396 protein-coding genes, 6 tRNA genes, 7 pseudogenes and 2 riboswitches (1 of these 411 running past the window's edge) are annotated in these 410,126 nt (G+C 41.4%); of the genes and pseudogenes, 75 read left to right on the forward strand and 334 right to left on the reverse strand.

The features are described 5' to 3' along the window. The 8 genes from gpmI to ABOA58_RS25720 all read right to left on the reverse strand — a co-directional run. Positions 1-392, reverse strand: partial view of a 2,3-bisphosphoglycerate-independent phosphoglycerate mutase gene (gpmI, locus tag ABOA58_RS25685; protein ID WP_350300530.1) — the beginning only. The gene continues 1,144 nt to the left of window position 1, outside the view; 392 of the gene's 1,536 nt are visible here — the first part of the coding sequence; the start codon lies at positions 390-392; the stop codon falls past the left edge of the window. Next, positions 385-1,146: a triose-phosphate isomerase gene (gene tpiA, locus ABOA58_RS25690; RefSeq protein WP_350300531.1), complete on the reverse strand. Its 762-nt coding sequence runs from the start codon at positions 1,144-1,146 to the stop codon at positions 385-387. Before tpiA ends, gpmI begins: the two co-directional genes overlap by 8 nt. Positions 1,147-1,193: 47 nt before the next feature. Beyond that, on the reverse strand, positions 1,194-2,378 hold the full coding sequence (locus ABOA58_RS25695) for a phosphoglycerate kinase (protein ID WP_350300532.1): 1,185 nt from the start codon (positions 2,376-2,378) through the stop codon (positions 1,194-1,196). 247 nt (positions 2,379-2,625) lie between these two features. Next, positions 2,626-3,633 carry a type I glyceraldehyde-3-phosphate dehydrogenase gene (gap, locus tag ABOA58_RS25700; protein WP_133351126.1) on the reverse strand — a complete coding sequence of 336 codons (1,008 nt, stop codon included), beginning with the start codon at positions 3,631-3,633 and terminating at the stop codon, positions 2,626-2,628. A 32-nt stretch (positions 3,634-3,665) separates the two neighbouring features. Further along, entirely contained in the window at positions 3,666-4,700 is a 1,035-nt protein-coding gene (locus ABOA58_RS25705; RefSeq protein WP_350300533.1) for a sugar-binding transcriptional regulator, read from the reverse strand. A gap of 139 nt (positions 4,701-4,839) precedes the next feature. Further along, a complete protein-coding gene (locus ABOA58_RS25710) occupies positions 4,840-5,091 on the reverse strand; it encodes a glutaredoxin family protein (protein WP_434547755.1) in 252 nt (83 codons plus the stop codon). Between the two features lie 5 nt (positions 5,092-5,096). Continuing rightward, a complete protein-coding gene (rpoN, locus tag ABOA58_RS25715; protein WP_350300535.1) occupies positions 5,097-6,434 on the reverse strand; it encodes an RNA polymerase factor sigma-54 in 1,338 nt (445 codons plus the stop codon). Between the two features lie 317 nt (positions 6,435-6,751). Further along, positions 6,752-6,823 (reverse strand) — tRNA-Arg (locus ABOA58_RS25720). A 289-nt stretch (positions 6,824-7,112) separates the two neighbouring features. Between ABOA58_RS25720 and clpP the strand changes: the two genes are divergently transcribed. After that, on the forward strand, positions 7,113-7,721 hold the full coding sequence (gene clpP, locus ABOA58_RS25725; RefSeq protein WP_063233960.1) for an ATP-dependent Clp endopeptidase proteolytic subunit ClpP: 609 nt from the start codon (positions 7,113-7,115) through the stop codon (positions 7,719-7,721). Between the two features lie 96 nt (positions 7,722-7,817). Here clpP and ABOA58_RS25730 read toward each other — a convergent pair whose 3' ends face one another. The 15 genes from ABOA58_RS25730 to ABOA58_RS25800 all read right to left on the reverse strand — a co-directional run bounded on the left by ABOA58_RS25730 (position 7,818) and on the right by ABOA58_RS25800 (position 21,666). Continuing rightward, the gene (locus ABOA58_RS25730) at positions 7,818-8,075 is read right to left on the reverse strand and encodes an HPr family phosphocarrier protein (RefSeq protein WP_101223717.1); all 258 of its coding nucleotides are present in this window, start codon (positions 8,073-8,075) and stop codon (positions 7,818-7,820) included. Positions 8,076-8,095: 20 nt separating this feature from the next. Continuing rightward, entirely contained in the window at positions 8,096-9,049 is a 954-nt protein-coding gene (gene whiA, locus ABOA58_RS25735; protein WP_101223718.1) for a DNA-binding protein WhiA, read from the reverse strand. 67 nt (positions 9,050-9,116) lie between these two features. Beyond that, positions 9,117-10,103, reverse strand: a complete 987-nt coding sequence (locus ABOA58_RS25740) for a gluconeogenesis factor YvcK family protein (RefSeq protein WP_101223719.1) — start codon at positions 10,101-10,103, stop codon at positions 9,117-9,119. Then, positions 10,093-10,992, reverse strand: a complete 900-nt coding sequence (rapZ, locus tag ABOA58_RS25745; RefSeq protein WP_350300536.1) for an RNase adapter RapZ — start codon at positions 10,990-10,992, stop codon at positions 10,093-10,095. Before rapZ ends, ABOA58_RS25740 begins: the two co-directional genes overlap by 11 nt. 45 nt (positions 10,993-11,037) lie before the next feature. Next, complete coding sequence (locus ABOA58_RS25750; RefSeq protein ID WP_034309963.1) at positions 11,038-11,496, reverse strand: NUDIX hydrolase; 459 nt, start codon at positions 11,494-11,496, stop codon at positions 11,038-11,040. A 559-nt stretch (positions 11,497-12,055) separates the two neighbouring features. Next, positions 12,056-13,003, reverse strand: a complete 948-nt coding sequence (gene trxB, locus ABOA58_RS25755; protein ID WP_350300537.1) for a thioredoxin-disulfide reductase — start codon at positions 13,001-13,003, stop codon at positions 12,056-12,058. A gap of 103 nt (positions 13,004-13,106) precedes the next feature. After that, entirely contained in the window at positions 13,107-14,609 is a 1,503-nt protein-coding gene (locus ABOA58_RS25760) for a tetratricopeptide repeat protein (protein ID WP_350300538.1), read from the reverse strand. Positions 14,610-15,088: 479 nt separating this feature from the next. Then, a complete protein-coding gene (gene hisIE, locus ABOA58_RS25765) occupies positions 15,089-15,745 on the reverse strand; it encodes a bifunctional phosphoribosyl-AMP cyclohydrolase/phosphoribosyl-ATP diphosphatase HisIE (protein ID WP_350300539.1) in 657 nt (218 codons plus the stop codon). Then, positions 15,742-16,500, reverse strand: a complete 759-nt coding sequence (gene hisF / locus ABOA58_RS25770; protein ID WP_350300540.1) for an imidazole glycerol phosphate synthase subunit HisF — start codon at positions 16,498-16,500, stop codon at positions 15,742-15,744. Before hisF ends, hisIE begins: the two co-directional genes overlap by 4 nt. Beyond that, positions 16,501-17,235, reverse strand: coding sequence for a 1-(5-phosphoribosyl)-5-[(5-phosphoribosylamino)methylideneamino]imidazole-4-carboxamide isomerase (hisA, locus tag ABOA58_RS25775; protein WP_137016664.1), 735 nt, complete (start codon positions 17,233-17,235; stop codon positions 16,501-16,503). Beyond that, a complete protein-coding gene (gene hisH / locus ABOA58_RS25780; protein WP_350300541.1) occupies positions 17,232-17,864 on the reverse strand; it encodes an imidazole glycerol phosphate synthase subunit HisH in 633 nt (210 codons plus the stop codon). The genes hisA and hisH overlap by 4 nt, the downstream gene beginning before the upstream one ends. Further along, positions 17,865-18,452 carry an imidazoleglycerol-phosphate dehydratase HisB gene (hisB, locus tag ABOA58_RS25785; RefSeq protein WP_063233950.1) on the reverse strand — a complete coding sequence of 196 codons (588 nt, stop codon included), beginning with the start codon at positions 18,450-18,452 and terminating at the stop codon, positions 17,865-17,867. A gap of 100 nt (positions 18,453-18,552) precedes the next feature. Next, positions 18,553-19,833 (reverse strand): histidinol dehydrogenase, encoded by a 1,281-nt coding sequence (gene hisD, locus ABOA58_RS25790; RefSeq protein ID WP_350300542.1) that lies wholly within the window; start codon positions 19,831-19,833, stop codon positions 18,553-18,555. A 26-nt stretch (positions 19,834-19,859) separates the two neighbouring features. Then, positions 19,860-20,489, reverse strand: coding sequence for an ATP phosphoribosyltransferase (gene hisG, locus ABOA58_RS25795; RefSeq protein ID WP_034311625.1), 630 nt, complete (start codon positions 20,487-20,489; stop codon positions 19,860-19,862). Beyond that, complete coding sequence (locus tag ABOA58_RS25800; RefSeq protein ID WP_350300543.1) at positions 20,482-21,666, reverse strand: ATP phosphoribosyltransferase regulatory subunit; 1,185 nt, start codon at positions 21,664-21,666, stop codon at positions 20,482-20,484. Before ABOA58_RS25800 ends, hisG begins: the two co-directional genes overlap by 8 nt. 490 nt (positions 21,667-22,156) lie before the next feature. Between ABOA58_RS25800 and ABOA58_RS25805 the strand changes: the two genes are divergently transcribed. The 3 genes from ABOA58_RS25805 to ABOA58_RS25815 all read left to right on the forward strand — a co-directional run bounded on the left by ABOA58_RS25805 (position 22,157) and on the right by ABOA58_RS25815 (position 24,069). Beyond that, positions 22,157-23,212: a processed acidic surface protein gene (locus ABOA58_RS25805; RefSeq protein WP_350300544.1), complete on the forward strand. Its 1,056-nt coding sequence runs from the start codon at positions 22,157-22,159 to the stop codon at positions 23,210-23,212. Position 23,213: 1 nt separating this feature from the next. Next, positions 23,214-23,855, forward strand: coding sequence for a class D sortase (locus tag ABOA58_RS25810; protein ID WP_350300545.1), 642 nt, complete (start codon positions 23,214-23,216; stop codon positions 23,853-23,855). A gap of 70 nt (positions 23,856-23,925) precedes the next feature. Further along, positions 23,926-24,069 (forward strand): hypothetical protein, encoded by a 144-nt coding sequence (locus tag ABOA58_RS25815; RefSeq protein ID WP_230176162.1) that lies wholly within the window; start codon positions 23,926-23,928, stop codon positions 24,067-24,069. A gap of 36 nt (positions 24,070-24,105) precedes the next feature. Here ABOA58_RS25815 and ABOA58_RS25820 read toward each other — a convergent pair whose 3' ends face one another. The 11 genes from ABOA58_RS25820 to ABOA58_RS25870 form a co-directional block, all read right to left on the reverse strand. Beyond that, complete coding sequence (locus ABOA58_RS25820) at positions 24,106-24,624, reverse strand: acyltransferase (RefSeq protein ID WP_101223732.1); 519 nt, start codon at positions 24,622-24,624, stop codon at positions 24,106-24,108. Further along, positions 24,621-25,289: a pyrophosphatase PpaX gene (gene ppaX / locus ABOA58_RS25825; RefSeq protein ID WP_350300546.1), complete on the reverse strand. Its 669-nt coding sequence runs from the start codon at positions 25,287-25,289 to the stop codon at positions 24,621-24,623. The genes ABOA58_RS25820 and ppaX overlap by 4 nt, the downstream gene beginning before the upstream one ends. Continuing rightward, positions 25,279-26,223 (reverse strand): nucleoside recognition domain-containing protein, encoded by a 945-nt coding sequence (locus ABOA58_RS25830; protein ID WP_350300547.1) that lies wholly within the window; start codon positions 26,221-26,223, stop codon positions 25,279-25,281. The genes ppaX and ABOA58_RS25830 overlap by 11 nt, the downstream gene beginning before the upstream one ends. A gap of 27 nt (positions 26,224-26,250) precedes the next feature. Continuing rightward, a complete protein-coding gene (gene lgt, locus ABOA58_RS25835) occupies positions 26,251-27,063 on the reverse strand; it encodes a prolipoprotein diacylglyceryl transferase (protein ID WP_241593123.1) in 813 nt (270 codons plus the stop codon). Between the two features lie 26 nt (positions 27,064-27,089). Then, the gene (hprK, locus tag ABOA58_RS25840) at positions 27,090-28,025 is read right to left on the reverse strand and encodes an HPr(Ser) kinase/phosphatase (RefSeq protein WP_137016681.1); all 936 of its coding nucleotides are present in this window, start codon (positions 28,023-28,025) and stop codon (positions 27,090-27,092) included. 540 nt (positions 28,026-28,565) lie between these two features. Continuing rightward, positions 28,566-29,666, reverse strand: coding sequence for a DUF4097 family beta strand repeat-containing protein (locus ABOA58_RS25845; RefSeq protein ID WP_350300548.1), 1,101 nt, complete (start codon positions 29,664-29,666; stop codon positions 28,566-28,568). A 198-nt stretch (positions 29,667-29,864) separates the two neighbouring features. After that, positions 29,865-30,074: a hypothetical protein gene (locus ABOA58_RS25850; RefSeq protein WP_350300549.1), complete on the reverse strand. Its 210-nt coding sequence runs from the start codon at positions 30,072-30,074 to the stop codon at positions 29,865-29,867. 122 nt (positions 30,075-30,196) lie between these two features. Then, positions 30,197-33,076, reverse strand: a complete 2,880-nt coding sequence (gene uvrA, locus ABOA58_RS25855) for an excinuclease ABC subunit UvrA (RefSeq protein ID WP_350300550.1) — start codon at positions 33,074-33,076, stop codon at positions 30,197-30,199. 6 nt (positions 33,077-33,082) lie between these two features. Then, positions 33,083-35,068 (reverse strand): excinuclease ABC subunit UvrB, encoded by a 1,986-nt coding sequence (gene uvrB / locus ABOA58_RS25860; protein ID WP_350300551.1) that lies wholly within the window; start codon positions 35,066-35,068, stop codon positions 33,083-33,085. Positions 35,069-35,285: 217 nt separating this feature from the next. Continuing rightward, positions 35,286-35,516, reverse strand: coding sequence for a CsbA family protein (locus tag ABOA58_RS25865; RefSeq protein WP_101223739.1), 231 nt, complete (start codon positions 35,514-35,516; stop codon positions 35,286-35,288). A 190-nt stretch (positions 35,517-35,706) separates the two neighbouring features. Next, positions 35,707-37,290 (reverse strand): catalase, encoded by a 1,584-nt coding sequence (locus ABOA58_RS25870; RefSeq protein WP_350302973.1) that lies wholly within the window; start codon positions 37,288-37,290, stop codon positions 35,707-35,709. 284 nt (positions 37,291-37,574) lie between these two features. Here ABOA58_RS25870 and ABOA58_RS25875 point away from each other — a divergent pair, with 284 nt between their 5' ends. Further along, complete coding sequence (locus ABOA58_RS25875; protein ID WP_434547756.1) at positions 37,575-39,797, forward strand: MMPL family transporter; 2,223 nt, start codon at positions 37,575-37,577, stop codon at positions 39,795-39,797. A 434-nt stretch (positions 39,798-40,231) separates the two neighbouring features. Beyond that, positions 40,232-40,765, forward strand: coding sequence for a YceI family protein (locus ABOA58_RS25880; protein ID WP_350300552.1), 534 nt, complete (start codon positions 40,232-40,234; stop codon positions 40,763-40,765). A gap of 55 nt (positions 40,766-40,820) precedes the next feature. On the opposite strand, the gene ABOA58_RS25885 is transcribed toward ABOA58_RS25880, so the two are convergent. Next, on the reverse strand, positions 40,821-41,876 hold the full coding sequence (locus ABOA58_RS25885) for a FecCD family ABC transporter permease (protein ID WP_350300553.1): 1,056 nt from the start codon (positions 41,874-41,876) through the stop codon (positions 40,821-40,823). After that, complete coding sequence (locus tag ABOA58_RS25890) at positions 41,873-42,877, reverse strand: FecCD family ABC transporter permease (RefSeq protein WP_350300554.1); 1,005 nt, start codon at positions 42,875-42,877, stop codon at positions 41,873-41,875. Before ABOA58_RS25890 ends, ABOA58_RS25885 begins: the two co-directional genes overlap by 4 nt. Before the next feature lie 180 nt (positions 42,878-43,057). Here ABOA58_RS25890 and ABOA58_RS25895 point away from each other — a divergent pair, with 180 nt between their 5' ends. Further along, positions 43,058-44,047 carry an ABC transporter substrate-binding protein gene (locus ABOA58_RS25895; RefSeq protein WP_350300555.1) on the forward strand — a complete coding sequence of 330 codons (990 nt, stop codon included), beginning with the start codon at positions 43,058-43,060 and terminating at the stop codon, positions 44,045-44,047. A gap of 73 nt (positions 44,048-44,120) precedes the next feature. Here ABOA58_RS25895 and ABOA58_RS25900 read toward each other — a convergent pair whose 3' ends face one another. From ABOA58_RS25900 to secA (ABOA58_RS25940), 9 genes are all read right to left on the reverse strand, one after another. After that, positions 44,121-45,314 carry a PDZ domain-containing protein gene (locus ABOA58_RS25900; RefSeq protein ID WP_350300556.1) on the reverse strand — a complete coding sequence of 398 codons (1,194 nt, stop codon included), beginning with the start codon at positions 45,312-45,314 and terminating at the stop codon, positions 44,121-44,123. 214 nt (positions 45,315-45,528) lie between these two features. Further along, positions 45,529-46,953: a S41 family peptidase gene (locus ABOA58_RS25905; RefSeq protein ID WP_350300557.1), complete on the reverse strand. Its 1,425-nt coding sequence runs from the start codon at positions 46,951-46,953 to the stop codon at positions 45,529-45,531. A 143-nt stretch (positions 46,954-47,096) separates the two neighbouring features. Continuing rightward, positions 47,097-48,491: a murein hydrolase activator EnvC family protein gene (locus ABOA58_RS25910; RefSeq protein ID WP_350300558.1), complete on the reverse strand. Its 1,395-nt coding sequence runs from the start codon at positions 48,489-48,491 to the stop codon at positions 47,097-47,099. Positions 48,492-48,585: 94 nt separating this feature from the next. Beyond that, positions 48,586-49,479 (reverse strand): permease-like cell division protein FtsX, encoded by an 894-nt coding sequence (ftsX, locus tag ABOA58_RS25915; protein ID WP_350300559.1) that lies wholly within the window; start codon positions 49,477-49,479, stop codon positions 48,586-48,588. Further along, a complete protein-coding gene (ftsE, locus tag ABOA58_RS25920) occupies positions 49,469-50,155 on the reverse strand; it encodes a cell division ATP-binding protein FtsE (protein ID WP_061141190.1) in 687 nt (228 codons plus the stop codon). Before ftsE ends, ftsX begins: the two co-directional genes overlap by 11 nt. Positions 50,156-50,448: 293 nt before the next feature. After that, a complete protein-coding gene (gene cccB / locus ABOA58_RS25925) occupies positions 50,449-50,790 on the reverse strand; it encodes a cytochrome c551 (protein ID WP_350300560.1) in 342 nt (113 codons plus the stop codon). A gap of 49 nt (positions 50,791-50,839) precedes the next feature. Then, a complete protein-coding gene (locus ABOA58_RS25930; protein WP_350300561.1) occupies positions 50,840-51,703 on the reverse strand; it encodes a YitT family protein in 864 nt (287 codons plus the stop codon). A 151-nt stretch (positions 51,704-51,854) separates the two neighbouring features. Beyond that, a protein-coding gene (gene prfB, locus ABOA58_RS25935) for a peptide chain release factor 2 (protein ID WP_241593077.1) occupies positions 51,855-52,953 on the reverse strand; the annotation gives its coding sequence in 2 pieces (ribosomal slippage) (positions 51,855-52,889 and positions 52,891-52,953; 1,098 coding nt in all). A 170-nt stretch (positions 52,954-53,123) separates the two neighbouring features. Next, complete coding sequence (secA, locus tag ABOA58_RS25940; RefSeq protein WP_241593075.1) at positions 53,124-55,637, reverse strand: preprotein translocase subunit SecA; 2,514 nt, start codon at positions 55,635-55,637, stop codon at positions 53,124-53,126. Between the two features lie 417 nt (positions 55,638-56,054). Between secA (ABOA58_RS25940) and ABOA58_RS25945 the strand changes: the two genes are divergently transcribed. Continuing rightward, positions 56,055-56,378, forward strand: a complete 324-nt coding sequence (locus tag ABOA58_RS25945; protein WP_063233922.1) for a helix-turn-helix domain-containing protein — start codon at positions 56,055-56,057, stop codon at positions 56,376-56,378. Positions 56,379-56,527: 149 nt separating this feature from the next. Here ABOA58_RS25945 and ABOA58_RS25950 read toward each other — a convergent pair whose 3' ends face one another. From ABOA58_RS25950 to flaG, 7 genes are all read right to left on the reverse strand, one after another. Beyond that, the gene (locus tag ABOA58_RS25950) at positions 56,528-56,668 is read right to left on the reverse strand and encodes an anti-repressor SinI family protein (protein WP_230176152.1); all 141 of its coding nucleotides are present in this window, start codon (positions 56,666-56,668) and stop codon (positions 56,528-56,530) included. 31 nt (positions 56,669-56,699) lie between these two features. Next, positions 56,700-56,785, reverse strand: a riboswitch (cyclic di-GMP riboswitch). Between the two features lie 159 nt (positions 56,786-56,944). Then, a complete protein-coding gene (locus ABOA58_RS25955) occupies positions 56,945-57,145 on the reverse strand; it encodes a hypothetical protein (protein WP_350300562.1) in 201 nt (66 codons plus the stop codon). A 297-nt stretch (positions 57,146-57,442) separates the two neighbouring features. Next, positions 57,443-58,000: a ribosome hibernation-promoting factor, HPF/YfiA family gene (gene hpf / locus ABOA58_RS25960; RefSeq protein WP_214750236.1), complete on the reverse strand. Its 558-nt coding sequence runs from the start codon at positions 57,998-58,000 to the stop codon at positions 57,443-57,445. A gap of 251 nt (positions 58,001-58,251) precedes the next feature. Then, a complete protein-coding gene (locus ABOA58_RS25965) occupies positions 58,252-58,596 on the reverse strand; it encodes a flagellar protein FliT (RefSeq protein WP_350300563.1) in 345 nt (114 codons plus the stop codon). Then, positions 58,596-58,997, reverse strand: coding sequence for a flagellar export chaperone FliS (fliS, locus tag ABOA58_RS25970; protein WP_350300564.1), 402 nt, complete (start codon positions 58,995-58,997; stop codon positions 58,596-58,598). Before fliS ends, ABOA58_RS25965 begins: the two co-directional genes overlap by 1 nt. A gap of 24 nt (positions 58,998-59,021) precedes the next feature. Further along, entirely contained in the window at positions 59,022-60,533 is a 1,512-nt protein-coding gene (locus ABOA58_RS25975; protein ID WP_350300565.1) for a flagellar hook-associated protein 2, read from the reverse strand. Between the two features lie 14 nt (positions 60,534-60,547). Then, positions 60,548-60,907, reverse strand: a complete 360-nt coding sequence (gene flaG, locus ABOA58_RS25980; protein ID WP_350300566.1) for a flagellar protein FlaG — start codon at positions 60,905-60,907, stop codon at positions 60,548-60,550. Between the two features lie 460 nt (positions 60,908-61,367). Here flaG and ABOA58_RS27790 point away from each other — a divergent pair. Beyond that, a pseudogene (locus tag ABOA58_RS27790) lies at positions 61,368-61,505 on the forward strand (IS5/IS1182 family transposase); the annotation flags it as partial. 487 nt (positions 61,506-61,992) lie between these two features. Here ABOA58_RS27790 and ABOA58_RS25985 read toward each other — a convergent pair. From ABOA58_RS25985 to ABOA58_RS26045, 13 genes and pseudogenes are all read right to left on the reverse strand, one after another. Beyond that, positions 61,993-62,106 (reverse strand): annotated as a pseudogene (locus ABOA58_RS25985) (flagellin); the annotation flags it as partial. 349 nt (positions 62,107-62,455) lie between these two features. Further along, positions 62,456-63,736: a flagellin gene (locus ABOA58_RS25990; RefSeq protein ID WP_350300567.1), complete on the reverse strand. Its 1,281-nt coding sequence runs from the start codon at positions 63,734-63,736 to the stop codon at positions 62,456-62,458. Between the two features lie 139 nt (positions 63,737-63,875). Then, positions 63,876-64,109, reverse strand: coding sequence for a carbon storage regulator CsrA (csrA, locus tag ABOA58_RS25995; protein ID WP_350302975.1), 234 nt, complete (start codon positions 64,107-64,109; stop codon positions 63,876-63,878). Next, positions 64,109-64,552, reverse strand: coding sequence for a flagellar assembly protein FliW (gene fliW / locus ABOA58_RS26000; RefSeq protein WP_350300568.1), 444 nt, complete (start codon positions 64,550-64,552; stop codon positions 64,109-64,111). The genes csrA and fliW overlap by 1 nt, the downstream gene beginning before the upstream one ends. An 8-nt stretch (positions 64,553-64,560) precedes the next feature. Further along, positions 64,561-65,142, reverse strand: coding sequence for a DUF6470 family protein (locus ABOA58_RS26005; RefSeq protein WP_350300569.1), 582 nt, complete (start codon positions 65,140-65,142; stop codon positions 64,561-64,563). Between the two features lie 41 nt (positions 65,143-65,183). Further along, complete coding sequence (gene flgL, locus ABOA58_RS26010) at positions 65,184-66,062, reverse strand: flagellar hook-associated protein FlgL (protein WP_350300570.1); 879 nt, start codon at positions 66,060-66,062, stop codon at positions 65,184-65,186. Positions 66,063-66,077: 15 nt separating this feature from the next. Further along, positions 66,078-67,637 carry a flagellar hook-associated protein FlgK gene (gene flgK / locus ABOA58_RS26015; RefSeq protein WP_350300571.1) on the reverse strand — a complete coding sequence of 520 codons (1,560 nt, stop codon included), beginning with the start codon at positions 67,635-67,637 and terminating at the stop codon, positions 66,078-66,080. Between the two features lie 30 nt (positions 67,638-67,667). After that, positions 67,668-68,156: a flagellar protein FlgN gene (locus ABOA58_RS26020; RefSeq protein ID WP_350300572.1), complete on the reverse strand. Its 489-nt coding sequence runs from the start codon at positions 68,154-68,156 to the stop codon at positions 67,668-67,670. A gap of 76 nt (positions 68,157-68,232) precedes the next feature. Continuing rightward, the gene (gene flgM, locus ABOA58_RS26025) at positions 68,233-68,496 is read right to left on the reverse strand and encodes a flagellar biosynthesis anti-sigma factor FlgM (protein WP_063595755.1); all 264 of its coding nucleotides are present in this window, start codon (positions 68,494-68,496) and stop codon (positions 68,233-68,235) included. 218 nt (positions 68,497-68,714) lie between these two features. After that, positions 68,715-69,134, reverse strand: coding sequence for a TIGR03826 family flagellar region protein (locus ABOA58_RS26030; protein ID WP_350300573.1), 420 nt, complete (start codon positions 69,132-69,134; stop codon positions 68,715-68,717). Positions 69,135-69,232: 98 nt separating this feature from the next. Then, positions 69,233-69,925: a ComF family protein gene (locus ABOA58_RS26035; RefSeq protein WP_350300574.1), complete on the reverse strand. Its 693-nt coding sequence runs from the start codon at positions 69,923-69,925 to the stop codon at positions 69,233-69,235. Further along, positions 69,918-70,502 (reverse strand): helicase-related protein, encoded by a 585-nt coding sequence (locus ABOA58_RS26040; protein ID WP_350302976.1) that lies wholly within the window; start codon positions 70,500-70,502, stop codon positions 69,918-69,920. Before ABOA58_RS26040 ends, ABOA58_RS26035 begins: the two co-directional genes overlap by 8 nt. Before the next feature lie 3 nt (positions 70,503-70,505). Beyond that, positions 70,506-70,865 (reverse strand): annotated as a pseudogene (locus tag ABOA58_RS26045) (DEAD/DEAH box helicase family protein); the annotation flags it as partial. Positions 70,866-71,094: 229 nt separating this feature from the next. On the opposite strand from ABOA58_RS26045, the gene ABOA58_RS26050 reads away from it, so the two are divergent. Next, on the forward strand, positions 71,095-71,940 hold the full coding sequence (locus ABOA58_RS26050) for a helix-turn-helix domain-containing protein (protein ID WP_350300575.1): 846 nt from the start codon (positions 71,095-71,097) through the stop codon (positions 71,938-71,940). A gap of 324 nt (positions 71,941-72,264) precedes the next feature. Here ABOA58_RS26050 and ABOA58_RS26055 read toward each other — a convergent pair whose 3' ends face one another. Beyond that, entirely contained in the window at positions 72,265-73,134 is an 870-nt protein-coding gene (locus ABOA58_RS26055; protein ID WP_350300576.1) for a LysR family transcriptional regulator, read from the reverse strand. A gap of 128 nt (positions 73,135-73,262) precedes the next feature. On the opposite strand from ABOA58_RS26055, the gene ABOA58_RS26060 reads away from it, so the two are divergent. From ABOA58_RS26060 to ABOA58_RS26075, 4 genes are all read left to right on the forward strand, one after another. Further along, a complete protein-coding gene (locus ABOA58_RS26060) occupies positions 73,263-73,802 on the forward strand; it encodes a prolyl-tRNA synthetase associated domain-containing protein (RefSeq protein WP_350300577.1) in 540 nt (179 codons plus the stop codon). 175 nt (positions 73,803-73,977) lie between these two features. Beyond that, a complete protein-coding gene (locus ABOA58_RS26065; RefSeq protein ID WP_350300578.1) occupies positions 73,978-74,871 on the forward strand; it encodes a DMT family transporter in 894 nt (297 codons plus the stop codon). A gap of 397 nt (positions 74,872-75,268) precedes the next feature. After that, positions 75,269-75,781: a hypothetical protein gene (locus ABOA58_RS26070; RefSeq protein WP_350300579.1), complete on the forward strand. Its 513-nt coding sequence runs from the start codon at positions 75,269-75,271 to the stop codon at positions 75,779-75,781. A gap of 193 nt (positions 75,782-75,974) precedes the next feature. After that, complete coding sequence (locus ABOA58_RS26075) at positions 75,975-76,433, forward strand: GNAT family N-acetyltransferase (protein ID WP_141993624.1); 459 nt, start codon at positions 75,975-75,977, stop codon at positions 76,431-76,433. Positions 76,434-76,673: 240 nt separating this feature from the next. Here ABOA58_RS26075 and ABOA58_RS26080 read toward each other — a convergent pair whose 3' ends face one another. From ABOA58_RS26080 to ABOA58_RS26225, 30 genes are all read right to left on the reverse strand, one after another. After that, positions 76,674-77,492, reverse strand: coding sequence for an STAS domain-containing protein (locus ABOA58_RS26080; RefSeq protein WP_350300580.1), 819 nt, complete (start codon positions 77,490-77,492; stop codon positions 76,674-76,676). 406 nt (positions 77,493-77,898) lie between these two features. Continuing rightward, positions 77,899-78,243 (reverse strand): YolD-like family protein, encoded by a 345-nt coding sequence (locus ABOA58_RS26085; RefSeq protein WP_350300581.1) that lies wholly within the window; start codon positions 78,241-78,243, stop codon positions 77,899-77,901. Between the two features lie 107 nt (positions 78,244-78,350). Further along, positions 78,351-78,932, reverse strand: a complete 582-nt coding sequence (locus tag ABOA58_RS26090; protein WP_350300582.1) for a cupin domain-containing protein — start codon at positions 78,930-78,932, stop codon at positions 78,351-78,353. A 389-nt stretch (positions 78,933-79,321) separates the two neighbouring features. After that, positions 79,322-79,492 (reverse strand): hypothetical protein, encoded by a 171-nt coding sequence (locus tag ABOA58_RS26095; RefSeq protein WP_350300583.1) that lies wholly within the window; start codon positions 79,490-79,492, stop codon positions 79,322-79,324. A 149-nt stretch (positions 79,493-79,641) separates the two neighbouring features. Next, complete coding sequence (locus ABOA58_RS26100) at positions 79,642-80,619, reverse strand: peptidoglycan-binding protein (protein ID WP_350300584.1); 978 nt, start codon at positions 80,617-80,619, stop codon at positions 79,642-79,644. A 56-nt stretch (positions 80,620-80,675) separates the two neighbouring features. Next, positions 80,676-80,933, reverse strand: coding sequence for a holin (locus tag ABOA58_RS26105; protein WP_350302977.1), 258 nt, complete (start codon positions 80,931-80,933; stop codon positions 80,676-80,678). 19 nt (positions 80,934-80,952) lie between these two features. Next, a complete protein-coding gene (locus ABOA58_RS26110) occupies positions 80,953-81,345 on the reverse strand; it encodes a hypothetical protein (RefSeq protein ID WP_350300585.1) in 393 nt (130 codons plus the stop codon). Positions 81,346-81,441: 96 nt separating this feature from the next. Further along, positions 81,442-81,567, reverse strand: coding sequence for a hypothetical protein (locus ABOA58_RS26115; RefSeq protein ID WP_350300586.1), 126 nt, complete (start codon positions 81,565-81,567; stop codon positions 81,442-81,444). Continuing rightward, positions 81,560-81,796 carry a hypothetical protein gene (locus ABOA58_RS26120; RefSeq protein WP_350300587.1) on the reverse strand — a complete coding sequence of 79 codons (237 nt, stop codon included), beginning with the start codon at positions 81,794-81,796 and terminating at the stop codon, positions 81,560-81,562. The genes ABOA58_RS26115 and ABOA58_RS26120 overlap by 8 nt, the downstream gene beginning before the upstream one ends. 4 nt (positions 81,797-81,800) lie before the next feature. After that, a complete protein-coding gene (locus ABOA58_RS26125) occupies positions 81,801-85,454 on the reverse strand; it encodes a BppU family phage baseplate upper protein (RefSeq protein ID WP_350300588.1) in 3,654 nt (1,217 codons plus the stop codon). A 50-nt stretch (positions 85,455-85,504) separates the two neighbouring features. Then, positions 85,505-88,144, reverse strand: a complete 2,640-nt coding sequence (locus ABOA58_RS26130; RefSeq protein WP_350300589.1) for a peptidase G2 autoproteolytic cleavage domain-containing protein — start codon at positions 88,142-88,144, stop codon at positions 85,505-85,507. A 12-nt stretch (positions 88,145-88,156) separates the two neighbouring features. Further along, positions 88,157-90,244: a phage tail spike protein gene (locus ABOA58_RS26135; RefSeq protein ID WP_350300590.1), complete on the reverse strand. Its 2,088-nt coding sequence runs from the start codon at positions 90,242-90,244 to the stop codon at positions 88,157-88,159. 8 nt (positions 90,245-90,252) lie between these two features. Then, entirely contained in the window at positions 90,253-91,098 is an 846-nt protein-coding gene (locus ABOA58_RS26140) for a phage tail domain-containing protein (protein WP_350300591.1), read from the reverse strand. Further along, positions 91,098-94,715, reverse strand: coding sequence for a phage tail tape measure protein (locus ABOA58_RS26145; protein ID WP_350300592.1), 3,618 nt, complete (start codon positions 94,713-94,715; stop codon positions 91,098-91,100). The genes ABOA58_RS26140 and ABOA58_RS26145 overlap by 1 nt, the downstream gene beginning before the upstream one ends. A gap of 34 nt (positions 94,716-94,749) precedes the next feature. Beyond that, positions 94,750-94,896, reverse strand: a complete 147-nt coding sequence (gpGT, locus tag ABOA58_RS26150) for a phage tail assembly chaperone GT (RefSeq protein ID WP_350300593.1) — start codon at positions 94,894-94,896, stop codon at positions 94,750-94,752. Positions 94,897-94,934: 38 nt separating this feature from the next. After that, complete coding sequence (gpG, locus tag ABOA58_RS26155) at positions 94,935-95,297, reverse strand: phage tail assembly chaperone G (protein WP_350300594.1); 363 nt, start codon at positions 95,295-95,297, stop codon at positions 94,935-94,937. 178 nt (positions 95,298-95,475) lie between these two features. Then, the gene (locus ABOA58_RS26160) at positions 95,476-95,613 is read right to left on the reverse strand and encodes an anti-repressor SinI family protein (RefSeq protein WP_350300595.1); all 138 of its coding nucleotides are present in this window, start codon (positions 95,611-95,613) and stop codon (positions 95,476-95,478) included. Between the two features lie 620 nt (positions 95,614-96,233). Then, entirely contained in the window at positions 96,234-96,416 is a 183-nt protein-coding gene (locus tag ABOA58_RS26165; protein ID WP_350300596.1) for a hypothetical protein, read from the reverse strand. A 3-nt stretch (positions 96,417-96,419) separates the two neighbouring features. Next, on the reverse strand, positions 96,420-97,034 hold the full coding sequence (locus tag ABOA58_RS26170) for a major tail protein (protein WP_350300597.1): 615 nt from the start codon (positions 97,032-97,034) through the stop codon (positions 96,420-96,422). Positions 97,035-97,071: 37 nt separating this feature from the next. Continuing rightward, the gene (locus ABOA58_RS26175; protein ID WP_350300598.1) at positions 97,072-97,461 is read right to left on the reverse strand and encodes a hypothetical protein; all 390 of its coding nucleotides are present in this window, start codon (positions 97,459-97,461) and stop codon (positions 97,072-97,074) included. Beyond that, on the reverse strand, positions 97,461-97,853 hold the full coding sequence (locus ABOA58_RS26180) for a hypothetical protein (RefSeq protein WP_350300599.1): 393 nt from the start codon (positions 97,851-97,853) through the stop codon (positions 97,461-97,463). Before ABOA58_RS26180 ends, ABOA58_RS26175 begins: the two co-directional genes overlap by 1 nt. Further along, positions 97,850-98,218, reverse strand: a complete 369-nt coding sequence (locus tag ABOA58_RS26185; RefSeq protein WP_350300600.1) for a phage head completion protein — start codon at positions 98,216-98,218, stop codon at positions 97,850-97,852. Before ABOA58_RS26185 ends, ABOA58_RS26180 begins: the two co-directional genes overlap by 4 nt. Continuing rightward, positions 98,205-98,510: a phage gp6-like head-tail connector protein gene (locus ABOA58_RS26190; protein WP_350300601.1), complete on the reverse strand. Its 306-nt coding sequence runs from the start codon at positions 98,508-98,510 to the stop codon at positions 98,205-98,207. The genes ABOA58_RS26185 and ABOA58_RS26190 overlap by 14 nt, the downstream gene beginning before the upstream one ends. A gap of 14 nt (positions 98,511-98,524) precedes the next feature. Then, the gene (locus tag ABOA58_RS26195; RefSeq protein WP_350300602.1) at positions 98,525-99,682 is read right to left on the reverse strand and encodes a phage major capsid protein; all 1,158 of its coding nucleotides are present in this window, start codon (positions 99,680-99,682) and stop codon (positions 98,525-98,527) included. 19 nt (positions 99,683-99,701) lie between these two features. Continuing rightward, entirely contained in the window at positions 99,702-100,427 is a 726-nt protein-coding gene (locus ABOA58_RS26200; protein ID WP_350300603.1) for a head maturation protease, ClpP-related, read from the reverse strand. Next, positions 100,424-101,563 (reverse strand): phage portal protein, encoded by a 1,140-nt coding sequence (locus tag ABOA58_RS26205; protein ID WP_350300604.1) that lies wholly within the window; start codon positions 101,561-101,563, stop codon positions 100,424-100,426. Before ABOA58_RS26205 ends, ABOA58_RS26200 begins: the two co-directional genes overlap by 4 nt. A 19-nt stretch (positions 101,564-101,582) precedes the next feature. Then, positions 101,583-103,298 (reverse strand): terminase large subunit domain-containing protein, encoded by a 1,716-nt coding sequence (locus ABOA58_RS26210; RefSeq protein WP_350300605.1) that lies wholly within the window; start codon positions 103,296-103,298, stop codon positions 101,583-101,585. Beyond that, positions 103,295-103,627: a hypothetical protein gene (locus tag ABOA58_RS26215; RefSeq protein WP_350300606.1), complete on the reverse strand. Its 333-nt coding sequence runs from the start codon at positions 103,625-103,627 to the stop codon at positions 103,295-103,297. Before ABOA58_RS26215 ends, ABOA58_RS26210 begins: the two co-directional genes overlap by 4 nt. A 123-nt stretch (positions 103,628-103,750) precedes the next feature. Then, positions 103,751-104,080, reverse strand: coding sequence for an HNH endonuclease (locus ABOA58_RS26220; RefSeq protein WP_350300607.1), 330 nt, complete (start codon positions 104,078-104,080; stop codon positions 103,751-103,753). Then, positions 104,067-104,264 (reverse strand): hypothetical protein, encoded by a 198-nt coding sequence (locus tag ABOA58_RS26225; RefSeq protein WP_350300608.1) that lies wholly within the window; start codon positions 104,262-104,264, stop codon positions 104,067-104,069. The genes ABOA58_RS26220 and ABOA58_RS26225 overlap by 14 nt, the downstream gene beginning before the upstream one ends. Before the next feature lie 190 nt (positions 104,265-104,454). Between ABOA58_RS26225 and ABOA58_RS26230 the strand changes: the two genes are divergently transcribed. Then, positions 104,455-104,889 (forward strand): hypothetical protein, encoded by a 435-nt coding sequence (locus ABOA58_RS26230; RefSeq protein WP_350300609.1) that lies wholly within the window; start codon positions 104,455-104,457, stop codon positions 104,887-104,889. Between the two features lie 136 nt (positions 104,890-105,025). Here the strand turns inward: ABOA58_RS26230 and ABOA58_RS26235 are convergent, their stop codons facing one another. The 5 genes from ABOA58_RS26235 to ABOA58_RS26255 all read right to left on the reverse strand — a co-directional run bounded on the left by ABOA58_RS26235 (position 105,026) and on the right by ABOA58_RS26255 (position 106,872). Beyond that, positions 105,026-105,280 carry a hypothetical protein gene (locus tag ABOA58_RS26235; RefSeq protein ID WP_350300610.1) on the reverse strand — a complete coding sequence of 85 codons (255 nt, stop codon included), beginning with the start codon at positions 105,278-105,280 and terminating at the stop codon, positions 105,026-105,028. Between the two features lie 33 nt (positions 105,281-105,313). Then, the gene (locus tag ABOA58_RS26240) at positions 105,314-105,547 is read right to left on the reverse strand and encodes a hypothetical protein (protein WP_350300611.1); all 234 of its coding nucleotides are present in this window, start codon (positions 105,545-105,547) and stop codon (positions 105,314-105,316) included. Between the two features lie 206 nt (positions 105,548-105,753). Further along, positions 105,754-106,200, reverse strand: coding sequence for an ArpU family phage packaging/lysis transcriptional regulator (locus tag ABOA58_RS26245; protein ID WP_350300612.1), 447 nt, complete (start codon positions 106,198-106,200; stop codon positions 105,754-105,756). 51 nt (positions 106,201-106,251) lie between these two features. Next, on the reverse strand, positions 106,252-106,488 hold the full coding sequence (locus ABOA58_RS26250) for a hypothetical protein (RefSeq protein ID WP_350300613.1): 237 nt from the start codon (positions 106,486-106,488) through the stop codon (positions 106,252-106,254). A gap of 147 nt (positions 106,489-106,635) precedes the next feature. Beyond that, on the reverse strand, positions 106,636-106,872 hold the full coding sequence (locus tag ABOA58_RS26255) for a hypothetical protein (protein WP_350300614.1): 237 nt from the start codon (positions 106,870-106,872) through the stop codon (positions 106,636-106,638). A 609-nt stretch (positions 106,873-107,481) separates the two neighbouring features. Between ABOA58_RS26255 and ABOA58_RS26260 the strand changes: the two genes are divergently transcribed. Then, positions 107,482-107,619, forward strand: a complete 138-nt coding sequence (locus ABOA58_RS26260; protein WP_350300615.1) for an anti-repressor SinI family protein — start codon at positions 107,482-107,484, stop codon at positions 107,617-107,619. A gap of 260 nt (positions 107,620-107,879) precedes the next feature. Here ABOA58_RS26260 and ABOA58_RS26265 read toward each other — a convergent pair whose 3' ends face one another. From ABOA58_RS26265 to ABOA58_RS26290, 6 genes are all read right to left on the reverse strand, one after another. After that, positions 107,880-108,044: a Fur-regulated basic protein FbpA gene (locus ABOA58_RS26265; protein WP_350300616.1), complete on the reverse strand. Its 165-nt coding sequence runs from the start codon at positions 108,042-108,044 to the stop codon at positions 107,880-107,882. A gap of 171 nt (positions 108,045-108,215) precedes the next feature. After that, positions 108,216-108,752, reverse strand: coding sequence for an ERCC4 domain-containing protein (locus ABOA58_RS26270; protein WP_350300617.1), 537 nt, complete (start codon positions 108,750-108,752; stop codon positions 108,216-108,218). A 2-nt stretch (positions 108,753-108,754) separates the two neighbouring features. Continuing rightward, positions 108,755-109,186: a hypothetical protein gene (locus ABOA58_RS26275; protein ID WP_350300618.1), complete on the reverse strand. Its 432-nt coding sequence runs from the start codon at positions 109,184-109,186 to the stop codon at positions 108,755-108,757. Positions 109,187-109,432: 246 nt separating this feature from the next. Further along, complete coding sequence (locus ABOA58_RS26280) at positions 109,433-111,862, reverse strand: phage/plasmid primase, P4 family (protein WP_350300619.1); 2,430 nt, start codon at positions 111,860-111,862, stop codon at positions 109,433-109,435. A 70-nt stretch (positions 111,863-111,932) separates the two neighbouring features. Then, entirely contained in the window at positions 111,933-112,370 is a 438-nt protein-coding gene (locus ABOA58_RS26285) for a DUF669 domain-containing protein (protein ID WP_350300620.1), read from the reverse strand. A 15-nt stretch (positions 112,371-112,385) separates the two neighbouring features. Continuing rightward, the gene (locus tag ABOA58_RS26290) at positions 112,386-113,303 is read right to left on the reverse strand and encodes an AAA family ATPase (RefSeq protein WP_350300621.1); all 918 of its coding nucleotides are present in this window, start codon (positions 113,301-113,303) and stop codon (positions 112,386-112,388) included. Positions 113,304-113,537: 234 nt separating this feature from the next. On the opposite strand from ABOA58_RS26290, the gene ABOA58_RS26295 reads away from it, so the two are divergent. Continuing rightward, on the forward strand, positions 113,538-113,663 hold the full coding sequence (locus tag ABOA58_RS26295) for an aspartyl-phosphate phosphatase Spo0E family protein (protein WP_350302978.1): 126 nt from the start codon (positions 113,538-113,540) through the stop codon (positions 113,661-113,663). A 51-nt stretch (positions 113,664-113,714) separates the two neighbouring features. Here ABOA58_RS26295 and ABOA58_RS26300 read toward each other — a convergent pair whose 3' ends face one another. The 5 genes from ABOA58_RS26300 to ABOA58_RS26320 all read right to left on the reverse strand — a co-directional run bounded on the left by ABOA58_RS26300 (position 113,715) and on the right by ABOA58_RS26320 (position 115,379). After that, the gene (locus ABOA58_RS26300) at positions 113,715-114,263 is read right to left on the reverse strand and encodes a host-nuclease inhibitor Gam family protein (protein WP_350300622.1); all 549 of its coding nucleotides are present in this window, start codon (positions 114,261-114,263) and stop codon (positions 113,715-113,717) included. Continuing rightward, complete coding sequence (locus tag ABOA58_RS26305) at positions 114,260-114,433, reverse strand: hypothetical protein (RefSeq protein ID WP_350300623.1); 174 nt, start codon at positions 114,431-114,433, stop codon at positions 114,260-114,262. The genes ABOA58_RS26300 and ABOA58_RS26305 overlap by 4 nt, the downstream gene beginning before the upstream one ends. Continuing rightward, positions 114,434-114,754, reverse strand: coding sequence for a hypothetical protein (locus ABOA58_RS26310; RefSeq protein WP_350300624.1), 321 nt, complete (start codon positions 114,752-114,754; stop codon positions 114,434-114,436). It lies immediately after the preceding gene. A gap of 120 nt (positions 114,755-114,874) precedes the next feature. Continuing rightward, on the reverse strand, positions 114,875-115,126 hold the full coding sequence (locus tag ABOA58_RS26315; protein WP_350300625.1) for a hypothetical protein: 252 nt from the start codon (positions 115,124-115,126) through the stop codon (positions 114,875-114,877). A 19-nt stretch (positions 115,127-115,145) separates the two neighbouring features. Further along, on the reverse strand, positions 115,146-115,379 hold the full coding sequence (locus ABOA58_RS26320) for a helix-turn-helix domain-containing protein (protein WP_350300626.1): 234 nt from the start codon (positions 115,377-115,379) through the stop codon (positions 115,146-115,148). A 208-nt stretch (positions 115,380-115,587) separates the two neighbouring features. On the opposite strand from ABOA58_RS26320, the gene ABOA58_RS26325 reads away from it, so the two are divergent. Further along, positions 115,588-116,247, forward strand: a complete 660-nt coding sequence (locus ABOA58_RS26325) for a LexA family protein (RefSeq protein ID WP_350300627.1) — start codon at positions 115,588-115,590, stop codon at positions 116,245-116,247. A 17-nt stretch (positions 116,248-116,264) separates the two neighbouring features. Continuing rightward, a complete protein-coding gene (locus ABOA58_RS26330) occupies positions 116,265-117,617 on the forward strand; it encodes a recombinase family protein (RefSeq protein WP_350300628.1) in 1,353 nt (450 codons plus the stop codon). Between the two features lie 34 nt (positions 117,618-117,651). Here the strand turns inward: ABOA58_RS26330 and ABOA58_RS26335 are convergent, their stop codons facing one another. The 4 genes from ABOA58_RS26335 to ABOA58_RS26350 form a co-directional block, all read right to left on the reverse strand. Further along, a complete protein-coding gene (locus ABOA58_RS26335; RefSeq protein WP_350300629.1) occupies positions 117,652-118,101 on the reverse strand; it encodes a hypothetical protein in 450 nt (149 codons plus the stop codon). A 113-nt stretch (positions 118,102-118,214) separates the two neighbouring features. Next, complete coding sequence (locus tag ABOA58_RS26340) at positions 118,215-119,057, reverse strand: DegV family protein (protein ID WP_350300630.1); 843 nt, start codon at positions 119,055-119,057, stop codon at positions 118,215-118,217. Positions 119,058-119,248: 191 nt separating this feature from the next. Then, a complete protein-coding gene (locus tag ABOA58_RS26345; RefSeq protein ID WP_350300631.1) occupies positions 119,249-119,932 on the reverse strand; it encodes a response regulator transcription factor in 684 nt (227 codons plus the stop codon). Between the two features lie 47 nt (positions 119,933-119,979). Continuing rightward, positions 119,980-121,122, reverse strand: coding sequence for a sensor histidine kinase (locus ABOA58_RS26350; protein WP_350300632.1), 1,143 nt, complete (start codon positions 121,120-121,122; stop codon positions 119,980-119,982). A gap of 613 nt (positions 121,123-121,735) precedes the next feature. Here ABOA58_RS26350 and ABOA58_RS26355 point away from each other — a divergent pair. Next, positions 121,736-122,371, forward strand: a complete 636-nt coding sequence (locus tag ABOA58_RS26355) for a YigZ family protein (RefSeq protein WP_350300633.1) — start codon at positions 121,736-121,738, stop codon at positions 122,369-122,371. 178 nt (positions 122,372-122,549) lie between these two features. Further along, entirely contained in the window at positions 122,550-123,572 is a 1,023-nt protein-coding gene (locus tag ABOA58_RS26360; protein ID WP_350300634.1) for an LCP family protein, read from the forward strand. A gap of 155 nt (positions 123,573-123,727) precedes the next feature. Here ABOA58_RS26360 and ABOA58_RS26365 read toward each other — a convergent pair whose 3' ends face one another. The 3 genes from ABOA58_RS26365 to ABOA58_RS26375 all read right to left on the reverse strand — a co-directional run bounded on the left by ABOA58_RS26365 (position 123,728) and on the right by ABOA58_RS26375 (position 126,729). Continuing rightward, positions 123,728-124,777, reverse strand: coding sequence for a glycosyltransferase family 4 protein (locus ABOA58_RS26365; protein WP_350302979.1), 1,050 nt, complete (start codon positions 124,775-124,777; stop codon positions 123,728-123,730). An 86-nt stretch (positions 124,778-124,863) separates the two neighbouring features. After that, entirely contained in the window at positions 124,864-125,967 is a 1,104-nt protein-coding gene (locus tag ABOA58_RS26370) for a glycosyltransferase family 4 protein (RefSeq protein ID WP_350300635.1), read from the reverse strand. An 18-nt stretch (positions 125,968-125,985) separates the two neighbouring features. Further along, a complete protein-coding gene (locus ABOA58_RS26375; protein WP_350300636.1) occupies positions 125,986-126,729 on the reverse strand; it encodes a WecB/TagA/CpsF family glycosyltransferase in 744 nt (247 codons plus the stop codon). A 111-nt stretch (positions 126,730-126,840) separates the two neighbouring features. Here ABOA58_RS26375 and ABOA58_RS26380 point away from each other — a divergent pair, with 111 nt between their 5' ends. The 3 genes from ABOA58_RS26380 to ABOA58_RS26390 are packed head-to-tail and all read left to right on the forward strand — an operon-like array spanning position 126,841 to position 130,993. Next, positions 126,841-128,271 carry an O-antigen ligase family protein gene (locus ABOA58_RS26380; protein WP_350300637.1) on the forward strand — a complete coding sequence of 477 codons (1,431 nt, stop codon included), beginning with the start codon at positions 126,841-126,843 and terminating at the stop codon, positions 128,269-128,271. Positions 128,272-128,275: 4 nt separating this feature from the next. After that, a complete protein-coding gene (murJ, locus tag ABOA58_RS26385; RefSeq protein ID WP_350300638.1) occupies positions 128,276-129,802 on the forward strand; it encodes a murein biosynthesis integral membrane protein MurJ in 1,527 nt (508 codons plus the stop codon). Between the two features lie 24 nt (positions 129,803-129,826). Beyond that, a complete protein-coding gene (locus ABOA58_RS26390; RefSeq protein WP_350300639.1) occupies positions 129,827-130,993 on the forward strand; it encodes a glycosyltransferase family 4 protein in 1,167 nt (388 codons plus the stop codon). Positions 130,994-131,030: 37 nt separating this feature from the next. On the opposite strand, the gene tagH is transcribed toward ABOA58_RS26390, so the two are convergent. The 4 genes and pseudogenes from tagH to ABOA58_RS26410 all read right to left on the reverse strand — a co-directional run bounded on the left by tagH (position 131,031) and on the right by ABOA58_RS26410 (position 136,049). Further along, on the reverse strand, positions 131,031-131,828 hold the full coding sequence (gene tagH, locus ABOA58_RS26395; protein WP_350300640.1) for a teichoic acids export ABC transporter ATP-binding subunit TagH: 798 nt from the start codon (positions 131,826-131,828) through the stop codon (positions 131,031-131,033). A 16-nt stretch (positions 131,829-131,844) separates the two neighbouring features. Continuing rightward, positions 131,845-132,642, reverse strand: coding sequence for an ABC transporter permease (locus ABOA58_RS26400; protein WP_350300641.1), 798 nt, complete (start codon positions 132,640-132,642; stop codon positions 131,845-131,847). Positions 132,643-132,645: 3 nt separating this feature from the next. Continuing rightward, positions 132,646-133,848: pseudogene (locus ABOA58_RS26405) on the reverse strand (CDP-glycerol glycerophosphotransferase family protein); the annotation flags it as partial. A 59-nt stretch (positions 133,849-133,907) separates the two neighbouring features. Continuing rightward, positions 133,908-136,049: a CDP-glycerol glycerophosphotransferase family protein gene (locus ABOA58_RS26410; RefSeq protein WP_350300642.1), complete on the reverse strand. Its 2,142-nt coding sequence runs from the start codon at positions 136,047-136,049 to the stop codon at positions 133,908-133,910. Positions 136,050-136,616: 567 nt separating this feature from the next. Between ABOA58_RS26410 and tagD the strand changes: the two genes are divergently transcribed. The 4 genes from tagD (at position 136,617) to ABOA58_RS26430 (ending at position 140,714) form a co-directional block, all read left to right on the forward strand. Next, positions 136,617-137,015 carry a glycerol-3-phosphate cytidylyltransferase gene (gene tagD, locus ABOA58_RS26415; protein WP_350300643.1) on the forward strand — a complete coding sequence of 133 codons (399 nt, stop codon included), beginning with the start codon at positions 136,617-136,619 and terminating at the stop codon, positions 137,013-137,015. Next, positions 137,008-138,171: a CDP-glycerol glycerophosphotransferase family protein gene (locus ABOA58_RS26420; RefSeq protein ID WP_350300644.1), complete on the forward strand. Its 1,164-nt coding sequence runs from the start codon at positions 137,008-137,010 to the stop codon at positions 138,169-138,171. Before tagD ends, ABOA58_RS26420 begins: the two co-directional genes overlap by 8 nt. Positions 138,172-138,452: 281 nt before the next feature. Next, positions 138,453-139,499, forward strand: a complete 1,047-nt coding sequence (locus ABOA58_RS26425; RefSeq protein WP_350300645.1) for a LysM peptidoglycan-binding domain-containing protein — start codon at positions 138,453-138,455, stop codon at positions 139,497-139,499. Between the two features lie 288 nt (positions 139,500-139,787). Beyond that, positions 139,788-140,714 (forward strand): LCP family glycopolymer transferase, encoded by a 927-nt coding sequence (locus ABOA58_RS26430; RefSeq protein WP_101223786.1) that lies wholly within the window; start codon positions 139,788-139,790, stop codon positions 140,712-140,714. Positions 140,715-140,735: 21 nt separating this feature from the next. Here ABOA58_RS26430 and ABOA58_RS26435 read toward each other — a convergent pair whose 3' ends face one another. The 3 genes from ABOA58_RS26435 to secA (ABOA58_RS26445) form a co-directional block, all read right to left on the reverse strand. Next, positions 140,736-142,520, reverse strand: coding sequence for an LTA synthase family protein (locus tag ABOA58_RS26435; protein ID WP_350300646.1), 1,785 nt, complete (start codon positions 142,518-142,520; stop codon positions 140,736-140,738). Positions 142,521-142,763: 243 nt separating this feature from the next. Continuing rightward, a complete protein-coding gene (locus ABOA58_RS26440; RefSeq protein WP_350300647.1) occupies positions 142,764-143,213 on the reverse strand; it encodes an SLAP domain-containing protein in 450 nt (149 codons plus the stop codon). After that, positions 143,210-145,588, reverse strand: coding sequence for a preprotein translocase subunit SecA (gene secA / locus ABOA58_RS26445; RefSeq protein ID WP_350300648.1), 2,379 nt, complete (start codon positions 145,586-145,588; stop codon positions 143,210-143,212). The genes ABOA58_RS26440 and secA (ABOA58_RS26445) overlap by 4 nt, the downstream gene beginning before the upstream one ends. 256 nt (positions 145,589-145,844) lie before the next feature. Here secA (ABOA58_RS26445) and ABOA58_RS26450 point away from each other — a divergent pair, with 256 nt between their 5' ends. Continuing rightward, positions 145,845-147,260, forward strand: coding sequence for an alkaline phosphatase (locus ABOA58_RS26450; RefSeq protein WP_350300649.1), 1,416 nt, complete (start codon positions 145,845-145,847; stop codon positions 147,258-147,260). 147 nt (positions 147,261-147,407) lie between these two features. Continuing rightward, on the forward strand, positions 147,408-147,776 hold the full coding sequence (locus ABOA58_RS26455) for a hypothetical protein (protein WP_350300650.1): 369 nt from the start codon (positions 147,408-147,410) through the stop codon (positions 147,774-147,776). 12 nt (positions 147,777-147,788) lie between these two features. Here ABOA58_RS26455 and ABOA58_RS26460 read toward each other — a convergent pair whose 3' ends face one another. From ABOA58_RS26460 to ABOA58_RS26470, 3 genes are all read right to left on the reverse strand, one after another. Further along, a complete protein-coding gene (locus ABOA58_RS26460) occupies positions 147,789-149,858 on the reverse strand; it encodes a SpoIID/LytB domain-containing protein (protein WP_350300651.1) in 2,070 nt (689 codons plus the stop codon). Positions 149,859-150,117: 259 nt separating this feature from the next. After that, positions 150,118-152,124 carry a penicillin-binding transpeptidase domain-containing protein gene (locus ABOA58_RS26465; protein ID WP_350300652.1) on the reverse strand — a complete coding sequence of 669 codons (2,007 nt, stop codon included), beginning with the start codon at positions 152,122-152,124 and terminating at the stop codon, positions 150,118-150,120. A 394-nt stretch (positions 152,125-152,518) separates the two neighbouring features. After that, positions 152,519-153,955: a hypothetical protein gene (locus ABOA58_RS26470; RefSeq protein ID WP_350300653.1), complete on the reverse strand. Its 1,437-nt coding sequence runs from the start codon at positions 153,953-153,955 to the stop codon at positions 152,519-152,521. Positions 153,956-154,412: 457 nt separating this feature from the next. On the opposite strand from ABOA58_RS26470, the gene ABOA58_RS26475 reads away from it, so the two are divergent. Next, positions 154,413-154,556: a hypothetical protein gene (locus ABOA58_RS26475; RefSeq protein ID WP_350300654.1), complete on the forward strand. Its 144-nt coding sequence runs from the start codon at positions 154,413-154,415 to the stop codon at positions 154,554-154,556. Positions 154,557-154,584: 28 nt separating this feature from the next. Here the strand turns inward: ABOA58_RS26475 and ABOA58_RS26480 are convergent, their stop codons facing one another. Beyond that, on the reverse strand, positions 154,585-154,902 hold the full coding sequence (locus ABOA58_RS26480; RefSeq protein ID WP_350300655.1) for a hypothetical protein: 318 nt from the start codon (positions 154,900-154,902) through the stop codon (positions 154,585-154,587). A gap of 547 nt (positions 154,903-155,449) precedes the next feature. Between ABOA58_RS26480 and ABOA58_RS26485 the strand changes: the two genes are divergently transcribed. The 3 genes from ABOA58_RS26485 to ABOA58_RS26495 all read left to right on the forward strand — a co-directional run bounded on the left by ABOA58_RS26485 (position 155,450) and on the right by ABOA58_RS26495 (position 161,633). Next, a complete protein-coding gene (locus ABOA58_RS26485; protein ID WP_137016494.1) occupies positions 155,450-156,343 on the forward strand; it encodes a helix-turn-helix domain-containing protein in 894 nt (297 codons plus the stop codon). Positions 156,344-157,042: 699 nt separating this feature from the next. Beyond that, positions 157,043-158,668, forward strand: a complete 1,626-nt coding sequence (locus ABOA58_RS26490; protein ID WP_350300656.1) for a hypothetical protein — start codon at positions 157,043-157,045, stop codon at positions 158,666-158,668. Further along, on the forward strand, positions 158,661-161,633 hold the full coding sequence (locus tag ABOA58_RS26495) for a DEAD/DEAH box helicase (RefSeq protein WP_350300657.1): 2,973 nt from the start codon (positions 158,661-158,663) through the stop codon (positions 161,631-161,633). The genes ABOA58_RS26490 and ABOA58_RS26495 overlap by 8 nt, the downstream gene beginning before the upstream one ends. 133 nt (positions 161,634-161,766) lie before the next feature. On the opposite strand, the gene ABOA58_RS26500 is transcribed toward ABOA58_RS26495, so the two are convergent. Beyond that, positions 161,767-162,375: a LysE/ArgO family amino acid transporter gene (locus ABOA58_RS26500; RefSeq protein ID WP_350300658.1), complete on the reverse strand. Its 609-nt coding sequence runs from the start codon at positions 162,373-162,375 to the stop codon at positions 161,767-161,769. A 124-nt stretch (positions 162,376-162,499) separates the two neighbouring features. On the opposite strand from ABOA58_RS26500, the gene ABOA58_RS26505 reads away from it, so the two are divergent. Next, positions 162,500-163,945: a PLP-dependent aminotransferase family protein gene (locus ABOA58_RS26505; RefSeq protein WP_350300659.1), complete on the forward strand. Its 1,446-nt coding sequence runs from the start codon at positions 162,500-162,502 to the stop codon at positions 163,943-163,945. Positions 163,946-164,078: 133 nt separating this feature from the next. On the opposite strand, the gene ABOA58_RS26510 is transcribed toward ABOA58_RS26505, so the two are convergent. The 8 genes from ABOA58_RS26510 to ssb (ABOA58_RS26545) form a co-directional block, all read right to left on the reverse strand. After that, positions 164,079-164,495, reverse strand: coding sequence for a hypothetical protein (locus tag ABOA58_RS26510; protein WP_350300660.1), 417 nt, complete (start codon positions 164,493-164,495; stop codon positions 164,079-164,081). Positions 164,496-164,705: 210 nt separating this feature from the next. Then, positions 164,706-168,443 (reverse strand): S8 family serine peptidase, encoded by a 3,738-nt coding sequence (locus ABOA58_RS26515; protein ID WP_350300661.1) that lies wholly within the window; start codon positions 168,441-168,443, stop codon positions 164,706-164,708. 207 nt (positions 168,444-168,650) lie between these two features. Beyond that, entirely contained in the window at positions 168,651-169,553 is a 903-nt protein-coding gene (locus tag ABOA58_RS26520; protein ID WP_350300662.1) for an ABC transporter permease, read from the reverse strand. 12 nt (positions 169,554-169,565) lie between these two features. Then, positions 169,566-170,570, reverse strand: a complete 1,005-nt coding sequence (locus tag ABOA58_RS26525; RefSeq protein ID WP_137016483.1) for an ABC transporter permease — start codon at positions 170,568-170,570, stop codon at positions 169,566-169,568. 115 nt (positions 170,571-170,685) lie between these two features. Beyond that, entirely contained in the window at positions 170,686-172,302 is a 1,617-nt protein-coding gene (locus ABOA58_RS26530; RefSeq protein ID WP_350300663.1) for an ABC transporter substrate-binding protein, read from the reverse strand. 42 nt (positions 172,303-172,344) lie between these two features. After that, a complete protein-coding gene (locus ABOA58_RS26535; protein WP_350300664.1) occupies positions 172,345-173,313 on the reverse strand; it encodes an ABC transporter ATP-binding protein in 969 nt (322 codons plus the stop codon). Then, positions 173,294-174,298 (reverse strand): ABC transporter ATP-binding protein, encoded by a 1,005-nt coding sequence (locus tag ABOA58_RS26540; protein ID WP_157831068.1) that lies wholly within the window; start codon positions 174,296-174,298, stop codon positions 173,294-173,296. Before ABOA58_RS26540 ends, ABOA58_RS26535 begins: the two co-directional genes overlap by 20 nt. A gap of 498 nt (positions 174,299-174,796) precedes the next feature. Beyond that, positions 174,797-175,159, reverse strand: a complete 363-nt coding sequence (ssb, locus tag ABOA58_RS26545) for a single-stranded DNA-binding protein (protein WP_350300665.1) — start codon at positions 175,157-175,159, stop codon at positions 174,797-174,799. 360 nt (positions 175,160-175,519) lie between these two features. On the opposite strand from ssb (ABOA58_RS26545), the gene ABOA58_RS26550 reads away from it, so the two are divergent. Beyond that, positions 175,520-175,954, forward strand: a complete 435-nt coding sequence (locus ABOA58_RS26550) for a YwpF family protein (RefSeq protein WP_350300666.1) — start codon at positions 175,520-175,522, stop codon at positions 175,952-175,954. A 116-nt stretch (positions 175,955-176,070) separates the two neighbouring features. Here ABOA58_RS26550 and ABOA58_RS26555 read toward each other — a convergent pair whose 3' ends face one another. The 8 genes from ABOA58_RS26555 to ABOA58_RS26590 form a co-directional block, all read right to left on the reverse strand. Further along, positions 176,071-176,352: a hypothetical protein gene (locus ABOA58_RS26555; RefSeq protein WP_350300667.1), complete on the reverse strand. Its 282-nt coding sequence runs from the start codon at positions 176,350-176,352 to the stop codon at positions 176,071-176,073. Positions 176,353-176,668: 316 nt separating this feature from the next. Beyond that, positions 176,669-177,097, reverse strand: a complete 429-nt coding sequence (gene fabZ, locus ABOA58_RS26560; protein WP_034315755.1) for a 3-hydroxyacyl-ACP dehydratase FabZ — start codon at positions 177,095-177,097, stop codon at positions 176,669-176,671. Between the two features lie 128 nt (positions 177,098-177,225). Further along, the gene (locus ABOA58_RS26565) at positions 177,226-177,480 is read right to left on the reverse strand and encodes a DNA-directed RNA polymerase subunit beta (protein WP_137016469.1); all 255 of its coding nucleotides are present in this window, start codon (positions 177,478-177,480) and stop codon (positions 177,226-177,228) included. A gap of 167 nt (positions 177,481-177,647) precedes the next feature. Continuing rightward, complete coding sequence (locus ABOA58_RS26570) at positions 177,648-178,490, reverse strand: flagellar hook-basal body protein (protein WP_350300668.1); 843 nt, start codon at positions 178,488-178,490, stop codon at positions 177,648-177,650. A gap of 53 nt (positions 178,491-178,543) precedes the next feature. Next, positions 178,544-179,383: a flagellar hook-basal body protein gene (locus ABOA58_RS26575; RefSeq protein WP_350300669.1), complete on the reverse strand. Its 840-nt coding sequence runs from the start codon at positions 179,381-179,383 to the stop codon at positions 178,544-178,546. A gap of 280 nt (positions 179,384-179,663) precedes the next feature. Beyond that, positions 179,664-180,665, reverse strand: coding sequence for a rod shape-determining protein (locus ABOA58_RS26580; protein ID WP_076368333.1), 1,002 nt, complete (start codon positions 180,663-180,665; stop codon positions 179,664-179,666). 309 nt (positions 180,666-180,974) lie between these two features. Further along, entirely contained in the window at positions 180,975-181,247 is a 273-nt protein-coding gene (gene spoIIID / locus ABOA58_RS26585; protein ID WP_034315767.1) for a sporulation transcriptional regulator SpoIIID, read from the reverse strand. Positions 181,248-181,682: 435 nt separating this feature from the next. Continuing rightward, positions 181,683-182,657, reverse strand: coding sequence for a peptidoglycan DD-metalloendopeptidase family protein (locus tag ABOA58_RS26590; RefSeq protein WP_350300670.1), 975 nt, complete (start codon positions 182,655-182,657; stop codon positions 181,683-181,685). A 152-nt stretch (positions 182,658-182,809) separates the two neighbouring features. On the opposite strand from ABOA58_RS26590, the gene ABOA58_RS26595 reads away from it, so the two are divergent. Further along, positions 182,810-183,235 carry a VanZ family protein gene (locus tag ABOA58_RS26595; RefSeq protein WP_350300671.1) on the forward strand — a complete coding sequence of 142 codons (426 nt, stop codon included), beginning with the start codon at positions 182,810-182,812 and terminating at the stop codon, positions 183,233-183,235. A gap of 18 nt (positions 183,236-183,253) precedes the next feature. Here the strand turns inward: ABOA58_RS26595 and spoIID are convergent, their stop codons facing one another. The 46 genes from spoIID to ABOA58_RS26825 all read right to left on the reverse strand — a co-directional run bounded on the left by spoIID (position 183,254) and on the right by ABOA58_RS26825 (position 226,740). Beyond that, positions 183,254-184,291: a stage II sporulation protein D gene (spoIID, locus tag ABOA58_RS26600; RefSeq protein WP_350300672.1), complete on the reverse strand. Its 1,038-nt coding sequence runs from the start codon at positions 184,289-184,291 to the stop codon at positions 183,254-183,256. Positions 184,292-184,492: 201 nt separating this feature from the next. Then, the gene (gene murA, locus ABOA58_RS26605; protein WP_350300673.1) at positions 184,493-185,794 is read right to left on the reverse strand and encodes a UDP-N-acetylglucosamine 1-carboxyvinyltransferase; all 1,302 of its coding nucleotides are present in this window, start codon (positions 185,792-185,794) and stop codon (positions 184,493-184,495) included. Between the two features lie 32 nt (positions 185,795-185,826). Continuing rightward, complete coding sequence (locus tag ABOA58_RS26610; protein ID WP_350300674.1) at positions 185,827-186,576, reverse strand: YwmB family TATA-box binding protein; 750 nt, start codon at positions 186,574-186,576, stop codon at positions 185,827-185,829. 158 nt (positions 186,577-186,734) lie between these two features. Beyond that, a complete protein-coding gene (locus ABOA58_RS26615) occupies positions 186,735-186,977 on the reverse strand; it encodes a DUF1146 family protein (RefSeq protein ID WP_101223821.1) in 243 nt (80 codons plus the stop codon). A 149-nt stretch (positions 186,978-187,126) separates the two neighbouring features. Beyond that, positions 187,127-188,653 (reverse strand): NADH-quinone oxidoreductase subunit NuoN, encoded by a 1,527-nt coding sequence (nuoN, locus tag ABOA58_RS26620; protein WP_350300675.1) that lies wholly within the window; start codon positions 188,651-188,653, stop codon positions 187,127-187,129. Positions 188,654-188,656: 3 nt separating this feature from the next. Further along, positions 188,657-190,180: a complex I subunit 4 family protein gene (locus ABOA58_RS26625; RefSeq protein WP_350300676.1), complete on the reverse strand. Its 1,524-nt coding sequence runs from the start codon at positions 190,178-190,180 to the stop codon at positions 188,657-188,659. Beyond that, positions 190,177-192,048, reverse strand: a complete 1,872-nt coding sequence (nuoL, locus tag ABOA58_RS26630) for an NADH-quinone oxidoreductase subunit L (RefSeq protein WP_350300677.1) — start codon at positions 192,046-192,048, stop codon at positions 190,177-190,179. The genes ABOA58_RS26625 and nuoL overlap by 4 nt, the downstream gene beginning before the upstream one ends. A 34-nt stretch (positions 192,049-192,082) precedes the next feature. After that, a complete protein-coding gene (gene nuoK, locus ABOA58_RS26635; RefSeq protein ID WP_098371643.1) occupies positions 192,083-192,397 on the reverse strand; it encodes an NADH-quinone oxidoreductase subunit NuoK in 315 nt (104 codons plus the stop codon). After that, positions 192,394-192,912 (reverse strand): NADH-quinone oxidoreductase subunit J, encoded by a 519-nt coding sequence (locus tag ABOA58_RS26640; RefSeq protein WP_350300678.1) that lies wholly within the window; start codon positions 192,910-192,912, stop codon positions 192,394-192,396. Before ABOA58_RS26640 ends, nuoK begins: the two co-directional genes overlap by 4 nt. Beyond that, on the reverse strand, positions 192,909-193,328 hold the full coding sequence (gene nuoI / locus ABOA58_RS26645) for an NADH-quinone oxidoreductase subunit NuoI (protein ID WP_048685828.1): 420 nt from the start codon (positions 193,326-193,328) through the stop codon (positions 192,909-192,911). The genes ABOA58_RS26640 and nuoI overlap by 4 nt, the downstream gene beginning before the upstream one ends. A gap of 33 nt (positions 193,329-193,361) precedes the next feature. Beyond that, entirely contained in the window at positions 193,362-194,369 is a 1,008-nt protein-coding gene (gene nuoH / locus ABOA58_RS26650) for an NADH-quinone oxidoreductase subunit NuoH (protein WP_350300679.1), read from the reverse strand. Then, complete coding sequence (locus tag ABOA58_RS26655; protein WP_350300680.1) at positions 194,370-195,467, reverse strand: NADH-quinone oxidoreductase subunit D; 1,098 nt, start codon at positions 195,465-195,467, stop codon at positions 194,370-194,372. Between the two features lie 5 nt (positions 195,468-195,472). Beyond that, complete coding sequence (locus ABOA58_RS26660; protein WP_350300681.1) at positions 195,473-196,723, reverse strand: NADH-quinone oxidoreductase subunit C; 1,251 nt, start codon at positions 196,721-196,723, stop codon at positions 195,473-195,475. Continuing rightward, on the reverse strand, positions 196,724-197,200 hold the full coding sequence (locus ABOA58_RS26665; RefSeq protein WP_170946902.1) for a NuoB/complex I 20 kDa subunit family protein: 477 nt from the start codon (positions 197,198-197,200) through the stop codon (positions 196,724-196,726). A 26-nt stretch (positions 197,201-197,226) separates the two neighbouring features. Then, positions 197,227-197,601, reverse strand: a complete 375-nt coding sequence (locus tag ABOA58_RS26670; protein ID WP_137017336.1) for an NADH-quinone oxidoreductase subunit A — start codon at positions 197,599-197,601, stop codon at positions 197,227-197,229. Between the two features lie 347 nt (positions 197,602-197,948). After that, positions 197,949-198,350, reverse strand: coding sequence for a F0F1 ATP synthase subunit epsilon (locus tag ABOA58_RS26675; protein WP_048685840.1), 402 nt, complete (start codon positions 198,348-198,350; stop codon positions 197,949-197,951). Positions 198,351-198,375: 25 nt separating this feature from the next. Next, entirely contained in the window at positions 198,376-199,773 is a 1,398-nt protein-coding gene (gene atpD, locus ABOA58_RS26680) for a F0F1 ATP synthase subunit beta (RefSeq protein WP_061465696.1), read from the reverse strand. 87 nt (positions 199,774-199,860) lie between these two features. After that, the gene (locus ABOA58_RS26685; RefSeq protein WP_101223833.1) at positions 199,861-200,721 is read right to left on the reverse strand and encodes a F0F1 ATP synthase subunit gamma; all 861 of its coding nucleotides are present in this window, start codon (positions 200,719-200,721) and stop codon (positions 199,861-199,863) included. Between the two features lie 39 nt (positions 200,722-200,760). After that, positions 200,761-202,269, reverse strand: coding sequence for a F0F1 ATP synthase subunit alpha (atpA, locus tag ABOA58_RS26690; RefSeq protein WP_048685849.1), 1,509 nt, complete (start codon positions 202,267-202,269; stop codon positions 200,761-200,763). Between the two features lie 24 nt (positions 202,270-202,293). Then, positions 202,294-202,830 (reverse strand): F0F1 ATP synthase subunit delta, encoded by a 537-nt coding sequence (locus ABOA58_RS26695; protein WP_101223834.1) that lies wholly within the window; start codon positions 202,828-202,830, stop codon positions 202,294-202,296. Further along, entirely contained in the window at positions 202,827-203,348 is a 522-nt protein-coding gene (gene atpF, locus ABOA58_RS26700) for a F0F1 ATP synthase subunit B (RefSeq protein WP_048685855.1), read from the reverse strand. The genes ABOA58_RS26695 and atpF overlap by 4 nt, the downstream gene beginning before the upstream one ends. 167 nt (positions 203,349-203,515) lie before the next feature. Beyond that, positions 203,516-203,740 carry a F0F1 ATP synthase subunit C gene (atpE, locus tag ABOA58_RS26705; protein WP_048685857.1) on the reverse strand — a complete coding sequence of 75 codons (225 nt, stop codon included), beginning with the start codon at positions 203,738-203,740 and terminating at the stop codon, positions 203,516-203,518. A gap of 64 nt (positions 203,741-203,804) precedes the next feature. After that, positions 203,805-204,500, reverse strand: a complete 696-nt coding sequence (gene atpB, locus ABOA58_RS26710) for a F0F1 ATP synthase subunit A (RefSeq protein WP_137017338.1) — start codon at positions 204,498-204,500, stop codon at positions 203,805-203,807. Between the two features lie 22 nt (positions 204,501-204,522). After that, a complete protein-coding gene (locus tag ABOA58_RS26715) occupies positions 204,523-204,891 on the reverse strand; it encodes an ATP synthase subunit I (protein WP_048685860.1) in 369 nt (122 codons plus the stop codon). A gap of 459 nt (positions 204,892-205,350) precedes the next feature. Then, on the reverse strand, positions 205,351-207,579 hold the full coding sequence (locus ABOA58_RS26720; protein WP_350300682.1) for a S8 family serine peptidase: 2,229 nt from the start codon (positions 207,577-207,579) through the stop codon (positions 205,351-205,353). Between the two features lie 83 nt (positions 207,580-207,662). Beyond that, positions 207,663-208,805 carry a non-hydrolyzing UDP-N-acetylglucosamine 2-epimerase gene (gene wecB, locus ABOA58_RS26725; RefSeq protein ID WP_350300683.1) on the reverse strand — a complete coding sequence of 381 codons (1,143 nt, stop codon included), beginning with the start codon at positions 208,803-208,805 and terminating at the stop codon, positions 207,663-207,665. Positions 208,806-208,828: 23 nt separating this feature from the next. Beyond that, a complete protein-coding gene (upp, locus tag ABOA58_RS26730) occupies positions 208,829-209,458 on the reverse strand; it encodes a uracil phosphoribosyltransferase (protein ID WP_101223839.1) in 630 nt (209 codons plus the stop codon). Positions 209,459-209,695: 237 nt separating this feature from the next. Beyond that, positions 209,696-210,937 (reverse strand): serine hydroxymethyltransferase, encoded by a 1,242-nt coding sequence (glyA, locus tag ABOA58_RS26735; RefSeq protein WP_098864408.1) that lies wholly within the window; start codon positions 210,935-210,937, stop codon positions 209,696-209,698. A 370-nt stretch (positions 210,938-211,307) separates the two neighbouring features. Next, positions 211,308-211,901, reverse strand: coding sequence for a TIGR01440 family protein (locus ABOA58_RS26740; RefSeq protein ID WP_350300684.1), 594 nt, complete (start codon positions 211,899-211,901; stop codon positions 211,308-211,310). Between the two features lie 59 nt (positions 211,902-211,960). Next, positions 211,961-212,407, reverse strand: coding sequence for a ribose 5-phosphate isomerase B (gene rpiB / locus ABOA58_RS26745; protein ID WP_034315832.1), 447 nt, complete (start codon positions 212,405-212,407; stop codon positions 211,961-211,963). A 47-nt stretch (positions 212,408-212,454) separates the two neighbouring features. Next, a complete protein-coding gene (locus ABOA58_RS26750; RefSeq protein WP_350300685.1) occupies positions 212,455-212,736 on the reverse strand; it encodes a hypothetical protein in 282 nt (93 codons plus the stop codon). 48 nt (positions 212,737-212,784) lie between these two features. Further along, positions 212,785-213,225 (reverse strand): low molecular weight protein arginine phosphatase, encoded by a 441-nt coding sequence (locus tag ABOA58_RS26755; protein ID WP_350300686.1) that lies wholly within the window; start codon positions 213,223-213,225, stop codon positions 212,785-212,787. A gap of 144 nt (positions 213,226-213,369) precedes the next feature. Beyond that, a complete protein-coding gene (locus tag ABOA58_RS26760; protein WP_350300687.1) occupies positions 213,370-213,936 on the reverse strand; it encodes a manganese efflux pump MntP in 567 nt (188 codons plus the stop codon). Positions 213,937-214,011: 75 nt separating this feature from the next. Beyond that, positions 214,012-215,061: an L-threonylcarbamoyladenylate synthase gene (locus tag ABOA58_RS26765; protein ID WP_350300688.1), complete on the reverse strand. Its 1,050-nt coding sequence runs from the start codon at positions 215,059-215,061 to the stop codon at positions 214,012-214,014. A gap of 289 nt (positions 215,062-215,350) precedes the next feature. Further along, on the reverse strand, positions 215,351-216,286 hold the full coding sequence (spoIIR, locus tag ABOA58_RS26770) for a stage II sporulation protein R (protein ID WP_350300689.1): 936 nt from the start codon (positions 216,284-216,286) through the stop codon (positions 215,351-215,353). 147 nt (positions 216,287-216,433) lie between these two features. Continuing rightward, positions 216,434-217,303, reverse strand: a complete 870-nt coding sequence (gene prmC / locus ABOA58_RS26775) for a peptide chain release factor N(5)-glutamine methyltransferase (protein WP_350300690.1) — start codon at positions 217,301-217,303, stop codon at positions 216,434-216,436. Next, a complete protein-coding gene (gene prfA / locus ABOA58_RS26780) occupies positions 217,296-218,366 on the reverse strand; it encodes a peptide chain release factor 1 (RefSeq protein ID WP_350300691.1) in 1,071 nt (356 codons plus the stop codon). Before prfA ends, prmC begins: the two co-directional genes overlap by 8 nt. A 159-nt stretch (positions 218,367-218,525) precedes the next feature. Continuing rightward, complete coding sequence (locus tag ABOA58_RS26785) at positions 218,526-218,981, reverse strand: hypothetical protein (protein WP_350300692.1); 456 nt, start codon at positions 218,979-218,981, stop codon at positions 218,526-218,528. Positions 218,982-219,170: 189 nt separating this feature from the next. Further along, positions 219,171-219,776, reverse strand: coding sequence for a thymidine kinase (locus tag ABOA58_RS26790; RefSeq protein ID WP_034315845.1), 606 nt, complete (start codon positions 219,774-219,776; stop codon positions 219,171-219,173). Positions 219,777-219,914: 138 nt separating this feature from the next. Further along, a complete protein-coding gene (gene rpmE / locus ABOA58_RS26795; protein ID WP_034315847.1) occupies positions 219,915-220,115 on the reverse strand; it encodes a 50S ribosomal protein L31 in 201 nt (66 codons plus the stop codon). A gap of 149 nt (positions 220,116-220,264) precedes the next feature. Beyond that, positions 220,265-221,554 (reverse strand): transcription termination factor Rho, encoded by a 1,290-nt coding sequence (gene rho / locus ABOA58_RS26800; protein WP_034315849.1) that lies wholly within the window; start codon positions 221,552-221,554, stop codon positions 220,265-220,267. A gap of 318 nt (positions 221,555-221,872) precedes the next feature. After that, the gene (gene glpX, locus ABOA58_RS26805; RefSeq protein WP_214744235.1) at positions 221,873-222,835 is read right to left on the reverse strand and encodes a class II fructose-bisphosphatase; all 963 of its coding nucleotides are present in this window, start codon (positions 222,833-222,835) and stop codon (positions 221,873-221,875) included. A gap of 99 nt (positions 222,836-222,934) precedes the next feature. Beyond that, on the reverse strand, positions 222,935-224,218 hold the full coding sequence (locus ABOA58_RS26810) for a UDP-N-acetylglucosamine 1-carboxyvinyltransferase (protein ID WP_101223850.1): 1,284 nt from the start codon (positions 224,216-224,218) through the stop codon (positions 222,935-222,937). 208 nt (positions 224,219-224,426) lie between these two features. After that, positions 224,427-225,077 (reverse strand): fructose-6-phosphate aldolase, encoded by a 651-nt coding sequence (gene fsa, locus ABOA58_RS26815; protein ID WP_034315855.1) that lies wholly within the window; start codon positions 225,075-225,077, stop codon positions 224,427-224,429. Positions 225,078-225,263: 186 nt separating this feature from the next. Next, positions 225,264-226,121 carry a class II fructose-bisphosphate aldolase gene (locus ABOA58_RS26820; protein ID WP_350300693.1) on the reverse strand — a complete coding sequence of 286 codons (858 nt, stop codon included), beginning with the start codon at positions 226,119-226,121 and terminating at the stop codon, positions 225,264-225,266. A gap of 247 nt (positions 226,122-226,368) precedes the next feature. After that, the gene (locus ABOA58_RS26825; protein ID WP_101223852.1) at positions 226,369-226,740 is read right to left on the reverse strand and encodes a response regulator; all 372 of its coding nucleotides are present in this window, start codon (positions 226,738-226,740) and stop codon (positions 226,369-226,371) included. 299 nt (positions 226,741-227,039) lie between these two features. On the opposite strand from ABOA58_RS26825, the gene ABOA58_RS26830 reads away from it, so the two are divergent. Then, positions 227,040-227,567: a DUF2529 domain-containing protein gene (locus tag ABOA58_RS26830; RefSeq protein ID WP_350300694.1), complete on the forward strand. Its 528-nt coding sequence runs from the start codon at positions 227,040-227,042 to the stop codon at positions 227,565-227,567. Between the two features lie 41 nt (positions 227,568-227,608). On the opposite strand, the gene ABOA58_RS26835 is transcribed toward ABOA58_RS26830, so the two are convergent. From ABOA58_RS26835 to ABOA58_RS26880, 10 genes are all read right to left on the reverse strand, one after another. Further along, complete coding sequence (locus ABOA58_RS26835) at positions 227,609-229,216, reverse strand: CTP synthase (protein WP_101223854.1); 1,608 nt, start codon at positions 229,214-229,216, stop codon at positions 227,609-227,611. Positions 229,217-229,626: 410 nt separating this feature from the next. Beyond that, positions 229,627-230,217: a DNA-directed RNA polymerase subunit delta gene (rpoE, locus tag ABOA58_RS26840; protein WP_350300695.1), complete on the reverse strand. Its 591-nt coding sequence runs from the start codon at positions 230,215-230,217 to the stop codon at positions 229,627-229,629. A 210-nt stretch (positions 230,218-230,427) separates the two neighbouring features. Next, complete coding sequence (locus ABOA58_RS26845) at positions 230,428-230,589, reverse strand: hypothetical protein (RefSeq protein ID WP_241589609.1); 162 nt, start codon at positions 230,587-230,589, stop codon at positions 230,428-230,430. 138 nt (positions 230,590-230,727) lie between these two features. Next, on the reverse strand, positions 230,728-233,994 hold the full coding sequence (gene icmF / locus ABOA58_RS26850; protein WP_350300696.1) for a fused isobutyryl-CoA mutase/GTPase IcmF: 3,267 nt from the start codon (positions 233,992-233,994) through the stop codon (positions 230,728-230,730). An 11-nt stretch (positions 233,995-234,005) separates the two neighbouring features. Next, the gene (locus ABOA58_RS26855) at positions 234,006-234,656 is read right to left on the reverse strand and encodes a TetR/AcrR family transcriptional regulator (RefSeq protein WP_241589607.1); all 651 of its coding nucleotides are present in this window, start codon (positions 234,654-234,656) and stop codon (positions 234,006-234,008) included. Between the two features lie 112 nt (positions 234,657-234,768). Next, the gene (locus tag ABOA58_RS26860) at positions 234,769-235,908 is read right to left on the reverse strand and encodes an acyl-CoA dehydrogenase (protein WP_350300697.1); all 1,140 of its coding nucleotides are present in this window, start codon (positions 235,906-235,908) and stop codon (positions 234,769-234,771) included. Between the two features lie 27 nt (positions 235,909-235,935). Beyond that, a complete protein-coding gene (locus tag ABOA58_RS26865) occupies positions 235,936-237,072 on the reverse strand; it encodes an acyl-CoA dehydrogenase (protein WP_350300698.1) in 1,137 nt (378 codons plus the stop codon). A gap of 35 nt (positions 237,073-237,107) precedes the next feature. Beyond that, complete coding sequence (locus ABOA58_RS26870) at positions 237,108-237,959, reverse strand: 3-hydroxybutyryl-CoA dehydrogenase (RefSeq protein WP_350300699.1); 852 nt, start codon at positions 237,957-237,959, stop codon at positions 237,108-237,110. 36 nt (positions 237,960-237,995) lie between these two features. After that, positions 237,996-239,186: an acetyl-CoA C-acetyltransferase gene (locus ABOA58_RS26875; RefSeq protein ID WP_350302980.1), complete on the reverse strand. Its 1,191-nt coding sequence runs from the start codon at positions 239,184-239,186 to the stop codon at positions 237,996-237,998. A 194-nt stretch (positions 239,187-239,380) separates the two neighbouring features. Further along, positions 239,381-241,510, reverse strand: coding sequence for a (Fe-S)-binding protein (locus tag ABOA58_RS26880; RefSeq protein ID WP_350302981.1), 2,130 nt, complete (start codon positions 241,508-241,510; stop codon positions 239,381-239,383). A gap of 292 nt (positions 241,511-241,802) precedes the next feature. Between ABOA58_RS26880 and cls the strand changes: the two genes are divergently transcribed. Both cls and uvsE read left to right on the forward strand, forming a co-directional pair. Further along, on the forward strand, positions 241,803-243,005 hold the full coding sequence (gene cls, locus ABOA58_RS26885; RefSeq protein WP_350300700.1) for a cardiolipin synthase: 1,203 nt from the start codon (positions 241,803-241,805) through the stop codon (positions 243,003-243,005). A 28-nt stretch (positions 243,006-243,033) separates the two neighbouring features. Then, positions 243,034-243,987: a UV DNA damage repair endonuclease UvsE gene (gene uvsE / locus ABOA58_RS26890; RefSeq protein WP_350300701.1), complete on the forward strand. Its 954-nt coding sequence runs from the start codon at positions 243,034-243,036 to the stop codon at positions 243,985-243,987. Between the two features lie 50 nt (positions 243,988-244,037). On the opposite strand, the gene argS is transcribed toward uvsE, so the two are convergent. The 4 genes from argS to speE all read right to left on the reverse strand — a co-directional run bounded on the left by argS (position 244,038) and on the right by speE (position 248,152). Further along, on the reverse strand, positions 244,038-245,708 hold the full coding sequence (argS, locus tag ABOA58_RS26895; RefSeq protein ID WP_350300702.1) for an arginine--tRNA ligase: 1,671 nt from the start codon (positions 245,706-245,708) through the stop codon (positions 244,038-244,040). 3 nt (positions 245,709-245,711) lie between these two features. Continuing rightward, a complete protein-coding gene (locus tag ABOA58_RS26900) occupies positions 245,712-246,152 on the reverse strand; it encodes a DUF1934 domain-containing protein (protein ID WP_350300703.1) in 441 nt (146 codons plus the stop codon). A gap of 279 nt (positions 246,153-246,431) precedes the next feature. Beyond that, the gene (gene speB, locus ABOA58_RS26905; RefSeq protein ID WP_350300704.1) at positions 246,432-247,310 is read right to left on the reverse strand and encodes an agmatinase; all 879 of its coding nucleotides are present in this window, start codon (positions 247,308-247,310) and stop codon (positions 246,432-246,434) included. 14 nt (positions 247,311-247,324) lie between these two features. Further along, positions 247,325-248,152 (reverse strand): spermidine synthase, encoded by an 828-nt coding sequence (speE, locus tag ABOA58_RS26910; protein ID WP_137017365.1) that lies wholly within the window; start codon positions 248,150-248,152, stop codon positions 247,325-247,327. A 207-nt stretch (positions 248,153-248,359) separates the two neighbouring features. Here speE and ABOA58_RS26915 point away from each other — a divergent pair, with 207 nt between their 5' ends. Further along, positions 248,360-250,429, forward strand: coding sequence for a transglycosylase domain-containing protein (locus ABOA58_RS26915; RefSeq protein ID WP_350300705.1), 2,070 nt, complete (start codon positions 248,360-248,362; stop codon positions 250,427-250,429). A 150-nt stretch (positions 250,430-250,579) separates the two neighbouring features. Here the strand turns inward: ABOA58_RS26915 and ABOA58_RS26920 are convergent, their stop codons facing one another. Further along, positions 250,580-251,089, reverse strand: a complete 510-nt coding sequence (locus ABOA58_RS26920) for a YwhD family protein (RefSeq protein WP_350300706.1) — start codon at positions 251,087-251,089, stop codon at positions 250,580-250,582. Positions 251,090-251,129: 40 nt separating this feature from the next. Further along, on the reverse strand, positions 251,130-251,804 hold the full coding sequence (locus tag ABOA58_RS26925) for a site-2 protease family protein (protein ID WP_350300707.1): 675 nt from the start codon (positions 251,802-251,804) through the stop codon (positions 251,130-251,132). A 140-nt stretch (positions 251,805-251,944) separates the two neighbouring features. Here ABOA58_RS26925 and ABOA58_RS26930 point away from each other — a divergent pair, with 140 nt between their 5' ends. Continuing rightward, the gene (locus tag ABOA58_RS26930; RefSeq protein ID WP_350300708.1) at positions 251,945-252,130 is read left to right on the forward strand and encodes a 2-hydroxymuconate tautomerase; all 186 of its coding nucleotides are present in this window, start codon (positions 251,945-251,947) and stop codon (positions 252,128-252,130) included. 29 nt (positions 252,131-252,159) lie between these two features. On the opposite strand, the gene ABOA58_RS26935 is transcribed toward ABOA58_RS26930, so the two are convergent. The 3 genes from ABOA58_RS26935 to ABOA58_RS26945 form a co-directional block, all read right to left on the reverse strand. Continuing rightward, positions 252,160-252,669 (reverse strand): YwgA family protein, encoded by a 510-nt coding sequence (locus ABOA58_RS26935; protein ID WP_098185024.1) that lies wholly within the window; start codon positions 252,667-252,669, stop codon positions 252,160-252,162. A gap of 32 nt (positions 252,670-252,701) precedes the next feature. Next, entirely contained in the window at positions 252,702-254,009 is a 1,308-nt protein-coding gene (locus ABOA58_RS26940; RefSeq protein WP_350300709.1) for an HD domain-containing protein, read from the reverse strand. Between the two features lie 236 nt (positions 254,010-254,245). Next, positions 254,246-254,467, reverse strand: a complete 222-nt coding sequence (locus tag ABOA58_RS26945) for a DUF1450 domain-containing protein (RefSeq protein WP_048683566.1) — start codon at positions 254,465-254,467, stop codon at positions 254,246-254,248. Between the two features lie 269 nt (positions 254,468-254,736). Between ABOA58_RS26945 and ABOA58_RS26950 the strand changes: the two genes are divergently transcribed. Continuing rightward, positions 254,737-255,483: an RsfA family transcriptional regulator gene (locus ABOA58_RS26950; protein ID WP_350300710.1), complete on the forward strand. Its 747-nt coding sequence runs from the start codon at positions 254,737-254,739 to the stop codon at positions 255,481-255,483. Between the two features lie 224 nt (positions 255,484-255,707). Here the strand turns inward: ABOA58_RS26950 and ABOA58_RS26955 are convergent, their stop codons facing one another. Both ABOA58_RS26955 and pta read right to left on the reverse strand, forming a co-directional pair. After that, complete coding sequence (locus tag ABOA58_RS26955) at positions 255,708-256,556, reverse strand: lipoate--protein ligase family protein (protein WP_350300711.1); 849 nt, start codon at positions 256,554-256,556, stop codon at positions 255,708-255,710. Between the two features lie 34 nt (positions 256,557-256,590). Continuing rightward, positions 256,591-257,577: a phosphate acetyltransferase gene (pta, locus tag ABOA58_RS26960; protein ID WP_350300712.1), complete on the reverse strand. Its 987-nt coding sequence runs from the start codon at positions 257,575-257,577 to the stop codon at positions 256,591-256,593. A 239-nt stretch (positions 257,578-257,816) separates the two neighbouring features. Between pta and hemQ the strand changes: the two genes are divergently transcribed. Next, positions 257,817-258,566 carry a hydrogen peroxide-dependent heme synthase gene (gene hemQ, locus ABOA58_RS26965; protein WP_350300713.1) on the forward strand — a complete coding sequence of 250 codons (750 nt, stop codon included), beginning with the start codon at positions 257,817-257,819 and terminating at the stop codon, positions 258,564-258,566. A gap of 411 nt (positions 258,567-258,977) precedes the next feature. Next, positions 258,978-259,493: a spore coat protein GerQ gene (gene gerQ, locus ABOA58_RS26970; protein ID WP_350300714.1), complete on the forward strand. Its 516-nt coding sequence runs from the start codon at positions 258,978-258,980 to the stop codon at positions 259,491-259,493. A 108-nt stretch (positions 259,494-259,601) separates the two neighbouring features. Here gerQ and ABOA58_RS26975 read toward each other — a convergent pair whose 3' ends face one another. From ABOA58_RS26975 to ABOA58_RS26985, 3 genes are all read right to left on the reverse strand, one after another. Then, positions 259,602-259,970 carry a DUF423 domain-containing protein gene (locus tag ABOA58_RS26975; protein ID WP_137017372.1) on the reverse strand — a complete coding sequence of 123 codons (369 nt, stop codon included), beginning with the start codon at positions 259,968-259,970 and terminating at the stop codon, positions 259,602-259,604. 23 nt (positions 259,971-259,993) lie between these two features. Next, positions 259,994-260,251 carry a YwdI family protein gene (locus ABOA58_RS26980; RefSeq protein WP_137023602.1) on the reverse strand — a complete coding sequence of 86 codons (258 nt, stop codon included), beginning with the start codon at positions 260,249-260,251 and terminating at the stop codon, positions 259,994-259,996. Positions 260,252-260,521: 270 nt separating this feature from the next. Continuing rightward, on the reverse strand, positions 260,522-261,202 hold the full coding sequence (locus tag ABOA58_RS26985; protein WP_350300715.1) for a uracil-DNA glycosylase: 681 nt from the start codon (positions 261,200-261,202) through the stop codon (positions 260,522-260,524). Between the two features lie 150 nt (positions 261,203-261,352). Here ABOA58_RS26985 and ABOA58_RS26990 point away from each other — a divergent pair, with 150 nt between their 5' ends. Then, positions 261,353-262,786, forward strand: coding sequence for a phospholipase D family protein (locus tag ABOA58_RS26990; protein WP_350300716.1), 1,434 nt, complete (start codon positions 261,353-261,355; stop codon positions 262,784-262,786). 135 nt (positions 262,787-262,921) lie between these two features. Continuing rightward, positions 262,922-263,269, forward strand: coding sequence for a general stress protein (locus ABOA58_RS26995; protein WP_350300717.1), 348 nt, complete (start codon positions 262,922-262,924; stop codon positions 263,267-263,269). A gap of 76 nt (positions 263,270-263,345) precedes the next feature. On the opposite strand, the gene ABOA58_RS27000 is transcribed toward ABOA58_RS26995, so the two are convergent. From ABOA58_RS27000 to mobA, 4 genes are read right to left on the reverse strand one after another with little or no spacing between them, the layout of a single operon-like run. Next, positions 263,346-264,365 carry a MoeB/ThiF family adenylyltransferase gene (locus ABOA58_RS27000; protein WP_350300718.1) on the reverse strand — a complete coding sequence of 340 codons (1,020 nt, stop codon included), beginning with the start codon at positions 264,363-264,365 and terminating at the stop codon, positions 263,346-263,348. 24 nt (positions 264,366-264,389) lie between these two features. Beyond that, positions 264,390-264,623, reverse strand: coding sequence for a molybdopterin converting factor subunit 1 (gene moaD / locus ABOA58_RS27005; RefSeq protein ID WP_350300719.1), 234 nt, complete (start codon positions 264,621-264,623; stop codon positions 264,390-264,392). Further along, positions 264,616-265,080: a molybdenum cofactor biosynthesis protein MoaE gene (locus ABOA58_RS27010; RefSeq protein WP_350300720.1), complete on the reverse strand. Its 465-nt coding sequence runs from the start codon at positions 265,078-265,080 to the stop codon at positions 264,616-264,618. The genes moaD and ABOA58_RS27010 overlap by 8 nt, the downstream gene beginning before the upstream one ends. After that, on the reverse strand, positions 265,070-265,705 hold the full coding sequence (gene mobA, locus ABOA58_RS27015) for a molybdenum cofactor guanylyltransferase (RefSeq protein WP_350300721.1): 636 nt from the start codon (positions 265,703-265,705) through the stop codon (positions 265,070-265,072). Before mobA ends, ABOA58_RS27010 begins: the two co-directional genes overlap by 11 nt. Positions 265,706-266,054: 349 nt before the next feature. Between mobA and pdxK the strand changes: the two genes are divergently transcribed. The 3 genes from pdxK to bshB2 all read left to right on the forward strand — a co-directional run bounded on the left by pdxK (position 266,055) and on the right by bshB2 (position 268,117). Further along, positions 266,055-266,882 (forward strand): pyridoxine/pyridoxal/pyridoxamine kinase, encoded by an 828-nt coding sequence (gene pdxK / locus ABOA58_RS27020; protein WP_350300722.1) that lies wholly within the window; start codon positions 266,055-266,057, stop codon positions 266,880-266,882. A 124-nt stretch (positions 266,883-267,006) separates the two neighbouring features. Further along, positions 267,007-267,354 (forward strand): YojF family protein, encoded by a 348-nt coding sequence (locus tag ABOA58_RS27025; RefSeq protein ID WP_096339115.1) that lies wholly within the window; start codon positions 267,007-267,009, stop codon positions 267,352-267,354. A 97-nt stretch (positions 267,355-267,451) separates the two neighbouring features. Beyond that, the gene (gene bshB2, locus ABOA58_RS27030; protein ID WP_350300723.1) at positions 267,452-268,117 is read left to right on the forward strand and encodes a bacillithiol biosynthesis deacetylase BshB2; all 666 of its coding nucleotides are present in this window, start codon (positions 267,452-267,454) and stop codon (positions 268,115-268,117) included. Positions 268,118-268,265: 148 nt separating this feature from the next. On the opposite strand, the gene ABOA58_RS27035 is transcribed toward bshB2, so the two are convergent. The 8 genes and pseudogenes from ABOA58_RS27035 to ABOA58_RS27795 form a co-directional block, all read right to left on the reverse strand. After that, entirely contained in the window at positions 268,266-269,471 is a 1,206-nt protein-coding gene (locus ABOA58_RS27035) for an MFS transporter (protein WP_350300724.1), read from the reverse strand. Positions 269,472-269,489: 18 nt separating this feature from the next. Further along, a complete protein-coding gene (locus tag ABOA58_RS27040; RefSeq protein WP_350300725.1) occupies positions 269,490-269,909 on the reverse strand; it encodes a MarR family winged helix-turn-helix transcriptional regulator in 420 nt (139 codons plus the stop codon). A gap of 333 nt (positions 269,910-270,242) precedes the next feature. Next, a complete protein-coding gene (locus ABOA58_RS27045) occupies positions 270,243-271,331 on the reverse strand; it encodes a PQQ-dependent sugar dehydrogenase (RefSeq protein WP_350300726.1) in 1,089 nt (362 codons plus the stop codon). 27 nt (positions 271,332-271,358) lie between these two features. Next, positions 271,359-272,225, reverse strand: coding sequence for a Cof-type HAD-IIB family hydrolase (locus ABOA58_RS27050; protein WP_350300727.1), 867 nt, complete (start codon positions 272,223-272,225; stop codon positions 271,359-271,361). Positions 272,226-272,391: 166 nt separating this feature from the next. Next, positions 272,392-273,510 carry a PRK06851 family protein gene (locus ABOA58_RS27055; RefSeq protein ID WP_350300728.1) on the reverse strand — a complete coding sequence of 373 codons (1,119 nt, stop codon included), beginning with the start codon at positions 273,508-273,510 and terminating at the stop codon, positions 272,392-272,394. A gap of 89 nt (positions 273,511-273,599) precedes the next feature. Then, positions 273,600-274,076, reverse strand: a complete 477-nt coding sequence (gene ybaK, locus ABOA58_RS27060; protein WP_350300729.1) for a Cys-tRNA(Pro) deacylase — start codon at positions 274,074-274,076, stop codon at positions 273,600-273,602. A 97-nt stretch (positions 274,077-274,173) separates the two neighbouring features. Continuing rightward, on the reverse strand, positions 274,174-275,718 hold the full coding sequence (gene gntK / locus ABOA58_RS27065) for a gluconokinase (RefSeq protein WP_350300730.1): 1,545 nt from the start codon (positions 275,716-275,718) through the stop codon (positions 274,174-274,176). A 22-nt stretch (positions 275,719-275,740) separates the two neighbouring features. Continuing rightward, a pseudogene (locus ABOA58_RS27795) lies at positions 275,741-276,056 on the reverse strand (hypothetical protein); the annotation flags it as partial. Between ABOA58_RS27795 and ABOA58_RS27080 the strand changes: the two are divergent. After that, a complete protein-coding gene (locus ABOA58_RS27080) occupies positions 275,953-276,489 on the forward strand; it encodes a hypothetical protein (RefSeq protein ID WP_350302986.1) in 537 nt (178 codons plus the stop codon). The pseudogene ABOA58_RS27795 and the gene ABOA58_RS27080 overlap by 104 nt on opposite strands. A gap of 16 nt (positions 276,490-276,505) precedes the next feature. Here the strand turns inward: ABOA58_RS27080 and ABOA58_RS27085 are convergent, their stop codons facing one another. The 13 genes from ABOA58_RS27085 to ABOA58_RS27145 all read right to left on the reverse strand — a co-directional run bounded on the left by ABOA58_RS27085 (position 276,506) and on the right by ABOA58_RS27145 (position 287,365). Continuing rightward, positions 276,506-277,204 carry an ATP-binding protein gene (locus tag ABOA58_RS27085; RefSeq protein WP_350300731.1) on the reverse strand — a complete coding sequence of 233 codons (699 nt, stop codon included), beginning with the start codon at positions 277,202-277,204 and terminating at the stop codon, positions 276,506-276,508. Then, positions 277,201-277,695, reverse strand: coding sequence for an ECF transporter S component (locus ABOA58_RS27090; RefSeq protein ID WP_350300732.1), 495 nt, complete (start codon positions 277,693-277,695; stop codon positions 277,201-277,203). Before ABOA58_RS27090 ends, ABOA58_RS27085 begins: the two co-directional genes overlap by 4 nt. 2 nt (positions 277,696-277,697) lie before the next feature. Next, positions 277,698-278,282, reverse strand: coding sequence for a cob(I)yrinic acid a,c-diamide adenosyltransferase (locus ABOA58_RS27095; RefSeq protein ID WP_241589569.1), 585 nt, complete (start codon positions 278,280-278,282; stop codon positions 277,698-277,700). A gap of 14 nt (positions 278,283-278,296) precedes the next feature. Continuing rightward, positions 278,297-278,761, reverse strand: a complete 465-nt coding sequence (locus ABOA58_RS27100; protein WP_350300733.1) for a bifunctional adenosylcobinamide kinase/adenosylcobinamide-phosphate guanylyltransferase — start codon at positions 278,759-278,761, stop codon at positions 278,297-278,299. Beyond that, on the reverse strand, positions 278,677-279,294 hold the full coding sequence (locus ABOA58_RS27105; protein ID WP_350300734.1) for a histidine phosphatase family protein: 618 nt from the start codon (positions 279,292-279,294) through the stop codon (positions 278,677-278,679). Before ABOA58_RS27105 ends, ABOA58_RS27100 begins: the two co-directional genes overlap by 85 nt. Beyond that, complete coding sequence (cobS, locus tag ABOA58_RS27110; protein WP_350300735.1) at positions 279,252-280,043, reverse strand: adenosylcobinamide-GDP ribazoletransferase; 792 nt, start codon at positions 280,041-280,043, stop codon at positions 279,252-279,254. The genes ABOA58_RS27105 and cobS overlap by 43 nt, the downstream gene beginning before the upstream one ends. Continuing rightward, positions 280,040-280,615 carry a bifunctional adenosylcobinamide kinase/adenosylcobinamide-phosphate guanylyltransferase gene (locus tag ABOA58_RS27115; protein ID WP_350300736.1) on the reverse strand — a complete coding sequence of 192 codons (576 nt, stop codon included), beginning with the start codon at positions 280,613-280,615 and terminating at the stop codon, positions 280,040-280,042. The genes cobS and ABOA58_RS27115 overlap by 4 nt, the downstream gene beginning before the upstream one ends. Further along, complete coding sequence (gene cobD, locus ABOA58_RS27120; protein WP_350300737.1) at positions 280,588-281,661, reverse strand: threonine-phosphate decarboxylase CobD; 1,074 nt, start codon at positions 281,659-281,661, stop codon at positions 280,588-280,590. Before cobD ends, ABOA58_RS27115 begins: the two co-directional genes overlap by 28 nt. Continuing rightward, entirely contained in the window at positions 281,636-282,601 is a 966-nt protein-coding gene (cbiB, locus tag ABOA58_RS27125; protein ID WP_350300738.1) for an adenosylcobinamide-phosphate synthase CbiB, read from the reverse strand. The genes cobD and cbiB overlap by 26 nt, the downstream gene beginning before the upstream one ends. Beyond that, entirely contained in the window at positions 282,598-284,070 is a 1,473-nt protein-coding gene (locus ABOA58_RS27130; protein WP_350300739.1) for a heme ABC transporter ATP-binding protein, read from the reverse strand. Before ABOA58_RS27130 ends, cbiB begins: the two co-directional genes overlap by 4 nt. 6 nt (positions 284,071-284,076) lie before the next feature. Next, entirely contained in the window at positions 284,077-285,132 is a 1,056-nt protein-coding gene (locus ABOA58_RS27135) for a FecCD family ABC transporter permease (RefSeq protein WP_350300740.1), read from the reverse strand. Beyond that, positions 285,095-286,066, reverse strand: coding sequence for an ABC transporter substrate-binding protein (locus ABOA58_RS27140; RefSeq protein ID WP_413020052.1), 972 nt, complete (start codon positions 286,064-286,066; stop codon positions 285,095-285,097). The genes ABOA58_RS27135 and ABOA58_RS27140 overlap by 38 nt, the downstream gene beginning before the upstream one ends. A 159-nt stretch (positions 286,067-286,225) precedes the next feature. After that, a riboswitch (cobalamin riboswitch) is annotated at positions 286,226-286,400 on the reverse strand. A gap of 86 nt (positions 286,401-286,486) precedes the next feature. After that, the gene (locus ABOA58_RS27145) at positions 286,487-287,365 is read right to left on the reverse strand and encodes a polysaccharide deacetylase family protein (protein ID WP_434547757.1); all 879 of its coding nucleotides are present in this window, start codon (positions 287,363-287,365) and stop codon (positions 286,487-286,489) included. Between the two features lie 175 nt (positions 287,366-287,540). Here ABOA58_RS27145 and ABOA58_RS27150 point away from each other — a divergent pair. Beyond that, positions 287,541-287,614, forward strand: a tRNA-Arg gene (locus ABOA58_RS27150). Positions 287,615-288,344: 730 nt separating this feature from the next. On the opposite strand, the pseudogene ABOA58_RS27155 reads toward ABOA58_RS27150, so the two are convergent. Beyond that, positions 288,345-288,623, reverse strand: a pseudogene (locus tag ABOA58_RS27155) (DNA topoisomerase III); the annotation flags it as partial. Between the two features lie 253 nt (positions 288,624-288,876). Between ABOA58_RS27155 and ABOA58_RS27160 the strand changes: the two are divergent. Continuing rightward, on the forward strand, positions 288,877-291,066 hold the full coding sequence (locus ABOA58_RS27160; protein WP_350300742.1) for a DNA topoisomerase III: 2,190 nt from the start codon (positions 288,877-288,879) through the stop codon (positions 291,064-291,066). 254 nt (positions 291,067-291,320) lie between these two features. On the opposite strand, the gene ABOA58_RS27165 is transcribed toward ABOA58_RS27160, so the two are convergent. The 6 genes from ABOA58_RS27165 to ABOA58_RS27190 all read right to left on the reverse strand — a co-directional run bounded on the left by ABOA58_RS27165 (position 291,321) and on the right by ABOA58_RS27190 (position 295,313). Next, positions 291,321-291,962 carry a hypothetical protein gene (locus ABOA58_RS27165; RefSeq protein ID WP_350300743.1) on the reverse strand — a complete coding sequence of 214 codons (642 nt, stop codon included), beginning with the start codon at positions 291,960-291,962 and terminating at the stop codon, positions 291,321-291,323. Then, positions 291,959-292,582, reverse strand: coding sequence for an ABC transporter ATP-binding protein (locus ABOA58_RS27170; protein WP_350300744.1), 624 nt, complete (start codon positions 292,580-292,582; stop codon positions 291,959-291,961). Before ABOA58_RS27170 ends, ABOA58_RS27165 begins: the two co-directional genes overlap by 4 nt. Before the next feature lie 9 nt (positions 292,583-292,591). Then, positions 292,592-293,320, reverse strand: a complete 729-nt coding sequence (locus ABOA58_RS27175) for a DUF2705 family protein (protein WP_350300745.1) — start codon at positions 293,318-293,320, stop codon at positions 292,592-292,594. Further along, positions 293,307-294,029, reverse strand: coding sequence for a WxPxxD family membrane protein (locus ABOA58_RS27180; RefSeq protein WP_350300746.1), 723 nt, complete (start codon positions 294,027-294,029; stop codon positions 293,307-293,309). Before ABOA58_RS27180 ends, ABOA58_RS27175 begins: the two co-directional genes overlap by 14 nt. Further along, the gene (locus ABOA58_RS27185) at positions 294,019-294,780 is read right to left on the reverse strand and encodes a hypothetical protein (RefSeq protein ID WP_350300747.1); all 762 of its coding nucleotides are present in this window, start codon (positions 294,778-294,780) and stop codon (positions 294,019-294,021) included. Before ABOA58_RS27185 ends, ABOA58_RS27180 begins: the two co-directional genes overlap by 11 nt. Before the next feature lie 116 nt (positions 294,781-294,896). Further along, positions 294,897-295,313 carry a DUF2712 domain-containing protein gene (locus ABOA58_RS27190; protein WP_350300748.1) on the reverse strand — a complete coding sequence of 139 codons (417 nt, stop codon included), beginning with the start codon at positions 295,311-295,313 and terminating at the stop codon, positions 294,897-294,899. A 595-nt stretch (positions 295,314-295,908) separates the two neighbouring features. On the opposite strand from ABOA58_RS27190, the gene ABOA58_RS27195 reads away from it, so the two are divergent. Continuing rightward, entirely contained in the window at positions 295,909-297,459 is a 1,551-nt protein-coding gene (locus tag ABOA58_RS27195; protein WP_034316019.1) for an ABC-F family ATP-binding cassette domain-containing protein, read from the forward strand. A gap of 106 nt (positions 297,460-297,565) precedes the next feature. Here ABOA58_RS27195 and ABOA58_RS27200 read toward each other — a convergent pair whose 3' ends face one another. Genes ABOA58_RS27200 through ABOA58_RS27210 form a run of 3 tightly spaced genes read right to left on the reverse strand, consistent with a single transcriptional unit; the run spans position 297,566 to position 301,312 of the window. Further along, positions 297,566-298,753, reverse strand: coding sequence for a class I SAM-dependent methyltransferase (locus ABOA58_RS27200; protein ID WP_350300749.1), 1,188 nt, complete (start codon positions 298,751-298,753; stop codon positions 297,566-297,568). A 33-nt stretch (positions 298,754-298,786) separates the two neighbouring features. Next, positions 298,787-299,695 (reverse strand): phosphotransferase, encoded by a 909-nt coding sequence (locus tag ABOA58_RS27205; protein ID WP_350300750.1) that lies wholly within the window; start codon positions 299,693-299,695, stop codon positions 298,787-298,789. Between the two features lie 15 nt (positions 299,696-299,710). Next, complete coding sequence (locus tag ABOA58_RS27210; protein WP_350300751.1) at positions 299,711-301,312, reverse strand: DEAD/DEAH box helicase; 1,602 nt, start codon at positions 301,310-301,312, stop codon at positions 299,711-299,713. Positions 301,313-301,607: 295 nt separating this feature from the next. On the opposite strand from ABOA58_RS27210, the gene ABOA58_RS27215 reads away from it, so the two are divergent. Beyond that, positions 301,608-302,900 (forward strand): NCS2 family permease, encoded by a 1,293-nt coding sequence (locus ABOA58_RS27215; protein WP_350300752.1) that lies wholly within the window; start codon positions 301,608-301,610, stop codon positions 302,898-302,900. Positions 302,901-302,984: 84 nt separating this feature from the next. On the opposite strand, the gene ABOA58_RS27220 is transcribed toward ABOA58_RS27215, so the two are convergent. The 12 genes from ABOA58_RS27220 to ABOA58_RS27275 all read right to left on the reverse strand — a co-directional run bounded on the left by ABOA58_RS27220 (position 302,985) and on the right by ABOA58_RS27275 (position 316,033). After that, the gene (locus ABOA58_RS27220) at positions 302,985-303,521 is read right to left on the reverse strand and encodes a serine O-acetyltransferase (protein ID WP_350300753.1); all 537 of its coding nucleotides are present in this window, start codon (positions 303,519-303,521) and stop codon (positions 302,985-302,987) included. Positions 303,522-303,531: 10 nt separating this feature from the next. Further along, positions 303,532-304,653, reverse strand: coding sequence for a glycosyltransferase family protein (locus ABOA58_RS27225; RefSeq protein ID WP_350300754.1), 1,122 nt, complete (start codon positions 304,651-304,653; stop codon positions 303,532-303,534). Further along, positions 304,650-305,933 (reverse strand): hypothetical protein, encoded by a 1,284-nt coding sequence (locus ABOA58_RS27230; protein ID WP_350300755.1) that lies wholly within the window; start codon positions 305,931-305,933, stop codon positions 304,650-304,652. The genes ABOA58_RS27225 and ABOA58_RS27230 overlap by 4 nt, the downstream gene beginning before the upstream one ends. Positions 305,934-305,949: 16 nt before the next feature. After that, positions 305,950-307,206 (reverse strand): oligosaccharide flippase family protein, encoded by a 1,257-nt coding sequence (locus tag ABOA58_RS27235; protein WP_350300756.1) that lies wholly within the window; start codon positions 307,204-307,206, stop codon positions 305,950-305,952. Between the two features lie 34 nt (positions 307,207-307,240). Further along, positions 307,241-307,972, reverse strand: coding sequence for a WbqC family protein (locus ABOA58_RS27240; RefSeq protein ID WP_350300757.1), 732 nt, complete (start codon positions 307,970-307,972; stop codon positions 307,241-307,243). Further along, positions 307,973-308,599, reverse strand: coding sequence for a PIG-L deacetylase family protein (locus ABOA58_RS27245; protein WP_350300758.1), 627 nt, complete (start codon positions 308,597-308,599; stop codon positions 307,973-307,975). After that, a complete protein-coding gene (locus ABOA58_RS27250) occupies positions 308,599-309,576 on the reverse strand; it encodes a Gfo/Idh/MocA family protein (protein ID WP_350300759.1) in 978 nt (325 codons plus the stop codon). The genes ABOA58_RS27245 and ABOA58_RS27250 overlap by 1 nt, the downstream gene beginning before the upstream one ends. Then, positions 309,566-310,690 carry a DegT/DnrJ/EryC1/StrS family aminotransferase gene (locus ABOA58_RS27255; RefSeq protein WP_350300760.1) on the reverse strand — a complete coding sequence of 375 codons (1,125 nt, stop codon included), beginning with the start codon at positions 310,688-310,690 and terminating at the stop codon, positions 309,566-309,568. Before ABOA58_RS27255 ends, ABOA58_RS27250 begins: the two co-directional genes overlap by 11 nt. 94 nt (positions 310,691-310,784) lie before the next feature. After that, complete coding sequence (locus tag ABOA58_RS27260) at positions 310,785-311,957, reverse strand: glycosyltransferase family 4 protein (RefSeq protein ID WP_350300761.1); 1,173 nt, start codon at positions 311,955-311,957, stop codon at positions 310,785-310,787. Positions 311,958-312,153: 196 nt separating this feature from the next. Next, on the reverse strand, positions 312,154-313,821 hold the full coding sequence (locus ABOA58_RS27265; RefSeq protein WP_350300762.1) for a right-handed parallel beta-helix repeat-containing protein: 1,668 nt from the start codon (positions 313,819-313,821) through the stop codon (positions 312,154-312,156). Positions 313,822-314,288: 467 nt separating this feature from the next. Beyond that, positions 314,289-314,831, reverse strand: a complete 543-nt coding sequence (locus ABOA58_RS27270) for a hypothetical protein (RefSeq protein WP_350300763.1) — start codon at positions 314,829-314,831, stop codon at positions 314,289-314,291. An 8-nt stretch (positions 314,832-314,839) separates the two neighbouring features. Then, complete coding sequence (locus ABOA58_RS27275) at positions 314,840-316,033, reverse strand: ParM/StbA family protein (RefSeq protein WP_048680510.1); 1,194 nt, start codon at positions 316,031-316,033, stop codon at positions 314,840-314,842. Positions 316,034-316,441: 408 nt separating this feature from the next. On the opposite strand from ABOA58_RS27275, the gene ABOA58_RS27280 reads away from it, so the two are divergent. After that, positions 316,442-316,690: an FAD-binding oxidoreductase gene (locus ABOA58_RS27280; RefSeq protein WP_350300764.1), complete on the forward strand. Its 249-nt coding sequence runs from the start codon at positions 316,442-316,444 to the stop codon at positions 316,688-316,690. Between the two features lie 91 nt (positions 316,691-316,781). On the opposite strand, the pseudogene ABOA58_RS27285 reads toward ABOA58_RS27280, so the two are convergent. Continuing rightward, positions 316,782-317,094, reverse strand: a pseudogene (locus ABOA58_RS27285) (ParM/StbA family protein); the annotation flags it as partial. A gap of 364 nt (positions 317,095-317,458) precedes the next feature. On the opposite strand from ABOA58_RS27285, the gene ABOA58_RS27290 reads away from it, so the two are divergent. The 3 genes from ABOA58_RS27290 to ABOA58_RS27300 all read left to right on the forward strand — a co-directional run bounded on the left by ABOA58_RS27290 (position 317,459) and on the right by ABOA58_RS27300 (position 320,083). Next, on the forward strand, positions 317,459-318,979 hold the full coding sequence (locus ABOA58_RS27290; protein WP_350300765.1) for an FAD-dependent oxidoreductase: 1,521 nt from the start codon (positions 317,459-317,461) through the stop codon (positions 318,977-318,979). 112 nt (positions 318,980-319,091) lie between these two features. Further along, entirely contained in the window at positions 319,092-319,286 is a 195-nt protein-coding gene (locus ABOA58_RS27295) for a YwbE family protein (protein WP_034316239.1), read from the forward strand. A gap of 137 nt (positions 319,287-319,423) precedes the next feature. After that, positions 319,424-320,083, forward strand: coding sequence for an SIMPL domain-containing protein (locus ABOA58_RS27300; RefSeq protein ID WP_350300766.1), 660 nt, complete (start codon positions 319,424-319,426; stop codon positions 320,081-320,083). Between the two features lie 382 nt (positions 320,084-320,465). Here the strand turns inward: ABOA58_RS27300 and purU are convergent, their stop codons facing one another. From purU to ABOA58_RS27315, 3 genes are all read right to left on the reverse strand, one after another. Then, a complete protein-coding gene (purU, locus tag ABOA58_RS27305) occupies positions 320,466-321,365 on the reverse strand; it encodes a formyltetrahydrofolate deformylase (protein WP_137017792.1) in 900 nt (299 codons plus the stop codon). A gap of 185 nt (positions 321,366-321,550) precedes the next feature. Then, complete coding sequence (locus ABOA58_RS27310; protein ID WP_350300767.1) at positions 321,551-321,880, reverse strand: hypothetical protein; 330 nt, start codon at positions 321,878-321,880, stop codon at positions 321,551-321,553. Positions 321,881-321,926: 46 nt separating this feature from the next. Further along, the gene (locus ABOA58_RS27315) at positions 321,927-322,118 is read right to left on the reverse strand and encodes a DUF2599 domain-containing protein (protein ID WP_350300768.1); all 192 of its coding nucleotides are present in this window, start codon (positions 322,116-322,118) and stop codon (positions 321,927-321,929) included. 573 nt (positions 322,119-322,691) lie between these two features. On the opposite strand from ABOA58_RS27315, the gene ABOA58_RS27320 reads away from it, so the two are divergent. From ABOA58_RS27320 to ABOA58_RS27335, 4 genes are all read left to right on the forward strand, one after another. Beyond that, positions 322,692-323,471: a transporter substrate-binding domain-containing protein gene (locus tag ABOA58_RS27320; protein WP_127777595.1), complete on the forward strand. Its 780-nt coding sequence runs from the start codon at positions 322,692-322,694 to the stop codon at positions 323,469-323,471. Positions 323,472-323,497: 26 nt separating this feature from the next. Continuing rightward, positions 323,498-324,163, forward strand: a complete 666-nt coding sequence (locus ABOA58_RS27325; RefSeq protein ID WP_048685680.1) for an amino acid ABC transporter permease — start codon at positions 323,498-323,500, stop codon at positions 324,161-324,163. An 11-nt stretch (positions 324,164-324,174) separates the two neighbouring features. Further along, positions 324,175-324,915: an amino acid ABC transporter ATP-binding protein gene (locus tag ABOA58_RS27330; RefSeq protein ID WP_054398510.1), complete on the forward strand. Its 741-nt coding sequence runs from the start codon at positions 324,175-324,177 to the stop codon at positions 324,913-324,915. 297 nt (positions 324,916-325,212) lie between these two features. Then, on the forward strand, positions 325,213-326,865 hold the full coding sequence (locus ABOA58_RS27335) for a glutamine--tRNA ligase/YqeY domain fusion protein (protein ID WP_350300769.1): 1,653 nt from the start codon (positions 325,213-325,215) through the stop codon (positions 326,863-326,865). Positions 326,866-326,929: 64 nt separating this feature from the next. Here the strand turns inward: ABOA58_RS27335 and ABOA58_RS27340 are convergent, their stop codons facing one another. The 10 genes from ABOA58_RS27340 to ABOA58_RS27385 all read right to left on the reverse strand — a co-directional run bounded on the left by ABOA58_RS27340 (position 326,930) and on the right by ABOA58_RS27385 (position 335,790). Next, positions 326,930-327,784 carry an STAS domain-containing protein gene (locus ABOA58_RS27340; RefSeq protein ID WP_350300770.1) on the reverse strand — a complete coding sequence of 285 codons (855 nt, stop codon included), beginning with the start codon at positions 327,782-327,784 and terminating at the stop codon, positions 326,930-326,932. A 22-nt stretch (positions 327,785-327,806) separates the two neighbouring features. Further along, the gene (msrB, locus tag ABOA58_RS27345) at positions 327,807-328,766 is read right to left on the reverse strand and encodes a peptide-methionine (R)-S-oxide reductase MsrB (protein ID WP_350300771.1); all 960 of its coding nucleotides are present in this window, start codon (positions 328,764-328,766) and stop codon (positions 327,807-327,809) included. Between the two features lie 150 nt (positions 328,767-328,916). Beyond that, on the reverse strand, positions 328,917-330,101 hold the full coding sequence (locus tag ABOA58_RS27350) for a NupC/NupG family nucleoside CNT transporter (protein WP_063595574.1): 1,185 nt from the start codon (positions 330,099-330,101) through the stop codon (positions 328,917-328,919). Between the two features lie 265 nt (positions 330,102-330,366). Beyond that, on the reverse strand, positions 330,367-330,525 hold the full coding sequence (locus tag ABOA58_RS27355; protein WP_350300772.1) for a hypothetical protein: 159 nt from the start codon (positions 330,523-330,525) through the stop codon (positions 330,367-330,369). Positions 330,526-330,570: 45 nt separating this feature from the next. Beyond that, on the reverse strand, positions 330,571-330,816 hold the full coding sequence (locus ABOA58_RS27360; RefSeq protein ID WP_350300773.1) for a hypothetical protein: 246 nt from the start codon (positions 330,814-330,816) through the stop codon (positions 330,571-330,573). A gap of 115 nt (positions 330,817-330,931) precedes the next feature. After that, the gene (locus ABOA58_RS27365; RefSeq protein ID WP_350300774.1) at positions 330,932-332,170 is read right to left on the reverse strand and encodes a sensor histidine kinase; all 1,239 of its coding nucleotides are present in this window, start codon (positions 332,168-332,170) and stop codon (positions 330,932-330,934) included. 10 nt (positions 332,171-332,180) lie between these two features. Beyond that, positions 332,181-332,852: a response regulator transcription factor gene (locus ABOA58_RS27370; RefSeq protein WP_034316054.1), complete on the reverse strand. Its 672-nt coding sequence runs from the start codon at positions 332,850-332,852 to the stop codon at positions 332,181-332,183. Between the two features lie 110 nt (positions 332,853-332,962). Beyond that, positions 332,963-334,153: an ABC transporter permease gene (locus ABOA58_RS27375; RefSeq protein WP_350300775.1), complete on the reverse strand. Its 1,191-nt coding sequence runs from the start codon at positions 334,151-334,153 to the stop codon at positions 332,963-332,965. Next, positions 334,080-334,820 carry an ABC transporter ATP-binding protein gene (locus ABOA58_RS27380; RefSeq protein ID WP_350300776.1) on the reverse strand — a complete coding sequence of 247 codons (741 nt, stop codon included), beginning with the start codon at positions 334,818-334,820 and terminating at the stop codon, positions 334,080-334,082. The genes ABOA58_RS27375 and ABOA58_RS27380 overlap by 74 nt, the downstream gene beginning before the upstream one ends. A gap of 1 nt (position 334,821) precedes the next feature. Beyond that, a complete protein-coding gene (locus ABOA58_RS27385) occupies positions 334,822-335,790 on the reverse strand; it encodes an efflux RND transporter periplasmic adaptor subunit (protein WP_350300777.1) in 969 nt (322 codons plus the stop codon). 370 nt (positions 335,791-336,160) lie between these two features. Here ABOA58_RS27385 and ABOA58_RS27390 point away from each other — a divergent pair, with 370 nt between their 5' ends. Next, positions 336,161-336,499: a DUF485 domain-containing protein gene (locus tag ABOA58_RS27390; RefSeq protein ID WP_350300778.1), complete on the forward strand. Its 339-nt coding sequence runs from the start codon at positions 336,161-336,163 to the stop codon at positions 336,497-336,499. Between the two features lie 14 nt (positions 336,500-336,513). Next, entirely contained in the window at positions 336,514-338,052 is a 1,539-nt protein-coding gene (locus tag ABOA58_RS27395; protein WP_350300779.1) for a solute symporter family protein, read from the forward strand. Positions 338,053-338,159: 107 nt separating this feature from the next. On the opposite strand, the gene ABOA58_RS27400 is transcribed toward ABOA58_RS27395, so the two are convergent. The 3 genes from ABOA58_RS27400 to ABOA58_RS27410 form a co-directional block, all read right to left on the reverse strand. After that, positions 338,160-338,609: a threonine/serine exporter family protein gene (locus tag ABOA58_RS27400; RefSeq protein ID WP_350300780.1), complete on the reverse strand. Its 450-nt coding sequence runs from the start codon at positions 338,607-338,609 to the stop codon at positions 338,160-338,162. Between the two features lie 16 nt (positions 338,610-338,625). After that, positions 338,626-339,381, reverse strand: coding sequence for a threonine/serine exporter family protein (locus ABOA58_RS27405; protein WP_350300781.1), 756 nt, complete (start codon positions 339,379-339,381; stop codon positions 338,626-338,628). Between the two features lie 282 nt (positions 339,382-339,663). Further along, complete coding sequence (locus ABOA58_RS27410) at positions 339,664-340,470, reverse strand: alpha/beta fold hydrolase (RefSeq protein ID WP_350300782.1); 807 nt, start codon at positions 340,468-340,470, stop codon at positions 339,664-339,666. Positions 340,471-340,636: 166 nt separating this feature from the next. On the opposite strand from ABOA58_RS27410, the gene ABOA58_RS27415 reads away from it, so the two are divergent. After that, entirely contained in the window at positions 340,637-341,905 is a 1,269-nt protein-coding gene (locus tag ABOA58_RS27415) for a dicarboxylate/amino acid:cation symporter (protein WP_350300783.1), read from the forward strand. 135 nt (positions 341,906-342,040) lie between these two features. Next, a complete protein-coding gene (locus ABOA58_RS27420) occupies positions 342,041-342,712 on the forward strand; it encodes a lysoplasmalogenase (protein WP_350300784.1) in 672 nt (223 codons plus the stop codon). A gap of 87 nt (positions 342,713-342,799) precedes the next feature. On the opposite strand, the gene ABOA58_RS27425 is transcribed toward ABOA58_RS27420, so the two are convergent. The 3 genes from ABOA58_RS27425 to ABOA58_RS27435 all read right to left on the reverse strand — a co-directional run bounded on the left by ABOA58_RS27425 (position 342,800) and on the right by ABOA58_RS27435 (position 346,417). After that, positions 342,800-343,999 carry a class I SAM-dependent rRNA methyltransferase gene (locus ABOA58_RS27425; RefSeq protein ID WP_350300785.1) on the reverse strand — a complete coding sequence of 400 codons (1,200 nt, stop codon included), beginning with the start codon at positions 343,997-343,999 and terminating at the stop codon, positions 342,800-342,802. 110 nt (positions 344,000-344,109) lie between these two features. Next, positions 344,110-345,102, reverse strand: coding sequence for a PTS transporter subunit IIC (locus ABOA58_RS27430; RefSeq protein ID WP_133351461.1), 993 nt, complete (start codon positions 345,100-345,102; stop codon positions 344,110-344,112). A gap of 409 nt (positions 345,103-345,511) precedes the next feature. Further along, positions 345,512-346,417, reverse strand: a complete 906-nt coding sequence (locus ABOA58_RS27435) for a LysR family transcriptional regulator (protein ID WP_350300786.1) — start codon at positions 346,415-346,417, stop codon at positions 345,512-345,514. Between the two features lie 157 nt (positions 346,418-346,574). Between ABOA58_RS27435 and gdhA the strand changes: the two genes are divergently transcribed. Continuing rightward, positions 346,575-347,957, forward strand: a complete 1,383-nt coding sequence (gdhA, locus tag ABOA58_RS27440; RefSeq protein ID WP_350300787.1) for an NADP-specific glutamate dehydrogenase — start codon at positions 346,575-346,577, stop codon at positions 347,955-347,957. A 182-nt stretch (positions 347,958-348,139) separates the two neighbouring features. Here gdhA and rbsB read toward each other — a convergent pair whose 3' ends face one another. The 12 genes from rbsB to ABOA58_RS27500 all read right to left on the reverse strand — a co-directional run bounded on the left by rbsB (position 348,140) and on the right by ABOA58_RS27500 (position 362,767). Beyond that, a complete protein-coding gene (rbsB, locus tag ABOA58_RS27445; RefSeq protein ID WP_350300788.1) occupies positions 348,140-349,060 on the reverse strand; it encodes a ribose ABC transporter substrate-binding protein RbsB in 921 nt (306 codons plus the stop codon). A 15-nt stretch (positions 349,061-349,075) separates the two neighbouring features. After that, positions 349,076-350,020: an ABC transporter permease gene (locus tag ABOA58_RS27450; protein WP_101223945.1), complete on the reverse strand. Its 945-nt coding sequence runs from the start codon at positions 350,018-350,020 to the stop codon at positions 349,076-349,078. A 1-nt stretch (position 350,021) separates the two neighbouring features. Continuing rightward, positions 350,022-351,503 carry a sugar ABC transporter ATP-binding protein gene (locus tag ABOA58_RS27455; protein ID WP_350300789.1) on the reverse strand — a complete coding sequence of 494 codons (1,482 nt, stop codon included), beginning with the start codon at positions 351,501-351,503 and terminating at the stop codon, positions 350,022-350,024. An 18-nt stretch (positions 351,504-351,521) separates the two neighbouring features. Then, complete coding sequence (gene rbsD, locus ABOA58_RS27460) at positions 351,522-351,914, reverse strand: D-ribose pyranase (RefSeq protein WP_034316088.1); 393 nt, start codon at positions 351,912-351,914, stop codon at positions 351,522-351,524. Next, the gene (gene rbsK, locus ABOA58_RS27465; protein WP_350300790.1) at positions 351,911-352,795 is read right to left on the reverse strand and encodes a ribokinase; all 885 of its coding nucleotides are present in this window, start codon (positions 352,793-352,795) and stop codon (positions 351,911-351,913) included. The genes rbsD and rbsK overlap by 4 nt, the downstream gene beginning before the upstream one ends. Next, positions 352,792-353,778 carry a LacI family DNA-binding transcriptional regulator gene (locus ABOA58_RS27470; protein WP_350300791.1) on the reverse strand — a complete coding sequence of 329 codons (987 nt, stop codon included), beginning with the start codon at positions 353,776-353,778 and terminating at the stop codon, positions 352,792-352,794. Before ABOA58_RS27470 ends, rbsK begins: the two co-directional genes overlap by 4 nt. A gap of 605 nt (positions 353,779-354,383) precedes the next feature. Next, positions 354,384-356,195 carry an IucA/IucC family protein gene (locus ABOA58_RS27475; RefSeq protein WP_350300792.1) on the reverse strand — a complete coding sequence of 604 codons (1,812 nt, stop codon included), beginning with the start codon at positions 356,193-356,195 and terminating at the stop codon, positions 354,384-354,386. 21 nt (positions 356,196-356,216) lie between these two features. Next, positions 356,217-357,545 (reverse strand): lysine N(6)-hydroxylase/L-ornithine N(5)-oxygenase family protein, encoded by a 1,329-nt coding sequence (locus tag ABOA58_RS27480; RefSeq protein ID WP_350300793.1) that lies wholly within the window; start codon positions 357,543-357,545, stop codon positions 356,217-356,219. Continuing rightward, entirely contained in the window at positions 357,520-358,104 is a 585-nt protein-coding gene (locus tag ABOA58_RS27485; RefSeq protein ID WP_350300794.1) for a GNAT family N-acetyltransferase, read from the reverse strand. Before ABOA58_RS27485 ends, ABOA58_RS27480 begins: the two co-directional genes overlap by 26 nt. Then, complete coding sequence (locus ABOA58_RS27490) at positions 358,094-359,896, reverse strand: IucA/IucC family protein (protein WP_350300795.1); 1,803 nt, start codon at positions 359,894-359,896, stop codon at positions 358,094-358,096. Before ABOA58_RS27490 ends, ABOA58_RS27485 begins: the two co-directional genes overlap by 11 nt. Positions 359,897-359,898: 2 nt before the next feature. Beyond that, entirely contained in the window at positions 359,899-361,407 is a 1,509-nt protein-coding gene (locus ABOA58_RS27495; protein WP_350300796.1) for a pyridoxal phosphate-dependent decarboxylase family protein, read from the reverse strand. A gap of 7 nt (positions 361,408-361,414) precedes the next feature. Continuing rightward, entirely contained in the window at positions 361,415-362,767 is a 1,353-nt protein-coding gene (locus tag ABOA58_RS27500; RefSeq protein ID WP_350300797.1) for an aspartate aminotransferase family protein, read from the reverse strand. Between the two features lie 257 nt (positions 362,768-363,024). On the opposite strand from ABOA58_RS27500, the gene ABOA58_RS27505 reads away from it, so the two are divergent. From ABOA58_RS27505 to pepT, 5 genes are all read left to right on the forward strand, one after another. Next, positions 363,025-363,708, forward strand: a complete 684-nt coding sequence (locus ABOA58_RS27505) for a polyphosphate polymerase domain-containing protein (protein WP_350300798.1) — start codon at positions 363,025-363,027, stop codon at positions 363,706-363,708. A gap of 35 nt (positions 363,709-363,743) precedes the next feature. After that, complete coding sequence (locus tag ABOA58_RS27510; RefSeq protein WP_350300799.1) at positions 363,744-364,439, forward strand: DUF4956 domain-containing protein; 696 nt, start codon at positions 363,744-363,746, stop codon at positions 364,437-364,439. A gap of 69 nt (positions 364,440-364,508) precedes the next feature. Continuing rightward, positions 364,509-366,230: a CotH kinase family protein gene (locus tag ABOA58_RS27515; protein WP_350300800.1), complete on the forward strand. Its 1,722-nt coding sequence runs from the start codon at positions 364,509-364,511 to the stop codon at positions 366,228-366,230. Between the two features lie 558 nt (positions 366,231-366,788). After that, the gene (locus tag ABOA58_RS27520; RefSeq protein ID WP_350300801.1) at positions 366,789-368,252 is read left to right on the forward strand and encodes an alpha-amylase; all 1,464 of its coding nucleotides are present in this window, start codon (positions 366,789-366,791) and stop codon (positions 368,250-368,252) included. Positions 368,253-368,393: 141 nt separating this feature from the next. After that, entirely contained in the window at positions 368,394-369,629 is a 1,236-nt protein-coding gene (gene pepT / locus ABOA58_RS27525) for a peptidase T (protein ID WP_350302983.1), read from the forward strand. A 56-nt stretch (positions 369,630-369,685) separates the two neighbouring features. On the opposite strand, the gene ABOA58_RS27530 is transcribed toward pepT, so the two are convergent. After that, positions 369,686-371,755, reverse strand: a complete 2,070-nt coding sequence (locus tag ABOA58_RS27530) for a catalase (protein WP_350300802.1) — start codon at positions 371,753-371,755, stop codon at positions 369,686-369,688. Between the two features lie 1,193 nt (positions 371,756-372,948). After that, positions 372,949-374,397 (reverse strand): DEAD/DEAH box helicase, encoded by a 1,449-nt coding sequence (locus tag ABOA58_RS27535; RefSeq protein ID WP_350300803.1) that lies wholly within the window; start codon positions 374,395-374,397, stop codon positions 372,949-372,951. 295 nt (positions 374,398-374,692) lie between these two features. Here ABOA58_RS27535 and ABOA58_RS27540 point away from each other — a divergent pair, with 295 nt between their 5' ends. After that, complete coding sequence (locus ABOA58_RS27540) at positions 374,693-375,025, forward strand: heme oxygenase (protein WP_350300804.1); 333 nt, start codon at positions 374,693-374,695, stop codon at positions 375,023-375,025. Between the two features lie 78 nt (positions 375,026-375,103). Here ABOA58_RS27540 and rlmN read toward each other — a convergent pair whose 3' ends face one another. The 25 genes from rlmN to ABOA58_RS27665 all read right to left on the reverse strand — a co-directional run bounded on the left by rlmN (position 375,104) and on the right by ABOA58_RS27665 (position 397,768). Continuing rightward, a complete protein-coding gene (gene rlmN, locus ABOA58_RS27545) occupies positions 375,104-376,171 on the reverse strand; it encodes a 23S rRNA (adenine(2503)-C(2))-methyltransferase RlmN (protein WP_350300805.1) in 1,068 nt (355 codons plus the stop codon). 58 nt (positions 376,172-376,229) lie between these two features. Next, positions 376,230-376,709 (reverse strand): 23S rRNA (pseudouridine(1915)-N(3))-methyltransferase RlmH, encoded by a 480-nt coding sequence (gene rlmH, locus ABOA58_RS27550; protein ID WP_350300806.1) that lies wholly within the window; start codon positions 376,707-376,709, stop codon positions 376,230-376,232. Between the two features lie 404 nt (positions 376,710-377,113). Beyond that, positions 377,114-377,275: a CxxH/CxxC protein gene (locus ABOA58_RS27555; protein WP_065310847.1), complete on the reverse strand. Its 162-nt coding sequence runs from the start codon at positions 377,273-377,275 to the stop codon at positions 377,114-377,116. Positions 377,276-377,456: 181 nt separating this feature from the next. Beyond that, positions 377,457-378,677 carry a S1C family serine protease gene (locus tag ABOA58_RS27560; protein ID WP_350300807.1) on the reverse strand — a complete coding sequence of 407 codons (1,221 nt, stop codon included), beginning with the start codon at positions 378,675-378,677 and terminating at the stop codon, positions 377,457-377,459. Positions 378,678-378,949: 272 nt separating this feature from the next. Further along, entirely contained in the window at positions 378,950-379,744 is a 795-nt protein-coding gene (locus ABOA58_RS27565) for an MBL fold metallo-hydrolase (RefSeq protein WP_350300808.1), read from the reverse strand. A 6-nt stretch (positions 379,745-379,750) separates the two neighbouring features. Continuing rightward, positions 379,751-380,548, reverse strand: coding sequence for a two-component system regulatory protein YycI (locus ABOA58_RS27570; RefSeq protein ID WP_350300809.1), 798 nt, complete (start codon positions 380,546-380,548; stop codon positions 379,751-379,753). After that, positions 380,535-381,860 (reverse strand): YycH family regulatory protein, encoded by a 1,326-nt coding sequence (locus tag ABOA58_RS27575; protein WP_350300810.1) that lies wholly within the window; start codon positions 381,858-381,860, stop codon positions 380,535-380,537. Before ABOA58_RS27575 ends, ABOA58_RS27570 begins: the two co-directional genes overlap by 14 nt. Then, positions 381,857-383,689, reverse strand: coding sequence for a cell wall metabolism sensor histidine kinase WalK (gene walK, locus ABOA58_RS27580; RefSeq protein ID WP_350300811.1), 1,833 nt, complete (start codon positions 383,687-383,689; stop codon positions 381,857-381,859). The genes ABOA58_RS27575 and walK overlap by 4 nt, the downstream gene beginning before the upstream one ends. 5 nt (positions 383,690-383,694) lie before the next feature. Beyond that, positions 383,695-384,402 (reverse strand): response regulator YycF, encoded by a 708-nt coding sequence (yycF, locus tag ABOA58_RS27585; protein ID WP_034316131.1) that lies wholly within the window; start codon positions 384,400-384,402, stop codon positions 383,695-383,697. A gap of 279 nt (positions 384,403-384,681) precedes the next feature. Continuing rightward, complete coding sequence (locus tag ABOA58_RS27590; RefSeq protein ID WP_350300812.1) at positions 384,682-386,100, reverse strand: M23 family metallopeptidase; 1,419 nt, start codon at positions 386,098-386,100, stop codon at positions 384,682-384,684. Between the two features lie 410 nt (positions 386,101-386,510). Then, positions 386,511-386,583: transfer RNA gene (locus tag ABOA58_RS27595), tRNA-Phe, on the reverse strand. 29 nt (positions 386,584-386,612) lie between these two features. After that, positions 386,613-386,688 (reverse strand) — tRNA-Asp (locus ABOA58_RS27600). 25 nt (positions 386,689-386,713) lie between these two features. Continuing rightward, a tRNA-Glu gene (locus ABOA58_RS27605) sits at positions 386,714-386,785 on the reverse strand. Positions 386,786-386,793: 8 nt separating this feature from the next. Next, positions 386,794-386,869 (reverse strand) — tRNA-Lys (locus tag ABOA58_RS27610). Between the two features lie 275 nt (positions 386,870-387,144). Further along, positions 387,145-388,437 (reverse strand): adenylosuccinate synthase, encoded by a 1,293-nt coding sequence (locus tag ABOA58_RS27615; protein WP_076368493.1) that lies wholly within the window; start codon positions 388,435-388,437, stop codon positions 387,145-387,147. Between the two features lie 280 nt (positions 388,438-388,717). Continuing rightward, on the reverse strand, positions 388,718-390,082 hold the full coding sequence (gene dnaB, locus ABOA58_RS27620) for a replicative DNA helicase (RefSeq protein ID WP_063234298.1): 1,365 nt from the start codon (positions 390,080-390,082) through the stop codon (positions 388,718-388,720). Positions 390,083-390,222: 140 nt separating this feature from the next. Then, positions 390,223-390,672: a 50S ribosomal protein L9 gene (rplI, locus tag ABOA58_RS27625; RefSeq protein WP_101223970.1), complete on the reverse strand. Its 450-nt coding sequence runs from the start codon at positions 390,670-390,672 to the stop codon at positions 390,223-390,225. Beyond that, positions 390,669-392,639: a DHH family phosphoesterase gene (locus tag ABOA58_RS27630; protein WP_350300813.1), complete on the reverse strand. Its 1,971-nt coding sequence runs from the start codon at positions 392,637-392,639 to the stop codon at positions 390,669-390,671. The genes rplI and ABOA58_RS27630 overlap by 4 nt, the downstream gene beginning before the upstream one ends. Before the next feature lie 41 nt (positions 392,640-392,680). Beyond that, entirely contained in the window at positions 392,681-393,628 is a 948-nt protein-coding gene (locus ABOA58_RS27635; protein WP_350300814.1) for a YybS family protein, read from the reverse strand. Between the two features lie 236 nt (positions 393,629-393,864). Then, positions 393,865-394,104, reverse strand: a complete 240-nt coding sequence (rpsR, locus tag ABOA58_RS27640) for a 30S ribosomal protein S18 (protein WP_053348323.1) — start codon at positions 394,102-394,104, stop codon at positions 393,865-393,867. A 48-nt stretch (positions 394,105-394,152) separates the two neighbouring features. Further along, positions 394,153-394,677, reverse strand: coding sequence for a single-stranded DNA-binding protein (gene ssb / locus ABOA58_RS27645; protein WP_057278276.1), 525 nt, complete (start codon positions 394,675-394,677; stop codon positions 394,153-394,155). A gap of 69 nt (positions 394,678-394,746) precedes the next feature. Then, on the reverse strand, positions 394,747-395,031 hold the full coding sequence (gene rpsF / locus ABOA58_RS27650; protein ID WP_034316153.1) for a 30S ribosomal protein S6: 285 nt from the start codon (positions 395,029-395,031) through the stop codon (positions 394,747-394,749). Positions 395,032-395,444: 413 nt separating this feature from the next. Beyond that, the gene (gene ychF, locus ABOA58_RS27655; protein ID WP_034316156.1) at positions 395,445-396,545 is read right to left on the reverse strand and encodes a redox-regulated ATPase YchF; all 1,101 of its coding nucleotides are present in this window, start codon (positions 396,543-396,545) and stop codon (positions 395,445-395,447) included. A 168-nt stretch (positions 396,546-396,713) separates the two neighbouring features. Continuing rightward, on the reverse strand, positions 396,714-396,911 hold the full coding sequence (locus tag ABOA58_RS27660; protein WP_034316158.1) for a DUF951 domain-containing protein: 198 nt from the start codon (positions 396,909-396,911) through the stop codon (positions 396,714-396,716). Between the two features lie 20 nt (positions 396,912-396,931). Beyond that, entirely contained in the window at positions 396,932-397,768 is an 837-nt protein-coding gene (locus tag ABOA58_RS27665; RefSeq protein ID WP_350300815.1) for a mechanosensitive ion channel family protein, read from the reverse strand. 392 nt (positions 397,769-398,160) lie between these two features. Between ABOA58_RS27665 and yyaC the strand changes: the two genes are divergently transcribed. Continuing rightward, a complete protein-coding gene (gene yyaC, locus ABOA58_RS27670) occupies positions 398,161-398,796 on the forward strand; it encodes a spore protease YyaC (RefSeq protein WP_350300816.1) in 636 nt (211 codons plus the stop codon). A gap of 54 nt (positions 398,797-398,850) precedes the next feature. Here yyaC and ABOA58_RS27675 read toward each other — a convergent pair whose 3' ends face one another. From ABOA58_RS27675 to rpmH, 11 genes are all read right to left on the reverse strand, one after another. Further along, positions 398,851-399,552: a DUF554 domain-containing protein gene (locus ABOA58_RS27675; RefSeq protein ID WP_350300817.1), complete on the reverse strand. Its 702-nt coding sequence runs from the start codon at positions 399,550-399,552 to the stop codon at positions 398,851-398,853. Positions 399,553-399,605: 53 nt separating this feature from the next. Continuing rightward, positions 399,606-400,466: a ParB/RepB/Spo0J family partition protein gene (locus tag ABOA58_RS27680; RefSeq protein ID WP_350300818.1), complete on the reverse strand. Its 861-nt coding sequence runs from the start codon at positions 400,464-400,466 to the stop codon at positions 399,606-399,608. Then, complete coding sequence (locus tag ABOA58_RS27685; RefSeq protein WP_034316249.1) at positions 400,459-401,220, reverse strand: ParA family protein; 762 nt, start codon at positions 401,218-401,220, stop codon at positions 400,459-400,461. Before ABOA58_RS27685 ends, ABOA58_RS27680 begins: the two co-directional genes overlap by 8 nt. A 259-nt stretch (positions 401,221-401,479) precedes the next feature. Then, the gene (gene noc / locus ABOA58_RS27690; protein ID WP_101223976.1) at positions 401,480-402,340 is read right to left on the reverse strand and encodes a nucleoid occlusion protein; all 861 of its coding nucleotides are present in this window, start codon (positions 402,338-402,340) and stop codon (positions 401,480-401,482) included. Positions 402,341-402,715: 375 nt separating this feature from the next. Then, entirely contained in the window at positions 402,716-403,432 is a 717-nt protein-coding gene (rsmG, locus tag ABOA58_RS27695; protein WP_101223977.1) for a 16S rRNA (guanine(527)-N(7))-methyltransferase RsmG, read from the reverse strand. A 30-nt stretch (positions 403,433-403,462) separates the two neighbouring features. Then, positions 403,463-405,349 (reverse strand): tRNA uridine-5-carboxymethylaminomethyl(34) synthesis enzyme MnmG, encoded by a 1,887-nt coding sequence (gene mnmG, locus ABOA58_RS27700; RefSeq protein WP_350300819.1) that lies wholly within the window; start codon positions 405,347-405,349, stop codon positions 403,463-403,465. A gap of 21 nt (positions 405,350-405,370) precedes the next feature. Next, positions 405,371-406,756 (reverse strand): tRNA uridine-5-carboxymethylaminomethyl(34) synthesis GTPase MnmE, encoded by a 1,386-nt coding sequence (gene mnmE / locus ABOA58_RS27705; protein ID WP_350300820.1) that lies wholly within the window; start codon positions 406,754-406,756, stop codon positions 405,371-405,373. A 286-nt stretch (positions 406,757-407,042) separates the two neighbouring features. Continuing rightward, positions 407,043-407,663, reverse strand: coding sequence for an RNA-binding cell elongation regulator Jag/EloR (jag, locus tag ABOA58_RS27710; protein WP_137020458.1), 621 nt, complete (start codon positions 407,661-407,663; stop codon positions 407,043-407,045). Next, positions 407,660-408,448, reverse strand: coding sequence for a YidC family membrane integrase SpoIIIJ (spoIIIJ, locus tag ABOA58_RS27715; RefSeq protein WP_063234312.1), 789 nt, complete (start codon positions 408,446-408,448; stop codon positions 407,660-407,662). Before spoIIIJ ends, jag begins: the two co-directional genes overlap by 4 nt. A 175-nt stretch (positions 408,449-408,623) precedes the next feature. Continuing rightward, positions 408,624-408,980 (reverse strand): ribonuclease P protein component, encoded by a 357-nt coding sequence (rnpA, locus tag ABOA58_RS27720; RefSeq protein WP_063234313.1) that lies wholly within the window; start codon positions 408,978-408,980, stop codon positions 408,624-408,626. A gap of 80 nt (positions 408,981-409,060) precedes the next feature. Next, complete coding sequence (rpmH, locus tag ABOA58_RS27725) at positions 409,061-409,195, reverse strand: 50S ribosomal protein L34 (RefSeq protein WP_034316183.1); 135 nt, start codon at positions 409,193-409,195, stop codon at positions 409,061-409,063. Positions 409,196-410,126: the final 931 nt, after the last annotated feature.

Here is a 410,126-nt window from a genome sequence, read left to right on the forward strand (position 1 = left end):
GCATACATATGATCAATATGACTGTGCACGCCGCCATCTGAAAGAAGACCGAAAAGATGAAGGTCCGTGCCTTTTTTCTTGGCATGACTCATGGCATCGACCAAAGTTGGGTTTTGGGCAAACTCACCTTCACGGATAGCAAGGTTCACACGGGTCAGACTTTGATAAACGATCCGTCCTGCCCCGATATTCAAATGACCCACTTCCGAGTTCCCCATTTGACCGGCAGGCAAGCCGACCGCTTCCCCGCTTGCAGTTAAATGGGAATGCGGATACTGTTCCCAAAAACGGTCAAAGTTCGGTTTTTTCGCATGAAAAACAGCATTTCCCTTTTCCTCGTTACGGCAGCCGAAACCGTCTAAGATGATAAGTGCCACAGGCGACTTACTCATAGTGACCAGCCTCCAGCAATTGTAAAAATGAATCGGATTTCAAGCTTGCACCGCCAACCAAGGCACCGTCTATATCAGGTTGTGCCATGTACTCTTTAATATTCTCAGGTTTTACACTGCCACCGTATTGAATGCGGATGGCTGCAGCTGCTTCATTTGAAAATTTGTCGGCAACAACCGAGCGGATATGCGCACAAACTTCATTAGCATCTTGAGCAGATGACGATTTTCCTGTTCCAATCGCCCAAATCGGCTCATAAGCAATAACGGCTTGTTTCAATTGATCGCCAGATAATCCTGCTAGGCCTTTTTCAATCTGGCTGCCTACGAAATCATTCGTTTCGCCAGCTTCCCTTTGTTCAAGTGTTTCACCGCAGCAAACGATCGGGGTCAACCCGTGGGCAAAAGCGGCATGAGCTTTTTTATTAACGGCTTCATCCGTTTCGTTGAACATTTCCCGGCGTTCAGAATGACCAAGTATGACGTAGGATACACCAAGATCAGCCAATGCGATTGGGCTGATTTCTCCTGTGAAAGCACCGCTTTCTTCAAAGTGCATGTTCTGCGCCCCGATCTTCACATCGGTTCCTTTTGCTGCTTGAACCAGCTGATCCAAAAATAAAGCTGGAGCACAAACAACCGTATCGATTACCTCTTGCTTCGGAATCAAATTGCTCACTTCTTCTAAAAAGGCAGTCGCTTCAGATAGTGTTTTATTCATTTTCCAGTTTCCTGCAATAATCGGTTTACGCATTTGGTTTCTCATCCCTTCTAATGTTGAAATATGTAACGGTTTAAATCTTATTTATCGTTCAAGGCCATAACGCCAGGCAACTCTTTGCCTTCCATGAACTCAAGAGATGCACCGCCGCCAGTTGAAATATGGGACATCTTTTCTGCCAAGCCAAACTTTTCTGCAGCTGCGGCTGAATCCCCTCCGCCTACAATGCTGTACGTATCGTTTGCTTCCGCCAAGGCTCTAGCAACGGTTTTCGTTCCATTCGCAAATTTATCGAACTCGAATACACCCATTGGTCCATTCCAAATGACAAGCTTGGAACTTTTGATTACATCCGCAAATAATTCACTTGTTTTTGGACCGATATCAAGAGCCATTTTATCATTTGGAATAGCATCGATATCGACATTCTCTGTTTCTGCATCAGGTGAAAATTCAGCAGTTACGACTGCATCGATAGGCAAATGAAGCTTTACGCCTTTTTCTTTTGCACTTTCGATGAACGATTTGGCCAATTCTATTTTGTCTTCTTCCAATAAAGAATTACCGATTTCATGACCTTGCGCTTTAATGAATGTATAACCCAGTCCGCCACCGATGATCAAGTGATCGACTTTTTCCAAAAGGTTTTCAATAACGCCTATCTTATCCTTTACTTTTGCTCCGCCAATTATAGCTGTAAAAGGACGTTCTGGGTTGGATAGGGCTTTTCCCAGTACAGAAAGCTCTTTTTCCATCAGCAATCCGGCAACGGCTGGGAGATGGTGCGCTATTCCTTCAGTTGAAGCATGTGCACGATGCGCAGCTCCGAATGCATCGTTAACATAAACATCAGCAAGTGCAGCAAATGACTTCGCCAATTCTTGATCGTTCTTCTCTTCTCCTGGATAGAAACGAACGTTTTCCAACAACAGGATCTCGCCATCTTGCATGTTATCAATGATTGATTGAACGGTCTCACCGTAAGCTTCTTCTGCCTTTTGCACATCCTTGCCACTAAGTTCGCTTAGTCTTTCCGCAACAGGTGCTAGACGCAATTCTTCTACGACTTGTCCTTTAGGACGACCAAGGTGGCTGGCTAAGATGACTTTAGCGCCTTGTTCTGTCAGATAGGAAATCGTCGGCAGTGCAGCTTTGATTCTCGTATCATCCGAAATCTTTCCGTCTTGCATCGGCACATTGAAATCGACACGGCAAAATACGCGTTTCCCCTTTAATTCAATATCTCTAATCGACTTTTTATTCATAATCCAAGAACCTCCTTAGATATCGTTATCATATTTTTGATTTCTTTAGTCAAAAAGGGAGAGGGTAAATTTCCCAACTCCCCTTTTCTCTTTTTCATTATAGTCGGTTTCCAGGAAATTATCCAAAAACAAGAAATGTAAACGCTTGACTGATTAATGACTTACTAATAATATCATCTTCTGCCAAGTTTTTTTAGAGGTGTGATAAAAAAAACCTCACCTTGGTGAGGTTTTTTTATTATTCTAATTACAATCCTTTTTTAGCCAAATAGTCGATTAAATCAACCACACGGCTAGAGTATCCTGTTTCATTATCATACCAAGATAATACTTTAACCATGTTTCCTTCCATTACCATTGTGGAAAGGGCATCAATTGTAGATGATGATGGGTTACCGTTATAGTCAGTTGATACTAGCGGAAGTTCGCTGTACTCAAGAATTCCTTTTAATTCGCCTTCAGAAGCCTTTTTGAATGCTGCATTTACTTCTTCAACTGTTGTGTCTTTTTCAAGTTCTGCAACAAGGTCGACAACAGATACGTTTGGAGTAGGTACACGCATTGCCATACCATTCAATTTCCCTTTAAGTTCAGGAAGAACAAGTGCTACAGCTTTAGCTGCCCCAGTTGTTGTAGGAATGATATTCTCGGCAGCTGCACGTGCACGGCGATAATCTTTGTGTGGCAAATCAAGGATTTGCTGATCATTTGTATAAGAGTGAACAGTAGTCATCATACCGCGTTTGATTCCGAATTGTTCATGAAGCACTTTAGCAAATGGAGCTAAGCAGTTCGTTGTACAAGAAGCATTGGAGATTACATGGTGGTTAGCTGCATCATATTTGTCTTCGTTTACACCCATGACGATTGTGATATCTTCATCAGATGCAGGAGCTGAGATGATTACTTTTTTCGCGCCAGCTTCTAAATGCTTAGCTGCATCTGCACGTTTCGTGAAACGTCCTGTAGATTCTACTACCACTTCTACTCCCAGTTCACCCCATGCTAATTGTGCAGGGTCACGTTCAGCCAATACTTTGACTTTATGACCATCAACAACAAGGTAATCCCCATCAACTGATACTTTTTCATTAAGAGATCCATGAATTGTATCGTATTGAAGAAGGTGCGCTAACATATTAGCATCCGTTAAGTCGTTAATAGCAACAATCTCTACCCCAGGATTACTCAATGCTGCACGAAATACATTACGTCCAATACGTCCAAAACCATTAATACCAACTTTTACTGCCATGAAAAATTCCTCCTTTTAAGTTCGCAAATATATTAAGGGGTGTAATTCCCCTGAATTAACTCTTGTGCCGCCGCTTCATCCGTGATTAAAACGGTTGATGAAGGTGCGCCTTTCATGTAGGAACGGATAGCCTTTGCTTTAGTTTTACCACCTGCCACAGTTATCACTCGCTTTTCAGGGCTAAGATCATCTAACTGGATGCCGACTGTTAAAACTTTATGAACAACTTTGCCGTTTTCATCGTAATAATAACCGAATGCCTCTCCTACAGCATTTCCATCTAACAGCTTCTTTAACATTTCTGGCGAAGAATTTCTTCTTTCTGCCATCGCCATGGCATCACCAATTCCATGAATGATCATATCGGCAGATTTGATTTGGGAAATCACTTCTTTAATTGCAGGTTCCTTCTGAAATGAAGCATAAACCTCACCGCTTAATTGATCGGGTACATATAACACTCTGTATGAGGCCTGTGCCTTCTGGGCCATTTTTTCGACAATCGTATTGGCCTGATTCTGCACTGCTTCACCAATTCCCCCGCGGGCCGGGACAAATGTCAATTTCTTCGACGCTTCATCAGGTGACAACGAATCAGCCACTTCGGCCATTGTCGATCCGCCAGTTACCGCAATGATATTCTTTGATTTCCATTCTCGTTTCATACGGATTGCACAAGCTTTACCCAATTCTTTTTTCACCCATGGGGTCTCATCACAATTTCCTGAGACGATAATGACCTCATCCACTTGCAATAAATCCTGCAATTGCCGTTCCATTATGTCTATACCCATTACTTCACGCATTATTCCTTCTAACTTATCCAGGATTTCAATCCCTTCATCAGTCAGCGTCATGCCAGAGCTGAATATGTTAACCAGGTTCTGACTTTTCAGAAAATCAACCTCGCCTCTAAGCGTCCGCTCTGTCAAATTAAGGCTCACGGACAGACTGCGCCTTCCAACCGGCTGCATCATTATGATATAACGCAGGATATCATATCTTTTTTGCATAACCATAAGGAAATCAGGTAATAATTTTCTTTGTACCTCGAGTAATGTACGCATATTTAAAACTCCTAAAAAGTTAAGTTGGACATTTAATGTCCCGCGTAGTCATTTTCTGTCCCACTTAAAACAAAAAAATATTCCTGCTACATATTTTATTCTAGCAGGAACGGAATGTTTCTTCAAATGATTTGAAAAATTATTTTTCCAAAAGGCGATTTAGAGCTGATTTATCAACGTTCCCGAATTGAACGATATCATCTTTCCATTCTACGACAGGAATCATCAGCCCGAATTTCTCAAGCAAATTATCATCGGTATGGATATCGATTTCTTTATAGCCTATGCCTGATTCCTCTTTCACTTCTTCAAGCACCTGCTTGGCTTTATCGCATAACGGGCATTTATCCCTACTATATAAAACAAACGCATTTGATTCCAAACCACTCATCCTTTTCAATCATATCTTTTTCGTTTAGATGAAGAAGGGATACCTAATTGTTCGCGGTATTTGGCAACGGTTCGGCGTGCCAGGATAATTCCATGCTCCTCTTTCAACCGTTCTGCCAGGTCTTGATCCGAAAGCGGCTTTTGTTTATTTTCCCCATTGATGGCTGCCTGCAGGCTCTTTTTTGCCTGCATGCCCGACATATCCTCATCAAGGCCGACCGACTGTAAAGAAGTAGTGAAAAATATCCGCATCTCTATCGTGCCAAATGGTGTCTGCACGTATTTCCCTTTGACCGCCCGGCTTACTGTGGACTCATGTATACCAAGTTCGTCGGCGATTTCCTTCATCGTCATCGGTTTCAAATAGTTCAGGCCATGATGAAAGCACGCCGGCTGTTTATCGACGATGCACTGAATGACCTTCAATATAGTTTCTTTCCTCTGTTGGATCCCTCTGGAAATCCATTGGTATTCCTGCCACTTATCCTGGATAAACCGTTGAACCCCCTGATCCTTATGGCTCTTCATACGGTTTAAATACCCTTTATCCACATTAAGATTAGGTGTGTTACCATCATAATTCCCGACAAGCAGCATGCCATCACGAACTTCCACGACCACATCCGGCACTATATAAGAAGGTTTCTCCTGAAAAAAGAGTGAAGCCGGTCGCGGGTTCAATGTCTGGACATAATCAAATACTTCTTGAATCTCCTTCATTGTAACACCGATTTTCTTACTTAGGTCTTTCCAGCGCTTTTCCGCAAAATCGAGGAAATGGTTTTCTATGATCGATTCTGCAAGCAGATTCATTCCTTCTGCTTGCACTTGAAGCAACAGGCACTCTTGAAGATTTCTAGCTCCAATTCCATGCGGCTCGAGTTCCTGTAAAATTGAGAGGCTTTCTTCCAAAACGATCGGAGATATACCTGGGATACATATATCATCCAGCTCAGTCCTCAAGTAACCGTTTTCATCAAGGTTATGAATTAATAGCAGCAATGCCTTCTGCTGCTCACCGGTAAGCTGCTGGTGATTCACCTGGGACATGATATGCTGTTCAAGCGATATAGTATCTTCACTTATCTGTTCAATCCAATAGTTGGCATCATACGTATTCTTAAGAGTCCGTTTCCCCTTTTTCCGGTCAAAAGTTGGCTGAAATAAAGCCGATGTTGGCTGATCTATGGACAGTAATGGATTCTCCACCATTTTATTTTCTAAAAAAGCCGATAGCTCCTGCGAGGAGTATTGCAGCAATGTAATAGCTTGCATAAGCTCCTGGGTCATTGCCATCTTTAATGTTTGCTGTTGAAAAAGTCCCGCTTTCATATTCATACTCATCGATTCACCCCTCCCCCACTCCATTTTACATTATCAGGAGAAAATTCTACACAAAAACCCATGAAAACGCTTACGTTTTTTTCTGAATAGTTTATTTGTTTTTAAATACTATATGTTAGAAATGCAAATTTAACAACTACTTTTATTGAAAAATCACCATTTTTTAATAGTGTGGGCGAATATTTTCAAGACAGGACTGACATTCCAGAATTCGATGAAATATTACAGAAAACGAGTAAATTCACCAAAAATCTTAGGAACACTCTTAAAATTGACCAATAAAAAATCCCCCGCTTTATTAAGCAGAAGATTGGTAATGCCCTCGGCAGGAATCGAACCTGCATTTCAAGCTTCGGAGGCTTGCGTTCTATCCGTTGCACTACGAGGGCGTATTAGAAAATATTTTTTCAACAGACTTCATTATATGATAGAATCCCCTCCTTTGCAAGGGTTATCAGGTTTAAAACTTCTTCTTTTGGGTATTATGGGTAATGTGGAAATTCATCCCTGTGCGGCATAATATATAAAGTAATCTATCAGGAAGGAGCCATAGCCAGAAAATTGTCGAACAAATTATCCATTATAGGGTTTGTTTTGTTTGACCTAAATTGACCAAAAAGTGTATCATACATACATAAAGAATTTAAATGATTCTCTTAATCGAAGGAGGAAATGAACATGAATTTAATTCCTACAGTTATCGAACAAACAAGTCGTGGGGAGCGTGCCTACGATATTTATTCCCGTTTATTAAAAGACCGGATCATTATGCTAGGAAGTGCAATTGACGATAATGTTTCCAACTCCATTGTTGCTCAATTACTATTTTTAGAAGCGGAAAATCCTGAAAAAGATATCACTCTATACATCAACAGCCCTGGTGGAAGCATCACTTCCGGTATGGCCATTTACGATACTATGCAATATATCAAACCTAATGTATCCACAGTATGCATCGGTATGGCCGCTTCCATGGGTGCTTTCCTATTGGCCGCAGGCGAAAAAGGCAAACGTTATGCGTTGCCAAACAGTGAAGTCATGATTCACCAACCACTTGGAGGAGCTCAAGGTCAAGCTACAGAAATTGAAATTGCTGCCCGCCGTATCCTTCACTTGAAAGATAAACTGAACCAAATCTTGGCAGAACGTACTGGTCAACCTATTGAAGTCCTTCAAAGAGATACGGAACGTGATAACTTCATGACTTCCGAAAGAGCCCTTGAATATGGCTTGATCGACAAAGTCATCACGCGCAGCATCCTTGATGATAAAAAAGACTCTAAATAATCATGCAACAACCGGCTCCGGAGAACGCCTTTAGCGACTTCCGGAGCTTTTTTACATAATACAAAAAAAGGATGCTCTTTTAAGCATCCTTTTCTTTTAACCCTCTTGCTGAACGAACTCTTCCAATGCCTCTAACGCTTCTTTTTCATCGCGTCCTTCGACGATTAACTTCACGGTCACGCCAGAACTGATGGCAAGGCTCATTAATCCCATTATACTTTTTGCGTTCACTTTCTTTCCTTCTTTTTCAAGAAAAACATCTGAATGAAAGCGGTTAGCTTCTTGTACAAAAAGAGCCGCCGGCCGCGCCTGCAAACCCGTTTTCAATTTTACCTCAACTTGCTTTTCCACCATCTTGATCTCCCCTGTTAGCTTTATTTTTTCGCAGCAATAGCCTCTCCCCCACGGAGCCTGTCAGCTATTTCATCAATCTTTCGCAATCGGTGATTAATCCCGGATTTACTGATGGTCCCCCCAGAAACCATTTCCCCTAGTTCCTTTAAGGTTATATCCTGAAACGCTATCCTAAGCTCCGCAATTTCCCGAAGCTTATCCGGTAAAATGCCTAATCCCACCGTATCCTCGATATAATGGATATTTTCAACCTGGCGTAATGAGGCCCCGATCGTTTTGTTCAAATTGGCTGTTTCACAATTCACAAGCCGATTCACTGAATTACGCATATCACGGACAATCCGTACATCTTCGAACCTTAATAAAGCTGAATGGGCGCCAACTATACTTAAAAACTCGGCAATCTTTTCGGCCTCTTTCAAATAAATGATGTACCCTTTCTTGCGTTCAAGCGTCTTGGCCTTCAAGCCAAACTTATTCATTAGCTCACAAAGGGCATCATTGTGCTCTTTATAAAGTGAGAAAATTTCAAGGTGATAGGAAGACGTTTCTGGATTATTCACCGAACCCCCCGCAAGAAATGCACCTCTTAGGTAAGAACGCTTACAGCATTTCTTCCCAACAATAGTATCGGATATAGCATGGAGAATTTCAAAGCCATCGCCTAAAATTTCCAAATCGGTTAAAACCCGCTGCCCTCCGGATGACATCCTGACAATATATACATTATTCTTTTTAAGCTTCATCTTTTTACGGACCAACAGCTCGACCTGGACCTCATAACTTTTTTTCAGCAGCGTATAGATCCTTCTGGCAATCGCAGCATTCTCAGTTTGAATATCCACAACAAGCTTCCGATTAGAAAATGAAAGGGATCCGTTCATCCGGATAAGCGCACACAATTCCGCTTTACCGCAGCAATCCTTTCCCTCTAATGTAGTAAGCTCTTTTTTCGTTTCTGAAGCAAAAGACATCCATTTCACCCCCAATCGAACGCAGGTAATCTATTTTTATCAATCAAAAAACCGTTCCCGCTTATATCTACGGTGCAATGTGGCTTTTTGTTTCATTTACAAGCATATTATAGAGCAAATCCGCCACTTTTTTCGTGTCATGGCGTATTACATTCCCTTCATAGCTAAAAATGCGTTCTTGTATGATTTCAAGCCCCATCATTTTTAAGCTTTCCACATCATACATGACCGGTTTAGCATATTCAGCTTGATAGCGTTGCTGAATTTCGGTTGGTATTTCCTCATTATTAACAAGTATCCTGTCAATATATGCATTTCCCATATGGTCATATATCGCTTTTATATGATCGCTCGCGCTATAATCCAGCGTCTCTCCGGCTTGTGTCATCAAATTGCAAATGTACACCTTCTTCGCCTTCGAACGGGCAACCTCTTCTCCTAAACCAGGAACAAGTAAGTTAGGCAGAATGCTAGTATACAGACTCCCTGGACCTATGACAATAAGATCTGCCTGCTTGATTTCCTGGAGAGTTTCACTGAGCGGCTTTATATGATGAGGAGACAGAAATACTTTTTTTATTTTCTTTCCTGAGAAGGGGATCTTGGATTCTCCTGTAACAATCGTTCCGTCCTCCATCTCTGCATGGAGAACCACACTTTGGTTGGCCGCCGGAAGCACTTTACCGCGGACATTAAGAAATTTACTCATTTCCTGGATCGCATGGACGAAATCCCCGGTCAGCGAGGTCATTGCCGCCAGTATCAAATTACCCAGCGAATGCCCGGACAACTCATTTTTACTTTGAAAGCGATGTTGAAACATTTGTTCAACAAGGGGCTCTACATCCGATAACGCAGCCAGCACGTTACGAATATCACCCGGAGCGGGAATATCCATATCCTCGCGAAGGCGGCCTGAACTTCCACCATCATCAGCTACCGTTACGATTGCCGTTATATCAACCGGATGTTTCTTTAACCCTCTCAATAAAACGGGAAGGCCGGTTCCCCCTCCAATGATCACAACCTTAGGTTGTTTCTTTTTATCTAACATCTGCTTTCCCCTTACTTTTTTCGATATCACGATGTGATACTTGAACCCTGTAATCCTTCTTGAAGTGGTTTGAAATATACTCCGTCAATGCTACAGAACGGTGCTGACCGCCTGTACACCCAATCGCAACAACAAGCTGTGCTTTTCCTTCACGTTTATAATATGGAAGCATGAACGCAAGCAAATCAGTCACTTTTTCCAAGAATTTTTGCGTCTCACTCCATTTTAAAACGTAACTCGACACTTCCTGTTCCAAGCCAGTCCTTGGCCTCATATGGTCAATATAATATGGATTTGGCAGGAAACGTACATCAAACACAAGGTCGGCATCTATGGGCAGACCATGCTTGAACCCGAACGACATGACATTGACTGTAAAACCGACACTTTTATCGGCAGAAAACTCCGAAGCGATTTTCTCCCTCAATTCGCGCGGTTTCAGTTGGGAAGTATTAAAGATCAGCTGAGCCCTTCCCTTCAATTCGTCCAATAGTTCCCGCTCCATTTTAATGCCTTCCAATGGCCGGCCTAATGGAGCAAGCGGATGGGTCCTTCTCGTTTCCTTATATCTGCGGACCAAGGAATCGTCATCAGCTTCAAGAAAAAGGATTCTTGGTGATACTGAAGCTGAATCCGTTAAATTATCCAGTGCAAGAAATAAGGAATCAAAAAATTCCCTCCCCCTCAAATCCATGACAAGAGCCACTTTATTCATCTTATTCCCTGAGTCCTTCATTAACTCCAAAAACTTTGGCAATAGCGTGGGCGGCAAATTATCGACGCAAAAAAAGCCGAGGTCTTCAAAACTTTGAACCGCCACTGTCTTACCCGCTCCGGACATTCCGGTAATGATGACCAATTGCGTTTCACTCATCTGCCCTGTACTCATAGTTTCTCCGCCCCCATGTATAGCAATCTTTTTTATATGTGAAAATTAACCTGGATCCAATCGGTAAGAAAGCAGCTTAAACTCAGGTGTATAGGTAAAGGTTCCATAAATGATCCCACTTCCATGAACCATATAGTCCAGGATGTGAAAATCACCTTCAGCCATCATCAGCTTTTTAACATCTTCGACTGGATGCCAGCTAAGTTCCCCTTCTTCACAAACATCCACATTTACACCATCGGAATCCGTTGCAAAGAAAGTGAACATCATCCATTCCGACAATACCTTATCTCCGTCCTTCATAATGAAGGTGAAAATACCTTTGATGGAAGGGTTTTTTAAATAAACGCCCGTTTCTTCACGATATTCCCTAATACAAGCATCGCGTACAGATTCCCCAGGCTCCATCTTTCCGCCTGGAGCTACCCACCATCCGCGTCTAGGCTTTTTCAATAAGAGGATTTGATTATCCCTGATCAATACACAGTTTGTGACACGTTGCACGTTCTTCACCTCAATTGGCTCTGCTCGACTATAGAAACCTTCCCCCCCCCCGTGTTGAAGAGATTCAGTTTATATCCTTAAACCGCCGCTAGATATCCATTTGGCGATTTACAAATGCTAATAGTTCAAACAAGTTGTATTTTTCATCTTCTTACCATTATGAAAGATATATATATGTTTAGTATATCTTATCATTATACTATTTTTGAAATGAGCTAACAATAAAGTAAACTTCCTGCATTGGGGGAATCTTCATTCGCAAGAAATCACGAAGATAAGCCTTTATCCTGCTTAACTCCTATTCTTCTCCACTTTCGCTGCCTGAATGCAAAGGGCGGGCTTACTTCACATTATAAATCATTTGGGCACACCCTAAAAATTGGAACTAAAGATATAGTCTTAAAGCAGGAAACAAAAAAAAGGACACAGAAACTTAATCTGTGTCCTTAAACGTTTATAATTAAAGGGGGTCAACTTCTATCCATACTATACCCAATCATTATTTCACGCGTGTTACAACATCGTTAAAACGGAATTACGATTGTATATTCTAGTGAAATCAAGCCTTAGGCTGTAATTTTTCTTGAAGTTCCTCAACAAAATGCTGAGCGGATTGAGCGGCAATGCTTCCATCGCCTGTAGCTGTAACGATTTGGCGCAATGTTTTTTCACGAACGTCACCAGCAGCAAAAATACCAGGGACGCGTGTTTCCATCCGATCATTCGTTTCAATATAGCCTGTAGAATTCAAGATGCCCAAGTTTTCAAATGGTTTAGTTAGCGGAAGCATTCCGATATAAATGAATACACCGTCCGCGTCCATCACTGTCTCTTCTCCATTTTCAGTGGAAACTAAAGTGACACCGCCGACTTTGCCGCCTTTTTCATTGATTTCCTTCAAAGTGTGATTCCAGATGAAGTCAATTTTCTCATTGGCAAATGCACGATCTTGAAGAATCTTTTGAGCACGAAGTTCGTCACGTCTGTGAACGATCGTCACTTTTGAAGCAAAGCGAGTTAAGTACACTCCCTCTTCAACAGCAGAGTCTCCGCCGCCGATAACGAATAGTTCTTTTTGCTTGAAGAATGCACCATCACAAACTGCACAATACGATACACCGCGGCCGCCCAATTCTTTTTCGCCGGGAACGCCGATTTTCTTGTATTCGGCACCAGATGAAATGATGATTGAACGTGCCTTGAATTCCTTGGAACCGGCTTTGATCGTTTTATACTCTTCACCGTCAATGATTTCCTTAACATCCCCATAAGCATACTCCGCACCGAATTTCTTTGCATGGTCAAACATTTTCGTTGAAAGTTCAGGTCCGAGTATAGTGTCGAATCCAGGATAATTCTCAACTTCCTCTGTATTGGCCATTTGCCCGCCAGGTACTCCGCGTTCTAACATCAATGTTGAAAGGTTCGCACGTGATGTATAGACAGCCGCCGTCATCCCTGCAGGACCAGCTCCAATAATAACAACGTCATAAATTTTTTCAGACATGTTTTCACTCCTCCATATTCCATTACAAATGGAACCTTCACTACGGTTAGTGTTCCCTACCTATTATCCTATATAACAAATAATTTTTCGTCCAAATATCTGCTCATCCAAGCAAGGTTTGAACCAACTTTACGTACTTTGATAAGGTGGACACCGATATGAAATGTTTGTCTGCGATTGCTTGTTTGCTCGCCTTCTCATTTTTAAGCTGATTCCACACGTACTCCACCGCTGATGCCCATCCTGCTGGATTATTTAGCTTCTGCTCGGATTTCACCGCTTCGATGAAGACGGAAAACCACATTAAATACAGCCCGGCTTCATTTAATTGTATCGGTTGGAAATGCTGATATAATAACTCAGCTGTGCGATCGGCAAAATCAATCGGTGTTAATTGACGATCTTTAGCAGGAGCTTGAACAAGTTCGGCATAATCACGTTCCAAATCTGTGAAATTCTGATTAAGGTTGAGGACCTGGTTTTTCAATAGCTTCTGTTTATGAACCGAATGTTTCAGAAGGAAAATGGCAAATAGCCTTTCTTCGATGAATTCACTTTCCAGCCTTTTTATAATAGAAGGAAAATGATGTTCAAAACCATCTGAAGTTGCATTCATATCTCCCCAAGGCTCCATGCCTTCCTTTTCTGGATTCATTTCCACGACCTTTTTCCATGCCTTTTTGGCAGCCTGTTCATGGCCTAGGTGGTAAGCGGAAATGGTTAACCAATAGTAGAAGGTCCCATCTCCCTCGAACCCTTGCCTTTGTAGTACTTTCAGCCATTTATATGCAGAAGCATAGTTTCCGATCAAAGCGAAGGTCGCTCCAAGTTTGAAACGCTGTTCGGATAGCATCGGCCTAATTTTCTCCAGCATGTGTATGAGCTCTTCAACCTTTGCTTCATCCTGTTGATAATGATGAAAAACAACAAGGTTACACAGCGCATGCAGGTTTCCTGGACTTTTTTCCAGTACCTCATCAAGTGTTGCAAAGGCTTCATTTACTTGACCAAGATAGAAATAGGCAAGTGCCAGGTTATTATAAGCGGACCAGTAATCCTCGTACTCGGCAATCGTTTCTTTCAGTACTTCGATTGCCTTCGGAAAATTGCCTGATTCAAGGTACTCACGGGCTTGTTCCTGTTTGGTAATGAGCCCATCATGCTTAAAGGGATTTTCTTCTGACTCATCCGACTCAAAAGTTATCAATTCAAGCAGGTCCTCTGCGTCATCGCTGAACTCCCCGTCTTCTTCTTTATCAAGATAAGCACTGGCGTGACGATAAGCCTCCTTGAACATGCCTAAGTGGGCATAATTATTCGCCAGGAAGTAATGACATTCCGACATATAGGGATCCATCACATCCAAGATGTTTTCCAAGAGGTTGTTTGAATAATTATATTCTCCGATTTCCGAGCAAGTGATTGCCAATTGACAGGCTATCATCGGTTCAGCGGGTTCAAGTTCCAGCGCACGTTCCAGGTATTTTTTTGATTTAGGTAGTTCTCGTCTATGATAAGCTTTTAAACCCTTGGTGAAATAATACTCACCTGTTGGGTGAAAAGTTAGAATTTTTGCCTGTTGGCCAAATTTAGAGTCTTTACTCATGTAATCCTCCATCTTCAAGTTGATTAACCATAGTATTATAACATATTGGAGTAAATTTGCCGAACAATTCAAGAAAATGGAAAATGGGAAATACCATGCTTTCTTCAAGAAAAAATTGAAGTATATTCATAGTCAAATGGGGAGCCATGATTGCTGCTCGTTGCCGTATATACACACAAAAGGGGTTGGAAAATATCTCTTTCATGTTCCCGAACCCTACAAATCTCAGGTATGGTTTCTACCAGAAGTTTGCAGCAAAAGTTGATTGGGGCGGGTGTGCGGGACTCCGGCTTAGAAAAGCGCGTCTAAGGAGACTCCCGCAGGCGCAAGCCGAGGGCGGACCGCCCGCGGAAAGCGGGTGCCTGGATCGGTAATCAACGTCCAAATTGTACAACCCATAAAAAAACTGAAGACAAACTTGATTTTCATCGAGTTTGTCTTCAGTCTGAGCCCTCCTATTTACGGAGGGCAATCACCATTCATTCGGTTTCTTTCGGTTCGTCCTTATCGGCATGTCTAGCCTTCAATACATCAAGCACTGCTTGGAAAGGCAACTCCTGCTCCTGAAGAAGAACGAATAAGTGATAGAGGAGATCGGCACTTTCCATCGAAAGTTCCTCTGCATCGCGGTTCTTAGCAGCAATGATCACTTCTGCCGCTTCTTCACCTACTTTTTTCAGGATCTTATCAACGCCCTTATCGAATAGGTAGGTAGTATATGAACCTTCAGGCATTTCCGATTTTCTTTTTTTAATCAATTTTTCCAATTCCGTCAAGAAAGTCACATTCGCCTTCACGTCTTGTCCGGCTTCACTGTTTTGGTAAATGGTTTCGCTGAAACAGCTTGTTGCCCCTGTATGGCACGCAGGACCTGCAGGATCGACCCGAACGACCAATGCATCTTGATCGCAGTCATACTTCATTTCGATGATTTTCTGGGTATTACCGCTGGTTGCTCCTTTATGCCATAATTCATTGCGCGAACGGCTGAAGAATACCGTTTCACCTTTTTCAATCGACAATTGCAGTGATTCTTGATTCATATAAGCAAGTGTCAGCACTTCGCCGGTTCCTGCATCTTGAATAATTGCCGGTATCAGGCCTTTTTCGTCGTATTTAATAGTTTCAAGATTCATCGTACAACCACTCCTTGTTGTTTGAGAAACGCTTTGACTTCTTTGACGGATGTTTCTTTATAATGAAAAATCGATGCGGCTAATGCTGCGTCGGCTTTACCTTTTTGGAAGGCTTCCTGGAAATGCTCAGCGTTGCCAGCCCCGCCTGAGGCGATGACCGGCACCGAAACGGCTTCAGATACCGCTTTTGTCAAAGCAATATTAAACCCTTGTTTCTCGCCGTCACAATCCATGCTTGTCAATAGTATTTCACCTGCACCGCGGATTACGGCTTCCTTCGCCCACTCGATCACTTCCCATTCAGTCGGTTTCCGGCCGCCGTGGGTATATACGCGCCATGACCCGAGCTCTTCTTCATATCGGGCGTCTATTGCGACCACGATACATTGGGAACCAAAATAATCAGCACCTTCATTAATTAAATCAGGGCGCAGAATGGCTGCTGTATTTAAGGAAACCTTATCGGCACCAGCTCGGAGGATCTTCTTCATATCCGCCAATGAATTAATGCCGCCGCCCACCGTGAACGGGATTGCCAAGCTGCCCGCTACCGCTTGAACGACGTCGACAATCGTTTCCCTGCCTTCATGTGATGCAGAAATATCCAGGAAGACAAGCTCATCGGCCCCTTCTTGGTCGTAAAAGGCTGCAAGTTCGACCGGGTCTCCTGCATCCCTAAGGGAAACAAATTGTATCCCTTTGACTACGCGCCCATCCTTTACATCTAGACATGGAATAATTCGTTTAGTGAGCATTTAACCACGCACCTTTTCTAGTGCTTCTTCTACAGTAAAGCGATTGGTATAAAGCGCCTTGCCAATGATTGCCCCTGCAATGCCTTGGGCTTCATACTCTTTGAGGGTGATAAGGTCTTCGAGTGAACTAATGCCGCCCGAAGCAATCACGTTTTTACCGGTTGCCTCCGCCATGGCCAATATACCTTTCACATTCGGACCTGAAAGCATCCCATCCGTCGCGATATCAGTCACGATAAATGTCTCTGCACCAGCATCGGCCAGTAATTTACCAAGATCTATCGCTAGGGTCCCAGACGTTTGAAGCCAACCATGAGTGGCAACCCTGCCATCCTTGGCATCGATCCCGATTGCGATATGGCTTCCATATTTCCTAATCATATCTTTAGTGAAATCAGGGTCTGAAACGGCCGTGCTGCCTAGAATGACACGTTCCACACCATGATCCAGATAATGGGCTATATCCTGTTCCGTACGGATGCCGCCGCCGATTTGAATGCGGGCCCCTAACTCACTTGCAGCTTTGATTACGTATGAATCATTGATGCGTACTCCCTCTTTAGCTCCGTCAAGGTCGACCATATGTATCCAATCGGCTCCTTGGTCCGCAAAGCTTTTCGCCATATCGAAGGGGGAATCGCCATAAACAGTTTCCTGATTGTAATCTCCCTGGATTAAGCGGACGCATTTGCCTCCGCGCATATCAATCGCCGGGTAAATAGTAAAGTTGCTCATGCTTCTTCCTTCCCTTCTACTAATGACAGATAATTTTTTAACAGTGACATGCCCATCTTCCCGCTTTTTTCCGGATGGAACTGCATGCCGAACACATTCCCTTTACCGACGATCGCAGGCACTTCCACATCATACCTTGCCGAAGCAGTGACGAATGATTCATCGGTATCGACGTAGTAGGAATGGACGAAATAAACATGCTCCTCTTCCAGTCCCTCATTCACTGGTGATGCTTGTTTGAATTCAAGACGATTCCAGCCCATGTGCGGGACTTTATAAATCTGGTCATTCGCATCCACTCCCTTAAAACGAACGACTTTCCCCGGGATGAGGGATAATCCTTTAGCCGGTCCATTTTCCTCACTTTCATTAAAGAGAAGCTGCATACCAAGGCAGATTCCTAATAGATAACCTCCATCGGCTACATATTCCCTCAGGAATTCATCCAGCTTTTGTTTTTCCAAGAGACTCATGGCATCCCTGAAAGAGCCAACGCCGGGAAGTATGATTCCTTTCGACTTTGAAAGTTCTTTTGGGTCATCGGAAATGAATGAATCGGCACCAAGGCGCTCAAGCCCTTTACTTACAGAAAATAAATTCCCCATGCCATAATCGACGATCCCGATCATTTACAACATTCCTTTCGTCGAAGGGATGCCTTTGACACGTGGATCGATGGTCGTAGCTTCATCCAATGCACGTCCCAGCGCTTTGAATATTGCTTCGATCATATGATGTGTGTTGTGACCGTAATGAACGACTACATGCAGGTTCATCCTGGCTTCAAGAGCGAATTTCCAAAGAAACTCGTGCACGAGTTCAGTATCGAAAGTACCCACCTTTTGCGAAGGAAACTCAGCCCGGAACTCTAGATGCGGACGATTGCTTAAATCGATGACAACCTGTGCGAGTGCTTCATCCATGGGTACGAAAGCATTTCCATAACGCTTTATCCCGCGCTTGTCTCCAAGGGCCTCCAATAACGTCTGACCTAAGCAAATGCCAATATCTTCAGTTGTATGGTGATCATCGACGTCTGTATCTCCGTTTGCATCTACGGTCAAATCAAACTTCCCATGTTTCGTGAACAAATCCAGCATATGCGTCATAAACGGAACGCCCGTCTTAATGGAGGAATTACCTTCCCCATCCACACCAAACTTCAAACTTATTTCCGTTTCATTCGTCTTTCGCTCCACACTAGCAAAACGTTCCATTACAACTCCTCCTCAACGGGGTAAGACCCCTTTTCCCAAGATGTAAAAGCATGTCAAAAGTCTTTATATCAATGATTTCGCGTATTTTAATATTTCAGGATTATTTCCCGGACTCATTCACACCACGTGATTCAATGGCACGGGCGTGAGCCTCAAGTCCTTCCATTCGGGCAAATGCTGCGATTTTTTCTGCATTTTTGCGGAAAGCCGTTTCACTATACATGATGATGCTTGATTTCTTTTGGAAATCATCCACATTCAGCGGGCTGGAAAAACGGGCGGTTCCATTGGTGGGCAGCACATGATTGGGGCCTGCAAAGTAATCCCCGACGGGCTCCGAACTAAAGCGGCCAATGAAGATTGCCCCGGCATGCCGGATTTTTGCCATGATTTCAAGTGCATCATTGGCCACAATTTCCAAATGTTCCGGTGCAAGTTCATTAATCGCTTCGACAGCCTCCGCAATATTCCCGCATACAACGATCCTTCCATAATCCCTTATGGATGCTGCAGCAATATCATGGCGTGGAAGTAACGCCACCTGCTTGGTCACTTCTGCGGCCACTTCTTCTGCAAGAGACGTTGACGTCGTGACCAAAACACTGCAAGCACGGGCATCATGCTCCGCCTGTGACAGCAAGTCTGCCGCAACTTCTGCCGCGATGGCGTTTTCGTCCGCCAATATCGCTATTTCACTTGGACCTGCTATCATATCAATGGCGACATCTCCGAATACTTCCCGCTTCGCTAACGCCACATATATATTTCCTGGACCCACTATTTTATCCACTTTCTTAATCGTTTCCGTCCCATAAGCTAGAGCAGCTATTGCCTGTGCCCCGCCAACTTTATAGATTTCCTTAACTCCGGCAATTTTGGCAGCTGCCAAAACCGCTGGCGATAATTTTCCATCCTTCCCTGGCGGAGACACCATAACGATCCGTTCCACCCCCGCGGCCTTCGCAGGCAACGTATTCATCAGTACTGAGGAAGGATAGGCCGCTGTGCCCCCAGGTACATAAACACCTACAGCATCAAGAGGTGTTAATTTTTGTCCTAGCATCGTTCCCGTATCATCAGTCGTAAACCATGAATTTCGAATTTGTTTCTCGTGAAACATTCGAATATTATTCGCGGCTTCTTGTATAATATCAAGCTGCTCAGCAGTTAAGGATGCTGTCGCTTCTTCCATTTCCTGTTCCGATACAAGTAATTCCCCTGCACTGACACCATCGAAACGTTCGGTATAGGTATGTAAAGCGGCGTTTCCGCTTTTCCTGACATCATAAATAATATCCTGAACCGCTTTTCTTTGATCGGCAGTACCTGCATCAACCGAGCGTTTCAGTGAAATCCCTTCAGCAAACCGTTCTATTTTCATACCTTCACCTCATTAGCGATTCTTAACTATTCAATAATTTCTGCTAGCCGTTCTACGATTTCGGTAATCCTTGCTTCTTTGATTCGATAGCTGACAGGGTTTGCCACCAGCCTCGAAGTCACATTGGCGATTTTTGCATATTCCACAAGACCGTTTTCCTTCAATGTCCGCCCCGTTGAAACGATATCGACGATTCGTTCAGCTAAACCAATTAACGGTGCTAACTCAATAGACCCATTCAACTTTATAATCTCGACTTGCTCCCCCTGCTCACGAAAATAACTGGAGGCAACATTCGGATATTTACTGGCTATTTTAGGGGCGATGTCACTTATTTTCGTACCAGGCAGTCCAGCTACAGCTAAATAGCAGGCACTGATTTTCAAATCAAGTAACTCATAGACATCACGTTCTTCCTCTAACATGACATCCTTTCCTGCAATTCCAATGTCAGCGACGCCGTGTTCCACATAGGTTACGACATCCATCGGTTTAGCTAAAATGAACCGCAGATTTTCCTCTTCCACTTCAAGGATCAATTTCCGGGAATCATCAAACTCGGGAGGGAGACGAAAACCGGCCCTTCTTAATAGCTCTGCCGCTTCTTCAAAGATTCTTCCTTTCGGCATGGCAATCGTTAAAAAGCTATTATTCATCTTTTCCATACCCCCCATTCCCTACGAATAAATGAACTTCAGAAAATGTCCGTGTAAAGGCATCGACATTTTGGACGACCGTAATATCTTGAATCGTTACCAATTTTCCTTCGGAGCGTTTAATTCTTGCAAATTCAATGGCTTCCAATCTTCGTTCGGGACTGTATAAAATACATTCTGGCGCGACAGGCTGGATTGGCTCCCCAAGAGCTTCTGCAAGACGATCCACCCGGATTGCAAAACCTGTGGCCGAAGCATTCCAACCGAACTTCTCGAGCAGATTATCATACCGGCCGCCATTGCCGATTGGCGAACCTACTTGTCCGGCATACACTTCAAATAAAGTTCCTGTGTAATAGCTCATATGACTGACCAATGTTAAATCAAAGCTCACATATTGTTCAACGCCAAATTCTTTCAGCTGCGCAGACAATTCCTTCAGTTCAGCCAAAGAATCCTGCCCTTTATTATTTTCAACCAACCCCAGCGCCTTTATCAGGGTCCCTTCACTGCCCCTTAATGAGGTAAATTCGATAAGCCGTTGTTTATCTATGGATGAAAGCGGCAGTGATTTAACATGCTCGCGATAACCAACATAATTCTTTTCATACAAAAACTTCCTTAATATAGAGGCTCTTTCCTCCGTACCTAGAATGCTCAAGAAAAATTCCTGCAGAAACCCAATATGCCCAATGGAAATTTTAAATTCCTGAAGCCCGGCAGCCTTTAGAGCATCCGCAAGCAGGGCAATCATTTCAGCATCGGCACTAATGGCCTTATTTCCGATGCACTCAATACCAATCTGTTCGAATTCTGCCGGCCTGCCTCCTTCACGCTGCTGTGCCCGGTATACATTCGCGGAATAGGCCAGGCGAAGCGGAATTTGCTCTTTTAACAATTTGGATGCTGCGACCCGTGCAATGGGGGCTGTCATCTCGGGACGGAGTACGAGCGTATGCCCCTGTGAATCAAGAAGTTTAAACAACTGTTGATCCAATATTGCCGAAGCCTCGCCAATTGTTTCATAATATTCCAAAGCAGGCGTTTCAATAAATTGATAGCCCCACTTCTTGATTTCATCACTCATTTTATTTCTGGCCGACACTTTCGTTTCATACAGCACCGGCAATGTATCTCTCATGCCTAACGGTTTTTCAAACATAAATGGCTTTGTCACGACTGCACATCCTTTTGAAATATTGATTACTATCTATATCCAATCGGTCCGCCTGTAGGCAAAAACCGATGCATCCATTCCTTATTTTGTTTATCCCTTTATCTTTCCAAGGTTTCACGCTTAAATCCAAATTTCGGATAACATATAAAAATAGTATCAAATAAAATGACATAATCATATAAATACTCACAATAATCTATTAAATTACTTTAGTTCGCTAATATGGTAGCAGGTTGAAGTTACTAATAGTTTACTCTCGCTCCCATCTTACGTCAAGGAAAATATGCCTAATTCCATTACTTCAAACCACAGCTATCTTTAATATTCTTCATGATCGATTTAAGTCCAAATGCAAGGAATTATACCTTTTTACCCAGATGATTCTTCCTATCTTTAGCCATTCATTGTTATTAATGTATACCTTTTGGTTTAGCTGTTTTATAATATTCAGGAGTTTGGTAATATTATAAAATTTTAGGGGGAAATGGGAATGAAGAAATATTTTTCATTTTTTGTGGCACTTATCGTTCTTTTTTCACTGGGTTCAAGCGGAACGATTGGTTTTGCCGCAACTAAGATCAATCAGGATGAGCTTAATGCATACCTTTCTGAAGTTAGAATGACACAAGATGAATTGGAAGAGTATTTATCCTATTACGACTTAACATTGAATGAACTGAAATCGGTAGAAGAGTTGCGTGATACATTAGGACCGGCCGTCACTCCTGAGACCTTACAGAATCTACTTAAACAATATGAAATGACAGAAGCTGAACTTAAGGAATTATTAATAGAATACGGCGAACTGGAAGAGGGAGATTCCATCATCGATACCTTCCATTTCATTTACGACATTGAGGATATCATCGATTTAGAAATGGATTATGATGAGGAAGAAATGAATTATGATGAAGAGATCATCGATTTAATGGATGGCCTCTTTACTGAGATCGGTCTAACAGACGAAGAGCTCGACAGATTCATGAACCATCTTTTGCCTATCATCGAAGACCCTTCTTTTGAAGCTCGTTTAATGACGATCTCCGATAGAATGAATCAACTTGAGTATTTTGAAACAATTGATGAATTGTCTGCAGAACAAGTGGCTGAATTGCTTTCTATTTATAATGATCTTCAAAGCTTGCTGCAAATTCAATTCAAGTTCGCCTTAATTCAGGATGGTGTCACGACAAACCTATCCCTTGAGGCTTTATTCCAGCTTAAGGAATTAACGAATGCTAGTTTACTAGTTTCCATTTATGATTTAAACGGCAATTTTTTGCTCGATTTTATATTGACAGGTAAAATGATCGGTTCCGATTTAGTGAAAGAAACCGGTAATGACATTAAACAGTCCACCAAGGTCATTTCTCAAGTGGTTGAGGTAAAAAAAGAAAAGAAGAAACCCGCAAAACCTGAACACAAAACGGAAAAAGGCGGAGTGCTTCCTAAAACGGCCGGTCATTACTTATTCGGTGCTTTAATCGGTTTAGTGTTGATGGGTATCGCTTTCGGATTGATCAGAAAAGCGAGACTCACTAATTAAGATGAGCAAAAATAGGCAATCCAGGCATAAGAAAAAATCGTTACTTGTCACTGCTGTTTGCTTTTTATCCTTAGGTTTTTATTTTACAACGACAAACGCCTATACACTGTTAAAAGGCTATGCCCTGTATAAATGGGATGAATCTGACACAACGGAAGCGACGGCTAAGCTCCCCGAACCGAAGGCGAAGGCAAATATTCCCGATGGGCTTGAACTATATGAAGAACGACCGGAGACAGGTGATTTGATGGGTAAGCTTTATATTCCAAAAATTGAAGCAACACTCCCAATTTATCACGGAACGGACGAAGATGAACTCGAAAAGGGCGTCGGTCATTATGCGGGCTCCGTCCTCCCAGGTGAAAAGGATAATTCCGTTTTATCCGGTCACCGAGATACAATTTTCAGAGATCTAGGCGAAGTTGGCGAAGGCGACTTGCTGATTGCGAAGACAGAAGCCGGTACGTTTACATATAAAGTGAGGAAGGTTCGTATCGTCGATGCAAATGACCGGACCGTGATCGTTCCCAAGCCTAAAGCCACACTTACAGTAACAACCTGCTATCCTTTTTCATATATTGGTAGTGCACCGGAACGGTACGTATTGGTTGCCGATTTATTGAAATCGGAATTAAATAAATGAGATATGGGGCTGAAGTTTTTCAGCCCCCTCTTCATAAATCTTTAATAGATGATAGGAGGACAAGCTCAATATGGATAAACAGGCACAGGAAAGGTTTTTTCGTGTTTTAAAAGAAACGTATGAGGCGACGGTGAACCAGGAATATATATCAATCAACGAAGTCATGGAGCATCTAAAGAATGAACTGACTCCGTTATACCCAAAATGCCATTAAAAAGGACCTGCCGCATATATGGGCAAGTCCTTTTTTTCACAAGGAAGTTTGCTGCTCCCTTTCAAGCATTTCTTCTTTGGTATATATGATTTTCATTGGATTTCCCCCGACGAAAGCTCCCTCTGGAACATCCTTATGGACAAGTGTACCTGCAGAGACAATCGCCCCATTTCCGATTGAAAGTCCTGGAAGAATGGTCGAATTGGCTCCAATCAATACTTCATCCCCAATGACTACATCTCCTAAACGATATTCCTGAATCAAATATTCATGAGCAAGAATCGTCGTATTATAGCCAATGACAGTATTTCTTCCAACTGATATTTTTTCCGGAAACATCACATCGGGCATGACCATCAAGGCAAACGAAGTATGCTTCCCGACTTTCATATGTAAAAAAGTCCTGTACAGCCAATTCTTCATGCCCAGAAAAGGCGTATAACGCGCTAGCTGTATCACCACAAAATTCTTGACGACTTTCCAGAATGGAACGGTCTTATATACATGCCATAGTGAATTAGCCCCTTCAACTGGATAGCGGGACGTGCGTCTCATTTTCTAGCCTCCGTGAGCTTTTCAACCTCAATGATATTCAATAAATCCGCCATCTGTTCAAGCATATAATCAGGGTGATAGCTTTCCAGGAATTCACGGCCTCTAATGGACCATGAGACGCCTGCCGTTTTTGTACCTGTGTTCTTCCCGCCCAGAATATCATGATAACTGTCGCCAATCATGATCGCTTCTTCAGGAACCGAACCGAGTTGATTTAAAGCTTTTACCAAAGGCTCTGGATCCGGCTTTGCTTTTTCCACCTCATCCAGTGTGACCACCACATCAAAGAATTGATCCAGTTTGCTTAAACAGAGGCCCTTTTCGACGACATCACGCTTCTTTGTCGTAACGACTGCCAATTTATAGCCGCTCTGCTTCAATGTTTGAACGGTTTCGAACACACCGTCAAATTGTGTGACAAGCAAATCATGGTTCCTCCAATTATGCTCCCGATAGTAAGCGATCATTTCATCCACTCGTTTTGGATCAATGGAAGAGAAAGTATCGAACAAAGTCGGTCCGATAAATGGAATGATATCTTCCCGATTGAACTTTCCAGGACAAAAGTGGTTTAACGTTTCTGTAAAAGAGGCGATGATCAATTCATTTGTATTGATTAACGTCCCATCAAGATCAAATAATAATGTAGTTATGTTACTGTTCATATACAGCTTCCTTTCTCTGTACCCTGTCAGCCCGATTCCATATATACGCAACGACCATCGTTAAAACAATGGCAGTGAGTATCCGAATAAGTAATAACGGCAAGACAGGAATCCCCAGCGGAATAAAAATCAGTGTATCTTCTACAACAGCATGGCAGGCAACTAAAAAGATGAATGCAATCGTCATATCCTTCTTCGAAACATTATCCTCTTTAGCCGCTTGAATCATCACCCCTGCCCCATATGCCAAACCGAGAGTCAGGCCTGTAACGAAAGGCATGGAAGCATTCGGCTTCATCCCCAGGACCTTCATGAAGGGTGCAAGGGCTTTCGAGAAGGCTTCCAGCCATTTTAGATCTTTCATGATTTGAACCGCCACCATGAGCGGAATAACGATAACTGCCAGCTGAGCAATTCCGGAAAGGGCCTGGATGATCCCATGTAATAGGATTGCACCCGCTCCGTTAATCTCTGCTGCCTCCCCGATAGCCACTCCTTGGGCCATTTCAGATCCGCCCTGCCAAACAAGATTGATGACGACCGCTGACAAAAGCGCAAGCCCGATCCGTACTGTCAGGATGATCCACAGCTTGACACCGGTTTTCATCGCCACACCTGACTCGATCAATAAATTATGTGAAAAAGATAGCATCATAGCGATAATGAAAACTTCTTTCACAGTCAAATCAAGCGTTAATATGCCAGCGATCGCTGCGTACAAATTCAGGAAATTACCTAACACGAGCGGAATTGCCGCATCTCCTGGAAGACCGATGAGATTCATCAAAGGCGCTATCAAGTTAATGATGAATGGCAAAACAGGTGTATATTGAAGCACAGTAACGATCAGAGTAACTGGAAATATCACTTTTCCCAAAGACCAGGTTGTATTCAAGCCTGAAAGAAGTCCCTTTTTAACCGAATCCACTATCACTATGCCCTCTCCCTTTACACATATTCCCTATGCATCTAAATACCTTTTGTCTGCATGCCCACGGACCCTTCTATAGACCACTAAAGCAATGGCTGCTGCTACCAACACAATCGAGATCACTTGTGCGATACGCAGTGATTCCGTCAGCATCAAACTATCCGTCCGCAAACCTTCAATGTAATAACGGCCGATGGAATACCATATTACATAGGTTAAAAATAGTTCCCCCCTGCGCAAGTTCACTTTCCGTAAACTTAAGAGAATAATGACACCGACGATATTCCAAATCGATTCATACAAAAAGGTCGGGTGATAATACGTACCGTTTATGTACATTTGATTAATGATGAATTCTGGCAAATGCATATTTTCCAGGAATGACCTTGTTATTTCTCCCCCATGCGCTTCCTGATTCATGAAATTACCCCAACGGCCAATCGCCTGCCCCAACAATAAGCTCGGTGCAGCAATATCCGCCAGCTTCCAAAATGAGACTTTCTTGACCTTGGCAAACACGATTGCAGTCAGTACCGACCCGATCAACGCACCATGTATGGCAATTCCGCCATTCCATATTTTTATGATATCTCCTGGGTTTTGTGAATAGTACTCCCATTGGAAAATCACATAATAAATACGTGCACTAATGATCGCGATTGGGACAGCAAACAAAATCATGTCAGTAAAAATTTCCTTATCAAGACCTCTTCGCTCAGATTCCCTTAAAGCGATAATAAGACCCAATAACACACCGAAACCGATGATTAGTCCATACCAATGTACCTGGATGGGACCTAGATCTATCGCAATTGGATTCAGCGGCTGTATTCCTTGTTCCATTTTGTCCCCTCTTTTCTTATAACCTTTTAAAATTCATCATGTTCCGGATCTGCAATTGCATGGTTCAAGCGATCAGAAAACTGTTCCGCTGCATTTACTCCCATACGCTTCAGGCGGTAATTCATGGCTGCCACTTCAATGATGACAGCTAAATTTCGCCCTGGACGGACAGGCACGGTAATTTTCGTCACTTCCGTATCGATGATTTTCATTTTTTCTTCATCAAGGCCAACCCGGTCATACTGCTTGTTTTTTTCCCATAGTTCCAGATTGATGACGATTGAGATCTTTTTATTGCTGCGGACTGCGCCAGCTCCAAAAAGTGTCATTACATTAATGATTCCCAATCCTCTTATTTCTAGAAGATGTTCGATTAAATCCGGGGCATTCCCGACCAGCGTATCTTGGTCTTCCTGCCTGATTTCGACGCAGTCATCTGCTACGAGACGATGACCCCGTTTCACTAATTCCAGGGCTGTCTCACTTTTACCGACGCCGCTTTTCCCGGTGATCAACACACCTAACCCATAGATATCCACCAATACACCATGAACGGCAGTGGTTGGTGCCAACCTGCTTTCCAGGAAATTGGTCAGACGGCTGTATAACCTTGTTGTCTTCATATTAGATCTCATCACAGGAACGGATTCCCGCTCAGAAGCTTCGATCAATTCTATCGGTACTTCCTGACCACGCGTAATGATGATGCCTGGAGTAAAGTCCCTGCATAACTCTTCCATCCTCTGTACTCGATCCGGTTCATTCAGCCGATTAAAAAAGGACATCTCCGTCATACCTAAAAGCTGTACTCGATCTGCGGGATAATAATCAAAAAAACCGGCTATTTCAAGTCCGGGACGAGATAAATCACTCGTGACGATCGGTCTGTTAATTCCTTCTTCCCCACTGATAAGTTCTAGACCGAACGCTTCTACTATATCCTTTGTACGGACTTTTGCCATATATCTTTCCTCCTTTAGGAGCGATGCTATTTTTTGAGATACTTTTTCTATTTTAGCATTTTTCTGTTAATAACCAAACAAAGCATTATCGATTTATTGTTTTTTTATTCACTTCACCCGGATTGGCCACGTGAACAAAAAAGGATGATAGGAACATTACATCAATAAAAGAAAGCCCCCCATTTATATTGGCAGGCTCACTTTGCAGACAAAAAGGATTGGAAACGTATCTTTCATCAAATGATGTTCCCGAACCAACTCCAAAGCAACTCCTGAGGTATGGTTTCGATACAAAAATTGGATGTTGATTTCCGCTCAAGAAACTCGCTTTCCGCGGGCGGTCGTGGAGCCTCCTCGGCTTGCGTCTGCGGGGTCTCCCCTAGACGCGCTTTTCTAAGCAGGAGTCTCGTACCTTCCTCTTCAATCAACCTTGTTATTAAATTTAGAGAACAAGCCATAAAAAAATGCAGGCAAACTCGTTTTCCATCGAGTTTGCCTACAGTTTGAGCCGCCAGTGGTATCAACGGGTTTTCCCTTTCTTCAGGAAACCGTTATCGCTGCAGTCTTGGTTTCTGCAAAAACATGAAGCACAGGAACCACTTCTTTAACCGTCTTAAACTTAAGGACCTTCTGAACCACATCACTTTTCTCTTCGATGATTGTCATCCCTTCCAAAGTTACATTAAAGCTTCCTAAATTTGATTTCAATTCTCCTTCGATCGCCTTACCTGGCGGCAGGGTCAGCTGGACTTTTCCTGTGACTGACTTAGCATGGATCGAATCGCAATCCATCCCTGAATTCGTACAGATGATTTCCCCATTGAACGTTTGGACATCCAATTTCTTGAAGTATCCATCGGCATTAATCGCTCCATTCAGGGTCTCGGCTTCCAAGTCATTAAAGTTGGTATCTGAAATGGTGATCATCCCATTACCTGTTTCAAGCTCACAGAAATCACCCGTACCCTGCATGATATGAATGGCACCATTCGCCGTTTTCGCTTTAAGCTTCTCTGATTTCAGTGATTCAGTCGTGATTGCGCCATTGAACATCCTTACATGAATGTCCTCATATTCCTTCCTTGGAATGTACATGATCGTATCAACCTTTATGGATTTTTCACGAACCTTGAACTTCAATTTTCCATTTTCAATCGTGAAATCGACTTCTTCCAAAAAGTTTTTCCTGGCTTCTTCTATTTCTTCCACACGGTATACCTTAGCTTGGCACTCAACCCGGACATCATTATGGTCCCATGCGGCGATTTTTATTTTCCCATTTGCTATATCTACATCAACCTCATCCAGGAAATCATGATCATGCTGGAAAATATGACTGACCTCCACAGATTTCCCGAAATTGAAATCAAGATCCGTTTCTTTGATTTTCTTAAAAGCACTTTCAACGAAATCAATAATCTTTTCTTTCGATGACTGGATATTCTTTTTAAACGTATCCTGAGTGCTTCCTTCGCTTTTCTTATCCACGACTACCGTCGATAATTCGTTTTGCAATTTCTGCTCCTTAGCTTCACTTTCCTGACTGGCTTTATCTAATTCTTCCAAAAGGCCCATGGCTTCTTCCGCTGATAATTTTCCATCCTGAATCATTTCTAAAATCTTCTTTCTTTCCTCCTGCATGAACATTCCTCGCTTTCTTCTATCATTTTATTCATACATACGCCTAGATATCTAAAAAGTTTCATAAATACCGTTTTTCCCATCATTCGACAAAGGAAAATGACAATTTCCGAAAAGGAAGATGTATGATTTCCCCGGAAATATCTCCTTTTCCTATTCTTTAATCAAATGATTGATTAAATGCACACCGTCATTTTTCTACAAAAAAACAAGCCAGATGGCTTGTTCCAGACTATAGACAAATTCAAAGAAAACGAGTTTGCCTGCAGTTTTTTTATAAAAACCCGTTCCATTGATTTCAGAAATCCGCTCCCTTTCCGCCGACTGTCTGCCAAGCCTCCTCACCGCAAGCGGCTGTGGGGTCTTGGCTAGCCAGCTATTCGGCAGGAGTGTCGCAAATTTCTTCAATCCATTAAGGATTACCGTAAAAAACCACTAAGGATAATCAAGTTTTGTTTTAAAATCATGGTTAGGATCAGACCATTCCGGATTTGGGTTCCAAACTGAAACAAGCCTGATGGCTTGTTCTTTTAAGCATGTTCATGCTCCGTTTCTTTTTCTTCAATCCAATTTTCCATGCGGATTTGATCACGGGTAAGTACAGGTTTTAAGTATTTTCCCGTGTACGATTCGGAAACTTCACATATTTTTTCAGGTGTTCCATAAGTGACGATCGTACCGCCCTTATCTCCGCCTTCCGGTCCCAGGTCAATAATATGGTCCGCCGTCTTGATGACATCCAGATTATGCTCGATCACCAAAACGGTATCCCCATTGTCAACCAGCCGCTGCAGAACCTGGAGCAGCCTTGCTATATCGTGGACATGTAGACCGGTAGTTGGTTCATCCAAGATATAGAAGGAGCGCCCAGTGGATCGGCGATGCAATTCAGAAGCAAGTTTCACCCTTTGCGCTTCACCGCCTGATAAAGTGGTGGCAGGCTGTCCGAGCTTGATATAACCCAAACCAACGTCATAAATCGTTTGTAGCTTCCGTTTGATTTTTGGGATATTTTCAAAGAAACTAACGCCTTCCTCGACTGTCATATCGAGAATGTCGGATATGTTTTTCCCTTTATATTTCACTTCTAGAGTTTCCCGGTTATAACGTTTACCATGACAGATTTCACATGGGACATAGACATCTGGGAGAAAATGCATTTCAATCTTGATAATGCCATCACCACGGCATGCCTCACAGCGTCCGCCCTTCACATTGAAACTGAACCTTCCTTTTTTATAACCGCGGATCTTAGCTTCATTAGTCGAGGCAAACACGTCACGAACATCATCGAATACACCCGTATAGGTAGCTGGATTGGATCGTGGGGTCCTGCCGATTGGTGATTGGTCAATATCAATGACTTTATCTAAATGCTCAATCCCCTTGATTTCACGGAAATCGCCTGGTCTGGCTTTTGCCCGGTTCAGCTTTTGAGCCAATGACTTATGGAGGATCTCATTCACCAATGTACTTTTCCCTGATCCCGAGACTCCCGTTACGGCTGTAAAGACCCCAAGCGGGAATTTCACATTAACGTTTTTTAAATTATTTTCCTTGGCACCTTTTATCTCAATGACACGGCCATCATTTTTCCGGCGTTCCAATGGCAATGGAATGAATTTCTTCCCTGCTAAATATTGCCCCGTTAAGGATTTAGGATTATTCATGACCTCTTCCGGAGTTCCAGCGGCCACTATTTCCCCTCCATGCGCTCCTGCTCCAGGACCAACATCGATCAAATAATCCGCAGCAATCATCGTATCTTCATCATGCTCGACAACAATGAGTGTGTTGCCGATTTCGCGCATATTCTTCAATGTTTCGATCAATCGATCGTTATCCCTCTGATGCAGCCCTATTGAAGGTTCATCCAAAATATATAGGACTCCCGTCAATCGGGAACCGATCTGTGTCGCCAATCTTATACGCTGCGCTTCACCGCCTGATAATGTTCCCGCTGCCCTGCTCAACGTCAAATATTCCAAACCTACATTAGCCAGGAAACCAAGCCGCTCACGAATTTCACGTAAAATCAATCTCGCAATTGCAGCTTCTTTTTCAGTCAAATCAAGCTTATCGAAAAATACTAACGCATCCTCCACTGATAAAGCTGTCGTTTCACTTATATGGACACCTTGAATGAGCACGGAAAGACTCTCTTTTTTCAATCGATGACCCTTACAGCTAGGACAGTGATGTTCTGACATGTATTTCTGCATTTGCTCACGAATAAAGTCAGAACTCGTCTCCTTGAAGCGCCTTTCGATGTTTCTTAAAACTCCTTCAAAAGGAATATATCCTTCTTGCACTCTTCCAAAATCATTTTTATACCGGAAATATATCTTATCTTTACCTGAACCAAGCAAGACCTTATCCATCTTCTCTTCCGGTAAATCTTTAACGGGCACATCCATATCTATCCCATAATGGTTTGCCACCGCTTCAAGGAGCTGAGGATAATATTGAGAACTCGTCGGCTCCCATGGCGCAATTGCATGTTGACGGAGGCTTAATTCGTTATTGGGGATGACCAGATCACGGTCCACCTCAAGCCTTGCCCCCAAGCCATCACAATCCGGGCAGGCCCCAAACGGACTATTGAAGGAAAACATTCTAGGCTCTAACTCTTCAATCGAAAATCCGCAGTATGGACAAGCATGATGTTCACTGAACAGCAGCTCTTCCTCACCCATGACGTCAATGATGACTTTGCCTTCGCCAAGCTGCAAAGCACTTTCCAATGAATCTGCAAGCCTGGCCATGATACCCTCTTTAATGACGATCCGGTCTATGATGACTTCAATCGAATGTTTTTTATTTTTTTCGAGAGTGATCTCATCGCTGAGATCATGCATTTCCCCGTTCACACGAATGCGGACATATCCTTGTTTCTTAACTTCCTCCAAAACCTTCGCATGTGTCCCTTTTCTGCCTGAGACTAGCGGTGCCAATACTTGAAGCTTGGTTCGCTCAGGGTAATCAAGAATGCGGTCCACCATTTGTTCGATCGTTTGTGAGGTGATTTCAATATTATGGATCGGACAGGTCGGCCTGCCGACCCGTGCAAATAACAGCCTTAAATAATCATAGATCTCCGTAACAGTCCCTACGGTTGAACGAGGATTCCGACTGGTCGTTTTCTGGTCTATGGAAATGGCTGGTGACAAACCTTCGATCGCATCGACATCCGGTTTATCCACTTGGCCTAAGAATTGACGAGCATAAGCGGACAGTGATTCTACATAACGTCTTTGCCCTTCTGCATAAATCGTATCAAAAGCCAAGGAAGACTTCCCAGATCCGGATAATCCGGTCAGCACAACAAGTTTGTCTCTCGGTATCGTGATATCAATATTCTTTAAATTGTTGGCCCTGGCGCCTTTTATCACAATTTTATCCATTGCCATGTTTCGTCACCCTTCCGCTTTTAACTCTAGTAATAAATCACGCAGCTCGGCAGCTCGCTCGAAGTCCAGTGCCTTTGCCGCTTCCTTCATTTCTTTTTCCATGCTTGCCATCACTTTTAAACGCTCTTTTTTAGGGAGCTTCGCAAGGCTTGGTGCAAGATCTTCCTTATACTCTTCGCCTTCTTCGGCTACATGAGTCGCCCTTATGGAGTCGCGGATATCCTTTTGAATGGTTTGAGGCATTATTCCATGCTCTTTATTATAATTTTCCTGAATTTCACGGCGCCGCCTCGTTTCATTGATGGCAAGTTCCATCGAATTCGTGATGCGGTCTGCATACATGATGACGTGGCCGTTGGCATTACGGGCTGCACGGCCCATCGTTTGAATAAGCGAACGTTCCGAGCGAAGGAAACCTTCTTTATCGGCATCCAGAATGGTCACTAACGACACTTCCGGAATATCGAGGCCTTCCCTTAAAAGATTTATCCCAACAAGAACATCATATTTGCCCATTCGAAGTTCCCGGATGATTTCTATCCTTTCCAAGGTCTTCACTTCCGAATGAAGATATTGGACCTTGATGCCGATTTCCTTTAAATAATCAGTTAAATCCTCAGACATCTTTTTCGTCAAGGTCGTTATGAGCACACGCTCGTTCTTTTTGACGCGCTCCTGTATTTCACCGATCAGGTCATCTATTTGCCCTTCAATCGGCCGCACTTCCACCGTCGGATCCAGCAATCCGGTAGGACGGATGATCTGCTGAACCATTTCTGGCGTATGTTCGAGTTCATATGGTCCCGGAGTTGCCGAAACGAATATGGATTGATGGACCTTTTTTTCAAATTCTTCAAACCTTAGCGGCCGGTTATCTTTCGCAGACGGCAGACGGAAGCCATGATCGACGAGCACTTGCTTACGCGCCTGATCTCCATTGAACATTCCGCGGATCTGCGAAAGGGTTACGTGTGATTCATCCACAACCAATAGGAAGTCCTCTGGAAAGTAATCTATTAAAGTGTATGGTGTTGCACCTGAGGGACGAAGGGTTAAATGGCGGGAATAGTTCTCGATCCCTGAACAAAAGCCCATTTCCCGCATCATTTCCAGATCATAACGGGTCCGCTGCTCCAAGCGCTGCGCTTCAAGGAGTTTTTCATCTTCCCTTAATTCCTTCAATCGCTCTTCCAGTTCCGTTTCGATATTTTGAATGGCTATCCGCATTTTCTCTTCGCGGGTTACGAAGTGGGAAGCCGGGAAAATGGCGATATGATCTCGTTCACCGGTAATTTCGCCAGTCAGGGCATCGACTTCACGAATACGGTCAATCTCATCCCCGAAAAACTCTACCCGTACGCAATGTTCATCACGTGAGGCCGGGAAAATTTCGACCACGTCGCCGCGAACGCGGAAGGTCCCCCGTTGGAAAGCAATATCATTACGTTCATATTGAATATCCACGAGTCTGTGCAGCAAGGCATTCCGGTCTATCTCCATTCCTGTTCGGAGGGAAACGACCATCTCCCGGTACTCTTCAGGAGAACCGAGTCCATATATGCACGAAACACTGGCAATGATGATGACATCTTTCCTTTCAAACAAGGACGAGGTTGCCGAGTGACGCAGTTTATCGATTTCATCATTGATGCTTGCATCTTTTTCGATGAATGTATCCGTGGATGGAACATAAGCCTCTGGCTGGTAGTAATCATAATAGCTAACGAAGTACTCAACGGCATTATTAGGGAAGAACTCTTTGAACTCACTATAAAGCTGCCCTGCCAACGTTTTATTGTGGGCAATGACAAGAGTCGGTTTATTGATTCTTTGAATCACATTGGAAACGGTGAACGTTTTCCCTGTCCCCGTTGCCCCCAATAACGTCTGCATTTCCTTGCCTTCCTTAATCCCTTCGACCAGCATTTCAATTGCTGCCGGCTGATCTCCTTGAGGAGAGTATTTTGAGACTAACTCAAACTTATCCTTCACCAAGCATAGCCTCCTATTGAAATATTTTTATATGAAAACGGGACATGCCTATATCCCTTCTATTTATTCCGGTTTGATAAAGCATATATACACATTCTACCACAATAGCCTTAAAACAAACCAGCAATAAGCGAACATCCATTCTATTTTTGTTTTATGGCTTCATGATGTGTTGAGGAGAATGACAAGTTTGGGTACAAAAAAAGCACCTTTTGTGTCAGGCGCTCTTGGATGTACGTTTCATCATTCTTTTTGATAACCAAAATCCCACTGTCAGGGATAAGGCATCGACGATGATCAATAAGTTTGTATGCGTATAACCTTTATATGCGGAAGCTGTAATCAAGGCAACAGTTAAAACAAGGCCCACGACATTGTTATAGGTGACTCTTGAAAATAGCATGACAAGTAGACAAGGAAGGAAAAGGGCAGAAAGAAATTTAATCATTTTTTCATCTCCTTTATAAGAGAAAAATAGAGTAGTTTCAGTTTAAATGATTATCAAGTTTTTTGCCAATCAATTTCCCACTTGATTTTCAAGGCATCATCAGAAGAACATTCCACACATCCATCAATTATGCCCATTAAAAAAAGAGGCAAACCCCTTTAAAGGAAAGTTTGCCTCTTTTTTAGTCCAATCAATATGGATCCGCTTCATGTCCTTTACTAACGGCGTCCTCAGGGTTATCCGTCCCACCAAGTGGTTTTGAAGATTCCGTATGTTCAGAAGCCGAGGCCAGTCCCTCTTTCAATCTGCGGCCATACTCTTCATCGGCCTCTTCGGCAAGTGCTATCATTTTTTCCTGAATCCGCTTGTCGGCAGGAGCCAATGCCGCCACTAAATTGGAAATTAAATCGTCCTTTTCCCAATCCTCGAATTCACGGAATGTTTCCCCGGCCTGTTTCGTATTGTTTTGGCGATCGATTGTCTCACGAACAAGTTTCCCTTCCACCATAGGTGTATACTCCTTGCCCGTCTGCTTAGCTTCTTTCAAGCCGCCGACAGTTGATGGTTCGTAGTTGATGTGGGGGCTTTGGCTGCCTCTGCCAACTTCATATTGCATCTGTCCGCCAGTCTGATTCGTGGCTGTTCGTTTCTTCGGAGCATTGATCGGCAATTGCAGATAATTCGCACCAACACGGTGACGTTGTGTATCGGAATAAGAGAATGTACGTCCCTGTAACATCTTGTCATCAGAAAAGTCCAGCCCATCCACTAGTACACCTGTGCCGAATGCAACCTGTTCGACTTCAGTGAAATAGTCTTCAGGGTTTTTATTCAATACCATCGTACCGACATGCAGCCAAGGGAACTCATCTTTCGGCCAGATCTTCGTATCATCCAGCGGATCAAAATCCAACTCAGGATGATCATCATCACTCATGATTTGTACGTTGAGATCCCATTCAGGATAGTCTCCGCGTTCGATCGCTTCATATAGATCCTGTGTGGCATGATTGAAATTCGTAGCTTGAATTTCATTGGCCTCTTGCTGTGTCAGGTTCTTGATCCCTTGTTTCGGTTCCCAATGATACTTGACAAGCACTGCTTTCCCTTCCTCATTCACCCATTTATAAGTATTGACCCCTGACCCCTGCATCATGCGGTAGTTAGCTGGTATGCCCCATGGGGAAAACACAAAGGTAACCATATGGAATGTTTCAGGCGAACTCGCACAAAAATCAAAAATCCTCCTGCCGTCCTGAATATTCGTGACCGGATCCGGTTTGAAGGCATGAATCAAATCCGGGAATTTCATGGCATCACGGATGAAGAAAATTTTCAAGTTATTGCCTACAAGATCCCAGTTGCCATCTTCCGTATAAAATTTAACGGCAAATCCCCTGGGATCACGTAACGTTTCCGGGGACGTCCCCCCATGAATAACAGATGAGAATCTCACGAATACCGGGGTTTTTTTACCTTCTTCCTGAAAAACCTTCGCTCTCGTATATTTTGAAATAGGCTCGTCCCCCGCTTTACCGGTCGGAACAAAATAACCATGTGCACCTGCACCACGGGCATGCACGACCCGTTCAGGAATGCGCTCCCTATCGAAGTGGCTGATTTTTTCCAGGAAATCATAGTTCTCAAGTGTACTAGGTCCTCTGTTCCCTACAGTTCTAATACTCTGGTTATTCGTTACCGGGTGCCCTTGCCTGTTCGTTAATGTTTCTTTCGATTCATCATTTGTTTTTTTAGATTTATCAGACAAAAAAATCCCTCCTCTGTTAATAAAATCCACAATACTACTATACTTTCCCCTATTCCCTATATTTCACTCCTCAATCTTCGAATTTAATTGTAATTAGTTAAAAAGTACTTTTCCCTATGTATCGATGAGCATATTTCTTGCCAATAACAACTGGTCTGAATCATATAATGATAAGAAAGCTTTGAAGCATTTAGTAGAAAAATGGAGTGAGCATACCCATTTTTGTATATGTAAACAGCACACCATTATAATGAACTAAGGATAAAAAATCAAAAAGCGGGGTGCCTTCATTGGACGAATCAATATTAGGAAGACTTGGCAGGATGATGACGGGAAAAATCAGTCGTTGGGTTGTCATTGCTGTATGGATAATTGCAGCAATCGGATTAACCATCACATTGCCTGCCGTTAATGATCGAACAGCAAATAATGCCGCTGACTTGCCTGAAGACTCACCTTCCGTCGTGGCTGATGAACTTATTAAAGAAGAGTTTCCAAATTCCTCTGGAATACCTGCCCTGCTTACATGGCATCGGGAGGGTGGACTGACAGAGGCCGACTTGGCCGAAATCCAGTACCTTTCCAAGGAACTGTCAGATAACCCATTGACGCAGCAATCTTTTTTACCGCCGCTTCATGAAATTCCGTTGCCTGCTCTTCAAGGATCGGTTTCTGAAGATGGAACGACTTTCGTACAGCCGCTTTTCTTTAAAGAAAAGACCGAGACTGAAATTCTTGAAAAAAATCTTGAAAGCATTAATGAAACAGTATCGGAACGCATTGGATCGGACCCATTCAAGGTCCCGACAGATTCAGATGAATTATCACTTCGAGTGACAGGCCCTGTAGGGATATCCGTCGATGCAACGGGATTATTTTCGGGTGCTGATTTTAAATTGCTATTAGCGACCGTAATACTTGTACTTGTCGTATTATTACTCATTTACCGTTCCCCGCTTTTAGCAATCATTCCTTTAATCGGAGTAGGCTTCGCCTATATTGTCACAAGCCCGATCCTTGGATTCATGGCAGATCATGGTTGGATCACAGTCGATTCACAGGCCATTTCGATCATGACCGTATTATTATTCGGTGCCGGAACGGATTATTGTCTATTTTTAATTTCTCACTACAGAAGTGAATTAAGAAATCATGAAAGCAAACGGAAAGCCATGATCTCTGCATTCAAAGATTCATCAGGCGCCATTGCGATGAGCGGCCTTACGATCGTCATCTCGCTGCTAACATTGCTTGTAGCGAAATACGGAGCCTACCACCGTTTCGCTGTACCATTCAGCTTGTCGATTTTAATCATGATGATGGCAGCTTTAACACTTGTACCGGCATTGCTTTCTGTATTCGGAAGGGCTTCCTTCTACCCAATCGTTCCGCGTACACCAGAAATGGAAGAAACACGGGCCAAGAAAAAGGGAAAAGCCGTCAAAAAGCATAAAGAAGGCCGCATCGGTAACTGGATTGGTCATATCGTCACAACCAAGCCATGGACCGTCATTCTTACATGCTTGATCATCTTCAGTGTATTAGCTGGATATTCTTCACAAATAAAATATTCATATGATATTCTCTCTTCCTTTCCTGAAGATATGAACTCCCGTGAAGGCTATTCTGTCATTTCCGACTCGTACTCACCGGGCGAACTGGCACCAGCCACAGTGGTTGTCGACACGGATGGTGAAGATATCGATTTAGCCCAGGCAATTGAAGGAATGAATATTGTTGAAAGTGTGGCCGATCCGGTCACAAGTAAATCCAATGAAGATCTGCAATCCTATGAGGTCAAATTCAACATCAACCCATATGATATCGAGGCAATTGATTCCATTCCGGAAATCCGCACAATTGCGGAGAAAGAATTGAAGGCCGCCAATATATCTTCCGTCGAAGATAAGGTTTGGATTGGCGGGCAAACTGCGACGCAATTCGATAAAAGGGATACCGTAAAAGCCGATGAATTCATGATCATCCCGATCATCATCGTCCTGATTTCCTTGCTTCTTTTAGCCTACTTGCGATCTGTGACAGCAATGGTGTATTTAATGGGGACAGTCATTCTCTCATTCTTTGCAGCTATGGGCTTAGGTTGGATAATCCTGCACTATTTCATGGGTGTCGATGCCATAGAGGGGACGATTCCACTTTATTCTTTCGTATTCCTTGTTGCACTTGGAGAAGACTATAACATTTTCATGGTTTCAAGTATTTGGCGTAAGAAAGAAACGATGCCAATCAAGCAGGCCATCAGAAAAGGCGTTGCCGAAACTAGCGGTGTCATCACTTCCGCCGGAATAATCCTGGCAGCCACTTTTTCCGTTCTAGCCACACTTCCGATTCAAGTATTGGTTCAATTCGGGCTCATTACTGCTCTTGGTGTGTTAATGGACACATTCATTGTGCGACCGTTCCTTGTTCCTGCGATCACCTCCCTGCTTGGCCGCCGTGCCTTTTGGCCAAGTAAAGTGACCGATCAAGAAGAGAAAGAACATGCCAATTAATAAAGGTAGTAAGCTTTACTTTTCTTCATAATTAAAAACCCTGTGCCCCATAAATGCACAGGGTTTGAGTTTGTAGACAAAATGGGTTTTACCTAAAATTTCAAAACAAATTGATTGGAACTGGAACGGAAGGTGCGAGACTCCTGCCGGAAAAGCGCGTCGAGGGGAGACCCCGCAGGCGCAAGGCGCCGAGGAGGCTCCCGGACCGCCCGCGGAAAGCGATGCCTGGAGTTGAAATCGACGTTCGAGGTTTAATAAACCTTCATAAAAACTGAGACCCTGCACCCCATAAATGCACAGGGTTTTTCATGTTTTCAAAATTAAGGAAAACTTTCAGTTGACACTATTGCTTCCACCTCTTATAATTACATTAAGTTAAGATATCTCAAATTAAAGATATATAAATTCAAGATTAATAATTAGGAGGAATAAGCATGACAAATACAAAATGGTCAGTCGACCCGACTCACAGTGCTATTGAATTTTCCGTAAAACATATGATGATCGCTAAAGTAAAAGGAAGTTTTAATAAGTTCGAAGCAAACATTCTAGCAAACCCATTGGATCTAACAACTGCAGAAATCGATTTTACCGTTGATGTGGCCAGTATTGACACACGCAATGCAGACCGGGATAATCACTTGCGTTCCGCTGACTTCTTTGATGTAGAAAAAAATCCTACATTAACATTCAAATCAACAAAAATTGTGAAAACGGATGAAGATGAATACGATGTAACTGGAAATGTGACTCTTAATGGAATCACACAAGAAGAAACTTTCAGCATCACCTTCGAAGGCCAAGGAAAAGATCCATGGGGAAATGAAAAAGCAGGCTTTAGCGGAAAAGGTAAAGTCAAACGCAGTGATTATGGTTTAACCTATAACGCGGCTTTAGAAACAGGCGGCGTACTGATCGGCGATCAAATCACGCTTACCATCGAAATCGAAGTTTCTAAAGAAGCTTAATTAATAAAGAAGCAGCCATCTTTAGGATGACTGCTTCTTTCTACATTTACCGGAGTTACGAATTCCTCGTTTTATAAAGTAAATAAATGAAGTATGGTGCCCCGATGCTCGCTGTGAAGACACCAGCCGGTATTTCCAAAGGTGAGAATAGGGTCCGTCCAATCAAATCCGCCACCATGACCAGGATGCCCCCAAGCAAAGCTGAAGTGGGCAGTAAAACTCCAAAACTAGAACCAACAAGCCTTCTGGCCATGTGGGGGGCCATTAATCCCACAAAACCTATTCCTCCAGCAAAAGCTGTGGAACCACCAATCAAGGCCGTACTGATCATCAATAATGTAAACCGTTGTTTTTGGATATGTCCCCCAAGACCCGTTGCAAGGTCATCGCCTAGCTCCTGTAAATTAATATTTCTGGCATACAGGAAGGCGATTAACAGGAATAGAATCGTCCATGGTGCCAGAACAGCGATATTATTCCAGGTGGAGTTAGACACTGACCCCGTGATCCAGAGGTTTGCCTGGCTCGCTTGATAGACTGGGCCAAGGATCATCATCATCGTAGTGAGTGCTTTCATTAAAGCCATTACCCCAATCCCGATCAATACAAGCCTTATCGGGGGGACTCCATTTTTCCAGGCTAAGGAATAAACAAGTAAGGCCACGACTGTCGCCCCAATGAACGCAGCTAACGGCAGCCAGTTGATGCTCACCGTCAATGAATGATTCTTATCGCTAAAAATGGCCAAGAATCCAACGACCGCCACTGTCGCTCCTCCCGTTATTCCCAAGATATCAGGCGAAGCAAGTGGATTCCGAATCATCCCTTGAAGGATTCCGCCAGCTACAGCAAGGCCCATCCCCACCAACAGGGCAACAATTATTCTAGGCAGGCGGAAAGATTGGATGATAAGCCGATCGCTCTCCGCTCCCCCTCCGAAAAGGACCTGGAGGACACTTAGCGGATTTATATTCATTTCACCCACTCCAGTACTGATCACAAACACTAGTGAAGTGACTACAAATAATAAGAAAATCACGATCATGGCTTTTTTATCCATCAAGAATGATATTTTTTCATTAAACAAACGAAAGCTCTTATATGACTTCATCGACCGCTGAACCCCTTTCTAGCTATATAAATAAAGAATGGGGTCCCTATTATGGCTGTCATGACTCCGACCGGAACTTCTCGAGGCATCAGGATATACCTCGATATGACATCGGCTGCAATCAAAAGCACCGCCCCGAAAAGTCCAGAGAAGGGAATCAGCCAGCGATGATCGATGCCTACTACGGAACGGGTAAGATGCGGAACGACGATTCCTATAAAGCCAATCGGACCCGCAACTGCCACTGATCCGCCAGCGAGCAGGATGATTGCCAGCCCCAGAACCAGCTTAAGAAAAACTATATTCAATCCAAGACCTTTTGCAACATCCTCACCCATGGACAACACATTCATTTTACCGGACATGATCAATGCAAGGCCCCAGCCTACGACAAGATAAGGCAGGACGGCAACTAAATTGTCCAGACTTCTACCGGAGACGGATCCGGCAAGCCAGAATAGGACTTGCTCTAAAAGAGCCTCATTGGAAACAAGAAGACCTTGTGTAAGTGAAGCTACCATGGCCGTCATGGCTGCACCAGCCAATGTCAGCTTCATAGGTGTCAAGCCGCCTCGTCCCATGCTTCCAATCATATATATGCTTATCGCGGCTATGGCCGCCCCTATGAATGACAGCCATGTGAATACTTGAAGATTGCTTATTCCAAAAACGGTGACCCCAGTGACAACCGCCAATCCCGCCCCGGCGTTGACCCCGAATATATCTGGAGATGCGAGGGGGTTTTTAGTTAGCGTTTGCATTAACACCCCCGAAATGGCCAAACTTGCACCGATTGCCGAAGCGATCAGGGCCCGCGGAAGTCTGACTGATTGAATGACAATGTGTTCATTCGTCCCATTGAAATCGGTAAAAGCATCGATGGCCATTTTCCATGTTGTATCTGTATAACCGTATACAATACTTGAGCACAGTAAAAACAGCAGCAAAAGAATGGTAATGAACAGCCCCATCCATTTCTGCCATGAATTTTTTAATAACATATCCAGTTACCTTTCCAATCACGTTTGTATAGTAATATTTTACTGGTCTAAACAGGATTATGTCAACGAATTTGAGAATCATTTTCAATTATATATTGACAGAAAAGTATATTCATTTTATGATGATGCTGTTAAGTGCGAATGATTATCATTTGCCGGAAAATTGGGAGGGATACATAGATGTTTAGATTTAAGTCATTATTAACGATTTTTACAATATTTGCAGTCTTTCTTCTAGCAGCTTGCGGGAATTCGGATGAGAAAGCCGATGGAAATAAAGCTGAAGACAAGAAAGAGGAAAAAAGCTACACAATTGAGCATGCCATGGGTACTGCCGAGTTGAAAGAAACACCTAAAAGAGTGGTCGTTCTAACAAATGAAGGCACTGAAGCATTGCTTGCTTTAGGAATTAAACCTGTTGGTGCCGTTCAATCATGGCTTGGCGACCCTTGGTACGACCATATTAAAGATGATATGGATGGGGTCGAAGTTGTTGGTGTTGAACATGAAGTTAATTTAGAGAAAATCGCATCACTGAAGCCTGACTTGATTATCGGAAGCAAGATACGCCAAGAAGCTGTTTATGATAAATTAAATGCAATCGCCCCTACCGTTTTTTCGGAAACGCTAAGAGGAGATTGGAAAGAAAACTTTAAACTATATGCAAAAGCCTTGAACCTTGAAGAAAAAGGGAACGAAGTAATTGCAGAATTCGATAAACAAACAGAAGATCTTAAAGCTAAATTGGGTGATAAAGTAAATCAAGAAGTTTCCATTGTTCGTTTCATGGCTGGAACTACTCGTATTTATTACACAGATTCATTCTCTGGAGTGATTTTCGATCAATTAGGATTTAAACGTGCAGAACAACAGAAGGAACTGTTCACGGCAGATAATAAATTAGGCAACCTTGCCATTGAAGTTGGGAAAGAAGTCATCCCTAAAATGGATGGAGATATTCTATTCTACTTCACTTACGCTCCTGAAGGGGACAAACAAGCCCTAAGCACAGCAAAAGAATGGACGAATGATCCACTTTGGAAAAACCTTGATGCAGTCAAAAACGGAAATGCCCATGAGGTTAGCGACGCCACATGGAATACATCTGGCGGAGTTATTGCAGCTAATAAAATGCTTGAAGATATAGAAAAGATCATGCTTGAAAAGTAATAACACGTTTCTATTGAAAACGGCCTTTCTCGATATAATTCGAGAAAGGCCGTTTTATTTTATATTCATGTCATTAACCCACTTGTCCGCTTTCCTTCAATTGATCGTCTACGAATAAGAGGCCCAATTCGTAATGCTCCCCGTCAAATAGAGCTCTTTGCACAAAACGAATCTGTTCATTATTATCAATGACCTCAAGTTTGCAATGTGCCCGGTTTATTTGGAGCGCCCTGTATAACTCTTCTTCTTCCCTGACGACGACACCATTTATTTTCGAAATGACCTCGCCTTTTTGCAACCCCATTTTATCTGCCGGAGATTGAGGGATAACGCCTAAGATCTGGACACCCAGCTTACTTTTCGAAAAATAAAAAGGAAGCTTTTGATCCATTGCCTTTTGGGAATAATGCAGAAATTCACGACCGAGGATTGCTAAAACAGCCGTCATGATTGCCAATGGAGGGTACCAGTAACCCACTGCCGCCAAAAGCGTAATCACAATTCCCAATGCCCCTACCTTTTTGCCTTGCGCCCTAATGGCCAGTTCAGGGAGCGTCCCATGCACTTTTTGCTTAAAGCCGATTAAAATGGGCAGTACGATCGGCGACAGGGACATGTCCCCGATTGAAAAAACCGGATACCATTCGAAAGGCACTGGAAGTTGTCCTCCAGGAACCATAACGAACATGGGAATTAGCCAAACTCGCTGTGAAACATACACACCTATCGGCTGTCCCCTCTTGGATACCTCCAACTGGGGAGAGACCTTTTTACTTCCGTTGCCGACAATCAAAAACCCTTCAGCAATCAGTAATAACCCTATTAAAATGACAAGTGTCGGATATACGGACCGATCCAGCTGATTAAGGGCATCCTGAAATAATGTAAGCTTGATATCTCTATCATATAAAAAGAAAAGGATAAAGAAGGTGAGTCCCACCGTATAAACGGGGGAAACAAACCTCCTTTTCATGGATAGCATGGACAAAACCGTTACCACTGCCATGATGAACAGCGCCGCCATAGGAATGGCGAGTCCAGTAGCCAGTGTAAGGAAGGAAAGGATCAATCCCCATATCAATCCTTGAGGTAACATGGAACGCAGCTCCATGGAAAAACTGTAGATCTTCGTATTAAAATCATGGCGTTCCCGTTTAACGCGAAGATAGCCGATGAATAAACAATAGGCAATCGAAACATAAAGCAAAGGATGAAGGAAGAGTTTTCCTAATCCCATTAAGCATGCTATCAGCCAATCCGTTGTCAATTTCTTTCCACCATCCTCAAAAGTAATCAAAATTTTGTCAAATTTCGTTCTGGTCAGTTACCTCCTATTCTATCAAAAATGTAGCCTCCATGCCTATTAAGATGCAGAAAAAGTAGCTTTATCTTAAGTTTCCCCTATACTGCCGTTCATGTTCGCAGGCGGGGCTCGAACAAATGCAAAAGAGGCACCGCTCCAAGGGAACGGTGCCATCAAGTTATTTAACTAAATAATTCAAAGCCGTGCGTAACTGAATATCATTATCTTCATCCTGGATCTTTTCCAGAATGGCGGATTCCAGATGTGCTGCGGTTTTAGCATCAAGCTTACCAGTCACTTCCAGGCCAAATTGTTTTTGGAATGCTTTTACTGCGATTTCTGTACTCCAATCATAATATCCATCCTCACGGCCCGGTTCAAATCCAAGTCCTTTCAGAATGCTTTGGGCATACTGGATTTGTTCATCATTCATATCCCTTTGCAACACCTTCTCAATAGCCAGCTGATGGGCATCAAAATACTCCGGTTGTTTCACTTTGATTGTTGGTTCGATCCCCTTTTTATGGATCCAGTTTCCTGAAGGCGTCAGCCACTTATATAACGTAAGTTTAATCTTGCTGCCATCACCCATTGGTACAGCTTGCTGTACTGTGCCTTTCCCGAAGGTCTTCTCGCCTACCAATGGATAGCCTCCCGCCTCTTGCATCGCTCCGGCCAGGATTTCCGAGGCTGAGGCGCTGCCTTTATCCGTCAAGACGGCAATGGGATAACTTTTCGCTTTCTTAAGGCTTGTAAAAAACGATTGTGTTTCACCCGTTCTTTCTGCAATTTGCAAATAAGGCTTGTCTTTTGTGATAAACTCGCCAAGAATCGTTTCCACACTAGAAAGAAGGCCACCTGGGTTGCCTCGTACATCTATGACCAAGCCCTTAATTCCCTTCTTTTCCAGTTCTTTCATCTGCTTTTTAAAATCAGACGCAGTCTTTTCCGAGAATGTGGTCAACTCGATATAACCGATTTGTTCTCCGGCAACTTCTTTAATTGATGAAAATACGGTATCCAATGGAATTTCGGCACGCACCATATTGAATTCAAGTGGATTGTCCACCCCTGCTCGCTTTATTTCCATTTTGACGGGAGATCCTTTTTTGCCGCGGATTTTCAGGCGTGTTTCATACAGATCCAAACCTTCTACACTTTCACCATTCACCTTAAGGATTTGATCTTTCGGCTTTAATCCAGCTTTTTCTGCAGGCGAGTCTTTGTAAGGAGAAACAATTATGACCTTACCATCTTCCATTCCGATTTCAGTCCCGATCCCTTCAAAAGAGGAGTCCAGGGTTTCATTGAATTGCTTGGCGGTCTCCTTGTCCATATATACGGAATAAGGATCTTTCAGCGCTGACAGCATGCCTTGGATGGCACCCTCCACCAGGTTGGAGCCGTCCACCTGTTCTACATACTGACTTACGATCAAACCGTAAGCTTGTTCCACTTTTGCCCATTCCTTATCCTTCGTTATTTCCTGACTTTCATCCTTTGCTTCATTCTTGGCCGGAAGGCTTGTCCAATATATGCCCCCCACTGCTCCAATGGCTAGTGACATGATGATTGCTAGAGGAAGTACCCATTTTTTGACCATATTTATCCCCATTTCTGACCTGATATGTATTTCACTATATGAGGCGATTGGAAGAAATATGCTTATAGAATATGGTGACACTACACAAAAAAAAACAGACCAGGAATTTATCCTGATCTGTTTTTCCGTTCATATATTGGGTATTAATTAGGTATATAGTTTAATGGATTAACAGCATTTGACTTGCTATAATTCCATGCCCCTTTATGTAGCTCAAAGTGTAAATGCTGACCGAATGAATGTCCTGTGTTACCCATGATGCCAATTTGTTGACCTTTGGCAACTACAGCACCTTCGCTTGCTTGTCTCGAACTTAAGTGTGCATACACAGTAGTCCATTGCTGACCGCCGATCGAATGGGTGACGAAGATGACGTTACCGTATGAACTTGAGAAGTAAGAACGGCTTACGACTCCGTCGGCTGCAGCTACAATTGGAACCGTTCCGCTAGCAGCGATGTCGATGCCGGCATGCTGTTTATTCCATCGTTCACCCATTGTTGAAGATACATATCCTGCACTTGGTCTAGTGAAAGTACCCGATGATACTGCAGGCGTAGGCGCTGGCGCTTGACTTACATTAGACGAAGATTGTGAAGATGATGATGAACTGTTGCTTTTTGCACTATATCCTGAAGAAGTGGATTGTTTTTTTGATTCGGATGCTTGTGATGCTGCTTGTGCAGCCGCTTGTGCAGCTTCTTGCTCTGCACGTTTTTTCGCTTCAGCTGCCGCTTTTTTACGCGCTGCTTCCAATTCGGCTTGACGTTGATGCTCTAAGCTGATGGCAGATTTGATGGCTTTTTCTTGAGCAGCAAGATTCGCTTTTTCTTCCTCTAGACCCATCTTCTCATGTTCATGCTTTTCAGTTTGTTGTTTTAATTTCTTAACTAAAGCATCCTTTTCTTGCTTCTGCTGTTTTTGTTGCTTTTGAATTTCCAATAGTTCAGCTTTTGCCACTTCTAAACTGGCAAGCTTCGTTTCAACGGCATTTTGCTTTTCTTCCAGATCCTTTTTATCCAGCTCATGCTGCTTTAAAATATCACGGTCCGCTTCAGCGATTGTCGCTACAGCTCCGACACGGTCAACTAAATCCCCAAAACTGGATGATCCAAATAATACTTCAAGGTAGTTCACGTCCCCGCCAGTCTCCTGGAAAGAAAGTGCCCTTTCCTTCAATATTTCATTACGTTTGGCGATCCGCTCTTTTAATACTTTAATCTCTTCTTTCAATGCCTCGATTTCTTTTTTCGTTTGTGTAATTTCAGCATTTTTAGCATCGATTTTTTTTGCGGACTCTTCAATTTTCGCTTCAATGGCAGCGATTTGGTCTTCTGCTGTCATTTGCTTATCCTGCAGGTTATCGATTTTCTTTTCCGTGTCAGAAATATTCGATTCAACACCCGAACGTTTTTCCTGGATAGATTCTTTCTGTTTTTCTAAGTCCGAAATCGACTCAGCATAAACCGAAGGTGCCGCTAGAATGCTTCCCAACCCGATCATGATGGAGGCATTCATGGCAATGATATTTTTTTTCACGTTTCATTTCCCCTTTCAACCCGTTACATCCGTGCCTTGTAACGTCTCTCTATTTATGTCTGGCTACTTTTGGCTTTCGAGCAAAGATACACTTTTATACTTTCAGGAACTTCCTGACGGACATCAAGCTGCCCCATATGCCGATAACGGCTCCAATTACGATGAGGATGGCCGAAACTTGATAAATAAACGGATTTGCAGGCAGGAAATCGATGAATTTGAACGTAATCTGCGGTGCTGCATATTTATAAAGATTGTAGTAGAGTACTGCAATCAGACCTATCGGAATGATGGAACCGAGGACTCCCAACCACAGTCCCTCCAAGAAGAATGGCCAACGGATGAATGTATTCGTTGCTCCTACCAATCTCATGATCTCAATTTCTTTTCTTCTGGCTACAATGGTAATTTTAATCGTATTCGAAATCAGGAACATTGCAGTAAATAGTAATCCTACAATAAGTACGATCCCTATGTTTCTAGCAATATTAACAAAGCTGAATAGTTTCTCGACGTAGCCTTGTCCATATTTAACACTTTGGATATACTCCATACCTTCGATTTTTTTTGCCACCTTGATGACATCTTGCGGAGATTTCGTTTTGATAACATAAACGTCCCTTAATGGGTTATCCTGTTCAAATGGTTTAAACGCCTCACCATTATCTCCTAAATCATCTATTAAATTAGTAAGTTCTTCGTCTTTTGGAGAGAAAATCACTGATTCAATGCCGTTTATCTCCATAATTTGCTTACCAATAGTTTTTATATCGTCATCATTCGCCGCATTATCAATATGTGCACGAACTTCGACATCTTTCTCCACATTTCCCGCGATATGATTTAAATTCATCATGAGCACTAAAAAGACGCCAACCAAAGTTAGAGTGACCGTTACTGCACTGACTGAAGCAAACGTCATCCAACCATTACGGCCAATATTTTTAAAACTTTCACGGAAGTGACGGAGCAATGTTCTAAATTTCATATCCGTAATCACCTCGATGTTCATCGCGAACTATTTTTCCACTTTCAATGGCAATGACACGTCGTTTAATATTGTTGACGATGTCCCTATTATGAGTTGCCATGACAAGTGTAGTTCCGCGTTTATTAATTTCTTCGAATATGTTCATGATTTCCCATGATGTTTCGGGATCAAGATTACCTGTAGGCTCGTCGGCTATGACTACCTTGGGGTCATTGACGATCGAACGGGCTATTGCAACCCTTTGCTGTTCCCCGCCAGATAACTCGGAAGGAAGCATTCTTGCTTTATGTTTAATGCCGACCAGATCAAGGACTTCCATGACTCTCTTTTTGATTTCTTCTGGTTCCTTTTCAATAACTTCCATGGCAAAAGCAACATTTTCATATGCAGTGAATGTTTGAAGGAGTTTAAAATCTTGGAATACCATACCGATATTACGGCGGAATAGAGGAACTTTCGAATTGCGGATACTTGGCAGGCTAAGGCCATTGACCAAAATATTACCGCTTGTAGGCTTTTCTTCCCTATACATCATTTTGATGAAGGTCGATTTTCCGGCACCGCTCGGACCCACTACATAAACGAACTCGCCTGGCTTTATTTTCACATTGATTCCATTAATGGCAATTACGCCATTTGGATATGTCTTTTTCACATCTATCATTTCTATCATTCTAAAACCACCTAATTTGCTTGGATTATCACTATGTATCAACAGCTTTTCGACAATTTTCACTGAAATCTGACAGGAATCTCTCTTACTTGAGCACAGAAACATTATAACATCATATTTTGTCAAATTAAGCATAAAAAATATTACAGTTTCATTTCAGTTAGACATATATCAACATCTATGTAATAATTCCAGGATTCGATTGCTTGAAAAGGGGGTTAAATGTGAGTTGTTTCGAGGTTTTAAAGGAGGCTAAATGAAACGTCCTGCTAAGCAGAACGTTTCGTCAATCATTACTTATGTCCAGCAAGCCATTCAGCGACCATGCTTGCTTCCTTGCCCTGGATTATACCTGGTGGCATTCCACCTTGGCCATTCGCTATGACTTTTTCAATATCTGCTTTTGATAGCTTGGAACCGACCTTCGTTAAATTCGGTCCTACGCCTCCTTCAAGATTCACTGCATGACAACTTGAACATTTGTTTTCATAAATTTTTGCGGCATCACCGGCACCTGCCGTAGTCGTTTCATTATTTTCACTTGCAGGCTCTTTATCTGCAGCATCATCGTTCCCACCGCATGCAGCCAAGGCCAAAGAAGTACCCAAAACTAAGGCGAACCACTTCATTTTCATTGAATTTACCCCCTCTGATTTATACCAGCACAAGAACATTATACCAATTTCAATCCAGTTTAAAACCCTCCCCAAGTACCTCCGATGCGTCCATTACAATTACAAACGCTTTAGGGTCAACGAGTTTCACCAATTGTTTCAATTTGGTGAATTCCGACTGGTCTATTACGCACATCAAAATTGGACGAGTATCATCCGTATAGCCGCCATACCCGGATATGCCTGTCACACCCCGGTCCAGCTCATGTATGATAGCATCCCTTACTTCCATTTCTTTATTCGTGATGATCAGTGACATCTTCGAACGGTTCAATCCAATCTGGACGAGGTCGATCGTCTTGCTTGTCACATACAATCCAATCAATGCATAAAGCCCTTTTTCAATATCGAAAACGATGGCAGCACTTAAAACGATGATTCCATCAATGACTGCCACACAGGTTCCCAATGACAGATGGGTATACTTATGGAAAATCTGTGCCGCCAAATCGGTCCCCCCTGTGGAACCCTTCCCGCGAAAGACGATCCCCAGCCCAAGTCCGACCATCATCCCCCCGCAAATCGAACCAAGCAATGCATCATTCGTCCAAGCATCCCAATCCTTTGTCAGAAATACCACTAATGGCAGAAACAGGGTTCCAATCAGGCTTTTGGCTCCGAAATGTCTTCCAAGGATAATGAGCCCCGCAATGAATAAAGGGATATTAAAACCCCAAAGAACGTAGGCTGGCTCCCAACCGAGAGTTGAATCGAGAATCGTGCTAATCCCGCTGACCCCGCCAGATGCGACCTGGTTAGGCAGTAAGAATACATTAAAACCAATGGCAATTATGGATGAACCGACAATCACCAATCCATACTCCGTTAACTTTTGAATTAAAGGGTGCCTCTGCTCCCGGTATCTTTTCTTCATTTTGCATAAGTCTCCTCGAACCATCATTATTATCTAGTATTGGCCGAACGAGGTAGAGCATCCCTTTTCAATCCTGTAAATGTCAGCCAGAAGATTCATTAAAAAGGGGAAAAAAAAGCCGGACCGGGGAAACCGGTCCGACTGGCTGATCTTATAGTTTTGAACGCAAGTACGCATCAATGAACATATCGATATCGCCATCCATGACAGCTCCCAGGTTTCCGGTCTCCGCACTTGTACGGTGATCTTTAACCATGGAATATGGGTGGAAAACATAAGAACGAATTTGGCTTCCCCAGCCAATTTCCTTTTGCTCACCACGGATTTCATCCAATTCCGCTTGTTGCTGCTCAATTTCACGTTGATACAATTTGGCTTTCAGCATATTCATGGCCTGGGCCTTGTTTTTGATTTGAGATCTCTCGTTTTGGCACGTTACCACGGTGTTCGTAGGTATATGGGTGATCCGGACTGCCGAGTCCGTTGTATTGATATGCTGACCACCTGCACCACTTGCCCGGTACGTATCTATTTTCAAATCTTCCGTGCGTACTTCAATGTTGATCGTCTCATCGAATTCCGGCATGACTTCACATGAAACGAATGAAGTATGGCGTCGTCCTGAGGAATCGAAAGGAGAAATACGGACAAGACGGTGTACCCCTTTTTCCGCTTTCAAATAACCATAGGCGTTATGGCCTTTGAAAATTAAAGTGACACTCTTGATCCCAGCTTCATCACCTGGAAGGTAATCAAGGGTTTCCACTTTAAAGCCTCTTTTTTCACCCCATCTTGTATACATGCGCAGCAGCATGGAACCCCAATCCTGGGACTCCGTTCCGCCAGCACCAGGATGCAGTTCAAGAATGGCATTTTTCGAGTCATATTCTTCACTTAGTAAAAGTTGAAGTTCAAAGTCATTCATCTTTTGTGCAAGAACCGTGATCTCTTCTTCCAGCTCCGCTAAAAGTTCTTGATCATTCTCCTCTTTCACTAATTCATATGTCAAATCCAGATTTTCATATGATTCATTCAGGTCGGACAATTGATTGACTTGTTCTTTTAAAGCATTCGTTTCATTGATGACAGTTTGTGCTTTTTGCTGATCATTCCAAAAATCGGGATGTGTCATCTCATTTTCTAGCTGTGCGATTCGTGCCTCTTTTTCATCTAAGTCAAAGAGACCCCCTAAAGTCCGTTAATCGTTGCGCTGTCCGTTCAAGTTCATTTCTAATTTCTGCTAATTCCATTTCTCTTCACCTCATTAAGTATGTTAAAAAAAATCCCTGAAGAGGGATTCCCTTCATTACAAATAAATCTCTCCAAACTATATGCAAATGTATTGCTTTATGCAAACAAAACATGAAAAGAGGCGGCAAGCCTTACACTTAACCGTCCCATAATCATTATACACCTAACTTTAGCCTAAATTGCCATGGCAATTCTTATATTTTTTACCGCTGCCGCATGGGCATAACGCGTTTCGGCCAACGTCTTCCTTTTTACGTGCAGGGGCTTTTTTCACTTTTCCCCCGTCTTCTTCCTTCGGATTGACCGCTTGTCCTTTTATGACTTCCTTGCGTTCCAAATTGTTGCGGATTTCGGCCTTCATGATGTATTTTGCGACTTCATCTTCCATTGAAGCAATCATCGCTTCAAACATTGCGAAACCTTCTGATTGATATTCACGAAGCGGATCGATCTGGCCATAAGCACGAAGGTGGATCCCTTGGCGCAATTGCTCCATCGCATCAATATGGTCCATCCACTTACTATCGACCGCACGAAGAACGATTACTTTTTCGAATTCACGCATTTGTTCTTCAGATAGCTCTTCTTCTTTTTGGTCATAGCTTTCTTTCACTTTTGCTAAAATGAACTCAACCAATTCCGATTCATTTTTCCCTTCCAAATCAGCTACAGTGATTGAACCTTCATTGAATAGGTTACCATTCAGGTAATCGACAAGGCCTTGTAAATTCCAGCCTTCCTCATCGCCCATTGGTGCAAACGCGACAACATTTCGCTGGATGGATGCCGTGATCATCGTTTCGACGATTTCACGTAAATTCTCACTTTCCATGACATCGAAACGCTGTTTATAAATAATTTCCCGTTGTTGACGGAGAACATCGTCATACTGCAGTAATTGCTTACGTGAATCGAAGTTATTGCCTTCGACCCGTTTCTGTGCGGATTCAACGGCCCTTGTCACCATTTTACTTTGAATTGGCTGGGAATCATCCATACCAAGGCGTGCCATCATGTTTTTCATGTTATCCGAACCAAAGCGGCGCATCAATTCATCTTCCATTGATAAATAGAATTGAGTGACCCCTGGATCTCCCTGACGGCCGGACCGACCACGCAGCTGGTTATCTATACGCCTGCTTTCATGACGTTCCGTACCGATGACAGCAAGGCCCCCAAGCTCCTTGACACCTTCACCAAGCTTGATATCCGTACCGCGCCCTGCCATGTTCGTAGCGATCGTAACTGATCCTTGATTACCTGCATTCGCAATGATTTCCGCTTCACGCTCATGGTTCTTGGCATTCAAAACATCGTGAGGGATTCCTTTTTTGGATAAATAGGCAGATATGACTTCAGATGTTTCGATGGCAACCGTACCGACAAGCACAGGCTGACCCTTTGTATAGCGTTCGGCGATGTCTTCCACAACAGCCTTGAATTTCCCATCGGTTGTAGCGTATATAAGATCTGCCCTGTCGTCCCTGATGATATTCCTGTTTGTCGGGATCGCAATGACATTCATATTATAAATATTGCGGAATTCCTCTTCTTCCGTTTTGGCTGTACCGGTCATACCTGAAAGCTTTTCATACATCCTGAAATAGTTCTGGAATGTAATCGTCGCAAGAGTCATGCTTTCATTTTGAATTTCAAGTCCTTCTTTCGCTTCGATCGCCTGGTGGAGACCTTCACTGTAACGGCGGCCTTTCATCAAACGGCCAGTGAATTGGTCAACGATGACTATCTCGCCTTCCTGGACAACATAATCCACATCCAAATGCATGGAAACATGCGCCTTTAACGCCTGATTGATATGATGATTCAAAGTAACGTGATTAATATCGAATAAATTATCGATATTAAACGCTTTTTCAGCTCGATTCATCCCATCTTCCGTCAGCTGAACACCTTTTGTCTTTTCATCATATGTGTAGTCGGTTTCTTTTTTTAAGGTTCTTACAAACGCATTGGCCTGGATATAAAGCTGAGCCGATTTTTGTGCCGAACCGGAAATGATCAATGGCGTTCTTGCCTCATCGATCAAAATCGAATCGACCTCATCAATGACGGCGAAGTGCAGCGGGCGCTGTACCATTTGTTCTTTATATAACACCATATTGTCACGAAGATAATCAAAACCTAACTCATTATTCGTACTGTACGTAATGTCAGCATTATACGCCGCCTGCTTTTCTTCTTTAGAATGACTGTTCAAATTCAATCCGACGGTCAAACCAAGGAAATCATACAATACGCCCATCTCGGTGGCATCACGGTGTGCCAAGTATTCATTGACAGTAACGACATGTACACCTTTACCGGTAAGCGCGTTTAAATAAACCGGCATCGTGGATGTTAAGGTTTTACCTTCCCCTGTTTTCATCTCGGAGATATTTCCATCATGAAGTGATGCCCCACCCATGATTTGAACACGGTAAGGATATAAGCCCAGAGCACGCTTTGCCCCTTCACGTGCTACCGCAAAAGCCTCAACAAGCAAATCATCAACGGTTTCCCCATTTTGATAACGCTCTTTAAACTCACCCGTTTTGGCACGCAACTGTTCATCCGATAACGCTGCCGTCTCATCAGCCAGCGCTTCGACCTGATCGGCGATTTTTTCTAAACGTTTGATTTCTCGCTTATTCGGATCAAAAACTTTATTTAATATATTAAGCATTCAATAACGCTCCTCTATTATGGTAATGATCGTTCAATGACAAAATTCATATAAGTAAGAAGAAACACACTTCTATTATTACTAATGCACGCTTAATTTTACCACTTCTATCATAGAGGTACAACTTCATGTCACTTCCCTGGTATAGACCTGAATTCAATTCTTGCGAAAAACAATGGATAAATGAGGAGTAAAACTGTTAAAATAGAAGGAAGTATAAAAAATATGTTGCAAATTCCCCACTATTCCATGTGCAAATGAGAATTATCCATAACCTTCCATCACTAGATGCTGTGTCCTCTCTAGCGATAGCATGTCAAGGTAATCCTACCTTACAGTCGTCTTGTTTGAATGATAAGATTGGCTACTGACACTTATTAGCGGAAGATAAATAGAACATGTTTCGAGGTGGTATTGATGATTGGTGAACGTGTAAAAAAACTGCGAGAAGAAAAGAAAATGTCGATGACTGAACTTGCCGATAAAGCCGGTGTGGCAAAGTCTTATTTAAGTTCGCTCGAGCGGAACTTACAAACGAATCCTTCTATTCAATTTCTTGAAAAAATCTCCGCCGTACTTAACATTCCTGTTGATGCCCTGCTTTATGATGCACCAAATAAGGAAACCTTGGACACTGACTGGATGAAAATCGTTGAGGAAGCCATGAATTCGGGTGTTTCAAAACAACAATTCAGGGAATTTATCGAGTTTAATAAATGGAGAAAAGATAAAGAAGAGTAGAGTGGTAATGCACTAGTTTACCTACATAATCCTGAAGAATACAGTTTGAATAAGCTAGACTTGTTAGAATCTCAAGGAAGAATAAACCCTATAAACAGCTAATGAATCGAATTACTGTTTATAGGGATGTTCTCGATCTTGTTCGGAAGCTATTTTCCATTGTTCTCCTCTAATGTTACCTCAAGGCTTTCCCGTTTCAAAAAAGCACTGATTTCCTCTTTTTTGAAACCCAAGCTCCTTGCTTCTGAAATCAATTTCACCCATTCTTGATCCATCTCCACATTAGCCACCTCTTCTACCTCCTAAAATACTCTTTGTATTTCAGGCAGACCAGCCATCATAGTCTCGAGGACCTTAGACCTGTGCCTTTGCGCCCTCATCTTTCAATAAGTTTGCCTTTGTCGTGGTATTTATTACCAAATACATTACTTATAATCATATTATAACGGATACCCACTCCATATATTGCTATTTTATGTCGGTAATCTACCTAAATGCAAAAACTTTTATCCGACAAAATATTACAATATTAAGAAAATTCAAATTCCAGGTGATTTTTCATAGAATTATTCAATTTCTTTTTTTATAAAATAGTAAATATTACTCTTCTTAATATTCCGTTTCTGCGCATTGATTCTCTCCATTGTAAGTGCATCCAAGGCTTTTTGCGCAGTTAAATCCTCACCGCAGGTCGGGCAAAGCCACTTTCCATATTCCGTACTGCTAAAAGAAGCCCTATGGCAAGTATGGCAATTCTTTCGATACAAGTAATCCAACCCCTCTGCACCTTAATCAAATTGTTTTTTATAAAAAACCAATCGTTCTTTTTAAAGAACTTACAATTTGAGTATAGTGCAAAAGAAAGGGGTTATTAAATAGGTAAAACTGACTATTTATCTTAATAAAGAACAAAAATTGTTCTTTATTAAGCGTCTTTCGTTAATTTGAATTCTTTAGAGAACAAAAGAAGCAATCATTTTTTCCTTTTCAAACAAATTCTATCAACAGGCATTAAAAAAGCACAACCCAAAGGCTGGGCTGTGCTTGTGATCTTAGAATAATAATTAACTAGGTTCAATCAATCCATAGCGTCCATCTTTTCGGCGGTACACTACGTTCGTTGTATTAGTATCCGCATTCGTGTAAACGAAGAAACTGTGACCAAGCATATTCATTTGTAAAATCGCTTCTTCACTGTCCATCGGCTTTAAATCAAAGCGCTTATTGCGGACCACTTCAATATCATTATCGTCTTCGAATTCATCCACCACTTCGTCAACTTCCGTATTGAAGGCGAATGCATCTGGTGCAGTCGATAGATTGTTTCGGAACTTGCGATTGACCTTCGTTTTATGTTTACGAATTTGGCGTTCAAGCTTATCATTGATCAAGTCAATGGCAGCATACATATCCGCATTTTCCTCTTCAGCACGAAGAACCAAATTCTGCATGGGAATCGTCACTTCGACCTTTGATGTATTATTGTTCACTTTTAAATTCACTAACACATTTGCATCTGGTGTATTGTTAAAATATCGTTCTAACTTGCCAATTTTCTTTTCGACGTATTCTCGAATTGCTGGAGTTACCTCAATGTTTTCACCGCGTACGTTGTAATTCATAAAGTGAGTCCTCCTTAAATTAAGACTATACAGTTAGATTCTACAATACCCCTCCGGTTCCTTTTAGAAACACATCATGAAATATGTCGAAATAATGAAACAATTGTCGGAAGGTTTGGAAGGGTTGATGTCTGCCCTAGCTTCATTATATCAAATGCTATGCTATAAAGAAAAAATTAAGCCTATTTTATTTACAGAAAATTTAAAAATAATTAACATAAAAACCGTTTGGAAACCAAACGGTTGCGTAATCAGTATCTTTTATCGTAGAACATACCATCAACTGATAGACTTTCATACGGATTCGTGTATTTATTGGATGATTTTTTCTTCTTATTTATTTCCTGGATATCCCGCTGTATCTCCTGCTTTTGGAGCTTCAGCAAGTGATCGACCTGTTGGTTGAGCAACAGTGCTGCACGTCCCAGCTGCTGCTCTTCACCAGTAAAAGGCGGTTTGATTTGAGAAAGAAGTCCATCTCGCTGATCAATCAGCTGTGTGACCCTTTCTATTTTTTCATCACGTTCTGTGATCGAGTGATCTTCCAGAACGGCAAGTAATTCAGCGGTTAAATCATGAAAGGTTCTAATCACCATTACACTTGACCGCTTTGGGTGAATTGTTTTTTCCGATTGATTTGAATTACTTCTTTCCAAGTATTCCGGAACTCAGTAACAAGTCCCTCCACTTCTTCCAAGGCAGCAACATCATTTTTCAGATTCGCTTCTATCAGACGCCGGTTCATGAAATCATACAGACTCATCATATCTTTGGATACATCCGCATCCATATTCAGCGTCACCATCAATTCATGGACAATGTTTTGCGCCTTAATGATGTTCGTATTCCTCGCTTCGATATTTCCTGCTTCAATGGCTTTCTTCCCAAGCATGATGAACTTCAAACAGCCATTATAAAGCATTAATGTAAGCTCACCCGGGGATGCTGTATTGACTGAATTTTGCTGATACGATTGATATGGATTATTTATTGCCATATTTAACTTCCTTTCTGACTTACCTTAACTAAAATAAGAAGCTAACGATGCACTTTGGCTGTTTGCCTTTTGAATCGCTTTTTCCATCGCTGTGAACTGGTTGTAATAGCGCGATTCCAATTTCGTTAGCTTTGCTTCAAATGTTGAGATCCGGGTATCCAATCCATTAACCAGCTTCCCGATGGTAAACGAGTTATTAACATATCCGGCTTTCCCGGCCTTTTCCGTTATCGTTTTCATTGAAGATTGTATATCATCCCGCAAACGGCGAGCGAGACCTTTTTCGCTCTTTTCCGTACCATCAGCCATGAACACATTATAAATCGCATTGGGATCCTCACTAATGGCTGCCCGGAGCTTGTCCTCATCAATCGTTAATTTACCGCCCTCCAAATAATTCTTGGTCGTGGTGATTCCCAAACTGCTGAGACTGTTTTTTCCTGTGATTCCATCCACCGAGGTGTATAGGGATGACCTCATTGTGGTCAGGAGGCTTTTTAATGTCGAATCGCTTTTTAACGTTCCGCTCTTTGCTTTTTCTTCCCACAGCTTCACTTCATCCTCTGTCATTGCCTTCTTTTGCTCCGAGGTAAGCGGGGTAAAGGAGCGATATTTCGCTTCACCCGTTTTATCTTGAACCTTTTTAATGATTTCATTGTATTTATTCACAAACTGTGTGATCGTGTCTAAGATGGCATCCACATCAGCTGTTGATGAGAATGTTACTGTATCCGTCGTTTTTTGCTTTATCGTTATTTCCGCTCCATTAATCTGAAACGTATTCGAGGGCCGGGAAATGTCCAGGCCATTATAAGTAATCGATGCATTTTCCCCTATTGTGCCGCCAGTCCCTTCATTGTTACTGCTCATTTTTAGCGTATTGAAGAAATCTCCGGTACCCCCTAATTCAATTTCAGGGCGATCTTTTACATCACCTGTGTTTTTAGCAGTGATGGAAAATTTCTGGGACGTTTCATCGAAAAATAGAGTCACTCCCGAGTTGGCATTAATTTTATTGATAACACTCTCTAACGTATCATCCGCATTAAGAGTAAGCGTATAAGGTTTTTCCACTGTTATCCCATCTTTTACTTCCGTATCAAAACCGCCATCTTTATTGATGGCCAGTATCGTAATATCTTGAGGTGTCGTAATACCCAATTCAGACAGTTTCTTTTTAGGGTCAGTAACAGCCGATTTTTCCGTACTGGTCATACTCGCTGCTTTGGCAAGTCCATTCACCTTGATATTTCCAGTAAAATCACTTGTCGAGCTTATATTTTTCACTGATACAGCATCTGGATTCGATACCGATACCTTTTTTTTAATGAAGGAAGACTGCTTCCCAATTCCATCACGAATGAGCGTATCCAATTCTGATAAAGCTGTATTTATCGAGCGGTAATCATCACGCTGCCACTCGGAATACTGCTTTTTCTGTGTTAATTTATCCAATGGCACCCGTTCTGCCTGCATCATGCTCTTAACTAATTCATCAATGTCCATTCCACTTGCTAAACCACTGATTCGTACCAAAATTGATCACCCGCTTATATTTTTTCATCCACCATTATGCCGACAAACTCCGTCATTGCCGCATAGAAATCCAATAACTTCTTCGGAGGAATTTCCCTGATCGTCTCATCCGTCACATCATCCACTACCTTGACATAGTACTCATTCAGCTTCTCGTGATATTCAAAACGAACGGCCGTATGTGTAGGATTCAGGAAGGTGTTCAAACTATCCACCGCTTCCTGCACCTTTTCTTTTGTAGGCTGATTGGATTCCACACTTTGTTCAGAATAGGCAACTGTATTGATTTCTCTTTGATAGTAAGAACTAATTCCCTCTGAGATGGCTGTTCTAAGTTGTGAGGAAAGAATATTCGTGGACAAACTCTCCAGCATTTAAAAAGCCCCCAATATGATCTCTTTACTTTTTATATCGGTAATTAAGATTTTATATTTAGTCACTCTTACATTTTGGTTGCACCTGCAGACATTCATTAATGATCCTTTGTTATAAAAGAGATTCTACTAAAAAAACTCTTGAAAAATATCTGGAGTTTTTTGGTTTTTTAAATTTTGACCGTTGATTTCCTCTCCAGGCACTCGCTTTCCGCGGGCGGTCCGGGAGCCTCCTCGGCGCTTTTGCGCCTGCGGGGTCTCCCTTGGACTCGCATTCCCGCAGGAGTCTCGCACCTTCCGTTCCAATCAACTTTGTTTTAACAGTTAGATAGTATTCCTTTTACTTACACTTTTTTGAACAGATTTTCTATCGAACCTTAATGAGAGCTTCAGAAAGAAAACGGATAAGTATAAGAATGTATTGCTAACTCCGTACATGAGAAAGCCAGTGGGGAATAAGCGGAATGTAGGAAAACCTCCAGGCGTTTTAGCAAATGCAGCTTACAAACACCAGCTTTACCTATACACGCGTCCTCGAACAAAAGAAGGATTCTTTCGGAAGTATGATTATATGTACGATGAACATTTCTATAAATGCACAAACCCAATGAAAAAATAAAAAGGTGTCGGAATGAAACCATTCCGACACCTTTTTATTTACAAACTTAAGACTCTATACAATATCTTAAGTCTTTGAATGAAAACCAGGTAAAGATTAACGTAATAATTGAAGAACGCCTTGTGGTTGTTGGTTCGCTTGCTTTGCGACTATGTCTTTCGATCATAGAATAGACTATATCTTCATCCATGTTTTTCATGGAGCTGGGCACTTCGATCAGCTTATGCTGCCCTACGAGATTCATAGTCATAGCTTTCGCCTTAGACCGTATTCCCTAGTCGTTGAACCTTCTCCAGAGTTTCCTCTCAGGAGCTTGGCTGCTGATTATCCATTGTTTCATCTCCATCATTTTCAGACCATCACGCTTACCGTTTCCAGTTACGTTGTGGTTGATAAGGCTTTAGGAAGTTCCAGCAATTCACCCAGTTATACTTTTATCCATTACTGGATAAAACGCCCTTCAAATTTACCTTAGAAGTTGTAAAACTCCTTGAGGTGCGGAATTTGCTTGAGCCAACATTGCTTGTGCTGCTTGACTAAGAATAGAATTCTTAGTTTGGTTCATCATTTCTTTCGCCATCGTGCGAACATTTACTTTCATAAATGACTAGACTATATCTTCACCCTCAACATGATTTGTTAGGGGTCGGGCACTTCGGATTCACAATGCTGATGTACATTGTTTCACCTATGGATTTCATCACCTTGAGCTTAGCTTTTAGATGGTCTATCCTAGTCGTTGAACCTTCTCCACTCTTTCGAGACAGGAGCTTGGCTGCTGATTGCCCAATCTTTTCTTTTTTCAAACCTTCACGCCTGTCGTTTCCAACTACGTTGTGGCAAGAAAAGCTCTAAGGGGTTTCCAGCAATTCACCCGATAATAATCGCTAGCCGTTACCAGCTAGGACGACTGTGCTTGTCACTGTTTTTTAAGCAGCTAAAGCATAATCTACGTCACGGATACGAGATTCCGCAGCAGTTAGGTTTTCAGATGAAGTTCCTAAGTTGTTGATTGTGTGCTCTAGACGGTTTTGGAAAGAACCAAGTTTTGATCGTTCAGCTGATACTTGTTTAATTGCTTCGTCTAACACTTTAACAGCGTCGTTAGCACCAGATTGTGTAGTTAAATTAATATCTTTAACCAAATCATTATTTGCTCTATCACCAAGAGTATTTGTACTGATTTCATTAATATCAACTGTCATATTTTGGTCTTTGTTAGCACCAATCTGTAAAGTAGCTCCACCACCAGCGATTGTGATTGTTGCTGTGCTAGTAGCTGTACCTTTTGCTACAAATTCTGCACCTTTAAAGCCAACTTCCTGGCCTAGACCTGTTACTTGTTGACTAGCGCTATTTGGTTCTACTATTGTAACAACTGCGTCAACACCTGCCGTTACAGCTCCACCAAATTCTGCAGCATCCGCTCCACCTAATGTCATTTTATTCGAAGAACCAAATTTTGTTTGGTCTAGTTTAATATTTGCTTCGCCAGTATTAGTTGTAGTATCAACTGCAGCTTCCACACCAGTTACGTCTTTATATTCATTAATTTTATTCATGATATCTGTAGCAGTTGCAGACGTCATTCCAGAAAAGTCAATCTTTGTCCCATTAATAACTAATTCTTTTGTACTAACATCGCCAGCTGCTATAAAGTCACCAGTTCCAAGAGCTGCGCTAGCTTTTGTTGCAGCTGTATCAACAGTAACCGTGTATGCCCCAGGTGCTAATCCAGTAGCTGATGTAATATCAACATTAGCTTTAGCAGAAGAAGTACCTGAAACACCTAAACTACCATTTAATAATTTTTGCGTGTTAAATTCAGTTGTTTCTGAAATACGATTAATTTCGGATTTTAACTGTTCAACTTCTTTTTGAATTTCTTTTCTATCATCTAAAGTATTTGTGTCGTTAGATGATTGAACAGATAATTCACGCATACGTTGAAGAATGTCATGAGTTTCGTTCAATGCACCTTCAGCAGTTTGGATCATCGAAATTCCATCTTGAGAGTTACGGGATGCTTGATCAAGACCCCGAATCTGTCCACGCATTTTTTCAGAGATTGCAAGACCTGCAGCATCGTCCCCAGCTTTGTTAATACGCATACCTGAAGACAATTTCTCCATTGATTTTGATTGGTTTGCAGAAGCACTTGATAACTGGCGATGAGTGTTTAACGCTGCGATATTGTGATTGATAATCATTTTTTGTTTCCTCCTTGAGTTTTAAGTTCCCACATCCATGTGGTTGTTTACGATGGGCAGTGAATAAGTCGGCCGCCTATTTCACTGCCCATCGTTGTATACTTAATATCGACCTTCTTGGAAACATATTTAGGGGATTTTACGATTTTTTCTTGAAATACTCATTTATGTTTTCCAGAAGGTTGGATTCCATTTTCATGGCTTCGCTATTTTCCTGCTGGATGGACAGGTAGATTTCCTTCCTATGGATTTCGACGTTTTTCGGGGCATTGATACCGAGTTTGATCTGTTCCCCCTCAACGGACAGGATCGTAATTTCGATATCATCGCCAATCATGATTGCTTCATTTGGTTTTCTGGTCAATACGAGCATCATTTTTCCCCCTGTTCTGCTGGAGGTTCAAACAGTCTGTGCTTTGTACGGTATTCACTAGCGGTCATGATAAATTGCTTTCCCGTTTTTTTTGAGCTATTTATGATGATGGGGGCCTGGAGATTCGCCGTCGTTTCATTGAAAGGGTCCTGGATCGTTAAGATGACGAAAGTAATGACTTCCAGTTCCGTTTCTATTTGTAAAGAAGATAATACCTCATCCGTAAGCTTCACTTCGTAATCATGAAACACTTCAAAAGGATTCGTCACAATGAAGGCCAGCTCTTTAGTTTCTGTCGATTGCAGGACGAAAAATGGCGTTTCTTCCAAAGCTAGCAAGCAAAACTGTTTTTCTTCTAAAAATCCCGGTATCCCGCTTTCAAATACATAAATCTCTTTCTCTGCCAATTCGATTTCGCCATGAAATTTTGTTTGTAGTATCATCTATGTTTTCACTTCCCTATCTCATCCGGAAATAAATTGATGAAATCTATATCCAGCGCATTTTTTTGTAAAATTTCCACTTCCACACTGCCTGGTGTGTATGTATGGTTCACCCTATTGATTTGAGCATCAATGATCGGTTTTTGAGCGGTTGCTTCAATCTTCACTTGGGCCGGCTGGTAGTCAAGCTTCACGCTAAATGGAGAGGGAATCCAGCCGAGATTGAATCGCTTCTCAGGTCCTTTGCTGTTTTGCCTGGCCTGTTCAGCGAGTGGATTACCGCCATTTTCAATATGCCTCAGCTCAGTTCCCTGCTGGGCACGTCTTGCCATACCCGCCAGCCAATCCTGATATCCCTGCTGCGCAAATTCATCGACTCTTACTGAGAGGCTTTTCAAATCCATGTCTTCCCTTGCTTGTGACTGATCGATCGTCAGCTTGCCTGGTGTCGTTTGAATCTCCAGGATCGCATGCGGCTGTTCGATTGATTGGACCGCTGCCTTCTGTTCGATTTGCTGTACAGGCTGCTCTATATTCAATCCAATCTTCATTGGGGTGGATTGCAATCTAATTTGTGGAATCTGCATCATCAACACTCCTTATAGAAAAAAGCTATCCATTTAAGAATAGCTTAACGAAGAAAATCCAATAAACTCGGCTGCATGATTTTTGCTCCGATACTTAATGCAGCACTATGGACACTTTCCTGGGTCGTCAAATCCATGATCGCTTTTTCGATATCGACATCCTCATTTTTCGAAAGGATTTCAGTGGCAAAAACCTCCTGCTGCTTGAGACGGTCCGTCATCAGCTCAATCCGATTCTGCCTTGCACCAACCTGGGCCTGCATGCCTAAGAAGGTATTTATCGTCGCGTCAAGTCCTTCCAGCGTGCCAGTCACGTCGCCGCCGTTTTCCAGTGCTTCGATTGTTTTGTCGATGCTTCCTCCAGCAGCAAGTGCATCTCCAAAAGTCTTGGAACCATTTGTATTGATTTTAAGGGAAATCCCCGAAAACACTTCAAGGTTTATGTCCCCTGTGCCATACACCGTATTCCCATTTCCGTCTTTAACGGACGATGGTCTCACATTCGTATCCTGACCGTTGAAAATATATTTCCCGCCTATTTGTGTGTCGCCAAGAGTTATGAGATGTTCTTTTAATTGCTTGATTTCTTCAGTAATTGTTTTAAGTTGTTCCCCTTCATACGTGCCATTACTGCCTTGAACGGTTAATTCACGAATCCGCTGCATGGCGGAAACACTTTCAGTAATGGCATCATCCGTGCTGTCGATCCAATTGGTCGCCTCGGCGATGTTACTTTGATACTGCCCTATTTGATTGAGGTTTGTCCTGTACCCCATTCCCATCATGGCCGCAACAGGGTTATCGGATGGTTTGGAGAACTTCTTTTGAGTAGATACCTGCTCTTGCAGCTTGGACATCTTTTCGTAACTGCTGCTTAAATTGCTCAGCATATTATTGGTTAGCATCGATTGCGTTACACGCATATTCGTCTCCTCCTATCATCGGCCTACTGTACCCATTCCGTTTATGATTTTATCGAGCATTTCATCCATCATCGTCATCATTCTTGCAGATGCGTTGTATGCCTGCTGGAATTTGATCATGTCGGTCATTTCTTCATCAAGGGATACGGAACTGACGGACTCCCTATTTTGGTTAACCGATGTAGCAAGCACGACAGAGTTGGAAAGGTTCTTTTGGGCGCTTTGGGAATCCACACCAAGCTTTCCGATGATACCGGAATAATAGGTATCAAAGCTTCCTGTCAATTCCTTTGAATTTTGGTCCTTAGTCGAGTACTCACTGAACGCCTTCTTCTTCAGGTCAGCCAGGAGTTTAGCATTTTCATTATCCCCGGATGCCCCTCCGCTTTTACCGCCTGCGGCAATTTTCGAAGAATCCTTAACGATCTCACTATTCACCCTGATGCTTTGGGCGGCACTCTTACCTGGTTCAAGTTCAAAGAAATTCAATGTTGAAGTGTTGCCATCACCTAAGGCATAACCTTGTTTATGGATCGCATTAAACTCATTCACAAAAGCCGTCGTCATATTATCGAGCTTTTTCAGCATATCAGGATAAGCGCCGCCGATCGTGCCATCAGCCTTCTTATAGCCGAAACTTTTGATCAAGCCGGATAGTTCTCCCGAGAAATTGTAATCCGTCAATGTTTTCGAACCGAACTTCAATCCATCCACCATACCTGTCGTTTTATCATGGCTAACTTCAACTTTTGAAGTTCCCACCATCCCGGTTTGGTTAACACTGACTAGATTGATTGGCGGCACAAAAGACGAACCGTCCTCTTGCATCAATTCGATATTGTATAGCCCTGTGGCCACATCGCTGGCTCTGCCGTAATCCGTCGGAATGACGTTATTCACTTTAATGCTGACAAGCTGTGAGAGATTGTCCAGGAGTACATCACGTTTATCATAAAGGTCATTGGGGATATAACCATGCGGCTCCACTTTGCTGATCTGTTGGTTAAGCTGATCAATACTGCTGATTAGCGTATTGATTTCGTTCGCTTTGACGTTTATCTGATTGCCGATATCCGTTTGAACGTTCGTTAACGAATTGTAGTAGTAGTTTAAAGTATCCGCGACCATGACGCCCGTCGAGGCAACGACTTCACGCGCCCCGGAGTTTTCCGTATTCGCCGTCAGCCCTTGAAGCGAATTCCAGAACTTCTCCATCGTGGCGGCTAATCCGCTGTCGGTCGGTTCATTCATGATCCCTTCCATTTTCGTCAGGGATTCGCTCATGGCCCCGTAATAACCGATTTTATTACTTTGTGTCCTGTATTGTGCATCCAGGAAACTGTCGCGGATCCGCTGAACCGTTTCAGCTGCCACCCCTGTCCCGATTTGGCCGGCAACGCGCGGGCTGTTCAAACCGACAGTAGGGAAGCCCGACGTCTGGACCAGGTTGACCCGCTGCCTTGAATATCCTAATGTATTGGCATTGGCCACGTTATTTCCTGTTGTATACAAGGCCCCTTGAGAGGTGGATAATCCGCGTTTAGCGGTCTCAAGACCCATAAAGGTTGAAATCATTTGCTCGAACCTCCATCTTTTTTCTGCTTCTTATGCTTTGGAATCAAACATCCCCATGCCGGTTTTTGCCGTTTTCCCGACCGAATCCCCGTAATTCAGGTTCTGGTTCTGCGGCCTCAGCATATCCAAAGAGACATTGATGAATTGAAGGGACTGATAGATCAATTGCTGATTTAAACCGTTCCGCTCCTTCAGCTTTGCCACCTCATCAATCAATTCCGCTTTTAGCATTTCCAGGATTTCCGTTTCTTCAGGTCCTGTCAGTTCCGTTACGGCATGGATGGAGGCAGGCTGTCCCGCCGTTCCGTTGGCTGCAAGAAATTCCTCGACTGCCCTTTCTCTTTCCTTATCCGTCTGACTGATCGCTTTAATATGCTTTTGTTCCGAAATCAGCAGGGCAGTGATCGCCTCGGTATCGTTCGCTTTCAAAATGGCCGTTTTTCTTATCGCCAATTGATTGAAGCTTTTATGAAGCTTGATCAATTTTTCAAGCGATCCGATGATGTTCCGTGCAGACATTTTGCTGCCTCCTCACTCATAAATGAAGGACGGAAAATGGCTCCGTCCACTTCATTCAAGCTTTTCCATTGAAAATTCATTTCCGGTAAAAATCGATGAGACCCTTAGCCGTTGCTTGTGCATTCAATTTATAATTTCCTTTTTCAACTTGGATTTTCAATTCGTCCACTTTTGCTTGTCTTGCAGCAAGAATCGGTGATGATTGCTGCATTTCTTTTGCCGCTGAAGAAATTTCAACTTTATCCGAGGATTTGACCTTGGATTCTTTGATATTCCCCGTTTTATTGGCTTGAAGATTATAAGGGTTAACACCTGTCATACCGACGTTATTGATTTTCATATTCCAGATCCTCTCCTTCGGTCGATTTTATAAATCCCATAATGTTTCGATTCCTTAACCATTAAAATAGCTCTGGACTGTGTTATTCTCCCTATCGTTATTATCGACAAGGAATGGATTTCTTTAATTGTTTCGTGCAATCTTCCTTCGACACCCATTGTCGAATATTGTTCTCAATATCGAATATCTTAACAAATGCCGCATCATGTTTCCATGATTTATCCTTTTTGATCATCCTTCATGTAGTACGTATTTTTTTTATCATTTCCTTGAATTTCAGTCAGGCGCTTTTCCTCATTTTCAAACGCCTGCAAATCCGTACGCAGTGAATCGCTGCATTTGACGCATAACCTTCCGCTCTTGATGGTAGTGCCACACTTTTCACATGGAATTCCTAGATTGGGAAACTGCGAAATTCTCAGCTTTCCTGTTCTCACAAATTTAATAATTAACGTTTCTTCAACGCCGGTGTCCTTAACCACCTGCATAATGGACGCCGTTCTATTTATTTTTTTGCGAATATATGCATACACTTTATCATATTTGACTTCTTCTTCTTTATAACAGGCATCGCATACATCACGGAATTTCGTCATGACGAATAACGAATTACAGCTTGGACAGTTGAATACTTCCATCGAGGCCCCTCCTTCACCATCACAGCGATTATTCTTCAGTACTGTATATATCGAATAATACCGGCGATACTTTAGGATGTTTAAAAAAATAAGCTTTTTCACCTAGCCAAGGTGATGGATGATACTTCTTTGGCCCCAGCCAGTATTAAGGCTTTGGCTGCATGCCTGAGAGTTGTGCCTGTCGTGTAAATGTCATCGATGATCAAAATTGATTTATGCTCCAGCAAATCTGATTGCATGACTTGAAAAACCTGCGGTAATGACATTCTCTCTTGACGTGATTTTTTTGATTGTTTTTCCGTATGGATTCTTGTCAAGATCTCAACCGTCTGAAGTCCAAGAAGGTCTGCCAAGGCCTGTCCCTGGTTGAATCCCCGTTCCGTAAGCCGTTCATGACTAAGCGGGATGACCGTTACGAGGTCAAACTCCATGTACTTTAACCTTTCTTTCAAAAAAGGGACGAAAACCTCAGCTAATGCATAATCCCCACGGTACTTATATTTAGCAATAATATCTTTTAAGTATTCATTATAATGAAATAGCGATATGTTCTTCGACAAATAGCCTCCCCATTCCCTATTCCTTTCCCATCTTGAACAATCGAGACAAAGGGCACCGGTCATATGATCCCCACCAAGCTCCCTTGAGCACATTGAACATGTTTCTCCGGTTATTCTATTAAGTTTCCCCTCACATCCTTCACAGATTGCCCTTGCCTCGGCCTGCTTAAGCAGGCTCCTCCATGTCAAAGCTTGCTCCATTCCTTCATCACAAACAAGACATCTATTCATCCAGCAGCCCCCTTTTCATGGCATCTTTATTCATCATTTGTATATGATGAACCGCCTCGGCCATCGCTTTACTTTTACCGTAATGAAAAAATGTGATCGTCCCGGCAGGGTTAGCAAAGCTTCTCCCTACCCTGCCGGCAATCTGAACGAGGGCACTATCAGAAAACACTTCATGTTCAGCACCGATCACGGCCACTTCCAACCGCTCAATTGTCACGCCGCGTTCGAGGATGGTCGTGGTCAGTAATCCTGGAACCAACCCATTCCTTAATGCCATTACTTTTTCTTTTCGATCAGGGTGCCGGGAATGGACAATCGATAATTTAGGGGACAGCCTTTGAAACAGTGGAATGACCTGCTCCATCACTTCAATGCTTGGAAAAAACAATAAGAAGGGGATATTCTGCTTAAGGCGTTCACTTACCCATGCGTTGATTTTGGAGGGAATCTTTTGTTGAAGAAATAGTTTTTGCCAGTTGCCGCTCCACTTCATTTCAGGGACAGGGATTGGCTGACGATGGTAACGTGCGGGGATTATGACGGCTTTCAATTTGCCGCTTCGATATAGCCGCTGCATCCGTTTCGAGGGTGTGGCGGTCAAGTAGATGGTTGCCGCAGAAACCTTTTTCGATTTATTAACCGCGTAATGCAGCGAATCATCAATTGAATAGGGAAACGCGTCGACTTCATCAACGATGATGACATCGAAAGCTTCAATAAAACGGAAAAGCTGATGGGTCGTGGAAACGGTCATTGGCGAAAAACCATGTCGATCTTCACTGCCGGCATGGAGGGTCGTGACTTCAATGGCCGGAAAGGCTTTTTTTAACCTTGGGGAGAGTTCGAGAACGACATCGGTCCGCGGTGTTGCCAAACAAATCCGTTTCCCGGCTTGCAAGGCTGCCTCAATCGCCGGAAATAGGACCTCCGTCTTCCCTGCCCCGCAGGTAGCCCGTTCTGACTACTAAAAAAATGCAAACAAAAAAAAGAAGAGCACAACGTGTTCAGAAAGTGCTGGTAACACTTTTTGAACCATTCGCCTAACTAGACTAGGCAAACTCCTGCTGTACCCTTCTCATGCATTTTATTACAGATGCGGAAGGTTAGCAATGTTTTGTCTTGATTCAAGCGAACCGTTGCTTTTCCTATTTAAAGGGAGCAGATTTAGTATGAAGAAACGTATTGATGTAATCGCAAGTGAAGAAGCATATAACAACCTATCATCTTTCATTGACGTAGAAGAATTAAATAAGAATGTACGAGTTTACCGAGACTTCATTAGAGTGTCTGTAAAACGTGTAGATGTACAAGCTAGATTAATTAAGTTGTTAGAGATTTTAAAGCGTCACAGTTGCAAACAAATAGGTGTGAGCTATATGTGTAAGAATACCATTGCAGCTAAGCTTGAAGTCTCTTATAAAACTGTTCAACGTTTAATGAAAAAACTTGAAGACCTCGGCATGATCCGCCAGGTACCCATGAAGAGAAAAAAGGATATGATGCAAACAGCCAATGCCATCATTATTCAGCCTGTGAAAGATGATATGACCGGCAAGACCCCTGCGAAAGAGGTCAAGAAGTGTCCGGCCATTAAAACAAATACTTCTTTCTTAAAACAAAATATTAAAAACAATAAACGTAAAGATGTTGCTCAATTCTCTCATGTGGATAATTCTCCAGAAAACTCTTTGAAACAAGCAAATTTCGTAGCCCATTGGGTTCCAGGTGTATTTAGTAACCTAGTTGGTTCATTCTACGAAAAAGCTGAAACTATACAGGAATTCTGGAAGGTAATTAAGCAATGTAATAGAGTGGTGGATTATTCGACTAACAAACGGGCATTTACAAGGAAACAGGAAATAGAAATCGGCACCAAAGCATTCAAGAAATTTGCTATGAAGATTAAGAGTGGAGTTAAGATGCATAAAGGGCAATTTGCTTACTTCAACGGCATTGTAAACAAACTTATGAATAATCTTTACTTTGATGCAGATTTTATGGACAACCATAATTAATCTCAGAAAAGGTGATTATTGATTTTCTTATAGAACTAAAGGGGCAGTTTAGTGCAAGAAGGATTACTGAAACAATTAGGATAGTTATTTATACTTTCGTTTGCTAAGGTTCTAGTGAGGTCTATTTTAAAAACACGCATTGTTGCCTGTCTGAACATTTTCTTCAGTATCATAAAAAGTTCGGACCAGATTATAGGCACGAACCACTGATTTGAGATTTCAAACAGACTGTCATGTGTGTTTAAGTAATTGGAAACAGAAATCAGGATTAAAATGATGTGGTGTTTTAACAATGTAATTAAATGATTTCTCCATCATACTTTTTCACTCACTGTTCCTATATGATAAATATTCTAAAAATCTCTTGGACGCAAGGGAAAGTGATTTTTGCTCTCTCGTTGCAATGCCAATATTTCTAAAAGCAGGAACTTCAAGCTCTTTCGCTATAATTTTGTGAGGAATACGCTGTAAAATCAATTCTGGTAATATACTGATTCCTAGTCCATTTTCCACCATAGACATAATTGCGTAGTCATCCCATGTTGTAAAATTAACTTGCGGTGAAATATGGTGCTTCTCAAAAATTTCAGAGATTTCTGCTTTTGCTCCCTTTTCTAATAGCATAAAAGGACTGTTTAGTAATTCGTTGATTGGAAACTTTTCGCAATTAGCAAGCGGATGTTTTTGTGGAATCACTACCAGCAAACGGTCTTGCTCCAAGAAGGTAGTTTCAAGTTCTGTTTTTGACGGTAGCCGCACAAACCCGAAGTCAACACGTCCATTTATAATCCAGCTTTCAATTTCTGTATAATCACCAAGCAGAAGTTCAAAATCAATCTTTGGGTAATCCTTCTTAAAAATTCTAATAATGTTAGGGAGCCAATGGGTTGCTACGCTGGAAAATGTCCCAATACGGATCATCCCAGAATGCATATCGTGTAAGTCTTCGATCTGCGTCATTAAGATTTCATGCTCATTACAGATTCGCTTTAATTGGGGCAGTAACTTTAAGCCATCCGAGGTTAAACTGATACCGGCACGTCCTCTTTCGAAAAGGAAAACCCCCCATTCCGTTTCTAAATCGTTAATCATACGGCTGATTCCAGACTGTGTATAGTCCAATGCTTCGGCAGCTTTGGTAAAGCTACCAAATTCTACTGCTTTGATAAATGCCATATATTTTTGGATATTCATGTCTCTTTCCTCCAATCATCTGGTTTAGTCATGGACATCATGAAAAACATTCGTTTTTGTAATACATGTGAATATGATAAGTTATTACTAATAAAAATTCAAATTGGGAAAGGAAAAGGTATTTAAGGATGTTTTTTGTGAGTGATATTATGGAAAAAGCACCAGACAGCTATAAGGCTCCACTACAAGAAATGGTCTACGAAGCATTGACAAAGTTACAGATTGCATTTGAACGAGTGAATACAGATGAAGCAATTTCAATGGAGGACTGTATCGAGATCAATCAAAAATTGAATGTGAAAATGGTAAAAACGCTGTTCCTCTGCAATAGTAAAAAGACAGAATTTTATTTATTTATCACTACCGCAGATAAGCTATTCAAATCAAAGGATTTCAGCAATGCACTCGGCATTTCACGCGTATCCTTTGCTCCTGCAGAGCTGATGGAAAATATTTTGGGCGTAAAAATCGGCGCTGCTACTGTATTTGGCGTTTTAATGGATAAGGGAAATCTTGTGCAGGTTGTCTTTGATAAGGATGTGCTTTTGGAAGAGTGGTATGGATGTAGCGATGGGACTACAACCGGATATATGAAAGTCAAAACAAAGCTGGTCGTCAATAACTTCCTAACCTATGCAAAGCACATTCCGACTGTGATTGAAATGTGAAATGCAGAAAAAGAATGTGATTAAAATGAAAAGTGCATATTTTATTTGAAACATGCGCACAAATCGGTGTAAGTATTGCCACCCTGCATATTATCGAGGTCTGTGATCGCTTATATTAAAAAAGGTTAAGAATCTACGAAATATAAGCTGTTTCGCAGATTCGTAGGAGAAGACGATGAAATCTAAAATTCAGTTTATATTATCAATGATTATTTTCGGTACAATTGGTTTAGTTGTTCGATACATTGATCTATCTTCGAGCGAAAGAGCTTTACTAAGCAGTTTCATAGGATGCTTATTCTTACTGTTAATATTCTTCATGAGTAAGAAGAAAATATCATGGAATTTAGTTAAATCTAATGCTTTATTTTTGATTCTCTCAGGTATTGCATTGGGAGGGAATTGGATCTTTCTTTATCAATCCTACGATCATACAACACTTGCCAATGCAACGCTAGGTTATTATTTTGCACCTGTGTTTGTGATGGTTCTTTCTCCCTTTGTACTTCGGGAACAATTATCCATTAAAAAAATTGTGTGTATTGGTGTAGCAATCATTGGTATGTTAATGATTGTAGGAGAAGGCGTGAGTGCATCCAAATCAGATGACATACTTGGACTTTCCTTTGGATTAATCGCAGCTGCATTTTATGCCGCATTATTGCTTTTAAATAAATTTATTGAAGATATTGGAAGGTTAGAGCTGACCATCATTCAGCTTGGAACAACCACTTTACTTCTAATGCCATATGTTTTCCTTACTGAAGGATTTGGTATCTTTGAAGTATCAAGTTCTTCCATTCCTTTTATTTTAATTTTAGGGATCATCAATACAGGAATTGGGTTTTGGTTATTTTTCTCTGGTATGGAAAAATTAAAAGGACAGAGTATAGCTATGCTAAGTTATGTAGATCCATTTGTAGCTATATTGATTTCTGCAATTATTCTGAAAGAACAAATGACAATTGTTCAAATGCTTGGTGGGGCATTGCTATTAGGCTCTACATTTGTTAGTGAAATTAAATCAGTCAACTTTTCAAAACAATTAATGAAAACACCAGCTGAATAACGTTAAGAAGTGGGAAGCATTCGTTTCCACTGTTTTATCTTAAGCATAGTATTACTCTAAGAAGAAGCATGATTAGTGTAGAAGAGTAGGATAAATTTATCTTACTTTTTTTGTTTTAGCAATTCTAAGTCTTAATAATAGCCCTTATGTAAATGCAGGTATAGAAGGTATATAATATGCTATGGATTAAAATTTAATATCCCACAATACAAGCTAATATTAGTCAGTCTTATTCCATTAAAGGGAGCGATTCTTTAATAAAGATCTCTTTTCTTAATGAACTAACGGGTGCGTTAGTTCTTTAACAGGGGGTGCTTCGGCAGCCTTTTGGGGGCAGGTTAGTGAAAGAGGGTTATGGTAAACTTAACTTATGGAAAATACAAAAAAGGTATTTTATATGAGACGAAATATTATTATTTTCATTACATTTGGAGTTGTTCTTCTATTATCGGTATTTTTATTTAATCATACTTTCTCTCGCTCTTATCATCATATATTTACGAAAACAACAGATTTAAGTAAAGAAAACATTGAAGGGTTATTTTTAAATGATGATTTTTATAGTGAAGCAATCACAAAAAGGTATGGGAAGAAAACAGAACAAAGTAGGAATGTAACAAATTATGATTATTTTGAGTTAAAGAAAGGAATTGAAATAGCAGTAAGTGAAACAGGAAACATTACGAGATTTATTATAACTAACAGTAGTTTAGAGACTATAAAAGGAATAAAAATTGGTGACAAAAAGGAAGATGTAATAAAAGTATATGGAAAGAATTATTATTTTCGCTCGGAACAAGGAGTAGATATTATCGGTTATGTAGATAAAAAAAGCGATACATCCATAGAATTCTGGTTATTTGATGGTAAAGTTGATATTTATAAACTTGATAATAAATCAATGAAGTGAAAGTAATTTATCGGATTGCTATTTATTTTCCACTTTCGGTTGTAATAAATGTGAATAATTGTACTTAAAGTAACGGTGCAGGTTAGTTGAAGAAGGATTTATATCCGAAGTTAAAGAATAACTAATGAATTACAATACTTATTTTGTTAATGGTGTCAGGTTCGTTTAAGAAAAAATTAAAAGGAGAACAACTTTGATAAAAAAAATCGATATAACTAATCCTAAATTAGCTGAGGAAGTATTAAACATTCAATTACCTTCTTATATGGTAGAGGCAGAGTTAATTCATTTTTATGAAATACCGCCATTAAAAGATACAGTTGACACGTTACAACAATCCGGTGAAACTTTCTATGGGTATTACTTACATGAAGAGTTAAGTGGAGTCATTTCTATAAAAGTTGAAAAAGGTGTAATCGATATACATCGTCTAATGGTTCATCCAACACATTTTAGAAAAGGAATTTCCAAAATGTTATTAGAATTCATTGAAAACAATGAGGAAGATATTGAAACAATAATAGTATCAACGGGTTCTAAAAATACACCAGCAATAAATTTCTATGAAAAAAATGGTTTCTCAATTACAGGAGAAACAAATGTGACAGAACGTCTATCTGTAACTTCTTTTAAAAAGAAAATTAAATATTAAATAAAGTCTTATTAAGCTATTAGGTGCGTTAGCTGAAAATCGGAGCTGTCTTTAAGGCAGCTTTTTCTTATTGAACAAACGGGGCAGATTTGTGAAAGAAGAAAACGAATTGATTGGTGTTGAATTAAATACCTAACTATATTTTTTTATCGCTGAGAAGGAAGAAATATTTAGACAGTTGGTCAGAATGAATAAGAAAAAAGAGTCGGCAAAGCGACCCTCCTCTAAAGTTCTACGTGTTTAACTTGTTAAATATTTATTCAACGCTTGTTGTAAAGTTCCTAATGTTTGTGCTTTATCATGTAGTCTAATTCCTAAGCGTACCATATTTCTAACCACTTCAGCTCTTAACCCGGTAATCACAGTGGTACACCCCATTAATGAAGTGCCGTCAATAATCTTCATTAAATGATCAATTACTTCAGGCTCCATTTCCATAATTCCAGATAAGTCAATTATCAATGTTTGAATACGTAATTTACCAATCTCCACTAAAACTTTTTCCTCGAGAATATTCGTTCGGTATATATCAACTGAACCAATTAAAGGTAAAATACATATAGTGGGTGTTATTGGTATTATAGGCACCGAAAGGTTTTCAACCAATTCTTTTTGAGCCATTATCAATTTATCTTTGTATTGAGAATATGTGATAAAAAAAGTATTTAAAAACTTGTCTACTTGATTATTAATTTGTTTTTCTACCGAAAAAAATTCTTCAGTTATATTATTCGTTACCATGTTAAATTCTTGTAGGTTCCTCCACAATGTTCTTCGAATGGCTTGTATCCACTCTAATTTGAAATATAAAGGTATTTCGTGTGTCGCCCAAGCTATACCTTCTTTTTTAGCAAATGATTGAAGTTCTTTTTCTTCACCCTTAATAATGTATTGAACCAGCTTGTGGGCATTATTTATCAGGTCAATATTACCAATCGTTAAAATTTCTTCAATTTTGTCTTTCACATTAAATGCTTCGTTTAATAATGAACCTTCAAAATCCTCTTTATTTTCTTGGATGAATTCCAATAATTTATATGTATCTAGTGACTCCTTCATAATTTAATCCCCCTTTTTATATATACCAAAAGCACAATTACCCATTTAATTTAATTTCTAAACCCGTTTACACTATAATCTTCTAATTTAAAGGGAAAATGATATTTATGTTAATTAATATATTAAGATTTCTACGTAAACTAACGGGTGTGAGTCCATAGGGCACGAAATGAGGCTATTATATGAGTGGTCTCTTTTTTTATTTGTTCAGCGAATCCTAAAGAAAAAGGGGAAAAAAATATTCGGAAATATAAGTGATCCACCACAAATCCCTTACTGGATAAACATGAGGTGATTTATAATGAGGATATTGATATTACGGAGTTAGTTAAGAAGGTTAGTCCAAAAATATGAGGCCGTTATAAAACAAAAATAAGCCCCTACTCAAAGCGAGTAAGGGCTTTTATTAATCCTTAACGATTACACTAACGATATCACTAAATTGAATGTACTTAAAGGAACTATCTTTCTTTTGAATGCGTAACTCTTTCGTGACAGGATGAATGTACCCACAATAACCATGCAATTCTTTTGGATTTCCCTTATTATGCAATCTGAAACTTATCGGTAAATGATATTCCATAGCATAATGAATGTTGTTTTCAAATTCTTCAACCTGGTATTCATCAAGGACTGGCTGTTTATTTAAGAAATAATCAACCTCACCTATTTTTTTATTTAAGGCTTTATGTTCTGGCATAATCAATGCTGCTTGCCATTTAACAAGCCCTCTATCACGAATTGTACTCATCAGAAAGTTTCCTCCTCTACATCCATTATACACGAACGAATGTTCTTGTTGGAGTCAAAAAAAAATTCCTTCCCCGATTATGGAGAAGAGTATTTTTTAGGGATGATCTATTGCCACAACCGCTGCCCTTCTTCCGCAGCCAATGCATCTGCCTTGGTAACATGAACAGTACCAAATGGATGGTGAGGAGGTGCATATATCGAGTAAAGTTTTAGCGGAACATTACCTGTATTGGTTAAATTATGCCATGTGCCAGCAGGTATCATTATTGCATAATCATCATAGACGTTTTTTACAAAGTTTAAATTATCCTGTCTATTACCCATTTGAACAACCCCTTGACCTTGTTCAACACGTAAAAATTGGTCAACGTTAGGGTGAATTTCTAAACCTATATCTTCACCAACTTTAAGACTCATCAATGTAACTTGCAAATGTTTCCCTGTCCATAAAGCGGTACGGTAGGTAGTGTTTTGTTTCGTAGCCTCATTGATATTCACTACAAATGGTTTTGGTCCATAATCTTTTACCTCAATATTATTTCTTCCGTTTGATGATTGTAAAAAACCCAATTGGTTAGCATTATTAACACACCAATAATCATGATTTCTTACATAGTTATACATTGGTACATTAACATAATAAGGATTTTGATATTGATAAGGATGGATATAAGGAATATAGTACATTTTTCTCAACCCTTCACAATTAATAAAATTATCATATGCACTAATTAAGTGAATGTACTTGAAACACAGCTATAAATAAAAAATGCCCCTACTCAAAGCGAGTAAGGGCTTTTCAATTTATCGCATTCAAAAACAAGGTGTAAACTTATGGTATACATATTATTCTTTTGTATTCATTCTACATAACAAAAAACCCTCTTAATTAAGAGAAAGGTTTTTTTGATGGTGTTTAAAAAGGATTATTTAAAGTGTATTCATTTAATTAACTTTTATTCATCCAACACACAAAAAAAGCCTACTCACTAAGAGGAGGGCTTTGAAAGATGGAGGTAGAGCGTGGGGATAGTACCGTAATTTTATTTTCTCCGTTCTTTTTCTTAATATTCATCCTACAGGAACCAAGACTGTTGAACTTGTTGAAGTTGCTGTTGAGCTTGTTCAAGCTGTTGCTGTGCCTGTTGGAATTGTTGTGGATCTGCATTACCTTGAGCTGATTGAACAGCCTGTCGTGCTTGTTGAGCCGCATTGATAGCTTGCTGATATTGTCGTTTCTGTGTCATTTTACATGTCTCCTACACCATTTTTGCTAAAGGCTAAACATCTAGTAATTATTGTGGACAAAAAATTTGAGATTATTCATTGGATTCCCCCTTGCACATAAACATTTAACAAAAAATAGCCCTTACTCAATACGAATAAGGGCTTATTGCTATTCAGCAAACAATTTAGTGAAAGTGGCTTTTCCAGCCTTCTTATCCGCAGTTATCCTTTTAGCTTTTTGGAATTTAGATATTGCTGATTCTGTCCCTTTTCCGAAGTTTGAATCAAGTGATCCAAGGTTAAATCCTTCCAAATAAAGTGCAGCCTGTAGGATCCAAGTAAGATTGCCTTTTGCACCCTTTTGGACAGTAACAACGGCAGCCTTAGTTTTAGCCCCCCATATCCCATCCACAACAAGCTTTTTGTTGAATTGTTTATTAAGTTCCATTTGTAACGCTTTGATAAGTGCAGTTTGGATTTCCGGACCATTAATTCCGTCCACAACTATCTCTGCATCATAACGGCTGTTTAACGTTTTTTGAATGGATCTGATTGTTTCGTCCCCTTTTTTCTTAGATGGTTCCTTAGTTATCTCTGAAGCAACCTCAGTCTTTGGAGGAACAGTAACAATGGTTTCAGTTTCTGTTTTAAATTTCAATGAAAGACTTGGCCTTTTACCTGATTGCATCTGTGAATAGGATAATCCCCCCGTCATTTCCAAGTGAGGATAATCTTTAAAGCCGGACCAATCTCCACCCCATGTAAAACCTAATTCTTTACCAATAGCTGCAACTCGTCTCCATTTTGTATTAATAGTCCACAATGCTGTTTTTCCGTCATTACTTACAAGGAAATAGTCAATTGCTACACCAAAGTTATGGAAAGACTGTCCTGGCTTTGCGTTGGTCACCTTTGGTTTGGCAAGATTGCTATAATTTTTACCACGGTAGCTATAATATAGTCGACCTTGACCATATAGTGCAGCTTGTTCTTCCATTGAGCGATGGCCAGCGCTGATTTGAGCGTAAATACCTTCTTTATAGGCACGTTTAATCATTTCTAATGCCGAGGCTTTCACAATTGAGTGAATACCAGAACCCATATTTTTAATTGACCGATCTAATAAAGTTTGCAATGATACTGTCATTTCTCATCGTCTCCTTTTAATTTAAATTCATAATAAAAAGCCACCTATTGGGCAGCTTATTTTGAAGTTCCTTCTCTTTTGGCAACTAACTCATAAAGTCCGGTTCCACCAAGACCAGCAAATGCCCCGGCCCATAACCTTAATACAATATCCATTTCTGTGAATGGAAAAGCAACTGAGCCTACTCCCAGCCCGATTACCAAGCTTAAGACTGGCAATACGTTGTTTGGTAAGGTAACCGTCTGTTTAACCACTTGAACCATTGCTGCTACGATTGGTGCCAATATAGTCGTAAAAATTAATACTTGTTGCATGACTTCGTTATCCATTATTTTATCCTCCAAACGAATTTAAGATTTTCGGTATATATTCAAATGCAGCTAACAATAGCCCTGGAGCAGAAAGTAAAGCTACGATAATCTTCTCTTGCTTTGATAACTTTGCTACTTTGACATCCTTTTCTGCTGCGATTTTGGTTAATTGAACCTGTCCTTTTACTTCTTCTTGCTTTTGATTAAGAGTAAGTAAATGCTGCAGCATAGTTTGATTTTGTGAAACCAAGATATCTTTTTGGGAACTTGACGCTTGCAATACTGTTTTTTCAATCTGATCCTGGCCCTGCTTGATGATTGTTATTTCCTTAATAACTTCGCCATAGTTCCTTTCTAATTTCGCTATACGCTGCTCATGATTCTCTAACCGTTGTGGCATGTCCATCTCCTCCAATGTCCACAACCCCCTTTAACATAAAATTCTCTCTATCTCTGTATGTCTAGGATGTTTTTGCATAATAAAAGCCGCCCACAGTTTGTGAACGGCTGGTTATACTTCTGATGTAGTTTCTTCTAATAGGTATCCTTCTTCAATCAGCATTCCTTGATAAGGTTTAGGGACATCTTTTAGTTTTTTCATATTGTTTTCAATCATATAACGGTATAAATTAAGCATTCTTCAACGCCTCCAATTCGATTTGTTGTTGCATAACCATCATCGCTAAATCGTTCATTTGCAAAAACAGAGACATAACCAGCACTCCCAGCTGATCAGTGCTTTGAAAAGTCGATACAAGCGAGTTACCCAAGTCTTTAATAACCTTTGGTTCCACAACCTTATCCAATTCCTCCGGGGAAACCCCTTTATTAATCAAGAATTCCCGCATTACATCCATTGGCTCCATTTAATCACCCCCCTAAGGCTTTCAAACGTTTATAGAACTCCGTCATAGATTGTATTAAACCACTAATATTTGTGGTATTGTCTTCAACTCTTTGTACGGTATCATCAAGAGCGTTCCGGATGTTCTTGGCAAAAGTTGCTTTCACGTTGTATGGCGTCACTGTGAACAGGTTTTTGTCTTGCACTTGATAGGTTACTGTATATTCGGCTGTAGCATCGAAATCTTTTTCGTCAATACGGGCATATCTCGAGCCTAACACAACCTCTTTATTAGGGTAAGATTGCAAAATATCCAAGAACCATTTATTATCCCTCACGCCATTTTTATAAATCGCCATAATTTTATTTGACCTATTATTTAATTTCCCTATAATTTCAGCGTTTATAAATTTGTTGGTTTGATAGGTTGTGATAATTGCCTTCTCCCTAACAATAACACCGGATCCAACTTCTATTTGTGTCAATCCACTTACTGTAATATCTCCCTCGACCTTATCTGATACGTCTTCAACCTTAGGAGTTACCAACAAATAAGATAATTTATAGGGCGTGAATCCTGGGGCCATATTCGCTGATACATAGGCCAATGTTTGTGTTGGCGCATCCGTTCCATTTCCGAGTGAACGCCATGCTGTAGGCTTCCCAGCTCCGTCGACGGTTTTTGCTTGCCATCCGTTAAAATAGGCTTTCCACTCATCACGCAAAGGCAAGTACGCTTGCCCGAAACCAGTCAAAACATTACTTGTTCGGATGTATAAAGAACCACCATTACCAGACCAAATATAATATGCGTTTTCAATCATAGTCCCACTTTGGGTCATTTTCTGACCTAAAAAATTATACATAATACTAGGGTTGTTATCTTTAACATTGGAATTTAGGAAGTAATTAACTCCAACTTCTTTGTAACCCGTTTGGTTTTGTGCGGACGTGGTGTTATTAAAGTTTAAAGAACCATCTATAAAAACGTCTTTTTCAACTAGTTTTTGGACTTTCCAAGCACCATCTTGTTTGAATAACCTATCCTTATTCGTTTCAATTTGTCCTAGCTTTGTTTGGGCGAATAAGTATGATGGGTTACGTGGGACAAACGGCCTTTCGACATTGCCAAGTGTTAACATCGGATTGGAAACGTTGTACGTTCCTAAAGTTGACCCAACATAGTTATCGTACCTAATCCAAATCTCTTTAACGTCTGAAGGAATAACAAACGATTTCGATTGCGGTTGTATAGTTTGGAAGTCAATAAACACTAATGTTGCCCCGTTGTCCATAGAGTCCCTGCGCACGGTCAACCTCCCACTGTTTGTTGCTGATAATGTATAGGTTTGGCCAGGTATAACATTCACTTTGACATAGCTATTATTATAGGGGCTTGTTGCCACCAACTCTAATGAATATGGGCTAATGATCCTCGCATTTGAATGTATCGTCCACTCATAGAATGGAGGGATAATATTGTCACCTTCTGCAATTACATAAGGATTTTGAATATGTTGGACGCCTTGTACTGCTGGGTAACGTTCTAATACCTTCGCCTCGTCCCATTCAACCAAGATTTTTTTATACTCGGAATCGTCAACTTCATATAACGGGATAATTGGGTCTTGGAAGTCTGCAGTTGGTTTCATTTCTAATTCAAGTTCGGCATAATCAGTCATTATTGCAGATGGAATCGCACCACTGGAAGGTTCAGCATGTACTGTAAAGTAAGCATATCCATCATCCGCAATCCCTATCGATAATTGAGTAGAGATAGAAAGTTTCTGCGGAGCTGCAGAAGTATGAGTCATACTTGTTACGAAATATGTCCCGTTGCCCCACATTCTTAATGTCGCCTTATTTCCCGTTGGGGAAGTACCAAAACCATACCAGGCAAAACGCAACTCTTTAAAGTTAGCTCGTAACCACGAAACCTTTAGCGCTGTGGTTGAAGCAGGAATTCTCCCTATTTTACGTTCAACTTCCGCAATAATATCAAATGCAAACAATTGTTGTGCCATATCTCCACTAGTACCACCGCCAATATTAACAGTAGGGGCATCGCCTAATAGTGTCATTCTTCCGTAATCAGTCGGACCCGATGCGTTTGTTAATTCAAGTACGAATTGTGTTGGAGTTTGTAAAGCACTATTGAAACGATATTTGGAGACATGGGGACTTTCCACCGTACTACCCGAAACTTTACCTTCAAAGTTTGCAACCTTTACAATTGCCGGCCTTGTATCTAGTTGTGCTGTTGGTTTAAGGTCTATTTGCAATTCGACAAAATCAGTGTTAACCACTGACGCAATCGTCCCGTTTGATGGTTCGGCATAGGCTAAGAAATGGACATAACCGTCAGCGTCAATTTCATTCCCGTTTGCCGAACCTGTTGACAATTTTGTAACTGACGCATTAGTTGAAGTTGCTGACGAAAAATAAGAACTCGTTTGCGCTGCCCAACGTGTCAACGTCACTTTGTTTCCGTTCGGGCCCGACCCAAACCCATGCCAATTAAGAGTATAAGAAGAAAGATTATCTTTTATCCATTGGGTTTTTGCTGCTCGTGTCGCCCCTGGGATAATACCCATGTTTCGTTCTATCTCTTCTATAAGGTCAAAGGAAAATACAGTTTGAGCAATACTTAAATTGGCCGTCGTGGTTATTGTAGCCACACCGTTTCCTAAAGTGCTAATATTTGAGTAACCGGCAACATATTCACCCAATGAACTAGAATTCGGGGTAACCAATACTGTATCTGTTTTAGTTGAATTACTCTTCGCAAAATGCGGGTTTCCTGTTGTGTTGTTGGTTGTTTTCCCTACAAAGTTCGCCTTTCGAGTAAATGTGTTATTCTTAGTAAATTTACCTACACCTGAAATCACATTATTATCAACGATTACTTTTGTTTTCTTGTCGGCCAATACATATTTTTTATCACCAGTCAGATTACTGTTGGACATGTTAACAAGCGTTCGGCCTTCGATTTCAATATCAACTGGAGCCTTATTATTTCCTTTTAGAACGGACAATCCATACTCAATAGTTTCTGTTTGTCTGGATGATTCCATTACTTGGGCTGAAATGCTCTCAGCTGTCTCAGCGTCCAAACGATTTCTTTGATCTCTTATTGCTGCTGCCATTGAATTAACTTCTGTTTGCTGCCCCTTTACTGCTTGAATAATAGTATCTACTTTAGCATTATATTCAACTGCAGATTCTTCCAAATTCCCTTCTAGTAATTGTCTTAGAGATTCAAAATCTTTCACATAATACTCAGCAAGGGGAACAATATTCTGGTCCTTCAATGTCTTTTCAATAAAGAAAGAAAATTTGCAGATTGTCATGGACTGACCATTAGAAAAATACACATTTAGGTTGCCTTCTACGTTGCCTGGATGATTGAGTTCTTCCTTCAAGATATGTTCAACTTGTCCATTAATCCGGTCCGTAATTGTCCCAACTTTTTCAAATACACTTCCATCGGCCATGCGAAGAAAGATCTTCGCTGTGGCTGCTGTACTTAAAGGCAAAGGGCCACCATCTTTAGTTATATTAAAAATAAGCTTTGCTGTACCATTGTCTTGTGTAGTGAATTTAATGGAGGTCTTATACATGCTGGATGTTGCAGCTACATTGGCATTAATGGAACCACTTTTAAAAATTTCATTTACCATAATACCCCTACCTTTCTAAAACAAAGTGAAAAGGACTGGAAAACCAGCCCTTAACGGATAAAACATAAAGCTATTCCATAACCCTTATCCGGGTCATATTTAGTCGTAATTTTCATGGCTCTCCAGCCTTGACCGAAATCTTCCGAACGTGTAGCAATCCCCTCATGTGGTTTTAGATAATCTCCTGCTTCCACAGTGTTATCTATTCGAACATAAACTTGTCCTAAAAGCCCAACGATATTCCACTCAGGGCGTTCTTCTCTTGATAAATAGTCCCCGTCTACCCATTCAGGATTTTCTTTAGGCATCATTCGGACTTCTTGGGTTACTTCTCCAGTATCATCATTGATAATATCGATAGTTCGTTCCTCATAAATTAATCCACCAAATTCATTAAGGATATATCGGTTTTTCCAATGGAAGGTCATTTCCCCAAGAACCACACCAGCCGTTTCGGAAATGACACCCAGCATATGATCTCCCTCAACAGCAGCTTTGATTTTTTCATTTTCCAACGTGACAATCGTTCCGGACTTGATTGCTTTTCCATCCACAGACTCGAAATACTCCGCATAATCGGAAAAAGAAGAGGATCCTGTAATACTGCCTGCCCCTTTAATATTCCCATTCATGGAGTCCAATTCCCATTTCGTATTAGCTGCAGTTGGACTCGCACTGTCCCCATAACCACCCCGAACACTGTAATTGTTATTATTTAAAACAGCATTACTTGCCATGATAATTTTACCGTTTTCATCCACTCCAGAAGTCTTGGAGTTATTGGAACCGATGATAGCATCCCGGCCACCTTCTGTTTTAGAACCGCCAGATGAAGCAATAATGGTACTTCCTTCCCCGGCAGCCTCAGAACTGGAAGAGGCAATGACGGCCGTTTTATTACCGGAAGCCTTGCAGTCTGATGTTGATGCTGCAATAAAAGAAGTTTCCGTTAAAACTTGACCACTAGAGGAAGCCACCCTTGTTCCTTTTGATATGTTGTTAGGGACAAACGTTTTGTAAGCAATCCCCGCAATTACGGCTGCATTCGCGTATCCCTCCGCATACACACCAATGATGCTGTTCTGTGAATTGACGGATCCAAGTCCATTTGTTCCGGACCCATCGTTGATCATGGAAATATTGGAGAGATTCACCGTGTAAATGGCACTACCAATACCCATGCCTTCTGGTGCTGAGTTGAATATTTGTACGTTACTGATATTGATATTGTCAGTTTTCTGATCTCCGCCAATAAGCGCTATATCGGTGCTTGCCTTTTTGAATCCACGAATATTAATACTATTTAGGCTAATGTTCCGAGTCTTATATTGAATGGCAATCACCGGGTTGTTCTTGTAGTCATAAGTAGGATCCCCGATTGCAGTAAAACCATTGATGGTAACATTTCGATAAGCAGACACTACCAGGGCTCTCGGTGACAGGTCTGCATATAGTCCATTGAAAACAGGTTCCAAAGCTGTGCAATCCGTGACTGTGACATCAAAGGCAGTTGTGGAAATCGGATCATTCGCTTCATGGTGCCCTATATGACGGAAATCATAAGAGCGACAATCTTTATAAGAAATATGCCCAATAATGTGGACGTCCTGGGATGCTGGCCAATCTGTATGAGCTTTGACTTCTACCCCTCGAATATTCTCGGAAGTAAAGTTATTTGTCACCCATACATGTTTAGAACCATCGTCAATTTCTATACCGTTCGAATTGGACACCCCATCCTCATGCGCTTTCCCTGATGGATTAAGACAGAAACTATTGCTGATAAAAACAAACTCGCTATAGTGGGTCGTTATGCCATCATCCCCATAGCCATAGCTCAAGCAATTATCAATCCAGATGTAACGGCAGCCGTCCTTTGTATAGGCAGTATCAGCAGCATGGTTGTATTGTGGAGCTGTGATATCAATTCCATGCAATCCGGCATTAATAGCCTCTACATCCTTAATCCATCCATAACTTACTTTGGCTAAGGTTAAGCAGCTGGACTTCTGTCCACCGACAGCTCCGACTCCACCTTGCCTGTCTGGATTCCAATCCAATGACAGGCCTTGGATGAATATATTTCTATTTCCGTTAAGGTAATCATTATTTGTGATGACCCATTCGCCGGCAGGTGTTTCTTCGTGTAATTTTAGAATTGTTAACCCTTTTCCGTCACCAATTAAATAGGTCCAGGAAGGCAGCTTTAACCCTCTGACAATATAGGTACCTGCCGGGACAAGCAGCCTTACCCGTCCATTTCCTAATGCCCTCTTAAAGGCTTCAGAATCATCCGTTACACCGTCACCGACAGCACCAAAGTCTTTAACATTTACTACTCGGTCAATCCGGTTCTTTAATTTATTGTATTCCTTATCTAAACGGTCTTTTAATAATGGATGAAGCTCTCCTTCCGTATCAAGACGGCCATCCACAACTTCTGCTAGTTCAGCCGTGTTCAAAATTAAATTATTGATACGTTTATTGGTGTTAACGATTCGGTTGTATACCGAGTCATCATCAAAGAAAATGTCTCGGGCATCATGCGCTTTTTTGGTTAGGACATGGGTTCTAATCTCCCCTAATAATTGATTTAGGGCACTTTCTGTATACCTAGCATTTTGATCCAATTCAGCAAGTAATTTTGCATTTTTAGTAGGATCATAATTTTTAATTAAATTAAAGGACATTTCTCACACTCCTTACTGTAGATAGGCGGAAACGGTAATTTGCGCGCCTGTTGGTATATTGGTTTCAGGAGTTACAATTACCCTATCTTTTAATAGGTTAATCTTTATAGCATTGTCCGCTGTCTCGTAATCGGTTCCCGTATCAAAACCATTTCCTTTAAGTAATATATCTTCGTTGATTACGATGGATATGGTGTTAACAGAAACTCCACCGGTCAATACAAAAAGAGCATCCCCTTGAACAGAGACACTCGCTGATGATAGATTGCTTGATTTAATGGTCCATTTCGTCCCATCAAATCGTAAGATCAACATGATTTGTTGGGGTAAGCTGTTTCTAATCCCACTCGATGTATTTCGGATGTATTTCGATTGCCTTTTGATTTGTATCTTGTCATCCACCTGCATATCATAGATATCTTTCCGAAAGTTAGAAAAGTTCAATTCTGGTTTGCTGTACTGATCAAGAGGATTGTACTTTATGTCAATGATACTAAGTTCATCCTGGTATGTCCCACCGCCACCAGTGTCAGCAATCATACTTATGGTATCTCCCTTAAAGAAAACCTCTTCAAACCCTTCAAGTCTCGGGTCATAAAAAATGGCCAAGTCTACATTTACTGTTACTTCAGGATAGGGATTGACCAAGTTTTCTAAAGCAGTTTTTATACTACTTTCTTTAGTGAACCTATCATCTCTAATATCATCAGCATACCGGGGAAATCCATCCAATAGATAATTCTTCTCTTCAGGGTGAACATATAAAACAGGATCAAATAGATACTTCCCTTTATCATCCTGCTTTCCATATCCCCATGCCCTTGTGGTGCTGTTTCGAGTGGATGAAGAAATTTGCAATCCAGCTACATTATACCGAGTGTCTAATAAATAATTCACTTTCTTACCCATTTGTTTATAGACATATATTTTGGTATTGTCTACATCCAATTCAATCTTATAATCTTCAACGATTTCGTCCATTAACGTTTGGGAATTTTGTTCCCCAAAATTCTCCTGTTCTACTGCTTCTATGGTTTTTGCAGAGGCATCCAATACATAACTAAACCCACTTCCTTTTAAAGCTATATCTAAAACCTCCGTAAGTTTCAATGTTCCCGTTTTGGATGTGTTCACCATATTGTTAACGAGCCTTGCCACATACGTATGTGAAGCAGTTATGGTTTTCGTAAAAGCTATATTATCTGAATCTATGTCTAAAATGAAATATCTCTGAGCCTTAAACCTCTTTTCATCAATAACGATGATGTTGTCATTGACCAACATGTCATATTCCACTTGGTTTTCCTCGGTTCGACTAATGGTAAAGGACAATTCCTTTTTTCCATTCAACCCATCACTTATGGTAGGGACTACGTCCACAATTTCAACACGTTCCCCTGTAGTTTTGTTTTCCACAAATATTTGATTCAAGAATACATCCTTTACCACTTCATATGTTGTATCGCCTGTGACTTCCAAATTAGGCGTATCCAATATTGGTGGTTCAGGTGTAGGGGTAGAAGTATCCAGATTATCAAAAAAAGAATCGATCGCTCGATTCACATCCACATTTCCTGTTATTCCATTAACTTTTCCTTCTTGTGTGTATTGCCAAACGGTCCAGCCAGTAATATCTGGGTCTGATGCTGTTGTGTATCTTGCAATCCATAGAGGGTAACCACTGGCATCGATACTATTTTTGTAGAAAGAAAGATAAGTGTATATCATCACTTTTCTTCCTTGAGATATTAGATATTCAAGAAAAGTTCTGGCAGCTGCTGTCAAAGCTGATTTTCCAATATTGCCTGAATCCGTTTCAATATCCAATACCAGGGGTAAATCCATTTCAAAATCTTTGACGGTATTTAAAAAGAATTTCGCTTCAGCTAATGCCTCAGAATTGGACTTGAAATTGGCGAAGTGATAGGCACCCACTTTTAAGCCGTTTTTCTTAGCATTAGAGATATTCGTTTTAAAAGTTGAATCAATATAAGTGGTACCCTGTGTTGCCTTAATAAAAGCAAACTTCACACCATCTGCCGCAACAAGTCCCCAATTAATTGAACCTTGCCAATGCGATACATCAATCCCTTTAATCATTCCATCACCTACTTATAATAAAACCTTGTGTTAAATTTGATGCTTTTCTGACTAGCTCCGGATACTTCCATGAGATTGTAGCCAGGGAGTAGTGAAGGAAAACGCCCTGTTGTCTTTGCGATTTTCCCATTCACAGTGATGTATTGGCGAAAAATAACGACCTGCGCATTTGTTAAAGTCTCATTGATGATTAAATACTCCCCAGTATTTCTGTTGCTGATCTTCACATCTTTTCCTGTAAGGGTCAATTCCACCTCAAAGTCATGTTCCGTGGTGTATAAACGAATATCTCCCCCGTTATAAACCCTGAATTGATAAGGGATTTGGGCATTACTATCCTCGAAAAGATAGACAAGATCTTCGTTAGGAATGTTCATTCCAATGCCAAATCGCTCCTTGCTTAAATTGTAAGCAGACTCAGTATTATATTTGGACTCCGCCACACCAGAAAGACATGTGAACTCAACTTGAAATTCCTTATGGTTGTATCGCTCTTCCTTTTCAATCGAAAAATTTCCATCACATGTGACTAACCATCTTTTATATGGCTCAAATGTATTGGAAATATAATAAGGTTCATCTCTTACCAATAATCTATAAACTTCACTTCTCCACAAATAAAATTGTTGAGGGATTACTGATTTTATAAGCAGTTTTACAGGTATTGCCCTTTCCTTGTAGACTACTTTTTTATGGTTTGTTTGGACTAATCCACTTTTGCCTGGTATGGACTGGACATCCCTTTCGACGATGGGTGCAGGTGGGCTAATTGATAGGAGATTTACTTTTGGTAATAACTCACTCAATTTCTGTTCACCGTTTCCATAATCGATTATCAAGTCATACTCTCCCATCACCTAACCCCCATGTTAAAAGATTTACTTTTTAATACATTCGTACTGCGATTATCAAGCACCCGTCCGACCTGGTCTTTGCCAAGATAAATGTCTCCTGTTTTTTCCGAAATAATCCTCAATAAATTAGCTATCTCTTTAGAAAGAATTTCATTTTGCCGTAATGTCGCATTTAATAATTGGCTCATGACTGAATCGTTGCTACTACCTCCACGTACATTCGGCAATTGATTAGGTCGCTTATTTCCACTGTCAATTTTCTTTCCTGCTAAAGCCAATAGCTTCATCGCGTCTGTTCGCTTACTCGGATCAGTAGGGATAACAAACTCTGGCCATCCACCCTCTGCTAATTCATACATGCCAGCATTATTAATCAACCCGCCTGTTTCATATCCATGGCCATGACCCACATATTTAAGCATGCTTGAGCCATAACGTGATTTAGCGTAGTTCATACCTGCAAGCAAGCTGTCTAAGCCGTTCATTTGGTTCTTGTGACCTGGGAATGCATAGGCCCTAAATGTTGGTGGGATTACCTGGACGAGTCCACGAGCCAAATTTCCAGAGTAATAATTGACATCTTTTACAGCTGTTGATTGGATAGCTTTTTCATTACCGCCCGATTCAGACTTGATTTGCCTTAACCATGCGTTAATATAAGCTTCAGTTACAGGAAGACCGTTCATTCCTAAAGCCTTCATGACAGTTCCACGCCATCTTTCAACTCCACTGCCAACAGGTGCCGCACTTCCACCTGAACCTATCAAATCCTCCATTTTATTCTTAACAATACCTGTGGATTTATCTTTGAGAAAATCCAATGTTCCACTTCCGAGTTTTCCTAACGCACCACTAAACCCAGAAAAGAAAACACCAAACTTTTCAAATACTTTTCCCATAAGCTTTTTAGGGTCAGATATATAACTCCATACATCAAGTCCTATATCTTTTACTTTGGAAACTGTTTGGCTTAGGATATTCCCTTTTGAGCCTTCCCCTTTCACACCTTTTTTATAGGCAGGCAATCCTGCTTTTAAAAGCTGTTTACTTTGCTGGTAAGGTAAAACCTCTGTCCCTCTAGGAATGTTCATTAATGTGGCTCTTCCTGGTGATAATCCCACAAAACCATCTGGTGTTCGGAAAAGTTCTGGACCTAAACCATCACCTAAAATGGCTGGACCTCCAGGATGGAACGGAGTCCCTTTTGCGTATTTTGCAGGGCCACCTCTTTTGTTTACACCGCTTGATGATCCACCACCAGTTGGGTTCCAATCGGGAATCTCAAAATCAATCCCTATTTTACCCATAACCCAGTTGATTCCGTCAGTTAAACTATTAACCTTTTTCGCCAAAGCTCCGGCCATACTACCTATACCATCTATTAATCCGTTGATAATAGCTTTTCCGGTACTTCTTAAATCAATATCTTTAAAGAAACCAATGATATTTTTCATGATTCCAAGGGCTGTTTTCTTAATGGCCTTCCAGGCTCCGTCCCAATCGCCACGAATTAAAGCTAGAATTGTACGGATTATTCCTAAAATTAAGGTAAGCCCATTATTGATCACTAACTTCAAGCTCGACCATGCAATTTTCACTATCCCAACTAAGATTGGCCAAAAAATTTGGAAAAGACCCTTAATTAAGCCAAAAACGACTTGTATATTGGTCCATATGAGAGAAAGATAATACTTTAATCCATCCACTATTTGTGCGCCATTTTCATCCCAAAACTTCTTGAATTCAGCTAGTTTTTGGCCTCCAAATGAAGTGATGGAAGATAGTGCTTCCATGATATACGGCTTTATAAAACCATAGACAGAAACTGCTGCTGACTTTATAGCATTCCATCCAGAAATTACTCCATTTCGAAAAGTTTCAGAACGAGTCCACAGAAGATAAAGTGATGTACCCAGCAAAGCTAAAACCCCAATGACTATTCCAACTGGCCCCGTCAATGCTACCAAACCTAACCTTAACCAGTTAAGCAATCCTCCTGCTTTTGCGATGGCCGGGAAAATTGTATTAAGTCCTGTTAGAAAACTTCCTAAGAAGCCAATGAATAACCCACCTATAAGAAGCAATGGTCCTAAACCGGCTAACAGTAAACCAAAAACAACGGTCATTTTTTGAGTAGCTGGTGTAAGATCTAGAAATTTTTGAACTAGTCCTTGTGTAAATTCTGATAGTTTTTTAATTGTAGGAGTAAGAATGGTCCCGATTTCTATGCCCGCGGATTCTAAAGATCCCTGGAGTTCGTCTAATGCCCCTTTTAAATTATCCCTCATTATAGCTGAGGCTTCTGCTGATGCTCCCCCACTGTTTTCAAGTGCTTTGGTCATCTTATCTATTTCATCCGGACCAGCTTTCATAAGAGAAAGCATTCCTGAAACTGCCTCTGTACCGACAAGGCTTGCAAGGGTTGCGGCCTTCTGTGTCTCTGTTTGACCTTCCATTGAACCGGAAAGATTCTCCACTAGTTGAGATAGTCCTACAAAATTACCCTCAGCATCCGTTATGGAGATTCCCATTGTTTCCATCATTTTGCTATTTGCTTCTGATGGATTTAAGAGTGCAAGTAAGGCACCTCGCAAAGTGGTTCCTGCCTGTTCGCCTTCCATACCAGCATTGGTAAGAATACCAATAGAACCAGATAACTCCTCCAAACTGATGCCCAGTGCTGCCGCGGGTGGACCGGCGTACTTCAGAGCATATTGCATATCTGTGAGATCAGCTGCAGATTGATTGGCGGTTTGTGCTAAAATATCCGCAACCTTACTTGCTTCTGAGGCTTCCAATCCGAATATATTTAATGAAGAAGCCATGACATCCGCAGTTTGAGCCATATCGGAACCCGATGCTTCGGCTGCACTAATTACACCAGGCATAGAACCTAATATTTCCTCCACAGTGAAACCCATTGCAGCCAAACTTTCTTGACCGGCCGCGACTTCACTTGCAGATTTACTTGTGGAGGCACCTAGTTCTAACGCAGCATCTTTAAGTTTTATTACTTCCTCTGCAGTTGCTCCTGAAATTGCAGCTACTTTGGACATTTGCGCTTCAAATTCTTTAGCTGTATTAAGGGCTGCTACTCCCAGACCAGCAATAGGTGCTGTAATATACAAAGACATAGATTTACCAAGGTCCTTCAATCCACTTCCAATACTAGTTAATTTTGATCCTGCTTTCTCTGCAGAATCACCAAACTTTGTCCATCCACTACTTGCGATACGTTGTTCTTCTTGTAAATCTTTTAGTTCGCCGGTTGTGCGTTCGATATTACGTTGCAAACTTTGTAACGCTGCTGATTGGTGATTATAAGATTTCGCTGCTTTATCTGCTTCCTTACTGCCTTCACCAAATTCCTCTACAGCTTTTCTATAAGCCACTTGTGCTTTTTCTGTTATTCTTCTTTGTAATTCAATTTTTTTATTTAAGCCATCGAGTGTTGTTTGGTACTTTACCACTGATTTGTCCGCACGATCGAACACTGAGAGATTGGCTTTCATCTCAGAAGAAACTAATTTCATTTTTGAACGTAAATCTGTAAGACCACTATTTAGATTAAGAGTGTCTAAATCTAGCCCTATTGACAATCCTTCAATTTTCTCCATTAATCACCCTCCCTTCACATGCCAAAAAAAAGCCCTATCCTCCGAATGCGGCAATTAGGGACTTTTCCTGTCTTGGCTTATTTTGTTCGCTGAGGATTTCAATTAGAAAGTGAAATGGCATGCTTAACACTTCATTGATGTCCTTCCCATTTTTCACATTTTCAAGGATGACCTTGTCCATATATTCCTTTTGTTTGGCTGGAGAAAAGTCCTCATCCTTTAACCTTTCTTCGCCAAAAACTTTTTTGTTTCATCGGTCTGACGTCCTTGAGCCACAAAGATAATTTGTTCTTGAAGTGTTTGAATAGCATCAGGTGCATGCAGACCATTAAATAGATCTTCTTTTGTAAATTGTTTGTTATAAATCTTGTTGGCTACAAATTCCAGTAGTTTATCGATCATTTCCTTTTCAGATGACGCATTTTTTTCTTTTTCACTCTTCTCCATTTCTTGTGTAAGATCCACAGCCTCATATACTACTGAAAAAGGGATAAATATTGGAGTTAGGTGTTTTTCTGTGACGATTTCCCCTTCTTTTACTTCTTTCACCAATTCGATCATGTTACGTTTTAAATTAGCCATTCTAAAACATCTCCTTTTCTTATAGGCTTTGTTAAAGATTATCGTTGATTTTTGAACAAATAAAAGAAGACCACCTACTATAAGTGGTTTTCTTAAGTGCACTTTTAATGAACTAACGATTTATTTAGAGTTGACACAAATTGTGCAATAAGTTAGAGGGATGGAATAAAAAAAGACCTTATTCAGGTCCCGCAGATTGCGAACGATTTAAGAATTCTCTAATTTCATCAATAGATATACCTAACTCTCGGGCATATAATATCAATTCTGCCCATTCCTTATCTAAGCCTTTTTCGATAAATAAAGAATTTGACATGTTCACTCTCCTGATTTTAGAAGTTCCCATCTCCCGATAGGATTTACCTGGAATTATTGTCTGATATTAAAATTACATATCCTCCCTCTTCTATTTCTTTAAAACCACGTTTAAACATACAATAAAAATATTAAGTGATAAATAATAATATAATAACTCAAGAAAAATAAGATAAATTATAGTAATTAATAATTAACGAAGGTAGTATCTAACTTAAAATATAGAGTGAACTTTTTTGCAACAAATAGGGTTCATATTTATTCTATATTTCAATCTACATTAAACAACATAAACTGACATCATTAAACACAATATATTTCGCTTTCCTATTTTACATAATACTGATTATTAACATAACAGTTAAAAATCACCGATTAAAATAATAATTTATTTTGATATGAATAGACGGTTCTGCAGATTTCAATCAAGTGGTTTATTTTTCCAGATCATAGCTTTCATTGTTGTAGCTTTTTCCTTTGCAACTAAAAGGGATTTACTTCAATAACAGGGTTCCTGCGGCATCATTTTTTTATGGAACTATTCTGCCCCGTTAGTTCATCAAGAAAATCAACAACTTAACAGAGCCTTCTACTAAAAAAGAGCAGGCATTTTTCCCACTCTTAGATTTCTTTGATGACTGGTTTTCCCATCTTATTATCAGAGGACAATAATTCCTCTAATCGCTCTTCCTCAACCTTTTTATTACCCGGTTTAGGAAATGAATCCCCTTTACGATATATCTTACCCTTGTCCTGAAGGTCTTTAAAATCAACTGTGGCTTGATATTTCTTTTTTTCACTCATTTATTACACCCCCGCCGGTGCGCCAGTACCAGGATAAGCTTTTCCAAAGATAGCTTGGAAGAGGGCATCACGGCTTGTAGTTTCGCCTTTTTTATCCATACCGAAAAGTACAGATTTAGGATCTTCAAACCCTTCCACATCCCTGTCCATGAATTCTGCAGTAACTTCTTCATTTTGAAACTCTACGCTATCTTCTTTCGTTTTACTAGAAATGTTAGGACGCATAAAAATCCCTTTCGGTAGGCCTACCCATTCCGTTGATCCATCTTGATATGTTTTGGCAAATACACAGGCTACATATGGAGGGAAATCGTTTGGACCGTATGAATATAGACCATCCACAGTTGATTCCAATCCAAACAATACTTTCTTATCCTCAACTGGCACTTTGTGAAAGGCTGATGTAACACTGATATTTCCGTTTGATACTGCAATTTCAGCTGTTGTATTATCACCGTAAGCCCTAACTGCTTCTTGTGGCATTTCAATCGTTATTTCTTGAAGGAACTTCACTCGCTCAGGTTCCATTGAAGTTATCTCAATGCCTGTTTCAGTCAATGTCGCATAATGAAATTCGTCAACCCCGGTTGTTGCTCTGTAATTTTTTTCTACTGCCATTCCTAATCACTCCTTTTATGATATAAAAAAAGACACATTATAAAGTGTCTAAGTCTTCTCTGTATAATTTTCCTCGGTACCTTCTGGCATCGCGGTAAATACCTGTATCTTCATCCCATTCATCCACACCTGGACGTTGATGAAAACCAAATTCCCACATGACTTTACTGATCTGTTCAGATAATTCTCTTGTCGCGGTTCTATTCTTTGACCACACTTCAATTTGATAAAGGCAGTCATATGTCAGCCAGGTATCATCTGCGAAGTCTTTAGGAAGAGGGACATCTAATGGATCTATGATGATATTTGGAGCCATTGTCACGCTGCTGGTTTCAGGAAAATCATAAAATTTAATCCTTCCTGCTGCCTTCTCCATAATAAATGGGTCAGCAATTAGTTGGTTATATACCATCCCTAATACATCCATTAAATCCCCTCCTTTATCACCCTTTTTATGGTGTCACGATATTCCTTCTCGGCATTTCTCATAGCCCTGGCTATTGCTCCCTTACCTTGTGGATTGGGATTCTTCACTGTGCCAAATTCATTCAAGTGGATAATCCTGTATCGATCTTTAGGGCCTTTCCAATGAATCTTTATAGTACGGGAACCATTCACCCACATTGGTTCGGAAATAGTCATTTCATCGATTGTCGCACCTGTATCCTTGAAGGATTCAAACTGACTCTTTAGTTCCCTGACAAAAACCTCGGCTCCTTTTTTTAGAGCCATATCGCTTAATTGCTGCACCTTCAATTGTCCGTAACGTTTTTCTATTTCAGCAATCAATTTCTTTTCTCCTGAAATTTTCACACTCATTCTTTTATCCCTGCCACAATCGTGATAAATCCTTTGTTCTGTAAGTCAGGTTGAACGTGTTTAACGTTATACCGCTTGTCGCGGTATTCAAGAGCATCGATAGAAAGATAATGCTTATTATTAGGGATATAATCTGCTTGCGGATCTCGTATCGTAATGGTGATATCAGATAGGGTTCCATTTGCTTTAGCAATCTCCAAATCTTTCATCCAAACATTATCAATCTTGGCCCATGCCTGATAGAGAATTTCTTTTTCAGACTCACCAGGTTCAGGTCCTTCATTTGCTACATACTTATAAAAATATATGGGTGTGCGTAAATCCCCTGTATTAACCCTTGGTGGTTTATATTTAAATGGTTGCATCTGTATCACTCTCCGGTATCAAAGAAATCCCTAAGCTTGTTATCTGACTTAAGAAATTGTCATCAAAATACTCAAGAGCATCATTGTAAGCATAACGGGTACGTTCAAATACAAGTTCCTTCGCTCTTTTATCAGTATCCTTTTCACCATTAATATCAAACTCTCCACAACTGCTTTTTATCGCAGAAATAGAAAAGGACAACAATCTTTTTAAATTGTCGTCCTCACTCGAATGGGAAATATGCATGCGCTCTTTAAACTCTTCCAATAGGTCAGATGTTACAACCTCCATTTACCTCACTCCAATCAAACGCCAGCTGGTGCAGGTGCAAACGAAATATCCAGATCATAGACCAATGCAGCTTTATTATCCTTTGGTTTACCATTCGCAAATTGCTTGATTGTGTAGAGCATAGCATCCTCGATTGCCAGTGTCTGATCAAATTTATTTGCTTTGTAACCCCCGGCAACAGCAGCTAGATATTGACCTTTCACAAAGAATAAAGTTTGGCCAACCGGAATTTCTTCTGACTCTACAACTTGAATGTTATAAGGTAAAGCTGTAACCCATTGACCATTTGCTGTCTGGATGGTGTTTCTAGCTTCAACACTAATTGCATCGATAGGATTTACTACCATTACAATCTTGTTGAGCACCTTACGCGCCTTGCCTTCCTCATTTGTTGATAATGCTTTAATGACATCATGCAATTCACCTGCAATGATCTCTCCATACTGAGAAGGAGCAAATGTCAAAGTGCCAGAAGTAGTTTTAGTTGTCACCGCCCCATTCTCAGCAACATCTTTCATTATGCCAACAGGTTCATTTTGAGAAGGTCCTCGGCCGTTTACTAAACCGTATTCAAGGCCAACAGAGTAAGATTCCACTAACAGGTTACGGACGTAACGCTCAACCCACTCTGGTCCAAGTTCAAGCATATCCTTTGGAATGACGGCAAAGGCAGTAAGTTTCAGTTGGCCGATTTGTTCTTCACTGAAGGCGGCACTGACTTGTCCTTTAATTTCTCCAAACAATTTACCCCACGCATAGGCTTTTGTTGGGTCAGACGTGATAAAGCGTGTGACAGCTCCTAAGTCCTGCAGGCCGATTGCATCCAATAAAGGATGTTCTTGCACCAAGTCTTCAAAAATTCTTTCTTGAGTCGTTACAGGAAGGATTGATTCCTCAGCAAAGCCTTCACTAGAAATAACCTCATTGAAGAATTTTCTTTCTTCTGATGTAAGGACGTTTTGGCCGCGGGCGGTAAGAATCTGAGCATCCATTTGTTGCGTGCGTACCTGAGTAGTGATTTTTTCGGTCAAGTCTTCAGCAAGCGCAGATTGCATTTCATCCCATGCCAAAGCAAGCTTTTCCGCATCTTGCTCTTCTGCTTTCACCAAGTTCATGTAAGCTGCTTTCTTTGCTTCAAAGTTCTCCATTTTACCTTTTAATTTCATAGTCATTCTGGTTTCCTCCCTTTAATTAAAAAATGAACCCTTTACGTTTTGTCTTAACTGGCTCGCGCTCAGATGGGACAGGGGGAAAAGGTTCATTGTTTTGGTTATTATTTTGTTTTAAATTGTTGGTAACTGCATTAATGATATCTTGTAATTGTTCGTCAGTAATGACTTCTTTTGAATCATCTTTAGGTTCATATTCCACTTTGTCAGCGAAACCATCCTTAACAGCTTGTTCAGCCGTCATCCAAGTTTCAGCCTCGATCAGCTTTGCAATTTCCTCACGACTCTTTTCCGTCTTCTGTTGATAGATGGATATGATTGATTCGTCGTAAGTCTCAAGAGCATTAAGAGTTTTCTTGATATCTTGTTTAGTTCCATATGCTAAGGTTGCCGCTTCATGAATCATCATTCTAGATCCTGTACGCATGATCACTTCATCCGCACCCATAGCGATAATTGATGCGGCAGATGCAGCCAACGATGTCACTTCCACAACGATATGTTTATCTAGGTCTTTTAAGTAATTGTAAATTTCAACCCCTTGATCAGCATCGCCGCCACCGCTATTTAATTTAATTCGCACAGTTGAGGCAGTAATTTCAGCTAAAGCATTTCGAACATCTTCTGCACTTGTGGCCGTATAAAACCATCCACTTTTACCAATCACACCTGAAATAATCATTTCATGCTCTTCTCCATTGGTTTGGTTCAAAAACTTATAAGGGATTGCTTGAATTTTTTTCGTCACTTAGTCTCACCTCCTTCAACAGGACCCGCAGCCTGGTAGTTTTTCGTAATAACAAATTCATCTAATTCTGGATTGTCTGATCGTTCCTTGCCAAACAACTCCCTCACCTCGTTTCTGGTAAACGCTCCAGAGGCCACTAATTTATCAACTGCCTCGGCATTTTCTATTAAATCCCTTTCTGTTAACCCAAACACATCTATCCGGGACCCTTTTAAAAAATCTTCTTTGGTAACTAATTTTGCATTTAATTCATCCTGTATTTTCTTGACGATTGGGTTATTACAGAACCTTACATAAGCCTTAATAGATGTTTCATAATCAGATAATTCACCATGAATTAAAGCATTGGGAATACCTAACACATTGGCTACATCATCAATAACAGACCGTTTTAACTTGGTTAATTCTTCAATGGATTGCACCTTCACATCGCCTTTTGATACTTCGTTGTATTCAAAACCTTTTAGCTTAGGGACTAGAGCAATGGAATTTACCTTAAACGATTTAAATAACTTATCAATGAAATTCTGCAGTTTATTTGTGTTCTTTTCATCCAGGGCTTGACTTGAATCAATTCCAACTGTTCCCCGAATTTGATTATTCCTCATGCTGATTTCAATCATCCGACTGAACAAATCAGCATAATCATCAAACATCCCTTCCATGAATTTTGAAAGTTTCTCATTGTTATAAGTTAGATAAATAACCTCGTCCATTTGGAATGATCGTTTGAGCGTATAATCCTTAACGGTTACGTCTTTAAATTTGTCTGGATACACAGCATATTCATCCCTGACAAAATAGTCAGCTATAAGCAAATTATTGTCATCCGTCAAAACAACTAGTACTTCATTTTCATCAATCAATTTGTAGATAAAGCTTTGCCAAAAGTCCGCAGCACTTTGATCTGTGTTCGGCCTTACATTTAAAAGATAATGCCAATCATTATGCTGGCGCTTGTCCCCCTCCATAACCCGGAAGTCAGATTGGCTTATGGTACGACCGATGAAGTTGACGCAAATCTCCAAAGCCATCTTTTTTAAATATGTTCGATGGCTGGTTTCATCCATTAAATCCAAATCAAATAATGATTCTAATTCGCTATTTCTTCTTAATACGTTTCCTAACCATCCCATTTACATTTTCACCCCCTCCCTAGAAATTGAGTGCATCTAAAGCATCTAAAGCATCTGTAAAATCGTAATCCTCTAAATCTCTAGATGCCCAAACTCCATATAAAAACATCATAAAACCATCCGTTTTACGTTTGACTGGCTCTTTTTTTCGATATAACTTATTGCCCTTGTTATCAATAACAACCAATACATTATTTGTATACCAACGCATAATAGGATTTTCACCAAAAATGACTCGCTCCTCATCAAACGCAAGGTCAATTTTTGGGGATAACAAAGCACTCGCCGCATCTGGATTTCGAATGGTTTCAACTTCGAATCCTTCTGCTTCAAAAAGAGGCCGTAAAATTTCCATACGGAAACTATCTCCTATGATTTTCTTTATATTCCAGCCTTCATTACGGCGGTTAACGAACCACCCAACAACGATGTATGGATCCATTGAATCTTTATCTAGCACTTTCAATAAACCATCTTCTTCCCATTCGCGAATAGGCGCAAATTTGCGATGGTCCTTTTTGTTATTACCTTCTGCTTTTGGCGTACTATAACCGTAATGTTTATCAGCAAAAGGTTTGCAAACGAACGAATACGATAGTTCTCTTGGTATGATGTAATTATCGTTTTTCAAGAAAAGCAACCCACATGCAACAAAGTCTCGAATAGCTGCATAGTCAACAGAACCTATACATTCGCGTTTTTTCAATTCCGATAAATCATATCCTTGATTGGTAGCTTTTATTTTCTCCCATGCTGCAACTGATTTTTCTAAATCAACTTTTGGTAGATTCATACGTTTGGTAATGAAATTTTCGTATCCTGATGAATCGTTTTCGAGCTTCTTGTATTGCTTCAACACTTTCTTGAATAATGTTTTTGCATAGTTACTTAATGGCGGATGAAACTGTGGATTCGCCTTTTGCCACATGTCTGGATTATGCATTTCTTCTTCATCATCAATACAACACATGAATGGAAATAATGAATCTTCTTTTACCGAAACTTCACGCTTCAAAATACTCATAGCACGTTCTTTTAAACGATCAATAAAACCATCTCGTACAAATCCATCTGTACCAATAAAAAATTCCCGACTGTCTCGCACTTTACCGAGACCACCCGAGAATACATCTACTACATCATTGTTTTCATATTCGTGTACTTCATCATAAATAACACAACCATCGCGCAAACCATCTTTCGTGCTTGCGTTTGACGTATGGAATTGGAAGATAGCCTTTGTATCTACCGATTCAATAACAGCTTTTTGATGCTTGAAATAAGACTTCAAATCATCATTCATATCAATTGCATTGTAGACTTCTGCAAATGAAGTTTTAGCTTGTTTTTCACTGTTGGCCACAATTGACACATTATAAAATTTGATTCCGTGAAGCTCGCTAATTAGATAATTTACAAGTGCTGAAATAAAACCGTTTTTACCGGCTCCGCGTGCCATGTAAATGAAAAATTCATCGAATACTAAATCATCAGTATCCTTATAACGCAAGAAAATAAAACAAGTGATAAATGTTTGAAATGGCTCTAAATCGAAATACCACTTTTCAGCAAATTGTATAAACTGTTCAATGTGCTTACTATCGAAGTAAACGTTATCCATAGTCAGAATGTCCGCTTCAAGCCACTCGATAAGCATGATTCGCTCTTTGTTTAAAATGATGTCGCCGTTACGCCACATCGAAATATATTCTTCTACGTAGTTATAAGTAATCAAATTAAACTACCACGCTTTGGTTTGCCTTCCACAGATGATGATGCAGGGGCAGGAGTTGCCTTTAATTTAAATTTAATTGATCTTTCCAACGCGATTTTTTGAGCGTTAATTTTCATTTTCTCATTCATACTAGGATGGCTCTTTATAAATTTTTGCGAACCATTTTCGATGGTGATACTTACTCCATCACGATCAATCACTGTATCGCACTCTGCATCTAATTCATGCAGTCGAATTAAATCATTTACTTTCTTTACTTCCAGCAAATCATCAGTATCAATACGTGATAATAATTGATTTTTTAATTTTTCAAAGTCTATTCTTTCCATACTACCCCCTCCCCCCATCACCCCTAATGTGAAGGACTTATTTTTCATATATTTTTAGACAGTTGGGCCCCCTCCCGGTCCCCGTGATGAAAAATATATGCCAAAGTTTTTGACCCAGGGGTGTTACCACCTTTCATCATCCCATTTTTTCTTTTTCTGTTCACCAAACACTCGATCATGCATTTTGTTATGACAGTTCAGGCATAAGGTTTCAAGGTTATCTAATACCAATGCCAATTGCGGATAGTCCTCAATCTCATACTTATGATGAACGTTGAGCTCTACTCTCTTACGTTCACCTTCCACCTTGATTGAATCGACATGCACCTTACCTTCTCGCTTACACTGTTGGCATTCATGGTTGTCTCTATCTAACGCCTGCTGCCTTAATGATTCCCAATCACCTGACCGATAAAACTTCTTCTTCTGTGCTTCTGTCTTATACTCGGCCATTAGTCTCTATCGTGGGATTAATCTTTGAGCATTGAATGGCCTCACTGTACTCTGGACACCTATCCTTATCAATCTCATCCAGTTCATTAACTAAGGCCTCAGTATGTTTGGTAATAGCTCTAGGCTTACTTTGCAAACGACCTGTATTTATATCAACATCAATACTTACTTTACCTTTCTCCACCCCTGCTCACTCCTTATCATTCACTTTTAACAACAAATATTTTACATGCTTCATCAAGACCTTCTTTAGTATATTCTAACCTCATAAAAATTAGGAATAAATACCTATTTTCATACAATTACATATAATATTTTCTAACTTATGATACTATGGTTCTGGTATTAGAAAATTATTCAAGGAGTGTTAAAAAATGAAAAAAGTCATCAAAAAAATGTATATTGTCATGTTGATCTCAGTAATAGGGATTACTGGGCTATTTACATTTACACCAAGTGCATCAGCAGCATCGGGTTGTAATGATACTTCTTCAGGTTCAGGGTATAATAAAACTTTTAAAGTATGTGGGACTGATTCCGGTGACAATGTAATTGGATCAATTAAAGGATCTGGAAATATGACTTATGGTAAGAATTATTGGAAAATGGATTTGCAAAGAAATGTAAATGGAAGCTATCAAACAATTGGAACTCGGACTGGTTACATAGATTGGTTTAGCCCTTCAAGTAGAACATTTACAAATGTATCGAAAAAAAATGCTAAAACTAGAATAAAGGTAACTTTTTATGATGATTCGTCTTATTCATATGCAAATGGTACTGTTTATTCAGGATACTGGTATAGATAACATTAACTGAATAGCCATCACAAACACAAAAAAGCACTGACTCAAAGGTTAGTGCTTTTTCTAAATTATAAAATTGATAGGAAACAGTTAGTTTTGTTCTATTATTTCATTCTTCCACTCCTTTTTGCTTATACGTTCAAAAAAAGTTAATTTCCCGCAAATAAAAAGCACCCAATGAATGAGTGCCCTTGATTTCATGACATTCCTTTAACTGATATATCCAAGACTTCTGACATTGGAAAAACACCCTATATACCTTACCGTTCATGCATTCTGTTCTAAATTCTCTATATAAATGGTCACATTTATTAATGGTTTCAAGCTGCTCGTTATTCTGACGAACCCTAGCTGTTGGTGTTCTATATACCATCAACTCACCTGCTTTCTCCAAAAAATAAAGAACTCCCAAAGAAATTCTCAGAATTTAATATGCCTTTTTCAAAATAGGTAAAAGCTCGTCTAATAGGTTCACATCTTTATTTTCTAACTGAAGCCATGGTATAAAATTCATTCCACCTTTGTCATTCACCATTTCAGCTTTCCCATAGTATTCTTCTCCATTTGAAGCGATATAAACATCCCATAACCTTGTAACATTACCTTCATACTCAATACTAACCAAATAATGTTCGACGTTAAATATTTTATGATTTGACAAAACAAGAACCTCCTTCCACCCTATTATTTGACAAAAGTCCTGTATTTCCTTCTTTTCCCACACAAAAAACGACACTCGTAATTTGAGTGCCGCCCCTTTTCTTTATTCCCGATGATATAAATTTACCATGTCTAAATCCAAATGAATGAAAGTTATATGAAAATATTTCTAAATAATCTTGAAAGTTTTTTGAAACATTTTTGAAACTAACTCCCTACGGTTACAGCAAGATTAAGCGTTAAAGCCAAGCGATAGAAGGCCTTCCATCTAATCTTTCCATAAGTGACATGGCTAATTGCAGGCTGGAATTTAAAACAGTACACCTGAAAATCATTTATATAATCGCTGTCCTGAGACATGTAACGTTCTTCAATTAAAAATCTCTCCATTTTAGGCAATCGTCTTACAGCCCATTCAGTACGTTCACAATAATCTTTTTGATATCTTTGTTGATCCGCATTATAGATGGCAATATCACCTGTCTGATCACTAGTCTGATTAGTTGGGCCATGATAACGTACTTCTGAGCTTGCTGTTACAGATGCTTCTCGCTCTTCAAAGATTAAGTATTTATATAGGCGATATATTTCCAAATGAGACTCCACAGCTGACTGCGTAGCATTCCGATCTAATTCAGGTAATTTAAAGCTCATTGTATCCCCCATTTCTTAAAAACACCCCAAGCCTAAGCTCAGGGCAGATAATTACTGATTGATTGCTTCATCTTCTGATTCAAGTTGATCATCTGGAACATTCACTGTCCCATTGCCGTCCACAGAATACTCAATGCCTTCATGATCATCAATACTCATTTGACCGTCTGGCGCATTATCTTTTTGTGGCCTGCTTTCCATTACTTCTTTAGGAGTTTGATAAGCGTATGTTAAATCGATTAAGAAATACTGACCGTACTTGTTATATTTCTCTGTGATTTTGTGCATTTGAAGGTTGTCATTTTCTTTAGCAGCTGAAACAATTTCCTCTGCTTGCTCCCGAGTATCTGCGTAATTAATAACCGTTATTTTTGATTGAATGTATAAGTGGACTAACTAGTCCTTTATAGAGAGTTAATAAAAGTTTTCCTTTGTTTATAGGGCGTTTCTAGCCTTAGAAAGTCTTTCGGCTGCTCTTTCCCTTTGTTCATCTGTATAGACCCGTTCTTTTTTCATACTGACCTGTTTTTCCGTTAAAGTTCCCTTAACGGCTATCGGTCCATCATCCTCGGATTCTATGACGAATAACTCTGTTAAATTAGAGAGTTTTCGAATGTGTTTTGGCACAGTAGAGTAAATGGTCCACTTGCCTGTACTGTTGTCAAAAACCAATGAAGTTTCTTGTTCTTCTCAGGAATAACCCATATATGCTTACCTCCCTGTTTAATCGAACTGTGTACTACTTCTCCAAAGATTCAAACAATGGATATATATTCCTGTTGTGGGTTAATCCGTTAAGATGATAAAATTATCCCTTATTCTTAACATTCAGAAGTGGGGTAATTATTTGTATTTTCCAACCATCCAATTTAATTCTAATGATATCCATATTGTGAAAAATAAAAGTCAATGTGAATGTAACATTGAATATTTTTCGTTTAATAATTTTTCAAGAAACACTTTAAGACAGATTAAATTCAGACCCCTGTCAAAAGTAACTTGTACTACTTGCAAATCCTTCCTACATTTTAAGGGCAATTTGTAAATAGACTCTTAGTTGATAGATTTGTGTAACTATTCTTGTTTCCAGGATAGTTACTTTTTTGTGTCGTGGTATCAAACAGTTTCTAACTAATTTCGACAATTAATGTCGAAGGGTAAAAAAAAGTGTCTAATAGATGTTGTTCAACGTCCTTTAAAATTATGGTATCGTAAATATAAGGTAATATAACCATATAAAGACTATAAAAAGATTAGGATACCTTATATATGGGAGGGAACATGTCAAATTCTTTATTTATCGAAAAAGACTTAGATAAGGATTGGGTAGAATTGATATTATATGCCCGAGAGTTAGGTATATCTATTGATGAAATTAGAGAATTCATAAATCGATCACAACCTTCGGAACCTGAGTAGGGTCTTTTTTATTTCAACTTTTTAACTTATTGCAAAGTTTGTGTCTACGGTACGATTCTCATCAACTTAGCAAACCGAGGAGAAGAGAAATCTTCTACCGGGAATCGCCTTTGCTCGAATGTGAGATTATGAAGCACTTCAGATTGTAGACTTTCTGTTTAAGAGGAGAGATAACCTCAAATCCCCTCACTAATAAATCCTTGATGGCTTGTTCAGCTTCATGCTTCCTTTGGCGTCTGATAATATCTGGTTGAATTTTATTAATCATGTCTTCCCCTAGCTTTTTCAGCTTTATAGATATCCTCCAATTCGCTCAAAGTTAACTCATATAGCTGCAATCCTTCCGGCGTTTTGAAATACCCCATTTTCAAAAGTTCATTTTTATAAAAATCTTTTTCAAGTTCTACTCTTTTAGGTAAGTACATAGTTCAATCCTTTCTAGCAAAATTAATATCTAGTACAAAATGACAGCCGCACGTACAAGAAAATTTATAATTATTTAGGCGTTGACGCTTCCCTGAATACACAACAAACTTACAAGCTGGACAGAAAGCTTTAAATATTTGTCCGTTCATAAGTCTTCATCCTTTCACAGTTTAGATAAATCCTTTTTTCAGTAATTCTCGAGTCATATAGTAAAAATGATGGAAAATATAGTTCCCTGTGGCACCAGGAGCTAAGAAAACAGTTGAGAAGTTATATCTAACCTCAAATGTCTTCAAGCTTCCCAGCAGCGCTTTAGGTTCGTATTTACTCCGGTACAATCCATTCAATATTTTTTGATAGCCTTCCAGGTCTTCTACAATCATGACGAATGGATTTTTGGAGGCCCTAATCAATTCATTTTCAAACCGGTTCCGGTCCTTAATGGATCCCACCAGCTCATCCACTCCATTTTTTCGTTCAATACCTGCGGCCAGGTATAAGTCCCTGGTGATTCCCATTTCAATATTTTTAGGAATCATTGCAGAGTAATCGGCTGTTTTCATTGTCCTTATTTTGAAAGGAACATTTTTCTTTCTAAAATAATCAAGTACATGTTGGTTTTTTTGCTCCCTGGTATCCACAATGATTTCAAGTGTTCCCAGGATCTGTTCTAATTCCTTGTCGGAATATCTATAATGTATGGCCACATTTACTGCCTCCTAAAGTACGACATTGCACGATTAAAAATTTCCTTGGATAGTTTATCCGTCACTTCATTTTCAAAATTACATATTGGCTCAGTGACCTTATCCCAGCCGTTATTATTCAAATCGATTAGCAATTGCATAACAGCTGCCGTGCCAGCAGCATCATAATTTAACCAATCATTTATTTTTCCGTTCATATCCTGGTCGATACCACAATAGAATTTAATAATCTTGTCCATCGTCTGCTTAACTGCATGATCCTGGTCAGAATAATTCCCTTGCAGGAAAGCAACGATTCTAGCTTTATATGATTTGGCTAAGTCTTCTAGTTCTGGATAGATATTTTCTGGGTTGTCTATGTACAATTCGTCATTTTCCAGAACAAAGGGAGATCCTAACGATTTGAAATCATCAATTATTTGTTTTGGATGCATAAAACACCTCTTTTTCATGGGTTACAAAAGGGTTACAAAGTTAAACACGCTTCAGCCTTAGAGCCACAAGGGATTAAGCCCTAGGGTTACTAAGTGTTACCCATTTTCGTAAAAGATCCCTATATATATATATTATTTTTTTATTTATTTTTTCATGGGAGTGAACAGGGAAAATAAGTAACACTAAGTAACCAAACAATAAAAACCAAAATCTAGTATTCTCTTAAACCCTTATACACCAAAAGTTTAAAGCTTCTTTCTAGTAATATGAGTGACCTTGTTTGGGTTACTTTTCTGTGTCTGTTTAGTAACCCCCTTAGTAACCCTTTCTTCATCATCTGGTAAAAATCCAGCACCTGCATATTGATTCAAGGTGATTCCATGAATGAAGTTTTTGTTCTTTGCACCTTTTTCCTTTTTAAATCCTCGAATTTCTAACTGCCTATAAAAAACACGATTTTTTAATTCCATTTCGTTATTCTGATAACACCACTTTGTGTAATTCTCATATAAGGTTTTAGCTTCAATTTTTGCATTTACTTTAATTGAACAATTTTCATCAATGAAGGGTCCTAAAATATCCATGTCTTGTCTGTATTCCTCTGTTGCATCTCTTACGGCATCAGGCTCACCCAATCCATCAGCCTGCCATTTTAAGCAGCCTTCCACAGCCCAACGAAGTATGCCGGGCATTTCCCTTGCTAATTTATCTGGAAGATCGTAGTCGATTTTGTCTTTAGGTATCGTTACAGTGAAAGGAATTAATTTAATCCTTCTCCATATACCTTCATCCGATCCTTTGATAATTGGCTTATGATTTGTCGTGAAGAAAACTTTAAACTCAGGTGTAAATTCAAAGTATTCTTGTCTAAGGAAACGGGCGGACATCTTCTCTCCACCGGTGATTTGCTTAACCAATGATTCAGACAGTTGCTGCCCTTCCTCACTCTCTACGGCTGATACAAACCGGGCACCGTCCAGCCTGGCCACATCATTATTGATTCCACTGTCATTTTTCTTTTTTAAAAAAGTGTCACTGTTTGTTTGCCGGCCGTAATCTCCAAGTAGATCCTGGATTGTATTTATGAAAGTTGATTTTCCATTTCGACCATTACCGAAAAGGAAAAACATGATTTGTTCCTTTGTTACACCCGTGAATGAATATCCAATGGCTTTCTGAAGAAATCCAATAAGCTCAAAATCCGGTTTCCCCTCTGGTGTTAGAAAAATGCTTTCTAAGAATCCAATCCAGTTCGGACATTTTGCATCCTTCTTATATTCGATTGGAGAAATCTTAGTAAAGAGCAAGTCTCTATCATGTGGGCTTAATTCTCCTGTTTTTAGGTCAATAACTCCGTTATCACAATTAAAAAGAAATTTATGAGCATCCAGGTCTTTCTTTTTGATTGAGACCATTGGCCTTACATCCAAAATGCTGTTTATTCGAATGGCTCGTTTTTCACACTTCTTTGCCCAATCGTTAAGCTGTTTTGCACGATATCGATCTTCTTCCGTTTTTGACTCCTGGTAGAGCCCTCTAAGCGTTTTAGCAGCAAGAGCTTCGATGTTCCTTTTGCTATCCTCCTGCCATTGCTTTCCGTTCCATATGAGCCATTCCAGTTCGTTACAGTACCGGATATTGTCGCCATGGTAATAAACGATTCGCTCTGCATTTCCCAGCTCTGTTAAATGAAAATTTGGGACCTTATCAATGATTTCCTCAGTATCTTCGATTTCATTTGGCTCATCCGAAATGTATATTTCATATTTCTTTTCCTCAGGCGGTTCAAAATCAGATATGGTTGAGGGAGTAGCAAGAATGGCCGTTTCAATTGTCATTTGACCATATGTCCGACCGTCCCCTGAATGCTGCTTATCCCACTTTTCACGAAGAAGACTTGATTCACGAAACATGGAATCCATTTTCGATGCGTCCTTACCAGTCCAGAAGGCCAAGTGATTGCACAAAGCCATATCTGTGGAAGAGTGGTCTCCATTGATCAGGAGGCCTTGAAACAAATCCTTAATGTTGCCGCCACTCTTACTGTTGAACATTCTTTCCCACAGATCGGCATTAGAAAGGCTACTGAAGTCTTCCCTTTCCCTTTGCTCTGTCCTCGCCTTTGGAGCCGGCATTTCTTTTCCCTTCAGGTACTTATCAAAGAGAACCTTTAATTCATCCGAACGATCCACAATTAGGACCTCTCCCAGGCTATTCCCTGTGAAGGTGAAGTAACGACCGTGACGATAAACCTCTAAGCCAATCCCTGAGTTTTTCCGGCCGGTACCAGGCCCCTTTAACGGAAGCTTACCTTTCGCGATAATATGAATGCCTTCTCCACTTGGGGAATATTCCGTATAGCTTTGGACCGTTTCAATAACATCTTCAGCAAGCTCAGTAAGGGCTCCTTCATTCACACAATGGTCGATATCAATTCCAATGAATGGATCATCTTTGGAAAACATAAACCCTATTCCGTCATATCCGCCCTTCTCAAAGAACTTAATAATTGTCGGAAAGGTAGACCAGCTGCGTTTATTATTGGATTGTGCCATCTCCCCGTTTATTTGATATGGAACCTTGGTGCTTTTTCCCCCACGTTCTTCTTTTCGCCATAGGATCCAATGAGGAGTGTTTTTAAGCTCTACAGGTATATTGTGAAATTGATGTGTCATTTGATTACTCCCTTTTGAAAAGGGAGCCTATCAAGCTCCCCTCTATTCATTGAATCTATTAATTTGTTGCTTAAAATGGAACATCATTGTCGGAAATCTTGATTTCATTGTCCGGCGCTGAAGCTTCAGAAACTTTAAACGCTTTAACCTCTGCGAATTTCTTGCCATTATACTCACGTTCACCCACTACTAAACGAACAGGCTTTTTCAAAAAGGTATCTGCCCATTCCTTATAAGAACCAAATTCCATTCCGTCCGGGAATTGTGCAGCTTTCGAAGCCTGTTGGAACCTCCACAGTGTGTTATCAGAAACGATGAAGTTATCAAAAAGGACCTTTTGTCCTTGGCATGGTTGATCTACATCTGAACGAATTTCATAATCAACAACAACCATGTTTTTTCCTGTTGAGGATACCTTTTGTTCATAATTCATCACGATTGCTTCATATTCACCTGGCTTGATTTGTTCGAAATTGGATTCACCTTTTGTATGGTCTACTTTAAACATTTAAAATTCCTCCTATTATATAAATTCTGCTAATCTTTCAAGCGCTGTACTTGCAAGTTTGATAGAGAAATCATCAAGCTTTGTATTTGCTTTAAATTCAAATTCTTCGACTTTCTTTTGAGCTTCAGCATTGCTGGATGCAATAGCCTTCACCTGTTCAATCAAGCTAACCCTTCGGTCTTCTTCCTCGGCTTTTACATCTATCCCGAGCTCGAGCCATCGAAAAAGCTTTCGACCAACATCAACAGTAATTTTCTGCGGCTTACCTTCAAACATCTGAGTATTATCCTTGGATACATCAGCAACATGATCAATATCAATTATAAAATTGAGCATGAACTCATATTCCATTTCTTCCTTTTGTACAGGCTTGGTACCAACTTTTCTTGGTGCCATCTTACCTTCACTGTTCGGCTCCACAACATACTCTGTTTTGGTCCTAAAGGTTGCCAAGATATGAACATTATTTTGAGTAAGTGTTTTGATTAACTTAGTTGTTTCCGGTGCAAGCTTGCCCCAGTTTTGAAATGAATTACCGGACATTTGCCCATGGGTTTCAACTATGCCGCCCTCACCCATCCAATTGTGAGAAATAGAGTCCACTATAACCACCTCAGCACCAGCTGCCTTTATTGTTTGAACGGCCATTTGATATCGGTCAGTTGTGAATGGCGGTGTAAAATCAATGTGTCTGAATTTACCGATACGAATATCACCGATTTGCAAGTTGGCATATAATTTTGATCTCCTGTGTTCGGTATCAACTACACCAATCTTCAGCCATAACTCAGACTCACTGGCATCTGGATATGCTTCTTTCATCATTCCGTAAGCAACGACCAGGGCACTTACTGTTTTGCCAGAGCCGCTGCAGCCAATGAAGCCTACGACTGCCTTTTCCTTTTCGCGTTCAGCTTCTGTGACTTGGAACACGTAATCACCTTCTTTACACTTATTTCTTATAGTTGCATCTAGTTGATTCAGATTAATTAATAGTGAATAAGGGCTAACAAAATACAATAATTGTCGATATATCACTTTTTTTGACAAAACTATTTAAAATATTCATATTTCGTAATACTATAGACTTAGTTATTCCATAAGAATTTAAAAGGAGCCACTACTATCTGTAATTTCAAATCCCAGACGGAATTATTAGATTTAAAAATAAAGTTTCTAAGAAAAAAACTTGTACATTGTGGTCTAAACAAAGGTCTTTCTCATTGGGAAACCATTCACTATAGCCAAAGGCTAGACAAGTTAATTTTTATGTCTTTATTACAATCTAAATAACCTTTAACTATTGACACTTTCCTCTAGCCCTTTGAAACTTTTAATTCTGAGTCATACTTCAACAAAATAAGAAGTTGACTCAGGTTTAACAATAACTCCAGGTACAATCTGGCCGTTCTCATCCACCACTACCTTTTCACCACTGATTTTTACGATTTTCAATGACTTTTTCAAGTCGGCCCATTTCACACTATTCTTGATGAATTCATCCATTTCGTTTTCAATAACGTATTGAAGGATAACTTCCTCATTTGCCTTATCAGGGGCCTCCTTAGATTTGCGGGTTTTCGATTTGCCATATGGTGTGCTGATGGTTTTAGCCTTTGGATCCTCAGCCAGCTGTTTAGCATGGTACAAGGTAACAAGTGATTCAAAAAAGCTCACGCTATTGGTAATAGATGAAAGTTCTACTTCCTCCCATTCAGCAATACGATCACGTTCCACGTTAGCCAGCTGCTTGATTTCCTTCTCCTTTGACTTAAGAGCAGTAAGTTTACGGAATGCCCAATTTAGGCTGTTGATGTCCGTAATTTCAAAGTTTGTTTCCTGCGATTGGATTTCTTCAACTTCCATAAGCTCAATTTGTTGTAATGAATTCATTTGTTTTCCTCCTTCAACTCGTTTTCAAGAGATTCATATATTTCAATTAGATCATCATAAAAGTGGCTTCCACCTAAAGCAGGTTCATGTTTCTCCAGGATTTTATAGAGACTTTCTAATTTAGGATTAGCAGGACTAAAAACAGTATTTTTCTTTGTTTCGAAATACATTTATTTGTCCTCCTGTTGCATATTTGGATTAAAAATGAATAGAATATCTATAAGCGTTGTAAAATTTTTAGGACTCCTGTCTGCAAACAGGGGTCTATTATAATTGATTGAGTATGAAGGATATACATACTTCACACCAACAACAGGTAAATTAATTTCTGTGATAAGCTCGTCCTTGCGATTAAACAATTTGAAAACCCCATCATGCTCGATAATGTCATCCACAGCTTGTCCACCGAATTCCTTACCAACCTCAATGGTATAAATAAAAGGATGGGTTGCTTCAGCAGTTACCTCAAAAGACTTAATCCTTCTTTCCAATTGCTCCACCTCCCTTCAAACGCCCTGCAGTCAAAGAGCTACCGCACATACATCCACCTAAAAACACCAGTAATACGAAGAATCCGGAAACCATGAATTCGCCCAATGAGTTATCCCCCCTTAAGAAACCTTCTTATCTTCTTCACTTTTTTCTAATGGCTTTTTATAGGTCAAATAAGTTCGGAAATGCCCGTTTTCCTTAACAACTGTTCGATCATAATTTTCTAATGGATTTTCCTTTTGGGTTGAGCCAGGTGCTGTATACTTCCAAGCACCGGCTCTATTAAGGAGTTCAGACAGCCCTTTAGGAACAGGTACTTCATATCCCCCTAGAGATATACTAGTTACAATTAAATCCTCCTTAATCCTCATATGACCACCTCCCTCTACTTTAGTGGGTAGAAATCCTCTCTATTTCTCTACTTAAAGTAGAGTCTGCATTAAAAAAAATAAAATCATAACTTAAATCTAAAATGTCACAAATCTTCTTAGCTTCCTTTATCGTTACGTCATCAGGTTGTTTCTCCATCTTGCTGTATGTTTGAACATGAACACCTAGCTTTGAAGCTATTTCGCGTTGTGTAAAACCTTTTAATAATCTGGCTTGTTTTAGTGTGAGAATCATGGTTATCACCTCGCTTTTTACCCTTCACAATCACATGTTATTCTACTTTTAGTAGAATGTCAACGATCTTCTAGTAATTTTTATCTACATAATCTACTTATTTTTCACCAAATATACTAAAAGTAGAATTTTTTCGTTATTATATTGAATTAATTCTACCTTTGGGGTAATATAAACTTTATAAAGAGACCGAACGGAGGGAAATAAATTGAGTATTGGTAAAAACATTAAAAAGCTGAGAGAAATACATAATCTTTCCCAAAAAGATCTAGCTGAAATTGCTGGAGTATCGGATAAAGCTGTATCAACTTGGGAGAATGGAATAAAAGACCCTCGAATGGGTGCAATTCAAAAAATAGCTGATCACTTTGGTATATTGAAAAGCGATATTATCGAAGACAAGGAAACAAAAGTTAATCCCATTAATCCTTTAAAACAGCCTAAAGTTGAAGGATTTTCAAAACCAATGCCATTACTAGGTTCCATTGCAGCAGGTCTCCCTCTTGAAATGATTCAAGTTCAAGAATGGATTAATGTTCCCTCAGAAATTGCTGATAAATATCCTCACGCTTTCTTAGTAAAAGTAAATGGAGATAGTATGAATAAAATTGTACCTTCAGATGCTTTAGCTTTGATTGACCCTACTTTAGAAGTAAATAACGGGGATGTTGCTGCCGTTGCAGTAAATGGTTATGATGCAACTTTAAAAAGGTTCTTTAAGTTCCAAAATGGAATCACGCTGGAACCAGAGAGCTTTAATGAAAAACACATAACACAATATTACGATCATAAGGAACAAGAATTTAATCCTATTCACATAAAAGGAAAGTTAGTTTGGTACATGGCTCCATTAGATATTAAATTCTAATTTGAAAGGTGATTATTATGACTAAGGCGGCCCTATATATTCGCGTTAGTACACGGGAGCAGGTCGAAAATTACAGTATTGAAGTACAAAAGGAACGTTTGGAAGCATTCTGTAAAGCTAAAGGCTGGGATATTTATAATATTTATGTTGATGGTGGATTCTCAGGTTCAACATTAAACCGACCAGACTTGCAAAGAATGATTAAGGATTTAAAAAATATTGATGTAGTCCTGGTTTATAAATTAGACAGATTATCTAGATCACAAAAAAACACACTAGAATTAATCGAAGAACATTTTTTAAAGAACAATGTGGATTTTGTTTCCATCACAGAAACTCTTGATACCTCTACTCCTTTTGGAAAAGCCATGATTGGAATACTATCTGTTTTTGCACAATTAGAACGTGAAACGATTGCTGAACGCATGAGGATGGGACACATTAAGCGCGCTGAAAATGGTTTAGGTTCAATGGGTGGAGATTATGACCCAGCAGGATATTTGAGAGAAGATGGGCTCCTAAAAATTAAGGATGCAGAGGCAAAACATATTCAAAGAGCGTTTGATCTCTATGAACAGTATCATTCAATCACAAAGATTCAACAAAGCCTGAAAGAAGAAGGACACCCCGTATGGAGATTCAGAAGATACAGAGACATCCTAGCTAATCCTTTATACATAGGCATGGTTAGCTTTGCTGGTAAGCTTTATAAAGGACATCACCAACCTATTATTACCTCTGAACAATTTGAACGCGTACAGGTACTATTACAACGCCATAAAGGGAACAACGCTCATAAGGCTAAAATGAGCCTATTATCGGGGCTATTACGTTGTCAATGTTGTAATGAACCTTTTGTATCGTATTCATCGAGCATATCTAAGAAAAATCCCAAAAGTTATTATTACTACATTTGCCGAGCAAGAAGATTTCCATCTGAGTACGATGAGAAATGTAACAACAAGATTTGGAATAGATCAAAATTAGAATCTATAGTGATTAGTGAATTAAAAAATATCTCAATTAAAAAGTCAAAGGCTCAAAAGAAAGAGCAAACGATCAACTACGAAAAACTAATTAAAGATACGGATAAAAAAATGGAAAGAGTCATCGAATTATACACAAATGAATTAATCAATAATGACTTACTGGAAAAACAAATGAGCAAGTTGAATGCTGAAAAAGAAAAATTAATAAAGAATCAAAGGTCTACTTTCGAGGATACACAAATAATCACTGATGAAATATTAGAGAATATCCAAAGTGACTTTAAGGATTTAGAGTTTAAAGATAAACAAGCAATTGTACAAACATATATAAAAGAAATTCACTTAGAGGGTGACAACGTCATAATTGATTGGCGTTTTTAATTAGTCATTTTTTTATGTATTCATTCCCGGCTATTCATACAGCCCATACCAGAAATTCACCTTTTCCTTTTACCGCTTCAACGACACAGTCGGAGGCATTTTGTTGACCTGCGGATAAAGTGCCTGTCCAACTCATCACATTGTCAGGAATCGTAAACTGAATGCCTGGACCTGTCCACCTATAAAGCTTTGCACATTCACTGACCCGTCCCATCATGATGCACGAGCGGCAGTAAGAGCAATCTTGATCGCAAATCTTGCAAGGGAAAGTATAAAACAGGGTTTGATCTTTGTTACCGCAGCGCATACAGTGATAACTGCCGTTCCCGGATTGCACGCCGCAAGTTCCCGAGACATACCCATTCTTGAGGTGCTCTGCGAGGAGTTCTTGGGAGAAGGGGATTTCGAAGGCCAAAAGATGTTTTCCAGTGAGATGGTTCTGAAGTTCCGGGGAATAAGGCGGGGAAATTCTCATTTTTTCCAAACTGCAACCTCCATTTCTTGATAAAATACACTCCCCCTTATCATTCGCTTTTAACTCCCGGATTCCTTTTTGTTCATAAAAAAACGCCTTTCACTTAGTAAAGGCGTCACAGCTTAAATTTTATACCAGCCCATCCCCATCGAGCCTTCGCCCAGATGCGTTCCGATTACTGGACCGAAGTAGCTGATGTCGAACTCGACATTCGGGAACCGGGCTTCAAGTTCTGCTTTCCAGTCTTTTGCTTCACTTTCCCGTTTTGCATGAATGATGACGGCTTTATATTTCTCGCCGCTCGCCGCGTCTTCTCCAAGCAAATCGGCAATCCGTTTCATCGCTTTTTTTCTTGTACGGATTTTTTCGAATGGGACGATGACCTTATCAACAAAATGGAGAACCGGCTTCACTTGAAGCAAACTGCCAATCAATGCTTGAGCACTGCTTAAGCGTCCCCCGCGCTGCAAATGGGAAAGGTCATCTGCCATGAAGTACGCCCTGACCGATGGCTTCATCTCTTCAAGCCTGGCCATGATTTCTTCTGCACTTTTATTATCGAGTGCCATCTTTGCCGCCTCGATCACATAAAACCCCTGTACCATGCAGCTGATTTCCGAATCAAAGGCATGAACCTTAATTCCCTCGACCATTTCACCCGCCGATACCGCTCCTTGAAACGTTCCGCTGATGCCGCTCGATAAATGTATGGAAATAACATCATCATATTCTTTTTGCAGTGCCTCGAACTTCTCGACAAATTTCCCGATTGGAGGCTGTGAAGTGGTCGGTAATTTCTCCTGCCTCTTTACTTCCTCATAAAACTCATCCGCAGTAATATCAACTTCCTCCCGGTAAGCTTCATTGGAAAAAATGACATTAAGCGGCATCATATGTATATGTAAACGTTCACGCAATTCCTCAGGTATATATGCAGTGCTATCAGTTACGACTGCGGTTTTCATAATAGTACCATCCTTATAAAAATTTACTTCATATCATACTCACCATTCTATCTGAAAATGCCTTTATTTGCATTAAATTACTTTCTGCATTACCAAAAATATGAATCCAGTTAATCATCCTTCCAACAAAAAAGTCCAGCCCTTCAGCACGCATTGCGGATTCTGAAGAGCCGGACTTATCGATCGTTTTATTACTTCACTTCTACCCAGCCGTTTTTAATAGCTAGGACAACCGCTTGTGTACGGTCATTCACATTCATCTTCTGAAGAATGTTACTCACATGGTTCTTGACTGTTTTTTCACTGATATATAGAGTTTCGCCGATGGCACGGTTGCTTTTCCCATCCGCTAAAAGTTGAAGCACTTCACATTCGCGTCGAGTCAATAGGTGAAGCGGCCTCCTGATTTCAATTGTATGTACGGATTCACGATCCGAACCCTCTTCAGCTGCCAAACGGCGATATTCTTTAACTAAATTATGGGTCACCTTCGGATGAAGGTATGAGCCGCCTTCAGCGACTACACGCACAGCATCAATCAACGCATCTGCGTCCATTTCTTTCAACAGATAGCCTTGTGCTCCTGTTTTCAATGCGTGCTGTACGTAGTTTTCATCATCATGAATGGAAAGGATGATGACTTTTGTTTCAGGGTAACGGTTCACGAGCATTTTTGTCGCTTCGACCCCATTCATGTTCGGCATGTTGATATCCATGATAACAACATCAGGTTTATGTGTTTCAACGAGATCCATAGCTTCACTTCCGTCATCACCCTCGGCAACAACATCAAAGGATGATTCAAAATCTAATATGCGCTTTACGCCTTCACGGAAAAGCTGATGGTCATCGATAATGATGATACTAGTCTTCAACGGCTTCTTCCTCCTAGTTTCTATTTAAAATGTCTATTCTCTATAGTTTATATATGGTAGGGAATTTGTATAAATACTAAAGTGCCTGCCCCTGGTTGTGAATCTATCGTCATTTCACCTTCCAGCAGCTCGACTCTTTCTCTCATTCCCACCAAGCCAAATGAACCTTCTTTTTGAATCGAAGCGTCAAACCCCTTTCCATCATCCTTGACGACGACGGTCACCATCTCCTTGGAAATGGACAGTTTAACTTGAATCTGTTTTGGGTCCGCATGCTTCAATGAATTTTGTACTGCCTCTTGAACCAGCCTGAATAAAGCGACCTCCATATCGGAAGGAAGCCTTTTGACCTGCCCAAGGTTGACGAAATTCAGATTCACGCCATTATTATAGTCTTCGGTCGTTTGCAGGTACTTTCTGAGGGTAGGAACTAGTCCTAAATCATCAAGCGCCATAGGACGAAGGTCATAGATGATTCTGCGCACCTCATATAAAGCATTCCTTACCATGACCTTTAAACTGCGGATTTCCACTAACGCTTCATCAGGACCTCTCTCCCGTTGCACTCGTTCTATCAGATCTGAGCGCATCATGACGTTTGCCAGCATTTGCGCCGGACCATCATGAATTTCACGTGAGAGCTTTTTACGTTCCTGCTCCTGGGCTTCGATTATTTTCAGGCCGAAGTCCTGTTTGCGTTTCGCTTCTTGAAGTGCTTCCCCGACAAATTTAAGATCCTGTGTCAAATAATTCTGTACTACCGATATTTGCGAGACGAGATGCACCGCTTTATCGATCGTCTGCTGTAAACCCCTTAACCTTAACTCTAGCTCATCCCGGCGATTACGGAGCTCTTTCTCCAATTGCCGGTTAATTTGTAAATCTACTTGCAGCTTATGTGCCCTTTCATAAGCATCGCGCACCTGTTCTTCAGAAAAATGGTTGAAGTGCATACTGACTTCTGAAAGCCTTTTTCGAGCAAACCTGGCTTTTGAATCCAGTGCATCGCTGTCGGTTATCACAATGGCAACCCTGATTTTCACATCATCAAGCTCTTTTGATAATGACTCGAAATCCTTTCGGCATTGTTCGCCGATATCAAAGACTTCATCTTTACTTTCACTAACAGTGCTCACCATTGTTTCTAAGATCTTGTCCAATGCTTTAGCATCAACCTTTTTTATGGACATTAAGATCCCTCCACTTACCAAAAGACTTAAACAATTTATTGTCTTAAAGACTATGTATATGGAAAAAAGTTCTTTTCCTTTTTCATGAATGGTTAAATTTCAGGAAACTTTTGTATGAAGTAACCTTCATGAACATATTGTACCAAAAAAAGATTAAAAATACGTTAATTTCCTTTTGTGATTTCCATAAAATGTACATATTTACTATACATCTCATATTCCGGCCATTAAGTCTGCCTTTTAAAGGCAGAAAGCCATTTCAATTATCCTAATACATATATCCTTTTCAAACAAATGGGACATTCCGCTCCATTGATTATCATATGAAACAGATGCATTTATTAAATGGCAAAATCCTTTAAAAGAGAGGACACGTTAAGGTAAAGCCAGGATAATGGCACAGAACTCATGTTTTTACTACAATGTTATTCTTTTAAGCATATATGACCAGCTAATAACAATAACAGGCAATGAAATTAATTATAACACGTACAGCTTTATCTTATATTAAAGTTTCTTTACACATGCGGCTTGTAAATGAATCGTCATTGCCACTTTTTCCGCAAAGCCTTATAATAAATCAACTAATAGGAAGTACGAAGGTGGAATAGCAATGCTCACTAAATATTTAACGGTGGCAGGTCGCGGCGAACACGAAATCGTCATTGAAAAATCCCGTTTTATTTCCCACATCGCGCGGGTCGAAACCGAGGATGCCGCACAGGCCTTTATCCAGGAAATCAAGAAAAAGCACAAAGATGCCACACATAATTGTTCAGCCTATATGATCGGGGAACAAAATCAAATCCAAAAAGCCCTCGACGATGGGGAACCGAGCGGAACGGCAGGCGTCCCTATCCTAGAAGTGCTTAAGAAAAAGGATCTGAAAGACACCGCTGTTGTGGTCACAAGGTATTTTGGCGGCATCAAACTTGGTGCTGGCGGTCTAATTCGCGCATACAGCAAAGCGACTTCAGAAGGTATAAATACCACGGGTGTGGTCATTAGAAAACTAATGCGGGTCATTTCGACAACCGTCGACTATACCTGGCTTGGAAAATTGGAAAACGAATTGCGATCTTCCATTTATCAAATAAAGGAAATACAGTACCTTGATCAGGTCAATATCCTTGTATATGTTGAGGAAACACAAAAAGAGACATATACTGCCTGGATTACAGAGCTGACAAATGGTCAAGGCCACATCACCGAGGAAGAAATGCTTTATTTGGAAGAGGAATTCGCCTGATATATTTCTGCATATTTTTCCTTTTTTATGCTGTAATATAATTGAAAAGAAATATTTATTTTACGAAATTATTAAATCATTGTAAAATTAGGTGTAATATATGACGAAATATAAACTGCAGGATTCGAAAAATAGCGATATATGTCTGATGTTCGTTATTTAAAAGGAGAAGAAAAAGATGTCTACTACTAGGCGTGTTTATAAAATTAAAAAAACAAAGAAGAAAAGGCGAAAGAGGCTTTGGTTATTGCTTGTTCCCCTGCTTGTACTCGGTCTGGGCGCTTCTACGTATGCTGCAACCCTGTATATGAAAGCCCAGAATGTATTCAATGGTTCGTATGACCCGGTTGAGGCTTCAGCCAAGCGGAGTGAAACGGTCGACCCGCTCGAAGATAATTTCTCGATCCTTTTCATAGGGATCGATGATAGTAAGGACCGTGACTTAAAAGGAAATTCCCGCTCGGATGCTTTAATTCTGGCCACATTCAATAAAGATCAGAAATCGATTAAACTTTTAAGCATTCCTCGTGATTCATATGTGTACGTTCCAGCTAAAGGAGTAACCACGAAAATCAACGCGGCCCATGCAGCCGGTGGACCGAAAGCGACGATGGACACCGTAGAGGAATTATTCGATGTCCCAGTCGATTATTATGTCCGCATGAACTTTAATGCTTTCATCGATGTCGTAGATTCATTGGATGGTATCGAAGTCGACGTCCCTTATGAAATGTATGAAATCGATTCACATGACAAAAAGAATGCCATCCATCTCGAAAAAGGATTACAGACTGTTAATGGTGAAGAAGCATTAGCGTTTGCACGGACACGTAAAAAGGACAGTGATATCCAACGTGGTGAGCGTCAGCAGGAAGTCCTAAAAGCCATCATTGCCAAAGCAACCTCTGCTGGATCACTAACGAAATATACAGACGTAATGGAAGCAGTCGGTGACAATATGACAACGAACCTTCAATTCTCACAAATGAGAGGTTTCATAAAATATGTAACTACCGATAAAGGCCTCAATCTTGAAACCATCAAACTTGAAGGTCAGGATTCTACCATTAGCGGAACCTATTATTATCAGCTGAACGAAACATCAGTAGCGAACACTAAGCTGTTGCTTCAATCCCACTTGAACCTGGGACCAGCTGAAGGCACTGAAACTGAAGCTGTTCAATCACAAATACAAGAATAAAGTTAAACCCCCACTCGTCATGAGTGGGGGTTTCCTTTTTTGTTATCTTTGCGCCCCCTCCAGTTAGGAGCAAAAAAGCCACCAGCCGTTACTTTACGGCTGATGGCTTTTCATATACCAAAATTGGCTAATCTAGCAATCTATCTCCAAAATGATCATGGCTTGTTTTTAAAGTTGAGCATCTTGAGCAACGGCTGGTAGTTTGAATTGACCAAACCAATTTTCTCCACAAAAATCTCTATGATCAGCAGAAGTCCCGTTACAAGGATCAATGCTCCCCACATCGTTGCAAATGAGAAGATTATGGCTGCTAAACCAAAGCAAGCAGCTAAAGCGTAAATGAGCAAGACAGTCTGTTTATGAGTGAATCCCAAATTTATCAAACAGTGATGTAAATGGGATTTATCAGCAGCCGAAATCGGCTGTTTATTGACGAGCCTGCGGATGATCGCGAAAAATGTATCCGAAATGGGAACACCCAAAATGATGATCGGTACAATCAATGAAATCATGGTAACGTTTTTAAACCCTAGCAGGGACAGGACGGCAATGATGTAACCTAAGAATAATGCGCCTGTATCTCCCATGAAAATCTTTGCCGGATGGAAGTTATATTTCAAAAAGCCAAGAGTGCTTCCAATCACGATCAATGCGACCATGGCAACAAATAGGTCCCCTTTAATGAGGGCCATAGTTGCAATTGTCACTAATGCGATCGTTGAGACACCGCCTGCAAGACCATCCAGTCCATCTATCAGGTTAATTGCATTAATGATGCTGACTATCCACAAAATGGTGATCGGTATACTTAAAACACCAAATTCAAGTGTATCGGTAAAGAACGGTAAATTGATGAATTCCACTTCAAGACCGCCCCATAATACGATGATGAGGGCAGCCAAAACCTGGCCCAGGAATTTGGGTGCAGCTCTTAATTCAAAAATATCATCAGCCATCCCGATCAAAATGATGACAAGGGCTCCTACCAGAAGGGGCAGCTGCTCCCCAAAATCATCCATGAAAAGCAAGTAGGTAATGAAAAAACTCAAAAATATAGCTAAACCGCCCATACGCGGCATAATTTTACTATGCACTTTTCGCTCATTCGGTTTATCGGTAGCTCCTAACTTAAAGGCCAGCTTTCCGACAAAAGGAGTCAAAAAAATGGATAATAAAAAGGCTACCAACAAGGCCCCTATTAACATCAAGAACATCAAGAACCACCTCAATTCAACTAAAAATCTAATACCCGTAACCGATCTATAAGAAAACCTATATATAAATGCTTATTTTAATTTTTCATCCTCAAATAAACATTATATACGTTATTGGCTAAAATCTCTATAGAAAAGTTGTTTTTTGCAAATTTTTGTAAATCCATCCCTATCTTTGTCAGGTCCCCGGATTTTTTTAATTTTAACGCATTGCAGATGGCCAATTTCAGCTGTTCGACATTGCCGATATCCGTTATCCAGCCCTTGCTTCGATCGGGAATCAATTCCTTTACACCGCCGACATCACTTGTGATTGCCGGAAGACCCGATCTTGCTCCTTCAAGTAAAACCAGTGGAAAACTTTCACTTAAGGAAGTCAATAGTGTGATGTCCCCCAATGGGTAGATTCGATCTAAATCTTCACGATACCCTAAAAAGTGCACGTGATCGGATAATCCCTTTTCCGTGACCATCTCTTCCAAAGCCGATCTCCTGCTCCCATCCCCTGCAAGCAGCAGCTTTACATGGGGGAATTCCGATACCACTTCACTTAATGCCGCAAAAGCAAATTCATGACCTTTCACACGTTCAAGCCTTGCTGGCATGATGATGATGAAATCCTCTTGCCCAAACCCGAAATCTTCTCTTTGAAACGGGAAAGGCAGTTCCTTTTCAAAGTCAATTCCGTTTAGGATCTTTGTTATTTTGGACGGATGGATTCCTTGGTCAATCAAGTCCTGCTTAAAGCGGTCTGAAACCGCCAGTATATGATCGGCATATTGAAATGACCTTACATGAAGGCCCGTATACAATTTTCCTTTTACACCCTGCCCTAAAAAGTCATGTTGAGGTGAACTGTGAACAGTAAGAAGCCAAGGGCATTTAATGAAGCGCTTAATAAAGGCCCCATATATATTCGCCCGCGGACCATGTGTATGGATGATGTCTATATTATTTAGACGGATAAAGTCCCTTAAAGGTTTCAAAATTGAAAGGTCATATTTGGAATGTTGCTTGAAAAGTTCGGTTTGTATCCCGGAGGACATGGCCCGCCGGTATAGTTCACCATTTTCAAATACACCAAGCAAACACTCCTCTTTATTCAATTGGTTCAGTAAGGACATAATATGAAACATACCGCCGCCAGTTTCATTACCGGCGTTTAAATGCAAGATCCTCATCCAGTCCACTCCTTATGTTCAGGAACGCTGCACCGATTTCCTCAACCGCCTAACCTTTAATACGAATCTTGGCAGCGCAAGCATCCGTTTCCACCGTGAAGGTTGCTGGATAAGTCGGTACAACCATTCAAGACGCATCTTTTGCCAGAAAACCGGGGCGCGGTTCACCTTACCCGCAAGGACATCAAAGCTTCCCCCAACCCCCATGAATAACCCCTTATTGAAAAATGCATAGTGCCTGGAAACCCATTTTTCCTGCCTAGGGAACCCCAATGCAGTCAAAATGATGTCAGGTTCAAGTTCCGCTATCGACTTAGGCAGGGTATCATCCTTGATATCAATGTAACCATGGTTGTATCCCACCAACTCGAGACCCGGGTATAGTTCTTTTACTTTCAGGGCCGCCGCTTCAATCACGTTTTCCTCCGCCCCAAGCAGGTATACCTTCAGCGCTTTTTCATCAGCGACCCGAAATAATTCATTCATCAAGTCGAATCCTGTAATCCGCTCTTGTAAAGGTTGATTTAGCCATTTAGAGGCCATAATAATACCAACGCCATCAGGAGTGATGTAATCAGCCGATAAAATGATGTCTTTATAACCCTGATGTTCATTTGCATACTCGACTATTTCCGGATTTGCCGTAACGACAAACGTTTTTTCCTGATTCATCAATCTTGGATATATCATTCCATTCATGAATTCATCCATATTGCTATCAATGAATGGTATGGATAGTATCTCAACAAACTTTTCTGTCATTTCACTTCAGCCTTTCATATGTACTATACATCTAAAGGGTGGGGTATTATTCAAGAAATTTTTTCATACACATCATAGAACGTGATTTTGGATTCAAAGGTGGTTAATCAATTGAAGTTTATAGAAAAACAATCGTTACCCATTCTATTACTGTGCCTGCTCGTCCCATCGGCAGTGCCTCACCCTATCGCCGGTTACATGACAACGGCGTTGATGCTCGTTTTTATCGGTATAAATAAAAAAAACCTGTTATTAATTCTATTCATTTATTTCCCTGCCCGTCCCTTATTGATGGAACTGAATAGCGGCTTAACCTATACAGGTGACCTGATCATCCTCACCTTATTCGTTTCTTTGCTTATTGAAAGATTTAAAAAGAACGAATGGCAATTTTCGAAATATCATTTTACTGCGCCATTTTGGTTGTTTTGTTTAATTGGCGCTGCAGCTGCACTCATGAACGGAGTGGGAATCCTCCCCATCCTTTTTGAACTTCGTGCATTGCTTATTACATTCTTGCTTCTTTACATTATCGGTGAATTAAATCTAGAAAGAAAGGATATCTTTCGCTTTTTGAAGGTTATCCTAATATTTACAATCTTACTTTGCCTCCATGGCATAGTGGAGAAAATCTTTTTACGCACGATCCTGCTTCCACACACATGGGAAATGTGGAATCTTTCTCCAACAAACCGGATGAGGATTTATGGAGCACCTGCCAATCCCAATGTATTCGCCTTATTCTTAAGCATCCAGTTATTCCTTAGTTTCTTTCTATTTCAGTCGCTGAAAAAATATAAATGGATCGTCTTTCTCGCTGCCATCCTGCTTTCCGGAACGTTACTGCTTACCTATTCGCGGGGCACGATGATTGCATTCGGGTTCGCGGCGCTTGTCTTTATAATATGGACCAGAAATAAACCATTTCTCAAATATGCTGTAGGAGCATTTTGTCTCGGCCTGCTTCTTATTTATTACCCAGTTTTATTTGCATCAAGTAAAGTGGAGGTATCCGCATCGATTCCCATGGAAAATGTGATAATCGGCAGCACCCCCTCTACTGAAAACGAACATGCCCTCTCCAATCGTTTTTCAGATATGTTCTCTGATAAGACTCTGCACCAAAGTACAGAGTGGGGCCGTTTATATGTCCTAATCAAGGGAATTGAAATTTTCAAAGATCACCCGATAATCGGTACAGGGTTAGCAACCTTCGGAGATTCTGCCACACTATCCTTTTCCTCACCAATTTATCAGGAATACCAAATTGGTGAAAGGATGTATACCGATAATCAATATATCCAGATTCTGGTCCAAACTGGTGTGCTGGGCTTTCTTGCGGTTCTTGCATTCATCTTTTTAACCTGCCGTACAATCCTGAAATCAGGAAAAGGCACTTTGGCAGCGTTCACCATCTGCCTGATGTTGGCCGCATTATTAGCAGGACTTTTCTACAATATTCTCGAAGATAAAACGTTTACGCTGATATTTTATAGTTGTTTAGGATTCTGTTTACAGAAGGACATCATTTTAAAGGATTGAAAATATGCCTACTCTTTCACATGTCATTAAATCGGTCGGGCTCGTCACCATTATTGCAGCCATTGGAAAAGTCCTCGGATTCGGGCGGGAATCGATCATAGCCGCCTATTTCGGGGCATCATCGATGGCAGATGTTTTTTTCGTGGCAAGCCTCATACCAACCATTCTTTTTACGGCTCTCGGCAGCGGTCTTCAGGCCGGCGTTATTCCCATTTACTTGGAAAAGAAGGCGGATAACCCTTTGAAAGCTGATGAATTCATCAGTGTTTTAGGTTCTTTCTTTATGCTGGTAGCCGCAGTCATGACCATTGCCTGCATGCTTTTCATAAAGCCGCTCGTCTTGTTGACGGCCCCGGGTTTCTCTGATTCGGAGCTGGCCCTGACGGAGTCACTTACCCGGATCATGCTGCCAAGTTTACTATTTTTCACGCTTTCTTACATGGCGACGGGGGTTCTCAATGCGAATAAGCGCTTTATTCTGCCGGCCCTCACTTCCACTGCACAAAACACGGTCATTATCGGAGCCACCATTCTGTTCGCTGCTCCGTTTGGGATTGAAGGCTTGGCTTGGGGATTTGTGTTCGGTGCAGCAAGCCAGTTCCTTATTCAATACCCATCATTGAAGCAGTACGGAATCCGGCCCATCGTCTCTTTCCTGCCTCATAAACGGCAGATCGCACAAACACTGTGCACCTTTTATCCAATCATTATCGCCGCTTTGGCGATCCAGTTGAATAGTGTCGTCGATCGGATTATTGCGACCTCGCTCGAAACCGGAAGCGTATCGGCCCTGAACTATGCGAATCGCCTGCTGTGGCTGCCATTAAGCATTGTCCTCACGCCGCTGATTACCGTATTGTACCCTTCAATCGTCGAGCGCGCGCTTATAGGCTATCAATCTTTCCTTAATTTGACCTTAAAGGGGTTGAAATCGCTGTTATTTTTAGCGATTCCGTTCATGGTCGTCATGTTAATCAGCGGAAACAGCTTAATCACTCTGGCTTTCCAACGCGGGGCTTTCGATGCTTCAGCAACCGAAATGACTTATAGGGCATTCATCTTTTATTCAGCTTGCCTCCCGTTCTTTGCACTGAGGGATTATTTGATGAACGCCTTCTACGCCTTGAAGAAAACGAAAGTGGCGATGTATTCCTGCCTGATTGCCGTATTGCTTAACGTCCTGCTCAGCTGGGTCCTATCACGTTATCTCGGCGTCGGTGGAATCGCTTTAGCATCGGGTATTTCCATGCTCCTGCAATCTCTCTACCTTTTCGTCTATCTATGGCTGAAGACAGCAAGAGCGGACAAGGCCGCTTTCAGGGATGTTTTTCAGGAAAGCAGCAAGCTTACCATCATCGGAGCCATCATTTACGGAATGGCTCTCTGGATCCACCCGCTTACCCTAAAGTTGCCCATCATCATGGAATTAGTGATCATCTCGCTGCTGGTATTCGGATTATATCTCGCATTATCCACTCTTTTTAAAGTAAGCAGCTTGCAAGCGCTGAAAAGGATCAGATCATCAAATTAATGCAATAGAAGAAGGAGTGCTACTATGGACATTTTAATCACAACGATTTTCAACTACCCTCATGAAGGAGGGCTATCGAGTCATATCACTACGTTAAAAAAGGGGTTAATGTCACGGGGACATCATGTGGACATATTATCTTTCTCTCAATTACCCCCTTTCAAGAGGAAGATGCTCGCCCAGGCCCCAGGATTTTTATTAAATAAAGTAAAACAGGGGAGCGGCCAGCTTTTCAATGACCGGCAACGCCAAAAATTATTGGCTTCATCTATTAAAGCCTTGAAAAAGAACTATGATGTCATTAATGCTCAAGACATTTTCGCAACGCTTGCCTCCATCGAATCCGGGATACCGACGGTACAAACCGTCCATGGGTATTATTCATTCGAGGCAGTCAGCAGGGGCGCCCTTCTTCCGGACAGTGAAGAAGATTTGACCATTCGCGAACTAGAAAGAAAAGCATATCAGTCCGCTGCAAAAGTAGTGACGGTCGATCAAAGGATCAAAGACTATATCAATCACTTGGCACATATAGAGGCGGATACGATCAAGAACTTCATTGACGTGTCTGCTTTCAAACCGGAAAGAGCAAAGCGGGAGCAAACTCGCCGGGACTTTCAAATACCTCTACATAAAAAGATGCTTTTCGTTCCGAGAAGAATGACGGAAAAGAACGGCGTCATCTACCCGCTTCTTGCTCTGCCGGAGGTGCTGGAAAACCATCCTGAAACAGTATTGGTCTATGCAGGTACGGGTGAACAGCGAAGCCGGCTTGAGGAAACTGCAGCCAGGATCAAAATATCAGATTCCGTACTTTTTCTCGGTTCAGTGCCGTTCGAGAAAATGCATAACCTCTATGAAGCATCGGACATCGTACTCATCCCAAGCGTTCATTCCCATGGGGTGGAAGAAGCGACTTCCATTTCTGCTTTAGAAGCGATGAGTTGCCGCTCACCCGTCATCGCAAGTGCAATCGGAGGTTTAAAGGAGATTCTCATTGATGGTGAAGATGGTCTGTTAGTAGCTGAAAAAAATGAAGAAGCACTTGCGCAAGCCATCTCCAACCTGCTTAATGATCCTGAATATGCAGCAAAGTTAGCTACGAAAGCAAGATATAAAATGGAAAGCGAATACTCCCACCTTTCAGCTGCCGAGCGGTTTGAGAAAGCTTATGATGAAGTGCTTAACTAAAAAAAGCAGACCCGAAGCCCGGGTCTGCTTTTCACTTTCATACCAGTGCGGAACTGCGCCTTTTCATTTGTTCTTCACGGTATTTTTTCTGCTCTTTTTTAGACATGGCGTTATATTCTTTCAAGAATGCTTCATATTGTGGCATTACTTCGTTCATGGCACCGTATGCCTTTAACTCTCCATATTCAAGCCATAAAGCCTTTTGGCAAAATTTCTTCATCTGACCGATTGAATGGCTGACAAAGAACATCGTTTTGCCCTTTGCCTTAAATTCGTTCATTTTCTCTAAACACTTCTCAGCAAAGTTTTTATCCCCGACTGATAGGGCTTCATCAATAATCAGGATATCTGGATCGATATGCACGGAAATCGAGAAACCAAGTCTGGACTTCATCCCGCTTGAGTAGGATTTCACTGGTTGATCAATGAACTTACCAAGCTCTGAAAACTCGATGATCTCAGGCTCCAGTTCTTTGATCTGATTCTTGTCGAATCCAAGCATCAGCATTTTCAGTTCGATGTTTTCCCTGCCCGTCAATTGATTATTAAGGCCCGATGCAACGGCAATCAATGCCGGTTTCCCGTTGGTTTGGACATTTCCATCCGTTGGGGGGATAATGCCGGCAATAATATTGGACAAGGTTGATTTCCCGGAACCGTTGACACCGACAAATCCGATCACATCACCCTTTTCCGCTTCAAAACTAACATTCCTCAGAGCAAAATACTCTTCTCCATAGCTTTTCGGTAAAAGGAGATCCAATAATTTTTCCGAGCTTTTATTATATAATTTATATTTTTTCGTAACGTCTTTGACTATAACCGATTTTTCCAAATTTTCTCACTTCCGTTTACTTAAAGTCAACAAAGCGATCTCTAAACCTGACATGCAGCGTGGAACCTATCAAAAACAAGATGATTACGACTGCCCAGAAATAAAGCGTATATTCCCAATGCACTATCAGGTACCATGATTCCCCCAATAATGAAGCACGATACCCATCCACAATATAATATAGTGGATTCAACTTCATGATATCAGCGATGAGTGGATGATCTTTAGGATCTATTACCCAAAGGATTGGCGTTAAATAAAACAGTACTTTCATTAAGGACACGATTATATTGTGAACATCACGAATGATGGTCGATAAGGTTGAAGAAATTAATCCGAATGAAAATAGCAAGGCAACCGTAGCTACGATAAAATACGGCAGTTGTATGATATAAAATGTGGGGAGGTAACCAGTGAAACCTAAAAGTATGATAATCACTCCAAGCAGCATAAGATGCTGGTACAGCTTCGCAAAAATGACATAAGTAGGAATGACACTCAGCGGAAAGCTCATCTTGGATACCATATTCAGTCGGGAATAGACAGATTTGGATACCTGGGTTGTACTCGCATTAACAAAAAACCAGACAACGATCCCTGCCATCAACCATGGTAGGAATTCCTCTCCGCGATTAAAGATCCCAAACCCGAATACGAACCAATAGATCGAAATCTGTATCATCGGACTGATGATCTCCCATAGGATTCCTAGATAGTTACTGCTGTTGGCACTTTTCACCTCATAAACAGACAAACGCCTTGCCAAATAAAAATTATTGATTTGTTCTTTTAAAACGGTCAAAGCTGAACTCATATATTACACAGACCTTCCTAAAAACACTTTTTCTATAACACGTCGTGTAGCCTGGCCATCCTCGAGTGCACAAAACCGTTCGTGAAAACGATTCATTTCAACTGTATTTTCTGATTCAATGGCCTTGATACTATCAATTATTTCATCAGACGTTTTAACTAACGAACCTGGTGCATTCGTTTCAAAATCAAAGTAAAACCCGCGAAGCTTGTCCCTGTAGTTCTCAATATCATATACATAGAAAAGCATCGGACGCTTTAAATTAGCGTAATCAAAAAATACTGAGGAATAATCCGTTATTAGTAAATCTGAAATTAGATACAAATGACTGATATCTTCATAACTGGATAAATTGTAAGCGAATCCTTGATAAGCCGATAAATCCAAGTTGTCGGAAATTAAATAATGAAGACGGAGTAATATTACATACTCATCCCCTAATTCCTGTTTCAATCGATTCAAATCCAGTTTAATTTCAAACTTATATTTCCCCTTGCCATAAAACTCATCATCTCTCCACGTAGGGGCATATAAAATGACCTTTTTCTCTGATGGTATACCCAACTTCCGTTTCAATGAATCGATTGTATCACGATTATTTCCATTGTAAAGTAAATCATTACGCGGATAACCTGTTTCCAAAATTTTAGAAGTATCAACATTGAAGGCCCGGGCAAAAATCTCACTAGAATAAGCGTTAGGGGATATTAAATAATCCCATTTACTTGATTCGGCATGGAAGTTTTCTTTATAACTTTCCGTGGTTGTCCCAGGCATATGCACTTCCTTCATATCTGCAGCAAGTTTCTTTAAAGGAGTCCCATGCCATGTTTGCAAATAGACCGTGTGCTTCGGCTTAGGAATCCACAGCGGCAGCCTGCTGTTCGTAACCCAATAGCGGGCTCGAGTCATTTTGAGCAGCCAACTAAGTGAAAAACGTTTGAGATATGGAATACCTGCCCCTTCGAATTGAGATGTATGCCTTTTATCTACACTCCAATACATTTTATATTCTGGATGGTGACTCTGCAAGTATTCATATATTGCCCGGGGATTGCAGCTATACTGCTTGCCTAAAAAGCTTTCGAAAACAACAAGCTTTTGATCTGCAGGCAACACTTTACCTGCAACGGCGAAAGCCATTTTATAGGCGCTCGTTAGCATAGCTTTCCCTTTCGTCACTATTGATGCCATATGCTTCCCCTTTCAAAAAAAGAACCGACTGTTAAACAGCCGGTATATTCATGATCACATTGAAAGCCATTCTAAACAGTAGTATTGCTCTTCACAAACACTTGCTCTACAACGCGTTTAGAGGATTCCCCGCATTCTAAATAGCAAAACTTTTGATAAAACTCTTCAAATCGTCCACTCAATTTGAAATTGCTTCTTTCGATATTCCTGACCTCTTCAATAAGTTCTTCTGTGGTCTTTGTCAAAAGACCAGGTGCTTTCTCTTCAAAGTCAAAATAGAAGCCCCTTAAGTTATCACGGTAATCTTCTATATCATACGTAAAGAAAATCATAGGTCTTCTTAAGTTCGCATAATCGAAGAAGACGGAGGAATAGTCCGTCACTAGTAAATCAGATATCAAATATAGTTCGCGAATGTCCTCTAAATGAGAGAAATCATAGGCGAAGCCTTCAAATTCGGAAAGATCCATGTTCTGGGCCACTAAATAATGCATACGCATAATGACAATATAGGAATCGCCAAGCTCTTCCTGCATCCGCGTTAAATCCAGCTCCAAATTAAACTTATATTTCCCTTTCCTGAAAAATTGATTATCTCTCCAGGTTGGGGCATACAAAATAAGTTTCTTATCAAGAGGAAGATTGAATTTTCTTTTAAGCTCATTAATCGTTTCTTCATTATTGGAGTTATGCAAGAAATCGTTACGTGGGTAACCTGATTCAATCATCTTCCGGTCGAACTGGAATGCCCTTTGGAAAATCTCTGTGGAATACGCGTTTGGTGAAACTAAGTAATCCCAGTTACTCGCTTCCCTCAGGAAGTTCGCTTTATATTTATCCGTATTGGTCCCAGGCATATGAACTTCTTCCATATCCATCGCAAGACGCTTAAGGGGAGTTCCATGCCAAGTTTGAATATATATCGTGTGTTTAGGCTTTGGAATCCACAACGGGAACCGAACATTGTTAACCCAGTACTTTGCCCTCGTCATGATCAATAACCATCGGATGGAAAAACGTCTGACATACTCTACATCCTTTTGAGCAAAATACTTCATTGAAGCACGGTCGACGCTCCACACCAGTTTATAGTCTGGGTTATTCACTTTCATGTATTCATATATGGCCCTAGGACTGTCGCTATATTGCTTTCCATGATAGCTTTCGAATACTACCAATTTTTTATTGGCTGGAATAAGCAGGCTCATTACAGCAAAAGCTGACTTATACCATTTCCTCAGACGCTTACTTCTTCTGGTTTTCACCCAGGTACTTTTCGCTTTTTTGAGAACCTGCGTTTTAAAATTATATTTAGAAGCAGATAAAGAAAAGTACTTCGATATTTTTGTTGCTTTTATTTTAATTTGTATTTTTTTATTCTGTACTTTAATTATTCTTTTTGCAGGCAGATCCTTTATAGTACTGCATTTCATCCGAACACTTCTTACTTCTTCCATTTCGCCATTTCTTTCATAATGCAGAACTGTATAGAACATGAAATACTTTGGCTGCTCTCCATCGATTTCAGACCTCAGATCGACCTCGCCTTGAAAACCGATATTTTCATGAAGCTTGATTCCAGGAAACCTTTCCAGTAGGTCTTTACGTTCAAAACCAGTCAAAGGTATGATAACTTCTTCTTCATTTAAATTATTCCTGACCAGTAATTCAACTTTTTTGAATTCAAGCTCATCCAATTGGAATAATGGAGGAAAATTAAAATGACCATTAAGATGAACTGTGCCATCCTTTCGTAGCTCAATATCTTCAAAAAAGGAAAACATCTTATAATCATTCGCATAAAAGGAAAGGTTACCTTTTTTTGTCGCAAATGGATAAAACATTTTTTTGCGATCTTCATTCAGAATGGAAAAGAAATTCAACTGGCGTTTTTTACTTCTAATCCGTTTTGTAACAGGTGCACCTTCGATTTCCCGAAGGATATGCAAATCCCACATTTCACCCTCAACAAGGCGATCTTTTAGTGGTTGATACGGCAGCTTCACTTCAAATAAAAAATAATCATCCGTTTGATCTTTCACATGAAAATCCAAATGGATTATATCATCTATATTGTATCTATTCGTTAAAATAAAAGAGTGACTCTCTATTCCGTCAAGAAAACTCTGTTTTATGGCTATTTCTATATAATAAACTTCATCAACAAGCCGGACATTCATCGTTTTTCTATTCTTAAAAATATAATTCTCCATTTTGAAGAAATTCCCCTCTCGGCAGCAAGCATATCATATGCTCCAAATAAGAATATTATAGGATTACAAACATCTAATTTCAAACTTACTTTTATCTAATATCATTAATTTTATAACAATGACCCATTTTCTGCCTTGAATTTCCAATAATCGATTGAAGAGTTCAAACAATGGTCATTTTTGATTTCGGAAACCTAAACAAGTCTAGCAAAAAAATTACATCCGGTCTATTACCTCGCGATTTTTAACATAAATGAAATATACCTTCCTTTTACTGAATTAGTTATGTGTTATACTAAAACTCTGATTATCATAATTTCAATATAACTATAGTTATTCATTCTTGATAAACAACCAATTAAATTATAGAATTGAATCCAAAATTACAATTTACATTATCTTTATAATCTAACAGGATTGTAAAATTTTTGTGGTTCAATTGTAAATTTTATTTGTTATAATTAGATAGACAAGACATCTAAGCATCATTTATAAGTAACGAAGCGTCTTTTTTTTTGCGACCATCAAGATTAAATATATAAATACATTTATACAGGAGGAATAAAGATGAAGAAAGTAATCACTTACGGAACCTTTGATTTGCTTCATTGGGGTCATATCAATCTATTAAAACGCGCTAAAGACTTAGGGGATTATCTGATTGTTGCCATTTCCACGGATGAATTCAATGCTTTAAAAGATAAAAAAGCTTATCATAGCTTTGAAAACAGAAAAATGATCCTTGAATCAATCCGCTATGTGGATGAAGTTATACCTGAAGACAATTGGGAACAAAAGAGGGAAGACATCGTTCGTGAAGGTGTAGATATCTTTGTAATGGGTGATGACTGGAAAGGCCAATTCGATGAATTATCCGAAGTTTGTGAAGTGGTCTACCTTCCAAGAACAATCGGCATATCGACTTCCCAAATTAAAGAGGACCTTTTACAAGTTACTAATGGCTAAAGAATTCGCGATAGGGATTTATCTTTTTTGTTTCAAAGTTTTATTCTCTATCTTTAAACTTTTCCCTTTATATGACAAAACGACCTTTGTCACATCATTCGGGGACAATTGCCAATATATCGCAAATGAAATGGACAAGCAGGACATTTCCATTCAAAAAGTATTTTTAATGAAATCGAGCAGTTCCATACAAGTTAAGGACGATGGGGAAACCATCGTCCTTCCGTTTGAATCAAAAAATATCATGGCCATGATCCGATCGGTTTATCATCTGGCTACATCAAAGTGGATTATCATCGATAATTATTTTGGCTTTCTTTCAGCTATTGCATTCAAAAAGCAAGTGACATGTGTCCAAGTATGGCATGCAGCCGGTGCCGTTAAGCAATTCGGGGCAAAAGACCCTTCCATTCAAAACCGTTCAGCCGGTGCAAGGAAAAGATTTTTAGAGGTATATAACAAATTCGATTATGTTACGGCAGGTTCAGAGAGAATGGCCGAAATTTTTCAAGAAAGTTTTCAACTGCCGGCATCCCATATCCTAAGGACCGGGATACCTCGGACCGATTTCTTTTTCAATGATGAATCAAAAAGAAATGCCCGTAATGCTTTGCTGGACAAGTATCCAGAACTTGAGCATAAGAAAATCATCCTGTATGCCCCTACATTCCGTAATGATGGCTTGAACAGCGGAGAGATTGCACTTGATTTGGAATTGCTCTACAAGGAACTTCAGGGCGAAAATTATGCGTTATTGCTAAAACTGCATCCAGCAGTAAATGCAGAGCATGATTTACAAGATAAATTCCCGGGATTCATTTACCCTATCAATAGTGAATTTCACGTTAATCAGCTGCTTATCAGTACGGATCTTTTAATAACCGATTACTCATCGATACCATTTGAATTCTCTTTCTTGGAAAGACCCATGATATTCTTTGCATATGACTTAGAAAAGTATGTGCAGGAACGGGGATTCTGGGAGGATTACTCCTCTTCCATGCCCGGACCCGTGGTATCTACCACAGAAGAACTCTTAAAGAAAATCCGAGCCGCCGATCATTCATTACTGAAGATCGCATCCTTTAACCATAAATGGAATGAATACTCCACAGGAAATTCAAGCAGGAATTTAGTCGATTTCCTTTTTAAATGAAAACCCACTTCGTAAAACGAAGTGGGTTTTCATTTTTCCCTATGGAAATGCACATCCTAAAAAGGGGACATTTTTACAGAGAATGACAAATAAAAACGCAAAACTCCTCAATGTGAAAAAAGACTCACAATATAGAAAATATTGTAGATTACATTACTCAAAACCCTCCAATATAAACCAGTAAAATACTACTATTTTCCCCATGTAACAAAAATGTAATATGTTTAAACCTGTTTATTTTGTTAGAATAGGGAAAAAGACATATTTAGAGGTGGAAAATCGTGAAAAAAAGTGTTGTCGCATTTTCGACATTAGCCATTTTATCTTCGACTTTTGTTTCTCCTGCCCTTGCCGGTACATATACAGTCAAAAGCGGTGATAACTTAAGTAAAATCGCCCAGAAGCATAATACGACGGTAAAAGACTTAAAACAGCTTAATAACTTAAAATCAGACTTTTTGAGAATCAATCAAAAATTAATTACACCCAACTCCAAAACAACATCAACATCAAATGCTTCTTCAGTTTCCGTGAAAAAAACAAAGAAAACCACATATACCATTGTTTCAGGTGACACCTTAACCAGGATAGCAAACAAGCATAACCTTACACTTGCTGAATTGATGAAACTGAATAACTTAAAATCCGATAGAATTTATGCAGGTAACAAACTTATCGTATCTAAATCAACCACTACCACTACCATTGATTTACCCGGCAGCTCCAAACCATCCAATGTTACACAGACCCCAGTCAATTCGTCTACATACATTGTGGTAAAAGGTGACACTCTTTCCAAGATTTCAAGAAAAACCAACTTGTCTGTAGCTCAGCTTAAATCAATCAACTCTTTAAAGTCCGATTTAATCAGAGTGGGGCAAAAGCTAAAACTAAGTAAATCCGCAAGTACTGCCCCAGCTGATAAAAACGATGAAGGAAAAGTGGAAGCCCCAAGTTCGGGGAACAAAGTGGCCAAGCTCGTTTCCGAAGCAAAAAAATTAATTGGTACACCATATTCGTGGGCGGGTTCCTCCCCATCAGGTTTCGATTGCAGCGGATTCATTTACTATACATTCAAGAAGGCTGGGTATGACGTGCCGAGGCTTTCATCTTCCACATATTATGATATGGGTAAAAAGGTTACTTCACCGAAAAGCGGCGATCTTATCTTCTTTGCAACGGGTTCCAATAAATCAGTGGTAAGTCATATGGGAATCTACTTGGGCGGCGGGGAATTCATTCATGCCTCATCAAGCAAGGGAGTAACAATCAGTACTACTTCAAACTCTTATTTCAAGAGTAAAATCATCGGTTATAGAAGTCTATAAGATTTACTTGCCAGACTTTCTCTTAAAGTCTGGCAATTTCATGTAAAAGAATCATAGCTTCTTTTTCAGAAGTTATACTATTAACGAAACATTCTACTGATGTACTAACGAAGGAATTCGGTTTCTCTGGAATCCTTCGTTTTTTTTGGATGAAAAAAGGTAAATATGCACTCTAAGTACAAAAAGAAACTATTCTATTTTTGACAAAAAAAAGGTATAGTTAAAAATACCGACTAGGTACTTTTTCACACCTTCCATTTTGTGGGATGGTTAAGGGAGGAATATTAAATGAGATCCGAACATAAAAAAAAGAAAAAGAAACGCAAAACGTTTAAAATAATCGGCTTTACCCTTCTTATCCTTTTCATTGGCGCAGGTGTTTATGGCGCTTCAGTTTATCAATCATTAGCTGGTGCGATTAGCACTATGCAGGGTACAGCCCATAAAACGGATAAACGGGTAGAGGACATCAAGTTCAAAAGCAAAGATCCATTTTCATTGCTGATTCTTGGTGTGGATGAAAGGGAAAATGACTCAGGTCGATCAGATACGATGATTGTCATGACGGTTAATCCTAAAAAAGAATCGATCGAGTTATTGAGTTTACCGAGGGATACGCGTACAGAGATCATCGGTAAAGGTATAAATGATAAAATGAACCATGCCTATGCATATGGCGGAGTTGCCATGTCGATAAATACAGTGGAAGCCTATTTGGATATTCCGATTGATTATTACGTTAAAATGAATATGGAAGGCTTTCAGGATATTGTGAATGCTGTTGGTGGCGTTACAGTCGATAATGATATGGACCTTGCCTATAAAGGATATACTTTCAATAAAGGCACAATAGACTTAAATGGTAAAGAGGCCTTGATTTATTCCCGAATCCGTAAGGAAGATCCCCGTGGGGATTATGGTCGGCAAATGCGGCAACGCCAGGTTATCCAAGCTGTCATGAAAAAAGGGTCAAGCCTATCGACACTTACCAATTATGACGATATATTCGAAGCTCTAGGTAAAAACGTGGAAACCAATTTAAGTTTCAATGAAATGTTGAGCATCCAAAATAACTACAAATCATCCCTCAAAAATATTGAACAATATACACTTGAAGGTGACAATCAACGGGTAGATGGCGTTTGGTACAACATCGTTCCTGAAGATACAAAGCTTGAAGCCCAAAATCGGGTGAAAACGCATTTAGGATTATAAGAAAAAAGAGGATGGCTTTTATCAGTCATCCTCTTTTTTCTCTTCCTTCATTTGTTTAAAGTAATCAGAGCGCAACACTTGATCACTCAGATCAATCTCCTTTTGGTCTTCTGGTGAAAATTCTCCGACCTTTCCTTCCCCATTTATTTTCATTTGAGAACCATAATCCCCTTTTAATATCAAAGCATCGCCATCTTCGCCATCCAGCATGCTCTCTCCAAAGTATGAAGAACTCTTAATATTGAACAGATCATATAGAGTTGGTAAAATATCGATTTGGCCCGCTACCTTATCAATCGTTCTCCCTTCCATATCCTCCTGATAAATGATCACGGGAATGGGCATATATTTTTCAATCCACTCTTCATCGCTAATTTTACTACCGTAATACGCTTCAACCTCGTGTTTATCTTTTAAAAATAGCCCATCATGATCTCCGTATATGACAATCACGCTGTCTTTCAATTTCCCGTCATCCTTCAACCTCTTTACGAAATCCCCGATGGCTGAATCTGTATAATGAATGGCTTCAAAATATTTAGTCAGGTAACTGTTCTCTTTTCCAGCTTCAGGCTTCAATGTTATCTGTTCCTTTGGCAGCGAAAAAGGTACATGGCTGGTCAATGTAACGAAAAAAGCGTAATAGGGATTTTGTTTATCTTTTAAGAAATCATAGCTTTGCTTGAAGAAACTGCGGTCTCCCAATCCCATCGAAATCATCTCATCTTGCGACATATCCTCTATGGAAAGATAGTCATCAAACCCTAGCGAGGGATATGCATGCTGCCTATTCCAAAAGTCTTCTTCATCTCCGTGGAAAGCAAAACTTTGATAATCCGACTTTTTTAATTCCTTAGCAAGACCCGGAAAATCATTATATGGGAATCGAAAAAAGGTCGCACCCTGCTTTAAAGGAAATAATCCGGTATTCACGATAAGCTCTCCGTCAGATGAATTCCCAAATACCGTCTGTGGATAAACATGGGGAAAGTACAGCCCCCCTTTCGCCAGTTCATTCATGAATGGCGTGACCTCCTGCCCGGCACTGCTTTGAAATAGCGGAAACGCCTGTAAAGATTCCACCTGAATGATGATAAGATTCTTCCCCTCCAAGGAGCCTGAATGCCCATTTTCCGTTCTTTTCTTTTTATTGAAGTAATCAGAAACGGCCTTCTTTTCTTGCAAAGACATTCCATGCCTTCCCGAGTCAGTAAAGTAGGCATACGTATCCAATGCGTGATGACCGATCGGGCCCCAGTTTCGCAAGAAGGTATTCGCCTCATAGCGCCTGGTTATATCTACTTTGTCGATAAAAATGTTCTTGACCGGCTTCAATCCTGCTATCATCAGGAATATTATGGCCGGTACAAGCGCCATATGCTTGAGGGGGTATTTTTTCTTCACAAATGACTCAGCAATTGGAATGCCTACCAGAAGAAAGATTGCATCCTTCATTTCCATCATACTGAATATACTTTCACCAAGCCCATTCAGGTTGCTTTTTTGCATCCACATATAGGATGTTATAGGTGTCGAATAATAACGGTAAAACCAGATGTCCCCAAGGAAAAAGACCATGATCGAAAGAAGGAAAACTGAAAAAATGATGCCTTTTACGATTCGATTCGATATCCATTCCTTCAGATAAACAATAAAACCGGCAACACCGATGATTATCGTAATTATCCCAATAGAAAGACCGTTACCCATCCTATCATTCGTATAAATGAAAAGTATGGCCACGATTGAGAATGACAATAACTCAAATAGCCTCTCCTTCAAGCGTTGTTTACGGTTATTCTTCATGCTCCTGCCACTTTCCTCTTCATTATTTCCAAGCCTTGGTTAAGCCTGATTGCGGAAGATTACTTATAAATATTACTTAGCGTTGCCATTTATGAGAAGTTGCACACAGAAAACGCATAAATATTTGGCACTAATGACTTCCTTTATAAACAAAAAGCCTTCATCACTAAAAGGATGAGGGCTTTGCTTTGGATCTCCGGTAAAATAGCTGCCGGTTGCCGCTAGACTCATGCGGGTATTTCCCTACTTTCTCTTCCATTCAAAAGCAATCTTCCAACCTTTATCAGTAATCGATTCCGCCAACATATCCCCTTCCTCGAATAAGAAACGCCATGGCATGCTTGAAAGTGCTGGAAGTTCACCAAGCTCTGAAAGATCGAATGCCTTCTTTGCGAGGAATTTTCCATCTCCATCAACTAACAGTAAATCCACGATATCAAAACTGACAGCTTTCTCTATTGAATTTCGTAGAAAAGCCTCTATGATTACATCATCTTCCACCCTAGTCAGCTTGATGCCGGATAATGAAATTTGGTTCGGTTTTAATGCAGGAAGCCTTTGATGGTGGAATTTATATACATATTCTTCTTGCTTGGAAATTTCCCACCCCTTGTGAAACATCAGGGCAGTATGAACGGTGTCATCCTGATCTGATAACTTTTGTGTATTATCCTTTTTTCCCAATAAACTCATCGTTCCTCACCCTCCAAAGCAGCTTCATCTTCCTGATTGCTTTTCATATACTCCATAAAACGGATGCTTATCTCCGACTCAATTTTACTTAATAGAAGGTTAAATTGACTGAGAGCTGCTTTTTCAAACAACGTATATGGGTCCTGCTGACCATATCCGCTTAAACCAACGCCTTCCTTCACACTGTTCATTTGATCCAGGTGGTTCATCCAATTTGTATCGATATGCTGAAGCATGAAAGCGCGCAACTGGTTTCCCCATTCTGCATCGTTCTGAAAGATCACCAGTCTCGATTCAAATTCACCTAAAGCATCCAACGCCATTCCTTCTATTTTGCCTACTAAATCCTGCAAATCACTTGCCTGCCATCCCAACGACTGGAAAACAGGGGAAAGCTCTTCAATAAAGGCAGAGGAACCAGGTTCCATCTTATCTTCAGGGGAATATTTCACTGTAAGCCGAGTAATGTATTTTTCGATATATTCAAGTAAAATGGCCGACACCCGTCCAGGCTCCATATCAAGAATCCGATCTCTCATTGCATAGATGATTTTACTCTGCTCATTTAATGCATGCTCTAACTTCAATAAATGGTAACGGCTTGATTGATGCATTTGCTCTACCGTTTCCTGAACCATTTTAACGAATTTATCGGGTGCAGGGCTCAGCACCAATCCATTTTCATCTATTTTGATTTTCTTGATATAACGTCCGATTTCTTCTTCATCATAGTAATCAAACAAGTCATCTTCCAAAGAAATGATGAATTGTGTTGAACCAGGATCACCCTGCCGGCCGGAACGTCCTCTTAGCTGCATATCGATCCGACGGCTCTCGTGTCGCTCCGTACCGATAATATGAAGGCCGCCCAATTCCTTGACATCATCTCCAAGTATTATATCCGTTCCTCGCCCAGCCATGTTCGTAGCCAGCATCACTTGATTTTTTTGCCCGGCATTCGCGATGATTTCCGCTTCATCCTCTTCCGTCTTCGCATTTAGGATTTGATGTTTAATTTTCCCCTTCTCTAGTTGAACCGAAATTTTTTCAGATTGCTCAATGGAGGTCGTTCCGATCAGTATGGGTCTGCCTCCACCATGAATCCGTTTTACTTCCGAGACGATTTTATTGATTTTGCTTGTTTCATCTTTATAAATCAAATCTACCTCATCAACTCGAATAATAGGCTCATTAGTTGGAATTTCAATGACGGGGAGCTGATATATTTCCCGGAATTCAGACTTTGATGGCATGGCACTGCCTGTCATCCCAGACATTGAATGATATAATCGAAAATAATTTTGGACGGTAATCATAGCCTGTGTTTCATTCTCTTCGGAAATCTCCAAGCCCTCTTTTGCCTCAATCGCTTGATGAAGCCCCTCACTGAAGCTTCGCCCTTCCATCACCCTGCCTGTGAATTTATCGATGATTGCAATCTTTTCATCGATGACAATGTAGTCGACATCCAATTTCATGATTGCATGGGCTTTTAGCGCCTGTGTAACATTATGTAATAGCTCTTGATGCTCGATTCCATATAGATTGTCGATACCAAAGGCCGCTTCAATCTTGGAAGCCCCTTGATCCGTGAAAAAGGCGGACTTTGAATCGATGTAAATCTCGTAATCCTCATTTTCTACAAATGACTTCATGATTTGTGCCGTGATCTGGTGAAGCTCGGTTCCGTCACTTGCCCTGCCCGCAATGATTAATGGTGTCCTCGCTTCATCAATCAGGATGCTGTCAATCTCATCGACAATGGCAAATCGGTGTCCTCTTTGAACCTTGTCTTCTCTTCGGTAGACCATATTATCACGCAAATAATCAAAACCGAACTCTGTTGCCGTCCCATACGTGATATCCGCCGCATACGCATCACGTTTCGCGGAAGGCCCCATTTGGGAAATGTTCAAATCAACCGTCAAACCTAGATATTCTAGAATTTGTCCCATCAATTCTTTATCACGTCTGGCCAAATATTCATTGGCCGTAATAATATGCACACCATTACCGTACAGTGCATGTAAATAGCTAGGCAAAGTGGAGACAAGCGTCTTCCCCTCGCCCGTATTCATTTGTGCAATGCCCCCTTCACTCAGGACAAAACCGCCTGCAAGCTGAACATCATGGTGCCTAAGATTCAATACTCGCTTGGAAGCCTCCCTCACGACCGCAAAAGCTTCGGATTGTATATCCAATATATTAACACCAGCATCCAATACGCTTTTAAATCTATCCTTCATTCCGCTTAATTCCAGATCTGAATATCTTTCATATTTACCCTCTAGCCGATTCACTTCTTCTACCAACTTATAAATTCTCTTCAAGTCTTTAGAACCTTCTTTGAAGAACTTTTTCATACTGGATAGCATAGGGTTTTCTCTCCTATTATTTCAATTGAACTTTAGTGAAATTATATCAGTTAAGTATTTACTGTTTATTAATTATCAACTCCATATTGTAATTATATAGAAATTCTTTCTTTTTTTGAAAGATAAATTACGCAAAAACCGACTGGATGCCGCTAACCGTGCTAAAAAGCTTAGCTCCATCCTGAATATCAGGGAGGGGTTTTTTTATCGATTTAGACAAATAATAGGAAGACTTTCACCCAATGGAGGATTACAGATGAATAAGACATCCAGACATAAACCGCATCGCTTTGGATTATTCGTTCTTATAATTTGTTTTATTTACATGAGCTCCCCTATTCAAGCAGAAACAAAAAACACCCCAAAGAATGTCATATTGCTGATTGGCGACGGCATGGGGTTAGGGGCGATAGAAATTGCCCGGCAATTTGAATATGGAAAGACAGGTGTACTGCATTTGGAAAAACTGGAGCATGTTGCCCTGATGCGCACGTATTCCGCCAGTAATTACGTCACTGACTCGGCAGCAGGAGGATCTGCGATTGCCACTGGTGTAAAAACGAACAATGAATCAATCGGTGTCGATGCCAATGGTTCCGAGGTCGATAGTGTATTGGATGCCTTTCAGAACAATGGAAAAAAAGTCGGGATCATCTCAACCAATATGGTAGTCGATGCCACGCCCGCTGCCTTTGGTGCAAGTGTTCCTAACCGCTGGACAGGTGGCGCAAATATCGCAAGGCAGCTCTTTGATAACCGGATCGACGTCATCCTCGGCGGAGGTGCCAGCTATTTTGAGGCGGATAAGCAGAATGGCGAGGATTTAATCGGTAAATTTAAACAAGCTGGCTATGGGATTACGACGACTAAAGAAGAACTTAGTTCCATAAATAAACCGGAAAAACTTTTAGGATTATTTCACCCTACCTATATGAATTTTAAACTGGATAAAGAAGTATTACATTCTCAAGAGCCATCTCTAACCGAAATGACATCCAAAGCGTTGGATATTTTATCACGGGGTGATAAGGGATTTTTCTTGATGGCCGAAGGTGCGCGTATTGACCATATGGAGCATGCAGCCGATATCACTGGAATATGGAAAGAAACGATTGAATTTGACCAAACCGTGAAAAAGGTTGTCAATTGGGCAAAAAATCGTAATGATACCTTGATTGTTGTCCTTGCAGACCACGAAACAATGGGGACATCCGCTTCTGAAACAATGGATATCACTGCATTGAAAAAAATCAGGGTTTCATCTGAATATATGTCAAAACAACTCACATTCAATAAAAATAATGAAATCAATCCAGAAAGTGTCGTTTCCACATTCAAGAAGTATGCAAATATATCCCTTACTGAACAGGAAGTCGATCAATTCATCGATAACGTAAGAAAAAATAAAACGCTTGTCTATCCACAGCATCAAATAGATTGGGAAATCGGAAGCACCATCGCCAGGCATTATAAGGCGGGTGTAGCTGATCGAAGCATACGTGCGGCCAGTTCCACAGGAGGACACACAGCCAATATGATTCCCGTTTTCGCTTCGGGTCCAGGCAGTGAAGCCTTTGATGGAGTCATTGAAAATACGGATATTTCGAAAATCATCACAAAAGCCGCCGGTGTTCCGTTCACACCCGGGCAGCATAAAACAACAGAGGAATGAAATCATTACTTCCTTTTTTAAGTTTCTTTCTCATTAACCGTCTGGATTTTTTCGGTATTCTTTTCTTTTAAGTTGCGTTTACTCAAGATTTGGGGCATTTCTTTGAAGTTTTGGAGCATTAACTCATGAGGTTGGTGGATCTGCTCGTTGATTTGCGATTTACTCGTGAGTTTAGCGCATTTACTCGTGAGGTTGGTGCTTTTACTCATGAGTTCGTGCTTTACTCGTGAGTTTAGCGCATTCACTCGCCAATTTGAGGCTTTTACTCGTGAATTTTGTGCTTTCACTCGTGAGTTTGCGCCTTTTACTCGTGAATTTTGTGCTTTTACTCGTGAGTTTGCGCCTTTTACTCGTGAGTTTGGTGCTATTACTCGTGAATTCGTCTTTACTCTTGAGTTTGGTGCTTTTACTCGCCAATTTGAGGCTTTTACTCTGAGTTTGCGCCTTTACTCGTGGATTTTGTGCTGTTTTCTTGTATTTACTATTTATAAGGACAAAAAAAGACGCCATACGTGACGTCCTACTCTTTCACTTTTTTATGTATTTTTTTAATACATACCCAATTTGGCTTCCCTTTTTCACTTTATACCATTCATCTTGTTGAGCCAGTATCGTTACAGCTTGGTCCCTGTATAGATTGCCAATCGTTTCAGAAGATGCATTTCTACTTTCTTTAATAGATAATTTGCTTGCTGTCACTATTCCCGTCGTCTTCCTAATCGAGATTTTCGTTGAAATGGTTTTCTGATTGTCACTCTCATCCTTAGCGGAGATTTTTACCGTAAATATCCCGTTGGAGATATTTTTGAAATCCCAGGATGCCGATTGACTGCCTTTATTGAACTGCCTTTCATTAAGGATGCCGACAACCTTACCTTTACTGTTCTTGATTTCCACCGTTACATTAGCGTTTTCATTAATTGTATACGTTATGTTCGCTTTCTCGGTACTGTAATCACCCGATGTATTGATATCGGTGATTTTAGGTGCCGACGTATCTCTACTGATTTTTATCGCCATTGTTTCCAAACCTTCATTCCCGCCTCGGTCCATTGCTGATAATTCTGCTTCATATGTCCCGTTACTCACCGCTTTTGTGTTCCAGATTGCTGAATGGGTACCCTTTTTCATTGTTTGATCACGGACTGGGGTAGCTATAGATTTACCTTTACTATCTTTAATCGTGAGAGTTATCACAGCATCTTCTTTTAGGGTGTATCTGATTCCAACATCATCATTTAAATGATCCGCCTTCGCTTTCATGTTTACTGAATTCGGCTCCTCCTTTACAACAATATCCTTTTTAGATCCGGCACTTGGTCCATATTCCTTTTCTATAATTGTGTCAGGATAATAAAAACCCAAAATATCTTGATATGAGTGTCCTGCTTCCGCTCTGTTTTTCGCTCCAAACTGACTTAGTCCGACCCCATGCCCATATCCTGATCCTTCGATTGCAATTTTGGAAGGATCGGAAGATGAATGGTCAACCAAATAGCTTTTCATCACCTCTTGCCCCACCATGCCCCTGATTTTGGAAGCCGCTACATTAGTAAGCTTAACCGTTTGCTGCAAAAGGTTTCCCCTGTCATCTACGAGATCCCTTACATAGAAATTCAGTTGGATGGAGCCTTTCGTAACACGGCCACCCGTTTTATCATCTGTAAAAGTTAACAAGGGAATCTCCGTTATTTTAATATCTTTCTTCGCATATCCATTATTCTTCAGCCAAGCCTTCAGCTTCGGCACAACCTTTTTATCTTTTTCCTCTACACTTGTCCACCATTCTTCAGGTTTAGATAAATCCATTTTTGACAGGTCGATTTGCTGCTTGTCCAGCGTTATCGCCCAATTGGTTTTCGAATCATATAAATCTTTTTTTATAGATAGATATGCAAGAGGGTTGCCTCTTGACCAAACATTTGAATTCAATTCGGTCATTCCTCCATTGCTTGATGAAAAGAACGCTTCGATTATTTCGCCATCATGTTTGATTACCATGCCCTTTGTCTGTTCAATGGCTGAATCAGTTCGATAGTGACCGGCAGCCCCGCCATATACTTGGTAAGAAACCGTATCATCAATGATTGTCGATTGATGGCGAAGTGCATACGTCCGAGCGGCAATCGCCTGTGCTTTTAAGGCTTCGGCATGCCAAAGTGCGGGCATCTCCAGCGGGACAACGCCCTTTAGATAATCTTCAATGTAAACAGCATTGATTGGCCGGATGTAACCGTCCTCCGCTGTAAATGAAAATGAGCCTTGATACGGACGGCCGTTTATGGACAATGAAGCATCAGGTTTTACTGGCATTACCTTAAAGGAAGCATAAGAACCCGTTTTCTTAGAGCCTTTGTAAACGGCAAGTTTAGCCGACTCCGCTTTCAAAGTCAGACTTTCACCCGCCTTGATGAATATCTCTCCCATTGAATTACGGTAGTCCCCGGTTGCCGTTATTTTAACACTGGTTCTATTCCCCAAATAATTCTTCAGTTTCACTTCCATCGTTGTATTCTCTTCCGCTGCCGTTGCTTCATGAGAAGGAAATGCAAAAAAAATGATAAAGAAAGCGATAAACAAATACTTTAAACTTCTCATTCCCCTTCATCCTCATTCCTTTTCTATTTATCTTTCAAATATTTTTGAATTAATCCTGTTCAATCCATTGGCATGAGAAAACTGTTTACTTGTGGTTACTGAACTCTCTTTTACATTCTGTATGTACGACTCGTTATCCTTCAAATCCAGCTTTATTGTCGTAACAAATTGGAATCCACAACCTAATAAAAGCAGGACACGGAAGAAACCATGTCCTGCTTTTATTTTGGTAAATGGTGCTGATGGGTGACTTTTTTCTTTACTTCAAATACTTCTTCAACACCGGTTTCATTTGATCGACAACGACATGGCTGCCGCCTCGGCCTTTTACATCTTCAATCATCCATGCCATAAGAAGTTCCGGGTCTTCTGTGTCCATGGCAACGAACCAGCCATTTTCTGTTCCGTCCGCATTTTTGGATGCCTTGATTTCAGCAGTTCCCGTTTTGGCAGCGATTTTGATGCCAAGATCATCTATTCCATGTCCACTTCCCTTAGGATGTTCCACTACTTGTGTCAGCATCTTGGTGACCTGATTTGCTTGGTCTGCTGATATCGCATTTTCTTTCCATATTTTCTTTTCTATTTTATCTCCTGTTATTAACGAAGGTGCCAGGATGTTTCCTTCATTCAAGAAGGCTGAATAGGTCATGGCGAGATGAAGCGTACTCATTTGGACTTGCGCTTGACCATATCCGGCGTCCGCCAAACGTCCCTCACTGTCGACCTTACCGATGCTCGATGCTTTGATCGGATAATCGTAATTCAAAGACTCATCAAATCCGAATGCCTTGAGTCCATTTGTGAATTTTTCCTTACCAAGACCCAGAGCTTTTTGGGCAAAGTAAATATTGTCTGAATAAATTAATGCCTTTTCCATATCGATTGGAACACCTGGGTCCGAAACCCTTGTAATGGAATGATCTTTCCATGTCGATTTGGCCCATGTTTTCCCTTGAATATTTATCGACTCTTTCGGATCCACACCATTTTTCAAAGCGATTGCCGCAGTGATGGCCTTAATGGTTGAACCAGGTGCAAACGTCGAACTGAAGCGGTTCAGAAGTGGTTTTTTCGGGTCTTCTTCAAGCGCTTTTTGTTCCGCTTTCGTTATTCCAAAAATATATTTATTAGGATCAAATGACGGACTTGAAACAAGTGCAAGCGTTTCGCCTGTCATCGGATCAATTGCCGATGACGATCCGGCTTCATTCTTATATTGCTCGAAGATATCCTTTTGAAGCTCGGCGTCGATGGTCAATGTAATTGTTTCTCCCTCTTCAGCAGGCTTTTCAGCAATCACTTTTTCTTCGCCATCTTCGGTTTTAATAAAGATTTTACCGCCAGGTTTGCCTTTAAGCCGCTCTTCCAACACTTCCTCAAGACCGCGCTTGCCAATAACATCACTTGCGGTATATCCTTTTCCTTTCAATTTCTCCAAATCCTCGGCCGATGCCTCACCGACATATCCAATTAGATGGGCAGTAGCCTCTTTATATGGATATATGCGTTCTTCTGTATTATTGACAGATACACCAGCAATGCTTAATAGCTTTTCCAAGGTTGCAGTATTATCATTTGACATTTTCTTGATGGGCACGAAATAGCTTGGCTTTACCCATGATTGTTTTAATTTCTGATTCACTTCGTCGGTGGACATATTGAGGATTCCAGCGACCTTTTTAACCGTTTCGGATTCATTGGCCATTTTCTCTGGCACGATTCCCACTTCTGCAACCGTTCCATTCATGGCAAGGCCGCGTTCATTTCTATCGACAATTTCCCCGCGAATGGCTGGATACGATTCAACCGATACCTTCTCGCCAGCTTTCAATTCAGGGAATATGTAGCTTTCATTCCACTTGATGTACCAATTTTCTTCCTCGCCTTCCCCTTCCTTGACAAGTGTCGCTTTATGATCAGAGCTGACAGCACCCGCCATAGTGGACATATCAACGGTATATGAAAGGCTTACCTTTTCTCCGTCTTTATGGTCTTTCTCTTCTTTTGGCTGTTTATAGTCCACCTTTAATTGGTCGGCTTCTATGCCCGTATAGATTTTTTCATAACGCTTCGCAAATTCATCCGCACTGATTTTCTTCTTTGTCTCAGGCGACAGATACTCGTACATCTTTGCAAAATCCTGTTTATTCCAAAGCTTCGTGTATGCCTCAAAGCGATCTTCCGGACTTGGCTCATCCGAGCATCCGGCCAGAAACAATACGCTCAACAACAATAAGCTGGAAACTAAAGCTAGTTTCTTCATGATTTCCTCCTAATGAATAGTTAGAATGATATACCTATAGTTTAGCAAAATATTAGGTGAATGGGGGATTTTGTATGCCGAATTTCTTCATTTTTCTAATTAACCATGTTTTTTCTAAAACAAAAGTCCTGTACATAATGTACAGGACTTTTGTTTTAGAAAAAATAGAAGAGGGGCCAGTTCGCAAAAATGATCCAGTTAATTTCAGGAATCCGCTCCCTTTCCGCCGACTGTCTGCTAACAATCTAAAGAGGGTTTCATCCAAGGAGACCCGCAGGCGGAAAGCGAGTGCATAGGCAACGTTCAAATTGTGCAAACCCTTAAAAAACGTAGGCAAACTCGATTTTCATCAAGTTTGCCTACAGTCTGATTCCTGTACATAATGTTCAGGAATCTAAAGCATTCTTTTTTTTCGGCTTTTTTTCTCTTGGAGCCATTTTTTCAAGAAGAAAAAGCCCAGGATGCTAGAAATGACTAGGCCGCTTGTAGTCACAATGACAGCTACCCATTCGTATAAGCTGTAATTCATATAAGCTTTCCACGGTAATTTCCCTTTCCAATCTTCAATATATAGATTCATTCCGAATATCCCGGAGACAACCGTATAAATCGTTAGTATTTGCAAAAGATAATTACTGCTTTTCCCAGACAGTTTATCCTGATTTTGATAAAGGTAGGAAAGTGTTTCCTTCACTTCTTTGTATAGAGGGGCAATCCTGAAGGTTTCATCCGTTTTTTTGAAGAGCTCTTTACCGATTGCCGTACTATTGACTTCAGTGAATAAATACTTTGCAGAAAACTCAGTGATCATGAAAATCAGCTGTTCTGTATCCGATTGATCTTTTTCCACATCTATCTGGGAATGTTCATGTGCCAATTTGAGCAGTACGATTTTATAATAGAAGAAAATCAACACTGTATAAAAATGCTGACCATACATTTCACTAGCCAGTTCCCGTTCAAGTTTACCTGTCGCTTTCGTGACACACGCGAAATGATACATGCTAGTTACATAATAGGTTTCCTTGCCCCACCTGTCATATACTCTTTCTTGATAATACTTTTCGATATAATCAGGATTTAATGCGCCTATATATGGCTCACCATCATTGTCATACCCGTTCAGTTCACTGATCCGGAATAAGTCATTTTTAGAAATATCACGATCCTTAGGGAATGCCGTATAACTGATCACGTACATTCTTTCATCGATGAAGAAGGGCAAACTGCCAAAATAGGTCGGGTCCGCTTGTTCTTCATCTATATATTCCTCAATTGGCGGCAATAGTTCATTGAAGATGAAATCCTTCACTTGTTCATACTGATTTTCCCGACAGCCGACTTTCGTTTTTTCCTCATCATCAGCAATCGGTTCAAGGATTCGGAATGTATCGCCAAAATAGAGTACATCATCATTTGAAAGCCCTTCAGGTAAAGTAATACGAAGATTCATCATGCCAATATGAAATGGGCATATGAAGATATCGATAGAGTCAATAATAAATGGGGTATTTAGATAGGGTGATTCGAAGGTACAATCAATATCCAGTTTTTTCGTGAAACGCCGCAAGCCTTCCTTCTGTTTGGCATTACTCGGAAATAAAATCGGCTCGATGTAAGGCATGAAATACTTTTCAAGTTTACGGTGCGAAACTTTGTGGCCACCGTAAAATTGATTTTGTTGTTCCATATCTTTCAAGTTCAAAAAAACGAAATTGTCCTCAAACAACTTTTCCACAAACTTTTCAATCTTATTTCCTTCAAGCGTAAATGGAAAAATGTACTGCTGGAAAGTTCGCTTCGTGGGATCATTCTTTACTTTCACATCCATATAATATATTCCTCCGATTAAACTGCGATGAACACAGGTTTAATTCATCATGTTTCTTATATTTACCCATGTATATACAAACAAAACGAAACATATTATAGAAAAAAAGTGGACAAATTACCCAAATAAAAAAAATCCCCCAAGCATGTGCACGGGGGCCATCGAAAAGAGTTCTTCAACCCTCTTCACTTTAGGGTACTAGAAACTGATGTTTCTAATGAAAAATCCGATATTCGGACCATTTTAACATTTATTTTAAGTATGATAAAATACGGAATTTCTCCATATTTGGGCTTTTCCTCTTACTATCATCTAATAAATCCTTATATGCAGGGATTCACAGAAGAAAATATAACTAAAGGAATAATTGCAAGATCTTTTGTTCATCCCTTTATCATTAAATTACGTTTTAACTAAGAAAAAGTGGGTAAATAAAAAAAAGCAAAGGAGAGACATCATGAAATCCGATAGCATTAAACAACACTTTAAATTTTTTGAAAGAACAAATAACGCTAAACCAAGTGAGCGGAAACAAATGAGCGATTTCATCAAAAAGAAAATGAATGCTCAAAACAGTCATTTAAATGGCAAAAACTCATGACATATGGGATGTCATGAGTTTTTATCATTTAAAATGCGATTTCATTACCTTGAAGGTTGTGCTTCACACATTTCTTGATACCGATTACATTCAAAAAATGTTGAATCTTCTTCATCGAGGTCGCCTGATATTCATCCACAATGGTAAACTCTTTAAGATAAGCGATTTTTTCTTGTACATCTGTATCTATATGATCTTGGCTGGATTCTTTATCATCTGATTTTTTGCATGTGTACACCACAGCTTCACCAATTTTCCTGGTTGCCTTATCAAAATAAAAAGAAAACACAATGGCACATTCATCATCGTAAAAAGAGGGTTGAACTTTCATATTAATATCAATCATTAACCTTACACCTCTCTCCGTTTTGTTATATACACTATAACAAAATCATTAAAAGGAAATAGGCGTTACAAACTACGCTCACGTTTCTTCAACACCTACCAAATGGACCTTACACTCCCCATTCATAGATAATTATAACTACAGGAATATGCGCAAAAGAATAATCATTTAATAATAATAAAAAAAAAACATCTTCAATTGAAGATGCTTGAATGATTGATAGGAAGCTTCATTTACTTATTTATATAAACCTGGAAGTTCTGCGTAAAGGCCTGGTAATTCGCTTGGGACAATAACAAAAGCAGCGATGATAAGAAAAGATACGACTAATGCTTTAGTACTTTTTTTCATAGGTCATTCCTCCTTTTCTTTTAAAAAAATATTGGTTAAAATAGAAAATAATTCTATAGTTATATTTAACCACAATTCTTAAAATCATATATTTCGACTAAAGAATCTTTTTAAACCGTTCAGGACCTGTACATACCGCTTTCACCGATTTTTCATAACAAAATATAACTCTAGGCATATTTTAAGGAGAATCAAAATGGATTTTTTTGCAGTTGGACAAAAGATCAAAGAGCTACGTAAACAAATCGGGCTTTCCCAGGAAGAGTTGGCAACCGGTATTTGTACACAAGCACAGATCAGTAAGATTGAAAAGGGCGATGTCTATCCATATGCATCCACTCTCTACTTAATTTCCCAACGTTTAGGCGTTGATGTAAACTATTTTTTTGATATTGGAATGACCCCTAGGCTGGATTACGTGGAAGAAGTGATTTATCAATTAAAAATAGCCAGAAGAACCCGAAATTATGAGGAAATGCAGCAAATTGTAAAGGCTGAGGAAAACAGTCCCCTCTTTCTTCAAAATAAAAAGAATCATCAATTGATTCTTTGGCACAAGGGAATATACGAATATGAAAAAAATAAAGATTTAGATAAAGCCATAGAATTCATCAATAAGGCCATCTCCATTACTCATACGACTGATAAAATTTATTCGGAACGGGAGCTTGAAATCTTAAGCAGTCTTGGTGTAATGTATGTTGCCGAAGAACAATACGAAAATGCATTTGCCTTGTTAAGGAAAGCTTTAGATCACTTGAAAGCCCTGCCTTTCTTGACGGATAAAACGCTAAAGACGCGCCTATCCTATAATTTTGGCAGAGTGCTAACACGCCTTGGCCGATACGAAGAGTCCATTGCCTGCTGCCAAGATGCCATAAAGTGGTGCCTCGAACATGATCAATTATATGCTTTAGCGGATTTACATTACCATTTAGGATACAATTTTGAACTCGTAGGTAACTTTGAAGAGGCAAAAGAGTACTTGGAAAAATCTGCGTTTCTATTCAAATTACAAAAAAACCATACCTTTGTTACATTCATCAACAAAAAGCTGGACAGTTGGAAGAACGAAATGAAAATAAACTAATTCTATAATTTGGAGCCATTTCCCCGGGAATGGCTCCAAATTATAGACAAACTCGATGCCTCCAGGCACTCGCTTTCCGCGGGCGGTCCGTTCTCGGATCCTATGCGCCTGCGGGTCTCCACTTGACGCTCTTTCCCCGCAGGAGTCTCGCACATTGTTCCAATCTACTTTGCATTAATTTATATATAGAACCCCTTTTGTCTACAAACTGAGCAATTCACCAGGAGTATATAATTTCTCATACTCATCATTTCCAAAACCTCTAATCTACATTTTAAATTCCAAGCCAAAATGAAGTATAATAAAGAGATGCTTCAAAAAAGCAATTTCAAAAAAGATTCCTGCCCTCATCACTTGGTATTGTGAAGCGTGATGAGGATGAAGGATTTGAGGCATGTTAAAGTGATTGCCAGTTATTCCTGTTTATATCCGAACCGCTTATATTCAAGGGGATTTTTGACGATATTGACTTTTACAGGGTTTTTATTAATATACGGCTAGAAGCAGTGATGGTTTGTTCAATTAAATGGATTAGAACGTAAAGAGAACGGCCATAGTCCGGCATTCGATCTGGGATGTAATATATGCACCCCCAGAAATAGGCCGGGGCGGGATTACGATAAGTTAAAGAACTGATGGTTCATGATCATACAAAAATATAATTTTGGTATACAGGGCTTGTCCCTGAAGGAGGAGAGTATGGAGCGGGAGTTGTTGTTAGTTGGGGAGCGGCTGGCGGAATTTTTGGAGGCCGGGGATCCGGAAGATTCGGATGTGGTGAATCAAGGGCTCCAGTTATACCGTCAGGGGCTCATTGATATTAAAGAAGAAGCGGCGGATACGATTGCGGCTGAGGTACAGGATGTGACACGCTTTAAGGCCAGGCTGAATCTGCTCTTCCCGCAGGATGGAAGCTGTACATGTGATTCAAGGTTCATTTGCCGGCATCAAATGGCCGTTTTCTTTTCTGCATATTCCGAACACGCTAGTGTTTCCGAATGGCTGAGCGATTGGAAAGCACCAAAAAACACCTCAACGGCCCAAGCACTGCAGCAAGTGAAACCGGCAAGTGAATTACTTAAACAGTCGGCAGGGAAATCCATCATCTTAGATAAAAGCTATCCATCATGGAAGCAATTCGTGAATGTTGCATTTGCTGAACATGTCGAGCCTCATATAGGTGAGGCTACTTATATGATTGAAAATCATATACAGACTTACTTTAAACGCCTTAGCTCAAAAGCTCCAATGGAAAGGGAATGGAAATTGCTTTATCATTTCGTTACCCAATTTTGCACGATGCAGCAGACACTGAGAATGATTCAGCTGCATAAAAGTGAGACGCAAACGATCCGGGTCTTTTATGCCCTTGCCGTCGACCTGGCAGAGGAGCTTCATGAAACGGTACAGCCGCTTAGCAGGCAAGCGAGGCCCTTTGCCTTTGATCCCTTCGTTTTCAGCATCAAGGAAGATGTAGCTAAACTGCTGGATGGAGGAGAAGGCCTGGAATACGAAAAGATCGACCTCTACCGGGAGATATGGAGCTACTTATTCTCCAACTCCTCATGGCGTAAAGAGGAACTGGAACGAATCAATAAAGAACTTCCCGAGAAGTATATGGGCACCACTGAGAGGACGTCCTATTCCCTCGCAGCGATTCACCTATCCCTTTTGGAGAACCATGATAAACAAGCGATTGGGCTTCTTCATGAATTGAAGAAGGAAGCCTGTCCATACATTTTTTATTGGCTGAATCTCCTGGCTGAATCCGACAACCGGGCACGGGCTATCCCTTTCATTGAATTCATCAATAATAATGTCCAGGAGTTCCTTGCCGGTTTATCCGATTATTATAAACGGGTGGATTTCGTCCGGACCTTTACGACTTTAATTAACAGTTGCTGTTATAAATTAAAACGGACCGATTTGCTTGAGAAATTTTACAGGGCCACCCTTCCGCACAGCTATTGGAACTATGCAAACTTCCTTTTTGAACAAGGACAATATAAAAAATGGGTGGAGATGCATATTTACTCAGAAATCAGCATTGACTTAATCAGCAGTGAATCTATCAAAGAAGTGGTCTCAAAAGAACCGGAACTAATCCTGCCGCTATATTATCATGCGGTCCAGGAAAAAGTTTCTTTGAAAAATCGGCCTGCTTATAAGCAAGCTGTCCGATATTTGAAAAGGATGCGCACCATCTATAAAAAGAGCAAAAAGGAAGATGTATTCGAACGTTATATACTTTATGTAGCAGATTCGACTAAACGGCTTCGCGCTTTCCAAGAAGAACTAAAAAGGGGTAAGCTTATCGATGTTTAATCCAGGGAAATTAAAAATCAAAATAGCGGCTCTCGAAAATGGAACTTACGCCCTTGGTGTCGTCAATGAAGAGAATACCTTCCTCACCACGAATTATATACGCAGGCTGTTATTCAACTGGGATGACGCAAGCTTTTATGGCACTAAAATGACTACTGATATAGTGGATGGAAATCAAGTATTCATACTTGACGCTTGGGGACTTCTCAATTTTTTTGCGAGGGAAAGCTTCAACTCCTTCATAGAATGGGAATGGTCCGAGATATCCTCCCTTTGCCTGTCCGCAGCTCCCGTTCTTCATGAATCCATTGAAGCTGGAATCCCCGTACCGGATTTCACCAATCTTCAATTGGACTCCATCGGCTGGAAGCTGCCGGAAGAAGTGGAAGAGGAATTCGTCCCTTCCTTTTGGGAAGAAGAAATATCTTTGGATCTTCCTTCACCTGAACTGGAAACCAACCGTACTTTTATTGAAAAGTGGTATAACGGTGCCGCTAATATGTATTTAAAAAACTATTCACCCATGCAGCATAAATGGAGTGAAGCCGTAGGGGCATTAAAGGATACACGACTTTCTCCCGAAGAATTGCAGGCCTTTTTTGACAAAGACAGCTGGCAGGAATGGCTCGGTACCCTGCCCGATCCCAAACCATTCACTATAGGTCTCCGTTTAACTGAACCTCCTGATGGCAACGGGCCTTGGATACTCGATGTTACCCTTCGTTCCAAAAGGGATGAGAATATCATTGAAACATATACAGGAAAAAAACTTCCGCGCGGCTGGAATAAGTATGCAAGTGATGTGGTGCGTGCTACGAAACGCTGGCAACTCGTCGTGCCATGGCTTGGGGAGAATGGCCGTCTGAAAAGGGAGATTTCAGAAACGGATGCATGGGAGTTCTTGACCGATGCAAGCGAAAAGCTCCTTTTTCTTGGCGTCGAAATTCTCCTTCCATCGTGGTGGCTTGCCTTGAAGGAGTCCTCATTGAAGGTCAAGGCGAAAGTGAAGAGCCAATCGAACCGCGGCCCTTCTTATGTCGGGTTAAAAGCTTTAATGGACTTTGATTGGCGGTTCTCATTAAATGGCAAGGAGCTCACTGAGGCGGAGTTCGAGGAGCTCGTCAATGAAAAAAGGCGGCTTGTCTTCATCCGCGGCCAATGGGTCAAGCTTGACCCTGCTTTCATTAAGCAAATTCAAGAGCTGATGGAAACAGCCAATGAAAAAGGCATCCAACTGACTGACTTGCTGCAGCAGGAACTGTTGAATGGCGTAAATGAAGATGGCGATGGCGATTCTGAAAACGACGAAATGCTCCGGATTCAATTTGAATTGAACCAGGAGCTCCGTAAAATGGTGGGAAGGCTCCGGGAAACCAAAAACATATCCATCCTGCCCGTCCCTAATGCACTTCAAGGTGATTTACGCCCCTATCAAAAACTGGGCATGAGCTGGCTCCTTTTTTTAAGGGAGCATGGTTTTGGTGCATGTCTAGCCGACGATATGGGACTTGGAAAAACCGTCCAGATGATTGCCTACCTACTTCATGTTAAAGGCAAAGAAAGGGCCGGTAAAGAGCTGCACACTGCGCCCAGGGATGAACAAAAGAGTGAACCGATCATCGTCGAAGAGGATATCAGCGCGGAGAGCAGTGATGAGGGTGAGGTCATTACCACTGCCCCCGAATCCGTCTCTGTACAATCGGCGCTCATCGTCTGCCCGACATCGGTACTTGGCAACTGGCAAAAAGAATTGGAAAAATTCGCTCCATCACTTAAAGTTCACCTACACTACGGATCGAATCGTGCTAAAGGTGAGGCATTTACTAAACTGGCAGCCGACCATGATATTGTCTTAACATCATATGGACTGACCCACCAAGATGTGGCTGAACTGACCTCCATACATTGGAGCAGTGTTATCCTTGATGAAGCACAAAATATCAAGAATGCCCAAACGAAGCAATCCAAAGCGGTCCGCAAGCTAAATGGCAGACATCATATCGCCCTATCGGGTACGCCGATGGAAAACCGTTTAAGTGAGCTATGGGCGATTTTCGACTTCATCAACAAAGGTTATCTCGGAACGCTAGGTCAGTTTCAGGAAAAATATGTGGCAACCATCGAGCGTGATGATCAGAAGGATAAAATCAAGGAATTGCAGCGTTTGATACAGCCATTTTTGCTTCGCCGTACAAAGCGTGATAAAGAAGTCGCTCTTAATCTTCCGGATAAGCAAGAACAAAAGGAATTCGTACCGCTTACCACCGAGCAAGCATCGTTGTATGAGCAACTAATTAAAGATACATTCACTGATATCGAACAACTGTCTGCCTTTGAAAGAAAAGGCATCATCCTCCAGATGCTGAATAAGCTAAAGCAGCTTTGCAATCATCCAGCTCTTTACTTGAAAGAAATGGAAAAGGAAAACATCATGAAGGCACCTAACCGATCTGGCAAACTCGAGAAGCTGACCGAGCTTATCGATGCTGTTCGCGAACAGGATGAAAGCTGTCTCATTTTCACACAATATATCGGGATGGGCAATATGATTAAAGAATTGCTGGAAAAACGATATGGCTTTGAAGTGCCATTCCTGAACGGGAGTGCGAACAAGAAGCAGCGTGATGAAATGATCACCCGATTCCAAGATGGGGATTTCCCTATTTTCATACTCTCGTTGAAAGCAGGCGGCACTGGACTTAATCTTACTGAAGCAAACCACGTGATTCACTATGACCGCTGGTGGAACCCAGCTGTTGAAAATCAAGCAACCGACCGTGCTTACCGAATTGGGCAACAGCGTTTCGTTCACGTTCATAAGCTAATCTGCACAGGGACCCTGGAAGAAAAAATCGACCAGATGCTTGATAAAAAGCAAGCCCTGAACGACGAGATCATCAGCAGTGACAACTGGATCACCGAACTTTCCACAGAGGAAATCAAGGACCTGGTTGCTCTTCAATAACCTGATTTCACGTTATGATGATGATTGAAGGCAAAAAAAAGGGAGAATGCATATATGATATGCATTCCCCTTTTTTTATACATAAGCGTCCAGTTATACATGGCATCGTTTGGTTCGAAAACGTTTATCTTATTCAATAAAGCGACTTCACCATATAGAGAGCTGTGATCCAAATGATGATTGCCGAAATTTTATTTAATATTCCAAGGAATTTACCAGATGTATCAACCTTTTTCAGCAAACGTCCCGCAAGACATAATCCATGGAACCAGCACCATGACACAAAGATGCACGTTGCGGTGAAAATCATTTTATCTTTTCCTGAATAAACAAGTGAGCTCGAACCGATTACACCTATCGTATCCAAAATTGCGTGCGGATTCAGTAATGATACGGATAGAGCAAATACAATTTGTTTTTTGGTCGACATCTGCATGGATTGGGCACCTGACTGTGAGTTCGATTTGGCAAACCAAATCTGAAAACCCATATACAATAAAAAAATAACTCCGATTATGATTAATGTAAGGCGCAACCAATCATATTGCATGACAACCAACGAAACACCTAAAATAGCTAACAAAATGAGCAGTGTATCACAAATTGCAGCTGTTACCGTTGCTGGCAATGCTTTTTTTATTGTAGGTTGGATTGCTCCTTGATTAAAAATGAATACATTTTGCACGCCCAACGGAAGTATCAGCCCTAATGCCAATAAAAATCCATGAAAAAATGGCCCCATACGAATACCCCCTCCCTTCAAATTCAGTATAATGAAAAAAACAAAGAAATTGACCATCCAATTGGTTGGTTTACAAACCAACCAATTTATAATGAATATAGAACATGAAAGGAGTGGTTTTCGTATGTTTATCGAATGGAGACCAAACCGGACTTCCGACCAATCACTTCACCTGCAAATAGTAGATTGGATCAAACAGCAAATTACACGAGGGGAATGGCCAGTTAGCACCAAGCTTCCATCACAACGCTCATTGGCCGACTCATTTGGCGTAAACCGAAGTACCATCATCACAGCCATAGATGAGTTGATTGCAGACGGATTATTGGAAACTAAGGTTGGGTCCGGCACATTCGTTTCCAATAATACATGGAATGTGCTCGTCTCCGGCAAACAGCCCGACTGGAAAAACTATGTCCGGAATGGCCTTCATGAACCTAATTTAAAAACGATTCAGGACATTAATCAGTATGAAACGGACACTGCCATCATCAGATTAGGCACAGGCGAACTATCTCCAGCTCTATTGCCTGCAAAACAAATCGAAAAGACATTGCGATCCACTTCTTTTGATGCCCACTCATTAGGCTATTCCGAACCCAAGGGTGATAAGAGACTTCGTCAATGTATAAGTGCATATTTAGAAACAAAAGGGATCAACGCGAGTCCCAGCTCCCTCATGGTCGTTTCTGGCGGGCTTCAGGCACTCCAGTTGATATCAGTTGGTTTACTTCAAAAGGGATCGATGATTTTACATGAATCCCCTTCCTACTTAAATTCCGTTCACCCTTTTCAATCTGCGGGCATGCACTTATTAGGTTTATCAAGACAAGGCCGGGAAAGTATCCCGACACAAATAAAGCACATTAACGGAAGGAAGAAAGCGTCACTGTTTTATACTGTTCCAACGTTTAACAATCCAACGAATACTACATGGTCAAAAGAAGAAAGACTTAACCTCCTATCACTATGCAAAAAGGAACAGATCCCGATTATTGAAGATGACGTATATAGTGATTTGTGGTTTGATAATGAACCACCGCCTCCATTAAAATCCCTTGATGCAGATGGCCTTGTATTGCATATTGGCAGCATGTCCAAAACATTAAGCCCAGGATTGCGTATCGGATGGATTGCTGGCCCAATAACTGTGATTGAACGTTTAGCGGACATTAAAATGCAAATGGATTACGGTTCAAGTGCACTTTCCCAACACCTTGTGGCAGAATGGTTAGCAAATGGGCAATATTCAAAGCATTTAGAGTGGCTAAGGCATGAGTTGATAGGACGCAGAGATTTTACATTAACTCTGCTCAATCAATATTTTAAGGGACTGGCTGAATGGCAAATACCTCAAGGCGGATTTTATATATGGTTAAAATTATGTAAACCCATCGTGAATCCAAACCTTTTCAGGCAAGCGATAAAGGAGAACATACTTCTTAATCCGGGATACATATACGAACCAAATAACCATACACATATACGGCTTTCATATTCATACGCCTCGGAGGAACAATTAGCTTATGGCATCCAAACCCTTTCAAAGATCATTCGGCGGTTGGTTTGACATCTTGAAGGATTGGAGACGCATTAATGGAGCTGCCGTGGCAGCTCCATCCTTATTGAGTAGAGTAAGTTTTCGTATGAATTATTCGGAAATCTCATGCCTTACAACGTCCTGCCTAAAAATGTAAGGGATTTCATGGCGTAGCGGCTTTCATTTTTACGTTCCGCTCTTTTTGCTGGATGATGAAAAAAGAATGGTGATAGCCATGATTGATCATGATATGATCGAGGATTGCAGTGAGCGCCTCACCCTTATTCGGCTGATATGACTCTGAACTTTCCTCAATGATGATTTTTTCTTGGTGGGGGTCATAATTAATAGATGTTTTAGCACCTTCTTCAAAAAAAGAAAGGGTTACCTCCTGACATAGAGGAAAATCCTGATAAGGTGAATCTGAGCGGGGATCCTTTTCAAAGGGAGAATGGACGTGCTGAAGTGCATCAAAGAAACTCGGTTTTGTAAGATATGACCTGTCGCTTCCTCTCCTTTCGAATTTCACTGTAATTGCAATACTAGTTACTTTATTGCTAGATTTCTTCTTATAATTCATAGATACCCTCCTTTCAATAGGAACTTTATACCTAATTCTTTTATCCTATTCGATATACCTGCCGGATAATGAAAAAACTTCCTCACTAATAGATTTCCATATTAGCACGGTGAAAACGAAGCAAACTACTCCATAATCATCACGGGAATTCATACTTCAAATCCATAATCCGGAAAAAACAGCCCTCTTGGATAAGAGGGCTGCCTTTCGTTATTTTTTTGCTTTATTGATGTTAAAGGATTTCTTCGATTCATTTCCTGCAAGATCGGTCACCTTAAACTCAATCTTATTGTTGCCTGTTTTAAGCGGCAGCTCCAAATCCTCTATCTTTTTCTTATAGGCACGCATTTTGTATGGTTCCTTGAATTCATGATAGAATACTTCGCTTCCGTTCAGGTAAAGGCGGATTTCATCGAAATTATCTTCCACCGTCACGTCCACTTTTGGATTTTTGCCTTTGACTCCCACAGTTTTCGGTACACCTTTCACTTTTAAACCTGGCTTTGTTGCATCGACCATAATCGTCCGTTTAAAGGAAACCGTGTTATCCCATTTATCTGTTGCTTTAACCGTGAAGCTTTGAACACCCTCTTCAAAATTCTTTTCATATGAGAATTCATATTTGTTATTCGCCTTGTTATACGTTGCAGGTACCGTTTTATTGTCGATTTTAAATTCCTTTATTTCCGACGCTTCTTCAATTTCTCCTGTTATTTTGATTTTATTTTTATTGTTCACACTCAAGGCTTCAGGACTCTTGATCTTTACAGCTGGTGCATGATTATCGATTGGAGCTGAATCACTGGCTAATTCAGTTTCCGCCGTTTTTTCATTACCTGCATAGTCAATTGCCACAACCTGAACCTTTTCCCCTTTTACATCAGGTAAAGTGAATTGTTTCGCATTCGCCGGGAGCGGCTCTTCCATGATGGATGCTCCATCGACTTGTACATCATAATAAGCAAGCCCTGAACCATTCAAATTATCCTTACCTTGGATGGTTAATACATTGCCTTTTTTCGAAATTTTGACGGTCGGCTTTACCGTATCGATTTTGATTGGCATTTTAACCGTCTGCCATTTTGCACCCTCGTAATCTATCATCGCTTTGATTTCAAAATAATAGACCCCATCCTTAGCAAGTGCATTATTGATTTTACCGTCCCATTTACGGGCTGGATCCAGCGTGTACGCGGTTCCTAGTCCGCCATCATAATAGTCCTTACGTACATTATTCTCTGTGCGAAGTTTCCGGACTGATTTGTTTTCACCATTCAATATATTGTATTCTACCTTTTTCGCATTCCTTAAGAATGATAGGACAGGCACGAAGTCATCCTGTGCACCATCACCATTTGGGGAAATCGCGATATTTTTGCCATTGAATGTTTTCCCCGCAGGGTCATAGCCAAGATAAGTGAAATCTTCACCTGCTGTCGATACTCCACCTGCCATGCCATAGAAAGACTCTTTATCATATTTAGTGCCATCCAGGATCGGGGCTTTGTCCCACTCCCCTTTAAATCCTACATACGGTACATTCAGTTCCGGATTCGTATCGGCTGGATCCTTCAATGAAATGAACCCTTCAACGAAATATCCGTTTGGAAAGACCTCGTCAATGTCTACAAGAGTCTGAAGGTCATCACCGAGTACCTTTGCATCGGATATGTCGACTTTCACTTCGAATGTAACCGATTTTTTTGCAGGAACGGTAATCTTATTTGTGCTTTTATTATTGATTTTAATCGAAGCGTTCTTAATTTCCTGTGCTTCCAGCTCGTTAGCGGTATAACCGAGTTGTCCCTGGATTGCATAGTCTGTTTGGATATTTCCTTTTACATCATACTTGACCGCTTTGTTGCTGAAGTTTTCTACCTTTAAAGTAAAGGCGAACTTATTGCCGATCTCCTTCATTGCAACCTTCGCTTCTTTCGTGAATGACTCTGTCACGACAGCAGGTGTGGACAATGCGGATTGCAGCTGCATGACCCCGGCTCCCTGCCTGCGAGGCGAGTAAGGGTTTTCCCAGTCAAGGGCTTTATTGACGACACCTTGATCCGCTAATGGTTTTGATGTATTCATCATCAGTTTCTTCGCTAAATTTGCCCGGGCAGATCCGTTTAATTTAAATTCTTTATCCACTCTTTCAAGAACCAGTGCCGAGCCGCCGGAAACATGTGGTGCCGCCATCGAAGTACCGCTCATCATTCCATATTCATCGTTGTTCAGCGTCGAATAAATTTGGCCTCCCGGAGCAGTGATTTCCGGTTTGAAATCCAGGTTTGGTGCGACTCCCCATGAACTGAATGAGCTCATTTTCCCTGCTTCTGGATTTACAGCTTTTGTTTTATCACCATTAAAGGTAATCTTCACCTTTTCGCCATCCGTTAAGGCCGCTTTCAGCTTTGCACCATCCGATTTCAACATGAACAGCTGGGGAATGGTGATGCTTGGATCTGTGGCCATGGAAATATATCCGTCAGCATTATTGTAAATAATGACTCCTGTCGCTCCTGCTGCCTGGGCATTTTGCGCCTTTTCTATAAAAGAAAGCGTGCCGCGCTCGATGAGGGCGAACTTGCCTTTAACATCCACTTTGGAAAGCTCCTCTGGCGTCCCAAGACCTGCAGCCACCAAGTCATGTGTTTTTTCCTTTAAAGCATTGGGATGTACACTTGAAGCCGACATGAACGGAGCTTTTCCTGCTTGTCCGCTTATATCATAAGTTGCTGCATCCAAATCCATATAGTTATTCTCTACCGATGCCACTTGTACAGAATCGTATGCAAGTCCAGGTGAGCCTGAAACGCCAATATCCGGGTTAGCGGCTGATGGGTTGGCAAATCCATTTCCAAAGTGTGCCGAGTTTCCTGCTGAAATCGACATGAGGATACCATTATCAACAGCCCTGGATACCGCCTGCTGCTCCGGATCTTCTGCAGATACAAAACCTGCAGTGGACCCAAGGCTCATATTCAACACATCCGCCCCAAGGATGATGGCATCGTCAATCGCCTTGATATATATATCGCCCCATGTTGTCTGCATGTCGGGATCATTCCCGAAGACCTTTAAAGCTAGCAGCTGGGCTTCAGGAGCAACCCCTTTAATGCCGCCATTCTCTTCATCTCCATTGGCACCGGCCGTACCCGCTACATGCATTCCATGCATGGACGCCCCTTCACCAAGATCAAGGATTTCTTCATTTTCATCCATGTAATTGTATCCATAAGGTACCTTCGCCGTATAATAATTGCCTAATAGATGGCTAGATTCCTTCATCCCGTTAATTTCCTTTTCAGTCAGTTCTGCCTTGTTCTCATTATTCAGGAACATATCACGGTGAGATGGGTCGATTCCAGTATCGATAATCCCGACGACCATCCCTTCCCCTTTATATCCATATTCCCGCCAAGCTTCCTGGGCTTGGACTAGTTCTTTACTATAAAGCATTTCGGGTTTTTCTACAGGACGTTCATATTCATTCGCAATATGTACTTCAGCAACTTCAGGCATGGCTTCCACCTTTTTGATTTCACCATACTGAAGTTCACCGCTGAATCCATTGACGACTGTAGTAAAACTTTCAAGCTCCTTGAAAGCTATTTTTTTCTCTTTCACCTTTTTTTTCAATTTCTTCTGATTAGCTAGCTTTTCGGACTTTAATTGTTGTTTCTTATTTTTTGATAGCTGTTTAAAAAGTTTCCCTTCTTTCGAAGCTGTTTCTATTGCAGGGGCTTCCTTCATCTCTACGATGACCCTGACCTTCTCGTCGCTTTTGTATTTCTTATCCAAATCATTTTTCTTCAGCTTTATAATACTTTCCTGATTCTTCTTACCTGCACCGCCCGAACCTGCCGGGGGGTCTGGGAGTTTCGCTGCGGAAACGCTTGCAGTAAATACTAATAGAAAGATTGCTAGAATGGACAAGCTACGTTTAATCAATGAACTTTCCTCCTCTAAAATAAGCAATTTTTGGAATATTCTTACTGAGTATAAAAGTATCACAACTTTTGGGGTGATTTTAAGAGATAATAGTCACTATTTTCCTATTCCGAACTAGGATTTTGTTATTATTTTTCATATTTTAATAGATTTACAAGATAAACGACAAAAAGATGGTGATGTTAAACTAACATCACCCCTTTACTTCTAGTTTTTCATTCTTGGGTCCAAGGCATCGCGCAGCCCATCCCCCATTAGGTTAAAGCCGAGTACCGTAAGCATGATCGCAAGCCCAGGGAAAAGAACCGTCCATGGTGCTTGAATGATGAACGCCCTGGAATCGGCGAGCATTTTTCCCCACTCTGGCGCTGGCGGCTGTGCACCGAGACCGAGAAAGCCGAGTGCTGCACACTCAATGATGGCAGTTGCAATCGCTAAGGTACCTTGAACGATAATCGGTGCAAGGCTATTCGGAAGGACGTGGTGAAGGAGAATGCGGCCATCCCCCATTCCAATTGCCTTTGCAGCCGTTACATATTCCTCTTCTTTCACCGTTAAGACCCTTGAACGTAAAAGCCGGCCGAATATCGGGACATTGACGATGGCTATTGCAATAAGTGCGTTGCGAAGGGAGGGCCCCAAAACGGCAACGACAGCAATGGCAAGCAAGATACTTGGAAAGGCCAGAATAATATCAAAGATCCTCGATATGATCGTATCTATCCACCTGCCGTAATAACCGGCAATGATTCCCAAAAAAGAACCGACCACAACAGATCCGGCAACAGATAAGAAGCCGACCCCTATTGATATGCGCGAGCCATAAATGACCCTGCTCAAAATATCCCGGCCAAATTCATCCGTACCAAACCAATGCTCCGCAGAAGGGGCCAAATGTTTATCACTTAACTTTTGCCCCTCAAATGAATAAGGTGCTATAACGGGCGCGAAGATGGCGATTAGGATGAAAAATGAAACAATCCCCAGACCTACAAGGGCTACCTTATTTTTCCTAAAACTTTTCCAGCCTTCCTTCCAGGGAGAGATGACTTTTTCCTCTGCCTCTTTTGGAGGAAGGAGTGGCGAAGTATTCGTTGCTATTTCAGGCATGAGTTTCCCTCCCTATTTATACTTAATCCTAGGATCGATCGCTGCATACAACAAGTCCACAACTAGATTGATCATGACAAACAAAAAGGCGATGACGAGAATTCCGGACTGTATCACCGGATAATCCCTAGATAGGATTGCATCATAAATATATGTACCGATACCTGGCCACCCAAAAATGTTTTCCGTCAATATGGCGCCGCCTAAAAGTAATCCTGTCTGCAGTCCGATAACCGTCACCACTGGAATCAGGGCATTCTTAAAGGAATGCTTGTAAACAACCCAAAACATTCTCATTCCTTTAGCACGAGCCGTACGAATGAAATCCGATCTCATAACTTCCAGCATGGACGAACGTGTCATCCTTGCAATAATGGCCATCGGAATGGTCGCCAGCGCAATTCCCGGCAAAATGAGATGTTTGATCACTTCGAAAAACTGATCCACCCTGCCAGCCATGAGTGTATCTATCAAATACAGTCCGGTTATGGCCTCAACAGGATCCCTGATATTGTCCCGCCCTGTCGTCGGAAGTAAATCCCATTGAATTGAAATGATATATTGCTCCATTAATCCCAGCCAGAAAATAGGCATGGACAAACCAATCAACGCAATCACCATGGCGACATAATCAAACCATGAGTTTTGGAACCAAGCTGATATTATCCCTGCATTAACGCCTATGACCACGGCGATGATCATCGCGATCAAGGCCAGTTCTATCGTAGCCATGAGGTATGGCCCAATTTCTTCAGAAACCGGACTATTCGTTTTTAAGGAAACACCCAGGTCTCCCTTTAACAAGCCTGATAAGTAATCCCAAAATTGAATGAACCAAGGTTTATCCAGACCAAGTTCCTTTGTCATTGCAGCGACTGCCTCTTCCGTTGCTTGCTGCCCTAAAATCACCTGTGCTGGATTTCCAGGAATCGCCCGAATCATCATGAATACAATAAACGCCATTCCTAGTAACACTGGTATGAGAGATCCTAAACGTCGTACGGTATAGGAAAACAAAACAATCACCCGCCTTTTAAATAAGGGGCCTTAAAAGCGCCCTCGATCATTTTGAAACGCATTCCATAACAAAACCGGGAAGCATGCAAGACTCCATACTACCCGGTTCGTACGGTTAATTTTCTAGAGAAACATTAACAAGGGATTGTGAACCAGTCGGATGTGGAACAAACCCTTTGACCGTCTTAGATCCGGCTAACTGCGGTAAAGAGTGTACAAGCGGAACCCATGGAGCTTCTTCATGGATGATTTCCTGTGCTTTTCCATACAACTCATTACGCTTGGCTTCATCTGCCGTGGACTGAGCTTCAATCAGCAGTTTATGGACTTCATCGTTTGCGTAACGGGCATAGTTGTTGGAGCCGATATTATCTTTATCCAATAATGTATAAAGGAAGTTATCCGCATCTCCATTATCGCCTGTCCAGCCCATCATGAAGGATTGGGCTTCACCAGCCTGCACTTTCTCTAAATATGCAGCCCATTCGTATGAAACGATATTCGCTTCGATGCCGACTTGTTTTAGGCTTGCTTGAATGGCTTCAGCCACTTTTTGACCATCCGGCATATATGGGCGCGGTACCGGCATTGCCCATAGATCCATTTTAAATCCGTCTTCAAGTCCAGCTTTTTTCAGCAGCTCTTTCGCTTTTTCTACATCATAATCATAGTCTTCGACTTTGTCATTGTAGCCAGAAACGGATGGAGGCATAGGATTCTTGGCAGGCTCTGCTGTACCTTCATAAAAATTATCAATGATTTCCTTTTTGTTGATCAAATGCGAGATGGCTTGACGCACTTCTTTCTTGTCGAATGGTGCTTTCTCAACATTGAAAGCAAAGTACCCGACGTTCATGGACGCACGTTCGAAAATTTGCAGTTTTTCATCTCCTGTAACCTTACTGATATCACTTGGGTTCAACCCGTCCATCAGGTCGATTTCACCCTTGATTGCAGCATTTAAACGTGCAGAGTTATCTTTAATGACCTTAAACGTGATTCCATCAAGTTTCGGCAGTCCATCTTGCCAATAGTCATCGTTTTTCACCACTTCAATCGTATCGCCAGGTTTCCATGATTTGAATTTGAAAGGACCTGTACCAGATGGATTTTTAGTGAAGTCGTCACCCTCTTTTTCAATTCCAGCCGGACTGGCTATTGCAAATGTAGGCATGGCAAGGTTTTTCAGGAACGGCGCCTGCGGACGGTTCAAAGTGAATTCCACCGTGCTGGCATCGATCGCTTTTACTTCTTTGATAACATGGCCTTCATCACCTTCAAATCCTCCGAACATGGAGGCATAGTACGCAAATTTACCCTCATCCTTACTTTGTGCCCAACGTTGAAAGTTTTTTACGACCGCATCTGCATTGAAATCCGAACCATCATGGAACTTGACTCCGGTTTTCAATTTGAATGTGTATGTTTTTGCGTCATCGGACACTTCCCATGATTCTGCAAGACCCGGATTGATTTCCGTATCATCTTCCCCATATTTCACTAACGTTTCAAAAATCTGCTGTGTGACGATGAATGATTCCCCATCGGTTACGATGGCTGGGTCAAGACCGACAGCGTCTCCGCCTTTACCGTATATCAATACGCCGCCTTTCGCTTCACTCGATCCCCCTTTACCATCATCTTTCTCTTTTGATGTAGACGAGGAGCATCCCGCAAGCGCTAGCGAAAGAGCCAGGATACCAGTCAGCAATAATGCCAATGTTTTCTTCATATTCTTCCCCCTTATTATTTGCGAATTTATGTATACGTCGTGTCAATTGTATAAATGACAAGCAACGTAGTGACCAGGTTTATGTTCACTCAGGATTGGCTTTTCCGTATTGCATTCTGCCATCGCCTTCGGACATCTCGTATGGAATGGACAGCCGCCGGGCGGGTTTGATGGGCTTGGAACATCTCCCTGCAGGATTACCCTATCCCCCTTGTATTCCACATCCGGGATGGGCACGGCTGATAATAAAGCCTGCGTATATGGGTGAAGCGGATCTTCATAAAGTCCTTCACTTTCCGTCAATTCAACTATATGTCCAAGATACATGACACCGACACGGTCGGAGATATGCCTTACCACCCCAAGATCATGAGCAATGAACAAGTAGGTCAAATCAAAATCTTCCTGCAAATCCTGCAACAGATTCAAGACCTGGGCCTGAATCGACACATCCAGTGCAGATACCGGCTCATCAGCAATGATCAGTTTGGGGTTGACTGCAAGTGCCCTCGCGATGCCAATACGCTGCCGCTGCCCCCCACTGAATTGATGCGGATACCTTTTAGCATGGTAACTGCTTAAGCCAACAACCTTAAGAAGTTCCTGTACACGGGCTTTTCGTGCCTTTTTATCTTTAACCCCATGAACGATGAGCGGTTCTTCCAATATTTTTTCAATTGTATGCCTGGGATTGAGGGAAGCGAATGGGTCCTGGAAGACCATCTGCATTTCACGGCGCATCTTTCTCATTTCACCGGCAGATAAAGCCGTCAGGTCCTTTCCTTCAAAATAAACATTACCCTCACTCGGCTCAAGCAATCGAAGCAATAATCTTCCCGTCGTCGACTTTCCGCAACCGCTTTCACCGACAAGTCCCAAGGTTTCCCCTTTATAAATGGAAAAGGACAAACCATCAACTGCCTTGACCTCTCCAATGGTCTTTCCCAGAACCCCTCCTTTAATCGGAAAATGCTTCTTTAGGTTTTCTACCTTAACCAATGTTTGACTCATGCAAGGCAGCTCCTTTCCCATCTTCATACAGCCAGCAGCGAACATGCTGACCCTCATCGAATTTCAATAGAGACGGGGTCTCATTTATACATTGCTCCATGGCATGGGAGCATCGAGGGGCAAACTGGCACCCGAGGTTGCTTGTCCCAGGTTTTGGCACATTACCAGGTATTGAGTAAAGGCGCTCTTTCTTTATTCGCATATCCGGAATCGATTGAAGTAAACCGACCGTATAAGGATGCTTAGGATTTTGGAAAATCGTTTGCACATTTCCTTCCTCTATTACCTTGCCGGCATACATGACAATGACACGTTCACACATTTGCGCAACTACCCCAAGATCATGGGTAATCATCATGATTGCCGTGTCTGTTTCTTTATTTAAATTCTTCATTAATTCTAGGATTTGTGCCTGGATCGTCACATCCAAAGCCGTTGTAGGTTCATCGGCTATAAGGAGTTTCGGCTCACAGATCATGGCCATGGCTATCATGACCCTTTGTCTCATTCCGCCTGAAAGCTGATGCGGATATTCATCGAGCAATTCCTCGGCACGTCCAAGCCCAACCAGCTTCAACATTTCCACCGCTCTTTGGCGGGCCTGTTTTTTGTTCCATTTTTTATGTATCCGAAGCGTCTCGACCAACTGCTCGCCAATAGTGAACACGGGATTCAAGCTTGTCATCGGTTCCTGAAATATCATCGCTATATCATTCCCGCGAATTTTTCTCATTTTCGCTTCAGACGCATTTGCGATGTTCTCTCCTTTAAAAAGGATTTCTCCCTCCACCTTACCAGCCGGTGAAGAAACCAGACCCATGATGGACAGAGAAGTAACGCTTTTTCCGCACCCCGATTCTCCCACTATCCCTAAAACCTCACCAGGATTGACATGAAAATCTATTGAATTCACGACAGGGATCACCCCATCGTCCGTACGAAAACTGGTTTGCAGCCCATTCACCTTAATAATTGGTTCGTCCATCAAATCACTTCCTATATATAACTTTTTTTCCAATTATATTATTGGGTTTATTATTGCATCAAAATTAAAATATTACAATATATTTTCTAAAAATTCTAATTTAACAGAATTATTTTTTATTTTTTTCTATTTACGCACTTTTTGGCACAAAAAAAAGACTGCAAATTTGCAGTCATTACAAGAGGGGAAACAGATAAATCGATTTTATTGAGGGTAAATCGGGGTTTCCAGCCGAGGAAGAAGCTATATTAGCTTTGGGGAATGAATGGATGAAAATGAATTTTATATACTACTGTAAATTTTTACTAAATTGTGCTGAAATTCTGTCCATTTATTATTCATTATGGTCATATAAATACTTTTTTTATTTCCTATGTTTTAAGCATAAAATTGATCCATCCTATTATTGACGGAATAAATCACTAATGTTTTTTCCACTACTGCATTTTATTGAAAACAATCTTGCTTCTGTCCTGAGTCGGGCCGTCATGCCCAAAACTATAAACCAATATGTTCAAACTCCTTGGGCTTAACATCATTTTGTTTAGACCCAATGAATTGAACCCTCTCGGCGACCACTTCAGTTACATATACATATTTACCCTCCTGATTTTCATATCTCCTTGTTTGTATTCTGCCAGTTATGCCGATTATGGCACCTTTTTTACAATATTGAGCAGTATTTTCAGCAGACTTTTTCCATATGATACACTGTACAAAGTCGGCCTCATAGTTACCGACAGTATTACGAAAGTTCCGGTTGACTGCTAAAGTGATATTGGAAACAGCCTTGCCATCGGGTGTGTATCTTAATTCGGGATCCTTTGTAAGCCTGCCGACGAGGGTAACTTGGTTAATCATTTTTTCACCCCTTCCTCTTTAATATGCTTTAATCATACTCCTTCTTCCATTGATTAAAAAATGGAGGAAATGGTCTTGTTACACCATTTTTCTTCATAAAAAACCGTTTGAATTGATGCAAAATCATTTTTTATTGATTAAAATCAGGTGAAAAACGAATAGTTAACAAAATTAAATATTTTGCAAATTTTTATTCTATCCTTCATAATTTAGACAAATGTTGGGTATTCATTTCATTAAGGGACTTTTTTTTAGTATGATATAATTACCTTTAAAAGGATTAATCGAAATGTACCATTTCAAAATTTACGTTTAAGAGAGGTAATTACCGCTCTTTCTTGCAAGAAACGGAGGAATTAGATGAAATCATTTAAATTGATCTCGTTGCAAATTGTAACTGAAAATTTTAACTTGATTGATATTGCATTAACAGATGGATTGATTATAAATAAAGAAAACGACGCTAGATCGTGGTTACTGGAAGCCTTTGTAGAAGAAAATCATTTCAAAGAGCTTGAACCTTCACTTCCCGATATAAACGGAGAAGTGTATATCCAGGCCGTCATTACCAACAAGGATAATGAACCGGCTTTGTTTCACACTGTACTACGCACAATAAGAAAAGTCGGCAGCCATTACAGCCTTCTATTCGTTGGTCACATCCAAAAAACACGGAGCAAATATGCAGAACTCCTTCTTGAAGATTTAGTCCAAAAAGGTCTCGTCGGCGATGAATTAATAAATGAGTTCAAGCAAAAAATCCGCTCGAAGCCTAAATTAGCAACCAATAAATAAAAACCCTTCCCTTAATTCCCATCCCCTAATCGAATACACATAAAAAAGACTGACTTAGATGAAGAAGGATATTGATCCTCTTCTTGCCTAAGCCAGTCTTTGTCATTCTGTGCTAATTACTTATTTTTGTCGCCATTTTTATCAGCGTCTTCAATCAATTCATCGGCATCATTATCGATGTTATTATCGTCGTTTTCTAGCAATCCGTCATCATTACCGTTCATGCCATTATCATCCGTGCCGTTGTTATCATTTCCACCATTGTTTTCATCTTCAATGATGTTGTTATCTTCTTCTGGTGCGGGATTGTTGTTGTCATTATTATCCGTTCCACATCCAGCAAGGAACATAATAGATAATAAAGATCCCCCAATTAGTGCAAAAATTTTCTTCATCATTTTTGGCAACCTCCCTTCTTTCTTTATCATTAGCTATTTTGCCCGAATGTGAAAATAACTTGCGTCCTATTTTAAATTTAAAAAGAAAATCCTCTAATTTGAATTTAATCATTAAAAAATGCCGGACATAAAAATGTCCGGCTTTCAAAGGGAGAATAGATAGTTCTTAAAACCGTGCTTGCTTTAAAAAAGCATGCAGTGCTATTTATATACACCGCTTCACGATTCCTTAAACCATTTTTTTGAAATATATAGTTAATTTAGTTAATTTAGTTAATTTAGTCCATTTCCTTTTCATTGAAAATGAATGAATTTCTTATTTGTCACCAAAAGCAAACATGATATCGGCTTCACATGCTGTTTCTCCATCTACCGTTGCCACTGCTTTCCCTTTACCCATTGATCCTCTCATACGCACTATTTCCACTTCCAGACGCAGCTGATCACCTGGTTTCACTTGCTTTTTAAAGCGGCAATTATCAATCCCAGCGAAAAATGCAAGCCGTCCTTTGTATTCTTCCTGTTTCAAAACGGCTACAGCGCCAACTTGCGCTAATGCCTCTACAATTAAAACTCCAGGCATAACTGGATAATCGGGGAAATGGCCATTAAAGAATTCTTCATTTGCTGAGACATTCTTCAATCCTACCGCCCTTTTCCCTTCATCTATTTCAATGATCCGGTCGACTAATAAGAATGGGTAACGATGCGGAATAATTTCCTTTATTTGTGTGATATCAAGCATGCTTGTTCCTCCTATGACTTAAATATTTCAAACATAACGTAAACTCGCCCCTGTCATGATGACAGAGGCGTAGTTGCCATGTAATATAAATCCGCTAACGACAGCAACTACTTCAAAAAAACATGGAACTACGCGCCCTTGTTCACTATATCAATAATATGGGTCCATGTGGATTTTTGGAAAACATCCATTGCATGTCCTCCACCAATCACACTGTATCCTAATAGTGCCCCGGATAATACAGCAATGAAAATCAATCCGATAACAATGAGTAAACGAAGCCAAATCGGTAAAAGACGGACCTTGATTCTACGGTTCGGTTTCGCCTCAACTTCCTTTATCTCTTCTTCAATTTGTTGTCTCATTACACGATTTTGTTCCATATAGAATGTGAAAGCTCCTTTTAAGAAAACTCGCCGACTGATTTTCCTATAAACCAGAAATTCAGCAGCTATGCAAAATGATCGGCACGAATGATTCCCTTTGTTATGAATTCATTATAACCGATTTGCTCTAATTCCGCAGGGAGACATTTTATTTACCAGATACCTTAACGGATTCCATTGACTAATCCGCTCATTTGATCGGCCATCGTTACCGCTCGGGATTGAAATTGGTAAGATCGCTGAACATTGATTAGATCCGTCATTTCTGTGGAAAGATCGACATTTGAGGACTCCAGAGTGCCCTGTTGGACTGCTGCCTGGTTGCGGGAATCCCCTGTGAGTAGGGTCATGATATCGTCTTCAGTAACACCCAAGGCATTGAAGTTTTCGGGCAGGCCAAGTAAATTTCCGCCTAAGCGGTCAAGAAATTGGGGTTTTTTTACCGAGACGATCCCGAGCCCAAAACTCTGTTCGCCATATTCTTCCGTATCCACTATCAATAAACCATTTTCCGAAATCTTAATGTCTTTAATGTTTCCCTCAATGAGGATCGGTTCACCATTTTCATCAAGTACTTTATGTCCTGCAGAGGTAACGAGCATCATTTGGTCGTTAGCATTAGGAGATAAATAAAAAGCCCCATCCCTTGTAAGCCTTGTATTGACCCCATTATCGTCCTGAACGCTTACGGTAAAGAATTGGTCCTCCCGGGTGAATGCAACATCAAGGTTGCGATCCGTCGTCTTTAAGGCTCCCTGTGAAAGCACCAATTGAGATTGGCTTATCATGGCACCTGTTCCCTGCCGGATGCCAGGTGTGGTCAACCTTCCTTTTTCCTTGGTCTCACTCGGTTGATTATTGAAACTCTGTGTCAATAAGTCATTGAAGCTCGTTTGGGTCTTTTTGTAGGCAGTCGTGTCCACATTCGCGATATTATTACTTATATGATCGATTTTACTTTGAAGTTGGTTCAGCGTATTCGTCGCCGTCATCATCGTCCGATTCATGGTTTTCCCCTTACATGTTCAAATTTCCAAAATCATCTTTTCCTACTGTTCAATTAAAGCCTGCCAACCTCATTGACTGCTTTATCCAAACTTTTATCATAGGCTTGAAGAACCTTCTGATTCGCTTCAAAAGAGCGGTATGCCGACATCATTTCTGTCATCGTTCTCGATTGGTCAACATTGGAGCCTTCAAGAAAGCCTTGCTTAGTAGAAAAACCGACATCTGCAGCCGCGTATGCGCTAGGTAAATCCCCATCATTCACAGCCTTATATAGGCCTTCCCCATCCTTCATGAGCTGTAATGACGGATCATCCGAATAACCGATGCCAATAAGTGCGGTTTGAACATTTCCTTCTAAAATAACACCGTTTTCCGCTACTGTGAACTGATCGCTATCAAGCTTGATCTTTTCATTATTTTCGTTCAATACATAATGACCCGATGGCGTGGTCAGATAACCTTGCCCATCCAGGGTGAAACTGCCGTTACGCGTATAACGGATAGCACCATCACCATCCTGGACAGTAAAAAACACAGATCCTTGCCGACCCGTTTCTTCATTGATCGGCAGATTTTCATCAACTAAGGAAATATCCGTATTAAGCTGCGTCTCCTCCAATGTACCATGGGTAAATAAAGGATTCGCCTCCTGTACGTAAACACCCGTACTGAGCCCTCCAACCTGGGATAAGTTAGTCATGCTCAATTTGTTCTCCGTAGGAACCGTTTTACCACCTATGTTGCTTATGAGCATTTCCGGAAAAGACCTTACGCTCATTTGATCCGCTTTATACCCTGTTGTGTTCGCATTGGACATATTGTTTGTGAGCAATTCTGTGCGCCTTTGCTGTGTAAGCATCCCGGAAGCAGCCGTATAAAAACCTCTTAACATCTTCTTCACTCCTCAATCTACATAACTTATCCCGTTCAATTTCTCATATCTATCTTATCGGACATGAACATCAGTATCTTAAGGAAAAGGAAAAGCATTAGGCAGAAGAATTTGTCTATATCGTAGGCTAGGTCAGATTTAAAGGAATGGTGTTAAAATTTTCGACTAAAAGAAGAGGGCCTATTGCTCATCAGTACTAGAACTGCACGCACTTTCACTATGCCTCACGTTTGTCTGAACCTTAGACCCCTATCTTATGATGCGGATTTCCAACCGCTTTTTAGTTGAATTTGTGCCGTGGCAATTTATCCATGTTATCAAGCATGATACCGGTTCCGATTGCTACACAATCCATTGGCTGCTCGGCAACGAGTACTGGGACCTTAAGCTCTTCAGCAAGAAGTAAATCAATCCCGTGAAGCAATGCTCCCCCGCCTGTTAAAATGACTCCGCGGTCGATGATATCAGCAGAAAGTTCTGGCGGCGTCCGCTCAAGTACGCTTTTTGCAGCTTGTACAATGATGGAAACCTGCTCGCGGAGAGCCTCCTCAATTTCTTCTGAATTGACCGAAATGGTTCTAGGCAATCCCGATACCATATCGCGCCCACGGATATCGATGACTTCATTACGAGATCCAGGGAAGACGGTTGCAACCTGGATTTTAATGTTTTCCGCTGTACGTTCACCAATGAGGAGCTTATACTTCCGTTTGATATAATTTAAAATTTCATTATCGAATTTGTCACCGGCCATTTTGATAGAAGATGATGTAACGATATCCCCCATTGAAAGAACGGCAATATCCGTTGTACCCCCGCCAATGTCCACGACCATATTGCCGCTTGGTTGAAAAATATCCATGCCGGCACCGATTGCAGCCACTTTTGGTTCTTCTTCAAGGAATACTTTCTTTCCGCCGCTTTTTTCGGCAGCTTCTTTAATCGCCTTTTGTTCGACACTTGTTATGTTGGTCGGGCAGCAGATTAAAATTCTAGGCTTTGAAAGGAAGCCTTTCACATTCAATGTATTGATAAAATGCTTAAGCATCGATTCTGTTACATCAAAATCCGCAATGACACCGTCTTTTAAAGGTCGGATTGCGATGATGTTTCCTGGAGTACGGCCTACCATTTTACGAGCTTCCTCCCCGACGGCAAGAACACGGTTCGTATTCTTATCAATCGCTACTACCGAAGGCTCATTTAACACAATTCCTTTACCTTTGACATGTATAAGAACATTGGCTGTTCCAAGATCTATCCCAATATCTCTAGCAAACATTTCTTAAATCCTCCTTGAATATCCTCACATATAACCTACTTCTGTCCTAATTGTTTATTTTACCATATTGCATTGACACAAGTAAGTATGAATTATAAATAAACACTAATATAGACTATTATTTCCTAAATTGCCAATATGTAAAAAAATTCAATGCCTTATGTACTACATTTCCACTTTTTCCCATAAAAAAAATTCCGGCATGGAACCGCAAACAAGGTTGAGAAAAGAGCTGACACTCACTTTCATGTCCCCTCATTCATTCCCCGATTGCCCGATTCACTTCCAATTGCCGGAATGATTCAAGTATCATTTCACGATTTCTTCTTCTCTTTCAGAACGTTTATATTTTAATTTTGTCGCTTCTCCACCTCTAAGGTGACGAATGGATTTATGATAATCCAATATATCCTTCACTTCGTTAGCCAAATCAGGATTAATTTCTGGCAGCCTCTCAGTTAAGTCTTTATGCACTGTGCTTTTAGAGACCCCGAACTCTTTTGCAATGACGCGGACTGTTTTTCTAGTTTCCACGATATACTTTCCTATCTTGATAGTTCTTTCTTTGATGTAATCGTGCACACCACTCGACCTCCCCAAATTGGATGTGAGAAGTGTGAAATGAGATTCGTATTTTTCGAATCGAATACCGCTGCCCTATAAACAATGAAAGATAGAATTATTCACCTATTAGATAATTTGTAATAAACGATTCCTCACCTCAAACACTCTCTTTGCATGGTTTATAACATCTTATTAGCTTGGTTAAGAATATATGCCTAATGGGACAGGAGGTTTGGATTTATTTCTGATTTTCATCTGTTTCTTTTCCTTAAGAGCAAATTATTTCCCGAGAAATTTGTCAAAAATTCAAAGGTTTCAGCATATTGTCCAATATTTCCTCGAAAGAAAAAAAGGAAGCCGTTCAAAGTGAACGGCTTCCTTTTACCAAATTTTCAGTTGTTGTCATTCGTAACGCTCTAGGTTTTTGTTTTGATTTTATTAAAAATCTTAATTTTAATTAGATTGATTTAACGAATCTTTTAAGGAATCGCTTTCTTCAGTTGTATCTTCACCAGGGACAGTGCCTTCTTCATCAGTGCCATTCTCTAAATCAGTGCCCTCTTCAGATTCGTCAACTGCAGGAGCTTCTTCTGTGCCAGTTTCAGACTCTTCGACTGCAGGCGTTTCTTCTTTATCAGCTTCAGATCCTTCAACTGCAGGTGTTTCTTCTTTATCAGCTTCAGATCCTTCGACTGCAGGTGTTTCTTCTTTATTAGCTGAATCTTCAAGTTCGCTGCCTTCGGCTTCAGTTGCCGATTGGATCGCAGAAGCTTGTTTATCAACAAAATCAAGTGGGTTTAACGCAATGTTATCTTTTCTGATTTCGAAGTGGACATGTACGCCAGCTTCTTCATTGATTTGGCTTTTTCCAGCTGTAGCAATTGCTTGTCCTTGTTTCACTTTGTCACCGACTGCAACCTTAATGTCTTTAACAGATTGATAACGGGTAACGACACCATCTTCATGCTCAACTTCAACTAAATTTCCAAGTAACGCATCGTCTTGAACTTTCGTTACATTTCCACTTAAGGAAGCTTTTACATCGAAAGACTTTCCATCTTCCATAGCAATGTCTATACCTTTATTTTGCTCATATCTATTGTTGTAGAAAACCAATGCTTCTTCTTGTGCCTTTTCATCCGCATTCACATCATAAAACTGTTTCTTGATAACCGTTTTGTCTGCATCGGCTACAGGCATCTTGATTGTCTCAAGATTACTATTTACCTCTACAGAAGGCTCACCATAGTTTTTTCCTGTTTCAGCTGATTCCTCGCCATCTTTAGCTGAATCATTAAAACTATTTTGTAATAAGAAGGCCGCGGCTAAGATTATGGCTGCACTTGCGATATAGATTGCTGATAATGCCCAACGTTGTTTTAGTATACGTCGGATTGTGGAAGTTGGTTTCTTTTCTTCCTCTCTCATATTAATCACCTCAGCAATCATTCTGAACATTTTGCTAAGATTATATACATTCAGGAAAAAAATTTTTTAGATTTATTTTGTGGAAATGAAACCGATTTTATTCGCAGAATGGTAAAATGTTTGATATCTTACTGTTGAAGGATGATTAAATCATGAAAAAAGCTTTTAAACTTGTGTTAACGTTATTGCCTTTCCTATATATGATTGCCATATGGATAATGTCGAGCAACCCCGATGATATGATTCTTGATCTTCCCTCATCCTCTATTGACCGATTTATCAAAGAGGCACTTCATCTGGTCGAATTTGCCCTTTTGTATATATTATTAGTTTCGGCCCTTGCCGCAAACCAAAAAATGAAACCAGGTTTAAGCCTGTTGGCTGCCCTTGTAGCCTGCCTTTACGGGGTTATTGATGAATACCACCAATCTTTCGTCCCATACCGCTCCTCTACCTTGATAGATGTCATTAAAGATATCATTGGAGTCGCTGCAGTCTATTTTCATGTCCAATATCATTATTTCAAGCGTAAACGGGGCTTTTTGACGATTATAGAAAATTTAAACGAAAAAAAATGAGAGATGGGATCCCCACTCTCATTTTTTTGCCGTCATCGTATTCAGCCACTTACTTGAAGACTGAACTTTGACGCCTTTATAATAATATTTCACGATGTCTTCATAGGTTTTTCCTTCCCTGGCCATGCCATTAGCACCGTACTGGCTCATTCCAACTCCGTGTCCGGATCCTTTTGTCGTGATGACAATCTGGTTGCCTTGACGCTCCCAGTCAAAATCGGATGATGTCAGCCCGAGCTTCTCACGAATCTGTTTTCCTGTCATTTTCTTTCCTCCGATATCCACTACACCTACGCGATTACCTGATGTTCTTTCAATGACAGTTCCTATTGATGTTCCCGAAGAAAGATTTACACCCAGCTTTTTTTCAAAATCTGCAGTATCGACAACAACTTTATTATAAAATTTTGGTGATTCTTCTTTATCCCACGGACTGGATACACTTTTTAAATAGGGAAATTCAGCTTGCCAATAGTCCTCTGAATTCTCCGTATAGCCATTGCTGGTCGAAAAAAAAGTGGCAGTAATCGGTTTTCCTTCATAGGTTAAGATTTGACCCGCCGTTTCCTTTATAGCCTTGTTGATTTTTTGCATCTTCGATTTATAATCAGAGCCCCACTGTTTTTTCAGCTCATCATTATTCTTATAAACTTGGTGCATGACCGTATCGCTTACATCGGCACCATCAGGCAAGCCTAATCGACTTTCGCTTATGAGCTGATTGACAATGTAGGTTCTCGCTGTCAATGCTTGTGCCTTCAGCGCTTCTTCTTCAAAATCTGCTGGCATTTCAGCTGCAACCACACCAGTCAAGTACGATTCAATCGGCAGTTTTTCAATTTTTTTTGCAGATGTGCGGTAAACGGCAACTTCTACGGAACTCATTTCATTTGCAGCTACCTCTTTACCCTCATTCTTCACTTTCTTTTCCAATTCTTCGGTCAATTGCCCACTTGTCTTTTCATTTGAAAATGGAAGCACAAGCACTGCTGGAATCATGATAATTACGAATGCTACTGCTATGAATAGTACGATCATCGGTTTGATTGCTTTCAAATTCCTGAGCCTCCCTACACTTGTTTTCTCTGCCGTAAATCGCATTCAGCAGGTATCTTTACATAACAAATGTATGTCGAAGGACAAGCTTTTATGAATAGAAAAACGACAACTATTTAACTGTAGGCGATGAACCCGGAACAAGACAAAAAAACCATTCACGGTTCAATGACTCGAACGTGAATGGTTTTATAAGCTAACTTATGCGTTTAAATCTGCGATTTTTTTTGTTTCAGCAGGCACATCTTCGTTAATACGTTCCACATCAGCACCTAGAGATGCCAATTTACCATGGAAATTCACGTATCCTCTGTCAAGATGCTTCAATTCTGTAACACGTGTAATGCCATCTGCAACCAATCCAGTCAGGATGAGCGCTGCCGCGGCACGTAAATCTGTTGCAGCTACTTCAGCACCTTGAATGTTAGTTGGACCATTGACGATAACGGAACGGCCTTCTATTTTAATATTGGCATTCATGCGACGGAATTCTTCAACATGCATGAAACGGTTTTCGAAAACGGTCTCCGTAATCATACTTGTTCCTTCAGCACGCAGTAATAATGCCATCATTTGCGATTGCATATCAGTCGGGAAACCAGGATGCGGCATTGTTTTGATATCAATGGCCTTCAAGGTTTTTGGACCGATAACGCGTAATCCATCTTCTTCTTCAAGAATTTCAACGCCCATTTCCTCCATTTTGGCAATAAGGGAAGTAAGGTGTTCAGGTACAGCTCCTTGAACAAGAACATTGCCGCCAGTAAGAGCGGCCGCAGTCATGAATGTACCAGCTTCGATACGGTCAGGTATAATCGTATGTTCAGTGCCATATAATTTATCGACACCTTCGATTCTCATAGTACCAGTACCGGCACCTCTGACTTTAGCACCCATTTTATTAAGGAGATTCGAAAGATCTACAATTTCAGGCTCTTTGGCCACATTTTCAAGAATAGTTATACCTTCAGCAAGTGTTGCTGCCATCATGATGTTTTCAGTGGCACCCACACTCGGGAAGTCAAGATACACTCTTGCACCCTTAAGTCTGCCTTCAACCTCGGCATCAATGAAACCATTGCCGACCTTCACTTTTGCTCCCATCGCTTCAAAGCCCTTTAAATGCTGGTCGATAGGACGTGATCCGATGGCACAGCCACCAGGAAGAGCAACGCGGGCCCGGCCATTCCTTGCTAGTAATGAGCCCATCACTAAAACGGAAGCTCTCATTTTACGTACATATTCAAATGGTGCTTCTTCTAATAACTCTCTTGATGCATCTACAGTTACTTGATTGTCATGAAAGGCAACATCTGCATTTAAGTTGCGCAATACTTCATTGATTGTATATACATCGGAGAGCGTAGGAACATCTTTAATGATACTTTTCCCATCACTTGCTAATAATGTTGCAGCGATAACTGGCAAAACGGCGTTTTTAGCACCTTCTACTTTAACTGTCCCGCTAAGCCTTTTTCCGCCGCGGACGATGATTTTTTCCAAAAGTATTCCCCTCCGCGTCCATTTTCTCTATATTAATATTCAAACGTTATGATTGGTGTGCCAACTACAAAGTTCGTTCGGTCACCCAATCCTTCTGTCCGTAGCCCAAACTGCAAATTTAATTTTTCTTTTGTCAAAGGTTGTTTAAACAATGTTGAATGTGCAGATATAGATGTAAAGTTTGTTTCATGCACACTTTCAATTTCCCTTGCTTGGAACATATCTAACAGGTCTTCAGTTTTAGAGTTTAAAACCGAATCCATATTATCATTGATAGACCCTTTAATACAAGAAAAAATTGAAGGAGTTCCTATAAATAGGTCATTCACCCTGTTTCGGAACGTAGCGGTAAAAAATTCCTTATTGGCTTTCTTCCACTTTTTCCCCTTCACTTCGTAAATAACATAGGTAACTTTATCAAATTTCTCTTCCGTTGTCATTATTTTGATAGACTCGGTCAGACCTGAATCGACATTGTGAGTTAACGCCTCAGCCTTCCAGCCGGAAGCATCATCTTTCCGGTGCCATTGAAATTGAGGATATTTTCGTTTTAAAGCTGTAACTTCGCTTTCAAACTCTTGTTTAGTTGTAATCTCTTTATTTATTTCTCTAGTGAGTACAGACCAATCCCCTATGTCTAAATCTTTATCTTTTTGTAACAGTCCCACCATTTTAACTATATCTGGTTTACTTTCTGCCACAATCGTACTATTCCCAATTAAAATCACCATCAAACCGAGAAATACTATGTATGTTAACATTTTTTTGTTTAAATTAAACATGTTAAATCCCTCCCCTTTTACACATTCTTTCCAGAAGGAGAGAGATCATACTTCGAGTTTTCCGACAATTGGTGACAACTTCCCCTTAAACTGGCAGGAAGCAAATGTGAATACAAGAGTAGAATCATATTTTACTATAAGAAAATTCTTACAGCATATCAGTCATTACTAAACATATACGGAAGTTGATTTGCAAATCCCAGGTAGTCGAGGAAGAAATTACTTACAACTGAACCGATGGCAACCGTTAATAAAATATATAAAACCCTGGCCTTGATGACAGAATTGGATCTTAATATTTTATCAAAATGTAATGCCTGGAGAGCCCACCAGGTAACTGCGATGAAAAACAAGTGTGCAATTATTCCTGTTAAAGCCTGCTGTCCCATTGCTGAAAACATGTACATACCTCCTAACAGACACCCGAATTCTATTCTAACACAAAACCCCTTCATATTTGGAATTTAAAAGGAAGAATTGCAAAATATCTTTTTAAAACTGTAAATAGAGGCTTGATCCAATGGAACAAGCCTCTGATACAGGCATTATATCATTTACTTGAAATAAAGTCTGTAAATTCGCCAAATTGATCATGAATAAAATCAAAGGCAATATTTGGAGCCAACCCGAAAAGTATGGTGCCTATTACGCAAATGATCAACACAATGTAAAGACCCGGACGGAATTTAATGACCTTCTCTGAATGGATGGGTCGGAAAAAGACCTGAACCAATAATCCGAAATAATACACATAGGATACAATGGTACCTGCAATCATGATTCCCGCAAGGACAAAATGTCCAGGCTCCGTTATGAATGTTCCAAGAAAAATATTAAGTTTGCCAATGAAACCTGTCGTTCCGGGGATTCCAGCAAGCGACAGGATAAATACGGTGAATGCCATGGCAAGATAAGGTGATTTCCTCCCCAGTCCTGCAAGAATGCTAATATCTTCTGACCCACTTTGGCTGGATAGCAGCTGAATGACTGCGAATACACCGATATTCATTAATACATAAGCCATTAGGTAAAACCAGACAGTATCCAGGAGAAAATATCCCCCGCCCAATGTAGCCACCGCTACAAGCAGGTAACCCGCATGGGCAATGCTTGAATAAGCGAATAATCGTTTTAAATTTTGCTGCCTTAACGCAACCACATTTCCAATGATGATCGTCAGGCCCGCCAACGAAGCTATATAGATATTATTTTTTTCCAAAAAGTCGAGCGCTCCGAACGTATCACCGGAAGCTGTTAGGAACAACGAGAGAAAAATGCGCAGGATGATGACGAAACCCGCCATTTTCGAAATTACACTCAAGAAGGCTGCGACCGGTGTCGGTGCCCCCTCATACACATCCGGCGCCCACATATGAAATGGAGCGGCAGCTATCTTGAAGGCTACACCGACAAACACCATGAAGAAAGCGAGGCCCATGATGTATTGCAGCTGGCCGTCCGTCATCGCAGCCATCGTCCGGCTCATTTCGCCTAGATTGACGGAACCGGTCACTCCATATAAATAGCTCATCCCGAATAAAGTGATCGCTGTGGAAATGCCTCCGTTTATCACATACTTCATGGACGCTTCGTTGGACTTCCGATCATGCTTGCGCATTCCGACCAATATATAAGATGAAAGTGAAAGAAGTTCCAGTCCAACGAACAGCGTTATCAAATCACCGCTTGAGGACATGACCATCGCTCCAAGCAACGCGGTCAGGAACAGATAATAAAATTCCCCCCGGTGCTCCCGCAGCCCCTCTTGCGGTTCATACCCTTCAGCCAGAAGGATGATCAGGGCCGCTCCGAATAACAGCAGCAGCTTAAAAGCCTTTGCAAAAGAATCCAAACGAAACGTATCGGATAAGATACTGACTGTCTCAAAGGATAGCAGGCTAATCAGTGACAAACATGCCAAAATGATTCCGGTTAGCGCGAGCCATGCCAGTTTTCTCCGATTAAAGTGCTTCGGCCAGAATAAATCCAATATCGAAAGAATCATGGTCGTTCCAAGGATGATGAATTCCGGCATCATCGCTCCCCAATCATAAGAAAGCATCGTGTTCCAATCCATCCTTCATCGCCCCCCTAGAGCTAGCATCATGGCTTCAATCGTTCCTTGAAGAGGCCCGCCTAACAAATTTGGGTATACCCCAATAGATATTATCAAACCGAGAAGAACCAATGCAGGGACAAATTCCCAGCTTCCAAGGTCCCGTTTCTCTTTTTCTATCAAGCTAGCATTTTTCCCGAAAGTCATCATCATGACCGCCCTCAGTACATAGACAGCGGTTAATACAAGCCCGACCACGCCTATTGCCGCAAGCAACGGCTGACTCTTGAATAAGCCAATAAATACCATGAATTCACTGATGAAGCCAGACATGCCAGGCAAACCGAGTGAAGCCATCCCGCAGGCTAACATAAACCCTGAAAAAATCGGCATCGACTTGGCCAATCCCCCTAGCTTAGGAAGCATGGTGGTTCCCGTCCGCTCATACAAAACACCCACCAAGAAGAACAACAAAGCAGCAATTAGCCCGTGTGAGATGACTTGAAAAATAGCTCCCTGAATGCCCGCTTCATTCAAGGCTCCCAGCCCCATCATGACTATACCCATATGTGAGATCGATGAGTAGGCTAAAACGAGCTTGAAATCCGTTTGTACCAAGGCTAGAAATGCACCATATAAAAAACTGAGGACCCCAAATAGGACAATGGTAAAGGCCAAGCTTTTATATTGTTCAGGAAATATCCCCATTCCAAACCGGATGATTCCGTACGCACCTATTTTCAATAGGACACCCGCATGTATCATGACTATGGATGGAGGTGCTTCTGCATGGACCCGCACCATCCAGCTGTGAAAGGGAAAGACGGGCAGCTTTATCGCAAATGCCACGAGAAAGGCGAGACATAAACCATATTTCATCGAACCGGATATTGGTGCAAAAAGTGAAACACCGCCCATTGTCATCATCTGTGTCAATGCTGCAATGTTGGTCGTACCAGTCCTGGCAAACAAAATCAAAATAGCCACCAATAAAACAGCCGAACCAATGCCATTATAAATCAGAAAATTATAAGAAGCTTTCTCCCTCTCCAGAAAGCCCCATCTGCCAATTAAAAAGAAAGCAGGAATCAAGGTCATTTCAAAAAAGATGAAAAAAAGGATCAAATTTTCTGCGGTAAAGACACCGAGCATCCCAATCTCCAGGATCAAAAATAACAAATAATACCCTTTCCATTCCTTTTTTATATAAATGGATGCGATTGCGGCCAGTGATGAAATGATTGTTGTCAGTAATATGAAGATGAGACTTAATCCATCCAGCCCCAACTCAAAGTCAACCGTGAAGAGCTTGGGATCATACATCTCCAAATTACCAAACCTGATCCAATTCAACTTAATGTCAAATAAGGATAGGGCCACACCCGAATAATATTGGCTGCATAGAAAGAACGATAGGAAAAGAGGAGGCAGTGTTCCGAAAAAGCCAAATTGTTTAATCGTCCTTTCCTCTTTTTTCGGCATGAGGGCAACCATCACTATGCCCAGCAGCGGTGAAAACACTAAAAGCGAGAGCAAATAGACATTCATCTTAGATACCCCCCAGTTACTGCAAAAATCACCAACAGTACCGCAAGTCCCAGAAAGGCTATCATGCCATATTGCTGTACCTGTCCTGTTTGCAGTTTAGACCCTATTTTTCCCAATCCTTCTATCGAACTTGTCACAGTGGAAACCAGTCCGCCGACAATGAACCTTTCTATATAAGATAGGAATATACTAAAGCCTTTGACTGCATAGCCTGCAGTGTAATGGTAAATCTCATCAATATAATACTTTTTTTCCAAAACCCGATATACCTCGGAGTTTTCTTTGACAAGCCAGTCCCGAGGTAACTTCTTTTTAGCGTATATCATATAAGCAAGGTATATCCCGGCCAGCGATACGAGCACGGCCAGCAACATTATCCAAACGGGTCCCTCACTATGGCTGGCGCCTAGAACAGCTTCATTTCCCTCCACAAGCCACTCCCCAAGGAAAGTTCCAAACCACGGTGTTTGGATATACCCGCCGATTACAGCAAGCAAAGCCAATGCGAGCATGGGAATTAGCATGATGGAAGGTGATTCCTTGACCTGTTTTACTTGACTGCGCGAATCGCCTGCAAACATCATGAAAAACAGCCGGAACATATAAAACGCAGTTAAAAAGGAGGTAACCACCGCTAGACCAAACAATATATAACTACCATTCTCCCAGGCTGCCATTAGAATTTCATCTTTACTGAAAAAACCTGAGAGCAACGGAAACCCCGATATCGCCAACGTGCCAGTCAAGAACAGCGGACCGGTCCATTTCAACTTACTCCATAGGCCGCCCATCTTTTCCATATCCTGTGTATGTATAGCGTGAATAACACTGCCTGCTGCCAAAAACAGCAATGCTTTAAAAAAGGCATGGGTCATTAAATGAAACACCCCGGCCACATATCCCGAAGTACCCAAAGCAAGCATCATAAAACCAAGCTGAGAGATTGTCGAATAAGCCAATACACGCTTAACATCCTTTTGCACGATGGCAATGCTTGCGGCAAATATGGCTGTAATTCCACCTGTTATCGCTACGACCTGCATCGCAGCAGAACTAGCCATGAATAACGGAAACATGGCCGCCACCAGGTAAACCCCTGCAGCAACCATGGTTGCTGCGTGTATCAATGCGGAAACCGGAGTCGGGCCTTCCATTGCATCCGGAAGCCATGTGTGAAGTGGAAATTGTCCAGACTTCCCAACCGCACCGATAAAAATCAAAATAGCGATTAGTGTCAGTTTTTCACTTGATATCATGCCCGACTGAACGGTTTGAAAGATCTCTCCATATTCAAAGCTGCCTGTTTCCCAGAATAGCAGAATGATGCCGATTAAGAGCCCAACATCGCCAATCCTGGTCATGATGAATGCCTTCTTCGCCGCAGCCTTAGCTTCCAGTTTATAAAAGTAAAAACCAATGAGCAGGAAAGAACCCACCCCGACCAATTCCCAGAAGATATAAAGTTGTAATAAATTGGGTGCCATGACAAGTCCAAGCATGGCAAAGGTGAAGAAGCCCAGATAAGCATAAAAAATGGAGAATCGCACTTCACCCTTCATATACCCCTTCGAATATATCTGGACAAGGAGGCTGACAAGGGAAACGACCACAAGCATCAAGGCATTAAGCTGATTGATTTCGAATCCAGCTGAAAGTTGCGTCCCCCCGAAGGAAAGCCAATCTATCGATATATTATAAGTAGGTTCTTTAAATCGTTCCATCAGGACGAGCAACGATAAAACAAACGAAGCCAATGTACATATTATTCCTATAAAAGCCCCTCGTTCCCGCAACCGCCCGCCTGATAGAAGCAGAACCAGAAACGTGACGAGTGGAAAGACCGGTATGAGCCATGCGTACTCCATCATCGTATCAAATCCCCTTCTTCATTTATATAAACCTTCAATTCTTCATAATTTCCATTTCATCGACATTGACCGTCTTCCGATTGCGATAAAGGGACATCAGTATAGCCAGCCCCACAGCCGCCTCGGCCGCAGCGATCGTAATCGTGAATAAGGAAAAAACTTGACCCGTAATGGATGGCGTTACCCCGAATTTACTGAAGGCAACTAAATTGATATTTGCAGCGTTCAGCATCAGCTCGATTGAAATCAAAACAATGACCGCATTTCTTTTCGTCAAAGCACCATACAGCCCTATACAAAATAAAACGAGTGCCAATACAAGGTAAGCCGACAAGGGAACTCCCGTCATGATCGATCTCCCTCCTCATCATCTTTTTTAGCCAATACGATGGCACCGACTAAAGCAACAAGCAGGAGTACCGACATCACTTCAAATGGAATAACATATTTTGAAAAAAGTTCGATTCCTATTTGCTTTGTATTTTCCTCATGCAAGGCCGTTGGCTGTACAGGTATATCCAGATTATAAATCCCCAGATACACCGCCACGGCAAATCCAGCAATCGCCGCCAGCAAAGAGAAATTCCCCCAGCCCCCTTTAGCAGGTGCATCATTTTCATGGTGTTTTGTCAGCATAATCCCGAATAGCATCACGATCGTAATAGCCCCTGAATAAATAAGGATTTGAACAATGGCGACAAACTCGGCCGAAAGCAACATATAAATGCCTGCAATGCCCAAGAAAGTAAAAACAAGTGCAATTACCATGTGCACCACTTTTGTTAAGGTAATCAGCAGCACCCCGCCTACTATCGAGACGAGTGCCAAACCAATGAAGGCAATTAATTCACCCGACAAACTCATACTTTATTCACCTTCCGGATATTTTCATCATTTTCATCCAGCCACTCCAGATTTTTAAATAGATGATCACGGCTATACTCTGCCAGCTCGAATTGATTCGTCATCACGATTGCTTCTGTAGGGCAGACCTCCGTACATAAATCACATAAAATGCAAATCTCGAAATTGATGTCATACGTATCGATGATTTTCCCTTTTTTCGACGGGTCCGGATGCTTCTTACCCGTTAATTGAATACAATCCGTTGGGCAAATCGTCACGCACTGATTGCATACGATACACTTTTCAGGATAGAATTTCTGGATTCCGCGAAATCGGTCAGGGAGCGGAAGCGGCTCATTCGGGTAGTCATAGGTCACTTTTTTCCTCGTCAAGTTCTTTAATGTATAGGTTAAACCTTTTGCTAAACCAAGCATATAAATCCCTCGCTTTCCGACCAGCTTAAGTTTCTAAAAAAGGTTAATCAATTCTTTTATAAGTGCCGTCAAAAATATATTAGCCAATGCAACCGGAAGCAGCACCTTCCATCCGAATTCCATCAATTGATCGGCCCTTATACGAGGAAAGGTTACACGAATCCAGACCAATACATAGAATACGGCACTGAACTTCAGACCGAACCAGATGGCTGCCGGAATAAAATCCAAAAACGGAATAGAATTCCATCCCCCTAAAAATAATACAGTGGTTAGCGTTGCCATTGCAAACATATACACATATTCGGATAACATAAAGAAGGCCCAGCGAAATCCAGAATATTCAACATGATAGCCTGCAACAAGTTCGGATTCCGCTTCCGGAAGGTCAAAAGGAACCCTATTCAACTCGGCAACCGATGCAATAAAAAACACGATGAACGCAATCGGCTGAAGAAAAATGAACCAAACCCTTTCCTGGGCTGCAACTATATCATTCAAGTTTAAACTGCCTGTTATGAGGACGATTCCCACTAGCGACATTACCAAAGGGATCTCATAAGATATCATTTGCGCGGCTGCCCTCATTCCGCCAATCAAAGAATATTTATTATTGGATGCCCAACCCGCTGTGACGATGCCGATGGTCGATATGCCGGAAATCGCCATATAATAAAGCAATCCGACACCTATATCAGCAAATTGAAAGGCATCAGTGAACGGCAAGGTGGCAAGGACCATGAAAGCAGGGGCAAAAGCAATCATCGGAGCTAAAATATATAACGGCTTATCAGCTTTTTTCGGTATCGTATCTTCCTTGATCAGAAGTTTCAAAACATCGGCAACGGTCTGCAAGAGACCCCATTTCCCCCCAATTTGGTTTGGGCCGACACGCATCTGCATGAATCCCATGATTTTTCGCTCTGAAAGGATTCCATAGGTTACAAACCCTAATACGACGAACAGGAGCAGGACTGCCAAACCAAAAAAAATGCCAAAATTCAGCAGGCTTGGAGCGGAGTGGAGAAGATCCTTGATCATTTATCCATCCACCTCCCCTAAAACGATATCGATTGCACCTAATATCGTTATCAAGTTCGCCATATTTTCCCCTTCCAATAATTTCGGAAGAATTTGCAGATTATAAAACGAAGGTCTGCGAAATTTCAAACGGTATGGCTCCTTTTTCCCTTCACTCGCGATATAACAGCCTATTTCCCCTCTTGGTGATTCAATTCGGACAAATGCCTCACCCTTAGGAACCTTTATTATTTTAGGGACCTTAGCAAGGACCGGCCCTTCTGGAAATTGCTCAACCGCCTGCTCGATTATTTTCAGTGATTCTTCGATTTCTTCCATTCTACAGTGATAGCGTGAAAAGGCATCACCCTCTTCCCTTGTAGGAACATCAAATGTGAACCTGTCGTAAATGGAATAAGGTTCATTTTTTCGTAAATCCCATTTCACACCTGTACACCTTAAGTTGGCACCGCTAAGCGAATACTGCAAGGCTTCTTCCCTCGTATAGATGCCCACCCCTTTAACCCGATTAACAAAGATTTCATTCCCTGTCACAAGCTCATGGTAACCGGCAAGCTGCTCCCTCATATAAGGGACAAACTCGGCAACCTTCGCAATCCAGTCTTCAGGAGCATCCCATTTCACACCTCCGACACGCATATAATTGAATGTAAGGCGTGCCCCTGACAATTCAGTCAATAAATTAACGATCATTTCACGTTCTCGAAAGGCGTATAGGAAAGGGCTCGTCGCACCTATATCCAGCAAGTATGTACCCCACCAGACAAGGTGGCTTGCAACTCTGCCCAATTCCATTGCGATAACCCGCAAATATTCTGCCCTTTCGGGAATCTCCACCCCCATCATTGTCTCAACAGCATGGCAAAGCACATAATTATTTGTCATGGCCGCTAGATAATCGAGCCGATCGGTATATGGGATTATTTGAGTATATTGCAGATTTTCCGCTAATTTTTCCGTACCGCGATGCAGATACCCAATAACAGGTGTAGCCTCTTTTATAATTTCACCGTCAATCTTGATGACAAGCCGAAAAACACCATGTGTACTCGGATGCTGCGGCCCGACATTGAGAAGCATTTCTTCCGTCCTTAACATTGGGCTTACACCTCCACATCATAAGGCTGATAATCTTTTCTAAGGGGGTACCCTTTCCAATCATCACCAAGTAAAATCCGTTTTAGATCAGGGTGTTCATAAAAATTAATACCTAATAAATCATATGCCTCACATTCTGGCCAATTTGCTCCTGACCATAATGAGACCAATGATGGAATAACGGGAGATTCCCTATCAAGCTTCACCTTCAAGGCAACTGATTGATTCATTTTGAACGAATGCAAATGTACATAGACTTCCATATGGGATTCAAAATCCGTACCATGAAGTTCCGATAAATACGAAAAGTCAAGCTGTTCATCGTATCGCAGAAATTTTGCTATTGAGAAATATGTATCCGGATTAGCCACTATAGTGGGTACATCTTTTGATAATCTATTAAGATAGTGCTCTAATAATGCCCCTTGTCCTAAATGGCTTTCAATAGCAGAAACAATTTGATCGAGTTTCGACTGATTTGGAGAAAGCTCGCTAGGAACGATAACTTCCTCGCTTTCCTTTACAGCGGTCCTGTTCTTCGCAGCAGCAGCTTTCGCTTTGGCAGCGGCTGCTGCCTTCGCCTTGGCCGCTGCCGCCGCCTTTTGCTTCGCTGCATCCATTTCGCCTTCCGGTTTTCCGGTCGCATCCTCTTTCGCCTGTTTTCGGGCCAATGCCGCTGCTTTCGCCTTGACCGCCGCAGCCGCCTTTTGCTTTGCTATATCCGTTTCATCTTCCGGCTTCCCGGCACTTTCAGTTTTCGCCTGTTTTCGGGCCAATGCTGCCGCTTTTGCCTTGGCCGCTGCCACCGCCTTTTGCTTCGCCATATCCATTTCATCTTCCGCATCCGTACTTTCAGCTTTCGCCTGTTTTCGGGCCAATACTGCCGCTTTCGCCTTGGCAGCTGCCGCCGCCTTTTGCTTCGCTATATCCGTTTCATCTTCCGGCTTCTCCGCAGCTTCTTCTTTCGCCCGTTTTCGGGACAATGCTGCTGCTTTCGCCTTGGCCGCCGCCGCCGCCTTTTGCTTCGCTATATCCGTTTCACCTTCCGGCTTCTCCGCAGCTTCTTCTTTCGCCCGTTTTCGGGCCAATGCTACTGCCTTCGCCTTGGCAGCTGCCGCCGCCTTTTGCTTCGCTATATCCGTTTCATCTTCCGCATCCGTACTTTCAGCTTTCGCCTGTTTTCGGGCCAATGCTACTGCCTTCGCCTTGGCAGCTGCCGCTGCCTTTTGCTTCGCTAAGTCTTCCTTTTCACTCATCTATATCACCCGCTTTCCGGTTTTCGCCTCGTAACGGATTTTTTCTTTTAATTTATTGATTCCATAAATAAGTGCAGCTGGGTTTGGGGGACAACCCGGAATATATACATCGACAGGTACAATTTGATCTACCCCTTTGACCACTGAGTATGAGTGAACATAAGGCCCGCCAGCAGTCGCACAGGACCCCATGGCAATTACCCATTTAGGTTCTGGCATTTGTTCATATAATCTGCTTATTATTGGAGCCATTTTTTTCGTTACAGTTCCTGAAACAATCATCACATCCGATTGTCTGGGTGATGTCCGAAAAAATGAACCAAATCTATCCAAATCATAATGTGATGATCCGACACCCATCATTTCAATTGCACAGCAGGCCAAACCGAAAGTCATTGGCCAGAGTGAGTTACTTCTAGCCCAGCCTTTTATTTGTTCAAGTGTGGATAAAAAAATACTGTGTCGCATTTCTTCCATTTCTGCAGGGGTAAGTTCATCCAATTTCAATTCCACTTTAACACCTTCTTTTTCCAAGCGTAGATTAGCCCTAGCATAAGGATCAGGACAAAAAACAGCATTTCAATCAATGCAAACAGTCCGAGTTCATCATAAGCGACCGCCCATGGGTAAAGAAAAACCGTTTCTACGTCAAATATGACGAACATCAATCCGAATAGATAATACCTGACATTGAATTGAACCCTTGAATCCTGAAAAGGATCGATTCCACTTTCATAAGTCGTATATTTCATATCTGTCGGTTTATAAGGCCTGAGCAGTCTACCAAGAAATAAAGCGATCACAGGCAATAAAATGCCGAGACAAAGGAAAACAAATACAATTAAATAATTATTTTGATAAATATGCAGCTGTCCCATGTTCATCTCCCTTTATGGATAAATCATGTTAAATGGGTGCAATATAGATTTGCTTGTCTTCTTTTTGGATACCTTTTAAATATTATGCAGGGTGACATTCTTTTAGAAGCAACGTGAAAGGAGGGGGTATAAAGCTATATTTGTAAGCGTATACATTATAACATCAGGCTAAAAGCATGTCGACGAGTTAAGGATTAAAATGGAAAATACTTTACTCTATAATTCGACTTTTTTTTCATTCTGCAAGCTTTTTTATTAAATATTACTATCCTCAAAAACCTTTTGGTTAAAAAAAAACACCAAATCTTACCACGAATGGCTCGATCAGGTGTTTTCATCAATTAAAGTTATCGCATTTCTGCAATTTGGATTCGGTTGATGGCACGTTTAAGCGCTAAATTAGCTCTTTTGGCATCATTTGATCCATCATTGTTCTGCAATCTTTGTTCAGCACGGGCTTTTGCTGCTTGAGCACGTGCAAGATCGATAGTTTCAGCTCTTTCAGCAGATTGAGCCAAAATGGTTACCACATCAGGGCGAACTTCTAAGAAGCCACCATTTACAGCTACATAGTCTGTGTTGCTTCCATTTTTAAGACGGACAGCACCAATGGTAAGCGGGGCTACGGTTGGAACGTGTCCAGCCATGATTCCCAGCTCACCGCTTTTAGCTTTAGTGCTTACCATTTCAACTTCTGCATCATATACTGGGCCATCGGGAGTAACAACATTGACTTTAATGGTCTTCATTTCATTCCCTCCTAGGTCCCTTTAATTAAGCCATTTCTTTTGCTTTAGCAATAACTTCTTCGATGCGGCCAACTAAACGGAAAGCATCTTCAGGAAGTTCGTCATATTTTCCAGCTAGGATATCTTTGAATCCTTGGACTGTTTCTTTAACTGGTACATAAGATCCCTTTTGACCAGTGAATTGTTCAGCCACGTGGAAGTTTTGTGACAAGAAGTTTTGAATTCTACGAGCACGGGCAACGATTACTTTTTCGTCTTCGCTTAATTCGTCCATACCCAAGATGGCAATAATATCTTGAAGTTCTTTATATTTCTGTAAAGTCGATTGCACTTGACGAGCCACTTTATAGTGCTCAGCGCCAACGATTTCCGGGCTAAGGGCACGGGAAGAAGACGCCAATGGATCAACTGCAGGGTAGATACCCATTTCAGAAAGCTTACGCTCAAGGTTTGTTGTTGCATCCAAGTGAGCGAAAGTTGTAGCTGGAGCCGGATCCGTATAGTCATCGGCAGGTACATAGATCGCTTGAATGGATGTAACTGAACCTTTATTTGTTGAAGTGATACGTTCTTGCAATTGGCCCATTTCAGTAGCAAGAGTTGGTTGGTAACCTACCGCTGAAGGCATACGTCCTAGTAGGGCGGAAACCTCAGAACCTGCTTGTGTGAAACGGAAAATGTTATCGATGAAGAAAAGAACGTCTTGTCCTTGTTCGTCACGGAAATATTCAGCCATTGTCAAACCGCTTAGAGCGACACGCATACGTGCACCTGGCGGCTCGTTCATTTGTCCGAATACCATTGCCGTTTTCTTGATAACACCAGAATCAGTCATCTCGTAGAAAAGGTCATTACCTTCACGAGTACGCTCACCTACACCAGCGAATACCGAGATACCGCCGTGCTCTTGTGCGATGTTATTGATCAGTTCTTGGATAAGTACAGTTTTACCAACACCGGCTCCACCGAAGAGACCGATTTTACCACCTTTGATGTAAGGAGCAAGTAAATCTACTACTTTAATACCCGTTTCAAGAATTTCAACTGATGTTGATAATTCCTCGAATGTTGGTGCTTGTCTGTGAATTGGATCACGACGCACCTCTGCTGTAAGTGGTTCAAATAGGTCAATGTTTTCCCCTAATACGTTGAAAACACGACCTAGTGTAACTTCACCTACAGGTACTGAAATTGGAGCTCCTGTATCAACAGTCTCTGCACCACGGGTTAAACCATCAGTGGAAGACATTGCTACAGTACGAACTGTATTATCACCTAGTTGAAGGGCCACTTCAAGAGTTAGTCCTGTACCAGACGCTGTATTTTCGATTCTTAACGCGTTATAGATCTTAGGAAGTTGTCCGTCTTCGAATTTCACGTCAACAACCGGACCCATAACTTGAGTAACGCGTCCTATATTCATCGTTTTCCCTCCTAACGTTGCTTATAACGACTATCGAGTTTATGGAACGGCCAAGCTTCGTCCGGGCCGACCGCCCCTTTAATGATTTTATTCTAAAGCTGCTGCACCGCCGACAATCTCTGTAATTTCTTGAGTGATCGCTGCCTGACGTGCACGGTTATATTGTAATGAAAGTGAGTCGATCAACTCTTTTGCATTATCGGTCGCATTTTTCATTGCAGTCATACGTGCAGAGTGCTCACTTGCTTTACCATCTAACAAAGCACCATAAATCAAACTTTCTGCGTACTGAGGCAGTAATACCTCAAGAATTTCTTCCGCATTCGGTTCAAATTCATAAGAAGTCAATGTTGCATTGGAAGTATTGAAGTCAGCTAACGGAAGGACTTGCTTTTCCGTTACATCCTGCTGGATTGGGCTGACATAATGGTTATAGTACATATAAAGCTCATCACACAGCTCATTCAGATATAAATTCACTGTCGATTTTGCAAGGGAGCTAATGTCAGCGAAAGACGGCTGATCAGGAACCCCAATTACTTCAAGCTCTACGTGCATGTTACGGCTGACAAAGAAATCACGGCCAACCCTTCCGATTGCGATAATGACGAACTCATCATTGGATTTATGGCGTTCAAGAATGGTTTTATGAACGTGGCGAAGGATGCTACTATTGTAAGCCCCAGCCAATCCACGGTCCGATGTGATTACCAAGTAACCGGTTTTCTTAACGGGACGTGAAGTAAGCATTGGATGAGATGCATCCGTGCTTCCGTTCGCAATACTGGATACCACTTCTTGAATTTTTTCCATATATGGAACATATGCTTTAGCATTAGCTTCTGCACGGTTCATTTTAGAAGCAGATACCATCTGCATCGCTTTTGTAATTTGACTCGTCTTTTTCGTTGAAGTAATCCGAGACTTAATATCGCGTAAAGAGGCCATTCATTCTCACCACCCTTTTATAAATTAGTTAGACCTTTATTATTCAGAAATAACGAAGTTCTTTTTGAATTCGTTAATTGCAGCAACGATAGCAGCGTCTTCAGGAAGACCTTTAGTTGTGCGAATGTGATCTAATAATTCCGGATGAGAACGATCTAGGAACACATAGTATTCTTCTTCAAAACGAAGGATATCCGATACTGGAATATCATCTAAATGACCTTTAGTCAATGCATAGAAAATCATGACTTGTTTTTCAACTTTGATCGGTTTGTTTAGGTCTTGTTTCAGAACTTCAACTGTACGAGCACCACGGTTAAGTTTTGCTTGTGTTGCAGCATCCAGATCAGAACCGAATTGAGAGAATGCTTCCAATTCACGGTATGAAGCCAAGTCAAGACGTAAAGTACCGGCAACTTTTTTCATCGCTTTAATTTGTGCAGATCCACCAACACGGGATACGGATAGACCAGCGTTAATCGCAGGACGTACACCTGAGAAGAACAAATCGGATTGCAAGAAGATTTGTCCATCAGTGATGGAAATTACGTTTGTTGGAATGTAAGCAGAGATGTCGCCTGCTTGTGTTTCAACAAACGGAAGCGCAGTGATTGAACCGGCACCTAAAGTGTCATTCAATTTTGCTGCACGCTCAAGTAAACGGGAGTGCAAGTAGAATACATCCCCTGGGAATGCTTCACGACCTGGAGGACGGCGAAGTAGCAAGGAAAGTTCACGGTATGCAGATGCTTGCTTAGAAAGATCATCGTAAACCACAAGAACGTGCTTGCCAGCGAACATGAACTCTTCACCCATAGTCACACCAGCATATGGAGCTAGGTATAAAAGTGGTGCTGGTTGAGAAGCTGATGCAGATACAACGATTGTGTAATCCAAAGCACCATTTTTACGTAGTGTTTCAACAGTTCCACGAACCGTTGATTCTTTTTGACCGATAGCCACATAGATACAGATCATATCTTGGTCAGCTTGGTTAAGAATTGTATCGATCGCAACTGATGTTTTACCAGTTTGACGGTCACCAATGATCAACTCACGTTGTCCACGACCGATTGGAACTAATGCATCGATTGCTTTAATACCTGTTTGTAAAGGTTCATGTACTGATTTACGGTCCATTACACCTGTTGCAGGGCTTTCGATTGGACGAGTTTTTGTCGTAGCGATCGGGCCTAGGCCATCTAATGGCTGTCCAAGCGGATTCACGACACGTCCGATTAATTCTTCTCCAACTGGCACTTCCATGATACGGCCAGTACGGCGTACTTCACTGCCTTCTTTAATGTCTCTGAATGGTCCAAGAATAACAACACCAACGTTATTTTGCTCAAGGTTTTGTGCTAATCCCATTGACCCATTGGAAAATTCTAAGAGCTCCCCAGACATTGCATTATCTAAACCATGAACGCGTGCGATACCATCACCAACAGTGATAACCGTACCAACATCGCTTACTTTAATTTCCGACTGATAGTTTTCAATCTGCTTTTTAATCAGCGCACTGATTTCTTCAGCTTTGATGCTCATGAATTTCACCCCTATCTGTGAATATTAACCTAATAGTTGTTTGCTAAGGCGATCTAACTTACCGCTAATCGTCCCGTCATATATGCGGTTACCGATTTGTAATTTGATGCCGCCAAGGATATTGCTATCTGTAATATTAGTAATGCGTAAATTTCTTTTGCCGATTTTCGCTGCAAAAGATGAAGACACAGCTTCCACTTCCGTTTCAGTCAATGGACGTACTGTATAGACCGTTGCATCAGCTACTGAGTTTTCTTCATTCGCAAGTTCAATGAACTCTTGTGCCATTGCTGTCACTTCATCTGTACGATGACGCTCCACCATCAACATCACAGTGTTTTGAACGGAAGAAGAAAGGCTTGCAAATGCATTTGCAATCAAAGCGGCTTTTGCATCTTTAGTCATTTTAGGATGAGCCAGAAAACTTAATAGCTCATTATCATTTGTAAAAACTTCATTCACTATGCGAAGCTCTTCTTCAAGTTGGTTAATGAGATTTTGCTCTTTCGCAATTTGGAAAAGGGCAACGGCATAACGCTTTGCTACTGTTATATCGCTCATTTCCCTTCTCCTGCCTCTTGAATGTAGTCATTAATCAGTTGCTCTTGATCTGCTTCGGATAATTCTTTTTCTATTACTTTAGAAGCAATAAGTACGGATAAAGATGCCACTTGCTCGCGTAATGCCGTAATGGCTTTTTCTTTTTCCTGTACGATTTCACGCTTAGCTGTTTCTTTGACGCGTTCAGCTTCAAGACGTGCTTGATTCACGATCTCTTCACGCTGTGCTTCACCTTGAAGTTTCGCGTTTTCTATAAGTTGTCCCGCTTCAGTGCGAGATTGTTTTACGATTTCACGTTGTTCTTCTAAATATTTAAGTGCTTCTTGTCTGCTAGCTTCAGCTGCTTGAATTTCATTTGCAACATGTTCTTCACGTTGAGTCATGATGCCCATTAGAGGACCCCATGCAAATTTCTTCAGCAACGCTAACAAAATGATAAACATTACTAATTGGTATAACATGTCTCCGCCATTAAAGCCATGAGACGTTGACCCAAGTACAAAGCTGCTTGTTAACACGCTTGGTTCACTCCCTTCACGAGTTTCACTTCTTAAAGCGTTCATTATATATGAACTTTAGAAAACTATGCTCTTAAACTGTATAAAAACAGGATTGTGGACATAAAGGAAAGGCGAAGGTTCACATGGAACGAACTTCGCCATTTTTGAACTTTTTGAAGGTTCTATTAACCACCATATACCATAAACGCAATTACTACCGCGATGATAGGCATCGCCTCAACTAAACCTACCCCGATGAACATTGTTGTTTGAAGCATACCGCGAGCTTCTGGTTGACGAGCGATACCTTCTACTGTTCTTGAAACGATAAGACCATTACCAATACCTGCACCTAGTGCTGCTAAACCAATTGCAATTGCTGCTGCAAGAAGACCTACTGAACCTGTCATTATAAATATCCTCCTTAGATTGTATCAAAATTTATTATTTTTTTAGTTCTAAATGAACTTATAATTAATGGTCGTCACTGACTTTATGAGACAGATAAACCATTGTTAACGTGACAAAGATAAACGCTTGGATACTACCGACGAAAATACTATAGCCTTGCCATACTAATGTAGGCACAATTGCACCAATAAATCCGGCAGCTCCACTAAATGCTAGAGATCCCGCTAATAGACTCAGCAAAACTTCACCAGCATAAATGTTACCATATAGACGCAGACCAAGTGTCAAGGAGTTTGTAAATTCCTCTACAAGTGTCATTGGGTTTTTATAAGCTTTAAAATAACCCTTGGCGCCCTTCATTTTTATAGCATAATAATGCGTTAAACCTAAAACCATGACTGCAAGAGTCAATGTGATAACTGGGTCGGCTGTTGGTGATTTCCACCAAAGCACACCATCGTAACTAATTGCAAACGGAAGACCTAGCATATTGGACACAAAAATGTACATCAGCAAAGTCATACCAAGCAGTTGAAACTGACCACCTGTTCTCCAGTCCATGTTACTATTAATAATACCCTTAACGAAATCCATAATCCATTCCATGAAATTCTGCATGCCAGTTGGCTTCATGGCAAGCTTACGTGTACCAAGCACAGCAAGTATGAACACAACTAGGCTGGCAACTGTAATCATTAGGACGTTACTCAAGTTAAAGGTAAGACCCATAAATTCTTGTAAGGGTGCTTCATGATTCAACTATATTCACCTCTCTTCCCCGCTATCGACGTATTAATTGGATGAAAAAATCTATAAAAATGACAATATAAGCTGTCATTAATCCCCATACAACACTTATCAGATGAAAATGCTCCGGAAATTCCAATGCAATGAGTACCGCTAGACCTGCGGATGCCATTCGAGTCATCGTCCCAAGAGATTTAGTTTTCTTTCCTTCATCGAGCGCCTGACTGAACTTTTTCATTTTCTGATTGATCAGCCATAAATTGTATAAACTCAAACTCGTACCCAGTATAAGCCCAGCAAAAACGGCTTGATAACTCGTAAGTCCCCATCCAACAACATAAACCGCCAGAAGAAAAATTATATATTTACTCTGCCTGTTGAACATGATTTTCATTTCTGGCATTTTTCATTTAATCTCCTGAGAAATATTTTCGTACTGAATGAAGCATTGCTTGTAAACCTAGCAAGTCCACAAAGAAGGCCAATTACTAATAGCAGCGGTTCGAATCTTAGGTTCTGGCAAGTAAATGAAGATACCGAACAAAACTGATCCGACTATTTGAGAAAGAATCGCTGACATCAAAGTCATAGCCATTTTAGACGGCAAATCATTTGACGCAAGTTGCATCCTCGCGGTTGAATTTGGTGGAGGATAGAAAACATTTCATGCTGTAAAAATCTGCATGCCGGGCTACTGAAAACCCTCTCATTTTACATCCTTTGTTAGCATACAATAGGCTAGAATCATTGTCAATGAGTGGTTAGTGAAATTTGTCACAGGTTTGTAATTATTAACGAATTGTTCACAAATTATCTTTTTTCTACTATTGACATCCGTTTTATTTTACTTATTGTCGTCTGTTCACTCAATAAGTAACGTCTTTTCTATCCGATCTTCCCTTCCGCCCCTTCTCGCAAAGATTATCGCTTTATACACTCCTTTAGGCGGCAAGTCTTTTTTCAATACATCTCTTTTGATCAAACCGGAAGGTGCCGATCTCGACCAATCCAAATATCCAGCGAATTTCAAGCTATCTTCCTCATAAAGGGCAATACCGAATTCTTCAGCCCCACGCGGAAGGTACATTTCGTATCGATATGTACCTTCCTGGTCTCCTTCGCCAAAATCAAATCCCATTACCCTTGGATAATCAGGCTCTTCTTTTACATATAAATAAGGAAGTGATATTCTTTTGGTTCCTTCCATTATAATGAGGTATCCATCAAAGACCCCCTTTTTAAGCTCGGCTGGGTTGACCTGCAGTCCCACTTTAATTTTTTTCTTTTCCTTCGGATTCAAAGTAAGGGATTTCGGCAATTCCCAAGTGAGTCCCGTTTCCTTTAATGGGACCATGAAAGAGTACTTCCTCATTTTCGTTCCGGTATTTTCTATAACTATCGTTTCATGATGCTCTTCAATTCCTTCTTTCTTTGTATACATTCCAAAGGACAATGAGCTAGGATTCAAGAGCGTGTCCGCTTTTAATGCTTCGTCGACCTGAATGCGTCCAGCCCCCTGTTCATATGTGTGATAAAATTGATTCGCAGATTTCCTCAATGGCTTTGAAGTGCTCATCAATGCAGATTTCACTTGATCAGGAGTCCAATCCGGGTGTTTTTGCAGGATTAATGCGACTGCTCCTGCAACATGCGGTGCGGACATACTTGTTCCATCCAAGGACATATATCCTTTAGGAACGGTGCTTTTAATTTCCACTCCCGGCGCCAATACGTCAGGCTTTATTCCCCATGATACGGTTACCGGGCCCCTTGAGCTAAAATCCGCGAGCCTATCCTGCTCGTTCTTATAAACAAATTGTACGGTTTTGCTCTGCCCTTGCTCCATGATTTGCTTAAGCTGCAATCCATCTCTTCTATTAATAGAAGCAGCTGGGATGTTCATTTCCTTTTCCAAGCTTCCAGTAAAGGTCCCGCTCGTATTATTATAAACAATTACCCCCTTTGCACCTGCCTTTTCTGCATTGGATACTTTCTGCTGGAAGGTAAGTGTGCCACGTTCCATCAAAACAATCTTATCCCGAACATGTTTCAGGTCTTTTTCATTACCCAGTCCCCCATATATGACATCCTCGGAAAACGTCAGGTTCCATTTTTTAGAGCCTTGAAACAAGGTTAAATGCGATTGATGCTTTTTCGATCCAAGTCCGTAAATCATATACGGAACCCTTAAGGGAGGAGTCGATGCACCAACGGAAATCGCTTTTTCCGCTGTTCCGGGTGAACCGACGGTCCATACAGCCGGACCGGAATTCCCGTTTGATGTCACGGCAACTATTCCGCTTTCCACAGCCTTATTCAATGCAAGGGAGATAGGCAAATCAGGGCCATTGACGTTATTGCCAAGAGAGAGGTTCAATACATCTACCTTATCCTTCATGGCTGACTCAATAGCTGTCAAGACTTGATCCGTATCTCCTGCTCCACCTGGTCCCAAAGCTCGATATGCATATATCTCCGCCTCTGGTGCGACACCTTTCATTTTTCCATTGGCTGCAATGATGCCTGCCACATGTGTACCGTGTAATGTATCCAGGTCGCCTTGGTTTTTGGTTTCCATCGGGTCTTCATCACCATCAACAAGATCCTTCCCGCCCTTATAAGCTCGTTGCAAATCTGGATGTGTATAATCGATGCCAGTATCGATTATCCCTACTTTTACCCCTTTCCCGGTTATCCGGTGATTCTCCTTATCAAAGAAACCCCTGACCCTGCCTCCTCCTATGTATGGGACACTTTCATCCAACACAGCTTGATAAACGGACACTTCCGTTACAGCCTGTATTTCGTCCTCCTTTTTAAGTTGTTCTATCTCATTCATCTTCCCATGAAGGGAAAATCCATTCAGGGCGATCGAATAAACATTCCGTAATTGAAGGGAAGGATATTTTTCAAGCAGTTTTTCGATCTTTTTTCGTTGAAACTCCTTATCCATCGTGACAACAACCGTCACTTCCTTAGATTCTGATAGTTTTGGTAAAGGCGGCAGAATGACGGATGCGAACCCCTTTTCATTTTGATAAATAAATACAAAAAGGAAAACAAACACTAAAAACAATTTCTTTCCCAACATAATCATCCCCTTAGCAATTATCTTTTCTCAACAACCTTGGAGTATGCAAATAAAAAAAGGAAAAGCGCATGGCTTTTCCTTTTTTATGAGTCAAATCTAGTTGGCGGCATATTTACTTGCTTAAAATAGTAACGGATGGCTTCAGCTATGCGGACCGAAGCGTTTCCGTCCCCATATGGATTTGAAGCTTTGGACATTTTTTCGTGCACCTCTTGATCCGTGAGCAATTCATGTGCCAAATTATAAATGGTTTGTTCATCAGTACCCGCCAATCTTAAGGTTCCAGCCGCTATCCCCTCAGGACGTTCAGTCGTGTCCCTTAAAACCAGGACAGGTACACCAAGTGACGGTGCCTCTTCCTGGATTCCTCCAGAATCAGTCAAAATCAAATAGGCCCTTGAAGCGAAGTTATGGAAATCCAAAACATCCAGCGGCTCGATCAAATGAACCCGCGGATCGTCCCCGAGAATTTCGTTCGCCAATTCCTGAACAAGAGGATTTAAATGGACAGGATATACAACTTGAATATCATCATGCTCAGCAATGATTCTCTTCACGGCCCTGAAGATATTACTCATGGGTTCCCCTAGATTTTCCCTGCGATGGGCGGTAAGCAAAATGAGCCTGTCTTCTCCAAGTCCATTTAAAACCGGATGGGAATACGTGGACCGCACAGTCGTTTTTAAAGCATCGGTTGCCGTATTTCCCGTCACGAAAATATTATCCTTCTTGTTTTCGTTAAGCAGATTCTCCTCCGCTTTCGAAGTCGGCGCAAAATGCAAATCCGCCATCGTACCGGTAAGCTGTCGATTCATCTCTTCCGGATAGGGGGAATACTTATTCCAGGTGCGCAGCCCTGCTTCTACATGCCCAATGACAATCTGATTATAAAAAGCAGCCAGACTTGCGACGAATGTTGTGGTTGTATCTCCATGTACAAGAACGATATCAGGCTCAGCTTCCTTCATTACGGAATCAAGACCATTTAATGCTCTTGTTGTAATGTCAGCAAGCGTTTGCCTTTCCTTCATTATGTCCAAGTCATAATCCGGCTGAATGGAAAATAGTTCGAGAACTTGATCTAACATTTGGCGATGCTGAGCCGTAACAGCAACGATCGGCTTGAAATGTTCTGGGTGTTTTTGAAATTCGAGTACTAAGGGAGCCATTTTGACAGCTTCTGGTCTCGTCCCGAAAATGGTCATGACTTTTATCGGTTTGTTCATTCGTGACACCTCAGCTTCTTTCCTTATTTTGTGCCGAATAAACGATCTCCTGCGTCTCCAAGACCTGGAACGATATATCCATGTTCATTCAGTTTTTCGTCAAGGCCAGCAATATAAATATCAACATCCGGATGGGCTTCTTTTAATGCGTCCACACCCTCTGGAGCTGCAATCAAACACATGAATTTAATATTCACTGCACCGCGCTTTTTAATGGAATGGATCGCTTCGATGGCTGATCCGCCAGTGGCTAACATCGGGTCAACGACAATGCATTCCCTTTCAGCCAAATCACTTGGCATTTTCGCATAATATTCAACAGGTTTCAATGTTTCAGGATCACGGTAAAGACCAACATGTCCGACCTTTGCAGCAGGAATCAGCTTAATGATTCCGTCCACCATCCCTATGCCTGCACGTAAAATCGGGACGATTCCTACTTTTTTACCAGAAAGCATTTTCACTTTCGCCGTGCTTACAGGCGTTTGGATTTCCACCTCTTCCAGCGGCATATCCCTCGTGATTTCAAATGCCATCAATGAAGCGACTTCATCCACCAGTTCACGGAATTCTTTTGTTCCTGTATTTATATCACGTATATAGGCTAATTTGTGTTGAATTAACGGGTGATCGAAAACATAAACTTTTCCCATTTAGCATCTCTCCAATTCCATTGCTTAGTTTTGCGCTTTTTTATGATTTCCCTAATCGAATAGAAAAATTTTCGTGTCTTTTTAAATTCACTTCAACCTATTTTACAGAAAAACGTTTCAATCTTCAATAAAGGTTTAGATGTCAGACCTATTTTCACTATTCGGATTCTTCTCACATACGGACTCCCATAAGGTATAAAAAAACCGCTCCCTATAGAAGGGAGCGGCTCAAGAATATTACAATGAAGGATATAATTCAAATTTGTTAGCTAATGATTCAACACGCTGTTTTGCTTCTTCAAGTTTAGCTGTGTCCTCATTATTTTTCAAAACAAGTCCGATGATTGCAGCTATTTCATCCATGTCTTCCAATCCGAAGCCACGTGATGTCACTGCCGCAGTCCCAATACGAATACCACTTGTAACGAATGGTTTTTCCGGGTCATAAGGAATCGCATTTTTGTTAACGGTAATACCGATTTCATCCAAAACATGCTCTGCGATTTTTCCCGTTAATCCAGTAGAGCGCACATCAAGAAGAATCAAGTGATTGTCCGTTCCATCAGAAACAAGGGTGAACCCTTCTTTCTTCAAACCTTCGCCCAGACGTTTAGCATTGTCGATGATTTGTTGTGCATACACTTTAAAATCATCTTGAAGCGCTTCGCCGAATGCAACAGCCTTAGCGGATATAACATGCATCAATGGACCGCCTTGAATTCCAGGGAAGATGGATTTATCGATTTTCTTACCGAATTCTTCTTTACAGATGATCATTCCTCCGCGCGGTCCGCGAAGTGTTTTATGAGTAGTTGTCGTTACAAAGTCAGCATAAGGAATTGGACTTTGGTGTAATCCAGCCGCAACCAAACCTGCGATATGTGCCATATCGACCATTAAATAAGCTCCGACCTCATCTGCAATTTCACGGAATCGCTTGAAATCAATTTCCCGTGGATATGCACTTGCACCCGCTACGATCAATTTCGGTTTGTGCTGACGAGCTTTTTCCAATACATCATTGTAATCGATACGGTGATCTTTTTCGTCTACCCCATATTCAACGAAATTGTAGTTAACACCACTGAAGTTAACTGGGCTTCCATGTGTTAAATGACCTCCATGCGAAAGGTTCATCCCAAGCACGGTGTCGCCGGTTTGAAGCACTGTAAAGTAAACGGCCATATTGGCTTGAGCTCCAGAGTGAGGCTGTACGTTCACATACTCCCCGCCGAAAATTTCTTTCGCACGCTCACGTGCTAGATCTTCAACGATGTCTACATACTCACATCCGCCATAGTAACGTTTTCCAGGGTATCCTTCTGCATACTTATTAGTCAAGACCGACCCTTGCGCTTCCATGACAGCTTCACTCACGAAGTTTTCAGAAGCAATAAGCTCAATTTTACTTCTTTGACGCCCTAATTCCAGTTGAATTGCGTTAAACACTTGCTCATCTTGCTTTGCTAAACGATTCATTCCGTAATTCCTCCTCAAATTGTGCGTGATTCGCTTTTTAGTATTTATGTGCAACATGCCTTCAAAAAAGCATGAAAAAGCCTTACCAATAATTATTAGAAAATTCTACTCCATTTTAACATGTCTAATTTAGAAGTGATAGTCTAATTTTATCGAACATTAAATGTTTTTATATTTAAAAACGTTCGTATTTGACATCGAAATCATGGTAAATAGCCCTTTCACCCTATATTTAATGAGCGAAATCTCCATTCTATTAGCACTACAAAATAAAAATTTTTCTTGTGAACCTTATCTTGAGCTTTACGATTTTGCTCAGATTCTATTAAAAAACAGCATTCCCCATCCGAGAAATGCTGTCTCAATTACCTTAAGTACAACTCTTGTTTTCAGAGATGTCCTGATAAACGGCCCGTTCCCCGCCAATCAGTTTTGGGCGGGTTTTTGCCATGGTCACATGAGCATGGCCTATTTCTTTAATGGCAGAGCGAATCGGAACCGCCACATGCTTCAGATGCATGCCAATGAATGTGTCTCCAATGTCTATCCCCGCATCCGCTTTGATATGTTCAACGACGACTGCATCTTTCCATTGCTGATAGGCGTACGTCGCCATCGATCCCCCAGCTGTTCTTACAGGTACAACCGAAACTTCTTCATAATCATATCGAATCGCGGTTTCCCTTTGCAAAACCAATGCCCTGTTTAGGTGCTCACAACATTGATACGCAACCTGAACACCCGTTTTTCCTTGAAAATCCCTCACTACGGAAAAAATCATCCCCGCAACATCGAGCGTCCCTTCAGTACCGATCCTTTTCCCGATCACTTCACTTGTACTGCAGCCGATAACCAGTAGCTGTTTCTCTTTTAAAGCTGCCTGCTCTTGAAACTCATGTAAAAGTTCCCGAAACTGGTTTTCCCATATCTCAAGCTCATTTGAAAATGTAGCATCACTTGTCATGAAAACGCATCCTTTCAATAAGAAAAATTGCTATCGGAACTCTCCAAAAACCATAAGAATTAGCTGTGCTTACCTTCGTACTCCGCAATCTTACCGATCCTGTTTTGATGACGCCCGCCTTCAAATTCCGAAGTAAGCCATGTTTGGGCAATTTCCCTGGCAAGACCCGGGCCAATGACACGCTCCCCCATCGCTAACATATTGGTATCATTATGCTGACGGGTCAACTTCGCACTATAGACATCATGAACCAAAGCACATCGAATTCCTTTGACCTTATTAGCAGCAATGCTCATTCCGATTCCAGTTCCACAGATTAAAATGCCCCGATCGAACTCACCCCTTGCCACTTTTTCAGCAACCGGCAAGGCATAATCAGGATAATCCACCGACGTACTGCATTCACAGCCAAAGTCCTCAAATGGAATCTGTAACTCATTCAATAAATTCTTTATTTCTTCACGGATATGTATACCACCATGATCCGAAGCAATCGCAACTTTCATCATAATCCTCCTCTAGCTTTTACATTTGATTTTATTGTGTCACAAAATTATGAAAAGATAAAGGATGTCCATCCTTTATCATCGCAAAGAAGCAGGAAACCGACTCCGGTTTCCTGCTGTAAAATGTCAAGTGTGAAGCGGGTAAGGTTTCTGTTTAACTTTTCCGCTTGCACTTTAAATTCCATTGCCGATTTTTCGACATTTTCCATGACTATCGCTTGCTCGCTTGTGACAGCCGTCACTTCTTCCGCTCCAGCAGATGTTCTTCTGCAATAGCAGCCACTTCTTCTGCTGCCTTGATCATACACTTTCCAATTGACGGTCAACAAGCTTAGTAATATCTTTTACTGCAGCGACCACATTATGTACCCTGTTTACTATTTAAGCCTTAAGACCAATTCTTCAATTAATTCCTGCAGCTCCCTGAATGTTTCCCGATAAATGCCTTCAGAACCGCCAAACGGATCTATTATGTCTTTATCATACTTATCGTCAATAATGAATTCTTTTAAAGTAAAAATCTTATCGGTCATCTGTGGATATGCATGGGCAATGAGTGATTTATGCCCTTCCGTCATGGTGAAAATATGAGTCGCCCATTCCATCTCCTTCTCGGATAAAGGCGTTGAATGATGATTATGCACTATGTCATTTTCAGCCAATACATTTTTAGCATGCGTCGAAGCATCCTGGCCTGATGAAGCATACACGCCAGCGGACTTCACTTCAACGCCCGCAATATTCTTATTTTTCAATATCGCTTCTGCCATCGGGCTTCTGCATGTGTTGCCTGTACATACAAATAATACGCGGATCATTTATGACGCCTCCTTTTTTATTCATTATAAGCTATCGCCCGTTTATTATAGTCAAAAAAATCACTCTCATCATGTCTTAGGAAAAAATAAAACCGCCCCGGTAATCGGAACAGTTGAGGAAGGATAGATATGAAGTCAAGCGGCTCAAAAAGAGAACAATAATTTCAACCCAAACGCACATAGGATGCTTCCGCCAAGAATCTCACTATACACGCCAAGCAAACCCTGCATTTTTCTACCCAGCAAAAGCCCTGCCCACGTTAATAGGGTGGCAGCAAACCCAAAGCAAAGAATGGTTAAAATCGTTTTTGCACCGTAAATCCCCAGGGTTAATCCTACCGAGAAGCTATCCAGGCTTACCCCTAAAGCAAAAATGAATAGACCTTTCCCGACAGGAGCCAGCATATTATTTTCCCTGACACCAGCTCCATCCTTTTTACCAGGGATAAACATCTGTATACCAAGAATGATCAACAATAGACCGCCGGCGTAAGTAGCGAAGGTCCCGAATTTGTCTGAAATGAAACGGCCTGCCCCCATTCCAAGCAAGGGCATCCAAATATGAAAAAAGCCAACTGTCAGCCCTATAAAAAGAATTTGCCTCAACCTTAGCTTAAACATTCCCATTCCAAGGCCGACTGAAAAGGCATCCATTCCCAACGCGAATGCCATTAGCAATAAGGTGATGATTTCTCCAGCAAATGTATTCATTCCAATCCTCCCTCGGACGTGCCTACTACATGTTATGCATGTCCGAAAAGAAATAGAAGAATTAATCAGTCCTTATTACACATGTTCCTTGATGATTTGATGACCTGCAGCCTTCTCAAGCCGGTTCATGACCGCAGCTCCTATTCCATGGTCAGGAAACATTTCACTAAAAATGACATCGACCTCCAGCTCATCAAACTGTCTTAAAGCATCATATAAGCCTGTGGCAACAGTATGTAAATCAGCTAACGAACCTGGGGCAACCACATAATCCGCCTTATAATCCTGTTGATGTTCATAAGCCGTTATGATGCCCACCTTTAACCCATCACTTCTTTTTTCATCCACAAGCTTCTGAAGGAAAGCTTGATTACCCTTGACTAAATATAGAGGGGCCTTCGGAGCATAGTGGGTATATTTCATGCCCGGGGCTTTCGGCGCCGTTTCCTGATTCTTCAAAGCGACATCTTGCCGGACTTCCCCTATCACAGCTTCCAGCTGTTCCAGGGTCACTCCGCCGGGCCTTAATATAACAGGGACTTCAACAGTGCAATCAAGTACTGTGGATTCTACACCCACACCCGTTGTCCCGCCATCGACTATGCCTGCAATCCGGCCCATCAAGTCATCTTCAACATGTTTTGCTGAAGTGGGGCTTGGTTTACCGGAAGTATTTGCACTTGGAGCGGCAATGGGCAAATCACTCGCACGAATAAGACCTAGGGCAACCTGGTGATCCGGCATCCTGACAGCCACCGTGTCCAATCCAGCTGTCACAAGATTTGATAGCTGGCCCGGTTTTCGTTTCATTATCAAAGTCAAAGGACCCGGCCAAAATTCTGCCATTAGCTTCCGGGCCTGTTCCGGAATCTCTTCTACAATACCTGACAACTGCTCTTCTGAGGCTATATGAACGATTAAAGGATTATCACTCGGACGCCCCTTTGCTTCGAACACTTTTTGGACCGCCTCGTCATTTTTGGCATTCGCACCTAGTCCATAAACAGTCTCTGTAGGAAAAGCAACCACTTGGTTAGCCTTTAATAATTCAGCTGATTGTGTAATCTGGGGATAACTTTGTAAATTATCCACATTTTTATCCACTGACCAAATTTTCGTTTTCATCTTGAACATCATCGCCTTTTAACATTTCTTATTTTATATAATCGCTTTAATATGAACGATATTTTCAATTTAACGTACTAATTTCACTTAAAAGATACTTTGAAAGTATAAAAGAAGTATACACATAATTCAAGTGTTATCCACAAATTGGGGATAACCATATCGAATCCGTGGATAAGTTTGTGGATATTAATGATTAATGACAGATTTTTTTGATTTTTTGTTAATAACCCTGTGGATATGTTTTTATAATTATCTGAAAGTAAAAAAAAGGGCCGCTGCCCCCTTTTTAAAATAGATCATTGAATATTTCTGCAAACAAGGACTTCACTTCCACCTCAGGCTCCTTTTCCCCTTCATATAATTGTTGACCTTGTTCATTGGATGCCGCAAGTTCAACCTTGTTTTCTTCAACTTTCCCTTCAATGACTTCCTCTGTCACTTGTTCCTTATCTTTTACTTCTGTCACTTCTTCTTTTACCTCTTCCTCAACAACCTCTTCTTTTACGGTTTCTTCCGGTACTTCCTCTTTTACGCTCTCCTCCATTACCTCTTCTTCAACTACTTCCTCCGGCCCTTTTTCCTTTTCAACCAGCTCTTCTTCTTCAACCACTTCCTCCGCAACAGGTTCACTCTCTTCATTCGTTGCAGCATACGCCTTCCCATCCGAAGTCAGGGATCCTTCATCTTCTTCCTCAACAATCGGACTTTGACTTACAGCCGTCCCATTTGAAAAATCCAAGAAACATAATGGCGGAAATAGAACACACCACCAATTAGCGCCTTCCCCATCACCAAGTGTGATAATCACTGCTTCATAATCCCCTGCCGGATATAAATACTGCCCGTAGAGTTTTGTCGGAAATTCCGCTTGTCCAAAATCGACTTTTACTGACTGCTCCAAACCCTGTTCCTTTATAACTGCCTCAGCCGTCGCTTGGATATCCGGTAGATGCGAGGTGATCACATCCCTCGCTTCATCCAAAGAAGTAAGCTCCTCGACCCACTTTGTGATATCTTCATTTACCTTATCCCTAATAAGCCGTTTAACCGCTTGATCCTTTTCTGCATCACTATTAGCAAGTATCCGCAGACGAATCGCCTCATCCGGGATCACCTTCGTATCTTCTGCACCGACCATCTCCGCTTTAGGCATATATATACTTACGATCGTTCCTATAGTTAAGATTAATAGATAGATAATGGCTAAATGTTTTGTTTTCATCGCCTTCGCCCCCTCACATGAATTAGTCTCACCATTTTCCAGCTATCTTAAACTAGTAAAAATAAAAAAAGTTGATAGCTGGAAATATAGATTCCAAAGGATAATGAGGATGGTGCCCATAAAAAAATCCGTCTCGAAGGAGACGGATCACTTTAATGCAGCAAAGACCATACGATCTTTTTCATTTATGTCATTTACAATGGATACTTCTGCGGCAGGAAAGGTTCGCTTCAATAAATCGGCAACCGCCTTACCCTGTCCAGTGCCCACTTCAAAACCGATCAGCCCTGGCACCTTCATGATCAAAGGTAACTGCTCCATAAAGCGGCGGTAAAAATCCAACCCATCGATACCGGCAAATAATGCACGATGTGGTTCATGTCCTGTCACGACTACTGACATGGATTTATGATCATCATCTGGTATATATGGCGGATTCGATAAAAGGATGTCCACCTTCTGGTTCATGTTCATGAAAGGCAAAAGCAAATCACCTTGCATGAACTGCACTTCGGCACCAAGTGATTCTGCATTTTTCCTCGCCACCTCAAGCGATGGTTCCGCTATGTCCGTGGCCGTCACCAACAGATTTGATTTTTCAAGTTTCATCGTTATGGCGATTGCGCCGCTGCCGGTCCCAATATCAGCTAAATGAAGCTTCTGTCCCTCCATAAAAATGGCCGGGAGTTTACGTAATGTATAATAAATCAATTCTTCTGTTTCAGGTCTCGGTATGAGCACTTCTTCATTCACAAAGAAGGTCCGTCCATAAAATTCTTCACTGCCGATTATATATTGGATGGGCGTTCCCTTAGCATGCAGCTCAATAGCGCCCTTAAATTGCCCAAAATCCGCTTCACTAAGCTCATCATGAAGGTTGGCCAACATTTGGGAGCGAGTTTGTTTTAAAAAGTGCTGTAACAGGATTTCCCCAGCATTGGCATCACGATCATTTTCCTTTAAAAAAGAAGAAGCCCATTTAAGGGCTTCAAATACTTTCACTGCAGAATTACTCATCTGCATTTTCCAGCCTTGAAGATTGGTCTTCCATGATTAATGCATCAACCACTTCATCCAACTTACCTTCCATGATTTGATCCAGCTTTTGAATCGTTAAACCAATACGGTGGTCGGTAACGCGGTTTTGCGGGAAGTTATAAGTGCGAATCCTTTCAGATCGATCTCCCGTTCCAACGGCAAGCTTCCTATTTTGATCATATTCCGCCTGTACTTCGCGTTGGATTTTATCGTACACCCTGGCACGCAAAACCTTCATTGCTTTTTCTTTGTTCTTGATTTGTGATTTTTCATCTTGACAGGATACAACCGTATTCGTCGGAATATGAGTCAAGCGCACCGCAGACATTGTCGTATTGACACTTTGCCCTCCAGGACCGCTCGATGCAAAGGTATCGACACGAATATCCTTATCATGGATTTCAACTTCCACTTCCTCAGCTTCGGGTAAAACGGCAACCGTGGCTGTAGATGTATGAATCCGTCCGCCTGATTCAGTTTCAGGTACTCGCTGAACGCGATGAGCCCCATTTTCGAATTTCAATTTTGAATAAGCGCCATTGCCATTAATCATGAATATGATTTCCTTGTAGCCGCCAAGCCCTGTAGGACTTGCTTCAATGACTTCAGTCCGCCAGCCCTGCACCTCGGCAAAACGGCTATACATCCGGTATAGACTGCCTGCAAATAAGGCCGCCTCATCTCCGCCAGCCGCTCCCCGGATCTCCATGATTACGTTTTTATCATCGTTAGGGTCCTTAGGAATAAGCAAGATTTTCAGTTTATCCTCAAGGCCTTGTATGGTCTCATCAAGTTCATTGATCTCTTCTTTTACCATTTCACGCATATCCGAATCAAGTTTCTCCTCCAGCATCGCCTTTGCCTCCTGGAGTTGCTCACGAACCGCTTTGTATTCTTTATAAGTCGATGCGGTCTCTTGTATGCTGGATTGCTCCTTAGAATATTCCCTTAGTTTTTTGGAGTCATTAATGATCTCCGGGTCACTTAATAGTTCATTCAATCTTTCATATCTATCTTCTACTGCTTGCAATCGATCAAACAAATTATTCACCTCATAAATTTTCCAAAACATCTGAAACGAATTGGAAGTAATCCATCTTTTTTAACTATAAATAAGTAGCTCAGTGCCCCAGCTCAGTTCACTTCTAGGTTAATTATAGTATAGGTGAATAATCAACGTCAAAGAGATTCAAAAATGTCGTTATTTGTTTAATTTGACATCTACATTATATTGAGGCACAACCCTGTTTATCATGCCTTGTATTCGCTGCATTTCCTTATTTCTCTCTTTTTCCGTCTTGATTTTGCCTTTATCATGGACCGTAACATGTATGGTATTTCCATTAAACCAAACGGAACCTGCCTCATAATTAGTTTCCGATTCAATGACTCCGCGGATTTCATCAATTTGCTGCCCCATGGATGGAGAATTATTGGATGTATGATGCGGTGTGTTGAGGATTTGATCCGATGGCCGTTCCGCTTCATTGTCCCAATCATTATTGGATACTTGATTTAAACCATTGCCAACAAAATCCCTGCCGTCCCGGGATTGATCGCCATATTCCGAATCATTATTTATTGCATTGTCATTTTGACCGCATGCCGTTAGTGCAGCAAGCAGAAAGGCCGTCATAATAAGCAGTTTTGATTTCATATTTTTTCCCTCCATTTTGATTGGTTAAGAAGAACATTTCCTCGTTAGCCTACCCAAAACGGGGCAATATTTATCTTTTATTTCCCTTCCATGTATTGGTCAGGCCACCTGAATAACTCCGACAGTTTTTCCACTTTTCCGCATAAAAAAAGCACCCTGCGATCTCATTGGATCATAGGGCACCATCATTCAAATATGTTCTTTAATTCCAACAGCCTGCTTACCCGGAACTTCGTGATGATGGCGGCAGCGGGGCTCGTATGATTCCGATGCACCCACAAGGATGATCGGCTCATCATAGGAGGCCGGCTCCCCATCTATCAAGCGCTGTGTCCTGCTCGCAGGTGATCCGCACACTTCACATACAGCCTGCAGCTTAGTCACCGATTCTGCCAGCGATAATAGTACAGGCATAGGACCGAATGGTTCACCTCGGAAATCTTGATCGAGTCCAGCCATAATCACTCGATAACCGCTGTCCGCAAGATGCTGGGCAACCCCGATAATTTCATGATCAAAAAATTGCACTTCATCTATTGCAATGATATCCAGGGGCTTGTCCAAATACTTAAAGATATCCGTTGAATGGGCAATCGGTTTTGCCATCACAGAAGAGCCATTGTGTGATACGACAGCCTCTTCCGCATAGCGATTATCAATAGCTGGTTTAAATACAGCTATTTGCTCTTTAGCAAATTGAGCACGGCTGACTCGTTTAATCAATTCCTCAGATTTACCCGAAAACATGCTTCCGCAAATAAGCTCGATCCAGCCTGTTTGTTTCATTACATACATGGAAACAGCTACTCCCTTCCACCTGTCGATCCCTTGGCCATAATTGAAGTCGACCCGGCTTTATATAAATTCTTACTTGTTTATGGAAAAGAAAAAACAGGCAAGAAAAATACTTGCCTGTTTTTTAAAAAGTCCGGCTTATTTAATACCGTATTTTTTGTTGAAACGATCAACACGTCCGCCAGCTTCAGCGAATTTTTGACGACCAGTGTAGAATGGATGGCATTCTGAACAAGTCTCAACTTTGATCTCTTCTTTAACTGAACCAGTTTCAAAAGTGTTTCCGCAAGAGCAAATTACTTTTGAAAGCTTATAATTTGGATGAATTCCAGTTTTCATTCTTTTCAGCTCCTTATGCCCTGAATCATTCGAAACAGAGTTATATACTTCAAGTTGAGGGAAAAACACCCTCACATTTATTGTAAAAACACATGAACTCATTATAACAACTTAAGACTAGTTGTGCAACTGTTTGTTTCTTACAGGGTTTAAGAACGTTTTACGCTCGCCGGCCCCTTTTTCATTTCTGACATCTCTTCATCCAGCTTACTGAAAAATTCTTCATTACCCTTTGTCTGTTTTAGACGGCGAAGGAATTTCTCCGAGAAATCAGGCGAATCCGACATCGTTTTCCTGATGGCCCATAGTTTATCCAGGCGATCTTTCGGAATTAACAATTCTTCTTTACGAGTGCCTGAGCGGCGAATATCGATTGCCGGGAAGATGCGTCTTTCGGCAAGGGCACGATCTAAATGCAGCTCCATATTACCCGTACCTTTAAATTCTTCATAAATGACATCGTCCATTCTTGAACCCGTATCTACCAATGCTGTAGCAAGGATCGTCAGGCTGCCGCCTTCCTCGATATTCCTCGCCGCACCGAAAAAGCGTTTTGGACGGTGGAATGCAGCAGGGTCAATCCCCCCTGATAGTGTACGTCCGCTCGGCGGAATGACAAGGTTGTAAGCACGGGCAAGTCGAGTGATGCTGTCCATTAAAATGATGACATCACGTTTATGCTCCACAAGGCGCATGGCTCGTTCTAGCACTAGCTCAGCCACCTTGATATGGTTTTCCGGCACTTCATCGAACGTTGAACTTACCACGTCCCCAGCAACGGAACGTTCAATGTCAGTCACTTCTTCCGGGCGTTCATCAATCAACAGCACAATCAATTCCGATTCGGGATGATTTGTGGTTATCGCATTGGCAATTTCCTTGATGAGCATCGTTTTACCGGCTTTTGGCGGTGCGACGATCAGCCCACGCTGTCCAAAACCGACCGGTGCCAGGACATCCATAATCCTGGTTGATAAGTTCTTCGGTGTCGTTTCCAGTTTAATTTGCCTGTTTGGATACAGCGGTGTTAAACCTGGAAAGTGGACACGCTCTTTTGCAGATTCCGGATTATCGCCATTGACTGCTTCAACATGCAGCAATCCATAATAGCGCTCGTTTTCTTTTGGAGGCCTTACCTTACCGGACACTTTATCTCCATTTCGCAAATCGAATCTGCGGATCTGTGAAGCAGAAATATAAATATCCTCCGAGCTTGGAGAATAATTAATTGGACGCAGGAAACCGAAGCCCTCTGAAGGGATGATTTCTAAAACGCCCTCCATGAATAGGAGACCATCCTGCTCAGCTTGTGCTTTCAGGATAGCGAAAATAAGTTCCTTTTTTGAAAGTTTGCTGTAATAGGAAACTTTATATTCACGCGCGTGCTCATAGAGATCCTTTAGTTTCATGTTTTCTAAATTAGAAATAGTTAAATTCATTATGACACCACACTTTTATTAATTAAACGTTTTCACCCATACTGAAAAAGAAATGGTTTGTTAGATGGAAGAAAAACCGCAATCCATGTACCCGACCAGAGTTTTCTTAGAAAGGATGATACATTTTTACATGTAAAGAAGAAAATTAATTGAAGGCTTCTTGAAGTTTGGAGTGAAAGGGCAGATTTTAAATTATTAATAGTAGACCAAGCTTTATTTTACTTTTTTTATTTTAATTATTCAACTTAAATTTTTTAAAAAAGAAAGCGAGCGATGAAACCGCTCGCTTTTTAAAAGTGATTTTTCTAAAAAACGCTATCAGTCAATCAAACCATTCGGTTTAATCTTAAGACTGTGACGACCATCAATGAAACGAACGGTACCAGATTTAGCACGCATGACTACGGATTGTGTTTCGCCGTAATGCCCTTTAAATTGTACTCCGCGTAAAAGTTCTCCATCAGTCACACCTGTTGCAGCAAAAATTGCATCATCTCCGCGAACAAGGTCTTCCATTCTGAGGACTCTTCCTAAATCAAGGCCCATTTTACCACAGCGTTCCACTTCTTCATCACTTTGAGGAACGAGCTTGCCTTGAATTTCCCCTCCAAGGCATTTCAAGGCAACGGCTGCGATAACTCCTTCTGGAGCTCCGCCAGATCCGAATAAGATGTCAACACCGGTAAGATCGAAGGCCGTATTTATGGCTCCCGCTACATCTCCATCGTTGATCAGCTTGATACGTGCCCCTGCCTCACGAAGTTCATGAATGATCTTCGAATGACGATCGCGGTTCAATACTGTTGCAACCACGTCTTGAATATCTTTATTTTTTGCCTTGGCTACAGCTTTCAGGTTGTCCAACACGGAGGCATTGATATCAATCTGACCAACAGCCTCTGGTCCGACAGCTATTTTATCCATATACATATCCGGGGCGTGAAGCAAGTTCCCCTTATCGGCTATCGCCAATACAGCCAATGCATTCCAGCCGCCGGATGCAACGATGTTCGTTCCTTCTAATGGATCAACCGCAACATCCACTAGTGGCCCAAGACCGGTACCAAGTTTTTCGCCAATATAAAGCATTGGCGCTTCATCCATTTCCCCTTCACCGATTACAACCGTTCCTTGCATGGGAATAGTATTGAAAACATCCCGCATTGCAGTTGTTGCTGCATCATCTGCTTCGTCTTTCTTTCCTCTTCCCATCCAACGAGCAGAATTCAGTGCCGCCGCCTCAGTTACGCGGACAAGCTCCATCGATAAACTTCTTTCCATTTCCGGTTCCCCCTCATGTACACTAGCATGATTTATTTATATATTAGTATAACACATTATATCATATATAGTAACACAATGAGGTTACAAGAAAAGGGATCAGCTTTTAAGCTGCTCCACTTCTTCTTGCGTCATTTCTTCACGCCAAATCGTTGCTCCCAAACCTGAAAGTTTTTCAACAAGATGGCTATATCCGCGATCTATATGTTCAAGCCCGGTCACTTCTGTAATACCTTCAGCCATTAAACCGGCAATTACAAGAGCCGCTCCGGCACGTAAATCGCTTGCCTTCACTTTTGCTCCATGAAGTTGGACAGGACCATCGACGATGCCCGCTCTGCCCTCGACTTTTATCTTCGCATTCATGCGTCGCAGTTCATCAATATGCTTAAATCGTGCCCCGTATATCGTATCGGTGACCATGCTAGAACCGGTTGCTTTTGTTAAGAGGGAAGTGAAAGGTTGCTGAAGATCCGTTGGGAATCCAGGGTAAACCAATGTCTTGATATCAACGGACTTATATTGTTCTCCCGGTGAGACAAATATCTGGTCATCACCCGCTTCAATATTAATCCCCATTTCCCTCAATTTGGAAGTCAATGACTCCAAATGCTGGGGAATGACATTATCAATCAGAATTCCTTCTCCGACAGCAGCAGCTAAAATCATGAAAGTGCCGGCTTCAATCCGATCCGGTATGATCGTATGCTTACACCCATGTAAACTTTCCACACCATCAATACGAATGATATCCGTTCCTGCACCCTTTATTTTCGCTCCCATATTGGTCAACAATGTGGCAACATCGATGATTTCAGGTTCTTTCGCAGCATTTTCTATCACAGTGCGGCCTTTGGCCAAAACGGCAGCAAGCATGATATTGATCGTTGCCCCTACACTAACGACATCCAAATATATGCGTGCTCCCCTTAGCTCGTCCGCCCTAAGGTAAATGGCTCCTTGTTCATTCGTCACTTGTGCGCCCAGTGCTTCAAACCCCTTAATATGCTGATCTATCGGGCGAGGTCCTAAATGGCAGCCTCCAGGCAAGCCAATCACTGCCTTTTTGAATTTACCCAGCATTGCCCCCATTAAATAATAAGAGGCACGTAACTTCTTGACCCTTCCATTGGGAAGAGGCATTGAAATCATCCTGCTGGGGTTGACTGTCATCTCTCCTTCATCAAAGGATACCTCACCGCCAATCTCCTCCATTAACGCTTTCAGCATCTGTACATCCGAGATATCAGGCAGGCCTTCAATCGTTACGGGAGAGTCCGCTAAAATTGTTGCAGGAATAAGGGCGACCGCACTATTTTTTGCTCCACTGACACGAATGCTTCCCTTTAGAGGATAGCCACCGGCAATTTTAAGTTTTTCCATAATAAACTCCCTTCCACGCTAAGCACTTAGAAGCTACTTCCAAAAAGTAATATTTTACCACAAGAAAATTGCATAATCCGACAACATTTACTATCTAGTTCTTTAGTTTACACAAAAGTAAAAAATTCATGTAAAAAAAGAGAAAAATTTCTAATTTATGTTAATTTTATTTAAACGGTGCAATCTATAGCGACTTAGCGGCAAGGCATTATGCTTCAGTACGTGAATTCCAATCGTTCAAAAATGCTTCAATTCCTTTATCCGTTAATGGGTGGTGGAATAATTGCATTAAAACTTTATAAGGGATCGTTGCAATATGTGCCCCTTTAAGAGCCGCTTCAGTAATATGCATCGGATGGCGGATGGAAGCTGCAATGATTTCGGCATTGATATCATGAATCGCAAAAATGTCAGCAATATCCGAAATTAGATCCAAACCATTTTGGCCGATGTCATCCAAGCGACCTAAAAATGGCGATACATAAGTTGCTCCTGCCCTAGCTGCCAATAATGCTTGGTTTGCACTGAAAATAAGGGTGACATTTGTTTTGACACCTTGTTTTGTAAGTGCTGAAACAGCCTTCAAGCCGTCCGGAGTCATTGGCACTTTAATCGTGATATTCGGTGCAATCGCAACTAGTTCCTTGGCTTCAGCCATCATTCCTTCAAAATCAAGCGCAATGACTTCAGCAGAAACGGATTCCTTAACGAGGCTTGTGATTTCTTTTAGCCGGTCATGGAAAGAAACTCCCTTTTCCCTAGCAACAAGGGATGGGTTAGTCGTAACACCTGCTAAAACGCCAAGTTCATGCGCTTGTTTGATTTCTTCCATGTTTGCTGTATCTATAAAGAATTTCATAAAATATCCTCCGTATGTAATCGATTTTTTAGTTCCTATATGCATCTGAATTCTAATTGTTCTAAAAATAGAGCCCGGATTCAGCCCTGCATCTAAAAGAAACCATTAGGGGGGAGCCCCCCAATGGGAATATTGCCTTTATCATCTTACATTTAAAGGGATGGAACCCTTATGTTACGTTTGAATTTATGCTTTGCCGTTAGAACCGAATTCACGGATTTTGCCGATGACAGTTTCTTTAATCGCTTCACGGCCAGGAACGATGTATTTACGAGGATCGTACACTTCAGAATCGTTATTCAGAATTTCACGAACCGCTTTTGTGAATACAATTTGATTTTCCGTATTTACATTGATTTTTGATGTTCCAAGCGAAATCGCTTTTTGGATATCTTTTGTAGGGATGCCTGTACCGCCATGAAGAACAAGAGGTTTATTCGTTAAATCCCGCACTTCTTCCATTTCTTTATACCCAAGGTTAGGTTCACCTTTGTATGGTCCGTGAACGGATCCCAAAGCTGGAGCAAAGCAGTCGACATTTGTTTCTTTAACCAACTGTTCACATTCTTGAGGGTCTGCATATACGACTCCATCAGCAATTACATCATCTTCTTGTCCGCCAACCGTGCCCACTTCCGCTTCAACTGAAACATTCCGTGCGTGTGCGAATTCGACAACCTTCTTGGTTGTTTCGATATTTTCTTCGATCGGATGATGTGAAGCATCGATCATCACTGAAGTGAATCCGGCTTCGATAGCTTCCTTACATTTATCATAGCTTGAACCATGGTCAAGGTGAATGGCCACAGGAACAGTGATTTTCATGTCTTCCAACAATCCTTGAACCATCATCACAGTCGTTTTAAAACCACCCATATGGCGGGCAGCACCTTCGGAAACACCAAGGATGACTGGAGATTTTTCTTGTTCTGCAGCAGCTAGAATAGCTTGTGTCCATTCAAGGTTGTTGATATTGAATTGACCTACTGCATATTTTTCATCAAGGGCTTTATTCAGCATATCTTTCATAGAAACTAAAGGCATTTGATTTCCTCCTACTAGTGGATGTTATTATTTTTAAAGTTAATTCTTTCTAGATATTCCCTAAAACGAAAGTAGCATACGCTTATAAATCAGAATATCTCTCCTCTTTTAGCATATCAATACATCAAAAAAACAGCAACAAATACACTATACCGAGCCTCAAATTTTATTCCAAAAAAACACGGCCCATCTAAAAAAAGATAGCCGCAGCAATTACTCCATCAGTAATATTAAATTTTGAAGACATTTAACTTGATTGAATCGGTAAGTATTCACGAACGGCTTTTCTAATATCATCAATATCAAACGGCTTTGCAAAGTGTGTCATTGCACCTAAATCCTTTGCTTCTTGAATCATATCAAGTTCACCATATGCCGTCATGATTATGACCCGGATGTCCGGATCGACGACTTTCATCCTTTTCAAGATCTCAATGCCATCCATTCCCGGAATCTTCATATCCAGCAATACAAGATCAGGTGAATGATTATTTAGCACATCCAAGGCTTGAATGCCATTAGCGGCTTGAAATGTTTCATACCCTTCTTTATGTAAAACCTCGTTCAATAAAATACGAATTCCGAACTGATCATCAACAATCAATATTTTCCCTGGCATTTTATCACCTCTCCCCTTCCCGATTCATCCATTAAATATATTGGCCTATACGGCCATATTACCCGAAAAAGGGTAGTTACCTAGATTGCGTCATAGACTTTTAGGTCCAACGCATTTATTGTTCATATTCGATAATTGTAACAAAATTCCTGCTGTATGGCTAAGAGGAATTTTAATTTTTTTGTTTTTTCGACCGATTTAGTAAATTCGGCCCTTCCGGATCAAAATCCCAGAAACCTGTCATTGCAAAGGAAACTCCTTTATAATAAGTATATTATTTTTTAAAGGAGTCCCTGACCATGTTAAAAATTTTTTCGACACAGATAAGCGGTTTATTCAAGAAAATGATTGAAAATGAAGCTTTTGAAATGGAGGATGCCGGACGCTTGCTGGCTCAGGCTGCGGTTGGGGACGGTGCTGTGTACATTCATGGTTTTGGTGAAATGCAGGGTGTCACTGCCGAGGCTTTGGATGGGGCAGAACCCTTTCCGAAGGTAAAAAGATATGAATCAGGAGAAACTATTTCCAGGGAAGATCGATTTCTCATATTCAGCCGCCATTCGGATGATGCAGAAGCATTGTTGCTGGCAAAACAACTCAAGGAAAAAGATATCCCATTTGTTGCGGTTTCTACATCCGTCCCTTCTGAAGAAGATTCTCTTTTGGAGTTGGCAGACGTTCATATTGATTTACGTATCCAACGGGGATTGATTCCTGATGAAACCGGAAATCGATATGGGTATCCTACCCTCATTGCCGCTCTTTTCGCTTATTATGGGATTAAATTCACTCTTGAAGAAATCATAAATGAGTATGAAGAAGAATGATTATTCATCTAAAAAAAAAACAGCCCATGGGCTGTTTTTTTTTAAAGTTTTTCGCTGCGCTTTAAAGACATACCGACAAAGTCACGGAATAGCGGCTGCGGACGGTTAGGACGTGACGTGAATTCCGGATGGAATTGAGAAGCCACAAACCAAGGATGATCCTTCAATTCAACGATTTCAACTAGACGGCCATCCGGACTAGTACCTGAGAAGATGAATCCTGCCTCTTCCATTGCCTGACGGTAGTGGTTATTGAATTCATAACGGTGACGGTGACGTTCATAAACAACCTCGTCATTATACGCTTCGTATGCTTTAGTTCCTTCGATAAGCTTACATGGATACAGACCAAGACGCAGTGTACCGCCCAAATCTTCTACATCCTTCTGTTCAGGAAGAAGATCGATGATTGGATCTGGAGTATCTTCATTAATCTCAGCTGAATGAGCTTCTGGCAATCCCAGGACGTTGCGAGCATACTCAATGGACGCCAACTGCATGCCTAAGCAAATTCCGAAGAATGGTTTTTTCGTCGTGCGGGCAAATTCGGTCGCTGCAATTTTCCCTTCGATTCCACGGTCTCCAAAACCGCCTGGGACAAGGATTCCATCTGCATCTTGAAGAAGTTCAGCAACATTTTCTTTTGTTACATCTTCGGAATTCACCCAATCGATTTCAACATCTGCATCAAATGCGTAACCTGCATGCTTAAGTGCTTCCACTACAGAAAGATAAGCATCTTGCAATTCAACATATTTTCCGACTAAAGCGATTTTTGTTTTCTTTGATAAAGAAGTAACCTTTTTGACTAGTTCCTTCCAATCTTCCATATCCGCTTCGCCGCAGTCCAATTGCAAGTGATCACAAACGATTTGGTCCATATTTTGTGCTTGAAGCGCAAGAGGGATGGAGTAAAGAGTATCCGCATCAAGACATTCGATAACGGAATTTTTATCGATATCGCAGAATAAAGCAATTTTATCCTTCATATCTTGTGAAATTGGACTTTCTGTACGTGCAACGATGATATTCGGCTGAATGCCTAGACTGCGTAATTCTTTTACACTATGCTGTGTCGGTTTTGTTTTCATTTCACCAGCAGCTTTGATGTAAGGAACCAGTGTACAGTGGATATACATAACATTATTGATGCCGATATCACTCTTGATTTGGCGAATCGCCTCAAGGAATGGAAGAGACTCGATATCCCCTACAGTACCGCCGATTTCAGTGATGACTATATCGGCATTCGTTTCATTGCCTGAACGGAAAACCCGTTCTTTAATTTCATTCGTGATATGGGGAATGACTTGAACTGTTCCACCTAGATAATCGCCACGGCGTTCTTTTCTCAGGACCGTTGAATAAATTCTGCCTGTAGTCACATTGCTGTGTTTGCCAAGGTTGATATCAATGAAACGCTCATAGTGCCCCAAATCCAAATCCGTTTCAGCACCATCATCCGTTACAAACACTTCACCGTGTTGGTATGGACTCATCGTACCTGGATCCAAGTTGATATAAGGATCAAACTTCTGGATTGTAACATTCAATCCCCTATTTTTTAATAATCTACCTAAAGAAGCGGCCGTTATCCCTTTTCCCAAGGAAGAAACTACTCCACCTGTCACAAAAATATATTTTGTCATTTTATATCCTCCTATAGAATGTTTTCTTCCAATTCTGTTCTTCGCATCATTAAATCGGAACTGAATCAAATCTTCCGCCACATGAGCGGTTAAAAGCTAAAACCGTAAACCAGTACAAACCATTAATCACTTAAAGGTCTTTAGTGAGAGTCATGCAGGATACATGAACAAGAATAAACTTCCTTAAATGACAGTAAACATAAATATGTTCTCTATAGTTTTTACAATTCTACGAGAAATCATTTTTAAAAATAAAAAAATGATGTCATTTATTCATTCCATCATTAAAAACAAAAACGCTCCGCTTACAATAAAAGTAAGGGAGCGATATAATTTAATCATTGTGTCCTTTTTTAAGGAGCCCAAAAATGATTCTACAAATTCCGCCTCAAAAAGTCAAGGGCGATTATTTATTTCTCATCCTCTTCATCCAAGTCATCCACGTCATCTTCATCTTCGTCTTCGTCCTCATCATCTTCCAGGACAAATGCATCATCTTCGATTATTTCTTCTTCCAGATCGTCGTCATCATCCACGTCATCATCCAAAAGCACTTCGTCGATGACTGGAGTACCTAGAATATCATCATCGTCATCATCGTCATCCTCGTCCAGATCATCGATATCTTCTTCAAAGTCAAGATCTTCGTCTTCAAGTTCATCGAAATCGTCGATAACGGCAGCGGCCTTTTTGGCTTTCTTTTTCTTTTTAGGTTTTACAACATGTACGACTTCTTCTTCGATTTGGTCAACCGGGTACCATGTTTTCAATCCCCAGCGGTTGTCCCCAAGTGAAGTGAAGCGGCCATCCACATTTAAATCCGTATAGAATTGTGCAATTTTCTTTTCCACTTCCGCTTTAGATAAATGGTGCAGCGAAGCTAACTCACTTATTAAGTCTTTAAATGGAATCGGTTCATTTCTTTCCACTAACAAATCATATGCCATCTCTATTAAGGACATTTCCAATAACTGCTCTTTTGAGTATTGTTTTAAACTCAAATTCCGCACTTCCCTTCTCTATTCAAACACTGAATTCCGTGTTTTTTCACATAAAAAAATAATCTAAAACAGTAGTTCGATAAAATAACGACAATTCCTGCTAGACATATACTCCATTATAAACAATCTAATTGGGTTTATGCTAGTTCTATCTGATACTTTCACAGATTTACCTTATTGTCTATCATTCAGGAAACCAAATGCTAAAAATCATTCACTTTCCTTTTTCGACTTCTGTCGATAGGCTGCCGTAAAAAAGACAATAGTCAGGATAAAAAAAGAGATGGCACCCAATTGATGCTCATACAGCTCAAATAAAATAATGATGGCAAGAATGTACCCTATGATCAATCCAATCATTTTCAGGTTCATTTTCTCAACTCCAATAGGGCTGATTCTTCATTTTTGCCCCTTTTCCAAATAATTATAAGGTAAAATCTTCATTTTGTTAAAAAAGAGGGGAATTATTTAAAAAAGAGGCCCCTAAACGTTCGGAGCCCCTTACTCAGTTTACATATTCCTTCGATATTGACCGCCTACATCATATAGCGCCCTAGTTATCTGACCAAGACTGGCCACTTTGACGCAGTTCATGAGTTCAGCAAAGATGTTTTCCCCATTCATGGCTGCCAATTTCAGTTTAGTTAGCGCCTCATCCGTGAACTCCTTATTTCTTTCCTGGAATGCCCGGAGATTTATGATTTGCCCTTCCTTTTCTTCCTTTGTTGCACGGGCAATTTCCATGCTGTTCACCGCTTCTTCGGAAGGAGGATTTGGATTCAAATACGTATTGACGCCAATGATCGGCAATTCTCCCGTATGCTTTTTCATTTCGTAATGCATCGATTCATCCTGGATTTTCCCGCGCTGATACTGCGTCTCCATTGCACCCAGCACACCGCCTCGATCATTGATGCGATCGAACTCTTGCAGTACGGCCTCTTCAACGAGATCCGTCAATTCCTCTACGATGAAGGCTCCTTGCATCGGGTTTTCATTTTTTGAGAGCCCATGCTCCTTTGTAATGATCATTTGTATGGCCATTGCCCGGCGCACGGATTCTTCAGTAGGCGTCGTGATGGCTTCATCGTACGCATTAGTATGCAGGGAATTACAGTTGTCCTGTAGCGCCATTAAAGCCTGAAGTGTCGTTCTGATATCATTGAAATCAATTTCTTGCGCATGAAGGGAGCGCCCGGAAGTCTGTATATGGTATTTGAGCTTCTGGCTGCGGTCGTTCGCACCATATTTATCCCGCATGACCGTAGCCCAAATCCTTCTTGCCACCCTCCCGATAACCGTATATTCCGGGTCGAGCCCATTTGAGAAGAAGAACGACAAATTCGGGGCAAAGTCATCAATATTCATTCCGCGACTTAAATAATATTCGATGTAAGTAAAGCCATTCGCTAATGTAAAAGCAAGCTGTGAAATGGGATTGGCACCCGCTTCTGCAATGTGATAGCCGGAAATGGATACAGAGTAGTAGTTCCTGACTTTTCGATCGATGAAATATGCTTGAATGTCCCCCATTAACCTTAAAGCAAATTCCGTAGAGAAGATGCATGTATTCTGGCCTTGGTCCTCTTTCAGAATATCCGCTTGAACAGTTCCGCGTACCGTTTGAAGGGTATAAGCCTGCACTTCTTCAGCTTCTGCATCCGTAAGGGGACGGCCTAACTCTTCTTCTTTCCGTTGAATCTGCTGATCGACTGCCGTATTCATATACATGGCCAAAATGATTGGTGCCGGTCCATTGATGGTCATCGATACAGAGGTTGAGGGGTGGCAAAGGTCAAAGCCTGCATACAGCTTTTTCATGTCATCCAACGTACAGATGCTGACTCCGCTTTCCCCTACCTTTCCATAGATATCAGGCCGGTGATCGGGATCCTCGCCATATAAAGTTACCGAATCGAAAGCCGTACTTAGCCGTTTAGCATTATCATCCTTTGACAAATAATGAAAACGCCTGTTGGTTCGGTCGGGTGATCCTTCACCGGCAAATTGCCGCTTCGGGTCCTCTCCTTCACGCTTGAATGGAAAGACTCCCGCTGTGTAAGGAAAGAAGCCCGGAACGTTCTCTCGGAATACCCATCCTAAGATCTCTCCATAATCCACATATTTAGGCAGTGACACTCTCGGAATCATTAAACCTGATAAACTTTTAGTTTTCAGCTTTGTGACGATTTCTTTATCCCTGACTTTCGTTACAAACTGCTCTCCTGCATACTTTTCTTTTAATTCCATCCATCCAGAAAGTATTTTTTTAGATTCAGGTGATAAATTCGAAGCGGTTTCCTTTTTCAGTTTTTCTAAAGAAGCCACCATATCTTCGTTGTTATCATTTTCCTTAATTGCATCAATTGCTCCTTCAAGCTGGAAAAGCCTGCGGGCAATACGTACTTGTTCAGCCGCACGCTTATGATAAGATCTGACCGTATCACTGATTTCACGTAAATAATACCGACGGTCAGTAGGGATGATGACATTTTGCTTGTAAACATCGGCTTCTTTCGAAAAGGCGGTACTCCACCCCGTCCCTGATTTTTCATTAAGCTTTTCAATCAGTGCAGCGAACAATGCATTGGTGCCTGGGTCATTGAATTGGGAAGCGATGGTACCGTATACTGGCATTTCAGACGGATCTTGATCAAATAGTGTACGGCTTCTTTGGTATTGCTTTTGAACCTGGTTTTTTGCATCCTCTGAGCCTTTGCGCTCGTATTTGTTAATGACTATCAAGTCTGCATAATCAATCATATCGATCTTTTCAAGTTGCGAAGGTGCACCGAATTCACTCGTCATTACATACATGGATACATCGCATATCTCGGCAATTTCTGCATCTCCCTGACCAATTCCGCTTGTTTCAACGATGATTAAATCGAAGCCAGCTGCCTTCACGACTGAAATGGCATCTTTTATCGCCAAAGACAACTCACTTTTTGAATGGCGCGTGGCCAGGCTCCGCATATAAACACGCTCTGAAAAAATCGAGTTCATTCTAATCCTGTCACCAAGCAGGGCACCGCCCGTTTTCTGTTTGGTCGGGTCTACAGATAAAATGGCGACTCTCTCGTCTGGAATCTCGTTAATGAACCTTCGTATCAATTCATCAGTCAATGAACTTTTTCCAGCACCGCCAGTCCCTGTAATCCCTAGAACAGGAACCTTCTTTTCGGAAGTCTTGATCTGCTCAAAAAGACTCTCCACCGCTGCCGCTGATTCCTGTGAAGCATCGAGTCTGTTTTCGGCAAAGGTAATGAATTGGGCAATGGCATTTGTTCCCCCAGCAATCAATTCATCAAAACGTTCCTGTAAAGATGGTTTGACTGTCGAGAAATCACACTCCTCCATCAATACGTTTATCATTCCTTGAAGCCCATATTCCCGCCCTTCATCAGGAGAAAAGATTCGGGCAATCCCATAATCATGGAGTTCTTTAATTTCCCTTGGGATGATGACCCCGCCGCCGCCGGCAAAAATACGAATGTGCCCGGCTCCCTTTTCCTTCAGCAGGTCATACATATATTTAAAATATTCCACATGTCCGCCTTGGTATGATGACATGGCTATGCCTTGAACATCTTCCTGGATGGCCGCATTCACGATCTCTTCCACCGAACGATTATGACCTAGATGAATGACTTCTGCACCGCTGGACTGAAGGATTCTCCTCATAATATTGATAGATGCATCATGTCCATCGAATAAACTCGAAGCAGTAACGAATCTAATATGGTTCTTCGGTTTATACACCTCAACTGTACCCATTGAGCTCCTCCTTATTGAAACGAATTTAACTCAGTATTTTTCTGAAGCGATATATTTTGAATCAATAATTGCGTCTGCAGTTCAACATATTCCGGAAGCGTATACTCTTTATGCAATGCCCACCTTCTAAAACTCCACATCTGTCCCTGAACGAAAATATTATGAGAAACAAGGCTTATTTGTTTTGCCGTCAATGATAGCTCCCCATTCTCAACACATTTCGTTATCACCTTTTCAAACATGCCGACCATCCGAAGTTCTTTATTCAATACATAAGGTAAAGCATCTTTCGTCAGTGCTTTCACCTCTTGATACATGACCAGCACTTCGTCCTGCATATCATCCATCACTTTATAAAAATAGGCGATAGTAAGCTTCAAGCTTTCAAGTGTCCCATCGCTCTGATCTATTTCTTTCTGAAGCTTTTCCTGGACTTCATCGTAGATAAAATCACAAACGAGATATAATATATCTTCCTTTGTTCGGATATACTCGTATAACGTGCCAATACTAAAGCCGGCCGCTTTGGCAATTTCCCTGGTAGTCGTACGATGAAATCCCTTTTCCTTAAAAAGGGTCACCGCTCCTTTAATCATTTGTGTACGCCTTTTTTCAACCAGCCGTTCATCCTTTACAGATGCAAGAACCTCTCTTTTTTCCATTTTCAAACTCCTTTTAATAAGCCCATCATTTAATTGCCAAAGACATTCTGAAGAAATTGAAAAGGGTATTCCGGTAAAGGCAATGCCTCATCGGAAAACCTCAATTTCAATCCTATTTAGTAATCATCCGTGAGATGACCAGCTTTTGAATTTCCTGTGTACCTTCATAGATTTGGGTGATTTTCGCATCACGCATATACCGTTCTACAGGATAATCCTTTGTATATCCATAACCTCCAAAGACCTGCACGGCTTCTGTCGCCACTTTCATGGCTGTATCTCCAGCAAAAAGTTTGGACATGGCTGACTCTTTTCCATAAGGAAGGCCCGCCGATTCCAACCAGGCAGCCTGATAGGTTAATAGCCTTGAAGCTTCAACACCCGTTGCCATATCCGCCAACTTAAAACCGATTCCTTGCTGTGCAGAAATCGGCTTCCCGAATTGGACGCGCTCTTTTGCATAATCAACTGCGGCATCCAATGCTCCTTGGGCTATGCCCACTGCCTGGGCTGCAATCCCATTACGGCCGCCATCAAGCGTCATCATCGCTATCTTAAAGCCCTCTCCTTCTTTTCCAAGAAGATTTTCTTTAGGCACTCGGCATTCATCAAAAATGATTTCTGTGGTCGGTGATGAACGGATTCCAAGCTTCTTCTCTTTTTTGCCGACACTAAAACCCGGGAAGTCCTTTTCAACGATAAATGCACTCGTTCCTTTTTGTTTGGATGCTGGATCCGTCAATGCAAAGACGACATATGTATCCGCAATCCCGCCGTTCGTAATGAAGATTTTTGAACCGCTGATAATATATTCATCACCTACAAGCTTTGCAGTCGTTCTCATACCGCCTGCGTCAGAGCCTGAGCTAGGCTCGGTCAGCCCATATGCACCGATTTTTTCACCCTGTGCCATCGGGCGAAGGTATTTTTGTTTTTGCTCTTCAGATCCAAACTTATATATTGGCCATCCTGCAAGGGAAGTATGGGCTGATAAAGTCACCCCAGTGGAAGCGCAAACGCGGGAAAGTTCCTCAATCGCTATGCAATACGCTAAATAATCACTTCCAATTCCGCCGTATTCCTCAGGCCACGGAATCCCAGTCAATCCCAGTTCAGCCATTTTATCGAAGATCTCACGGTCAAATCGTTCTTCTTCATCCCTCTCGGCAGCTGTCGGAGCCACTTCATTCTGGGCAAAATCGCGCACCATTTTCCTGATCATTTCATGCTCTTCCGTTAGCTTAAATTGCATGTCCATGCCTCCTAAATATTTCGTGAATTATAGATTCTTACTGATGACCATTCTCTGTATTTCGCTGGTTCCCTCATAAATTTCAGTTACCTTTGCATCCCTGAAATAGCGTTCGACAGGATATTCCGTCGTGTATCCATAGCCTCCGAACACCTGGACTGCTTCTATCGCCACATCAACAGCCGTCCTCGAAGCGAATAGCTTAGCCATTGCCGCCTCTTTACCGCACTTCAATCCCTGTGAGCGTAAAAACGCGGCGCGATAGACGAGTAACCTTGAAGCTTCTATACTCGTTGCCATTTCAGCAAGCTTGAAACCAATCCCCTGTTGCACTGCAATAGGTTTGCCGAATTGAACTCTGTCTTTTGCATATTGGACAGCATGTTCCATGGCGCCTTCTGCAATTCCCAGCGCTTGAGCAGCAATGCCTATCCTTCCAGCATCCAAGTTGGCCATTGCGATCTTAAAGCCTTCCCCTTCTTTGCCAAGGAGATTGGCTGCAGGCACTTTCATATCCTCGAACGTCACCTGTACGGTGCTCGAGCCATGAAGGCCCATTTTACGTTCATCTTTACCGATGATTAAGCCTGGCGTCCCTTTTTCTACAATAAAAGCAGAGATTCCCTTGCTTCCCTTCTGAGGGTCGGTTGAAGCAAAAACAATGAATACATCCGCTTCCCCGCCATTGGTGATAAAAACCTTGGACCCGTTTATTCGATATTTTCCGTCTTCCTTTACTGCCACTGCCTTCGACTTCAAACTCGCAGCATCGGAACCTGAGCTTTGCTCAGTCAAGCAAAAGGCACCTAAATATTTACCAGCGGCTAACTTAGGCACATACTTTCGCTTCTGCTCTTCCGTTCCAAAATAAACGATTGGATTTGTTCCAACAGAAGTATGAACGGACAATATAACACCGAGAGTTGGACTAACTTTGGAAATTTCATTGATGGCGATGATATAAGACATGAAGTCCATACCTGCGCCACCGTATTCTTCTGAAATCGGGATTCCCATCAAACCAAGCTCACCCATTTTTTGCAGAATCGTTTTTGGAAACACGCCCGTTTCCATTGCCTCGATATGAGGGGTAATCTCATTCTCCGCAAAAGCGCTTACCATTTTCCGCATCATTTCCTGTTCTTCTGTAAACTTGAAATCCATCCTTCATCCCTCCCTAGCTGCACATCTTTCTAAGATTAGTTATATTCGTAAAAGCCCCGTCCTGATTTCTTTCCTAGCCATCCAGCTTTTACATATTTCCTTAACAGCGGACACGGTCTGTATTTATCGTCTCCGAGCCCTTGGTGAAGGGTTTCCATTATATACAGGCATGTGTCTAGTCCAATGAAGTCAGCTAGCGTAAGCGGGCCCATCGGATGGTTCATTCCCAGCTTCATCACGTCGTCAATCGCCTCTTTAGTGGCGACGCCCTCATAAAGGGTATAAATGGCCTCATTGATCATCGGCATCAAAATCCGATTCGCTACAAAACCCGGGAAATCATTGACTTCCACCGGTACCTTGTTTAAGGATTCAGCCATCTCTTCAACTTCTTTATAAACTTCATCCGCTGTAGCAAGGCCGCGAATGATCTCAACCAGCTTCATGACTGGCACTGGGTTCATAAAATGCATGCCAATTACCTTATCCGGCCTTTTCGTTGCCGCGGCTATCTCTGTAATCGGAAGTGAAGAAGTATTGGATGCAAGAATGACGTGTTGTGGCGTGATTTCATCCAAATCGGCGAAAATTTTTGTTTTTATCTCCATATTTTCCACTGCCGCTTCAATCACTAAATCCACCGCAGCCGCATTTTTCAAATCCGTCGAGGAAGTCAACCGGGAAAGGATTATATCCTTCTCCTCGGATTCCATTTTTCCTTTTTCAACCTGCCGGGAAAGGTTCTTGGTAATTGTCCCTAACCCCTTTTCTACATATTCATCTTTTAAATCATGTAAAAGAACTTCATAACCGCTCATTGCACAGACCTGGGCAATGCCAGAACCCATCTGTCCAGCACCAATGACCATCACTTTTTGAATGCCCATGAAAAATCCCTCCTCATGTATCTATCTATGAAACTATTATCCTTGCTTAGGCACTTCAATTAAAATGGCATCTCCCTGACCGCCGCCACTGCAGATCGCTGCGATGCCCAATCCCCCTCCGCGGCGTTTCAATTCATGCATCAGCGTAATGATGATGCGGGCACCACTCGCCCCGATCGGGTGACCTAATGCTACAGCCCCTCCGTTTACATTCACTTTTCCCGGCTCGATGTTGGCAATTTTCCCACTGGCCAGCGCAACCGCAGCAAATGCTTCGTTCACTTCAAACAAATCAATTTCCTCTATCGATTTACCTGTCTTCTTCAGGAGTTCATTTATGACCAAACCTGGCGTTTTAGGAAAGTCCTTTGCTTCCACTGCCACTTCTGCATGAGCTAAAATATAGGCAAAAGGCGTCTTCCCTTCCTTTTCCGCACGTTCCTCACTCATCAATACGAGTGCACCTGCCCCATCATTGACACCTGGTGCATTACCTGCCGTAATGGTCCCATCATTATTGAAAGCTGGACCTAATTTAGCTAACTTCCCGGCAGATGTATCTTTTCTTGGGGCTTCATCATGTTCAACGGTAATTGGTTCGCCTTTCCGCACCGGCACCTGTACGGAAATGATTTCTTCTGCAAGGATACCGCCATCGATTGCTTTTATCGCTTTTTGATGACTCTCGTAAGCCCAGCTATCTTGTTCCTCACGGGTGATTTCAAGATCCTCGGCAGTACTGTTTCCATAAGTCCCCATATGCACGCCCGTAAAGCTGCAGCTAAGTCCATCCGAAATCATCGTATCCTTCAGCTCTCCATCACCCATCCTTAATCCCCACCTTGCTTTCGGAAGGATATAAGGAGCATTGCTCATCGATTCCATTCCGCCGGCAACAATGATTTCTTCTTCACCTAAGCGAATGATCTGATCAGCCAATGTCACACTGCGAAGTCCTGATGCGCATACTTTATTAATGGTTTCCGTTTTCACTTCCCATGGCATTCCAGCATGACGGGCTGCCTGGCGGGAAGGTATTTGGCCTTGGCCCGCCTGTAGCACATTCCCCATGATGACCTCATCTACTTGGCTGCCTTCAATCCCTGCCCGGACAAGTGCCTCTTTGATTGCTATTCCACCAAGTTGTGATGCTGTCAAACTGCTAAGGCCACCGCCAAATTTACCAAAAGGTGTTCTCACACCGCTAATAATCACTGTTTTCGCCATCATTATTTCCCCCTATAAGTAACATTGATTGAACGCTCGCTCAATTTGGAGTTAAAAAAATAGTGTTGTAAGCGCTTAATATTATATTACACATTTTTCCCAAAAATGAAAATATTCAGTTTGTAAATATTGAAAAAATTGCCTGCTCCCTTTTATTTCATCCCTTATAAAAGAAGCAGGCAATTCCATTTAAATTAAGATGCAATCGATTTATTTTCACCAATGACCGCTTTTTCGAGTAGTTCTGCTACATCATACGTTTTAACATTTTCCTCAACTTCTTTTGCTTTCGTCCCATCGGATAGCATGGTCAGGCAATAAGGACATCCGGAACTGATCACTGTTGGACTGACGGCCAGAGCTTGTTCGGTACGGGCCACATTAATACGGTTTCCTGTTTCCTCTTCCATCCACATCAAACCGCCTCCAGCTCCACAGCACATACCCTTTTCACGGTTACGCTCCATTTCAATAAGTTTCACACCAGCAATGGATTGCAAGATTTCACGCGGCGGGCTGTAAACTTCATTGTACCTTCCCAAGTAACAGGAATCGTGGAATGTAATCGTCTCATTCACCGGATACTGAGGGACCAACCTGCCTTCACTGACAAGTTTGGCTAACAATTCAGTATGGTGATACACTTCCGCTTCCAAGCCAAAATCCGGATACTCATTCTTAAAGATATTGTAAGCATGCGGATCGATCGTAACGATTTTCTTTATTTCATTCTTCTGGAATTCTTCTATATTTTTCATTGCAAGTTCCTGGAAAACAAACTCATTACCCAATCGACGCGGAGTATCCCCTGAGTTTTTCTCCTTATTTCCGAGAATTGCAAATTTAACGCCTGCTTCATTCAATAATTTAGCAAAGGAAAGGGCAATCTTCTGGCTTCGGTTATCGTACGACCCCATTGAACCCACCCAAAATAAATACTCGAATTCTTCGTCTGCCTTTTTTAGTTCCTTCACGGTTGGGACGAGGACATCTTCCCGAAGGCTTCGCCAATCTTCTCTCTCTTTACGGTTCAGTCCCCACGGGTTCCCTTGACGCTCAATATTCGTCATGGCACGTTGCGCATCAGGATCCAGTCTGCCTTCCGTCAACACTAGATATCGGCGCATATCGATGATCTTGTCAACATGTTCATTCATTACCGGGCATTGATCTTCACAGTTCCGGCATGTGGTACAAGCCCAAAGTTCTTCTTCCGTAATGACTTCGCCAATCAGGCTCGGACTGTAAGCTTCTGTTGCTGCAGCTGATTCCTGCGCCCCCTGCGCGGCACCAGCCAAAGCGATCTTATTTCCTTTCGTATTCCCAAAAACAAAAGATGGCACCCATGGCTGCTTCGTAGTAACGGCAGCGCCTGTATTTGTCAAATGGTCACGCATCTTGATTATGATATCCATCGGTGACAGCATTTTACCGGTACCTGTAGCCGGGCACATATTCGTACAGCGACCGCACTCCACACAGGCATAGAGGTCCACCATTTGATATTGCGTCAAGTCCTCGATATATTTGGCACCGTAATATTGATTACCTTCTTTGTCGAGAATTTCTTCTTCCAAATCAACCGGTTTCAATTTTCCGGGATTGTCCAGGCGATTAAGGAATACATTTATCGGGCCGGCAATCAAGTGAGCATGCTTAGATTGCGGGATATAAACAAGGAAAGATAATATGATCAGTAAATGCAGCCACCAAGCTACATAAAAAACGACGGTTGCCGCTGTTGTTCCCATCCAGCCGAATAAAAATGCGATGCTCGATGCGACTGGCTCTGACCAGGTTGCATCGTGTCCATGCCAGATCATTCCCATTCCATTCCCCAGCAATACGGTGATCATGATACCGGTGATGAAGATGACAACCAAACCTGCCTTGAAATCCCTTTTCAAGCGAACGAGCTTTTCGACATAACGACGGTATGCCGCCCATAGGATTGCAACAAGAACGGTAAGCGTCACAATTTCCTGGAAGAAAGTAAAGGCCGGATAAACAGGGCCAAACGGTAAATGCCACCCCGGTCTTAAGCCTTTAACAAAAAAGTCAAGTGCGCCAAATTGCACTAAGATGAAACCATAAAATAATAAGGCATGAATGATCCCGCTCTTTTTATCTTTAAAAAGCTTCTTCTGTCCAAATACATAAACCCCTATTTTAACAAGACGATCTTTCACACGGTTATCGAATTCCACTTTTTTGCCAAGTTTTATATAAGCAATACGAGTCTTTATCAAATAGACAAACAAACCGGCGGCGTAAGCGGTTACAAGCAGGAATGCAACTAAGTTGATCCACAGTAAACCATTCATTTCCATGCAGTCTTTCCCCCTCTTTAGTAAATTGCAAAATGCCAGGTACCATTTTGGGAAATTTGGCATTTTTCTGAAATTTGATTAATTCCATTATATAATGAATGAGCATTCAGTCAACTTTTTTCTTTTAAAAACCATTTAATTTTTCTGCCCCTTAATTATATAATTCGACAATTCCATGCATTACCCTTCTGCATTCTAAAAAAATGAGGACCCTTTCCCCCTATTTAATGGTTACTGTCAGGGATTTAGAGCCAAACTAAATATAATCATTTAGGGGGGATTTTTTTTGAAGATAATCACTACGATTGCCTCTATATTTTTATTGATCTTCTCTTGGTGCTGGGTCGATCTTAAGGTAGGGCATAAGCGTTATTTGAAGCACGCAACCAACATTAAATATCCGCCTCGGAACAGTGAAATGACTGTATTCACATCAGGGAAAATCCTGTTTGAAGATTATATCAAGGAAGTCAAGCAAGCTCAGGATTCCATCCATATCCTTTTTTATATAGTAAAAAATGATAAATTCAGCAAGGACTTTTTGAAGTTACTGCAGTCAAAAGCGGAAGAGGGCGTGGAAGTGCGGCTTTTAGTCGATTGGATAGGAAGTAAAAAGATGTCCCGCCAAACCATTCAGGAGCTGACTGAAAGCGGCGTTCATTTTTCTTTCAGCTTTAAACCGAAACTCCCCTTCCTTTTCTATACCATCCAAAAAAGAAATCACCGTAAGATCACGGTGATAGATGGAAAAATCGGCTATCTTGGCGGCTTTAATATCGGTAAGGAGTATATAAACCAAGGGGAGAAGCTGAACCCATGGAGAGATTACCATTTAAAAATGACCGGGGAAGGTGTAAAGGACCTTCAGGAAGTCTTCCTCTCGGATTGGTTCTATGATACAAACGAGGATTACAGAGGAACACCTGCTTATTTTCCGACATTGACTCCCGGGACTCAGGCACATCAGTTTGTCGTCACGAATGGCAGTGATCTTGAACAGTCCTTGACACACATGATTCGTCAAGCCACTAAAAAAATCATTATCGGGACTCCATACTTCATTCCCAGTGAAACTTTATTTCAAGAATTAAGGGAAGCCCTTGCACGCAATGTTTCCGTTACGGTCATCGTACCTGAAATTTCAGACCATGCCCTTGTCAAGGAAGCTTCTTTTCCCTTTTTCCGGGTACTAATAAAAGACGGGGCTGAAATCATGCAATTTCAAAGAGGGTTCTACCATTCTAAAGTGATACTGATCGATGATATAATGTGTGATATCGGTACGGCTAATTTTGATAAACGCAGTTGTTTTTTAAATAGTGAAATGAACTGCATCGTATTTGACCGGACATTTATAAAAGATGTAGAAAAGGAATTGGCAGTGGACATGGCCGAATCCAAGCCGCTAAATGGGGACGCTCTTTCCAAGATGAATGTAGTCCGTTCAGCAAAAGAATCGCTGGCTTCCATCCTTTCTCCTTTTCTTTGACAACCCTTTGCTCAAGGAGAAAAATATAATGAAAATAAGATTTGGGTTCGTATCCAATGCGACCTGTTTATGGGAAGCTTCTCCGGCCAAGACACTTACTTTCAAGCGATATAGCACACTTGGCCCAGAAAAAGGAATGGAAAAACTTCTGGATGTGACAAGGCAGAACATTGAAAATACGTTAAGGGTCCTTCAATATAACACGGCACACCAAATAGAAATATACCGGATGTCCAGTTCCATTGTACCTTTAGCCACACATCCCGAAATAGAATGGGATTTCGTCACTCCTTTTAAAAGAGAGTGGAAACAGCTTGGCGACTGGGCAACTGCACACAAAATGAGGCTCAGCTTTCATCCGAATCAGTTTACGCTGTTCACCAGCCCTAAGCCCGAGATTACACAAAATGCCGTGAAAGATATGGTGTTCCATTATAAAATGCTTGATGCAATGGGCATTGCGGACACCTCTTTCATCAATATCCATGTCGGTGGAGCCTATGGTGATAAAGAGTCCGCTCTTGTAAGGGTTCATGACAACCTTAAATCGCTGCCTATGCACGTCAAGGAAAGAATGACTTTGGAGAATGATGATAAAACCTATACAGCATCTGAAACCCTGGGCGTATGTAAGAGGGAGGGCATCCCACTTGTATTCGATTACCACCATCATCTCGCAAACCTTTCAGATGTGCCGCTTAACGAGCTGCTCACCGAGGTGTTCACCACTTGGAATCAGGCAGGGGTGGTACCAAAGATTCATATTTCATCACCAAAATCGGCAGGTGCATTTCGCTCGCATGCAGATTATATCGATTTGGAGTTCATCATGCCCCTTTTTAAAGTGCTTAAGGATCTTGGACAGGACGTGGATTTCATGATCGAGGCCAAGATGAAGGATCGGGCAATGTTGCAGCTGATTGAAGATATAGCTAAGGTTCGTGGTGTAAAAAGGGTGAGCGGCGGTGCCGTCGAGTGCTAATTAACCTAAAAAAAGCGGCTGTTTCTCTAGAAACAGCCGCTTTTTTTTCATTACATTTTTTCCGGTGCCGAAACCCCGATGATGGCTAATGCATTCTTTAAAGTAATTTGGACGGATTTGACCAGTCCTAAACGCGCCTTACTTCTTTCCATCTCTTCAACATCCAGAACCTTATCTGCATTGTAGAAACTGTGGAATGTAGAAGCCAGGTCATATATATAATTCGTCATGCGGTGAGGCATCCGTTTTTCGGCCGCTTCCGCTATTGCCTGCGGGAATTCTCCTAATTTCTTCAAAAGCTCCACTTCTTTTTCAGTAGATAGGGCAGAGAAATCAGTGACTCCTTCATAGCTGATCCCTTGTTCCACACCTTGGCGCAAAATGCTGGAAATACGGGCGTGGGCATACTGTGCATAATATACCGGATTTTCATTGGATTGTGAGACCGCAAGATCCAAATCGAAGTCCATATGAGTATCCGCACTTCTCATCGCAAAGAAATAACGTGTTGCATCCAGACCTACTTCATCAATAAGGTCACGCATCGTAACTGCTTTACCTGTACGCTTGCTCATCTTCATTTTCTCGCCATCCTTGTACAGGTGAACAAGCTGGATGATTTCGACTTCAAGCTGCTCGCGATTGTACCCTAATGCTTCGATCGCCGCTTTCATACGCGGGATATAGCCGTGGTGATCTGCACCCCAGATATTGATCAGTGTTTGAAAGCCGCGTTCCAATTTATTACGGTGATAGGCAATATCCGGTGTCAGATATGTGTAAGACCCATCCTGCTTAATAAGCACCCGGTCTTTATCATCGCCTAATTCCGTAGAGCGGAACCATGTAGCACCATCTTCCTCGTAAACATGGCCCCTTTCCCTCAACACTTTAAGTGCTTCATCAATTTTACCGTCTTGATAGAGGGATGTTTCGGAGTACCATACATCAAATCCGACACGGAAATTACCCAAGTCCGTTTTCAGTTTTTCCATTTCATATTTCAAGCCGTACTCACGGAAAAATTCAAAACGTTCCTTCTCATCGGCATTTACATATTTATCCCCATATTCACTTGCAAGCGTCTTACCGATGCCAATGATATCTTCACCATGATAACCGCCCTCCGGCATATCCTTTTCGAGGCCAAGTGCCTGGAAATAGCGGGCTTCGATGGAAATGGCCAAATTATTGATTTGGTTTCCTGCATCATTGATATAGTATTCACGTGAAACATCGTAACCTGCTTTAGAAAGGATATTACATAGCGTATCACCTACTGCTGCACCACGTGCATGACCAAGATGGAGATCACCGGTTGGATTCGCTGAAACGAACTCCACTTGGATTTTTTCTCCTTTTCCAAAGTCACTTTCCCCATATGCTTCATCCACTTTCAAAATGACAGGAACCAATTCTGTCAAATAGGCATTATTCATGTAGAAGTTGATGAAACCTGGTCCTGCAATTTCAATTTTTTCGATGGATGCTTTTGAGTTGTCAAAGTTTTCGATGATTGCCTCTGCTATCATCTTTGGTGCTTTCTTTGCAATCTTCGTTAATTGCATGGCCATGTTCGTGGAATAATCTCCATGTGTCTTATCTCTTGGCAGCTCCAATACAACATTTGGAATCTGCTCTTCCGTTGCTAAACCAGCTTTAATGACTGCCGCTTTAATCTCTTCTTTCAGCTTTTCCTGTACCTCTTTTACTATATTCATGCGCTATACTTCCTCCTTGTAGGAAATCGTCATCTCATATTGACCGGGTTCGCTTCCCTGCATATGTAACGTATATTTAAGGACGAGTTTCCCTTGTTTGGTCTGCTCATCCCATTGATGATGTATCTTCTTCGCGGTCGTCCGTAATCCTAACCTGCCATATATACTTTCGTAATGTCCATTTGTCGCTTCCTGCAGGCGGAAAAGCTGTCTCATTTTAATGGCACCATTTCTAAGCAGGATCGTTTCATCCGGTTTGTGCTTGATCGTCGTTTGCGTTTGACCGGCTTCATTTTCCTCTTTATATTGCAAATATAAATCTGCACCTTTATACATTTTTGTACCAAATGTGACCAGCTCATACGTTTCCGTTTCTGAGCCGTGCTTGATTTTTGTCTGTAAAGTCACTTTAATCGCTTGCTTATCTATATCATGAAGAGTCAAAGCTACACTTCCTTCATCATGTCGTTCTTAACTTTATAAGTATAAATATTCTTCAAGGAAGTTTCAACTTGGAGCGGAAAATAAAGTGTAAATCAAAAAAAGTGAGGATAAACTGTCGAAATCATGTTGTTGCAATTCATTTGAATTTAACACAATAATGACTCATCGGGGCGGAATTATTCAAATAGAGTCCATCAGACGTAAAATTCTTTCCCGGAATGGATAAAAAAAGACCATTCCCGCTAAAAAACAGGAATAGTCAGTCAGGTCTTACATCCATTAACCTTTTTGAACCCAACCTAAAATCATTTCGCGAATCAGCTTGCTCGCAGTGTTCGCAGTTTGCTCGGATGGATCATAAATCGGTGCCACTTCTACCAAATCGCAGCCGACTACATTAATTTCAGAACGTGCTATCTCATGAATGGAAGCTAAAAGCTCTTTGGAGGTGATGCCTCCACAATCTACGGTGCCTGTTCCCGGCGCGTGCGCAGGATCAAGAACATCGATGTCGATCGTCACATATACAGGTCGGCCAGCTAACTGCGGCAGTACTTCTTTCAGAGGTTCAAGAACTTCAAATTTAGAGATGTGCATGCCATTTTCTTTTGCCCATTGGAATTCTTCCTTCAAACCGGAACGAATGCCGAAAGAGTATACATTTTTCGGGCCGATAAGTTCTGCGGATTTACGGATGATGGACGCATGGGAAAGCGGTTCTCCTTCATAATCCTCACGTAAATCTGTATGGGCATCCATATGGATGATGGCCATATCGGGATACTTTTTGAACATGACTTTGATGACAGGCCATGTTACAAGATGTTCCCCTCCCATACCCATTGGGAACTTACCTGCATCCAACAAGCTGTCGACATATTTTTCAATCATATCGATACTGCGCTGCGGATTGCCGAATGGTAATGGAATATCCCCGGCATCAAAGAATTTAACTTCCTCTAATTCACGATCTAAATACGGGCTGTACTCTTCCAAACCAATCGAAACTTCACGAATTCGGGTAGGGCCGAAGCGGGAACCCGGACGGAAGCTTACCGTCCAGTCCATCGGCATGCCGTATAGCACAGCTTCCGATTCCTCAAAAACAGGGTGGCTTTTAATGAATACATTGCCTGAATAGGCTTCATCGAATTTCATGGTCCATGCCTCCCTTATTTCACTAAATCTTGAACGAATTTAGGCAGAACGAAAGCTGCTTTATGAAGTTCTTTTGTATAATATTTCGTTTCTAATTCATGGAAACGATCTTCAGTCACTTCTAATGGATTATATTTTTTCGATCCGATCGTGAACGCCCAAAGGCCGCTTGGGTATGTCGGGATATTCGCTAAATACAAGCTGGTGATTGGAAAAATTTCTTTTACATCACGTTGTACATCGCGAATTAAGTCCGCTTTAAACCAAGGGTTGTCGGATTGTGCCACAAAAATCCCGTCTTCTTTCAAAGCTTTGGAAATCCCGGCATAAAAACCTTTTGTAAATAAATTGACAGCAGGTCCGACAGGTTCAGTTGAGTCAACCATGATCACGTCATATTCATTTTCACTTTTGGCGATGTGCATGAAGCCATCCCCAACTTGTACGTCTACACGCGGATCTTCAAGCATGCCTGCAATTTCCGGCAAGTATTTCTTTGAGTATTCGATAACTTTCCCATCGATATCCACCAATGTAGCTTTTTTTACGCTTGGGTGTTTAAGGATTTCACGGATAACTCCTCCGTCCCCTCCACCTACAACCAAAACGTTTTCTGGATTAGGATGGGTAAATAAAGGAACATGGGCTACCATTTCGTGGTAAACGAATTCATCGCGCTGTGAAGTCATTACCATGTCATCCAGCAATAGCATATTGCCCCACTCTTCCGTTTCAATCATATCAAGCTTTTGAAACTCAGTTTGCTCCGTATGTAAAGTACGATTCACTTTCATCGTAATACCAAAGTTCTCTGTTTGTTTTTCAGTAAACCAAATGCTCATTTATTAACGCTCCTTTTCCATTTCATATTGTCAGTCACCTTATAGGTTCCCCAAAATCGGTATAGTCATTAGCTAGAAAAATTATAGACGAATCTAGCAGAATTGCAAGATAAATTTCTTAAATGCAGTTCTTATGTTTAAAATTTTCTTTTTTTTCCATAATAGTAATAGATACTAGATTCTTACCTGATAAGAGAGGTGAAAGCAATGGAATTGATTCCAAGCGAACGATTTAAAAGGACAACTAAATATGTACGGGCCTTCATTATCCTTGCCACAATCGGGCTCACAATACTCTTTGTATTGCTTCTCTCTTTACTGATTTATGCAAAAATATTAGGTCCGCCTCCTTTGGTCGTGCCGCAGTCCACTCTCTATTATAGTGATAATGGAAATGTGATCGGTGAAACCGATAATGGCCAGAAACGTTATTGGGCCGGAATGGAGTCGATTTCACCAGAGCTCATCAAAGCGACTGTCGCCGTTGAGGACCGTCAATTTTACACTCATAATGGATTTGATATAAAGCGGATCGGCGGAGCCATCCTTGCTGATATTAAGGCAATGTCCAAAGTCCAGGGTGCAAGCACCATTACCCAGCAGTATGCCAGGAACCTGTTTCTTGGGCATGACAAAACGTGGTCGCGTAAATTTAATGAGGCCTTTTATACGATACGTTTAGAAATGAACTACTCCAAAAAGGAAATTCTAGAAGGCTATTTAAATACGATTTACTATGGCCATGGCGCCTATGGAGCCCAAGCTGCAAGTCAATATTACTTTGGCAAGGATGCCAAGGATTTGACCCTTCCTGAAGCGAGCATGCTGGCTGGAATACCAAAAGGGCCGTCAAACTATTCTCCATTGGATAACTTTGAAAAAGCGAAATCAAGGCAGAAAGTCGTCCTGCAAGCCATGAAAAGCAAAAACTACGTTTCAGGAAAGGATATCGCGGAAGCGCTGCGAACATCCCTTACATTAAAGGGAGAACACGGAACGGTCACAAAGAAGACCGCTCCCTATTTCCAGGATGCCGTCAAGCAGGCTTTAAAAACTCAGCTTCATTTAGATGACCGGACGATCGAGCTTGGCGGGCTTAAGGTCTATACCACACTGGACGAAACCCAGCAGGATGCTGCCGAAGAAGTTCTTTCCAATACCATACCCAAGTCTTCAGGCATTCAAGCCTCGATAGTGGCAATGGATCCGGATACCGGGGAGGTCCGTGCGCTGGTCGGAGGGAAAGATTACTCCGAGTCGCCATTCAATCGGGCCACACAGGCCGTTCGCCAGCCTGGTTCAACCATAAAGCCCTTGCTATACTATTCAGCATTAGAGAATGGTTTCACACCATCCACCACCTTAAAAAGCGAGACAACTACATTTTCTTTCGATGATGGTCACTCATCTTACACACCGCATAATTACAACCATCAATATGCGGAAGGCGAAATCACGATGGCCCAGGCCATTGCTCTTTCCGATAATATCTTCGCCGTAAAAACGCACTTGTTCCTTGGGGAACAGGCATTGGTCGATACGGCGCACCGTTTCGGCATCACGGCAAAGATGGATGCGGTTCCTTCCCTGGCACTCGGTACGTCAGGTGTAAGGGCGATTGAAATGGTGAACGCATACAGCATTCTGGCTAACGGCGGCAAGAAGGTTGAACCCGTGTTTATCAAAAAGGTTGAAAATCAAAAAGGTGAAGTGATTTTTGATGAAAATGAGAAACCTGAACAGATTTTGGATGAGGATAAGGCATTTGTCATGACCCAGATGCTTACAGGGGTTTTCGATGAAACCCTAAATGGCTATACGAAAGTGACCGGCAGCACCATCAGTTCCCAGCTGTCCCGCCCATATGCCGGCAAATCAGGCTCCACCCCGACTGATAGCTGGATGATCGGTTACACACCGGAGCTTGTAGCAGGAGTATGGACTGGATATGATCAAGGCAAAAAGATCGAGATCCCTGCTGAAAAAGGCTATGCAAAGAAAATCTGGGCTTCCTATATGGAAAAGGGCCTGCAAGGGAAACCGGCAAAATCGTTTAAGGAAACCGAAAACGTAATCGGGGTAAACGTGAACCCCGTTAGCGGAAAATTGGCCACAAAGGACTGTCCTGCCTCAAGAATGACTTATTATGTTAAAGGGACCGAACCTGTCGAATACTGTGCCGAGCACTTTAAGGGTGAGAGTCCGAAACATGCCCCAAAAGAAGAAGAACATAAAAAGGCCCCATGGTACAAAAAAGTCTTAAAACCTTGGGGATAACGAAAAACCCCCGAAGCCGGCAGCGGCTTCGGGGGTTTTTCTGTCCTAGTTCCACAGTGACTAAACTGCTGTCTTTAAGTTTACTGATTTTATCGCTTTCCTACAAGTGCATTTTTCACTAAACTTAACATTTCACCCATTAAACGAGATTCAAACCGTCAATGACTCCTTCAGCAGATCTGAAGAACGCTCCCACATTCCTGCATCATGATTTCTCAGGAAGTCTGCAAGCACACGTTTTGATTTATCGTCCATGTCCTCGACGATGATTTTTCGTTTTAGCGATTTATCCATCCGGTTAACATGCTCCGGGAGCGATTTGTAACCGCGTCTAATTGACCTGTCGACCATCATTTCACATGCTGTCACACCTGCATAGTGCGGGCCATTTTGAGTGGCTTCAATGGTCACCCAAACAAGCCAGTAAGGTTTGGCATTCGGGACCTCCTCTTTTGTCTTTAAAAACTTGATCCCTTTTTCCACTGCACTTCTTGCATGCATCGCGCCGATATCGACCTCTGCTTCACCTGCATCAACATCGATGATGACCGGAGAAATATTATCGAGCGTCAAAACCCCTGCTCCATATCCGCCATGACCTTCTGTAGGGTCGTTTTTTATAATATTGAAGCCTACCTTTTTCTTTGGTTGTTCTTCCATGTTCGTATCCCCCTTTATTGTATGTCATTCCTTATATTGGTTAAAAAAACAAAAGTGAAAAAAATTGACTTAAGATGCCTCCAACAAAGTCTCTACCAGTTTCCAAAATCGGGCCAATTGTATACTTGCTCAGCGGTGTGATGATCAGGATCAAAAAAATAAGCGAGCCGTATTGTTCATACTGGGTCATTTTTGCCCGCAAGTCTGCTGAAACAAGATCCTGAATGATTCTATAGCCATCGAGCGGCGGCAGCGGTAACAGATTAAATACAAATAAAAGGACATTTAAATTTATGAGTATACTTAAGAAAGGCTCGACGAAAAACGGTAAATCAGGTCCAACGCCTGCGGCAAGCAATCCGTAAAAAATCAAATACCCCAAAATTGCAACAATCAAATTGCTGAACGGACCGGCAAAAGAGACGAGCACTCCTGCCAATTTTGGATTCTTGAAATGAAAACGATTGACCGGTACAGGTCTCGCCCAACCAAATCCAGCTATTAATATCAACAATGTTCCGATCGGATCCAAATGCGAAATCGGATTCAATGTGACTCTTCCTTCATTCTTAGCAGTCGGGTCACCGAACTTATAGGCCACATAAGCATGGGAAAATTCATGAACCGTAAATGCGATCAACAGTGACACAATGACATATGGAAGCTTTTCCAAAGGATAAACCAAAAACCGTTCTATTTGCTCCAAGAATTGCATCGATAGCTTCTCCCCCATTGTTTAATACCGTTAGTATACATCAAAAGTGCAAGAAGTGAAAAAACTCTGACTTCCGTGTCTTGCATTTCTTTTTCCATTGTGAAACACTACAAGATAAGAGAGGAAGGGGGGAAAAAGAGATGCCATATGTAACAGTCAAAATGCTGGAAGGCCGTACAGACGAACAAAAAAAGGCTTTAGTCGAAAAGGTGACTGCAGCAGTTACGGAAACAACTGGAGCACCAGCTGAAGCCGTGACGATTTTCATTGAAGAAATGTCAAAAAATCATTTAGCAGTAGCCGGTATCCGTAAAAGCGATTTATAAGATTTACATAATGGGGAAAAGCTAAGCCATCAATTCGGCTTAGCTTTTGTTTTTAGCTGCTCAATATATTCATATGCCTCATCAATTTCTTCAAGCGTATATTTTTGTTTGCTTTTCAGCGTGAAAATTTTCTCGGTGACTTCCTCTTTTTCAAGCGTGTCGAAGTATAATACCGTTGAAACCAGCTCCAAAAACCTGGCATTCTGTTCGTTCATATCCTGTAAGCATGCCTCAAGTGCCGGCATCTCCACTTCCTGTATGGATAGGAAATCCCGGCCTGCATCCGTTATCGAATAACAATATTGATAATAGCCTGCTTTTTTTTCCCTTACTTCATTCAAGTAGCCCATTTCGCAGAGCTCTTCAATACGTAAGGTCAACTCCTCCGAATACGGTCCATAAAAGTGAAACTGAAACTTTTCATGAAATGGGAAGGACAGCTTCTTCGCGATATAAACGATCTTCTGTAATTTTTTCCGACCCGAGATTTCACCGGCAGTAGAAATTGCATTGATAATGTTTGCATGATCCTTAAACAAGGCTCGTCACTCCTCACCAAAAATGTACCACTCTAATCCGATAGCTCCAAAAGCTTTCGAATCTGTTTTTTTATATTTTTCTTCGTAGATTCATCACGCAATAAATCCGCTGGATAATACAACTTATGATCCGTTCTTCTTTTCCCTGAAATTGCATCGACAATTTCGGATTCACGCGATAATTCACGAATTTCGCCATTATTTTTCAGCAAGTGAATCGGCAGTCTCTCCTCTTCCTCACCTGGCCGGTAAAAATCATACGGGAGATCTGATGAAGAATCGACGACAAGATAATAATCAGGATCGATGCCTGCCTTCTTGAATAGCGTCCTTAACTCCATCAACCTGTTCATTTGACTGTTCGATGGATGGAATTCCACATATTTGAATAGTTTACGGTTAACGAAGCGAGTGCATAAATCTTTTAAAATCGCATCGTTTTCGTCTTCCCATGCTTCGAAATAATAGAGCATCACCGCTTCATCCATTTTCAAGTAGTCCGTTAAAGTCACGTCTCCCCTGAACAATGAATAAAAATGGTGTGGTTCTTGGGCAAACTCATAACCGGATTCATATAAATGTTTCGCTCTATGTAGAATCTTGGTAAGTATGACCTCCGCACTTCTCGTAACTGGATGGAAATAAACCTGCCAATACATTTGGTAGCGACTCATGATATAATCCTCAACCGCATGCATCCCGCTTTGTTTTATGACGGCATGTTCTTCCCTTGGCCTCATTACACGCAAAAGCCTTTCCATATCGAAATGTCCATAACTCACGCCAGTGAAGTAAGCATCACGCTGTAAATAGTCCATTCTATCAGCATCGATCTGACTTGAAATCAGGCTGACTACTAATTTGCCTTTATAGGTTTTCGCTATGACTTCCGCCACTTTTTTAGGAAAATCACGTCCAACCCTAAGGAGGATCTTATTAACTTCCGTATCGCCGAGGATTATCTGCCTCGTGAATTGCTCATGATCCAGGTCAAACACCTTTTCAAAAGAATGAGAGAAAGGACCATGACCCAAATCATGCAGAAGTGCTGCGCACAAGGATAGTAACCGTTCCTCAGGTTTCCATTCGGGTCTGCCCTCGAAAACATCATCCACGATTCTCCGAACAATCTCGTATACTCCAAGCGAATGGCTAAGCCGACTATGTTCCGCACCATGAAAGGTTAAATAAGTCGTTCCCAGCTGTTTGATCCTTCGAAGACGCTGAAATTCCTTCGTCCCTATTAAATCCCATATAACCCGGTCGCGAACATGTATATATCGGTGCACCGGGTCCTTGAATACTTTTTCTTCTTGTAATTTTTCGCCGGAATATTCCATGAACTACCCTCTTTTTCGTAATCTCGATGCACTCATTATAGCGTGTTTTGACAAAAAACCCTAACTTCCACCTTGCTAGTAAGAGGGGTCATTTTGTAAGAAAACGGAAGTTTCAGTCCGATTTTGTCTTGAAAATAAAGAAATAAAAAATCACCGCAGTGTGTCGAATCTGGGTGATGATTACTTGTTTCATTTATCATAAGCAAACAATCCACTCTAACTATATATCATGGATCCTACTTTAGTTTTTTATTGATTTTATCTAGTAACTCGTCTTCTGTCGGTGCAGCAACTGGACGGTTATTGACAAAGGCAAAAGACTTCTTTCTGCCAGGACCGCAATAGGATTGACAGCCCACTTCAATTTTCGCGTCGGGATCAAGCTTTTCAAGACGCGGGATCAACGTTTTAATGTTTACCGCCAAGCAGTCATCGCACACTCTGAATTCATTGGACATCCTCCGGTCACCATCCTTTCCATGACAAACTATTTTTCATCCATTTATACGACTAAAGGGTATTTTACCGTTTCTACTTATGAATATCAAGAGGGCTGGATGATGTGAAAAGGATGTAAATAATCAAAAAACTAGTATCCTTTTAACCTTTTTGTATAAAAAATCCATATTTTGTCCAAAATGCTAGTAGAACACTCCATAAACCACTGCCACACGATATTTTATATAGTTATTTATTTTAAAAATTACCAGAAAGGGAGTATGTAGAAATGAAGGTTCGTCAAGACGCCTGGACAGAAGAAGATGATTTGCTTTTGGCAGAAACGGTATTGCGCCATGTGCGGGAAGGCAGCACTCAGCTCAATGCTTTTGAAGAGGTAGGAGATAAGTTGAATCGCACCTCTGCAGCATGCGGATTCCGCTGGAATGCAGTTGTCCGCCATAATTATGATAAAGCGCTTTCCCTTGCCAAGAAACAGCGTAAGCAGCGGCAAAGGATCCTTGGAAAAGATCAAGGAGGGAAAAAACGGCTTCTTTATACACCGCCGTCCCCAACGATTTCCGACATAATGGTTCCCCATGTACAAGAAGAGGAACTAGAGTTGAATTCCGAAGTCGATACTACCAATTATGAAGCAGCAGAGGAATTCGTTGTGGCAGAAGCCCTCGCTCCTAAGACACAGCACACACCAGTAACTTTGGAAACGGCCATGAGCCTTGATACCGTCATCGCCTATTTAGAATCCATGAACGGCCGCATGCTTCAAGCCGAAGTATTAAAAACCGAAAATGAAAGATTGAAGCTTGAAATTAAAGGGCTGAAAAAGCGAAACGAAGAATTGGAGAATAAAATCAGCCACCTAGAACAAAACAGCGGCTTGATGCAGGAAGATTATGAAACTTTGATGAATATCATGAATCGAGCAAGAAAGCTGGTTTTGTTAGAGGAAGAGGAACGTCCGGCAACTAAGTTCAAGATGGACCGGAATGGCAATTTGGAAAAAATGGCCGAGTAATAAGATAATGTGGGGTTCTGTTATACAGATCAACCACATGCCAGAGGCCGTTTCCCCCATGTTTATCCGAAAAAGAGAGCCAACAAGGCTCTTTTTTCATTGTTTCAAGAAAGATGGAATACTATCTCCGCCTATCATACAGTCCTTTTACAGTTTCAGTGAATGCTAAAGTCGTATTAAATGACAGAAGCCGTTCCTGACTTAATGGAACGGCTTCTGTCATATCAATCCTTTAATGCATCGAATACTTTATCATTGCGTTCCACCACTCTCGTCAAGTACGCCTCATACAGCGGCCATTCCTGAACGGAAAGTGTGTCAGAGAATATCCTTTCGCTATGTTCCTTCAACACTTGAAGGAATCTGAGCATCACGTCTTGAACACTCAATTGCACGCCCAACAATTCGGTTAGAGACGCCATTACCGAAGGGACGATATCAGGATAAGCGAATTTGGTTTCTGCATTTCCTTTAGCTGCATCATAAAAACCCTTCACGAGACTGGCACGTTCAGCCCCGCTTCCATTGACACACAAATAGATTTGCACCGCTACGCCATTGCGGATCCTGCGTTGGGATATACCGGCAAACTTTTGACCATTTATACTTAAATCATAACTGCCAGGACAATAGGAACCGACGATTTCCCGCGCCTCCATCTTGACTGGGAAATCGGAAAACATCAATTGGACAAGCTTCCACATCGCATCATATCCACGATTGATCTCAATTTTCTGCTCGTTTTCAGGAAAAATGAGCGAAAAATTAAGGACCCCCTCATCCAGGACGACTGCCAGCCCTCCGGAATTCCTCACGATGGCCTGAAAACCATGTTCTTCCAAATGATCCAAACCCTTTTTAAGAAAAGGTAACTTCGTATCCTGTATACCCATGACGATGGTTCGGTGGTGTACCCACGCCCTGGCTACAGCCGCTGATTTACCTGACCCTACGGAAGCGCAAAATGTATCATCCATCGCAAAGGACTCCAGAGCTGGAAACTGAGGTCCAACGGAAGATTGATCAATAATCCTCCACTCTTGCTGCATTAATAATGAATCTGTTTCACCCATACGAATCTCCCTCTACATTTAATCCTCAAGCTGTCTATTGATACTGCGCCACAAATCCCTGTGCCGCTGTAATGACAGCCAGTTTATATACATCCTCTTCACTGCATCCCCTCGAAAGGTCATTCACCGGACGATTCAGCCCCTGAAGGATCGGACCGACCGCTTCGAAGCCACCCAAGCGCTGTACCATCTTATAGCTGATGTTCCCTGCTTCGAGACTTGGGAAAATAAAAACATTCGCATCCCCCTGAATAAGGGAATCCGGTGCTTTTTTCCTTGCTACCGAAGGAACGAAGGCCGCGTCAAACTGAAATTCCCCATCAAGAATGACTTCAGGGTCCATTTCTTTTGCCAAATCGACGGCATCAACCACTTTTAAGGTCTCGGGGGATGTTGCCGATCCCTTTGTCGAAAAGCTCAGCATCGCCACACGCGGTTCGATATCGAACATTATTGCAGTCTTCGCACTTTCTATAGCAATTTCAGCCAGGTCCTGGGAACTGGGGTTTATATTGATCGCACAATCCGCGAATACATATTTTTCTTCATCTCGGACCATGATGAATACTCCCGAGGTTTTTTGGACGCCCGGCTTTGTTTTAATGATCTTTAAGGCTGGGCGAACCGTATCCGCAGTCGAATGCGTTGCGCCACTAACCATTCCATGGGCCAGTTTCATATGGACGAGCATGGTTCCAAAATAGTTCTCATCCTTTAAGATTTCACGCGCTTGTACATCGGTCGCTTTACCATCACGGACCTTCACGAACGCTTCAACCATTTCATCCATCATGATATAATTCTTCGGATCATATATTTCGATTGCATCAAGGGAGATCTTTAGATCTTTTGCCTTCTCTTGAATCAACCCAATATCCCCGATCAATACCGGTGTCACCAGTTTTGCTTTGGCAAGCCTGCCTGCCGCTCCCAAAATCCGTTCATCCAACCCTTCTGGAAAAACGATCTTTAAATTATGCCCCATAATTTTCGATTCCAATATTTCAAATAAATCACTCATTGGCTCTTCCTCCTTTTTAGATACGTTTCCCCATTTTTTTCTATATTTAACCATCCGTTAAAATCCATTGTCGTCTTCATTTAAGAATACTCCAGCAGCCAGGTAAATTCCAGCCATCCGCAAATTTGAAAATTGCAGAAACACCGAAAAACAGTGATGGTGTTTGCGGGTTGATATAAATTTCCTTATACTGAAACTATGTTATATTAAAGTTATAATAAGACTTAGGAGTGATCGTAATGAGTGAAGCAGCACAAACACTGGACGGCTGGTATTGTTTACATGATTTCCGTCTAATCGACTGGTCTTCTTGGAAAACGTTATCAAGTGACGAGCGCCAATTGGCCATCTCAGAATTCCAAGGTTTACTGGATAAATGGAATATGACACAAAACGACAATGAAGGCAGCCATGCCTTATATTCGATCGTTGGTCAGAAAGCGGACTTCATGCTTATGTTTGCCCGCCCAACCATGGAAGAATTGAATGCAATTGAAAACGAATTCAACAAAACGAAGCTTGCCGAATATACAATTCCCGCTTATTCATACGTTTCCGTCGTGGAATTAAGCAATTACTTAGCTGGCGGAGATGGTGAGGACCCATACCAGAATCCTCATGTCCGTTCCAGACTTTATCCGATACTTCCAAAAGCGAAACATGTATGCTTCTATCCAATGGACAAGCGTCGTGATGGCGATGATAACTGGTATATGCTTTCCATGGAAGAGCGCAAAGGCTTAATGCGTTCCCACGGCTTGATTGGCCGCAGTTATGCAGGTAAAGTAAAACAAATCATTTCGGGTTCTGTCGGTTTTGACGATTATGAATGGGGCGTAACACTATTCGCAGATGATGTCCTTCAATTCAAAAAATTAATCTATGAAATGCGTTTTGATGAAGTTAGTGCACGTTACGCTGCATTTGGTTCTTTCTTTGTAGGCAATATCCTGCCGGAAGAAAACGTACCTTCATTCCTATACGTATAAGACGATGAGCTTCCGGTTTCCGGAAGCTTTTTTTGCGTCCCCTCCTTATTTTTCCCCGGCTTTGGAATAAATCCATTCCACATCCCATACATTTTCAATAGTGATGAATTCATTTTTTCACAGTCCCATTCAGCTTCAGGAAAATTAATCAAGGCAATTCCTGACTCCAGCGAGGTGAAGGAACGTTACTTTTATTCATTTGCCGGCAAGAGGATATCGCTTATATCATGAACGGCTGCCGTTATGTATCGCTTAACATGCATTGTGGTTTTTTAAGCCACCCGGAGATTGTCCAGAAAACATATACAATACTACCGGTCGCTATAAATCGCACTGTTTCTTCCAGTCCACTCTCTCGGATTGTCCAAATTCCACAGCATCAACTAAACCTTGAATTTAGGAGGGAATGCAATGTCACAAAATAATCCTTATGGTAATTATCCGTACGGAGGAAGCCCTTATTACCCCTATGAAAATAATGAGCCTGAACTAAGGCAGCAAAATCCTAACCAGCAACAAGGTTACCCGCAGCAAGGATACCAACAGCCATCATACCAGCAACAACAGCCCACTATGGCAGGTACGCCACAACAAATGCCGATAACGATGGGTCAACCCCCTTCCGGACCACAGATACCTGGCATGCTTCCGGTCGAACAGTCGTACATCGAGAACATCTTGCGTTTGAATAAAGGGAAATTGGCCACTGTTTATACAACGTTTGAAAACAACAAGGAATGGAATGCCAAGATCTTCAAAGGAATCATCGAGGCTGCAGGACGCGATCACTTAATCATAAGCGATCCTCAAACGGGAAAACGATACTTAATCCCGATGGTATACTTAGATTATATAACGTTTGATGAAGAAATCGAATATGAATATCCATTCGGGGGCACTGGGCTTACCACCTATTCGCCAAGGTAAAAAAATCCTAAATAGAAGAGCCTCAGAATCTATTTGATTTTGAGGCTCTTCTTTATTGGAATGACTTTTTGACAAAAAAAGCTGACCCAAGAAGATCAGCTACCTTCATTACAAGTATTTATATGCAGCAACTATCATTAAGACCCAAGCAACCAAGAAAGAAACTCCGCCAAGCGGTGTGATGGCCCCCAGGACTTTAATTTGCGTAACGCTTAGAACGAATAGACTTCCGGAAAACAGGATAATTCCTATTAACATAAGCCAGCCGGACCAGTTGATCAGCGGACTTGAAATTTTCCCGGCCAATAAACCGAGTACCAATAAACCCACCGCATGGAACATTTGATATTGAACAGCGGTTTGCCAGGTTTCTAAATATTTATCGGGAATTTTCCCTTCCAGTCCGTGTGCACCGAATGCACCTAGTGCCACAGCAATAAACCCATTCAATGCACCTAAAATGATGAACAGTTTCAATTATTTCGCTCCCCTTCCCTAATTTAAAAATCGAACAAGGACTCCCCATTGGCCTCATCCATTTTAACCGGTTCTACATTCGGTGTAGCCGACATAACGGGCTGGGTCAATGTGATTGGCTTCGGTATGCTGATGTTAACCGCTTTTTCATCAACCATTACTTCACAAAGGGACTTAATCGCAATTACATACCCCTGCACCTTATCCTCTGAATTTGTCTGTTTCGCTTTTAAAACAAGCTCTTCGATTTTATCTAACATTTGTCTTGATGAAATATCCAACTTTACCACCTCGTCTATATACAGGTCAAAACTATCATATCTAGCATAGCAAAAATCAGAGAAGAAAACACCTTGCATATTTCCTACCTTTTCATTGGCTTGGCTTGAAATTCCAAGCATGGCTGTCCTGAAGAATGAAAGACATCAAGAGAAGGCTGGTTTGATGTTTTGAATTGAAAAGCACGACAGCCCTTTGGAAAACTCGGATCCCAAGTTATATAGAAATGATTGCACGCCATACAATTCACCCGTTTCGTTTTCCTGCCCATATCATCGGTTCGAGATTTTCCAATCAATTGGGGATTCCCCCATTTCCATCAGCAATTGATTTGTTTTGGAAAAAGGTTTTGTGCCAAAGAAACCACGGGAAGCCGACAGCGGACTTGGATGTACGGACTTAATGATTTTATGGCGGGTTTCATCAATCAAAGGGATTTTGGTTTGAGCAGGTTTTCCCCACAGAATGAATACAACCGGTTTCGGACGGTCATTCAATAGGCGAATAACTTGATTCGTAAAGATTTCCCACCCTTTTCCGCGGTGTGAGTGCGCCTCTCCCTCACGCACAGTCAAGACGGTATTCAATAGAAGCACTCCCCGTTTTGCCCATTCAACAAGGTAACCATTATCCGGAACTTCATAGCCTAGATCGGTGTTTAACTCTTTAAAGATATTTCTTAAAGAGGGTGGGATGCGAACTTCCGGCTTAACTGAAAAACTAAGGCCATGCGCTTGACCAGGCCCATGGTAAGGGTCCTGTCCAAGGATGACAACCTTTACGTCCTCATAAGGAGTATAGTGAAGCGCATTGAAAATATCGTCCTGATCAGGATGAATGACTTGCTGGCTGTACTCTTGCTTTATAAATTCCCTTAGCTCCTGGTAATATTCTTTTTTGAATTCCTCTTTCAATAGAGGCCACCAATCATTTGTCAATAACTGCTTTTCCATCTGCCACAGCCCCTTTCCACTTTTTGAAACTATATTATATCAAACTTAATCGCCTTGCCTTTACCATAGATTACGATTTATGTTTCTATATACCCCAAAAGTGGGAAATAGAAAGTTAGTAAGCAATTTAACCATGTTGGAGGATTCCCTATGAAAAAATGGTACAAAAGAAAACGATTTTATCTGCTTGTCAGCATTTTGATCGTCATTGCAATCGTAATCGTCTATAACAGCTACAAGCCTCTCCCCGATGGTATTTCTTATGAAGGAAAAGTTCATCATGTCGAGGATATCGATTTCATCTATGACCTCTCCTACCACGATGAACAAGGGAATCTGCAACATGAGCAGCGAATTTTCCAAACCATTAATCAAGCCATAGAAGAGGCTGATTCTTATATCGTAATCGATATGTTTTTGTTTAATGCTTTTTATGATGAAAAGGTAAACTTCCCGAAGTTAACCGAGACTCTGAAGGATAATCTGGTGAAACAGAAGAAAAGGAAACCTGATCTCAAGGTTATATTCATTACAGATGAAGTGAATACTTCCTATAATGCCTACCAATTAGAGGCATTGGAAACGATGAAGAAAAATGGAATTGATGTCATTGTTACCAACCTAGACCGCCTCCGGGATCCGAATCCTCTCTATTCAGGGGTGTATCGGACCTTTTTCCAATGGTTCGGTGAAAGCGGGAAAGGCTGGATTGTCAATCCAATGGCCAAAAGCGCGCCAAAGGTCACCTTGCGTTCTTATCTTAGACTGATGAATATCAAAGCCAATCACAGAAAAGTGGTCGCTACTGAAAAAACGGCCATCATCTCATCTGCCAATCCTCATGACGCAAGTGGATTCCATTCCAATATCGCGTTCCAGATGGATGGGAATATCATCGGTGATTTTCTTAAAGCCGAAGAAGCCGCTTCGAAATTCTCGGGAGGACCAAAGTCATTTCCTGAGTTCAAGGGGACATCGGCAGATAAAGGACCGATATCGGTACAACTGCTAACGGAAGGAAAAATCAATAAACATGTCCTTAAGGCAATTAAGGATGCAAAAAAGGGGGACAAGATCCATCTTGCCATGTTCTACATTGCCGATCGCGAGGTTGTCGAGGCATTAACGGATGCAGCTGAACGGGGTGTGAAGATTCAAATGATATTGGATCCGAATCAAAACGCTTTCGGAAGTGAGAAAATCGGGCTTCCCAATCTTCCGGTTGCCGCCGAATTCGAAAAACTGGGGGATGAAAACATCTCGATCCGCTGGTACAAAACAGATAAAGAACAGTTCCATACAAAGTTGATGATGATCCAAAAGGCTAATGAAACGGTTATCCTTGGAGGATCGGCTAATTATACCTCCCGCAATCTGGATGACTATAATCTTGAAGCGAATGTTGAAATCCATGCTCCAAATGATGCTGACGTTTCCAAGGATGTCGATAGCTATTTTCAAAGACTTTGGACAAATCAAAACGGAACTTACACGGTGGATTACAGTGAATACCAAAAGAAACTGCCTGTCTTCAAATACTTGACCTACCGCATTCAAAAGGTATTCCGCTTCACCACTTACTAAATATTCTTCGATAAAAATGTTTATCCGTGCCCAAACGAGGTTATATACTACTATAGCCAATCAACAACTGTAATAAGCAAGATTCCATTTACCTATTTTCAAGAGAATCTCACTAAAATTCAAGGAGGAGTTTATATGTATCAAGTACATGTAGTAGAAAACGGTTTACAAGCAAAGGAAAAAATCGATGAATTAATTACATCAGGTTATACGAAAGACGATGTATATTTGTTTGCCCATGACAAAACCCGTTCAAAACACCTTACCGAGAATACAAATACAGAAGGTGTAGGCATGAAGGAACAAGGTTTCCTTGATACCGTCGGAAATCTCTTTAAATCACGCGGAGATGAACTTCGTAATCGAATGAGCAACCTTGGCCTTAGTGATATGGAGGCAGAACGTTACGAGGAAGTTCTTGACGAAGGAAAAGTAGTCATCGTCGCTTCGAAACAAGATAATAAAGACGGGGTTACACACTAAACCCGATAACCATTACCCTATATGGATTCACAAAAAAGCGAGGCCCCAAAACCTGTGGCCTCGCTTTTTATATTCATTATCCAAGGATTCTTTGGTACGTGGCCTTTGCATGGACCATGTCCTTCGTACCGTGAATCAACGCCCGTCCATCCTTGAAAATGACGATACGCTCCCCAGCTTTTTCACAAGAGAGAAGAAATGGATTGAATTTCACCAAATAGCCGCTGCCGTCCAGATCTTTGGCTAATTTCTCGAGCTGCAATTCCAAAGGTTTTGGCGGTCTTACCTGTACAGTGTCCCTCCCGCAAAGAACAGCCGTTTTCGTTGCATTTTCCATTGTTAAAAAGGGGTATGTCCTCTGCTCTCCGCATGAGAGACAATCTTTCTTTTTCGCTTTTGTCAATTTAACGGTTTGGTATTGATTTCTCCACAGATCAAAAGTAACAAGTGCAGGTCGTACCGATTCCCAATCTTCAACAAGGATTTTCAAAGCTTCGGCAGTTTGGTGTGCCACTACCATCGTTACAGCTGGTGATATGATTCCTCCTGTGTCACAGGTCATCCCTTGAATGGGGATAGCTTTAAGCAAACAGTGCAAACATGGAGTCTGTCCGGGAAGGATAGTCAAAGCCATGCCCACACTCCCCACACATGCCCCATAAATCCACGGTATATGAAGCTTTTGTGATAAATCATTAATAATCATCCGTGTCTCAAAATTATCGGTTGCATCCAATATCAAATCAACATCACCAAGCAGCTGCTCAAGGTTTTGGGCAGTTGCGTCCATGATGATGGCATTCACTTCAACTTCATGATTGATATCAAATAAATGACGCTTTGCCGCTTCTGCTTTTGGCAGCTTCTCCTCGACATCCCGTTCCGTATACATTTGTTGGCGCTGTAAATTACTGGTCTCGACATAATCCCTGTCGACAATGGTAAGCTTCCCTACTCCTGCACGAGTAAGGGCCTCGGCATTAGCAGATCCCAAAGCCCCTGCACCAAGAAGCAAGACATGCTTCTTCATAATTTTCAATTGGCCCCCTTCACCGATGGGGGCGAATAAAGTCTGCCTTGAAAATCGCTCTTTCACCGTGAACCCTCCCTTCCGAATGCTTTAGCCTCCACTTACTGGCGGAATGAAAGCAACTGTATCTCCATCAGATAGAATTGTGTCATCATCGGCAAATTCTTCATTGACCGCTGTCATCACAGTTTCAAGACCTTCCAATTGAAAATCCACCTTCATTTTTCCTTTTAGCTGGGCCACACTCATTCCATTTCCTTCTATAGTAACAGTCTCTTTGCCTAGCTCATCTTTCAAATGGGCAAATAAAAGTACATTAACCATCAATATCCCCCTCTTCCGGTTTCCCCGTTGGATATGGAACGGTTTCCAACTGGTTTCCGACCCATGTCTCCCCATCTTCCCAGTGTTCTTTTTTCCAAATCGGGACGATTTCTTTAATTCTTTCAATCGCATACCTGTTTGCCTCATATGCATCATTTCGGTGTGGCGTACTAACGGCAATAACCACTGCGATATCCGTGATTTCAAGTTTACCTACACGATGGGTGATCGCCGTTTCTGCATCAGGCCAACGCTCCTTGATCTCAGATCCGATTTGCTCCAATTTCTTGATGGCCATCGGTTCATACGCTTCATATATTAAGAAGAGAGTCTTTTTTCCTTTCGTCATTTCCCTCACCGTACCAATAAAGGTCGTGACGGCACCTGCATTTCGACTGACTACTTTATTAATCACTTCCTGGATGACAATCGGCTCTTTTGAAATATTATAATTCATGTCTACCATCCTTTATATATAATTCAGTTTGATCAATATAACCTGCCTCTTGATAATCTTCCATCGTATTCATATTGAAAAAAAGGTATTGAAAATGTTCAGGATTCTCGCGATATAACTTAAAGTCGGTTTCTTTCATGATTTTCACCGAAATCTTTTCCAAAAATAGACTCATTTTCAATTCATGTTTTAATAAACAGTCCGTCAGTACAGGAAGACACCTTTTATGGTAAACAGCAAAAAGCGGCTGGATCCTGCCATTTATTTCTGGAATGACTGCATCGAATTCAGGTTCATAATGGGAAATGATATCCTTTATGGCATCAGCATTCACAAACGGCATATCACAGGCTGCAAGGAACTGAAGCTCCGTTTTCGATGAGGTCAACCCTGCATGCAATCCGCCAAGAGGTCCATGATCTTTATGTAAATCCGGAATTAGCGGCAGCTGCAGAAAACGATATTCTTCAAATGTATTCGTAATGACCATAATGTTTTCTGACACCTTTTTCAATTCGGATGCCACTCTTGAAATGTTCACAACGCCACTTATGGTCAACAGGGCCTTATTCACGCCCATACGGCTTGATTTCCCACCAGCTAAAAGCAACATTGTCCATTCCATAGAAATCACCCTCCCTTTTTTGGGTTTAATCCAGCATCGAACGGTAAAGCTATACTAAATGTATCCACTATATTTAAATATTTTAAATCAACTTTGAAAATAATGACACCTTCGCAAACTTTGCTTTGTAAATCAAAAGATGGAAAGTAGGCCACACTTCCATTTTATATTCTGAATTCCAGGTCCGAAAAATGACACATGCGTGGCCATTCCATTACCTTTCTTAAGGTACTCATATTAAGGTGAAAACTAAGTTTTACATAAAAGAAATTTTGGTATATTCTAAAAATAGGATATTAACTGGTATGCTGATAATATCGATATCTAATTCTCCTGAGGAGGTCACATAATGACTATGAAAAGAGCTATGACAGTTGCCGGATCGGATTCGAGCGGCGGTGCCGGTCTTCAAGCGGATTTAAAGACATTCCAAGAATTCGGCGTTTACGGTATGTCCGCATTAACGACAATCGTGACGATGGATCCAAAGAATGGCTGGTCCCATAATGTATTCCCTACACCGGTCGAGGTTTTAGAAGCCCAAATCGAAACGATTCTATCAATCGGCATTGATGCCATGAAAACGGGAATGCTTGGATCAGTGGAAATCATTGAACTTGTTGCCCGTAAAATAGACGAGTTGAAGCTGGACAAGGTCGTAATCGATCCAGTTATGGTATGTAAAGGTGAAGATGAAGTATTGCACCCTGAAACTGCTGTAGCTCTGCGCGAACTGCTTGTTCCACGTGCAACTGTAGTCACGCCAAACCTGTTCGAGGCCGCTCAGTTAGCGGGAACTGCGCCTATCAAGACGATTGACGATATGAGGGCTGCAGCCGAAAAGATTCATGCACTTGGTGCAAAATATGTCTTGATCAAAGGCGGTAATAAGCTGGATCATGATAAAGCCATTGACCTTTTATATGATGGAACTGAATTTGAAATCCTTGAATCAGAAAAAATCGAAACGACCAATACACATGGTGCCGGCTGTTCATCTTCAGCAGCCATCGCAGCTCAATTGGCTGAAGGGAAAAGCCCGCGTGAGGCTGTCCTCATTGCTAAAGACTTCATCACCGAGGCCGTTCGCCATTCTTGGAAGATGAATGATTATGTTGGACCTGTCAATCATGGTGCATACCATAAATATGGAATCGCTGAAAAAACACAAAAATAAAACATCAAGTTTAATGGCCGCTCAAATTCATCGAGCGGCCTTTTTCGCTTTTTTTGTTTTTATTTAGTAAAATAGAAAGAAGGAAAAGCTTATCTAGCCGCCCAGTTAAGGAGGAAATTATAGAATGAAACCTATAGACCGTACAGAGGTGCAAAATGCCATTGATTCTTTCGCAGGACAAGATGTATATCTTCACCTTGAAACGACAAATGGTGCCTATGCCACTCATGTAGATGAAGCTTTCTTTTCGGCAGGTGCTTATATTCGTAATGCTCTTATACAGTATGAACATGGGAAGATAGTTGGGGATGGACCCTACCGCATCGGCTTGAAGCTCAATATTGGCTGGGTATATGCAGAAGGCGTTAACCACTTCGAAATGGATGAACAAGGGAGATTGCTATTGGCAGGCCTTGATTTTTCCGGAAAGCTTGCTGTCTCCATGCAGCTCAGTCCCACTCCTTTTGAATGATGACAACTTGCATGATATATATCATATAATTCCGATGAAAACTCCCATTTACCGATAACCATACTCACTGTAAGTAGAACGGAAGGAGAAATATACCTTGGAAAAAGAACGCCATGTATTAGTTATATTCCCACATCCCGATGATGAAGCCTTCTCGGTCTCCGGAACGCTTGCCCTTCATAGAGAAGCGGGCACTCCTGTCACCTATTTATGCTTAACTTTAGGAGAAATGGGACGTAATTTAGGAAACCCTCCATTTGCAACAAGGGAATCCCTCCCTAAAATTCGCAAAAAGGAATTAATCGATGCAGCAAATGCGATTGGCATCCAAGATTTACGCATGCTTGGATTGCGTGATAAGACAATTGAATTCGAAGATGATGAAAAGCTTACTTCATTATTTACCGATGCCATCAATGAATTGAATCCTTCATTGATCATTACGTTTTACCCAGGATACAGTGTCCATCCTGACCATGAAGCGACAGCACGGGCTGTGGTGCGGGCCGTTGAAAGAATGGATGCGAAAGAGAGGCCTAAACTTCATTGTGTCGCCTTCTCGAATAACTGCATTGACGAATTAGGGCAACCTGACATTATCCATGATATCTCTGCCGTCGAAGAAAAAAAGGTAGCCACATTCACTGCCCACCGTTCGCAAACTCAGGCAATGGTGATCGATTGGAAAGAGAAATTCGAAAATCAGGATGCCGATTTTCTAGACTGGATCCGTAAAGAACGATTATGGACCTATAAGTTTTAAAGAAACCGCCAATATGGCGGTTTTCTTTGTTTATGGCATAAAAAAACGCCTGTGGGATACAGGCGGAGAAAAGGGGGATACTTTGGAAAATCAATCATAATATAAGCATCCCCAAAATTCTTCATTTTATACAATCATATTCAAAAAATTAGGCAGACAAGCGTTCCTCATGCTGCATTCTCACTCTTGCCGAGGCTTTTTTTCCATGCGCCAAGTAATAAATGCCAATAAGTATGAACGCAAAGATCGACATTCCCATGAATAACCCTTTGAACCCTGTATATGGAATAAGGAATCCCAATAGGAATGGGCCCACACCAATACCGAAGTCATACATTGTAAAAAACGTGGATGTGGCTAACCCCATCCGATTCGATGGGGCTTCCTTGATGGAAATCGCTTGACTGCTTGATTGGAACGTACCATACCCCACTCCAATAAAGGCACCGGCAATCAAAAGCGTGATACCATGATGCGATTGGCTGAGGATGACCATACCGACGGCAAATAGCAAGAGCGATGGGTAAATAACTGCATTTTCCCCCTTCACATCAAACATCCGGCCTGTAAACGGACGGGAAGCCAAAAGGAATACAGCAAATACGACAAAGAAAAAGCTTGCCGCATCCATTAAATCCATTTCTTTTGCAAAAGATGTTAAATAGGACAAGATGCTCGAATAGGTAAATCCGGCAAACCCGATAAAAATGGAAATGGGCAGTGCCCTTTTTTCAAAGTAATCACTGATTTTAAATCCTTTTTGTGCCGAAGCTCCGACCTTTTCCCCTTCAGGCACATTCATGAATAACGATGCAACTAAAGAAAACGCGGCAAATAAAGAGGCTGCATAGAAAATGATGGAATAACTGAAATGCTGTGTTATCAGCAATCCAATAAACGGGCCGAAAGCCATTGCCAAGTTTGTACTCATGGCAAAGTAACCTGTGCCTTCCCCGCGTCTTTCATTCGGAATGATATCTGCAGCAATCGTTCCAGTTGCCGTAGTGGCAAGGCCAAAAGCAAAACCGTGAATAAGCCGATCGATCAATAAGAGGGATAAACCATTCACCAGGAAATAGCCGATGGATGCGATCAGGAATAGAACCAACGAGCCAAGCAACATCTTTCTGCGGCCGATCTTGTCAATTTTTTTCCCTGCAATCGGTCTGACAAGCACAGCCCCAAGAACAAAAATACTTGAAGCAAGCCCTGCTTGTGCTTGCGATGCATGAAAATTATCCATCGTATAAATGGTCAATGTCACCATCAAGACATAAAAAGTTAAAAATAGAAAAAAGTTCGCAGACGAAACAATCAGAAAGTCTTTCGTCCACAATTTTGGTTTGTGATTCATTTCAATCCTTCTTCCTTACTATTGTTTTAATTTTTCCTTCAGGAAAATCAACGTTCGTAACGTTGCCTCCCGGTCTTCTTCAGCCAAACCGCTCATTAATTGAAGTTCAAATTCCTCAACTACCTTTTTGGCCTCTTGATAGGTCCTTACACCTGACTCCGTTAACTGTATTCTCCGTTCCCGCTTATCTTTTCCTGGGACTTGTTCAATCAAATCAAGTTCTTCCAACCGATTTACCGTCCTCGTTACCGTCGGTTTCTCCACATCTAAATAAGTGCTTATTTCAACAAGCGTAGAACAGCCAAACTGACTCAGATAATATACAATCGACCATTGTGAATGAAAAAGATCAACCTTGGCCAATTGTTCATTTAACTTTTTCGTAAATGACCTTGAAAATTGTAAGTTATGATGAAAAAAACCATTTTGAAAGGACAAAGGTATTCCTCCTGTAAATTAGTTACCTAGGTAACTATACACCTATTCATTAAAAATGTCTAGCCTTCGGATGAACGAAAATAATCGTAGACACACTGTTTCCTCAGCTTCTCCATCGCTTCCGACACAAAAAATCCCCTTTTCAGGAGATTCGGGCTTTTATTTGGGAGTATGGAGAAAATACTCCGTGAGTTTGGTGCTTTTACTCGTGAGTTTCGGGCAAATACTCGTGAGTTTCACGCTTTTACTCGTGAGTTTATAGGACATAAACCAAAAGGAAAACCCCGCTATTAGCGAGGTTTCCGATTATAAGCTTCTTTTCTTCTCATTACATCAAGGCATATTTAACCGAGATAGCGGCAAACGATAAAGCTTATCATCCTTTTCATCAGGATTTCCTCGGCCGTCCGTATTGTTGCTTATGAAATAAAGAAATTCTTCATCAACGAATACATCGCGTATCCTTCCTGAGCCCGTAATGATATTAGTCAGTTTTCCGCTTTTTACATCATAACTCTTAAGCGCTTCGCCCCTTAAGGCTGCAAAATAGAGCTTTCCGTCAAAATAGGCCATGCCAGAAGGAGCCCATGTATTTTCACCGGAATGAATCAATGGTTTTACCATATCAGCTTTTTGCTCATCGCCCTGTATCTCTGGCCAGCCATAGTTCTTACCCGGATCAATTTTATTTAATTCATCGTGAGCCGAATCTCCGTGCTCACTTTCATACAACTGTCCTGCTTCATCCCAAGCAAGGCCTTGTGGATTGCGGTGACCGTATGAATAGACGTATGAATTCGCGAAAGGATTATCGTTCGGAATGGTGCCATCCAGGTTCATGCGCAGAATTTTCCCGCCTAAAGAATCTGTGTCCTGTGCGATCTCAGCCCTTCTTGCATCACCTGTCGTTGCATATAGCTTATCATCCGGACCAATCTTGATCCTGCCGCCATGGTGGAAGTCCCCGCTTGGTATTCCGTCGATTAAGGTCTCCATCTCCTGCCACTCATCATCATTTTTTTCTAAAATGACGATTCGATTGATGGAATTCCCGCCTTCTTCATACGTATAATAAGCGAAAGCTTGCCCACTGTTAGAAAAATCGGGAGCTAATAAAAATCCAAGCAACCCAGCTTCCGCTTTAGATGACAATGTCTTTTTTAGGTTGACCTTTTGCCGTGTCATCTTACCATTGTCCCATTCAACGATGGTTCCTGTCCGCTCCGAAACATACATTGTGTCCCCATTCTTCTGAATCGACCATGGGGCATGCAAGTTCGTTACCAGCACATCCGGATCTTCGCCTAAAGTGCCCGTCACTTCCTTGTCAGGATTCGGCTCGGTTTTACTGTCATCATCATTCATGTTACATCCAGTTAAAATCAATGCAGCCATAAGGAAAAATAAGAGCAACTTTTTCAAAAGTCTTTCCCCCTTCGATTCATGAGTTTAATAGGCTGACTGTTTAAGTACCTTTAAAATGGCCTCCGCTACACCGGATTCATCATTCTTGCCTGTTACTTCATCACACAGTTTTTTTATTTCGAGCGGGGCATTTCCCATTGCGACAGACAAACCTACCCGTTCAAACATGGATACATCATTATAATTATCCCCAATAGCCATCGTTTCCTGCATCGAGCCGGATTTTCCATTCACATATGTTTCAAGTGCCGTACCTTTTTGAGCTGTTTCACTCATGATTTCTACATTTTCACGTCCCGATGAAGTGACTGTAACTCCCTGTCCTTTCAATTTCGAAGCAATTTCATTTAATAAATTTAAATCCTTTGAAAAGCTGAGAATTTTATAATATTCCTCATTCGAACGGCTAAATAACTCGGAATAATCGGTAATGGAAGTTACCTGTCCAAGCTGTAAACGCTCCTCCGCATATTTCCGCATATTCTCAGGGTCAATGTCCGGATTGGCTGTAACGAATACATCAACCAAAACAGATATTGCGTTTTCATAGTCTTTAGAATAAATTCCCTGACTCGTATATATTTCGAAATAAATCCCTTGTTCTTCGAGGAATCCAGCGACCATTTTAGCAGTGGCAGCTGACATTGGATTGGAAGCGGCAATATTTCCGTCCTCCGTGAAGAGGGCGGCACCATTTACACAGATGACAGGGCAAACGATGCCTGCTTCATCTAAAGCGAACCTTGCTTCCACATAAGATCTTCCAGTAGCAATGATCACTTCCACTCCCTCACTTTGCGCCCTCTGGATAGCTTGCTTATTATCCTCACTGACCTTTTGCATTTTGTTTAACAATGTTCCGTCCATATCAATCGCAATCGTCTTTATCAATTCAACCGGCTCCTTTTTTTTCAATATAATCCCTATTTTAACCGAAAGGACGTGGATAAACACGTTTAACAAACCCGTATCTATTCTTGTGTGACTTCCGTCATTAAAAAATCGTCTTATGTATATAAATAAACTGCACCTATTAAAATAGGTGCAGTTTGTTTTCTTAATGCAGAATCGTTTGGTTATCGACTTCTTGTGCCCGTTCAATGATCTGTTCTTGGATGTCTCTTTGAATGTCATCGATGGCAGTAAAGTCCATTGCTTTTACATAAATCTTTTCAAGTTCGTCATGCAGCTCTTTCGCCTTTGCCAGATTTGCTGTCGCTTCATTCATTTTTGTCCGATACCTGGTGGAAACATCCTTTAACTGATCGGCATAAATTTCATCTGTTCCAGGCAGGATAGCCGTTTTATATATATCTATGATTTCATCACCTTCATAACTCGGGAAATATTCATGAGGTGATGTGCTGTCAAAAATGGCGATCCCTACCTCCCGGACGATTACCATGTCCAAGCTATGCGGATCGAATCCGCAATGATATACTTCCACATCAAAGCCCCTTTGCTCCGCAGCCTTTGCAATCTTCTTCAGCATCGTTGATTTCCCTGAACCTGGACGTCCCTTTAAAAAGTACCGTTTTTGTATTCCCTCAGTAATATTCGGGATGAAATCAACTGCACCCTTTGGTGTAGCTGCCCCTAAGAATCGGTGACGAACATCTGACTTCTTATTAAGGGTTATATCTCTATAAAAGCCTTCTATCAATTTATTGGTCAACCCATTCAATTTAGCGAAATCAATATTTGCTTTATAAATGTCTTCCCATTCATCATGTATCTTCAATGCTTCAGCGAATAGGGCATATGCCTTCTCGAAACTCTTGCTTCTCGCATTCGTCAATCTTATGATGGCCGCTCTTTCAGAAGCCAGCTGCTGGGAATTCCAGGCAGCCCCCAGATTGACATATTCCTCAATTGCCCCAGGTGCCTTCGGCTCAATCACATGCGGCGCGGTCCCATCCACGAGTCCGATTTTCAAAGCAGGAATGATCACTCCATCAATGGAATCATTATCGGACGAACAATGTAAATACTCGATGTCATAGTCTTTATCCAGCCATTCTTGGCCGATTTTTTTCATAATGGTCGATTTACCGGAACCAGGTCCTCCTTTTAAAATGAACAATCTTTCCAGACCTGCCAAATTGGAATCATATAAACTATAAAAACCTTTAGCCGTATTGCCTCCTGCGAAATAATGCATCACTTTTCCTGTCACTTTCACACTCTCCCTCACAATACAGATGTGATCTTCAAGACAGCGTATGCAGAAAAGAACTAATAGGTGAATGCCTACAGGTTAACAGTCTATTTTATTAGGGCTGCAGATTCCGCTTGTGTGACCTCTAGGAATTCTGACGGTTTTAACACGATCTGTGTACCGATCTTTCCCCCGCTTACGATGATTTCAGGCAGGTTTGCTGCACTTTCGTCAATAAAGGTCGGGTATAGCTTTTTCATTCCGATCGGTGAACAGCCTCCCCGAATGTACCCTGTGTATTTTTGCAGATCTTTAACCGCAAGCATTTCAATTTTTTTTGCACCTGCAGCCTTCGCTGCTTTTTTCAAATCCAGTTCGGTGGCTACAGGAATGACAAATACGTAAAGCTGCTGCGGTCCGTTATGGGTAACAAGCGTTTTAAAAACGGTTTCTGGCGCTTTTCCAATTTTGTCCGCAACAGTGATACCATCGATTTTTCCATCGCGGGCATCATAGCTCATCATGCCATACTCTATACGTTTGTTATCAAGAATTCGCATTGCATTCGTTTTACTGGCTCCCATAGAAAATTCCCCTTATCGTTTTCTACCATCTTACCATTTTAAATACCAGGCAAAAAGAAAAGCACAGTGCCTACTGCATCTGTGCTTTCCCTAAGAATCATTCTAAATGACGTCTTTGGAAATCAGCGATTCTCTTGTAGTCGCCTTCCAATTGCCTGCTCACGGATAAATAAATCGACATTAATTCTTCATATACTTTAACGTTCTCTTCGATCGGGATAAGTTCATTCGTTTCCCCAACCATACCTTCAACCTCATCAAGGCTTTGGATTTCGCCTAAAGCATATAATCCAAGAACGGCTGCACCTAAGCTTGAACTCTCGAAGCTTTCAGGAATTGTCACGTTTTGATTGAATATGTCAGCCATGATTTGGCGCCAGAGCTTTGAACGGACAAATCCGCCGCTTGCATGGATCTTCTCGGGAGCACCCGTCAATTCCTTAACAGCAAGAAGGACACTGTACAAGTTATACATCACACCCTCCAGCACTGCCCGGACCATATGGTCACGAGTGTGATGAAGCGCCAGTCCGAAGAAGGAGCCCCTTGCATCGGCACTCCATAATGGTGCCCGTTCCCCTGCCATATACGGGTGGAATATCAAACCATCAGAACCAGGTGCAATATTGGAAGCCATATCCGTAAGGATCTCATAGGAGTCCTGTCCCGAAGCCTTCGCTTTTTCGATTTCCACACGGCCTAACTGATCGCGTGCCCATCGGAAGGTGATTCCCCCATTGTTGACCGGTCCGCCGATTACCCAATGATTCTCAGTAAGGGCATAGCAGAATGTCCTGCCTTTCGGATCGGTAAGCGGCCGGTCACTGACGGTTCTTACCGCACCGCTCGTTCCGATTGTCACTGCCAGGACGCCTGGCTTGATTGCGTTTTGCCCTAAGTTGGCAAGCACACCATCACTCGCGCCAATCACAAACGGGGTACCAGCCTGAATGTTCATTTTTGCAGCTAATTCCTCACTTAATCCTGAGAGGATATGCGTTGTAGGGACAAGCATCGGCAGCTTATCAGCCCCAATTCCAGCAATGGTGAGTGCCTCTTCATCCCACTTAAGGTCATTCATGTTGAACATGCCCGTTGCAGAAGCGAGTGAATAATCCATCACATACTCATTGAAAAATTTATAGATGATGTATTCTTTAATTCCGATAAATTTGTCCGTTTCGTTAAAAATCCCGGGATGCTCATTTTTTAACCACATTACTTTCGTGATTGGGGACATCGGGTGAATGGGTGTTCCGGTCCTGTGATACAATTGCATCCCTTGTTCCGAAGCCTTCAATTTCCTCGCATAGGCAACACTTCGATTATCAGCCCATGTAATGCTATTTGTCAGCGGTCTGCCGTCTTTTCCCATTGCAATCAAGCTATGCATCGCCGAACTGAACGATATCAAGCCCAGTTCTTGCTTTTCTATCCCGCTTGCAATCATAACCTCGCCTATTGCAATGATGACCGCTTTATAAATTTCTTCGGGATCTTGTTCCGCCACGGAAGGAGTTGGACTGTGCAGAGGATAACCCCTCGAACAAGATTGGACAACCTCCCCCCCTTTTGAAAAAAGAACAACCTTCGTACTCGTCGTACCAATATCTATCCCCATCATATAACCTGAATGTCCCATATTTACAACATGCTCCTTTCTCTTAAACAATTGAATTCAATAGTAAGATTAGGATAAGTGAAACGACTGATATAATCGTTTCCATAACCGTCCAAGACTTTAACCTTTGTGAGACTGTTAAATTAAATCTTTAGCGAACATAAGCTGCAACGGCTTCATCCACCCCGCTCGTGATCAATACAATTTTAAATGAACCGCACGCCCCGATAATCAAGATGATGGAGGCAGGCGGACATGAATTGGTTTAGTTCTTCTTTATTAAAACCTCTAGCGCATCCTAATGTAAAGAATGAAACGACCACAGAAATCATGAGGGTGATGATTGACTTTCCAATGAAGGCATTCCAATCATTTCATATTGGATCTTCAGCAAACAAAGCACCGAAAGCAACAATAAAAAGACAGGCATTAAAATCGTGTTCCGCTAGCCTCTCGATGCTTGTACATCCATTAACAATGGCATTGGGAATTCCGATGATCAAAGCATATAAAATGCCAAAAGGGATTAGCTCCATCACTGCACCGCCGACTCGGCAAACCAAGAGTATTACCTCCCCCTATCTGAACAGCATCTGCAACATCCGGAATATCCATACCTGCGATAACCCTAAAATGACGGAAGCAAGAAGTAACGCAATAAATGGGGACCATCTTGCTTTGGCTATGATAACGATTAAGAGCAAACCATTATTATGGCTAACAATCAATAAAAGTAAGATTTCAATGAAAAAAGCATCGAACCAGTTCTTTATGAACAAACTCGATGCCTGATTCAGTCATGAGAACATCATTCTCCAATGAAAAGAGGACCGGATATGTGCTTGATTTCTTTCTCCAAATGTTCAGGATAGGCAATGAGGAAGCAGGTGGATGGTCCTGATGATTTTTCGATATCGACTTTATCACTTATATGCTCAGAAACACCTTCACCACTTTGATCCAGGTGCTTCCATTCATATGCTATCCCTTTTGAGCCGACTGGAAGTGCCTGAACGTCTTCCATTTCACATAGGCTTTTATATAAAGATAATGGCGCGACCCAATCTTGCTGTTCCATTACTTCTTCTCCAACGAGCGGCTTGCCGATCAGAGCGATTTTCCGTAAGGGCTGTTGCTTTTTAACACGTTCATTCACTCGTTTCCCAATCACCATAAGACCAAGTGCTGATTGAAGAAGCGGCATGTTACTTTCTGTGCTGCCAGTGATGGGAAGATCCTCCATTCCCAATTCACCCAGCCCCTTTTTGACACCCCTGTTCAAGTCCTCCCAGGCTTCATCACCGCAGAAATTATTTAGAACGACGGATACGGGTCTTCCGCCAACGCCCAAACACTCCATGACGGCAACCCGAAAGGAATAATAGCCAACGACTTCATAAGGGACATGGACAAGGTCCTTTTCCTTCAGCCCGATACCGCCGCTATTATCACTAGAAACAATCAATGAATCTGATTCGGAAAATGGCAAAATCAATGAATCACTCATTCTACAAGTCCATCTTTAAAAAGCATTTTTTTCAAAACAGGCTCCAAGCGTGGCAGTAAAAGGGCAGCCAATACTACATTTACCGCCGTCGCTGCCGTTAATCCCGGAACCAATAACGTGTAAAAACCAGGGCTGATCAGAAATGCGAAAGGCAGGGCTAAAACGAAGGCATTACCGATAAAGAAGAGGAAAAATGCGCCTACTTTTTTTCCGTTTATATATAAAATGCCAAACATCCATGCCAGGACTGCCATTTCGACCATGATCAAAAAGTGGAATGGCCCAAGCGGCATGCCGCCGATGAACGCTGAAATGATATGACCAAGCCCAGCAACTATAGCCCCCGATACCGGGCCAAGTATGACAGCCGCCAAAAGGGCCGGGAAACTATCCAAAGCTATGCTCCCGATCGGGGAAGGGATTTTAATCATTGCCCCTACCGCCGATAAGGCAATGAATATAGCGATTGCACTAATTTTTCTTACGTCCATGTTTACTCTTTTTCCTTTCTTTTCCCTCCACGGAACACATTTGCGCTGCGGATATACTCCACATCTTTCACACCAAGACGGAAATTGATCACACGTGCAACAGCAAAGAAGTAATCCGACAAACGATTTAAATATTGAAGTGATAATGGTGAAACAGCCGCACCGGACTTGATCAATGAAACGACCAATCGTTCTGCCCTTCTTGTAACGGTTCGGGCAATATGAATGGTTGCAGCCGCTTTTGAGCCGCCAGGCAGGATAAACTTTTCCAATTCCGGCGCTTCAAGTATGAAGGCATCTATCCGTTCTTCCAAATAGGTAATGGCCTCATCCGTCAGCTTTTGTGGGGCCTTCTCGGAAACGGTTGCCAAATCACCGCCGCAGTCAAACAACTCATGCTGGATTTTCTCTAGGTCGGCCAGTATATCCGTAAATATCGCTGGATCCAATTCTGTCACCGCAAGACCGATATAGCTATTCACTTCATCAACCGTTCCATAAGATTCGACACGGATGTCATCCTTGTCAAGCCGACCTCCGATTACGCTTGTTTGTCCCTTATCCCCTGTACGTGTATAGATTTTCATCCCAATTACCTCCTCTACTTTATTCGCTGGTCAATTCCATACCAGATGATATCAACGCGCCTTGAAATGGATGCTACATCTTGAAAGACCCATCCGCAGGCATCGCGCCATCTGCGATCTCTTGCTTCCATCGGCACTATGCCTTTGGTGATATCTGAACCGATCACAATGCAGTTGCGGTCATCTCTTTCTTTCTCCCATATTCGCCAATCAGCCATGATTTCCTTCCATTTTTTTCGAATCGAATCTGAATCCATCTTTTCTGCATCTTGTTGAATCCATGCATCCAACCCTTGCAATACAACCGTCTTGCCTTGGAAAACAATCATTTCCGGCTGTTCTTTTCGATAACCGGATAGCCAAAGGACATCATTTTCCAAACCATAAAATTGCTTTACCCATTTAGTTTTGCCATTATAGGCGCCTCCTGTAACAAAGTGCAGCGTTCTCCCCTCCTTAAGCTGTTCCGGTCTTCCCATATCAGCTCATATCCCCGGCCATGGGAAATCCTCCAATCAAAAAAAGACTTTTCCTGCGGGGCATAGCGGACCAATAAATCACGGATTACCCCTCCATGCGTCATTAGGGCAAATCGGTTCTCCTTACAGGCAATCAATTCGTTCCAGCCATTATTCACACGCTCGGAAAATGCCGGATACCTTTCACCCCCAGGCACCAGTGCCTCCATGGGACGTTCCAGCCAATTAAGATAATCTCCATCTGTCTTCAACTCATGATACGTCCGTCCTTCCCAATTGCCGAAGTTCATCTCACGGAACGAAGGGTTTTTGACCGGAACTGCATGTGGAAACAGAAGTCGTGCAGTTTCCACACAGCGGGGCAAATCACTGCTGAAAATTTTTTCATACTGTGGGTATGAGCCCCTTAAGTCCAGTATTTCCTTTTCTCCTTCGGTACTTAATGGAGAATCCGTCCAGCCTAAATAGGCCTTACGTTCATTTGCTGCTGTCAGCCCATGGCGAAGTAGTGTAATAGCCACAATATCAGCCATAACCAAAGCTCAACCCCTTCCACGGAAGCCCCCAGTACATCCCCCGTTATCCCACCGAACCAACTGACGATTTTACGTTTTATATAAACCAGGAAAAACACGGCAGCCAGAAACATGATGAAAAATAAGGTGACAAGCTTAAAATCGATGATCCAGGCAATCGTCAGACTTACAAGGAGATACAGCCAATAAATGGGCAAACTGCTTTTCGTCACTGCACTTTGAAAAAAAGCACCTAGCCCCTCTTTTTTAGCCAGCGGCATCCGGATGAGTAAATAACCCATCACACATTTGCTTAAGAGCGGAAGGGCAATGATCAAGAAGTATGTCCATTCATTTACCCTTTCGACAATTTCATAGATAAATAGAAACCTTGCGGCCAATAGGACTATGACGGAGATGACACCGAATGCACCTGTCCTGGAATCCTTCATGATTTCCAATCGCCGATCTTTATCCTGATAGGAAAAAAAAGCATCACTTGCATCGATCCAGCCATCGAGATGCAAACCTCCCGTTAATGCCATGGTCAAAAACCAAAGGAAAAAGGCAATCGCAAGCGATGACAATGGGGTCCATTCCACTAGTGCATACAAAACGCCGCCCAATAACAACCCTAGCAAAAGACCTACTAATGGAAAGGTTTGAATGGCACGGTGAATATATTTCTTCTCCATCGGAAGCTGCTTCTTTATTGGAAAGACGGTAAAGAACTGCAGGTTAATTAAAAATCCGATCACTCCGCTCATCCCTGCATGCCCCCTTTCTTCCGCAATGGAATCCCCGCTTCCACTAGATAGGCTTCATCGGCCAGTCCGACGATCGTTTGATGAAGCAGACCCAGTGTTTTTCCGTATTTATGAAGGAAATCATCCTGGAAAATCGGTTCCTGCACCAATTCATTGCTCACGACTATTAAACAATTGGATTGTTTTCTTATCTCATTGATTCCGGTTATTATTTTTGAAAAAACGCTATTTAAGAATTCTTCTTCAAGCGGAAGGCCAGGGCCAAATAGTTCGTTATCAAGCAGGGTTGTCAGACAATCGAGCAGAATTATGGAATCCTGATCAATATCCGCCCCTATTCTTGTAATATCCGTTGCGTATTCAGAGGTCTTCCACGCAATCGGGCTGCTTTCCCTATCTTTCCGATGCCTAAGGATCCGTTCACCCATTTCAGCATCACTGACACGGCCGCAGGCAAGGTAATGCAAGTTCCCATTCGTTTGGAGCGCAAACTCCAGTGCTTTTCTTTCTGCGAAGCTGCTTTTTCCTGAACGGACACCCCCGGTTATAAAACAGAGCCTTGCTTTCTCCACTGTCTTACCCCCTCCATCAGTGCTTCGTTATCATGTTCACTCTTCACTGCAAACCGAAGCCACACTCCGTCCAAACCCGGAAAATTATTGGTATGGCGCGGTACGATTCCTTTTTTCAGCAAAAAGGGGAAAAGGGATAGAGATTCATCCTTCACCAAATAAAAATTGACTGTGCTAGCAGAGACATTCAACCCTTGCTCCTCATAAAACCGGAATAGTTTTTGCTTTTGCCATGCAATATAGTCTCTTGTTTTTCTCATATAGGCTTCTTCCGCAAGACAGATTTCCCCCACTTCAAGCGCCACGTGGTTGACGCTCCAATGCGGCTTATAGTTTCTAACCCGTTTTATGATGTCAGGTGCCGCAAGCAAGTAGCCTAGTCTCAAACCCGGGATTGCAAAGATTTTAGTCATTGATCTTAGAATGAGTAAATGTGGAAATGCATTGATTAAAGAAGCATAACTAAAGGCATCTTCCGTAAAATCATAAAAAGCCTCATCCAATACAACCAGGCAATCCGCTTTTTGGCATTCCATGATCAATTCCCTGACTGCATCCCGATTAAATGAAACACCCGTCGGATTATTAGGCGTACATAAGAAAATTGCATCATATTCGGGTAATCGGGGAATCAATCGCTCCAAGTCCAATTGCCACTCAGGAGCATCAAGCTGGTGAAAATCGACCTTACATCCTGCTGCCAAACAAGCTTCAGCATATTCCGCAAATGCCGGCTGAATGATCAGCACCCTTTGATTGGCTAATCCGTTCGCTACCAGCATGATTATTTCAGCACCACCGTTCCCCACCAAAACGGATTGCTCAGGAAGAGCTTCTTTTTTTGCAATGGATTTTGTCAGTTTAATGGCATGCGGATCTGGGTATTGAAGGATTCCTTCGAAAAATCCAGCCCACTGTTCCTTTATGCGTAAAGGCGGACCCAATGGGTTGATGTTAGCACTGAAGTCGAGAACCCCTTCAGGCATCTCGATTTTCAGCGCTTCATAAAGATAATGAGGATTAGAGCCATGAGAAGGTAATGTCAAGAATAAGCCCCCCTAGCCATAGCATCAGCAGAAATAGAAAAGATGACCGATGCATGATGGTAATCGTTTTTGGTATATGTTTTGCTTCCAATCGAACAAGCGGAACTCCCATCCTCGCACGGTCGGAAACAATTCCGTTGTACATATTAAGGCCTCCAAGCTGTATTCCCAAAATCGCAGCAACGCCTGCTTCACACCACCCGCTATTCGGGCTTGGATGTTTTTTTGCGTCATTAAACAATATCCTCCATCTAGCACCAAATCCATGATAGTGAGATTTTGAGCTCAGTAACATCAGGTAACCGGTGAGGCGGCTGGGAATCCAGTTCACGATATCATCGAGCTTGGCTGAAGCCCAGCCGAATTGCCCATATTTATCATTTTTGTACCCTACCATGGAATCGCATGTATTAATCGCCCTGTACACCATAGCTAGCTGCGCACCGCCAATAGCTGCCCAAAACATTGGGGCTGTAATCCCATCACTGGTATTTTCCGCTACAGTTTCCACGGTGCCCCTGACAATTTCGGATTCATCAAGATCCTCCGTATCACGGCCCACGATATAGGAAAGCTTTAGCCTCGCTTCAGGAAAATCGCGTTCATTAAGCGGAAGGCAAACATCCATCCCAGCTTGCTTCAAGCCCTTCTGAGCTATCGTAGTAGAAATGACAGCAGCTTCCCAAAGGATACCTGCAAGCGGATGGATTAGATAAGCCAAATAGACGGTAAGACCCGTAATCAATAACACCGCCGATAAGACGATGATCAACATGAAGAGTCCATTCCGTTTCTTATATGCCCCTCTATTGAATGCCAGATCCAGCTTGCTTATCATCGTTCCTATCCATTTGACTGGATGCGGCCAATTTGGCGGATCACCGATTAATAGATCAAGGAAAAATGCCAGCGTAACCGCAAAAAGATGATGATAGATCATAAATCCTCAATCCGTTTCCGATTATTCTTTAATGCTTCCACTGTACAATCATATACACCGCGACTGATCAGCTTCCCTAACGGAGTGATGGTGCCTGCATATTGAAGCTTTGCCCCTCTTTGAGCAGCCGCAATCAAAATGCTGTCAGTCGATGTTCCTGTTGCACATGTATTTGTCACCTTATCCAGTACATGCAAATCATGAAGCGCTTTTACTTTTGCCTCGGTCGCAGTAACTATGCTGTGGATGAAAGCCTCTTCTGCCAAATGTCCATTTACGAATATCCATGTATTTATCGTTCCCGGAGCGGAACTCCAAGAATGCCGGTCAGCTAAAGAAGCGTCGATGGCATTTCCTACACCAGCCGTCACGATAATGAAAACAGAGAAATCTTCCGCTCTTAAAAGCTTGAAAGCAACCGTATCGAGAAAGACAGCTGTCATCATCCCTACCGTCTCCTGAGGTTCAAAACCATGAGTTTTTAAATACTCGGCCATTTCAACATGATGATCCTCGCAGTCATAGCCATGATGTACGTGCCTATTCACAAAATATTTATGCCAGCCCGTCCCCGAACCAGTCACTCCGGAAGACATCGTTCTAAGCGGGATCGGAGAATCCAATTGAATCATCTCAGGTCCGACTGTCAGATAAGATTCATCAATTTCCAATGTAATAGTATCATGGCCATGCTTTTCCGGAACGATGAACATCTGCGGTTTCGGAAGGGCGGGATGTGGATGTTTTTCGATCGTCGTATGATATACACCCTGAATCCGTTCCTGTTGGAGCACTTCATTCGGCACATCAACAACCTGAATTTTCCCCTTCTCAAGCAACATCAGCCGATCACAATATAACCCAGCCAAATTCAGGTCATGGAAAATTGAAATAACGGTCAAATTCTGCTCTTTTGCCATTTTCCTCATTAAATCAAGAAGGTCTTTTTGATAGGAAAGATCCAAGTGATTCGTAGGTTCATCCAAAAAAAGGATTTCAGGCTCTTGGGCAAGTGCCTGTGCCAGCAGGACCCGCTGCCTCTCCCCTCCTGATAATCGTTCAAAATGCAGAGCCTGGAAATCGGCTACGCCCGTTTGTTCCATAACCCGTTGGACAATCGCTTCATCTTCTGCGGACCAACTATGGAACCAACCTGATTGATGGGCATATCGCCCAAGTGAGACCGTCTCTTTTACTGTATAGGAGAAAGCTAATGAGGAATGTTGAGGGAGCACAGCAATGACCTGTGCAAGTTGTTTTGACGAATAATCCTTCAAATCCTTACCTCTTATCCGTACGCTTCCGCCCTTATAATCGAGCACCCCGCTAAGCATTCCTAAGAGCGTCGTTTTTCCGCTGCCATTAGGACCAAGAATCCCGAATAATTCTCCTTTATGTACATCAAAAGAGACAGAGTCCAAAACAGCTTTGTTGTCATATCCACCTGTTAACCCTTTAACTTCAAGCATCCGTTTTTACCCTTCTCTCCGTCTCTTTAATAAAATCAGCGCAAATGCAGGTGCCCCGATAAGTGAGGTGATCACCCCGATCGGCAGTTCCGATGGGGCAATGACCGTCCGTGCTACAAAGTCAGCCAAAATTAGAAATCCGCTTCCTATCAACAATGACAGCGGAAGCAAATGTTTATGGTCAGGTCCCCATATCTTTCGGACAAAATGAGGAATGACCAATCCTACAAAGCCAATCGCCCCTGAAACGGCAACCGCTGCCCCTGTCAATGTCGAACCGGCTATCAAGATCCACATTTTCCGCCGCTTAACATTCACACCTAAGTGTTTTGCCCGGTCTTCCCCAAAAGTCATCGCATTCAATTCACTTGTATTCATGATCAAGATAAACGAACCAAGAATAAAAAACGGCAAAATGATTGCAATATAATTCCATCCGCGCATTGAAACGCTTCCCATCAGCCAGCCGATGATTTGTCTTAATTCATCACCCGTCAGCGCAATCATCAATGAAATGAATGCACTTAAAAACGAGCTGAAAATGATTCCCGTTAAAATGATCGTTTCCACTTTCATCGATCGATCCATTTTTTTTGCAAAAGTCAATACGCAGAGCATCGTGAGCACTGAGCATAAGATGCTCAGTGCCGGAAGAGTGTATAAACCGATGAACGGCAGTGATATATTCAAGAATATTGTCAATACGGCGCCGACCGATGCTCCTGATGAAATACCTAATGTGTAAGGATCAGCGAGCGGGTTCCGGAGCAGCCCCTGAAATGCCGCACCCGCAATCGCAAGCGATGCCCCGACCAAACCCGCAAGCAACACACGCGGCAAGCGGATGTTCATCACGATATTCGTCAGCATCACATCCGGATCAGCAGAAATCGGCAAATGAAAGATCTCCTTGCCGATTATTTGTAAAAGTACGGGAATCGGTACTGACACCGAACCAAAGGAAATGCCTATCGTCATTGCGAATAACAAAATTAACAACGCAATCAAATAAGCAAACGTCCATTTAGTTGTTAAATTGGTTCGGATAGACTGATTTGGCAAGTTCCTCTACTCCCTCTATCAAGCGTGGACCGGAACGGGTCACCAAGTCAGAATGGACATCAAAGACTTTGCCATTCTTAACAGCATTTACGTCTTGCCATCCTTTTCGGCCCTTCACTTCACTTACTGAATCTTTCGTATAATAACCATAAGTTGTAATGATGACATCAGGATTTGCAGCAATCATCGACTCTTCATCAATTTTTGCCCAACCGTCCAAATCAGCAGCAGCATTATCCGCTGAAATAATATTAAGCATCTCATTCATGAAAGTATTTTTTCCCGGTGTGTATATTTCCGGTGAAGGCGAAACCTCCACTAAAACTGTCTTCCTATCCTCTTCCTTTACGGATTTGGCTTTTTCCTCGATATCCTTGAGCTTCGTTTTCATATCCGCAACGATTTCGTTTGCCTTGTCATGTTCACCCGTTGCCTGTCCAATCATTTCAATAGACTCATAGACTTGGTCAAAGCTTTGTGCATCATTGACTACGAGGACATCTATTCCAGCATCCTTAAGCTGTTGTAAACCCTCATTCGAATTATGGGCACTTGATGCATGCGCAAGAACAAGGTCAGGCTTCATGGAGACAATCAGCTCCGTGTTCATTTCCATTCCGCCAACTTTTTCAATTTCCTTCGTTTCTTCCGGGTAATTATCATTATCGGAAACACCAATGACCTTTTTACCCAAACCAAGTGCAAAGACCACTTCCGTATTACTTGGTATTAACGAAACGATTTTCTTCGGTTTTTGTTCTATCGTTACTTTTTCCCCAGTTGCATCTTTAATCGTAATCGGGAAAGCTTCGTGTTGAGCATGATTCGTTTGCTGCTTTTCTTTTCCTTCATCAGTAGTGTCACTGCAGCCGACCATCATGCCTGCAACAAGCAACATCAACAGTATCAGACCAAAAATTTTCTTCATTTTCATTCCCCACAATCTTTTTATTTAATTTCTTTCCACCTCATAATCTCGGAAGATGCCCCCAAAACAAAAAGCACCTCCCGTTAAACGGAAGGTGCTTGTATGGCAACAATATCATTACGGACTTCTTATGGTCTGCCACACACCTTCCCATCCGCGTAGGTTACAGGTGTACGAATTTTGGCAGGTCTCCTGGCTCATGGTCATCGTCAACGGCACCTTCCCATATCTCATACAGTGGTACACAGCCGTCAGCTCCCATATACAGTGGCGGGACCGCGCTGGCATTTCACCAGCTTCCCTTTTAAGTCATTACGACACCAAATCGTTCATATGTATATAATTTTCACTGCCTTCATTATACACCATGTAAGAATCGATTATTAAATGATTTTTCTGAACAGGTTCGAAATGCCCCTGCCACCTTCAATGATTTGAAGCATTTTCAATCAGTGACGCAAACCCATCGACTGATAACCCGGGTGAAATCCGAACTCGATGCAGGGCATGCATCCCTTGTTCCCTTGAAGCTCCCCCAGGTTCGGTAGTGACTGCCATCTTGTATCCAGCTTCCTCTGACAGCCTGAGAGTCTCTTCGTTATACCGGCCAACCGGATAGGAAAGCACTGTCGTGTCCTGGTCGAGAATACGGTCGAATAGCTCCTTCGACTGGACCATTTCAGCTTCTTGCTGCTCTGCCGTCATGCGGTTCAGCTCCAAATGGTTGATAGTATGGCTTTCGATCGAAATCCCATTCCTGCTCATCTCCATCATTTGATTTTCAGTCAGGTGATGACCTTTATCAATGGACTTCCCGATCATGAAGACAGTTGCTTTCATATCATTTTCTTTTATTATCGGAAAAGCCTCCGTGAAGTTATCTGTATAGCCATCATCAAAAGTAAGCCAGACGCACTTCTCACTTGGCATCCGATTCTCGGTTAATACGAGGAATGCTTCTTCAGGGGATAATGTATAGTAGCCATTCTCCCGAAGCCAAGCCATCTGAGACCGGAATTCCTCCCTTGGAACCCGAAGGCGATTACCTTCAGAAATGCTGTGATACATCAAGATTGGAAGCTGGACGTCGGACTCGACCGTTATCCAGTCTTCCGTATCGATTTTGCCCTCCAATTCCTGCCCTTCCCCATTCTCCGCCGCTTCGGCCACTTCAATTTCATCTTCCGCAATCGGTGCAGCAGTCTTTGTGCCTATACCTTCTAAAATCCATTGTGAGCATCCAGGTAAAATCAAAATCCCCAGCAATGCAACCATCCATAAAACTCTATATTTTCCCACTATCATTCTCCTAATTTTTTATAGTGAAATAGTACCAGAAAACTAGCGATTAATAAAGTATTCCATTAAATGAAAAAAAGGGAAAGACGAGAGTGAGGATTTTTTTTCATAAGTATGTGCTATTAGCTTGAAAAGTTTGCCTATAAGAAATATAATAAATAAGTCGTCGACTTTTTTATATGTCCCAGTAGCTCAGCAGGATAGAGCGACAGCCTCCTAAGCTGTAGGTCGTAGGTTCGATTCCTATCTGGGACGCTAATTATAAACCCCTGTTACAAGCGGTCCTTCCGCGGAGTAACAGGGGTTTTTTTCTGTTGGTTAAGAACAATTGATTTTTTGATGGAGAAAACGCAGATCTCAAAGCTAAATTATTTCATCAAGCCATATAGATATAAAAAATCTGATTGCAAACTATGCATAAAGGTTGGAAATATTGGCGAACAAGAATACAAACTGTTTGATAGTAAAAAGCGTTGTATTTATTACGTCAATATATACCTGAAAAAAATAATGGATTTCTGGATATAATCATGTCTTTTTTTGAAATATATGTTTTAACCTGTCCCATCCGGGTATATGAATACTGTAAGACATTCTCACCAAAGGAGATGATAGTGCATGATGAGTACAATCAGAAGCCAATGGAACAAAGAGAATGACGCAGCGGTTTTTAGTCCCGGTGATCAGCGTTAGAGTCAATTGAAGAGTTGGATGATAATCAAACATGGGAATTACTAGTCTTCTCATCCAAAGGAGGAAGATACGATCATGAGTATTTACAGCCTATGGAATCCAGAGAATGATGAAGCAATTTTCAGTCCGGGTGATCAGAAGCCATTCAGTACGCTCATACGAGTAGATTCGGATAAACACACACACTGACAAAACACTTGAATATTAATTACATGGCACCGTACTGAATGAAATTTAGTCGAAGCAGGAATATACCGAAAAAGGATGGAGCGATTGCTCCATCCTTTTTCTTTTATTTATCGAATTTCAGTTTCGCCAAGGCATCTGCCAATGCAGTATTAATCGGCTCTTCTTTATTTTGCTTTTTCATATAATTGGATACTTCATTTTTGGATACTTTTTGATTTTTATTTTGCCCTCTTCGTTTATTGTAAGAAGATAGTTTTTCGTGAAAACCGCATTTACAGGTGAATGTCTGTGCTTCTCCTTGACCGCGCATTTCCATCTTTTTATGACATTGCGGGCATCTGGCATTTGTTACACGTGAAACACTTTTTTTGTGGCCGCAATCAGGACATTTCGTTCCTGACGGGGACGAATATGGAATATCTCCTACTTTAAGATTTATTCAAATATAGAAACTACAATTTCTCCTAAAAAAGTTAATGAAATTTCCAGAGAAAATACACGCTTAAAAAAAGAAGTTTAAATTCTCAAACAAGCAATGTCTATTATGTCCTCTAAAATAGGAGTGTATGGGGCAATTTCCTCCTTGAAATTATGTTATATTAGACGGTAAATAGTTAGTAAGGGAGTTTGAACAAATGTCAAAAAGTGTGGTAATTGCTGAGAAGCCTTCAGTTGCACGTGATATCGCAAATGTATTGAAGTGCAATAAAAAAGGCAATGGGTTTTTAGAAGGCGATAAATACATCGTTACGTGGGCATTAGGACATTTAGTTACACTAGCAGATCCAGAGGCATACGATATTAAATATAAAACCTGGAAACTGGAAGACCTTCCTATGCTTCCTGAACACATGAAGTTAGTTGTCATGAAACAAACAGGAAAGCAATTTAATACTGTTAAAACACAATTAAATCGCAGTGATGTAAATGAAGTAATTGTGGCTACTGATGCAGGGAGAGAAGGAGAATTAGTTGCACGTTGGATTATTGATAAAGCAAAAGTTCATAAGCCTATCAAACGACTCTGGATTTCTTCTGTAACAGATAAAGCTATTAAAGATGGATTCAATAACTTAAAGCCTGGTAAAGCTTATGAAGACTTGTATACTTCTGCAGTAGCACGTTCGGAAGCGGATTGGTATATCGGCTTGAATGCAACTCGTGCCTTAACGACAAAATTTAATGCACAATTAAACTGTGGACGTGTTCAAACACCAACAGTTGCAATGGTTGCAGCACGCGAAGAGGAAATTGCGAATTTCAAACCGCAAACCTATTATGGAATCGAAGCCCAAACGGATGGACTCAAGTTAACGTGGCAAGATGAAAATGGAAATAGTCGCAGCTTTAATAAAGAAAAGACCGACGCAATCGTGAAATCACTTGGAAGTAAAGATGCGACTGTTGTTACCATTGACCGCAAAGCAAAGAAAACATTCGCACCTGGTCTATATGATTTAACAGAGTTACAACGTGATGGGAATAAACTCTTTGGCTATTCTGCTAAAGAAACATTGAACATTATGCAAAAATTGTACGAGCAACACAAAGTCTTGACTTATCCCCGTACAGATTCACGTTATTTATCATCCGATATCGTTAGTACGCTTCCGGAGCGTTTAAAAGCATGTGCCATAGGTGAATATCGTCCTCTTGCAAATAAAGTGTTAAGTAAACCTATTAAAGTGTCAAAAGGATTTGTGGATGATAGTAAAGTGAGTGATCACCATGCCATTATTCCAACTGAAGGTTACGTAAATATTTCATCCTTCACTGACAAAGAACGCAAAATCTACGACCTTGTCGTGAAACGTTTCTTAGCTGTTTTATTCCCTGCATTTGAATATGAGCAATTAACAGTGCAAACGAAAATCGGGGATCAAAAATTTATCGCTAAAGGAAAAACAGTGATTCATTCTGGCTGGAAAGAAGTTTATGCAAACCATTTTGATGATGAAGAATCAGATGATGTAAAAGAGCAGTTATTACCTCGTATTGAAAAAGACGATGTATTAAAGACAAAAATAATCACTCAAACGTCAGGCCAAACAAAGCCCCCAGCACGCTTTACTGAGGCGACTTTACTATCAGCAATGGAAAATCCCACGAAATACATGAAAACAAATGATAAAAAGCTTGTGGACACGTTAAAATCTACTGGAGGACTTGGTACAGTAGCCACTCGTGCTGATATCATCGATAAATTATTTAATTCGTTCTTATTCGAAAAACGTGGCGGTAAGGAAATCTATATCACAGCTAAGGGGCGTCAGCTTTTAGATTTAGTGCCAGAAAAACTAAAATCTCCTGCAACAACAGCTGAGTGGGAACAAAAGCTCGAGCTAATCGCAAAAGGGAAACTGAAAAAAGATGTGTTCATCAATGAAATGAAAGATTACACAAAAGAGATTGTCAGTGCAATCAAAACGAGTGACAAAAAATATAAACATGACAATATCTCAACGAAATCCTGTCCAGACTGTGGTAAGCCAATGCTTGAAGTGAATAGCAAAAAAGGCAAAATGCTCGTCTGCCAAGATCGTGAATGCGGCCATAAAAAGAATGTCGCCCGTGTAACGAATGCACGCTGTCCACAATGTAAAAAGAAAATGGAACTACGTGGTGAAGGCGATGGTCAAATCTTCACATGTAAATGCGGATACCGCGAGAAACTATCTGCTTTTGAAGCAAGACGTAAAAAAGAGTCTGGTGGAAAAGTGGATAAACGTTCCGTTCAGAAATATTTAAAAGAGCAGGAAAAAGAAGCCGAACCGATTAATAATCCATTTGCGGACTTATTAAAAGGGTTTAATTTAGATAAATAATAATTTTTTGCCCTCCACTCCCGAAAATGTAGATTTAGGGAGCGGAGGGCAAAACATCCAAATTGATTTCCGCAACCCAAAACGAGACGATAACCAATCTTTAAAATGCCCTGTCGAAGTCCATTTGAGATAAAGAACGTACATAATCTTCGTAAAATGAGTGATTTGGAAGCTTTATGAGGTGAAAGCTGCACGTACAGTGTGGAGCAGAACAAAAGATGAAGATTATATCGTTATTAAGTGTCAATTTACGCCTATTTTACAGGTGTTAAGAAGAAAGAAACATTTTTATTAGTCGAAAATCCACTTTGGTTAAGTTCCAACCATGTATTCTCCTTCAGGTCAATTTCAAACTGATTAGCATCTCCAAAGGAATCTCCTCCTATAATTTTTTGCAAATCATCAGATATAATTTGGAACCATGGATCCTCCTTTAATGATTCATTATTTCTGGTTTCATAAGTAATGATATATTTTCCGGATTTTATTTGTTCATCAATTTGATAGAAACCAGAATGATGTATTTTATAGACATCACCATCTTTACTAACTGGTGAAAAAGCTGATCTTTCAAGCTTAATTGTTCCTTTTCCACTAACTTGGGCTATATTTTCATCATAAAGTTTCAAACCTAAAAAATGATCACCATCTGAAAGTTGAGTACCATTAAAATAATTATCACCATCGCTTGTAACGTCATAATACCCCTCTGGAATATCGTTTCCTACATGGAAGTTGCCTTGTGTGAGTCTGTATTCGATACCTCCGCCCTTGATTTTTTTTGTTTCAAGGTGTTCATTTGGCGTAAGAGATTTTATGAATTCCGGTATGGATATTATTGTGAGTAAACATACAAATGTGATAACCAAAAAAATCATTTGAGATTTTCTCATCATTTTAACCGTCCATTACTAATTTCTATAACTTCATCACAAATCGGGAAAACATCCTCTTTATTATGAGTGGCAATAATGATAGTTGCACCTCTCTCCCGTTCTTCTTGAAAAATATCAAGAACTCGTTCCACACCTTTTTCATCAATTGCATTAGTTGGTTCATCCAATAAAATAATTTCAGGTTTTTCAAAAATTGCTTGTGCTATATTCAGTCGCTGCTTCATACCTAGAGAATATTTTCTTACTTTCAATGTACCGAACCGATCCAGCTCAAGTCTCTTTATGGCGTGTTGTATATCTTCGAGCGACGCTGTTTTCTTAATCGCAGCAAGAATTTTCAAATTAGTCTCAGCATCGAATTGGGGAAGCAATTCGAGATTTTCAATAATAATACCGATACTTGGCGGAAACGAAATATCTTTATGCAATACTTTTTCATTAATGGTTACACTGCCTTCAGTTGGAATAATAAGTCCAGCTATCGCCCGAAGCAACATGGTCTTACCAGATCCATTTTTTCCAACCAAACCATAGATTCTCCCTTTTTCGAAGGTGTAAGTGATGTTTTGTAAAACATTATTTTTTTTTAACTTCTTTGATAAGTCATGGACTTCAATCATTATAATTCCTCACATTAATTCTATTTTTTTTATTCTTATTACGGAAAGACAAAGCAGAAACAAAATAATAACAACTAAAAAAAGCCCCGGCTCATTTAATTGGCCTACCGTTTCCTGCAAGTTAGGATTAGCAATAATGCCATTGCGAAAACTCATTGAAAGGTTCGGGAAAAACACATGAAATAGCACTTTTTTTTGAACGAAACCTTCAACAATCGTTATTGATAGAAGCACATAACAATTGGTTAATATAAACGCCAATTGAGATTTCATATACAGTTCCAATATCATTTGTATGGATAAAATAGCCATGATTGTTAACACATAAAACAATATACCTTCAAACAGGTGTGTAAATTCAAGTACAGGATCAGATTCCAAGATTGTTTGAAAAAAAGTTGTAGCAATTAATTGAGAAAAAACTAAAACCAGTACAACCCTCCACATATGGATTACTTTAGACATTAGCCATGAAATCCTACTTTTTCCCCTTAAAATGATATATTTTCCGTAATCAAATAGTGAATCCGAGATGTGTCCTAATAAAATGAAGCTACTTGCAGCTATCGATATATACCAGCCCATTAAATAGGTAACTGAGTGAGGATAACTAACTGGTGTCGGTACCCCATCCAAAAACGGAAAGGAAGAATGAGCTAAACTATCATTCATGAAATATACATATTGGATGAGTGCAACAATAAACAAGATGAACGCTTCATTTCTAAATTGAGTCATTTTTCAGGTAATCCTTCCTTTGAAACATGTTCCACCCAAAAACAAGCAGGACTACGACAATCGTTATTTGGCGCAAATAAATCGTTACTATACTGTACATATCACCAGAAGCTACTAATAATAAAACGATATTTGCTAGATCTCGAATCGGTGTATACAACTCTTGCATGACTAACTTATTGAAAAAGAAAGTCAATGTCACAATAAAAAACACAAAAGAGTAAGATAATATATCTGAATTTAGGATCGTTTTAATCGCTATATAAAGAAGAGCTAGCGAGAAATAATAAAAAACAAGACCAAGAAACTCACATAATAGGATCTGAACAAAACTTACATCTTTTAAAAAAACACTTCCCAAATAGAAAAGGTTATAGCCACTTAAAATGAAAAGATGGATTGTAACGAAAATAAGAACTGCATAGAAAGCATTTAGAACGTCCTTCTGATATTTTGCACCACGCATTAAATATCTAACTGTTGCTGCTGCATGACTTGGAGTTGCAGTGTTTTTTACGAACATCAAAAAAGGATAAGTGAAAAATAGCACATGTGCTTCGATTGAATTCGGCGAATATATATTAGAGTTTATTGAGAGAAACCTGTTATAAAGTGGTTGAAGATGAACAAAGTCACTTGTTTGTTTATACCAAAGCACCACCATAAACAGGAATAAACAGATAGTTGAAAGCAACCGTTTAGATTTCATTTATCTTCACCTCATGGAGGTACGTCAATATATACAAAATAAGAAAAGCAAGAGTTGAAGTAATAAAAATGGGTACTAAAGTCTCTAACCCGTACTCGGCAAACGGTTGAAATAGATACATTACCGACTCCTTATTTGAAATAAGGATATACCAAAATGCAAACGTTACTGGATACGTTATTTTTTTATCGTAAGTCAGCATACTAAAGCAAGTACCAGCAGCCCCTATCAAACCCGCAAAAAAAGAGGTTGTTAAGGAAAATAAAAAGATACTAAGATAAGGACTTTCGACTTGCTTCTTTAAAAAAGCTTCCCCTGACACTCCGTCATAATTGTTTGCTGTACTAAATCCGGCCATATCAAAAAAAAGAGAATTGATTAAAAAATTTATTGTTAAGGCTAAAAAAATCACAGAAAAAGACACAATAAAAGAAGCTTTAAGCTTAACAAAGAAGTATTTCTTTTTTCCTAATTTAGAAATCCAGATGTCTCTAACGCCAGTCTTCTTATCTTGTATAGGATCATCTGAGCAAATCACCAGTAAGTAAAGTGGGAGAAACCACAGTAAAATAATTTGTGTTACATGTCCAATCGTCGACCCTGAAAGAAAAAAGGCCTTTGCCAGATAGGAATCTTCATAAATATCAGCCGATAATAACTGAATGATCTCCATACAAGGAATCAGGATGATAGCTAAAATTCCAAAACGACTTAATTTATTTCTAAACACTCTACTAATTTGACTTTTCATTTTTTCTCCTTGTTATGCATTTTAAGGCTCATATAAGCCCCCTCATACGAATCTTTCATGATGGTAAAAAGGGGGCGGCCTCTAACATACATGAATATGGATATGCTATCTTCCTGTTAACGCACTGCTGGATCCCAATATCCTTCTACGATATGTGATTTTGTAGATAAGTTATTATTTTCAGCGCCAATACGTACTGAACCACTGACAGCTTTTTTAACTTTACTGGTATATTTTTTTCCTTGGTAATATTCGCTTGGATATGAGTAGGAAGTACTTCCCTTAGCAAGCCACATTATCGAAATTGTCCCTGCACCTTCTGAAGAATAGGCAAGATTCAAATACCATGGAGCATTCTTTTCTGCGGTCGATCTTGATTGCGTTTTTGAGTAGCCATTCTCGTAAGTAGTGCCCTTATCCGGATTGCTAGATGCAGGAACAGTAAAACGAAAACTTTTATCATCACTCGTATTGTTAGCTGCAAAAACACTTGAACCAATACTAAAAATTGAGGCGATAATCAATACAAACATTAAAAAATTTGATTTTCTTGAAATAGTAATATTTTTCTTCTTATATAATTATTTTGTAATCAACTAATTTTTTTAACATTCCGTTAATTACAATAATCTATATTCACCCTAAGTAATAGTTCTCTAACGGCGCCAATTTAGAGACTCCACACCCATTAAACTTACCCTGTTCAACTTGATTATATTGTGCAAAAAAAAAAGGCCTTTATAATGGATGAATCAGAATCTGTTCTCAAAATAATAATTTCGAATGAGCTTTTTTCTAATTTGTGATGGTTACTCCGATTTCCCGAATAAAGCTTCATAAATTAAGCATGGGATATCCTCATTTTATAAGAATTAAAGACACAAGGAGTTTCAAATTTGAAACTCCTTGTGTCTTTTTTGACATTTAATTGAGTCCTTTTTATGATTCGTAGTAGAGAGTATCGACCACTCGCGGAGAAGGCGGGAGTTCCATAACACAGTAATCGATGGGCCGCTCTTCTCAGTACCCACATATATGTAAATTAATAGATTAGATAGCATTCCTGTGCAGATTTTAGTATGATGAAACGTAGGGATTTTTTCAAATTAATTGGGAGGTTCAATATAAATGAGCTTACTTTCTATAGATAAATTAGCACACAGCTTTGGTGACCGTACCTTATTCAAGGATGTTTCCTTCCGCCTGATGGCCGGGGAACATGTTGGTCTGGTCGGGGCAAATGGTGTCGGGAAGTCAACTATGATGAATATCATTACAGGGCAACTTATCCATGATGATGGCCGGGTCGAATGGACACCTGGTGTCGAATATGGCTATCTTGATCAACATACGATACTTTCTAAAGGAAAATCGATTCGCGACGTATTAAGGGATGCATACTTACCTTTATTCGAGCAGGAAAAGGCACTGAATGAAGTTACAGAGAAAATGGGTACTGCCACTCCGGAGGAACTTGAAGAACTCTTGGAACAAATGGGTGAAATCCAGGACAAGCTGGAAGCCGGCGGTTTTTACAATCTGGATATTAAAATTGAAGAAGCGGCACGCGGTTTAGGGTTGGATGCAATCGGTTTGGACCGTGATGTCTCTGCCCTAAGCGGCGGACAACGGACAAAGGTTTTACTAGCCAAGCTACTTTTGGAACAGCCTGAAGTACTGCTCCTTGATGAACCGACGAACTACTTGGATGTAGAGCATATCCGCTGGCTGAGCAGCTACTTAAAGGAATATCCTAATGCATTCTTATTAATTTCGCATGACACCGAGTTCATGAACGGCGTCGTCGACGTCATTTTCCATCTTGAATTTTCTAAACTGACCCGTTACACGGCAACTTATGAAAAATTTCTTGAGCTGGCTGAATTGAATAAAAACCAACATATTAACGCATATGAAAAACAGCGTGAATTCATTAAAAAGCAGGAAGATTTCATTGCAAAAAATAAAGCCCGCTATTCAACGACCGGTCGGGCAAAGAGCCGTCAAAAGCAATTGAACCGCATGGAACGTATCGATCGTCCGGAAACTGCAATGAAACCTACCTTTGACTTTAAAGAGTCACGTGCGAGCAGCCGTTATGTATTTGAAGGTGAAGATCTGGAGATCGGATATGACCGCCCATTGCTTCCGAAGTTGTCCATGACCATCGAGCGGGGAGAAAAAATTGCCGTGGTCGGCTGTAACGGAGTTGGTAAATCCACTCTATTAAAAACGATTTTGGGTAAAATCGATCCTCTAGGCGGTAAAAGATCACTTGGCGACTTCCTTTTTTCTTCTTATTTTGAACAAGAAGTGAAAGCAGGCGATACGACGCCGATCGATGAAGTATGGAATGCATTTCCGCATCTGGACCAACCGCAGGTACGTGCGATTCTTGCCCGTGTCGGTTTGAAAAACGAGCACATTACACGTCCGATGAGCCATTTAAGCGGTGGAGAACAAGCAAAAGTGCGCCTATGTAAACTCATGCTTACCGAAAGCAATTGGCTGTTATTCGATGAACCGACGAACCATTTGGATGTCGTTGCAAAAGAAGAACTGAAACGTGCATTGAAAGAGTATAAAGGAACGATTGTCCTTGTATGCCATGAACCTGATTTCTATGAAGATTGGGTAACCAAAGTATGGGATGTAGAGGAATGGTCGGCACAAAATTAATTTTTTCGGGGATGTCGCGGTACGCGGCATCCCCTTTATTATGGAATAAATAAAAAGCTGACTGAAAAGGCTCCTTCAGTCAGCTATCATTCCCTCATCATGCAGCTTAAACTCGTTCCGCCACCAAGGTATATGTTTTCGGAAGCCCAATATCATGCATTTTATGATTAGGTTCTTCCTCGAGTACTTTAATAACCAGCCCTGATTGACCTATTGACGTTATAAGTTCCCCGATTGTCCATTTACGCTGTACAACTCTTGAAAGGCTCCCTTTTTCCTCATCAGGCATATGCTTCGAAAATGCGACCTCATTGTTTTCGATTGCCGGAGCGAAATAGTTGCCTGTGACTTTGTGTTTTTTACCATTTGAAGTAATGAGCTTTGTTGAAATCGGGTGAAATTCATGCAGTACGAATCGGCCTCCAGGTTTCAGCATCATTTTAATTTTTTCAAATAACGGCTGCAGATCTATTAAGTAGTGAAGCACACCGAGCTCCATTAAAATCAAATCCTGATTCCCTGATACATGCTCGGATGATAGTGAAAGGACATCCGAAACGATATACTCGATGGAGACATTGGCACCACTCGCCAGCTCATTTGCAAACATTGCGTTTTCCTGGGAAAAATCAACAACTTTCACTTCAGCTCCCAACATGGCAAGGGCAACTGCTTTGACACCGTTCGATCCCATCAAATGAGTGATTTTTTTACCGGATATATCTCCCATATACTTATAAAAAGGGTGCAGTCTCCATTTTGGGTTTTGCTTGATTTTTGATGCCAATTCCACGGGATCTCCATAACGATTGACAAGCGCTAAATAATTATTCTGGTTCCACGCCTGTTCATTTTCCGCTGTGAACCCCTTCTGCTCGGCTGATAAGTAAGCATGAATCACGGTACTGTACTTTCTCATTTCTTCTTCGTATAAATAACTGTATAACGACCTGCACCAAACCTCCATATTCCCCATCTTTATGGACAAGCGATAAGGGTCCGTTTTAATGGTCGTGTTAAACCGGCAGCAAACAGTGACAGAAACCCCCTCGACATCCATTAGAAAGAATGCAGTCTCAGGACTTCTTTCAGGCTTTGTTGGGGAGTATTCGGAAAAAAGATCCAAAGACTCATTAAAGACATCCCATTGTACATCCAGGTCGATTTTATGATATTCATCGATATCCACTCCTTGTACGAACAGAGCAGATCGACCTGTATATTGGTATGGAATATTAGCTTGATCCAACATGTTCGCCATTAAGGTGATTGTATGATAATAACTTGCCTTCATATGTACCTCCTAAACATCAAAAGAGAATGACGATTATTCTTCCATAGCAAATTTCAAACCGGTACTCGTAATGGCAATCAGCTCTTCATCGTGGCGGTCTATGCCATAAACGAGTAATGTAACAAGCATATATATGGCTCTGAACCGGGCTAAGCTCTCTGTTTCCTTTTCGATTTCACCATAGATTTCGAAAAAAGCTCTGCGCGCCTCTTTTGGGAAATAACTGTATAAAAAGGAGAAATCAATGGCTGGATTCCCGATATGAACATCTCCCCAATCAATGATACCTGCGAGAACGCCTTCGTCATCAAGTAAAACATTCCGGATATGAATGTCTCCGTGAACGAGTGAAATCGGATGCTGAACATCCAAATCGTCTAAGGCTTCAACAAAATCCTTAACCGCCTGTGCCTGTTCAAAGTATCCTAGCTTTAATAGATTTGAGACATTTTCCATAAGTGATTTCTTTCGATAGGATACATCAAGCCTCATCATCCCATCAGGCTGCACACCCAAACGCATAGCCCTTTCCGCAGGAAAACTGTGAAGAACCTTCAAAAAACGGGCAAACCTTTTTGCCGATTCGACCTTACTTGCCTCTGATTCTTCTTCAGGCAAGTGTCCTTTTACCATTTTATAACCGGTAAAAGGATAAGGATACAGGGTACTTGGTTTCCCAAAAAAGATCGGTTCAGGGATAGCAAGCGGCAAAGTGCCTGCAATGGATGGCAAAAGCTGACTTTCCACCTGAATCAACGTAACTGCAATAGGGCGGCGGGGGAAACGGAATACAAATTGCCCATTGATTTGTATCACCGTGTTATCGAAACCCTCCCCAAGTTGCTTGATCTCTTTCAACTCAATTTCCGGAAACTGCAGCATGATCAATTTCCCTGCCAGCACCAGCGAAACTGGATATTCTGCCAACCAAGGCTTTTCCACTCCCGTCTCCCCCTTTTACCGGTTTCTCCCTCTATTAGAAAAGCTGCCAGATCCACCCCTACGATTACTTGGACCTTGTGCACTAGGAGATCTTCGGCTGTCTCTTTGATCTCCTCGTGGATTGTCACGCTTTGGCTCACGGCTTTCTTCCGAGCGGCCACCCCGCGGATTCTCTCGCCTTGGTCCGCGGCCGTTTTCCGAACGGCCTCCCCGTGAATCATCACGAATAGGTCCACGGCCGTTTTCCGAACGGCTTCCCCGTGAATCGTCACGAATAGGTCCACGACCGTTTTCCATCCGGCCTCCACGTGGTTTCTCCCTCTCGACTTCACGATTGTCCGCTTGGTTTACAGAACGGTGACTGCCTCGATTCGGTCCTCTCGTATCTATCCGTTCCCGATGTTTCCTTCCACCTCCCGAACGCGGTCGGCGGGTACCCTCATCAGAAGAATCTTCATGACGCTTCCTTTTTTGCCTCACCTCATCTGGTTGGAACATTTTCACTCCTTCAATCGTCCTTCTTTCGATTTTCATGGAGATCCCTTTTTCAATATCGCTTAATAGCTGAAGATCCTTCGTTGCTATGAAGGTTACAGCCAAGCCGTTCTCACCCGCTCGGCCAGTCCGGCCAATTCGGTGGATGTAACTTTCTGCATCCTCGGGAACATCATAATTAAACACATGGGTCACGCCTTCTACATCGAGCCCTCGTGCAGCAACGTCCGTTGCCACTAAATATTGAAGCTTGGCGTCTCTGAAGTTTTTCATCACACGTTCCCGCTTTGCTTGTGAAAGGTCACCATGAAGCTCTTCCGAATTGAATCCAGCTGCCTTCAGGGCATCATTCAAAACCGAAACACGCCGTTTTGTACGGCAAAATATGATCGCAAGGTATGGCTGTTCTTCTTTGATCATGTTGATTAATGAAGACTGTTTGGCACGATCGGTCGTCTCGATGACAAGCTGCCTGATTTTCTCAACCGTTACTTGCTCAGCCTTCACAGCGGCAGTTAATGGTTTAGTCATGTAGCGTTTTGCCAATTGATGCACCTGTTCAGGCATCGTCGCTGAAAAGAGCAGCGTTTGGCGCTCCTCTGGAAGCTGTCCCATGATCTCTTCCACTTCTGGTAAAAACCCAATATGAAGCATTTGATCAGCTTCATCAAGCACAAGTGTTCCAGTTTGTGAGAGATCGATGGTGCCTCTTCGTAAATGATCTAATAACCTTCCTGGAGTGGCGACCACCACGGAGATGTTTCTTGTCAGCTTTTTCATTTGCTGCTCGACATCCTGTCCGCCATAAACTGCAAGCACTTGAAGTCCTTCGATTTCATCAGCGAATTTTTTCAATTCAGCAGTGATTTGCAAAGCCAATTCCCTCGTTGGCGTGACGATCAATGATTGTATGTGGGATGCGGCGGGATCGACTTTTTCCAGGATTGGCAGCAAAAAGGCCAAAGTCTTCCCCGTTCCCGTCTGCGCCTTCGCGATGACATCCCTTCCAGCAAGGATATCTGGTATCGATTTCTCCTGAATCGGGGTAGGGGCGGATATTCCTATTTGCTTTAATATCTTATTAATCGCCGGGCTGACGCCAAGGTCGATGAATTCTGTCATGTATGGGCCTACTTTCTGAATTTCTTCATTTAATTGACTGATAAATCCACTATAATGGTAACAGCTTCGTTCACTTCATGTCATTATCCTTAGTCTAAGCTATTTGTTAGTATATCATTATCTATTTTCGAGAAAACCTGTACCTTAAAATTTTTCATGCTATTGTACTTTATTTATTTTTCTAATATAATTTATAAGATTTATTATCATCGAGCTACTTACTTGAAAAAGGGTAAGCATCTCCTCCTTGTAGATTTTTGCAAGGGTTTTTTGTATAGAAAAAAGGAGTGACCGCATGTTTAAATTAAAAGAACGGAATTCAAATATTAAGACGGAAGTACTTGCGGGGCTTACAACCTTTTTAACACTGGCTTATATCATCGTTGTAAACCCCATGATCCTTTCTGATGCCGGTGTTCCATTCGACCAGGCATTCACAGCAACCATAATCGCAATAATAGTCGGAACCCTATGCATGGCCCTTTTAGCCAATTACCCAATTGTCATAGCACCGGCAATGGGATTGAATGCTTATTTTGCATACTCGGTATTGGGAACCCATGATATCTCATACACAGTTGCTTTCTCTGCAGTCTTTGTTACGGGCATCATCTTTATCCTTTTATCCCTAACCTCTTTCCGCTCAAAATTGATCGAGGCCATACCAAATAACTTGAAGCATGCAATCAGTGCCGGAATCGGGCTTTTCATCACCTTCATCGGACTTCGTTTGTCAGGTGTCGTAACACAGCATGAATCCAACCTGGTGACCCTTGGAAGCTTCAGGGATCCAAGTGTGGCACTTACATTGGTTGGTCTGGTCATAACGATCGTGCTGATCGTTCGTAATGTACAGGGAGCGATATTCATCGGAATGATCGTGACAGCCATAATCGCTTTTTTTACAGGCCAATTGCAAATTAACGGCCTGGTTTCCACCCCTTCCTTACCTGAAGGAATAATAGTCGCAAATCCAATCACATCTATCGCCGATGTCATTAACTATGGGCTTTATGGCGTCGTCTTCTCCATTTTACTTGTAATGCTATTCGATACGACCGGTGCTTTATTAGGCATTGTCCGTCAAGCTGGATTGCTGAAGGAGAATAAGCTTGAAAAATCCGGCAGTGCCTTTTTTGCAGATTCCGTCGGCACTACTGTCGGCGCAATGTTCGGTACAAGCCCGACCGCTGCCTCGGTTGAATCATCAGCTGGTGTAGGAGCGGGGGGCAAGACAGGTTTAACCGCTTTGGTAGTGGCCATCCTATTCTTAATAACCGCCTTCTTCAGCCCGCTGATAGGAGCTGTCTCAAATGTAGCGGCAATCACGGCACCTAGCTTGATCATCGTGGGAAGCATGATGATTAAGAGCATTAATGAAATTGACTGGACACACTTTGATGAATCATTCCCAGCCTTTTTGGTCATTGTCGCCATGCCTTTAACATCAAGCATCGCCAACGGGATAGCACTCGGATTCATCGCCTACCCCATTTTAAAAATGGCAAGAGGCAAATTCCGTGAAGTGCATCCGTTCGTGTACATGTTTGCTGCTCTATTTCTTTATCAACTGATTTTCCTGGCTTGATCATCTCATGAAGGGCACCATGGGATAATAAAAAGGAGTGTTCAATTAGGCTAATTGAACACTCCTTTATTTGTTTACGTGCAATTATTTTATAACGTTTTCTTTCTGCTTACCTTTAATCACACTTGGCACTCCAACTGCCGTGCAATTATCGGGAACGGATGTCAAAACAACAGCATTTGCTCCCACTTTCGAATTATTGCCAATTCGGATGCCGCCCAATATTTTAGCGCCCACTCCAATATATGCATAATCACAAACCTCAGGAGCTTTTCTGCTTTCTTTACTTTGCCCGAACGTTACTTGGTGCAATATTGTAACATGATCCCCTATTTTAGTAAACGGATTGATTATAATGCCTTTAGCTCCATGTGGGAGATGCAAATTTTTTCCTATTTGAGATTGCGCAGGAAATTCACAGTTCATGAAGAGTCTTATAATTAACAAATCAATCATGCGGTACAAAATCCATAATACTTGTTTTAAGATTGGAACGTTCACTTTATAGTAAATTATATTGCCTATCCGGTAAACAAACATGACGATTATTCCGTGGATTCCGCCCAGTCTCCCCCAGTTACTAATAAACGCCAATTTATTTATCCATTTAAATAATCCCATACCAAACCTCCTAGGAGCATGAATTTAATTCATCAAACAGAGATAGTAGTTTTTCCTCTTCATTCTCCCAATTATATTCTTGTCTATATGCAGCTTTTCCTCGTTCCCCCATGTTCGCGGCTTCCTCAGGGGATTCCAGTAAATAAACCGCTTTTTGAACCATATCATCCATGTTTGCTACATCGGCCGACACTCCACAGCACCATTTATCCAGTACATCTTGAATAAGAAAATCAGAGACCATAAATGGAATGCCAGCGGCCATATATTCAAAACACTTTGTTGTTTTACCACCCATGAAATTAGGATCAGGAACTAAAAATGCCATGCCTGCATGTGCTTTCTGGATAGACTCGAATGCTTTATCAAAGGCCATTACACCCTCTAGACTGATATAATCTTCCAAGCCGTTGTCCAGGATGAATGTTTTCAATTTTCCGATGTATCCTTCCCTGCCCGTTCCAATTATTTTCATATGAAACACTTTCTTTAATTCTACTAATCTTTTTGCAAGAAGCAGCATGATTTCCCCGCCACGTATATCAGAGATGCTTCCAAGGTAGATAAAGGTGAAAACATCTTCTTTTCCTTTGTTTTCTTTCATTTCAGGAATTTTTGGGTAATTGTAAACATCTGTTGTTGGACAAGTTAAGAATCGATAATCCTCTTTATACGTCATTTCTGCAAACACGACCCCGCTGCATGCCCTTAGCAATCGTTTCTCCAAATGACGATACATACTCAATGCAATTCCGGGGATTTTTTTTCTCATAAGGACCTTTGGTACATTTTCATGCATGTCATAAACAATGACTGGATGATAACGGGGAATCCTCCTAATGATGCTCATTAAAATCAGCAGCTCCGGATCATGAAACTGAATCACATCAGGTTTATCCTTCTTAATCTTCCAGTAAAGAGCAATCCAATTCAACATTCGCCCTTCCCTGGATTTCTTAGGCAACAGTTCAACTTCGATATTGGCAGGGATATTTTCAGGGATCAAGTTATTTTCAATCGCTATATGCTTCACCTTGTACATTCCCGTTTCTCCAAAAGAGAAGGCTTGCCGAAAATAAATCCTCGTATCATTCCATGGGTGCACCGAACTAATATTATAAAATAACTTCATCTGTTATCTCCCTTTTGTAAATCTGACCCTAACAATAAATACATGATAACGAAAGTAAAAAACATCCCGCCTGTCACAAACGTTGTGGTAAGCGCAGTATCCGCTAAACACCATGCAGGTACAACAAACAGGATTATGCCGACACCTTGCCACTTTTCATTTTGCGTAAGGCTATCATAAAACCATAATATCGCTGCTAAAATCACTGTATAAACCAAGAATCCAATATAACCGAAATTAGCAAAAGCATCGGCGAACATATTGGCATTGGCTGCCATTTCTGGTCGGCCAAAGTACTCTGTACCGATAATGTATGGCGGACTCTTGTCATAAACAGGATCTATGAATTTTTCTAAAATATTATACGATAGCAAGGCTTTTGGGTGGGTTGAAAAGAAGTCTACATAATAGCTTGTCAGCAAGCCCGGTGTGATGATCATCCTTCTGGCAAACAAATTAGAAAAATATGCCTGATCAAGGATAAAATCTAGAAAAATGCTGATGCCTAACAGCGAGCAAAGACTTATACAAAAAAGTATGGAAAAATCCCTTCCCTTCTTCCGAAAAGCAATGAATACAATGATTAATAATCCAGTCGATAAAAGAGTGGATTTCAAGCCATTGACGGTGTACAAAAGGTATTGCAGCCCTAGTCCGATAACCACATAGGTATATTTTTTTTTGCATAATCCAATGGTCACGACCAATGGATTACATACTTTTGCAAGCCACTGTATAATATAGCCTGCAAGAGGGGTTAGTTTTGTTCGAAAGGTCATTCGCTTATCATAGATATCCTCAGAATTTATAGGAGGCTTTAGACTAATTCCCCCCGAAACTTTGAAAATGTAAAGAAAAAAAATCAATAATGTTATAACAAAAATGATTTTTAATAGACCGAGATTAACATTAGGAGGTGTAAACTTCATGGCTGGCAATCTATTTACATTCCCAATGATAAGTAAACAAAAAAACAAAAGAACATTCGTATATATAAAATCAGGCTGCAGCGTAAATAAATAGTTCGGAACCCATACTACCGGTATATAGACAATAAAATACAAAATCCAGAAAACGAGTTCCGACGGCTTATCCAGTTCCTTTTTTATGAATATGACTGGCAATATAATAAAAAACATGGAAATCACTATCATGACTGCACTTGGATGTTGCCGATATATATACCCCATATAAGCATATTCAGGGGAAATAAAGTAAACGTAGGATATATCCAGTAACCAGACGTATATTCCTACCAGACCCAGTTGAATCAGCTTCATTTTTTTAGATATCCTCTCAATCTATGGAATGTATCGCCCTATAGCCAAGGAGAGCAAAAAAGTAGTAGCTGGCCCCCATACAAATGCTAAAATATAAAATGGCTGCTTTAGCTGAACCCCCTGAAATGAAAATGACCAGTACTCCAATCGATGACAGTAACAGCCTTGAAACATCCCATAAGAGTTGAGTCCGTTGTTTTTTGGCTAAATACAATATTTGAGAAACCGGCATGACAATCACTTGACTTATAAACATAAATGACATCAATGTCACATATTCACCGGAAACACGCCACTCTTCTCCAAAAACAAAGCTGAAGACACCGGGTGCTATCCATGCCAAAATTGCCATTAACGGCACACCTAACATGGCCGTTTTAGTAATAATGCTCTTATACAAATGTAAAACTCTTCCTGGTTCATTTGAAATGCTTTTTGCCACTTCGGCATAGAATACTGTCGAAATACTCGCTCCCACCATCGTAATGGGCAGACCTATCGTTTTTGAAGCCATGGAAAAATGCCCTGTCACGTCAGGTCCGTATAGACGCATCAATAACAAAAAAATGATTTGCAGAGATAAGGAACTTAAGAGGGTTGACCATGTGGAGTATTTGGCGAATTTCTCATATTTTTTAAGCAAATAACCGATTCTCCTATAGTTCACTTTTGGCCAATGCATTCGCTTTAAGTAATATCGCCAAATGTACACAAGGGTTATTCCCCGTCCTATCATATCACCCGCTATTAAACCAATTCCTGGAGTCACATGATTAATGGAAATAAGTGAGAACTGACTTGTTACATTGCTAATCGATTGAAGCAGTTTAGAATGAGTTAGTCCTTTAAACTTATCTTCTTTTAACATCCAGTAGCTCATCACTTGATAGATTCCAGCAAAAAACAGGCCAATTGAAAGCAAAAGGTCATTCATAATCGAAGCTTCTATACCGTATAATCGAAATAATGATAGATTAAGGAAGCCCAAACCTATATTCAGGATACAAACGACGGCAATCGTAAACATGCTAATGTACATCAAGTGAACCATATTACTATGGTTTTTTTCTAGAGGAATCGCCTTTTCTAAACAAAGAGATGAAAATGATATGAGAATGGCCAATAGTGACGTATAGGTTGAAAACACCCCAAAATCTTCTGGTGTATATATTCTTGTCAGTATGGGAGAACTTGCGAATAGAATAAGCTGTGCCAGTGAATTCCCTGTTAATAATAAAAGGATTTTATTTATAAATTCATTTTTTATTTTCATATTTTCAACCACGCCACATCTCTATTTGATATACTCATTTACATTGTTCTGATTTGCCTAATTTATCTTTCGTTAACGTTTCTTTTATTTGATCCGCCGGATCGTGCATGATCCAGTCTAGAATCGATAAATTTTTTACACATTCTTTTTCATTTTTCACATAATACACGGGATGTATGAACTTTTGATAAACGACTTCAATTCCTTCTTTATGAAACAATTCTTCTTCCAAGTAATCCTTTCCGCTTTTCCCGCTTAAATAGCATGTACCTTCGGTTTGCTTAATTAAGCTAACTAATCTCTCTGTTTTTCCAAAGGAAGTGTTAAAATCATTGGAAAGGTGTGTTTCTCCTTCATAGTTTAAATACTTTAAAATCAATTCAAATAAATGAATATTTAAATCGACTAACAAAGCGTGTTCTTTTTGATATGCTTCTTCCAACAGCGGGAAAAAATCTTGAAAGTGCCGAGTTTTTTTATAAACTTCCGATATTTGCTTCAAATGATTCCTTTTCCATTTTTGATTTGGGGAATGATAACTGATTAATTTTTCATGTAACATTTCAGGCTTTTTTTGAAGCGGTACAGTTAGCCTTGACTCTTTTCCATCAGCACCTAGAATATATGTTTTATTTTGAAAATTACTTGAAGAGTATTTCACATCGGTCAAATATATAAAAACGTCCGATTGAAAAACCTTATGAATCAAACCAATCCAAGGCAAGAAATTGGGCTGGTGAATTGTGACTATCTTCTTTTTTTCCACCTACAAAACCTCTTTTGAAAAAATTAATAGGAATGTCTCCGCGTATTTGCAATTCACTTGGGAACCCCTCCAACTGCCGATATGCTCCGCATTCACTAAATAATGCCCCATATAACCGGTTAGCTGTGATTGGAACATGGTAATCATACGTTTTTTATCTTCCATGAACTCTGTAATATCACTATAGATATTCGGGTGAAATTGATTGGCAGCGATGTTATTATTTTGGTTGATTTGTTCGAATTCATATATGGTGAATTGTTTTTTCCTGAAACAGCTTCTTACCACCTTTGATAACTTTTGATGATCTTGATGACTGTCATTCATCCAATGTGTGTAGACTTCGTCCGGATCCATCTTTTCGATGATATCGTCGAGCTCTTTTATTAATTTATGAAAAGGGATATCCTCAACGTTATTACCCTCACAGTACTTAGAAAACTGTACCTCATATCCGAAATTCTTTGATGACTCTATTGCCTCTTGTTTCCTGACCTCGATATTCGAAGGGATGGAAAATATGATGTTGATAATGTAATGTCCTTGGTTCAACAGCTTACGAATGGTACCGCCCATACTAATTTCCGCATCATCTGGGTGTGCTGTTACTAGCAATATTTTTTTCATCATGTTCCTCCATTTAAAGCTTGTTCAATGATAGATATCGCTTTAAGCGCAATGTTCTTTTGTTCCATGTAGGCCGTTACATTTTTCATTAAAATCCATTCTGAAAATTCAGTGATTTCATAAAGCAAACTATTATCACTGATAGGTTCACTTAACGTTTCTTCCATGTCATTAATGATACTGCGGTAACTTATTGTGCGAATATCGTATAACGAGTGAAAACGCAAGGTTCCGTTCTCTCCGTAAATTTCCGATATTGAATCATTCGTTAAGTTAATTTTTGAAATCAACATCGTTATTTTAAAATCTTCATATTCAAAAATGCACGTACCGCCTAAATCAATGTTTTTTACGATCAGTTGTTTAAAATAATAACTTTTAACGGGAACACCAAATAATTGAATGGCCGCATAAATAGGATAAATTCCAATCGTTCTTAATGTCCCGCCACCATGATTTTCATCGAAAAGTGGAGCTTTCTCCCCTTTTAATAAGGCCGAATACTGCTTGGAATAGTTTTGGTACTTTAGGGTTGCCCCATGGATTTTCCCTAACTTTTTAATAGCATTCTTTAAAATTTGAAAGTTGGGTTCATAAATGGATCTTACTGCCTCAAACACAAAAACATTTCGTTTTTCTGCTGCATCGAAAACCCGATTGGCCTGATCGGCTGTCATGAATGCCGTTTTCTCCACAATAACGTTCTTTCCATGCTCAATGGCTGCTAACGCTTGTTCATAATGGGAAGCATTTGGAGTGGCTATATAAACAGTATCCAGCTCATCATCTTCAAACACTTCATTCAGGGATCCATAAACTTTAGACACTCCTTTTTCTTTTGCAAGCTTCTTGGCAAAATGAAATCTTCTCCCCCAAATTCCCATTACCTCTCCATTTGAACTTTCATTAATGGCATCAATCATGGCACAGCTTATTGAACCTGAGCCCACCACTCCAATCCTATTTTTAATCGCCATGTTCCACTACCTGTTTACATTTAGCTGCAATGTAATTCAAATCCTCATCAGACAAATCCAAGTGACATGGCAACGTGAAATGAGATTCACGAAATCTATCGGCATTCGGGAGAGATGCCAGGGGATATTCCTCCAATAATGTGGGCTGTAAATGCAATGGGACCCCATAACAATGCCCGGTGCTTATATGAGACTCTTTTAAATGCTTTTTAAATTTCTCGCATTGCTCTTTGCTTTTAGACATGACGATAATTTTATAAAATGAAGATATATTGTGGTCAGATGAAGCTTGGAAGTAAAGACCGTGTTCATGAAAAATATCCTTCAAAGTCTCCTTATAGAAACTGAAGATTTCCTGCCTGACCTGGATCATCCCATAAGCTTCCTGAACTTGCAGATAACCAAGCAATGCATTAAATTCACTGAGAAGCATGTCACCGGATAATACTTGGTTGACTGCACCATTTTCATTCCCATGGTGCCTTAACAACTCACAGTATTTGATTAAATCTATATCGTCCGAAGTAATGACACCCCCTGTTGCACTTGTAACAATTTTAGTGGGGTACATTGAAAAAACCCCAGCAAATCCAATTGTACCTGCTTTATATCCATTTATAGTGGCACCAAAAGCATGTGAAGCATCTTCGATTAGATAAAGATCATTCTCATCACAAAACTCTTTAATCTCAAAGATGTTATCAGGGATCTTTCCGGCAATATACGTAATTAAGACAACTTTCGTTTTAGGAGTCACGGCGTTCTTCAGGCTATTTAAATCCAAATTGAAATCCTCTAAATTAATGTCACAAAGAACGACTCTTCCTTTCGCATTTTTCACCGCATATACTGGAGAAATGAACGTATTGCTTGGCATGATCACTTCTTTGTCTTCAACATCTAGATATTTTAAAATAATTTCAATGGCAGCCGTGGCACTGGAAAGTGCGACAGCATACTTAGAATCACTGTATTGTCTGACGCTTTCTTCAAATTTTCGAGTATACTCACCTAAAATTAGCCTGCCAGAATCCAAAATGCGCTCAATGTTCTTAAGGTATTCCCGTTTTACCCAACCTGTTATCACTGGCTTTGTATTTACGATAGTCTCCATGGAACTCCATCCTTTTTCCAAAATTAGATCTTTCAATAGACGTTAAGTGAGATGCAGACAAATATTCACCATTGTTCAAGAGGAACTTGATTATTCAATGATCATTAACAATCAATTCCGACAGTGTTCTCTCCAGTTTTGAAATCAATTTGGTTTTCTCATAATTCAGGGTTAAACGTTTTATATTTTCTTGGATTTTCAGATACATTTGTTTGTCACTTTTCATTGATTTTACATACTCTATCATCTTTGATTCTTCACTATATTCAAAACCGTGACCTGCATCATATTTTGTCATGACCTCATGCTGCCAGCCTTTATAGTTTATTAATGTTGGTTTTCCGGCTGCCCAAAAATCAAAAAGTTTATTTTGACTATTCCTATCCAATATTTCATAATCACGTACAAAACACAGACCTATATGAGATACGGCCATCAATAAGTACGCTTCTTTTTTAGATACCTGATCCAAGAAAATGACGTTGTTTAATTTTTTGCTCTCTTTCACTTGAATTAAGCGTTCTTTTTCCTTTCCATCCCCTACAATTAGGTAGACAATATCGGGGTCATCCGTCTTTTCGGCAAGCTGTAAAATATAATCGATATTATTGATAAATCCTAATGTGCCTGCATATAAACAGATAAACTTCGCTTTTAAACCTAATTTATCCAATGCTTCTTCTTTATCTTCGGAACGAATTCGAGAAAAATAGTTTATATCCGCAAAGTTAGTAACCGTAGCAATTTTTTCCCGTTTAACTCCTTTTTTCAATAAATCTTCCTTCATCCCAGGCGAAAGCACGATGATTTTATCAGCCGAAGAATAAATAATGCTTTCTAGCTTCAATAAAATTCTCTTTAACCATTCATGTCTGATGATTCCCAGCTCAATAGGTATATCTGGCCATAAATCCCTTACTTCAAACACAAATTCGCTGCGCTTTACCTTAGCAAGGAGCATACCTATCAATCCAATTGTCAAAGGGGTCGAGGAAGCATAAACTACCTCTACCTCCTTCTCCTTCACCCCAATGAAAAAACTCTTATACATATAATGAATAAACGATAATAATCTTTTCAGGTAACTATATTCTTGTTTATATTTAGTTTTGGTTGATATGATCTTTATTCCCTCACGCGAATCTATGGAATTTCCGGTGATGATGGTGACTTTATTATTTTTAGAGACTAAAAATTTAGCTATTTCATAAGATCGGGTACTGCCTTTATCGGTATTGAAATATTGATGCAAATAAAGAATCTTCACTTTTTCACTTCCTCTTTTACCCACTGTGATTCAATTTGACTTACAGAGTAATGCTTTCCCTATTGCATTCACCCCAGAAAACAAATGTAACACTTAATATAGGTGAGGCTTGTCCCTTTTTTAGAATGGGGCGTTTTAACTTTGAAACCCACTAGCATCTTATACAGCCATTCCTTACTCCTGCTTTTTCATCACATTAGGTTTGTTCCAGTTCAAGGAAGGCCGTAATGGCAATCCAGTCATCCAGGCGGTTATAAACCGTTTTGTCTTGTACATGGATTTCAGGCCCAACTTCGGTAAATATGTTATCCCTTTCAATACCGTTATTTTTCATGTTCAAAGAGGTGAAGGCATAATCATTTGTAGGGCTGCCGTTATTATGCGATCCTCTGATACCAATGCCCGCTGAAATAAACTTTTCATCGGATTTATGAATTTGGTTTATGATGTTTCCTTTGATTTTGGTGAACTTGTTGGAGCTAAGCATCGCAATCCCATTGTTGAGGCTATTTTCAATGATATTGCTTTCAATAAGGGCATTTTTGGTCACATGAATACTGATGCCTCCCCATTCCTCGACATTAGCCCGGACATCATTCACATAATTGCCTTTAATCACGACCTTTTGCAGGAAGCCCATCTTTGTTTCAGTAAGATCATGGTATTGCGTTCCGTTGACTGTAATGCCCCGTTCGCTGACTGTTGCATTTTTATCTATATCGTAATACGCATAATCATTAAAAGAATTGATTCTATTCCCCTCAATCGTAATATTGCCGGGTGGGTAAGCTGAGATAGCTCCTCCCTTGTAATCCATTCCGCCGACAATGATTGGAAAACGCGTGTTTAAGATGACATTATTCGTGAAGGAAACATTTTGGCCTGAATGGGTGTCAATTCCTTCCCATCCTGGGTTGTTCGCCACCACATTCCCATCGACTGCGATTGTGTCACTTCGCGGGAACTTTGATTGAGTTATTGCATCTCCGGCACTGTCTTTCCGGTGACTAAAGGCGATGCCATAGCTTTGTTTGGTATTGCCCACCGTCTCCCCGGGTCCAAGATTTATCACTGTCGCATGCCTTACAGTCACGTTACTCGCAGAATAACCGCCGATGCCTGCATATCCAATATCCTTTATGATCATTTTGTTTCTTTTTCTTGAATCAGACCCTTTAATCATGACTCCATTCACATGTTCTAAGTAAATGCCATATCCTTCATACCCGGTGATTTGAACATCTTCGATCAGGATATTTTGAAGCCTGTGCAAATCATTTACAGCCGAATAGACAGACACCAAATCCGACGTGGATTTGGATTGATCGATTGCAGTAACCTCGATGCCCCTGTTCCTTGCTTCAAAATAATTTCTCGGTTTCCCAGTTTTGGGGTCTTCCGTCCGTCGCTTTCCTTCTAGTATCAGGTTTTTGACACCAGTATGGCTCACCATGATTTTAATGGTGACAGAATCGCTTGAGGGCTGGGTACACATTGTCGTGACGGTTCTTTCGTTCTCCACCGTCCCTTCTAAAGTGACCCCTTCTTTCATTGCAATAAACGCACTCGCCGTAAACTGGCCTTTTGACAAACGGACCGTTCCCCTTTTCCCATTCGATACATCTTGCGGATAGGCTGAAACCTTTGTAATGGCATTGTTAAGGATTTTCCGGATCGATGTGGCGGAATGGTTCGCGTCTAGTGACAGCGTTTGTTTTAACTCCCCTTTATTGTCCAATAACTGAATCGCGGTACCCGTTGTGGGACTGCAGACCTCGTTTGCCCCGACGGCAGTTGACTGAAGGGAGAAGAACGTCATGAGTAACACGGTAAATATTCCTGTAATTTTATATAGATATTTCATCTGAAAACTCCCATGTCTCTTATTCATTTTTCGGCAGTTGTTTTACATACTTCAGGGGCTGGGTGACAAAGACACCATAGTCGGCCTGGAAAGGAAGGGGTGCATATCTAATTTTACAAGGGAAGTGAGATTTGCATTTCTCAAAATCAACATATCTTGTGTTAATCTTGGGACAGTAGCTTAAACGTACGGCCAATTTTCCCATACAAAAAACCTTCAATAGCTCAGGGGTAAACCGGATTGTGATGGGAAAACAAACCTCCTTGCGCCACTATTGAAAAGAGAAGGAATGTGTCCGGCGATTACAAGGGGGGTAATCTCTCATTCGAAAGAAAAAGCCTTTCCCCGATGTTGGCCGGGAAAGGCTGCAGCTTGATATACTCTTTTTTATGTGTCATTCTTTATAACCCCCGCAAAGAAAAAGGAGGATATCCAACTTGTAGTCAGATATCCTCCTATATGTTCACTCACTGGTTCATTTGATCGAGAAAATCACCAAGAAGATCATCAAGATTTTCCTCTTCAGGTTCTGGTTCCTCCACTTGTTGCGTGGTTTTTTCCAAACTCCAATCAAAGTCATCCAAATCTTTCTTAGATATTTCTGCCTGCACCACTTCATTATCCTGTTCTTCGGGCTCATCCTGCAAATAAATCTCCTCATTAATTACATTGCTGTTTAATGAGGCTAGCAAGGCTGTTGCGCGTAAAGGATCGGATAAAAGATGGTACATAATCGTTCCAAGCATAGCTTCTGAGTGGGAATGCTTGAGCCAGTCACGCTGAGATTTGCTAAGCTTGTTCGGCATGGGCAGGGCAATCATTTCCCGTTCCTGATGGGTCGATTGTCCGATTCCATCGAGAACATACTCGGCAATTTTACTGGAAAAATTCCTTCTTTCCGTTTCCTTTAATTTCTGCAGCTGCCTTAACGTATAATCTGATACATCTGAAGGGATACGAAAAGTGATGGCTTGTCCTCTTTTGATTTCAGAAGAAGCTGTTTTTTTCATTCTCTCACCTATTTAACAGCACCTGATCTTTGTTCTTTCTTCTTTTGGTGGGATTGCTGCTGTTCCTTTGAATTCCGGCGATTAAAATCCGAAATCAATTTATAATAGGCGTTGGCCATCATCCAAACGCTTTCCCGTTCATCTTCAAAAAAGTCTATATTGTAGCCATCAAAATTCTGATTGAGCGTTTTCAGGTAATCTTTCAAGACAATCGAACCTCCGCCAACAAAATAGCAGATTTCCGTTTGCGAGTTTTTCTGCCATACGTTGCGCAGATGGCGATATTGCTTTTTCGCAAGTTCTCCTAAAATCCGGTCGACGATATCATGGACGCTTGTCCGGCTTCCGCGAACCATAATATGGTTACGATCGTTTTTCTTCGTGATGATTTCAACGACATCTCGTCTGCTATCCAGCTCGACACCGTGTTTTTTTCTGATTTCTTCACGAATAGATTCAAGAGCCTCAGCTACTCCTAGATTGAATCCTTGCGCCTTATCATCGTCAACTTTACGGTTTTTAATGACCGCGATATCTGTCGATAGTCCGCCAATATCTTGAATGAGAATTCTTCTATCTATCAATTCACGGTTAATGATATTCAGATCATTGTCCATGACTAAATTAATGTATGCGGCGAAGCCCTCTGGATAGACTTTCACTTCATCAAATTTGATATTAACCTTAATACCTTGGTATTTAGGTGTAATTAAAAATTCTACTTGGTGAACGGATCCCAGTAGCTTCGAACGGTACCCAACATCTTTCCCTTCCTTAACTTCCCGAAGAGGTAGACCTGTGCCCAGCGTATAATTCGCTTCGACAACGTTATTTACTTTTTTGAACTTATCATTATTCCCTTGCTTGGCAGCATCCAATGCAATAGCCGCAAAAAGCATTACTAATGTTTGGTCTTCCTCTGATTTACTGCTCCCCAAATCTAGTTCTGTTGGGTTATCACTTTTTGTCGCTAAATTTCCGACACGATAAATGGCATTATTGTCTTGCAAGGCTGGTGAATGGACTCTAATATGTAACCCTTCCAATGGGTTTTTTTCATCGAGTTCTTCGATTCCTATGACCGGACGATCTTCAATGTCTTTTGCAATGACATTTGGTATATATAGTTCAGACTCTAGCTTTCCAAAAATAGCTTTAATTGCATCATTTCCTACATCTATTGCTGCGATTCTAGAACTCATCTAAAAACATCCCCTTTTTCATAAAAAAAATTTAGGTGGAGCACTCTATTAAGCATAGAAAAGGTTTCTATATTAGTCAATGCTTCATAAGTTGTAGCTTTATTTGTCGAATTGTATTCATTTGTGTACACATTAGGAACAAATATGTACACACGTTATATATAGCCATGTGTACTTGTTTGTAAACATGTTTACTTTTTTTGTGTACAAACCAACTATTTTCGTTTACATGTATACAATATTGCAAACAAACAAAAAACTAACTTTTAATAATCTTATTCATATAAAAGAAAGCGTAAAAAAGGAGAATTTGGTCATGGTAATAAATTGGACAAACCACTAATGAAACGTATGAAGATATTAAAATCACTGAAAAAATAAAGAACTTCCTCAATATCCGTAGCCATATTGGCGCAGCACTTTATCCTTCCTTCGTTTTCTAAGCTAGAAACAGATATAACAACTGATGTCTTAATTGTTGGTGGCGGAATTACGGGTATCACTTCAGCTTATCTATTAGCCAAGCAAGGTGTGAAAGCCACATTCATTGAGGCAGATGAGACCCTTAATGGAACAACAGGCCACACAACCGTAAAAATCACGGTCCAGCACGGCTTGATTTACGACCAATTTATTACTGATCACAGTGAGGAATAGGCCAGACTATACTTTATGAGGCCAACACTGAAGGAACGGAGCTATCAAAGGATTGATAGAAGAACATTCTATTGAATGTACAAGATGCTTATGTATACGCAAATACTAATGTTTGGTCCTCCTCTGATTTACTGCTCCCCAAATCTAGTTCTGTTGGGTTATCACTTTTTGTCGCTAAATTTCCGACACGATAAATGGCATTATTGTCTTGCAAGGCTGGTGAATGGACTCTAATATGTATCCCTTCCAAGGTTTTTTACATCGAGTTCTTCGATTCCTATGACTGGCCGATCTTCATGTATTTTGCAATGACATTTGGTATATATAGTTTTAGGCTCTAGCTTTCCAAAAATAGTTTTAATTGCATCATTTCCTACGTCTACTGCTGCGATTCTAGAACTCATCTAAAAACATCCCCTTTTTCATAGAAAAAATTAGGTGGAGCACTCCCGATAGAAGAGATTTCTATATTAGTCGATTCTTCATAAGCTGTAGCTTTATTTTCATTTGTCGAATTGTATTCATTTTTGTATACATTAGGAACAAACATGTATACACCTTATATACAGCCATGTGTACGGGTTGTAAACATATATACACATTTGTGTACAAAACATCTATTTTTGTTTACATGTATACATAATTGTAAACAAACCAAATAATGTATTTTTTTAACCTTTCTTCTTACAAAAATAAGCGTATAAATAGCGGATTTGGGTATGGTAATAAATGGACAATTCAACTAATGAACTGTATGGAGGTATTAAAATGACTGAAAAAAATACAGATCTTCCCCGATTTCCGGAACCCTATTGGCGCAGTGAGTTAACTTTCCCTTCTTTTTCTAAACTAGATACAGACATAACCACTGATGTCTTAATAGTGGGCGGCGGAATTACCGGAATCACATCTGCGTATCTACTAGCTAAACAAGGTGTTAAAGTCACTCTGATTGAAGCAGGCGAAATCCTTACTGGAACGACAGGACACACTACAGCAAAAATCACGGCCCAGCATGGCCTGATTTACGACCAGCTGATCACTGACCATGGTGAAGAGAATGCCAAACTTTATTATGAAGCCAATACAGATGGAATGAAGCTTATCAAAGACTTGGTAGAAGAACATTCCATAGAATGTAATTTGACTGCACAGGATGCCTATGTGTACGCAAATACTGAGGAATATAAAAGCAAAATTCAAAATGAATTGAAAGCCTATCAAAAACTCGGCATTCGGGGGGATTATGCGGAGAATATCCCTTTCTCCATTCCTTGTAAAGCTGCTGTGATAATGAAAGACCAAGCACAGTTTCACCCGTTAAAATACTTAACTGCCCTCATTTCGACAATTCTCGAAAGCGGAGGCACCATTTATGAACGGACCACGGCAATGAAGATTGAAGACGGCGATCCACCGACCGTTCTGACGGATACGGGACATACAATCAAAAGCAATCAGGTCATTGTTGCTTCCCACTTCCCCTTTAATGATGAAATGGGCTTATACTTTGCCCGTGTTCATGTAAAAAGATCCTATGTACTTGGAATCAGGACTGAACAGGAATATCCCGGTGGGATGTATTACAGTGCCGACAGCCCTACCCGCTCCCTTCGCTATACGGAGTTGGACAATGGGGAAAAACTTATACTTGTTGGCGGAGATGGCCATAAAACAGGACAGGGAATCTCGACGATCGAGCATTATGAAGCACTGAAGGAATTCAGTTCCCAGTATTTCGATGTGAAAGACATTCCCTACCGCTGGTCGGCACAGGATATTGTGACACCGGATAATATCCCCTTCGTCGGGCCGGTGACACCCAATCATCAAAACGTCCTGATAGCTACCGGCTATGCGAAATGGGGAATGACGAACGGATCGATTGCCGCCAGGATTTTAACTGACCGGATTTTGCAAAGAGATAACCGGTATGCGGAATTGTATGATCCTGCCCGTTTAAAAGGTGTGAAGAATATTCTCCAAGATAATGCTGATGTGGCGAAGCATCTCATCAAAGGCAAATTGGCCTTCAATCATAAAACGCCGGAAGACATAGGAATTGATGAAGGAGCAATCGTGAAGGTGAATGGTGACAAAGCTGGGTGTTATCGTGATCATGATGGCCAGCTCCATATTGTTGATTCCACCTGTACACATATGGGGTGTGAAGTTGCCTGGAATAGCGGCGACCGTACTTGGGATTGCCCATGTCATGGCTCCCGCTACTCTATCGCTGGTGAAGTGTTAAATGGCCCTGCTGTCGAACCATTGAAGAAAATTCGCTAAGTGCCAATTTGTGATTTTATCTAATAGTCGACTGGGCCCGCCGTTTTCCTTATACTGAAGTTACTGCATGATTGAATGGTTGCAAATAACTGTGAAAAGGATTGAATTGAACATGAACGGTAAAAACCGGAAAGATATTACCCCAGGTGCCTCTGTGGACATTGTACTTAAAGCAGATCAACGCACCGGAAAACTGACAAGCGGCACTGTAAAGGATATTTTAACCAACTCCAGCACTCACCCTCATGGAATTAAAGTAAGACTGACTGATGGCCAGGTGGGCAGGGTTCAAGTCATTCATAAGTAATGTGCACTCGGTCAAGGCCGAGTGTTTTTTTGTGATTGTTCGATGAATTAATGACAAAGGGAATATTTCAATCATGTTTTCCATTCATAATTCGTACAATAGGGGTGAGATTACCTCTTAAAAAGGCTGGTGTCAAAATGAATCAAGAATACAATGCCCCCGATAGGGATTATTACCGCAACGATGAACATATATTGAAAGTTTCCGGCTCAGAGACGCTATCTGCTGCTCCGGATCAAGCTACGATCACCCTTGGAGTCATAACAGAGGATGAGGACCCGCAAAAGGCCCAGCAAGCCAATTCCCAAGCAATCGCAAATGTCATCGCATCACTTAAATCCGCAGGCATTCCCGAAGAGCAATTGAAAACGAGTGATTACAGAATCGATCCACAATATGATTATATTGACGGAAAGGAATTGTTCAAGAACTACAAAGTCCAGCACATCATACAAGCCCAAACGTCCGACATCGAGAAAATAGGCAGCATAATCGACACGGCCGTCAAAAGCGGCGCCAATTCAATCACCAGCATCCGCTTCTCTTTATCCAATCCAGAAGCATACTATAACCAGGCACTTTCTCTCGCTTTAAAAAATGCATATGAAAAAGCACTCTCCATGGCTCGAACGCTAGGAATCTCATTGAACCCAGTCCCTAATCAGGTTGAAGAGCTATCCGAAACGGCAACCCCCATGCTTTACCAAACAAGTACCTTTTCAAAAATGGCGACTACTCCGATTCAGCCTGGTGAATTGAACATCACTGCCTCAGTAAGGGTGGAGTACACGTACTAGCACTCACTAAATTCCATCCTAAAAACCCCCCTTTGCAACCCAAAGGGGGGTTCAGACTGTAGACAAATTAGAGAAGAACTAGTTTAATTTCAATTCGTTTAAAAAAGTTCCAGCTGATTTCAGAAATCCGCTCCCTTTCCGCCGACTGTCTGCCAAGCCTCCTCGCCGGCAAGCGTCTCCGGGGTCTCGGCTAGCCAGTTATTCGGCAGGAGTGTCGCAAATTTCTTCAATCTAGTAAGGGTTTCATTCCTATAATCAAGTAAAAAAACATGACTGATAATTCAGTATTGTACTAAAATCATGGTTCTAGGATGGGAGCAATCCGAACCTCCTTTTGTCGCAAACGGAACCCCCCTCGGCATTCAAAGGGGGGTTTTTCATTTTAAAAGACTACCGTTTTATTTTCATGAACAATGACGCGGTCCTCCAAATGCCATTTAACGGCACGTGCCAGCACCCTGCGTTCAGCTGAACGACCGATTTTCTTCATATCCCCGGCAGAATCACGATGGTCCACACGTTCGATATCCTGCTCGATGATTGGACCTTCATCCAAATCATTCGTCACATAATGGGAAGTTGCCCCAATCAGCTTAACACCTCTGTCATAAGCTCGTTCATAAGGCCGGGCTCCAATGAAGGCAGGTAAAAATGAATGATGGATATTAATGATTCTGTTCGGATGGGCCGCTACGAAGTCCGGCGTCAATATCTGCATATACCTGGCCAATACAATAAGGTCCACCTTGAATTCTTCCAGAAGTCCAAGCTGTTTAGTCTCCACTTCCTTACGTATATCCTTATTGGCAGGAATGTAATAAAACGGGATGCCCATCGATTCGACAATTTCCCTCGTATCTTCATGATTGCTGATGACCAGCGCAATGTCAGCCAATAAATCCCCGCTTTGCCACTCCCATAGCAATTCCAGAAGGCAATGAGGTTCCTTGGAAACGAAGATGGCCGTCCTCTTCAGATCACTGACATGGTTAAATGTCCATTGCATCGAGAATGCTGTCGAAACTTCCTGGAATGCCAGTTGCATATCCGCTGCCTTGTCCTTCAATCCTGGACAATCGAACTCGATCCTGGTGAAAAAAGTACCGCCCTCAGGATTCATCGAATACTGACTCAATTCAACAATATTTGCATCATATTCTTTAAGAAAAGCCGTAACTGTCGAAACAATTCCCGGCTGGTCAGGACATTTTATAATCAAACGGCCTCTATCTTGATTTCTTTCGCGAAATTCCTGTAACTGCTCTTGCACAAAGTTGCTCACCATTTTCCCAACTGCCCTTCTTCTATTTTGCTATATTATACTTCAACTCATGGCCAAAATTAAAGTCAGTCAATCAATTCAGGATTGAATGCAAAGACCCCCCTTCTTTAACAGGGGGGCAGTAATCGCAAAAATGACTAATATTGAAACGAGGTGTCTCTGTTTAGAGATGCTTTTTTATTTTATTATTTATTTTGTTTTTTTTCACCTAGACTTGCCGCTAGAGATAAAAAGATATAAGGGAACGCCAATAAAATTAAATCCGGGAATCCGTATTTCTCAAATACTAGGTTGTTCGGGGTTTCCTCATCAATATAAAAGCCAAAGCCTGCCATATAAAATCCCACTAGTAAATAAGTAAGAAGGGAAATAGCAAGGGTACTTATAGCTAATGTATCTAATTTGATTTTAACGATAGTTAATCCGAAGTAGATCACATAAACAATTCCTAAAAGCAGTAACAGTAGAGAAATATAATCTGGCTCATATATTGCTTGATTGGTACTATCAAACATGTGAATTCATCCTCTTACTTAAAATTTATACTTGTTGTAAAAATCATTACGGATTGCATCTATTGTAATAAGTTAATGCTAGCGATAAATCTGGACGCCAAGGTTCTAAGTTCCAAGGTGACTTGTAAATTGTTAATGGATTTACAGCATGACAAATGAATTGATCTTTAATTCTTCCTTCTTTTGAACTTGATACATGGGATTTAAATGAAGCATCAGCTTTTAATTCAGCCCACATATCTTTTATTAATGAAGATTGAATTGTAATAATTTAATCGTATATAAAAGTAAATTATTTAACGTTCCTACTTTGGAACAATGGGTTTCATTTTTGAGTAAATAAAGAGAAAGTGATGATATGAAATAAGTGTATTTTATTCCAAGAGTCACTAGTTCTACTCTAGTAACACTTGCAAAATCAAATGGAGTTTCCTTTTTATAAAGCTATCCTCTATTCATATTTCATAGGTTTTAATCCCGGAAAAGTCGGCCTGATCACGGTCGACTTTTTTTTATGAAATAGAAGTGGCCTAGATCTGAGGATGAAAAGATACCATTAGTTTTCATCCTCTATTAATAGGCACTATCATTCTTCCAATAAATAACTGGTGAATTTAAAGGAAATGAAGGCAAACGCCGAGAACCTTTATGAAATGCATAGTGAAGGGGGATTCTTGGATGAAATGTCGGTATGTTCTGGACAACCTTTTTGGTTTCAGTTTTATTTTCCATAGTTAATAAGGTTATTCACTGCCTCATAAGGGTATAGACCATTCTATTAGTTTTTTTCAAAGGGGGAAATGAAATTATCATGAAATCATCAGTTACATTCATTGTATCCATTCTGGCTGTTCTTGGTCTTCTGTCCGGCTGTGCTGAAAAGGACCAGCTGGAGGACGGGAGTAAGCTGATCAATGAGGACCAGTTTGTTTTCGCTGCCTCAGGTGAATTCAAGCCATTCAGTTATGTCAATGATGACATGACCGTAACCGGGTTCGATATTGAAGTCGGCGATGCAATTGCAAAGGAACTCGACCTAGAACCAGTGCCTAAACGGATAAAGTTCAAAGGTATCGTGGAAGGTGTTAAAACCGGTCGGGCAGATGCCGCGGTTGCCAGTCATACAATCAATGAACAACGAAGTAAACATGTTGCCTTCTCGACCCCTTATTACTACTCAGGTCCTCAAATTTTCGTCCGTTCGGATAGTGATATTAAAACGGTTGAAGATTTAAAGGGTAAGGAAGTTGCGGCTTCTAAAGGCTCTACGTACGCAACCACAGCAGAAAAATATACAACCAATGTAAAAACCTATGACAGTGATATCACTGCCCTGAAAGCATTGAGCGGAGGACGTCATGATGCCGTCATCACCGACTTCGTAACCGGCAAGGAAGCGACCAAGGAAGGTTTCGACATCGAAGGAAGGCAATTGATTGAACGAAGCGAGCAGGCCATCGTACTGCCTAACGACAACCCTCAGCTGCTTGCACGCATCAACGAAGCACTTGAAAACCTCCGGGAAGATGGAACTCTTGCGGAAATCAGCAAAAAATACTTTGGTGAGGACATCACAACTAAGCCTGAATAAAGATTGATAGAAAGGGAGTCATTACATTGCCTAGTTTTTCACATTTTTTTGATACATTATTTAGCTCCTCGGACGTATTCATCCGAGCCATGCTCCTCACATTGGAACTGACGGTAGTCTCCATATTGGTAGGTATCGTCATCGGTTTGCTATTTGCACTTTTAAAAATATCCAATATAAAAATTCTTGCATGGATTTCAGATACATATGTATTCCTGGTACGTGGAACACCTTTAATCGTACAGATATTCATACTCTATTTCGGTATCAGCAATCTCTTCTTACTGCCGGACTTCTGGGCGGCGTCACTTGCCCTGGCCTTCCATAATGGAGCTTATATCTCAGAGATTTTACGTGGTACGATCCAATCCATCGACAAAGGCCAAATGGAGGCCGGACGCTCCCTTGGCATGAGCAATTCGCTCACCTTAAGGAGAATCATCTTGCCTCAAGCCTTCCGACGCGCATTGCCGCCGCTTGGCAACCAATTCATCATCGGGCTCAAGGATTCATCACTGGCAGCCTTCATATCCATGAATGAGCTGTTTAATGTGGCGACTACGTTAGGCTCGAATAATTTCGATGAAATGACTTATTTATTGATTGTAGCGGTCTACTACTTGATTCTAGTGGCTTTCCTGACCATTATCGTCAATTTATTCGAAAAGAAACTGTCCATTAGTGATCGATAGGGGGAATTGAAATGGAACAAAAAGAAATGATTCGGATAAGGAATTTAAATAAATCGTATGGAAATCTGCATGTACTTAAAGATATTGATATGAAGGTGCTCGATAGCGATGTTGTCTGTTTGATCGGACCGAGTGGTTCGGGAAAAAGCACCCTGCTCCGCTGTTTGAATTATTTAGAGAAGAAAGACAGCGGCCAAATCCTCATTGAAGGAACGGAAATCAATCCAGGTACCCATGATATTAATAAAATTCGAGAGAAAGTCGGAATGGTATTTCAGCATTTCTACCTCTTTCCTCATATGACAGTGCTGGAAAATGTCATCGAAGCACCGACACACGTCAAAAAGATCCCTAAGGCCCAAGCGATTGAAGAAGCAAAGGCATTGCTTGCCAAAGTCGGTTTATCAGATAAAGCGGATGTCTATCCAAGCAAGCTCTCAGGTGGGCAGAAGCAGCGTGTTGCCATAGCCCGCGCCCTTGCCATGAAGCCTGATATCCTGCTCTTTGATGAGCCCACCTCGGCTCTGGATCCCGAACTTGTCGGAGAAGTTCTTGCCACGATGAAGGAACTTGCCTTGGAAGGGATGACAATGGTAGTCGTTACACATGAAATGAGCTTTGCACGTGAGGTCGGGGATTGGATTGTCTTCATGCATAACGGGAGGGTTGTCGAAAGCGGACCGCCAAAAGAATTCTTCACCAATCCAAAAGAAGAACGTACAAAAGAATTTTTACAAACGACAGTCTTTTGATTTTAATTCTAAAGTCCTGTCTGCTAGTGCGATTATAAGCAATACAGGCGTGAATTCCTGTATTGCTTTTTTTGAATGAAAAAGGATTTATTGGTTTCTTTAATATCCAGTTAGGTAGTTCCCTAAATCCCATGATTAAAGTTTCAGGGATATTTCGGCTCTGATTGTACAAACTAAATACTTGATGAATTGTTTCAGATAAACCGTGATTCCGGCTCGATGGAAAAATATCTGTATTTATGGTATATATACAGGTAAAATTAAAAGAAGTATATAAATGAAAGAGGTCGAATTCAGTTGGAAAATAACTCTTCGAATTTTATTAAAAATATTATAAAAGATGACCTAGAGTCCGGAAAACATGATCATGTCATCACCCGCTTCCCTCCTGAGCCGAACGGATATTTACATATCGGACATGCCAAATCAATCATTTTGAATTTTGGGGTGGCTGATGATTTCAATGGGAAAACTAACCTTCGTTTCGATGATACGAATCCATTGAAAGAGGATATTGAGTTTGTCAACTCCATAAAGGAAGATGTAAAGTGGCTCGGTTACGACTGGGATAACCTTTTCTTCGCTTCCGACTATTTTGATGAAATGTATAAAAGAGCTGTGCTGCTCATCAATAAAGGACTGGCATATGTGGACGACCTTAATGCCGACCAAATCCGTGAATATCGCGGAACGCTGACTGAGCCAGGGAAGGATAGCCCCTACCGAAATAGAACCGTCGAGGAAAATCTTGAACTATTTGAAAAGATGCGCAGCGGCGAATTCGAAAACGGCGCAAAAGTCTTGCGTGCAAAAATCGATATGAGCTCACCTAACATTAATTTGCGTGATCCCGTCATATACCGTATCTCCCATACTGAACACCATAATACCGGCAACAAATGGTGCATCTACCCAATGTATGCCTTTGCCCACCCAATTGAAGATGCCATCGAGGGAGTCACACACTCCATTTGTACGCTTGAGTTCGAAGATCAACGCCCTCTTTATGACTGGATCGTTGAGAATTGTGAAATGGAAAGCAAACCAAAACAATATGAATTTGGCCGTCTTAACCTGACCAATACAGTAATGAGCAAGCGAAAACTGAAGCAGCTTGTCGATGAGGGCTTCGTGGACGGCTGGGACGACCCGCGGATGCCTACTGTTTCAGGCTTGCGGAGACGCGGGTATACACCCGAAGCGATTCGTGCATTCTGCCAAGAGATAGGTGTCGCAAAAACAAGCGGTGTCGTGGACTCTCAAATGCTTGATCATTTCGTGCGGGAAGACTTAAAGCTCAAGGCTCCACGGACTATGGCAATCCTGAACCCGCTTAAAGTGGTCATCACCAACTATCCGGAAGGCGAGATAGAATGGCTGGATGCCGAGGTCAATCCGGAAGTTCCGGAAATGGGCACACGCCAAATCCCGTTTTCACGTGAAATATATATCGAACAGGACGATTTCATGGAGAACCCGCCGAAAAAGTATTTCCGACTTTTCCCGGGCAATGAAGTTCGTTTGAAACATGCTTATTTCATTAAATGTGAAGAAGTGATAAAAGATGATGCCGGTAACGTCATTGAACTTCGCTGCACATACGACATTGAAACGAAAAGCGGATCTGGCTTCACTGGCCGTAAAGTAAAAGGTACATTGCACTGGGTCGAAGCTTCACAAGCCGTTTCAGCGGAATTCCGCAACTATCAGCCTTTAATCCTGGATAAGGAAAATGATGAAGAGGAAGAAAAATCATTCCTGGACCGGGTAAACCCTGATTCTATAGAAATTTTACAAGGATTTGTCGAGCCTAACATGAAAGATGTTAAGCCTCAGGATAAATTCCAATTCTTCAGGCATGGCTATTATAATGTTGATTCAAAACTCACTGCGGCCGATCACTTGGTCTTCAACCAAATTGTCGGGTTGAAAAGTTCATTCAAGTTATAGAATCACGAAAAAGAACCAGATTCCTAGCGGGATCTGGTTCTTTTTCATTTTCTGCACCTTTATATCATTTTTTCTCGTAAAGTTTGATCCCTTGCTTGGAAAGGGCCTGTTTAAGAGTACTATGTGTCGAAACCTGACTAAAATCAAGACCTAACTGAATCGATGTCTGGGCCACTTCAGGACGAATCCCGGAAATGGTCGATTGAATGCCTAACAGGTTCAGGGTACTTATCAATTGATAGATCTGTTGGGCAACCATCGTATCCAAAAGGGATACTCCCGATAAATCGATGAATAAGTGTGTGATATTTTTGCTAATGCATTTGCTTGGAGTCCCATTCAAAATTTCTTTTGCCCGATAGGTATCGATTTCACCGATTAACGGCAAAACCGCAATGGCATCAACAATGGGAATGACAGGTGCGCCCAGTTCATTAATCAGCTCCTGTTGAGCAAGGAGTCGTTCTTTTGTCAAAAGGTAATACTGCTCAGTGAACTCACGGTTCAATTGATCGAAGGCACGATTAATAATCCGGCTCCACCGGATGATTGTATCCTTCGTTATCCCAGTATCCTTTAGCATATAATCAGTGATGAATGCCCAATATGTTTCGCGAACCTTATTAAGCGCTTCCAACACTTCGTAAATGGGGGTGTCCGATTCAACCCTGCTCTTTGCGACAAGTGTAGCCCACTGCTCCATCGTTTCAATAAAAGCAGTTTTATCTTCAAGTAAAGCACTGGTCACTGTCTTGATCGTCAATGTATTCTGTTCCCTAAGCAGCTTTTCGATTTCCTCATTAGAATCTATTGAATAGATGGATCCAGACTGCTTTTCCCTTAAAGCCAGCCAGTTTTCCGTAATCTTGGATGAGTTATCAAGGATATATCGATATAATCTTTCATCTATTTTATCCATTTGTGTTCCCCTATCTCACTAGTTATTTCATTTTAAATAGTATTAATAAATCTCCATATCCCGCTTTCTCCATTTCATTTCTAGGAATGAATCGAAGGGCCGCAGAGTTTATGCAATATCTCGTGCCTTTAGGACTTGGGCCATCAGGAAAAACATGTCCAAGGTGTGAATCGGCATCCCTGCTGCGCACCTCGGTCCGGGTCATTCGGTGGCTGAGATCCATTTTTTCATTGACACTTGCCGACATGATGGGCTTCGTGAAGCTTGGCCACCCACAGCCGCTATCATATTTATCCCGCGAACTGAATAGGGGCTCCCCAGAAACAACATCCACATAAATGCCTTCTTCAAAGTGATCCCAATAGGCATTATCGAAAGGCGGCTCCGTGCCATTTTCCTGGGTGACATGAAACTGATTCTCCGTTAAGGTCTTTCTAAGGTGTGCATTATCCTTAGGCCAATTTTCTTTAATGAAAGCATCCCGCCCTGAGCCTTTACGATACAATGCATAGCGAAATTGATTTTTCCGATAGAATTCTTGATGATATTCCTCAGCGGCGTAAAATTCCCCCGAGGGTAGAATACCCGTAACAATAGGTTTCTTAAACCGCCCGCTCATCATTAAATCTTCCTTCGATTGTTCTGCCTCCTGTTTCTGACGTTCATTAAGATAGAAAATGGCAGCCTTGTATTGCTTTCCCCTATCCGAGAACTGTCCATCGTCATCCGTAGGATCGATTTGCTGCCAGAATATCTCTAATAAAGTTTTATAGGAAATGATTGATGGATCGAATACCACTTGAACCGCTTCAACATGATCAGTCGCACCGGTAATCACTTGTTTATAACTAGGAGCGGCAAATTTACCGCCTGTATAACCTGATGTCACTGAAATGATACCATCACTTTCATCAAAGGGAGCAACCATGCACCAAAAGCAGCCTCCTGCAAAGATAGCCGTTTCTTTTCCATCCATCGTCATCCTAAAACTCCCCTTTCACGCCTGTCATTTTATGTATTATATACCAGCAAGCCAAACACCTTCAAATTCAAAATTCTACCTTTGCGTAACAAATATAAAAGAGGCACTTAGGAGTAACCCCAAGTGCCTTTTTTGTGTTAAATCCGTTATTTAAAGTATCACACTTACAATGATCGCTGATAGGATGCTGACAAGAGTCGCACCGTAAAGCAGCTTCAAGCCGAAACGTGCTACAACATTACCCTGTTTTTCATGAAGTCCTTTGACTGCACCGGCAATGATTCCAATTGATGAAAAATTGGCGAATGAAACCAAGAAAACCGAAACGATCCCTATCGTCCTTTCGCTCAAGGCAGCTGATGCGTCACCTAAGCTCAGCATGGCAACGAATTCATTGGTTACCAGTTTCGTTGCCATGATTCCTCCAGCAGTCACGGTTTCTGAAATCGGTATACCCATGATAAAGGCAAACGGTGCAAAGATATATCCCATGATGTCTTGGAAGCTGATGCCGAAGATCATGTCGAATACGCTGTTGATCCCTGCGATTAAAGCAACGAAACCAATTAACATCGCTGCTACAGTGATAGCAACCTTGAACCCATCCATGATATATTCCCCAAGCATTTCGAAGAATGACTGCTTCTCTGCCCCTTCTTCTACAGGGAGAATATCCTCTTCATCCGTTACGGTATAAGGATTGATAATGGATGCGATGATAAATCCACCAAACATGTTAATAACAATTGCCGTCACAACGTACTTTGGTTCAATCATCGTCATATATGCACCGACAATCGACATCGATACAGTTGACATGGCTGATGCACAAAGCGTATACATGCGAGATGGCGGAATGGCACCGAGTTGTTTTTTCAAGGTTATGAAAACCTCGGATTGGCCAACTATTGCTGATGCAACCGCATTGTAAGATTCCAATTTACCCATCCCATTCACCTTACTTAGAAGGAATCCAATCCACTTCATGATGAACGGGAGGATCTTGAAGTGCTGTAATATCCCGATTAATGCTGAGATGAATACGATTGGAAGAAGGACATTTAAAAAGAAGGGCGACGCTCCTTCGTTTACAATCCCGCCAAATACAAAAGTGATCCCTTCATTTGCCCATTCTAAAAGTTTTCCGAAACCATCGGCAATCGAATTGATGATCACTAAACCAAACTTCGTATTTAATAATAAATAAGTTAAAATAAGCTGAATGACCAGCATGAGGATGATCGGTTTAATTTTAACTTTCTTCCGGTCACTGCTGGCTAATAAAGCTAGTCCAAAAACAATAACCAGTCCTAAAATTGCAATCAGAAATTTCATATATTCTGCCTCCACTAAGGGTGAATTTAATGTTCGTGCATTAATAGTAGGTTACCCTCAAAAAATTTATGCAAACGTTTTCTCTTTCATCCAAAATACATGTACGTACCTCTCCAGAAGTCTATATTAAACTAATATTTTTTTAAGTGCAATTATTATTTCACTTTTTGAAATAACAATTAGTGACAATAATGGGTTTCGTGAATTAAAAAAGAAGGCTCCCCTTCGAAAGGAACCTTATCTTTCCTCAAATAGTATCGACTATTTAGGCAGCTGTTTTTCTGGATATCATCGTTGTTGCTAATCCAGCGCCTCCAATTACAAAGATGATGATGGATGCGGCCAAACCGCCTGCACCTTGATAAAAGTCGATGAATTTCCCTGCAAAAGAATCTCTGCCTTGGAAACCGCCACCGCTTGGCATCTCCCCTGGAGTCCCGGAACCATTAGGCCCGCCTTGTGGAGTGCCCTAGGTATCATTAGATGCCGTTTCCGTAGATGAATCATCGGTCGCCGTACTGCTATTAGCAGATGCTTCCGTATCATCCGTCTCTGTTGTGTTGCGTTCGGCAGGCTGACCCATCACCGCCTGTCGGTTCATGGATTCAGTGCCGCTGCCATCCACATACATCATGATCCCAATTACTGCTTGGACCATTAAAAGGACCGAAGCCAATATTCCAACCAAAAAGTGTAACCTACCAAGTCTTTTCATCAATGATTCCCCTCCGAAAATAAATGTATTTATAAGATGATTATCTAAAAAGACCCTTAATTTTTCCTTAAGCAGAAAGGAAGAAAGTAAGGGTCTTTTTCGTATTGGATGGCATCTAATTTTTCCTTTGATTTCTCGGAAAAGTGATTTCAAAACGGGTCCGTTCATTCTGTTCACTTGTAACCTTGATGTTCCCTTGATGTGTGTTTACAATCCATTTGGCAATGGATAGACCTAAGCCAGAGCCTTCATTAGCCGAGCGGGATTGCTCCACTTGATAAAAACGGTTAAAAATCAAGGGGAGTTCTTCCTGTGGAATGCCTATTCCATTATCTTCTACAGTAAGAATGATGGATGAAGCATTCTTGATGCAGGATAGGGAAATTTCCCCGCCTTCCTCGGTGAATTTCATGGCATTATCCACCAAGATCACCAATAGCTGATGAATTCTCTCTTTATCACCATGAAACACTACCTGTTCGGGAGCATGGCTAATGATTGATTTTTCTTGAAAAGAAGCTATATCCGCATACTGTTCCACGATATCCATAAGTAAGTCATCAAGGAAAAAGTTCGATTTCTTAACCTCCATTTGATTCGAATCCGTTCTGGTCAAGGTCAAAAGTCCGTTAACAAGCTTATTCAATCTCCGGACTTCTTTCGAAATGATGGATATATCAACGGCTTTTTCCTCGATTGTCGCGTTCGGTGATTGAAATAGCAAATCAGCCCGCGATTGAATGACAGCAAGCGGCGTTCGAATTTCATGCGAAGCATCCGAGACAAACTGCTGCTGCTGATCCCAGGATTTCTTGACCGGGATCAGGGCCCGTCCTGCCAGAAGATAGCCTGCGCCTACCGCCACTAGACTTCCAATTCCTCCGCCAACAAACAATATTAGCAGCAAACGATCGAGCATTTCTTTTTCTGTATCGACATTCTTGATGAATTGTACGGCCATCTCACCATACCCCGTATCGACCTTGGTCGAAAGGGCCCGATACGTGTATCCATTCACCGATATTTCTTCAATCTCATCAAAATTTTTAGGGAAAAATTGTTGTTCATTGACCTTAAAAAAATGGTCTACACTCAGTCTTGGCTCAATGATCGTATCATCCGGTCCCCAAACGATGACGCTCGGTCCCGGCCCTAAGAGAAATTCACCTTGCGGACGTCCGCCTGGCATGCCGCCATTATTGAAATCCCTGTAATCCTTTATAAGTGAATCATTGACATCCTTATAGATCTGATTTTCCGTATAGAAATAAATCGTTCTGCTTAATATGGCTATTAAGACAATAAAGACGATAGAATTCAATAATGTTAGTTGAAGTCGTGTTTTTTGGAACATGATGATCCCCTTATGGTTGTTTTAGCATATAACCAATACCCCGAACGGTTTGAATATCTTTATGATAATTGAAAGGTTCCAATTTTTTTCTAAGGTGATGGATGAACACTTCCACAATGGCAATTGTCGTATCTGAATCAAACCCCCAAATGCGGTCGAAAATCTGCTCACGGGTCAATATTTTCCCATTATTTTGAATTAGGTATTCCAGTAATTCAAACTGTTTCAAGGTCATTTTAATGACCTTTCCATCAACCAAAATATCCTTTTCTTTTTCCAACAGTTCAATATTACGGTATTTCACATGCTGCTCAAGCGATATTATGCCGCTCCTTCGAAGCAGGGCACGAATCCTTGCCTTAAGTTCCGGTGCCTGGAACGGCTTGACTAAATAATCATCGCCACCCATTTCCAATCCTCTGACACGATCCTCAAGTGCATCTTTTGCTGTCAAAAACAAGACACTTGTATCGATTTTTGCTTCCCTGATTTTCCGTACGATTTCAAACCCATCGATTCCAGGAAGCATTACATCCAAAATGATGATATCGTATATACTTTGCTGAGCCATGAATAGCCCATCTTCCCCATTATCCGCTGTATCGACTTCATATTCATCCGTCAGAATCTGTCGGATCGATTCTAATAATGAAACATTATCTTCTACCACCAAAACCTTCATTCAGGGTACCTCCCAACCGCTTCAATTGTGATATATATGTTGATTTTATCCTTTTTCATATGCAAAAGAAAGCGGGCTTTTAATCGCCTGCTTTCTCTCAAATTGTATGTTCATTCGTGACGCAATGCTTGAATTGGATTTAATTTGGATGCCTTATTGGCTGGAAATACGCCAAACATTATCCCGATTAAAATGGAGAATAAGAAGGCAAACAATGTCACCGACCATGAATAACTGATCGTTAAACTTGAAAAAGCTGAAATCAATTTTGCGATTCCCAAGCCAATTCCAACCCCCAACAATCCCCCGAAGCAGCTCAGGACCATCGCTTCAATTAAAAACTGAAGAAGAATCGATTTCCGATTTGCCCCAATTGCTTTTCTGATCCCGATTTCCTTCGTCCTCTCTGAGACGGAAACCAACATGATATTCATGATCCCGATTCCGCCTACCAGTAACGAAATACTGGCAATACCGCCAAGCATGAGTGTGAACGTATCCGATACAGAGCTCATTGTATCCATCAGATCTTCTTGATTGGACACCGAATAGTTATCACTCTGTTCTGGGAATGATGTGGTCATTGCACCTTGTACCTGGTACATCGCCCTATCCATGATATTCTCGTTCTCCGCTTTTAAATAAACGGTTCCGATTGTCGTGCTGCCTGTAGCCCTTTCGGCAGTGGTGATCGGTGCAATGATTACATCATCCCCGCTCGATCCCATTGAGGTGCCCACCGATTTCAGGACACCGATCACGCGATAGGAAACACCGCCGATAAGCACGTTCTGGTCCAGGGGTTTTTGATTTTCAAAAAGCGTGGTGGCTGTATCTGACCCCAGGACAACGACCTTGGAGCGTAATTCCGTTTCCATATCCGTCAAAAACCGGCCTTGACTGAGCTCCAAATCCCTGACTGATAAGTAGGATGAAGTTGCACCGGTCATTGAAACCTGTGCCGTAGCTTCTCCGTTCTTAGCATAAACGCGTCCAGTGACCACAGGCGCCACTTCCGATATCCCGCTCAGCTCTTTAAACTGTTCAATTGTATCATCCGTCAGCTCCACGGAGTCGGTATCCGTGACACTTACCGTTATCAGGTTCGTTCCCAGGCTATTGATCTCATCCTGAACGGACTGTGAGGAACCCTGCCCAATCGAAACCAGGACGATTACGGAAGCAACTCCAATTATGATTCCAAGCATGGTTAAAAATGCTCTGACTTTATTGGTTTTGATACTGCGTATAGCCATCTTCATTGATTCGCTCAGGTTCAATCCAATCACCTCCGTTTTCAAATAGCTGACCATCCTGTATCCGGACGACACGGGTCGCTTCTTTAGCAACTTCCAAGTCATGGGTTATAAGAATGATTGTTTGTCCCTTTTCATTCAATTCCTTCAGCATCTGCAGCACTTCTTTACTCGTTTTACTATCCAGCGCCCCCGTCGGCTCATCCGCCAATAAAACGGGGGGATTACCGGCAAGTGCCCTTGCAATCGCAACTCTTTGCTGCTGTCCACCCGACAGTTGGGTCGGCAGATGATTCTTCCGGTCAACAAGGCCCACCATATCAAGGCACGCATTGGCCACTTCCCTTCTTTCCTTCACGCTTGCCCCTCTATAAACCAGGGGAAGTTCGACATTCTCCAACGCTGTCAGTTTTGCCAACAGGTTGAAATTTTGAAAGATAAATCCTATTTTAATATTACGAATGGCAGCCAGCTCATTATCCTTCATCTTTTCCACTTCTTTACCATCAAGAAGATATTCACCTATGTCAGGCTTGTCAAGACAGCCAATCATATTCATGAACGTCGATTTCCCTGATCCAGAAGGTCCGATGATCGAAATGAAATCGCCTTTCTCGATTGTAAGACAGACATCTTGAAGGGCCTTAACCGTTTCACCGCCTAATTCATATGATTTAGACATGTTTTTAATTTTTATGATGGGTTTCGCCATTTTACTGACCTCCCTTGCCACTCGGCATTCCGCCACCGCTTGGCATCCCGCCGCTCGGCATTCCGCTGCCGCTCTGCATTCTTATCTCGCCTCCTTGGCCTCCCCTCATTCCTTCGCCGTCACTGCCAGTGGAGCTTTCATTGATGGTAATGGGCAAGGAAACAAACTGGCCCTCTTCAAGACCAGAAGTTATTTCAATATACCTATCATTGCTGATTCCAGTCTCAACCACTTTTTTTGTACTGGCTGTTCCTTCAGTTGTACCGGATTGTTGTATATTCACATATTTCTCTTCACCGTCCATTTGGACTGCTTCAATCGGAACATATAAAGCATCTTTTACACTATTCGTCAAAATGCTCACTTCAGTCGACATCCCAATTTTTATATCGCCGGGTTTGTCAATTTTGATAGTGACATCGAACGAAGAAACTCCATTCTCATATGTACCTTCCTTTGCTACACTGGTCACTTCCCCCGTAAACGTTTCATCTTCAAAAGCACTGGCTATAATTTCAACCGTTTGTCCTTTTTTAACGCTCGGAACATCCAATTCATCAACGCTGATCGTGGTTTTCAATTTTTTATAATCCGTAACATGTGCCACCACTTCACTGCTTGATACACGATCTCCTTCTTCTACATCCAATGTTGTCACGGTGCCATCGAATGGTGCCGTTATCGGGTCACTTCCATCCGTGAAGGTAATGAGTTCATCACCTTTCTCAACCAATTCATTCTTCGCTACAAGGACTTCATCCACTTCATCCGTTACCGAGGAAGTGATGTCCTCACTATTGATTGCGGCGACCGATCCGGAACCGCTTATTTGAACTTCAAGATCTCCCTTTTCAACTGTAGCCGTCACCGACTTTGCAATTACAGGCTCAGCATTGTCCTTCATGAAAAACCAAACGCATCCCCCAATCGCCAGCACTAAAACCGTACCTATCATTATCAACTTTTTCATCACTTTTCTCCTTTCAGATTTCCTTCATTGAAACCAGTATCGTGAAAGAAGCTTAACTTTTCCTTAATGGCTCGTTAAGTTGTAAACCCTTTGCCTTTGCCGCGGATAATCCGGCCTTTCGCTTAATTATTCGGCCTTCGTCGTGGATTATTCGACCTTCTTCGCGGATAATCCGACCTTCCGTGTCATTATTCGGCCTTCGTTGCGGATAATCCGGCCTTCCGCTTAATTACTCGTCCTTTGGTGTCGAACGAAAAATGCTTTATTTTCAGCATTTAAATTTACAATATATTCTGAAAAATATATACTGATACTGTTATCGTAAATTGGTAATGAAAACCAAATCAATGATGATGAAGGGGGAACCAACTTGGCATCAAACGATTCAATCGCTAAGGAAACCGAGGCAAGCGCTTCCACGGACTACACCAAGATCGTCCAATCACAATCTTTTCAAGAGCTCTTAAGGAAAAAACGCAATTTCATCGTCCCGCTATCCATTTTTTTCATGGTCTTTTATTTCACCCTACCCATACTAACTTCCTATTCTAAAGTTCTTAACTCAATTGCTTTCGGGGCAATCAGCTGGGCCTGGATCTTTGCCTTCGCTCAATTTATCATGACGTGGACATTATGCATCCTCTATTCCAAAAAAGCTGCGACATTTGACCAATTAGTAGAAAAAATCGTTAAAGAAGCGAAAGGATAAAAGGTGAATTCACAATGAATATACTTGCTTTTATATTATTTCTAATCATTGTCGGACTAACATTGGTCATTACCTATTTTGCTTCACGGCGCACCAAAACGACCGCGGACTTTTATACGGCTGACAGCAGCCTTACTGGCTGGCAGAATGGCTGGGCCATTGCGGGAGATTATATGTCCGCCGCCTCATTTTTGGGGATAGCCGGCATGGTCGCACTCTCTGGATTTGATGGTTTTTTCTATAGCATAGGTTTTCTGGTTGCGTATCTGGTCGTTCTTTATATCGTGGCCGAACCGCTCCGTAACCTTGGCAAGTATACATTGGCGGACATGATCGCTGCCCGTTTCAATGAAAAGAAAGTACGCGGGGTTGCTGCTCTTAACACCATTTCCATTTCAACCTTTTATATGATCGCCCAATTAGTCGGTGCAGGTGCCCTTATAAAACTCTTACTTGGAATTGATTATCTTTACTCCGTCATCATTGTAGGTATTTTAATGACCGTATATGTCGTATTTGGCGGTATGACGGCCACCAGTTGGGTCCAAATCGTTAAAGCCGTTTTATTGATGGCAGGTACATTCATCATCTCCATCATCGTGTTGGCGAAATTCGACTTTAGCGTGATCGAGATGTTCAAGCAAATGAAAACAGCCACTCCTTTGGGCGCGGATTTCCTCAACCCCGGTAACAAATTCAAGGATCCTTTGGATACATTATCCCTTAATTTAGCGCTTGTACTCGGTACAGCTGGACTACCTCACATTCTCATCCGTTTCTTTACGGTAAAAGACGCCATCACAGCCCGTAAGTCCGTAGTATATGCCACGTGGATCATTGGCATCTTTTATATAATGACCATTTTCCTCGGCTTTGGGGCGGCAGCTTTTGTTGGATACGACAAAATCATAGCCGCGAATGCAGCCGGCAATATGGCCGCTCCGCTCCTTGCCGAAGCCATTGGGGGTGACTTCCTGTTCGCCTTCGTCTCTGCTGTTGCTTTCGCAACCATTTTAGCGGTTGTAGCAGGTCTCGTCCTATCGGCAGCATCTGCCTTTGCCCATGACTTCTATGGCCACATCATCCGGAAAGGCCAAGCCACTGACAAGGAACAAGTCGTTGCAGCTCGTTGGGCATCCATCGGAGTATCCGTCCTCTCCATCATCCTTGCCTTATTTGCCCAAAACATGAATGTCGCCTTTCTTGTTTCACTCGCCTTTGCCGTCGCTGCCAGTGCCAATCTGCCAATCATTGTCTTCACGGTATTCTGGAAACGTTTTAACACTGCTGGGGCTGTCACGGGCATGATAGTTGGACTGGTCAGTTCTTTATTGCTTGTGTTCCTAAGTCCCAATGTCTGGTCACCGGTAGAGGGAGCGGCAATATTCGTTGGGGAGCCATTATTCCCGCTTGCCAATCCAGGCATCATCTCCATCCCGATTGGGTTTATCGCAGCCATCGCCGGAACACTCCTGTCAAGCAAGAAAGCTGATGCAAAAAAATACGACGAAATCTTGGTCACGGCTAACACTGGGATGAAAGATCCTATATAAGCTAGATTTATTATTATTTTAAAATATCAAAAAGAGAAAGGAGATCAGGGTGTTCGACCTGCTCTCCTTTCTCTTTATTCAGAACATAATCATCAGGAAGATTCCCGCTAACTTCTCAATCTTAACTTCCTTCTATTGTACTTAGTTACTAACTGGTTCATGACTTCTGCAAAGATCAGCCCCATCGCAATGGCACCAGCGAGCATGAAGACCTTGGCCGCCAGCTGAACGGCGACATAGAAATCATTTCCGACAAAATGCTTCATCGCATCATATGACAAACCTCCGGGCACAAGGGGAATGATTCCCGATACATTGAAAATCGTGATCGGAGTTTTATACCTTTTAGCAAAATACTGGCTGATAACCGCAACGATAAATGCAGCCGCTAAAGTTGCAATGATGCTGTTTATCTCATTTTCAACCAAAGCAAAGTATAAGACCCACCCCAACATCCCTACGAAACCACATTGAAACAATGAATTTTTTGGTACATTGAAGATGACTCCAAAGGCGGCTGAGGCAATGAAACTTGTAATAAGCTGTGCAATCATCATTCTTCCTCCCCTAAAATCACAAGAAAACAAACGCAGCCGATATTCCTGCCCCAATGGCTAAAGCAGTCAAACCTGCATCCGCACCCTTGGATAGACCCGAAACCAAATGCCCTGCAATTAAATCCCTGGCCGCATTCGTAATTAACAGCCCTGGCACAAGCGGCATCACCGCTCCAATGATTATCGTGTCCAAATGACTTCCAACTCCAATCTGGACAAAGAATATAGCTACTAACCCTACGACTAAAGAGGCGATGAATTCAGCAAAAAAACGAACTTCCAGTAACCAGTGCAAATAAAGCAGGCATGAGAATCCCATTGCTCCAGCTATACAGGACCAGATGAAATCATTCCACTGTCCTTGAAACATGATTAAAAAGCAGCCGCTCGCTATAAATGCAGCAAAGACCTGTACCCACATGGGATAGCCCATCCCGGCCTTTTCGATTTGCTTTAACCGTAAATATGCTTCCTCCGGTGTCATTTCCTTGCTGGAAATGCTTCGGGATATACTATTAACCAGCGTCACTTTATGTAAATCTGTAGATCGTTGGGAAACTCTGATTAATTTTGAAGCCGGGTGCATACCATCCAGCGAAAAAATAATTCCTGTAGGGGTCGAAAAACTGTGTGATTCACCGCACCCAAACGCTGCAGCGATCCTAACCATCGTATCTTCCACCCTTGATGTTTCCGCTCCGTTCTGAAGCATGATTTTCCCCGCAAGTAAACATACATCTATAATTTCATTGTATGGTAAACGATCATCCATTTTATCCTCTCCATCACTTCCTGCATGAGTTTCTCTAAATAACAGATAACGATCAAACCAATTTAAATCCACCTCATAATAGCCCAATTCCTGTGAAAAGGATATAAAAATATTAGCTATTTAATTTATCAATTCCATTAACCTTCACTACTATCTTCCTTAGTACCAGTATTCCCTTTATTTCCTGCCGAAACCGTTTAGTTGAAAGAAAATTCAATTATATCCATAATTAAAAGGAGTGCAGGAACGGTCACTGCATCCCCCTTTTCCTATCCTGTACGACTATACTCCCTTTTGAATGAAGCAATCCACTGTTTCATTAAACAAGTCGCTTTCTTCCATAAATGGACAATGGCAGCTATCTTCAAAGATTACTAGTTTGGAATTCGGAATGTTTTTATGCAAATGTTCCCCTGCAGCTACAGGAATGACTTTTTCATGCCTTCCAAAACAGAGAAGTGTCGGAATATTGATTTCTGGCAAGAATTCACGATAGTCCACTATCGATTGGTCAAATAGAATGCTACTGGCGATGGATTCCGGCATTTTGGTCACTTCTCCAAGCATCCAGCTTGCATCCTCTGCCGATAATTCATTGTTGAACATGGAAGCAAGGAAGCTTTGCAAAAATGGGGAACGATTCGTTTGAATTTCAGTCATGAAGGCAATCAACGTGTCCATATCAAATGCGCCGATATTAAAATCGGGCCACTTGAAATCAGATGCCAATTCATCCACAATCACGGTTGAATGAATATTTTCCTCACCGAATTGCTTAAGATACTCCCAGACGACAAATGCCCCCATCGACCAGCCTACAAGTATGACATCCTTTAATCCCAGTTCACCTATGAACGCATGAAGATCTTTTGCATAAACGGAGACCGTATTTCCGTAATGTACATGATTTGACTGGCCATGGCTTCTTAAATCAAGTAAGATCGTTCTATATTTTTCTGAAAAGTACGGAAGCTGCCTTTTAAAAAACCGGCTGCTCATCCACACACCATGGATAAAGATAATCGGTTTCCCCTGGCCCTTTTCTTCATAAAATAAGCGAACGCCTTCTTCCACCTCAATAAATGCCATTCTATCCCTCCTTCTTGATATTTTCATCATCCATTCCCCATTATTATTTATTGCATTTCTTCTTTTAACATTCCTTCCTATAAAAATATATTGTCAAACCTGATTTTAGAGTTGATAATGAAGTATATTTTTATTGATATCTTCATCCTGAAAGGACGGAATTTTAATGAAGAGTTTTATCAAAAACTATCGATCCTCTTTAATACTGCTCACTGCCATTATTATCGGCGGGATAGCGGGTGTGGTTTTCGGGGATAAAACCTCGGTCATACAGCCTCTAGGGGACTTATTCTTAAATCTGATGTTCACGATCATCGTGCCATTGGTATTTTTCAGCATTGCTTCAGCTATTGCCAATATGAGCGGAATGAAGCGTCTCGGAAAAATCATGGGAAGTATCGTTCTCGTATTCCTGACAACAGCCGCTTTGGCCGCCGTCATTGGATTTATTGGGACAACCATTGTCAATCCGTTGGAAGGCACAGATACGACAGCCATTAAAGAACTGATGGAAAACAGTTCCCCTGAAGAGACCATCGAAGAAGTATCTTTCTTCAGTCAACTGGTCAGCACTGTAACCGTTTCCGATTTCCCAGAACTGTTCTCCAGAAGCAATATGCTTCAGCTTATCGTTTTCTCAGTACTAATCGGACTTTCCACTGCACTGGTCGGTGAGAAAGCAAGACCGATTACTGAGTTTTTGACAGCGGGTACAGCTGTCATGATGAAGGTCGTCAAAATCGTGATGTACTATGCTCCAATTGGACTTGGTGCTTATTTTGCGGCGATTATCGGGCAGCTTGGGCCGCAGATTTTAGAAGGCTATGCCCGCACTTTCATTCTTTATCTAGTCTTGGCCTTGATTTATTATTTCGGCTTTTTCACTTTGTATGCCTTTATCGCAGGCGGGAAAGATGGAGTTAAACTATTTTGGAAAAATGCCCTGACACCATCCATTACAGCGATCGCCACTTGTTCAAGTGCCGCTTCCATTCCAGTCAATCTGGAATCAGTCAAGAAAATGGGCGTGCCTAAGGATATAGCAGAGACTGTCATCCCACTCGGAGCCAACACCCATAAAGATGGTTCAGTATTCGGCGGGGTATTGAAAATCGTTTTCCTATTCAGCTTATTTGGAAAGGATATGACAAGCATTTCAAGCATTTTAAGTATACTAGCTGTTGCCTTTTTGGTTGGAGCTGTTATGGGTGCCATTCCTGGGGGCGGCATGATTGGGGAAATGCTGATTCTTAGTGTATTCGGCTTCCCTGTGGAAGTCCTGCCGATCATTGCCGTTATATCCACGATCATCGATGCTCCCGCTACACTGCTTAACTCAACAGGAAACACGGTCTGTGCCATGCTTGTCACAAGGCTTGTTGAGGGGAAAAACTGGTTAAAACAAGCATTCGTTAAAGAAAATTCAGCCGTATGATTCTTATAACTAAACTGGCTCCTGGTTAAAACAGGAGCCAGTTTAGTTATTTTCACGACTTTCCTTCAAACAGTTCTTTAATTGACAGGGGTTCCATATCCTTGCATAGAATTAAAGATATAAGGAGGGAAATGAATGTTAATGAAATGCTTACCTGCCGCAATCACTATCACGGGGCTATTATATATTTTCTTTATACCGGAAGAGCCTTTAATGATTAAAATCATGTTCAAGGTACTCCCCATGTTATTGATTTTGCTCTATGCCTGCACAACTGTGGGAAGACGGAATCGTTACCAATCCTTAATACTTCTTGGTTTATTCTTTTGCATGCTTGGAGATGGTTTGTTAATCTGGTTCGTCATCGGGCTTTCCGCCTTCTTGATCGGCCACCTTTTCTATATTTCAGCATTCTTTAGACTATGGAGCTTTTCATGGCTTCGATTTGCGACGATTGTTCCGATTTGCATTTACTCCACTTGGATTGGCCGTGAAATTGTACATTCTTTAATTGAAAAAGGTGAACATAACCTCATCATCCCTGTAATCTGTTATATAACGGTCATCTCCCTCATGGGCTGGGCGGCTTTTATGACCGGAAATACGGCCGCAATCATCGGCGGGGTCCTGTTCGTGATTTCCGACTCCATTTTATCTTGGAACAAATTTATCGATGATGTTGCCTATTCTGGTCCACTGATCATGCTTACCTACTATGCAGCCCAGTTTTGCATCGCTAACAGCATTCGCATGAAACCTTCTTTTCATTTATCGAAAGGTTTGAAAAGTGAACGGCCAAACCTTTGATTTCCGAATATCCGTTCGTTTCACATGAAACAATTTTATTACAAAAAAAGGCGTTCACAGTTCTGCTTGAACTGTGGACGCCTTTTCTTATCCTTTAATTTTCTTAATGAAGACCACCTTTAAATAATTCCCTTCCTTATACTCAGGAATTGTTTTAAAATCAGCCGGTAATGAGAATTGTTCCATGATTTCATACTTTCCATTCATTTCCTTGAAAGCAACATCAATGAAGTTCTTGAATTTTTTCATGTCGAACGTACTGCAATTAGTTGAGGCGATAATGACCCCATTGTCTTCCGTAATGGAAATGGTATCCTTCAATAGATTTGTGTAGTCTTTTCCGGCACTGAAAGTAAACTTCTTCGATTTGGCAAAGCTGGGCGGATCGAGGATGACCATTTCAAATTTCAAAGCCTTCTTCACTGCATATTTAAAATACTTGAAAACATCCATCACCACGATATTGTGGGCTTCGGGATCTATTTCATTCACACTGAACTGCTCGATCGTCTTTGGTAAACTGCGATTCGCCAGGTCGACACTCGTTGTTTTAACAGCACCGCCTAAAGCGGCAAACACGGAGAATGCCCCAGTATAGGAGAACATATTCAACACGGTTTTCCCTTTGGCGTATTCATCCCGGATTTTCCTTCTGACATCGCGTTGATCAAGGAAGACACCGACCATTGCCCCATCATTCAGATAAACAGCGAAATGGACTCCATTCTCTTTTACAAGAAGCGGAAATGCCGGCTGTTCGCCCATGACAAAATCGTCTTCATCCACGTACTGCCCCTTTGTATCAAAGCGTTTCTTCTGATAAATCGATTTGACCTCGACCGTTTCCTGCAATGCCTTAATGATGTAGTCCTTAAAGGAATATATTCCTTTGCTATACCAGCTAATGACATAGTGACCATCATAATGATCAATGATTAAACCGCCAATTCCATCCCCTTCCCCATTAAACAAGCGGAAAGCTGTAGTCTCCCCATCTTCAAAAAAAGACTTTCGGAATTCATAGGCTGCCTGGATTTTGCCGTTAAAGAAGGATTGATCGATCTTTTCATTTTCTCTTCGGGTCAATATCCAGCCATAGCCCTTATTCTGTATACCATAATATCCTTTTGCCAGAAAGCGGTTGTTCTCATCCACCAAGCGCACCAAGGCCCCCTCTTCCTGAAGGTCATTAAGATTGGCTATCGACTCTTTTACAATCAAGGGAAAACCCTTGCTGATTTTACTTACGAACTTAGCTTTCACTTTTATATCTATTTCTTTTCCCATCTATATCATCCTATCTTTGCAAATGCTTTCCTCCCCATTTTACCCTAATCCCCTTATAAATAAAAACCAGCCCGGTTCCTTAACCTGGCTGGTTTCCAAGAAAACTTTGATTATGAAACTTCCAAATGAAGATCGCCTGGCTTAACTTTACCCATCATCTTCAATACGCGATGTAAGGCAAGTGTGATCACAGCTGGCAATACCATACCCACTGCCACATAAACCAAGAACGTGTATAACCCCTGACCGGTTATGATGGCAATCGGGGCAATCATTGAACTTAACCCCATGCCTCCAAGCTCATACGGCACTTGAAAATCGAATGCCAAGGTAGCGATAGGCGCACAGATGATTGCCGCCACAAAAGGCGGAATTACATATAATGGCTTTTTGATCAAGTTAGGAAATTGAACTTTGGGCGTAACGACCATCTGTGCCAGGAACCCGCCCATATCATTATCTTTATAAGACATGACAGTGAACCCGACAAACTGAACGGTACATCCGATTAGAGCTGCAGCACTGGAAACGGGATCTAATTGGAGGGCGATCGCCAGTGCAGCGGAAGACGCCGGTGTCATCAATAAAATGCTCCATACCAAGGCTATGACCATGGAACCGATTAAGGGAGAACCCTCGACCGCGGCCGTGGTTTGACTGCTTATCCATGTTAGGAGCGGAGTGGTGACAAGAGCCAGGCCATATCCCGAAACTCCACCGACAAGAACTGCTCCCATTGGGATGGCCATGATGTCCAACTTCGTTTTGCCGATTATGCGCTTACCTATATATGTTGCAATCACTGCTGCCAAGACAGCACTTAGCGGCTGACCCGTAACAATCGTGAAGGCACCCTCAGCAGTTTTGTGAATGGCAGCACCTCCAACAGCACTTGAAGCCATGGCGCTAAAGATAATTAATGAATTTCCTCCTAGCTGATATGCGATTCCTGCTCCTAAAGCTGGTGCCAGCAAGACCTTTGCGGCCCCGCCTATTGCCAGGAAGACCTCCCAGCCTAAATATCCCCCTATGGATTCAAACAATAACCCGATCCCTAATGTAACCAAAACAGCATTGGCTATCCCTGTTGATGCCTTGTACATTCGATCGCTGATGTATTCTTTCCTGCTCACTTTATCTCCACTCCTTATTAATTATCAGAATATTCAATTTAGTAAAATCGAAAAAAAAATAAAGGTCTTCATTTAAAAAACCTATTAAGTATATCGTACCGCTACCTAAATGTCTGTTAATGTCTGTTCGTATAATAACATGAATTTTCTGATAATGTAAGTGATATTTTTATTCTAATAAAATAAAAGCGCTTTCAAAATATAAAGGTTTAACACATTACGATCAAATAAAAGCTAATAATTTATTATTTTAAAATAAGTTATCCCCTTTTAAGGATGTCTACATGGAGCTATTTCGGTACATTTGCGTCAAAAAAAAGAACCCGATTAAGGATTCCCTCACTAGCTGGATTTATGACTTTTCTAATAAATACCCATCCTATTTTTGAAAACCTTCCAATTTTGCAAAAGTGTCCTTCAAATATTGGTAAAACAATTTCTCCGTTGGCATCAGTTCCCTATCAGTCGGAACGATGACCCCTACAGCCCTGGTTACAGATGGATCCTCCAGCGGCAATTTAACCGTAAAACGCGGCAAGCTATCAATCAAGGAAATCTCAGGTATCAAGGTTATACCCAGACCTGCTGCCACCAGTCCTTTTATGGCATCAGTATCTTTCCCTTCAAATGCCACTTCCGGTTCAAAGCCATGCAATTTGCAAGCTTTCATAACGAGATCCCTTAAAACATAACCCTTTGGAGATAAGATGAACGGATTTCCTTGAAGCTCATTCAAGGATAATGATTTCTTTAGGGCCAAAGGATGGCTTTCTGGTAAAAGGGCAACTAAGTTCTCAATAAACAGCGTTTCACCTTTGATTTTCTTTTCATTCACCGGCAGCGGACCGATTAAGGCCATGTTAATGTTACCTTTAATCACAGAATCTATCAGGTAGCGATATGAACCTTGTTTCAATGTGAATTTCGCCTGCGGGTAACTTTCCCTGAAGTCGGAAATGGCCCTTGGCAATATATAAGAAGCTAAACTGCTGGGAAAGCCGATGCGGATTGTCCCTTTTTCCGGATCCAGACTTTCAGCCATCTCACGCTTGGCACGATCGATAATATCCATAGCTTGTTCCATATGAGCTAAAAATGTATGTCCTATAGGCGTTAATCTAATCTTTCGGCCTTCCCTGATAAATAAGGGCACACCCAGCTCTTCTTCTAAATTGTATATTTGGCGACTGACAGCAGACTGGGCAACATGCAAATCCACTGCTGCTTCCGTCATATGTTCACGCTTTGCCACTTCAATGAAATACTCGATTTGTCTTAATTCCAATCTAAGCTCCCTCTTTCATATCAAAACAGCATGTTATTTATCTAATATTCAGATTGTTTATTTCTTTTTAAAATTATACCATGAAAGTATCATATAAAAACCGATAGACTTACCCTATTTAATATTTTATGTATTTATCTAAAGGAGAGAGAGAACAATGACCACTTCACATGAAGTCGAGCATGAGGAATTGCAAGTTGCCAAAGAGTTCGTAAGTCAAGTATACGCACAGGTAAAGGAGCGTAACCCTCACGAAAATGAGTTCCATCAAGCTGTAAAGGAGATATTCCTTTCACTGATCCCCGTTTTTGCAAAACATCCTGAATATATGAAAAGCGGGATATTGGAGAGGCTGGTTGAACCCGAAAGAATGATCACCTTCCGTGTTTCTTGGGTTGATGACCTGGGCAATGTTCAAGTAAACCGTGGTTTTCGTGTGCAATTCAACAGTGCAATCGGACCATTCAAAGGCGGTCTCCGATTCCACCCCACTGTCAATTCCAGCATCATAAAGTTTCTTGGTTTCGAGCAAATCTTTAAAAACTCTCTTACTGGCCAGCCGATCGGTGGGGGAAAAGGCGGGTCGGACTTCGATCCAAAAGGAAAATCGGACGCAGAAATCATGCGTTTTTGCCAAAGCTTCATGTCGGAACTATCTCGCTATATCGGACCTGATACAGACGTACCAGCTGGCGACATCGGAGTCGGTGCAAGAGAGATCGGTTACCTGTTCGGTCAGTATAAAAAGATGCAGGGCAGCTACCATGCCGGTGTTCTAACTGGTAAAGGCATAAGTTATGGCGGAAGCTTGGCCCGTAAAGAAGCGACTGGATATGGAACGGTTTACTTTGTTGAAGAAATGCTAAAAGACAAAGGGTTACAATTCCATGGCAGCACCGTCGTTATCTCCGGATCTGGCAATGTATCCATTTATGCCATTGAAAAAGCTACACAGCTAGGCGCAAAAGTTGTTGCATGCAGCGACTCCAATGGCTACATATATGATGAAAATGGTCTGAACCTGGATACAGTACGACGCCTAAAAGAAGTGGAACGAAAACGCTTGAGCGAGTATGTCGATGCGCACCCGGAAGCTGTATATCATGAAGGGAGCTACGGCATTTGGTCTGTACCATGTGACATCGCATTGCCTTGTGCCACACAAAATGAAATCGATGAAGAAGCAGCAAAATTACTGGTCAAAAATAATGTGAAGGCAGTCGGTGAGGGTGCTAATATGCCTTCAACCCTTGAGGCCATTGATGTTTTCCTTAATAACGGCATCCTTTTTGGACCAGCAAAAGCGGCCAATGCAGGCGGCGTAGCCGTGTCGGCACTCGAAATGGCCCAAAACAGTGCCAGGATGCCTTGGACTTTCGAAGAAGTCGATGCCAAGCTGCATGAAATCATGAAGAACATCTATAAAAACAGTGTAGAGGCTGCAGAAGCATATGGTGAGCCTGGCAACTTAGTTGTTGGGGCCAATATTGCCGGATTCCTTAAAGTGGCGGATGCGATGCTGACTCAAGGTATACTCTAGCAATCAGTTGATTTAGGAGGCGGTCCGACATGGGCCGCCTTACTTTTGTAAAAGAATGATCTCACTTTCTCACCTCTCTCATTCATATCAATTCAAGCTGAATATCCACAATCAGATAACATCAACGGAATTAAAAAAGGAGTGCCGGAAAAGTTCCGGCACCCTCATTGTTTGTATGACAATCATTCTTTGGTGACCAATTTCAATGGAACGGATATTGTGTCATCCACTTTGTCGCCTTTTAAGATTTTTTCAGCCGCATTAACCGCTTCTTCACCGATAAGTGCCGGTTGTTGGGCGATTGTAGCATTTAGTTCACCGTTTTCAACTGCTTTCAATGCATCATCATTTCCGTCAAAACCAACTACGATGATGTCTTTTCCAGCTGCCTTGATTGCTTCAATGGCTCCTAGTGCCATTTCATCATTATGGGCGAATACCGCTTGGATGTCTTTATCGCCTTGCAGGATATTTTCCATGACGTTAAGCCCTTTTGTCCGGTCGAATTCCGCCGTTTGGCTTGTCAGGACATCTAACTGCTTGTCCGCAATATTGTGGAAACCTTTCCCGCGTTCACGAGTTGCAGATGCACCAGATACCCCTTCAAGTTCCACTACTTTCGCTTTTTCGCCAAGCTCTTTAACTAGATATTCTGCAGCCATTTCCCCGCCAGCCACATTATCGGAAGCGATGAACGTTTCAATGTCACCTTCGTCTGAAGATCGGTCAATCGTGATAACGGGAATGCCCGCTTCATTAGCTGATTGAACGGCTGAAGATATTGCCGCAGAGTCAGTAGGATTCACAAGAAGGACATCAACCTTTTGAAGGATTAAATCTTCAATTCCGCTGATTTGTTTTGCCGTATCATCTTGGGCGTCAACAACTGTGACTTTCATGCCTTTTTCTTTTGCTTCTTTTTCAATACCATCTTTTAAGGAAACGAAGAATGGATTGTTTAAAGTAGAGATGCTGACTCCGACTTTCACGTCTTTCATGGAGTCTTTCTTTTCTTTTTTATCATCTGTTAGACCAGAATCCATTGAACAGGCAGCCAAGACCATTAAAGAAAGAACCATGATGATCGATACTATTTTTTTCATTGATTACACCTCTTCTTATGATTTTTTACGGTCAAGTAAGACCGCGATTAATATAACTGCACCTTTTACCACTTGCTGGTAAAAAGAGGATACACCAAGTAAATTCATGCCGTTATTCAAGGTACCGATGATCAGGACACCGACCAGCGTACCGAACAAGCGCCCTTTACCGCCTGAAAGGCTCGTTCCGCCCAGCACTACGGCTGCGATGGCATCCATTTCATAGGATTGGCCTGCCGTCGGCTGTGCCGAATTCAGACGGGATGTCAAAATGGCACCGGCAATGGCCGCCATCGTACCGGCCAGACCATAGATGGCCACCTTGACCCGGTCAACTTTAATCCCCGAAATACGGGAAGCCCTTTCATTTCCTCCAATGGCATAAGTTTTACGGCCAAAGGATGTTTTATGAAGCAGGAACCATAGGATTAAGAAAGCGATGACCATCACAACGGCCGGTACTGGCACTCCAAGGAAGTAACCTCTCCCAAGCATCTGGAACATAACGGAATCGCCAATTCCTGTAATCGGCTTTCCATCCGTATACACAAGCGTTAATCCCCGGAAAATCGTCATGGTGGCCAGTGTCACGATGAAAGGGGCCATTTTACCCTTTGAAACGAGTATCCCATTGATTACACCCATTATTGCACCTAGTAGAATGCCTACTAATATTGCTAAAATCGGATCTAATCCCGAGACCATCATACCAGCCATAAGTGCGCTGGATAGAGCTAAAATGGAACCGACGGACAAGTCGATGCCGCCTGTCAATATGATAAAGGTCATTCCAAATGCAATAAGTGCATTAATGGAGGTTTGACGCAATAAATTCAAAATATTATTCGGTTCCATGAATGATGGATTTAAAACGGTTATTACGATAAATAAAAGTACCAGGGCGAGTAACGGACCGAATTTCTGCCAAATCCCGCTTTTCCCTGTAGCCTCAAGTTTCATCCTAGTTCCCTCCTGTCGCCAATGCCATAATTTTTTCTTGCGTCGCTTCCTGCTTTAACAATTCCCCAGCAATCTCACCTTCGTGAACGACAAGGATTCTATCACTCATTCCAATGATTTCCGGAAGCTCTGACGAAACCATGATGATGGCGATGCCTCGCTCCGTCAATTCATTCATCAACTCGTAAATTTCACGTTTTGCGCCAACATCTATGCCTCTGGTCGGTTCATCCATAATTAAAACTTTAGGGGAAGTACCGATCCATTTGGCTATTACCACCTTCTGTTGATTTCCTCCGGATAGATTGCCGATGACCGTTTCAGCAGAAGATGTCTTTACATGAAGTCGCTTAATCATCATTTCGGCAAAGTTCATCTCATCTTCCGTTTTTACGATTCCGTTAGGAGCAAAACTTTTGAGATTCGGCAAGCCGATATTTTCCCTTACAGAAAAGTCCAGGATCAACCCCTCTTCTTTCCGATTTTCCGTAATGAAAGCCAGGCCGTGTCGAACTGCATCCGTTGGTTTTCGTATGGAAACCTTCTTGCCTTCAATGGTGATTTCACCCCTGTCTATTTGGTCGACACCAAAAAGGGCGCGCATTATTTCTGTTCTTCCTGCTCCCATCAATCCGGCGACACCGACAATCTCACCTTGGCGAACCGCGAAATGGATATCTTCAAAAAGCCCCTTTTTAGTTAAACCTTTTACATCAAGGACTATGTCGCCAGGATTCGCTTCACGATGAGGAAAACGGTCCTCCAGCTCCCGCCCTACCATTTTTTGAACGACTTCATCGAAATTTGTATCTGCAATTCTTTTCGTATCGACGGTTTTTCCGTCACGCATTACAGTGATCCGGTCACAAATGGCGAATATTTCTTCCATCCGATGAGAAATATAAACAAGCGAAACACCCTTTTTGGTAAGTCCCTTCATCACTTCAAAGAGCTTCTCTATTTCCCTATCAGTTAAAGCTGCTGTGGGCTCGTCCATGATGATGACTTCGGCATCCGTCATGAGCGCCTTGGCAATTTCAATCATTTGCTGTTCCCCGACAGAACACAATCCGGCTTCCTTATCAAAAGGAAGGGAAATATTAAGTGTTTTAAAAATCTCGTTTGCACGCGCTTTCATTTGTTTCGTCTTCAGGACGCCGAAGGCATTCACCATTTCCCTGCCGATAAATAGATTCTCCAGCACGGTCATTTCTGGCCAAATATTCAATTCCTGACGAATAAAGGCCATTCCTGCCTCTTCCGCTTCCTTTGAATCCTTGAATGAGGTTTCTTTACCGTTAATCTCAATCGTCCCTTGATCTTGTTTATGCAGCCCGGTCAAAATGTTCATCAAGGTTGATTTCCCCGCACCATTTTCCCCCATTAGCGCATGTACTTCCCCAGCCTCTAAAGAAAAATGAACACCTTCCAATACCTTGTTTTGACCAAATGCTTTATAAATATTGTGCATTTCGATTTGCATGCTCATCATCTCATTTCTTTAAAAGAATACTCCAGACTGCAATATGCAATTTGAATATGGCGTCGTCTCCCCGGTCCGGATTATTGCTTTCGCGTTACTTGTCAGCCTTTTAAAATCCTCATGGGAAACATATTCAATCGCTGCTCCGAATTGCTGCTCCATGTATTGATGCTGTTCCGGGTTTTTAACCTTCACTTCTGTGGCAGCGATAACTTTTTCAACAACCATATCTTCGTGAACCGCCCGGACGACATCTTGAAATGATGGTGTTCCAGGCGTCAATGCTAAATCTATCTTGCATACTCCAGGTGGCACCGGCAGCCCGGCATCACCTACGACAATATAATCGGTATGACCAAGGTCAACCAGGACCTTGGCTATTGAACTATTGATGATTCCTTGACGTTTCATGCTTCAAAGCCCCTCTCGACCTCTAACCTTTGCGGCATGCCGCCTTGTGCGCCTAATTTCGTCACGGAAATGGAGGCTGCCCGGTTCGCGAACAACAAACATTCGTCAAAACTTTTTCCTTCTGCAACAGCCACCGCAAAGGCAGCATTGAAAGTATCCCCTGCCCCTGTCGTATCCACCGCTTCCACTTCAAAACTTGGAACAACCTTTTCTTCATGTCCGTCAAAATAACGGACGCCATTTTTCCCTTCGGTAATGAATAATTTATTTGGATACTCAGTCAAGACTTCCGTTCTATCTCTCCCATTGAATAGTATCTCGAATTCATGTTCATTCGGAGTAAGGAATGATGCCTGTTGAATGACAGCCTCGCTTAGCTTGCGGGCGGGAGCTGGGTTCAATAGTAATCTCTTTTGAAGCGTGTTGCACAAGTCAGCCAGAAACTCCACCGTTTCCTCAGGTATTTCCTGCTGAACCAACACGATATCCGAATCTTCTATTACTTTTTTCGCCTTTTGTACATATTCAGGAGTAATGAAATCATTCGCACCTTTTACGACAATAATGCTGTTATCACCTTCCGAAAGGGTAATGTGTGCTGTCCCGGAAGCAGACCCTGTAACCGGTTCCACATACTCCGTGTTTACATGATTTTTTTTCAGGTTTTCTAAGATGATCTCTCCATAGACATCATCTCCTACACATCCAACCATCGACACTTCTGCACCAAGACGTGCCGCTGCAACAGCCTGGTTGGCTCCCTTTCCTCCAGGAACCGTGATAAAGGACTCCCCTAAAACCGTTTCCCCCGCCATTGGCCGTTTGGCTGATGTCACCACTAAGTCCATTGACGAACTTCCGACTACTGCAATTCTAATCATGTCTTCTCCGCCTTCCTTCTCGTTGTTTGTCTCTCCACAAAAGAAACAGGGAGCTTTTTATGTGTTACTTCCATTTTTTCTTGATTGATCCTTTTAATTAGCATTTCCGCCGCTTGTGCCCCCATCTCATAGGCTGGCTGCCGAATTGTCGATAAAGGCGGGTGCAATAACGCTGTGAAGGCAATATCATCATAGCCGATCAATTGTATGTCTTCCGGTATCCGTATTCCCCGTTTTAAAATCTCTTGAAGTGCGGCGGCTGCAACAATATCATTACAAGCAATGATTCCATCGGTTTCCGGATATTGCTCGAAAAGCTGCTTCACGCATGTTTGGCCGCCCTGAAGAGTTAGGGATGAATCCATGACTTGCACGTTCACTTTTGCTTGTTTCAATTCTTCCAATGCTGCCATGTACCGTTCATATACAGGCTTTATTTCGACTGGCCCCCTAATGAGGACGATATTCGTACTACCTCTATCCAGCAATACGCGTGCTGCCAGCTTACCGCCTGTCTTTTGATCGGAATAAACAGCTGGTAACTTCTCAGCTGTACGGTCGAGAAGGACAACTGGAATATCCAGATTATCGAAATTTTCATTGGCTTCTTCACTAGTTGAAGCAATCATGCCCACTACATTATTTTGCAGGAATGTGTCGATATATTCTATTTCTTTATCTCTCTTTTCATCACTATTTCCAAAAATTAACCGATAACCAAATTGCTGCAGATAATCCTCGACACCTCTTGCCATTTCTGGGAAGAAGGGATTCGTAATGTCCGGCAAAATCAAACCAACCAATTTGGATTTACGTTTGTAGAGGGATCTTGCCACTTCATTCGGTTTATAATTCAATTTTTCAACAGCTGCCATGACCACCTTTTTTGTGTCCTCATGTGCATAACCACTGCCATTCATAACTCTGGAAACCGTTGCCACAGAAACTCCAGCTTCCTTTGCCACATCCCGAATAGTTGCCAATATATCACCCTCAATACTTTTGTGTAACCGTTTACACATAGCTTATCACCAATTTAAATGAACGGCAAGCCCTATACCAAAGATAATTTTTAGGGAATTTGACCTAAAACTGAAGGAAACAGGAGTTCTACCTAACTGTTAAAACTAAGTTGATTGGAGTGGAAGGTACGAGACTCCTGCGGGAAAAGCGCGTCCAAGGGAGACCCCCGCAGACGCAAGCCGAGGAGGCTCACGGACCGCACCGCGGAAAGCGAGTGCCTGGAGCGGAAATCAACGGTCTAATTGTAAAAGCCATAAAAATACTGTGGAAAGGTGGTCGGAACACATATTAACATCTTCAACTCCTTAGATATGGTTTCTATCTAAATTTAATGACTAAGTTGATTGGAGTGGAAGGTACGAGACTCCTGCGGGAAAAGCGTGTCTAGGGGAGACCCCGCAGGCGCAAGCCGAGGAGGCTCCCTGACCGCCCGCGGAAAGCGAGTGCCTGGAGCGGAAATCAACGGTCTAATTGTAAAAGCCATAAAAAAACAGTAGACAAACTCGATTTTCATGGAGTTTGACTACTGTCTGAAATTGGCTCAAAAACCTGAGCCAGTTTAACTTTAAAGCGATTTTGCAGGTAACTTTTCATAAAGGGCATTATTCACATGCCCAAACTCAGATGCATGCGGACGGTCTTCACCATCGCTATATCCATATTGAAGCATCCGATTTCTATTCAGGCAGAGTTTTGTTAATTTTGGCGCAAAGAAATTGAATGTATCGAAACGATCCTGTAACATAGGGAATTTTTTCTGATGTGCCAGGATTGTTCGGGCGACGCCTTCCCAGAAAGCATTCTCATCCAAAAGGGACCTCTTCATGAGAAGTGTTGACAAGTATCGGAAATGACAGATGAATAGTCCCGTGAAAATGAATTGAACCAGCCCCTCTGGAGTCTCACTTCTTAGTACTTTCCTTAAATCATCAGGAAGGCTGCTTAATTCAGGAAGCGGCTGATCACTTACGTTTACATCATCTACAAAATCCTTGATGGCCAAACGGTGAGGCTTGTAATCCTTCAAAACTAAAATGGTATTTTGACCATGCGGCGAGAAGACCAATCCATATTGATAGATAAAATGCAGTAATGGGGATAGGATGACGTCGAATAATTGAGCTGTCCAGGCTTCTGCAGTCAATCCCGATTTTTCAATAAGGCTTTCCACATATGGTTTACCTTTGCTGTCTACATGTAAAAGGGACGCAAGCGTAATGGGCTTTTCGCCTTCTTCCATATAACTGTAAATACTTTCTCTCCAAATCCCCCCCAGCATCTCTAAATATTGATACGGTACATTCTCTAGCTTGGAATAATACGGGTGATCAACATTTAAACTGGCCACTTCACCAGGAAGCACTACTTTGCATTGTTCTTTCAAGAATGAATCATTTTCATAAATGTTCTTTATATACGTTGTGATTTTTGGGGCAATGACCGTGCGTTCAGCTGGCAATCCACGGTAGACTAGCGTATTTAAAATGCTCATCGGCAGCTTGACGTGGTGTTTATCCTTATTCGATACATTAACAAATGTCCGGATGGATTGTTGCGGCAGATACTTATCAGGACCATTTCCCAAAGCTACGATCAGCCCTTTAGCCAGGTCATCGGTAAAGTTCTGGATGATTACATTCTTCCACTGCCATTCATGAACTGGGAGGTAGTAATAGTTTTCTGCGTTCAGCCCTTTTTCTGTCAATATCTTTGCAAATGATTTTTGGGTTTCCCCATCCAGTTCATTCTCCATCAGTTGCTTATAGGATAACGTTTCGACTGAATTGAACTCACCCCTCGTTTTATGGACGGCAATCCAGGATAACTGAACTTCCTTCTGGTTTTCTGGGGCGAACTGCAAATAATCATCATAACCGAAACCGATTCTTCCCTTGTTATAAGCAATCCAAGGGTGACCGCTCATTTCTCCTTCAAGTAATGCATAATCCAGTTCAACTAAATCATCCGCATCTTGTTCAGGTTTGGATAGCAATTGGAGATCCGCAAGCAGCGTATGATGGAATTCTTTGATTAAATGTCCTGTTGTTTCTGCAGTCATCCCAATTAACGGCTGGATGTCCAAAATGAATTGAATGGCATCCTTGGCCTGTGTAAAACCTTCCGTTTCACATTCCTGGATCGACTCGGCCTGTACCTCATAGCTGTCAAAAAGACGGGGCGACGCCAAAAATCGATAAGATTTCCCCTCATTTATCTTTAACTCATATAGATTTCCTGCTGCGTTTTCGTTCAGGACAGCTGGATGGATCATATCTTCATACATATACTCAGAAATCATCTTTGCCAGCAGGTTTTGGTTTACTATCGACCAATTTTTTTCTGAAACTGCCTGTTCCACTTCATTTATGAACTGCATATAATTCTCCCCTTCCTTCTCTTAGTAAGCCATGACGGGTGTTTTTACACGGAATGACTGAAATGCACCCTTTGGCTTCGATGGATAAACTTCTTTACCTGCCAATTGATTGATGATAATCGAATTTCGGAATGCTCCTAAGCCTAGATCCGGAGCACCCACACCATGTGTATGTATCTCGCCATTTTGAATAAAAAGGTGATTCGGTGTAGAGATGGCCGTTCCTACCCGATAGTCTTTCGTTATTGCAAGACGACCCAAGTCATCGCGGACTAAATGGTCCTCCATGGTTTCAAGGAATGCCGGAAGGGTTGATTTATAGCCCGTCCCAAAAACGATCGCCTCTGTATCCACATCAAATTCGCTATCTTCTACCCACTGTCGGCATTTCAATTCCCAGCCCTTATCAGCAGGGTTAACCGCCGTAACTTCCGTCATTGCCCGAAGTTCAATGGACAGTTCGGCATTTCCAATCGATTTTTCATACATCTTGTCAAAAATTGCTGCGATTGTAGTGGCGCTGATGCCTTTATACAATAAATCCTGTTTCGGCAGGATTTCATCCTTCTTTTCCTGCGGCAGCCGATAAAAGAAATCAAGGTAATCCGGCGTGAAGTATTCCAACCCGAGTTTTGAATATTCCATAGGGAAAAATCCCTTTGATCTTGTATACCAGTTTAGCTGGTAGCCATTTTCCTCCTGCTCATTAAGCAGATCCAGAAAGACCTCGGCTGCACTTTGTCCAGATCCGACAACCGTTACGGATTTTTTCTTTAAGATATTTTCTTTATTCCGTAAATAATCGGCCGAATGCAGGATGCTCTCTCCCATATATGGATGAAAGGCCGATGGAACAGTCGGGGCGCTGCCAATTCCCATGACTACATGACGGCTATAATAGACTTCGATCTTTTGTGATTGTGCATCCCTAACACTGATTTGATAGCAGGGTTCATCTTGATCCCCTATAAATTCAACCGCCTCCACCGCTTTTCCAAAACGGCAGCTATCAAGTTGACGGGCAGCCCAGCGGCAATAATCGTTATATTCTTTTCGCGGAATCAAGAATTTTTCAAGGAAGTAGAAATGATAAAGCCGATCATGCTGCTGTAAATAATTCAGGTAACTATATGGGCTTGTCACATCTGCCATGCTAACCAAATCGGCAAAGAACGGCACTTGCAGAGTTGTCCCTTCCAACAGCATCCCTTCATGCCAATTAAATTCCCGCTTTTTCTCAAAAAAGACGGCATTCAACTCCGGGGTTTTCTCCAAAAGGGCCGCAAGTCCAAGATTAAATGGACCTATCCCTATCCCTACCAGGTCATAGATAGATTGTTGCTTCTCCATAGTTCCACTTCCTCTCGAAATTCTCCCGTGTACATGACATTAGCAATGCTGTTTTGTCTGGGAGCTCAATCTCTTTAATTGGGGTAAACCCGCACTTTTCAAATAAATGAATCATCTTTGCATTCCTGATATCCGGTTCTGCCATCACTTTGTTTGTTGTTGAAGTCAGTAGTTGGAATTTCACCATTGCACGTAAAAACGGCAAAGCCAGTCCTTTTCCTAGATAGTCCGGATCACCAATGAGTAAATGAATGCCTTGATCTCCCTCTTCGGATTCATAATAATCTTCGATGATATCGCCTTTTACCCAATACGATTCCCAATAGCTCATGGGAATGGATTCCAGACAGCCTAAATAGAGTGTTTGGTGTGTATCAGCCAATGCCTTTTTTAAATGAACAGCGAATTTTTCTTTTGTGAAATTCAAATTCCAGTAGGGTATCACATGATCTTCATGCATCCATTTATGCAATGTATCCAAATCCCTCTCAAATTCAACTTTGACAAATGAAAGCTGATGATTACAGTCCTTAAGCATTTCTTCATAACTATTTTTCATGGACGGCCATAACCCCCTGCGCGAACGGATTATCAATCGTTGTATAAACGGATTGTGTCTCAAGTGAACCGACAAGCTCATCCATATCATGAAATCGTGTCAGTAAATTAGCCTTACAAGATAATTCCCGGGCATGAAGCAATTTTGAAACAACTCGATTCAACCCTTCATCTTCGCTATCCCTGCTGCATGTTTCCAGTTGTTCCTGAACGAGCTGTAACAGTTTGTTTTCTAATACTAATCCTTCCGTTCCAAAATTATTGATTAAGCCTAATAAGTGATTAAAAAAGAAATAGTATTGCAGTCTTTCTTCAGCGACTTCATCTGAACAAATCGTGAAGCTTTTTTCACTTAGTTCAGGCAAGATCTTCAGCAGCCTGTCCACTTTGGACTCACAATAGTAATACCCTTGATTATCACGATAATAAAAAGTGGCTGGATACCCATCTTGAAGTTGAATGATGGAATTTTGTTGATGGGCCTCCAAAACAATTCCATACTCTTCAAATAGCCAAAGCATCGGTTTCAATGTCATTGACAGATAGGTTTTGAACCAATCCTTACTCACTTCTTCGGTACTGCGGTTTTCATCAGCTGATAATTTGCGGATGATCGCTCCAAGTCTTGATGGGGCACCATAGGCATTATCCTGACATAAGCCGGCAATCAGGCTTGCTTGTTTAGAGTTTTCATAAAAAGGATTTTCCCGAATATCAACATCGAATCCTGATTCTTGCTCGGTTGTTTTGATCGTTAGGTAAGCAGGGTCCTTGATGATACGGAATGAGGGGTGCCGTTCTTTTAGATCGTCGCCCACTTTAGAATCTATTAATTTTGCAATTTCCACACCACGATCCAATTCTTTTTGCAGATTTGCACGTAAGGAATTCGTAATTTTAACCGGAACGGAAAATTTGTACATATATCTCGATGTGGCACTATATACCGTTCTAAATGAAGAGGTGGCCGTGAATTTTTTCCCAAGCGGTCCTGCATAAACTAGTGTCCCTTGCTCGAGTAGCCTCTTGACCTCTTCTTTTTCGATAAGCACTTTTGCCTGGAGAGGGTGTGCCGGGATGATGATATATCGGCTTTCCTTTTGGCAATACGTTCTTCGGAATTCACTGGAAATCTCCAAGTCACCGGCTAATTCCTGTTTAATGATCTCACTTGCCGATGTGACTTCACTAGAATCCTGGATGACAATCGAAGGTTCTGCCAGGAAGTAGTGCAGCTGAAACTCCCCTTTTAATTCGGGTGAATAGATCCATTCATCTTTTTCTGAAATTCCCTGCTTGCTTTTCGGTGTCGGGTGGAACAGGTGCCCGAATAAAAGCGACTGCTCTGCTTCGATGTAGGTGAAATCAGGACTTTGAAGTGCCTCAATGTCTTCCGTCCTGGATTCAACATACCGATGAATATTTTGGCTGCTTAGGATGACGCGCAGCATCAATTCATCTTCACTATCCGTCCGGCCCTGCTCATTCAATAATTCTTTAGAAACAATCGAGACCATTGTCACGTAATCTAATTCATGTACTTGTTTGGATGCCGTTTGATAGTAAATCGGGAAGTTGAAAATATGACGCCCCGTTTCCGACCAATATTTAAGCGGAACAAGCAATGCAATATCTTGGGATATGAGCTTACTGACCATTAATGAATCGGAAATGGCACCCTCCAAATTCGGCCAGTTTTTCGTTTCTTCTAAACTGCAATTTCCGGTTTCCCGGAAATAACAATTCAGAAAGCTTTGCATCGTCGCCCTTTCAGCTATTTGCTTACCATTCATTTTCATTCCTCCATCATCTTGAACATTTCACCTAATACTCGAATTTCGTCTAAAATTTCCTCTATGTGTTCAAGCCTTGTCATTGGATTCAATAGTGTCATTTTTAAATATACCTGGCCTTCAAAACGAGTTTTTGCTAAAAATGCACGTCCGCTTATCAGTAATTCTTGCTGAATATGTTTATTTAATAGATTTACTAACTGATCACTTTCTCCTTCGGGATTATAACGGAATACAACCGCATTCAATTCAGGGTCTTTATTCAATACTGTGAATCCTTCCTCTTTATCGATCTTCACAGCCGCTTCACGTGCAAGGTGACAAGTATAATCGATCATTTCGGCAAAGGCATCCAGTCCAACGACCTTCAATGACATCCAGAGTTTCAGTGCGTCGAACCTTCTCGTCGTTTGAACCGATTTATTGACTAAGTGAACCATGCCCTCCGCTTCATCTTCCTGTGGATTCAAATAATCTGCGTGATGCTGGATATATTGAAATGAGTTGCTGTCAGAGACAAGAAAAGCACCACAGCTGATGGGTTGATAGAATAATTTGTGAAAATCGACCGTAATCGAGTCGGCCCGTTCAATTCCGCTGATCAACTCTTTGTAATCCTTACTTAAAATCATCGCGCCTCCATATGCGGCATCCACATGCAGCCATATCCCATTCTTCCTTGCAGCTTCGGACAATTCGTGTAATGGATCGATTGAACCAAAATCCGTGGTTCCACAAGTTGCAACGATGGCAAAGGGAAGTAAACCCTGTTCCTCTAATTGCAGCAGTTGTTGATTTAATTCAGCTACGGACAGACGATGATTTGAATCCGTTTTAATCGTGATTACAGCCTGTTCACCAAGCCCCAGCTGTGCCGCTGATTTACGAACCGTAAAGTGGGCAGCCTCGGAGCATAAGATCCGCAATTTTTTCGCCTCGACCGGCAAGCCATGCTGTTGAACGTCAACACCCCAGACACGCTTACAATAAGCGTCCCTAGCCAATAGCAGGCCCATATAATTAGATTGGGTTCCACCGCTTGTGAAAATCCCATCCGCTTGTTCCGGCAACCCTACCTGGCTGCACAGCCAATCTATTAAACGCTCTTCAACGAAGGTTGCAGCCGAGCTTTGGTCCCATGAATCCATGGATTGATTCAACGTACCGATAATCATTTCGGCAGCCACCGCAGGGATTAATGTCGGGCAATGCAAATGTCCGATACAAGCAGGGCTGTGTACATTGATGCTGTCATTAATAACAAACTCTTCCAGCTCATCCGCTACCGCTTCCATTGTCTTTCCTTTTGGAGAAGCGAGGGTCAGCTCGCTTAATCTTGCTTCGATTTCATACGGTTTTTTCCCAGAGTATGGTGAATTATTCCCTTTTAAAAAGTTGGTCAGCTTTTTTTCAATGATGTTTAATGACTGGCTATAGGTATTAAAGCCTTCCTCGTTATTCAAGAACAATCGTGAATAAGCAAAATCCGTTTTATTTATCGTTTCGATCATTGATCATTCACCCTCTTGCAACAGCTGCACGAACAGCTTGTTCAAAAATTGCAGTGGCCTCGCGAAGCTGGGATTCCGTTACGATCAATGGAGGCAAGAACCTCACTACACTTCCATGTCTGCCGCCAACTTCCAGAATCAACCCTCTTTGAAAACATTCCTGTTGAATGGCACTGGCAAGTTGCGAATCAGCAGGGTGGCTTCCATTCGCATTTTGCGGTTCTTCATGATTGATCATTTCCACACCGACCATTAATCCCCGGCCCCTGACATCCCCGATCTGCGGAATATCTTTTTGCAAATCTTTAAGAATATCCTTTAAGATTTCTCCCATTTTAGCGGCATGCTCTACAAGATTCGTCTCTTTCATGTATTTTAAAGTTGCTGTTCCCGCTGCCATCGCCATTTGATTTCCGCGGAATGTACCGATATGTGCACCTGGAGACCATAGGTCCAGCTCTTTGTTATAAATCACCACCGATAATGGAAGACTTCCGCCTATTGCTTTGGATAGTACTAGAACGTCCGGAACGATTCCTGCATGTTCAAAGGCAAACATCTTCCCTGTACGGCCGATACCTGATTGAACTTCGTCGATAATTAGCGGAATGCCCTTCTCTTTTGTTATTCTTCTGATTTCCTTAAGCCATGGAATTGGAGCTGGAATGGAACCACCCTCGCCTTGTACTGCCTCTAAAATCATCCCTGCAGGTGCCAATAATCCTGATTCGGGATCATTCAATAGATTTTCGATATACTGGCTGCTGATTTTATGGCTTTCTTCTCCGCCTATTCCGAAGGGACAGCGATATTGATAGGGATACGGCAGGAATTGTACATCCGGCATCAACCCTTGTATTTTTTCCTTTGGTTTTGTATTGCCGCTGATTGACATGGTTGCATGCGTTGCCCCGTGGTAAGCTCCCTGGAAAGATAAAATGCTTCTGTTGCCTGTCGCTGTTTTAACCAGTTTGAGTGCTGCCTCAATGGCATCTCCGCCAGTAGGACCACAGAATTGAATTTTTGCATTTTTCCTAAATTCCTCAGGCAGGCATTCAAAAATTTCATCGACGAATTGTTCTTTGATTGGCGTCGTAAAGTCCAATGTATGTAAAGGACGTTTATCCTTAAGAACTTTTTCCATTGCTTCAAGCACTGCAGGATGATTGTGTCCGAGCGCTAATGTTCCAGCCCCGGCAAGAAAATCAATATATCGTTTTCCATCCATGTCTGTTAGGTAAATTCCCTCCGCTTGATCGATTGCCATGGGTAATCTTCTAGGATAAGATCGGGCATTTGATTCCCTTGTATTTTGTTGTTCCAGTAGTTGGTCATTTTTTGTAAGCGTATAAGTTATCATAGTAAACCTCCATGTATTGAATTAATTGAGAATAATTATCATTATCGTGTACCCTATTCTAATGATAATGATAATTATTCTCAATGAGTAAATCCACTCATTTTTCTTCTAGTAAATTCCAATAAAATTAAGAAAAGGTTAAAACTGGGGACTAATCTCTATTTATCTATTGAATTTAAAAATGTTGTTAAGGTTTTATTAAGATTCAGTTAATAAGCTGAATGCATTCAAAAATCAAGGAAAAGGAGGAACCAACAATGAATGGTTTAAAGGGAAGGCGGGAGCTCAAACATGCAATCACCAAAGCGGATTGTCATTTATTAAGAAATAATCTGCAAAACTTCATGAGCCTTGATCCGCATGGACTGGATGGGAAATATTTAATTCGAAGTGTCTATTTCGATAACTTTGACAATAAAATCCTGCGGCAAAAAACAGAGGGATTCTATCACAGGGATAAGTTCAGGGCTAGACTTTATGATCATAATACCGATTTCATCAATCTAGAAAAAAAGAGTAAGCGGAATAACCTTACCTATAAACAGAAGTGCAGGCTTTCTGCTAGAGAATACGAACGGATTCGTTCAGGGGATATAGGTTGGATGTCCAGGGATTCAAGGGATATCCTTAGGGACTTATACGTTCAAATGACCCTTTTCCAACTCAAGCCGACGACCGTAGTTGACTATGAAAGAGAGGTATTCATCTATGAGTACGGAAATGTGCGGGTCACCTTTGACAGTAATGTGAAATCGAGCTATCGGGATACGGACTTCCTGAATCCCGAATTAATCGTGGTTGATGCTTTAGACCCAAATTGTGTCATCCTGGAAATAAAGTTTGACGAATTTCTTCCGGATATCATCAAACAATTGTTATCCATCATCGATACTAGAAAAACAGCTTTTTCAAAATACCAACTAAGCAGAAGATACGGCTGATTGCAGCAAACACATAATATTTGGAGGAATAGCAAATGGATACGACGACAACTAGCACCACTTTTAATGATATTTTCAAATCAAGCTTTTTGGACAAGACCGAGAGCTTTTCAATCATTGACTCCCTAATAGGATTACTGTTGGCATTTGCCATCGGATTGTTCATTTACGTCATTTATAAGAAGACCTTTTCCGGTGTGATGTACTCACACAATTTCAATATATCCCTCATCATCATGACAATGGCCACGGCTTTGATCATCATGGGCATATCAACGAATATCGTTATCTCCCTTGGTATGGTCGGTGCCCTCTCCATCGTACGATTCAGAACGCCCATCAAAGATCCCATGGACTTGGTCTTCCTATTCTGGGCGGCGGCCTCCGGGATTTTATGCGGGGCAGGACTAATTCCGCTGGTTATCATCGGTGCAATCTTAATAGGTATCGTCATGCTCATATTTGCCAATCGGATCACTGTTGAAAATCCATTTTTATTAATCGTTAAATATTCAGATGCGTCAATTGAAAAAACGTTGGAAGAAATGATATCCAACAAGGTGAAAAAGCATTCCGTCAAATCGAAATCCGTCATGGCGGATAATAACCTCGAAGTGACATATGAAATTCGATTAAAAGATAATAATGCCCAATTCATTAATCAAGTCAAGGACATGAACAGCGTTCACTCTGCCATCATGTTAAGTTATGATGGCAACTTCACAGCTTAAGATAGATGGCGGACATAAATATCCATGCCCACCCCTCTATATAAGACTACAGGAGGAAGGAGCCAAGGCATGTTAAAAACAAGATATGTAGTAGCGACCATTGGATTATTGATAATGATTTTTATAGCAGTGCTATTTTTCCTTCCCAATCTTCAAGTTGAAAAAGCCACTAAAGGAAATACTTATACAGAATCTGTATTTGATCAAAGTAAGGTGACAACCGTTGATATAATATTGGCTGATGAGGATTTGGATTCCATCCTGGAAAACCCCACTGAAAAGGAGATCGTAAATGCCGATGTAACGATAGATGGGGAGACGGTTAAAAATGTGGGATTTCGCACCAAGGGAAACCTTTCCTTGAATTCCGTTGTTCAAATGGGAGATTCCGATCGTTACAGCTGGAAGATAGACTTTGATTATTATCAGGAAGATCAAGATTTACACGGCCTGAAGAAGTTGGCCCTAAACAATAATTACAGTGATCCAACCTATATGAGAGAATACCTTTCCTATGAATTAATGGACAAGATGGGCATAGCGACTCCTGGACATTCCTATATGTACGTGACCATCAACGGAAAGGAATGGGGCCTTTATCTAGGGGTGGAAGCTATAGAAGAAACCTTTCTAAACACCAACTTCACTGATGGCACAGGCGATCTATATTATCCGGATGGTACGGGAAGCGATTTAAAGTGGATCAGCGAAGACATTGATGACTACACAGGAATAAACTTGAAAACAAACGATAATTCGGACCAATCAGCCATGATCAAAATGCTTGATAGCATCAATAATGGTGGGAATCTGGAGGAAGTCCTGGATGTCGATGAGATGCTGCGCTATTTCGCAGCCAATACTGCCCTTGTCAACCTCGATCACTATCAAGGAGATAAAAAGCACAATTACTACCTGTATGAAGAGAACGGGGTCTTTTCGATATTGCCTTGGGACTATAATATGTCATTTGGCGGTTATTCCGGAGGCGGCGGGCGACTGGCGGGCAACTCTGATCAAGAAACCGCTGACCAAAAAGATGGAACGGCTGCTGAGGGTAACGCCGATGGCACTAAGCAGGATGACAAGGAACTCCTTGGAGGGGCACCGAATATGAACGGTGGCGGAATGATGGATATGAGTTCAAATTTCATGAATGAAAGTAATATCAACTTCAGCATTACCGAGCCTGTTTCAGGTACGACCCTTGAAGAGCGCCCTTTATTGAATTCCCTGCTTTCCAACGACGAGTACCGTGAAAAATATTATGATTATCTAAATGACATTGCCACAGATTTTTTCTCTGAAGAAAATATGACAGCAATGACGACTGAAATTTCTACTTTGATCACACCATATGTGAAAAAGGACCCGACCAAGTTTTATACAATGGACGAGTATACAGAAGCAACGTCAGGCGAGGAAACCCTGGTTGACTTCGCTGTCATACGTGCTGAATCAATCTTGGCACAGCTTTCAGGAGACCTGGTCGTGGAAGCCGAGACAGAAAGCAGTATGGGCGGCGGAGCTCCTAATATCGCCGATGACGCAAATGCAGGTCAGCAACCACCAAACATGGGCGGCGAGAATGGGGCGGCGATGCAGCCTCCTGACATGGACCGGGGCGGGAATGGTGCACCTCCTGGTATAACAGGGAACATGGCCCAAAAGGGGGCAGGTAACAGCAGCTCCTCAAAAGATACGATCATTCTATCTTCCGTGCTTCTAATCTTATTATTAGGTGCAATTGCTTTCGCCCACTTCTTTAAACGAAGAGGTAAAAAAGGATGATAGACTATCCCCCTCCAATACGAAAAAGGTATTTCAAAATATTCGGGATATCTTGCAAAAGAGGTTCTATCTAAATTTTATAACAAAGTTGATTGGAGTGTAAGGTGCGAGACTCCTGCGGGAAAAGCGCGTCTAGGGGAGACCCCGCAGGCTTAAGCCGAGGAGGCTCCCGGACCGCCCGCGGAAAGCGAGTACCTGGAGGGGAAATCAACGGTCAAATTGTAAAAGCCATAAAAAAACTGTGGGCAAACTTTATTTTCATCGAGTTTATCTACAGTCTGAGGTATCCCAATTTATTCGGGATGCCTTTTTTATTGATGTAGCCTATGCCTTTTCCGGGCTATTCCTACACATTTGAATTATTTTTAGCTGCTAATCAATATAAAATACCCTTATTTGGTATAAAATAGTAAAATAGAGAGGTAGATGAACCTCTATCCTGAGGATTGTTCACTTGTTTATCATTTGATTTTAGTGGGTAAAGATTTCCATTATTACTTTATCCGATCGCATTAGTTTCACTTTTGTTAAAACAGGTCGGTGTCAGGGGGGGAACGGATGAAAAGAAATCATACGATGATGCAATTTTTTGAGTGGCATCTTGAGGCAAATGGTTCTCATTGGGAAAGATTGAAATATGCAGCCTCCAAGTTGAAGGATATAGGAATTGACTGCGTTTGGCTTCCGCCAGTCACCAAAGGGCAATCCGTTGGGGATAATGGATATGGAATATATGACGGTTACGATTTGGGGGAATTTGACCAAAAAGGAACCGTTCGTACCAAATACGGGACGAAAGATGAATTGCTGCAGGCAATAGCCACCTGTCATAACTACGGACTTTGCGTTTATATCGATTTAGTCATGAACCATAAGGCAGGAGCTGACGGAACCGAAAAATTCGAGGTGATTGAAGTCAATCCAGACAACCGTATGGAAGATATCTCAGAACCATTCGAAATGGAAGGCTGGACAAAATTCGATTTTCCGGGACGTAAAAATAAATACTCTGACTTTAAGTGGAACCATACTCATTTCAATGGTACAGACTATGATGCCGAAAACGACAAAATGGGCGTATATCGCATCACAGGCGAAAATAAGCACTGGAATAAGCATGTCATCGATGAATTCGGAAACTACGATTATTTAATGTTTGCCAACATCGATTACAGCCTGCCGGAAGTTCGTCAGGAAATGATTAGCTGGGGAAAATGGATGGTTGATACGTTAAAATGTGATGGTTTTCGTTTGGACGCCGTTAAACATATCGATTATGAATTCATCAATGAATTTCTCCAAGAACTCATTCCTTATACAAAGGAACATTTTTTCATGGTCGGCGAATTTTGGAAGGCGGATGTTAAAGCCTGTCAAACTTACTTAGACCAAACCAATCATGACCTCAACTTGTTCGATGTTTCCCTGCATTATAAATTTCATGAGGCCTCAAACGCAGGAACAGACTTCGACCTCTCAACCATCTTTGATGATACCCTCGTCCAAACCAATCCTGCAGAGGCTGTCACTTTTGTCGATAACCATGACTCCCAGCCTCATGAATCACTGGAGTCTTGGGTAAAGGACTGGTTCAAGCCATCGGCATATGCACTTACCTTGCTTAGACTTTGCGGCTATCCGTGTGTCTTTTACGGGGACTATTATGGAATCGGCGGACCTTCTCCGGTGCCTGGGAAAAAGGATATCCTGGATCGACTATTATATGCTAGGTATGAAAAAGCTTACGGAGAACAGACCGACTACTTTGATGATCCAAATACGATAGGCTGGGTCCGGCACGGAGTTGAAGAGCTAGAAGGCTCGGGGTGTGCGGTCATTATCTCTAATGGAGATCACAACAGTGAAAAAAGGATGTTCGTCGGTGAACATCGGGCTGGTGAAATCTGGAGTGATTTAACTTGTCATAGAGATGACCACATTACCATTGAAGAAGATGGGTTCGCAACATTCCCCGTTCATGGGAAAAGCGTATCCGTATGGGCCTTGAATAATCCACTCTAAAAAGAGATAGCAAGGAACGGCATGTCTTTTGCAGATATGCTGTTCTTTGCTGATGACACCACCCTAGAAGATTTGGAAAAAGATAATTTTTCCATTCTGGACAATCATGGTAAGATAAGGGAAAAAGGAGTTGAAGGAAAAATGAAAAATGAAATCATTGAAAGATTCACTTCTTATGTGAAAGTGGATACCCAATCGAATGAGGAAAATCCCTCTTGCCCCTCTACTCCCGGACAGTTGACCTTGGCAAATGCATTGGTCAAGGAACTTCAATCCATTGGGATGAAGGATGTGACAATTGATGGGAACGGCTATGTGATGGCAACATTGCCAGCCAATTCAAATAAGGATGTCCCGACAATCGGTTTCTTGGCCCATGTCGATACAGCAACGGATTTCACTGGAAAAGATGTAAAACCGCAAATCGTTGACAACTATGATGGCAAAGATCTTACTTTACATGAAAAATTGGATGTCATTCTTTCACCTGATGATTTTCCTTCGCTTAAGAACTATAAAGGGCATACCTTGATTACAACGGATGGGACAACCCTGTTGGGAGCTGATAATAAGGCTGGAATTGCCGAAATCATGACTGCCATGGATTATTTGATCCAGCATCCGGAAATCAAGCATGGAAAAATCCGTGTTGCTTTTACTCCCGATGAGGAAATCGGAAGGGGACCCCATAAGTTTGATGTAGATGCTTTTGATGCCCAATTTGCCTACACCGTGGACGGTGGCCCACTTGGAGAACTTGAATATGAGAGCTTCAATGCAGCATCGGCCAAAATCCTGATCAAAGGGACGAATATTCACCCTGGTACGGCTAAAGGAAAAATGGTCAACTCAGCCAAAATCGCAATGGAATTCCATAATAAGCTCCCAGTGGCAGAAGCACCGGAATATACGGAGGATTACGAAGGATTTTATCATCTGCTTTCATTTCACGGTGACGTGGAAGAGACCAAGCTTTCTTACATCATCAGGGATTTCGACCGCCAAAAATTCAATGACCGCAAGGAATATATAACAAAAGTAATCGAGGATTTAAAAGAAAAATATGGGCAAAACCGGATCCAGCTTGAATTACACGACCAATACTTCAACATGAAGGAAAAAATTGAGCCCGTGAAGGAAATCGTGGATATTGCCCATGAAGCAATGGAGAAACTCGATATAAAACCGAAAATCTCACCAATACGCGGTGGTACGGATGGTTCTCAATTATCGTATATGGGCCTGCCAACACCCAATATCTTTACGGGCGGGGAGAACTTTCATGGCAAATATGAATTTATTTCCGTCGATAATATGATACTGGCCACTAAGGTGATCGTTGGCATTGCATCGCTTTTTGAAGAAAAGGCAAAGTAGCATGATACCTGTTTATTGAAAAACCCCCAGACTCCATGTCTGGGGGTTTTTCAATATTAAGCGCGTGTCCAGTGACGGTGCTTGGCAATTGCCTCGATAAAGGCATAACCACTATTTTTATCCGTAATAGCTACAATGCCTCCGGCTGGATCATTGGAAACGATGCCTGCCTTCGATAAGATCTCGGCTCCTTCTTTTCCCGCTCCAATCGCTTTGAAATGATTGTAGGCTTCATCAACAAAGTGAATGGGTTCCTTGGACGCCTTTAAGGCATCGACACTCTCCTGGCCTCCTGCCACATATACAGCATCGAAAAGTACCGAATCGGCTGTCAGGAATGTCTGATTCACCTCGACCTGCTGTCCTTCAGAACTTGTAATCAACCCACGATTAATGCTGATGATTTCAGCCGTTATACCTGCAGATTTAAATGATTCCAAGACTTGATCAACCTCCGGCCCGTTGAAACCATCTGCGGCCAGGATTGCCACTTTTCTTGTTGCGGCCGTGTTCACTTTCATTTGCTCCTGGCTTAAAGCTGGAGAAGCCAAGTCCATTTTGACCTCACTTTTGTTGGATGGAGGCTTCACGCCCACTCCAATAGCGATCGTTTTGGCCAGTTCGACATCTACATTGCTGAACATCTCGACAATTTGCTGCTGAACGTCCTTATTTTTCACTTTTCCCACTTCAAAGTGGAAAGCCTGTATAATATGCTCCTTCTCCACTTCCGTCATGCTATTCCAAAATAGTTTAGCCTGGCTGTAATGATCCTTGAAGCTTTCACTGCGCTGCCGGACCTTTCTGCCATCGACTTTTTCCTGGTAATGTGCATAGCCGCCTTCCTCTTCCGAAGCAGGTTCAGGAGAGTTGCCTGCAAGGGAATTTTTGTGGTAGCTGACCGGCCCTGGATTTATTGACATTCTGTGCATGCCATCGCGCTGATTATTATGGACGGGGGCAACCGACCTATTAATCGGAAGCTCATGGAAGTTCGGTCCTCCCAATCGGGATAGCTGGGTATCGGTGTATGAGAATAAACGTCCCTGAAGCAGCGGATCATTTGAAAAGTCAATACCAGGCACAACATGCCCCGGATGGAAAGCTATCTGTTCCGTCTCTGCAAAAAAGTTATCCGTATTTTGGTTCAAAACCATTTTTCCGATTATTTTAACCGGGATTTGTTCTTCCGGCCATAGTTTAGTAGGATCAAGGATATCAAAGTCGAATTTGAATTCATCTTCTTCCTTAATCATTTGGACGCCAAATTCAAATTCAGGATAATTTCCGGTATCTATCGCTTCCCACAGATCTTGGCGGTGAAAATCAGGATTCTTCCCTGCAATTTTCTGTGCCTCATCCCAGACAAGGGATTTAACTCCCAGTAGAGGCTTCCAATGAAATTTAACGAAATGGGCAACGCCTTGTTCATTTACAAAACGGAATGTGTGGACACCAAACCCTTCCATCATCCGGAAACTTCTCGGTATGGCCCTATCAGATAGATGCCACATGACCATATGTGCCGTTTCTTCATTGTTTGCGACGAAATCCCAAAAAGTATCATGGGCAGACGCGGCCTGAGGTATTTCATTATGAGGCTCCGGTTTAACCGCATGGATTAAATCCGGGAACTTAATGGCATCCTGGATAAAAAATACCGGAATATTATTTCCGACCAAATCATAGTTTCCTTCCTCCGTATAAAACTTTGTAGAGAATCCCCTTACATCACGGACCGAGTCTGCCGATCCGCGGGAACCTGCCACAGTGGAGTAACGAACGAATACTGGTGTCTTGACTGAAGGGTCTTGAAGAAACTTGGCTTTTGTATATTCGGTCATCGGTTCATATACCTGAAAATATCCATGTGCTCCCGATCCACGCGCATGGACAATCCGCTCGGGAATACGCTCATGGTCAAAATGAGTCATTTTTTCACGAAAATGAAAATCCTCCATCAAAGTTGGACCACGGGTTCCCGCTTTTAAAGAATGCTCATCCTCAGAAACACGCAAACCTTGGTTAGTCGTCATCTTTTTCCCATTATCGTCCACTCGATATTGATCCAACTGCTGCTGCTTACTTTGCTCATCGATTCTTCCGCTTTCATTTGCTTTCGTCATCCCACTCATTCCCCTCCATGTCTAAGAATTCAGATTTAATCGTGTTGTTTATTGTCTACAGGATCGTTGACCTCCACTCCAGGCACTCGCTTTCCGCGGGCGGTCCGCGAGCCTCCTCGGCGCCTTTGCGCCTGCGGGGTCTCCCCTTGACTCGCTTTTCCCGCAGGAGTCTCGCACCTTACGTTCCAATCAACTTTGTTTTAAAATTAGATAAACCCCTTTTTTCTACAAACAGATGTATTTATTGTTTCGAAATAATTGCGTCATCCTTCCTCATATACCACTCTGTTTTAATGGATAAACAGAATTTGGAGAAAGAATCTTAACCTCCTCATAAACAAAAAAACTACTATTTCAGTGAGGACGGATCATTTCGGGGGAGGTCGAATTTTCCCCCGGTGGGTCGAATCATCTGTGTATAGGTCGAATTTTTTCCGGCGGACTATCAAAACGTAATATGAACGATGTCTATCTAGACGTTTTCCAATTAAATTATCACTAGAAAAGAATAATAATATACAGACTAAATGCCTAATATTAATAATTTTTCTTAATATTTTTGCTGTAAATATAGGTTCAGGTCCATTTTTTTATTCAAATGCATTAACATGGTTATAATTCATCAGAAGATTTCGGAAAATATTTTGAGGGCGAGCTTTTTTAGAAGATCTACTTTAGGGGTAGTAAAAAAACGATGGGTGGATTGATATGACAAAATGAAGTATTTAAGATATTTATTATATTTAATTATTACGAGTGTAGCGTTCTATTATGTATCCATGTCCATAACTCAGGATAAAAGTTTGGTAGGAATAATAATAGGTTTTATAATAATGTTTGTAATTGTTTTCCCTATGATGTATTTAGAATTTATAAAATTTCAAAAAAAATAAAAGAAGCTTTTTTTAGCAAGAAAAAAGCGGTGGAGGTTTACTCTCAAAACTTCCACCACCCCACTTTTTTCTACAGGAACGTTGTTTTCCACTCTAGACACTCGCTTTCCGCGTGCGGTCCGCTCTCGGCGCCATTGCCCTTCGGGTCTCCCCTGGACACGATTCCCCCGCAGGAATCTCGTTCCTTACGTTCCAATCAACTTTTTTAAAAACTAGATAGAACCCCTTTTGCCTACAAACAAACAGAACCAACTTTAATTGGTTATCCTTAGTTAGATAACCCTCCCGCTTCTTTCTCTTTTAGTTCTTAAAGGCCTCTGAAACCTTCAAAAGCTTGCCTTTTACTTTCGTATTTTTCATCACTTTCAAGACAAGCGGTCCCTTTTCATTCAATATTTCCACATAAGAAACATTATCCTGGATCGTAATGATCCCGATGTCCTCTGCATTCACTCCATCAATCTTAGCGATGGTTCCGACAAAATCCACAGCCCTGAGTTTCTTTTTCTTGCCGCCATTAAAATACAGCTTCATGATTTGTTTATTCAATTGTTCACTTTTATCTTTTTTGATCTTTGGACGAGCTTCCAGTTTCGCTTCGAATTCCATTTTTTTATTGGAGACTTCCTCTTTTGAAGGAACAGTCATCTTAGGGATTTCAAAACCGATATAGCTTTGAATCTCAGTAAGGAATTTGTCTTCGTACGGCGTCACAAAAGTAATGGCCTTTCCTTTTTTACCGGCTCGTCCCGTTCTTCCAGTCCGATGTACGTAACTTTCCTTTTCCAATGGCAGGTCATAGTTAATCACATGGGTTATATTGTCGATGTCAATTCCACGTGCAGCAACATCTGTCGCAACCAAATAGCGGAATTCACCTCTTCTGAATTCATTCATCACTGCAAGGCGATCTTCCTGAAGCATGCCGCCGTGAATCATATCACACGGATATTCCAGTTCCAGCAGCTGTTCACATACTTGGTCCACCCTATCTTTTGTCCGGCAGAAAATGATACAGCTATCGGGGTTTTCCGTGATGGTGACGTCTCTAAGCAGGGAAAACTTATCATCTTCCTTCACTTCAATAAGAGCATGTTCAATTTTCTCCGTCGTTAATCCCTTTGCTTTGATTTCAATATCCAAAGGATCTTTCATATATTGCTTGCATAGCTTTTTTATACTCTCAGGTAACGTAGCAGAGAACAGCATGGTTACTCTATCTTTCGGAAGCTCTTTAATAATGGCTTCCACTTGTTCAATGAAGCCCATATTCAGCATTTCATCCGCTTCATCAATAACTAAATGAGTTAAGCGTTCCAAGGCGAATGTCCCTTTCTCGATATGATCCAGAACACGCCCCGGGGTTCCAACGACTACATGGCTTTTTTGTTTCAATTCCGCTTTTTGCAGTGCGAATGGATGTTTTCCATAAACCGCAGTAGCCTTTATCCTCTTAAATCTGCCAATATTCGTAATATCCTCTTTAACCTGCACGGCAAGCTCACGTGTCGGTGTTAAAATAAGCGCCTGAGGCTTATTCTCCTCCCAATCGACCATTTCGCAGATCGGTATGCCGAATGAAGCGGTCTTGCCGCTTCCCGTTTGCGATTTTACGACAAGATCACGCTTTTTCAGCGCCACTGGAATCACTTCACGCTGTACCTCGGTTGGACGATGATATCCCAAGCTTTCTAATGCCCTTACAATTTCATCGCTTAATGTATAATCAGTAAAACTTAATTCATTCATATAACAGCCTCTTTTGTTGTTTAGTATGTTGCCTTATTGTTTCCATAATCGTAATTTCCTTATACAGATTTCTATTATACGCGATATGCATCGATAAACCTTGTAATATCCAAATTCAATTGCTTTATTTCAATATAATGAAGCGTCCGTCTTCATTAAAACAAGGGTCATCAGGATCTCATGATCAGAGTTAATCAAAATGGACCCTGCTTCTTTCAATATGCTAAAATATGTATGAAATTGCGTAAAAATAGGGTGTAGATTCTAAACCGAAGTCCAAAAGGAGAGCTGATTTATGATAATCGTAACGAATAGAATCAGAGTCAAAAAAGGGATGGGGGCAGTCATGGCCCCAGGATTTACTGCACCAGGTCCACTTGATACTATGGAAGGCTTCGTAAAAGTTGAAGTATTATTAACGCAGAATTTGTCGGATCACGATGAACTGAGCGTTAATATGTACTGGGAAAACCTAGATAACTTTACTGCTTGGAGAAATAGCGATGCATTCAAAGCTGCACATAAACGGCCTGAACCAGGTTCCGGTGAAGCAAAAAAAGAATCTCCAATTCTAGGCAGCGAGCTTACTACTTATGAAGTCGCCTCAGTAAAAGAAATAGCTAAATAATAAAATCACACCAAAAGAGGCCGCAAAATATGCGGCCTCTTTTTGATGGGGTTTCTGGCTTGGGTCTCTCTTAATAAATTATTGGGCTTCAGCTTTCTTGATTTGTTTACTTCTAAGCTGACCGCAAGCCGCATCAATATCCGTTCCATGTTCTTGGCGGATTTTACAATTGATGCCTCTCTTTTTCAGCGTATCATAAAACGAGAGAACGGACTCTTTTTCACTTCTTTGGTATTGGCTATGCTCATCTACAGGATTATATGGGATCAGGTTGACATAGAGCCGATGTTTTTTGTCATCAAGAAGATCGGCGAGTTGCTCGGCTTCTTCTTGATGGTCATTAACATCTTTCAATAGGATATATTCGATCGTAATTCTCCTATTCGTTTTCTCTAAATAATAATCAAGAGATTTCATTAATTTTTCTATCGGTATACCTCGGTTTATTTTCATGATTCGTGTCCTGAGTTCATTATTCGGCGCATGTAATGAGATGGCCAGATTCACCTGTAATTGGGTATCGGTAAATTCATAAATCTTATTGGCAAGACCGCTCGTTGAAACAGTAATCCGCCTAGCAGCGATAGCAAGACCCTTATGGTCCATGAGCACCTTCAAAAAGTCTATCATGTTTTCAAAGTTATCGAACGGTTCGCCAATCCCCATTACAACAACATGACTTACAACATCCTCTTGTTCCAATTTATCCAGATGCAGTTGAACGTTCATGATTTGTTCCACTATTTCCCCGCTGGATAAATCACGGCTTTTGGCCAATAATCCACTTGCACAGAAACTGCAGCCAATATTGCAGCCCACTTGGGTGGTGACACAAACCGAAATTCCGTATTTATGTCTCATCATGACCGTTTCGATAAGGTTTCCATCCTGTAATTTAAACAGAAACTTGATCGTACCATCCGCTGATTCTTGCTTAACGTGCTCAGTCAAAGTCTGGATGACAAAGTGCTCTTCAAGTAATTTTATGCAGTCTTTATTAACATCCGTCATTTCAGAGAAATTCGTCACACGTGTTCTATAAAGCCACTCCCAAACTTGGGAAGCTCTGAATTTTTTATGGCCATGGTCCGAAAGCCACGCTGTCAATTGTTCGAATGTTAAACCATAAATGGACTCTTTATTCATTCGTTACCCTCTTTTCATTACATTAAGATTTAATATGTTAACCTCGGAATCAGTTCTTTTATTTATGATATGGTTCATTTCTATTTATCCGATAAGCCCGATATATTTGCTCCACAAGAACCAGTTTCATCAATTGATGCGGAAAAGTCATTTTCGAGAAGGAAAGGGCATAATCGCTTCTTGATAACACCTCGGTGCCAAGTCCAAGCGACCCGCCAATAATAAAGGCAATTTTGCTCTTTCCATAAGTGGCGAGCTGATCCATATGAGTGGCCAGCTGCTCTGAAGTAAGCTGTTTTCCATTGATTTCAAGCGTTATCACGTAGGTGTCCGGGCTGACTTTAGCCAGAATTCGTTCACCCTCCTTTTGCTTTACAATGTCCATGTCCGCTGCACTCAGGTTCTCCGGAGCTTTTTCATCCGGTACTTCAACAAGTTCTATATTAGCATAGGCACTTAACCTTTTTGTATATTCAGCAATACCTTGCTTTAAGTATTTTTCCTTTAGCTTGCCAACAGTAATAATCGTTATTTTCATATATATCCTCTAACTTTCATTATGGTTTTACTATCAGTTGTCGGATTTGCCTACCTATTATCATACCTTACAGTGACCTATAAGCAAAACAAGCATATCCTTTCCAATTTTTAATGAAGGGGTTCCATGACCCTTCAAATAAAAACCGCTGCCCCTGAAATCGGCAACGGTAAAAAATTTCAATCGATCAAGTTAAGATCCGATAAAGAATTATGCTGGATTTCCAAGGATCCACTTTGCAACAGAGCTTCTTTTATTTGAACAACAAAAAGCTTGAAACAATTCCACCCTCAGGTTCATTCTTCGAAAAATGTTAAGAACAAGTTAAGAACAGGTTACAAACATGTTATCCACAATAGTTATCCACATATCCACAAAATCTATCCACATCTTGTATGGGAATATTAGTTCCCTACTAGATATATTGCCACGTTTCGACAATATTCACAGGTTGTTGATAACTGATTTTCTTCAGGAACCAGCGTTAAAACAGGATAGGTTTCACACTCGTATACCACTTCATCCAGCGCCATGTCAACATGCTCCTGACAGCAATATAATTTCATCTTTCATATCTCCTTTCTCTCTCATTTCATTATTCCAAGTACTTCTGTTCCCAATTATCCACAGGTTGGGTGAACTCCATTAATTTCTTTATATATCCACAGGTAATCGTAACAAAAAATAAGAAAATCGCAAGGAAATATAAAGGACAGGAAGCATGCCCGCCCCCTGTCCGTTTGCGTTTTAGATTTCGCTGCTTGAAAGCGTGACTTCCGTAGTTGCCTTCTTTCCGTCACGGTAATAAGTGATTTTAACTTTATCACCGACTTGTTTTTCATTGTAAAGGTATTTTCTTAATTCGACGACATCATGGATTTTTTCATTATCCATTCCAACTACGACGTCAAATTCCTTCAATCCTGCTTTGGATGCTGGAGAGTTGCTTTGAACGCCTGTTATTGCAACGCCAGAAGTAACTTTCCTTGGCAGCTTTAATGTATTTTGTTGATGGTATTGGGAAATTTCTTCTACAGATGCTAAGTTCACACCCAAGAAAGCACGTTTCACTTCACCAAATTCCTCTATATCATTAATAATCGGGATAACTGAATCGATTGGGATGGAAAGACCGATTCCTTCCACTGCATTTTCTGCAATCTTCATCGAATTTATTCCGATGACCTGCCCTGACATATTAACGAGTGCCCCCCCGCTGTTACCTGGATTAATCGCTGCATCGGTCTGAATGACCTCCGCATTCCAATCCACTTGGCCGTCCTCATTGATATCGACCTCTATCGTGCGCTCCAAACCGGAGATGATTCCTTGTGTGATCGATCCAGAGAATTGAAGGCCTAGTGGGTTACCAATGGCAATTACAGGCTCACCAGGTTTCAATTTGTCGGATTTTCCGAATTCTGCAATGGTTTTGATTTTATCACCATTCACGACAATGACGGCTAAATCTGTCCATGGGTCACTGCCTTGTAGTTCAGCTGGCAATTTAGTGCCATCACTTAATGTCACTTCCAGTTCATTAGCGCCTTCAATGACGTGATTATTCGTGACGATATAGGCCTTGCCGCCATCTTTTTTGTAGACGACTCCCGAACCTGTGCCGGCTTCTGCCGAACTGTCCTCGGCGTTGCTCCCTTGACCCCAGAAGTTCGTTTCCTGAATGTTTGTGATGCCGACCACTGCGTCGCTGGCTTTATCAACGGCATTGGTGACGGCACTTGTTACATCAACAGTAAGGTTTTGCTGAGCCTGCTCCGTGGACTCACTTCCCGTTGATTTTTCGGTTGTAATTTCGTTATCATCGTTATTTAACAGTCCACTTCCCGGAAAGGCTAATAAAATAAGTAAGGCCCCGATAATGGCGCCCCCCAAGCCTGCTAGAAAATAGCTCGTATGGCTCTTTTTCCGTTTATTTTGGTTCTCATCATTCTGATCATAATAACCCAAGACCGCCCCATCCTCTCATTTTAGGAATGAATTATAGCAATTCTATTGTTTGGTATCCTCCCTCAATTATACTCAATTACCGAATTTTTTCTAAAAAAATGCATGCTTTTATTTAAGGGAAAACTTAAAATTGACTAATATACAGCCATTTTTCTTTTACCTATACAGTTCTAACCAAACGATACCCCTTTTAATCCGATTCGTAACTTACGAATCGAAATTTTTAAAAATAAAAAGGAATGGACAAGGTATCCCTCATCCATTCCTTTTATTTATAATGTAACAAGTTCCGTTGGTCTTTTCGGGTCAGTATCATATAAGGAAAATTGTTCACCTACGATGATCCCCTTTGTCTTTAACGTTTGTTCCACCGACATTCTTGCTAGATCCTTCATATTGTTATCAAGGCTTAAGTGGGCCAAGTAAATCCGCTTGGTCTTATCACCGGCCACTTCACTCATGGCAAGGGCGGCGTCTTCATTACAAACATGTCCGACATCACTTAATATCCGGCGCTTGATGCTCCATGGATATTTACCCATCCTCAGCATGGACACATCATGGTTACTTTCGAATACATATGCATCGGCATTAGAGATGATTCCTTTCATCCGATCACTTACGTACCCTGTATCGGTAATGACCACAAGTTTCTTATCGTCATGATGAAACACGTAAAACATCGGCTCTGCCGCATCATGTGAAACGCCGAAAGATTCTATATCAAGGCTGCCGAACGTTTTGACCTGTTCCATTTCAAATGTGAATTTTTGTTCGGTTGCAATTTCACCGATCGATCGATCCATGGCATTCCATGTTTTTGCATTCGCATATATCGGGAGTTTATGTTTTCTGGCAACCACGCCAAGACCTTTAATATGGTCGCTGTGTTCATGGGTAACAAGGATACCGGATAGCTTTGACATATCACGGCCTATATCCTGAAACAACGCTTCCAGGGCTTTACCGCTTAAGCCGGCATCGACGAGGAATGATTGATCCTCCGTTTCCACGAAAAAGGCATTTCCTGTACTCCCGCTTGCGAGAACACTAAAATGCATTGTCATCTATACTCACTCCAGTATTTTTTCTTCTGTATTCAATTCAATGACCTCTCCATCAAAAGCGTTCACGAAGAGATCCGTTTCGTCATCAATGACCACCCACCATGTTGGCACAAGTAAATGTGACACAGATGTCGTCTGCAGCGAATTGTAAAAACCTAATTTTACATTCGTGACTTTGCTTTTGGGAGCAATATCATCATTATCATACAATGCTCCAATAGCAGTTAAAGCAGATACCAATTCTTTAGGTTTGTTGAATTTTTCGATCCCCTCTAAATACATCTGTTCATAGGAGACGATTTCACCCTTCTTGTTCAGATATAAAGTGACCTTACCCTTACTATTATTATAAAACATCTTTTTATCTGCCACTTGATAGCAGGTGATGGTCTGGCTTATTTCATCATAGCTCCAAAAATGATACTCGCTTCCATTTAATATATACTCCTTCAGGAATATATCAAGGTCTGCAGCATTAATTTCCGCTTTCATGCCAACCGGTATCTTAAATGTACCCACAAGCTTCTTATCATCGATGATTTTTGCTTTTTGATTCTTTAGGTGCTGTATATCTTTCTTCTCGAAGGTCTTGCTTTGGGCAATCAGGAATTGATCCTTCAACTTTTGTTTCGGAAGTGGGGTTTCTATTGTAATCTCATCTTCTTTTAAAAGTTCATCCGTAAGGGGCTCCGTAAAGCTTTCTAATTGGGAGTCATTAATCTTTTCCAGGAATTGATAAAGAAGAAAAATATTCAAAATGAAGAAAACCATGATGAATATCGACTTTGTATTATTCCAATCCACTTTGATCGCCTCCTTCTTCAAAAGGCACAATAAACCATTTATCGCCGATACGATAATACCAAGTGGGCTCGAGTGTAACTAGAGTCACAAGTTTGGAATCGAGGGATTTATTCAATCTATAACCAATCGAGATGTCCTCCACGCTTTTGAAATCGATATTATCTTTCGATTTCAGCTTATTCAATACTTCTTTACCGCTTGGTAAAGTCTTTGGTGATCCTTCTGACGGGAGGACTGAGTCAAGTGAAAAGTACGGGCGGTCATAGCTATAAATTTCTTCTTTCCCCCAAATTTGCTCGATTTCAGTCATTCCATAATCATTGAAAGCCGGATAACCATTCACGAATAAGCGAAATACCACTCGTTGTTCATTCTCCGACATATAGGCAAAGCGGTAATTGTTATCTTCCCAACCAGCATGATCATTGATGAAATCGATGCTTTTTTGCAGAAGGTCACTGGACCTGCCAAATAACTTTTGTGCCGGATTGATATAAGAAATTAAGTAATTCTCTTTATTGACCGTCATAAGTCTTGTTCCATCCGTGTATTCCTCACCGACCGAAACGGATTCCTGGCGTACGAACTTCGGATAGTTAAATAACGCATTTTTCAAGTTTCCAATATCCAAATAGTCAATATAATATTCAAGTCTGTTGATCTCCACTGGGTTTTCCGGGACGAACAGCGTCCTTTTGCTGTTTATCGTTTCGGCCGTGTATTCAGGGTGCTTATCGTAGGAACCCCTATAAAATGAATCCATGAAATTCCTTAGTTTTTTAGAGTCCACCATAGCTTGATAAATCTTCTCTTGATCATAGGAAACAAAATAAACGGCAGATTCATTACCGCTGATATCCTTTTGTTTAATGATGATTCGATCAAACGAAAATTCAGGCACTTCCTTATCCGTTATATTCAATACCGTTTTATAAAGAGCGATGGGAATATCATCGGAAAATTCGATTTCAATCGACCCATCTTCATGGACAAAATCGTCAAATTTCCTTTGCAGCCTTTTTACGGATACCTCTTTTAAGCCTCTGAAACGCCATTGCGAAAATTGTTTTTCCATTTCATTAATTTCTGCCGGATTGGAAGTCTGGAAATGCTGCCCATTGCCATGGAAAAGGATACTGACTGGTTTAATGACATCACTGACAATCTGGACATCGCTTTTAATCTTTATAAATTCCGACGATTGTTCAAATAGATCATATTCAGGCTCGTAAGTCCAAATGCTCCATGTCAAAAAAATGCTTGTCCCAACCAAAATAATCAGTATGATACTTTTTGCACGTTCAAAATTCATGACCAATCATCCTCTTCTTCCTGTTCGTAAGGAAGTGTAAAGAACACGGTAGTTCCTTTTCCATCCACACTTTCCGCCCATATTTTCCCGCCATGCGCCACGACCATCTCTTTTGCAATCGCTAAACCAAGCCCTGTCCCGCCTAAGTTACGGGCCCTTGCTTTATCCACACGGTAGAAGCGGTCGAAAATTTTATCAATGACGTTTTTCGGGATACCCACTCCTTGATCTGTAATGCTCACAATGATAAAGCCATCAGATGCCCTGACGCGGAAAGTCACTTGACCCCCTTCAGGCGAGTACTTTAATGAGTTGGAGATTACATTATAGAGAACCTGGGTAATTTTATCTTCATCAATATCCACAAAATAAGCTTCCTTCGGCAAATCACGCTTAAACGTGATGTCATCATTTTTCGTCATTTCAAAACGATCGATGATGTGGTCATAGAATTTATTGAAATTCACCCAGCCTGTTTTAAGCCTGTAATCTTTACTGTCCATTTTCGAAAGCTGTAACAGATCATTAACAAGCCTGATCATTCGCTCCGTTTCATTTTGGGTCACACTTAAAAAGGATGGAGCGATTTCCTCGTCCTTCCATGCACCTTCAGCCAATGCCTCCAGGTAACTTCTCATCGTCGTTAGCGGAGTTCGCAGTTCATGTGATACATTGGCAACAAATTCCCTGCGTTCACTCTCGATTTTCTCTTGCTCTGTTATATCATGCAAAACAGTAATCAAACCATTAACGAATCCCGTTTCCTTTTGAATGACCGAAAAGTTCCCCCTCAAAATGAAAGGCCGATTTTTTTTGCTGTAATCAAGGATTACGGACTCTCGCTCTTCCAGTAAATCATCAAATTTATATTCTTCTTCAAGACCCAAAACCTCAATGATCGGTTGATTCATGACGGTTTCACGCGAGACATTCAATAATTGTGCCGCAGGTTCATTAATCAAGTTCACCCGACCGCGCCTGTCCGTTGAAATTACGCCATCCGTCATATTGGCCAGTACAGATGATAGCTTCCGCCGCTCTCCTTCTGTACTTGATTGCGACTCTTGAAGCTTTTTGGTCAAATTATTGAAAGTGACGGCAAGCTGGCCAATTTCATCATCGCCATATACCCTGACTTTTCTGGAGAAATTCCCTTTTGCCATCACCAGGGCCTGTTTTCTCATATCAGACATTGGTCTAGTGATCGTTCGTGCGAGCAGGATCCCCAAGATCGCCGTAATGACTAAGGCGATGGCCGTACCCGTCATGAAGATGCTATTGATTTCATCCATCTGCTCAAAGACATTTTCCATCTCAGCTATTACATAGACGGCACCAATGACCTCCCCATTTGCTTCAACGGGTGTCGAAAGGACCCAGAGCCGCCTGCCTGTTTTCTTATCCCGAAATATATCATTATCTTCTTTTCCATAAATGAGCGTATTCTTGATAAGGACCTCTGTTGTCTTCTTCCCTACAATATCCTGGTTACCTCGGGCTGAAGTACCGATCACGCGTCTGCTGCGGGTGTCGATGACACGTACTTCCGAAATATCATTCGATGAATTATCCCGGTCTTTCAATATCGTATCAATCGCTTCTTCGAGGGTTGGATCTTCCTCTCCCCTCTCTTTTTCCATTTCTTCACCAATGCTGTAGGTAAGCAGGTTAACGTGGCCTTTTATTGATTTCGTAAAGTTCCCGACAAGATTTTCTTCCAATTCCCCAACAAAATATACCCCGATTATTTGCATCGCCACGAAAATGAGCAAAACATAAATCAGAACAAATTTAAAATGGATTGAGCGAAAAAAACCAACCTTTTTCATAGAAACTACTCCTGTTCAGGGTTACGCAGGTAATAACCGACCCCTCTTCTAGTTACAATCCAGCCAGGATGGCTTGGATTGTCTTCAATCTTCTCACGAAGACGTCTGACCGTTACATCGACCGTCCGCACATCCCCGAAATAATCATAGCCCCACACGGTTTGCAATAAGTGCTCCCTTGTCATGACCTGACCGATGTGCTTCGCTAAGTAATGAAGCAACTCAAATTCGCGATGCGTCAATTCAATCGTATCGCCCCGCTTGGATACCACATAGGCATCCGGATGGATTGTGAGCGTTCCTATCGTAATTTCCTTCGGTTCATTTTCTTGATCGGGAACCGGAACAGCTTGCTGACGTCTTAGGTTCGCCTTAACGCGGGCAATTATTTCCCGGGTACTAAAAGGCTTTGTCACATAGTCGTCTGCACCAAGCTCCAATCCTAAGACCTTATCTATCTCTGAATCTTTTGCCGTTAACATGATGATCGGCGTTTCATACTTCTTTCTTACTTCCCTGCAAACTTCCATCCCATCGCGCTGCGGCAGCATGATATCAAGTAAAATCAAATCAGGTTGCCGTTCTTCTACCATTTTGAGGGCTTCATTGCCATCATAAGCACAAAAAACTTCATAGCCTTCTTTTTTTAGATTGAATTGTAATATATCAGCAATTGGCTTTTCGTCATCCACTACCAGAATCTTTTTATCCATGTACTTATCTCCTTTTTAATAACTGAACTGAATCTATTAAAAACCGTGTCCTTATCCGGGACCTCATTCACTTTTCCTCTGCTTGCACCAATCTTCGCAACCTGTTTCAGCAAAGTTATATATATATACCCAATAAAAGGGGCTGAACACCGGAATGAAAGCAAATTGTCTCTATTCTACTTTATCATTTTATAGGCATTAAATCACCTTTTTCCTATTATTCTCATCTATGTATGAAGCAGAAGAAGTCTTCGAATATTTTTCGAAGACTTCCACCGGTTACTGACTTATATAGTTTAGCGGATTAATGAGAGATCCATTTTTATATATTTCAAAATGGAGGTGGACACCAGTCGAGTGCCCTGTTGAACCCATCATGCCGATTTTCATGCCTTTTTCAACCTTTTGTCCTGCTTTTACATCTATTGAATCCAAATGGGCATACACTGTCTTATACCCGTTATTATGATTGATCGTTATCTTATTTCCATATCCTCCGGAGTTTCCGGCAGTTTCGATTATCCCATGATCTGCTGCCGTTATGGTCCTGGTGGTCGGACGGGCAATATCAATACCTTTATGAAGTTTCCCCCAGCGCTGGCCCTGCTTACTGGAAATATAACCCCCATCTGCAGGCCATGAATATGTACCGCTTCCCTGTGAAGGAATGACCTTGGTGCCTTTTCTGGTGATTTCCGTTTCGGCTTTTTCCGTGACTTCTTTTTTTACGATCGTTTCACTGATTTTCTTTCCGTTTGTTTCAGTTACATTATAGGTGAACGCAAGAATCCCCTCATTCCCCATTTGATCAGTAATGATTTCGCCCTTTGGAAGTTCGTCATCCTCCTTCACTTTCTTTTGAAAAGGAATTCTCTCTTCTTTAAATACTTCTCTTTCTACCATTACGTTCACATAGGGGGTACGCTCGGTCACATAGAGACGCTCGCCCTCTTTAATACCTTTATTCTCATCCTGTCCCGGATTCAGCTCCAGCAGTTGATCCAGGTCCATATCATGGCTAGTGGCAATGGCTTCAAGATCTTCATCTTCCTTAGCCTCATAGATCGTCGTTTCTTCCTTTCCTTCTTCTATCATGGAAAGGGTTTCATCGACGCTCTTGATTTCGTCTGGATATACCATTGTATTTATAGACGTAACTGGAAGTGAAAATTCGATGTCCAGAATTCTGCTTCCTGGCTCTTTTAACGGATCCGCATCTTTTTCACTTTCTTTTTTACCTGATTCGTATTCAGCGTATTCCTCTTCATCTACATATAATAAAGTGATTTTCTCCAGAACATCCTCGGCATCTTCCTTTGACGCAACGTAAGCGACCGCCTGATTATCTATGTCGATTTCATACGCCTCTGCCTTCACATTCAACTGATCTTGAATTCCCTTAACAGCCTGATCCTCTTTTACCTCTTCATCGAATACCTCTTCAGGTACAAAAGTCAGCTGTTTCTCCTTATCGAATGTAAAGTCAGGATAATCTTCCTGTGCTTCTTCCACTTTATCGGCTACGATCTTTTCGATTTCCGTTTCATCCGTGACACTTCCGACGAACTCATCGTTAAGATAAACATGCTGTATGGTTGCAGTTTCCGATAGCCCAGCAGCAGTTGCCCGATTTCCTGCAAGCACTAAAATGACGGAAACCATCAACAGGATGATCCCCTTACCTTTTGAGCTAAACATATATTGTCCTCCTTAACGGCTCAGTCACCAATTAAGAAACTAATCAAATTTATTTTGAGTTTTATTAGTCCAATTTAAATATCCACATGCTCATGACTGATTGCTATAATGATTTTTATCACTCATAACTCTACCATATTAAGAAAAAAAACAAGAAACAGACTTCATAATGTAATAGAACTGTATAAATGGTGACAACATGTACCAATAAATATGGTAGTGGGAAAGGTTCAATAAACTGCGGAAAAAGGGGTGGACCTAAGCCCAGTAAGGTTAATAGCGAGTTATATGACAAATTGGTCCAAATTGGTATGTTACAAATCGTTAACAATCTATTAACAGTATTTCATTCAAAATACATCTGAATGCAAACAAAAAAACGCCCTAAAGGAAAGGCGTTTATAAAAGGATGGCTCAGGACGGAATCGAACCGCCGACACAAGGATTTTCAGTCCTTTGCTCTACCGACTGAGCTACTGAGCCAAATATTCTATTTTAGAATAAAAATAAAATGGCGGTCCCGACGGGAATCGAACCCGCGATCTCCTGCGTGACAGGCAGGCATGTTAACCGCTACACCACGGGACCAGTAAAGCATTTATATATAAAGAAGTGACCCATACGGGATTCGAACCCGTGTTACCGCCGTGAAAGGGCGGTGTCTTAACCGCTTGACCAATGGGCCGGAAAAAATGGTGAGCCATGAAGGATTCGAACCTTCGACCCTCTGATTAAAAGTCAGATGCTCTACCAACTGAGCTAATGGCTCGTTCTAATGAAATGTTTCTTTGCATGATGTGAACTTAACATCTGCAGCTTGTTAATGGCTTGTTCTATTGTGACGACGCTTTTGATAATATCATGGTTAGTATAGTTTAGGCAATAGTTTTTTGAAATAAAATTATTTTTTTCTTATCTTTTTCATTTTCCCTACAGTTTAACCCATTCATTCGGTATCCCGGACCTCCCGAATGTGACAGATGATGCATTAATCTAAATAACAAAAGAAGAGCCGGCAAAAAAAGCCAGCTCTTTTTTCATGAATTACGCTAGACGCCAAGGGCTTCTCACGACATTAGTTTGGTTACGGTCAGGACCGACAGAGAAAGTAGTCAAAGGAATGCCTACCAATTGAGATACGCGCTCTACATAGTGGCGAGCGTTCTCTGGAAGTTCATCCAATGATTTGCAGCCTGTGATGTCTTCTGACCAGCCTGGCAGCTCTTCATAGACTGGTTTACATTCGCCAATCGCTTTCAAAGTTGCTGGAACCTCATGAATGATCTCGCCTTTGTAGTCATAAGCCACACAAATTTTGACCGTATCAAGACCTGATAATACGTCAATCGAGTTCAATGATAAATCGGTAATCCCGCTGACACGGCGAGCATGGCGAACGACAACAGCGTCAAACCAGCCTACACGGCGAGGTCTCCCCGTAGTCGTACCATATTCCCGGCCAATTTCCCGGATTTGGTTGCCGACTTCATCATGTAATTCTGTAGGGAAAGGACCATCGCCCACACGGCTTGTATATGCTTTACATACTCCAACCACATGGTTGATTTTCGTAGGACCTACACCAGAACCGATCGTAACTCCACCTGCAACCGGGTTAGATGAAGTGACGAATGGGTATGTTCCTTGATCGATATCAAGCATAACACCTTGTGCCCCTTCGAATAATACCCGTTTTCCTTCATCAAGTGCGTCATTCAATACAACGGATGTATCACAAACATATTTCTGCACTTGTTGTCCGTACTCATAGTATTCTTCCAAGATATCTTCGATTTTGAAACCTTCCGTTTCATAGAAACGTTCGAACATACGGTTTTTTTCGACAAGATTTTGAGATAATTTTTCCTCGAAAATTTCACGGTCCAAAAGGTCTGCCATGCGGATTCCGTTACGAGCAGCTTTGTCCATATATGCAGGGCCGATTCCCTTTTTAGTCGTTCCAATTTTGTTGGCGCCTTTACGGTCTTCTTCGACTTCATCCAATTTGATATGGTAAGGAAGAATGACATGTGCACGGTTCGAGATACGAAGATTATCCGTACTCACCCCATGGCTATGTAAATAAGCAAGCTCCTCTACAAGAGCTTTTGGATCAACCACCATACCATTTCCAATGACACAAATCTTATCACTATAAAAAATCCCTGACGGAATTAAATGCAGTTTATAGGTAACGCCGTTAAATTTTATTGTATGCCCTGCATTATTTCCACCTTGATAACGAGCGATGGCTTCCGCATTCTGGGATAGAAAATCTGTTATTTTACCTTTACCTTCGTCTCCCCATTGTGTACCGACTACTACAACTGATGACATCTGAATAAAGCACCTCCAAAGGTTCACGTAATACCGATCATTAACCGGTTCTTATCAAACAAACCTATTTTATCAATAATCCAAACTGGAAGTCAATACAAAATCCGAACAATAAACTTTTTAAAAAATTCTTTGTTCGTAAATATAAGAAATTTCTTTCCGTTTTTTTTGGATTGTCAAACATTATTGTACCCTCTGATTTCTTTTTCTATTATCATAACGGCCTTTCTTTTTCCCGAAACAGAGAAAGCCCGCCATCACATGAATGGCAGGCAGTTTTCTATGCGCCGGGAGACATCGAATCATCATCGAAGCGGCGTTCGAGGTTAACGAATTTATTATATTCTTTCACGAATGCAAGCGAAACCGTGCCTACCGGACCATTACGCTGTTTCGCTATAATGATTTCAATGATATTTTTATTCTCGGATTCTTTATCATAATAATCATCACGGTATAAGAATGCTACGATATCAGCATCTTGCTCGATACTCCCGGATTCCCGGATATCAGACATCATCGGGCGCTTATCCTGACGTTGCTCCACTCCCCGCGATAGCTGGGAAAGGGCGATGACGGGCACTTTAAGTTCACGGGCGAGCGCTTTGAGTGAACGTGAAATCTCGGATACCTCTTGCTGACGGTTGTCGCCTGAACGACCATCGCCTTGAATTAACTGCAGGTAATCGATCAATATCATGCCAAGGCCATGTTCCTGCTTCAAACGACGGCATTTTGAACGGATTTCACCAATCCTCACACCAGGGGTATCATCGATATAAATGCCGGCATTCGACAAGCTTCCCATCGCCATCGTCAGTTTACGCCAATCCTCATCAGTTAAGGAACCTGTCCGTAAATTCTGGGCGTTGATATTCCCTTCAGCACAGAGCATACGCATAACGAGCTGCTCTGCACCCATTTCAAGACTGAAAATCGCTACATTCTCCTCCGTTTTGGTAGCAACGTTTTGAGCGATATTCAATGCAAAAGCGGTTTTACCAACCGAAGGACGGGCACCCACTATAATGAGGTCATTACGTTGGAACCCTGCTGTCATTCGATCCAGTTCAGCAAACCCTGTCGGTATTCCCGTGACATCCCCTTTACGGGTAGTCAAGACTTCTATGTTATCGTACGTCGCTACCAATACATCTTTAATATTTTGAAAAGACCCGGAATTTTTACGCTGGGCCACTTCCATGATCGTTTTTTCTGCTTCCCCGAGCAGCTCCTCGACCTCGTCCTCGCGACTGTAGCCTTCCTGAGCGATGTTGGTCGCTGTCCTGATCAAACGACGCAGCAATGACTTCTCCTCGACGATGCGGGCATAATATTCAATATTGGCCGCGGTAGGCACCGATCCGGCCAATTCACTTAAATAAGAAACACCGCCAACTTCTTCAAGGTTTTTTGTCGCAGCCAGTTCCTCTGTCACCGTAATCAAATCGACAGCTTTTCCTTCGTCATTCAATTTAAGCATCACATTAAAAATCTTTTGATGAGAGCTTCTGTAAAAGTCTTCCGGAATCAAAACTTCCGATGTAACGGTCAATGAAGAGGGCTCTAGAAAAATGGCTCCCAGTACAGCCTGTTCGGCTTCTATATTTTGAGGGGGAATCCTATCCTGAAATTGTTCTATCATATCTTAAAACCTCCCAATCTAAGAGGATACCTTTTATATGTTTCTAGTAAAAAAGAAAAAAGTGAAAGGACAACATGCCCAATCACATTTTTCGTCTATCTCTATTTTATCAATTTTTCACAGATATGAAACAGCTAAAATTAGTTAATTTCTTTCACATGCACAGTCAGTGTCGCAGTGACCTCAGGATGAAGCTTGACTGGAAGCTTTGTATGCCCTAAAGAACGGATGCCGTCAGCAAGCTCCATTTTACGTTTATCTATCTTGATACCGTGTTTTTTCTGAAGCTCCGAGGCAATTTGTTTAGTCGTGATTGAACCGAACAAACGCCCGCCCTCACCGGCTTTGGCTGATAGTTCAACCGTTAACTTCTCTAGCTGCACTTTCAATTCTTCAGCTTGCTGCAGCTCTTCCGCTGCAAGTGATTCTTCTTTATTTTTCTGGGCTTCCAAAGTTTTCACATTTGAATTATTTGCTTCAACCGCCAATCCTTGTTTAAGCAGGAAATTATGTGCATAACCATCTGCAACATTTTTAACTTCCCCTTTTTTCCCTTTACCTTTTACGTCTTTAAGAAATATCACTTTCATTCTTTATGTCCCCCTTCTAAATATTCATCAATAGCTGCTTTCAATCGACTTTCGGCTTCATTAATGGAGCATACCTGCTGAGTGGCTGCATTTGTTAGATGTCCGCCTCCATTCAACATTTCCATGATCACCTGTACATTGATATCACCGAGTGAGCGCGCACTTATGCCAACTGTATCATCAGATCGCTTAGCCATTACAAAGGAAGCGACAACGCCATCCATGGTCAATAGTGTGTCCGCAGCCTGAGCAATGAGCACCTGATTATGAACCTGATCGGTTTTTGCCGCTGCAATGGCAATTCCCTTTTTATAAAAGATGACTTCTTCAATGAGCTTCGAACGTTTGATATAGGTGTCCACGTCTTCTTTTAAGAATTTCTGGACAAGTACCGTATCAGCTCCATGCGCCCTTAGATAAGAGGCGGCATCGAAAGTGCGTGAACCCGTTCTCAAGGTGAAGCTTTTCGTATCGACGATGATACCTGCAAGAAGCGCCGTCGACTCCAGCATATCAATCTTTGAGCGTTTCGGCTGATATTCAAGCAGTTCGGTCACAAGTTCTGCCGTTGAAGAGGCATATGGCTCCATATAGACGAGCAATGAGTTCTTGATGAACTCCTCACCCCGGCGATGATGATCGATGACCACAACCTTATCGATCCTATTCAATAACCGCTCTTCAATTACCATGGAAGGTTTATGCGTATCAACCACAACCAGCAACGTCTCATCCGTAATCATTTCAAATGCATCATCAGGTGTTATGAACCGGGCATACAGCTCTTCTTTATTTTTGATCTCTTCCATTAAACGAAGGACGCTGCTATCGAGCTGCTGGGTGTTGATGACAATATAACCTTCACGTTCATTCATTTGGGCAACCTTCAAGATGCCGATTGCTGAACCGATTGCGTCCATATCCGGGTTTTTATGGCCCATGACAATGACTTTATCGCTATCAAGTACTATATCCTTCAATGCATGCGAAATAACACGGGCACGGACCCTCGTGCGTTTTTCCATCGGATTGGTTTTGCCGCCATAGAATTTCACTTTTCCATTCGCTTGCTTTATGGCCACCTGATCGCCGCCACGTCCTAAAGCGAGATCCAAGCTGGACTGTGCAAGCGTACCTAGTTCCGGCAAGGATGACACGGCCGAGCCGACACCGATGCTCAAGGTCAATGGTACATTTTGCTTGGCCGTCGTTTCCCTGATTTCATCCAAAATCGAGAATTTCCCCTTTTCAAGCTGCTGAAGGATATGCTCATTAAAGACAGCGATGAATCGTTCCGAGGAAACCCGTTTAAAGAAAACGCCATTATCCCTTGCCCATTTATCAAGAAGTGAGGTAACCAAGCTATTAATGCTGCTTTTGCGCTGATCATCCATACCCTGGGTCAAATCATCATAGTTATCAAGAAGAATGATCGCAATTGCCGTTCGCTCATCTTCATATAATTTCTCGATTTCCACTTGCTCAGTCACATCAAAAAAGTAAAGAAGCCTCTCATCACGCTTATGGACCACCTTGAATTTCCGATCGTGGAGCGTAAGTGTCTCTGTCTCGATCTCTTGCTTGATTAACGGTACTATCGAGTCCGCAACATCGTATAGCGATCTTCCTGCCAAGGAGTCTTCACTAAAACAAGAAGCCAGGAATGGATTGGTCCATTCAATGTAATAATCCTCATTAAAGAGCATGATCCCAATCGGCATTTCCAATAACGCTTCTTCGCCTACCTTCTTTAAACGGTAAGATAAAGTCGTTATATACTCTTCTGTCTTCCGTTGCTTTTTTTCTACCATTCTTAATGTTAAATAAAATAAACCAGCAAGAATCAATAATCCAACAAGTGCAATAACCCAATTATAATAAGCCAGGACGCCCAAAAGTAAAACGACCGCGGCGAGCACCCCATACAATGGGGACTTAATCGAGTATTCTTTCAAATAAGATGGCATAGTTTCAGCTCCTAAAAGCATCTGTTTTACAAAAAAGTCTTCTATTCCTTTTTCTTGATTGTCTCCCTAAACGGAAAGCCTAAATCTATTATACCTAAAAATCGGACGGCCGTCGTAATAATCGGAATCGGCAGAAGCAAAGAAAAAACCACGATTAAAACCGGTATCGCCTTAACCCATGACTTAACATGAGCGATATAGAATATCAGGGAATACCCTTGTAATAATATGAAGAACTGCAGTATGAAAAATAGGTTCGTTATGGCCATATATACAAAACTGTTCTTGTCCGTATTCACAAAAAGAGCAAGAAGCATCGTAATTAAATAATACCATAAAAGGCTTTTCGGGAGTCGCAGATCTCGAAAATGGGGCCATTTTAACGCCTTATCACTGAATCTCTTCACAATGGGGTGCGCCGCAAAGAAAATCAATAAAACCATGATGACGGACATCAAGACGAACAAACTTGGCATCAGCGTGTTCATCATATCGATTGATTCATACATCTGCTTTTTGACTTGTTCCGTCGGTGCCTGTCCAAAAGAATCCATGATGCCGATTGTATTTCCAATGGACCCCTCAAGAATGTTCATCGATTCTTCTATGTAATTAACATCCGTTATCAAAACTGAAGCTGCATATATTAATAAAATGCCCCCCAGAAAGACAAGGACTGCACTTATGAACATAGGTGCCATCGGTTTGTCCTTTTTCAAAAAATAGCCGATCGCAATTCCCGTTGCCCCCATGAGCAAGGTCAGGGGAACAGACAATATCGTCCCGATGAGGATCGACAATAACGAGGCTACAAATAAGTAACCAAGGCTCCACGATAACTTTTGTTTGATTGTGACCAGTATGAATGGAATGGGTAAAAAGAAAGCAGTGAAAATACCCAATAGTGGGATTTGAATGGTGATGAACAATAAAATGCAATATAGTGCCAGAAGTGCTCCGCCCTCGGCAATTCGTCTCCCGCTATTCATCTTTATTTTACCCCCTGTTATTATTGATGTCTTATCTCCATCTTTATATTGTATCCGTTACGGCCAGGATATTTCAAACATCACAGTCTTTTTTAGGATATGATTATTTTTTCTGAGGAAAGCGCCCGGATAACTTCCTTCTGAAATAAAAAAAACCGCAATTCAGCAGTTTTCAGGCATAAGTGATAACTTATAAAAAAGGCACATTAAGGATAACTCCTCAATGTGCCAATTTATTATTCACCAGATACGTATGGTAGTAATGCCATAGTACGTGAGCGTTTAATAGCAATCGTTAATTTACGTTGATATTTAGCGCTTGTGCCAGTTACACGACGTGGTAAAATTTTACCGCGTTCTGAGACGAATTTTTTAAGAAGATCTGTATCTTTGTAATCAATTTTAGTGATTCCGTTAGATGTGAAATAACAAACCTTTTTACGCTTACCGCGTCCTTTACGTCCACCCATTGCCATAATATATTTCCCTCCCTGCTTTTTTGAATTTTCATTTTAAACGGCTGTTTAAAACGGAAGATCATCATCTGAAATGTCGATTGTTTTACCGTCATTAGCAAATGGATCATCATCTACACGAGTGTAGTTGTTATTGCTCCGTTGATTCTGATTAGGATTTTGTCCATACGAATTGTTGTCATTTCCGTTATTGCCATAACTTCTTTGACCTCCACCGTAAGAACCGCCTTCATTTCTTTCACCCGCTGAACTGCTTCGTGGTTCAAGGAATTGAACGCTCTCAGCCAGAATCTCCGTCACATATACGCGTTTGCCGTCTTGTCCTTCATAATTACGTGTTTGGACACGTCCATCCACGCCAGCTAAACTGCCCTTTTTCAAGAAGTTAGCTACATTTTCTGCCGGTTTACGCCAAACTACACAGTTAATGAAATCCGCTTCACGTTCACCCTGCTGATTCGTAAAACTACGGTTCACAGCCAAAGTAAAGGTAGCTACGGGAACCCCATTAGGTGTATATCGTAATTCAGGATCTTTAGTTAAGCGTCCTACCAAAACTACGCGATTCATCATCAGAATCAACCCCTAGGTTTCAAGCTTGTTTCATGTGAAACAAGATTAGAATTTATATTAAATATTGAATTAAACTTCTTCTCTAGTAGCCATGTGGCGAATAATGTCTTCACTGATTTTAGCAAGACGATCGAATTCTTGAATCGCAGCACTTTCAGCGTTAACTTTAAGAAGCATGTAGTAACCATCACGGAAATCATTGATTTCATATGCAAGACGGCGTTTACCCCATTCTTTTGCTTCTACTTCCGCACCATTATCAGAAAGGATTGTGTTGAAACGTTCAACTAAAGCTTTTTTAGCTTCTTCCTCAATGTTTGGACGGATGATATACATAATTTCGTATTTTCTCATCACTGTCACCTCCTTTTGGTCTAAGCGGCCCAATTGGGCAAGGAGCAATTATTTATAATTACTCACAAGATAAAATTATAGCATAGTTAAAGAGGCTTTGCAACGAACGGTTCGACTTATTACAATTAATTGTAATCTAATGATTCAAGTCGCAAAAAAGACCCTACATATGGAACGGTAGGGTCCTCAGACTGCATACAAACTCGATAATCATTGAGTTTGTATGCACTCTTTTTTAGGTTTTTAAAATTTGACCGTTGATTTCCACTTCAGGCACTCGCTTTCCGCAGGAGTCTCGTACCTTCCGTTCCAATCAACTTTGTTCTAGCATTAAGATAGAACTCCTTTTGCCCACAGTCTTTTTTGTTTTAAAATAAATGGATTAAAACTGAGGAAATAAGGGTCTTTGAATCTTAAACGTTAAAACGGAAATGGATAACATCGCCATCGTTAACGATGTATTCTTTTCCTTCCAAACGGACTTTACCCGCTTCTTTTGCGGCACCATGACTGCCCGCTTCAAGTAAATCGGTATAAGAAACCGTCTCGGCACGGATGAAACCACGTTCGAAGTCCGTGTGAATGACTCCGGCACATTGAGGGGCTTTCATTCCTTTGCGGAATGTCCAAGCACGCACTTCCTGTACACCAGCTGTAAAGTATGTTGCCAATCCAAGCAGATTATAAGAAGCACGGATCAACTGATCAAGACCTGACTCCTCAATGCCAAGTTCAGATAGGAACATTTCCTTTTCTTCACCTTCAAGCTCTGCAATTTCTTCTTCGATTTTGGCACAAATCACGATTACTTCGGCATTTTCCTTCGCAGCATATTCACGAACTTGCTGTACATATTCATTATCGTCAGCATTCGCCACTTCATCTTCGCTCACGTTCGCTACGTAAAGCGTCGGCTTCGCTGTAAGTAAATGCATGCCCTTCACGATTTTTTGCTGCTCTTCAGTAAACTCAACGGAACGTGCAGGCTTTTCATCTTCCAAAGCTTCTTTTAAAGCCACAAGGATTTCATGTTCTGCAACAGCGGCTTTATCTTTTTGCTTGGCCATTTTTCCGACACGGTCGATGCGTTTGACAACAGATTCCAAATCGGCAAGGATCAATTCAAGGTTGATGACTTCAATATCATCGATTGGATTTACTTTTCCGGAAACATGGGTAATGTTATCGTCAGCAAAGCAACGGACGACTTGACAAATGGCATCCACTTGACGGATGTGGGAAAGGAATTTATTACCCAATCCTTCTCCTTTACTTGCTCCTTTTACAATCCCGGCGATATCCGTGAATTCAAAAGCTGTCGGAACCGTCTTTTTCGGTTTAACCAATTCAGTCAATTTTTGCAGACGGTGATCTGGCACTTCCACGATCCCGACATTAGGGTCGATCGTACAGAAAGGATAGTTGGCAGATTCCGCACCTGCCTGAGTAATTGCATTAAATAAAGTGGATTTACCTACGTTAGGCAAACCGACTATACCAGCTGTTAAAGCCATTTATATTTCACTCCTTCAAGATGATTCGTACATATGGGAAAAGAACTGATCTTCTATAAAGACCATCCAATTACCTAAACCTTTCCCAATTATAGATTTCGCTTCCTAAAAAGACAAGTAAATCATGAGAAACGCCGGACCACTTTCACTCCCCAAAAAAAAGCATGATCACTCCTCATGCTTTTGCAGAACTTTTTTCATTTTCTTCGCGAATTCACGTCGGGGCAGCATCACGCTATGACCGCACCCTTCACATTTTATCCGGATATCCATTCCGAGCCGTATAATTCTCCACTTATTCACTCCACACGGATGTGGTTTCTTCATTTCCACAATATCCTTAAGTGCAAATTCCTTTTCTTCCATAACCATGAGCCCCCTAACTCCTATGACTCGCTGCCATTGTACGTAGATTTAATCCCACTTGAATCAAGCGCAGCACTTATTTCATTTCTTAATATCCTGCTGATTTCGATGTGATGCATCGGCTTTGTTTCCGCTTTAACCCGAAAGACGATTTCTTCAGGACTGATTTTTTCAATTCCCAAAAATTCTGGTGCTTTAACCAGGGCTTCGTATTTGCCTTCCATACTGTTTAAAAGATCAATCAGCACCTTCTCGGCACGCTCGACCGATCCATCGTTAGGTATGGTCACATCAACAACAGCCATACTATTTAAAATGGAATAATTCGTGACCTGGATGATGCTGCCGTTGGGTATGAAGTGCAATTCCCCTGCACCGCTTTTAATTTTCGTAGTACGAAGCCCGATTTCAATGACTTCCCCTTCAAAATTATTGATTTTAATATAATCCCCAACCGAGAAATGATCTTCAAAAATCACGAAAAACCCAGTAATTATATCCTTGACCAAACTTTGGGCACCAAACCCAACCGCCAAACCGAGAACACCGGCACCAGCGAGTAATGGCATTACTTCAAGTCCAAAAATATCCAGAATCATTATCATGGCAATGAAATTGATGATATAGGTAATGATATTTTCCAGCAATTTAATGAGTGTCGCTTCCCTGCGCTCCGATACCCGAAGGGGACTTCTTAAACGTGCTTTGAAAAATTTATTCAGAATAGTCTTTCCTATTGTAATAATAATACGCGATAACAACAGAATAAGGAAGATTTTAATAATGCCCTCACCCATCCGCAACCATATCTTTTCATCCAATATCTCATTTGTAACGTTATCATAAATGCGATCCATCTTTTCCTCCTGCCTAATGCAAATAACTGCAAAACTATTATATCTTCTATATGTTTTTTTCCCATATAGACGTATTCCTCTACCCTCCATGCATGGAGATAACCATGAAATAGAGAGATTTTCTCTATTTTATCAATAAAAAATGGTTTCTGTACAAAAAAATTATGGGTATATAGGTAAAAGATTTAGAAGGTTTTTCCCAGATATTCAAGTAATTATTTACTAGAAAGTATAAAGGAAAGTAATTGATAGAGGATAAGCGACGATTCATATCCCCTTCAACTATTGGCATGTTCTACAAAAAATTCCCTCATCCATTATGTTAAATACCGTATATTTTCCCCTTTTTATCCGTATACTGTAATACCAAATAAAGTAAAGGAGTTGAGCCGATGAATCTGAATTCTAGTCTATTTAATAATAATAAAAATAGATTGAGTCGCATCCTGCATGAAGATACGGATGCATCCAAACAAATTTCCCAGGAATTGATCAACCTCCTACCTACCGGAAAGCTTCAACCAATCGTCATCGTCTGTATAGGCACAGACCGTTCCACAGGCGATTCACTCGGACCACTTGTCGGCACTCTGCTTAGTGAAAAAGCTGAAAACGGTTCTTCTTCATTCCATGTTTATGGAACTCTGGATGACCCTATACATGCGATGAATTTACAGGAAAAATTAAATGAAATCAAAAAGATGCATGCCAATCCATTTATAGTCGGAATCGATGCTTGCTTAGGGAAAATGAAAAGCGTCGGCATAGTTCAAATCGGCCAGGGACCAGTGAAGCCAGGTGCAGGGGTCAATAAAGATCTTCCTTCCGTTGGAAATGCCCATATTACAGGAATCGTGAATGTAAGTGGATTCATGGAGTTTATGGTCTTGCAGAACACTCGTCTTAATCTTGTGCTAAAAATGGCCAAAACCATTGCCGAAGGGATTCATGAAGCACAAAATCATTATCCAATAAAACCTACCATCACTCCTTTCACATGGTCATTCAAGCAAGAAAAAACCCTTTGATCGATTTTTGCTTATGATAAAAAAGAAGGAAGGGGTCATCCCCTTCCTTCTTTTTTATACATAATACATGAAAGTAACCAGAATGGCGGTGATCATTATGCCTGGAAGCAGATTCGCCACCCTTATTTTGGTGACACCGATAATATTCAAGCCAATTGCCAAAATCATGACTCCCCCAGTTGCCGTCATTTCCAATATGAAGGAATCCATTAAAGCAGTTGGGATCATCGTATTGATCTGCCTTGAAAAAATCGCCATTAACCCCTCATAAAGAATGATCGGAAATGCTGAAAAAAGTACACCTATGCCGAGAGTGCTGGCAAGGACCAATGCTGTAAATCCATCGATGATCGCTTTTGTTATCAAAACGTCATGATCATTCCGGATACCGCTATCCAGGGCACCGATAATGGCCATCGCCCCAATGCCAAATATGAGCGTAGCCGTTACAAACCCCTGAGATATCGAAGATCCTTCCTTCGCTTTCATCCTGCGTTCAAGCCAATTTCCTAAAGAATTAAGCTTAGCCTCAAGATTCATCCATTCACCAAGGACAGCCCCTCCGACAATACTTAAAATGACAACAAGGAAATTATCACTTTTAAACCCCATCTGCAAACCTAAGACCATGACAGCCAAACCGATGCCGCTCATGACCGTTTCTTTTATCTTTTCAGGTATATGTTGTAAAAACATTCCTAAAATCGAACCGATTAAAATGCAGGCACCATTCACCAAGGCCCCTAATAATACCATCTCATCCACCTAATTTTCTGCATAAGTCGTCACGATCTTTTCATAAAGGCGATCTAAGAGGAAAGGTTCTCTTGATCGATCAAGTTCAAAATTCTCTCTAAATCTTCTTTTGAAAAGAATTCAATTTCTATTTTTCCTTTTTTCTTGCTTTGTTTTATCGTTACGCTCGTCCCTAGTCTTTCACGCAGACTTGTCTCCCGTTGCTTTATGAATATATCTTTTTTCTCTTGTTTCTTAGGTTTGGTTTCACGTGAAACGGTATCATTCAATTGATGTATATATTGCTCTAGCTGTCTGACATTCATACCTTCTTTGAGGATTTTATCCACTACCGGCTTAAGCATCTCTTTTTTCTTTAAACCTAGCAATGCCCGTCCATGCCCCATGGAAATTTCCCCGTCCGAGATATATCTCCTAATCCCTTCAGGCAAAGAAAGTAATCTAACATGGTTTGCTATATGGGGCCGGCTTTTACCCAGCCGATTGGCCAACTGCTCCTGAGTAATTTCCAATTTTTCAAGAAGTGTTTGGTAAGCAACGGCTTCCTCGATCGGATTCAAATCCTCCCGTTGCAGGTTTTCCAAAATCGCCAGTTCCATCATCTGCTGTTCGCTCAATTTCCTCACAACGACCGGAACTGTATTTAAACCAGCTTCTTTGGCAGCTCGGTAACGCCTTTCCCCAGCCACAATTTCATATCCCTTAATGCTTTCCCGGGCAATAATCGGCTGTAATATCCCGTGTTCCATGATGGATTGCTTTAATTCCTCTATAGCTTCAAGCCGAAAGTTCTTTCGGGGCTGATAAGGATTTGGCCTTAATTCCCTTACTTTGATTTCGCGCACGATTTCATCTTTACTGATCTCCCCACTGTTGAAAAGTGCGTTAAGTCCTTTGCCAAGTCCTTTAGCCATTTGATACCACTTCCTTTGCCAGTTCTAGATAGACCTCCGCCCCACGTGACTTTGGATCATATATAATTATCGGTTCTCCATGGCTCGGTGCTTCACTCAAACGGACATTGCGGGGAATGATGGTTTGATAGACTTTATCCTGAAAGTATTTTTTTACTTCTTCTATGACCTGGAGACCTAGATTTGTTCTTGCATCCAACATCGTCAAAAGCACACCCTCGATTTTCAAATCATGGTTTAAATGCTTTTGGACGAGGCGGACCGTATTCAATAGTTGACTCAAACCTTCCAATGCATAATATTCACATTGTACCGGAATCAAAACTGCATCAGCGGCCGTTAAGGCATTAAGCGTAAGCAAACCCAATGATGGAGGGCAGTCAATCACAATGTAATCATATTGGCTTTGCACCTCTTCTAATGCCCTTTTTAATCGGACTTCCCTTGAGATGGTTGGAACAAGTTCAATTTCTGCACCTGCAAGTTGAATTGTCGCAGGTATGGCATATAGGTTTTCTACCTTTGTTTCCATGATAACGGTACTGGCCTCGACATCATCAACCAATACATCATAAATACATTGTTCCACATCTGCTTTGTCGATACCTGCACCGCTTGTCGCATTTCCCTGCGGATCAATATCGACCATTAAGACTTTCTGTCCTATATATGCAAGACAAGCACTTAGACTGACAGAAGTTGTCGTTTTTCCAACACCGCCCTTTTGATTGGCAATGGCGAGAATCTTCCCCACGAATTCACCTGCTTTCAACTATCTTCATCACGCTATATCTACTGATTTGTACCGTAAATCCAGTTATTTCTTTCTATTTTATCATGAATGTTACTGGAAGAAATCGTTTTCTGAAATTCCGCTTAAAATTTCAAATACACCTAAAAGCATTAAAAACCCGGGGAAAGTTGAATGTTTTCAAGGCGGAAAATGCCAGTTTTGGAGTGAAAATAAAAAAGCTTGGTAATCGAAGACTACCAAGCGGGCTAAGGATAGGGAATCAAGTTTTTTTCTTGGGTATTTTAATCGTGAACTGATAATACTCCTCGAATTCTTCTTCCTCTGCATCCAAATTTATTCCATTGTCTGTAACCATATTGAGTGATTGGCGTATGGTATTCACGGCAATCCTCATGTCTTTACTAAACGCTTTTCGCTTAGGTTTCGGCTTCTGCACAGTACCCGTCAGGAGCTTGACGACTTGCTCTTCGGTCTGCTTGACGTTCAACCCTTTTTCGATGATTTCCACAAGCAGTTTAAGCTGCTTTTCAGGACTCTTTAACGGTATCAACGAACGGGCATGGCGTTCCGTAATTTGCTTTTGAAGAAGTGCATCCTGAACCTCCTGTGGCAGCTTAAGCAGCCGAAGCTTATTCGCCACGGTAGATTGACCTATTCCCAGTCTTTGTGCCAGCGCTTCTTGGGTTAAACTATGCAGCTCCAATAGTTTTCCGTAAGCCAAAGCTTCTTCAATCGGTGTCAGTTCTTCACGCTGAAGGTTTTCTATCAGCGCGACGGAAGCCGTTTCTGTATCGGTGAAATCCTTGATTATAGCAGGTGCCAGTTCCCAGCCAAGCTTTTGCATGGCCCGGAAACGACGCTCACCTGCAATGATTTCATATTTTCCCTGACCATAAGCCCTTACTACAATTGGTTGAATGATCCCATGAGTATGAATCGTTTGAGCCAATTCAGCAATTTTATCGTCATTAAAAACGGTCCTTGGTTGAAATCGATTAGGCACAATATCAGAAATGGAAATTTTTCTTATCTCTTCATTATTATTGCTAGGTGTCTCCATCTCTAGTTGCTCTTCTTCTTTTTCGCCAAACCCAAAGAACCGCGAAAAAGGATGCTTCATCTTCCTACACCACCTTTTAAAACTCCCAAATAACATATTCTCTATTTAAAGGACAAGTCCTGCATACATTTCCCGACATGGTTATACATATGGCCCTTCACTGTAAAAAACATGTCGACTGGCGCCATCAAGGTAATAATGAGGAATGGAAGGCCAGTTATTATGGATATCGGCCGGCATTCCCTAGACTATTTCCCTGAATCAGCCAGCACAGGGCACACGTTTTAACATGTACCTAATGCCTTTGTTGGCAAATGCAGTATTGAGTGAAAATAATAAGTTCATACATTTATAGTAAAAGAAAATAAGGGCAAGTACCAGCCATGTATTTGAATCATCTGCGCTTACTATGAAAACATACTCCTCTTGCAAAGATTATTCAATAGGCTGTTTATTTGGTGTCCCTGGTTTTCTCGGGTATTTTTTAGGAGTCTTCTTCACTTTTTTTACAGTAATGATGTTTCTTTCACTATTTTCCTCTGGCAATGTGAAAGGATGAATTTCTTCGATTTCTCCGCCTAATGTAAAAATGGCCTTCTTCCCAGTGTCCATTTCATCTTGTGCACTAGCCGCTTTCATTGCAATGAACGTCCCATCCGGTTTAACAAGCGGCAAACATAGTTCACTTAAAACGGACATCCTGGCTACCGCCCTTGCCATGACAATATCATAGGATTCGCGATGCTCCGGTTTTTGGGCGAAGGTTTCAGCCCGGTCATGATAGAAGGAAACTCCCTTTAATTGCAAGGAATCCGCAAGGTGATTCAAAAAAGAAATTCGCTTATTCAAGGAATCCACAATCGAGACGTGGATATCAGGGAAACAAATCTTCAAGGGAATACTCGGAAATCCAGCTCCAGCCCCAACATCGCAAATTCGATATGATTTATTAAAGTCAAAATAGAAGGCTGCACTGATTGAATCATAAAAATGCTTCAGATAAACTTCTTCTTTATCAGTGATGGCTGTTAAGTTCATCTTTTCGTTCCATTCCACCAATAATCGATAATAAGTGTCAAACTGATCAAGCTGTTGAGGAGATAGCTCGATTCCTTTCTCCAGCAGTGCTTGTTGGAACTGTTCAATATTCATGTCTGCTTCAATCCTTTTCGGGTATTTCCATTACTGAGATACTCTGGCGATCTTACCTTGTTCCAAATAAACAAGCAAAATGGAAACATCAGCGGGATTCACACCTGAAATTCTTGAAGCCTGAGCTACTGATAGCGGGTGGACCTGCTTTAACTTTTGACGTGCTTCCGTTGCAAGACCAGAAATTGCATCATAATCGATATTCTCTGGAATCTTTTTATTCTCCATTTTTTTCAGGCGATCGACTTGCTGCAAGGATTTTTCGATATATCCTTCATACTTGATCTGGATTTCGACCTGTTCCGTCACTTCATCGCTCAGTTCGACATCACTTGGCGCCAACTTCTGAATGTGGGAATAATCCATTTCAGGCCGTTTCAATAAATCGGAGGCACGGATTCCATCCTTCAACTCACTGCCGCCGCTTGCAGTAATGACTTCTTGAACCTCTTTGGTCGGTTTGATGAAGTTTGATTTCAGTCGTTCCTTTTCCATTTCAACCGCTTCTTTTTTCATAAGGAAACGATTGTAGCGTTCTTCTTTGATCATCCCGATATTGAATCCAATTTCCGTTAAGCGTAAATCGGCATTATCATGACGCAATAATAAACGGTATTCTGCACGCGAAGTCAGCAAACGGTATGGTTCATTCGTACCTTTCGTCACAAGGTCATCAATGAGAACACCAATATAGGCATCCGAACGGCTTAAAATCAGTTCTTCTTTACCCATTGCATTCAATCCTGCATTAATACCGGCCATCAATCCTTGTCCTGCTGCTTCCTCGTAGCCGGATGTCCCGTTAATTTGGCCAGCAGTATACAGATTTTTGATTTTCTTCGTTTCAAGTGTAGGCCATAGCTGCGTAGGAACGATAGCATCATATTCAATTGCATATCCAGCACGCATCATTTCCGCCTTTTCAAGTCCTGGAATTGTTTGCAGGATTTTCACTTGTACATCTTCAGGCAGACTGGTGGATAAACCTTGCACATAAACTTCCTTTGTATTGCGGCCTTCAGGTTCCAGGAAGATTTGATGCCGTGGTTTATCATTAAAACGAACGACTTTATCTTCTATCGATGGACAATATCGCGGTCCGGTTCCTTTAATCATTCCGGAATACATTGGCGAACGGTGCAGATTTTCATCAATGAGCTGATGTGTCCCCTCATTCGTGTATGTCAACCAGCATGGCAATTGATCCGTTATGAACTTTGTCGTTTCATAAGAAAATGCGCGTGGCACTTCATCGCCAGGCTGAATTTCCGTTTTGCTGTAATCTATGGAAGAGCTATTCACTCGTGGCGGCGTTCCTGTTTTAAAACGGACCAAGTCAAATCCTAACTGCTCTAAATGTTCAGAAAGCCTGATGGAAGGCTGCTGGTTATTTGGGCCGCTTGAATATTTCAGTTCCCCTAAAATGATTTCACCGCGTAAATATGTTCCCGTCGTGATTACGACAGTTTTCGCACGGTACACCGCTCCTGTTTTAGTGATGACACCCGTACATACGTCGTTTTCAACAATTAATTCTTCTACCATTCCTTGAATCAATGTCAAATTTTCTTGGTCTTCTATCGTTTTTTTCATTTCTTGCTGATAGAGAAATTTATCTGCCTGCGCCCGCAGCGCACGAACAGCCGGACCTTTAGCCGTATTGAGCATCCTCATTTGAATATGGGTCTTGTCGATATTCCTTCCCATTTCACCGCCTAAAGCGTCAATTTCCCTAACGACTATCCCTTTTGCCGGCCCGCCAACGGAGGGATTGCATGGCATAAAGGCGACCATATCCAAATTAATGGTGATCATCAACGTTTTAGCTCCTACTCTTGCAGCTGCAAGGCCTGCCTCACTGCCAGCATGACCGGCACCAATAACAATGACATCATAGCTACCTGCTTCGTATTGCATATCCTTTTCCTCCTTTTACGCTTATTTTCCTAAACAAAATTGAGAGAACAATTGGTTGATCAAATTATCCTGAACGCTTTCGCCAATGATTTCTCCAAGGATCTCCCAGGCTTTCGTGAAATCGATTTGAACCAAATCAACCGGCGTACCCATTTCAATAGCATCGATTGCATCTTCGATAGACTGTAATGCCTGTCCCAGCAAAGCTATATGCCTTGCATTGGAAACATACGTCAGGTCTCCCGTTTCTAAAGAACCTTCAAAAAATAAAGAAGCGATGGCTTCTTCCAATTCATCGACCCCTCGATCCTCCAGTAATGAAGTGGAAACAACTTTATGGGATGCCGCCTTTTCCTTAACCTTTGCCATATCGATTTTTTGTGGAAGGTCGGTTTTATTGATGATAACGATAACATCCATTCCCTCAACCGCTTGAAACAATTTCTCATCTTCGGCAGTGAAATCATCGGAATAGTTCAATACAAGCAATATTAAATCAGCCTCTTTTAATACTGCACGAGACCGTTCAACTCCAATTCGTTCAACGATATCTTCCGTTTCGCGAATTCCTGCTGTATCGACGAGTTTAAGCGGTACACCGCGAACATTGACATACTCTTCAATTACGTCACGTGTTGTACCTGGAATATCAGTGACAATCGCTTTATTTTCATGAACTAAGCTGTTAAGCAAAGAAGATTTTCCGACATTAGGGCGCCCAATGATAACGGTCGCAAGCCCATCCCTAAGTATCTTACCCTGTTGGGCCGTGTGAAGCAGCTTCTCTATTTCATTCTTCACATAACTGCCCTTTTCCAAAAATAAACGATGCGTCATTTCTTCGACATCATCATATTCCGGATAATCTATATTAACCTCGACTTGAGCGAGGGTCTGTAAAATTTCCTGACGCAGATTTTGGATTAATTTCGAAAGCCGGCCTTCCATTTGACCTAATGCAACATTCATCGCTTTATCCGTTTTAGCGCGGATTAAATCCATAACGGCCTCAGCTTGAGAAAGATCGATCCTGCCATTCAAAAAAGCCCGTTTCGTAAATTCACCAGGTTCCGCTAAACGAGCACCTTGTGAGAGAATGAGCTGTAATACCCGATTGACCGAAACGATTCCACCGTGACAATTTATTTCAACTACATCTTCCCTTGTAAATGTCTTTGGACCCATCATGACCGAAACCATGACTTCCTCTATGATTTCACCTGTTTTTGGCTGGATAAGGTGGCCATAATGAATCGTGTGTGATTTCACATCAAGCAATCCTTTTCCACCTGGTCCTTTAAAGATCCTGTCGGCTATTTCTATGGCCTCATCACCGCTGATTCTAACGATGGCGATTGCCCCTTCCCCTAAGGGAGTAGAGATAGCGGTGATTGTATCGAATTCCATGCTTTCACCTCTTATATATTGATGTTTCTATTTTTTTCTGATATTAAAATCGTCGAATCCCTAAATTACTACAATACCACAGTATATTGATGAAAAAAAGTAGATACTCCTTCCTCTCGAGAGTTATCCACATGCCGTCAATCCATATTCTGTAACATCTATTTTAACTTATCCACATGTGAATAACAAATATCGTCCGCTTCCCTTTACGGATCAAGAATATATATTCGACACACATTGATAGCAAGGCCTAAAAAAAAAGAACCCCTGCTTAAAAGCAGAAGGTTCATTTAAGTGGAGTAATGACTAAGTGGCGATAAGGTTCCGTCCCACTTGAAGTCGTTTTTATTTTTGGATAATCCAAGAGAGCATTATGGATGACCTTTCGTTCATAGGATGGCATCGGCTCAAGTGAAACAGCTTTACCTGTTTTCATGGCTTTATTTGCCATTCTTTCGGCCAATTGGATTAAAGTGTCATTGCGGCGATTTCGATAATCTTCTGCATCTACAGTAATATTCAAAAACTGCTTCGAATATCGATTTGCAACCAGCTGTGCTAAATACTGAAGTGAATTTAGTGTTTGACCCCTTTTTCCAATCAATAAGGCAATTTTATCACCTGATAAATGGAATGTTACATTCTTACCTTTACGGGTGACATCAATTTGTGCATTGACTCCCATTTCCACGCTGACATTCTTCAAAAATCCCAGTGTCTCTTCAATGGGATCGGCAGGCAAGGTCACATGGACGATTGCCTTCCTTGCACCAAATAAACCAAAAAATCCTTTTTTGCCTTCATCTTCTATTTCAATCTCCACGCGATCTTTAGTGCTGTTCAGTTGAGCTAAAGCTAAATTTACTGCTTCTTCGACAGATTGTCCTGTAGCAGTTACTTTTTTCACTTTTTCTTTGCCCCTCCCGCGTTTTCCGCAGCTGCTTTTCTAAGATCCGGACCTTTGATGAAATATGTTTGAACGATACCAAAAAGGTTACCAACTACCCAGTAAAGAGAAAGAGCAGCGGGGAAATTAATAGCAAATACAACAATCATGATTGGCATGATGTAAAGCATCATCGTCATTTGTGCCGCCATTTGTGGATTGGAGTTCATTCCAACCATGGACATCTTTTGCTGGATAAAAGTCGTGATACCTGCAACGACCGGTAAAATATAATAAGGATCCGGGGAACCTAAATCAAACCAAAGAAAACTATGTAAAGCAATTTCTTCCGTACGGCTGATTGCATGGTAAAATCCGATCAAAATTGGCATTTGCACCAATATCGGCAAACATCCCGCCAATGGATTCACATTATATTTTGAAAATAGAGCCATTGTTTCTTGCTGTAGTTTTTGTTGTGTGGCAGCATCTTTTGAGCTGTATTTTGCTTGAAGTTCTTTCATTTCAGGCTGAATGGCCTGCATTGCTTTCGAGCTTTTCACCTGTTTGATCATTAATGGAAGTAATGCTAAGCGAATGATTAGTGTAACACCGATGATTCCCAAACCATAGTTCTCGCCAAATGCTTCAGAAAGCCAAATGATCAGGGCTGATAATGGATAGACAATGTATGAATTCCAAAAACCTTCACTATCCGCAGTAATAGGTTCTTTAATTTCCGTACACCCTGCTAACAACATCATTATCGAGGCTAGTCCAATAATGAGTAATATTCGTTTTTTCAACCGTAATTTCCTCCTAACTGCAATCAATCTTTTTTGAAACAATTGTGAACTGTTTGATAGAAGATTTCAAGGAAAAGCAATCCACTTTTTCCACAGTTACAATCGGGATTTTCTATGTCATCTTTCTCAAGTAACCACATGATCCGAGGAGTGCTTATTCGATATTAAGGGGACTTTATTGTTTTTTCATTTTAAAGTTTAGTGATTTAGAACGTTTCAGGACATGGATCAAGCTACTTTTCACCTGGAAAAAGTCCATCTCCGCCGCTGGTTTTCGAGCAATCACAATATAATCCTTACCCTCTTCTATATCTTCTTTCAATTCCAAAAACGCTTGCCGTATGTATCTTTTAATTTGGTTCCTTACAACGGCGTTCCCGATTTTTTTACTGACTGAAAGGCCGATCCGAAAATAATCCTGACCTGGCTTTTCAAGGACATAGACAACGAATTGCCGATTAGCAGAAGACTCACCTTTTTTAAACACAAGCTGAAATTCGTCCTCTTTCTTAATCCTTAACTTTTTTTTCATTTTTACACCTTCATTACATGAATTGAGTCTCAGTAAATCCCTTATTTTGCGAAAAAAGACCACTGAGACTTTTCAGTGGTCTATGCAGATAATACTTTTCTGCCCTTACGGCGACGTGCAGCGATTACTCTACGTCCGTTTTTCGTGCTCATACGTGCACGGAAACCGTGAACTTTACTATGTTTGCGGTTATTCGGTTGATAAGTTCTTTTCATTATATGACACCTCCCTGAGGAATAACAGTTAAAGACAGTCTTTACAATTATATAGATGGAGGTTTCTACTTGTCAACCTCATCCATAAAAATATTTCTTTTTTAATGCTCAATGTCCAGTTGGCCTTTTTTTACTACCTAGCCTATTGTAAATGATTTTGCTCCGAACTGATATAGAAATTTTTGGGGAAAGGCAAATTTCCATCATTTTATCCATGAGCACAAATATGAGATTCACAATGAATCCTCCCTTGTTCGAAACAACATTCGACAAATAATTAAGAATGGACGTGAATCATTTTTTGATCTGTTATGCAGCTCTTTCGGCTTGACCAACTTCGTTCAAAACAAATTAGCCAAGCCTATAATCACGGTCTGTGGATAAATTTCGACATGTTTTTTTCTATCCACATCCCATTTTATAGACTTTTGCACATAACAATGGCCTGTGGAAAAGTTTTTCCCACAAGCTCGGTAAGTTGTGGATAAAGTTTTCTAACCCATTGCAAGACGCCTGAATTTCTGATATTATATTTGTGTTTTCACTCTGAATAACTTTATCAACAGGTAACGTTTATCCACAGACTGTGAATAACTTGTGGATAGTTTATCCGACCTGTGTATATTAATCTGTCCACAGATGGTGGATATTGTCGAAAACCCTTTTTTCTTCTTTATTATATATTTCTTAAAATACCTGTTGATGAATAAACATTCAAGTCTACACTGGTTTACCAGATGTAGTCTGTACAAAGGTTGTACAGCGCAAGATATAGTTTTTAGGCACTTCATTACACAACACAAAAATTACTTAATACAGCTCACCGAACCTTTGCTGTCAAAATTAATATAAAGACGGCAATCGATGAGTTTATTTGTGCCTATACATTTAGATACAATTATTAAAAATATTTTGCAAAGGAGGGATAAGT

Origin of the sequence: Peribacillus frigoritolerans (assembly GCF_040250305.1) — a bacterium.
Taxonomy (GTDB): domain Bacteria; phylum Bacillota; class Bacilli; order Bacillales; family DSM-1321; genus Peribacillus.

Excerpts from the sequence above, each read along its gene's own strand:
- tpiA (WP_350300531.1), bottom strand. The coding sequence starts at position 1,146 with ATGCGTAAACCGATTATTGCAGGAAACTGGAAAATGAATAAAACACTA.
- ABOA58_RS25695 (WP_350300532.1), bottom strand. The coding sequence starts at position 2,378 with ATGAATAAAAAGTCGATTAGAGATATTGAATTAAAGGGGAAACGCGTA.
- gap (WP_133351126.1), bottom strand. The coding sequence starts at position 3,633 with ATGGCAGTAAAAGTTGGTATTAATGGTTTTGGACGTATTGGACGTAAT.
- ABOA58_RS25705 (WP_350300533.1), bottom strand. The coding sequence starts at position 4,700 with ATGCGTACATTACTCGAGGTACAAAGAAAATTATTACCTGATTTCCTT.
- ABOA58_RS25710 (WP_434547755.1), bottom strand. The coding sequence starts at position 5,091 with ATGAGTGGTTTGGAATCAAATGCGTTTGTTTTATATAGTAGGGATAAA.
- rpoN (WP_350300535.1), bottom strand. The coding sequence starts at position 6,434 with ATGAGTATGAATATGAAAGCGGGACTTTTTCAACAGCAAACATTAAAG.
- clpP (WP_063233960.1), top strand. The coding sequence starts at position 7,113 with ATGAATTTAATTCCTACAGTTATCGAACAAACAAGTCGTGGGGAGCGT.
- ABOA58_RS25730 (WP_101223717.1), bottom strand. The coding sequence starts at position 8,075 with ATGGTGGAAAAGCAAGTTGAGGTAAAATTGAAAACGGGTTTGCAGGCG.
- whiA (WP_101223718.1), bottom strand. The coding sequence starts at position 9,049 with ATGTCTTTTGCTTCAGAAACGAAAAAAGAGCTTACTACATTAGAGGGA.
- ABOA58_RS25740 (WP_101223719.1), bottom strand. The coding sequence starts at position 10,103 with ATGTTAGATAAAAAGAAACAACCTAAGGTTGTGATCATTGGAGGGGGA.
- rapZ (WP_350300536.1), bottom strand. The coding sequence starts at position 10,992 with ATGAGTACAGGGCAGATGAGTGAAACGCAATTGGTCATCATTACCGGA.
- trxB (WP_350300537.1), bottom strand. The coding sequence starts at position 13,003 with ATGTCTGAAAAAATTTATGACGTTGTTATTATTGGAGCTGGTCCTGCA.
- ABOA58_RS25760 (WP_350300538.1), bottom strand. The coding sequence starts at position 14,609 with ATGAGTAAAGACTCTAAATTTGGCCAACAGGCAAAAATTCTAACTTTT.
- hisIE (WP_350300539.1), bottom strand. The coding sequence starts at position 15,745 with ATGAATCTTGAAACTATTAAATACGACGAAAAAGGCCTGATACCGGCA.
- hisF (WP_350300540.1), bottom strand. The coding sequence starts at position 16,500 with ATGCTCACTAAACGAATTATTCCATGTCTAGATGTAAAGGATGGGCGC.
- hisA (WP_137016664.1), bottom strand. The coding sequence starts at position 17,235 with ATGAGCAACTTTACTATTTACCCGGCGATTGATATGCGCGGAGGCAAA.
- hisH (WP_350300541.1), bottom strand. The coding sequence starts at position 17,864 with ATGATCGGGATCGTCGATTATGGCATGGGGAATTTATTTTCTGTAAGT.
- hisB (WP_063233950.1), bottom strand. The coding sequence starts at position 18,452 with ATGGAACGTTTTGCTAGTGTGGAGCGAAAGACGAATGAAACGGAAATA.
- hisD (WP_350300542.1), bottom strand. The coding sequence starts at position 19,833 with ATGAAAATAGAACGGTTTGCTGAAGGGATTTCACTGAAACGCTCGGTT.
- hisG (WP_034311625.1), bottom strand. The coding sequence starts at position 20,489 with ATGAATAATAGCTTTTTAACGATTGCCATGCCGAAAGGAAGAATCTTT.
- ABOA58_RS25805 (WP_350300544.1), top strand. The coding sequence starts at position 22,157 with ATGAAGAAATATTTTTCATTTTTTGTGGCACTTATCGTTCTTTTTTCA.
- ABOA58_RS25810 (WP_350300545.1), top strand. The coding sequence starts at position 23,214 with ATGAGCAAAAATAGGCAATCCAGGCATAAGAAAAAATCGTTACTTGTC.
- ABOA58_RS25815 (WP_230176162.1), top strand. The coding sequence starts at position 23,926 with ATGGATAAACAGGCACAGGAAAGGTTTTTTCGTGTTTTAAAAGAAACG.
- ABOA58_RS25820 (WP_101223732.1), bottom strand. The coding sequence starts at position 24,624 with ATGAGACGCACGTCCCGCTATCCAGTTGAAGGGGCTAATTCACTATGG.
- ppaX (WP_350300546.1), bottom strand. The coding sequence starts at position 25,289 with ATGAACAGTAACATAACTACATTATTATTTGATCTTGATGGGACGTTA.
- lgt (WP_241593123.1), bottom strand. The coding sequence starts at position 27,063 with ATGGAACAAGGAATACAGCCGCTGAATCCAATTGCGATAGATCTAGGT.
- hprK (WP_137016681.1), bottom strand. The coding sequence starts at position 28,025 with ATGGCAAAAGTCCGTACAAAGGATATAGTAGAAGCGTTCGGTCTAGAA.
- ABOA58_RS25845 (WP_350300548.1), bottom strand. The coding sequence starts at position 29,666 with ATGCAGGAGGAAAGAAAGAAGATTTTAGAAATGATTCAGGATGGAAAA.
- uvrA (WP_350300550.1), bottom strand. The coding sequence starts at position 33,076 with ATGGCAATGGATAAAATTGTGATAAAAGGCGCCAGGGCCAACAATTTA.
- ABOA58_RS25865 (WP_101223739.1), bottom strand. The coding sequence starts at position 35,516 with ATGATTAAATTTCTTTCTGCCCTTTTCCTTCCTTGTCTACTTGTCATG.
- ABOA58_RS25880 (WP_350300552.1), top strand. The coding sequence starts at position 40,232 with ATGACAAATACAAAATGGTCAGTCGACCCGACTCACAGTGCTATTGAA.
- ABOA58_RS25885 (WP_350300553.1), bottom strand. The coding sequence starts at position 41,876 with ATGAAGTCATATAAGAGCTTTCGTTTGTTTAATGAAAAAATATCATTC.
- ABOA58_RS25890 (WP_350300554.1), bottom strand. The coding sequence starts at position 42,877 with ATGTTATTAAAAAATTCATGGCAGAAATGGATGGGGCTGTTCATTACC.
- ABOA58_RS25895 (WP_350300555.1), top strand. The coding sequence starts at position 43,058 with ATGTTTAGATTTAAGTCATTATTAACGATTTTTACAATATTTGCAGTC.
- ABOA58_RS25905 (WP_350300557.1), bottom strand. The coding sequence starts at position 46,953 with ATGGTCAAAAAATGGGTACTTCCTCTAGCAATCATCATGTCACTAGCC.
- ftsX (WP_350300559.1), bottom strand. The coding sequence starts at position 49,479 with ATGAAATTTAGAACATTGCTCCGTCACTTCCGTGAAAGTTTTAAAAAT.
- ftsE (WP_061141190.1), bottom strand. The coding sequence starts at position 50,155 with ATGATAGAAATGATAGATGTGAAAAAGACATATCCAAATGGCGTAATT.
- cccB (WP_350300560.1), bottom strand. The coding sequence starts at position 50,790 with ATGAAAATGAAGTGGTTCGCCTTAGTTTTGGGTACTTCTTTGGCCTTG.
- ABOA58_RS25930 (WP_350300561.1), bottom strand. The coding sequence starts at position 51,703 with ATGAAGAAAAGATACCGGGAGCAGAGGCACCCTTTAATTCAAAAGTTA.
- secA (WP_241593075.1), bottom strand. The coding sequence starts at position 55,637 with ATGCTTAATATATTAAATAAAGTTTTTGATCCGAATAAGCGAGAAATC.
- ABOA58_RS25945 (WP_063233922.1), top strand. The coding sequence starts at position 56,055 with ATGATTGGTGAACGTGTAAAAAAACTGCGAGAAGAAAAGAAAATGTCG.
- hpf (WP_214750236.1), bottom strand. The coding sequence starts at position 58,000 with ATGAATTACAACGTACGCGGTGAAAACATTGAGGTAACTCCAGCAATT.
- ABOA58_RS25965 (WP_350300563.1), bottom strand. The coding sequence starts at position 58,596 with ATGGTGATTAGAACCTTTCATGATTTAACCGCTGAATTACTTGCCGTT.
- fliS (WP_350300564.1), bottom strand. The coding sequence starts at position 58,997 with ATGGCAATAAATAATCCATATCAATCGTATCAGCAAAATTCAGTCAAT.
- flaG (WP_350300566.1), bottom strand. The coding sequence starts at position 60,907 with ATGCTGGAGAGTTTGTCCACGAATATTCTTTCCTCACAACTTAGAACA.
- ABOA58_RS25990 (WP_350300567.1), bottom strand. The coding sequence starts at position 63,736 with ATGATTATCAATCACAATATCGCAGCGTTAAACACTCATCGCCAGTTA.
- csrA (WP_350302975.1), bottom strand. The coding sequence starts at position 64,109 with ATGCTCGTATTGACCAGAAAACCAAATGAAGCAATCATGATTGGCGAT.
- fliW (WP_350300568.1), bottom strand. The coding sequence starts at position 64,552 with ATGATACTACAAACAAAATTTCATGGCGAAATCGAATTGGCAGAGAAA.
- ABOA58_RS26005 (WP_350300569.1), bottom strand. The coding sequence starts at position 65,142 with ATGATGCAGATTCCACAAATTAGATTGCAATCCACCCCAATGAAGATT.
- flgL (WP_350300570.1), bottom strand. The coding sequence starts at position 66,062 with ATGCGTGTAACGCAATCGATGCTAACCAATAATATGCTGAGCAATTTA.
- flgK (WP_350300571.1), bottom strand. The coding sequence starts at position 67,637 with ATGATTTCAACCTTTATGGGTCTTGAGACCGCTAAACGCGGATTATCC.
- ABOA58_RS26020 (WP_350300572.1), bottom strand. The coding sequence starts at position 68,156 with ATGTCTGCACGGAACATCATCGGATCGCTTGAAAAATTGATCAAGCTT.
- flgM (WP_063595755.1), bottom strand. The coding sequence starts at position 68,496 with ATGAAAATCAATAACGTCGGTATGACAGGTGTTAACCCTTATAATCTT.
- ABOA58_RS26030 (WP_350300573.1), bottom strand. The coding sequence starts at position 69,134 with ATGGAAGTATTCAACTGTCCAAGCTGTAATTCGTTATTCGTCATGACG.
- ABOA58_RS26035 (WP_350300574.1), bottom strand. The coding sequence starts at position 69,925 with ATGAATAGATGTCTTGTTTGTGATGAAGGAATGGAGCAAGCTTTGACA.
- ABOA58_RS26040 (WP_350302976.1), bottom strand. The coding sequence starts at position 70,502 with ATGCAGCGGCTATATCGAAGCGGCAAATTGAAAGCCGTCATAATCCCC.
- ABOA58_RS26050 (WP_350300575.1), top strand. The coding sequence starts at position 71,095 with ATGAAGAAACGTATTGATGTAATCGCAAGTGAAGAAGCATATAACAAC.
- ABOA58_RS26055 (WP_350300576.1), bottom strand. The coding sequence starts at position 73,134 with ATGAATATCCAAAAATATATGGCATTTATCAAAGCAGTAGAATTTGGT.
- ABOA58_RS26060 (WP_350300577.1), top strand. The coding sequence starts at position 73,263 with ATGTTTTTTGTGAGTGATATTATGGAAAAAGCACCAGACAGCTATAAG.
- ABOA58_RS26065 (WP_350300578.1), top strand. The coding sequence starts at position 73,978 with ATGAAATCTAAAATTCAGTTTATATTATCAATGATTATTTTCGGTACA.
- ABOA58_RS26070 (WP_350300579.1), top strand. The coding sequence starts at position 75,269 with ATGAGACGAAATATTATTATTTTCATTACATTTGGAGTTGTTCTTCTA.
- ABOA58_RS26080 (WP_350300580.1), bottom strand. The coding sequence starts at position 77,492 with ATGAAGGAGTCACTAGATACATATAAATTATTGGAATTCATCCAAGAA.
- ABOA58_RS26085 (WP_350300581.1), bottom strand. The coding sequence starts at position 78,243 with ATGAGTACAATTCGTGATAGAGGGCTTGTTAAATGGCAAGCAGCATTG.
- ABOA58_RS26090 (WP_350300582.1), bottom strand. The coding sequence starts at position 78,932 with ATGTACTATATTCCTTATATCCATCCTTATCAATATCAAAATCCTTAT.
- ABOA58_RS26095 (WP_350300583.1), bottom strand. The coding sequence starts at position 79,492 with ATGACACAGAAACGACAATATCAGCAAGCTATCAATGCGGCTCAACAA.
- ABOA58_RS26100 (WP_350300584.1), bottom strand. The coding sequence starts at position 80,619 with ATGACAGTATCATTGCAAACTTTATTAGATCGGTCAATTAAAAATATG.
- ABOA58_RS26105 (WP_350302977.1), bottom strand. The coding sequence starts at position 80,933 with ATGCAACAAGTATTAATTTTTACGACTATATTGGCACCAATCGTAGCA.
- ABOA58_RS26115 (WP_350300586.1), bottom strand. The coding sequence starts at position 81,567 with ATGCTTAATTTATACCGTTATATGATTGAAAACAATATGAAAAAACTA.
- ABOA58_RS26120 (WP_350300587.1), bottom strand. The coding sequence starts at position 81,796 with ATGGAGCCAATGGATGTAATGCGGGAATTCTTGATTAATAAAGGGGTT.
- ABOA58_RS26125 (WP_350300588.1), bottom strand. The coding sequence starts at position 85,454 with ATGGTAAATGAAATTTTTAAAAGTGGTTCCATTAATGCCAATGTAGCT.
- ABOA58_RS26130 (WP_350300589.1), bottom strand. The coding sequence starts at position 88,144 with ATGTCCTTTAATTTAATTAAAAATTATGATCCTACTAAAAATGCAAAA.
- ABOA58_RS26135 (WP_350300590.1), bottom strand. The coding sequence starts at position 90,244 with ATGATTAAAGGGATTGATGTATCGCATTGGCAAGGTTCAATTAATTGG.
- ABOA58_RS26140 (WP_350300591.1), bottom strand. The coding sequence starts at position 91,098 with ATGGGAGAGTATGACTTGATAATCGATTATGGAAACGGTGAACAGAAA.
- ABOA58_RS26145 (WP_350300592.1), bottom strand. The coding sequence starts at position 94,715 with ATGGAGAAAATTGAAGGATTGTCAATAGGGCTAGATTTAGACACTCTT.
- gpGT (WP_350300593.1), bottom strand. The coding sequence starts at position 94,896 with ATGGACAAGGTCATCCTTGAAAATGTGAAAAATGGGAAGGACATCAAT.
- gpG (WP_350300594.1), bottom strand. The coding sequence starts at position 95,297 with ATGGCTAATTTAAAACGTAACATGATCGAATTGGTGAAAGAAGTAAAA.
- ABOA58_RS26160 (WP_350300595.1), bottom strand. The coding sequence starts at position 95,613 with ATGTCAAATTCTTTATTTATCGAAAAAGGCTTAGATAAGGAATGGGCA.
- ABOA58_RS26165 (WP_350300596.1), bottom strand. The coding sequence starts at position 96,416 with ATGAGTGAAAAAAAGAAATATCAAGCCACAGTTGATTTTAAAGACCTT.
- ABOA58_RS26170 (WP_350300597.1), bottom strand. The coding sequence starts at position 97,034 with ATGGCAGTAGAAAAAAATTACAGAGCAACAACCGGGGTTGACGAATTT.
- ABOA58_RS26175 (WP_350300598.1), bottom strand. The coding sequence starts at position 97,461 with ATGGATGTATTAGGGATGGTATATAACCAACTAATTGCTGACCCATTT.
- ABOA58_RS26180 (WP_350300599.1), bottom strand. The coding sequence starts at position 97,853 with ATGAGTGTGAAAATTTCAGGAGAAAAGAAATTGATTGCTGAAATAGAA.
- ABOA58_RS26185 (WP_350300600.1), bottom strand. The coding sequence starts at position 98,218 with ATGCAACCATTTAAATATAAACCACCAAGGGTTAATACAGGGGATTTA.
- ABOA58_RS26190 (WP_350300601.1), bottom strand. The coding sequence starts at position 98,510 with ATGGAGGTTGTAACATCTGACCTATTGGAAGAGTTTAAAGAGCGCATG.
- ABOA58_RS26195 (WP_350300602.1), bottom strand. The coding sequence starts at position 99,682 with ATGACTATGAAATTAAAAGGTAAAATGGAGAACTTTGAAGCAAAGAAA.
- ABOA58_RS26205 (WP_350300604.1), bottom strand. The coding sequence starts at position 101,563 with ATGGGATGGTTAGGAAACGTATTAAGAAGAAATAGCGAATTAGAATCA.
- ABOA58_RS26215 (WP_350300606.1), bottom strand. The coding sequence starts at position 103,627 with ATGGAAAGAATAGACTTTGAAAAATTAAAAAATCAATTATTATCACGT.
- ABOA58_RS26220 (WP_350300607.1), bottom strand. The coding sequence starts at position 104,080 with ATGGCCGAGTATAAGACAGAAGCACAGAAGAAGAAGTTTTATCGGTCA.
- ABOA58_RS26230 (WP_350300609.1), top strand. The coding sequence starts at position 104,455 with ATGAAAAAAGTCATCAAAAAAATGTATATTGTCATGTTGATCTCAGTA.
- ABOA58_RS26245 (WP_350300612.1), bottom strand. The coding sequence starts at position 106,200 with ATGAGCTTTAAATTACCTGAATTAGATCGGAATGCTACGCAGTCAGCT.
- ABOA58_RS26250 (WP_350300613.1), bottom strand. The coding sequence starts at position 106,488 with ATGCACAAAATCACAGAGAAATATAACAAGTACGGTCAGTATTTCTTA.
- ABOA58_RS26260 (WP_350300615.1), top strand. The coding sequence starts at position 107,482 with ATGTCAAATTCTTTATTTATCGAAAAAGACTTAGATAAGGATTGGGTA.
- ABOA58_RS26265 (WP_350300616.1), bottom strand. The coding sequence starts at position 108,044 with ATGTACTTACCTAAAAGAGTAGAACTTGAAAAAGATTTTTATAAAAAT.
- ABOA58_RS26275 (WP_350300618.1), bottom strand. The coding sequence starts at position 109,186 with ATGCATCCAAAACAAATAATTGATGATTTCAAATCGTTAGGATCTCCC.
- ABOA58_RS26280 (WP_350300619.1), bottom strand. The coding sequence starts at position 111,862 with ATGACACATCAATTTCACAATATACCTGTAGAGCTTAAAAACACTCCT.
- ABOA58_RS26285 (WP_350300620.1), bottom strand. The coding sequence starts at position 112,370 with ATGTTTAAAGTAGACCATACAAAAGGTGAATCCAATTTCGAACAAATC.
- ABOA58_RS26300 (WP_350300622.1), bottom strand. The coding sequence starts at position 114,263 with ATGAATTCATTACAACAAATTGAGCTTATGGAAGTTGAAGAAATCCAA.
- ABOA58_RS26305 (WP_350300623.1), bottom strand. The coding sequence starts at position 114,433 with ATGTATTTCGAAACAAAGAAAAATACTGTTTTTAGTCCTGCTAATCCT.
- ABOA58_RS26315 (WP_350300625.1), bottom strand. The coding sequence starts at position 115,126 with ATGAGGATTAAGGAGGATTTAATTGTAACTAGTATATCTCTAGGGGGA.
- ABOA58_RS26320 (WP_350300626.1), bottom strand. The coding sequence starts at position 115,379 with ATGATTCTCACACTAAAACAAGCCAGATTATTAAAAGGTTTTACACAA.
- ABOA58_RS26330 (WP_350300628.1), top strand. The coding sequence starts at position 116,265 with ATGACTAAGGCGGCCCTATATATTCGCGTTAGTACACGGGAGCAGGTC.
- ABOA58_RS26340 (WP_350300630.1), bottom strand. The coding sequence starts at position 119,057 with ATGAAAACCGCAGTCGTAACTGATAGCACTGCATATATACCTGAGGAA.
- ABOA58_RS26350 (WP_350300632.1), bottom strand. The coding sequence starts at position 121,122 with ATGTCCATAAAAAAGGTTGATGCTAAAGCATTGGACAAGATCTTAGAA.
- ABOA58_RS26355 (WP_350300633.1), top strand. The coding sequence starts at position 121,736 with ATGCTCACTAAATATTTAACGGTGGCAGGTCGCGGCGAACACGAAATC.
- ABOA58_RS26360 (WP_350300634.1), top strand. The coding sequence starts at position 122,550 with ATGTCTACTACTAGGCGTGTTTATAAAATTAAAAAAACAAAGAAGAAA.
- ABOA58_RS26365 (WP_350302979.1), bottom strand. The coding sequence starts at position 124,777 with ATGTTAATAGGGGCCTTGTTGGTAGCCTTTTTATTATCCATTTTTTTG.
- ABOA58_RS26370 (WP_350300635.1), bottom strand. The coding sequence starts at position 125,967 with ATGAGGATCTTGCATTTAAACGCCGGTAATGAAACTGGCGGCGGTATG.
- ABOA58_RS26375 (WP_350300636.1), bottom strand. The coding sequence starts at position 126,729 with ATGACAGAAAAGTTTGTTGAGATACTATCCATACCATTCATTGATAGC.
- murJ (WP_350300638.1), top strand. The coding sequence starts at position 128,276 with ATGCCTACTCTTTCACATGTCATTAAATCGGTCGGGCTCGTCACCATT.
- ABOA58_RS26390 (WP_350300639.1), top strand. The coding sequence starts at position 129,827 with ATGGACATTTTAATCACAACGATTTTCAACTACCCTCATGAAGGAGGG.
- ABOA58_RS26400 (WP_350300641.1), bottom strand. The coding sequence starts at position 132,642 with ATGAGTTCAGCTTTGACCGTTTTAAAAGAACAAATCAATAATTTTTAT.
- ABOA58_RS26410 (WP_350300642.1), bottom strand. The coding sequence starts at position 136,049 with ATGGAGAATTATATTTTTAAGAATAGAAAAACGATGAATGTCCGGCTT.
- tagD (WP_350300643.1), top strand. The coding sequence starts at position 136,617 with ATGAAGAAAGTAATCACTTACGGAACCTTTGATTTGCTTCATTGGGGT.
- ABOA58_RS26420 (WP_350300644.1), top strand. The coding sequence starts at position 137,008 with ATGGCTAAAGAATTCGCGATAGGGATTTATCTTTTTTGTTTCAAAGTT.
- ABOA58_RS26430 (WP_101223786.1), top strand. The coding sequence starts at position 139,788 with ATGAGATCCGAACATAAAAAAAAGAAAAAGAAACGCAAAACGTTTAAA.
- ABOA58_RS26435 (WP_350300646.1), bottom strand. The coding sequence starts at position 142,520 with ATGAAGAATAACCGTAAACAACGCTTGAAGGAGAGGCTATTTGAGTTA.
- ABOA58_RS26440 (WP_350300647.1), bottom strand. The coding sequence starts at position 143,213 with ATGAGTTTATTGGGAAAAAAGGATAATACACAAAAGTTATCAGATCAG.
- secA (WP_350300648.1), bottom strand. The coding sequence starts at position 145,588 with ATGCTATCCAGTATGAAAAAGTTCTTCAAAGAAGGTTCTAAAGACTTG.
- ABOA58_RS26450 (WP_350300649.1), top strand. The coding sequence starts at position 145,845 with ATGAATAAGACATCCAGACATAAACCGCATCGCTTTGGATTATTCGTT.
- ABOA58_RS26460 (WP_350300651.1), bottom strand. The coding sequence starts at position 149,858 with ATGAGAAGTTTAAAGTATTTGTTTATCGCTTTCTTTATCATTTTTTTT.
- ABOA58_RS26465 (WP_350300652.1), bottom strand. The coding sequence starts at position 152,124 with ATGAAGAAACTAGCTTTAGTTTCCAGCTTATTGTTGTTGAGCGTATTG.
- ABOA58_RS26470 (WP_350300653.1), bottom strand. The coding sequence starts at position 153,955 with ATGGATGTGAAAGTAAAGAATGATCCCACGAAGCGAACTTTCCAGCAG.
- ABOA58_RS26475 (WP_350300654.1), top strand. The coding sequence starts at position 154,413 with ATGAAATCCGATAGCATTAAACAACACTTTAAATTTTTTGAAAGAACA.
- ABOA58_RS26480 (WP_350300655.1), bottom strand. The coding sequence starts at position 154,902 with ATGATTGATATTAATATGAAAGTTCAACCCTCTTTTTACGATGATGAA.
- ABOA58_RS26485 (WP_137016494.1), top strand. The coding sequence starts at position 155,450 with ATGGATTTTTTTGCAGTTGGACAAAAGATCAAAGAGCTACGTAAACAA.
- ABOA58_RS26490 (WP_350300656.1), top strand. The coding sequence starts at position 157,043 with ATGGAGCGGGAGTTGTTGTTAGTTGGGGAGCGGCTGGCGGAATTTTTG.
- ABOA58_RS26495 (WP_350300657.1), top strand. The coding sequence starts at position 158,661 with ATGTTTAATCCAGGGAAATTAAAAATCAAAATAGCGGCTCTCGAAAAT.
- ABOA58_RS26500 (WP_350300658.1), bottom strand. The coding sequence starts at position 162,375 with ATGGGGCCATTTTTTCATGGATTTTTATTGGCATTAGGGCTGATACTT.
- ABOA58_RS26505 (WP_350300659.1), top strand. The coding sequence starts at position 162,500 with ATGTTTATCGAATGGAGACCAAACCGGACTTCCGACCAATCACTTCAC.
- ABOA58_RS26510 (WP_350300660.1), bottom strand. The coding sequence starts at position 164,495 with ATGAATTATAAGAAGAAATCTAGCAATAAAGTAACTAGTATTGCAATT.
- ABOA58_RS26520 (WP_350300662.1), bottom strand. The coding sequence starts at position 169,553 with ATGCCTGAAATAGCAACGAATACTTCGCCACTCCTTCCTCCAAAAGAG.
- ABOA58_RS26530 (WP_350300663.1), bottom strand. The coding sequence starts at position 172,302 with ATGAAGAAAACATTGGCATTATTGCTGACTGGTATCCTGGCTCTTTCG.
- ABOA58_RS26535 (WP_350300664.1), bottom strand. The coding sequence starts at position 173,313 with ATGAGTCAAACATTGGTTAAGGTAGAAAACCTAAAGAAGCATTTTCCG.
- ABOA58_RS26540 (WP_157831068.1), bottom strand. The coding sequence starts at position 174,298 with ATGGACGAACCAATTATTAAGGTGAATGGGCTGCAAACCAGTTTTCGT.
- ssb (WP_350300665.1), bottom strand. The coding sequence starts at position 175,159 with ATGATTAACCAAGTTACCCTCGTCGGCAGGCTTACAAAGGATCCCGAA.
- ABOA58_RS26550 (WP_350300666.1), top strand. The coding sequence starts at position 175,520 with ATGAAATCATTTAAATTGATCTCGTTGCAAATTGTAACTGAAAATTTT.
- ABOA58_RS26555 (WP_350300667.1), bottom strand. The coding sequence starts at position 176,352 with ATGATGAAGAAAATTTTTGCACTAATTGGGGGATCTTTATTATCTATT.
- fabZ (WP_034315755.1), bottom strand. The coding sequence starts at position 177,097 with ATGCTTGATATCACACAAATAAAGGAAATTATTCCGCATCGTTACCCA.
- ABOA58_RS26565 (WP_137016469.1), bottom strand. The coding sequence starts at position 177,480 with ATGGAACAAAATCGTGTAATGAGACAACAAATTGAAGAAGAGATAAAG.
- ABOA58_RS26570 (WP_350300668.1), bottom strand. The coding sequence starts at position 178,490 with ATGAATCGGACGATGATGACGGCGACGAATACGCTGAACCAACTTCAA.
- ABOA58_RS26575 (WP_350300669.1), bottom strand. The coding sequence starts at position 179,383 with ATGTTAAGAGGTTTTTATACGGCTGCTTCCGGGATGCTTACACAGCAA.
- ABOA58_RS26580 (WP_076368333.1), bottom strand. The coding sequence starts at position 180,665 with ATGTTTGCTAGAGATATTGGGATAGATCTTGGAACAGCCAATGTTCTT.
- ABOA58_RS26590 (WP_350300670.1), bottom strand. The coding sequence starts at position 182,657 with ATGAGAGAGGAAGAAAAGAAACCAACTTCCACAATCCGACGTATACTA.
- ABOA58_RS26595 (WP_350300671.1), top strand. The coding sequence starts at position 182,810 with ATGAAAAAAGCTTTTAAACTTGTGTTAACGTTATTGCCTTTCCTATAT.
- ABOA58_RS26610 (WP_350300674.1), bottom strand. The coding sequence starts at position 186,576 with ATGTTTAATTTAAACAAAAAAATGTTAACATACATAGTATTTCTCGGT.
- ABOA58_RS26615 (WP_101223821.1), bottom strand. The coding sequence starts at position 186,977 with ATGTTTTCAGCAATGGGACAGCAGGCTTTAACAGGAATAATTGCACAC.
- nuoN (WP_350300675.1), bottom strand. The coding sequence starts at position 188,653 with ATGGATTGGAACACGATGCTTTCTTATGATTGGGGAGCGATGATGCCG.
- ABOA58_RS26625 (WP_350300676.1), bottom strand. The coding sequence starts at position 190,180 with ATGAATGTCTATTTGCTCTCGCTTTTAGTGTTTTCACCGCTGCTGGGC.
- nuoL (WP_350300677.1), bottom strand. The coding sequence starts at position 192,048 with ATGATGGAGTACGCATGGCTCATACCGGTCTTTCCACTCGTCACGTTT.
- nuoK (WP_098371643.1), bottom strand. The coding sequence starts at position 192,397 with ATGACGGGAGTTCCCTTGTCGGCTTACCTTGTATTGGCACTCGTTTTA.
- ABOA58_RS26640 (WP_350300678.1), bottom strand. The coding sequence starts at position 192,912 with ATGAGTTTGTCGGGTGAATTAATTGCCTTCATTGGTTTGGCACTCGTC.
- nuoI (WP_048685828.1), bottom strand. The coding sequence starts at position 193,328 with ATGCTTGGTTTAGCAAAAGGTTTAACCTATACATTAAAGAACTTGACG.
- nuoH (WP_350300679.1), bottom strand. The coding sequence starts at position 194,369 with ATGATCAAGGATCTTCTCCACTCCGCTCCAAGCCTGCTGAATTTTGGC.
- ABOA58_RS26655 (WP_350300680.1), bottom strand. The coding sequence starts at position 195,467 with ATGTTAAGGACGGAAGAAATGCTTCTCAATGTCGGGCCGCAGCATCCG.
- ABOA58_RS26660 (WP_350300681.1), bottom strand. The coding sequence starts at position 196,723 with ATGAGTGAAAAGGAAGACTTAGCGAAGCAAAAGGCAGCGGCAGCTGCC.
- ABOA58_RS26665 (WP_170946902.1), bottom strand. The coding sequence starts at position 197,200 with ATGGAAGAAATGCGACACAGTATTTTTTTATCCACACTTGAACAAATA.
- ABOA58_RS26670 (WP_137017336.1), bottom strand. The coding sequence starts at position 197,601 with ATGGGACAGCTGCATATTTATCAAAATAATTATTTAATTGTATTTGTT.
- ABOA58_RS26675 (WP_048685840.1), bottom strand. The coding sequence starts at position 198,350 with ATGAAGACCATTAAAGTCAATGTTGTTACTCCCGATGGCCCAGTATAT.
- atpD (WP_061465696.1), bottom strand. The coding sequence starts at position 199,773 with ATGAATATAGGACGCGTTACTCAAGTTATGGGTCCGGTTGTTGACGTG.
- ABOA58_RS26685 (WP_101223833.1), bottom strand. The coding sequence starts at position 200,721 with ATGGCCTCTTTACGCGATATTAAGTCTCGGATTACTTCAACGAAAAAG.
- atpA (WP_048685849.1), bottom strand. The coding sequence starts at position 202,269 with ATGAGCATCAAAGCTGAAGAAATCAGTGCGCTGATTAAAAAGCAGATT.
- ABOA58_RS26695 (WP_101223834.1), bottom strand. The coding sequence starts at position 202,830 with ATGAGCGATATAACAGTAGCAAAGCGTTATGCCGTTGCCCTTTTCCAA.
- atpE (WP_048685857.1), bottom strand. The coding sequence starts at position 203,740 with ATGACAGGTTCAGTAGGTCTTCTTGCAGCAGCAATTGCAATTGGTTTA.
- ABOA58_RS26715 (WP_048685860.1), bottom strand. The coding sequence starts at position 204,891 with ATGCCAGAAATGAAAATCATGTTCAACAGGCAGAGTAAATATATAATT.
- ABOA58_RS26720 (WP_350300682.1), bottom strand. The coding sequence starts at position 207,579 with ATGTTGGGAAAGAAATTGTTTTTAGTGTTTGTTTTCCTTTTTGTATTT.
- wecB (WP_350300683.1), bottom strand. The coding sequence starts at position 208,805 with ATGAACAAACCGATAAAAGTCATGACCATTTTCGGGACGAGACCAGAA.
- upp (WP_101223839.1), bottom strand. The coding sequence starts at position 209,458 with ATGGGAAAAGTTTATGTTTTCGATCACCCGTTAATTCAACACAAATTA.
- glyA (WP_098864408.1), bottom strand. The coding sequence starts at position 210,937 with ATGAATCGTTTAGCAAAGCAAGATGAGCAAGTGTTTAACGCAATTCAA.
- ABOA58_RS26740 (WP_350300684.1), bottom strand. The coding sequence starts at position 211,901 with ATGACAAGTGATGCTACATTTTCAAATGAGCTTGAGATATGGGAAAAC.
- rpiB (WP_034315832.1), bottom strand. The coding sequence starts at position 212,407 with ATGAAAGTTGCGATTGCTTCGGATCATGGTGGTATACATATCCGTGAA.
- ABOA58_RS26755 (WP_350300686.1), bottom strand. The coding sequence starts at position 213,225 with ATGATCCGCGTATTATTTGTATGTACAGGCAACACATGCAGAAGCCCG.
- ABOA58_RS26760 (WP_350300687.1), bottom strand. The coding sequence starts at position 213,936 with ATGAATACATTTGCTGGAGAAATCATCACCTTATTGCTAATGGCATTC.
- ABOA58_RS26765 (WP_350300688.1), bottom strand. The coding sequence starts at position 215,061 with ATGAAAACGAAAATTTGGTCAGTGGATAAAAATGTGGATAATTTACAA.
- spoIIR (WP_350300689.1), bottom strand. The coding sequence starts at position 216,286 with ATGAAAACAAAACATTTAGCCATTATCTATCTATTAATCTTAACTATA.
- prmC (WP_350300690.1), bottom strand. The coding sequence starts at position 217,303 with ATGAGTAATTCTGCAGTGAAAGTATTTGAAGCCCTTAAATGGGCTTCT.
- ABOA58_RS26785 (WP_350300692.1), bottom strand. The coding sequence starts at position 218,981 with ATGAAATCAAAACTGCTTATTATGACGGCCTTTCTGCTTGCTGCACTA.
- ABOA58_RS26790 (WP_034315845.1), bottom strand. The coding sequence starts at position 219,776 with ATGTATGTAATGAAACAAACAGGCTGGATCGAGCTTATTTGCGGAAGC.
- rpmE (WP_034315847.1), bottom strand. The coding sequence starts at position 220,115 with ATGAAAACTGGAATTCATCCAAATTATAAGCTTTCAAAAGTAATTTGC.
- rho (WP_034315849.1), bottom strand. The coding sequence starts at position 221,554 with ATGAATTTAACTATTTCTAATTTAGAAAACATGAAACTAAAGGATCTC.
- glpX (WP_214744235.1), bottom strand. The coding sequence starts at position 222,835 with ATGGAAAGAAGTTTATCGATGGAGCTTGTCCGCGTAACTGAGGCGGCG.
- ABOA58_RS26810 (WP_101223850.1), bottom strand. The coding sequence starts at position 224,218 with ATGGAAAAACTTAAAATTGCCGGTGGCTATCCTCTAAAGGGAAGCATT.
- fsa (WP_034315855.1), bottom strand. The coding sequence starts at position 225,077 with ATGAAATTCTTTATAGATACAGCAAACATGGAAGAAATCAAACAAGCG.
- ABOA58_RS26820 (WP_350300693.1), bottom strand. The coding sequence starts at position 226,121 with ATGCCTTTAGTTTCTATGAAAGATATGCTGAATAAAGCCCTTGATGAA.
- ABOA58_RS26825 (WP_101223852.1), bottom strand. The coding sequence starts at position 226,740 with ATGCCAGGGAAAATATTGATTGTTGATGATCAGTTCGGAATTCGTATT.
- ABOA58_RS26830 (WP_350300694.1), top strand. The coding sequence starts at position 227,040 with ATGTTAAAAATTTTTTCGACACAGATAAGCGGTTTATTCAAGAAAATG.
- ABOA58_RS26835 (WP_101223854.1), bottom strand. The coding sequence starts at position 229,216 with ATGACAAAATATATTTTTGTGACAGGTGGAGTAGTTTCTTCCTTGGGA.
- ABOA58_RS26845 (WP_241589609.1), bottom strand. The coding sequence starts at position 230,589 with ATGAACCTGAAAATGATTGGATTGATCATAGGGTACATTCTTGCCATC.
- icmF (WP_350300696.1), bottom strand. The coding sequence starts at position 233,994 with ATGGGTACAGTTGAGGTGTATAAACCGAAGAACCATATTAGATTCGTT.
- ABOA58_RS26855 (WP_241589607.1), bottom strand. The coding sequence starts at position 234,656 with ATGGAAAAAAGAGAGGTTCTTGCATCTGTAAAGGATGAACGGCTGGTT.
- ABOA58_RS26860 (WP_350300697.1), bottom strand. The coding sequence starts at position 235,908 with ATGCAATTTAAGCTAACGGAAGAGCATGAAATGATCAGGAAAATGGTG.
- ABOA58_RS26865 (WP_350300698.1), bottom strand. The coding sequence starts at position 237,072 with ATGGATTTCAAGTTTACAGAAGAACAGGAAATGATGCGGAAAATGGTA.
- ABOA58_RS26870 (WP_350300699.1), bottom strand. The coding sequence starts at position 237,959 with ATGGGCATTCAAAAAGTGATGGTCATTGGTGCTGGACAGATGGGTTCT.
- ABOA58_RS26875 (WP_350302980.1), bottom strand. The coding sequence starts at position 239,186 with ATGGCGAAAACAGTGATTATTAGCGGTGTGAGAACACCTTTTGGTAAA.
- ABOA58_RS26880 (WP_350302981.1), bottom strand. The coding sequence starts at position 241,510 with ATGAATGGTTTACTGTGGATCAACTTAGTTGCATTCCTGCTTGTAACC.
- uvsE (WP_350300701.1), top strand. The coding sequence starts at position 243,034 with ATGAAAATAAGATTTGGGTTCGTATCCAATGCGACCTGTTTATGGGAA.
- argS (WP_350300702.1), bottom strand. The coding sequence starts at position 245,708 with ATGAATATAGTAAAAGAGGTACAGGAAAAGCTGAAAGAAGAGATTAAA.
- speB (WP_350300704.1), bottom strand. The coding sequence starts at position 247,310 with ATGAAATTCGATGAAGCCTATTCAGGCAATGTATTCATTAAAAGCCAC.
- speE (WP_137017365.1), bottom strand. The coding sequence starts at position 248,152 with ATGAGCATTTGGTTTACTGAAAAACAAACAGAGAACTTTGGTATTACG.
- ABOA58_RS26915 (WP_350300705.1), top strand. The coding sequence starts at position 248,360 with ATGGAATTGATTCCAAGCGAACGATTTAAAAGGACAACTAAATATGTA.
- ABOA58_RS26920 (WP_350300706.1), bottom strand. The coding sequence starts at position 251,089 with ATGGAAGAACAACCAAAGAAAAAGGTAGGCTTCAATATTATAAAAAAC.
- ABOA58_RS26925 (WP_350300707.1), bottom strand. The coding sequence starts at position 251,804 with ATGCAATTCTTGGAGCAAATAGAACGGTTTTTGGTTTATCCTTTGGAA.
- ABOA58_RS26930 (WP_350300708.1), top strand. The coding sequence starts at position 251,945 with ATGCCATATGTAACAGTCAAAATGCTGGAAGGCCGTACAGACGAACAA.
- ABOA58_RS26940 (WP_350300709.1), bottom strand. The coding sequence starts at position 254,009 with ATGGAATATTCCGGCGAAAAATTACAAGAAGAAAAAGTATTCAAGGAC.
- ABOA58_RS26945 (WP_048683566.1), bottom strand. The coding sequence starts at position 254,467 with ATGTCCAATGAATTCAGAGTGTGCGATGACTGCTTGGCGGTAAACATT.
- ABOA58_RS26950 (WP_350300710.1), top strand. The coding sequence starts at position 254,737 with ATGAAGGTTCGTCAAGACGCCTGGACAGAAGAAGATGATTTGCTTTTG.
- ABOA58_RS26955 (WP_350300711.1), bottom strand. The coding sequence starts at position 256,556 with ATGGGTGAAACAGATTCATTATTAATGCAGCAAGAGTGGAGGATTATT.
- pta (WP_350300712.1), bottom strand. The coding sequence starts at position 257,577 with ATGAGTGATTTATTTGAAATATTGGAATCGAAAATTATGGGGCATAAT.
- hemQ (WP_350300713.1), top strand. The coding sequence starts at position 257,817 with ATGAGTGAAGCAGCACAAACACTGGACGGCTGGTATTGTTTACATGAT.
- gerQ (WP_350300714.1), top strand. The coding sequence starts at position 258,978 with ATGTCACAAAATAATCCTTATGGTAATTATCCGTACGGAGGAAGCCCT.
- ABOA58_RS26985 (WP_350300715.1), bottom strand. The coding sequence starts at position 261,202 with ATGGAAAAGCAGTTATTGACAAATGATTGGTGGCCTCTATTGAAAGAG.
- ABOA58_RS26990 (WP_350300716.1), top strand. The coding sequence starts at position 261,353 with ATGAAAAAATGGTACAAAAGAAAACGATTTTATCTGCTTGTCAGCATT.
- ABOA58_RS26995 (WP_350300717.1), top strand. The coding sequence starts at position 262,922 with ATGTATCAAGTACATGTAGTAGAAAACGGTTTACAAGCAAAGGAAAAA.
- moaD (WP_350300719.1), bottom strand. The coding sequence starts at position 264,623 with ATGGTTAATGTACTTTTATTTGCCCATTTGAAAGATGAGCTAGGCAAA.
- ABOA58_RS27010 (WP_350300720.1), bottom strand. The coding sequence starts at position 265,080 with ATGAATTATAATATTTCAAAAGAGCCGATTGTCATCCAGGAAGTGATT.
- mobA (WP_350300721.1), bottom strand. The coding sequence starts at position 265,705 with ATGGAATGGACAATGTTGCTTTTAGCTGGTGGGAAATCAAGCCGTATG.
- pdxK (WP_350300722.1), top strand. The coding sequence starts at position 266,055 with ATGACTATGAAAAGAGCTATGACAGTTGCCGGATCGGATTCGAGCGGC.
- ABOA58_RS27025 (WP_096339115.1), top strand. The coding sequence starts at position 267,007 with ATGAAACCTATAGACCGTACAGAGGTGCAAAATGCCATTGATTCTTTC.
- ABOA58_RS27035 (WP_350300724.1), bottom strand. The coding sequence starts at position 269,471 with ATGAATCACAAACCAAAATTGTGGACGAAAGACTTTCTGATTGTTTCG.
- ybaK (WP_350300729.1), bottom strand. The coding sequence starts at position 274,076 with ATGGGAGCCAGTAAAACGAATGCAATGCGAATTCTTGATAACAAACGT.
- gntK (WP_350300730.1), bottom strand. The coding sequence starts at position 275,718 with ATGGGACATTCAGGTTATATGATGGGGATAGATATTGGTACGACGAGT.
- ABOA58_RS27080 (WP_350302986.1), top strand. The coding sequence starts at position 275,953 with ATGAATTGGTTTAGTTCTTCTTTATTAAAACCTCTAGCGCATCCTAAT.
- ABOA58_RS27085 (WP_350300731.1), bottom strand. The coding sequence starts at position 277,204 with ATGAGTGATTCATTGATTTTGCCATTTTCCGAATCAGATTCATTGATT.
- ABOA58_RS27090 (WP_350300732.1), bottom strand. The coding sequence starts at position 277,695 with ATGGACGTAAGAAAAATTAGTGCAATCGCTATATTCATTGCCTTATCG.
- ABOA58_RS27095 (WP_241589569.1), bottom strand. The coding sequence starts at position 278,282 with ATGAAAATCTATACACGTACAGGGGATAAGGGACAAACAAGCGTAATC.
- ABOA58_RS27100 (WP_350300733.1), bottom strand. The coding sequence starts at position 278,761 with ATGGGAAGACCGGAACAGCTTAAGGAGGGGAGAACGCTGCACTTTGTT.
- ABOA58_RS27105 (WP_350300734.1), bottom strand. The coding sequence starts at position 279,294 with ATGGCTGATATTGTGGCTATTACACTACTTCGCCATGGGCTGACAGCA.
- cobS (WP_350300735.1), bottom strand. The coding sequence starts at position 280,043 with ATGAGCGGAGTGATCGGATTTTTAATTAACCTGCAGTTCTTTACCGTC.
- cbiB (WP_350300738.1), bottom strand. The coding sequence starts at position 282,601 with ATGATCTATCATCATCTTTTTGCGGTTACGCTGGCATTTTTCCTTGAT.
- ABOA58_RS27130 (WP_350300739.1), bottom strand. The coding sequence starts at position 284,070 with ATGCTTGAAGTTAAAGGGTTAACAGGTGGATATGACAACAAAGCTGTT.
- ABOA58_RS27140 (WP_413020052.1), bottom strand. The coding sequence starts at position 286,066 with ATGAAAATGAAGAAAATTTTTGGTCTGATACTGTTGATGTTGCTTGTT.
- ABOA58_RS27145 (WP_434547757.1), bottom strand. The coding sequence starts at position 287,365 with ATGATAGTGGGAAAATATAGAGTTTTATGGATGGTTGCATTGCTGGGG.
- ABOA58_RS27160 (WP_350300742.1), top strand. The coding sequence starts at position 288,877 with ATGTCAAAAAGTGTGGTAATTGCTGAGAAGCCTTCAGTTGCACGTGAT.
- ABOA58_RS27165 (WP_350300743.1), bottom strand. The coding sequence starts at position 291,962 with ATGATGAGAAAATCTCAAATGATTTTTTTGGTTATCACATTTGTATGT.
- ABOA58_RS27170 (WP_350300744.1), bottom strand. The coding sequence starts at position 292,582 with ATGATTGAAGTCCATGACTTATCAAAGAAGTTAAAAAAAAATAATGTT.
- ABOA58_RS27175 (WP_350300745.1), bottom strand. The coding sequence starts at position 293,320 with ATGACTCAATTTAGAAATGAAGCGTTCATCTTGTTTATTGTTGCACTC.
- ABOA58_RS27180 (WP_350300746.1), bottom strand. The coding sequence starts at position 294,029 with ATGAAATCTAAACGGTTGCTTTCAACTATCTGTTTATTCCTGTTTATG.
- ABOA58_RS27185 (WP_350300747.1), bottom strand. The coding sequence starts at position 294,780 with ATGAAAAGTCAAATTAGTAGAGTGTTTAGAAATAAATTAAGTCGTTTT.
- ABOA58_RS27190 (WP_350300748.1), bottom strand. The coding sequence starts at position 295,313 with ATGTTTGTATTGATTATCGCCTCAATTTTTAGTATTGGTTCAAGTGTT.
- ABOA58_RS27195 (WP_034316019.1), top strand. The coding sequence starts at position 295,909 with ATGAGCTTACTTTCTATAGATAAATTAGCACACAGCTTTGGTGACCGT.
- ABOA58_RS27200 (WP_350300749.1), bottom strand. The coding sequence starts at position 298,753 with ATGAAGGCAAGTTATTATCATACAATCACCTTAATGGCGAACATGTTG.
- ABOA58_RS27210 (WP_350300751.1), bottom strand. The coding sequence starts at position 301,312 with ATGACAGAATTCATCGACCTTGGCGTCAGCCCGGCGATTAATAAGATA.
- ABOA58_RS27215 (WP_350300752.1), top strand. The coding sequence starts at position 301,608 with ATGTTTAAATTAAAAGAACGGAATTCAAATATTAAGACGGAAGTACTT.
- ABOA58_RS27220 (WP_350300753.1), bottom strand. The coding sequence starts at position 303,521 with ATGGGATTATTTAAATGGATAAATAAATTGGCGTTTATTAGTAACTGG.
- ABOA58_RS27225 (WP_350300754.1), bottom strand. The coding sequence starts at position 304,653 with ATGAAGTTATTTTATAATATTAGTTCGGTGCACCCATGGAATGATACG.
- ABOA58_RS27230 (WP_350300755.1), bottom strand. The coding sequence starts at position 305,933 with ATGAAGCTGATTCAACTGGGTCTGGTAGGAATATACGTCTGGTTACTG.
- ABOA58_RS27235 (WP_350300756.1), bottom strand. The coding sequence starts at position 307,206 with ATGAAAATAAAAAATGAATTTATAAATAAAATCCTTTTATTATTAACA.
- ABOA58_RS27245 (WP_350300758.1), bottom strand. The coding sequence starts at position 308,599 with ATGAAAAAAATATTGCTAGTAACAGCACACCCAGATGATGCGGAAATT.
- ABOA58_RS27250 (WP_350300759.1), bottom strand. The coding sequence starts at position 309,576 with ATGGCGATTAAAAATAGGATTGGAGTGGTGGGCTCAGGTTCAATAAGC.
- ABOA58_RS27255 (WP_350300760.1), bottom strand. The coding sequence starts at position 310,690 with ATGGAGACTATCGTAAATACAAAGCCAGTGATAACAGGTTGGGTAAAA.
- ABOA58_RS27265 (WP_350300762.1), bottom strand. The coding sequence starts at position 313,821 with ATGAAATATCTATATAAAATTACAGGAATATTTACCGTGTTACTCATG.
- ABOA58_RS27270 (WP_350300763.1), bottom strand. The coding sequence starts at position 314,831 with ATGAAAAAAACAGCTTCTTCTGAAATCAAAAGAGGACAAGCCATCACT.
- ABOA58_RS27275 (WP_048680510.1), bottom strand. The coding sequence starts at position 316,033 with ATGAGTTCTAGAATCGCAGCAATAGATGTAGGAAATGATGCAATTAAA.
- ABOA58_RS27290 (WP_350300765.1), top strand. The coding sequence starts at position 317,459 with ATGACTGAAAAAAATACAGATCTTCCCCGATTTCCGGAACCCTATTGG.
- ABOA58_RS27295 (WP_034316239.1), top strand. The coding sequence starts at position 319,092 with ATGAACGGTAAAAACCGGAAAGATATTACCCCAGGTGCCTCTGTGGAC.
- ABOA58_RS27300 (WP_350300766.1), top strand. The coding sequence starts at position 319,424 with ATGAATCAAGAATACAATGCCCCCGATAGGGATTATTACCGCAACGAT.
- ABOA58_RS27310 (WP_350300767.1), bottom strand. The coding sequence starts at position 321,880 with ATGTTTGATAGTACCAATCAAGCAATATATGAGCCAGATTATATTTCT.
- ABOA58_RS27315 (WP_350300768.1), bottom strand. The coding sequence starts at position 322,118 with ATGTGGGCTGAATTAAAAGCTGATGCTTCATTTAAATCCCATGTATCA.
- ABOA58_RS27320 (WP_127777595.1), top strand. The coding sequence starts at position 322,692 with ATGAAATCATCAGTTACATTCATTGTATCCATTCTGGCTGTTCTTGGT.
- ABOA58_RS27330 (WP_054398510.1), top strand. The coding sequence starts at position 324,175 with ATGGAACAAAAAGAAATGATTCGGATAAGGAATTTAAATAAATCGTAT.
- ABOA58_RS27340 (WP_350300770.1), bottom strand. The coding sequence starts at position 327,784 with ATGGATAAAATAGATGAAAGATTATATCGATATATCCTTGATAACTCA.
- msrB (WP_350300771.1), bottom strand. The coding sequence starts at position 328,766 with ATGACGATGGATGGAAAAGAAACGGCTATCTTTGCAGGAGGCTGCTTT.
- ABOA58_RS27350 (WP_063595574.1), bottom strand. The coding sequence starts at position 330,101 with ATGAAATTTCTGATTGCAATTTTAGGACTGGTTATTGTTTTTGGACTA.
- ABOA58_RS27355 (WP_350300772.1), bottom strand. The coding sequence starts at position 330,525 with ATGCCAAGCGGTGGCGGTTTCCAAGGCAGAGATTCTTTTGCAGGGAAA.
- ABOA58_RS27360 (WP_350300773.1), bottom strand. The coding sequence starts at position 330,816 with ATGAAAAGACTTGGTAGGTTACACTTTTTGGTTGGAATATTGGCTTCG.
- ABOA58_RS27365 (WP_350300774.1), bottom strand. The coding sequence starts at position 332,170 with ATGTTCCAAAAAACACGACTTCAACTAACATTATTGAATTCTATCGTC.
- ABOA58_RS27370 (WP_034316054.1), bottom strand. The coding sequence starts at position 332,852 with ATGAAGGTTTTGGTGGTAGAAGATAATGTTTCATTATTAGAATCGATC.
- ABOA58_RS27380 (WP_350300776.1), bottom strand. The coding sequence starts at position 334,820 with ATGGCGAAACCCATCATAAAAATTAAAAACATGTCTAAATCATATGAA.
- ABOA58_RS27385 (WP_350300777.1), bottom strand. The coding sequence starts at position 335,790 with ATGAAAAAGTTGATAATGATAGGTACGGTTTTAGTGCTGGCGATTGGG.
- ABOA58_RS27395 (WP_350300779.1), top strand. The coding sequence starts at position 336,514 with ATGAATATACTTGCTTTTATATTATTTCTAATCATTGTCGGACTAACA.
- ABOA58_RS27400 (WP_350300780.1), bottom strand. The coding sequence starts at position 338,609 with ATGATGATTGCACAGCTTATTACAAGTTTCATTGCCTCAGCCGCCTTT.
- ABOA58_RS27405 (WP_350300781.1), bottom strand. The coding sequence starts at position 339,381 with ATGGATGATCGTTTACCATACAATGAAATTATAGATGTATGTTTACTT.
- ABOA58_RS27410 (WP_350300782.1), bottom strand. The coding sequence starts at position 340,470 with ATGGCATTTATTGAGGTGGAAGAAGGCGTTCGCTTATTTTATGAAGAA.
- ABOA58_RS27415 (WP_350300783.1), top strand. The coding sequence starts at position 340,637 with ATGAAGAGTTTTATCAAAAACTATCGATCCTCTTTAATACTGCTCACT.
- ABOA58_RS27420 (WP_350300784.1), top strand. The coding sequence starts at position 342,041 with ATGTTAATGAAATGCTTACCTGCCGCAATCACTATCACGGGGCTATTA.
- ABOA58_RS27425 (WP_350300785.1), bottom strand. The coding sequence starts at position 343,999 with ATGGGAAAAGAAATAGATATAAAAGTGAAAGCTAAGTTCGTAAGTAAA.
- ABOA58_RS27430 (WP_133351461.1), bottom strand. The coding sequence starts at position 345,102 with ATGTACAAGGCATCAACAGGGATAGCCAATGCTGTTTTGGTTACATTA.
- gdhA (WP_350300787.1), top strand. The coding sequence starts at position 346,575 with ATGACCACTTCACATGAAGTCGAGCATGAGGAATTGCAAGTTGCCAAA.
- rbsB (WP_350300788.1), bottom strand. The coding sequence starts at position 349,060 with ATGAAAAAAATAGTATCGATCATCATGGTTCTTTCTTTAATGGTCTTG.
- ABOA58_RS27450 (WP_101223945.1), bottom strand. The coding sequence starts at position 350,020 with ATGAAACTTGAGGCTACAGGGAAAAGCGGGATTTGGCAGAAATTCGGT.
- ABOA58_RS27455 (WP_350300789.1), bottom strand. The coding sequence starts at position 351,503 with ATGCAAATCGAAATGCACAATATTTATAAAGCATTTGGTCAAAACAAG.
- rbsD (WP_034316088.1), bottom strand. The coding sequence starts at position 351,914 with ATGAAACGTCAAGGAATCATCAATAGTTCAATAGCCAAGGTCCTGGTT.
- rbsK (WP_350300790.1), bottom strand. The coding sequence starts at position 352,795 with ATGATTAGAATTGCAGTAGTCGGAAGTTCGTCAATGGACTTAGTGGTG.
- ABOA58_RS27475 (WP_350300792.1), bottom strand. The coding sequence starts at position 356,195 with ATGCAGTTCATAAATGAAGTGGAACAGGCAGTTTCAGAAAAAAATTGG.
- ABOA58_RS27480 (WP_350300793.1), bottom strand. The coding sequence starts at position 357,545 with ATGGAGAAGCAACAATCTATCTATGACCTGGTAGGGATAGGGATAGGT.
- ABOA58_RS27485 (WP_350300794.1), bottom strand. The coding sequence starts at position 358,104 with ATGAAAAATAGTTATGAAGAAATGCTTAAGGACTGTAATCATCAGCTT.
- ABOA58_RS27490 (WP_350300795.1), bottom strand. The coding sequence starts at position 359,896 with ATGAATGGTAAGCAAATAGCTGAAAGGGCGACGATGCAAAGCTTTCTG.
- ABOA58_RS27495 (WP_350300796.1), bottom strand. The coding sequence starts at position 361,407 with ATGATCGAAACGATAAATAAAACGGATTTTGCTTATTCACGATTGTTC.
- ABOA58_RS27500 (WP_350300797.1), bottom strand. The coding sequence starts at position 362,767 with ATGATAACTTATACGCTTACAAAAAATGACCAACTACTGGAACAACAA.
- ABOA58_RS27505 (WP_350300798.1), top strand. The coding sequence starts at position 363,025 with ATGAATGGTTTAAAGGGAAGGCGGGAGCTCAAACATGCAATCACCAAA.
- ABOA58_RS27510 (WP_350300799.1), top strand. The coding sequence starts at position 363,744 with ATGGATACGACGACAACTAGCACCACTTTTAATGATATTTTCAAATCA.
- ABOA58_RS27515 (WP_350300800.1), top strand. The coding sequence starts at position 364,509 with ATGTTAAAAACAAGATATGTAGTAGCGACCATTGGATTATTGATAATG.
- ABOA58_RS27520 (WP_350300801.1), top strand. The coding sequence starts at position 366,789 with ATGAAAAGAAATCATACGATGATGCAATTTTTTGAGTGGCATCTTGAG.
- pepT (WP_350302983.1), top strand. The coding sequence starts at position 368,394 with ATGAAAAATGAAATCATTGAAAGATTCACTTCTTATGTGAAAGTGGAT.
- ABOA58_RS27530 (WP_350300802.1), bottom strand. The coding sequence starts at position 371,755 with ATGACGAAAGCAAATGAAAGCGGAAGAATCGATGAGCAAAGTAAGCAG.
- ABOA58_RS27535 (WP_350300803.1), bottom strand. The coding sequence starts at position 374,397 with ATGAATGAATTAAGTTTTACTGATTATACATTAAGCGATGAAATTGTA.
- ABOA58_RS27540 (WP_350300804.1), top strand. The coding sequence starts at position 374,693 with ATGATAATCGTAACGAATAGAATCAGAGTCAAAAAAGGGATGGGGGCA.
- rlmN (WP_350300805.1), bottom strand. The coding sequence starts at position 376,171 with ATGAATAAAGAGTCCATTTATGGTTTAACATTCGAACAATTGACAGCG.
- rlmH (WP_350300806.1), bottom strand. The coding sequence starts at position 376,709 with ATGAAAATAACGATTATTACTGTTGGCAAGCTAAAGGAAAAATACTTA.
- ABOA58_RS27555 (WP_065310847.1), bottom strand. The coding sequence starts at position 377,275 with ATGAAATTATATTGCTGTCAGGAGCATGTTGACATGGCGCTGGATGAA.
- ABOA58_RS27565 (WP_350300808.1), bottom strand. The coding sequence starts at position 379,744 with ATGACAATGCATTTTAGTGTTCTCGCAAGCGGGAGTACAGGAAATGCC.
- ABOA58_RS27575 (WP_350300810.1), bottom strand. The coding sequence starts at position 381,860 with ATGAATTTTGAACGTGCAAAAAGTATCATACTGATTATTTTGGTTGGG.
- walK (WP_350300811.1), bottom strand. The coding sequence starts at position 383,689 with ATGAAAAAGGTTGGTTTTTTTCGCTCAATCCATTTTAAATTTGTTCTG.
- yycF (WP_034316131.1), bottom strand. The coding sequence starts at position 384,402 with ATGGATAAAAAGATTCTGGTAGTGGATGACGAAAAGCCAATTGCTGAT.
- ABOA58_RS27590 (WP_350300812.1), bottom strand. The coding sequence starts at position 386,100 with ATGTTTAGCTCAAAAGGTAAGGGGATCATCCTGTTGATGGTTTCCGTC.
- ABOA58_RS27615 (WP_076368493.1), bottom strand. The coding sequence starts at position 388,437 with ATGTCATCAGTTGTAGTAGTCGGTACACAATGGGGAGACGAAGGTAAA.
- dnaB (WP_063234298.1), bottom strand. The coding sequence starts at position 390,082 with ATGATAGAACAATTTCAGGATAGGATTCCCCCTCAAAATATAGAAGCC.
- rplI (WP_101223970.1), bottom strand. The coding sequence starts at position 390,672 with ATGAAAGTGATATTTCTTAAAGACGTAAAAGGTAAAGGGAAAAAAGGG.
- ABOA58_RS27630 (WP_350300813.1), bottom strand. The coding sequence starts at position 392,639 with ATGCCATCTTATTTGAAAGAATACTCGATTAAGTCCCCATTGTATGGG.
- ABOA58_RS27635 (WP_350300814.1), bottom strand. The coding sequence starts at position 393,628 with ATGAATAGCGGGAGACGAATTGCCGAGGGCGGAGCACTTCTGGCACTA.
- rpsR (WP_053348323.1), bottom strand. The coding sequence starts at position 394,104 with ATGGCAATGGGTGGACGTAAAGGACGCGGTAAGCGTAAAAAGGTTTGT.
- ssb (WP_057278276.1), bottom strand. The coding sequence starts at position 394,677 with ATGATGAATCGCGTAGTTTTGGTAGGACGCTTAACTAAAGATCCTGAA.
- rpsF (WP_034316153.1), bottom strand. The coding sequence starts at position 395,031 with ATGAGAAAATACGAAATTATGTATATCATCCGTCCAAACATTGAGGAA.
- ychF (WP_034316156.1), bottom strand. The coding sequence starts at position 396,545 with ATGGCTTTAACAGCTGGTATAGTCGGTTTGCCTAACGTAGGTAAATCC.
- ABOA58_RS27660 (WP_034316158.1), bottom strand. The coding sequence starts at position 396,911 with ATGGAAGAAAAGGAATTTGCACTTAAGGATATTGTGGAAATGAAGAAA.
- ABOA58_RS27665 (WP_350300815.1), bottom strand. The coding sequence starts at position 397,768 with ATGGATCGCATTTATGATAACGTTACAAATGAGATATTGGATGAAAAG.
- yyaC (WP_350300816.1), top strand. The coding sequence starts at position 398,161 with ATGAATCTGAATTCTAGTCTATTTAATAATAATAAAAATAGATTGAGT.
- ABOA58_RS27675 (WP_350300817.1), bottom strand. The coding sequence starts at position 399,552 with ATGGTATTATTAGGGGCCTTGGTGAATGGTGCCTGCATTTTAATCGGT.
- ABOA58_RS27680 (WP_350300818.1), bottom strand. The coding sequence starts at position 400,466 with ATGGCTAAAGGACTTGGCAAAGGACTTAACGCACTTTTCAACAGTGGG.
- noc (WP_101223976.1), bottom strand. The coding sequence starts at position 402,340 with ATGAAGCATCCTTTTTCGCGGTTCTTTGGGTTTGGCGAAAAAGAAGAA.
- rsmG (WP_101223977.1), bottom strand. The coding sequence starts at position 403,432 with ATGAATATTGAACAGTTCCAACAAGCACTGCTGGAGAAAGGAATCGAG.
- mnmG (WP_350300819.1), bottom strand. The coding sequence starts at position 405,349 with ATGCAATACGAAGCAGGTAGCTATGATGTCATTGTTATTGGTGCCGGT.
- mnmE (WP_350300820.1), bottom strand. The coding sequence starts at position 406,756 with ATGGAATTCGATACAATCACCGCTATCTCTACTCCCTTAGGGGAAGGG.
- rnpA (WP_063234313.1), bottom strand. The coding sequence starts at position 408,980 with ATGAAAAAAAAGTTAAGGATTAAGAAAGAGGACGAATTTCAGCTTGTG.
- rpmH (WP_034316183.1), bottom strand. The coding sequence starts at position 409,195 with ATGAAAAGAACTTATCAACCGAATAACCGCAAACATAGTAAAGTTCAC.